The 461,373-nt window shown below is 36.8% G+C and carries 464 protein-coding genes, 2 tRNA genes, 17 pseudogenes, 2 riboswitches and 1 other annotated feature (2 of these 486 running past the window's edge); of the genes and pseudogenes, 332 read left to right on the plus strand and 151 right to left on the minus strand.

The window, feature by feature from the left end:
• The 5 genes from HF964_RS00290 to HF964_RS00310 all read left to right on the plus strand — a co-directional run.
• A tRNA-Ser gene (locus HF964_RS00290) sits at positions 1 to 20 on the plus strand; it begins 69 nt to the left of the window's first position.
• Between the two features lie 223 nt (positions 21 to 243).
• Positions 244 to 426 carry a hypothetical protein gene (locus tag HF964_RS00295; protein ID WP_168721059.1) on the plus strand — a complete coding sequence of 61 codons (183 nt, stop codon included), beginning with the start codon at positions 244 to 246 and terminating at the stop codon, positions 424 to 426.
• Positions 427 to 543: 117 nt separating this feature from the next.
• Positions 544 to 1,371 (plus strand): PfkB family carbohydrate kinase, encoded by an 828-nt coding sequence (locus HF964_RS00300; RefSeq protein WP_168721060.1) that lies wholly within the window; start codon positions 544 to 546, stop codon positions 1,369 to 1,371.
• Between the two features lie 28 nt (positions 1,372 to 1,399).
• Positions 1,400 to 1,966 carry a TIGR01440 family protein gene (locus HF964_RS00305; protein ID WP_168721061.1) on the plus strand — a complete coding sequence of 189 codons (567 nt, stop codon included), beginning with the start codon at positions 1,400 to 1,402 and terminating at the stop codon, positions 1,964 to 1,966.
• Positions 1,967 to 1,969: 3 nt separating this feature from the next.
• The gene (locus HF964_RS00310; RefSeq protein WP_168721062.1) at positions 1,970 to 2,461 is read left to right on the plus strand and encodes an ECF transporter S component; all 492 of its coding nucleotides are present in this window, start codon (positions 1,970 to 1,972) and stop codon (positions 2,459 to 2,461) included.
• Between the two features lie 59 nt (positions 2,462 to 2,520).
• Here HF964_RS00310 and HF964_RS00315 read toward each other — a convergent pair whose 3' ends face one another.
• The gene (locus tag HF964_RS00315; protein WP_168721063.1) at positions 2,521 to 3,039 is read right to left on the minus strand and encodes a hypothetical protein; all 519 of its coding nucleotides are present in this window, start codon (positions 3,037 to 3,039) and stop codon (positions 2,521 to 2,523) included.
• 228 nt (positions 3,040 to 3,267) lie between these two features.
• Positions 3,268 to 3,518 (plus strand) — a binding site (T-box leader).
• 89 nt (positions 3,519 to 3,607) lie between these two features.
• Between HF964_RS00315 and metE the strand changes: the two genes are divergently transcribed.
• Positions 3,608 to 5,875 carry a 5-methyltetrahydropteroyltriglutamate--homocysteine S-methyltransferase gene (gene metE / locus HF964_RS00320; protein WP_168721064.1) on the plus strand — a complete coding sequence of 756 codons (2,268 nt, stop codon included), beginning with the start codon at positions 3,608 to 3,610 and terminating at the stop codon, positions 5,873 to 5,875.
• The gene (gene metF, locus HF964_RS00325; protein ID WP_168721065.1) at positions 5,862 to 6,749 is read left to right on the plus strand and encodes a methylenetetrahydrofolate reductase [NAD(P)H]; all 888 of its coding nucleotides are present in this window, start codon (positions 5,862 to 5,864) and stop codon (positions 6,747 to 6,749) included. Before metE ends, metF begins: the two co-directional genes overlap by 14 nt.
• A 135-nt stretch (positions 6,750 to 6,884) precedes the next feature.
• Here metF and HF964_RS00330 read toward each other — a convergent pair whose 3' ends face one another.
• A complete protein-coding gene (locus HF964_RS00330) occupies positions 6,885 to 8,255 on the minus strand; it encodes an MFS transporter (protein ID WP_168721066.1) in 1,371 nt (456 codons plus the stop codon).
• A 291-nt stretch (positions 8,256 to 8,546) separates the two neighbouring features.
• On the opposite strand from HF964_RS00330, the gene HF964_RS00335 reads away from it, so the two are divergent.
• The 5 genes from HF964_RS00335 to glpK all read left to right on the plus strand — a co-directional run bounded on the left by HF964_RS00335 (position 8,547) and on the right by glpK (position 12,660).
• The gene (locus tag HF964_RS00335; protein WP_168721067.1) at positions 8,547 to 8,972 is read left to right on the plus strand and encodes a CidA/LrgA family protein; all 426 of its coding nucleotides are present in this window, start codon (positions 8,547 to 8,549) and stop codon (positions 8,970 to 8,972) included.
• A 4-nt stretch (positions 8,973 to 8,976) separates the two neighbouring features.
• Positions 8,977 to 9,720, plus strand: a complete 744-nt coding sequence (locus tag HF964_RS00340; RefSeq protein WP_168721068.1) for an LrgB family protein — start codon at positions 8,977 to 8,979, stop codon at positions 9,718 to 9,720.
• 227 nt (positions 9,721 to 9,947) lie between these two features.
• Positions 9,948 to 10,850, plus strand: coding sequence for a YitT family protein (locus HF964_RS00345; protein ID WP_168721069.1), 903 nt, complete (start codon positions 9,948 to 9,950; stop codon positions 10,848 to 10,850).
• A 53-nt stretch (positions 10,851 to 10,903) separates the two neighbouring features.
• Entirely contained in the window at positions 10,904 to 11,092 is a 189-nt protein-coding gene (locus tag HF964_RS00350; RefSeq protein WP_168721070.1) for a 2-hydroxymuconate tautomerase, read from the plus strand.
• A 68-nt stretch (positions 11,093 to 11,160) separates the two neighbouring features.
• Positions 11,161 to 12,660: a glycerol kinase GlpK gene (glpK, locus tag HF964_RS00355; RefSeq protein ID WP_168721071.1), complete on the plus strand. Its 1,500-nt coding sequence runs from the start codon at positions 11,161 to 11,163 to the stop codon at positions 12,658 to 12,660.
• A 160-nt stretch (positions 12,661 to 12,820) separates the two neighbouring features.
• Here glpK and HF964_RS00360 read toward each other — a convergent pair whose 3' ends face one another.
• From HF964_RS00360 to HF964_RS00370, 3 genes are all read right to left on the minus strand, one after another.
• Positions 12,821 to 13,456: an HAD family hydrolase gene (locus HF964_RS00360; protein WP_168721072.1), complete on the minus strand. Its 636-nt coding sequence runs from the start codon at positions 13,454 to 13,456 to the stop codon at positions 12,821 to 12,823.
• Between the two features lie 199 nt (positions 13,457 to 13,655).
• Complete coding sequence (gene rnjA, locus HF964_RS00365; RefSeq protein WP_168721073.1) at positions 13,656 to 15,335, minus strand: ribonuclease J1; 1,680 nt, start codon at positions 15,333 to 15,335, stop codon at positions 13,656 to 13,658.
• Positions 15,336 to 15,339: 4 nt separating this feature from the next.
• On the minus strand, positions 15,340 to 15,552 hold the full coding sequence (locus HF964_RS00370) for a DNA-directed RNA polymerase subunit epsilon (protein ID WP_168721074.1): 213 nt from the start codon (positions 15,550 to 15,552) through the stop codon (positions 15,340 to 15,342).
• Between the two features lie 133 nt (positions 15,553 to 15,685).
• On the opposite strand from HF964_RS00370, the gene HF964_RS00375 reads away from it, so the two are divergent.
• The 29 genes from HF964_RS00375 to HF964_RS00515 all read left to right on the plus strand — a co-directional run bounded on the left by HF964_RS00375 (position 15,686) and on the right by HF964_RS00515 (position 42,936).
• Positions 15,686 to 16,165 (plus strand): hypothetical protein, encoded by a 480-nt coding sequence (locus HF964_RS00375; protein WP_168721075.1) that lies wholly within the window; start codon positions 15,686 to 15,688, stop codon positions 16,163 to 16,165.
• 57 nt (positions 16,166 to 16,222) lie between these two features.
• The gene (locus HF964_RS00380) at positions 16,223 to 17,074 is read left to right on the plus strand and encodes a DegV family protein (protein ID WP_168721076.1); all 852 of its coding nucleotides are present in this window, start codon (positions 16,223 to 16,225) and stop codon (positions 17,072 to 17,074) included.
• Positions 17,075 to 17,226: 152 nt separating this feature from the next.
• Positions 17,227 to 18,123 carry a GDSL-type esterase/lipase family protein gene (locus tag HF964_RS00385; RefSeq protein ID WP_168721077.1) on the plus strand — a complete coding sequence of 299 codons (897 nt, stop codon included), beginning with the start codon at positions 17,227 to 17,229 and terminating at the stop codon, positions 18,121 to 18,123.
• 17 nt (positions 18,124 to 18,140) lie between these two features.
• Positions 18,141 to 18,734, plus strand: coding sequence for a YpmS family protein (locus HF964_RS00390; protein ID WP_168721078.1), 594 nt, complete (start codon positions 18,141 to 18,143; stop codon positions 18,732 to 18,734).
• Positions 18,734 to 18,955, plus strand: coding sequence for a YozE family protein (locus HF964_RS00395; protein ID WP_168721079.1), 222 nt, complete (start codon positions 18,734 to 18,736; stop codon positions 18,953 to 18,955). Before HF964_RS00390 ends, HF964_RS00395 begins: the two co-directional genes overlap by 1 nt.
• A gap of 2 nt (positions 18,956 to 18,957) precedes the next feature.
• A complete protein-coding gene (ylqF, locus tag HF964_RS00400) occupies positions 18,958 to 19,863 on the plus strand; it encodes a ribosome biogenesis GTPase YlqF (protein WP_168721080.1) in 906 nt (301 codons plus the stop codon).
• The gene (locus HF964_RS00405; RefSeq protein ID WP_168721560.1) at positions 19,844 to 20,611 is read left to right on the plus strand and encodes a ribonuclease HII; all 768 of its coding nucleotides are present in this window, start codon (positions 19,844 to 19,846) and stop codon (positions 20,609 to 20,611) included. Before ylqF ends, HF964_RS00405 begins: the two co-directional genes overlap by 20 nt.
• A 264-nt stretch (positions 20,612 to 20,875) precedes the next feature.
• The gene (locus HF964_RS00410) at positions 20,876 to 21,025 is read left to right on the plus strand and encodes a teichoic acid D-Ala incorporation-associated protein DltX (protein WP_168721081.1); all 150 of its coding nucleotides are present in this window, start codon (positions 20,876 to 20,878) and stop codon (positions 21,023 to 21,025) included.
• 30 nt (positions 21,026 to 21,055) lie between these two features.
• Positions 21,056 to 22,594, plus strand: a complete 1,539-nt coding sequence (dltA, locus tag HF964_RS00415; protein ID WP_168721082.1) for a D-alanine--poly(phosphoribitol) ligase subunit DltA — start codon at positions 21,056 to 21,058, stop codon at positions 22,592 to 22,594.
• Complete coding sequence (gene dltB, locus HF964_RS00420) at positions 22,591 to 23,856, plus strand: D-alanyl-lipoteichoic acid biosynthesis protein DltB (RefSeq protein WP_246220215.1); 1,266 nt, start codon at positions 22,591 to 22,593, stop codon at positions 23,854 to 23,856. The genes dltA and dltB overlap by 4 nt, the downstream gene beginning before the upstream one ends.
• Positions 23,857 to 23,880: 24 nt before the next feature.
• Positions 23,881 to 24,120, plus strand: a complete 240-nt coding sequence (gene dltC / locus HF964_RS00425) for a D-alanine--poly(phosphoribitol) ligase subunit DltC (protein WP_168721083.1) — start codon at positions 23,881 to 23,883, stop codon at positions 24,118 to 24,120.
• The gene (gene dltD / locus HF964_RS00430; RefSeq protein WP_168721084.1) at positions 24,113 to 25,387 is read left to right on the plus strand and encodes a D-alanyl-lipoteichoic acid biosynthesis protein DltD; all 1,275 of its coding nucleotides are present in this window, start codon (positions 24,113 to 24,115) and stop codon (positions 25,385 to 25,387) included. Before dltC ends, dltD begins: the two co-directional genes overlap by 8 nt.
• A 243-nt stretch (positions 25,388 to 25,630) precedes the next feature.
• Positions 25,631 to 26,713, plus strand: a complete 1,083-nt coding sequence (locus HF964_RS00435; RefSeq protein ID WP_420850119.1) for an ABC transporter ATP-binding protein — start codon at positions 25,631 to 25,633, stop codon at positions 26,711 to 26,713.
• Complete coding sequence (locus HF964_RS00440; RefSeq protein WP_168721086.1) at positions 26,713 to 27,522, plus strand: ABC transporter permease; 810 nt, start codon at positions 26,713 to 26,715, stop codon at positions 27,520 to 27,522. Before HF964_RS00435 ends, HF964_RS00440 begins: the two co-directional genes overlap by 1 nt.
• Positions 27,522 to 28,316 carry an ABC transporter permease gene (locus HF964_RS00445; protein WP_168721087.1) on the plus strand — a complete coding sequence of 265 codons (795 nt, stop codon included), beginning with the start codon at positions 27,522 to 27,524 and terminating at the stop codon, positions 28,314 to 28,316. Before HF964_RS00440 ends, HF964_RS00445 begins: the two co-directional genes overlap by 1 nt.
• 16 nt (positions 28,317 to 28,332) lie before the next feature.
• Entirely contained in the window at positions 28,333 to 29,439 is a 1,107-nt protein-coding gene (locus HF964_RS00450; protein ID WP_168721088.1) for an ABC transporter substrate-binding protein, read from the plus strand.
• The gene (locus tag HF964_RS00455; protein ID WP_168721089.1) at positions 29,436 to 31,022 is read left to right on the plus strand and encodes an amidohydrolase; all 1,587 of its coding nucleotides are present in this window, start codon (positions 29,436 to 29,438) and stop codon (positions 31,020 to 31,022) included. Before HF964_RS00450 ends, HF964_RS00455 begins: the two co-directional genes overlap by 4 nt.
• Positions 31,023 to 31,215: 193 nt before the next feature.
• Positions 31,216 to 31,596, plus strand: a complete 381-nt coding sequence (locus HF964_RS00460) for a hypothetical protein (RefSeq protein ID WP_168721090.1) — start codon at positions 31,216 to 31,218, stop codon at positions 31,594 to 31,596.
• A 319-nt stretch (positions 31,597 to 31,915) separates the two neighbouring features.
• Positions 31,916 to 32,884, plus strand: a complete 969-nt coding sequence (locus tag HF964_RS00465; RefSeq protein ID WP_210726969.1) for a PhoH family protein — start codon at positions 31,916 to 31,918, stop codon at positions 32,882 to 32,884.
• Positions 32,884 to 33,366 carry an rRNA maturation RNase YbeY gene (ybeY, locus tag HF964_RS00470; protein ID WP_168721091.1) on the plus strand — a complete coding sequence of 161 codons (483 nt, stop codon included), beginning with the start codon at positions 32,884 to 32,886 and terminating at the stop codon, positions 33,364 to 33,366. The genes HF964_RS00465 and ybeY overlap by 1 nt, the downstream gene beginning before the upstream one ends.
• Positions 33,344 to 33,769: a diacylglycerol kinase family protein gene (locus HF964_RS00475; RefSeq protein WP_168721092.1), complete on the plus strand. Its 426-nt coding sequence runs from the start codon at positions 33,344 to 33,346 to the stop codon at positions 33,767 to 33,769. Before ybeY ends, HF964_RS00475 begins: the two co-directional genes overlap by 23 nt.
• 33 nt (positions 33,770 to 33,802) lie before the next feature.
• Positions 33,803 to 34,711 carry a GTPase Era gene (era, locus tag HF964_RS00480; RefSeq protein WP_168721093.1) on the plus strand — a complete coding sequence of 303 codons (909 nt, stop codon included), beginning with the start codon at positions 33,803 to 33,805 and terminating at the stop codon, positions 34,709 to 34,711.
• 210 nt (positions 34,712 to 34,921) lie between these two features.
• Positions 34,922 to 35,080: a hypothetical protein gene (locus HF964_RS00485; RefSeq protein ID WP_168721094.1), complete on the plus strand. Its 159-nt coding sequence runs from the start codon at positions 34,922 to 34,924 to the stop codon at positions 35,078 to 35,080.
• Between the two features lie 438 nt (positions 35,081 to 35,518).
• Positions 35,519 to 35,803: a DUF2089 family protein gene (locus tag HF964_RS00490; RefSeq protein ID WP_168721095.1), complete on the plus strand. Its 285-nt coding sequence runs from the start codon at positions 35,519 to 35,521 to the stop codon at positions 35,801 to 35,803.
• Between the two features lie 166 nt (positions 35,804 to 35,969).
• Positions 35,970 to 38,765, plus strand: a complete 2,796-nt coding sequence (locus HF964_RS00495) for a YfhO family protein (RefSeq protein ID WP_168721096.1) — start codon at positions 35,970 to 35,972, stop codon at positions 38,763 to 38,765.
• Between the two features lie 124 nt (positions 38,766 to 38,889).
• Entirely contained in the window at positions 38,890 to 39,369 is a 480-nt protein-coding gene (locus HF964_RS00500) for a DUF2798 domain-containing protein (protein ID WP_168721097.1), read from the plus strand.
• A 314-nt stretch (positions 39,370 to 39,683) separates the two neighbouring features.
• Positions 39,684 to 40,226, plus strand: coding sequence for a PadR family transcriptional regulator (locus HF964_RS00505; RefSeq protein WP_168721098.1), 543 nt, complete (start codon positions 39,684 to 39,686; stop codon positions 40,224 to 40,226).
• A 2-nt stretch (positions 40,227 to 40,228) separates the two neighbouring features.
• Positions 40,229 to 41,773: an MFS transporter gene (locus tag HF964_RS00510; protein ID WP_168721099.1), complete on the plus strand. Its 1,545-nt coding sequence runs from the start codon at positions 40,229 to 40,231 to the stop codon at positions 41,771 to 41,773.
• 254 nt (positions 41,774 to 42,027) lie between these two features.
• Positions 42,028 to 42,936, plus strand: a complete 909-nt coding sequence (locus tag HF964_RS00515) for a diacylglycerol/lipid kinase family protein (RefSeq protein ID WP_168721100.1) — start codon at positions 42,028 to 42,030, stop codon at positions 42,934 to 42,936.
• Here HF964_RS00515 and HF964_RS00520 read toward each other — a convergent pair.
• Entirely contained in the window at positions 42,913 to 44,292 is a 1,380-nt protein-coding gene (locus HF964_RS00520) for a PTS sugar transporter subunit IIC (RefSeq protein ID WP_168721101.1), read from the minus strand. The genes HF964_RS00515 and HF964_RS00520 overlap by 24 nt on opposite strands.
• Positions 44,293 to 44,362: 70 nt before the next feature.
• Entirely contained in the window at positions 44,363 to 45,361 is a 999-nt protein-coding gene (locus HF964_RS00525; protein ID WP_168721102.1) for a D-2-hydroxyacid dehydrogenase, read from the minus strand.
• 389 nt (positions 45,362 to 45,750) lie between these two features.
• Here HF964_RS00525 and HF964_RS00530 point away from each other — a divergent pair, with 389 nt between their 5' ends.
• Complete coding sequence (locus HF964_RS00530) at positions 45,751 to 46,944, plus strand: SAM-dependent methyltransferase (protein WP_168721103.1); 1,194 nt, start codon at positions 45,751 to 45,753, stop codon at positions 46,942 to 46,944.
• A 196-nt stretch (positions 46,945 to 47,140) separates the two neighbouring features.
• Complete coding sequence (locus HF964_RS00535) at positions 47,141 to 48,325, plus strand: iron-containing alcohol dehydrogenase (protein ID WP_168721104.1); 1,185 nt, start codon at positions 47,141 to 47,143, stop codon at positions 48,323 to 48,325.
• Positions 48,326 to 48,745: 420 nt separating this feature from the next.
• On the opposite strand, the gene HF964_RS00540 is transcribed toward HF964_RS00535, so the two are convergent.
• Entirely contained in the window at positions 48,746 to 48,937 is a 192-nt protein-coding gene (locus HF964_RS00540) for a PspC domain-containing protein (protein WP_168721105.1), read from the minus strand.
• Between the two features lie 259 nt (positions 48,938 to 49,196).
• On the opposite strand from HF964_RS00540, the gene prmA reads away from it, so the two are divergent.
• The 3 genes from prmA to HF964_RS00555 are packed head-to-tail and all read left to right on the plus strand — an operon-like array spanning position 49,197 to position 51,361.
• Positions 49,197 to 50,174, plus strand: a complete 978-nt coding sequence (gene prmA, locus HF964_RS00545; protein WP_168721106.1) for a 50S ribosomal protein L11 methyltransferase — start codon at positions 49,197 to 49,199, stop codon at positions 50,172 to 50,174.
• Between the two features lie 9 nt (positions 50,175 to 50,183).
• Positions 50,184 to 50,930, plus strand: a complete 747-nt coding sequence (locus HF964_RS00550) for a 16S rRNA (uracil(1498)-N(3))-methyltransferase (protein WP_168721107.1) — start codon at positions 50,184 to 50,186, stop codon at positions 50,928 to 50,930.
• A gap of 32 nt (positions 50,931 to 50,962) precedes the next feature.
• Positions 50,963 to 51,361 (plus strand): CrcB family protein, encoded by a 399-nt coding sequence (locus HF964_RS00555; RefSeq protein WP_168721108.1) that lies wholly within the window; start codon positions 50,963 to 50,965, stop codon positions 51,359 to 51,361.
• A 474-nt stretch (positions 51,362 to 51,835) separates the two neighbouring features.
• On the opposite strand, the gene HF964_RS00560 is transcribed toward HF964_RS00555, so the two are convergent.
• Positions 51,836 to 52,123, minus strand: coding sequence for a bacteriocin immunity family protein (locus tag HF964_RS00560; protein ID WP_168721109.1), 288 nt, complete (start codon positions 52,121 to 52,123; stop codon positions 51,836 to 51,838).
• 23 nt (positions 52,124 to 52,146) lie between these two features.
• Positions 52,147 to 52,758, minus strand: coding sequence for a GNAT family N-acetyltransferase (locus HF964_RS00565; RefSeq protein WP_168721110.1), 612 nt, complete (start codon positions 52,756 to 52,758; stop codon positions 52,147 to 52,149).
• A gap of 278 nt (positions 52,759 to 53,036) precedes the next feature.
• Between HF964_RS00565 and priA the strand changes: the two genes are divergently transcribed.
• From priA to HF964_RS00720, 31 genes and pseudogenes are all read left to right on the plus strand, one after another.
• Positions 53,037 to 55,460, plus strand: coding sequence for a primosomal protein N' (gene priA / locus HF964_RS00570; RefSeq protein ID WP_168721111.1), 2,424 nt, complete (start codon positions 53,037 to 53,039; stop codon positions 55,458 to 55,460).
• A 16-nt stretch (positions 55,461 to 55,476) separates the two neighbouring features.
• A complete protein-coding gene (gene fmt, locus HF964_RS00575; RefSeq protein WP_168721112.1) occupies positions 55,477 to 56,427 on the plus strand; it encodes a methionyl-tRNA formyltransferase in 951 nt (316 codons plus the stop codon).
• Positions 56,420 to 57,778 (plus strand): 16S rRNA (cytosine(967)-C(5))-methyltransferase RsmB, encoded by a 1,359-nt coding sequence (gene rsmB / locus HF964_RS00580; RefSeq protein ID WP_168721113.1) that lies wholly within the window; start codon positions 56,420 to 56,422, stop codon positions 57,776 to 57,778. The genes fmt and rsmB overlap by 8 nt, the downstream gene beginning before the upstream one ends.
• A 19-nt stretch (positions 57,779 to 57,797) precedes the next feature.
• Positions 57,798 to 58,850: a helix-turn-helix domain-containing protein gene (locus HF964_RS00585; RefSeq protein WP_168721114.1), complete on the plus strand. Its 1,053-nt coding sequence runs from the start codon at positions 57,798 to 57,800 to the stop codon at positions 58,848 to 58,850.
• The gene (locus tag HF964_RS00590) at positions 58,837 to 60,282 is read left to right on the plus strand and encodes a RecQ family ATP-dependent DNA helicase (RefSeq protein WP_168721115.1); all 1,446 of its coding nucleotides are present in this window, start codon (positions 58,837 to 58,839) and stop codon (positions 60,280 to 60,282) included. The genes HF964_RS00585 and HF964_RS00590 overlap by 14 nt, the downstream gene beginning before the upstream one ends.
• 56 nt (positions 60,283 to 60,338) lie before the next feature.
• Positions 60,339 to 61,013: a LysM peptidoglycan-binding domain-containing protein gene (locus HF964_RS00595; protein ID WP_168721116.1), complete on the plus strand. Its 675-nt coding sequence runs from the start codon at positions 60,339 to 60,341 to the stop codon at positions 61,011 to 61,013.
• A 26-nt stretch (positions 61,014 to 61,039) separates the two neighbouring features.
• Positions 61,040 to 61,735 carry a (d)CMP kinase gene (gene cmk, locus HF964_RS00600; RefSeq protein ID WP_168721117.1) on the plus strand — a complete coding sequence of 232 codons (696 nt, stop codon included), beginning with the start codon at positions 61,040 to 61,042 and terminating at the stop codon, positions 61,733 to 61,735.
• 97 nt (positions 61,736 to 61,832) lie between these two features.
• Positions 61,833 to 63,035, plus strand: coding sequence for a 30S ribosomal protein S1 (gene rpsA / locus HF964_RS00605; protein WP_168721118.1), 1,203 nt, complete (start codon positions 61,833 to 61,835; stop codon positions 63,033 to 63,035).
• Between the two features lie 85 nt (positions 63,036 to 63,120).
• Positions 63,121 to 64,431, plus strand: coding sequence for a ribosome biogenesis GTPase Der (gene der / locus HF964_RS00610; protein ID WP_168721119.1), 1,311 nt, complete (start codon positions 63,121 to 63,123; stop codon positions 64,429 to 64,431).
• 93 nt (positions 64,432 to 64,524) lie between these two features.
• Positions 64,525 to 65,796, plus strand: coding sequence for a tetratricopeptide repeat protein (locus HF964_RS00615; protein ID WP_168721120.1), 1,272 nt, complete (start codon positions 64,525 to 64,527; stop codon positions 65,794 to 65,796).
• Between the two features lie 268 nt (positions 65,797 to 66,064).
• On the plus strand, positions 66,065 to 67,582 hold the full coding sequence (locus HF964_RS00620; protein ID WP_168721121.1) for a Ppx/GppA phosphatase family protein: 1,518 nt from the start codon (positions 66,065 to 66,067) through the stop codon (positions 67,580 to 67,582).
• The gene (locus HF964_RS00625; RefSeq protein ID WP_168721122.1) at positions 67,582 to 69,732 is read left to right on the plus strand and encodes an RNA degradosome polyphosphate kinase; all 2,151 of its coding nucleotides are present in this window, start codon (positions 67,582 to 67,584) and stop codon (positions 69,730 to 69,732) included. Before HF964_RS00620 ends, HF964_RS00625 begins: the two co-directional genes overlap by 1 nt.
• 40 nt (positions 69,733 to 69,772) lie before the next feature.
• Entirely contained in the window at positions 69,773 to 70,747 is a 975-nt protein-coding gene (locus tag HF964_RS00630; protein WP_168721123.1) for a Ppx/GppA family phosphatase, read from the plus strand.
• Positions 70,748 to 71,189: 442 nt separating this feature from the next.
• On the plus strand, positions 71,190 to 72,692 hold the full coding sequence (locus tag HF964_RS00635) for an ABC transporter substrate-binding protein/permease (protein WP_168721563.1): 1,503 nt from the start codon (positions 71,190 to 71,192) through the stop codon (positions 72,690 to 72,692).
• 168 nt (positions 72,693 to 72,860) lie between these two features.
• Positions 72,861 to 73,118, plus strand: coding sequence for a hypothetical protein (locus tag HF964_RS00640; RefSeq protein WP_168721124.1), 258 nt, complete (start codon positions 72,861 to 72,863; stop codon positions 73,116 to 73,118).
• Between the two features lie 254 nt (positions 73,119 to 73,372).
• On the plus strand, positions 73,373 to 73,843 hold the full coding sequence (locus HF964_RS00645; RefSeq protein WP_168721125.1) for a LytTR family DNA-binding domain-containing protein: 471 nt from the start codon (positions 73,373 to 73,375) through the stop codon (positions 73,841 to 73,843).
• Positions 73,840 to 74,565, plus strand: a complete 726-nt coding sequence (locus HF964_RS00650) for a LiaF transmembrane domain-containing protein (protein ID WP_168721126.1) — start codon at positions 73,840 to 73,842, stop codon at positions 74,563 to 74,565. The genes HF964_RS00645 and HF964_RS00650 overlap by 4 nt, the downstream gene beginning before the upstream one ends.
• Positions 74,566 to 74,807: 242 nt before the next feature.
• A complete protein-coding gene (locus tag HF964_RS00655) occupies positions 74,808 to 75,713 on the plus strand; it encodes an ABC transporter ATP-binding protein (RefSeq protein WP_210726970.1) in 906 nt (301 codons plus the stop codon).
• 2 nt (positions 75,714 to 75,715) lie between these two features.
• On the plus strand, positions 75,716 to 76,483 hold the full coding sequence (locus HF964_RS00660) for an ABC transporter permease (RefSeq protein ID WP_168721127.1): 768 nt from the start codon (positions 75,716 to 75,718) through the stop codon (positions 76,481 to 76,483).
• Between the two features lie 81 nt (positions 76,484 to 76,564).
• Positions 76,565 to 77,272: a class A sortase gene (locus tag HF964_RS00665; RefSeq protein ID WP_168721128.1), complete on the plus strand. Its 708-nt coding sequence runs from the start codon at positions 76,565 to 76,567 to the stop codon at positions 77,270 to 77,272.
• Between the two features lie 292 nt (positions 77,273 to 77,564).
• A complete protein-coding gene (locus HF964_RS00670) occupies positions 77,565 to 77,945 on the plus strand; it encodes a thioesterase family protein (protein ID WP_168721129.1) in 381 nt (126 codons plus the stop codon).
• Positions 77,946 to 78,155: 210 nt separating this feature from the next.
• Positions 78,156 to 79,781 (plus strand): YfhO family protein, encoded by a 1,626-nt coding sequence (locus HF964_RS00675; RefSeq protein WP_168721130.1) that lies wholly within the window; start codon positions 78,156 to 78,158, stop codon positions 79,779 to 79,781.
• Positions 79,782 to 80,124: 343 nt separating this feature from the next.
• Positions 80,125 to 81,315, plus strand: coding sequence for an MDR family MFS transporter (locus tag HF964_RS00680; protein ID WP_168721131.1), 1,191 nt, complete (start codon positions 80,125 to 80,127; stop codon positions 81,313 to 81,315).
• Positions 81,316 to 81,600: 285 nt separating this feature from the next.
• A complete protein-coding gene (locus tag HF964_RS00685; protein WP_168721132.1) occupies positions 81,601 to 82,335 on the plus strand; it encodes an amino acid ABC transporter ATP-binding protein in 735 nt (244 codons plus the stop codon).
• Positions 82,336 to 82,706: 371 nt separating this feature from the next.
• On the plus strand, positions 82,707 to 83,894 hold the full coding sequence (locus HF964_RS00690) for a galactokinase (protein WP_246220217.1): 1,188 nt from the start codon (positions 82,707 to 82,709) through the stop codon (positions 83,892 to 83,894).
• A gap of 41 nt (positions 83,895 to 83,935) precedes the next feature.
• A pseudogene (locus HF964_RS00695) lies at positions 83,936 to 85,374 on the plus strand (glycoside-pentoside-hexuronide (GPH):cation symporter).
• The gene (locus HF964_RS00700) at positions 85,371 to 86,378 is read left to right on the plus strand and encodes an aldose epimerase family protein (protein ID WP_168721134.1); all 1,008 of its coding nucleotides are present in this window, start codon (positions 85,371 to 85,373) and stop codon (positions 86,376 to 86,378) included. The pseudogene HF964_RS00695 and the gene HF964_RS00700 overlap by 4 nt, the downstream one beginning before the upstream one ends.
• 86 nt (positions 86,379 to 86,464) lie before the next feature.
• Entirely contained in the window at positions 86,465 to 87,508 is a 1,044-nt protein-coding gene (locus HF964_RS00705) for a LacI family DNA-binding transcriptional regulator (RefSeq protein WP_168721135.1), read from the plus strand.
• 17 nt (positions 87,509 to 87,525) lie between these two features.
• A complete protein-coding gene (locus HF964_RS00710; RefSeq protein WP_168721136.1) occupies positions 87,526 to 88,569 on the plus strand; it encodes a LacI family DNA-binding transcriptional regulator in 1,044 nt (347 codons plus the stop codon).
• A gap of 134 nt (positions 88,570 to 88,703) precedes the next feature.
• Positions 88,704 to 89,690, plus strand: coding sequence for a D-alanyl-D-alanine carboxypeptidase family protein (locus HF964_RS00715; RefSeq protein ID WP_168721137.1), 987 nt, complete (start codon positions 88,704 to 88,706; stop codon positions 89,688 to 89,690).
• A gap of 315 nt (positions 89,691 to 90,005) precedes the next feature.
• Positions 90,006 to 90,971: a D-alanyl-D-alanine carboxypeptidase family protein gene (locus HF964_RS00720; RefSeq protein ID WP_168721138.1), complete on the plus strand. Its 966-nt coding sequence runs from the start codon at positions 90,006 to 90,008 to the stop codon at positions 90,969 to 90,971.
• Positions 90,972 to 91,069: 98 nt separating this feature from the next.
• Here HF964_RS00720 and HF964_RS00725 read toward each other — a convergent pair whose 3' ends face one another.
• The 5 genes from HF964_RS00725 to HF964_RS00745 form a co-directional block, all read right to left on the minus strand.
• On the minus strand, positions 91,070 to 92,578 hold the full coding sequence (locus HF964_RS00725) for a peptide MFS transporter (RefSeq protein WP_168721139.1): 1,509 nt from the start codon (positions 92,576 to 92,578) through the stop codon (positions 91,070 to 91,072).
• Positions 92,579 to 92,969: 391 nt separating this feature from the next.
• Entirely contained in the window at positions 92,970 to 93,638 is a 669-nt protein-coding gene (locus tag HF964_RS00730) for a hypothetical protein (protein ID WP_168721140.1), read from the minus strand.
• Positions 93,639 to 93,764: 126 nt separating this feature from the next.
• The gene (locus HF964_RS00735) at positions 93,765 to 94,565 is read right to left on the minus strand and encodes a hypothetical protein (protein ID WP_168721141.1); all 801 of its coding nucleotides are present in this window, start codon (positions 94,563 to 94,565) and stop codon (positions 93,765 to 93,767) included.
• Between the two features lie 179 nt (positions 94,566 to 94,744).
• The gene (locus HF964_RS00740) at positions 94,745 to 95,533 is read right to left on the minus strand and encodes a metal ABC transporter permease (protein WP_168721142.1); all 789 of its coding nucleotides are present in this window, start codon (positions 95,531 to 95,533) and stop codon (positions 94,745 to 94,747) included.
• A 139-nt stretch (positions 95,534 to 95,672) separates the two neighbouring features.
• Positions 95,673 to 96,593, minus strand: a complete 921-nt coding sequence (locus HF964_RS00745) for a metal ABC transporter solute-binding protein, Zn/Mn family (RefSeq protein ID WP_168721143.1) — start codon at positions 96,591 to 96,593, stop codon at positions 95,673 to 95,675.
• 139 nt (positions 96,594 to 96,732) lie between these two features.
• On the opposite strand from HF964_RS00745, the gene HF964_RS00750 reads away from it, so the two are divergent.
• Positions 96,733 to 97,173 carry a Fur family transcriptional regulator gene (locus HF964_RS00750; protein WP_168721144.1) on the plus strand — a complete coding sequence of 147 codons (441 nt, stop codon included), beginning with the start codon at positions 96,733 to 96,735 and terminating at the stop codon, positions 97,171 to 97,173.
• Between the two features lie 191 nt (positions 97,174 to 97,364).
• On the opposite strand, the gene HF964_RS00755 is transcribed toward HF964_RS00750, so the two are convergent.
• Positions 97,365 to 98,291, minus strand: a complete 927-nt coding sequence (locus HF964_RS00755) for a C40 family peptidase (protein WP_168721145.1) — start codon at positions 98,289 to 98,291, stop codon at positions 97,365 to 97,367.
• 577 nt (positions 98,292 to 98,868) lie between these two features.
• Between HF964_RS00755 and HF964_RS00760 the strand changes: the two genes are divergently transcribed.
• Both HF964_RS00760 and HF964_RS00765 read left to right on the plus strand, forming a co-directional pair.
• Positions 98,869 to 99,477 (plus strand): phosphatase PAP2 family protein, encoded by a 609-nt coding sequence (locus HF964_RS00760; RefSeq protein ID WP_168721146.1) that lies wholly within the window; start codon positions 98,869 to 98,871, stop codon positions 99,475 to 99,477.
• A gap of 14 nt (positions 99,478 to 99,491) precedes the next feature.
• A complete protein-coding gene (locus tag HF964_RS00765; RefSeq protein ID WP_168721147.1) occupies positions 99,492 to 100,076 on the plus strand; it encodes a cadmium resistance transporter in 585 nt (194 codons plus the stop codon).
• A gap of 128 nt (positions 100,077 to 100,204) precedes the next feature.
• Here HF964_RS00765 and HF964_RS00770 read toward each other — a convergent pair whose 3' ends face one another.
• Positions 100,205 to 101,164 (minus strand): cation:proton antiporter, encoded by a 960-nt coding sequence (locus HF964_RS00770; RefSeq protein WP_168721148.1) that lies wholly within the window; start codon positions 101,162 to 101,164, stop codon positions 100,205 to 100,207.
• A gap of 215 nt (positions 101,165 to 101,379) precedes the next feature.
• Between HF964_RS00770 and HF964_RS00775 the strand changes: the two genes are divergently transcribed.
• The 4 genes from HF964_RS00775 (at position 101,380) to HF964_RS00790 (ending at position 105,636) form a co-directional block, all read left to right on the plus strand.
• Entirely contained in the window at positions 101,380 to 102,642 is a 1,263-nt protein-coding gene (locus HF964_RS00775; RefSeq protein WP_168721149.1) for an MFS transporter, read from the plus strand.
• 146 nt (positions 102,643 to 102,788) lie between these two features.
• A complete protein-coding gene (locus HF964_RS00780) occupies positions 102,789 to 103,883 on the plus strand; it encodes an acyltransferase (RefSeq protein ID WP_168721150.1) in 1,095 nt (364 codons plus the stop codon).
• Positions 103,884 to 104,283: 400 nt separating this feature from the next.
• Positions 104,284 to 104,931, plus strand: coding sequence for an NAD(P)-dependent oxidoreductase (locus HF964_RS00785; protein ID WP_168721151.1), 648 nt, complete (start codon positions 104,284 to 104,286; stop codon positions 104,929 to 104,931).
• A 120-nt stretch (positions 104,932 to 105,051) separates the two neighbouring features.
• On the plus strand, positions 105,052 to 105,636 hold the full coding sequence (locus HF964_RS00790; protein WP_168721152.1) for an isochorismatase family protein: 585 nt from the start codon (positions 105,052 to 105,054) through the stop codon (positions 105,634 to 105,636).
• A 384-nt stretch (positions 105,637 to 106,020) separates the two neighbouring features.
• Here the strand turns inward: HF964_RS00790 and HF964_RS10055 are convergent, their stop codons facing one another.
• Entirely contained in the window at positions 106,021 to 106,236 is a 216-nt protein-coding gene (locus tag HF964_RS10055) for a cupin domain-containing protein (protein ID WP_420850111.1), read from the minus strand.
• A 2-nt stretch (positions 106,237 to 106,238) separates the two neighbouring features.
• On the minus strand, positions 106,239 to 106,517 hold the full coding sequence (locus tag HF964_RS10060; protein WP_420850112.1) for a cupin domain-containing protein: 279 nt from the start codon (positions 106,515 to 106,517) through the stop codon (positions 106,239 to 106,241).
• A 143-nt stretch (positions 106,518 to 106,660) separates the two neighbouring features.
• Here HF964_RS10060 and HF964_RS00800 point away from each other — a divergent pair, with 143 nt between their 5' ends.
• The 3 genes from HF964_RS00800 to HF964_RS00810 are packed head-to-tail and all read left to right on the plus strand — an operon-like array spanning position 106,661 to position 108,585.
• The gene (locus tag HF964_RS00800; RefSeq protein ID WP_168721153.1) at positions 106,661 to 106,990 is read left to right on the plus strand and encodes a PadR family transcriptional regulator; all 330 of its coding nucleotides are present in this window, start codon (positions 106,661 to 106,663) and stop codon (positions 106,988 to 106,990) included.
• Between the two features lie 4 nt (positions 106,991 to 106,994).
• Entirely contained in the window at positions 106,995 to 107,699 is a 705-nt protein-coding gene (locus tag HF964_RS00805; RefSeq protein WP_168721154.1) for a DUF1129 domain-containing protein, read from the plus strand.
• Positions 107,700 to 107,742: 43 nt separating this feature from the next.
• Positions 107,743 to 108,585, plus strand: a complete 843-nt coding sequence (locus tag HF964_RS00810; RefSeq protein ID WP_168721155.1) for a DUF1129 domain-containing protein — start codon at positions 107,743 to 107,745, stop codon at positions 108,583 to 108,585.
• A 19-nt stretch (positions 108,586 to 108,604) separates the two neighbouring features.
• On the opposite strand, the gene HF964_RS00815 is transcribed toward HF964_RS00810, so the two are convergent.
• Positions 108,605 to 108,910, minus strand: coding sequence for a hypothetical protein (locus HF964_RS00815; protein WP_168721156.1), 306 nt, complete (start codon positions 108,908 to 108,910; stop codon positions 108,605 to 108,607).
• Positions 108,911 to 109,082: 172 nt separating this feature from the next.
• Here HF964_RS00815 and HF964_RS00820 point away from each other — a divergent pair, with 172 nt between their 5' ends.
• From HF964_RS00820 to HF964_RS00850, 7 genes are all read left to right on the plus strand, one after another.
• On the plus strand, positions 109,083 to 109,457 hold the full coding sequence (locus tag HF964_RS00820) for a TetR/AcrR family transcriptional regulator (protein ID WP_168721157.1): 375 nt from the start codon (positions 109,083 to 109,085) through the stop codon (positions 109,455 to 109,457).
• 3 nt (positions 109,458 to 109,460) lie between these two features.
• The gene (locus HF964_RS00825; protein ID WP_168721158.1) at positions 109,461 to 109,811 is read left to right on the plus strand and encodes a PH domain-containing protein; all 351 of its coding nucleotides are present in this window, start codon (positions 109,461 to 109,463) and stop codon (positions 109,809 to 109,811) included.
• 84 nt (positions 109,812 to 109,895) lie between these two features.
• A complete protein-coding gene (locus HF964_RS00830; RefSeq protein WP_168721159.1) occupies positions 109,896 to 110,384 on the plus strand; it encodes a YcjF family protein in 489 nt (162 codons plus the stop codon).
• A gap of 231 nt (positions 110,385 to 110,615) precedes the next feature.
• Complete coding sequence (locus tag HF964_RS00835; RefSeq protein WP_168721160.1) at positions 110,616 to 111,128, plus strand: hypothetical protein; 513 nt, start codon at positions 110,616 to 110,618, stop codon at positions 111,126 to 111,128.
• A 57-nt stretch (positions 111,129 to 111,185) separates the two neighbouring features.
• Positions 111,186 to 111,929 (plus strand): RNA-guided endonuclease TnpB family protein, encoded by a 744-nt coding sequence (locus HF964_RS09910; RefSeq protein WP_210726971.1) that lies wholly within the window; start codon positions 111,186 to 111,188, stop codon positions 111,927 to 111,929.
• 397 nt (positions 111,930 to 112,326) lie between these two features.
• Positions 112,327 to 112,710 (plus strand): MORN repeat-containing protein, encoded by a 384-nt coding sequence (locus HF964_RS00845; protein WP_168721161.1) that lies wholly within the window; start codon positions 112,327 to 112,329, stop codon positions 112,708 to 112,710.
• Entirely contained in the window at positions 112,700 to 114,541 is a 1,842-nt protein-coding gene (locus tag HF964_RS00850; RefSeq protein WP_168721162.1) for an acyltransferase family protein, read from the plus strand. The genes HF964_RS00845 and HF964_RS00850 overlap by 11 nt, the downstream gene beginning before the upstream one ends.
• 123 nt (positions 114,542 to 114,664) lie before the next feature.
• Here HF964_RS00850 and HF964_RS00855 read toward each other — a convergent pair whose 3' ends face one another.
• The 3 genes from HF964_RS00855 to HF964_RS00865 form a co-directional block, all read right to left on the minus strand.
• Entirely contained in the window at positions 114,665 to 114,805 is a 141-nt protein-coding gene (locus HF964_RS00855; RefSeq protein ID WP_168721163.1) for a hypothetical protein, read from the minus strand.
• Positions 114,806 to 114,835: 30 nt separating this feature from the next.
• Entirely contained in the window at positions 114,836 to 115,084 is a 249-nt protein-coding gene (locus HF964_RS00860) for a GlsB/YeaQ/YmgE family stress response membrane protein (RefSeq protein ID WP_168721164.1), read from the minus strand.
• A gap of 111 nt (positions 115,085 to 115,195) precedes the next feature.
• Complete coding sequence (locus HF964_RS00865) at positions 115,196 to 116,905, minus strand: glycerophosphodiester phosphodiesterase (RefSeq protein ID WP_168721165.1); 1,710 nt, start codon at positions 116,903 to 116,905, stop codon at positions 115,196 to 115,198.
• 303 nt (positions 116,906 to 117,208) lie between these two features.
• Between HF964_RS00865 and HF964_RS00870 the strand changes: the two genes are divergently transcribed.
• The 9 genes and pseudogenes from HF964_RS00870 to HF964_RS00910 all read left to right on the plus strand — a co-directional run bounded on the left by HF964_RS00870 (position 117,209) and on the right by HF964_RS00910 (position 126,712).
• Positions 117,209 to 117,637: a GNAT family N-acetyltransferase gene (locus HF964_RS00870; RefSeq protein ID WP_168721166.1), complete on the plus strand. Its 429-nt coding sequence runs from the start codon at positions 117,209 to 117,211 to the stop codon at positions 117,635 to 117,637.
• Between the two features lie 284 nt (positions 117,638 to 117,921).
• A pseudogene (locus tag HF964_RS00875) lies at positions 117,922 to 119,556 on the plus strand (NAD-dependent malic enzyme); the annotation flags it as partial.
• A gap of 443 nt (positions 119,557 to 119,999) precedes the next feature.
• Positions 120,000 to 121,046, plus strand: a complete 1,047-nt coding sequence (locus HF964_RS00880; protein WP_168721168.1) for a hypothetical protein — start codon at positions 120,000 to 120,002, stop codon at positions 121,044 to 121,046.
• Positions 121,047 to 121,303: 257 nt separating this feature from the next.
• A complete protein-coding gene (locus tag HF964_RS00885) occupies positions 121,304 to 122,008 on the plus strand; it encodes a type I 3-dehydroquinate dehydratase (RefSeq protein WP_168721169.1) in 705 nt (234 codons plus the stop codon).
• Between the two features lie 18 nt (positions 122,009 to 122,026).
• A complete protein-coding gene (gene aroF, locus HF964_RS00890) occupies positions 122,027 to 123,019 on the plus strand; it encodes a 3-deoxy-7-phosphoheptulonate synthase (protein ID WP_168721170.1) in 993 nt (330 codons plus the stop codon).
• Positions 123,020 to 124,036: a 3-dehydroquinate synthase gene (gene aroB, locus HF964_RS00895; protein ID WP_168721171.1), complete on the plus strand. Its 1,017-nt coding sequence runs from the start codon at positions 123,020 to 123,022 to the stop codon at positions 124,034 to 124,036.
• A 13-nt stretch (positions 124,037 to 124,049) separates the two neighbouring features.
• Positions 124,050 to 124,424: a hypothetical protein gene (locus tag HF964_RS00900; protein WP_168721172.1), complete on the plus strand. Its 375-nt coding sequence runs from the start codon at positions 124,050 to 124,052 to the stop codon at positions 124,422 to 124,424.
• Positions 124,425 to 124,569: 145 nt separating this feature from the next.
• Positions 124,570 to 125,943 (plus strand): AAA family ATPase, encoded by a 1,374-nt coding sequence (locus tag HF964_RS00905; RefSeq protein WP_168721173.1) that lies wholly within the window; start codon positions 124,570 to 124,572, stop codon positions 125,941 to 125,943.
• Position 125,944: 1 nt separating this feature from the next.
• A complete protein-coding gene (locus HF964_RS00910) occupies positions 125,945 to 126,712 on the plus strand; it encodes a hypothetical protein (protein ID WP_168721174.1) in 768 nt (255 codons plus the stop codon).
• Positions 126,713 to 126,801: 89 nt separating this feature from the next.
• Here the strand turns inward: HF964_RS00910 and HF964_RS00915 are convergent, their stop codons facing one another.
• The 4 genes from HF964_RS00915 to rpiB all read right to left on the minus strand — a co-directional run bounded on the left by HF964_RS00915 (position 126,802) and on the right by rpiB (position 128,779).
• Positions 126,802 to 127,074, minus strand: a complete 273-nt coding sequence (locus tag HF964_RS00915; protein ID WP_168721175.1) for a hypothetical protein — start codon at positions 127,072 to 127,074, stop codon at positions 126,802 to 126,804.
• Between the two features lie 65 nt (positions 127,075 to 127,139).
• Positions 127,140 to 127,439, minus strand: coding sequence for a GPO family capsid scaffolding protein (locus tag HF964_RS00920; RefSeq protein WP_168721176.1), 300 nt, complete (start codon positions 127,437 to 127,439; stop codon positions 127,140 to 127,142).
• 188 nt (positions 127,440 to 127,627) lie between these two features.
• Positions 127,628 to 127,912: a hypothetical protein gene (locus HF964_RS00925; protein ID WP_168721177.1), complete on the minus strand. Its 285-nt coding sequence runs from the start codon at positions 127,910 to 127,912 to the stop codon at positions 127,628 to 127,630.
• A 354-nt stretch (positions 127,913 to 128,266) separates the two neighbouring features.
• The gene (gene rpiB / locus HF964_RS00930; protein ID WP_168721178.1) at positions 128,267 to 128,779 is read right to left on the minus strand and encodes a ribose 5-phosphate isomerase B; all 513 of its coding nucleotides are present in this window, start codon (positions 128,777 to 128,779) and stop codon (positions 128,267 to 128,269) included.
• Between the two features lie 192 nt (positions 128,780 to 128,971).
• Here rpiB and HF964_RS00935 point away from each other — a divergent pair, with 192 nt between their 5' ends.
• The 6 genes from HF964_RS00935 (at position 128,972) to HF964_RS00960 (ending at position 135,268) form a co-directional block, all read left to right on the plus strand.
• On the plus strand, positions 128,972 to 129,529 hold the full coding sequence (locus HF964_RS00935) for a hypothetical protein (protein ID WP_168721179.1): 558 nt from the start codon (positions 128,972 to 128,974) through the stop codon (positions 129,527 to 129,529).
• 846 nt (positions 129,530 to 130,375) lie between these two features.
• Entirely contained in the window at positions 130,376 to 131,926 is a 1,551-nt protein-coding gene (locus tag HF964_RS00940; RefSeq protein WP_168721180.1) for a glycosyltransferase, read from the plus strand.
• On the plus strand, positions 131,923 to 133,410 hold the full coding sequence (locus HF964_RS00945) for a glycosyltransferase (RefSeq protein WP_168721181.1): 1,488 nt from the start codon (positions 131,923 to 131,925) through the stop codon (positions 133,408 to 133,410). Before HF964_RS00940 ends, HF964_RS00945 begins: the two co-directional genes overlap by 4 nt.
• Positions 133,411 to 133,462: 52 nt before the next feature.
• Positions 133,463 to 134,089: a hypothetical protein gene (locus tag HF964_RS00950; protein ID WP_168721182.1), complete on the plus strand. Its 627-nt coding sequence runs from the start codon at positions 133,463 to 133,465 to the stop codon at positions 134,087 to 134,089.
• Positions 134,090 to 134,164: 75 nt separating this feature from the next.
• The gene (locus HF964_RS00955) at positions 134,165 to 134,797 is read left to right on the plus strand and encodes a YdcF family protein (RefSeq protein ID WP_168721183.1); all 633 of its coding nucleotides are present in this window, start codon (positions 134,165 to 134,167) and stop codon (positions 134,795 to 134,797) included.
• Positions 134,798 to 134,821: 24 nt separating this feature from the next.
• Positions 134,822 to 135,268: a hypothetical protein gene (locus HF964_RS00960; protein ID WP_168721184.1), complete on the plus strand. Its 447-nt coding sequence runs from the start codon at positions 134,822 to 134,824 to the stop codon at positions 135,266 to 135,268.
• Positions 135,269 to 135,380: 112 nt separating this feature from the next.
• Here the strand turns inward: HF964_RS00960 and HF964_RS00965 are convergent, their stop codons facing one another.
• The gene (locus HF964_RS00965) at positions 135,381 to 135,545 is read right to left on the minus strand and encodes a hypothetical protein (protein WP_168721185.1); all 165 of its coding nucleotides are present in this window, start codon (positions 135,543 to 135,545) and stop codon (positions 135,381 to 135,383) included.
• Positions 135,546 to 136,129: 584 nt separating this feature from the next.
• On the opposite strand from HF964_RS00965, the gene HF964_RS09925 reads away from it, so the two are divergent.
• The 11 genes and pseudogenes from HF964_RS09925 to HF964_RS01015 all read left to right on the plus strand — a co-directional run bounded on the left by HF964_RS09925 (position 136,130) and on the right by HF964_RS01015 (position 147,339).
• On the plus strand, positions 136,130 to 136,285 hold the full coding sequence (locus HF964_RS09925; RefSeq protein WP_168721186.1) for an LPXTG cell wall anchor domain-containing protein: 156 nt from the start codon (positions 136,130 to 136,132) through the stop codon (positions 136,283 to 136,285).
• 153 nt (positions 136,286 to 136,438) lie between these two features.
• Positions 136,439 to 136,609 carry a hypothetical protein gene (locus HF964_RS00975; RefSeq protein WP_168721187.1) on the plus strand — a complete coding sequence of 57 codons (171 nt, stop codon included), beginning with the start codon at positions 136,439 to 136,441 and terminating at the stop codon, positions 136,607 to 136,609.
• 116 nt (positions 136,610 to 136,725) lie between these two features.
• Positions 136,726 to 137,253, plus strand: coding sequence for an ATP-binding protein (locus tag HF964_RS00980; RefSeq protein WP_168721188.1), 528 nt, complete (start codon positions 136,726 to 136,728; stop codon positions 137,251 to 137,253).
• 205 nt (positions 137,254 to 137,458) lie between these two features.
• Complete coding sequence (locus tag HF964_RS00985; RefSeq protein ID WP_168721189.1) at positions 137,459 to 140,071, plus strand: P-loop NTPase fold protein; 2,613 nt, start codon at positions 137,459 to 137,461, stop codon at positions 140,069 to 140,071.
• A gap of 120 nt (positions 140,072 to 140,191) precedes the next feature.
• Positions 140,192 to 140,863 carry a conserved phage C-terminal domain-containing protein gene (locus HF964_RS00990; RefSeq protein ID WP_168721190.1) on the plus strand — a complete coding sequence of 224 codons (672 nt, stop codon included), beginning with the start codon at positions 140,192 to 140,194 and terminating at the stop codon, positions 140,861 to 140,863.
• 95 nt (positions 140,864 to 140,958) lie between these two features.
• The gene (locus HF964_RS00995; protein WP_420850114.1) at positions 140,959 to 141,609 is read left to right on the plus strand and encodes a helicase-related protein; all 651 of its coding nucleotides are present in this window, start codon (positions 140,959 to 140,961) and stop codon (positions 141,607 to 141,609) included.
• Between the two features lie 251 nt (positions 141,610 to 141,860).
• Positions 141,861 to 142,457, plus strand: a complete 597-nt coding sequence (locus tag HF964_RS01000; protein ID WP_168721191.1) for a BrxA family protein — start codon at positions 141,861 to 141,863, stop codon at positions 142,455 to 142,457.
• A gap of 1 nt (position 142,458) precedes the next feature.
• The gene (locus HF964_RS01005; RefSeq protein ID WP_168721192.1) at positions 142,459 to 143,037 is read left to right on the plus strand and encodes a DUF1788 domain-containing protein; all 579 of its coding nucleotides are present in this window, start codon (positions 142,459 to 142,461) and stop codon (positions 143,035 to 143,037) included.
• Between the two features lie 19 nt (positions 143,038 to 143,056).
• Positions 143,057 to 145,234: pseudogene (gene brxC / locus HF964_RS09930) on the plus strand (BREX system P-loop protein BrxC); the annotation flags it as partial.
• Between the two features lie 6 nt (positions 145,235 to 145,240).
• A complete protein-coding gene (locus HF964_RS09935) occupies positions 145,241 to 146,665 on the plus strand; it encodes a hypothetical protein (RefSeq protein WP_455350901.1) in 1,425 nt (474 codons plus the stop codon).
• Positions 146,666 to 146,715: 50 nt separating this feature from the next.
• Positions 146,716 to 147,339, plus strand: coding sequence for a hypothetical protein (locus tag HF964_RS01015; RefSeq protein ID WP_168721193.1), 624 nt, complete (start codon positions 146,716 to 146,718; stop codon positions 147,337 to 147,339).
• On the opposite strand, the gene HF964_RS10065 is transcribed toward HF964_RS01015, so the two are convergent.
• Positions 147,267 to 147,770: a restriction endonuclease subunit S gene (locus HF964_RS10065; RefSeq protein ID WP_420850120.1), complete on the minus strand. Its 504-nt coding sequence runs from the start codon at positions 147,768 to 147,770 to the stop codon at positions 147,267 to 147,269. The two genes, HF964_RS01015 and HF964_RS10065, sit on opposite strands and share 73 nt — an antisense overlap.
• A gap of 94 nt (positions 147,771 to 147,864) precedes the next feature.
• Here HF964_RS10065 and HF964_RS01025 point away from each other — a divergent pair.
• From HF964_RS01025 to HF964_RS01055, 7 genes and pseudogenes are all read left to right on the plus strand, one after another.
• Positions 147,865 to 150,958: pseudogene (locus tag HF964_RS01025) on the plus strand (type I restriction endonuclease subunit R).
• 131 nt (positions 150,959 to 151,089) lie between these two features.
• A complete protein-coding gene (locus tag HF964_RS01030; RefSeq protein WP_168721195.1) occupies positions 151,090 to 151,920 on the plus strand; it encodes a GIY-YIG nuclease family protein in 831 nt (276 codons plus the stop codon).
• Positions 151,921 to 152,155: 235 nt separating this feature from the next.
• Entirely contained in the window at positions 152,156 to 153,100 is a 945-nt protein-coding gene (locus HF964_RS01035; RefSeq protein ID WP_168721196.1) for an SIR2 family protein, read from the plus strand.
• A complete protein-coding gene (locus HF964_RS01040) occupies positions 153,081 to 154,919 on the plus strand; it encodes an ATP-binding protein (protein WP_338091058.1) in 1,839 nt (612 codons plus the stop codon). Before HF964_RS01035 ends, HF964_RS01040 begins: the two co-directional genes overlap by 20 nt.
• Positions 154,920 to 154,999: 80 nt before the next feature.
• Positions 155,000 to 155,761: a restriction endonuclease gene (locus HF964_RS01045; RefSeq protein WP_168721197.1), complete on the plus strand. Its 762-nt coding sequence runs from the start codon at positions 155,000 to 155,002 to the stop codon at positions 155,759 to 155,761.
• Positions 155,762 to 155,772: 11 nt separating this feature from the next.
• On the plus strand, positions 155,773 to 156,933 hold the full coding sequence (locus HF964_RS01050; RefSeq protein WP_168721198.1) for a hypothetical protein: 1,161 nt from the start codon (positions 155,773 to 155,775) through the stop codon (positions 156,931 to 156,933).
• 260 nt (positions 156,934 to 157,193) lie between these two features.
• Positions 157,194 to 159,944, plus strand: a complete 2,751-nt coding sequence (locus tag HF964_RS01055) for an SIR2 family protein (protein ID WP_168721199.1) — start codon at positions 157,194 to 157,196, stop codon at positions 159,942 to 159,944.
• A 69-nt stretch (positions 159,945 to 160,013) separates the two neighbouring features.
• On the opposite strand, the pseudogene HF964_RS01060 reads toward HF964_RS01055, so the two are convergent.
• A pseudogene (locus tag HF964_RS01060) lies at positions 160,014 to 160,262 on the minus strand (type I glyceraldehyde-3-phosphate dehydrogenase); the annotation flags it as partial.
• A gap of 133 nt (positions 160,263 to 160,395) precedes the next feature.
• Here HF964_RS01060 and HF964_RS09940 point away from each other — a divergent pair.
• A pseudogene (locus HF964_RS09940) lies at positions 160,396 to 160,512 on the plus strand (DUF3644 domain-containing protein); the annotation flags it as partial.
• 267 nt (positions 160,513 to 160,779) lie between these two features.
• On the opposite strand, the pseudogene HF964_RS10070 reads toward HF964_RS09940, so the two are convergent.
• The 3 genes and pseudogenes from HF964_RS10070 to HF964_RS09945 form a co-directional block, all read right to left on the minus strand.
• A pseudogene (locus tag HF964_RS10070) lies at positions 160,780 to 160,978 on the minus strand (type I glyceraldehyde-3-phosphate dehydrogenase); the annotation flags it as partial.
• A gap of 184 nt (positions 160,979 to 161,162) precedes the next feature.
• Entirely contained in the window at positions 161,163 to 161,366 is a 204-nt protein-coding gene (locus HF964_RS01070; RefSeq protein ID WP_168721200.1) for a DUF3923 family protein, read from the minus strand.
• A 145-nt stretch (positions 161,367 to 161,511) separates the two neighbouring features.
• The gene (locus HF964_RS09945; RefSeq protein ID WP_420850115.1) at positions 161,512 to 161,706 is read right to left on the minus strand and encodes a transposase; all 195 of its coding nucleotides are present in this window, start codon (positions 161,704 to 161,706) and stop codon (positions 161,512 to 161,514) included.
• Between the two features lie 440 nt (positions 161,707 to 162,146).
• Between HF964_RS09945 and HF964_RS01080 the strand changes: the two genes are divergently transcribed.
• Positions 162,147 to 162,932 (plus strand): abortive infection family protein, encoded by a 786-nt coding sequence (locus HF964_RS01080; protein ID WP_168721201.1) that lies wholly within the window; start codon positions 162,147 to 162,149, stop codon positions 162,930 to 162,932.
• Positions 162,933 to 162,994: 62 nt separating this feature from the next.
• Here HF964_RS01080 and HF964_RS01085 read toward each other — a convergent pair.
• Positions 162,995 to 163,162, minus strand: a pseudogene (locus HF964_RS01085) (hypothetical protein); the annotation flags it as partial.
• Positions 163,163 to 163,447: 285 nt separating this feature from the next.
• Here HF964_RS01085 and HF964_RS01090 point away from each other — a divergent pair.
• Complete coding sequence (locus HF964_RS01090; protein ID WP_168721203.1) at positions 163,448 to 163,729, plus strand: hypothetical protein; 282 nt, start codon at positions 163,448 to 163,450, stop codon at positions 163,727 to 163,729.
• Positions 163,730 to 164,056: 327 nt separating this feature from the next.
• On the opposite strand, the gene HF964_RS01095 is transcribed toward HF964_RS01090, so the two are convergent.
• The 5 genes and pseudogenes from HF964_RS01095 to HF964_RS01115 form a co-directional block, all read right to left on the minus strand.
• Positions 164,057 to 164,203: a hypothetical protein gene (locus tag HF964_RS01095; protein ID WP_168721204.1), complete on the minus strand. Its 147-nt coding sequence runs from the start codon at positions 164,201 to 164,203 to the stop codon at positions 164,057 to 164,059.
• Positions 164,204 to 164,227: 24 nt separating this feature from the next.
• Positions 164,228 to 164,437 carry a hypothetical protein gene (locus HF964_RS01100; RefSeq protein WP_168721205.1) on the minus strand — a complete coding sequence of 70 codons (210 nt, stop codon included), beginning with the start codon at positions 164,435 to 164,437 and terminating at the stop codon, positions 164,228 to 164,230.
• A gap of 690 nt (positions 164,438 to 165,127) precedes the next feature.
• Positions 165,128 to 166,806 (minus strand): annotated as a pseudogene (gene dld, locus HF964_RS01105) (D-lactate dehydrogenase).
• Positions 166,807 to 167,026: 220 nt separating this feature from the next.
• Entirely contained in the window at positions 167,027 to 167,542 is a 516-nt protein-coding gene (locus HF964_RS01110; RefSeq protein WP_168721206.1) for a DUF3278 domain-containing protein, read from the minus strand.
• On the minus strand, positions 167,529 to 167,735 hold the full coding sequence (locus HF964_RS01115) for a helix-turn-helix transcriptional regulator (protein WP_168721207.1): 207 nt from the start codon (positions 167,733 to 167,735) through the stop codon (positions 167,529 to 167,531). Before HF964_RS01115 ends, HF964_RS01110 begins: the two co-directional genes overlap by 14 nt.
• A 180-nt stretch (positions 167,736 to 167,915) precedes the next feature.
• On the opposite strand from HF964_RS01115, the gene HF964_RS01120 reads away from it, so the two are divergent.
• Both HF964_RS01120 and HF964_RS01125 read left to right on the plus strand, forming a co-directional pair.
• On the plus strand, positions 167,916 to 168,200 hold the full coding sequence (locus HF964_RS01120) for a hypothetical protein (RefSeq protein ID WP_168721208.1): 285 nt from the start codon (positions 167,916 to 167,918) through the stop codon (positions 168,198 to 168,200).
• Between the two features lie 85 nt (positions 168,201 to 168,285).
• Entirely contained in the window at positions 168,286 to 168,441 is a 156-nt protein-coding gene (locus HF964_RS01125) for a hypothetical protein (RefSeq protein ID WP_168721209.1), read from the plus strand.
• A 265-nt stretch (positions 168,442 to 168,706) separates the two neighbouring features.
• Here the strand turns inward: HF964_RS01125 and HF964_RS01130 are convergent, their stop codons facing one another.
• Positions 168,707 to 169,897 carry an MFS transporter gene (locus tag HF964_RS01130; RefSeq protein WP_168721210.1) on the minus strand — a complete coding sequence of 397 codons (1,191 nt, stop codon included), beginning with the start codon at positions 169,895 to 169,897 and terminating at the stop codon, positions 168,707 to 168,709.
• 348 nt (positions 169,898 to 170,245) lie between these two features.
• Here HF964_RS01130 and HF964_RS01135 point away from each other — a divergent pair, with 348 nt between their 5' ends.
• The 5 genes from HF964_RS01135 (at position 170,246) to HF964_RS01160 (ending at position 174,681) form a co-directional block, all read left to right on the plus strand.
• Positions 170,246 to 170,653 carry a hypothetical protein gene (locus tag HF964_RS01135; protein WP_168721211.1) on the plus strand — a complete coding sequence of 136 codons (408 nt, stop codon included), beginning with the start codon at positions 170,246 to 170,248 and terminating at the stop codon, positions 170,651 to 170,653.
• 91 nt (positions 170,654 to 170,744) lie between these two features.
• The gene (locus HF964_RS09915; protein WP_210726972.1) at positions 170,745 to 172,091 is read left to right on the plus strand and encodes an RNA-guided endonuclease TnpB family protein; all 1,347 of its coding nucleotides are present in this window, start codon (positions 170,745 to 170,747) and stop codon (positions 172,089 to 172,091) included.
• Between the two features lie 194 nt (positions 172,092 to 172,285).
• Complete coding sequence (locus HF964_RS01150) at positions 172,286 to 173,104, plus strand: MFS transporter (protein WP_338091072.1); 819 nt, start codon at positions 172,286 to 172,288, stop codon at positions 173,102 to 173,104.
• A gap of 250 nt (positions 173,105 to 173,354) precedes the next feature.
• Positions 173,355 to 174,341, plus strand: a complete 987-nt coding sequence (locus tag HF964_RS01155; protein ID WP_168721214.1) for a type II TA system antitoxin MqsA family protein — start codon at positions 173,355 to 173,357, stop codon at positions 174,339 to 174,341.
• Positions 174,342 to 174,384: 43 nt separating this feature from the next.
• Complete coding sequence (locus HF964_RS01160) at positions 174,385 to 174,681, plus strand: type II toxin-antitoxin system Phd/YefM family antitoxin (RefSeq protein WP_246220220.1); 297 nt, start codon at positions 174,385 to 174,387, stop codon at positions 174,679 to 174,681.
• Positions 174,682 to 174,837: 156 nt separating this feature from the next.
• Here HF964_RS01160 and HF964_RS01165 read toward each other — a convergent pair whose 3' ends face one another.
• From HF964_RS01165 to HF964_RS01175, 3 genes are all read right to left on the minus strand, one after another.
• On the minus strand, positions 174,838 to 175,116 hold the full coding sequence (locus HF964_RS01165) for a type II toxin-antitoxin system YafQ family toxin (protein ID WP_168721215.1): 279 nt from the start codon (positions 175,114 to 175,116) through the stop codon (positions 174,838 to 174,840).
• Between the two features lie 320 nt (positions 175,117 to 175,436).
• Entirely contained in the window at positions 175,437 to 175,871 is a 435-nt protein-coding gene (locus HF964_RS01170; protein ID WP_168721216.1) for a GNAT family N-acetyltransferase, read from the minus strand.
• Between the two features lie 680 nt (positions 175,872 to 176,551).
• Positions 176,552 to 176,833, minus strand: a complete 282-nt coding sequence (locus tag HF964_RS01175) for a helix-turn-helix domain-containing protein (protein WP_168721217.1) — start codon at positions 176,831 to 176,833, stop codon at positions 176,552 to 176,554.
• Between the two features lie 454 nt (positions 176,834 to 177,287).
• On the opposite strand from HF964_RS01175, the gene HF964_RS01180 reads away from it, so the two are divergent.
• Complete coding sequence (locus HF964_RS01180) at positions 177,288 to 177,470, plus strand: hypothetical protein (protein WP_168721218.1); 183 nt, start codon at positions 177,288 to 177,290, stop codon at positions 177,468 to 177,470.
• Positions 177,471 to 177,673: 203 nt separating this feature from the next.
• Here HF964_RS01180 and HF964_RS01185 read toward each other — a convergent pair whose 3' ends face one another.
• A complete protein-coding gene (locus HF964_RS01185) occupies positions 177,674 to 178,633 on the minus strand; it encodes a multidrug resistance efflux transporter family protein (protein ID WP_168721219.1) in 960 nt (319 codons plus the stop codon).
• Positions 178,634 to 178,642: 9 nt separating this feature from the next.
• Positions 178,643 to 179,191: a helix-turn-helix domain-containing protein gene (locus tag HF964_RS01190; RefSeq protein ID WP_168721220.1), complete on the minus strand. Its 549-nt coding sequence runs from the start codon at positions 179,189 to 179,191 to the stop codon at positions 178,643 to 178,645.
• A 215-nt stretch (positions 179,192 to 179,406) separates the two neighbouring features.
• Between HF964_RS01190 and HF964_RS01195 the strand changes: the two genes are divergently transcribed.
• Complete coding sequence (locus tag HF964_RS01195; RefSeq protein ID WP_168721221.1) at positions 179,407 to 180,666, plus strand: hypothetical protein; 1,260 nt, start codon at positions 179,407 to 179,409, stop codon at positions 180,664 to 180,666.
• A 727-nt stretch (positions 180,667 to 181,393) separates the two neighbouring features.
• Positions 181,394 to 183,214 carry a pyruvate oxidase gene (gene spxB / locus HF964_RS01200; protein ID WP_168721222.1) on the plus strand — a complete coding sequence of 607 codons (1,821 nt, stop codon included), beginning with the start codon at positions 181,394 to 181,396 and terminating at the stop codon, positions 183,212 to 183,214.
• A gap of 183 nt (positions 183,215 to 183,397) precedes the next feature.
• Here the strand turns inward: spxB and HF964_RS01205 are convergent, their stop codons facing one another.
• Both HF964_RS01205 and HF964_RS01210 read right to left on the minus strand, forming a co-directional pair.
• On the minus strand, positions 183,398 to 183,940 hold the full coding sequence (locus tag HF964_RS01205; protein WP_168721223.1) for an LptM family lipoprotein: 543 nt from the start codon (positions 183,938 to 183,940) through the stop codon (positions 183,398 to 183,400).
• A 175-nt stretch (positions 183,941 to 184,115) separates the two neighbouring features.
• The gene (locus tag HF964_RS01210) at positions 184,116 to 184,868 is read right to left on the minus strand and encodes a MurR/RpiR family transcriptional regulator (RefSeq protein WP_168721224.1); all 753 of its coding nucleotides are present in this window, start codon (positions 184,866 to 184,868) and stop codon (positions 184,116 to 184,118) included.
• A gap of 154 nt (positions 184,869 to 185,022) precedes the next feature.
• Between HF964_RS01210 and HF964_RS01215 the strand changes: the two genes are divergently transcribed.
• A complete protein-coding gene (locus tag HF964_RS01215) occupies positions 185,023 to 186,288 on the plus strand; it encodes a PTS transporter subunit EIIC (RefSeq protein ID WP_168721225.1) in 1,266 nt (421 codons plus the stop codon).
• 16 nt (positions 186,289 to 186,304) lie between these two features.
• Positions 186,305 to 187,627 carry a 6-phospho-beta-glucosidase gene (locus tag HF964_RS01220; RefSeq protein ID WP_210726973.1) on the plus strand — a complete coding sequence of 441 codons (1,323 nt, stop codon included), beginning with the start codon at positions 186,305 to 186,307 and terminating at the stop codon, positions 187,625 to 187,627.
• A gap of 510 nt (positions 187,628 to 188,137) precedes the next feature.
• Here the strand turns inward: HF964_RS01220 and HF964_RS10075 are convergent.
• Positions 188,138 to 188,311, minus strand: coding sequence for a KxYKxGKxW signal peptide domain-containing protein (locus tag HF964_RS10075; RefSeq protein WP_420850116.1), 174 nt, complete (start codon positions 188,309 to 188,311; stop codon positions 188,138 to 188,140).
• Between the two features lie 158 nt (positions 188,312 to 188,469).
• Between HF964_RS10075 and HF964_RS01230 the strand changes: the two genes are divergently transcribed.
• The 16 genes from HF964_RS01230 to dagF all read left to right on the plus strand — a co-directional run bounded on the left by HF964_RS01230 (position 188,470) and on the right by dagF (position 203,524).
• Entirely contained in the window at positions 188,470 to 189,498 is a 1,029-nt protein-coding gene (locus HF964_RS01230; protein WP_168721227.1) for a DUF4767 domain-containing protein, read from the plus strand.
• A gap of 402 nt (positions 189,499 to 189,900) precedes the next feature.
• A complete protein-coding gene (locus HF964_RS01235) occupies positions 189,901 to 190,476 on the plus strand; it encodes a hypothetical protein (RefSeq protein WP_168721228.1) in 576 nt (191 codons plus the stop codon).
• A gap of 167 nt (positions 190,477 to 190,643) precedes the next feature.
• Positions 190,644 to 191,618 carry a hypothetical protein gene (locus HF964_RS01240; protein ID WP_168721229.1) on the plus strand — a complete coding sequence of 325 codons (975 nt, stop codon included), beginning with the start codon at positions 190,644 to 190,646 and terminating at the stop codon, positions 191,616 to 191,618.
• A 5-nt stretch (positions 191,619 to 191,623) separates the two neighbouring features.
• Complete coding sequence (locus HF964_RS01245; protein WP_168721230.1) at positions 191,624 to 194,620, plus strand: ATP-binding protein; 2,997 nt, start codon at positions 191,624 to 191,626, stop codon at positions 194,618 to 194,620.
• 10 nt (positions 194,621 to 194,630) lie between these two features.
• Positions 194,631 to 195,473, plus strand: a complete 843-nt coding sequence (locus HF964_RS01250) for an HNH endonuclease (RefSeq protein WP_168721231.1) — start codon at positions 194,631 to 194,633, stop codon at positions 195,471 to 195,473.
• Positions 195,474 to 195,475: 2 nt separating this feature from the next.
• Positions 195,476 to 195,856: a hypothetical protein gene (locus tag HF964_RS01255; RefSeq protein ID WP_168721232.1), complete on the plus strand. Its 381-nt coding sequence runs from the start codon at positions 195,476 to 195,478 to the stop codon at positions 195,854 to 195,856.
• 253 nt (positions 195,857 to 196,109) lie between these two features.
• Entirely contained in the window at positions 196,110 to 196,622 is a 513-nt protein-coding gene (locus HF964_RS01260; RefSeq protein ID WP_168721233.1) for an HTH domain-containing protein, read from the plus strand.
• A gap of 27 nt (positions 196,623 to 196,649) precedes the next feature.
• Positions 196,650 to 197,654 (plus strand): PRD domain-containing protein, encoded by a 1,005-nt coding sequence (locus tag HF964_RS01265; protein WP_168721234.1) that lies wholly within the window; start codon positions 196,650 to 196,652, stop codon positions 197,652 to 197,654.
• 323 nt (positions 197,655 to 197,977) lie between these two features.
• Positions 197,978 to 198,310 (plus strand): PRD domain-containing protein, encoded by a 333-nt coding sequence (locus tag HF964_RS01270; protein ID WP_168721235.1) that lies wholly within the window; start codon positions 197,978 to 197,980, stop codon positions 198,308 to 198,310.
• 18 nt (positions 198,311 to 198,328) lie between these two features.
• The gene (locus tag HF964_RS01275) at positions 198,329 to 198,685 is read left to right on the plus strand and encodes a glycine-rich SFCGS family protein (protein WP_168721236.1); all 357 of its coding nucleotides are present in this window, start codon (positions 198,329 to 198,331) and stop codon (positions 198,683 to 198,685) included.
• Between the two features lie 11 nt (positions 198,686 to 198,696).
• A complete protein-coding gene (locus HF964_RS01280; RefSeq protein ID WP_168721237.1) occupies positions 198,697 to 199,056 on the plus strand; it encodes a DUF4312 family protein in 360 nt (119 codons plus the stop codon).
• A gap of 30 nt (positions 199,057 to 199,086) precedes the next feature.
• A complete protein-coding gene (locus tag HF964_RS01285; RefSeq protein ID WP_168721238.1) occupies positions 199,087 to 199,866 on the plus strand; it encodes a DUF4311 domain-containing protein in 780 nt (259 codons plus the stop codon).
• Between the two features lie 12 nt (positions 199,867 to 199,878).
• Positions 199,879 to 200,538, plus strand: coding sequence for a DUF4310 family protein (locus tag HF964_RS01290; protein WP_168721239.1), 660 nt, complete (start codon positions 199,879 to 199,881; stop codon positions 200,536 to 200,538).
• Between the two features lie 45 nt (positions 200,539 to 200,583).
• Complete coding sequence (locus tag HF964_RS01295; RefSeq protein WP_168721240.1) at positions 200,584 to 201,690, plus strand: amidohydrolase/deacetylase family metallohydrolase; 1,107 nt, start codon at positions 200,584 to 200,586, stop codon at positions 201,688 to 201,690.
• On the plus strand, positions 201,677 to 202,768 hold the full coding sequence (locus tag HF964_RS01300; RefSeq protein ID WP_168721241.1) for a DgaE family pyridoxal phosphate-dependent ammonia lyase: 1,092 nt from the start codon (positions 201,677 to 201,679) through the stop codon (positions 202,766 to 202,768). The genes HF964_RS01295 and HF964_RS01300 overlap by 14 nt, the downstream gene beginning before the upstream one ends.
• A gap of 15 nt (positions 202,769 to 202,783) precedes the next feature.
• Positions 202,784 to 203,524, plus strand: coding sequence for a 2-dehydro-3-deoxy-phosphogluconate aldolase (gene dagF, locus HF964_RS01305; RefSeq protein ID WP_168721242.1), 741 nt, complete (start codon positions 202,784 to 202,786; stop codon positions 203,522 to 203,524).
• A 442-nt stretch (positions 203,525 to 203,966) separates the two neighbouring features.
• Here dagF and HF964_RS01310 read toward each other — a convergent pair whose 3' ends face one another.
• On the minus strand, positions 203,967 to 204,197 hold the full coding sequence (locus tag HF964_RS01310) for a hypothetical protein (protein WP_168721243.1): 231 nt from the start codon (positions 204,195 to 204,197) through the stop codon (positions 203,967 to 203,969).
• Positions 204,198 to 204,403: 206 nt separating this feature from the next.
• On the opposite strand from HF964_RS01310, the gene HF964_RS10035 reads away from it, so the two are divergent.
• Positions 204,404 to 205,378, plus strand: coding sequence for a DHH family phosphoesterase (locus tag HF964_RS10035; RefSeq protein ID WP_168721244.1), 975 nt, complete (start codon positions 204,404 to 204,406; stop codon positions 205,376 to 205,378).
• Positions 205,379 to 205,496: 118 nt separating this feature from the next.
• Here HF964_RS10035 and HF964_RS01320 read toward each other — a convergent pair whose 3' ends face one another.
• Entirely contained in the window at positions 205,497 to 206,444 is a 948-nt protein-coding gene (locus HF964_RS01320) for a sugar-binding transcriptional regulator (RefSeq protein WP_168721245.1), read from the minus strand.
• Between the two features lie 227 nt (positions 206,445 to 206,671).
• Between HF964_RS01320 and HF964_RS01325 the strand changes: the two genes are divergently transcribed.
• From HF964_RS01325 to HF964_RS01355, 7 genes are all read left to right on the plus strand, one after another.
• Positions 206,672 to 207,820 carry an NAD(P)-dependent malic enzyme gene (locus tag HF964_RS01325; protein ID WP_168721246.1) on the plus strand — a complete coding sequence of 383 codons (1,149 nt, stop codon included), beginning with the start codon at positions 206,672 to 206,674 and terminating at the stop codon, positions 207,818 to 207,820.
• 21 nt (positions 207,821 to 207,841) lie between these two features.
• Positions 207,842 to 208,894, plus strand: coding sequence for a [citrate (pro-3S)-lyase] ligase (citC, locus tag HF964_RS01330; protein ID WP_168721247.1), 1,053 nt, complete (start codon positions 207,842 to 207,844; stop codon positions 208,892 to 208,894).
• A complete protein-coding gene (gene citD, locus HF964_RS01335; RefSeq protein WP_168721248.1) occupies positions 208,884 to 209,177 on the plus strand; it encodes a citrate lyase acyl carrier protein in 294 nt (97 codons plus the stop codon). Before citC ends, citD begins: the two co-directional genes overlap by 11 nt.
• Before the next feature lie 2 nt (positions 209,178 to 209,179).
• Positions 209,180 to 210,094 carry a citrate (pro-3S)-lyase subunit beta gene (gene citE, locus HF964_RS01340; protein ID WP_168721249.1) on the plus strand — a complete coding sequence of 305 codons (915 nt, stop codon included), beginning with the start codon at positions 209,180 to 209,182 and terminating at the stop codon, positions 210,092 to 210,094.
• Entirely contained in the window at positions 210,084 to 211,622 is a 1,539-nt protein-coding gene (gene citF, locus HF964_RS01345; protein ID WP_168721250.1) for a citrate lyase subunit alpha, read from the plus strand. Before citE ends, citF begins: the two co-directional genes overlap by 11 nt.
• A 30-nt stretch (positions 211,623 to 211,652) precedes the next feature.
• Positions 211,653 to 213,035 carry a triphosphoribosyl-dephospho-CoA synthase CitG gene (citG, locus tag HF964_RS01350; protein ID WP_168721251.1) on the plus strand — a complete coding sequence of 461 codons (1,383 nt, stop codon included), beginning with the start codon at positions 211,653 to 211,655 and terminating at the stop codon, positions 213,033 to 213,035.
• Positions 213,036 to 213,171: 136 nt separating this feature from the next.
• Positions 213,172 to 214,491 (plus strand): 2-hydroxycarboxylate transporter family protein, encoded by a 1,320-nt coding sequence (locus HF964_RS01355; RefSeq protein ID WP_246220221.1) that lies wholly within the window; start codon positions 213,172 to 213,174, stop codon positions 214,489 to 214,491.
• Positions 214,492 to 214,727: 236 nt separating this feature from the next.
• Here the strand turns inward: HF964_RS01355 and HF964_RS01360 are convergent.
• Positions 214,728 to 216,064, minus strand: a pseudogene (locus tag HF964_RS01360) (MFS transporter).
• Positions 216,065 to 216,314: 250 nt separating this feature from the next.
• Between HF964_RS01360 and HF964_RS01365 the strand changes: the two are divergent.
• Positions 216,315 to 217,817: a xylulokinase gene (locus tag HF964_RS01365; RefSeq protein ID WP_168721252.1), complete on the plus strand. Its 1,503-nt coding sequence runs from the start codon at positions 216,315 to 216,317 to the stop codon at positions 217,815 to 217,817.
• 130 nt (positions 217,818 to 217,947) lie between these two features.
• Here the strand turns inward: HF964_RS01365 and HF964_RS01370 are convergent, their stop codons facing one another.
• Both HF964_RS01370 and HF964_RS01375 read right to left on the minus strand, forming a co-directional pair.
• Entirely contained in the window at positions 217,948 to 218,892 is a 945-nt protein-coding gene (locus HF964_RS01370) for a 3-hydroxyacyl-CoA dehydrogenase family protein (RefSeq protein ID WP_168721253.1), read from the minus strand.
• Between the two features lie 87 nt (positions 218,893 to 218,979).
• Positions 218,980 to 220,347 carry a PTS transporter subunit IIC gene (locus HF964_RS01375; protein ID WP_168721254.1) on the minus strand — a complete coding sequence of 456 codons (1,368 nt, stop codon included), beginning with the start codon at positions 220,345 to 220,347 and terminating at the stop codon, positions 218,980 to 218,982.
• A 251-nt stretch (positions 220,348 to 220,598) separates the two neighbouring features.
• Here HF964_RS01375 and HF964_RS01380 point away from each other — a divergent pair, with 251 nt between their 5' ends.
• Entirely contained in the window at positions 220,599 to 220,745 is a 147-nt protein-coding gene (locus HF964_RS01380; protein ID WP_168721255.1) for a hypothetical protein, read from the plus strand.
• 75 nt (positions 220,746 to 220,820) lie between these two features.
• On the opposite strand, the gene HF964_RS01385 is transcribed toward HF964_RS01380, so the two are convergent.
• The 4 genes from HF964_RS01385 to HF964_RS01400 form a co-directional block, all read right to left on the minus strand.
• Positions 220,821 to 221,864 (minus strand): tyrosine-type recombinase/integrase, encoded by a 1,044-nt coding sequence (locus HF964_RS01385; protein ID WP_168721256.1) that lies wholly within the window; start codon positions 221,862 to 221,864, stop codon positions 220,821 to 220,823.
• Positions 221,865 to 222,051: 187 nt separating this feature from the next.
• Positions 222,052 to 223,005 (minus strand): SHOCT domain-containing protein, encoded by a 954-nt coding sequence (locus HF964_RS01390; protein ID WP_168721257.1) that lies wholly within the window; start codon positions 223,003 to 223,005, stop codon positions 222,052 to 222,054.
• Positions 223,006 to 223,294: 289 nt separating this feature from the next.
• A complete protein-coding gene (locus HF964_RS01395; RefSeq protein ID WP_168721258.1) occupies positions 223,295 to 223,696 on the minus strand; it encodes an ImmA/IrrE family metallo-endopeptidase in 402 nt (133 codons plus the stop codon).
• Between the two features lies 1 nt (position 223,697).
• A complete protein-coding gene (locus HF964_RS01400) occupies positions 223,698 to 224,027 on the minus strand; it encodes a helix-turn-helix domain-containing protein (protein ID WP_168721259.1) in 330 nt (109 codons plus the stop codon).
• Between the two features lie 258 nt (positions 224,028 to 224,285).
• Here HF964_RS01400 and HF964_RS01405 point away from each other — a divergent pair, with 258 nt between their 5' ends.
• Genes HF964_RS01405 through HF964_RS01420 form a run of 4 tightly spaced genes read left to right on the plus strand, consistent with a single transcriptional unit; the run spans position 224,286 to position 225,871 of the window.
• Positions 224,286 to 224,489, plus strand: coding sequence for a helix-turn-helix domain-containing protein (locus HF964_RS01405; RefSeq protein WP_168721260.1), 204 nt, complete (start codon positions 224,286 to 224,288; stop codon positions 224,487 to 224,489).
• Positions 224,490 to 224,500: 11 nt separating this feature from the next.
• Positions 224,501 to 225,229, plus strand: a complete 729-nt coding sequence (locus HF964_RS01410) for a phage antirepressor KilAC domain-containing protein (RefSeq protein WP_168721261.1) — start codon at positions 224,501 to 224,503, stop codon at positions 225,227 to 225,229.
• Positions 225,230 to 225,249: 20 nt separating this feature from the next.
• Positions 225,250 to 225,663 (plus strand): hypothetical protein, encoded by a 414-nt coding sequence (locus tag HF964_RS01415; RefSeq protein WP_168721003.1) that lies wholly within the window; start codon positions 225,250 to 225,252, stop codon positions 225,661 to 225,663.
• Between the two features lie 31 nt (positions 225,664 to 225,694).
• Positions 225,695 to 225,871 (plus strand): hypothetical protein, encoded by a 177-nt coding sequence (locus tag HF964_RS01420; RefSeq protein ID WP_168721262.1) that lies wholly within the window; start codon positions 225,695 to 225,697, stop codon positions 225,869 to 225,871.
• Here HF964_RS01420 and HF964_RS01425 read toward each other — a convergent pair whose 3' ends face one another.
• Together HF964_RS01425 and HF964_RS01430 are read right to left on the minus strand one after the other, a co-directional pair.
• The gene (locus HF964_RS01425; RefSeq protein WP_168721263.1) at positions 225,872 to 226,075 is read right to left on the minus strand and encodes a hypothetical protein; all 204 of its coding nucleotides are present in this window, start codon (positions 226,073 to 226,075) and stop codon (positions 225,872 to 225,874) included.
• Positions 226,076 to 226,200: 125 nt separating this feature from the next.
• Positions 226,201 to 226,698: a hypothetical protein gene (locus HF964_RS01430; protein ID WP_168721264.1), complete on the minus strand. Its 498-nt coding sequence runs from the start codon at positions 226,696 to 226,698 to the stop codon at positions 226,201 to 226,203.
• Positions 226,699 to 226,797: 99 nt separating this feature from the next.
• Here HF964_RS01430 and HF964_RS01435 point away from each other — a divergent pair, with 99 nt between their 5' ends.
• From HF964_RS01435 to HF964_RS01670, 50 genes and pseudogenes are all read left to right on the plus strand, one after another.
• Positions 226,798 to 227,016, plus strand: coding sequence for a hypothetical protein (locus HF964_RS01435; protein WP_168721265.1), 219 nt, complete (start codon positions 226,798 to 226,800; stop codon positions 227,014 to 227,016).
• A complete protein-coding gene (locus HF964_RS01440) occupies positions 227,016 to 227,177 on the plus strand; it encodes a hypothetical protein (RefSeq protein WP_168721266.1) in 162 nt (53 codons plus the stop codon). Before HF964_RS01435 ends, HF964_RS01440 begins: the two co-directional genes overlap by 1 nt.
• Positions 227,162 to 227,299: a hypothetical protein gene (locus HF964_RS01445; protein WP_168721267.1), complete on the plus strand. Its 138-nt coding sequence runs from the start codon at positions 227,162 to 227,164 to the stop codon at positions 227,297 to 227,299. Before HF964_RS01440 ends, HF964_RS01445 begins: the two co-directional genes overlap by 16 nt.
• Before the next feature lie 39 nt (positions 227,300 to 227,338).
• The gene (locus tag HF964_RS01450; protein WP_168721268.1) at positions 227,339 to 227,554 is read left to right on the plus strand and encodes a hypothetical protein; all 216 of its coding nucleotides are present in this window, start codon (positions 227,339 to 227,341) and stop codon (positions 227,552 to 227,554) included.
• Positions 227,547 to 228,446, plus strand: coding sequence for a DUF1351 domain-containing protein (locus tag HF964_RS01455; RefSeq protein ID WP_168721269.1), 900 nt, complete (start codon positions 227,547 to 227,549; stop codon positions 228,444 to 228,446). Before HF964_RS01450 ends, HF964_RS01455 begins: the two co-directional genes overlap by 8 nt.
• 2 nt (positions 228,447 to 228,448) lie before the next feature.
• Positions 228,449 to 229,297: an ERF family protein gene (locus HF964_RS01460; protein ID WP_168721270.1), complete on the plus strand. Its 849-nt coding sequence runs from the start codon at positions 228,449 to 228,451 to the stop codon at positions 229,295 to 229,297.
• Between the two features lie 2 nt (positions 229,298 to 229,299).
• Positions 229,300 to 230,043: pseudogene (locus HF964_RS09955) on the plus strand (phage replisome organizer N-terminal domain-containing protein); the annotation flags it as partial.
• 66 nt (positions 230,044 to 230,109) lie between these two features.
• Positions 230,110 to 230,592 (plus strand): annotated as a pseudogene (locus HF964_RS09960) (ATP-binding protein); the annotation flags it as partial.
• 1 nt (position 230,593) lies between these two features.
• On the plus strand, positions 230,594 to 230,929 hold the full coding sequence (locus HF964_RS01470) for a helix-turn-helix domain-containing protein (protein WP_168721272.1): 336 nt from the start codon (positions 230,594 to 230,596) through the stop codon (positions 230,927 to 230,929).
• Positions 230,930 to 230,939: 10 nt separating this feature from the next.
• Positions 230,940 to 231,338 carry a helix-turn-helix domain-containing protein gene (locus HF964_RS01475; protein ID WP_168721273.1) on the plus strand — a complete coding sequence of 133 codons (399 nt, stop codon included), beginning with the start codon at positions 230,940 to 230,942 and terminating at the stop codon, positions 231,336 to 231,338.
• Positions 231,335 to 231,544 carry a hypothetical protein gene (locus HF964_RS01480; RefSeq protein ID WP_168721274.1) on the plus strand — a complete coding sequence of 70 codons (210 nt, stop codon included), beginning with the start codon at positions 231,335 to 231,337 and terminating at the stop codon, positions 231,542 to 231,544. The genes HF964_RS01475 and HF964_RS01480 overlap by 4 nt, the downstream gene beginning before the upstream one ends.
• 12 nt (positions 231,545 to 231,556) lie before the next feature.
• A complete protein-coding gene (locus HF964_RS01485) occupies positions 231,557 to 231,715 on the plus strand; it encodes a hypothetical protein (RefSeq protein WP_168721275.1) in 159 nt (52 codons plus the stop codon).
• 127 nt (positions 231,716 to 231,842) lie between these two features.
• Positions 231,843 to 231,992, plus strand: coding sequence for a hypothetical protein (locus HF964_RS01490; RefSeq protein WP_168721276.1), 150 nt, complete (start codon positions 231,843 to 231,845; stop codon positions 231,990 to 231,992).
• Between the two features lie 8 nt (positions 231,993 to 232,000).
• Positions 232,001 to 232,678: a putative HNHc nuclease gene (locus tag HF964_RS01495; protein WP_168721277.1), complete on the plus strand. Its 678-nt coding sequence runs from the start codon at positions 232,001 to 232,003 to the stop codon at positions 232,676 to 232,678.
• On the plus strand, positions 232,668 to 232,865 hold the full coding sequence (locus tag HF964_RS01500) for a hypothetical protein (RefSeq protein WP_168721278.1): 198 nt from the start codon (positions 232,668 to 232,670) through the stop codon (positions 232,863 to 232,865). Before HF964_RS01495 ends, HF964_RS01500 begins: the two co-directional genes overlap by 11 nt.
• The gene (ssb, locus tag HF964_RS01505; RefSeq protein ID WP_168721279.1) at positions 232,858 to 233,316 is read left to right on the plus strand and encodes a single-stranded DNA-binding protein; all 459 of its coding nucleotides are present in this window, start codon (positions 232,858 to 232,860) and stop codon (positions 233,314 to 233,316) included. The genes HF964_RS01500 and ssb overlap by 8 nt, the downstream gene beginning before the upstream one ends.
• Positions 233,317 to 233,319: 3 nt before the next feature.
• Positions 233,320 to 233,487 carry a hypothetical protein gene (locus tag HF964_RS01510; RefSeq protein WP_168721280.1) on the plus strand — a complete coding sequence of 56 codons (168 nt, stop codon included), beginning with the start codon at positions 233,320 to 233,322 and terminating at the stop codon, positions 233,485 to 233,487.
• Positions 233,488 to 233,668: 181 nt separating this feature from the next.
• Positions 233,669 to 233,947 carry a hypothetical protein gene (locus HF964_RS01515; protein ID WP_168721281.1) on the plus strand — a complete coding sequence of 93 codons (279 nt, stop codon included), beginning with the start codon at positions 233,669 to 233,671 and terminating at the stop codon, positions 233,945 to 233,947.
• Positions 233,948 to 233,964: 17 nt separating this feature from the next.
• The gene (locus HF964_RS01520) at positions 233,965 to 234,321 is read left to right on the plus strand and encodes a hypothetical protein (protein WP_168721282.1); all 357 of its coding nucleotides are present in this window, start codon (positions 233,965 to 233,967) and stop codon (positions 234,319 to 234,321) included.
• Positions 234,321 to 234,662, plus strand: a complete 342-nt coding sequence (locus HF964_RS01525) for a hypothetical protein (protein WP_168721283.1) — start codon at positions 234,321 to 234,323, stop codon at positions 234,660 to 234,662. Before HF964_RS01520 ends, HF964_RS01525 begins: the two co-directional genes overlap by 1 nt.
• Entirely contained in the window at positions 234,655 to 234,828 is a 174-nt protein-coding gene (locus HF964_RS01530; RefSeq protein ID WP_168721284.1) for a hypothetical protein, read from the plus strand. Before HF964_RS01525 ends, HF964_RS01530 begins: the two co-directional genes overlap by 8 nt.
• The gene (locus HF964_RS01535; protein WP_168721285.1) at positions 234,828 to 235,091 is read left to right on the plus strand and encodes a hypothetical protein; all 264 of its coding nucleotides are present in this window, start codon (positions 234,828 to 234,830) and stop codon (positions 235,089 to 235,091) included. The genes HF964_RS01530 and HF964_RS01535 overlap by 1 nt, the downstream gene beginning before the upstream one ends.
• A 75-nt stretch (positions 235,092 to 235,166) precedes the next feature.
• Positions 235,167 to 235,589 (plus strand): ArpU family phage packaging/lysis transcriptional regulator, encoded by a 423-nt coding sequence (locus HF964_RS01540; protein ID WP_168721286.1) that lies wholly within the window; start codon positions 235,167 to 235,169, stop codon positions 235,587 to 235,589.
• 167 nt (positions 235,590 to 235,756) lie between these two features.
• Positions 235,757 to 235,830 (plus strand) — tRNA-Pro (locus HF964_RS01545).
• A 91-nt stretch (positions 235,831 to 235,921) separates the two neighbouring features.
• Complete coding sequence (locus HF964_RS01550) at positions 235,922 to 236,176, plus strand: hypothetical protein (RefSeq protein WP_168721287.1); 255 nt, start codon at positions 235,922 to 235,924, stop codon at positions 236,174 to 236,176.
• A 32-nt stretch (positions 236,177 to 236,208) separates the two neighbouring features.
• Positions 236,209 to 236,787 carry a terminase small subunit gene (locus HF964_RS01555; protein ID WP_168721288.1) on the plus strand — a complete coding sequence of 193 codons (579 nt, stop codon included), beginning with the start codon at positions 236,209 to 236,211 and terminating at the stop codon, positions 236,785 to 236,787.
• Positions 236,787 to 238,070 carry a PBSX family phage terminase large subunit gene (locus tag HF964_RS01560; RefSeq protein WP_168721289.1) on the plus strand — a complete coding sequence of 428 codons (1,284 nt, stop codon included), beginning with the start codon at positions 236,787 to 236,789 and terminating at the stop codon, positions 238,068 to 238,070. The genes HF964_RS01555 and HF964_RS01560 overlap by 1 nt, the downstream gene beginning before the upstream one ends.
• A gap of 169 nt (positions 238,071 to 238,239) precedes the next feature.
• Positions 238,240 to 239,495 (plus strand): annotated as a pseudogene (locus tag HF964_RS01565) (phage portal protein).
• Positions 239,467 to 240,381: a minor capsid protein gene (locus tag HF964_RS01570; protein WP_168721290.1), complete on the plus strand. Its 915-nt coding sequence runs from the start codon at positions 239,467 to 239,469 to the stop codon at positions 240,379 to 240,381. The pseudogene HF964_RS01565 and the gene HF964_RS01570 overlap by 29 nt, the downstream one beginning before the upstream one ends.
• A gap of 17 nt (positions 240,382 to 240,398) precedes the next feature.
• A complete protein-coding gene (locus tag HF964_RS01575) occupies positions 240,399 to 240,647 on the plus strand; it encodes a DUF6275 family protein (protein ID WP_168721291.1) in 249 nt (82 codons plus the stop codon).
• Positions 240,648 to 240,816: 169 nt separating this feature from the next.
• Positions 240,817 to 241,323, plus strand: coding sequence for a DUF4355 domain-containing protein (locus HF964_RS01580; RefSeq protein ID WP_168721292.1), 507 nt, complete (start codon positions 240,817 to 240,819; stop codon positions 241,321 to 241,323).
• A 13-nt stretch (positions 241,324 to 241,336) separates the two neighbouring features.
• Positions 241,337 to 242,218: a hypothetical protein gene (locus HF964_RS01585; protein ID WP_168721293.1), complete on the plus strand. Its 882-nt coding sequence runs from the start codon at positions 241,337 to 241,339 to the stop codon at positions 242,216 to 242,218.
• Positions 242,219 to 242,278: 60 nt separating this feature from the next.
• Positions 242,279 to 242,620 carry a phage head-tail connector protein gene (locus HF964_RS01590; RefSeq protein WP_168721294.1) on the plus strand — a complete coding sequence of 114 codons (342 nt, stop codon included), beginning with the start codon at positions 242,279 to 242,281 and terminating at the stop codon, positions 242,618 to 242,620.
• On the plus strand, positions 242,620 to 242,907 hold the full coding sequence (locus tag HF964_RS01595) for a hypothetical protein (RefSeq protein ID WP_168721295.1): 288 nt from the start codon (positions 242,620 to 242,622) through the stop codon (positions 242,905 to 242,907). Before HF964_RS01590 ends, HF964_RS01595 begins: the two co-directional genes overlap by 1 nt.
• Before the next feature lies 1 nt (position 242,908).
• Positions 242,909 to 243,265: an HK97-gp10 family putative phage morphogenesis protein gene (locus HF964_RS01600; protein ID WP_168721296.1), complete on the plus strand. Its 357-nt coding sequence runs from the start codon at positions 242,909 to 242,911 to the stop codon at positions 243,263 to 243,265.
• A complete protein-coding gene (locus HF964_RS01605) occupies positions 243,262 to 243,630 on the plus strand; it encodes a hypothetical protein (protein ID WP_168721297.1) in 369 nt (122 codons plus the stop codon). Before HF964_RS01600 ends, HF964_RS01605 begins: the two co-directional genes overlap by 4 nt.
• Before the next feature lie 12 nt (positions 243,631 to 243,642).
• Entirely contained in the window at positions 243,643 to 244,239 is a 597-nt protein-coding gene (locus HF964_RS01610; RefSeq protein ID WP_168721298.1) for a phage major tail protein, TP901-1 family, read from the plus strand.
• A 44-nt stretch (positions 244,240 to 244,283) separates the two neighbouring features.
• The gene (locus HF964_RS01615) at positions 244,284 to 244,733 is read left to right on the plus strand and encodes a tail assembly chaperone (protein WP_168721299.1); all 450 of its coding nucleotides are present in this window, start codon (positions 244,284 to 244,286) and stop codon (positions 244,731 to 244,733) included.
• Positions 244,734 to 244,807: 74 nt separating this feature from the next.
• Positions 244,808 to 245,062, plus strand: a complete 255-nt coding sequence (locus tag HF964_RS01620) for a hypothetical protein (RefSeq protein ID WP_168721300.1) — start codon at positions 244,808 to 244,810, stop codon at positions 245,060 to 245,062.
• Positions 245,049 to 245,333, plus strand: coding sequence for a hypothetical protein (locus HF964_RS01625; RefSeq protein WP_168721301.1), 285 nt, complete (start codon positions 245,049 to 245,051; stop codon positions 245,331 to 245,333). The genes HF964_RS01620 and HF964_RS01625 overlap by 14 nt, the downstream gene beginning before the upstream one ends.
• The gene (locus tag HF964_RS01630; RefSeq protein WP_168721302.1) at positions 245,317 to 247,746 is read left to right on the plus strand and encodes a phage tail protein; all 2,430 of its coding nucleotides are present in this window, start codon (positions 245,317 to 245,319) and stop codon (positions 247,744 to 247,746) included. The genes HF964_RS01625 and HF964_RS01630 overlap by 17 nt, the downstream gene beginning before the upstream one ends.
• A complete protein-coding gene (locus tag HF964_RS01635; RefSeq protein WP_168721303.1) occupies positions 247,746 to 248,573 on the plus strand; it encodes a phage tail domain-containing protein in 828 nt (275 codons plus the stop codon). Before HF964_RS01630 ends, HF964_RS01635 begins: the two co-directional genes overlap by 1 nt.
• Positions 248,570 to 251,050 carry a phage tail protein gene (locus tag HF964_RS01640; protein ID WP_168721304.1) on the plus strand — a complete coding sequence of 827 codons (2,481 nt, stop codon included), beginning with the start codon at positions 248,570 to 248,572 and terminating at the stop codon, positions 251,048 to 251,050. Before HF964_RS01635 ends, HF964_RS01640 begins: the two co-directional genes overlap by 4 nt.
• Positions 251,031 to 251,165: a hypothetical protein gene (locus HF964_RS10015; protein ID WP_276508933.1), complete on the plus strand. Its 135-nt coding sequence runs from the start codon at positions 251,031 to 251,033 to the stop codon at positions 251,163 to 251,165. Before HF964_RS01640 ends, HF964_RS10015 begins: the two co-directional genes overlap by 20 nt.
• Complete coding sequence (locus HF964_RS01645; protein ID WP_168721305.1) at positions 251,165 to 251,401, plus strand: hypothetical protein; 237 nt, start codon at positions 251,165 to 251,167, stop codon at positions 251,399 to 251,401. Before HF964_RS10015 ends, HF964_RS01645 begins: the two co-directional genes overlap by 1 nt.
• A gap of 73 nt (positions 251,402 to 251,474) precedes the next feature.
• Positions 251,475 to 251,786, plus strand: coding sequence for a hypothetical protein (locus tag HF964_RS01650; protein ID WP_168721306.1), 312 nt, complete (start codon positions 251,475 to 251,477; stop codon positions 251,784 to 251,786).
• Position 251,787: 1 nt separating this feature from the next.
• Positions 251,788 to 252,297 carry a phage holin, LLH family gene (locus HF964_RS01655; protein ID WP_168721307.1) on the plus strand — a complete coding sequence of 170 codons (510 nt, stop codon included), beginning with the start codon at positions 251,788 to 251,790 and terminating at the stop codon, positions 252,295 to 252,297.
• Position 252,298: 1 nt separating this feature from the next.
• Positions 252,299 to 253,264 carry a GH25 family lysozyme gene (locus HF964_RS01660; RefSeq protein WP_246220222.1) on the plus strand — a complete coding sequence of 322 codons (966 nt, stop codon included), beginning with the start codon at positions 252,299 to 252,301 and terminating at the stop codon, positions 253,262 to 253,264.
• Between the two features lie 974 nt (positions 253,265 to 254,238).
• Positions 254,239 to 254,709 (plus strand): DUF1440 domain-containing protein, encoded by a 471-nt coding sequence (locus HF964_RS01665; protein WP_168721309.1) that lies wholly within the window; start codon positions 254,239 to 254,241, stop codon positions 254,707 to 254,709.
• An 88-nt stretch (positions 254,710 to 254,797) separates the two neighbouring features.
• Positions 254,798 to 255,766, plus strand: a complete 969-nt coding sequence (locus tag HF964_RS01670) for a Gfo/Idh/MocA family protein (RefSeq protein ID WP_168721310.1) — start codon at positions 254,798 to 254,800, stop codon at positions 255,764 to 255,766.
• Positions 255,767 to 255,779: 13 nt separating this feature from the next.
• Here the strand turns inward: HF964_RS01670 and HF964_RS01675 are convergent, their stop codons facing one another.
• Positions 255,780 to 255,923 carry a hypothetical protein gene (locus HF964_RS01675; protein ID WP_168721004.1) on the minus strand — a complete coding sequence of 48 codons (144 nt, stop codon included), beginning with the start codon at positions 255,921 to 255,923 and terminating at the stop codon, positions 255,780 to 255,782.
• Positions 255,924 to 255,936: 13 nt separating this feature from the next.
• On the minus strand, positions 255,937 to 256,179 hold the full coding sequence (locus HF964_RS01680) for a GlsB/YeaQ/YmgE family stress response membrane protein (protein WP_168721311.1): 243 nt from the start codon (positions 256,177 to 256,179) through the stop codon (positions 255,937 to 255,939).
• Positions 256,180 to 256,590: 411 nt separating this feature from the next.
• Between HF964_RS01680 and HF964_RS01685 the strand changes: the two are divergent.
• From HF964_RS01685 to HF964_RS01695, 3 genes and pseudogenes are all read left to right on the plus strand, one after another.
• Positions 256,591 to 257,142, plus strand: a pseudogene (locus HF964_RS01685) (ribulose-phosphate 3-epimerase); the annotation flags it as partial.
• The gene (locus tag HF964_RS01690; RefSeq protein ID WP_168721312.1) at positions 257,135 to 258,055 is read left to right on the plus strand and encodes a ribokinase; all 921 of its coding nucleotides are present in this window, start codon (positions 257,135 to 257,137) and stop codon (positions 258,053 to 258,055) included. The pseudogene HF964_RS01685 and the gene HF964_RS01690, both read left to right, overlap by 8 nt.
• Positions 258,056 to 258,214: 159 nt before the next feature.
• Positions 258,215 to 258,712: a YbhB/YbcL family Raf kinase inhibitor-like protein gene (locus HF964_RS01695; protein WP_168721313.1), complete on the plus strand. Its 498-nt coding sequence runs from the start codon at positions 258,215 to 258,217 to the stop codon at positions 258,710 to 258,712.
• Positions 258,713 to 258,840: 128 nt separating this feature from the next.
• Here the strand turns inward: HF964_RS01695 and HF964_RS01700 are convergent, their stop codons facing one another.
• Entirely contained in the window at positions 258,841 to 259,194 is a 354-nt protein-coding gene (locus HF964_RS01700; protein ID WP_168721314.1) for a hypothetical protein, read from the minus strand.
• Positions 259,195 to 260,247: 1,053 nt separating this feature from the next.
• Between HF964_RS01700 and trpB the strand changes: the two genes are divergently transcribed.
• From trpB to aroC, 12 genes are all read left to right on the plus strand, one after another.
• Complete coding sequence (gene trpB / locus HF964_RS01705) at positions 260,248 to 261,441, plus strand: tryptophan synthase subunit beta (RefSeq protein ID WP_168721315.1); 1,194 nt, start codon at positions 260,248 to 260,250, stop codon at positions 261,439 to 261,441.
• On the plus strand, positions 261,434 to 262,459 hold the full coding sequence (trpD, locus tag HF964_RS01710; protein ID WP_168721316.1) for an anthranilate phosphoribosyltransferase: 1,026 nt from the start codon (positions 261,434 to 261,436) through the stop codon (positions 262,457 to 262,459). The genes trpB and trpD overlap by 8 nt, the downstream gene beginning before the upstream one ends.
• The gene (trpC, locus tag HF964_RS01715) at positions 262,456 to 263,253 is read left to right on the plus strand and encodes an indole-3-glycerol phosphate synthase TrpC (protein WP_168721317.1); all 798 of its coding nucleotides are present in this window, start codon (positions 262,456 to 262,458) and stop codon (positions 263,251 to 263,253) included. Before trpD ends, trpC begins: the two co-directional genes overlap by 4 nt.
• Before the next feature lie 5 nt (positions 263,254 to 263,258).
• A complete protein-coding gene (locus HF964_RS01720; protein WP_168721318.1) occupies positions 263,259 to 263,843 on the plus strand; it encodes a phosphoribosylanthranilate isomerase in 585 nt (194 codons plus the stop codon).
• Entirely contained in the window at positions 263,831 to 264,607 is a 777-nt protein-coding gene (trpA, locus tag HF964_RS01725; protein WP_168721319.1) for a tryptophan synthase subunit alpha, read from the plus strand. Before HF964_RS01720 ends, trpA begins: the two co-directional genes overlap by 13 nt.
• Entirely contained in the window at positions 264,594 to 265,958 is a 1,365-nt protein-coding gene (trpE, locus tag HF964_RS01730) for an anthranilate synthase component I (RefSeq protein ID WP_168721320.1), read from the plus strand. The genes trpA and trpE overlap by 14 nt, the downstream gene beginning before the upstream one ends.
• Positions 265,955 to 266,542: an anthranilate synthase component II gene (locus tag HF964_RS01735; protein WP_168721321.1), complete on the plus strand. Its 588-nt coding sequence runs from the start codon at positions 265,955 to 265,957 to the stop codon at positions 266,540 to 266,542. The genes trpE and HF964_RS01735 overlap by 4 nt, the downstream gene beginning before the upstream one ends.
• Positions 266,543 to 266,884: 342 nt before the next feature.
• Positions 266,885 to 268,195, plus strand: coding sequence for a 3-phosphoshikimate 1-carboxyvinyltransferase (aroA, locus tag HF964_RS01740; protein WP_168721322.1), 1,311 nt, complete (start codon positions 266,885 to 266,887; stop codon positions 268,193 to 268,195).
• Positions 268,188 to 269,015: a prephenate dehydrogenase gene (locus HF964_RS01745; RefSeq protein ID WP_168721323.1), complete on the plus strand. Its 828-nt coding sequence runs from the start codon at positions 268,188 to 268,190 to the stop codon at positions 269,013 to 269,015. Before aroA ends, HF964_RS01745 begins: the two co-directional genes overlap by 8 nt.
• Positions 269,012 to 269,800, plus strand: a complete 789-nt coding sequence (locus tag HF964_RS01750; protein WP_168721324.1) for a shikimate kinase — start codon at positions 269,012 to 269,014, stop codon at positions 269,798 to 269,800. Before HF964_RS01745 ends, HF964_RS01750 begins: the two co-directional genes overlap by 4 nt.
• A 12-nt stretch (positions 269,801 to 269,812) precedes the next feature.
• Positions 269,813 to 271,036 (plus strand): MFS transporter, encoded by a 1,224-nt coding sequence (locus HF964_RS01755; protein ID WP_168721325.1) that lies wholly within the window; start codon positions 269,813 to 269,815, stop codon positions 271,034 to 271,036.
• Between the two features lie 28 nt (positions 271,037 to 271,064).
• Positions 271,065 to 272,243, plus strand: a complete 1,179-nt coding sequence (gene aroC, locus HF964_RS01760; protein WP_168721326.1) for a chorismate synthase — start codon at positions 271,065 to 271,067, stop codon at positions 272,241 to 272,243.
• A 377-nt stretch (positions 272,244 to 272,620) separates the two neighbouring features.
• Here aroC and HF964_RS01765 read toward each other — a convergent pair whose 3' ends face one another.
• Together HF964_RS01765 and HF964_RS01770 are read right to left on the minus strand one after the other, a co-directional pair.
• On the minus strand, positions 272,621 to 273,523 hold the full coding sequence (locus HF964_RS01765; RefSeq protein ID WP_168721327.1) for a hypothetical protein: 903 nt from the start codon (positions 273,521 to 273,523) through the stop codon (positions 272,621 to 272,623).
• 435 nt (positions 273,524 to 273,958) lie between these two features.
• The gene (locus HF964_RS01770; RefSeq protein WP_168721328.1) at positions 273,959 to 274,831 is read right to left on the minus strand and encodes a hypothetical protein; all 873 of its coding nucleotides are present in this window, start codon (positions 274,829 to 274,831) and stop codon (positions 273,959 to 273,961) included.
• A gap of 340 nt (positions 274,832 to 275,171) precedes the next feature.
• On the opposite strand from HF964_RS01770, the gene HF964_RS01775 reads away from it, so the two are divergent.
• The gene (locus HF964_RS01775) at positions 275,172 to 276,125 is read left to right on the plus strand and encodes a hypothetical protein (protein WP_168721329.1); all 954 of its coding nucleotides are present in this window, start codon (positions 275,172 to 275,174) and stop codon (positions 276,123 to 276,125) included.
• Positions 276,126 to 276,181: 56 nt separating this feature from the next.
• Here HF964_RS01775 and HF964_RS01780 read toward each other — a convergent pair whose 3' ends face one another.
• The 3 genes from HF964_RS01780 to HF964_RS01790 are packed head-to-tail and all read right to left on the minus strand — an operon-like array spanning position 276,182 to position 278,975.
• Positions 276,182 to 278,110: a copper-translocating P-type ATPase gene (locus tag HF964_RS01780; RefSeq protein ID WP_168721330.1), complete on the minus strand. Its 1,929-nt coding sequence runs from the start codon at positions 278,108 to 278,110 to the stop codon at positions 276,182 to 276,184.
• A 23-nt stretch (positions 278,111 to 278,133) separates the two neighbouring features.
• On the minus strand, positions 278,134 to 278,505 hold the full coding sequence (locus tag HF964_RS01785; protein ID WP_168721331.1) for a cupredoxin domain-containing protein: 372 nt from the start codon (positions 278,503 to 278,505) through the stop codon (positions 278,134 to 278,136).
• 32 nt (positions 278,506 to 278,537) lie between these two features.
• On the minus strand, positions 278,538 to 278,975 hold the full coding sequence (locus HF964_RS01790) for a CopY/TcrY family copper transport repressor (protein ID WP_210726974.1): 438 nt from the start codon (positions 278,973 to 278,975) through the stop codon (positions 278,538 to 278,540).
• A 463-nt stretch (positions 278,976 to 279,438) separates the two neighbouring features.
• Between HF964_RS01790 and HF964_RS01795 the strand changes: the two genes are divergently transcribed.
• The 13 genes from HF964_RS01795 (at position 279,439) to HF964_RS10040 (ending at position 290,509) form a co-directional block, all read left to right on the plus strand.
• The gene (locus HF964_RS01795; protein WP_168721332.1) at positions 279,439 to 280,056 is read left to right on the plus strand and encodes a restriction endonuclease subunit S; all 618 of its coding nucleotides are present in this window, start codon (positions 279,439 to 279,441) and stop codon (positions 280,054 to 280,056) included.
• On the plus strand, positions 280,056 to 281,378 hold the full coding sequence (locus tag HF964_RS01800) for an N-6 DNA methylase (protein ID WP_168721333.1): 1,323 nt from the start codon (positions 280,056 to 280,058) through the stop codon (positions 281,376 to 281,378). Before HF964_RS01795 ends, HF964_RS01800 begins: the two co-directional genes overlap by 1 nt.
• A 357-nt stretch (positions 281,379 to 281,735) precedes the next feature.
• The gene (locus HF964_RS10080; protein WP_476742309.1) at positions 281,736 to 281,822 is read left to right on the plus strand and encodes a hypothetical protein; all 87 of its coding nucleotides are present in this window, start codon (positions 281,736 to 281,738) and stop codon (positions 281,820 to 281,822) included.
• 118 nt (positions 281,823 to 281,940) lie between these two features.
• Entirely contained in the window at positions 281,941 to 282,183 is a 243-nt protein-coding gene (locus HF964_RS01805; RefSeq protein ID WP_168721334.1) for a hypothetical protein, read from the plus strand.
• 188 nt (positions 282,184 to 282,371) lie between these two features.
• A complete protein-coding gene (locus tag HF964_RS01810) occupies positions 282,372 to 283,130 on the plus strand; it encodes a DNA-methyltransferase (protein ID WP_420850117.1) in 759 nt (252 codons plus the stop codon).
• 233 nt (positions 283,131 to 283,363) lie between these two features.
• Positions 283,364 to 284,233, plus strand: a complete 870-nt coding sequence (locus HF964_RS01815; protein WP_168721572.1) for a DNA adenine methylase — start codon at positions 283,364 to 283,366, stop codon at positions 284,231 to 284,233.
• 91 nt (positions 284,234 to 284,324) lie between these two features.
• Positions 284,325 to 284,927 carry a PD-(D/E)XK nuclease superfamily protein gene (locus tag HF964_RS01820; RefSeq protein WP_246220223.1) on the plus strand — a complete coding sequence of 201 codons (603 nt, stop codon included), beginning with the start codon at positions 284,325 to 284,327 and terminating at the stop codon, positions 284,925 to 284,927.
• Between the two features lie 161 nt (positions 284,928 to 285,088).
• Positions 285,089 to 285,673: a hypothetical protein gene (locus HF964_RS01825; protein ID WP_168721335.1), complete on the plus strand. Its 585-nt coding sequence runs from the start codon at positions 285,089 to 285,091 to the stop codon at positions 285,671 to 285,673.
• Between the two features lie 132 nt (positions 285,674 to 285,805).
• Positions 285,806 to 285,988, plus strand: a complete 183-nt coding sequence (locus tag HF964_RS01830; protein ID WP_168721336.1) for a hypothetical protein — start codon at positions 285,806 to 285,808, stop codon at positions 285,986 to 285,988.
• Positions 285,989 to 286,214: 226 nt separating this feature from the next.
• Positions 286,215 to 287,501, plus strand: coding sequence for a UDP-N-acetylglucosamine 1-carboxyvinyltransferase (locus tag HF964_RS01835; protein WP_168721337.1), 1,287 nt, complete (start codon positions 286,215 to 286,217; stop codon positions 287,499 to 287,501).
• Between the two features lie 132 nt (positions 287,502 to 287,633).
• The gene (locus tag HF964_RS01840) at positions 287,634 to 288,149 is read left to right on the plus strand and encodes a hypothetical protein (RefSeq protein ID WP_168721338.1); all 516 of its coding nucleotides are present in this window, start codon (positions 287,634 to 287,636) and stop codon (positions 288,147 to 288,149) included.
• Positions 288,150 to 288,472: 323 nt separating this feature from the next.
• Positions 288,473 to 289,273, plus strand: coding sequence for a YdcF family protein (locus HF964_RS01845; protein ID WP_168721339.1), 801 nt, complete (start codon positions 288,473 to 288,475; stop codon positions 289,271 to 289,273).
• Between the two features lie 171 nt (positions 289,274 to 289,444).
• Positions 289,445 to 290,509, plus strand: a complete 1,065-nt coding sequence (locus tag HF964_RS10040) for an ElyC/SanA/YdcF family protein (RefSeq protein ID WP_168721340.1) — start codon at positions 289,445 to 289,447, stop codon at positions 290,507 to 290,509.
• A gap of 73 nt (positions 290,510 to 290,582) precedes the next feature.
• Here the strand turns inward: HF964_RS10040 and HF964_RS01855 are convergent, their stop codons facing one another.
• Both HF964_RS01855 and HF964_RS01860 read right to left on the minus strand, forming a co-directional pair.
• Entirely contained in the window at positions 290,583 to 292,268 is a 1,686-nt protein-coding gene (locus HF964_RS01855) for an alpha-glucosidase (RefSeq protein WP_168721341.1), read from the minus strand.
• Between the two features lie 118 nt (positions 292,269 to 292,386).
• Positions 292,387 to 293,238 carry a hypothetical protein gene (locus HF964_RS01860; RefSeq protein ID WP_168721342.1) on the minus strand — a complete coding sequence of 284 codons (852 nt, stop codon included), beginning with the start codon at positions 293,236 to 293,238 and terminating at the stop codon, positions 292,387 to 292,389.
• Positions 293,239 to 293,686: 448 nt separating this feature from the next.
• Here HF964_RS01860 and HF964_RS01865 point away from each other — a divergent pair, with 448 nt between their 5' ends.
• The 8 genes from HF964_RS01865 to HF964_RS01900 all read left to right on the plus strand — a co-directional run bounded on the left by HF964_RS01865 (position 293,687) and on the right by HF964_RS01900 (position 301,545).
• A complete protein-coding gene (locus HF964_RS01865) occupies positions 293,687 to 295,051 on the plus strand; it encodes an Nramp family divalent metal transporter (protein ID WP_168721343.1) in 1,365 nt (454 codons plus the stop codon).
• A 15-nt stretch (positions 295,052 to 295,066) separates the two neighbouring features.
• Positions 295,067 to 295,516 (plus strand): universal stress protein, encoded by a 450-nt coding sequence (locus HF964_RS01870; RefSeq protein WP_168721344.1) that lies wholly within the window; start codon positions 295,067 to 295,069, stop codon positions 295,514 to 295,516.
• A 136-nt stretch (positions 295,517 to 295,652) separates the two neighbouring features.
• Positions 295,653 to 295,808, plus strand: coding sequence for a hypothetical protein (locus HF964_RS01875; protein ID WP_168721345.1), 156 nt, complete (start codon positions 295,653 to 295,655; stop codon positions 295,806 to 295,808).
• A gap of 198 nt (positions 295,809 to 296,006) precedes the next feature.
• Positions 296,007 to 297,176 (plus strand): hypothetical protein, encoded by a 1,170-nt coding sequence (locus HF964_RS01880; protein ID WP_168721346.1) that lies wholly within the window; start codon positions 296,007 to 296,009, stop codon positions 297,174 to 297,176.
• A gap of 32 nt (positions 297,177 to 297,208) precedes the next feature.
• Positions 297,209 to 298,363, plus strand: coding sequence for an MFS transporter (locus HF964_RS01885; RefSeq protein WP_338091073.1), 1,155 nt, complete (start codon positions 297,209 to 297,211; stop codon positions 298,361 to 298,363).
• On the plus strand, positions 298,360 to 299,559 hold the full coding sequence (locus HF964_RS01890; RefSeq protein ID WP_168721347.1) for an ATP-grasp domain-containing protein: 1,200 nt from the start codon (positions 298,360 to 298,362) through the stop codon (positions 299,557 to 299,559). Before HF964_RS01885 ends, HF964_RS01890 begins: the two co-directional genes overlap by 4 nt.
• 8 nt (positions 299,560 to 299,567) lie before the next feature.
• On the plus strand, positions 299,568 to 300,788 hold the full coding sequence (locus HF964_RS01895; protein WP_168721348.1) for an ATP-grasp domain-containing protein: 1,221 nt from the start codon (positions 299,568 to 299,570) through the stop codon (positions 300,786 to 300,788).
• 355 nt (positions 300,789 to 301,143) lie between these two features.
• Entirely contained in the window at positions 301,144 to 301,545 is a 402-nt protein-coding gene (locus tag HF964_RS01900; protein WP_246220224.1) for an NUDIX domain-containing protein, read from the plus strand.
• 229 nt (positions 301,546 to 301,774) lie between these two features.
• Here HF964_RS01900 and deoC read toward each other — a convergent pair whose 3' ends face one another.
• Positions 301,775 to 302,443 carry a deoxyribose-phosphate aldolase gene (deoC, locus tag HF964_RS01905; protein WP_168721349.1) on the minus strand — a complete coding sequence of 223 codons (669 nt, stop codon included), beginning with the start codon at positions 302,441 to 302,443 and terminating at the stop codon, positions 301,775 to 301,777.
• Between the two features lie 218 nt (positions 302,444 to 302,661).
• Here deoC and HF964_RS01910 point away from each other — a divergent pair.
• A pseudogene (locus HF964_RS01910) lies at positions 302,662 to 303,438 on the plus strand (S66 family peptidase).
• 162 nt (positions 303,439 to 303,600) lie between these two features.
• Here HF964_RS01910 and HF964_RS01915 read toward each other — a convergent pair.
• Positions 303,601 to 304,863, minus strand: coding sequence for a hypothetical protein (locus HF964_RS01915; protein WP_168721350.1), 1,263 nt, complete (start codon positions 304,861 to 304,863; stop codon positions 303,601 to 303,603).
• A 182-nt stretch (positions 304,864 to 305,045) separates the two neighbouring features.
• On the opposite strand from HF964_RS01915, the gene HF964_RS01920 reads away from it, so the two are divergent.
• The 4 genes from HF964_RS01920 (at position 305,046) to HF964_RS01935 (ending at position 307,963) form a co-directional block, all read left to right on the plus strand.
• Positions 305,046 to 306,671 carry an ATP-binding cassette domain-containing protein gene (locus HF964_RS01920; protein ID WP_168721351.1) on the plus strand — a complete coding sequence of 542 codons (1,626 nt, stop codon included), beginning with the start codon at positions 305,046 to 305,048 and terminating at the stop codon, positions 306,669 to 306,671.
• Positions 306,672 to 306,692: 21 nt separating this feature from the next.
• On the plus strand, positions 306,693 to 306,965 hold the full coding sequence (locus tag HF964_RS01925) for a hypothetical protein (RefSeq protein ID WP_168721352.1): 273 nt from the start codon (positions 306,693 to 306,695) through the stop codon (positions 306,963 to 306,965).
• A gap of 95 nt (positions 306,966 to 307,060) precedes the next feature.
• Positions 307,061 to 307,270, plus strand: coding sequence for a hypothetical protein (locus HF964_RS01930; RefSeq protein ID WP_168721353.1), 210 nt, complete (start codon positions 307,061 to 307,063; stop codon positions 307,268 to 307,270).
• Positions 307,271 to 307,291: 21 nt separating this feature from the next.
• Positions 307,292 to 307,963 carry a hypothetical protein gene (locus HF964_RS01935; protein WP_168721354.1) on the plus strand — a complete coding sequence of 224 codons (672 nt, stop codon included), beginning with the start codon at positions 307,292 to 307,294 and terminating at the stop codon, positions 307,961 to 307,963.
• 208 nt (positions 307,964 to 308,171) lie between these two features.
• Here HF964_RS01935 and HF964_RS01940 read toward each other — a convergent pair whose 3' ends face one another.
• The gene (locus tag HF964_RS01940; protein WP_168721355.1) at positions 308,172 to 308,780 is read right to left on the minus strand and encodes an NUDIX hydrolase N-terminal domain-containing protein; all 609 of its coding nucleotides are present in this window, start codon (positions 308,778 to 308,780) and stop codon (positions 308,172 to 308,174) included.
• Between the two features lie 167 nt (positions 308,781 to 308,947).
• On the opposite strand from HF964_RS01940, the gene HF964_RS01945 reads away from it, so the two are divergent.
• The 5 genes and pseudogenes from HF964_RS01945 to HF964_RS01965 all read left to right on the plus strand — a co-directional run bounded on the left by HF964_RS01945 (position 308,948) and on the right by HF964_RS01965 (position 314,460).
• Positions 308,948 to 310,144, plus strand: coding sequence for a galactokinase (locus HF964_RS01945; protein ID WP_168721356.1), 1,197 nt, complete (start codon positions 308,948 to 308,950; stop codon positions 310,142 to 310,144).
• Complete coding sequence (galT, locus tag HF964_RS01950) at positions 310,141 to 311,628, plus strand: UDP-glucose--hexose-1-phosphate uridylyltransferase (RefSeq protein WP_168721357.1); 1,488 nt, start codon at positions 310,141 to 310,143, stop codon at positions 311,626 to 311,628. The genes HF964_RS01945 and galT overlap by 4 nt, the downstream gene beginning before the upstream one ends.
• Before the next feature lie 64 nt (positions 311,629 to 311,692).
• Positions 311,693 to 313,097: pseudogene (locus HF964_RS01955) on the plus strand (glycoside-pentoside-hexuronide (GPH):cation symporter).
• Positions 313,098 to 314,138, plus strand: a complete 1,041-nt coding sequence (locus HF964_RS01960; protein ID WP_168721358.1) for an aldose epimerase family protein — start codon at positions 313,098 to 313,100, stop codon at positions 314,136 to 314,138.
• Positions 314,139 to 314,271: 133 nt separating this feature from the next.
• Positions 314,272 to 314,460, plus strand: a complete 189-nt coding sequence (locus HF964_RS01965) for a hypothetical protein (protein ID WP_168721359.1) — start codon at positions 314,272 to 314,274, stop codon at positions 314,458 to 314,460.
• A 56-nt stretch (positions 314,461 to 314,516) separates the two neighbouring features.
• On the opposite strand, the gene HF964_RS01970 is transcribed toward HF964_RS01965, so the two are convergent.
• The 3 genes from HF964_RS01970 to HF964_RS01980 all read right to left on the minus strand — a co-directional run bounded on the left by HF964_RS01970 (position 314,517) and on the right by HF964_RS01980 (position 317,331).
• Complete coding sequence (locus HF964_RS01970) at positions 314,517 to 315,527, minus strand: D-2-hydroxyacid dehydrogenase (protein WP_168721360.1); 1,011 nt, start codon at positions 315,525 to 315,527, stop codon at positions 314,517 to 314,519.
• Positions 315,528 to 315,540: 13 nt separating this feature from the next.
• Complete coding sequence (locus HF964_RS01975; protein ID WP_168721361.1) at positions 315,541 to 316,701, minus strand: aminotransferase class I/II-fold pyridoxal phosphate-dependent enzyme; 1,161 nt, start codon at positions 316,699 to 316,701, stop codon at positions 315,541 to 315,543.
• 306 nt (positions 316,702 to 317,007) lie between these two features.
• Positions 317,008 to 317,331, minus strand: coding sequence for a hypothetical protein (locus tag HF964_RS01980; RefSeq protein WP_168721362.1), 324 nt, complete (start codon positions 317,329 to 317,331; stop codon positions 317,008 to 317,010).
• Between the two features lie 376 nt (positions 317,332 to 317,707).
• On the opposite strand from HF964_RS01980, the gene HF964_RS01985 reads away from it, so the two are divergent.
• The 3 genes from HF964_RS01985 (at position 317,708) to HF964_RS01995 (ending at position 321,688) form a co-directional block, all read left to right on the plus strand.
• Complete coding sequence (locus tag HF964_RS01985) at positions 317,708 to 319,273, plus strand: ATP-binding cassette domain-containing protein (RefSeq protein WP_168721363.1); 1,566 nt, start codon at positions 317,708 to 317,710, stop codon at positions 319,271 to 319,273.
• A gap of 283 nt (positions 319,274 to 319,556) precedes the next feature.
• Positions 319,557 to 320,465, plus strand: a complete 909-nt coding sequence (locus HF964_RS01990) for an ABC transporter ATP-binding protein (protein ID WP_168721364.1) — start codon at positions 319,557 to 319,559, stop codon at positions 320,463 to 320,465.
• Positions 320,462 to 321,688, plus strand: coding sequence for an ABC transporter permease (locus tag HF964_RS01995; protein ID WP_168721365.1), 1,227 nt, complete (start codon positions 320,462 to 320,464; stop codon positions 321,686 to 321,688). Before HF964_RS01990 ends, HF964_RS01995 begins: the two co-directional genes overlap by 4 nt.
• 386 nt (positions 321,689 to 322,074) lie before the next feature.
• On the opposite strand, the gene HF964_RS02000 is transcribed toward HF964_RS01995, so the two are convergent.
• A complete protein-coding gene (locus HF964_RS02000) occupies positions 322,075 to 322,269 on the minus strand; it encodes a hypothetical protein (RefSeq protein WP_168721366.1) in 195 nt (64 codons plus the stop codon).
• Between the two features lie 342 nt (positions 322,270 to 322,611).
• Here HF964_RS02000 and HF964_RS02005 point away from each other — a divergent pair, with 342 nt between their 5' ends.
• Positions 322,612 to 324,210 carry a bifunctional aspartate transaminase/aspartate 4-decarboxylase gene (locus HF964_RS02005; protein WP_210726975.1) on the plus strand — a complete coding sequence of 533 codons (1,599 nt, stop codon included), beginning with the start codon at positions 322,612 to 322,614 and terminating at the stop codon, positions 324,208 to 324,210.
• A 171-nt stretch (positions 324,211 to 324,381) separates the two neighbouring features.
• Here HF964_RS02005 and HF964_RS02010 read toward each other — a convergent pair whose 3' ends face one another.
• The 3 genes from HF964_RS02010 to HF964_RS02020 form a co-directional block, all read right to left on the minus strand.
• Complete coding sequence (locus tag HF964_RS02010; protein ID WP_168721367.1) at positions 324,382 to 324,648, minus strand: hypothetical protein; 267 nt, start codon at positions 324,646 to 324,648, stop codon at positions 324,382 to 324,384.
• Between the two features lie 70 nt (positions 324,649 to 324,718).
• Positions 324,719 to 325,168: an NUDIX hydrolase gene (locus HF964_RS02015; RefSeq protein ID WP_168721368.1), complete on the minus strand. Its 450-nt coding sequence runs from the start codon at positions 325,166 to 325,168 to the stop codon at positions 324,719 to 324,721.
• Between the two features lie 24 nt (positions 325,169 to 325,192).
• Complete coding sequence (locus HF964_RS02020; RefSeq protein WP_168721369.1) at positions 325,193 to 325,573, minus strand: HIT family protein; 381 nt, start codon at positions 325,571 to 325,573, stop codon at positions 325,193 to 325,195.
• A 393-nt stretch (positions 325,574 to 325,966) separates the two neighbouring features.
• Between HF964_RS02020 and HF964_RS02025 the strand changes: the two genes are divergently transcribed.
• Positions 325,967 to 326,617, plus strand: a complete 651-nt coding sequence (locus tag HF964_RS02025) for an ABC transporter ATP-binding protein (RefSeq protein ID WP_168721370.1) — start codon at positions 325,967 to 325,969, stop codon at positions 326,615 to 326,617.
• Complete coding sequence (locus tag HF964_RS02030; RefSeq protein ID WP_168721371.1) at positions 326,617 to 327,375, plus strand: ABC transporter permease; 759 nt, start codon at positions 326,617 to 326,619, stop codon at positions 327,373 to 327,375. The genes HF964_RS02025 and HF964_RS02030 overlap by 1 nt, the downstream gene beginning before the upstream one ends.
• 176 nt (positions 327,376 to 327,551) lie before the next feature.
• Here the strand turns inward: HF964_RS02030 and HF964_RS02035 are convergent, their stop codons facing one another.
• Entirely contained in the window at positions 327,552 to 327,998 is a 447-nt protein-coding gene (locus HF964_RS02035) for a carboxymuconolactone decarboxylase family protein (protein WP_168721372.1), read from the minus strand.
• 241 nt (positions 327,999 to 328,239) lie between these two features.
• Here HF964_RS02035 and HF964_RS02040 point away from each other — a divergent pair, with 241 nt between their 5' ends.
• Together HF964_RS02040 and HF964_RS02045 are read left to right on the plus strand one after the other, a co-directional pair.
• Positions 328,240 to 329,046, plus strand: coding sequence for a hypothetical protein (locus HF964_RS02040; protein WP_168721373.1), 807 nt, complete (start codon positions 328,240 to 328,242; stop codon positions 329,044 to 329,046).
• Between the two features lie 69 nt (positions 329,047 to 329,115).
• On the plus strand, positions 329,116 to 329,676 hold the full coding sequence (locus HF964_RS02045; protein WP_168721374.1) for a GNAT family N-acetyltransferase: 561 nt from the start codon (positions 329,116 to 329,118) through the stop codon (positions 329,674 to 329,676).
• Positions 329,677 to 329,901: 225 nt separating this feature from the next.
• Here HF964_RS02045 and HF964_RS02050 read toward each other — a convergent pair whose 3' ends face one another.
• Positions 329,902 to 331,611: an NFACT RNA binding domain-containing protein gene (locus tag HF964_RS02050; protein ID WP_168721375.1), complete on the minus strand. Its 1,710-nt coding sequence runs from the start codon at positions 331,609 to 331,611 to the stop codon at positions 329,902 to 329,904.
• Positions 331,612 to 331,881: 270 nt separating this feature from the next.
• Here HF964_RS02050 and HF964_RS02055 point away from each other — a divergent pair, with 270 nt between their 5' ends.
• From HF964_RS02055 to fliD, 6 genes are all read left to right on the plus strand, one after another.
• The gene (locus HF964_RS02055) at positions 331,882 to 332,301 is read left to right on the plus strand and encodes a MarR family winged helix-turn-helix transcriptional regulator (RefSeq protein WP_168721376.1); all 420 of its coding nucleotides are present in this window, start codon (positions 331,882 to 331,884) and stop codon (positions 332,299 to 332,301) included.
• 130 nt (positions 332,302 to 332,431) lie between these two features.
• Positions 332,432 to 333,298 (plus strand): DegV family protein, encoded by an 867-nt coding sequence (locus tag HF964_RS02060; protein WP_168721377.1) that lies wholly within the window; start codon positions 332,432 to 332,434, stop codon positions 333,296 to 333,298.
• A gap of 189 nt (positions 333,299 to 333,487) precedes the next feature.
• Positions 333,488 to 334,648, plus strand: coding sequence for a hydroxymethylglutaryl-CoA synthase (locus HF964_RS02065; RefSeq protein WP_168721378.1), 1,161 nt, complete (start codon positions 333,488 to 333,490; stop codon positions 334,646 to 334,648).
• Positions 334,649 to 334,858: 210 nt separating this feature from the next.
• Positions 334,859 to 336,616 (plus strand): ABC transporter ATP-binding protein, encoded by a 1,758-nt coding sequence (locus HF964_RS02070; protein ID WP_168721379.1) that lies wholly within the window; start codon positions 334,859 to 334,861, stop codon positions 336,614 to 336,616.
• Positions 336,616 to 338,397, plus strand: coding sequence for an ABC transporter ATP-binding protein (locus HF964_RS02075; protein ID WP_168721380.1), 1,782 nt, complete (start codon positions 336,616 to 336,618; stop codon positions 338,395 to 338,397). Before HF964_RS02070 ends, HF964_RS02075 begins: the two co-directional genes overlap by 1 nt.
• 136 nt (positions 338,398 to 338,533) lie before the next feature.
• Positions 338,534 to 340,069 (plus strand): flagellar filament capping protein FliD, encoded by a 1,536-nt coding sequence (gene fliD, locus HF964_RS02080; protein WP_168721381.1) that lies wholly within the window; start codon positions 338,534 to 338,536, stop codon positions 340,067 to 340,069.
• A gap of 182 nt (positions 340,070 to 340,251) precedes the next feature.
• On the opposite strand, the gene HF964_RS02085 is transcribed toward fliD, so the two are convergent.
• Positions 340,252 to 340,449: a hypothetical protein gene (locus tag HF964_RS02085; protein ID WP_168721382.1), complete on the minus strand. Its 198-nt coding sequence runs from the start codon at positions 340,447 to 340,449 to the stop codon at positions 340,252 to 340,254.
• A gap of 114 nt (positions 340,450 to 340,563) precedes the next feature.
• Between HF964_RS02085 and HF964_RS02090 the strand changes: the two genes are divergently transcribed.
• The 7 genes from HF964_RS02090 (at position 340,564) to HF964_RS02120 (ending at position 345,735) form a co-directional block, all read left to right on the plus strand.
• Positions 340,564 to 341,244: a hypothetical protein gene (locus tag HF964_RS02090; RefSeq protein WP_168721383.1), complete on the plus strand. Its 681-nt coding sequence runs from the start codon at positions 340,564 to 340,566 to the stop codon at positions 341,242 to 341,244.
• A gap of 114 nt (positions 341,245 to 341,358) precedes the next feature.
• The gene (mnmA, locus tag HF964_RS02095) at positions 341,359 to 342,486 is read left to right on the plus strand and encodes a tRNA 2-thiouridine(34) synthase MnmA (protein ID WP_168721384.1); all 1,128 of its coding nucleotides are present in this window, start codon (positions 341,359 to 341,361) and stop codon (positions 342,484 to 342,486) included.
• 158 nt (positions 342,487 to 342,644) lie between these two features.
• Entirely contained in the window at positions 342,645 to 342,863 is a 219-nt protein-coding gene (locus tag HF964_RS02100) for a cold-shock protein (protein WP_168721385.1), read from the plus strand.
• Positions 342,864 to 342,880: 17 nt separating this feature from the next.
• Positions 342,881 to 343,447 (plus strand): NUDIX hydrolase, encoded by a 567-nt coding sequence (locus HF964_RS02105; protein WP_168721386.1) that lies wholly within the window; start codon positions 342,881 to 342,883, stop codon positions 343,445 to 343,447.
• Positions 343,440 to 343,793 carry a hypothetical protein gene (locus HF964_RS02110; RefSeq protein WP_168721387.1) on the plus strand — a complete coding sequence of 118 codons (354 nt, stop codon included), beginning with the start codon at positions 343,440 to 343,442 and terminating at the stop codon, positions 343,791 to 343,793. Before HF964_RS02105 ends, HF964_RS02110 begins: the two co-directional genes overlap by 8 nt.
• A gap of 39 nt (positions 343,794 to 343,832) precedes the next feature.
• On the plus strand, positions 343,833 to 344,531 hold the full coding sequence (locus HF964_RS02115) for a 5'-methylthioadenosine/adenosylhomocysteine nucleosidase (RefSeq protein WP_168721388.1): 699 nt from the start codon (positions 343,833 to 343,835) through the stop codon (positions 344,529 to 344,531).
• A 34-nt stretch (positions 344,532 to 344,565) separates the two neighbouring features.
• Positions 344,566 to 345,735: a cysteine desulfurase family protein gene (locus tag HF964_RS02120; RefSeq protein ID WP_168721389.1), complete on the plus strand. Its 1,170-nt coding sequence runs from the start codon at positions 344,566 to 344,568 to the stop codon at positions 345,733 to 345,735.
• Between the two features lie 200 nt (positions 345,736 to 345,935).
• Here HF964_RS02120 and HF964_RS02125 read toward each other — a convergent pair whose 3' ends face one another.
• Entirely contained in the window at positions 345,936 to 346,685 is a 750-nt protein-coding gene (locus HF964_RS02125; protein ID WP_168721390.1) for a PucR family transcriptional regulator, read from the minus strand.
• A 161-nt stretch (positions 346,686 to 346,846) separates the two neighbouring features.
• On the opposite strand from HF964_RS02125, the gene arcA reads away from it, so the two are divergent.
• The 6 genes and pseudogenes from arcA to HF964_RS02155 all read left to right on the plus strand — a co-directional run bounded on the left by arcA (position 346,847) and on the right by HF964_RS02155 (position 353,139).
• On the plus strand, positions 346,847 to 348,085 hold the full coding sequence (gene arcA / locus HF964_RS02130; protein WP_168721391.1) for an arginine deiminase: 1,239 nt from the start codon (positions 346,847 to 346,849) through the stop codon (positions 348,083 to 348,085).
• A gap of 31 nt (positions 348,086 to 348,116) precedes the next feature.
• Complete coding sequence (gene argF, locus HF964_RS02135) at positions 348,117 to 349,166, plus strand: ornithine carbamoyltransferase (protein ID WP_168721392.1); 1,050 nt, start codon at positions 348,117 to 348,119, stop codon at positions 349,164 to 349,166.
• A gap of 14 nt (positions 349,167 to 349,180) precedes the next feature.
• Positions 349,181 to 350,616, plus strand: a pseudogene (locus HF964_RS02140) (basic amino acid/polyamine antiporter).
• An 18-nt stretch (positions 350,617 to 350,634) separates the two neighbouring features.
• Positions 350,635 to 351,579 carry a carbamate kinase gene (gene arcC, locus HF964_RS02145; protein ID WP_168721393.1) on the plus strand — a complete coding sequence of 315 codons (945 nt, stop codon included), beginning with the start codon at positions 350,635 to 350,637 and terminating at the stop codon, positions 351,577 to 351,579.
• A gap of 156 nt (positions 351,580 to 351,735) precedes the next feature.
• The gene (locus HF964_RS02150) at positions 351,736 to 352,557 is read left to right on the plus strand and encodes a hypothetical protein (RefSeq protein WP_168721394.1); all 822 of its coding nucleotides are present in this window, start codon (positions 351,736 to 351,738) and stop codon (positions 352,555 to 352,557) included.
• A 36-nt stretch (positions 352,558 to 352,593) separates the two neighbouring features.
• Complete coding sequence (locus HF964_RS02155; protein WP_168721395.1) at positions 352,594 to 353,139, plus strand: GNAT family N-acetyltransferase; 546 nt, start codon at positions 352,594 to 352,596, stop codon at positions 353,137 to 353,139.
• Positions 353,140 to 353,270: 131 nt separating this feature from the next.
• On the opposite strand, the gene trhA is transcribed toward HF964_RS02155, so the two are convergent.
• Complete coding sequence (gene trhA / locus HF964_RS02160; RefSeq protein ID WP_168721396.1) at positions 353,271 to 353,915, minus strand: PAQR family membrane homeostasis protein TrhA; 645 nt, start codon at positions 353,913 to 353,915, stop codon at positions 353,271 to 353,273.
• 190 nt (positions 353,916 to 354,105) lie between these two features.
• Between trhA and HF964_RS02165 the strand changes: the two genes are divergently transcribed.
• The 13 genes from HF964_RS02165 (at position 354,106) to HF964_RS02225 (ending at position 367,531) form a co-directional block, all read left to right on the plus strand.
• The gene (locus HF964_RS02165) at positions 354,106 to 355,014 is read left to right on the plus strand and encodes a CvfB family protein (protein WP_168721397.1); all 909 of its coding nucleotides are present in this window, start codon (positions 354,106 to 354,108) and stop codon (positions 355,012 to 355,014) included.
• A 9-nt stretch (positions 355,015 to 355,023) separates the two neighbouring features.
• Positions 355,024 to 355,917 (plus strand): site-specific tyrosine recombinase XerD, encoded by an 894-nt coding sequence (gene xerD, locus HF964_RS02170; protein WP_168721398.1) that lies wholly within the window; start codon positions 355,024 to 355,026, stop codon positions 355,915 to 355,917.
• Positions 355,918 to 355,933: 16 nt separating this feature from the next.
• Positions 355,934 to 356,305, plus strand: coding sequence for an N-acetyltransferase (locus HF964_RS02175; RefSeq protein WP_168721399.1), 372 nt, complete (start codon positions 355,934 to 355,936; stop codon positions 356,303 to 356,305).
• Positions 356,283 to 357,017 carry a segregation and condensation protein A gene (locus tag HF964_RS02180; RefSeq protein WP_168721400.1) on the plus strand — a complete coding sequence of 245 codons (735 nt, stop codon included), beginning with the start codon at positions 356,283 to 356,285 and terminating at the stop codon, positions 357,015 to 357,017. The genes HF964_RS02175 and HF964_RS02180 overlap by 23 nt, the downstream gene beginning before the upstream one ends.
• Positions 357,018 to 357,044: 27 nt before the next feature.
• Positions 357,045 to 357,710 (plus strand): SMC-Scp complex subunit ScpB, encoded by a 666-nt coding sequence (gene scpB, locus HF964_RS02185; RefSeq protein ID WP_168721401.1) that lies wholly within the window; start codon positions 357,045 to 357,047, stop codon positions 357,708 to 357,710.
• Entirely contained in the window at positions 357,710 to 358,465 is a 756-nt protein-coding gene (locus HF964_RS02190) for a pseudouridine synthase (protein WP_168721402.1), read from the plus strand. Before scpB ends, HF964_RS02190 begins: the two co-directional genes overlap by 1 nt.
• 70 nt (positions 358,466 to 358,535) lie before the next feature.
• Positions 358,536 to 358,664: riboswitch (FMN riboswitch) on the plus strand.
• 121 nt (positions 358,665 to 358,785) lie between these two features.
• Positions 358,786 to 359,376: an ECF transporter S component gene (locus HF964_RS02195; protein ID WP_168721403.1), complete on the plus strand. Its 591-nt coding sequence runs from the start codon at positions 358,786 to 358,788 to the stop codon at positions 359,374 to 359,376.
• Positions 359,377 to 359,396: 20 nt separating this feature from the next.
• Positions 359,397 to 360,107, plus strand: coding sequence for a YczE/YyaS/YitT family protein (locus HF964_RS02200; protein WP_168721404.1), 711 nt, complete (start codon positions 359,397 to 359,399; stop codon positions 360,105 to 360,107).
• Positions 360,108 to 360,404: 297 nt separating this feature from the next.
• Complete coding sequence (locus tag HF964_RS02205; RefSeq protein WP_250786663.1) at positions 360,405 to 361,160, plus strand: ABC transporter ATP-binding protein; 756 nt, start codon at positions 360,405 to 360,407, stop codon at positions 361,158 to 361,160.
• Between the two features lie 9 nt (positions 361,161 to 361,169).
• Positions 361,170 to 363,002, plus strand: a complete 1,833-nt coding sequence (locus tag HF964_RS02210; RefSeq protein ID WP_168721406.1) for an ABC transporter permease — start codon at positions 361,170 to 361,172, stop codon at positions 363,000 to 363,002.
• A 250-nt stretch (positions 363,003 to 363,252) separates the two neighbouring features.
• Positions 363,253 to 363,750: an isochorismatase family protein gene (locus HF964_RS02215; RefSeq protein ID WP_168721407.1), complete on the plus strand. Its 498-nt coding sequence runs from the start codon at positions 363,253 to 363,255 to the stop codon at positions 363,748 to 363,750.
• Positions 363,751 to 364,940: 1,190 nt separating this feature from the next.
• Positions 364,941 to 366,146, plus strand: coding sequence for an amidohydrolase family protein (locus HF964_RS02220; RefSeq protein ID WP_168721408.1), 1,206 nt, complete (start codon positions 364,941 to 364,943; stop codon positions 366,144 to 366,146).
• Between the two features lie 128 nt (positions 366,147 to 366,274).
• Positions 366,275 to 367,531 carry a chloride channel protein gene (locus tag HF964_RS02225; protein WP_168721409.1) on the plus strand — a complete coding sequence of 419 codons (1,257 nt, stop codon included), beginning with the start codon at positions 366,275 to 366,277 and terminating at the stop codon, positions 367,529 to 367,531.
• Positions 367,532 to 367,678: 147 nt separating this feature from the next.
• Here HF964_RS02225 and HF964_RS02230 read toward each other — a convergent pair whose 3' ends face one another.
• The 27 genes from HF964_RS02230 to HF964_RS02360 form a co-directional block, all read right to left on the minus strand.
• Positions 367,679 to 368,767: an NAD(P)-binding domain-containing protein gene (locus tag HF964_RS02230; RefSeq protein WP_168721410.1), complete on the minus strand. Its 1,089-nt coding sequence runs from the start codon at positions 368,765 to 368,767 to the stop codon at positions 367,679 to 367,681.
• A complete protein-coding gene (locus HF964_RS02235) occupies positions 368,751 to 369,812 on the minus strand; it encodes an ammonium transporter (RefSeq protein ID WP_168721411.1) in 1,062 nt (353 codons plus the stop codon). The genes HF964_RS02230 and HF964_RS02235 overlap by 17 nt, the downstream gene beginning before the upstream one ends.
• A 23-nt stretch (positions 369,813 to 369,835) precedes the next feature.
• Positions 369,836 to 369,955 carry a putative metal homeostasis protein gene (locus HF964_RS02240; protein ID WP_168721412.1) on the minus strand — a complete coding sequence of 40 codons (120 nt, stop codon included), beginning with the start codon at positions 369,953 to 369,955 and terminating at the stop codon, positions 369,836 to 369,838.
• Positions 369,956 to 370,130: 175 nt separating this feature from the next.
• Positions 370,131 to 371,474: a PTS sugar transporter subunit IIC gene (locus tag HF964_RS02245; RefSeq protein WP_168721413.1), complete on the minus strand. Its 1,344-nt coding sequence runs from the start codon at positions 371,472 to 371,474 to the stop codon at positions 370,131 to 370,133.
• Positions 371,475 to 371,569: 95 nt separating this feature from the next.
• Positions 371,570 to 371,887, minus strand: a complete 318-nt coding sequence (locus tag HF964_RS02250) for a PTS lactose/cellobiose transporter subunit IIA (RefSeq protein WP_168721414.1) — start codon at positions 371,885 to 371,887, stop codon at positions 371,570 to 371,572.
• A 37-nt stretch (positions 371,888 to 371,924) separates the two neighbouring features.
• Positions 371,925 to 372,248: a PTS sugar transporter subunit IIB gene (locus HF964_RS02255; RefSeq protein ID WP_168721415.1), complete on the minus strand. Its 324-nt coding sequence runs from the start codon at positions 372,246 to 372,248 to the stop codon at positions 371,925 to 371,927.
• Between the two features lie 31 nt (positions 372,249 to 372,279).
• On the minus strand, positions 372,280 to 373,740 hold the full coding sequence (locus HF964_RS02260; RefSeq protein WP_168721416.1) for a 6-phospho-beta-glucosidase: 1,461 nt from the start codon (positions 373,738 to 373,740) through the stop codon (positions 372,280 to 372,282).
• Positions 373,741 to 374,257: 517 nt separating this feature from the next.
• Complete coding sequence (locus HF964_RS02265; protein WP_168721417.1) at positions 374,258 to 376,324, minus strand: KUP/HAK/KT family potassium transporter; 2,067 nt, start codon at positions 376,322 to 376,324, stop codon at positions 374,258 to 374,260.
• Between the two features lie 342 nt (positions 376,325 to 376,666).
• Complete coding sequence (locus HF964_RS02270; RefSeq protein WP_168721418.1) at positions 376,667 to 376,963, minus strand: thiamine-binding protein; 297 nt, start codon at positions 376,961 to 376,963, stop codon at positions 376,667 to 376,669.
• Between the two features lie 21 nt (positions 376,964 to 376,984).
• Complete coding sequence (gene thiE / locus HF964_RS02275; RefSeq protein ID WP_168721419.1) at positions 376,985 to 377,650, minus strand: thiamine phosphate synthase; 666 nt, start codon at positions 377,648 to 377,650, stop codon at positions 376,985 to 376,987.
• Positions 377,650 to 378,462, minus strand: a complete 813-nt coding sequence (gene thiD / locus HF964_RS02280) for a bifunctional hydroxymethylpyrimidine kinase/phosphomethylpyrimidine kinase (RefSeq protein WP_168721420.1) — start codon at positions 378,460 to 378,462, stop codon at positions 377,650 to 377,652. Before thiD ends, thiE begins: the two co-directional genes overlap by 1 nt.
• A complete protein-coding gene (gene thiM, locus HF964_RS02285; RefSeq protein ID WP_168721421.1) occupies positions 378,452 to 379,255 on the minus strand; it encodes a hydroxyethylthiazole kinase in 804 nt (267 codons plus the stop codon). Before thiM ends, thiD begins: the two co-directional genes overlap by 11 nt.
• 44 nt (positions 379,256 to 379,299) lie before the next feature.
• On the minus strand, positions 379,300 to 379,974 hold the full coding sequence (locus HF964_RS02290; protein WP_168721422.1) for a thiaminase II/PqqC family protein: 675 nt from the start codon (positions 379,972 to 379,974) through the stop codon (positions 379,300 to 379,302).
• A gap of 114 nt (positions 379,975 to 380,088) precedes the next feature.
• A riboswitch (TPP riboswitch) is annotated at positions 380,089 to 380,190 on the minus strand.
• Between the two features lie 75 nt (positions 380,191 to 380,265).
• A complete protein-coding gene (mqo, locus tag HF964_RS02295; protein ID WP_338091064.1) occupies positions 380,266 to 381,810 on the minus strand; it encodes a malate dehydrogenase (quinone) in 1,545 nt (514 codons plus the stop codon).
• A gap of 232 nt (positions 381,811 to 382,042) precedes the next feature.
• Positions 382,043 to 383,377, minus strand: coding sequence for a gluconate:H+ symporter (locus HF964_RS02300; RefSeq protein ID WP_168721424.1), 1,335 nt, complete (start codon positions 383,375 to 383,377; stop codon positions 382,043 to 382,045).
• A gap of 22 nt (positions 383,378 to 383,399) precedes the next feature.
• Positions 383,400 to 384,170 carry an SDR family NAD(P)-dependent oxidoreductase gene (locus HF964_RS02305; RefSeq protein WP_168721425.1) on the minus strand — a complete coding sequence of 257 codons (771 nt, stop codon included), beginning with the start codon at positions 384,168 to 384,170 and terminating at the stop codon, positions 383,400 to 383,402.
• Positions 384,171 to 384,373: 203 nt separating this feature from the next.
• Positions 384,374 to 385,294 (minus strand): manganese-dependent inorganic pyrophosphatase, encoded by a 921-nt coding sequence (locus tag HF964_RS02310; protein WP_168721426.1) that lies wholly within the window; start codon positions 385,292 to 385,294, stop codon positions 384,374 to 384,376.
• Between the two features lie 112 nt (positions 385,295 to 385,406).
• Positions 385,407 to 385,733, minus strand: a complete 327-nt coding sequence (locus HF964_RS02315; protein ID WP_168721427.1) for a hypothetical protein — start codon at positions 385,731 to 385,733, stop codon at positions 385,407 to 385,409.
• A 69-nt stretch (positions 385,734 to 385,802) separates the two neighbouring features.
• Entirely contained in the window at positions 385,803 to 386,774 is a 972-nt protein-coding gene (locus HF964_RS02320; RefSeq protein WP_168721428.1) for a LysR family transcriptional regulator, read from the minus strand.
• 160 nt (positions 386,775 to 386,934) lie between these two features.
• Positions 386,935 to 389,382: a DNA topoisomerase IV subunit A gene (gene parC, locus HF964_RS02325; protein ID WP_168721429.1), complete on the minus strand. Its 2,448-nt coding sequence runs from the start codon at positions 389,380 to 389,382 to the stop codon at positions 386,935 to 386,937.
• A 35-nt stretch (positions 389,383 to 389,417) separates the two neighbouring features.
• On the minus strand, positions 389,418 to 391,457 hold the full coding sequence (gene parE, locus HF964_RS02330; RefSeq protein ID WP_168721430.1) for a DNA topoisomerase IV subunit B: 2,040 nt from the start codon (positions 391,455 to 391,457) through the stop codon (positions 389,418 to 389,420).
• Between the two features lie 231 nt (positions 391,458 to 391,688).
• A complete protein-coding gene (rpoD, locus tag HF964_RS02335) occupies positions 391,689 to 392,807 on the minus strand; it encodes an RNA polymerase sigma factor RpoD (RefSeq protein ID WP_168721431.1) in 1,119 nt (372 codons plus the stop codon).
• Positions 392,808 to 392,827: 20 nt separating this feature from the next.
• Positions 392,828 to 394,684 carry a DNA primase gene (dnaG, locus tag HF964_RS02340; protein ID WP_168721432.1) on the minus strand — a complete coding sequence of 619 codons (1,857 nt, stop codon included), beginning with the start codon at positions 394,682 to 394,684 and terminating at the stop codon, positions 392,828 to 392,830.
• Positions 394,685 to 394,991: 307 nt separating this feature from the next.
• The gene (recO, locus tag HF964_RS02345; RefSeq protein WP_168721433.1) at positions 394,992 to 395,798 is read right to left on the minus strand and encodes a DNA repair protein RecO; all 807 of its coding nucleotides are present in this window, start codon (positions 395,796 to 395,798) and stop codon (positions 394,992 to 394,994) included.
• A 27-nt stretch (positions 395,799 to 395,825) separates the two neighbouring features.
• Positions 395,826 to 396,275, minus strand: coding sequence for an acetyl-CoA carboxylase biotin carboxyl carrier protein (locus HF964_RS02350; protein WP_168721434.1), 450 nt, complete (start codon positions 396,273 to 396,275; stop codon positions 395,826 to 395,828).
• A 3-nt stretch (positions 396,276 to 396,278) separates the two neighbouring features.
• Complete coding sequence (locus tag HF964_RS02355) at positions 396,279 to 396,746, minus strand: PTS glucose transporter subunit IIA (RefSeq protein WP_168721435.1); 468 nt, start codon at positions 396,744 to 396,746, stop codon at positions 396,279 to 396,281.
• Between the two features lies 1 nt (position 396,747).
• Positions 396,748 to 398,712: a cation:proton antiporter gene (locus HF964_RS02360; protein WP_168721436.1), complete on the minus strand. Its 1,965-nt coding sequence runs from the start codon at positions 398,710 to 398,712 to the stop codon at positions 396,748 to 396,750.
• 329 nt (positions 398,713 to 399,041) lie between these two features.
• Between HF964_RS02360 and HF964_RS02365 the strand changes: the two genes are divergently transcribed.
• Positions 399,042 to 399,677 (plus strand): hypothetical protein, encoded by a 636-nt coding sequence (locus tag HF964_RS02365; protein ID WP_168721437.1) that lies wholly within the window; start codon positions 399,042 to 399,044, stop codon positions 399,675 to 399,677.
• 104 nt (positions 399,678 to 399,781) lie between these two features.
• On the opposite strand, the gene topA is transcribed toward HF964_RS02365, so the two are convergent.
• From topA to HF964_RS02380, 3 genes are all read right to left on the minus strand, one after another.
• Positions 399,782 to 401,953 (minus strand): type I DNA topoisomerase, encoded by a 2,172-nt coding sequence (gene topA / locus HF964_RS02370; RefSeq protein WP_168721438.1) that lies wholly within the window; start codon positions 401,951 to 401,953, stop codon positions 399,782 to 399,784.
• Positions 401,954 to 402,076: 123 nt separating this feature from the next.
• On the minus strand, positions 402,077 to 402,946 hold the full coding sequence (dprA, locus tag HF964_RS02375) for a DNA-processing protein DprA (protein WP_168721439.1): 870 nt from the start codon (positions 402,944 to 402,946) through the stop codon (positions 402,077 to 402,079).
• A gap of 93 nt (positions 402,947 to 403,039) precedes the next feature.
• Positions 403,040 to 404,035, minus strand: coding sequence for a YeiH family protein (locus HF964_RS02380; protein ID WP_168721440.1), 996 nt, complete (start codon positions 404,033 to 404,035; stop codon positions 403,040 to 403,042).
• A 117-nt stretch (positions 404,036 to 404,152) separates the two neighbouring features.
• On the opposite strand from HF964_RS02380, the gene HF964_RS02385 reads away from it, so the two are divergent.
• Positions 404,153 to 404,971 (plus strand): LysR family transcriptional regulator, encoded by an 819-nt coding sequence (locus tag HF964_RS02385; protein ID WP_168721441.1) that lies wholly within the window; start codon positions 404,153 to 404,155, stop codon positions 404,969 to 404,971.
• Positions 404,972 to 405,016: 45 nt separating this feature from the next.
• Here HF964_RS02385 and HF964_RS02390 read toward each other — a convergent pair whose 3' ends face one another.
• Entirely contained in the window at positions 405,017 to 405,349 is a 333-nt protein-coding gene (locus HF964_RS02390) for an SMR family transporter (protein ID WP_168721442.1), read from the minus strand.
• Between the two features lie 112 nt (positions 405,350 to 405,461).
• Positions 405,462 to 406,079, minus strand: a complete 618-nt coding sequence (gene lepB / locus HF964_RS02395) for a signal peptidase I (RefSeq protein WP_168721443.1) — start codon at positions 406,077 to 406,079, stop codon at positions 405,462 to 405,464.
• A 379-nt stretch (positions 406,080 to 406,458) separates the two neighbouring features.
• On the opposite strand from lepB, the gene HF964_RS02400 reads away from it, so the two are divergent.
• The gene (locus HF964_RS02400; protein WP_168721444.1) at positions 406,459 to 406,722 is read left to right on the plus strand and encodes a hypothetical protein; all 264 of its coding nucleotides are present in this window, start codon (positions 406,459 to 406,461) and stop codon (positions 406,720 to 406,722) included.
• On the opposite strand, the gene HF964_RS02405 is transcribed toward HF964_RS02400, so the two are convergent.
• A complete protein-coding gene (locus HF964_RS02405; RefSeq protein WP_168721445.1) occupies positions 406,682 to 407,539 on the minus strand; it encodes a zinc-binding dehydrogenase in 858 nt (285 codons plus the stop codon). The genes HF964_RS02400 and HF964_RS02405 overlap by 41 nt on opposite strands.
• 181 nt (positions 407,540 to 407,720) lie before the next feature.
• Here HF964_RS02405 and HF964_RS02410 point away from each other — a divergent pair, with 181 nt between their 5' ends.
• The gene (locus HF964_RS02410; RefSeq protein WP_168721446.1) at positions 407,721 to 409,094 is read left to right on the plus strand and encodes an aldehyde dehydrogenase family protein; all 1,374 of its coding nucleotides are present in this window, start codon (positions 407,721 to 407,723) and stop codon (positions 409,092 to 409,094) included.
• A gap of 185 nt (positions 409,095 to 409,279) precedes the next feature.
• On the opposite strand, the gene HF964_RS02415 is transcribed toward HF964_RS02410, so the two are convergent.
• The 3 genes from HF964_RS02415 to HF964_RS02425 form a co-directional block, all read right to left on the minus strand.
• Positions 409,280 to 410,341, minus strand: a complete 1,062-nt coding sequence (locus tag HF964_RS02415) for a hypothetical protein (RefSeq protein WP_168721447.1) — start codon at positions 410,339 to 410,341, stop codon at positions 409,280 to 409,282.
• A 500-nt stretch (positions 410,342 to 410,841) separates the two neighbouring features.
• Positions 410,842 to 412,323, minus strand: a complete 1,482-nt coding sequence (locus HF964_RS02420) for an SEC10/PgrA surface exclusion domain-containing protein (RefSeq protein ID WP_168721448.1) — start codon at positions 412,321 to 412,323, stop codon at positions 410,842 to 410,844.
• A gap of 123 nt (positions 412,324 to 412,446) precedes the next feature.
• Positions 412,447 to 413,658: a hypothetical protein gene (locus HF964_RS02425; RefSeq protein WP_168721449.1), complete on the minus strand. Its 1,212-nt coding sequence runs from the start codon at positions 413,656 to 413,658 to the stop codon at positions 412,447 to 412,449.
• A gap of 96 nt (positions 413,659 to 413,754) precedes the next feature.
• On the opposite strand from HF964_RS02425, the gene HF964_RS02430 reads away from it, so the two are divergent.
• Positions 413,755 to 414,468 carry a sulfite exporter TauE/SafE family protein gene (locus tag HF964_RS02430; RefSeq protein WP_168721450.1) on the plus strand — a complete coding sequence of 238 codons (714 nt, stop codon included), beginning with the start codon at positions 413,755 to 413,757 and terminating at the stop codon, positions 414,466 to 414,468.
• A gap of 228 nt (positions 414,469 to 414,696) precedes the next feature.
• Here HF964_RS02430 and HF964_RS02435 read toward each other — a convergent pair whose 3' ends face one another.
• The 3 genes from HF964_RS02435 to HF964_RS02445 all read right to left on the minus strand — a co-directional run bounded on the left by HF964_RS02435 (position 414,697) and on the right by HF964_RS02445 (position 416,399).
• Positions 414,697 to 414,969 (minus strand): SemiSWEET family transporter, encoded by a 273-nt coding sequence (locus HF964_RS02435; protein ID WP_210726985.1) that lies wholly within the window; start codon positions 414,967 to 414,969, stop codon positions 414,697 to 414,699.
• A 257-nt stretch (positions 414,970 to 415,226) separates the two neighbouring features.
• Positions 415,227 to 416,180: an alpha/beta hydrolase gene (locus tag HF964_RS02440; protein ID WP_168721452.1), complete on the minus strand. Its 954-nt coding sequence runs from the start codon at positions 416,178 to 416,180 to the stop codon at positions 415,227 to 415,229.
• Positions 416,181 to 416,228: 48 nt separating this feature from the next.
• Positions 416,229 to 416,399, minus strand: a complete 171-nt coding sequence (locus HF964_RS02445) for a hypothetical protein (protein ID WP_168721453.1) — start codon at positions 416,397 to 416,399, stop codon at positions 416,229 to 416,231.
• A gap of 208 nt (positions 416,400 to 416,607) precedes the next feature.
• Here HF964_RS02445 and HF964_RS02450 point away from each other — a divergent pair, with 208 nt between their 5' ends.
• The gene (locus HF964_RS02450; protein ID WP_168721454.1) at positions 416,608 to 417,627 is read left to right on the plus strand and encodes a linear amide C-N hydrolase; all 1,020 of its coding nucleotides are present in this window, start codon (positions 416,608 to 416,610) and stop codon (positions 417,625 to 417,627) included.
• Positions 417,628 to 417,659: 32 nt separating this feature from the next.
• Here HF964_RS02450 and HF964_RS02455 read toward each other — a convergent pair whose 3' ends face one another.
• From HF964_RS02455 to HF964_RS02470, 4 genes are read right to left on the minus strand one after another with little or no spacing between them, the layout of a single operon-like run.
• Positions 417,660 to 418,820: a mannitol-1-phosphate 5-dehydrogenase gene (locus HF964_RS02455; protein WP_168721455.1), complete on the minus strand. Its 1,161-nt coding sequence runs from the start codon at positions 418,818 to 418,820 to the stop codon at positions 417,660 to 417,662.
• A 12-nt stretch (positions 418,821 to 418,832) separates the two neighbouring features.
• A complete protein-coding gene (locus tag HF964_RS02460) occupies positions 418,833 to 419,276 on the minus strand; it encodes a PTS mannitol transporter subunit IIA (RefSeq protein ID WP_168721456.1) in 444 nt (147 codons plus the stop codon).
• A 27-nt stretch (positions 419,277 to 419,303) separates the two neighbouring features.
• Entirely contained in the window at positions 419,304 to 421,277 is a 1,974-nt protein-coding gene (locus HF964_RS02465; RefSeq protein ID WP_246220234.1) for a BglG family transcription antiterminator, read from the minus strand.
• Positions 421,278 to 421,306: 29 nt separating this feature from the next.
• The gene (locus HF964_RS02470) at positions 421,307 to 423,118 is read right to left on the minus strand and encodes a PTS mannitol transporter subunit IIBC (protein ID WP_168721458.1); all 1,812 of its coding nucleotides are present in this window, start codon (positions 423,116 to 423,118) and stop codon (positions 421,307 to 421,309) included.
• A gap of 828 nt (positions 423,119 to 423,946) precedes the next feature.
• On the opposite strand from HF964_RS02470, the gene HF964_RS02475 reads away from it, so the two are divergent.
• Positions 423,947 to 425,008: a helix-turn-helix transcriptional regulator gene (locus HF964_RS02475; protein WP_168721459.1), complete on the plus strand. Its 1,062-nt coding sequence runs from the start codon at positions 423,947 to 423,949 to the stop codon at positions 425,006 to 425,008.
• Between the two features lie 126 nt (positions 425,009 to 425,134).
• On the opposite strand, the gene HF964_RS02480 is transcribed toward HF964_RS02475, so the two are convergent.
• On the minus strand, positions 425,135 to 426,187 hold the full coding sequence (locus tag HF964_RS02480) for an alpha/beta hydrolase (RefSeq protein WP_168721460.1): 1,053 nt from the start codon (positions 426,185 to 426,187) through the stop codon (positions 425,135 to 425,137).
• A gap of 387 nt (positions 426,188 to 426,574) precedes the next feature.
• Between HF964_RS02480 and arsC the strand changes: the two genes are divergently transcribed.
• Positions 426,575 to 426,997: an arsenate reductase (thioredoxin) gene (gene arsC, locus HF964_RS02485; protein WP_168721461.1), complete on the plus strand. Its 423-nt coding sequence runs from the start codon at positions 426,575 to 426,577 to the stop codon at positions 426,995 to 426,997.
• A 307-nt stretch (positions 426,998 to 427,304) separates the two neighbouring features.
• Here arsC and HF964_RS02490 read toward each other — a convergent pair whose 3' ends face one another.
• The 13 genes from HF964_RS02490 to HF964_RS02550 form a co-directional block, all read right to left on the minus strand.
• A complete protein-coding gene (locus HF964_RS02490; protein ID WP_168721462.1) occupies positions 427,305 to 427,463 on the minus strand; it encodes a hypothetical protein in 159 nt (52 codons plus the stop codon).
• 296 nt (positions 427,464 to 427,759) lie between these two features.
• Positions 427,760 to 428,422, minus strand: coding sequence for a type II-A CRISPR-associated protein Csn2 (gene csn2 / locus HF964_RS02495; RefSeq protein ID WP_168721463.1), 663 nt, complete (start codon positions 428,420 to 428,422; stop codon positions 427,760 to 427,762).
• Positions 428,419 to 428,712: a CRISPR-associated endonuclease Cas2 gene (gene cas2, locus HF964_RS02500; RefSeq protein WP_168721464.1), complete on the minus strand. Its 294-nt coding sequence runs from the start codon at positions 428,710 to 428,712 to the stop codon at positions 428,419 to 428,421. Before cas2 ends, csn2 begins: the two co-directional genes overlap by 4 nt.
• An 11-nt stretch (positions 428,713 to 428,723) precedes the next feature.
• Positions 428,724 to 429,617 (minus strand): type II CRISPR-associated endonuclease Cas1, encoded by an 894-nt coding sequence (gene cas1, locus HF964_RS02505; protein WP_168721465.1) that lies wholly within the window; start codon positions 429,615 to 429,617, stop codon positions 428,724 to 428,726.
• A 204-nt stretch (positions 429,618 to 429,821) separates the two neighbouring features.
• Entirely contained in the window at positions 429,822 to 430,007 is a 186-nt protein-coding gene (locus HF964_RS02510) for a hypothetical protein (RefSeq protein WP_168721466.1), read from the minus strand.
• 27 nt (positions 430,008 to 430,034) lie between these two features.
• Entirely contained in the window at positions 430,035 to 433,847 is a 3,813-nt protein-coding gene (gene cas9, locus HF964_RS02515) for a type II CRISPR RNA-guided endonuclease Cas9 (RefSeq protein ID WP_168721467.1), read from the minus strand.
• Positions 433,848 to 434,071: 224 nt separating this feature from the next.
• The gene (locus HF964_RS02520) at positions 434,072 to 434,716 is read right to left on the minus strand and encodes an HAD family hydrolase (RefSeq protein ID WP_168721468.1); all 645 of its coding nucleotides are present in this window, start codon (positions 434,714 to 434,716) and stop codon (positions 434,072 to 434,074) included.
• Between the two features lie 123 nt (positions 434,717 to 434,839).
• The gene (locus HF964_RS02525; protein ID WP_168721469.1) at positions 434,840 to 435,871 is read right to left on the minus strand and encodes a hypothetical protein; all 1,032 of its coding nucleotides are present in this window, start codon (positions 435,869 to 435,871) and stop codon (positions 434,840 to 434,842) included.
• 191 nt (positions 435,872 to 436,062) lie between these two features.
• Positions 436,063 to 437,094 carry a LacI family DNA-binding transcriptional regulator gene (locus HF964_RS02530; protein WP_168721470.1) on the minus strand — a complete coding sequence of 344 codons (1,032 nt, stop codon included), beginning with the start codon at positions 437,092 to 437,094 and terminating at the stop codon, positions 436,063 to 436,065.
• A gap of 190 nt (positions 437,095 to 437,284) precedes the next feature.
• Positions 437,285 to 437,674, minus strand: coding sequence for a PTS sugar transporter subunit IIA domain-containing protein (locus HF964_RS02535; RefSeq protein ID WP_168721471.1), 390 nt, complete (start codon positions 437,672 to 437,674; stop codon positions 437,285 to 437,287).
• An 11-nt stretch (positions 437,675 to 437,685) separates the two neighbouring features.
• Positions 437,686 to 438,585 (minus strand): PfkB family carbohydrate kinase, encoded by a 900-nt coding sequence (locus HF964_RS02540; protein ID WP_168721472.1) that lies wholly within the window; start codon positions 438,583 to 438,585, stop codon positions 437,686 to 437,688.
• Positions 438,586 to 438,597: 12 nt separating this feature from the next.
• Positions 438,598 to 439,962 (minus strand): cytosine permease, encoded by a 1,365-nt coding sequence (locus HF964_RS02545; RefSeq protein ID WP_168721473.1) that lies wholly within the window; start codon positions 439,960 to 439,962, stop codon positions 438,598 to 438,600.
• A gap of 53 nt (positions 439,963 to 440,015) precedes the next feature.
• Complete coding sequence (locus tag HF964_RS02550) at positions 440,016 to 441,035, minus strand: ADP-ribosylglycohydrolase family protein (protein ID WP_168721474.1); 1,020 nt, start codon at positions 441,033 to 441,035, stop codon at positions 440,016 to 440,018.
• A 248-nt stretch (positions 441,036 to 441,283) separates the two neighbouring features.
• On the opposite strand from HF964_RS02550, the gene HF964_RS02555 reads away from it, so the two are divergent.
• Positions 441,284 to 442,201, plus strand: a complete 918-nt coding sequence (locus HF964_RS02555) for a LacI family DNA-binding transcriptional regulator (RefSeq protein ID WP_168721475.1) — start codon at positions 441,284 to 441,286, stop codon at positions 442,199 to 442,201.
• Between the two features lie 73 nt (positions 442,202 to 442,274).
• Here HF964_RS02555 and HF964_RS02560 read toward each other — a convergent pair whose 3' ends face one another.
• On the minus strand, positions 442,275 to 443,186 hold the full coding sequence (locus tag HF964_RS02560; RefSeq protein ID WP_168721476.1) for a phosphatase PAP2 family protein: 912 nt from the start codon (positions 443,184 to 443,186) through the stop codon (positions 442,275 to 442,277).
• A 353-nt stretch (positions 443,187 to 443,539) separates the two neighbouring features.
• On the opposite strand from HF964_RS02560, the gene HF964_RS02565 reads away from it, so the two are divergent.
• The 7 genes from HF964_RS02565 (at position 443,540) to HF964_RS02595 (ending at position 447,244) form a co-directional block, all read left to right on the plus strand.
• The gene (locus tag HF964_RS02565; protein ID WP_168721477.1) at positions 443,540 to 444,100 is read left to right on the plus strand and encodes a tetratricopeptide repeat protein; all 561 of its coding nucleotides are present in this window, start codon (positions 443,540 to 443,542) and stop codon (positions 444,098 to 444,100) included.
• A gap of 96 nt (positions 444,101 to 444,196) precedes the next feature.
• On the plus strand, positions 444,197 to 444,430 hold the full coding sequence (locus HF964_RS02570) for a hypothetical protein (protein ID WP_168721478.1): 234 nt from the start codon (positions 444,197 to 444,199) through the stop codon (positions 444,428 to 444,430).
• A gap of 356 nt (positions 444,431 to 444,786) precedes the next feature.
• Complete coding sequence (gene amaP, locus HF964_RS02575) at positions 444,787 to 445,347, plus strand: alkaline shock response membrane anchor protein AmaP (RefSeq protein ID WP_168721479.1); 561 nt, start codon at positions 444,787 to 444,789, stop codon at positions 445,345 to 445,347.
• A gap of 15 nt (positions 445,348 to 445,362) precedes the next feature.
• Positions 445,363 to 445,569: a DUF2273 domain-containing protein gene (locus HF964_RS02580; RefSeq protein ID WP_210726976.1), complete on the plus strand. Its 207-nt coding sequence runs from the start codon at positions 445,363 to 445,365 to the stop codon at positions 445,567 to 445,569.
• Between the two features lie 11 nt (positions 445,570 to 445,580).
• On the plus strand, positions 445,581 to 446,117 hold the full coding sequence (locus tag HF964_RS02585; protein WP_168721480.1) for an Asp23/Gls24 family envelope stress response protein: 537 nt from the start codon (positions 445,581 to 445,583) through the stop codon (positions 446,115 to 446,117).
• Between the two features lie 247 nt (positions 446,118 to 446,364).
• Positions 446,365 to 446,646 carry a hypothetical protein gene (locus HF964_RS02590; protein ID WP_168721481.1) on the plus strand — a complete coding sequence of 94 codons (282 nt, stop codon included), beginning with the start codon at positions 446,365 to 446,367 and terminating at the stop codon, positions 446,644 to 446,646.
• A gap of 145 nt (positions 446,647 to 446,791) precedes the next feature.
• Positions 446,792 to 447,244 carry a hypothetical protein gene (locus HF964_RS02595; RefSeq protein ID WP_168721482.1) on the plus strand — a complete coding sequence of 151 codons (453 nt, stop codon included), beginning with the start codon at positions 446,792 to 446,794 and terminating at the stop codon, positions 447,242 to 447,244.
• Between the two features lie 887 nt (positions 447,245 to 448,131).
• Here the strand turns inward: HF964_RS02595 and HF964_RS02600 are convergent.
• Positions 448,132 to 448,671, minus strand: a complete 540-nt coding sequence (locus tag HF964_RS02600; protein WP_168721483.1) for a GNAT family N-acetyltransferase — start codon at positions 448,669 to 448,671, stop codon at positions 448,132 to 448,134.
• 186 nt (positions 448,672 to 448,857) lie between these two features.
• Here HF964_RS02600 and HF964_RS02605 point away from each other — a divergent pair, with 186 nt between their 5' ends.
• Positions 448,858 to 449,493 carry a hypothetical protein gene (locus HF964_RS02605; protein ID WP_168721484.1) on the plus strand — a complete coding sequence of 212 codons (636 nt, stop codon included), beginning with the start codon at positions 448,858 to 448,860 and terminating at the stop codon, positions 449,491 to 449,493.
• A 68-nt stretch (positions 449,494 to 449,561) separates the two neighbouring features.
• Here HF964_RS02605 and HF964_RS02610 read toward each other — a convergent pair whose 3' ends face one another.
• The 3 genes from HF964_RS02610 to HF964_RS02620 all read right to left on the minus strand — a co-directional run bounded on the left by HF964_RS02610 (position 449,562) and on the right by HF964_RS02620 (position 451,738).
• Complete coding sequence (locus HF964_RS02610; RefSeq protein WP_168721485.1) at positions 449,562 to 450,020, minus strand: phosphate-starvation-inducible PsiE family protein; 459 nt, start codon at positions 450,018 to 450,020, stop codon at positions 449,562 to 449,564.
• A gap of 99 nt (positions 450,021 to 450,119) precedes the next feature.
• Positions 450,120 to 450,716 carry a hypothetical protein gene (locus tag HF964_RS02615; RefSeq protein ID WP_168721486.1) on the minus strand — a complete coding sequence of 199 codons (597 nt, stop codon included), beginning with the start codon at positions 450,714 to 450,716 and terminating at the stop codon, positions 450,120 to 450,122.
• Positions 450,717 to 450,736: 20 nt separating this feature from the next.
• The gene (locus HF964_RS02620) at positions 450,737 to 451,738 is read right to left on the minus strand and encodes an alpha/beta hydrolase (RefSeq protein ID WP_168721487.1); all 1,002 of its coding nucleotides are present in this window, start codon (positions 451,736 to 451,738) and stop codon (positions 450,737 to 450,739) included.
• Positions 451,739 to 451,941: 203 nt separating this feature from the next.
• On the opposite strand from HF964_RS02620, the gene HF964_RS02625 reads away from it, so the two are divergent.
• Complete coding sequence (locus HF964_RS02625) at positions 451,942 to 452,430, plus strand: GNAT family N-acetyltransferase (RefSeq protein ID WP_168721488.1); 489 nt, start codon at positions 451,942 to 451,944, stop codon at positions 452,428 to 452,430.
• A gap of 237 nt (positions 452,431 to 452,667) precedes the next feature.
• Here the strand turns inward: HF964_RS02625 and HF964_RS02630 are convergent, their stop codons facing one another.
• The gene (locus tag HF964_RS02630; protein WP_168721489.1) at positions 452,668 to 453,177 is read right to left on the minus strand and encodes a pyrophosphohydrolase domain-containing protein; all 510 of its coding nucleotides are present in this window, start codon (positions 453,175 to 453,177) and stop codon (positions 452,668 to 452,670) included.
• A 453-nt stretch (positions 453,178 to 453,630) separates the two neighbouring features.
• Here HF964_RS02630 and HF964_RS02635 point away from each other — a divergent pair, with 453 nt between their 5' ends.
• Positions 453,631 to 454,803 (plus strand): helix-turn-helix domain-containing protein, encoded by a 1,173-nt coding sequence (locus HF964_RS02635; protein ID WP_168721490.1) that lies wholly within the window; start codon positions 453,631 to 453,633, stop codon positions 454,801 to 454,803.
• A gap of 140 nt (positions 454,804 to 454,943) precedes the next feature.
• On the opposite strand, the gene HF964_RS02640 is transcribed toward HF964_RS02635, so the two are convergent.
• The 4 genes from HF964_RS02640 to yaaA all read right to left on the minus strand — a co-directional run bounded on the left by HF964_RS02640 (position 454,944) and on the right by yaaA (position 458,158).
• Entirely contained in the window at positions 454,944 to 455,324 is a 381-nt protein-coding gene (locus HF964_RS02640; RefSeq protein WP_168721491.1) for a GNAT family N-acetyltransferase, read from the minus strand.
• A gap of 502 nt (positions 455,325 to 455,826) precedes the next feature.
• On the minus strand, positions 455,827 to 456,345 hold the full coding sequence (locus HF964_RS02645) for a GNAT family N-acetyltransferase (RefSeq protein ID WP_168721492.1): 519 nt from the start codon (positions 456,343 to 456,345) through the stop codon (positions 455,827 to 455,829).
• A 279-nt stretch (positions 456,346 to 456,624) separates the two neighbouring features.
• The gene (udk, locus tag HF964_RS02650; RefSeq protein ID WP_168721493.1) at positions 456,625 to 457,260 is read right to left on the minus strand and encodes a uridine kinase; all 636 of its coding nucleotides are present in this window, start codon (positions 457,258 to 457,260) and stop codon (positions 456,625 to 456,627) included.
• A 142-nt stretch (positions 457,261 to 457,402) separates the two neighbouring features.
• On the minus strand, positions 457,403 to 458,158 hold the full coding sequence (gene yaaA / locus HF964_RS02655; protein WP_168721494.1) for a peroxide stress protein YaaA: 756 nt from the start codon (positions 458,156 to 458,158) through the stop codon (positions 457,403 to 457,405).
• Between the two features lie 121 nt (positions 458,159 to 458,279).
• Here yaaA and HF964_RS02660 point away from each other — a divergent pair, with 121 nt between their 5' ends.
• The 4 genes from HF964_RS02660 to HF964_RS02675 all read left to right on the plus strand — a co-directional run.
• Positions 458,280 to 458,846, plus strand: a complete 567-nt coding sequence (locus HF964_RS02660) for a cadmium resistance transporter (RefSeq protein WP_168721495.1) — start codon at positions 458,280 to 458,282, stop codon at positions 458,844 to 458,846.
• Positions 458,847 to 458,871: 25 nt separating this feature from the next.
• Positions 458,872 to 459,213: an ArsR/SmtB family transcription factor gene (locus HF964_RS02665; protein ID WP_168721496.1), complete on the plus strand. Its 342-nt coding sequence runs from the start codon at positions 458,872 to 458,874 to the stop codon at positions 459,211 to 459,213.
• A 150-nt stretch (positions 459,214 to 459,363) separates the two neighbouring features.
• Positions 459,364 to 460,560 carry a serine hydrolase domain-containing protein gene (locus tag HF964_RS02670; protein ID WP_168721497.1) on the plus strand — a complete coding sequence of 399 codons (1,197 nt, stop codon included), beginning with the start codon at positions 459,364 to 459,366 and terminating at the stop codon, positions 460,558 to 460,560.
• A 444-nt stretch (positions 460,561 to 461,004) separates the two neighbouring features.
• On the plus strand, positions 461,005 to 461,373 hold the beginning of the coding sequence (locus HF964_RS02675) for an MFS transporter (protein WP_168721498.1). The gene runs 855 nt beyond the window's last position; 369 of the gene's 1,224 nt are visible here — the first part of the coding sequence; its start codon is at positions 461,005 to 461,007; the stop codon falls past the right edge of the window.

The following is a 461,373-nucleotide window of genomic DNA, read 5'->3' on the forward strand; positions in this document are numbered from 1 at the left end:
TTCAAATCCTGTTATCTCCTTAAATGAAGGTATTACGTAAGTACCAAGAATATCAAAACGACCGTAACCCGTGTGCTTTAGGGATTACGGTCGTTTTTAGTCTAAACATGATAAATATCCAATTGATAAACTGGTTTAAGGCAGTATGGATACTGTAAAATATACTTTTAAAGTTAATAGCAATTTTGCAAGGTTTTATACTATGGTATACTTAGATTAATAATATTAATGAGGTAAATAACTGTGGATAATAGTATTGAAGCCCAACTTGAGTTATTGATGAATAAAGCGCGTGTTTCGGCTAAGGTTAGTGATTTAACGATGATTTTAAATAGTATCGAAGATCCTGATTTTGCGGAGACAAAAGTTAAAATTGAAGCCGCTTTAAAAGAATTCATCAATAAGCAAGCCCACTATGGTGAATAATGATGGCCAAGTCGACGATTAATGTCGGCTTTTTTGTGCTAAAGAAGTATTTACACAACCATATGAGTAGCGTATGATAAACAATACATTAGAGAATAATTAGAAAGGGTGCAATCAATGCAAGTGACATTAATTGCTGAGGATTTATCAGCAGTTGGTCAAATATCGATGGTCGCGGCCTTAAATATTTTAAGTGCTTTTGGCATTACAACGATTGCTATGCCGACTACGATTTTATCAACACAAACTGAAGCTTTCGGGCTACCAGCAACCTTGCCGACTTTATCATGGCGGACCACTGCCAGTGCCCATTGGCAAACGATACCCGATATGGAAATTAATAGTGCCTTAGTCGGTTATGTCGGTGACGTGGTGTCGGTACACCAATTAATAACTGAATTAGCGGAGGTTAACCCCGCCTTAGTTGTAATTGATCCGGTAATGGGTGATCAAGGTCAACTATATCCAGGGTTGGGTAATCGTTATGTGGCCGCGATTAAGCAGTTGGCGCAGAGTGCGACGATTTTGACGCCCAATTGGACAGAATTACAGTTATTAACTGATCAGCCATTGGGACAAAAACCAACGCCGAGTAAAGTGGCTGCATTATTAAATGAATTACCGCAACACGGCATTTTAGCACGCGTGGTTGTAACCGGAATTAACTTTGATGAGACGGTTGCAATTGCTTATCAAGATGCTACGGGGCAAGTTTGCTACATTGAGCAGCCAAAATTTACGGGCCATTTTTATGGGGCTGGGGATACGTTTAGTGCTTTGTTGTGTGGTTATTTACAACGGGACTTACCATTTAAAGTGGCCCTACAAGCAGCCGCTGAAGGGGTATATCTCGCAATTACCGCAACGGCGGCCTTACCCGTGGCCGATCGTAAATTTGGTTTACAATTAGCACCAGTCCTAGCTAAAATTGCCCAACAACAATAATAAATAATATATATGTGAGGTGCCAAGAATGCTTACAATTGAACAAATTCAAGCGGATTTGAAAAATGTGTTAGATGATTATTTTGCCCAAGTGGCGCAACCAGGGAAATTATTTGTTGTTGGTTGTAGTACGAGCGAAATTCGTGGTGATTGGAAAGGTACGAATTCCAGTTTAGATGTTGGTCAAGTGGTTTATAAAACCATTCAAGAATATTTGGAACCACGTGGGATTGCCATTGCAATTCAAGGTTGTGAACATTTAAATCGTGCGTTATTAGTGGAAAGAGTGGTTGCAGAAGCTAATAATTTTGAAATCGTGGATGTTGTACCCGCAATGCACGCTGGTGGTGGAACCCAAGTTGCGGCCTATCAACGGATGGACGATCCCGTTGAAGTTGAACATATCGTCGCGCAAGGTGGTATTGATATTGGGGGCACCGAGATTGGAATGCATGTGAAGTTTGTGCAGATTCCAGTACCTTTGCAGCATCGTGATGTCGGAGCCGCACGGGTTGTTGCCTTGACAAGTCGGCCCAAAAAGATTGGTGGGATGCGGGCTCAATATCAATTTACCGCCGCTAATTTGGAGGAATAACGGATGACTTCAAAAAATCACCTCCGCCAATTAATTTTTGGTGCGTTAATGATGGCCTTAACCGTTGTTTTAGGACGTGTCTTTAATATTCCTATTCCTTGGACGCATGGGAATATTAACTTATGTGATGCGTGTATCTTAATTTGTGCCCTTGTCTTAGGCCCAGTTCCTGGAGCGATTGTGGGTGGTTTGGGTGGATTATTACTAGATTTAATTTCTGGTTACAGCCAATACATGTTCTTTTCACTAATTGCGCACGGCTTGGAAGGTTTTATTGCTGGTTGGTTATTTAAGAGATATCACCGGCAATCATTGGCCTTAGGGGCGGCTATTATTGTGATGGTCGCATGTTATTTTGCGGCTGATGCGATTTTATACACGCCAATTGTTGGCGCGTTAGGTATTCCAACTAATTTAATCCAAGGGATTGTGGGGGCAATTGTGGCCTTAGTAGTGGTTCCACAAGTTAAAAAATATCGTCAAAAATTATCATAATTAACCTTTGAACCGGGATCTGGCTAATTACAGTTAGTAGTTAGTTGGGTGCTGGTTTTTTATTGTTTTAATAGCGTTTGATGGCGTAATTGATAACCTTGGCATGTTCCTTGGAGTAGTAGGTGGATATTACAAATAAAATAGCGTTTAATTTGCCGATGAAAAGCTAATTGGGGTAATTCGGCAAACTCGGATAGGAGTTGATAAAATGGGTGGTGGGTAATGATACTATCGATAAATTCGGTGGGATTAGTGATAATTACCGCAAAAATGCGTGGGCGGTGATTGCTATCACGCACGATAATTTCGAGTTCCCCGTTATAAAAATATGCCCGCGACATCATATATGTGATTAAAAATAAGCGTTGCTCGGTAAAACTTTCGGTACTTGGCCCATAAATATCGTAGTACATGGCCAATTGCTCGATATCAGTTAAGGTGAGCTGTTCAAAAGGTGTTTGAATGTTACGAATTTGATGAATTAGGCTAACGCTGATATGAACTCTTTTAGCAATGGTTTGGGCTAAAAGATCACCCTGTAAGATAATTTTCGCTTTTTGGATATTTGATAATGCCATTAGATACGCTCCTTAAAAAATTTTAGATGGTAATAATGTACGCATTAATTAAAGAAATGATCTGAAATTAGATCTAATTAAAGCAATAATTGATGGCTATTTATAAATTAAGTTAAGCAACATTAAAAATAATCAATTATCGCACAATGATATATCGATTTAAATTAGAAAAATTAATTTATGATTTAACATTGACACTTTAAATTAATCGTTTTATAATCTGGTCATTCAATGATGTTGATGAGATGAGTAAATATTAAAGTGATTGCATAGAGAGCTAACGTAGTGGTGAAAGTTAGTATCATAATGGTATTGAAGATGGTCTCTGAATCGTAATAAGGTGAACTTAGTAGTAAACTTTATTCGGCAAAACGCCCGTTATCGCGTGTAGGTATCTCTTAATAGATGTACCTTGTGAGCAAAGGATAGTGATATTCTTTGGAAAATGGGTGGTAACACGGAATTTTTTCGTCCCGTAGTCTAGTAATAGGCTACGGGATTTTTTTTGACTAAAAAGCAACGTGAATTGAAAATAAAAATAATGAATGGCATTTTGGAGGATATAAGTATGACAACAATAATAGTAGGATTTCCACGAATTGGTGAACACCGTGAATTAAAACGTATTACTGAAAAGTATTGGAAAAATAGTGCAACACAGCCTGAATTACTTGAAGCAGCAACTGTTATTAAAGAAAAACACTGGGATATCCAAGCTCAAGCAGGAATTGATTTTGTCAGTGTTGGTGATTTTTCATTTTTTGATAACGTTTTGGACACAGCATACTTACTTAACATTATTCCTAATCGATACCGTGCATTAGGGCTAAGTGATTTGGATCAATACTTTGCTTTAGCTCGTGGTTACCAAGAAGGTGAAAAATCAGTTAAGGCCCTCCCAATGAAGAAGTGGTTTAACACTAACTATCACTACATCGTGCCTGAAATTAACGATACCACTGAAATTAAAGTGACTGGCAACCGGTTATTTGATGATGTAGCACTTGCAACTAGTAAACACGCTAATGTTAAAGCTTCAATTGTCGGACCGTTTACGTTACTCAAATTAGCGCGTTACATTGGTACTAAGCAAGCCGCTGATTTTGCTGCTGATACGATTGCTGCTTACCAAGAAATCTTTGCTAATTTAAACGAAACGCGCATTGCATGGTTACAAATTGATGAACCTGCTTTAGTGTTTGATTTAACGGATGAAGATAAAGCCTTTTTCCAAGATATCTACACCCAATTATTAGCGCAAGAACACGGTTTCAAAGTTAATATCCAAACTTACTTTGGCGATGTTCGTGATATCTACAGTACTTTAGTAGCACTGCCAGTTGAAGGGCTTGGGTTGGACTTACTTGAAGGTAAATACAACCGTGAATTAATTAAAGAACTAGGTTTCCCAAATGACAAAATTTTGTTTGCGGGGGTTGTTAACGGTAAGAATATTTGGCGGAATGAATATCGGAAAACAATTACGTTAATCAAGAGTCTTTCCGTTGAAAATTATATTCTTTCAACTTCATGTTCATTACTCCACGCCCCTTTTACCACAGCTAATGAACCTAACTTGCATCCAGATTTATTACAACACTTAGCCTTTGCCGTCCAAAAGTTAACGGAACTAAAAGAACTTGATACTATTTTAGCTGGTAACGGTGATAAGGATTTAGCGGCAAACGAAGAATTGTTTGCCAGTGTTAATCACCCATTTGATGCCAATGTGCATGCCCGGATTGATCAATTGACTGAAGCGGACTACCACCGGCAACCATCTCGTGAAGAACGGGCGAAGATTCAAAAAGCTGAATTTAACTTACCAGAATTACCAACGACGACGATTGGTTCATTCCCACAAACGGCGGATGTGCGTAGTAACCGTGCCAAGTTCCGGAAAGGTGAAATTACGCGGGCAGAATATGATGCCTTCAACCGCGAAAAGATTGCTGATATCGTTAAATTCCAAGAAGAAATTGGGTTAGATGTTTTAGTCCATGGTGAATTTGAACGTAACGACATGGTGGAGTACTTTGGGGAACACTTAGCTGGGTTTGAATTTACCAAAAATGCTTGGGTGCAATCATATGGTTCACGGGCCGTTAAGCCCCCAATTATCTGGGGGGATGTTAGTCGTAAAGAAGCCATCACGGTTGAAACGTCAGCTTACGCGCAAAGTTTAACTGATAAATGGATGAAGGGAATGCTCACAGGACCAGTGACCATCTTTAACTGGTCATTTCCACGTGAAGATATCACGCCTGAAGAATCGGTAACGCAAATTGCGTTAGCCATCCAAGATGAAGTCCTTGATCTTGAAGCACATGGGATTAAGATTATTCAAATTGATGAAGCCGCCTTACGTGAAAAATTACCACTTCGTAAGAGTGATTGGTTCAAGGAATACCTTGACTGGGCTGTGCCAGCCTTTCGCTTAGTACACAGTAAGGTTGAACCAACCACGCAAATTCATACCCACATGTGCTATAGCGAATTTAACGACATCGTTAAAGCCATTGATGATATGGATGCCGATGTGATTTCATTTGAAGCTTCTCGGTCTGATTTATCATTGATTGAAGATTTAAGAGCTAATAATTTTGAAACCGAAGTTGGTCCTGGAGTTTACGATATTCACTCACCACGGATTCCAAGTAAGGATGAACTTGTTGATATTATCAACGAGATTTTGGCTAAGTTGCCAGCTCAAAAGGTCTGGATTAATCCTGATTGTGGCTTAAAAACACGTGGTGATAAGGAAGTTATAGCAAGTCTAGTAAACTTAGTAGCAGCAACTTCTGAAGTGCGGGGGAAGTTAAATGGGATTGACTGAATTATTCGATAAAAAACTAGTTTTCTCATTAGAAGTATTTCCACCACATACGGCAGTCGGCATCGAGCATTTACAAAAAACATTGGTTGATTTAGAGCAAATTAAACCAGATTTTATCTCCGTAACATTAGGAGCTAGTGGGATAACTAAGAGTGAAGATACAATTAAAGTGGCTGATTTCATTCAAAATGATTTAAAAATTCCTGCGGTTGCCCATGTTCCAGGATTATATCAATCAAAAGATGAGGTTCGTAGATTATTAGATGCTTTAGTGGCCCATGATGTTAAAAATGTCTTAGTTCTGCGTGGGGATGCTATTAAAGACCAAATTCCTATTGGTGAATTTAAACATGCCGATGATCTGGCGGCTTTTATTAAAGAATATGGAACTTTTGACATTGCCGGGGCATGTTACCCACAAGTTCATTTAGAATCAACTTCAACTGTTAGTGATATTCGGTATTTGAAAAGAAAAGTAGCCGCAGGGGTTAGTCATTTAATTACGCAAGTTTTCTTTGATAATAAGCATTTTTATAATTTTAAAGAGCGTCTTGAATTGGCAGATATTGACGTCCCGGTTGAAGCTGGTATTATGCCATGTACCAATAAAAAACAAATGGAACGTATTGCGCAAATAACTGGAATTAAATTACCTAAAAAATTTGTATCTATCTTATCACGTTATGAAAATAAGCCATTGGCTATGCGTGACGCTGGCATTGCGTTTGCGGTTGATCAAATTGTTGATTTAATTTCATCAGGCGTTGACGGGATTCATTTATATACTATGAATAATGCTGACAATGCTAAATTAATTTGGCAAGCAACCCATACATTATTTGAAGATGCAACCGAAATGAAGACGATGTCGTAAAAATAATGTTATACCCAAAGACAGATAAGTTCATAAACTACAAAAAAGGCCGAATTTTTTACAAATTCAGCCTTTTTAAATTTTATTCATTATGTGGGCGCCTTTTGTTAGACTCCTTATTCATTTTCGCAAATATTAGTTTGTTAAAACATGATATCTTTTAAAGTAGTTTATGCAACTCAATAAGGCGATAAATAATAAAATGAATAGGAAAACAAGACCGATAATAGCACCTAAATTTGTTCCAATAATCTGATTAGATTGACTAGCTTGTGCAATCGTCATAATTGTAGCAACTACTGTAGTTGCAACCGCACCTATAAACTGTTGGAGGGTGTTAAAGATTGTTGATCCATCACCATATTCCTTAGAAGAGAGGGTGTTCATACCAGCTGTCATTAGATTACTGTACGCTAATCCTGTCCCAATTGAGTATATTGCGTGACCAATTATTAAAAATAAAATTGTATGTTGCCAGAAACTAACAATTAAAATTAGCAATCCCAAACAAGCGATACTTAAGCCACCAATAATTGGTTTTTGTGGTCCAACCTGATCAAGTAAACGACCAGCAATGGGAGCTAATAAGGCACTAATTAGAGCACCAGGAATCATTGCCGCACCGGCAATAAATGCGTTGTAACCAAGGCTGACTTGAATAAATGTTGGAATTACAAATGAACCACCAAGAAACAATGCTTGAATGGCCAAAAAGCTCAATAAAAAGGTTCTATAAGGACGGTTTGTAATGACATGCAAACGTAGCAATGGATAAGGACTTGTTTTGGCACGATAAATGCTAAAACCACCGGCAACAAGTCCCAAAAAGCATAAGCCAATGTTTGCTAGTTTAGTGGGTTCATTTAAAAAAATTAACATACCGGTAAAGAAAATTGCTAAACTAACTAAATGGATTGTATCAAGTGAACTAGTACTGTTAGGTTTTATATATGGAATCGCGTAAATACCTATTACTAAAGAAATTATTAAGATAGGAATTAAAAATAAAAAGATGTAGTGCCACGAATAATTTGTTGTCAACAATCCCCCATAAGTTGGACCAATCGCTGGAGCAATTGATGTTGTTAATGTTCCAATACCCATCATTAAGCCACGTTTAGCTAAAGGTGCAAAGGTTAAAATGATGTGAAACATTAATGGTAAGCCAATTCCAGTACCAAACCCTTGAAAGAAGCGGCCAATAAGAAGCATTACAAAATTAGATGCTAATAAATCTAGACTTAAACCTAATATAAATAACAAATTAGCAATGATAAAAAGGGGCTTAAGAGCAAATCTTTTTAGTAAAAAATTAGTTAACGGTACCATAATTGCAATTACTAGTAGATACATAGTAGTTACCCATTGGACAGTGCTTGGATTAATGTTGAATTGATCAATTAAAATTGGAAAAGTAACATTCATTGCAGTCTCAATTAGTACACCACTAAAAGATAAAAGGCCAGTTGCAATTACAGCTGGCAAAAGATGAAGCTTGTGAGTCATAATTCCTCCTAAACACAAAAAAACAGAGATAACTCCCATTGAATAGGAATCGCCTCTGTTCTTCGACACATAAAGTGTTATCTGTACGATATTTTTATATCTATGTACATAATTATATACAAAAAAATGCTATTAATGCAACTACTATTATTATTAATTTCTTAATAATAAAAAGTTACAAAAAAGGTTAAGCGCTTACATATTATATCTATCGCTATTTATAAATCTTTGGTATACTTTAAGTTGTTAATGTTTTACATAAATTTTTATAAATAACGGAGGAGTTATAGGATGAAAGATATCAACATTCCTAAAATTTTAAAGGCATTCTTTATTTATGCCATTGTTTTATTCATTTCTTATACAGTTTCATATGTTTTGAAATTATCATTTCCAAAATTTCCAGTTCCAACACCATTAGTCGGTTTAGTACTTTTGTATGCAGCTTTAGAATTTAAAATTGTTAAAGTTGATGATATTGATGACTTTTCATCAGTATTAATTGGATTAATCGGGTTCTTATTCGTGCCATCAGGAGTATCAATCATGGTTTCATTAGATATTTTGAAGGCTGAAGGGGCACAATTAATTACAATTATTGTCTTGTCAACAATCATTATGCTTTTAAGTGTGGCTTGGACAACAAAATTAGTCTTTAAATATTTAACTAAAGAACATGGAGATTTACATTTAGAAAATGTAAATGGGGAGGACTAAGTACATGGCATTATTTTTACAAACTCCATTTTGGGGAATCTTTCTATCAATTGTAACATTCGTATTTGGACAATTTTTATTTAAGAAATCTAAAGGTTTTTTCTTATTTCAGCCATTATTTGTTGTGATGGTTCTAGGTGTGATAATCTTATTGATTGTTAGCCGTTTAGCCCATATTACACCTGCTCAGTCTTATGCAAATTATAAGCTGGGGGGCGATATTATCTTTTGGTTCTTAAACCCTGCCACTGTAGCTTTTGCGGTACCACTATATAAGCGACGTGATATTTTACACAAATATTGGATGCAAATTTTCCTTTCATTGATTATTGGGATGGTTATTTCATTGCTCCTAATTTTTGGAATTAGTAAAGTACTTGGCCTTAGTCAAACGTCTCTTGGTGCGATGTTGCCACAAGCAGCTACAACTGCAATTGCCATCCAAATTTCTGCTAACATAGTTGGTGGTCAAGCAGGAGTTACAGCTGCTGCAATTACAGCGATGACAGCAATTTTGAACGCCGTCTTGATCATGGCCTTAGGTGATAAATTGGTTAAATGGTTCAAACTTGAAAATAATCCAATTGGGATTGGACTTGGCTTTGGGACAGCTGGGCACACAATTGGATCTGCCAAGGCGATGGAATACGGTTCAGTACAAGGTGCTATGGCCGCCATTTCCGTGGTTGTTGTTGGATTAGTTGTTGATATTGTTGTACCAATTTTTGCCAAATTTATTGGTTTTTAAATTAGATAATAATAAATGCCTCTCTGAAGAATTTTTCTTTTGAGAGGCATTTTAGTATTTCGAAGATACCAAACTTTTTAGCTACTTGTTGATGCCAAATCACATACCATTTATAAAGTGAAAAAATAAATACTGAATTAACATTCAAATTGAATTTTTTTAATAGGAATAATTTGCTAGATATGCAATAATTATTAAATTAAGAATAAAGGATTTGTGGTGGCATTATGAACAAACGTCGATTTTATGAATACGGCATGAAAGCTTTAGTCTTGGTGTTTACCGGGATTATTGAAGCAGTAGCCCTCAATCAATTTTTGACACCTAATAATATTTTTGCAGGTGGTTTTACCGGGGTTTCGCAATTACTTTCATGGGTATTACATACTTCATTTGGAGTTACAGTTTCTGCTGGGGTCTTCGTATTACTTTTTAATATTCCAATTGCAATTATCGGTTGGCTAAAAATTGGACCGCAATTTACAGTACTAAGTTTTATTAATTCATTTTTAACGTCATTTTTAATTGTGATATTGCCTGTAGCACGGTTAACAACTAATCCACTTCTGGCATCATTATTTGGTGGGCTCTTAGTTGGTGCAGGGACAGGATTAACGTTTCGTTATGGTTTCTCAACTGCTGGGATGGATATTGTAGCAATGGTTGTTCAAAAGACCACCGGAAAGTCAATTGGTACAATTAGTATGACGATTAACTCAGTGATTGTGGCAATTGCAGGACTTAATATTGGCTGGAAAAATGCAATGTATACCATCATAGGTATTTACGCTTCTTCACGCATCATAGATACATTGCATACTCGTCATCAACGCTTAACGGCCTTCATTGTTACAACGCATGCTGATGAAGTAGTTGCAGCTTTACATGCAGAGTTAGTTCGTGGTATTACTATTTTGAATTCACAAGGAGCATATACCCGACAAGAATCAAAAACATTGATGATTGTCATCTCACGTTATGAATTATACGAGATGGAACATATTATCAAACGTGCTGATAACGATGCATTTATTAACTTGGTTAGCACCGTTGACTTATCTGGTAATTTCTGGGATGAAGATGCACAAAAGCTGATTCGCCAACAATCAACGGTTGGAAGTCTTAAATAAAACGAGTATAATCACAGTATAAATAAAATATATTTTAATGCGAGGTAGCGCAAATGCCAATTGTGCATATTGAATTAATTGAAGGTCGTTCACAAGAAGCTATTAAGAAAATGGTTCAAGATGTGACGAATGCAGTTGCTCAAAATACTGGGGCGCCTGCTGCACACGTACATGTTGTTGTTAATGAAATGGCTAAAGAGCGTTACGCAGTTGGCGGCGTCTTAAAGAGCGATGAAAACTAAAAAAAGACGTGGTCATTAGCCACGTCTTTTTTATCTTTTAATTGAATACAAAGTAGAGGATATAGTAAATGACAGATGAACAATTTATTATGGCAATTGATCAAGGGACCACAAGTACCCGTGCGATTATTTTTAATAAGCGAGGAGAAATTGTCAAAATTGCCCAACACGAATTACCTCAAATATTTCCACATTCTGGATGGGTTGAACATGATGCTAATATAATCTGGGCAACTGTTCAGCAAGTTATCGCCGATGTGCTAATTCAAGCAAATATCAAGCCTTTTAAGATTGCGAGTATAGGTATTACTAATCAACGTGAAACAACGGTGATATGGGATCGTGTAACTGGAGAACCGGTCTATAATGCTATTGTTTGGCAATCAAAGCAAACAGCTGAGATTGCGGACAACTTAAAAGCAGCTGGATACACAAAAGTTATTCATCAAAAAACAGGGTTAGTTATTGATTCATATTTTAGTGCTACCAAAATAATGTGGATTTTAGATAATATTCCAGGTGTTCGACAACGAGCTGAACGTGGCGAGTTAATGTTTGGGACGATTGATACTTGGATTTTATATAAATTAACCAATGGGCACAAACATGCTACGGATTACTCAAATGCTAGTCGTACTATGTTATTTAACATTAACACTCTTGAGTGGGATGATGAGCTCCTGGAATTATTTAATATTCCACGAAGTTTATTGCCGGAAGTTAAGCCATCATCAGGACAGTTTGGATACACACAAGATTATGGTTTTTATGGAATTAAAGTCCCTATTACTGGTATTGCAGGTGACCAGCATGCTGCATTATTTGGGCAAGCAGCCTTTGAACCTGGTATGGTTAAAAATACCTATGGGACTGGGGCATTCATTATGCTAAATACTGGTAAAAGTCCAAAATATTCAGATAATGGGTTATTAACCACAATTGCTTATGGTTTGGATGGCGAAGTAACATATGCCCTTGAAGGAAGTGTTTTTGCGGCCGGTGCAGCAATTCAATGGTTACGTGATGGCATGCAGCTAGTTGAACGTGCAAGTGATACTGATGAATTGGCAACAAAAGCAAATTCAGATGATAATGTATATGTTATTCCAGCATTTACGGGTCTAGGAGCTCCATATTGGGATCAAGATATGCGAGGGGCAGTCTTTGGCTTAACTCGAGCAACAACAAAGGAACAATTTGTGCGGGCAACAGTTGAGTCATTGGCCTATCAAACTCGTGATGTGATAACGACGATGGTTGCAGATACTGATTTACCAATTACTGCATTGGCTGTTGATGGTGGTGCATCTAATAATGATTATTTGATGCAATTTCAAGCAGATATCTTGGCATGCGATATTAAACGTCCAATTATCACTGAAACAACAGCTCTAGGTGTAGCTTTCTTAGCAGGCTTAGCAGTTGGCTTCTGGCAAGATCAAGCAGAACTCAAGCAAATGTGGCAACTAAGAGATACTTTTACAAGTCAAATGCCTCCGACTGTACGTGCACGTAAATACGCAGGCTGGCAAATGGCCGTTAAGGCAGCACAAGCATTTAAAAATTAGTTATTAAAATACGTTATAAAAATTTGATAAAATACGACACCGCCGCCTTGTAGAATTTTTCTGCAAGGCGGCGGTGTTGTATTTATCGGTATTACTCGTTTGTTAGCACAGTGCTTTATTTAATATAGGCGGCATAGTTAAATTAATGATACTTTTGAACTTAGTCAGTAGTATCTGTCAATAAGTTGAGGATATCACTAGGTTTAGTAAGTGTATATTCTTGCAAATCATTAAAAGGTTCTAAGCTAGGAATACTCCAACTTGCTAATGCAAAATCAATTCCGGCTGCATGGGCAGCTTTCATATCATGAATTGAGTCGCCAATGTAAACTGATTGCTCGGCATTAGCATCAAGCTTTTCAAGTGCTGCTAAAATCGGATCAGGGAACGGTTTCATACGACGCGTTTCACCTGCAAAAACAAATGCATCAAAATAATCAACAATATCAAAGCCATCAATATGATCAGTAAACTCAGCCTTAGTATTTGATGTAACAATCGCTAGGTTAGTATTATTACGTTTTAAGTTGGCTAAGGTTGTTGTGATACCATTAAATAAAGCAACATCTGACCAAAAATCATGGTAATGACTTTGCCACTCGGCTTGGATAGTCCCAACATCATCAATGTTAAAATATTCAAGAGCTTCTTTTGATGGTAGTCCAAATATTTTATAAACCTCGGCATATGTTTTTTCAATGCCATGATTGGCAAGTGTTAATTGGAGTGATTTCATGTACATTTTTTCGGTATCAAGGAGGGTGCCATCGACATCGAAAATAATAAATTTCTTCATAGTTACTTACCTCAATTGATTAAAGTTAATGTTATTTAATTATAACGATTTTTAATGATGATTGTAAATGAAATCTAACTTTAAATAAAAAGTATCCAGTTAACGAATGAAATCAAAAAAGACTGAATTTTTTATAAAAATTCAGTCTTTTTCGTATTTGATAAAATTATCTGCCTTTTGAAACACAGTTTTTATATGATTAAATCATGATAAACATAGGTAAAATCATAGGTTTTCGTTCAGTCTTTTCATAAAGGAATGATTGTAAGTCCTCAATCACTGCATTACGAATTGTGTTTTCATTAGCGTTGGGATTTTCCATTGCCCGGCGAATAGTAGCAAAAACACGGCGGCGACCTTCGTTAATCATGTCACCAGACTCACGCATATAAACGAAACCACGTGAAAGTAAATCTGGGCCAGCCGTAATTTCTTTGTTTGCAAGATTAATAGTAGCAACAACTACTACTAAACCATCTTGTGACAACATTTGGCGATCACGTAACACAACATTACCAATATCGCCAATTCCGTTACCATCAACATAGACATCTTCTGCATTAAAATGACCGGCAACGCGTGCTGAATCACTAGTTAATGCAAGCACATCACCATTATCAAGGACAAAACTATTTTCAAGTGGTACACCGATTTCCTCAGCTAAACCAGCATGCACCTTTAGCATCCGGTATTCACCATGAATTGGCATGAAATATTTAGGTTTCATTAACGCCAACATTAATTTTTGTTCTTCTTGACCACCGTGACCAGAAGTGTGAATATTATTAATCTTACCATGAATGACTGTCGCACCAGCTTCTTCCAATTCATTAATAACACGGTTAACAGATTGGGTATTACCTGGAATAGGTGATGAACTGAAAATAACCGTATCATTTGGTTGAATTGAAACTTGTCGGTGAGTACCATTAGCAATTCGTGCCAAGGCAGCCATGGGTTCACCCTGTGAGCCGGTACATAAAATCATCACTTCTTCGGCTGGAAGGTGGTTGATTTCATAAGCATCAACTAAGGAAGAATCAGGAATATCGAGGTAACCTAGTTCACGACCATTATTGATAGCCGTTTCCATTGAACGACCAAAGACTGCAATCTTACGACCTTCAGCAATTGCAACTTCAGCAGCGACTTTAACCCGCGAAAGGTTTGAAGCAAAAGTTGCAAAAATAATCCGGCCATTGACATTCTTGAATATCTTTTTGATTGATTTGGCTACAAATTGTTCCGATTTAGTAAACTCAGGTCGTTCAGCATTAGTTGAATCAGACATTAAGGCTAATACGCCTTCAGAACCAATTCGAGCCATTTTTTGCAAGTTAGGTGGCTGCTTTGTCGTAGGCGTTAGATCGAATTTGAAATCCCCCGTTTCGACAATAACACCACTTGGTGTAGTAATAGCAACCCCAAATGTATCTGGAATTGAGTGAGTTGTGCGGAAAAATTCAACCTTCATATTTTCAAATTGTAAGATTGAGTCTTCATTGATTTCATGTAACTCAGTTGAATTCAATAATCCGTGTTCCTCAAGTTTACCTTTAATTAAAGCTAAAGCTAGGGGACCAGCATACACCGGAACATTGACGGCGTTTAAAAAATAATGAATTGCTCCGATATGATCTTCGTGTCCATGAGTGATTACGAGAGCTTTGATTTTTTCGACGTTTTCTTTTAAGTATGAATAGTCAGGAATCACATAATCAATTCCAAGTAATTCATCTTCTGGGAACTTTATACCAGCATCGATGACAATGATTTCATCACCAAACTGAATACCATAAGTATTCTTCCCAATTTCGCCGAGGCCACCGACAGCATAAATCGCAGTCTCATCTGGACGAATATCCAATTGTTTGCCCATTAAGTTAGATCTCCGTTAAGGAGAAGTTAACGCTTTCTTGTTCATATTCGAGTGCCGCCGTCGACAATTCTTCAATGAATTCGATGTTGTGGGTAGTTTTAGTTTCAACGTTATGACGAACCTCAGCTAAGCTAGCGCCTTCTACGTACATTACCCGTGTGTTTTCCCGCTTAGGGTTTTGTGCTTTTGTTTCTTGGTAGTAAATCTTGAATACCATTAAATTTCGTACTCCTTAATTAAAAAAATTTTCACGACATAGACTTGTTTATATTGTACCAAAAATCATGTATATTGTCATTGTACAATAATTTTCAATTAATTTTAAGTATTCAGATGATAAGGAGGAGTGTATGTTTTTTATTCTAATAATTGCGGTACTGATTTTGGTGCTAATTATTATTTCAGTTATTCGACGACATGCGGCTAAAACAACCACTAATCAACTGATAATGGCTAGTCAGTTGCCAACTAATCAGGCAATGCGCTATGCTCAGGATAATTTGCCAGAAGTTTTCAGACAAAAGCAACCAATTAGTTCAACACTGGTCGCTAATGTATGGGGGCATGGCGTGATGACTTTTGAATTTATCTTTGACGATCTACGAATAACTAACCAAGTAATCACAATGATTGAATTAGAGAATATATTAAATGATTATGCGTGTAAAAACGATTTAAATGGCTATCGAGGTTTAAAAAAGCCCTTTAAAGTTACTGATTTTTGGCAAGCATTAGATGATCATAAGTGGCATATTGACATTACCTACATTATTAATCAAGTGACGCTAGAATATACCCACGATATTGAAAAACTTAACACACGTGCATGACTTTGATATAATTATAGGAAATAGTGAAAAGCTAAACAGGATATGGGAGAAAATAACATGACCCAAGTTAAAATTGTAACTGATTCTTCAGCACGATTATCAACAGATGAAATTAAAGATTTTGATATTACCGTTGTACCACTAACAGTAATGATTGACGGTACCGTCTATAGTGATGGTGTTACAATCACTGGGACTGAATTTATGGATAAAATGAGTAAAGCCCAAGCACTACCTAAAACCAGTCAACCGGCATTAGGTGCGTTTGTTGATACTTATGACCAGTTAACCGAAGCTGGTGAAGATGTTCAAATTTTAAGTATTCATATGACGGATGCTCTTTCAGGAACTGTCCACTCAGCCGAACAAGCTGGACAAATTTCTAAAGGTGACGTTGTAGCGATTGATTCACAAATGACTGACCGTGCTTTAGGTTTTCAAGTTGTAACTGCCGCCAAGATGGCTAAAGAAGGTGCTTCACGTGAAGAAATTATTGCTGCAATCAATAATGTTCGTGATCATACGAAATTATACTTAACGGTACCAACTTTAGATAACTTGGTTGCTGGTGGTCGGCTTAATAAAGCAGTTGGTTTTATCGGTGGTTTCTTAAATATTAAAGTCGTTATTGAATTAATCGATGGTAAAATAACGATTGCTGCTAAGGGCCGCGGAATGAAAGTCATTAACAAGGCCTATCAAGATTGCTATGCTGAAATGGCAACGCATGGCTCAATCAAACGTGTTGGCTTATCACATGCGGGCAATTTAGAAGATGCTTTAGCAGTTAAAGAAGAAATTAGCAAGCGTTTCCCAGCAGCTGAAATCTTCGTTGATCAAACGTCACCAATTATTGCCACACATACTGGAGTTGGGGCACTTGCTGTAATTTACGAATTTGGTGAATAATTCACTGACTAACGTGTCAGCACATTGATGTAGTAGTTTATTTGTAATTACAGAATTACAATGTTAATACTCAAAAGTTCGCATGGTTCAGTTATTGAATCATGCGAACTTTTCATTAGGTTATCTATCGCGTAATAAGGGAGTGATTGGCAATGAAAAATAAAAAATGGTTTGCCATAATTTTTGGCATAATTATCTTATTGGGTGGTGGTTATTGGGTTAGTCAACAGATGCATAAACCCATACATAACACAGTAGTTAAGCCAAAGACTGTTAAAAATTTAAAAATCGTAGCACTCGGAGACTCATTAACTCAAGGCGTTGGTGATACAACTGAGCAAATGGGTTATCCAACCCGAATTGCTAAAGTTATTCAGCAACAGACCAAAATTCCAACAACAGCGATTAATTTAGGTAAGGAAGGTGATCGTTCTGATCAAATTTTAGCGCGTCTCAAAGATAGTACAATGCAACAACAGGCCGTAAAACAGGCCAATGTAATTGTTTTGACTGTAGGTGGGAATGATTTATTAAAGATTTTGCAAGGAACAATTGTTGACCATTCAGCGACACAAGTTAATAAATTGGTGGCAGCATCAGTGGCTAATTATCAAAAAAATTTAATGCAACTTTTAACAACTGTCCGTAGTTATAACGAGCATGCATCGATTTTTTTGTTTGGCAATTACAACCCATTATATGTATATTTTCCCAATTTTACGGCAATCAATACAAGTGTTGAGACCTATAATCAAGTAAATGCTACAATAGTTAATAAATATCATGGCCATTATGTATCAATTTTTAATCAATTAACGTATGGTCAATATCAAAATAAGCATGCTCGTCAGGCTTTAGTAGCGCAAGCAAATCAAACTGGAGCCAATTTTTTAGCAGCACTTTCAAATACTCGTGATCAAGCCAATGAAAAAAATGCTTTTCTTTCACCAGCGGATCATTTTCATCCTAATGCCAAGGGATATGATGCGATGACAAAAATATTGGCAAAACAAATGCTTTTACATGATAAATGGCAATATCAAGAATAAATAAGGAGGATGTACATATGCGCAATACACAAACAAAGAAGCGAAAAAATGGTTGGTTTATTGGTTTTTGGATCTTAGTTTTACTTATTATGCTAGGATTAGGCGTTGGTATAACCTTAGCCAACACTCCAGCTATCAATTCAGCAGATACTGGTAAAACAATTAGATCGGATGATAGTTCATTTAACATTGTATTGAATAAGAATCAGATTAATAAACTAGCAACACATTATCTAACAAATAAGCAAGTGGGGCAGGGACAAAAAATTGCCTTTGTCATTAATGATTACGTAAATATTTATGGTAAAGTAAACGTCTTAGGTCAAAGTTTGGACGCAGGGATTGCGATGGTTCCGCAAGTAACAAATGACGGTAATATTATTTTAAAAGCACATGCAATCAATGTGGGACAACTACAATTACCCACACGCTTAGTATTGGGGATTTTTGCTCGGACTTATAATGTTCCAGATTGGGTTGCAATAAAGCCTAACAAGAACGAAATTGTCCTACAATTAAATCAATTAAAAACAGCTAATGGTTTTAAATTTAAAGCACAAGCAATTGATATTCCTAATAATAAATTCGTATTTGAAGGACAGGTAAAGTAATGCATCAATCATTTTATCAATTTCTGATGACACAACGAAATCATTTAGCATATGATGAAATCAGTAATTTTGCACAGAATGCATTTTTAGATCAAGCATTCCCAAAGCAAGCAATTGATTATCATGAAATTTCAGAATATTTAGAATTAAACGCTGGTTATTTACCAAGTATGGATATTTTTGATACTACTTGGCAGCGTTATCAAGAAAGTGAAGGATAAATATGGCACAAATTATTCAATGGTACCCAGGACACATGGCAAAAGCATTTCGACAAATGCGTGAGAACCTACATTTAGTTGATATTGTTTTTGAACTTGTCGATGCACGTATCCCGAATGCATCACGTAATCCGCAATTAGATGAACTAATTGGGGATAAACCCCGTCTACTTGTAATGACTAAGACTGATTTAGCAGATCCAGGTGAGACTAAAAAGTGGTTAGCTTATTACCGTCAACAAGGAATTGCTGCGGTAGGACTTGATTCACGTGACCATATGACCCCACAAATTATTACTAAGGCAGCTAAGCGAGTTTTGGCGGCTAAATTAACACGAGATGCTGAAAAAGGAATTAAAGATCAGCCACTACGAGCAATTGTTGCTGGAATTCCAAATGTTGGTAAATCAACTTTGTTAAATCACTTAGTTACAAGAAATGTAGCCATTACAGGTGATCGACCAGGTGTTACAAAAAAACAACAATGGCTTAAAACACCAACTAACTTACAATTGTTAGATACACCAGGAGTACTTTGGCCCAAATTTGAGGATCCTGAAGTTGGCAAGCGCTTAGCCATTACAGGTGCTATTAAAGACACTTTAATTGCCAAAGATGATGTAGCTTTGAGTTTAATTGGCTTCTTTCGTGAAGATAATCAGCCAGCTTTAATTGAACGCTACCATCTAGACGAAGATATTTTTGATAAATTAACAGATGTTGATATCTTATTATTAATCACTAAAAAGCTTGGTTTTAAAGATGACTATGATCGTGCTTCAGAACGCCTCTTACTTGATTTACGGCGCGGTCGTATTTGCCAATATACTCTCGAAAAAGCACCATTAGTAAACGAAGATGACAGTAAAGAGGAAGTAGTTGAAAGTGATGCCCAAACAAACGATTAAAGAAATTAAGGCACAACTAGCAACAATTACGTCACCTGATAGTCCACTACTAGCTATTTTGGCGGATGATCAGCGACAAGGTGTACAAACAGCATTGACACAGTGGCAACGTAAATATGCCAAGTTAATGACTGCAAAGATAGCTTTTCAAGAACATCTCAGCTTTGAACGTACACTTAGAAAACAAGGGTATCAGATGATTGCTGGGGTTGATGAGGTTGGTCGTGGACCATTAGCCGGGCCAGTTGTTGCTGCTGCTGTAATTTTGCCGGCCAATTTTGAATTGCTGGGAGTAAATGATTCAAAGCAATTATCTGATAAAAAACGTCGTGAATTAGCACCACAAATAATCAATCAAGCTAGTGCCGTTGGTTTTGGAATTGTCGATGCCCAACAAATTGATCAAATTAATATTTATGAAGCTAGCCGAGTTGCAATGAAGCAAGCAATTGAACAATTACAACCAACTCCGGATTATCTTTTAGTTGATGCGATGGTTGTGGATGTTAACATACAACAAGATAAGTTAATTAAAGGGGATGCTAAATCAGCATCGATTGGTGCGGCTAGTATTATTGCAAAAGTTAAACGTGATGAGATTATGGCCGATTATGATATTAAATATCCAGGTTATGATTTTGCTAGTAATGCAGGGTATGGAACTGTAGCACATTTAGCTGGTTTGGCAGCACATGGTGTAAGTCCGATTCATCGAAAAACATTTGCGCCAGTTAAAAAATATCTTTAAAATCATGTGTGTTTTTAATTAATTTATTTGGCGGATCGTGTCCTATGTGGTATAGTACACCTATATATTCATTTATATGTTAAAATAACGCTATGGTTTTAAAATTTGACTTAGAAAATTTTAAAGCTGCGTTAAATTAATGGCAAGGACTTGTCACATGTTAGTGGATAACGTATGATAAATAAGTTGAAATATTTCAAAAATGTTACCATTTGATTGCAAATGATAACATTTCGGCTTTAAATTGAATTAAGGAGGTCAGCAATGTTTAATTCTATTGAGCAGCTACTCTCAAACAAAGCAATCCGCTTTATAGCGCAAACCATCTTTTATTTTATTGTTTTTATGTTCCTACTTTATATGTATGGATATGCTGAACATGGTCAAGGTGGCTTCATTTACAACGAATTCTAACTTTTAAAAAATAAATAAAAGGAATATCCAATGGTCGAAAATATTATTAAGACAATCGATATGTACGCTAATACACAACCAAATCAAGTTGTATATGATTTCTTAGGAGATACGCACACATATGCCGATTTAAAAGCTCAATCAGATAGTTTGGCAGCATACATTGAAACACTTGCATTACCTGAAAAAAGTCCCGTATTAGTTTACGGTGGCCAACAATTTGAAATGTTAGTTAGTTTCTTAGCACTTTCAAAATCTGGGCATGCTTATATGCCCGTAGATGTTGAATCAGCAGCAGATCGTATTAATGCAATTTTGGAAATAGGTAAGCCAGCAGCAATTTTAGCCATTGATGCTTTACCATCTCAAATTGAAGTTACCGACTTGCCTGTTGTTAACTTTGAAGAGCTAACAGTGCAAATGCAAGCTAATAATACTTACGAATTAACACACCCAGTTATGGCAGATGATACTTATTATATTATCTTTACTTCTGGTACAACTGGTAAGCCTAAGGGTGTTCAAATTTCACACACTAACTTACTTTCATTCACTAATTGGATGATTACTGATAATGAATTTATGGTTCCTGACCAACCACAAATGTTGGCGCAACCACCATATTCATTTGATTTATCAGTAATGTATTGGGCACCAACTTTGGCTAAGGGTGGAACATTATTTGCGTTACCAAAGGATATCATTAGTGATTTCCAAAAGTTGTTTGCCTATTTACCAAAATTACCAATTCAAGTGTGGACTTCAACACCATCATTTGCTGAAATGGCAATGCTGTCAGAGGACTTCTGTGCTGAAAAAATGCCAACCTTAACGCATTTCTACTTCTGTGGTGAAGAATTAACTGTAAAAACAGCACAAAAGTTGCACGCCCGTTTTCCAAAAGCTCGGATTATTAATTCATATGGTCCTACGGAAGCGACAGTTGCTTTATCAGCAATCGCTATCACTGAAGCAATGTTAACAAGTGGAGAACGCTTGCCAATTGGGTTACCAAAACCAGGTTCAACAACAGTCGTACTTGATGAAGATGGAAATGTTTTACCAGCCGGTGAACAAGGTGAAATTATTATTGCCGGTCCAAACGTTTCCAAAGGATACCTTAATAACCCAGAAAAAACAGCTGCGGTCTTTTTTGAATATGAAGGCCAACCAGCTTATCATACCGGTGACTTAGGTAGCTTTGATGCTGATGGTGTGCTTCAATATGGCGGTCGAATGGACTTCCAAATCAAATTTAATGGTTTCCGAATTGAATTGGAGGAAGTTTCACATGTCCTAAACTTATCACCATATGTTAAAGCAGCCGTAGCAGTACCACGGTACAATAAAGAACATAAAGTTCAACAGTTGTTAGCATATGTAGTGGTTAAAGAAGATGTTGATGCTAGTGACAACTTAGCTTTGACTAAGGCCATCAAAGAAAGTCTTAAAGACTTAATGATGCCTTACATGATGCCTTCACGTTTCATTTATCGTGAAGACTTACCAATTACGCCAAATGGGAAAATCAATATTAAGAGTTTGATTGCCGAGGTAAATAATCGATGATGCAAGGTTTAATACAATGGCTGCAGTCGATTCCTAATTGGCAACCATATGGTGAACCAAAATACTTTGCATGGTTACTCGCATTTTTAATTCCAATTGTGGTTGCAATGTTTTTTGGCCGCCGCTTAAAAATTTATCAATCCTTGGTGTCGCTAGGCTTTATTGTTGTGATGTACACTGGAGCTAGTTATCATCAACTATTTGCCTTAGTGGCGTATGTTGTATGGCAAACAATTATTGTCTTTGCTTATCATGCTTACCGTAAGGAACATGACACATTTCCGGTCTTCGCGGGAGCTGTTTTCTTAGCAATTTTGCCGTTGATTTTTGTTAAAGTAACCCCTGCAATTAATGATGGCAACAACTCGTTATTAGGTTTCTTAGGAATTTCATATTTAACATTTCGATCAGTAGCTATGATTATGGAAATGCGTGATGGAGTCTTAAAAGAAATTAAGCTCAGTACTTTTCTACGGTTTATGTTATTTATGCCAACAATTTCATCAGGCCCAATTGATCGCTATCGGCGATTTGAAGAGGATTATGATAATGTTCCTGATCGGGAAGAATATCTTAATTTGATTGAAAAAGCAGTTTGGTATTTAATGTTAGGATTCTTTTATAAGTATGTCTTAGCATACTTCTTTGGGACGATACTATTAGTGCCATTAAAAGCACAAGCATTAGCAATTGGTGGTTTTCTTAACTGGCCAACGATTGGAGTAATGTATGCTTACGGGTTTGATTTGTTCTTTGATTTTGCGGGTTATTCAATGTTTGCTGTCGCAATCTCATACTTAATGGGGATTAAAATTCCAATGAACTTTAATCAACCATTTAAATCACCAAATATCAAAGATTTCTGGAATCGGTGGCACATTAGTTTGAGTTTTTGGTTCCGAGACTTTGTTTTCATGCGAATTGTCTTTGTATTAGTTAAGAATAAAATTTTTAAAAATCGTAATGTAACATCTAGTGTGGCATATATCCTTAACATGTTAATCATGGGATTCTGGCACGGAGAGTATTGGTATTATATCGCCTATGGTCTATTGCATGGGTTAGCAATGGTTGTTAACGATGCTTGGATTCGTAAAAAGAAGAAAGTTAATAAAGAACGCCGTTTAGCTGGTAAAGGACCACTACCAAGTAACAAATGGACTAAGGCTTTAGGGATTGTTGTAACCTTCCAATTTGTTATGATTACGTTCTTATTATTCTCTGGTTTCTTAGATCAGTTATGGTTTCACAACATTAAATAGTTAAAAACGAAAGAGGTTTAAATAATGGATATTCAAGCAGAATTAATTGAAATGATTGACGATTTGTTCATGGAAGATATTTCAGATATCATGGATGAAGATTTGTATAATGCAGGGATTTTAGATTCAATGGGGACAGTTGAATTAATTGTTGCTATGGAAGAAAAGTTTGGCATTAAGGTACCTGTTTCTGAATTAGGTCGTGATGATTGGAATACTGGTAACAAAATTGTTGCCGGAATCAAGGGGTTAAAGAATGCTTAAGCGATTAGCTTTGATTTTTGGGCCAGTCATTGCAGCGCTTGCATTAGTGCTTGTGGTGTTATTTATTGGCCCACTTGATAAGCACAAGCATAATTTACCTCTTGAAGAACAAGCGGCTGTTTCATTATCACCAACTGTCTTTCGCCAGTCTTATTTAAAGAATATGGCTTTATCTGATGAAGATCATCGATTTGTACCGTTCTTTGGGTCAAGTGAATGGAATCGGATGGATGCGTTTCACCCAGCTGTGTTAGCACGTGCTTATCACCGTAATTACCAACCTTTTTTATTGGGACAAAAAGGGGCTGAAGCACTAACCCAATATTTTGGGATGCAACAAATTATGAAAAATATGCATCATAAGCAAGCGGTTTTCTTTGTTTCACCTCAGTGGTTTACTAAAGCTGATCAACAAAGTGCAGCTTTCCAATTTTATTTTAGTAAAGATCAGGCTTTAGCTTTTTTACAAAATCAAACTGGAACGTACGCTGATCGATATGCTGCTAAGCGTTTGTTAGCAACATATCCTAACGTACCATATGCTGATTTAATTCAAAAGGTTGCTGATGGTAATAAATTATCAGCTACAGATTTAAATTATATTCGATTTAATACTACCGTTCATAGGAACGAGGATGCCTTTTTCTCACGGATTAATGTTGGTGATAATTTGAAGAAACGCGTTATCCCAAAGGTTAAGGAATTACCACAGCCATATAATGCGGAAAGGTTAGATGCTAAAGCAGTGCAACTCGGTCAAGCACAAACGCGTAATAACCGATTTGGAATTTTAGATAATTTCTTTACTAACCGTATTGGTAGTAGTTTCCCTTCATTAAGAAATGCTCAAGCCCACTTTAATTATACTCAATCGGCGGAATATAGTGATTTTCAACTTGATCTAACGCAGTTAGCAAAAACACATACAAATGTCATTTTTGTTATTCCACCAGTTAATTCTAAATGGGCCAAGTATACGGGATTAAATGAGAATATGTATCAAGCATCGGTTCGCAAGATTAAGTATCAATTAACTTCACAAGGCTTCAAGAATATTGTTGATTTATCACGTCGTGGAAATGAACCATACTTTATGGAAGATACTATTCATTTAGGTTGGCGTGGATGGTTAGCTTTTGATCAAGGTGTAGCACCATTCCTTGAACACAAGCAACCAGCTCCAATGTATCATTTAAATAATCATTTTATATCACATGATTGGAACAATTTTGATCCTATTAACAATGATGTAAATACATTTAAATAATTTTTAATAAAAGATGGACATTATATTTAAATAATGCCCATCTTTTTTTGTATACATAAAACCAAATGATTAGCTAAGCAAAGTTAATTATTGTTAAGTTTAAGAATGAAAATAGCTTAGGTTAATCAATTATTTGTACATTGTTAAGTAAATTTATATAGTAAAAACGAAAATTATTGTGTAATATAAAAGCCGTGACAAAATTTAAGAAAGAACAGGTATGTTATATTGGATAAAAAGGTTTTGCCCGTGATTGAGTTTAAAAATGTTGGATTGTCATTTGATAATAATCAGATTTTAAAGAATATTAGCTTTGAAATTGCAACAGGTCAATTTTATACCTTGTTGGGTCCTTCGGGATCCGGTAAATCAACTATTTTGAACTTAATTTCCGGTCAATTATCTGCTGATGCAGGTGAAATATTGTTTGATGGAAAAGTTATTAATAATATTCCAGCTGAAAATCGGAGAGTGAATACAGTTTTCCAAAACTATGCTCTTTTTCCAAATATGACCGTTTTTGATAATGTTGCCTTTGGGCCTAAATTAAAGAAGATGCCCAAGGACAAAATCAAAGCGAAGGTGCGTGAAATGCTAGCTCTAGTTAAGCTAGAGGCATTTGAAAATCGTGCAATTCAGGAATTGTCAGGAGGTCAAAAACAGCGCGTTGCAATCGCCCGCGCTCTTGCTAATGAGCCTGAAGTTCTGTTACTTGACGAACCTTTATCTGCCCTTGATTACAAGCTCCGTAAACAAATGCAATCAGAACTACGTGCGATTCAAAAGCGTTTAGGGATTACATTTATTTTCGTGACACACGATCAAGAAGAAGCTTTAGCGATGTCAGATTGGATTTTCATTATGAATGATGGCAAAATCCAACAAAATGGTACACCAGTTGATATATACGATGAACCAATTAATCATTTTGTAGCTGATTTTATTGGTGAAAGTAATATTATCAATGGTGTTATGAAACAAGATTATTTAGTTAATTTCGTTGGTAAAGATTTTGAAAATTTAGATGCAGGGATGCAGTTAAATGAACCTGTTGAAGTAGTTTTACGTCCAGAAGACTTAGATTTAGTACCAGTTGACCAAGGTAAATTGATTGTTACTATTGCAGACCAGTCATTTCGTGGGGATTTTTATGAAATTACAGCGATTGATGATGATGGCAATGAATGGAAAGTTCAAGCGACTAATCCAAGTTCAGTTGGAGCTCGCGTAGGATTGGATTTTGGCCCAGAAGATATTCATGTGATGCGTTTTAATGAATCAGAAGATGATTTTGATGCCCGAATTGAAAGTTACGAGGGTGAATAATGAAGAATAATATTCGAGCAAAGGCGTTTTTCGCCATTCCATATATTAGTTGGCTTGCTGTTTTTGTAATTGTTCCGATTGGTTTGTTAATCTATCAAAGTTTAACTAATGCGCAGGGCCATTTTACGTTAGCTAATTTTCATGAATTTATTACCTCATCAGTGTATTTACCAATGGCTTTTAATTCTGTCTTTTATGCACTAATTATTACTACGATTACATTTATTATTAGTTTTCCGGCTGCGTACGTATTAAGTCGTTTGAAGCACCGCCAGTTGTGGTTGATGTTAATTATTTTACCAACGTGGATTAATGTTTTATTAAAAACATATGCTTTTTTAGGCCTTCTGAGCAAAAGCGGCTTAATTAATCAATTATTGCTAACACTTGGCTTTGGAACGCATAATTTATTGTTTAACCATGTAAGCTTTATTTTTGTTGCTGTATATTTAGAATTACCATTTATGTTATTACCAATCTATAACTCAATTAATGAAATTGATACCGATATCCTAAAAGCCAGTCGGGATTTAGGTGCTAAGCCAATTAATACATTGAGACAGTTAGTATTGCCATTATCAATCAATGGAATTAAATCAGGAATTCAAGCGGTGTTTATTCCTAGCTTGAGTTTATTTATGTTAACGACCTTGATTGGTGGTAATAAGGTAATGACACTTGGATCAGCTATTGAGTTACATTTTATTGTTACGCAAAATTGGCACATGGGATCGACAATTGCGATTATCTTAATTTTGGCAATGGCGGTGACCATGTACTTTACACGGGAACGAGGTAAACAAAAATAATGCAAAAGAAAATATTAGGCAATAGCTATGTCTTACTGATAATGGTTTTACTGTATATACCAATTATTTTTTTAGTGGCCTATTCATTTAATAGTGGCACGATTATGAGTGGTTGGAGTGGCTTTTCATTCATTCACTATCAACAACTTTTTGCAGATACCCGTTTATTAAAGATTTTGCTAGATACATTTATTTTAGCAATTTCTTCAGCAACCATTGCAGCATTTATTGGTACAATAGGAGCATTATTTTTAGATAGTTTCCATAATAAAAAAAACCTTAATGTTTTTTCATCATTGAATAATGTATTATTAGTCTCGCCTGATGTGACAATTGGAGTTAGTTTCTTAATTTTATTTACAATTTTAGGTTTCTCATTAGGCTTTGTGAGTGTCTTAATTTCCCATATTGCCTTTTCGATTCCTATCGTTTTATTGATGGTGTTACCGAGATTACGGGAAATGGATAATACTTTGATAATAGCTGCCCGAGATTTGGGTGCTAATCGGGGGACCATTTTATCACAAATTGTGATTCCTGAAATTTGGCCAAGTATTATGGCCGGCTTTTTATTAGCATTAACATACTCATTAGATGATTTTGCGGTGACGTTTTTTGTTACTGGGAATGGTTTTAGCACATTATCAGTTGAAATCTACTCACGAGCTCGCCAAGGAGTTAGCCTTGAAATTAATGCCTTATCCGCATTAATGTTTGCTGTTTCGTTGTTATTAGTTCTTGCGTATTATTTATATACGACATATAGCGATAAAAAGGCTCGGTTAACGAAATAGGGGAAGGGTAAATAATATGAAAAAAATTATTCCATTTCTATCAATGATGATAGTGATAATGGCTGTTTTAGTATTGGGTCAAAATTGGTTAGCACAAATTAATAAACCACCAATTAAAGCCGCCAATACCAACCAAGTCTTGAACATTTATAATTGGGGTGATTACATTGATCCCGCATTGTTGGCAAAGTTTACAAAAGAAACTGGATATCAAGTTAATTATGATACGTTTGATTCTAATCAAGCATTAGAAACTAAAGTTAAGCAAGGCGGAACACATTATGATGTTATTTTTCCAAGTGAATATCTTGTTAGCAAGATGACCCAAGAAGGTCTCTTAGCTAAATTAGATTATTCAAAGATTCACGGCGTTGACAATTTAGCAAAACATCTATTAAATCAAAAGTACGATCCACATAATGAACATTCACTACCTTATTTCTGGGGAACGACTGGAATTATGTACAATGATCAAGTCTTTCATGCTAGTCAGTTGAATGCTTGGGGGAAGCTATGGAATCCGGAATTTAAAGATCAATTACTTCTAATAGATGGTCCCCGAGAAATGCTACAACCAGCTATACAAGCGTTAGGGTATTCATTAAATACTGAAAACCAAGCGCAAATTAAACAGATTTTCAATAAATTTGTTGCTTTGGGGCCCAATATTCGTGGTATTGTGACGGACGAAAAGAAACAATTGTTGATTAATGGTGATGCTAATGTAGCGGTTACTTACAATGGGGATGCACAAGTCGTAATTGATGCCAATCCACATGTGAAGTTTTTGATTCCCAAAGAAGGGGGCCCAATTTGGACTGATAATATGGCAATCCCTAAAAATTCAAATAATAAAAAGGCTGCCTATGCCTTCATTAATTTTATGCTGAATCCTAAAAATGCGGCACAAAATGCAGAATATGTTGCATATAGTTCACCTAACCAAGCAGCATTGAAATACTTACCAAAGAGTATTACACAAAACTCTGTGTTATACCCAGCAGCAAGTCAGTTAAAACATGCACAGCACTATAATAATCAACCACTGCGCTACTTCAATGAATATAACGAAGTATATCTAGAAGCGAAAACTAAAGTATCTCTAAGTGGAGGCCTTAAATGACAATTAAATATTTAAAATCAAAGTATATCTTTGATGTTGACACAAAAACAACGTTTGCCGGCGTGATAGTAATTGAAAATCAAAAAATTACAGCGATTCTGGATGAAATGCCAATTGGTGTGGCAACAAGTAGCATCGTTGATTATACCAATCAAATGCTTATTCCAGGATTTATTGACCCACATCAACATTTAAATAAAGCGGTATTATTTAATGCAGGCATTATGAATTTTGTTAACGGTGCATCGGTTGCTGAAGTAACTAGTAAGTTAGCTCAGCTGCAGGCATATCATGGCTGGAAAATTGCTTCTGGTTTTTATCCAAGTGAATTTGGAAATATTCCGACCCCAACTAAAGCGGATATCGCTCTCGTTGAACCAACCAATCCAGCAGTGTTATTATCCGGTGATGGTCATACCGCATGGCTAAACTCAGCAGCCTTAGCTCATATTCATGTTGATGATGCTGATGCCCAACAATTTGGTGGTACTGCTTATAAGAGTGGAAATGATTTTACAGGTTTCTTTGAGGAAGGCATTGCGGTGCATGTCGTTGCACAAGTCTTTGCAGCGATGAATATTGAACGGCCACAACTTTATTTAAATTATGTAAAATATATGAATTCAATGGGAATAACTGGTTTAGCGGATATGGCAAGCACCGGGGCTTCTGATGATGATTTTATTTATGAAGATGTCCATGCTATGATTGCTAATGATGTTACGGCTCGGATTAGTATTTTTCCAGCGATGCAAATGAAACATACTCGTATCAATAAAATTAAGCAGATGTTTGCTGATAATGATCGAATCATTCTAGGTGGTGGTAAACAATTTTATGATGGGGTTACAAGTACCCAAACAGCTTATTTAAAAGCACCTTATCCGGAATCTGAGGAACATTGTGGGGCACCTTTATTACCAAATGAAATGTTACATGACTTAATTTTTAAAGCTAATCAAATAGGCTTGCCAATTCGTGTTCATGCCATTGGTGATCAAGCAGTTCAAAATACGCTAATTTACTTTGCAGCTGCTAATGCTAAATATCCTTTGCCAGCTGGAAAAGTTAATACGATTGAACATTTAGAAGTCTTTGATCCAACTGATATTAACTTAATTCGTGATACGAAGGCGATTGTTTCAGTACAACCAAGTCACGCTTTGATTGATTATGACACATTGGATGCTGAAGTTGGGTTTGAACGTAGTCAGAACATGTTTCCAACCAAAGATTTCTTAGATGCAGGTGCTACACTTGCTTTTGGAACTGATGCACCAGTTGTCCTTGATACCACTCCTTTACAGTCAATATTTAATGCGACAACGCGGCGAACATTAGCTAATCAAGCAGATGATAGTTTCCGGCCAACACAAGCAATTGATGTTGCTAACGCATTAGTTGCACATACTTTAAATGCGGCTAAGGCTATTCAACGTAATGATGTTGGTGCCATTAAAGTTGGCAATTACGCTGATTTAGCCGTCTTAGATACTAATATCTTAGCTATTCCAGCAACCGAACTCTTAGATGTTAAAGTGGTAGCAACTTTCTTTAATGGTGAATTAGTATTTAAAAATTAGTTTTATCTAGTAAGGTGTGACATAATTCTTTTTAGTAGTAATTTGGTGCTATCTCAATTTTTTGCTATAATGGATTGTTCAGATAAAAATTAAGCTTTTACTTTAAATAAAAGGTATACTAAAATTATTAAAGGTATTAGTAGAGATTTTAATAAAAATGTATTTAACTATTTAAGTACGCTGGAGGAATTATATGCAATCTAAGGGCGTAATTCGCGGGATTTATTATTGTATTATTTTGACTTTATTAGCATGTGATATTTTATGCTTTTTATGGTTAGGATTGAATGTCTTAACGGCAACAGGTGGAGTACCATTATTGATGGCAAGCTTTGATGAACAAGCATTTGTCTATGTTGGAATTGCTTTAATTGCATGTTTAATTTTGCAATTTTTGTTTGCTTGCTTAGATGTTGATGTCTTTGTTGGTATCTTATTAACCATCATTTCAGTTGCTTTAATTGCTTTTGGTGCGTATACATGGCCAATTGATCAATCGGCCTTCACAATTTGTGGGGTACCAACGGTTTTATTCTTTTTATTAACAACAAATGTTTTAAAAAAGGGCCGTTGATAAAATAGATGGTTTTAAAAGGGATTGTGACATAACTCTTTTCGAGCACTAAATTGCTACCAAAACGTGCTCCAGAAGTCCGATATATTCGAAATACGACAAAATCCTCTATGAAGAAAACTCTTCATAGAGGATTTTTAGTGTATTTCTCGATATCGCCCGAGTTCTGTCACAGCTACTTTTCTACGCTTTCTTTGTTAGCTATTAGCGTAATATATCACTTACAATTTAAAGCCCTGAAGTATTAAAAAGTAAGAATGCTGTAGTTGATTATGATATAATGTTAGAAAATGTGCTTACATAAGGAGAGCTAGCTATTTTGAAAGAGAAGATATTCAAAATTGAAAATGCCGAGCAACAAGTTGGCTTACTAGGGGCCCAAGATAGTTTTTTAACACTATTAGAAGATGGTATTGGTGCTAAATTACATGCCTTTGGTGATGAAATTAAGGTAAATGGTCAAGATGATCAAGTTGATACGGCGTATGATATTTTGCGCCAATTAGCACACTTAATTAAGTCCGGTGTGAAGATTAATGCAACTGATGTCGTCAGCGCAATGAAGATGGCTGAACGTGGGACTTTGGAATATTTCCAAGACTTATATTCAGAAACATTGATTCGTGATGCTAAAGGGCGACCAGTTCGGGTGAAGAATTTTGGTCAACGCCAATATGTTCAAGCTATTCGTAATAATGATATTACATTTGGAATTGGACCAGCCGGAACGGGGAAAACCTATTTGGCAGTTGTAATGGCAGTTAGTGCATTAAAACGTGGCGATGTTGAACGTATTATTATCACTCGTCCGGCCGTAGAAGCAGGGGAATCACTTGGATTCTTACCAGGTGATTTAAAAGAAAAGGTTGATCCTTATTTACGGCCAATTTATGATGCACTACATGCCATTTTAGGTAAAGAGCATACTGAACGTTTAATGGATCGTGGTACGATTGAAATAGCACCATTAGCCTATATGCGTGGTCGAACGTTAGATAACGCCTTCATTATTTTAGATGAAGCGCAAAATACAACAACAATGCAAATGAAGATGTTTCTTACACGACTTGGTTTTGGTGCTAAGATGCTCGTCAATGGTGATATTTCACAAATTGACTTACCTAAAGGTGCTAAATCAGGTTTAAAGCAAGCCCAAGCAGTTTTACAAAATGTCCGCCGAATTGAATTTGTAGAGTTTGCCGCGGCTGATGTTGTCCGCCACCCTGTGGTTGGACTCATTATCAATGCTTATGATCAGTATGAAACAGAAAGTACAGGAAATAACTAATGGATTTAGCATTAATTGACAATACACAAGAACACGTTAGCGATGTACATCAAAAACTTGTCCATGATATTTTGATGTTTGCAGGCGATTACTTAAAATTACCAGCTGATACTGAAATGTCAGTAACTTTTATGAATAATGCTGAAATTCAAAAGTATAATCTTGAATATCGGGGAGTTGATAAACCAACTGATGTTATTAGTTTTGCTATTGAAGAAGAGGATGAAGATGAATTTGCGCTGATTATGGATGACGAAATGACAGCCGATTTAGGGCATAACATCGGTGATATTTTAATTTCGATGGATAAAGTTGCTGAACAAGCGACCTATTTAGGACATAGCTTTGAACGTGAACTGGGTTTTTTAGCGGTCCATGGTTTTTTACACCTTAATGGTTATGATCATATGGAAGCTGACGAGGAGCAAGAAATGTTTACCTTGCAAAAGGAGATTTTAGATGCATTTGGACTCACACGATAAGCAAACACCTACAGAGCAACTACAAATCAATAAAAACCAAAGTTTCCATCAATCAATTGGGCATGCCATTAGTGGGGTGTGGTTGGTTGTTAAAAAGGAACGCAATATGCGGTTTCATATTTTGGTAGCAGTAATTGTAATTGTAGTTGGTTTGTGGCTAGGAATTGGGCGCTCAGATTGGTTATGGATTGCAGTTGCAATTTTTTCAGTAATTACCGCCGAATTTTTAAACACGATTGTGGAGTCTATTGTTGATTTAGTAGTCGGAAAAAGTTATCATAGATTAGCTAAGACTGCTAAAGACGTTGCCGCGGCCAGTACATTAGTTGCTGCGTTGTTTGCGGTGGTTATTGGCTTAATAATTTTTGAACCATATATACGGTTTATATTGTCAAAACACTAGATGTCCGTCAGAGTACGGGGATGAGAGGGATAAATGAGCGGAAAAGAATTTAAATCAGGATTTGTAGCTATCGTGGGTCGACCTAATGTTGGTAAATCAACGTTACTTAATCACATAGTCGGTGAAAAAGTAGCTATTATGTCAAACAAAGCACAAACAACACGGAATAAGATCCAAGGAATTTACACTACAGATGACGAACAAATTGTCTTCATTGACACACCAGGAATTCACAAACCACATAATAGCTTAGGTGATTTCATGGTTAAATCAGCATTATCTGCTTTACATGAAGCTGATGCGATTTGGTTTGTTGTAAATGCAGATGAAGAACGTGGGCGTGGAGATGATTTCATAATTGAACGCTTAAAAGAAGTTTCGGGAACACCAATTTACTTAGTTATTAATAAAATTGACCTAGTGCATCCTAATGATTTACTCCCAATTATGGAAAGTTATCGTGAAGCCTTAGATTGGAATGAAATTTTCCCAATTTCTGCTCGTTCAGGTGCCAATGTGCCTGAATTGTTGACCACAGTAGCTAAAGAATTGAGTGCAGGTCCACAATATTTCCCAGCTGATCAAATTACTGATCACCCTGAACGGTTCGTGATTGGTGAATTAATTCGAGAAAAGATCTTACAGTTAACAAGCCAAGAAGTTCCCCATTCAGTCGCAGTTGTGATTGAAAAGATTGAACGTGAAACTGAACAAAAAGTTCAAATTCAGGCAACAATTGTTGTTGAGCGTCCAGGGCAAAAGAGTATTATTATCGGTAAACAAGGTGCAGTTATTAAGCAAGTTGGTATCCGAGCACGTAAAGATATTGAACGCTTGCTTGGTGATCGAGTTAACTTACAATTGTGGGTTAAGGTTGAAGACCGATGGCTAGATAAACCACAAGCATTACAGTCTTATGGTTATTCAGAAGAGGACTATTAATATTTAAAAGTTTCCACTTGACGATTGTTCAAGTGGATTTTTTTGTGACCTAAGAACAAAAAAGTTTAATAAAGTTAAATAACGTTGAATTTTACAAGAAAATTATATTTAAATTTGGAAAAAATTATTGATAAGTGTTGATATATAAATACTTTATCAAGTATAATAACTAAGTTTTTTAAATAAATAATATTGATAAGAAGAGAGCCTATGATTAAAATTTTTAGTGGTAACGATATCGAGAAAGTGATTAAGGAAATTGATGAATGGATGATTGCAAATAACGCTTCATTCTATGGTTCTAAAGCAATTCATAAGCGTGATTTACCAGATGGAAGTTTTGAATTTACAGTTAATGTTAAATTATAAAGTGTGCACCCAGTAATTTGAAAAATTAATCTAGTATAAAATAATGATAAAGTGTTCAAATAACGTTCTTCAGCGAATTTATATATATTAATTAATGAATTGTAAGACGAAATTAAAGTTTTTTTTCATAAATTGAGTTATCATTAGTATAGTACCCATGGGGGTTATTTGTGCATAGCTATACAATGATCAGGGTATATATTTTTATGATCTGCGAATTATTATTTTAAACAATATAAAACTCAATAAATACGTGCTTTGTATTATTGGTGTAAAATATTTGAAATATTACTGTTTAATTGATTTGATATAAATAATACGTAGACAAAGATAAAAAGATTCCGATATTAATTTATCAATGTTAAAGAGAGTACGTTGACTTTTAATCATTTTAAATAATATCGCGATCTAAACAAAAGAATTCATGGGGGAATTATAATGGATTGGTTTTTAAATTTAGATGCTGAAACACAATTATTTATCAAAAATTTCATGGTGTCATCTGGTTCACTAAAGCGGTTAGCTGAGATTTATGGGGTCAGTTATCCAACTGTTCGTTTACGATTAAATCAAGTAATCTACCGGATTCAAATGTTAGATGAGCAAAACACACCTTCATTTGAAGCTAAGGTGATGCATATGGTTGAGGATAATCGTTTAACCTTAGAAACAGCTAAGCAAATTATTGAAGATTACAAAGATGAGTTTGCTGATGTGAAATAACATCTTAAAAATAATGAATTTTAGGCAAAGAGTGTAACTACGCTCTTTGTTTTTTTGTTATGTTAAAGGATGAAAATACTATTTCGAGGATTTAAAGTTAAATGCTATACTTGAAAGCATATTATAAGAAGATAATATTGAGAGTAAAAAGGGGAAATAATAATGTATGTTGAGATTTAATAACGATAATCGCTATCAATGGCGAACATTTTGGTCTAGCCTATTAAGTATTTTAGTTTTTGCAGGTGGTACATTTGGGATTGTACTTTTGCAAGGCAAAACATTAATTTCAAATAGTGATGCGGTTAATCAGCATATTCAAGTTTTTGGTCAATTTCATGATTATTTAACGACTTTTATTCAGCATCCCAAGTTATTTGGTACGTGGGATTGGACATTGAGTAATGGTACGGATTGGTTTAATGCATTTAGTTATTACATATTGGGTGATCCATTAGCTTATTTCATGATTTTTTTTGATCAGCATCATACAATCTTAGGCTATCAACTAATTATTCTATTACGCTATATTTTAGCTGGTTTAGCTGTTGGATATTGTGCGACAAAATTTGGAATAACTCGACAATGGCTTGGCTTGGTCATTGTTAGTTATTTAGCTAGTATGTTTGGAATTTATGGGGTTACAAACCAATCATTATTTTTAAATGCATTTATTTATTTACCGTTATTAATTGTTGCTGTTGAACGTTTTTTTGCAAGTCGTCAATATCTAATGTTAGTGTTGCTAGTTGGCTTGTCTGTTGCGAGTAATTTTTATTGGGGATTAATACTAGCCGAAATGCTGGCTATTTATGCGGTTATCACGTATTTATATAATTATCGACAAAATAAATGGTGGCGTGATTGGTTGCCATTAGTTGTATATGTTGTCTTAGGGATTGCTTTAGCAAGTATTGTGTTAATTCCAACGGTTATTTATTTAACAGCCTCTCCGCGAAGTGGCTCTGGCATTGTCCAATTGGTTAGTTTATATCCAGTTGAATATTATTTAAAATTGTTAATGTTACCCTTTGGTGTTCAAGGGGTAATTGCACCTAGTTCGTTTTGGCTACAAGGATCTGCTGCTGCTATTAACACACTAGGCTTTTTTTGGATTATTGTTAACCGACGTGAAGCTAAGATGGCCTTTACTTGTCTATTGTTAATTGTTGGCTTATTAAGTTTACCGGCCGCAGCAGTTCTATTAACCGTTGGGAATACTCCAACTAATCGATGGATGTTTTGTTATTATTTAATGACGGCTTTTGCGGGGGTCAATCTATTAATGCGGCGTAATCAAATCACTTTAGAATCTAAGCGTCTATTAAGTGGAATGATTATTATAGCTTGGCTGGTTTATTTTGCGTTAACTAAAGTTGTGCAAGTAAATAATTGGCAAATATTAACGTATAGTTTAACGCTAGTACTATTAATACTCTATTTATGGTTATCTCCAAGTGTTAAATGGGTTTCGTCACTTATATTGCGATGGGCAATTATAGTTGGCATTACGGTGACCGTTTTGGGACAATTTAATGCCCGCCTTGGTCAGCGAGACGGTTTTAATTTATTAACTAAAGAACAAGTCAATGAATTAATTTATACGCCAACAACGTTTAATGACCAGTATAGTCGATTATTAAGTGCTCGCACAGAATATGCTAACGGTATTCAAACCCCAAATAAGCAAGCTTTTATTAATAGTTTCTTGACTCCAGCCCATGCAACTGGGTTGTATTTATCTACAGTATCGCCGGCTATGATTGATGTTAGTAATCAGTTAGCGATTGCAAGTGGCCGTACGGTAAATCCATTGCGAAACTTAGATAATCGTTTCTTACTGACAGAATATTTTGGAGCAACTCAATTGGTTGGTTCAGCAATGACAAAATTAGCAGGGTTACCTAATTTAAATAAACAAGCTACTAATAAGCAGCATGTTAATTTATACCAAAACCCATTAGCATTTCCAATTATGTGGACAGCTGTAGGAACATATAGTGATCAATATTATACGAACGCTAACCCTGTTGAAAAGGAAAGTCTTCTAGGTTCTGGAATGCTAGCAATACCAGAAAATAGTAAGCAACACCCTAATATTTCCCAATTAACCCAAGCTAAATATTTACGAGCACATATAGCACGTCGTTTGGATAAAAAGCAAGCCCTTAAACAAGCACCTGATAATACAGTTAGTGTTAAGGCTGATCGAATTACGTATACTAATAATAATCCGGGACAAAGTATGGTATTACAAATTAAGCCTAACTTACCACTTGGTGAAGTAGTATTATATTTGTCTAATATTAAATTTCAAGCATTTTCAGCTCGACAATTAAAGCAACAAGGCACTAAATTAACTGCTAGCATGACCCAACGTTTAATGCTTAATCGCCTTGACGGTTTTAATTTGAAGGTTCGTGGTGGGAATCGGGAAGTTAGCTTTAGTCAGGAATCAATAGCATCGGGTGCATTTTATCAATTACGTAAAGCGGGTGTTTTAAATTTTGGTATTACTAATCAGGTACCGCATAGTTTAACTTTTAATTTCGATCAGCCAGGTAAATACTCGTTTGATGTGCAAGTTTATTCACATGCCGTAAACAAACAGGTAATCGCAGGCTTAAAAACAGTCCAAAAACATGCTATCCAAGGAATTAAGTTAAATTATCATGGATTAAGTGGATATTATTCAGCTAGCCAAGCAACATGGTTAGGTTCAAATATTCCCTATTCAACCGGTTGGAAGGCAAAGATTAATGGTCAAAGTGTACCGGTTAAACGTATCAATGGTGGGTTTGTTGGTGTCAAAGTACCAGCAGGTGAACAAAGGAAAATAGTATTACAGTATCACACGCCAGGGTTGGGTATAGGAATCATTATTTCAAGCTGTGCTTGGTTGATTGTTTTAAGTATGCTGTTATTTCAACGGATAAGGACTAAAAAACAAAAGATAGATTAATTTACCAACTATTTACACTACCTAACTTGAAAGTTTGCTAAGATTAAATAAAAATATAATTGCAGTTTGAGCTAATATTGTGATATAGTTTATTTTATTGAAAAAAATTATAAAGGGAGTACGTATGTTACGAAAGATTATTCACCATCCGGAAGCTAGCGGTTTAGCAGTAATGGCTACGATGGTATTTTGCATGTCAAATTACAATTTAGTATGGCGCTATGGATTTGGAAATCATCATTTTCGACGTGAAATGGTGATCTACCCAGTTGCATTAATTTTGGTATTTTTAACCAAAAAGTTTATCTCAGCACCAATTGTTGCACATTTACATAAACGTTCACAATGGTTGGGTACACGACCACGTCACATTAGTTTTCCATTTTTAATCATCTCATTTAATACATTAATTGTAATTGCGGTGACAACATTGATGTTTAAAAACTATATGCCATCTCATTACTTATTTGATTATTTGCGAAACTGGATTCGAGCCTTTGTGGTTGCAATTCCAATTTTCTTTTTCGTCGTACGTCCATTAGTAACTCGTTTTATCAAATGGCTACAATCTAAAGTTGCAGCTCCAATGATTGAAGAAATCTAGGCTAACGATGATACAAAAAGTAAAATTTTAGAGTAATGTTATTTGGGACTGTGTGATAACTATTTGTTAGCAGTAATCTGTAGCTCAAATGTGTTTCAAAAGTCCAATATATTGTAAACATATACAAAATCCCAGGGAAAAATTCATTTTTCCTTGGGATTTTTGCTATTCTTTATAATTAAAGTGCTCAATATTTTAACAGCTTTTTGATATGGTTATTTTAGTAAGTATAGCACTGTAGCTTTACTTGACATTAAATTAGTTAAGGTTATAATTTGATATGTCGTTTAGATATATTGATACAAGGAGGGGGTATGTACGAGTTAATTATTTTAGGTATTCTGACTAGTGGTGACAAATCAGGTTACGCTTTACGCAATATTTTAGAAAATATTTTTACAACACGTCGCAAAATTTCAAGTGGTGTCTTGTATCCACGACTAGAAGAATTTACCCAATATGGTTGGATTAGTATGTATGAAGATCCAACTGATCCACGCTCAGCACGGTTTGCTCATTTAACGACTAGTGGCCAAGCGCATTTTTTGCAATTGATGGAACAACCAGTGGCCTATGATTCTAAGCGTGAAGAATTATTACATTTTAAATGTCGTTTCTTAGGTTCTGTTAATGTGTCAGTTCGGCAACAGATTTTAAAAGAATATCAAACATACTTAATGGCTGATATTGAGGCGTACGAAGCATTAGCGTTACATATGGGTGAACATATCAATCGTAATGATAAACAGCGTGAGAAGTATCATTATGTCTTAGCTAGTTCTGAATTGGACAAGACATTAGCCCAAACTAAATTAACTTGGGTTAAGCAACAATTATCAGTGCTTGAAGGAGAATAGCAATGGAAGAAAAACCATATCAAAAGTGGTTAGCCCTAGCGGCATTATCAATTGGAGTGTTCATGGGATTACTTGATGTAACAGTTGTTAATGTTGCATTGCCAACCATGCAAAAATCATTTAATGAACCATTTAATAATTTACAATGGGTTTTAAGCTCATATACAATTGTGTTTGCTGTTATGATTTTGATTATCTCAAAATTGGGTGATATGTTTGGACGTAAGAAGATTTTTTTGGGTAGTATTATTTTATTTATTATCGCTTCAGCAGCGAATGGGTTAGCACCGACTTTATTAGCACTTGATATTAGTCGAGCGGTTCAAGCTGTAGGTGGTGCGGGGATGATGTCTTTATCAATGGCGCTTGTTGCTTCTAACTTTGATGGTGCCAAACGTGGGATTGCCTTAGGAATTGTGGGTTCTGTGATTGGATTATCATCAGCTTCGGGGCCTTTAGTTGGTGGATTATTAGTTGAAAAATTTGGTTGGCAATCAATTTTTTATATTAACGTGCCAGTAGGAATCATAGCTGTAGTTATGACTTTTTTGTTTGTGAAAGAAACACCAAGCTATGGTAAGGACCAACGAATTGATATTTTAGGTATGTTATTATCAGCTGCTACTTTATTTTGTGCTATTTTTGGTTTGATTCAAAAAGAAGATAACGTGCATATGGCATGGACTAATCCAAAGATTGGTATGTGGCTATTAGCAGCGATTATTTTATTAGCTATCTTTATTTATGTTGAAATGAAAATAGCACATCCTATGATGAATTTACGAATGTTTAAACAACGTAACTTCATTGGAGCAGTGATTGTCGCGTTTGCGTTAGGAGCGGGGGTATATTCAATGAATACATTCATCACCATCTTAATGCAAAACTATATTGGTTGGTCAGCTTTTGATACTGGTATTCGCCAATTAGCAATTTCAGTTTGGTCATTAATATTAGGGCCAATTACAGGCCTATTAGGTCAAAAATATTCGCGAAAAGGGTTAGTTGCTGGTGGTTTAGTTTTAGTAGGTTTGGGATTTGTACTATTGATAAATGGTTTGTCATTAACGACAGGTTATCCACAAATTTTACCAATGATGATTTTAATGGGGATTGGGAATGCCATTGTTAATCCACTGTTAAACACAGTCGGCCTCGATGGAGTACCCTTACCTGAAATGGGGATGGCATCAGGACTATTAAATGTATTTCGGCAATTTGGAGTATCATTTGGGATTGTGATTCTTGGTTTGGTTCAAGCTAATACGTATGAGAATCAACTAGCTATTAAGTTAACCAATGTACCAATGCCCAAAACAATACTTAATCATTTGCATGCTGCATTGATTGATGCCGGACCATTTGGTGGGCATGCTATTGCCTTTAATCATCAATTAGGTCAAATACCTGGTGTGAAGCAATTGCAAGTGGCTGTAGTTGAGGCTTATAACCGGGGCTTAGCAACAACTTTGATGACCGGTACAATTATTGTTTTGTTAGGAGCATTAGGTGCTTTGATGTTATTAAAACGCAATGAACGTAACTAAAATTGAAATTTATAAATAAAATTAATGTCGATGAGCTAAACTAGCTTGTTGGCTATTTTTTTGCAGATATAAGGTTATTATAGTCAAGTGTAGGGTTAGCTTATTGAAACAATATCAAACATTACCATTGGGTTAAAAGCGACCGCATTACTTGCAAAAGGCCACTACGCTCGGTATCTTTAAGGAGATAGAAGTGCAAATAATAAATAAAAATCGTCACTAAATAAGTATTGAAATTATGTAAGGAGGATAATATGAAGGAAACAACGACTGCGCCGAATTTTGGTATTTTTTATAATGATACCGCTGGCAGTCAGATTGCGGCTAATCAAGCTCAAACAGTTAAATCACGGCTGATGGCAGTAGGATATACATGCCAGTTACTATCTGCAACAAGTGCTAAGTCTGCACGGACATTGTTGAAGCAACATTTAGAAGGATTCGATGGTTTAGTAGTGGTAGGAGGTGATGGAACACTTAACACGGCAATGACAGCAATGTTTGAGAGTGGTTGTTTTGTGCCGGTAGGGCTTATTCCAAGTGGCCGGGAAAATTTATTTGCTAAGCGGTGGCAAATTTCTAAAGATGTTGAAAAAGCGTGTCAAATAATTATTAGTGGTCGACTAAAAAAAATTAATGTAAGTGTCGTCAATCATCAATATGTATGTCACACAACTTTAACAATTGGAACCGATCCGTCAGCAACTTATCATGAGCTTGAACAAGAAACACCATTTCGTGGCTGGAAGCAACTACTATGGTGGTTAAAGTACTTAAAGAAATCACCAAAACTTAATTTGAATTATCAATTTGGCAGTGAAGATGGGCAGGCGATTGTGACACGTATTTTTAAAGTTAATCCATATGTCATTACTAAGGGACAAAAATATCGGCATAGCTGGCAACGTAATTTTACGATTCGCTACCTTAATAGCCAACCACTAATGCAAATGTGGGCCGTATCACGAATGATGTTGACTCACTCATTGTCTAATGGTATCAGCCATAAACAAGCACAAACGACTTTATCAATATCAACACAAAGTGATCCTGAGATTGTTCGAGTAATGCTTGATGGTAATTTGGGACCACAACTCCCACTAAAAATGGAAATTATTCGTGATATGTATGAAGTTTTCTTACCAAGTGGAAACTTTATCTGAGATATGTAAACAAAAAATAGTGTGCCAACAGATAACGAGTAGAACTAAAAAAAGAGACTGAATTTTTACAAATTCAGTCTCTTTTTCGTATTTTATGCAATTATTTACCGTTTTAATTACTATGTATAGGTCTTGTTGGAAATCTTTGGCTGTATATAATTTAAATACTTTAGTAAAGAGGAAATTAGCAACAAAGGCAGCAATGGCAGGAATCACAAACCAAGCAAGTAAACCAATAAGTGGATTAACGGTATGACTCATGAATATCTTATCAGCTGGATCCATTACGATAGATTGGATAGGGGAAACCATCCCAATCCAACCGAAACCGGCCGTCGTTGGGGTACCTTCAATGCCAAAAATTGCTACCGGCAAACTGGCAATCGCAGCACTTAACATAAATGCTAACATGGTAACTGGCTTTTTAAAGATTGATGGCATCATACCTTTCATGGCCCCCAAGAAAATCGCTACGGTTACCCCAGGTTTGTTAACCTTTAATGAATTGATGATAAGTACAATCGTGGTGGCAACGACTCCCATAGCAGCAGCTCCAGAACCAAGGCCAGCAAGGCCAATTGCAAGGGAAACTCCCACCGTTGAAACTGGAGTAATGATAATGACTGAGTAAGCCATCGCAATTAGCATTGCCATGGGTACTGGCGCCAATTTGGTAAATGTCTCAACGGCATTTCCAATCGCAGCGGTTACTTGGGCCACATAAGGGGCAATTTCAAGACCTACGAGGCCAACTAAACTACCAACTAAAATAGGGCTTAAAATGATGGCTACTGAACCAAAACCTTTGAGATATTTAGCAACTAACCAAGTCACAAAGACAGCAAGTCCAGCCACAATCATAGCGTTAATTACGTCCCCAGCACCATTAGCAACATATACCACTGATTTTGGTATCCAAGGAGTGTTGGTAATGGGATTAACAGCATGCGCACCAACCGCTGTCCATTTAATTGAACCAGAAGCAGCTGCAGTAGCAATGGCTACAACACCGGCATCAAGTGATTTCATTTTAAATTGCATTGCTACTGCCATCCCAATTAAAAATGGGATTAAAATAGTAAATAGATTTAAAATGGCACTTAAGTCTTGCCCAAATCCAGTTGTCATCAAGCCGGAATATTTTAAAATATATTTCATAACGGCGCTTGGAAGGACCCCAATTAAAATGCCTTGTGCAGATCCGGAAAGAACCTTAAAGAAAAAATCCTTGATGTGTAATTCTGTTGTGCCATCAAAAACTTGTGGCGCAATCTCTTCAGCTTTACGCGCATATTCTTCGTTACGAACCTCTTGTGATTCTTTACTGAACCATTTTTTGCCTTGTGCTTTAATCATATTCTCTTTTTCCTCTTAATGAAATTAATGCAGTTAATGATAACTCGCTGAACTAATACAATATTCGGGATTAGTATTCAACAGCAGTTTCAGGTGTTTGACCACCTGCAAATGCTACAGCTGCATCAAATGATTGGTGAACCATTTCTTCAACAGCTTTTGTAGTGTAAAATGCAGTGTGTGGCGTAACTAAGACATTTGGCCGAGCAATTAAATCGGCAATCTTGGCATCAGGAAATTCCTTGCCTGACCAGTCTTCGTTAAAGAGGCCAACTTCATTTTCATAAACATCCATTGCGAAATCACTGATTTTACCATTATCTAAACCAGCAATTATGGCATCGATATCAACTAAGTTACCACGTGAACAGTTAACAATTACGACACCATCTTTCATCTTGGCAATTGATTCATCATTAATCATATGGTGGTTAGCCGGTACACCAGGTACATATAAAGAAATAACATCTGCTTGAGCATAAAGTTCATCAAGTGAGTTAACATATAAACCTTCCGCTGCTAATTTATCATTTTGGTATGGATCAAAGGCAATTACCTTGGCACCGAAACCTTTAAGAATATTAATAGCAACTTGACCAATGTGACCAGTTCCAATCACCCCAACAGTTTGCATACGTACTTCGCGACCAATTGTTGGAGCCCAACGTAAGTCATGCTTGGCAATCTTAGCATCAAGTGGCTTAGTACGACGAAGCAAACGACTCATTTGAATGATTGAGTGTTCTGCAATGGCATTTGGTGAATAAACAGGAACATTTGAAATTTTAAAACCAAATTCACGAGCGGCGTCAAAATCAATATTGTCAGTTCCAACATTTCGAAGTGAAATGCTCTTAACACCTACGTTAGCTAAAGCTGCAAGAGTATCACGAGTATAATCTAATTGTTGATAAACAACTGCACCATCAGCACCTTGGGCTAGGGCCGCAGTTTCAGGAGTGAGTAATTCGCTGGTGAAATCAATTTCAATTTCAGGATGTGCAGTTGCCCATTCTTGTAAAGCTGGTTTTTCATCTTCGCGGATGCCGTAAGCAAAAATTTTAGTCATGATATATATTATCTCCTTAGATGTTTGTTTGTTATTACACAAGTTATTATACATGATATTTGTATGTTTTCCACTACTTTATCTTAATTTTGTGAATCTTTTATCAATCAAAGTACTCATAATATTAATTATGTGATTATTTTAACAATAATTTAAAGCTAAAAGTGTTGGCAAAAAAGGACTTTACAAACTTGTCTTCAATAATCATTAGAAGTTATAAAGAAGATTAAGGATTGTTAAAAAATTTGCAAAATTAGGTTTCATAGGAGTATATTGGTTTGTATAAACGTTCACTACGCTATTAATCATCAATTAGTTATAGTTACTCAAAAAATAACAATGGGTGGTTAATAGCGTATTAAGTTTTTGAATTGAAGGAGAAGAGATAGATGCTCGAAAAACAAGTTTTAAAGAAACTCTTAGCAAATGCTTTTGATGTACCAGTTATGGTGACATACTGGGATGAAACATCAGAGAATTATGGTGAAGGGTTGCCAACTATTCATATTAAATTGAATAAGAAACTTAATATGAAGGATCTAACTAAAACTCCGACATTAGTATTGGCTGAAGCATATATGAATAAAGATATCGAGATTGATGGGAGTATTCAAGAATTAATCACTTCTGCCTATCGTAAACATGATAGCTTCTTAACCAATCAAGATGGCTTTAAGGGGATGTTAGCTAAATTTGTTCACTCACACGGTGAAAAAGAATCTAAAGAAGACATCCATTCTCACTATGATATTGGAAATGATTTCTATGAAAAGTGGCTCGATAGTACTATGACTTACTCATGTGCATATTGGACTCGTGAAGATATGACACTTGAAGAAGCTCAAATTGCAAAAGTTCACCATATTCTTGATAAGCTTAATTCAAAACCAGGTCAATCATTGCTAGATATTGGCTGTGGTTGGGGGACTTTAATTATTACTGCTGCTCAAGAGTATGGTTTGAAATCAACTGGGGTAACTTTATCAGAAGAACAATATGCCTTTGTTGTAAATCGGATTAAAGAACTTCATTTAGAAGATTTAGTTACAATTAAATTAGTTGATTATCGTGAACTTGGTGATCTTGAATTTGATTTTGTTACCTCAGTGGGGATGTTTGAACACGTCGGTAAAGAAAATCTAGGACTTTATTTCAAGAAGGTCTACCAATATTTGAAACCTCGTGGTCGTGCTTTAATTCACGGTATTACTGGCCAACACGAAGGTGCCGGAGTTGATCCGTTTATTGCTAAATATATCTTCCCAGGTGGGTACATTCCAAATGTAGCAGAAAACATGAAACATATCATGGACGCCCATTTACAATTGGACGATTTAGAACCATTGCGTCGCCACTATCAACGGACACTTGAAGAATGGTACAAGAATTACATGCCAGTCTTTGATGAGACTGTTGCTGCATATGGTGAACCATTTGCACGTATGTGGGACTTATACTTACAAGGTTGTGCCGCTTCATTTGAAAGTGGTAACATTGATGTAATCCAATTCTTGATGACTAAAGGTCCTTCAGGTACTAATCTACCAATGAGCCGTTCATACATCTACAAAAATGAAAAGTAATACATCTATTATTATTTTAGCAAACTAGCCGATGAGTGCAATCATTGACTAGTTTTTTTATTAAAAAAGTTGATGAAAGTTAATTAATTAATAAAAAAACTAGTTAGCTTAGTCACCACTTGCTAAATGAATTAGAAAAAATATATAATTAAAGTACTAACTAACTTTTTAAAAGGGAAAAGAAAGAGGAATATACATGCAAAATTTTAATTTCAAAAATGCAACTGAAATCGTATTTGGTAAAGATCAAATTGCTAGCAAATTACAGGCTGCAGTTAGCCAGTTTGGTGAGAATGTATTACTTGTTTATGGTGGTGGCTCAATTAAGCGCAGTGGCTTGTATGATCAAATAAAGGAATTATTGGCTGATTTAAATGTTGTTGAATTAGCGGGAATTGATCCTAATCCACGAGTTGAATCAGTTACTGCAGGACAAAAACTTACTAAAGAACATGATATTGATGTGATTTTAGCTGTTGGTGGTGGTTCAGTTATTGATGCTGCTAAAGTAATTGCATCTGCCAAGTACTATGATGGTGATGCTTGGGACTTAGTAATCAAGCCTAGCATCCGTCATGAAATTCAACAATTACCAGTTGTTGATATCTTGACATTAGCGGCAACAGGGACTGAAATGAATGCAGGTTCAGTTATTTCAAATCTTTCTACAAAGCAAAAAATTGGTACGTATGGGCCTAATACACCAGCCGTTTCATTCTTAGATCCAACATTAACTTATAGTGTGTCAACTTGGCAAACCGCTGCTGGTTCATTTGATATTTTCAGTCACTTAGTTGAACAATACTTTGACCGTGAACCAAACAATGATGTTACAGCAAGCATGATTGAAGGAATTATGCGCACGGTAATTAAATGGGCGCCAGTAGCAATTGAACAACCAATGAATTATGATGCCCGGGCTAATTTAATGTGGGCTTCAACGATGGCCTTAAATGGTTTAGTTGATCTTGGTAATGTTAATGGTTGGTCCGTTCACCCAATGGAACACGAATTATCAGCTTACTATGACATTACTCATGGAGCAGGATTAGCTATTTTGACACCACGTTGGATGGAATTTTGTTTGAATGCTGATACTGAAGCTAAATTTGCAGCTTTTGGCCGCAATGTTTGGCATTTAGCAGGTGAAGATAGCCAAGTAGCACATGATGCTATTCAAGCAACATATAACTGGATTAAAGAACTTGGCTTACCAACCACTCTTAGTGGCGTCGATATTAACGAAGAAACAAACTTTGAGGCAATGGCTGAACATGCTGTTAGTTTGAAAAATTTAACTCAAACAGCCTATGTACCATTAAATTCTGCTGATGTGGTAGACTTATACCGTAAGTCAATGACAACAGTAGGTTTTGAATAGACCTCAATAGGAGGGACTTAATCAATGGGGATTTTAACTGATAATATTATGATTGTGCCATTTATCATTGGTGCAGTTATTACGGGTGTAATTATTGGAATGATTGGCTGGCTTAGCAATCGGAAAAAGCGCTAGAGTGCAGAGTGCGAGAAGCCCCTGGGAGACAGTGAGCACTAACGAAAAACGATAAAATACGGGTTTGGTATTTTAATCGTTTTAAAGTTAGGCACAACTGTCTGGGGCTTCGAGCACGTTTAGACTCAGCTGCCTAGGACGCGGGCTATGTATCTTAGCTAATTGGTGGTAGGTGTAGGCCTTTGATTGCATAAACACGTTTAGACGCTACCGCCTTGATAACAGCCAAATATAAATAAAAACCGAAGGGCACTTGGCCCTTCGGTTTTTGTATTTGTTGCCTTGTTAATCGAATTGTTTAGGCATAAGCCATGCACATAATACGTAAATAATTAAGGCTCCTACATTAGCAAAGACCCCAAAAATTACAAAGATAACCCGTAGTAAAGTCGGATCAACGTTTAAATATTCACCAAAGCCGCCAAGAACTCCTAACCATACGCGATCTCGATTACTTCTAAAAAGACGTTTATGCATATACCTGACCTCCTTTAATATTTACTGCTCCTTAAGTATATCGAAAAAATAGCTTAATTTAAATTAAAAGGTGGCTGATTGAATTGACCTTAGTTAAGGTGTCAAGTATAGTAAACAAAGCTATTATTGCCATTTATATTGATAAATTTGCCATAAACCCTATTAATGCTTTAAAATTAAGGTATTAAATGTAATAAGCACCAAATTTATGTGGGTAGTAATGACATAATATTATTAAAAAGACAATGGAGAACTAACGATGAATTGGACAGAAGTCAGCGTGAAAACTGCTAGTGAAGCGGTTGAAGCGGTATCAAGTATTTTGATGGAACTTGGTGCTGCTGGTATTCAAATTGAAGATGCCAACGAGAACTTAAATTACCAACGAGCTGATGAAACCGTCTATATTGATTGGGAAGAATTAAACTTACCTCAAGTTGGGGCGATTGTAAGTGGCTATTTTGATGAAGATGATTTTGATCCAGCGGTATTACCACAAATTAAAGCTAAGGTAGTTCAACTTGGTGAATTTGGTTTAGAGTATCTACCTGGTGAAGTAGTTGTTAAAGATATCGATAATCAAAAATGGGCAACAGCATGGAAAAAATACTATCATCCAGTGCGAGTAACGCGCAATTTAACGATTGTCCCATCTTGGTTGGATTATCAACCAGCACAAAGTGATGAAAAATTGATTGTACTTGATCCAGGGATGGCTTTTGGTACAGGAACACATCCAACGACGCGTTTAATGTTAGAAGCTTTGACGATTGTTATACGTGGAGGCGAACGTTTACTTGATGTTGGAACAGGTTCAGGAGTATTAAGTATTGCAGCTAAGCATTTAGGTGTTGGTACAATCACTGCAACTGATATTGATGATGTTGCAGTAGCTAAAGCACAAGAGAATTTAGCACTTAATCCAGTTGCTAAAGATATTGATGTGCATGTATCAGATTTACTTAAAGATGTCGCTGCAGACAATGTTGATATTATTGTTGCCAATATTTTAGCTGAAGTGATTCATCCTTTAATTCCACAAGCATGGGATAAGTTGCGATTAGGGGGTTATTTCTTAACTAGTGGGATTATTAAAGATAAATTTACTGAAATTCGGGATGCTCAAATTGCAGCTGGTTTTAAAATTGAACAAAGTTTACAAATTGGTGATTGGTATGGGATTATTGCGTACAAACCTAATCCTGATGATGTTAACGAATTTACAGCACAAGGGTAAGGTGACCAAATGCAACGGTATTTTTTAAAAGCAAACGTTGAGGCAAATTTTACCTTAGATGAAGAAACATATCATCACTTTGTAACGGTATTGCGTGCAAAGGAAGGTACGAAAGCTGAGTTTGTGCAACCCAATCAAAGTGTAGTGATTGCGAGTTTAGCAACGGTTGCCGATGGCATAGCAACAATGAATGTTGTTGATACCTTAACGAGTAATGTCGAATTACCGATTGATACGACAATTGTCTGTGGCTTGCCAAAGGGTGATAAAGCTGAATTAATCGTTCAAAAAGCGACCGAATTAGGCGTTAACCAAGTGATTTTTGTACAAACTGCTTGGAGTGTTGCCAAATGGAATGATAAAGCGGCTAAAAAGATTGCCCGCTTACAAAAGATTGCCGCTGGGGCCGCTGAACAATCACATCGCACGCGCGTACCAGCAATTAAGTACTTGGCAAGTTTAACGGAAGTGGCAGTGATGCCTTTTGATCACAAAATGATTGCCTATGAAGAAGCTGCTAAGACTGGTGAACAAGCCCAACTGGCCCAAACATTAGCAGCCATTGAACCCCAACAATCAATTTGTGCGGTCTTTGGACCAGAAGGTGGTATTGCACCGCAAGAAATTGAAACATTAACAGCGAATGGTTTTACAGTGGCAGCACTTGGTCCGCGAATTTTACGGGCGGAGACGGCACCATTGTATTGGTTGAGTGCCATTAGCTTTGCACTTGAATTAGCCCAACCACAACATTAAGAATAAAAAATTAGATTTAGGTAGGGAAAAGAATGTTTGCATCGAAACGATGGAGTTATGTAGTAATTGTAATAGTGGGCTTAGTATTAGGAGCGGTGCTTCCGAACGTATTTAATGTCGCTGGGATTAGCGCAAACAGTAAGATAATTTGGTTATTGATTACAATCAACTTCATTGGGGCGTTTGGAATCGGTTGGTATATCAAGCGAACATACACCCCTTGGTGGACATTGTTAATCTTTCCAGGTGTTTTTGCATTAGATACGTTCCTTTTGAAGACCAATGAACACCAATATGCTTACTTCTTGGCGTTGACTTACTTGGCGTTATCAGTAGTCGCCCACTTTAATTCTTGGGCGGTTAACGTTGAAGATGAAGGTGAAGAACATTATAAAAATATTGTTGATAGTGGCTTTGAAGCGGGCAATTAACAGAGTGCGCCAAGGCGCGTTAAGTCCCGTGGCATACTAGGACAAACCAATGACTTGGTCTTTGAGTCAGTAGGGTTGTCCGTATATGCATAGGTACTTGCGGCTTGAAGCACGTTTAGGTAGAGTGCAACCGTAACTGGTAAATACCAAGCACTAATGAAAAATTAAAACTAGTTGTCAAGACGAGACCTTGCCAACTAGTTTTTTGTATTATACTGATCTAAGGGGCGATGACCATTACTTTGCCAGGATGTATGTTAAAATAACAACTAAATAGGGCTGTTGAGGGGTTAGATAAAAATTTGGGCGAGTTATGTAATGGCCATCGAGTTGATTTAGTACGAGCATTCGCAGTGTCTTTGGGACCATTGCGTTTTTTGGAATTGTTTCATTAATTGAGCATTTTAATTTAAAATGGAAAGCTAAGAAGTAAGTATTGTAAATAGAAAAAAGTCGCCTCAAGGGGCGACTTTTTTAGTAACCATACCGAATGTTGCTTAATTCAGCAATTTGTTTAATTAAACTTGTTTGTTCAGCGGTTAGTTGCGTAGTATCTTCTTTAGCCGCATTAGCAATTGCCAAATTGAGTTGGCTCAAGATAAAGGGCACCGCAGTAGTTGGTTTGGTTAATTGGGCTTGATAATCAGTTAACACATGGGCTAATTGACTATCGACCGCTAAAGTTGGTAATAAGGCATTAATTAAATCCAAGGCGGTGATATCACGCTCAGAACCACCAGCAAACCAGTTAACATTACTCATTAAATCTTCCTCCATAGTGTGGGCTACTTAACATCAAAATAAAACGACCAAGTGGTGAAATTACTGTTGTTATCAGTGGGCAAGATGATGGCATCGTTAATAAAAGCGTTTTTAGTATAGAAATCACGATTACGCGTGGCATTAGTGATTAAGCGTAGTTTACGTCCATGATTTTTGATAACCAGATCTTTAGCTGCCTGTAAAATACGTGAACCATAGCCACTACCTTGATTACCTGGTACCACGACTAATGTATCGAGGTACCAATAGTCTTTGGGAAAGGGTTTTAAAATCGCTTCGGCTTTTAAAACTTGGCTCAATAATTGCCGCGAAGTTTTAAAAGATGTCAGCAACGGAATTTTCCAAGCACCGGCTTTTAAAAAGGCTAAACCATCAAGTTCTTGACCAGCCGGAATGAGACTAAAATAACCTATTAACTTATCAGCATCATAGCATAAATAACCATAACCTTTTTGGATGCTTGCAACGGCATTTAATTTTAATATTTCATACAATGCCTTAGTATGTTTAGCTTCAGAAACTGAGATATTGAATAATTCATAATCTTTAAAGCCATCAAAATTAAGCTCAGCAATAGCTAAAATATCATGCAACGTTGCTTTCTTGATTTTCATTAAGCATCTCCTTAATAATTACGTATTATTAAATCATTAATTAGTTATAACAACTATTAAAGTATACCGCTATTGATTAAGAAAATCTAACTATTTGCTACTCATCCAAATTAGCCCTTAATTATAATTAATATCGATTTGAAGTCTGCTATTTTAGTTAAAATCACGGTATAATGAATATTAATTACTATCAATTTGCAAGGACAACTAGTATGATTATTACTAGCACTTTATTTGCAGAAATAACAAAATTGTCAGATAAAAAGGGAGGTGAGGAAATGGAACGGGTGGCCAGTGTGATTGTTGATGTACCTGCAATGCAAACTAACCAACCATATAGTTATTTAATTCCAGTTCCACTAGCCCATACTGTGACACTAGGAATGCGAGTAGTTGTGCCATTTGGTCGTGGCAACCGTTTAATTCAAGGCTTTGTAGTCGGCTTTAGTGAAATTGACAGGCAAGATGAGACTTATACACATTTAAAAATGATTCAGACGGTTTTGGATTTAAAACCAGTATTAAATCAAGAATTAATTAGTCTGTCAGGTTGGTTAGCCCATCAAGCCTATGCATTTCAAATTACAGTACTCCAAGCAATGCTACCAAGTATGTTTCGTGCAAAATATAAAAAATTTTTACGCTCAATTGATGAAATAAATGATCCAGAAATTAAGCAAATGTTTGCTGGTCGAGATTTCATTGAATATGATGAAACCAAATTTACTCCTGAACAAGTCAGTAAATTAACGAAACTGCAACGTGAAGGTAGTTTGGAATTTTATTATGAGGTCAATAACCAAGCTAAAGCCAAGACTAAACTTGGCATTAAACCGTTACTTGATTTTGAACAACTTGAAGAAGCTCGTAGTGGATTAACTAAAGCTGCGCATAAGCAAAGTGTGTTATTGTCATTTTTACAAACTCTAAAATCAGGGCAAGTCGTGGCTAAAGATCGTGTCTTGGCCGAGTATGAGCTTAGTGAGGCAGTGATTACGACGGGGGCAAAAAAAGGGTGGCTCGCTAAAGTGCCGATGGAAGTTTATCGTGACCCAATGGCGCACCATGCAATTGAGCCTAGTCAACCATTAACGCTTCAGCCGCATCAACAAGCAGCCTTAAACGCAATCAATGCAGCTGCTGGTGAAGCACAAACCTTTCTTTTAGAAGGAGTAACTGGTTCGGGTAAAACGGAAGTATATCTACAAGCAATGCAGCATACATTAGCGCAAGGTCGCAGTGCTTTGATGTTAGTGCCTGAAATCGCCCTCACTCCACAAATGATGATTCGAGTTCGGTCACGCTTTGGTCGTCAAGTAGCAGTTTTACACTCTGGGTTATCAATTGGTGAGCGTTATGATGAATGGCGGCGAATTGAGCGGGGTGAAGCCAAAGTAGTTGTTGGGGCCCGCTCAGCCGTATTTGCACCATTGGATAATATTGGTTTAATTATTATGGATGAAGAGCATGAAACAACCTATAAGCAAGATGAAAATCCGCGCTACCATGCCCGTGATGTGGCCATGTGGCGCAGTCAATACTACCAAGCACCTTTAGTCTTGGGCTCGGCAACGCCATCGCTTGAAACCCGTGCCCGTGCCCAAAAAGGCGTCTATCAATTATTAATGATGCCTGAGCGGATTAATAATCAAATTATGCCGACGGTGCAAGTTGTTGATATGCGTGAAGAAATTAAAAAGGGGCCGGAATCAACGTTTTCTGAACCTTTATTAGATGCTTTGAAAGATCGCTTGGTTAAAGGTGAACAAAGTGTCTTGATGCTCAATCGACGTGGTTTTTCGAGTTTTATGATGTGTCGGGATTGTGGACATGTCTTACAATGCCCTAATTGTGATATTGGTTTAACATTACATATGGATACGCATTCGATGAAATGTCACTATTGTGGTCATGAAGAAGGGATTCCTAAAGTATGTCCAAATTGCCAATCAACAGCGATTCGCTATTATGGTACAGGAACGCAAAAAGTTGAACAAGAATTACATGCATTGTTACCTGAAGCACGGATTTTAAGAATGGATTTAGATACCACTCGTAAAAAAGGTGCCCATGAGAAGATGTTGACGGCCTTTGGAGCGCATGAAGCCGATATTTTACTTGGTACCCAAATGATTGCCAAAGGGCTTGATTTTCCATTAGTCACATTAGTTGGGGTCTTGAATGCCGATACTGGACTTGGACTACCGGATTTTCATGCTGCTGAGCGCACGTTCCAATTATTGACCCAAGTTGCTGGACGGGCGGGCCGAGCTGATTTACCCGGTGAAGTCTATGTTCAAACGTATAACCCTGATCATTATGCAATTCAATTGGCTAAAGCACACGATTATGAGCACTTTTATCAACAAGAAATGCAATTACGACATTTAGCTAAGTATCCACCATATTATTTCACGATTAAATTACAAGGCAGTGATTTAGATGAACGAATTGCAGCGCAAAATATGAGTCAAATTGGCCGATGGTTAAAGAAACGTTTACCAGCTGATACCATTTTCTTGGGGCCAACGCCGCGATCAATTGCGCGAATTAAACAGCGTTATTATTACCAAATTGTAATCAAATATCGACACCAAAATCAATTGGATCAAGTATTAAATGAACTGTTAGAACGGGCCCAAAATGCCGGGCACAATGCTTTTCAATTATCAATTGACCGTGAGCCCGTTAGTTTTATGTAAAAGGAGAAATAAATATATGACATCTGTAGTATTTATGGGAACCCCAGCGTTCTCAGCACCTATCTTAGAAGCCGTGATTGCTAATGGTTATGACGTTAAAGCCGTGGTAACGCAACCTGATCGGCCAGTTGGTCGCAAACGCGTGTTGACACCAACGCCAGTTAAAGAAGTTGCTTTAGCACACGAAATTGAAGTATTACAACCCGAAAAAATTAGTGGTTCTGATGAAATGCAACGCGTGATTGATATCAACCCAGATTTAATTATCACGGCTGCCTTTGGGCAATTTTTACCAACTAAATTATTAAATGCTGCTAAAATTGGGGCAATTAATGTTCATGCTTCGTTATTACCAAAGTATCGTGGTGGGGCCCCAGTTCACTACGCAATTATGAACGGCGATGAAAAAACCGGAGTTTCAATCATGTATATGGTAAAGAAAATGGATGCCGGGGATGTGATTGCCGTGGCTGAAGAACCAATTACAAGCACGGATAATGTTGGTACAATGTTTGATAAATTAAGTGTCCTTGGCCGTGATTTATTAATCAAAACCTTACCAGATTTAATTGCGGGTAACGTAACGCCGGTCACCCAAGACGAAGCGTTAGTAACTTTCTCACCAAACATCAGTCCCGAACAAGAACAACTGGACTTTAATCAACCGGCCCAAGTAATTGATAACCATGTCCGTGGTTTATACCCATTCCCAACGGCATATACGGTCATTAACGGCGTCCGGACTAAAATTCAAGGCGTGCAAGTAGTTAATGAGATGACTACGCAATCCGCGGGAGTTGTTGTTAAAAAGACTAAACATGCTTTATGGATTGCGGCTGGTGCAGGCACGATTATTAGCTTAGTTAACTTACAACCAGCGGGTAAACCTAAAATGAGTATCACCGATTATTTAAACGGCAACTTAGCAAACTTTACAGAAGGACAACAGGTAATTTTTAATGGCTAAACCAACCAAACCACAATTGAAAACGGCACGTGCCCTAGCAGTATACACACTGGAAAGTATCAAAAATGGAGCATACTCAAACTTACAATTAAATGCAACTATCAAAAAGTTTGAAATGGATCCAAAAGACAAGAACCTTTACACGACAATTGTTTACGGGGTCATTCAACACCGTTTAACCCTTGAATTTTGGTTAAAACCATTTGTTAAGCAACCGCAAAAAATGCAACCATGGTTACGTGAATTACTGTATACCGCTATTTTTCAAATGCAATTCTTGGATAAAATTCCTAAGCACTCAATTTTTGATGAAACGATTGAAATTGCTAAGCAACGTGGCCATGATGGACAACGGCGCTTTATTACTGGGGTTTTACATCAAATTGATCGCGAAGGCTTACCATCATTTGATAGCATTACCGATCCAGTTGAACGTTTATCAGTAACGGCGAGCTTACCAGTGTGGTTGCTAGAAAAGTTAAATGATCAAGTTGGTTTAACCAAAACGGAAGCGATTGCCGCGTCAATTAACGAAGCCCCAGCCCAATCAGTACGGGTTAACCGGGCAGTAACCAATGTTGATGAAATGTTAACCGCATTAGCAGCAGAAGGTTTTGAAGTTGAAAAGTCACAAGTTGCTGAAGATGGTTTACTTGTGCATGGTGGCTTTGTGGCGGGTAGTCAACCATTCTTAGATGGTTATATTACCCTTCAAGATGAATCTGCGATGTTAGTGGCCGAAGTGATGCAACTTGATCAACCAAGTTACAAAGTCCTTGATGCATGTGCAGCCCCTGGTGGGAAAACGACGCAAATTGCTAGTTATTTAGAAGCTGATGATGGTGGGCAAGTGAATGCCTTAGATATTCACGATCACAAAGTTAAGTTAATTAATGCCAACGCACAACGCTTACACGTTGATGACCGAATTGTGGCCAAAGCAATTGATGCACGCGAATTAAGTGCTGAATTTACGGCAGCTAGTTTTGACCGAGTGTTAGTCGATGCCCCATGTTCAGGATTTGGATTATTACGTCGCAAACCAGAAATTCGTTACGAAAAGCAATTAGCTGATAGTCAAAACTTACAAAAGATTCAATTAGCTATCTTAGATAGTGTCGCCAACTTAGTTAAGATTGATGGCTTGTTGACGTATTCAACTTGTACTATTTTAGATATTGAAAACCAACAAGTTGTTCAACAATTCTTAGCAAATCATCCAGACTTTGCATTAGCACCAGTCGTAACAAGTAATAATTTTCCAACTAATGACGACCAAACATTGACAATTTACCCAGATGATTACCAATCAGATGGTTTCTTCATTGCCAATTTAAAGCGTATTAAATAATATCAAAAGGAGCGAGCCGATGATAACGGGATATATGTTAACAAAATTAAATCTGACCGAATCACGGCGTGCAAAAGTTTTTGGTAATATTTGGCAAGGTGGAGCACAGACAGTTTCAACTAGTTTTTGGGGCTTAGTATATGATGTCTTGCCTGAAACGGGATTGTTTGAAAATACTAATATTGAAAAAGTGCTTAAAGAATTACAGCGACATGGCTTGATAAAACATGATGCTCACGGTTTAATTCAATTAACATCTAAGGGTGCTACAACACAAGCACAATATCAAGAGACACATTATATACCTAAGCATTTAGCAATTAATCAAAATTTCGATTTAAAGTTATTTCGTGATCTTTTTTTATTAGCTAATCAAACTATTTCAGAATTGGCTTATCATAATGCCCGATTTTATCCGTATCAAATTGATTTACAGGCTCAGTGGCAACTAAAACATTGGTTGAAAATGCATCCTCGTGAAGTATTGATTACGCAGTGGTCACAAGAATTACAAACTTGGCTTGCAACCTTATCTAATGAAGATGCTCAATTATTTGCACAGATGTTATTTGGACATGATGTTAGCAATGCCTTATTTAGTGAGTTACCAATACCCGATACATGGACTGAATTTGATTGGCAATTATGGCAGCTAGATCAAATAGCGGCTTTGATGACAGTTAGTTTAACCACCGATACACTAATTAAAAGTCTAATACTATTGACGCGGCGGTCATTACTTTCTAATAGTGCTAATATAAGTGTAGCAATGTGGCAAGAAAATCATTCGTTAAAACAAATTGCTCAACAACGCCAAATTAAGCCTAATACAGTTCGCGAACATATTTTACAAGCTGCTATCTTACAGCGTTGGTCAGTAGCTGCAATTGAAGAGTTAATTCCTGATAACGAGCAAAGTGTATTGGCAGACATATATAGGGATGCAGATTTAATAAATTGGGATTTTAAAATTTATGCGGCGGGCAAAGATCCACGATATTTTACCTATTTTAGGCTATACCAACTGCTACAGTTAGCAAAAAAGCGGGAGGACATGGATGTCAACGTTTGATAATCGATTACATGCTTATTTAAAAAGATATTATAACTTTAATACATTTCGTCCAGGCCAAGCTGAGGTGCTAACAGCTCTACTAGAGCGACGTGAAGATGTATTAGCAGTCTTGCCAACGGGGACGGGTAAGAGTTTAATTTATGAACTTGCGGGGCGCTACTTAGGTGGTTTAACAGTAATTGTTTCACCACTATTATCATTAATGCAAGATCAAGTAGCTCGTCTAAATGCCCATGGTATCCGTCGGACAGTTGCATTAAATTCAATGCAACATCCGCGAACAAAATTTTTTATTTTACAAAATTTAGCAAAGTTTGATTATGTATTCATTGCACCAGAAACACTAACGCAAAATAGTGTCTTGGAAGCTTTAGCTCAGCAAAAAATTAATTTATTAGTTGTTGATGAGGCCCATAGTATTGCGCAATGGGGGCCTGATTTTCGCCCGGATTATTTAGAAATTGGGCGGGCATATCAACTGTTTGCTCAACCACGGTTATTGTTATTAACAGCCACGGCCAGTGCCCAAGTTCGAACTGAGATTCAAAGGCAATTTAAATTACCTAAACCCATGACGCAAGTCGTATATTCAGTTAATCGCCCGAATATTCATTTACGGACTGAAAAAATTGCTAACGAGCAAGAAAAGCATGCTCGTCTTTTGGAATTAGTTCGTGAGTTACCAGGGGCGGGAATCATCTATTTATCAAGTAAAAAGCAGGCTAATCAGTTACGAACTGATTTACAGCAAAAGACAGCTCGAAAAGTTGCTACATACCATGGTGATATTGAAAATGAACAACGTTTTGCTATTCAACAGCAATTTATGCATAATCAACTGGATGTAATTGTGGCAACATCTGCATTTGGAATGGGCATTGATAAAGCAGATGTTCGTTGGGTAATTCATTATCATCTGGCTGGTGATTTAGAAAGCTATTTACAAGAAATCGGGCGGGCAGGTCGTGATCAACAGCCTGCAATTGCAATCTTGTTGTACACGGAAACTGACGATTATTTAGTTAATAATCTATTAATTAGTGGAATACCAGATGATTTAACAATTAAACATTTTTATTTGCAAACCCCACATTATCCATTTGATAGGCAGCAATTACGCTTATTGCAGTATTATGCTAGCCAAGGCCTAGATGAAAAGGCGGTTACTGAGTTATTTCGACGCCGACTGCTAGTCAAAAGATTGGCATTACAACAAATGGTGCAGTATATTGAAATCACAACTGATAAACGCAACTATTTATTACGAGTATTTGGTGAAGAACAATTAGTGGGGGTGGCAGCTCAAAATTGGTCAACACAAGCAGAAACATTAGATATTGCTAGTTTAGCGCTACCAACGACTAAAGTAATGCCTAACATAGGTAATATTGATTGGCAAAAACGAATAAAAAAGTTATTCAATCAGTAAGTTGATTTTAAGCATTTATGGTACAATATTCACTGATAATTTTTAGGAGGAGTTACATGACTCAAAATAACGACGAACAAAAGAAAAAACCATGGGAGGCCTCATTTACTGAAGAAACTAGTCCAGATGAATCAGCTGCCCCCTCACGTACGCAATTTCGTAAGCGCAGTTCCCGGACTGCGTGGATTGTAAGTTTATTAATTTTAGCTGTGGTAGTCTTAGCGGCTTACCCGGTAGTTCGCTATGTTGAATCTATTAATTCACCAGGCTCATCAGCTGATGAACCTGCACAAACTCAAATTTCAACATCAGTCCCAAGTAAGAGTAGTGCTAAAAAATCAAATGATGCCGCTAAAGACAGTCAAAGTAAAGCAGATGCAAGTAGTGAAGCTGCTGCAAGTAGTCAAGCCGCCGCAAGTAGTGCTGCTGTCGCAAGTAGTCAAGCTGCTGTAGGTGCAGCCGCTGCTAGTCGTCAAGCGGCACAACAAGCTGCCGCACAACAATCATCAATGAAAGCCGCCCAAGAACAAGCCGCACAACAAAGCAGTTCATCAAGTAGTACTGATAGTAGTTCAAGTTCATCTCAAGATGGGGGCCAATATGATACCGTTAAAGTTAATGGATACCGGCTCGCATTAGCACATGGCTTGTCATTAGGTGAATTACAAGCCTTAAATCCAGGTGTTGACTTGAACAATGTCCACGTTGGGGAATCACTGCGCGTTAAATAAATATAGATTGGAACATTGAATAATTTATGACAACAAAAACACAAGTCGCAATTGATGGCCCGGCCTCAGCTGGTAAATCAACCATCGCTAAAATTATTGCAGCTCAAATGGGATACATATATGTAGATACTGGTGCTATGTATCGGGCAATCACACTAGCTGCCATGCAAGCTAACTTGATTCAAGTTGGCCAAACAGCAGTTGATGAGACAAGCATCAGTAATTTATTAGCTAACGTTCAAATTAGCTTTGCACCAAGTGAACAAGGCCAGTTGGTATTTTTAAATCAAGTTGATGTGACAGAAGATATTCGTCAGGCTAATGTAAATAGTTTAGTTTCAGTAATTGCTGCTATTCCAGCGGTCCGTACAGAATTGGTTGAACGGCAACGCCAATTGGCAGCAACTAGTAGTGTCATCATGGATGGACGTGATATTGGTACAACAGTGCTACCAAATGCGCAAGTTAAAATTTTCTTAGTTGCTAGTGTAGCCGAACGCGGTCAACGGCGATTTGCTGAAAACCAAGCGAAGGGGATTGATACTGATTTAACATTGGATGAAATTAAGGAATCAATTGCGCGTCGGGATTATCTTGATTCACGCCGTGAAGTATCACCATTAAAGCAAGCTGATGATGCCGTATTGGTTGATACAACTGGCTTAAGCATTGATCAGGTTGTGGCAAAAATCACTGACTTGATTAAGCAAAAAATTGGTTAAATAATTTTTTTGTAATAATTGAGATAAAAATATAGTCAAAAACAACTAAGTAGGGTACAATATCCTATAGAGTCGTTTTATTGGAGGATTGTTTTTCATGAATGAAGAAAACAACGAATTATTAGCAGCCCTTGATGCAGCAGCAGAAATTAATGTTGGTGACATTGTTAAGGGTGAAGTTTTAGCATTTGACGATCAACGTCAAGCTATTGTGGGAATTCAAGGTACTGGTGTTGAAGGTGTGATTCCAGGTCGTGAATACTCAAACAACCCAGATGCAGATATGACTGCAGAATTAAAAATCGGTGACGTTTTAGACCTTGTTGTTACTCGTAAAATCGGTAGCGATAAGGAAGGTGGTTCATACCTCCTTTCTAAGAAGCGCCTTGAAGTACGTAAGGCTTGGGAAAATCTTGAAAAAGATCACAAGCCTGGTGATATCCTTGAAGTACCTGTTATCCAAGTTGTCCGTGGTGGCTTGGTAGTTGATGCTGGTGTTCGTGGTTTCATTCCTGCTTCAATGATCGAAAACCGTTTCGTTTCAGATTTAAACCAATACAAAGGTCAAACTGTCCGTGCTGAAATCGTAGAAATCGATCCAGCTGACAACCGTTTGATTCTTTCACGTCGTGCCGTACTTTCAGCTGAACACTCAGCTGCTATTGAAAAAGTATTTGGCGAAATCAGCGTGAACGATGTTGTTGAAGGTAAAGTTGCTCGTATGACTGACTTTGGTGCTTTCATCGACCTTGGCGGTGTAGATGGACTTGTCCACGTATCAGAAATTTCATACGACCGTGTTTCAAAACCATCTGATGTACTTTCAGTTGGTGAAACTGTTAAGGTTAAAGTACTTGCAATGGACGCTGAAAAGCAACGTATTTCATTGTCAATCAAGCAAACTCAACCTGGCCCATGGGAAAAGATTGCGCAAGACGCTCCTGAAGGTTCAATCCTTGAAGGAACTGTTAAGCGTTTGACTGACTTTGGTGCTTTCGTTGAAGTTGCTGCCGGTGTTGAAGGTTTGGTTCACATTTCACAAATCTCACACAACCACATTGATGCACCTTCTGACGTATTGAAGTCAGGTGAATCAGTTAAGGTTAAGGTATTGTCAGTTGACCCAGCTGCTCAACGTTTGAGCCTTTCAATCAAGGCTTTAGAAGAACGCCCAGCTGCTCAAAAAGCTGAAAAGTCAGAAGATAACTCTTCTGCATCATCATCAGATATCAAGAACTACACTTCTGATGATGAAGAAGGCTTCACTATTGGCGATATTCTTGGTGACTTGAACAAGTAATTGTCATTAAAAGAGAGGATCGGTGGTGAACCGATCTTCTCTTTTATTTTATATAAGAAAAAGATATTCGAAAAGGAGAATCACTATGGGATATCCATTAGTTGCAATTGTTGGTCGACCAAACGTTGGGAAGTCAACAATTTTTAACCGGGTTGTCGGTGATCGTATTTCAATTGTTGAAGATACACCTGGGGTTACTCGTGACCGGATTTACGCACGTGGTGAATGGTTAGGACATGAATTCCGCTTGATTGATACTGGAGGAATTGATATTGATGATCAACCATTTATGCGTCAAATCACAGAACAAGCTGAAGTAGCTATTGATGAAGCAGATGTAATTGTCTTCATGGTTAGTGCTCAAGAAGGATTAACTGATGCAGATGAACACGTAGCTAAAATTTTATACCGGGCTGATAAGCCAGTTATTGTGGCAGTTAACAAGGTTGATAACTTTGAAATGCGCTCAGAAATATATGATTTCTATGCATTAGGCTTTGGTGAAGTTTACCCAATTTCTGGTTCACATGGAATTGGGTTAGGAGACTTATTGGATGAAGTTGTTAAAAACTTCCCAGAAGCTGAAGAAGAAGTTGAAGATGATGCAATTCGCTTCTCATTTATTGGGCGACCTAATGTTGGTAAATCTTCATTGGTTAATGCTTTGCTTGGTGAAGACCGCGTTATTGTGTCACCAATTGAAGGAACTACGCGAGATGCCGTCGATACAAAATTTACCACTGATGCTGGTGATGAATTTGTGATGGTTGATACGGCTGGGATTCGTAAGCGTGGTAAAGTTTATGAAAGTACCGAAAAATATTCAGTTATGCGGGCCATGCGTGCGATCGATGACTCAAATGTTATCTTGATGGTTATTAATGCTGAAGAAGGTATCCGTGAACAAGATAAACACGTGGCTGGTTACGCCCATGAAGCTGGCCGGGCTATTATTCTAGTCGTTAACAAGTGGGATGCGATTGAAAAAGATAACAAGACGATGCAAGAATTTGAAGACCACATTCGTAACGAATTTAAGTATTTAGATTATGCACCGATTGTTTTTGTTTCAGCTAAAACTAAACAACGATTGGAAAAGTTACCAGCTTTAATCAAGCAAGTTAACGAAAATCATAAGAAACGAATTACTAGTTCAGTCTTGAATGAAGTTATCTTGGATGCGGTAGCAACCACACCAACGCCAACGGTGCATGGAAAGCGTCTGCGGATTTATTACGGAACTCAAGTGGCTATTCAACCACCAACATTTGTGGTCTTTGTTAACGACCCTGAATTAATGCACTTCTCATACCAACGCTTCCTTGAAAACCAAATTCGTAAAGCATTTGATTTCACGGGAACGCCAATTCACTTAATCATTCGGGAACGTAAGTAAGACCAATTAGATTAAGGCCCGAACCCGCACAAATGCAAAAGCAGCTGTGTGGGTTTTATTATCTAAAAGTTTTACAGTCTAAAGGAGAATATCATGCAAGAATCATATTCAGAACAAATGTTAGATGCACTTAGCGGAGGCCAATTAGAGGTAGCTAAGAAATTATTTGCATCTGCTTTACGCCATGACGACGACGATATGTTATTTAGTTTGGCAGAAGAATTATATGGATTAGGCTTTTTGAAGCAAGCAAAACGGGTTTATTTAAAACTTCTTGATGCTTATCCAGATGCTGATGAATTACGAACCGGCTTGGCAGATGTCTTGATTGATGAAGGTGAGATTGACGAAGCAATCAATTATTTAAGTCAAATTACACCAAATTCAGCAGCTTATCTAGAAAGTTTATTGGTTATGGCTGATTTATATCAAACGGAAGAACTATTTGAAGCGAGTGAACAAAAGTTGATTGAAGCTCATGCATTAGCTCCAAATGAACCGGTTATATTATTTGCTATGGCGGAATTTTACTTTAATATGCGCCAATTTAAAGCTGCCATCAAGTATTATAAAGAGCTCCTAATCCAAGGGGTTAAAACTTTCTCACGAGTTGATTTAGTCTCTCGGATTGGAGTTGCGTACGCGCAAGCCGGTAATTTTGATAATGCAATTGGTTATTTAGAACAAATTCACGAAGCCGATATGACTCCGGCTACTCAGTTCCAACTTGGATTTACATATTTCCAATTAAAAGAATATGAAAAAGCGATTCCAGCGTTAGAAAAAGTGGTTGAAATGGATAATCAGTTTGCTAGTGTTTACCCATATCTAGGGCAAGCCTTGGTTGAAACTAATCAATTGGAAGATGCATTACGAATCTTCCAACAAGGTTTAGCAGTTGATGAATTTAATGAAACCCTATTCAAAATTGCCGCTGAAACTGCGATTAAACTCGGTGACTTTGCATTGGCAACTAAGTACTATGAAGAAGGACTAGCCATTGAACCAGATGATGTAACCTTAGTACTGGGCTTGTCAAATCTATACTTACAAGCTGAAAATGATACTGATAATATTGAATTATTAAGTGCATATGTGCAAAATGATGAAGTTGATCCGCAAGTTTATTGGAATGTTGCCAAGTCATTGACACGCGTCGATCAGTGGGAACTTGCTCGTAAATACTGGCATGCTGCGGCAGATAGCTTTATGGATAATTATGATTATTTATATGAAGCCTTTAGCTTTGCCAAAGAAGATGCTGATTGGCAATGGGCATTGGCATTGGGGAATCAATATATTAAATTACAACCGGAAGATTACGATATGTTAGATCAAGTTAATGCTTTAACGGATGAACTTTAACAATAAAGTGCAGCCTCTTAATTATAAAAATAGGGCTAAATTCTAAATTAACGTAGTAATTATGTAAATTTAAAATTGTATTATATAAATTATGCGTCGGTTCAAGTTGTTGAACGGACGCTTTTTTTGGCTATCAATCAGGGTTATGTAAAGAATATGTATTGGTAATATTTATATTGTGTTAAATTTAGATAAAGATTAATTTACTATTTGAAATTATGAATTTGCCGTATAATATTAGTATAGATAACGATAAAAGGGGTGCTTTATGGCGAAAAATTTAGTTGGTGAAATCCTAATAAATACAACCACTGTTGAATTAATTATTTATAATAATAGCTCAAATACGGTGATAGAGAGTGTCCACAAAAATATGCAAGGTGGATCTGAAATTTATAGTTCTGGTTCAATTCCTTTCTCGGTCGCCCGCCGTTTACTTGTAATTATGCAAGGTTATCGACAATTAATGGCTGATTATGATGTTGAAAACGTCCAAGTATGGGCCAGTGAATTATTTATGCAAGCATCAAACTCAGAATTTATTGCAGATCAAATAAAACAAGTCACGGGTTATCTTGTTAAAAGTTTAAATAGTAGTCAAGAAGAATTCTATCGAAATCAAGCGATTAGAACGTACTTTCCTGAGTTTGCTCAAATGGCAGCCGAAAACTTATATATTATTGGGATTAATTCCGGTCGACTAGATATCGGCTATTATTCAGATAGTGAATTTAAATTTTCACGTAGTGTCTTATTAGGACCAATTCGAATTGCTGAATCACTTGAAGAGATTGAAAGTCAAATTGTTGATTATCCACAGTTTTTAACTGACTTTATTGGTAGTAAAATTGCAGACTTTGCCCAAGTATTACCGCATCTTGAATCTTGTAAGAATCTATTGGTAGTTGGTTCAGATATTCTTAATAAGGTTTTTATCCCCGTTAATGCCAAAAGTACAACGATTACAGTCGCTGAATTTAAAGCACTCAAACTAAAAATTCAGCATTTATCACGCCAAGCATTGATTGAACAGTTTAATATTCAACCGGAAGTTGTTCGATATATCATGCCCGAAATTTTTATTTTGGAACGCGCGTTTAGCATTATTAATGCACAAACAATTACACTTTCACGTTTGACGGCTATTGATGGTCTAATTTTTGCCCAACCGGGTTTAAAATTACCAGGTGAAGGTGAGATAGTCGCTTCAGCTGAAAATATCGCTGATCAATATCGAGTTGAATATCACCATCGTAAACAAGTTGAAACATTTGCATTACATATTTTTGATCAATTAAAACCAATCCATCATTTGGGGCATCGCGAACGCTTGTTATTGCATGTGGTCTGTATTGTGCATGATATTGGGAACTTTGTGAATAGTTATGCCCACTATATTCATTCAGCTAAATTGATTCAAAGTTTAGATTTTCATGGCCTATCCGATAAAGAACAAGCTATTGTAGCAATGGTTTCCCAATTCCATAGTTCTAAGACACCTGTAGCAGGTGAATATCAAGCTGAGGCGGAACGTTTTAACAAAAAAGAACGGTTATTAATTGCTAAGCTAACGGCTATTTTACGAATTGCTGATGCTTTGGATGATTCACGTTTACAAAAAATTCAGACGATTTCCGTATCTTTACGTGAAAATGAAGTAGTTATTACTGCTACAACCAATGCTAATATCTTATTAGAAACTTGGACTTTTGAACAAAAGGCAGCCTTTTTTATGGATGTCTTTGGAATTCAACCAACATTAAAGAAGAGAGTGAGTCGTAAATAATGAGTGAAAACAATATTTTTGATAAACCAGAATACTTTGTAAATCGTGAATTAAGTTGGTTACAATTTAACGAACGGGTTATTGAAGAGGCACGTGATCGACAAAATCCATTGCTTGATCGGATTCGCTTTCTTGCTATCAGCCAAAATAATCTGGATGAATGGTTCATGGTTCGAGTAGCTTCTTTGGCACAAATGGCCCATGCAGAGGTTAAGAAAAAAGATGCTGCTGGTTACACACCAAAAGAACAATTGGAACTAATTAGTGCCGCAGCAAGCGAACATGTTAAGCTACAATATCAAACTTATACGCGAGTGCTTGTACCAGCATTAAAGGAACATGGAATTAAAATTGTTAAACCAAGCGACTTGGATGCGGCAACTTTAGATTATTTTGAAAATTATTTTAACCGCGAAATTTTTCCAGTGTTAACGCCGATGGCTGATGACCAAACACGGCCATTCCCATTTCTAGCTAACGATAGTTTAAACATTGCTGTTCGTTTATCAAAAGAAAATCAAGCTGGCAAAACTAAGTTATTTGCAACATTGCAAGTTCCAGATAATGTCTTTAAGCGGGTGATAGCAGTTCCTAACCAAGATAAACATTTCGTATTATTAGAGGATATTATTAAACAATTTGTTGAATGTCTTTTTCTTGGTTATACGGTTAAAGAAACGGCAACATATCGCGTTTTACGAGACATGGAACTAGATGTGGCTGAAAATGAGGATGAAACACCTAATTTATTAAAAGAAGTTCAAGCACGTTTAGCAGAACGTGAACGTGGGGATGTGATTCGCTTAGAATGTGAGAGCACAATGAGTCAACATATAAAAAAGCGCCTCCAAGCAGCGCTTCAAGTAGCTAATGTGCGCACTTATGACGTCAATGGCCCAATAGATTTAACTTTCTTATCTGATGTTGCGAAACAAGTTACTGATGTGCCAGCATTAAGCTACCCTAATTTTACAGCTTACGAACCAACTGAATTAATGACAGGAAATATTTTTGATGTCATTCGTAAAAATGATCAATTATTACATCATCCATATGACACTTTTAAGCCTGTCGTACGCTTAATACAACAAGCTGCAATTGATGCAGACGTTTTAGCAATTAAAATGACACTCTATCGTGTATCTGGAGATTCTCCAATTATTAAAGCTTTGGGTCAAGCTGCTAAAAATGGTAAGCAAGTTACCGTATTAGTTGAAGTTAAGGCCCGTTTTGATGAGGAAAATAATGTGCATTGGGCCAAGGAACTCGAACGAATGGGGGTTCATGTAATTTATGGTTTAAAGGGGCTTAAGACCCACTCCAAAATTGCGATGGTTATTCGCCGTGAAGGGGATGAAATTAGACGATACCTTCATTTAGGAACAGGTAACTATAATGATGTTACAGCTCATTTTTATACTGATTTAGGTCTTTTAACTGCTGATACTAATATTGGTATTGATGCTGCCAATGTATTTAATATTTTATCTGGATATTCAGAGCAGCAATATTTTCATGAATTACACATGTCACCAGATGGAATTCGTGAGTTTATTGAAGCTAAAATTGATCAAGAAATTAAGAACGCCCAAGCAGGTAAACCAGCTAAGATTCAAATTAAAGTCAATTCAGTTTCAGATGCTGGCCTTGTTCGAAAATTATATGCAGCAAGTAATGCTGGCGTTAAGGTTGAATTAATTGTTCGCGGAATTGCTATCTTACGGGTCGGCATTCCAGCCGTTAGTGAAAATATTGAACTACATTCAATTGTTGGCCGCTTCTTGGAGCATAGTCGAATTTATATTTTTGCAAACAATGGCCAATCAGAAGTTTACCTTTCAAGTGCGGATTTGATGACACGCAACTTAAACCGGCGAGTTGAATTACTATTCCCAGTACATGCTGATAACTTAAAGCAACGAGTCTTATCAATTTATAATACTATGTGGATGGATAATATTAAAACACGTGTGTTACAATCAGATGGTAGTTACCAAAAGATTGATCGCCGTGGAGTACAAGATTCACTTGATGCTCAAGGGGCCTTTATGGCAGAAGCCACACAAAAGATTAAGGCGCAAAAGCATGCCGAAAAAGAAGCTGAACTTACAGAACGGTTTACACCATTAAATAATCCTTTTGAAGAATAATACTTTTCAAGGATTGATTGGAAGGGGAATAAAGGGATTTATGAAGAAATTTGCGATTATTGACTTAGGGTCAAACTCAGCGCGGATGACAATTAGTGAAATTCATCCAGATGGTTCATACACGGTGCTTGAACGAATGCAAGAAATGGTGCGCTTGTCGAATAATATGGGGCCTAAAAAGGTTTTACAAAAACCAGAAATTGAGCGGACACTTAAAGCACTTGATGGATTTAACCAAGCAATTCACAAATATGATGATATTACGGTTCGAGCAGTTGCAACTGCGGCAGTACGACAAGCAACCAATCAGGCTAAGTTTCTAGAATTAGTGCAAACTAAGGTTGGTTTAACACTTGAAGTTTTAACCGGTGAACAAGAAGCACACTATGACTATTTAGGGGTAATTAATACATTAAATGTTAGCAATACGCTGATTTTGGATACGGGTGGCGCATCATCAGAATTGATTTTTGTCGTTGATAAAGAATCACGCCATGAAGTTAGTATTCCAGTTGGGGCAGTTAATATTTCTGAGAAATTCTTAGAAAAAGATAAGATTAGTGCGGCAGCATTATTTCAAGCATTTACTGCAGTTGATGAACGTTTAAATAGCATTTCCTGGCTTCGGCAAGCCCATGAATTTCCACTAGTAGTCTTAGGCGGGTCTAATCGTACCTTAGGTAAAATATCACGACGTGCTAAGCATATTCAAGATACACCGTTGCATGGCTATCGGATATCAAGTGACGAAGCTTTTGGTATTTATACGGATATTTTGAGTAAAGATTTGGAAGAACGCCGTAAAATTGCGGGTTTAGCTAAAGAACGTGGTGATATTATCGTGGGCGGCTTGATGCCATTAATGGCTTTATTACGGTATGTTGATGCGAATAAAATTACTTTTTCACAAGCTGGAATTCGTGAAGGCATTTTGTTTGAAAAGATTAATGAGTTCACCGGTGAGGCAGTAATTGATCCAGAACCAGCGGCCTTAACCGTTGATATTGATGATTAGTTCAGATAATAGGAGTAGGAGTAAAATGAAGCAAGCACGTATTTTAAATATAGTCGTAACATTATGTTTAATGTTTTGGGTCTTTGATTTAGTAGAAGTCATTCGGTTTTAAATACTGATCAAGTGATTTAAAAGTAAAGTTATCAAAGATAGATAACGGTAAAGTGCATAAGCAATGATGTTGTCTTATGATAAAAGGCAGATAGTAGCATAAAATACAAAAATCCCAGCTGAATTTTCTAAATTCAGTTGGGATTTTTTAGTTTCACTTTTAAACCTTAATTAAAAGATTTCCATTTGCATATTTTTAATGATAATGCTTAAAAATTAGCATATTCATAGTTATTGAGTATATTTATGCCGTTTAAAGTGAAAAATGTTGCATATTATTATTGAAAAACGTATATTAATTTGTATTAAGAAATTGAAGTGAGGGAATATGATGAAAAAACCAGTGTATAAATTATTTTTAGCATGTTTAGCATTTATTTTTATTTTTAGCAATATTGGAACTACTATGGCAGCAACAGATACTCCAAAGTCTGATGCAACCTTAAAACAAATTAAGCAAAGTGGGTTACTAGTCGTTGGGCTATCAGCTGACTATGCGCCATATGAATTTCATCAAACAATTAAGGGTCAAGATGAAATTGTTGGTTTTGATATTTCAATGGCTCGAGCAGTTGCTAAGCAATTAGGGGTTAAATTGCAAATTAAAGAAATGGCGTATGATGCTTTATTGGGAGCTTTAAAAACTGGTAAAATTGATATGATTATTTCAGGGATGAGTCCAACTCCTGAACGGGCCAAAGAAGTCAATTTTTCTAAACCATACTTACATGTTAAGCAACAAGTGTTAGTTCGGGCAGCTGATAAAAACAAATATAAAGATGTTACAGATTTCTCTAATGTTAGTGTGGCTGCACAAAAGAGTACGACGCAAGCTGATTTAGCAACGCAAGCTTTACCTGGTGCTAAGCCAGTGCTGTTAACTAAATTTACAGATGCAATCTTACAATTGCAATCAGGTAAAGTGGGGGCAATTGTAGTTGAAAGTCCGGTTGGTGAAGCATATGTACAACACGATAAGCAATTGGCTTTAGTACCAATGAATTTTCCCAATGATATTGGTACGACAGTTATTGCAATGCCTAAAGGTGCGAATGCTTTAACGGCACAAGTTAATACGGTAATTGATCGCGTTAGTCATGATGGTTCGTTTAAAAAATGGCAACATTTAGCTAATGAGCAATTATTTGTTTCAAAAAGTTTCTTTGCTCAATACGGTAGTTACTTTATCTCAGGGACTGGTTTGACAGTTGTATTGGCAATTATTGGGGTTTTCTTTGGAGCTATTTTAGGAGTTATCTTGGCATTATTAAAACGTGCTAAACTCGATACATCTAATTCATGGCTAGTTCGTTTTGGGAAGCTAATTGGTAAAATTATTTCCAATGTTTACATTGAGTTTGTACGTGGAACACCGTTGATGGTGCAAGTTTATATTATCTTTTTTGGCGCCACATGGTTATTTCATTTAAATATTAGTGCTTTTGCATCGGGGGCAATTGCTGTTAGTTTGAATTCAGCGGCTTATGTAGCTGAAATTATTCGTTCTGGAATTAATTCAGTAGCTAATGGTCAAAATGAAGCTGCACGTTCCTTAGGTTTGTCAGCTGGACAAACGATGCGCTATGTTATTCTTCCACAAGCGGTTAAGAATATTTTACCTGCACTAGGAAATGAGTTTGTGACAGTTATTAAAGAATCTTCGGTTGTATCTGTTATCGGAGTTGGAGAATTAATGTTTAAAACAGCAACTGTTCAAGGGGCCTCATTTAACCCGTTCTTACCGCTTGTTATTACCGCATTAATTTACTTCATTTTGACGTTTGGTTTGACACGAATCTTAAACTTATTTGAAAAACGTTTCAACTTAGGTTAATTGTGAAACAAGGCTGGTAAAATTTATTTTTACTGGCCTTTTGGTGTGTCATTATTGATAATAGCAACCTTTTTTAGTTGCAGTTGCGTTGGTAGAATCTTTATAATAAACTAAGAAATAAGGATAGTGTTAAAAAGTTAACGCTAATAAGATAGGAAGATAGTGACTATGATTAATAAAAATCAACTAAAAGTTAGTTTTCTATTAGCGATGGTGTGTCTTGTTATTAAAGTATTTATCAATAATTTTGATCATACATCAATGACAAGTAAATTTATTCAGACAATTAATGTTCTCGGTGCTAGTGGGTATTGGTTCTTGCCAATTATTGTTGGTGTTTGGCTGATAGTGATGTTTACATTTGGCTTTTACATATTTTTTCGAATATTAAATGCAATTGTTCATGCATTGTATCGGCGGCGGTAAGGCTTAACTTACATCTAAAAGGCAAGGCAGAAGTGTTACTAAAGGCGGGCGATATTGAGGAATAATACGATACCCCTGAAGAATTTTTCTTCAGGGGTATCGTATTATTTGGAATATAGCTGCTAAAAATAGTTGTGTCCCAGCTTCTTTTGTATTCAAAAAATAACCGCTTGGGCCAATTTTCTGACCGCTTAAGCTAGAGCCATTTACTGATTCATATGGATGTGGAATACTGTATATACGGAGAGGGAAATATGAAAATAACAATTGAAATTGATCCATCAATCCCAGATCTAGAAGTTGTGTTGCGGACACCCCAATTTAATGAACAAGTTAGCGAACTTCAAAATATCTTACAGGCTTTTGATGCAAATCAAGTGCCTGAATTAATAGCCCCAATTACATACATTAAAGATGATACGGAATATTACTTTAATAATGCAGAGGTCTTATTTTTTGAAACAGATGATCGGGATGTATATGCACATACCATTAACGATGCTTACATTGTAAAACAGCGTCTTTATGAGTTAGAACAACGGCTAATGCCTGGATTTATGCGGATTTCAAAATCAGCACTATTAAATGTTCATGCGGTCTATGGTTTAACACGCACAGTTACTGGTGCAACGGTCGGATTTCAAAATAGTCCTAAAGTTGCTTTCGTTTCCCGCCGTTATTTCAAAGATTTAAAAGAACGTTTAGAAGAGGAGCGTAATTTATGAATAAAAATACAATTGTTCCCGGTTTAGGTTTTCTAGCAGCTGGTGTATTCTTAGTTGTGTATGAACTTGGATGGTTAAACTTCCATGTTGGTATGTGGACTTTAATTTTTACAGTGATTTTAGTTTTCTTTATGGTAAAAAACTTACTTAAAGGTGGCATTGTTGTGCCAGTGGCTAGTTTAGCAATTTTAACAATGCTATATGCTAATCCATTAGGCATTGAAAAATTAGTTCCATGGACAATTATTGCAGTGGCTATTTTAATGATAATTGGTTTAGAGTTAATCTTTAAGACTAAAAGTCGTAGGTATTATATTTTTAATCAAGGGACTGAGCATAATAAATTTAAGAAAAAATATGTGTATGGTCCTGATGATGTACAAGATAGTGTTGCGAGTGATTTAAACTTAAATGCTAATATGACATCAACATTTCGCTATGTTAAGTCACAGGATTTTCAAAATGGTCAAGTTACTGCTAAAATGGCAAGTGTGAAAATCTACTTTGACAAGGCCCATATTAATACCACAGCAACATTAAACTTGGATGTCAATCTGTCAGATGTTTCAATTTATGTTCCACGCGATTGGCATGTTGTAAACCAAGTTAACCCATTATTAAGTGATGTAGAAGAAAAGACCCCGGCTGATGAGATTACTACGGCCGAATTGATTATTACTGGGAATGTTAATCTTTCAGCGGTTAATATTTATCATATATAAGTGAAAGCCTAGTAGCTAATATATTTGAAATACGCTAGATGCCAACCTGAAGAATTTTTCAGTAGGACATCTGGCGTATTTTTTGAAAGTAAACTAACATTAAATATTAATTAATAGTGTGGACATAGGTAATATCAATGGTTTATTTCTAAAATTACTATTATTTTTAATTAATAATGTAATTGCTTGTTATTTAAGAATTTGTTAAGATAATTGAATAACAATGAGCAAAGGAGCACATTATGGAAAATATTTTACAAGTTAGCCAATTAAGTAAACGATTTGGTAAGAAACAAGCCTTATCTAATGTTGAATTTACGGTTGGAAAAGGTCGCATTGTTGGGTTAATTGGGCCAAATGGGGCCGGAAAAACAACAATCATGAAAGCCATTTTAGGTTTGTTCTCATATGAAGATGGTCAAATTAAGATTGATAATCAACCGGTATCTGAAACGAGTCATCAAGCCTTAGCTAAAGTCGGCGCATTAATTGAATATCCTGCTATCTATCCATATTTGAGTGGATTAGATCATTTAAAGTTAAATGCAACGGGTGATGATGTTACTAATCGGATTGATCGATTAGTAAAGCAAATGAAAATGGATAGCTATATTACACGGAAAGCTAAAAATTATTCTCTTGGGATGAAGCAAAAGCTAGGGATTGCCTTAGCTTTGATCAATCAACCAGAATTAGTTATTTTGGATGAACCAATGAATGGCTTAGATCCACAAGCCACTAAGGATTTACGAGATGTAATTATTGAGCAAGCAGCTGCAGGAACCGCCTTTTTAATCTCAAGTCATATCTTAAGCGAATTAGAAAAACTTGTTAGTGAAGTCGTAATTATCGATCATGGAGAAGTAATTAAGCAAGCAACAATTGCTAATTTGAATCAAGATCAAGCGGATTATATTATCTTGAAAACAAGTGATGATGAGCAAGCACAAATAATTTTACAACAAGCTGGGATTGCCGTTATGAAAGCTCCCGGGGTAGTCTTTAATCAAACAGCAACGGTAACTTTAGCAGTTGTTTTAAAAACATTAATTCAAGCTAATATTGACGTATTTGATGTTTTACACCAAGGTGAAGACTTAGAAGCCTCATTATTGTCAATTTTACACAATGAAACTAAGGAGGGTTAGACATGACGACCTTATTACGACAAGAAATGTTTAAGTTACGACACCAAAATATTACATGGATTACAGTTGGGTTTAATTTAATTGTGATGACATTATTTGCGGTACTTACAAAGCTAAAACCTACATGGTTTGATGCAAATAATGAGGTTGCTATGGGATTTAGCGGCACCTTATTTTTAGTATTTTTCTTGATTGGTGTGGCTTCAACTATTGTAGCGGCAGAATTTCAATATGGCACAATTAAAGCGTTATTATATCGAAAATATTATCGTGGACAAGTCTTTGCAAGTAAGGTAGTAACCTTATTAGTGTATTCAATTATTAACTATATAATTATTTTTGGATACACTATGGTTTTAAAATTAATCCTTTTTGGAAATGTTGATTTAACTGCTAAAATCGGTAAGACAACCATTATTGGGCAGTTAGGATTGAATTTGTTAGGATCATTTGTAGGTCTTTGGTTAATCTTGGCGTTAGTATTATTAATTGCTAATTTATTTAAAACAAGTTCAGCCGCGATTACGATTGGTATTTTAAGTTACTTTGCAGCGTCAATATTACAAGTTGTGCAATCATTTGCTATCCAAAAATGGAACTGGCTAAAATGGAATCCGTTGAATATGCTTAATGCAGGGGCGCAGATTAAGGATTCTACATTGCATAGTTTTACAAAATTATCATTAACAGCAATTACAACCGGTAGTATTGTATATACATTAATTTTCTTATTAATTGGTTATTATATCTTTAAAAAGCGCAATGTTTAACCAAAGTTAAAGTGTTTGGTTTAAATTAATATTCCCGAATAGTTTATAATAGTTATATTTAACAAATAGGGGGGATTGTTTATGAAAAAAATACCACGAGTACTAGCATATGTTGGGTTAACAATTGTTTTGATTATTTCATTAGGATTAATTTTTAATCAGCAGATTGCTAAGTTTGCACTTGAAACTTACCATCCACATGTTACTAGTAAGTCAATTCAGGCTGCTAAGCAAAAGCCAGCTAGCTTTGATTGGCAAAAAGTTGACAGTGTTTCATCAACGCAAATTATTCAAGCACGGTTTAAAACAAATGATGCTAATTTCATAGGATATGTGGCGGTGCCCTCAATGGGGATTGCTTTGCCAATTTCTGCAGGAACGGGTGGTGATAACTTAGCTTTGGGGGCAGCAACGGTTTTACCACAACAAGAAATGGGAACAGGGAATTATGTATTAGCCAGTCATATGGTCTATATTGGTAAGAATTTATTATTTTCACCTTTGTATTACCATAAAGCTCAAGGAGCTAAAGGACAAAAAATTTATTTAACTGATTTGAAGCATGTTTATGAATATACAACAACTGAGTATAAAGTTGTGCCATCGACGGCAGTCCAAATTACTAATCCTGTTCCTGGGAAAAAAGTAATTACATTATTTACATGCAACTATACACATAATGATGGCCGAGTAGTATTACGCGGTGAATTAACTAAAACGATGACATGGCATGAAACGTCAAATAAAGTTAAAGACTATTTCAAAAATCAAAATAACTCGGGGAATTGATAAAAAGGTAGTTATTTAATGTTATCTTAATGAAGGGTATGCTATAATTGGCATTCATAATAAATTTACTACTCAAATTAAGGCTAATGCTACAAATAAATCACAAATGTAATATAAGAAATGCGGTTGAAATTGTTATTTCAGCCGCATTTTCTTATTGCAAGAGCACATTTATTAGCGGTTAGAAGTTTTGTTTCAAACTTGAAAAGACGTATAATTTAGTTTTTAAACGTAATATTCTGGTAATTAAGGAATAGCTGAATTATACTTATTCACAAAAAGGAGGTACAAAATGATTGCAATTGGGACACAAAACAAATTATCACTAACCGTCACGTTAGCTGATACTGCAGTAACATTTAAAAGTGGTAGTTTACCAGTTCTAGCAACACCTCGATTAATTGCTCTATGCGAAGAGGCTGCTTGCCAATTGATTGAGTCAACCTTGGAAAATCAGCAAACAACGGTGGGAACATTAATTAATGTTCAACACTTAGCAGCCTCACCAATTGGGCAAACTGTAACCGTTACGTGCACACTAATTGCACATAAAGATAGAAAATTTCAATTCGCCATCGAAGCCATCGATGCTCAGCAAGTAGTTGCGCAAGGGTACCATGAACGAGTGTTAGTTGATGCCGATAAATTTATGAAAAAAATTAGTGATAAGTAAATTTTATTTACGTAATCTTTATAATAATTTAGTAGTTAAATTTGATTTAAAAATGGATAATAAAGATACGTTCATATTTTAAAATTAGGAAAGTAGGGTCAGCATATTTTAAGCCGATTTAAAACACGTTATATATATTATTTAATTGCCGCACTCGTCATAAATGCGGTCAGTATTATTATTTTACCAAGGATTTTAAATAGTTTTGATGTGCCGTTTCATATCAATCGAGTGGTTGGTGCATGGGGCGGCTGGAAAAGTGGTCAAATTCTACCATACTTAAATCCATGGGCACTTCATGGGCTTGGCTTAGGATCAAATTATTTTTATGGAACCTGGCAAGCTTTCATTTTAGCGCCAATATATGGTTTGACACATTCAGTCGCATTTACGTTTACACTTTTTAATATTGTTGCGACATTTGTAGCAGGGATATTAATGGATAAATTGTTACGACAATTTTTTCAATCTGATGCGGTAATCATTGCAAGTAGTTTTTATATGTTGTCGCCCTTTATGGTGCATAATTTATTTGTTACACAAGATCAAGGGGCTATTATGGGAATTGCCTTATTACCGATGATTTTTATTGGTGTGTTTCGAATATTGCAGCAACAAGCTAATGGAATTGGTTACTTAGCTATTGGTAGTGCATTATTATTATCAAGTCATTTATTAAGTACGTTTTTGGCATTTATTGCAGTCATAATTGTTCTGTTGACAAATTGGCGTCGCTTTAATGGCCGAATTATCCTTAACTTCATTTATGCCGGCTTATTAGCTTTAGTGCTTAGTGCCTTTTTCTGGGTGCCTTTAATTGAATTAAAGTCGCTAAACCTTTACAACGCCTTCTTTAAAGATATTTATGTTATGGACCGTACAGCGGCTTTCTTGACAAGATCAAATAGTTGGCAACCATATAGTATTTTAATTAAGGTCGTCAATGCCTTAGTTGTACTTGGAACTTTGTTTTTGATTATTAAGTGGCGGTCTGTCAAAGCTCGAACTACGCAATTACAATTTAGTTTGTTTAAATTAAGTCTAGGAATTGCTTTTGGATTTACATTTTTAAGTTATGCACCACTAAATTGGCGTTACTTACCAAGTGTTTTTTATAATCTACAATTTTTATGGCGCTTTATGTATATCGGCTATTTCTTTATCGCAATATTACTTGCCGTACTAATTGAAGCATTTGTCCGTCAAGGTAATACTAATGGATACACACGTAGATTAGCCTGGCCAGTTCTCATTGGGTTAAGCCTCACGATAGTTTTAGCCTTAGGACAAACTTGGCAATATGCGCATTCAGTGCGACATGCAGTTAAGTTAGATCGCCATGTGGCAGTACTTGCCAATGGGTATAAACAGTTTAATCCGCATAGTAAAAATGATGCCTGGTATTTTGAATATGCTAGTACGGGGGTTTATTTACACCAAGCCCTCATTAGTGATCCGGCACCTATTTTGGCCAATCATCACATCGATACAAAAGCAATTAAGACCCAGCCATTAAAGGCAGGGAAATTTATTAGTGCCCATGTTAAAGTGACCGCACCCGATAATTATTTAATTTTTAAGAAGATTTACTATCCAGGTTACTATGTACATTTAGCTAGTGGCAAGCATAAAAATATTCAAGCGACCCATAATACTGATGGCTTAGTAGCTGTACGATTACCTGCACATTATCAAGGTCAAATCGATTTAGGATTTCAAACACCATTACGCTATATTTGGTTGTGGGCTATGTCACTTAGTGGATTAATTGCCTGTGGAATTATGATGTATCGGCAGCGAAAGTTAGTGCCCCCTTTTCATAAGGCGTTATTTTGATAAATATTAAAAATGCGAGCCGTATAAAAGGCGCCTAGATAACGCATCAAAAAAGACTGAATTTGTAAAAATTTGGTCTTTTTTTTCGTATTTTATTATCTAAGTCTTTTTGCGATCTGCCTTTTAATATGTGTTGGTAATGTTGGCGATTTTCAAGATACTAGTATGACAGGATAGTGGCAACCTTCATTAAAATTGTGTAAGCAAGGTCTGATAATCAGATGAAAATTAAAGAAAGTTTAAAGAATAGCTTTGATATAACACTATATATTCGCTATAATCTAAACAATATGGTTTTCTTCTACCAAATGAAGATAATAAAAGAATAAGAGAGGAGCTTAGAATGGAACAATCACAAAAAGGGATTTCTGCATATGCTTTGTTTGTTGGCTCATTCCTTAGTAATACAGGAATTAGCTTTATTTGGCCGTTAACAACGATTTATATGCACGATTATTTAGGCAAAAGCCTAACAGTGGCAGGATTAGTTTTATTTATAAATTCACTATTTACAATGCTTGGAACAAATATCGGAGGTTATTTATACGATAATTGGAGCCATTTTAAAACAGTCTTAATAGGAACGTTATTAGTAACTTTTTCTAGTGCAATGTTGATTTTTAATCATCAATGGCCTAATTATGCGTTTTGGCTAATTTTATTAGGTTTTGGGAATGGTTTGATTGTGACTGCGGTTAATTCGTTTGCAACGATGGTTGAAGGTAAAACCCCTAGTTATGTCTATAATGTCTTATATTTTATGAGTAATTTGGGGCTTGTTGTTGGAACTTTAATGGTTGGTTTTTTACTCCATCTAGGGATTAGTATCGTGTTTGGAGCGGCAGCAGTTTTATATATTATTCTATTAGGAATTGTTATTATTGCCTATCGTGGGCATGAACAAGAAAGTAATATTGCTCGTAATTATCATGGTGGTGGTGAGTATATTGAACGCTCAAGCATGATTCGTATCATGACACTGTTATTCTTATTAGCAATCATTTGGGTCTTTTATGAACAATGGCAAAGTAATATATCAGCGTACATGGTGTCACATGGCTATACGGTTAAGGATTATAGTTATATGTGGACGGTTAATGCGTTGTTAATTGTCTTAATTCAACCAATTATGACATACTTTGATGATTTCTTATTGCGCCATATTAACTTCCGTTTGTATGTTGGCTTTTTCTTAATTGGGGCTTCATTTTTAATTTTGCCATTTGCACAACACACGTATGTCTTATTTATGGCATCAATGGCATTATTGACGGTTGGTGAAATTGCATGTTTACCTGCGGTAGCTACTTTTGTCAATATGTTGGCCCCTGATTCACAGAAGGGTAAGTTTCAGGGATTGGTTGCTGGAGCAGGAGCTTTAGGTCGAGCTATCGGCCCATTCTTAGGAGCTTTAATTATTGATTTTGCGTCATATACTGACTTATTTATTGTTTCGACGGTAGTTATTTGGTTAGTAACGCTAATCTTTTTAGTTATTAATCAACGCATGCAAGTTAAAACAAGCGAAAAATAAAATATTTAATAATCTAATATGGTTTAATTTTGGCACTACGCTAAAATTAAGCCATTTCTTTTACTCAAAATTACTAATTTACTTGAGCCGATTGAATAAAATCGCTAGTACTTATATACTATAAGTAAGTAAAATTGGCAATGAGCTATTATGCATGAATATACTTCATTTTAAGCATATTCATATTTAAATTGTATAAAATTGACATAAATTAGAATTATGTTTGTTCTTATGCAAAATAATTGATAGACTAACAGATATTAAAATACGAAGAGGTGAACAGCGATGAGTGCAGTACTAGAAATTAAAAATGTAGAGAAGCATTTTGGTGATACCGCCGTAATAAAAAATATTACTGAAACAGTTAACAAAGGTGAAGTAATCGCCGTTTTAGGACCTTCTGGAGCAGGAAAGTCAACTTTCTTGCGGGCTTTAAATATGCTTGAAGCTCCTTCAGCAGGTGAGATTATTTTTGAAGGTCAAGATTTAACAAAGCTAAATGATAAACAGCTTGATAAATTACGTATGAACATGGGAATGGTATTTCAATCATTTAATCTCTTTCCTAATATGTCAGTCTTAGAAAATATTAAATTAGCACCAATGAAGATTAAAAAAGTAAGTAATGATGAAGCAACTAAGGTAGCAAGGGAATTGTTAGCAAAGGTTGGCTTAGCTGATAAAGCAGATGTTTTTCCAAGTAGTCTTTCTGGTGGTCAACAACAACGAGTGGCAATTGCACGGGCTTTAGCAATGAAACCAGAAGTAATGCTATTTGATGAACCAACCTCAGCCTTAGATCCTGAAATGGTGGGTGAGGTTTTGAAGGTTATGCAAGATTTAGCAGATGAAGGGATGACAATGGTAGTTGTCACGCATGAAATGGGCTTTGCCCGCGAAGTCGCTACAAAAGTTTGGTTTATGGCTGACGGATTTATTCAAGAAAATGCGGCCCCTGAAGATTTCTTTGCAGCACCTAAGACAGAACGTGCTAAAGACTTTTTAGCTAAGATTCTCTAAAATAATAATCTAGAAGACCATTAAGATGCCTCCTTGAAGAATTTTTCTTCAGGGAGGCATTTGTTGTATTGTGCATATATCTGATTGAAAAATTAATGGGGGTCCTTTAAATTTTAATATTGGTCTGAAGTTACGATATTTTTTTATCTAAGTGATTTCAAATTTGTCTTAAAATTAGTTGACCATTTTGATGATAAAGATAATAAAGTTGTTGTTTGGTATTAGCAAATATAAGTAATATTAAGGTTTTGCTAGTAATAATAAAAGCTATACCAATTACTAAATTAGATTGACGTTATCGTCTTTTCCGCCTAAACTGAAGGCGTAATCAAGAAATTAATTGGCGCTGATTTGTTAAAATGGGGGGCATTATGAAAAAACAAGATTTAAGTCAAATTATTACAGCATTCCAAACACAATTTAATACAAGACCAAGTGATATGTTTTTTTCACCTGGGCGGGTTAATTTGATTGGTGAACATACAGATTATAATGGTGGTCATGTTTTTCCAATTACCTTAACTTTAGGCACATATGGGGTTGCTCGACGGCGTAAAGATCAGTTAGTACGTTTGTATTCACTTAATTTTCCAGAATTAGGCGTGATTAGTTTTGAAATTAGCGATACTACTAAATTACCAGAGCATAATTGGGCTAATTTTGTTAAGGGAGTAATCAAATCGTTAACGGAGTTAGGTTATGTGATTGATTATGGCTTTGATTTGGCTATTGATGGCGATATTCCTATTGCAGCTGGGCTTTCTTCATCAGCCTCGCTTGAACTACTAATTGGGGTTGTCATTCAACGATTATTTGACTTTAAAATTCCACGATTACAATTAGTAATGGCAGGCCACCAAGCAGAAAATGATTTTATTGGGGTTAATACTGGCTTGATGGATCAATTTTCCGTTGGCTTTGGTGCACCTAATACAGCCATCTTTCTAGATACAAATACTTTAGGTTACCGATTAGTTCCGGTAATATTACATGATTATGAAATCATTATTATGAATACAAATAAACCACGAAGTTTGGTAACGTCAAAATATAATGAACGAGTTAGGGAAACCCAGCAGGCCTTACAAGCTTTACAAACAGAATTACCGATTGAGAGTTTGGGTGATATTGATATGACAACTTTTACAAGCCATCAAAAGCTTATAAAAGATCCGCTTCTTTTAAAGCGTGCTCGACATGCAGTCAGTGAGAATCAACGCACAATTAAAGCGGTGAAGCAATTAGCTCAAGGTGATTTAATTGAATTTGGTATGTTACTAAATCAATCGCATGCGTCATTACGTGATGATTATGATGTGACAGGCATTGAATTAGATACATTAGTTACCGCGGCACAAGAATTTCCAGGTGTTTTAGGGGCCCGGATGACTGGAGCGGGCTTTGGTGGGTGTGCGATTGCCTTAGTACCTAAAAAAAGCCGGGCTCGTTTTGAGCAACAAGTAGGAGCACGGTTCCATCAAGTTGTGGGCTATGATGCTAGTTTTTATGACGTGGAAATCGGTCCGGGAGCTCAATGGATTGGACCGGTAAAAGACTAGTTAATAGTGGTTATTGGGTCATACAAGAATCGGGGGAGACTATGAATAATAAACAATTACTACAGCGAGTCGGCTATGCATTGGGGGCCTTTGGACATGATACGTATTATGTTGCTTTAAATACGTATTTTATGATTTTTGTTACTAGTGTCATGTTTGCGGGGAGTGGTAAAAACATGACTGCTTTAATTGGTTTAATTACGACTTTAGTTGTCACCATTCGTTTAATTGAAATTGCGTTTGATCCCTTAATTGGGAGTGTTATTGATAATACCGACACTAAGTACGGTAAGTTTAAACCATGGTTAGTAGTAGGGGGAATTGTTTCTGGGTTGACCTTAATTATGATTTTTACAAATTTATTTGGGTTAGCTTTAACTAATCAGACGTTATTTATTATTTTGTTTACATTAATCTTTATTATCCTAGATTCATTTTACTCATTTAAAGATATTACGTTTTGGTCAATGATTCCAGCATTAAGTACAGATACTAAAGAGCGTGAAAAACTAGGTACCTTTGCTCGTTTTGGGTCATCTTTAGGAGCTAATGGAACGACGATGCTAGTTGTCCCAATTACAACAACGATTACTTGGTGGTTAACTGGTAAGAACGAACAAGGAGCAGTTGGATGGTTTTGGTTTGCTGTGATTGTAGCAATCATCTCGGCAGGGACAGCGGTTATTACAGCTATCACCACGCATGAAAACACCTCAATTATTCGCCAACAAACCCAAAAGGCCAAGCTTGGCGATATTTTTCGCGCACTAACACGTAATGATCAACTTTTGTGGTTAGGATTATCATACATTGCCTATGCAATTGCTAACGTTGCCACAACGGGAGTATTGTTATTATTTTACAAATTTGTTTTAGGTCGGGCTGATTTATTTGTAATTGTCGGAATTATTGCAACGGTGACAGGCTTAATTGCCGTCCCTTTATTCCCTGTGCTTACCAAATATATGTCGCGCCGTATTATTTATTTAGCCGGCTTATTATTAAATTTAATCGCATATGGCTTATTCATTTTGCCCATAGTAATCTTTTGGTTGTACAAATCGCAACGGTTTGCTTTTATTTCCCACAACAATTGATTTTCTTATCAGCATTAATGACAATTACTGATTCAGTCGAATACGGATAATTAAAAAACGGGGTTCGTAATGAGGCTGTTACGTTATCAATTCGCCCACTATTAGATAAAATAGCCGGGGCATTATCTAATGGAATTGTCGGCTTCATTGCGGTAGCAGCTGGTATGAGCGGGACAGCAACTTACCAAGATATTACAGCAACTAACATTGGCACATTCATCATCTTTGCATTTGCACTACCAGCGGGGTTAATGGTATTTGCTGGGATTATCTTTGCTTGGAAAGTAACTTTATTTGAAAAGCAGCATGCCCAAATTGTTAACCAACTTGAGCAAAATTTACGTAGTGAACAAGGGTTGCCAACTAACGAGGAAAAAGCATGAAATTAACTGTAACTTATGTTAATCAACTTCATGGCCATCAAGTGATGTGCTTTCAATTGGAAAATCAGCGGCATACCCGCTTAGCAATTTTAAATTATGGTGGTATTATCCAAGAATTTTCAGTCATTGATGGTAATGAACGAATTAATTTACTTACACCAGTAGAGGATTTAACAGTATCACGTAATAATGGTCGTAATATTAATTGCCTCTTGGGGCGGGTGGCTGGTATTATTCAAGCAAGCCGATTTGTATATGAAGGGGATGTTTGGAATTTACCAACTAATTATTATACGCATACTATCAATGGTGGCCCACATGGGTTTAGCACACAATTTTTTAATGTTACAACAGATGGTGAAGCCGGCACAATTACCTTACATTATCAAGCTAGTGAGCAATTTGATGGGTTTCCAGGTACACTAGATGTAGCAATAGTTTATCAATTGACGGAAGATGATGCTGTTCATATAACATTTACCGGTCATCAAAAGGAACGCCCAGGCATATTTAATCCAACGATTAAGACGTATTTTGATCTTGGTAAGTCAGTTGCTGATATTACAAATTCAAAATTGGCTATCAATGCCCAACAACGCTTACTTGTGGATGCAGATAATGTTCCAACTGGTGAAGTCACTGCGGTTAGTAAGGATGGTTTTAATTGTTTAAACGTACAATCATTAAGTATTCCTAGTGCTGGAGTAGCAGCTAATTATATTATGCCACCTGATTTAAAACAAGTGGCGGTAACATTAACTAATTCGGTAACTAAGCGGATGGTACAGGTTTTTTCAAATCACAACGGTTTGTATCTTGAAGGTGCCAAGTTGGCTAGAGGGCAATTACTAGCTTCAAAACAGCATCTTAAGCCACAAGCCGTGGTAATTATGCCACAGAATTTACCTAATAGCGTTAATATTCCAGAATTTGGGTCGATTTCAATTGCAGTCGGTGAGACAAAACGCTATGATATTATTTATAGATACATTAAAATTAATTGAAAAAACAATACTTTTAAAGTGAGATCGATTGGCTAAGTCGATTTCACTTTTTGTAAGTTTAGCTACTATATGATTGGAGTGATAAAATGGTTAGTATGCGCGATGTTGCACAGCATGCCGGAGTTTCAGTTGGCATAGTATCACGAGTTTTTAATCAAGATCCAACGTTAAAGATAACCATCGCAACACGGCAACGAGTATTGACAACAGCCCAAACATTAGGCTTCCGGCATAAGCCACGGAAGCTACAACGTGGAAGTAAAACAAGTAGGGAAAAACAAATATATGTGGCGGTGATTACTAGTTATGAGCAGCGCCATGAAGTTTCTGATCCATACTTTTTAGCTTTGCGTAATGGATTGGCTGAGGGAGCTCAAAATCAGCAAATCCATTTGGATTATCTTTTTACACTACATTCAGATAAAAAGCCATGGGATGAATTAACACGCTACGATGCAGTTATCTTGATTGGTACTTTTTCAGAACAATTGCTAGCTACAATAAGTACATATAATAAGCATTTAGTCATAATCGATGATCATCGTGAATTACCTAATTATGATGTGGTACATAATGATTTTTACTATCAAACAATATGCTTGTTAGAACATTTATATCACCAAGGGCATCGTAAGATTGCTTTTCTAGGGGTTCAAATACCATTGTATGATTGTAATGGCAACGTTACGGAATGGATTAAAGATGTCCGACAGGTAGCCTACGATCAGTGGATGGAACAAAAAAAGATGCCCCAAGCAGGGTATTGTGAAATCTTAACAACGTGGGAGATCCAAGCTGTAATTAAAAGTACACACCGACTAATGAATTTACCAACGCCACCAACAGCAATCATTACTAGTTCAGATCCGATTGCAATTATTTTGTATAACGTGTTAAATGAAAACGGTTGGCAGATTCCTGAACAAGTCAGTGTTGTTAGTTTTGATGATATTGAATATAGTCGCTTTTTAATACCTAGTTTAACAACAATTCAACCCAATACAGCAACTATGAGTAAGGTGGCATTACGTTTGATTATGGAACAACTTAATGATCAACGCCAACCAGGTATTAGTGTTGAGGTAGCTTCTCAGCTTATTGAACGACATAGTGTAATTGATTTAAATTAGCGTGGAGGAGAAATAAGATGACGACAATTCGTGATGTTGCCCGCGAAGCTGAGGTTTCACCAGCGACAGTTTCACGGGTTTTAAATGATGATACAACTTTTAAGGTTGCTGAGACAACACGCCAAAAGATTTTAACGGCGGCGACAAAATTAAATTATAGCCAAGCAATAAAAAAGCAACGTTCACGTAAAAATCGCCGAGTTAATGGTACTACAATTGGGGTGATTACAACATATAATGATTTACGTGAAATTGATGATCCTTATTTTCTGGCAATTCGCAATGGGCTAAAAAAAGGGGCGTATTTAAAGCAGCGTAAGCTAGAATTTTTGTTTTCCTTACATGATACTAATCCTAATTGGAAATTGGTTAAACAATGTGGGGCAATTATTGTGATTGGGTGCATCGACCAAGCACTATGTGATTATATTATGCAGCATAATGCTAATTTAATTGTGATTGACGAACAACGACCAGGGCAACCTTATGATACTGTACATAATGATTTTGCTAATCAAACTAAGCATTTATTAGATTACTTATTTGAACAAGGTTACCGTGATATTGGCTTTATTGGCGCAGCAATGCCACTTTTTGATCGTGAAGGGCAGCCTAGTCAATTTGTCGATGATGTGCGGTACACAGCATATATGGCGTGGATGGCTAAACAGCATTTGCCAATCCCTTTGGCGCCAATTATTTTACCAGATTGGGATACACAAGCTGCAATTGAAGCACTGAATACATTAATTGCAAGTAAAGTACACCTACCAAGTGCAATGATAGCTGCTTCAGATCCGATTGCATTAGGCCTTTATCATGCGTGCCAAGCTAATAACATATCAATTCCTAATCAAATGGCAGTTGTTAGCTTTGATGATATTGAAGTAACCCGCTTTCTAGTACCACCGCTAACTACCGTGCACCCAGATGCTACCATGCTAGGGCAGAGTGCGATTAATTTAGCAGATGAACATATTCGTGGTTTAGCGGAAGGTACTTTACGGATTAAAGTACCTTCAAAATTAATAATACGTGATAGCGGCAAGCAAGTTAAATAAGAAATAGCTAGTGTTTCCACTTGAAGATTGCAATTAAATTACTAAGCTAATGTTACATATGTGTAATATCTTTATGTTAAAATATCATGATTGTGAAAGTATATTTAACAAAATAAATATTAGGGAACTTAATAATGCATCGAAAACATTGGATTACAGCAGGATTCGTATTTATCGGAGCTGCAATCATATCAGTAAATATTAACACTTCAAATGACACTAGTTTGGCTAGTCCAGTTGAAAAAACTGTAAAGTATACTCCAACAGTTAAATCAGCATATCCCCAACCAGAATATCAACCAATAGCGAATATCCCCAATTTAACGGCTGAAAGTGCATCAATTTATGATTTAAATGCGCATAGTTTTGTTTTTAAGAAAAATGCGTATGTCCAAAAGTTTAATGCTTCGACGTCAAAATTAATGGCAATGTATGTTATTTACAAGCGTATGCAAATTGATCCAAGTTTACAGTGGTCTGATCAAGTTAAAATTACCAATCCAGGAGTTGCTAAAATGAGTATTGCTCCTGGTTTAGGTGAAATTCCATTAGTGTTAAATAAAAGTTATTCTGCACAATCTTTAGCAGAAAATGCAATGGTTGTTTCCTCAAATGAGAGTATTACCGCCTTAGGTATTTGGGCATTTGGGTCTAATGATGCGATGGTAACGGCTATGAATACTGAAGCTCAAGAAATGCATTTACAGCAAACACACTTTTATACAACTTCTGGGCTCGACGTAGATGATGTCGCATCTTTTGGCCTCCAATTAAAAGGTGCACCTAATGATGGCCGTAATACATCATCAGCTTATGATTTAACGATGTTAAGTCAAGCATTGATTACTGAATTTCCACAAATTCTCCAATTAACGCAGGTACCGCAAGTGATTGTCGATAATATTATCCATCAATCAACTAATCGGTATTTAAAGGGCTTTGAATTTTTTGATCCAAAGCATGGTATTGATGGTTTGAAAACTGGCACAACGCCTGCAGCTGGCCAAGTTTTTGTTGGCACAAGCATTTTACCTGGTAAACATCGCATCATTACGGTTGTGATGCATTCAACGGATCGCTTTACTGATAATAATAAACTACTAGCAGCAATTAACCGTTAAAATATCACAACAACCAATGGTGCTATGAAAAAAGGCGTATAGACACGCTCTACAACTAGAAAAGCTCGACTGAATGTGAAAATTCGGTCGTTTTTTTGTATTTTATGCTAGAATCTGCTTTTGGGAGAGACAACCTATAAGTAACTTACTACTAAGTTTTAGTTATGCCCCAAGCTTGTTTTACTATCTTGTACTTCTAAATAAGTACCTTGAAATGGTTTAATTAGGTGGAATTGATTTTGTGTAACAATATTGAAACATTATTATGGTAACATTAGATTTCGTAAGGTAAATTTAAAAAGAAGCGAAGGCATAATGATGAAAATCAAATCTTTGACACAGTCAATATTAGTGGTAGCTAGTATTGCAATTATTCCTGTTAATTTGGTTGGCGATGCAATTACTGGCCAAGTTGATAATCAAGTTCATGCTATGGCAATTCCAAAACCTGAGTATGGGCGTGTGCATAATGTTCCGAATTTAACGGCCCCTAGTAGTGCGATGTATGATTATACATCACGGACTTTTCTATATTCTCATGCACCATTTAGTTGGCAATATAGTGCTTCAACAAGTAAATTGATGGCCATGTATGCAATTTATCGGCAAATGCGAGCTAAACCATGGTTAAAATGGTCAAGTCCAGTTAAGATTGATTATTGGGGTATTAGTAGTATGAGCACCACACCAGGTTTAGGTGAGACACGGCTTATCTTAGGGCATACATATAGTGCCCAACAACTAGCTCAAAATGCGATGGTCTTATCTTCAAATGAAAGTATCACAGCCTTGGGTCGCTGGGCTTTTGGAACTAACCAAGCAATGATTCAAGCAATGAATTGGAATGCTCGGCGCTTAGGGTTATCACAAACCTATTACTATACAACTTCGGGACTCGATGTTGCTGACGTTGCACGGTTTCATTTACAGTTAGCAGGGGCACCATATTATGGTCGTAATACGACATCAGCTTATGACTTGGTAATGCTATCACAAGCATTATTGACAGAATTTCCACAAATATTAAATCTAACATCAATGAGTTATGAATGGTTTAATGGTGGCTGGCGTAGGGCAACCAATAAGTACTTAAGATTTGGTAGTTATTATAATCCTAAGCATGGAATTGATGGCCTAAAGACTGGGACCACGCCTGCAGCCGGGCAAGTATTTGTTGGCACAAGTAATTTACCTGGACATCATCGAATTGTCACGGTTGTGATGCATTCACGTGATCGGTATGCTGATACTAATCGGTTATTAGCTTCAATAGGACGATAGTGAACTAATCACCCATGCAGCAACAAGTACCAACATTTTTCTTAATGAATGCAATAAAAAAACTCGTAAGCTACGGCTTACGAGTTTTTTATTATTAATTATTTAACACCTTGCATCTTACGAACAGCCCATGGGCTCAAGATAACGAGGATCGCGGCAAGAACAATTGCTAAGGCTCCAAGGAAACCAAAGTAAGTTGATTTTGGCCAAATGTTGTATAAGCGTACTAATTGTGCATTAACGGCTTGTGCAGTTGCGTCAGTTAATAACCATAATGAAAGCATTTGTGCTTCAAAGGCTTTTGGTGCAAGCTTAACAGATACTGATGAACCAGTAGGTGATAAGCAAAGTTCACCGATAACACAAATTGCAAAACTAATGATAATCCAAAATGGGTTGATCAAAGTCTTACCAGTCATGCCCATTGTTGGAATAACCATAAGTAAGAATGAAACTCCAGCAAGGAAAAGACCGATTGCAAATTTGATTGGTGTTGAAGGACCTTTTTTACCTAACTTAGTCCAGATACCTGAAATAATTGGTGCAAAGATAACAATCAACAATGGGTTAACTGATTGGAAGAAAGCTGCAGGAATTGTGTAATTAATACCAATAATGCCACTTAAATCACGTTGAGTATTTGTATCAACAAAGGCCCCCAAGATTGATGAACCTTGTTCTTGAATTGACCAAAACATTACGGCTGCTAAGAACATTGGTACATATGCAAGCAAACGTGATTTCTCAACTTTATCTGTCTTAGCACTCTTGTACATTGTTGCAAAGTAAGCAATTGGTAATACCACTCCAAGAACCGTCACAAAGATTGAGAAGTTATTGAAAGTTAAAGTACCAGTGACATATGTGATAACAAGTACGGCGATTAAAGCAACGATACCGATACCCAAATGTACCTTGAATTTCTTGAATTCTTCTGGTGAAAATGGGTTAGGGATATCTTTACCAACTAAACCAAGACTGTTCTTGTTAAAGGCTACATAAACCATTAAGGCGATGAACATCCCAATGGCTGCTGCTCCAAATCCAGCATGGTAACTAAATGATGATTGTAGCGTTCCAACGATAAATGGTGCAACGAAAGCTCCCATGTTAACGGCCATGTAGAAGATAACAAAACCACTATCCATTCGAGGATCTTTTTTGTCGTATAAACCACCAACAACAGCTGAAATATTTGGTTTCAACATCCCAGTACCGACAATAATTAAGAACATTGAAAGTAAGAAGGTAACACGACCACCCACCGGACTTGATAAGGCAATGTGACCAAACATGATAAGTACGGCCCCAATAAGCATAGCAGTTCGTGAACCAACTAAACGGTCAGCAACCCAACCACCAACAATACAAGTCATAAAGATCAAAGCACCGTAAAGTGACATGATTGATTGTGCGACAGTTTGGTCAAAACCAAGACCACCATGACTTACACTGTCATATAAGAAGTAAAGAAGGATGGCACGCATCCCATAGTAACTAAAACGTTCCCAAAATTCCATAAAGAACTGAACCCCAAGTCCGCGGGGATGTCCGAAGAATCCCGTCTGAGGAACGCTCTTTAGCATTTCTTCGCGTGAATATTGCATAGGTAAATCTCCTTTGTTGCAAAAATCTATATTGATGCAAATGTGTTTCGTTTTAATAGAGCAGATAAATATTAAAATGAATATCACTATTTTATAATAATTTGCAGTATTAAGTCAATTTTAATATAAACATTTTTATTTTAATAATTACCTCATCAATCCGCTTAAACAAAAAGGTCACTAAATTTATTTGTAGGATTTAAGTGCTACAAACGTTGATATATTAGTATTTAGCATGGTGCATCTTTTCTCATAAATAGAGTTTTTTTAGTTAAAAAACTATTTTTATTTTAATTAAACTTTTTGAGTGTTACTAGGTATGATCTACTATTTTAGCCGCAAAATAAAAAGTAACCCGTTTTAAATGAGAAAAAGGGTTACTGACGATTAATTAATTTTTAGGTAATTGAACATATGCACTCGTTGTATTAGCTACGAGCGGGGCTGAGCCTGAGCCATCACTATCGTCATCTGATGAATTATTCTTGCGAATTTGGTTAGCTAAAAGGCCGCCACCAGCAACGATTAAAGCTGTTAATAATAGATATTGAATAGTATTAATCACAATTGTCCATAATGCTTGCTTGCGGGTATTGGTTAAACGAGTTTGCTGAGCCTTAGCAGTTGCCAAATTAGTTGCATATACAGAAGTAGTTCGTTTACCAGCCTGAAGAACAGAAACCTCGTATAAAGTAATTTTTTGACCAACACGCAGCCATGGATTACTTTCTGTTACAGCAAGTTTGGAACCTTTACCAGTTTTAATCTGATTGTGGGTTGGTGCATTTTCAATATGAATCCGTAAATTTTTACCAGTTGGTAGGGCAACGTGATAAAAAACTGGTGCCTTATCATTTTTCATTAATTGGCCATCACGATACATATCAAGAATTTTGACTTCAGTTGTTTGATAAATATTAACTTGTTCCTTGTTAGTATCATTAAATGAAATAACGCTATTTAAGATGATGAAAAAAGCAAATAACGCCCAAACACCAATAAATTCCTTATAGTATTTTTTAACGGTTGCCCAAAAATCATCATTAAGATATTTATTCAATGTAAAGTGGGGTAGGGTAGAGTATTTGATACGAATATCCTCCAATCAAGATTAGTTATTAATCAATTATACCAAGCATTTAGTCTAGAAACATAAAAACCACTTAAATTAATAAGTGGTTTTAGGTTAACAATTAAATTGAATATAAGTGCGATCATCAAATGAAGCAAAGCGGTTAGAGAAACCTTTGGTAGCCTTAAAATTAGTTACTAGGAGTGGATCTTCATGGCGGAGTTTAGTTAAGGCCGCCTCAGATTCAGTTAGTGTAGCTTTCAAGATAGGATAGCCATCTGATGCTAGGGTAATCGTTTTCGCATTGTCAGTTGGGATAATCTTAATTTGTTCTGGCAATGCACCAATACCATCTAAGACGAGGTAACCAAACTCACTATCAGTGTTAGCAAGATTAGCTTGTAATTCAAGAAAAGGTAAAATTGCTTTACGGCTATGGTCTGCTTCAAGCGGTGAAACTTTGTTGAAATGATTAGCTTCGTGGACAAAACTACGTAAATTTGCCAGTAGGGTATCAATCTTTTTGGTGTTATGATAATAAACGCCATCAATTAGGCAGTGACAATCACCAAAGAACCAAACTTCTTGTCTAACAACACTATAAATGATGCAATTAGCTTGTAAACGATCATTTGGATGTTGGCGGAAATATGTAATATCTTGATAACGCGTTTTTAAACATTCATTTAAAAAGGCATACATCTCATATGCATCGAAGTTTTTATTTGCATGTCGTAAAGCAAAGGTGATTGTTTGTTGTGCCTCAACACCAGGTGATGGCGACCAAATACCTTGTGTTGATTTGTTAGTTACACCATCGATCACAGCAACATAATTATCGTTGTGAAAAATGGCATCTTCATTTAAAGCTTGATTGTTACGCTTAGATGCGGTAAATTCCTCGATTATGTTCATTTAGCCCCCCCATGGATGTGATGTTATTAAAGATAAAATCTATAATCCAAGTATATGATACAACGAATACAATTAAATAGCACTCGTTTTTAGAATAAAGTTAAATTAAAATAAATTAAACTTTATTGATAACAAAAAGCCGTTGGAATTTCCAACGGCTTTTATTTATTAATTATAAATCATTTGTTACGTGTAATAACACGTGAAAGTAAGTAAACCCCAGCTTCAAAAATAGCAATGAAGAAACTTACCGGCCAACTAGTATAATAACCAAGGGCCAAACCTAACCAAACACCTAAAATGGCTTGGATGACAGCGAATAAAATCATTTTATTCACTGATTTACAATAGATTTGGGCAGTAGCGGCTGGTAAGGTAAGCAAAACAAAGATTAAAAGTGAACCAACGATTTGCGCAGCCACACTAACACTAACTGCCATAATTACTAAGAATAATAACGAAATTAAATTAGTGTTAGTATATTGAATTGAAGCACCAACGGCATCGAATGAATCAAACTTTAACCGTCGATAAATAAGAAACATAATTAGTAAAACAATAATTGAAATAGAACAAATTTGAATTACATTTTCAATACTAATTCCTACAATACTTCCAAATAAGATACTAGTTGCAAATGAGGCATTTTTATTTGAAAGAGATAAAAATAAGACTCCAGCCCCCATAAAAGCCGCTGATACGGCACTGGTAGCAACTTCGCTACGTTCACGTTGTACACCAAGGCCATGAGCAGCAAAAGCACTTAAAACAGTTGCTAATAGCATACCGTTTAAGGGTGAGAAATTCATTAAAAGGCCAAAAGTAGCCCCAGAAAAGCCGATTTCAGATAGTGCATGCCCTAAAAAGGCTAAGCGACGGGCAATTACAAAAACCCCTAATACACCACATAAAATGGCAACCGTTGTACCGGCTAAGTAGGCATTTTTCATAAATTCAAGTGCAAACAAAATAATTCCTCCTATATATGGCAATGGCGATTATGCTAATAAAAATTCGGACGATGAAAATCACCATCCGAATTAATGTGGCCATCACCACAAAAATATCTATCTTTATAAATTTACATAGAAATGATAAATAGTCAAACTATTTTGCTGATTTGGCTTGAATCTTTTCAACTTGTTTAAATTGACTAGTCATCCATTGAATGTAGTCTTTACCAGCCGGCATAGTTTCAGTAACATTAACCACTGGGACATTGTGTGCATGAGCTAATTTAACTAATTGAACAACTGTTTTATCAGATGCTTGGGTATTTTGAACGAAGAAATCAATTTTGTGATCGGTAATATCTTTTTCCATTGCTGCAACATCTTTTGGAGCTGGGTCAGTTCCATTTTCAACGGAATCAGCAAAGCTTTGGTTATTAACCTTATAGTTCATCTCATCTAAAGCATAGGTAAAGACTGGTTCACTAACATCAACACCTTTGCCATTGCTACCAGCTTTAAGTTTGGCAACTAATTGGTTAAGTGGTTGTAATGAGGCAACATACTTTTGGGCATTGGCTTTAAAATAATCGGCTTTCTTTGGATCCATCTTAGCAAATTTATTAGCTAAGTAATTTGCTAAGGCTGGCATAGTTTGAAGACGGTACCAAAGGTGGGGATTATCACCGTTTTTCTTATTAACAATATCTTCACCAACATGAATATTAGTGGCTTTAGAATTGTTTTTAGCTAACTTATCCATCCAAGTATCATAGCCAATTCCATTTGATAATAAGACGTTAGCACCAGCTACTTGTTGTGCAACTTTAGTAGTTGGTTCATAATCATGGGGGTCAACATCAGGGTTGTTAATAATTGATGTTACGCTACCTTGGTTACCAAGGACAGCTTTAGCAACTTCACCATAGAAGTCAACGGTAGCAACAACTTTAATATCGTGATTGTTGTCAGAAGTTGCGCTCTTATTTGAGCTACATGCAGCTAATGTGAAGGCAGCAGTTACCGCAAGAGCCCCAACTGCTAATAAGTGCCATGATGATTTTTTTGAACGAAACATAAATATCTCCTCTTAGTACGTAATATACAATTTTAAAATTACCAAAACTATGATATAGTAAATGGTAATTAGTACTATTTAACTTTACCACAGAATATCAGTTTGTAAATAGTAAAAATTACCGTTTAGGAGATTTTTAATGAATTTAAATAATGAAATCGATGTAGATCAGGCTGTCCAAATTATGAAAAAGGGTGGTTTAAAGGCAACTAAGCAGCGATTGGCTTTACTTGAACTTTTGTTTGTGAATAAAGATTTTTATCAAACGTTAGCTGATTTGACTAAACAAATGCGAGTTCAATTTGCTAAAATGAGTAATGAAACTGTTTATCGGAATATAAAAGAGTTAGAACAACTCCAGATTGTTGAAACGCGTTTGTTTGACAATGGTATCCGTGCTAAGTTTCAATGTGATTTTAATAATACTAAACATGCACATTTTATTTGTGAAACGTGTGGACGGATTATTGAAATTCAACAGCCCGATATTTCGCCAATTTTAGCACAACTACCAGGTTATATAATTGAACAAGAGCATTTTGAATTGATTGGTAAATGTGCAGTATGCCAAGCTAAGTAAAGGATTAAGCCATAAAAGGGCGACGATATTGAGAAATACTAGTCGTAGCTAAAATCAAAAAAACCAGGAAAATGAATTTTCCTGGTTTTTTGATTTATTTCGAATATAGCGGGCTTTGAAACACGAGTTAGCTATAAATCCCTGCTAAAGCATATGCATCTAATAGCCACTTTATTATTAAAATTTAAAAATTAACGTACACGACCAGCAAAGTTAGCTTGACGGGCCATACCACCAATTTGAGTACCAACACCTGGTTCAAGGGCGCTAATGTAGCGACCGTTACCAAGAGAGATGGCTACGTGGTAAACTTTACCATTAGATAAAGTCCAGAATAATAGGTCACCGGCTTGGGCTTGTGAAGTTGCAATTCGAGTGGTTGCAGCAGCTTGCATGCCTGATTGGTGAGGCAAGTTAATACCAAAGTGTGACATTACATAAGTAACTAAACCTGAGCAATCAAAAGCAGAAGGTGTTGAGCCACCCCAAACATAAGGAGTACCTACAAAGTTAAGTGCATATTGTGCAGCCGCTGCCGCACGTTGGCTAGCAGATTGGTTGTTGTTTTGTGGTGCAGGTGCTGAAACAGGTTGTGGTGCAGGAGTACTTGCTGGGGCGTTATTTTGGTCAGAAGATGCACCGGCATAACCAGGTACGTTGTTGGCACCTGCACGGACGATAAGTTTTTGACCTACATAGATAAAGTTAGGGTTTGAAAGGTGGTTTAATTGCATTAATGAAGAAACCGTAGTGTGGTTACGAACGGCAATCAATGAAAGGTAATCACCAGGTTGAACAGTTACAGTAGCTGCGGTGTTGTTGTTTGGTTGTGAAGAATGTACAGGTGCAGCTGTTGGAACGTTGTTATGTACAGGTGCAGCTGGTGTGTTGTTTGCAGTTGTGTTCAAACGTTGACCAACAAAGATCAAGTTAGGATTTGAAATGTTGTTTAACTTAATCAAGTCAGCAACAGTTGTGTGGCTACGGTAAGCAATTGCTGAAAGTGAGTCACCTGATTTAACAGTAACAGTGTCTGCGTTAGCAGCAATAGCAGTTACACCTAAAGTTGCGGCAGTAGCAATGGTAGTTAAAACGGTTTTTTTAATGGAATTATGCATATTTTTATCTCCCCAGATAGACATGTTAATTTTTTAGTTTAATGTGTGCAACGGTTAAACCGCTGACTTATTTAATGTCTTTTTAATAATTAATATAGGTATATTCTAACGCGTTATTGTTACTGTTAAGTGCTATTAAAGTTACAGGTATATTACATAGTTCGATAATTAATCAATAATAGACAATTTAATTGGTAAAAATTCGTCAATTAATATTTTGTTAATTAATAATATTAGATTTATCATTAAGTTTATTAAGAAAAAATTAAGACAAAAAAATAAAAAAAGCATGCAATTAAAAATCGCATGCTTGACAGACGTATGATGAACTAGTGTAAATTGGGGTAAAACTAGTCAGGAAGTAGTAGCTTGGGATGACTACTAGCTTCCATACTCCCATAATAGCACTTATTAAAAATATACCTAATAATCTGCTTATAACTGTTCAGTTATTATAATTGTTTAATAAAGTGAGCTAAAATGTTAAAAATTAGGTATTTTAAAATTCATTTAATGGTCACCAATGTAAATATTTGGTAAAGTGCTTCTATTGAACTTTCTTAGATACGAGGATTTTATGAAAAAAATAGGGTTAAAAATTGGAATCAGTGCAGTTATTTTTAGTATCCTAATAGTACTAGTAATCAGCAAGCATACGCAGAGCATTGATAATTTTGGTTTTGCTACAATTCATGGACATTTACTTGGCCCCGATACACCGTGGATGTTAGAGGTAACTTATGCCGCTTCTCCAGCACTGTGGTTAGGCTTGATAAATATAATAATACTATATCTATTTTTTGTTGCTAAGCGGCAAGGGCGGGCACTTTACCTAGCATTGTGGCTTGATGGGGCAATAATTATTGCAACTGTGGTCAAAACCATTGTGGGGCGGCCGCGGCCAATTCATCAATTAGTATTAGATCATGGCTATTCATTTCCAAGTATTCATACGTTAACTGCCACGATCTGTGTGTTAATGTTTCTAGCATTATTTAAAACCCACAATGTTAAATATTATTTGTTTGCACTCGTTGGGGTATTATGGATTGTAATGGTCGCTGCGTCACGCGTATATTTACGTAATCATTATTTAACCGATGTAATTGGTGGCGCAACATTAGCATATTTATGGACTAATATTTTGTGGTATATTAACTACCGTTGGTTACGAATTATTAAATAAGTGAGGATGCATGAATGCTTCAGTTAGTAGTCGTAACAATTGGAATTTTCATTAGCACCAACTTAGATGATTTAGTAATTTTACTTCTATTAAATGAAGAAATTATCAAACATCGTTTACGTGTGCAAGAATTAGTCTATGGCCAACTGATTGGAATGGCAATTCTTGTGTTGACAAGTTGGTTGCTTAGTATGGGATTAAGCTATGTTGCCCCAAGTTTAATGCAATGGCTGGGGATTGTGCCGATTTTAATGGGCTTAAAAATGTTAATAACTAATCTACATGCAGCAAAAACGACTGATCCAGCTGTTAATATTCAAACTAAGCCATGGCGCAATGTTTTAGCAATTACAGCATTAACGTTAGCTGGTGGTGCCGATAATTTGGCGATTTATATTCCAGTTCTTCAACAGCAAACTTTAGCTCAGGCAATGTTAATGATCGGGGTGTTTATGCCATTGACGGTCGGGTGGATTTATCTATCAGTCCTAATTGCGCAAATTCCGCCAATCAAGTGGGTTTTAACTAAATATACTGACAAATTAGTTCCAATAGTATTTATGCTTTTGGGTGTTTTACTTTTATTAAAGCTTAAGTAAGCCGCAACGGTGTCGTAACTATTAGAAGGCCGATACTAGTATAAAATACGAAAAATCCCGACTGAATTTAAAAAAAGTTCAGTCGGGATTTTTATATTTAGGAACCAGTTAGTACGCGTTTTTTGGAGTTAGTGTAAGCGTTTAAATAAAGGTTCCATGATAAATGGAGCGATTACAGTTGTTAGCGTGACAACTGCGGTATAAAAACCAAATTGGTTAGATGTGATTAAGTGACTAGCTAAGCCAGCACTTAAAATGACTAGGGCCATTTCACCACGAGCAATCATACCACTACCAATTGCCGCGGCTTCAATCGTTGGCAACCCACTCCATTTACTAGCAACTAAAGCACCCAGCATTTTAGTAATAATGGCAATGATTGTCCAAATTACTAACGGACCGAGGTTAGATTTTAAGGTTAATAAATTAATTTGTAAGCCAATGCCAGCAAAGAAAATAGGAATTACAGTCCAAGTAGCTATGCTAACTAGACCATGATTAAAGGCTTCAAATGGAGCAAAACGCCGACTAATAAAGCCAAGAATAAAACAAACTAATGGTAATAAGTTAGCGGGATTAACATTACCACCACTTGTTAATAAAGTTAAACCGCTCAAACCAATAATGGCAATGATATCATCAATAATTGCAGCCCCAAGAATAATACTACCTAAACGCGATCCTAGTTGATGGTGGCTTCCTAAAACCGCTAAGGTAATTGAAATTGAAGTTGCTGCAAAGACTAAACCACTAAAACTAGCTATTAAAAGTGATTGTTGTAAGCTAAGTTCAATTATTAAAAAGACGGTAAATGGCACAAGGGCACCAAGCCAAGCCACTCGATTTGCAATTTTGAAATTAGCCTTAAGCAGTTGTGCATCAACAGCAATACCAGCCTCATACATCAAAACCCAGACCCCTAATTCACCAGCCCAATGAAGCCAGTCAGTTGGCAAATCAAGATTTAATAGACTTGGGCCAAATAATAGGCCAGCTAAGATTTGGCCTATGACGGCGGGTAAATGAATTTTTTCAACTAACCAGCCAACTAGTAAGGCGACTAAAACTAAACAAATAACTACCAGCATAAATTCCTCCACATAAAAAAAGGTCCCCAAGTACCAACTAGCTCCCCGACTAGTTAATTCTTGAAGACCACTTCAACCGAAAATATAATATCCTAATTATAACAAATAAATTAGGAATTAGAAAGTTAAACATAAAATTTAATAAATAAATGATTATGATTATATAAACATGTTATAGTAGTAAATAATTAATAATCATTGAGGAGGTTTAGTATATGCAAGGGGATCCAGAGAACTCCAAGGGATGGCATCGAACGTTTATAACCTGTTGGCTCGGGTGTTTTATTACGGGGATGGGTTTTTCAATGACGATGCCATTTTTACCATTATTTATTGGCACATTGGGGAGATTTAGTCGCTTTGAATTAAACTTATATGCAGGAATTGCATTTTCAATTACTTTTTTAGCACAAGCACTTATCTCGCCATTGTGGGGGAATTTAGCTGATTTAAAAGGACGAAAGCTAATGTGTTTGCGTGCATCAGGTGTCATGGCATTTACTATTTTTGCAACTGGTCTGGCGACTAATGTTTGGATAGTGATTATTTTGCGAACTATTCAAGGCTTGTTTTCAGGATATATTAACAATGCCACGGCTCTAATGGCTGGTGAGACTAGTCGTCATCACTCTGGTTCTGTGATGGCCAAAATGATGACGGCTAATGTTACTGGTAACTTATTAGGGCCATTATTTGGTGGTGTTTTAGCTGATTTATTTGGTTACCGTGTACCATTTTTTGTAACGGGGATTTTAATGGCGATGGCCTTTGTGTTGACGATTGTGAACGTCAAAGAACACTTCACACCAATTGAAAAACAAGCGATGAAGCCATTTAAGGAATTAATGCGGGAAATCAAGCAACCTAAATTAATTTTTACGATGTTTGCTACCACCATGATTGTTCAATCGGCTTTGATGTCAATTAGTCCAATTATTGCCTTGTTTGTTAATCAATTAATGCACGGTCATGGCAATGTTTCGTTAGTTAGTGGTGTCGTAGCGGCCATGCCAGGGTTTGGTACCTTACTGGTAGCTGGTTATATTGGCCGTAAAATGGATCGAATTGGGCCCGAAAAAATTCTGGTGGGAGGCTTGATTTTAGCAATTCTATCATTTGTACCGATGATTTTTGTTAGTTCACCGTGGAGCTTAGCCAGTTGGCGCTTTGTCTTGGGGATGGCCAATGCCGGTTTATTGCCCGCGGTGCAAACAATCTTGACCCTTGATGTGCCACGCGAATCATTTGGGCGTATTTTTAGTTACAACCAGGGCTTCCAATCAATTGGTGGGGTTATTGGACCATTGCTAGGGGCCGGAATTTCTGGTGTACTTGGCTATTCATTTGTCTTTGTGGCGACGGCTTTGTTATTGATTGTTAATTTAGGCATTATTTTTAGCCAACGACGAGCTTTGATTAGTAGTAATCAAGCGAATCAAAAGGCCAGTCAAACCGTTGGTAAGATGGCTTTAAAGTAGTAAATTAGCATACCAAAATTAAATATGATATTAAATGAAAGAACATGCTTACGAGCGTGTTCTTTTTTGATATAACTAATTGACTTATAACTAATGACCAGTAAAATAAATTAAGTAATTATTAATTAAAGAAAGAAAATGGAAATATGCCTAATTTACACAAGCTCCAACCGCCGCATTTTGCCGGCATTGATTACATCAAAGTAATCGCTTGTTTTTCAGTTTTACTCGTTCATTTTCGCTTGAACATCCAGTATACAATTCCAGCCAATACTTTTGGCCGCTTCGTAGCTTTATTTATGGCGACGGATTATGAATTATTTATTACTAGTGTGCCATTATTTTTCATGTGTACTGGATATCTAATGTTGAATAAAAAGTTCAGCTATGATTACTATATTAAACTTGGAAAAGTTTTGTTACTGTATTTAATGTGTAGCTTGTTAACATATGCTATTTTAGTGGCTATCAAGCACCAGACCTTAGCAGTACATCAAATTTGGGATGGCATTCGGACATATCAATTAATTGGTTATGCCTGGTATGTTAAAATTTACGCGACATTATACTTATTGATCCCTTTTGTTAATTTGGTAATTGCGCGATTTAATGAAGCTAATAAATATTGGTTGTTGGCGTTGATTGGCGTCTTAATGCTTGTGGTTGGATTACCAACACCACTATCAACGGGCTTTGGGATTAATTTACCGATTAATTATCATGTAATTTATCAACTATATCCATATGTTTACTATTTAATTGGCGCCTATTTACGTAAGTTCACGCTTAAAATTAATTGGCAGTGGTTGTTGAGTATTGAAATCTTGACAACATTAGCCGGTATTGGTATTAATATGCTACGCCGTAATCCCTTTGTCGGTGGGGCGGAAGGTAATTACCCATCATTACTAGTCATGGTGCAATCAATTGCATTGTTTATGCTTATCAACGTTTTGGCACAACGGCCGACTAAATGGGTTAGTTGGTTGAGTAAATACACCTTACCCGTGTACTTGATGTCATTTATCGTTGATATGTACGTCTACCCATTTTTCATTCATCTTTTGGGCAGTGGGAAAGCCACAATTCCGTATGTCTTAGTGATTGGGATCGTAGTATTTGGCCTTAGTTTGGCGTTAACTCTCATCGCGGAAGCCGTTACTAATTTTATCTGGCCATATCTATATCGTGTCTTAGGGATGCCACAAGCCTTGTGGCGCAAATCAGCTAATGTAAAGTAATCAACAATATATCGGCCTGTTGGAGTGCGTTTTTTGCAGTGATTTAGTACCGCAAAAAGAGTTAAGTGTTATTTTTTAAATTCTGCTTAATTTTCCTAATAATTACAGTATACGCTTAGAATTCTGCTAGAGTAGAAGTAAGCGTCATTGCGATTGTAAGAGAGCGCATTGAATTAGAAGGTTTAAAAACTAACTTGACGCATAAGAGAGAAGTTTAGTAGCCTAGTTCACTAGGTACAAAAGGCTTGGATTAGATCCAAGCCTTTTTCTATGCCTAAAGAAAAGTGAAATGTATTAAATTTCATACATATGTTGACAATTAGTAAGTAAAAAGTTATATTAGATTTGTAACAACGGGGAGCGACGAAGAAACAAGCATAAACATATAGGGGGGATACTTATGAAGATTTTAATTATTGGTGCAACTGGTATGGCCGGAAGTGCCTTAACTAAATTAGCACACGAACACGGACATATGGTGGTTGCTAACGGCCGGGATGAAGCAAAGTTAGCACAATTAGCACACGAAAATCCTGGGATTGAATTGTTAGCCCAAGATGCATTTACGTTAACTAAAGACCAGTTAATGGCATATGATGTCGTGATTAATGCTTTTGCGACCGCACCAACAACCGCATATTTACACATTGATTTAGCGGCACACTTAGTGCATGAACTTCGGGGGGAGAATATGCCACGAGTAGCCTTTATCTTGGGGGCCGGTAGTTTAAAACACGGTGATCATTTGGTAGTTGATGAAATTTTAGCTGACGAAAGTACTCTACCATGGCGGGCGGTACCACAAGCCCAATTGGTCGAATTAGACTTATTACGATCAGTTGATAATGTTAATTGGGTTGGATTCTCGCCTGCACAATTATTTACCGCAGGACCAGCGAGTGACAAGCCACTCCATGGGACTGACGATGTGCTTTTTAATACCAATGGTGAATCAGTCACAACTTCCGGTACAATGGCAATAGCAATTTTAGCTGAACTGGAACAACCAACGACAACGCGGGGGCGGTTGACGGTTGCGAATGGTTAAAATTGGCTGCTCAAAAAAGTAATGTTATTTATTATAAATTTCTTACATTTGAGCTAGATAATATCGCAGAATTTTGTTTCATGGTTATAATTAAGTCAGAATTTTAAAGGAGACTTACTTATGACACAAGCATTAAACTTAGATTTAGCCAAAACAGCGTTGGTTGTTGTTGACGTTCAAAAAGGAATCGTGGGTTACGATAATATTGCACCAATCGATGGTCAAACATTGGTTGCCCGAAACAACGAATTAGCCGACGCTTTTGCAGCGGCTGGGGCAACCGTGGTGTTAGTTCGGGTACGTAATACTGGTCGTGAAGGCTTCAACCCATTGACGGATGCACCGCATGCAGCTGCTAAGCCAACTGATGAAAGCTTTACTGAATTGGCCCTTGATGTTAAGGATAACCAAGATGCTGATGTGGTGATTGTTGACAAGCACAACTGGGGCGCCTTTTACGGCACGGATTTAGATACCCAATTGCGTCGTCGTGGAATTGACACGGTGGTCTTAACTGGGATCGCCTCATCAATTGGGGTTGATACAACGGCTCGTGAAGCTGCGCAAGCTGGTTACAACGTGGTTTTTGTACCTGAAGCCATGACTGACTTAAGCTTACGCGCCCACGAATTCGTGACTGAAGTGATCTTCCCTCGTTTGGGTAAGAGCCGGACGGTGGCGGAAGTGTTGGCAGCGGTAAAATAGAGTGCGAAAAGCCCCTGGGAAAAACCGAGTACTAACGTGGCCTTGCAAATGATGCGTTCTTGGCATCAGCGCAAGGTAAGTTAGACGGAGGTTTTTGGGGCTTTGAGCACGTCTTAGCTCAGCTGCCTTGGCGGAATTGTCTGGTCATTCGAGCACGTCTTGGCTCTACTGCCTAGAACGTCTTGCGGCTTTGAGCACGTCTTGGCTCAGCTGCCTTGGCGGAATTGTCTGGTCATTTGAGCACGTCTTGGCTCTACTGCCTAGAACGTCTTGCGGCTTTGAGCACGTCTTGGCTCTACTGCCTTGGCACTCCACCAACACAATTATTGCTAAATTAAAAACCGTCGAGCATCATGCTCGACGGTTTTTTAGTATGCAAATAAGTTAGTCGACATTTTCAACTGCGAGTTCATTAATGAGTTCGCGATGTTGTGGGAAGCTTGCATGTAATTCAGCTTGGCTAAATAGTTTGAAATCAGCAAACGTGAAGCCAGGAGCGACCATGCAACTGACTAGCGCATAATCATCACCAGCGGCAACCGATGAACCAAAAATATGCCCATGTTTAACAGTGTATTGTAAGACGTCGCCAGCGGTCAAGTCTAAGCCAACCGTGGTTTTTTGGTAGTCTCCATCCGGTAAGGTAAAATTTCATGGACTTGCAGTGATGAACCATAGTGGAAGTACCAGACTTCATCAGCCGTTAACGCATGTAAATGTGAAGGGCTATCCGCAGTGAGTAAAAAGTAAATATTTGTGTATAATGGGCGCTCTTGCTCAGCTAACCAAACGTCTGCCGCCGGTAATTCTTTGTAGTAACCACCTTCAGGATGGGGAATTAAGCCGAGTTTTTCAATCCAGTATTCTTTTGGAATCATCATATAAGCTCCTTTAAGTTAATAATTAAATTATTTCAATAATCCTAGTCGCTGTCAAACGTTGCTTAATATTTTCTTAATGGTATGTATTGCATACTATTAGTTTGTATAGTAGTATGTATTACATACCGTAGCAGGAGGATGACATGGCAGAAAATGTTTCAAGTCAATTGTTAAAAGGGGTGCTCCAAGGAATTATGCTCGTCATTTTAGCTAAAGAACCCAACTATGGTTATGGGATTACCAAAGCGATGAATGACTATGGTTTACTAGCAATTCCCAAAGGTACGATTTATCCATTATTAACCAGTATGACCAATAAAGGGTTGTTATCAACCGAAATGCACACGGCTGCAAGTGGTCGTGATCGCAAATATTATTATATTACCGCAGCTGGGTTAGCCGAAAAAAAGAAATTTATTAGTGAATGGCATGAATTAGTTGGGATTGTCGATGGCGTTGTGAAGGGAGAGTAGTACTATGAGAACCAGTGAATTAATTGAAAAAAATAATGAATTACGGCAGTTATTAAATCCTGAAAACAAGCAATTTTATAGTGATTTTTTAGTTTATATGCGTTTTAAGACCGTGATTAAAGATTCGTTCACAGTAGAAATTCTGTTACTCGAAATTCTTAATGATATTCTCGATGCCCAAGATGAAGGAACAAATGCGGTTCAATATTTTGGTAAAAATCCTAAGCAAGTCGCCGATGAACTGTTGGTAACGCTATCGAATTCTTGGCAAGCGATGCTATATTTTGGTGGGATTATTTTTGGTTGTTATGGACTATATACCATTTTATTAATGTTAGCGATGCCAACCGGGATGATCGATTTAGGACAGATACTATTGTTCATTATTTCTGGATTTATCATCGTGTGGTTTATATTAAAATATTTAGGTAATTTGGTATATCAAGTAAAACGGACCATCAAATCAAATATTTTAAGAATATTATTGATGATATTGTCATTTACTATGATTGTTGCTTTAGGTGGCGGAATCGGTCTATTGAAAACGCCATTACGATTTTTAATAAGTTCACAGGTTAGCATGGGAATCGTTATGATAATCATGGCCGCTTTAACAATTTGGTATTTCAAAATTGGTAAACCAAAGATGTTACCAATTTATGTAACTGGTATGGGATTGGGTATCTTGGGAATTTTACTACGTTTATAAATATGCTAGTAATACTTATTTTTAACTAAGGGAGAACAAACCGATGAGAACCAGTGAATTAATTGAAAAAAATAATGAATTACGGAAGTTATTAAATCCTGAAAATGAACAGTTTTACAGTGATTTTTTAGTTTATATGCGATTAAAATCATTTAAACAAAACGAGTTTAAAAGTGAAACGCTGTTACTCGAAATTCTTAATGATATCCTCGATGCCCAAGATGAAGGAATCAGTGCAGCGCAATATTTTGGTAAAAATCCGATGCAAGTGGCTGATGAGTTATTAAAGGTTGAACCAATGTCATGGCGTGAAATTATTAAATTAATTGGCCTAGTGGTGGAAAATTTGCTTGCATTTGCTTTCTTACCAGCGTTGGTTAATCCACGAGCAACTCTCGATGTTGGTCAATTTTTATTGATAGCGGTCTACATAATTGGCCTAATTGTCATAGGTATTAAGTACTTAGCGACAATGTTTTATCAAGCTAAACAAAAAATTACGAATAAATTTTTGCAATTGTTATTACAATTAATTGCCTTCGTGGTGGTCGGACTACCGGTTTGGGGATTATTTTACTTAAAGACGCCATGGCGGTTTATATTTAATGGCTGGTTAAGTATTGTCGTCATCGTCCTGGTTTTACTAGCGTTGACGATTTGGTATGTTGTTTTCACTAATAAGGAGACTAAATTAATTTATTTACCAATTTATCTATTTGAGCTTGTAAATGGTGGCTTAGGTATTCTAATGCGCTTTGATGAGATTGAAAGATTAGTATTTGATACCAAAAATGGTCGCTTACTCTTTGGTGGTGGTTTATTTATATTATTGGTGTTATTTTGGGTAATTATTCACCTCCAAAATCGAAAAAATAAAAATAAGTGATTAAAAACCGATCTGCGCATTAGCGTAGACCGGTTTTTTGTTGGTATTGGTTGTGGATTTGTAGTGCCCGAAGTTTGCGGTTCTTACGTTTATGATAGAAGCTACGGCCATAGCCCCACGCATAGATGATGAAAAGCAGGCACAGTGGAATCATTACATAGTCATACCATGTGAGTGTGGGGCTATTAAGCCAAATCAAAAATAAACCCAGGACACCAATGCCGGGCAAAATCGCCCCAAGCCAGAAATAGCGATTATTAGCGAGCACAAATTCTTCGAGTAAGATTAAGATAATCGCAATGATGATAAACGTAAATTGAGTCATTGTAGTGCCTCCTTTACCGATAGCTAATATGTAATGATAAAAATAAATAATAATTGAATTACTTTTTAATCATTATAATAAACATTATTGTTAAAAAAAGACACTCTCAAAGCTTGAAATTTATTAATGAATTATTATTGACTATTCAGTCAAAAATAATCATAATAAGGGCATGGGAAGAAATAAAAAATTTGATCCAACAGTCGTGTTACATGATATTGGCTGGTTGTTTATTAAGAATGGTTATAATGGGACATCGCTTGATGATATTGTTAAGGTAACAGGGATTCTACGTGGTAGTCTATACAGTACTTTCGGTAGTAAATTAGGGATGTTTATCGCGGCATTTGAGCTAAGTTTACATGAGGAGGATCCGCAATTGAAGTGGGGGTTGTTACTGATTGCTATGCTTGAAGTAGCTCCACAAAGCACTAAAGTGGCCCAAATGATTCAAACGTGGTATGCCACTAATCAAACACCTGATATTGAAGCCCAAATTGGCCATGCATTGTTGAGACACAGCGGTATTATTACTAAAGGAGAATAAATCATGGAAAATGTTGTTAAAATTGAAAATCAAACCTTAATTGTTATGCCACAAGGGGTTAACAAACTAGCTGCTTTAAAAGATAAACTTGAATTTCCGCTAGCACAAGTAGCCGGGGCCTCAATTGATGCTGGTATTTTACACGAAAGTAAAGGATTAAGGGCACCGGGAACCGCTTTACCAGGTTATTGGGCCGGTACATTTCACAAAGATGGTGAAAAAACGTTCTTTAATGTTAAAAGTAGTAGCCAACCAGTGGTAATTCAATTAAAGAATGCTGAATTTACACGGCTAGTTTTGGGTGTGGAGCAGCCAGAAGAATTGGTACGCACGATCAATGAGTACATCAATTAAACCTTAATCCGCGAAGCCTCCCAGTTGGTGTCGCACTATGATATTTGGTAGAATAATAAGTAAGTAATTAAGGGGGATGAATACATGTTAGATGAAATTAAAAACCGGCTTTTACCAAGTAATAATAAGGCAGGAATTTCAAATCAACGGGCATTAGCCACTATTAAAGGGGCATCTGTGGCTGCAGCAGGGGTGGCAGTGTCACCAATTCCGTTTACGGATGCAGCTATTTTAATTCCTGGTCAAACGGCAATGATTATTGAATTATACCGATTGTATGGTCGTTCAATTACGGAAGGGGCTATCAAAGGGATTTTAAGTTCATTAGCAACAACTACAGTCGCTCGTGGAGTTGTCGGAAATTTGGTTAAATTTATCCCTGGAATTGGGACGATTACTGGTGGTGCGATTAACGCCACGGTGGCATATACCTTTACTAATTCAATGGGGATGGCTGTTGCACAAGCCCTTGAAGCAGGAGAGCTTGATACGCCCGGTGATTTAAAAGACGTTATTCTGGCCGCCTTTAACTTCCGTCGTTCAAGTAAACATAGCAAAAAAGCACAAAAATAAAGCTAGTCAACTTAACATAACTTGTTTATAACCAGTCACTAATTAAAATTTTGGTGGCTGGTTCTTATTTTATTGCTTTAAGGGCGAAAGACACAGGTTTTCAAAGCCATGATGAAAGCCCATATCTTCAAATTATTTTTCCTTATAGTTCTGATTAAATATGTTATAATCTGCCTATTCAAAGTAAAGGAATTGACGAAATCATGCTTAACTTAACATCAACAACGGAATATGTCTACGTCCGTCACTATCGTAACTACCCCAGCGTTGATGTTAAAACATCAACGGGGGTTACATGTCCAAAATGAATTGCATAACTATGCCGTTAAATATTTGGAAAAAACGTATGGCCGCAAACATGTTTCACGGCCATTTCCCCAATCATTGGCGGCTAAAAAGTTTTTAGTTGCAGAAATTGCCGGCAAATTTGCTAAAGATTGCTATGATTTAGATCGTTGGCAAGCTAATAAAATCGGCTTGCACTCGCAAGGAGCCCGGTTGTTTTTGCTGACATTACTAACTAATTTCGGTCAATATCGCAAAACCTTGTTTAAAGCTTTTAAAATGAGTAGTCAGGAAAAAATGGCCTACAAAAATAATGAACATGGTAACAACGCAAAGCATAGGTCGTGGTATCGTAAAGGTTCACTCAACTTCTTACGTAAAAACAACTCCTACAAAACGATTTCATTGCCTGATAACAAGCAAATTCAAGTAGTTTCAAATCACGGTATTAAGATATAAGATTTTGGGGTACTACAAGTTGTTGAAAATATTAAAAACCTTGCTAATAAAACGATTGTGATTTCTAAATTAAAGCTAAAAGGCAATGGACACTACGAATTACAATTAGTAATCCGTGAACAAGTTGCACGTAAGCAACCTGACAATAAAATCGGCGTTGATTGGAATATGAAAGATAATAAAATTTTTCATACTTCAGCGGATCAAACACATTACCTTGCTACTGCGATTGCAGACCAAGCAGATTATTTAGAAACCCAAATTAATACTTTAAAATCCAGACGCGACAAACTGATTTGGCTACAATTTAATAGTCAACGGTTAAGTAAGCTAAATCAGCAGATTAAATATTTAAATATTAAACGGACCAATATCTTGAATGAAGCTTATAAAAAATTAGCACGGGCACTGTTCCAAGCTACCGATTTAGTTGTTGTTGAACAATTAGATAGTAAAGAAATGCGTGCCGTAAAACGAACCAATACGGGGTTAAACCGGAAACTCGCCAAAATCAAACCGTATCGGCTCATGGCATTAATTGAAATGACCGCTAATAAAACTGGTAAAACGTTGATTCGCGTTGATAGTTATAAAACATCACAAGTTGAATATGGCACCGAATTTGCAGAAAAGCACCCCGTGGCCGTACGTGATTGGATCTCAAAATACACTGGTAACATGATTTCACGAGATTTAAACGCTTCAAAGAACATTTTGGCATGGGGCTTAGACCCAGAAAAACACATCAAATTAAAAGACTACCCAGCGATTAAGCCAAGTAGTCTGATTGCAATAAATTAGTTTTAAAATAGGCGAAACAGAACCTTGTCGTCTTGAAAGGCTTTGAGGGCGGATATGTGCGTATCACTTTGAGTGTGCAAAACAAGTGCGATATATCCAACGATTTCCTATGCGGAAACCACTCGTCAGAGTGCATTGCCTAAACGTTTTCAATTAAAAATTGAAGCTCGTTCATTCATGGACGAGTAGTTCACTAAGAACTGCATGTTTCAAATCTGACACATACCAAGTAATTAAAGGTGCACTTAGGTATAATACTTTTTTGGTTTTAATTATTATATTCGGTAATACTAGTTATTTAGTTTAAAAATGATATTCGATTATGCTATTATTATTTGGAATATTATAAATTTTGTACTATTATATTTGATTACAACAGTACATGGGAGGTATATAGATGCGACAAACGATAGTCAGACGAGGCTTGGAGTTAGTTGCAGTAGTTGGTATTGTAGCGCTTGGATTTATTAGTCTAGCCCCGCAAAAACCTACGCAGCAAACGGTAACGCTCGATCACGGTCAATTAAAATATACAGGTGCAATCGCCAACAATAAGTTCAATGGCCAAGGAACATTACAAGTTCAAAACCAGGGAAGTTATACAGGTAATTTTGCAGATGGTCGTTTTAAAGGCTTAGGTGAATTTACAGCTAAACAAGGTTGGAGATTACAAGGTGATTTTAATAATGGGCAACTTGTTAACAACGTCAAATTACAAGTTGGCGATAAGACATATGCTCAAAAAATATTAGAGGACGGTACATTAACAAATGCGCATTAAATGGTTTAGTCTTGTCCGCATTACTGGACTTATTCTAGTATTGACATATCACTTTTTTCAAACCAAGTTTACAGGTGGGTTCATCGGAGTTGATGTGTTCTTTACCTTCTCGGGGTTCTTAATCACTGCCTTAATGGTGGATGAATTTGCCCGTTCAACTGACTTTAAATTGATTTCATTTTACCGGCGTCGTTTCTACCGGATTGTACCACCGCTATTTATTTCCGTTTTACTAGTCTTACCATTAACATATTTAGTTGATCATGACTTTGTCACAGGTATTGGTAAGCAAATTGCAGCAGCGTTAAGTTTTACAACAAACTACTTTGAAATTGGCACAAGTGGTAGTTATGAAAATAAATTTATTCCCCATTTGTTCGTACACACGTGGTCATTAGCTGTTGAAATGCATTTCTATATTATTTGGGGGCTAATCGCATTTATTATTGCTAAACTTAGCCGTCGTTACAGTAAAAGTAGTGATATTTCAGTATTGGTACTCTTTCGAAGTATGTTATTTGTAGTTGCATTAGTATTTACGATTGGTAGTTTTTTGGCAATGTACTTTGGTGCAATTGGCTTAAAGGATTTTTCACCAGTCTACTTTTCAAGTGTGACGCATAGTTTCCCATTCTTTATTGGTTGTATTTTAGGTATTTTAACGGGAATCAAAAACCATATTCATGCCTACAAATGGCTTACCAACCACTGTAACGCTTTTCTAGCAACTTTGATTGTGGTTTTAAGTTTCGCTGGGTTAGTAAGTTTAGGCTATACAATGAATTTTGATAGTTTGAACACATACCAAGGTGGAATGTATGTAGCATCAATCTTAGCGGGAATTATGATTTTAGGAGCTCGGTTACTCCATGATCATACGCCAAACCTTAATGAACCACGTTGGGCTACGTTCTTAGCTGATGTTAGTTACAGTGTGTATTTATATCACTGGCCACTATATGTAATTTTCTCACATATGATGCCTAACACAATTGCGGCTATCGTAACAACAATTGTATCAATTATTTTATCAGCACTTTCATACTACATTTTGGAACCAGTTATTGCTGGTAAGCCGGCTGAAGCCTTTGGTCGTGTCTGGACTTGGCGTCAATTAGGATTACCTATTATTGTCGTTGCAGTACTCTTAACGGTAAATGCCAATGCAGTTATCAAGGCTGCGCCACAAGTATCTTCATTAGAACAATCATTACTAGTTGGTGGTATCTATCAAGATGTTGATAAGATTACTAACACGCATGATGCAGTTCTAGCAGCCGCAAAACCAAAAACTAACAACGGTAAAGCTGATAAGAGTATTCCAGCAGGGGTATCAATTATTGGTGATAGTGTGACGCTTGGAACACGTAATTATCTTGGTGCCCACGTTGCTAATAGTAGTATTGATGCTGAAGGTGACCGGACAATGAACTTGGCTTATCAAGTAATGATGAACCAACAACGAAGTCATATTCTTCGGGAATATGTAGTTATTTGTATCGGAACCAATGCCTTAAATGATTACGCTGAGCAAACTATGAAATTAGTTAATGATTTGGCGCCTGGTCACAAGTTGATCTTTATGACGCCATACAACCAACATGCTACTGCTAGTTGGAATTCAACTAAGTCAGCGGTCTTAGAACGGCAGTTGGCTAAAAAATACGACTTTATCACAATTGCTGATTGGGATAAAGCAGCTGCACAACATCCAGAAATCTTCCAAGGTACAGATGGGGTCCACTTTGCTGGCCGTCACGCTGGGGATGTTTTATATGCAGATGTTATGAACCAAGCTTTAAAAGCGGCCCAAAACACACCAGCTAAATAAAGCCAGTGTGCTTGCAGCTAGCTACTTTAATATAACAAGTATTAAAAAAGGACTGAATTTGGTATTTCACCAAGTTCAGTCCTTTTGTGTTTCTTTAGCGTTCACCGTTTAACGATGAGCACGCTATCCATGAATTGTTTCTTCTAACTTGTCGCCAGCCTTATCAATTTTCTTAGCGGCAAAAACAGTACCACCAACTAAAAGGCCACCAACAAGGAGTGTTGCTGCAATCATAAATTTAAAAATTGATTTTAACACGTCCATCTTATTTACCCCACATTAAGAATATATAAGTTAGTCGGCATTGCGACCAACAAAGAATGAAACCACAGCAACGACAACTACCGCACCAATAATTGATGGGATTAAAGCCATCCCTGCTAAGTGTGGGCCCCAGTTACCAAGCACTGCTTGACCAACTGCTGATCCAACCAAACCAGCTACAATATTTGCAATCCAACCCATTGATTGGCCTTTGCTAGTAATTGCGCCGGCAATGGCTCCGATAATAGCTCCAATAATTAATACCCATAACCAATGCATAATAGTACCCCCTTATAAATATTGAATTTGATGTCTTAAATAAATAAGTTCTCATCTAACACATCTTTATTAAATTATAAGCTTCGGTTTAAAAAACTTCAAATAATGTGCTTACAAGGTATGTTGGATAGTGAAGAAATACCGTAATAAAGCGACGCCATAGTGGGGATGGCTTTGTTGCTCTTTTAAAATGCTTTGTAAGCGACTAGGGTAGTCGGTAATAATCGCATCGACGTTCATAACTGATAACCAATACATTGATGGCCGATCATTGGCCGTCCAAGCATACACTTGCTTCTTTTGCGCATGAATATCACGAACTAATTGCGGTGTTAATGTACTGTATTCAACGGTGTAAAAAGCATTTTTCCCTTTTGGTAAGGTATCAGTATTATAAGGTAAGATAAAACCGATTTTGATTTTATTATCATTTTCCTTAACATTTTGAACTAAGTTTTTATTAAGTGAATGTAAGATTGCATGGTTTTTAGTCAATTCAGGACCAAATTCCTTTAGAAAGGCGGTTAGCGTTTTCTTATTTGCGACCATGGAAGTTTTTAACTCAATTAATAATGGTTGATGGTGCTTGGTAGCATAGTCTAGATACTCGTGCAATGAAGGAACTTTAGCTTTTTCACCATCAATATGCATAGTTAAATTGGTGATTTGCTTAAGTGTTAGTTCAGCAGGGGTATTATTAACCCCAGTTAAGACTTTGAGGTTAGTATCGTGTAAAATAATAAACTTATTATCTTTAGTTAACTGCACATCGGTTTCAATATAATCTGGATGTGCACTTTTAATTGTATTTTTAAGGCTTTCCAAGCTATTGGGCAAGCCATTATCACCATCGACACCACGGTGTGAAATGACAATTGGTTGGCGAGTAACCGTTGGAAACCAGCTATTTTCAGTTGTCACTGCGACAGCTCCACAGCCTAAAAGCACTAAACTAGCAAGTAAGCGATTGCCCAGACCTAAATGCTGACGCAAGTTAAATGATAGCCGATTAGGATTTAAAATATGACGATTAATTTGCCAGATAAACCAAGTTGTTAAGGCATAAATAGCAGCTGTAAAGATAACCATTAAAACGTTGGCACTATGACGTGCAAGTGGGATGGCAGTAATTTCTACTAGCTTTTGTACACCGTATAAAAGAGCAGCCAAAATAGCTAAAACGACTAAGTTAGCAATAACTGAACCGATAAAACGTAAAACTTGATGCCAAGTGACGTTATGCCAACTATTTTTGCAAGCTTGGCGGAAGCTTTGCCCAGCCATAATATTAGGAATAACTTGACCTAATTTGATTAAAACTAAGATATAAACGAGGAGGCCCCCGGTAACAGCTAGTCCAAGTGCTGATTTTTCTAGTAAAACTTGCGAAATAAAATCAGGTAACTTAATCAAATTGGCCAATGGCAAGCGATAACCAAGCATTGTCATAGGAACAAATGCAATGGCATCTAATAATAGTAAGCCTAAAATTGTGGGGCTAAACAGATGTAAGCGTAAAGTAATGGCACTGGTATTGCTAAGCCACTTAATGATGATTTGGATTAAGAGGCTAAAGAACCAAAAAGTAATTAGATAGATAACTAAGGCCCCGCCAAATTGGTCCAGGTGACTTAAAATAAAGCCAACTAAAGCTTGAATTGTGGTACTAGGGATATTAGCTGTATTGGGAAATTGATGGTTAGCAAATGTAAAAATTTGTGTCCAAAGCCAATTAAAGGCTAATAAAACCAAGGGGGTAATAATAAAAAATGCTGGCCCCGTTTGATTCTCCCGTGGTGTAATGGTGTTGATACGACGCATAATAATTCCACCTTTCAGGTTATAATTTCTACCTTAATATTAGTGAAAAAAATGCTAATTGTAAAAAAATATGCCCGCTTTCAGGATGATTTTTGAACTTCTTTACATATTTATTACCATAATTAGGATAGAAATTTAACTAGATCAGCTATAATGTAACCACCTTAACAAATACGAATGTGAGGATACCATCATGTTAGTGCAAAACGTCCACGAGGTTATTAAAATCCAACCTGTTAGTACTGCGGATGCCAGTCAAGTTTATGCTTTAATCAAAAAAATTATCACCATCTAGCCCCATGGTTGCCATGGGTTAATAACCTACATACTGTTGACCAAGAAGCAACGTACCTTGAATATGCTGTGCATAAAATTATGCAAGGGCGTTTATATTTAGCTAACATTGTGATTGATGATCAAATTGTTGGCCAAGTTGAAATTCACAATATCAGTGCTAATAACCATCGTGGTGAAGTTGGTTATTGGCTAGATTCGGAATTTCAAGGCCGTGGAATCATGACCTATGCGGTACGCCAGGTAATTAATTATGCATTTGAAGAATTACATCTCCATCGCTTGGAATTAATTACGGATGTTGCTAATGAAGCTAGTCAGCAAGTGGCACGTCGCTTAGGTTGGAAGAAAGAGGCTTATTTAAGTGATTATCTAATTAGTGGGGATGGCTATCAAGACGCTGTCTTATTTTGTAAAATCAATCACCAGCAAGTTTAACTTTTGTAGCTCAGAAAATTTTTCTGAGCTTTTTTTCGTTATATAAGAAATAAAGTGAAAATTTTTTTACGAAAGCTTAGCCTAAAAATTATTGCTAGTTATTGCTCAAAATATTATTTATAAATGTCTAGGATTAAAAGGTTGATTTAATAGGCTTTTTGGCCTAAAAAATTTTTAGCAATGTTGTTTCGTCTATCGACCTATAAAAATAATTTATAAGATAGCAAATTTTTGACTATAATAACATTCGTCGGTTAAAGTAAGAGTATAGAAAATCAAAAAAGGAGCACAATGATATGCTTACAGGAAAAGATTTACTCAACAACCCATTTTTGAACAAAGGAACCGCCTTTTCAGCCCAAGAACGTGCGGACTACAAACTCAACGGTTTGTTGCCAACAGCTATCCAAACGCTCGACGAACAAGTTGCAGCAACATATGCTCAATTAGAAACTTATACTACCCGTTACGAACAAAACAAGTTCTTAATGTCTGTTTACAATACTAACCGCGTGCTTTACTACGCTATCGTTGGTTCACACATTAAAGAATTGTTGCCAGTAATTTACACCCCAACAATTGCTGATGCCGTACGTGGTTTCTCAGATGACTTCGTTCGTCCAAATGACGCCGTTTTCCTTGATGTTAACCACCCTGAAACGATGGCTGATGTCTTGAAAGAAGCTAGCAAGGATATGCCACAAGTTGATATGTTAGTTATCACTGATGGTGAAGGTGTGCTTGGAATTGGTGACTGGGGTATCCAAGGGGTGATGATTTCAGTTGGTAAGTTAGCCGTTTATACAGTGGCTGCTGGTATCAACCCACAACACGTATTACCAATCGTGATTGATAATGGGACTAACCGTCAAGAATTACTCGACAATCCTAACTATGTTGGTAACCGTCAAAACCGTAAAACTGGTCAAGAATACTGGGATTACATTGATCAATTCGTTGAAACTGCTAAAGGCATGTTCCCAGATGTATTATTCCACTGGGAAGACTTTGGTCGGGCCAATGCCAGCGTAATCTTGGAAAAATACAAGAACGAAATTACAACTTTCAATGATGATATCCAAGGAACTGGTGTGATGATGGCAGCATCAATGAACACCGTTGCTAAGGCATCTAACAAACCCGTAACTGAACAAACTTATGTTGTCTTTGGTGGTGGAACGGCTGGTATCGGGGTTTCTGATCAAATCCGTAATGAAATGGTCCGTCAAGGAATGACTGAAGAGGATGCAATGAAGCGTTTCTACATTGTAGACCGTTACGGTTTAGTTATCGAAGGTCAAGAAAACTTGACTGAAGGCCAAACTCGTTATGCGCGTCCCGCTGACGAATTCTCAACTTCAATGGCAACTTTGACAGATGTTGTTAAAGCTGTGAAGCCAACTGTCTTGATTGGTACTTCAGGTCAAGCTAATACTTTCACACAAGAAATTGTTGAAATCATGAGTGCTAACACTGAACGTCCAGCTATCATGCCAATTTCAAACCCAACTGAATTACAAGAAGGTAAAGCTGATGACATTATTAAGTGGTCTAAGGGTAATGCCTTGGTAGTTACTGGTTCACCTTCAGATCCGGTTGAATTTGAAGGTACAACTTACTACATCGGTCAAGCTAACAACTCATTACTTTACCCTGGTTTGGGTGCTGGGATCGTGGTTTCTAAGGCAAGCACTGTGACTGATGCAATGCTTTCTGCTGCTGCTCACGGTATTGCTGATATCCAAGACTTGTCAGAAAAGGGTGCTTCATTGTTGCCACCTGTTGAAACTGCTCCACAAGCTTCTAAGTATGTCGCAATGGCCGTTGTTAAGGCTGCGATTGAAGACAAGGTTAACCGTGCTGAAATTACTGATGTTGAAGCTGCGGTTGATGCAAGCATTTGGAAAGCTGAATATTAAGAAGAAGAGTGCGAAGCCAACTGGGAAGTAGTGAGCACTACTGACGCATAGCAAAAGATACGGTCTTAGTATCTTAGCTATGCGACGGTAGGCGGAACTACTTGGTTGGCTGAGCACGTCTAGGCTCTGCTGCCACAACGGAATTTGAACCTTCCTAAAAATTTGCAGATACATGAGAAAAAGGAGCACGGCAAAACTAATTTTTAATAGTACTTTGCAGCCAAAACGTGCCCCATAGATTCGATATATTTTGAATATATTAAAAATCCCAGGAAAAATTCATTTCCTGGGATTTTTGCTAGTATCTTCTTCGTATCACTTGGTTATTAATGCCGCTTTAGTCAATAAATATAAGGCAATTGTGACTAAAAAAATGTATTATTTACTTAAGGCTATATTGATTAATAGTCTACTATTTAGACAGACAAATTGAGGTCAAGTCCATGGACACATACACGCTTGAAAGCATGTTAAATTATCGTTATTTTGCTACTTCAGCTGTTCAAAATGCCAACCAAGTAATGGCGATGAATCTATTAGTACTTAGTATCGATTGGTCAACTAACTGGCGCAAAGAACATACCATTACACCAGGCCCAACGATTATGGCAATCAGTGAATTACCACGAGGCTATGCGCAAAGTGAGGCTGTGGCTCAGATATTAAACCCGTTGATTGAGAAAACGCCATATGGGTACTTATTTCAAAATATGATGACTACTTATCTAGAATTTGAGTTTGATAACGTAAGAACACAGCAGTTATTAGCTGATAGCTTGCAAACCGTTGCCAAACTTGATTCTTTTGTACCAGCTATTGAGCAATTAGCAGCGTGGTTAACAACGTACACTAATTATTTAGTTGCACATGGTGAAACCAATGCCTTGTTAATTCCCACAGTAGTTAAAAATCGATTGCAAGCATTGTTTGCACCGCTTACTGCAGATATTAAAAATATGTATTTACATGGGATTGATAATATTGATGTACCATTTTTATTTGGTAATCCAACAACTAAATTTTATTTAGCGCATCAAGCAGATCCAGTGTTAGAATTATTTGCCAGTTTAAGTCAATTTTTACATCAAATGCCGTTAAGCCAAATGCTGCCGATTACCGATGTTGATTTTGAGGTTCAAGGCGCCCAATTGCCAGTTTTCGATGCTTTATTAGTCCGCTTAATTCACGTACCAATCTTAGAAACTGATCAAGATGAAGCTGATAAAGCAACTTTGATGAATATCGCTAAGCATTATTTTGACGTTGAAGCAATTATGCTGACAATGATTGCTGCTAATGCACTAGATGCAAAACAAATTGTAGTTATGGCTCAAGTTAATCCACAGCGTGATTATTTATGGCAACGTTTTTGGCAAAAGTTAAAAGCTCTGCCTGACTTAAACTTGGCTTTTGAAGCTTTTCCGCTAGGCGTTATCGCTGATACAGAGGTTGAATATCGCTTGGTAACGATTACTTCAACACAGCGGTAATATAAAAAGCCAGTTATCAACGGATAACTGGCTTTTAAGGGGTGTGTGGTAGCTTATCTTAGTGTAGTCCGGGGGGATTAGTGACTAAATAAGCTCCATCGTCATTGTAGCAAATTTTGTAGTATAACCAAAATGATTAGCATTACAATTTAATATAATTACTAAAAAATTGTAATAATTCACCAAGTAGCGATAAAATACTAATACAGGTTAATAGTATAGATTGATAAATGTTGATGATGGAGAAGGAGAAAGCGATGTTATTACCGACAAACCGAATGGCCATCGCCGTAAGTATTAGCGGGAAGAGCCAAACGGATATTGTAAATCAAATAGCTGAGTGTCAAAAATACCCAATTGATTTAATTGAATGGCGGCTTGATGTTTGCTTAGCAGCTGGTTATCGACCAACAGCGATGGACATGCAGTCAATTATTACTACTAGCTCGGTACCAATGATTTTAACGTATCGAACGACGGCTGAAGGTGGTGAGTATCCATTTGAGCCCCATTTATATACGCAATTATATTTAAATGGTTGGCAAGCTGGGGCAACTTTTTTAGATGTCGAATATCAAATTTGGCCTAAAGTAAGTGCAGAACTTGCTGGCCAAAAATCAGCAATTATCATGTCTTATCATAATTTTGAAATAACCCCCAATAATTTATTAACAAAAATTCAAGCCATGGCCCAAGCTAGGCCGGCGATGATTAAAATAGCAGTTATGAGTCATGGCGCCAAAGATACCGATTATTTACTTAGGACAATCGCAAGTTATCAATCTATTCCGATGATTGGGATTGCGATGGGTGCCGCTGGCGCACGTAGTCGGACCGCTGGCTTTGCTTATGGCTCGCGCATTACCTATACGACCTTACCAAGCACGGCTCCAATGGCTCCGGGACAAATTGATTTACCAACTCTAATTACGGTGCTCCATAAAGGACACCCACGTTTTTAATGAAAGCGAGAATTACCTATGATTATTACTAACCAAGATAGTGCGACGGCCACCGCCTTAAAAGACCAATTAGTAGCTCAAAACCCAGATTTATTAATATTCCAGCACGCCCAGAATTTAGCTTTACCAACGGTTAAAACGGTGGCAAACTTACCAATTGAATTACCAGCAGGTGCGCAAGTAATCCTTAACCACCATGCCGCTGTGCAATCAACGCGGGCTTTTCACCCGGAAAACACGGTGATTACGACCCCCCACAGTGAGATTGGCGATGGTAGCTTAGTGATTATGGCCGGTCCGGATTCAATTGAAAGTGCCGAGCACGTGGCACAAATGGCGACTGAAGTTCACGCGGTTGGCGCAACCGTGTTACGCGGGGGTTCATTTAAGCCGCGAACAAGTCCTTACAGCTTCCAAGGGGTCGGTGAAGCGGGATTAATCGCCCACCGGCAAGCAGCCGATGCGGCCGGCTTGGACATGGTCACGGAAGTCCTTGATCCGCGGGATGTCGATGTTGTTGACCAATACACGGATATTTTCCAAATTGGTACACGGAACATGCAAAACTTTGCGTTGTTAAAAGCCGTCGGAGCCAAACGTAAACCGGTCGTTTTAAAGCGGGGGATGTCAGCCACGCTTGATGAATTTTTACAAGCGGCCGAATACATCGCCGCTGGTGGCAACACGCAGATTATTTTAATGGAACGCGGGATTCGTTCATTTGATAATAAATACACGCGCAACACCCTCGATGTCGGCGCAATTGCGGTCTTGAAGCAAATGACGCACTACCCAGTCTTACTCGATGCCAGTCATGCGGCCGGTGAACGCGCCTTAGTAACGCCATTAACCTTAGCGGGAGTGGCCGCCGGCGCGGATGGTTTCATGCTAGAAATTCACGATAATCCGGATGCTGCCTTTGTTGATGCGCAACAAGCAATCACGCCTGCCCACATGGGGGAAATCGTGACCAAGGCGCGCCAAATTCATGCAATTGTGCGAGGTGAATAAATGGAAGCTGTCATGTACACAACTGATTACCGGCAAACGTTAGCCACGGTGCTAGCTGAATTGCCTGCCCAACGCGTCTTAGTGTTAACCGATGCGCAAGTTGGCGCGTTATACCTTGAACAAACGGTCGCCGCCCTGGCCGCAACAGGCAAAGCAGTGCATACGATGACTGTGCCCGTGGGTGAAACGAGTAAATCGTTAACGACCTATGAAGCAATTAGTCAAAAATTGGCTAACGAACATTTTGATCGCCACGATGCCTTGATTAGTCTCGGCGGTGGGGTGATTGGTGATTTAGGGGGCTATGTTGCCAGCACATACAAGCGCGGAATTGCGTTTATTCAAGTGCCAACCTCATTTACAGCTCAAGTCGATTCGAGTGTCGGTGGTAAAACGGCGCTAAACCTGGGGACGCAAAAAAACGTCATCGGCACCTTCTATCAAGCGGTGACGACGATTATTGACAGTCAATTTTTGGATACGTTAAGTACGCGTAATTTGCTGGAAGGTTATGTCGAAACCATTAAGATGAGTCTGTTAGCGGGGGGTGATTTTGCCGCCTTGACGGCTACCATTAGCACACCTGGTGAAATTTTGACCCATCGCGATGCCTTGATTAAAGCATCAATTGACTACAAAACCCACATTGTGGCGGGGGATTTCAAGGACTTTGGCCAACGTAAATTCTTGAACTTTGGGCATACGATTGGCCATGCGATTGAATTAGCGGATCCAGATTTAATGCATGGGGAAGCAGTTGGGATTGGGATGTTCCAATTAGCCCAACTCTTGATGCCAATTGAGATTCAAGCCGCCATTCGCGAACGCTTAGCGGCCTTGGGGTTACCGTTATCATCACAATACTTGGGCACGGTCGCCTTTTATGATAATTTGTTAAATGATAAAAAAGTCGCGGGTAGCACGATTGATTTGGTGGTCTTACCAGTCATTGGTCAACCAGTACTGCAAACGATGCCGTTGACTGAATTCAAAACGTTGCTCCAAGGCGCTAATTAACAGGAGATATACCATGGGAAAGAAAGTCCACCGTTTACAAAAAGAAGTTGAAAGTTTGCGGCAAGATGTTATGACGCTGCAAGTCATTGTCCGCCATCAAATTGGCGATCACCCCCAGACGTTAACGGAATGGGCGTTACTCGCTAATATTTCGTTGCGCGAACAGGGCCGATTAATGATGCATCTCTTCAAAGCCCTGGAAAAAGGGAAGCCTGTAACCGTTGACCACGTGACGCGGCGCTTGTTCAAATATAATCATCAATTAGATCAAGCAGAATTAGCGGAACTACGCCCGGACACAGAGGCATACTTGCAATTAGTTTACCAACAAGATCCCGAATATTATCGCGAACTAATGGGTAACATTACGGATTTTAAAATTAAATAGTTGGTGATGGAACAGTAAATCATTAAACTATCTTAAAACAGCTATCTTTGATAATAAGATAGCTGTTTTTGTATTTTTTATACAAAATAAGTGACTTAAATTCATAAGATGCTATAATTAAGGGGGATTTAAAGGAGGTGTCGCGATGGCTAAGTTATTGAATGTAGTAATTGAAAACTTGAAAAATGTTAAGCATGGTGAAATATCACTAGTTAATAAGGGTGAGTACTTAAATGTTATTGGCATTTATGGCCAAAATGGCTCCGGGAAAACAACCTTAATTAATGCTGTCCAATTATTTAAATTAATTATCAGTAATCAAAAATTAAACGGGGTTGAATATCTTAGCCCGAATGAAGTTGCGACAATTTCACTAGAATTTGATGATACCAAAGGGCAACAATACTTGAGTTATGCGTTTAGCTTATTATTGGTAAACGGGCAAGTTAATTTAGTGGGCGAAGAGTTGCGAGTAAAAGCGTATGGTAATAACAAGCGTTATCGTTCGCTTTTAACGTGGCACAAAACGGATGATTTAACGTTGAAAATTTTGGGTAAAGATGCAAATGAAGATGTCATGGATTATGCGGTTGCTAGTAGTATGAACGCTGCGGCGATTGTTAGTTCAGAATACATGCGTAATTTATTAGCCCGCCGTCAAGGACAAGTAAAGTATGATGAACTCAATAGTACTATTGACAATTTACGACGAATTGCGTTTGATATTAACATTTATACAGATGCTCACGCCGGGGTAACGTCACTTGGCTTGCCGTTATCATTTATTTACCATACTGAAGAAATGGATAGTGCTGGGGTTATCTTAGTCCCCAATAACGATGCTCCAATTTCGAAGGATGTTTACATGCGAATCGAAAAAAGTATCCAACAAGTAAATCAAGTCTTGCCCAATATTGTCCCAGGATTGACCTTGGATACAATTGTCAATCAGCAGTTAGCTGCCGATGGTGAACATATGGATTATATTATCCAATTAATTTCTGTTCGGGAAAGCATTGATACTAAAACAAATACTAAAGAAATTAAAAAAATTCCTTTTAGATATGAATCGGTAGGGATCATAAAAATTGTGTCGATTCTACCATTTTTAATTGAAGCGTATACGAATACTGAATCGGTGGTTTTAATTGATGAACTTGACTCTGGTATTTATGAGTATCTATTGGGTGAACTCGTTGCTATTTTTGAACAAGGTGCATTTGGGCAATTAATTTTCACGTCACACAATTTGCGGGTGTTAGAAATGTTACCGCAAGAGAAGATTGTCTTTTCAACGACGGATGAATTTAACCGCTATACCCATTTTGAAAAAATTCGTGATACTAACAACTTACGGAAGAAGTATTTACGTGATATTGAATTTGAAGAAGGGCAGTATTACGCACCAACGCAACGTGCCAAGATAATTCAAGGTTTTCGTAATACTAACGTTAAAGCAAGTAACTTGGTCGATGATGCAACTAAGGATGAGCTCTTAAAGCAATTGGGGTTGATTTAGGATGGTTAAAAAAATTGTTTTAATTTTAGTAGAAGGCAATGATGAGGAATTAATATTAACCCCCATAATTGATGCACTCAATGAAACGGTTAGTAGTAAGCTAAATGTTAAATTTAAAATTCAAAGCGATACAGTGTTAACGAGCAATGCAAGAAATCAAGATCCAATGACAATTGTTACCAATACGGTTAAAAAGTATATGGAATTTAATGCGCTTAAAGCAAAAGATATTTTAGGTGTATTTAAATGTATTGATTTAGATGGTATTTTCATGAAAGAAACTGATTTTGAAATTGACGATACTGTTAAGGGTTTTGAGTATGATGTGAGCAATCAAAAGATTAAAGCTAGTAAAAGTGAAGCGCAACATATGCTCAATTTATGGCATGTTAAATTAATTAAAGTCCAAAAACTATGTCGAGATAATGCAACTTTAAAAATTAATGGAACAAACATTCCGTTTTGGCTACACTTTAATAATATTATGTTGGAGCGGATTATCAATTATGCCCATAAAGATGAACTTTGGCGACAAGATACTGAATGGAAGCAAAATATTACCCAAGCGTTCATAGAATTATATTCACGAGCTGAAGCCAAGGGAATAACACCATTTAAATTTGCACTTAATTATTTTGATCAGTATACGTATGAAACAACTTCAACCTATAACGCCTTACGATATGTTGAAGCTCATCCATGGGCACCAGTGAGTACGTGGTCATTCATGCTAAATGAACTTGAACAAATAATTAAACCAGCATCTTAATAATGATTAAGCAGTAAGCGAACAATTCACTAAAAAATCCCCTGGAGAAAAATTCTTCAGGGGATTTTGATGTGGTTCAATATATTGTGTTATTTAGCCTGCATTGCGGTGGAGGCACGATATTTCTTGATGTCAAAATACCAGATTAGGGCAAGGACAACAATCAGCAAGGGGATGTCCACTAATAATTGGACGTAAACGAAAATGCCAAGCGCTGCCAAACTGAAAAGAGCTAAAACTAAGTAACGTAGCTTACCAAGCTTTTCATACATGAAAGCTTGGTATTTGGGGTTGCGGCGATAAAAAGCGTTGATTAAGATGATGGCTAAAAGTCCATATATATATAAATCATTGCCAAACATAAAACGACCATCTTTCTTTAATTTTAATGTAATTATAACTTATGAAAAAATAATGTAAACATTAATTACTGATCTTGTTGGTTAACGTGTGCTTGGAGGCGGGTATAGGCGGTCGTAACTGTATTGAGTTGCGTTTCTAAAGCCGCAAGCTCTTGGGCGTGCTTGAGTTTGGCTTGATCTTTGGCGTAGCTCCCCCAAATCCAACCTAGCAAGATCAGGGATATGATGTTAACGAGTGTGGTGATCAGCTTGGTCATGTTATCAGCGTGGGCAAAAAAGCCACTAGCAATAACGAGTGGGGGGATGGCTAGGATGATTGAGCCCAAAATATGGGTGCGTAAAATGAAGCTGTTGTTGGTGTTCATATATTCTCCTGTTAAACGATGTTATTAAATTAATTAAAGCATGTTTTGGGGGTGAGAACTATTAATAGTTGCTTAATTATTTTGCGGAAATTTGTAATAAAAAAGAGCGTGTGACAGAAGGCAGGCGATATCGAAAAATACACTAAATAACCGCTTTGAAGAATTTTCTTCAAGGCGGTTTTGGGTGGTTATTTAACTTCTTTTAAGTATTTACGTAATATTTTGACGTTAAAGTAGTAGGCAACTCCATAAGCTAAAGTAAACATTGGTGTGACAACCCGAAATGGACTAAAGAAAAAGACGGCGATAATGGCGACATATAAGACCGCCCAAATGACGTATAGTTTCGCACCGAATGTTCGGAGAATGGCGTCTTGATATCGCTTACTTAGCGCAATCCCAAGGAGAATGGACAATAATATTATGGCAATGATATGATAATTACCTTGTGTGTAAATTTGTTCTGCTGACAAGTGGGGACCTCCTAGACAATTTGTTAATTGAATTATAATTTATTTAAAGCTAAATGTATACAAATGATAGTGTAAAAAACCCAACGAGTCCGCTCGTTGGGTTTAGGTTGTTATTATGTTGGGGGTGGGCAGTGGAGTCTAAACGCGTTCGTTCAGGCAGTCAATTTCGGCTAACTTACAAGCCAGACATGCTAAGGACGCATTTACTGGCTTGTAGCGTTAGTCATCATTGCCTCCCACCTGAACTCTCGCTCTAGTCTAAACGTGCTCAAAGCCGCAAGCACCTAAGCATATACACAATAACTTAACGACTCAAAGTTCGAGCCATTAGTTATTGCTAGTATGCTACGGTGCTTAGGCGCGGCTTTTCGCACTCTTCGCACTCTTTCCACTCTTCACCAAGGCCTCAAATTCCGCATCATTCCGTGCATCCTCGGCCTTAATTTCATCAACGCGGCGTTGGTGGCGGCCACCTTCAAATTCGGCATCCAAGAAGGTCTTAACTAAGACTTCCGCGAGGCCAGGGCCGACAACCCGTGAGCCTAGTGCTAAGATATTAGCATCATTATGACGGCGGGCGTATTCAGCAGAAAAGGCATCACTAACCGGTGCGGCCCGGACACCTTCAACTTTATTGGCCGCTAATGAAATGCCAATTCCGGTTCCGCAAATGGCAATCCCTAAATCCGCTTCATGGTCGCGAATTGCTTCACCAACGCGTTTACCATAAATCGGATAGTCCGTGCTATCAGTATTAAGTGTGCCATAGTCTTTAATTTCATAACCTAAACTTGCCACGTATGGTTTCAATATTTCCTTTAATTCAAAACCAGCGTGATCTGAGCCAAAAGCAATAATCTTTGTCATATTAAGTTCCTCGTATTCTATTAAAAGCTTACTAGATAGTCGTTCTTCTTCCAATATACCGTTATCTGAAAACGCTGTCAATTCATCTGAGTTTAAAGATTTTTAATAGCTATTAATGTAACAGACTGTTAGAATTAAGTGAGTATTTGAAGTTAAAATACATACTTATAATTAAAGGATTGGACTGATAATATGGATAACTACATTGATAATCTAACTTTATTTGGCAACATTGATGACAACGAGAATTTAGATGATGCTCAAAAGTTTGATTTTGTTAATCAAACAATGATGGCCTATGAAAGTGTTAATCTTTTGACACAAGCACAAGCATATATTGAGGAATATGTTGAAGAATTAGGAGTTGATAAGGCATCTGATCTCGAAGCTGATTTGGAAGATGCAATGTTGGTAATTCAACCAATTACCTTCCAAGTAACAGCCTTAGCTAAGCGCGCTGGTGACTTGGCGGCGGCTTTGATTAGCGATGAAGGCACTGATGACATGGCAGCCGAATCACAAGTTATCATGGATATCTTGCATGATTTTCAAGCTCAATTGCAAGTTGAATTAGGTAAATTAAATGCCCTTGTCGATGCATTAGGCAATCTTGATGAAGAGGCTAATCAATTAACAGATAGCTTAGAACTATTGGCGACTTATTTAGTCAACGTCTTCTTGCTTGCAGGTATTCAACTACTTGAACCAATGGAAGATGAAGATGATCATGCCGGACACAATCACGAATAATTATTATAGTAGTAATTAGTTAAAAATTTGTATGTAACGACCCCGATTAAGCGGTGGTCGTTTTTTTGTTGTAAAATTTGTGAATTAATCACAAGAGTGTTGATAAAATACAAGTTTAAGTAATAAAATCAAATAATAAGTTATTGAACATGTTGTGCCATAAATGTCATTAATAAACAAAAATCTATTAATAGTAAACAAGTTATCTGTTTACTTCGATAATAGTATAAATAGTTTTAAATCTACAATATATAATAATTATTTTACTAAAAAAATCCAATAAAAACATGCAATTGTTTGATGTATGAATAAGTTAAAATTTATTGATATAGAGGTAATTTAAGCTTTATTTTCTTCAATAATTTTAGCCATAAAAGTAATTAAAAGTTCAACTAGGCTAATATATATTGGTTGACGTATTTGTTTAGTAAACATAAACTGAATTAAGGCTTGCTTAATAAGGCATTTACTAAACAAGACCTGAAATTTAGTTGATACTGAAAATGGCTTAAAAATTAACTTAAAATTAATTATAAAGATTAGCAATCAGTAATATAAAATCGATTTTTGAATATAATTAAAGTTATTTTGATAACTTAGGGGCAAGAAAATTTAAGTTAGTTACGATAAATTTAGGTTGTAAAATTTATTTAAAAAAATACAATCATTTTTGTAGGTAATCACTTGAAATACGTTTTTTTAGCATACGGTTAAATTAGATTAGAAAATAAAACAGCAAAATTGATGTGTAAGCTGGGGGATCTAACTAGAGAGTAGGGGTTTAAAAACTTAGATAAAAAAATCACAAAGTATAGAAAAATTCTAAAATTCAAGGGGGAATAAAAGATGATATTCTTTATTAATGATAGTCTACTCAACAAAAAAACAGGCATTGATCAAGCTGTGATTAAACGGATGCAATTGTTTGAACGGCAAAATATTGCCTACACTTATGTAACCCGTGATTGGTCACAAAATTTACATCAACAATTGAATGCATTGGGGGTTAGTGATCGCCACTTACTAAATATGTTTGATTATTATCAGCAAATGATAGATGTTCAACCAAATAAAACATTTTTAGCTGACTTGGATTTTGGTTTGAAAAATTTACGCTTCATAGATGAACAAAATGAAGATCGCTTCATCGTCCAACGTAATGATGAGCGATTAGTCGCACGTGTAAATTATCAAAAAGACGATCAGCATGTGACTTCCGTGGAGCGGTTTGATAGTTTAGGTAATTTATATGCGATTGATTTTTATAACCAGCGGGGTTTTAAATCGATGACTCAATGGTACACAATTGATCACCAACTACGCTCAGAAGTTTGGTATACCCCAGAGGGATTAGATGTTTTACACGCGACTTATCGCCAAACAAGTCAAACTACAGTTGAGGCCCTAGGCTGGTTATTGACAACTCCTAATGGGCAAGTCTATCAGTTTGCTACGATTACGGCACTATTTGAACATTTTATTAATGCAATTAACGAATTATATCCAGAATTTAATACTTTGATTTTAGATAGTGTTACTAGTGCCGATGAAGCCTTTACCCGGTTACGCAAACCAGCTTATACTGTCTTGGGAATTCATAGTGTGCATGTAACTGATACCCGACAACCAGCCACCGCATTACTCAATGAAAATTACGAATATGCGTTACTCAATGTGGCACATTTCTCAAATGTTTTAACCACAACAACCAAACAAACAGCTGATATTCTCGCCCGTTTCCCTGATGTTCAAGCAGCCACAACGATTCCAGCTGGCTATGTGACACCAGAACGGCAGCAAAAGCCACAAGTTAAGATGAATAAACGTGAATTTGGTAAGATTGTCGCCATTACTAACATTAGTCCTAAAAGTAATCTAAGTGATTTATTACAAGTAATTAAAAAAGTGCATAATCAAATTCAAAGTGTCACTTTAGACATTTATGGTTATGCAGATTACGTTAATAATTATGCGGAGGAAATCAAAATTCGTCAGAAAATTATTGATTTAGAACTTGAAGATGTAGTTCAGTTAAAAGGATATGTTGAAAACTTACAACCAGCGTTAGAAAATGCACAAATCCTAGGTATTACCGCACATTGTGAAGGCTTTGACCTAGGCTTACTAGAAGGCTTGACCAATGGGGTTGTTCCAGTTGCTTATGCGGTTGATTATGGTCCCAATGATTTGATAACCGATGACCAAAATGGCTGCCTAATTGCCCATGGTGATGTTAACGCGATGGCAGAAAAGATTGTTTATCTGCTTAAGCACCAACGAATTTTACAACAATTTAGTAATAACGCCTATGCAACGCCAAGTGAATATGATGAAGCAAATGTTTGGCATGAATGGGCAACACTCATGGCTAATGCAAAGGAGGCCCATCAATTATGATTTATTCTGTCGGTGAAAATATTTATGCATTTAATTCTGGGATTGAATTTGCACAAGTCCAACGTACGAAGGCTTTTAATGCTGCTAAGTTACCTGCCAAAATCATTACCCGCCAATATAATCGCTACTTGGCCCGTAATGCTGCTTGGATGGGGTTAACAAGTAGTGAGTACATTAATATGTATGATTATTTCCAGAAAGTGACTGATTTTGAGCCAATCAAGCAAAGTGTTCGTACTTTAGCATCGATTCCACGAGCTGACTACCATGTCAGGTATTTCGATAATAAGCAAGTCCAAATCTCTGAAAATGGGAAGTGCTTGGCCATCATTCATACGTTAGTTGGGCAAGATGAACTAGTGGGTGACATTGAATATTTGAATAATTTAGGTGATGTCATGATGACGGCATATTATGACTGGCGTGGCTTTCGCTCAATGGTGGAAACATACCATCCGGATGGTAATATTGCCAGCCAGACATTCTATGATCCAGCAGGAGCCCAAGTCTTAGCCGTAACCTTTATGCCACATAATGGTGAAAGTCAAGCGACAAGTTGGCAATTACTCAACTACCACGGTCAAAACTATACCTTTGATAGTGAAAACCAGTTGTTCACGTTCTTTTTAAATGAACTTAATGATGTAGTAGCTAGTACTTTTATTGTCGATCGGCCTCAATTAGCACCGGGGGTATTAGGTATTGATACACCTAAACGTACGATTGCTTATATCCATGATAGTCATTTACAAAAATATACAACTAGCAATGAGTATTTTGTTAAAGGAAGCTACCAACCAGTCTTACAACCCCGCGGCCGGGAGTTTAATATCGTTGCCGTTGCAACTGATCAACAAGCCAAACAGATTAAAGAACGCTTTCCAGCTTGTGTAGTTCGACAATTGCCGACTATCTATACGACCATTGTTGAGGATAATGCAATAACTGATCTGAAAAAAGTCTTGTATGTTGGCCGGTTAGCACCAGATAAAAATATTTCAGGTTTATTAAAAATTTTGGCAGTCTTAAAAGAACGCTACATGACAATTCAATTAGTAATGAAGGGATATTTTGCATCAACTGAATATGAAAAACAAATTTTAGCTGAAATCAAAGCACTTAAACTTGTTGAAAATGTAACCTTATTACCATATGATGTTCAAAATCATGATTTATACCATGATGTTGGTTTATTTATTTCAGCTTCCTTATCAGAAGGGTTTGGAATTAATATGCTTGAAAGTATGGCCCACGGGGTCCCAGTAGCATGTTATGGATTATTGTATGCCAAAGATAATTTAGTAATTGATGGTTATAACGGTATTTATAGTGATGTACTAACGCCACATGAATTAGCCAACAAGATTATCCGGGTCTTTGATAATCCCTTAACCGTCATGAATTTGAAGGTACAAGCCAAAATGACAGCTAAAAGATATCAAGCTGAGCAATTAGTAGCGGCTTGGCAACAAGTTTTGAATTAAAAATCTAGTTTGCTAAGTTGTCTGCCTAGCGGTTTATAGGAGGAAACATAAAATGAAACGTGATAATATACTTGCCGCTACACGTTGGACAGACAAGCGGCAGCAACAATTATTACAAGAATGCGTAGATGTAACGTACTTTAATCGTCTAAGCATTAAAGAGCAACTGAGATACCAACCGGCTATTTTACAAGGCCAAAATAATTTTGATGGTGATGATGTCTATCGTAAACGCCGCCCAGCAACACAGCGACGCTTTTATGAGCCATGTGAAGCGACACCAGTGCGGCACTGGGAAAAGCAAGATCAGCTAGCCGTTAAGGTGAGTGATGCAAATTGTGCTAGTATCACGCGTAGTCACTTAGAAATGCAACCACAAGCATTATGCAAAAAAACCATCCATCAGGTAACACCACCCCAGAAATTAGCACCAGCTGACTATGCACCAATGCTAGCGTCTAGTGATGAGTTGCAGGAAACTTGGCATCAATACGCCCGCAGTTATGGCAAGTTGAAAGTACAAATTAAGCCACATTACCAACTTGATAAGGATTATTATGATCCCAATGCTCGGATCATAAGATGTCGCCAACTTGCTCAGGTATTGACCGATAATATTAAAGAGCAAGGGCGGGGGATGTTTAATATTACTGATTATGCCCCAGCAATTGAAAGTTAATGATTTCACTAAACCAATAGCGTTTAGCGTGAAAACATATTAAAATAAGTGTTAACACAATTACAGGAGTTACTAATGAAAAGCTTAATCCCACGTGAACCTAAAATGCCTAAGCTCACAAGTCAACAGTTAGAAATGATTACTGAAATTGTTTTTGGCCCTGAGCTACCAGTACAGACAAGCGATTTGATTTTTGTGTTTAGTGCCCCACAAACAGGCATTTGGCAAACTACGCTTAGTGCCTGGCAGCAGCAATTAGCCCCTAAAATTTTCGTAACTGGTGGTCAAAGTAAAACGGCTGGTGCAGCTTATCAAAAATTAGTTGGTAATCAGACAGAAAATGCACTCATAACAAAAAGATTAGTTGACCATGGCGTCCCAGTTGCGGCGATTATCGGTGAAGATCGTTCAAGTAATTCATTAGAAAATGTGGTCTTTGCAACCCAGGTTTTTGATTTTACAACTATTAAACGATTGCTATTTGTCACAAAAGAGCATGTTGTTGGGCGACATTGGCGTACGTTAAAGCAACATTTACCCGCCAACGTTGAATTAATACCGTATAGCTATGCTGCTGAGTATGACGGGGTTACAGTAAGGCGTGATAATTGGCAAGCCAGTCGGTTGGTCGATCGCGTGTCTGGGGTGAATTTTTACGGATTCAAGCATATAGTGAAAAAGGCGATATTGCGCCAATCTAAACCATAAAAATAAAATAGAAAGAGTTGAATTATGAATAAAAAGCAACCAAAGCGTTCCTATTTAGCGGTAAGTTTCATTACACTGCTTGTCTTGGGAATCTTTATTGTTCTACCTATTTGGGGGATTTTCACATTTGAAAAGGTGATGCTATTTAACTATCTACATTTAACAATGGTTGATGAAATGCGGATGATTCAAGGATTTGTTGGCTCAATTTTAGTTGGCTGGTTAGCAGTTTACCTCCAGGAATGGTGGGTTAGTAGACATGATACCGAATTTGGCCATGGAGCGAAGGCAACGATTTGGCGGATTTTATTGACATATCCATTCTTTGTAGCGTATGTCTACTTAATCTGGTATCGCCTTAATTGGAGTCAAAATCTCGGCTTAATTTTAGCTAGTGCGGCTATTGTGACGATTGGTTGGTATGCTTCACGGTTTCCAGAATTTGTGATTAGACACCGCCCACACCATTAAAGTTCTGAAGAGATTTAAAATTACCGCATTGTCTAGATATGCAGCCTTACAGCTTGTATTTTGGACAATGCGTTTTTTTGATAACATATTTAATATGTTGATAGTGAAGACCTTAATCAGAATGTATTGGTATTTTGGTTGAAGGATTAGGCTCATTTTTAATAAATTTATCAAGTGGATCAACCATAAATTTCATGCTAGGGTTTAAGCTAATATTCCAACTAAGTACAACTTCACTATGGAAATCTAAATATGTAACATAGGTTGCTTCTCGCATATTTTGAGAGTCTCAGCAAACTTCGATGATACTTTGTGTTAAGCCACTTTCTTAATATGACCTTTATAACAGTTGTATTTCCGAGCTTGTTGACTTGGTATTTATGCATTATCTCTAAAGTTGAAAAAATTTTGGTACTCAAGAATTGTGTATAATTTTCTTTTTTGAGTAAAATTCATAAGCTTGGGTTTTACTCTGATTTAAGTTTGCAGTGTAAATCGACCTATTTTTATTTTTAACAAAAATTATATGATAATTAGTTATTTTTGTGAAATATAACGGAAAACGCTTGCCTAAATTAAAAATGTCTGTTAATATGGGCTTATAGCTAGTAATTTATTAAACTTACTACGAAACAGGGGGATTTGCTACAGTATTTGTTGAATTAAGTTTTGACGGGTGTAATAGTAAATAGTTGTTTAGTTGGAATCCAAAATGGGGGGCTTCCTAATATTTGAGTTAAGCAGCAATGTTTAACTTATAAAAAAGTCGAAAGATCAGTAATGATTTTCGACTTTTTTGTTGTTCGTAGTTACTATGCACGTTAAAAATAAGATAGTGATGCACATTCAGCTACCCCAGAAGTGGAAACACCAACGACTAAAACAGCCACTGGGCAACAAGTAGTGTTACCTAAGACTGATCAAACTAATAGTCGAATTGGCATCTTGGCCGGGATTATCGGTGTGTTGTTGACTGGTCTTGGCTTTATCGGTATCAACAAGAAAAAACACGATTAAGTAGTAGTGTAATACCATTCACAATGGTGGACTAAATTGTAAAATTTAATAGCCACTGATGACCAGCACGGTGTTGTTGGTCATCTTTTTGTAGTGAAAATATCCAATCAAATGGTATAATTATTCAATTAATATTGAGTATAGGAGTGCATAATGGATAAGATAGTTGTGACCCTAGCAATATTAGCCTTAATCGGGCTAGTAACATATAATTATGTTTTCTGTAAAACAGTTGGGCCAACACCAGAGATGCAAGCAATGATGTTTGTTGTCATAGCGATTGCCTTGGGAGCAATAGTTAGCACGACACGTAGTAACAAATGAAATAGAATTGACGGCTGCGGGTGGTAGCCGTTTTTTTTCTCAAAAATTATGCCCACTTATGCCCACCTTATTTGACTGTATAGTTAGTAAACTAGCAATCGATATGAGGTAGTGAAATGATCAAAATAAAACGTTTGCAAAAATTTAAACAACCAATGAATGTGTTACTGCTAGGTAAGGGCGGAGTTGGCAAAACATCGTTAGCACTAGCGATGATGTATAAGTTAGCAGAACAGTATTCAGTAATGTTTGTCAGTACAACAGAACTAGTTGGAATGTTAGGTAATCAGTACACGTATGCTGACGCACGTGAACGAATTGAAAAGATTGAAGCAGCGATGAAAACAGTTGATGTATTGATTCTAGACGACTTTGGGACCGAAGGCGGGATGAAGATTATCAGTGGTAGTAGTGAAAATATCCAACCTGTCCGTAAAGACATGCAGGAGCTATTATTTAGGGTAGCCGATGAACGAATTGATGCGGAACGTAACTGTACAAAACGTACAACCATAATTACAACCAATAACACTCAAAAACAACTAGAAATGATGTACAACCCGAAGTTAATTAGTCGGTTGCTGCCTAAGGCAGAGGAGCAGCGGATTAAATTTAATGGGATGGGGGATGTGCGGAGGGTGTGAAGGGAAATGTATTGGAAATATTAAAAAGCCTATCTCAGCGTGGGATAGTTTTTTATGGATTTATAGTGATTATGTTGTAAATTTACAAACTTACTTTTTTGTTTGGTTACCTTCTTTTGTAGTGAAATTGATATAAGGGGATGATTTTAGTATCATTAAGCCTGAATTAGGATAGTTAATAATATGGGAATAATGGGAGAGGTACGTGTTTGATACTAAAATTAAAACCATAAAGGAAATGTCACGTAAATTTTATCGACTTTATCGACGAGAAACGCGTGTAAATAAATTATTTGTAATGTCATTTTTTAAGATGACAAGAACATATATTACCGAGTTTAAGGAGCGTTATAACTGGATAAATATATCAATATTTGCCTGTATATTTGGATTAGTTCTGATTGTAATGTCATTACATGTGCCAACTCATATTAAAGACATAGGAGATATATTTACTAGTAATCGCTCATTATGGGGCATTATAAGTATCATTGTTGGACTGTTGATAATTAAATTTGAAGTTAAGAAGTTACTGGATTTTAAAATTGTCAATGAGATTGATAGAATTCTGTTATTTAGTTTCTGGTTGATAATAACTTTATCAATTAGGCCAAGTAATTCACATTTTGTTAAATCTGTTTGTATATTAATGCTAACTAGTTGGATGGTATTAACATTATTAAGAATTTATACGACACAATCAGAATTAAAATCAACTAAAAAATATAATCCAAATAATAATTACCAGCATATAGTTCTTGATGGTCCAACTGATATTGATGAATTAAACCGTAAAGTAATATCAGATGATTTAAGTAACACCATCAAAGAAATTGATTTTGCAGATCGTGTAGTTATTGGTATCACTGGCCCGTGGGGAAGTGGTAAGTCGAGTGTCTGGGAAATTGCAAAACATGAATTAGATATGAAAAACATAATTATCATTGATTTTGATCCATGGCAGATGGATGCAAAAGAGGCCATCTTGAGTAATTTATTAACGGCCATTACGACCAATAAAGAAATCAATTTTAATCTAGGCAACTCACAAAAAATTGTGAATGCTTTTATGAGGTATATGCTTGGGAAAGTTAAAACACCATTTAATGCACTTTTTAACGTTACTGATAACAAGAAAGTATTTGATAATTTTTTCGATGATTTAAGTAAGCACTTAATTCAGATGGACAAACATCTGATCATCACGATTGATAACCTCGACCGTATTTCTGGTGATAATGCCTTTATGTTAGTAAGTACTATTAACTCAATTGGGAAACTCAAAAACATCATTGTTGTGCTACTGTATGATGAACTTGAAGTGGAGCGAAAATTTGCAAATTTAGCAGTTGGTCAGAATTATATGGATAAGTTGGTTAATAAGAAAGTACTGGTGCCATTAGCAGATAAAGATTCACAAATTGAATTGTTTACCAATAAATTGATCAAAAAGTTTAAGAGTAAGGATGTTAAGTACGATACTGAGGAAATCGCCCAATTTATTGCTAAAGTAGTTGAAATTGGCGGAACAGTACGACAATTTAATAATTTTGTTAGCAACTTACCAATGAACTATTTACCTAAAAAAGATAAAGATAAATATTCTAAATTTTACTTACTAGATCTATTGGTTATTGAATACATCAAGACAACGAATGCAAGTGCATATAGCGAATTAGAAAAGAATCGCTATATGTTTGTTGACGTTGATTTTGAATTTAGTCTTAAATACTTAGAAGGCGAACAAAATTTAAGGGATAAGGAAAAAATAAAATATTATGACGATTTTGTGAAATTATTTCCTAAAGAATTTAGTTTATTAACTCGAATTTTCCCATCAGTTGATTATTACTTAAACAGATATTCTAAATCTAATGTGGAATCATTGAATACCGGTTTCATAGAAGGAGCGAAATCCTCAAAAAGAGATGAAGTAGCGTTGTCAACTAAAAATCGGCGGATTTTCAGTACTAAATATATTGATTGGTATTTTAATTATTCAGCAACTGAAGATGTAGATTATGTCGAATATATAAAAAATATAGTGAGTTTGGATGATTTGGTTAATATTAGAAGTGATATTGAAAAAATTGCTAATAGTGATAATAAAACTAAACTTAATGTACTGTCCCTTATACATGAAGATTACTTTAGTGACATATTTGTATCAAAAGAAAAGTCCATTAATATAGCTAATGAATTGATAGATCAATATGATAATTTTATGCATCAATATGATTATATGTACTTTGGGGTATCTGACAATATTGCTCAAATTATAGCCAAAATTTTACGTAAGTACGACATAAGTACACTTGAACTTATTATTAATGACAGATTTAATAATTATGGAAGTTTTCCGCTTTTATTCAGTATAAAATATTATTTTGATAGTATTTTAATAATGCCTCAGCAAAATAGTATGAAGGCTTGCTTGAATAATAAGGTTGAAACTTATATTACTAGCAATATAACAGGTTCAGATTATTTAAAAGCAAAAATGAATCTGCATGGCAAAGAATTTAAACGCGGAAAATTTATGGGCGTTCTACAGTTTATATATCATGAAAGTCACGAAGATTGGTTAAAAATGTATTACTCACAATATTTAGCAAAGGATACTGTATATAATATGTTATCAGACATATTTTTACCGGATAAAAAACAAACATATAAATTACAAACAGGCATTTATGAGTCCATTGATCAAGAGAAAGTTTATAATTTATTACAGATTGTCAATCCTAATGATGCGATTGAATTGGATCTTAAAAAGTTATTTGAGGAATACTATTTAAATAATAAAAAATCAAACTAATCCAAACCTGCCTGAGCAATCGGGCAGGTTTTTTATTTTCCTTCCCAAACTCATGCCCACATTGGCCCACCTTATTTGACTGTATAGTTGAAAACTATTTATTAAAGGGAGGTGAATACTATGGTCAAAATTAATCGGATTAAACAACACAATTACACAGTTATCGATAACCAGCTCGCGTGTGATCAACAATTGAGCTGGCATGCTCGCGGGATATTCCTGTATCTATATGCGCATGGGGATGAATGGGAGTTCCTCGAACAAGAGGTGATTGCGGAAAATATTGCCCGGCACGATACGTTCATGCAAGGAATTGCGGAACTGGAAGCGGCGGGTTATTTGCGCTACTCAAAATTACAAGCAGATAGTGGTGAAATCCTCGGAAGTTTGTGGGAATTAGCGATGACCCCGGTGTTTAAAAATGATCCTCAAATCCAACTTGATTTGGCTGAAAACGTTGCTATAAGTGGATTCTCACCACGGACCGGTTTTCCGGCCACGGATAATCCACCCTTGGAAAAACCAGTATTGGAAAACCCGCCACTAAGAAGTACTAATAAAACAAATACTAAATATAATAAACAACAAACTAAACAATCATCAAACCCAGGAGAAGGTGATGGTCCCAAAGAGACGGTCGAAGATGCTTGCACAGAAATCATCAGATACTTGAATGTCAAAACAGGGCGTCGATACAATCCAAAAACAATTACCACCCGTCGCTTAATCAATGCACGGATTCAAGAGGGTTATCAGGTAGAGGACTTTCTGAAAGTTGAACCAAGTGTTTAACAGGAAGAAATGGCTAAAAAAATTCATGAAGTTGAGTCAAATGTATTTAGAATTTGGTGTTGAAAATATGGTTACACCCAAATTTTCAACAAGGAGTGCAATTAATAAAGCAACTCGTCTCAGAAGGTAAAAAAGTAATGGTCTGGGGGATGTTTGTTGGTACGATGCGTAAGATTCAAAAAGAATTGCAGCGTGAAGGTATTTCAGCAAACCGCATATACGGACAAACCCTTAAGCAGGAGCGAGTTGGATTAATCGATGAATTTAGGGATGGTAATGTGCAAGTTATGATATCTAATCCAGCAACGTTGGGAGAATCAATTTCATTGCATAAAACAGTTCATGATGCAGTTTACTTTGAATATAATTTCAACCTAACATTCATGTTGCAGTCACGAGATCGTATTCATCGACTTGGATTAGCTGATGATCAATATACACGATATTACTACTTGATGACGGAAGGTACTAAAAGTAAAGAAGGATTCATTGATGCTCGAGTTTATGAGCGTTTAAAAGAAAAAGAAGTGATCATGATGTACGCCTATTACACACGTTATCAGCAACGTGGCGAGCAGATTGATAAAGTTATCTTGATATACCCATATTCGGATATGTATACAGAAAGTGAGTTCAATAGCTTGGTAGCGACAGAACTAGGTAGTGAAGTCGCGGCTAAGATTCAAGTCCGCTTTGTTGACTTGCTACGCGATGACGTTGAGGAGCAGATGGGGATGTTGGTTTAGAATAGGAATGAAAAAACGTCTACTTTAATTAAAGTAGACGTTTTTTATGGTGGAAATTGAAGTATTTGTTTAATTACATTATTATTAAAGAATGTGTTTCTGATATTATAACATATTGCAATTGATCTGGGTGATGGGCAAATATTGAGTAAAATTTAGTCTGGAAATACTTTACTTAATCCTCTCAAATGACGTATTTATACTGTATAATTAAATTTATTAACGTGAAATTACGAAATGAGGGTTAACTAATGGCTAAAAAGTATACGTCAGGAGAAATTTCACATTCATTCTGGCAAAAAGAATTTTCAATTGCCGTTAAATTACACTTACAAGGTAAAACACCTGAAGAAATGCGCCGGTTGAGTATTGAAGAAAATGTATATAATCAACCGACCGAACGCCGTAAGGTATCAGTTGCTCAAGTCATGAACAAACGAATTATGCATAGCAATGATAAATTACTGACAATTTTTAATGATTTAAGTAATGATAATCAAAGGCTTGTAAATTTATGTGCAATAATGGCGACCAATCAGCTATTACATGATTTTGTAATTGAAGACTTTCGAAATGAAATAATTCTCGGTGATGCCACGATTGAAAATAGAGAGTGGCTTAAATTTTTTAGGCGAAAAGATATTGAAAGTAACGATATTGCTAATTGGTCAGATGAAACTAAGAATAGAATGAGTAGGCTAATTAAAACTTATGTTCGTGAAGCCGGATTGACAAAATATGAAGATCAAGTAGACAAAATTCAATTTCATCTACTGGATTTTAAATTAGTTGATACTCTAAATGAAATTGGCCATAGCAATTACATTGCGGCATTTACAGGAGTATAAAATGAGCGAAATAAACGAAAAATTTACTAACTTACGAACACGTTTAAATAACGATAGCTTTAAAGATAAGCATGGTTTGTCTGGTGAAGTCCCATATTTTATTTTGGAGTACAAACCAAGCGAGGAATTATACGTTCGTGAAGAAGTGCAACGAATTGCTAATGCAGGTCCATTTGGCACATCCAACGTTAATATCAAAGTATTCGATCTATTCGACATTATGATGTCAGTTGTCAATGAATACGGCTATGCAGATGTTTTTGTTGACTTTGAACGTGAAAATGGCATGGATTATGTTATTGAGCAGATGAACAATTTAATGGAAACTAACAACGAACGTAATAAATTTGTTGAATATATCGAGCAACGAGTTGATGCTCAAGCTGATATTGTTTTTATTATTGGTGTGGGAAAGGTATTTCCATTAATTCGTTCACATAAGATTCTTAATACGATGACGCAAGTGATTGACTACATGCCAGTTGTTATGTTCTATCCTGGTGAGTACGACAATATTCGCTTAAGTATGTTCGGTGAATTAAAAGACGATAATTATTATCGTGCAACACAAATTAATTAAAATAGCAAGGAGTATGACAATGCAACTGTCAGATATTTTTGTAAAGCCAATAACTCGTGATATCCAAGGAGTTATTAAGGTTGGTCAAGGTGGCCAAGACACAATTCGTCAAGATTTAGATGAGTATGTTGTAACTAAAGAATTACAACGTTACTTCAATGATTTTTTTACAGCATACCTAAAAAGTATTAATGGACCAACAGATAAAATGGGTGTTTGGATTTCTGGCTTTTTTGGATCCGGTAAATCACACTTTCTTAAAATTTTGTCATATTTATTAAATTCAAAAGTTGAAATTGATGGTAAGACAGCTATTGAATTTTTTAAAGAACAAAATAAAATTGCCGATCAAACAACGATTGCTGCCATGGATCGAGCAGCATCTATAGAAACGGATGTCTTATTATTCAATATTGATTCTGAATCAAAATCAGGTAATAAATCCGATGAGAACGCGATTTTAAATGTCTTTATGCAACAATTTAATAAGATGCAAGGCTTTACAGATAGTAACTTTATGGTTGCTGATATGGAACGCTTGTTGGTTGAAGAAGGCAAATACCAAGATTTTAAAGCTGCGTATAAAGAAATTAATCGTAATCATGATGATTGGGAAAATGGTCGTAATCGTTATGCGTTTGAAAAGAAAGTTATTGAAGAAGCGTTAGTCAAAATTGATTTTGGTTATGATATGCCTAATTTTGATGTGCAAAAACCTATCAGTATTAAGGATTTTGCTGAAATGGTGGCTAAGTACATTGATAAACAGGGTGATAATCATCATGTGGTCTTCCTAGTCGATGAAGTAGGTCAATTTATCGGAGATGATGTGCATCGTATGTTAAATCTTCAAACTGTTGTCGAAGAACTTGGTGTAGCAACTAAAGGTAAAGCTTGGGTTATTGTTACTTCCCAACAAAGTATTGATACAGTTACTAAAAATTTGAGTGGTACTGATTTTTCAAAGATTCAAGGACGTTTTGATACTAAAATTGCGATGAGTTCAAGTAATGTTGACGAAGTTATTAAGCGTCGGTTACTTGATAAAACAAATGATGCAAAAGCGTTTTTAGAAAGTGATTTTGCAAATAATGCTAATTCAATCCATAATAAACTTAATTTTAATGGTGAACGTAAGTGGGCAAAATATAGTTCAGCGGATGATTATGCAGAAATTTATCCGTTTGTGCCATATCAATTTGAACTTTTACAAACTGTGTTAACGGCAGTGCGTGAGCATGGTTCTGATGGTAAACACCTTTCTGAAGGTGAACGTTCAATGTTGGCTATTTTTAAAGAAGCGGCAGTAAGGATGAAAGACGCCTCAATTAGTAGTTTAGTACCATTTAGCATGTTCTTTGATGGATTAGAAAACTTTTTAGATCATGAGCATCGTATTGTTATTACTAATGCGCAAAAGAATGAGCGTGTAAACCCTGATGGTGGTTTAGATTCTTTCCCAATTCGTGTATTTGAAACATTGTTCATGATAAAGTACGTAGATCAATTTGAAAAATCATTGGATAATATTACCACGTTAATGGTTTCAAATACGGACGAAGACGTTATTGAATTAAAGAAAAAAGTGGAAGCTGCCTTAATTGATTTGATTTCGCAAGGATTTGTTGAAAAAACAACCCAGGGATATGAATTTTTGACCAATCAAGAACAAGATATTAAGAAACAAATTGATAAGCAAAACGTTACTGAAAGCGAAGTAGCTACTGAATTAGGTAGTTTGTTTTTCGATGACAGTACAGCAATTAAAGAGACTTTTAATTATCCTAAGTTGCGTGGTAACTATGTCTTTAAGTTTAATGAATTAATTGATGATGTACCGATTAAGTCAAACCGGAATGATTTGACAATCAAAGTTATTACTCCGCAAAGTGAAGATAATCGTAATGAAGTTACATTAAGTGTTAAATCAGCACAAAATACGTTAATGATTGATATGCCTGTTGAAACCAATTATCTTGATGAAGTTCGACAAGCATTATGAATTGAAAAGTTTGTTATGAGCAATCATGCTGTTCAAGATGCCAAGACGACTTTATTGATTAAAACTCAGCAAGCAGAACGAAGTACTTTACAAGAGGCAGCTAAAAAGCATATCTTAGATAACCTAAAAGAAGCTGATATTTATGTATATGGTCGAAAAATTGATGCTTCGGGGAATTTTGTATCTCGTTTAGACGAAGCAATGCAAATAACGGTTGAAAATACTTATCGGAATCTAGATTATATTACAGCGGCTAAAAAGGAATCCGATGTTGTTGACTTATTCAAGGAACGTGGTGGTCTGGAGCTTGACGTACTAGACGGTGATAACCAACAAGCCCTTACTAGTGTTCTAGAACGTATTAGTAGTGAAAATACCCGTAATACGAAAGTCTCATTAAAAACAATTATCGACAAGTTTGCGATGGCACCATATGGTTATCATGACATCGACGTGGCTTGGCTAGTTGCTAAATTATTTGTCACTGGCAAAATTGAAATTAACTTAGATGGTGAAAAAATTTCACTCGCAGATACACGACGAACTAACCAAGAATTTGCTAACTTCTTTACTAAACGACAACAGCACGAGCATCTTTCATTGAAGATTAAACAAGCGATTCCTGCAAAACAAGTTAAGACATTAAAAGAAATTGCACGGGATGTCTTTAATAAAAGATCGTTTAATACAGAATCAGAAGATGGCTTAGTCGTTGAATTACGCCAGACTATTGATAATGACTTGGAAACACTGAAAAATTATGATGGACGTAAAAACCAGTATCCAGGACATGTGTACTTAGAAAAAGGGATTAGTTACTTTAATCGATTATTACAGATTACCGACACGGCTGAATTTTATGCCGAAGTTGCTAAATTAGAAGATGACTTACTCGACTGGCATGAAGATATGGAAGATAATGACGTCTTTGATTTTTATCGTAACAGTAAGTCACAGGAATTCTGGGATAAAGGTTTGATGAAGGTTGAAATCTATGATAAGTCTAAAGAATTTATCACAGATGCTGAATTGGTTACCGTTGCAGATCGGTTAGCCAATGCCTTAAATGCCGGCAATGCTAAAAAATTGCAAGGAATTAAGGATGATACAGAGTTATTTACGGAGTTATTTACAAAAGTATTTGATCAAGAAGAACAAAAAGTATCAGATCAACTGAATGAACATCTGAATAATGGTTTAGGCTTAATCAAGGATACTGATATTGATGAAGCGATTAAAGATAAATTAAGTCATGACTTTACTAGTGCAATGCAAAATATTATTAATGGAGCTAAAAGTGCTGTCAATATTCAAGAATTAAGTTCAAAAACAATTTTAGGTGACCGACATTATGAAAGTTTACTGCGGCAAATTGAGAAAGAATTAGCTAAAATAATCGTTCCAAATTCAGTCGAAGTAACACCTACATCAAATACTGAAAAAGCATCTACTGAAATTACTGCGCCGATTAAAAGTCCTAAAATGCGCCGTATTTCACAATACGGTCCTAGCAAATGGCATATTACGAATGAAAATGATTTAGACACAGAGTTAGCAAAATTAAAAGCTAATATACTGGAACAGTTAAATGATGGTGAGACATCTTATATTGATGTTTCACTATAGTAAAAAAGACAAGGCCGTAGTTGTCTTGTCTTTTTTTGAAAGGAAATAAGATGGATAAAAAAGTAATAAATAATTTTGCGGTTAATGTGCGCCGGGAATTAATTGATTCAATTAAACTAAAACTTGAACTACTTGGTATTAATGAGACTGGTATTAGTGATAAATTACCACAGTCAACTACAGAAATGGAATTTTATGGTATCGCAAATTATCAAATTACCGGTATGGATATTGCACGGCGTAAATCGCTAGTTGCTAAATTAAATGCGCGAGCTAACGATGAAAATTGGCAAGAAACTCTGAATGACTTTATCGAAGAAGTTGCATATACATGGTTTAATCGAATTATTGCTATTCGCTTCATGGAAGTTAATGACTACTTACCATCTAAAACTCGGGTGTTGTCTTCTGAAACTGGCCGTAATGAACCAGATATCTTGTTTAGTGCTTTGGAACTTGAGGAATATTTAGGGAGTTACTCAGAGGAAGAAATAGCTTTGTTAAAGGTTGCGTTAGATACTGAATTACCTGAAACTTTAGATAAAGCATATCGTTTGTTATTTTTAAAACAAGTGAATGCATTAAATGATAATTTAGTGTTTTATATCAGTTTGTTGATAAGGGTATCACGTAATTTTTCTAAAGAACCTACTTGCTTTATGATATTAAATTGAAAATCTGTGATTCGAGCTGCAATACTATTATATTGTTTAAGCTCGTTACTATTAGGTAACGAGACTAATACATTTTTTAAATCGTTTTGTGTTATTAATGGCTGTGTGGATCCTCTATTAAGACTAGACCAATCTATTTTGTATCGTAAAATTTGGTTAACCACTTCTTCATAATCAGCCTTTATTACAAAACTATTATCTGATACCCATACTGGTATTCTAAATCGTTGAACTATACCATGCGTTCCAACTCGGCCAATTGTAAGAATTGATTCATTGAGTAATTCTTCATTAGTCCACCCCATTACTTTACTAGCACCAATAATAGGAATAGGATACTCCTTGCTTTGAAAGTCTTCCTTTATAGGTGGTCTCTTTCCTGAGGATATACTTATCAAGGTTTCAAATTTACTATCTTCAACTTTTGAAATGTTCTCCCATAGATATTTTTTTAATAGTTCTAAATTATCATTTACACCGTTTCACCCGTACCAAACAACAAAATAATATAAAGGAGTCGCAAATATGCCATCGCAATTCACGCTTGAAAGTGATGTTGAGGATTCTGCCTTAGATTGGCTGCAGTCACTTGGGTATACGTACCTTGATGATGCAACCGCTAATGCTGAGCGCGGATTTGATCAACACGAAGTTCTATTGAAGCAACGGGTATTAACTGCCTTACGTTTGCTTAACCCAGGTTACGACAGTGATGTTTACCAAGAAGCGTATCGGCAACTTATTAGACTAGCTGATAATCCCGATTTAATGTCGAATAATCATAATTTTCACAAAAAGCTTGTGGAAGGGATTAAGATTCCCCGTTCAGTCAATGGGGAATCAAAGACGTTTACGTTGTATCCAATCGATTTTAATAATCCCGATCGTAACGATTATGTCGTGACTAATCAATTTACAGTTCTGCAGGGTGAGCATAACCGCCGCCCAGATATTACGATTTTTATTAATGGGCTACCAGTAGTTACTTTTGAGTTAAAGAACTTAGCGAATGAAGAGACTGGAATTGCTAATGCGTTTAATCAATTTCAGACATACAAACGAGAGATTTCAGACTACATGCAGTACAACGAAATTTTGATTATCTCGGATGGGATTGATGCGCGTGCTGGTTCACTTACTGCCGGTGAAGATCGGTTTATGGGCTGGCGGTTACCGGATGAAGTTTCCGGTAAAGCAAAGCCATTACTAGCTCTTGAAAGTTTAATTCGGGGGATGTTACCACATGATGTCCTACTTAATTTAATACGTAATTTCATTATTTTTGAGATGGATGGCGATAAGACCATCAAAATCCTAGCTGCATATCACCAGTACTACATGGTTAATAAGGCGGTTAATCGTGCGCAAAAAGCCGTTAATACGCCTGATGATAATCGCATTGGGGTCGTTTGGCATACACAAGGATCAGGGAAATCCCTTTCAATGGTCTTTTTTGCGGGAATTGCTAGTCGTAATTTGAATAATCCAACGATTGTGGTGATTAATGACCGTAATGATTTGGATGATCAACTATCAGGTACGTTTGCGGCGGCCAGTGAATTTTTAGGTCAAGTACCGAAACAAGCCAATTCACGCGATGAGATGCGTAAGTTACTGGCTACTGAAGCTGGTGGGATTGTCTTTACAACTATTCAAAAATTCTCACCCGAGTTTGAAAATGATGAAACGGAAATGCCAGTATTAACTGACCGTTCAAATGTCATTGTTGTAGCTGATGAAGCGCACCGAACGCAATATGGTTTGAGTGCGCGGTATTCCGATAATGGCGGCGTCAAGTACGGTTATGCCAAGTATTTACGTGATGCGCTTCCAAATGCGTCATTTATTGGATTTACGGGGACCCCAATTAGTAAAACTGATAAGAATACGGCAGCTGTCTTTGGTGACTACATCGATATTTATGATATGGCACAAGCAGTAGCTGACCATGCGACGGTTAAGATATTTTATGAAAGTCACACGATTCCGTTATCAGCGGATGATGGTGCCTTGGATGCTTTGATGCAAGAAGCTGAAAATTATGATGTCTTTGTCGATGAAGATACACCAGAAATGACTAAATCACGACAAGAATACACGCGAATTGAAGCCTTAGCTGGTGCCAAGCCACGGGTTGAACGCTTGGCAACTGAATTTATTAAGCATTTTGAAACACGTCAAGGTCAAGAATTTGGGAAAGCCATGATTGTTGCGATGTCACGGCGAAATGCGGTAGCGATTTATAACGCCATTGTTGCTCAACGACCTACTTGGGGGGCAACGGAAGTCGATAAAGGACGGATTAAAGTCGTGATGACTGGTTCAGCTGCTGATCCAGAAGAAATGCAACCACATATTGGGAATAAGCAATATCGTAAGCAACTTGAACGCCGGATGAAGGATTTAAACGATGAGCTTCAAATTGTGATTGTCGTTGACTGGATTTGATGTGCCTTCGATGAACACAATGTATATCGATAAGCCAATGAAAGAGCATAACCTGATGCAAGCTATTGCCCGTGTTAATCGGGTCTTTCGGGATAAAGGTGGTGGATTAGTCGTTGATTTTATTGGGATTGCTGATAACTTAAAGCAAGCCTTGCAGCAATATACACCAAATGATCAAAAGCAAGTTGATATCAATGAAGGTACCGCGATTAAGTTGATGATGGAAAAGTACGAGATTATCAAGAACGATTTCATGTACGGTATTGACTATCGTGGGTATAATTCAACGGATCGCGAAACGCGGATGAATGCCTTTCGCAATACATGGAATGAACTTGAAGGACTTGATAAAGACGAGAAACGAACCTTCATTGATGTTGTAACACAATTAACGCGTGCCTTTGCGTTAGTTGCTACAAGTCATGAAGCACAAGTTATCAATGATGAGATCGCGTTCTTTAAAGCCATTAAGAGTGCTATGATTAAAATGACGGTGACCGGTGGTGCAAGCCAAAAGGAAATTGACTTGCGGATGCGCCAAATCTTAGATAAATCAGTCGTTACAGGTGAAGTAGTTGATCTATATGCTGATTTAGGAATTGAAAAACCTGATATTTCAATTCTTTCAGACGCCTTCTTAAAAGAAGTTGAAAACATGCCGCAAAAGAACTTAGCTTTGAGCTTATTGGAGCAATTGCTCAATGGGCAGGTTAAGTCATTGGCACGTTCTAACCTTACCAAGGCTAATTCATTTAAAGAATTGCTTGAAAAATCCATTGAAAGCTACAATAAACGTGGAGTAACAACGGAAATTGTGATTCGGGAACTGATTGAGTTAGCTAATCAAATTACGGCAGCTCGCAATGCCGGTCAAGAACTTGGACTATCACCGGAAGAAGTGGCATTCTATGATGCGCTATCAAACCATGATAAAGCGGTTCAAGAATTAGGTGAAGAAAAGCTCCATGAATTAGCACGCCGCCTTGTAGATGAAGTGCGAAAAAATCTCGGGACGGATTGGTCGGCTCGTGAATCAACGCGCGCGCAAATGCGGGTCGCGGTTAAACGCCTATTACGCCAATTTGGTTATCCGCCTGACTTTGCGGCGGAAGCGATTGATACAGTGGTTACTCAAGCTGAAACAATGGCCTTTCGCGAGAGTGGGCAGTGAGGGTGAATCTATAATGTTAAAAGCCTAGGTCGATTGTGACTTAGGCTTTTTAATTATGGCTAATTTAGAAAAATATAGAAACTTATCTTAAATTAGGTACAATGATAGTAATAACATTTCAAGGAGCACATATGACCAAGCACATTTTCATCAGTAAGGAAGGCAATGATAATTCGATTTCGGTGTTCAATATTGAACCAGTGGTAATTGTTATTGCTGATCGCAAGGATTTGAGTACTATCAGTAAGCTTGAGGAAGCACATATTCCAGGGATTTATATTCTACTTGGCGAGGATAAGCGCTATGTTGGTCAAGCATCTGGTGAGATTATTAATCGTCTTTTGCAACATGACAAGAATAAAGACTGGTGGCACAAAGTTATTTTCTTTGGGCGCGAAGATGGTCATCTAGATAAATCGCAAACCGATTACTTAGAGAACAAGCTAATTACGAAGTTCAATGACATGGGCTTACCACTAGATAATGGAACTGCAGGTAATTTGAGCTATATTGACAAGCTTAGTAAGAGTAAGGCCAATGAGATGCTGTCAATTGTTGAAGATACCTTATTAAACGTTGTTAATTTGGATTTGTTTGAGGTTGAAGATGATGTGCAAGCTGTCGATCCTCTAATAGAAGAAAATCTTGGAGTATACATCCGCTTCAATGGTCAATCCTTTACACAGAATAGTGCTAGAAAAGCGTATGGTCAGTTAATGGAATATATATTTACCAAACCAATATATCGGGAAAAGCTATCACAATTTATCACTGATGGTAAGCCAACCACGGTTGAATTTGTAGGTCAGTTTGAGAAAATTTCCGATCGCGGAGTTAAATTAACCCGCGAACTCAAAAACGGCGAGCATCTGTATGTCAATTTTTCGCGTAGTGCGATTGAAAATAAATTTAACTTAGTAGCGGATCAATTGGGGATGCCGATTGAAGTTAGTTTTAGCTAGAATAGTGATACGAAAGTCTGCCTGCGGGTGGGCTTTTTTGTTTTAGTTTGTCTTTAATAAAACTAAACCTTTTTAATTTTTTATCAATGGTGTATCTTATTAACTGATAAAATAAAAAGAATGGAATATCGAGATGGAATTTACGGAACTAGCTAAAGAAATAAAGAGTATGGCAATTAAGAAGCGGCTGAATTTTCTGATTGGATCAGGGTGCTCAACACCCGCAATTAAATTGATGGATGGGGATAATATAAAGCTTGAAGCAGATATCAAGGATGTGAGTAGCCGCTTGATAGATGATTCATATACGTCTAATCCAGCAAGTACGACTGACCTAGAAAGCAACGCTGACCCAGTAAAAACCATCGACGATGATATAAAAGACGTACTCGCTAACTATACAACGTTCCTTAAAACCATCATTGATTTAACAAACGTTTCCAATTCGCGGCAGGTTCCCAAGCGGATTAACATCTTTACTACCAACTATGACCTATTCATTGAGAAGGCGATGGATGAAATTTTGACTGAAAACATGCATATCGTCTTTAATGATGGTGCTAACGGGTACTTCAAACGGTATTTGGAGAGTTATAACTACAACAAAACCACCGCATATCGAGGCCAGTTCCAAAATAATATTAGCGAAGTACCGTCAATTTCACTCGTTAAGCCGCATGGATCAATAAATTGGCAAAAAATCGATGATAAAAAAGTCCAGATTATGAAATCCGTAGTAGAAAAACCATTTATTGTTAAACCAGACGGTCACGAACCACGGAATACCTTTGAAAATCAACACTATTACGCCATGTTGCGATTGTTTCAACAAGAACTCGAACATGAATCATCTATTTTGATTGTTATTGGCTTTTCGTTTGGTGATGAACATATTAAAAAAATGGTCACCAACGCGTTGGCTAATCCATCTTTAAAAGTCTACATTTTGGCTTATGACGAAGATGGCGCAAAGGACCTTAGGAGTAAGGTAACGACATCCAAGCAACTACTCGTGATTGAGATGAAGGATTTATTTAAATCTACAGGTGCTGAGCTTGAAGTGACTGATGGTGACACTAAAGCTACTGACAATGAGATCAAGGGTAACTTGGCGGCCCTAACTAGCATATTGAGTATTAATAACGTGGAGAGTGATAGTAATGACAAGTCAGAGCGCTAAAAAGCTAGGGGTGATTATCGCGGTAGATGGGGATATCGCCCAAGTCGGAATGTATGAAATGTCCAATGATTCCGAATACTTGTGGTACGGGGATGTGCTTTCAGGTGTTAAAGTTGGTGCGTTTGTAACTATCAATCAAGATGATGTGAAAATAATCGCTTCAGTTGTCAGTGAAAAGATAATCGACCAGCAAAATACTATCAAGAGTAAGGAATTTGATAACCGTTATAACCCGAATTCGATAAACCGGATTGTCCAATTAAAGGCCAAAGGGGTTATTAGTGATGGCAAGTTTGAGGTTACGAGTAAGTTTGTGCCAATGATTGGGAATGAAGTCTCGGTAACGACCAAGGCTGAATTGGGCGTTATTTATGGGATTAGTAAAGCCATCGCAAGAATTGAAATTGGCAACTCGCTCCTTGAAGGGCAAAAAATTGAACTGCCGATCAACCAGTTCTTTGCGTCGCATATTGGGATATTTGGTAATACCGGTAGTGGTAAATCTAATACGCTGCACCGGCTATTTATTCAGCTGTTTAGAACGGAGCACAAGCAAGGGATTATTGCCAGTGGTAGTCAATTTTACGTGATTGATTTTAATGGTGAATACACATCGGCGGGCCAATTTGCAATTGAAGCAAAGCATAAGAAGGTATATAAGCTCAATACGCGAAACGGTGGAAAGGGTGATAAGTTGCCAATTTTGCAGTCTTATTTATTCGATGCCGATATCTTAGCAATTTTATTCGATGCTCGGCCAGCTACACAGGTACCGTTTCTTAGAAAGGCAATTACATATTGGAATCAGTTAAATAGCAGAGAAGATATGGTAATAGTTGAGGCAATCGTAGATTCTTTTATTGGAATGTTAATAAAAATACTAACGACTGGGAAAGCTGCGCAACAAGATGCCAAGAAGAACTGGATTGAATTGGCTAAAAAGTACAGTGGTTCAAGAAGTGAGCCAGGAATAAATAAGATTGAAAATCTAAATATGTATAATACTGGAAATTATAGAAATGAAGATATGTATGGAGTAACTTACAATGAAACATTTATAAATTTTGGTACTAAAATATCCGTGAAAATGTATGAATTTCTGGAACTAGAAGCTATAAAAAATGATATTACATCCTGTTTATCTGGGAAAAAACCAATTGGACTTCTGAAAGCACATTTGGAGTTTCAACGGTTATATGTATCGTCATGGGGCTCAACAAATATCGAACATATTAATCCGTTATTTAAGCGGATAGAAGCCTCATTTGATGCATTGGAGAAGGTTGTCAAGGTCGTCGACAATATAGATTCTAATTATAAAACGCTAAACGTTATTTCGCTGGTGAATACAAATCAAGAAGTAAAACGAGTCATTCCGATGCTACTCTCTAAAATGATCTATGATGAACAAAAACGGGTAGTGAATGGTGGTAAACCCCAAAAGACGAAGCACTTAATTATTGATGAAGCGCACAACATTTTAAATGGTTCACATCATAACGTCGGGGATGACTGGCAAGATTATCGCTTATCGGTGTTTGAAGAGATTATCAAAGAAGGCCGGAAATTCGGATTTTATTTGACCTTGTCATCGCAAAGGCCAGCTGACATTTCACCCACAATTTTGTCACAAGTCCACAATTACGTGATCCACCGGCTTGTGAATGATAAAGATTTGCAAATTGCCAACCTTAGACAGGGCTTCGTTTCGGATGATTCCAATGCTTGGAAAAGGGGAAGCAATCATTACGGGAAATGCGCTATCCGTGCCAACGTTAGTGAAAATTCCAAAAGAGACCGAGCATCGACCAGACAGTGATGATGTTGAATTGACTGAAGTGTGGACGAACGTTTTCTTTTGATTGCAATGCACATTTATTAATGTAAGGAGAGATATAGATGGTTAATAGTGGTAAAGAATACGAACTATTTTGTATGAGTCTTATTGAAAAACTAAGTAAGCAAGGAAATTCATTTGAAAACATACAACATAATCAAAAATTAATCGGGGAAGCTAACACACCTAATCAAGTAGATATTACATTTGATTATGTGGTTGACGGTGTTAAAATTCCAATGATTGTGGAGTGTAAAGATTATAGTCGAAACGTTAGTAAAGATCGTATCGCAACATTATCAAGCATTGCAAATGAAGATTTAGGAATGTCAGGAATCTTTATGGCTAAATCAGGATTTCAAAAAGGTGCAATTGAATATGCCAAATCACACGGAATTGATGTGTATAAAGTCAATCATGTGGATGATGCTAACTGGGATAATCGTATGAAGAATATAGATATTAATATGACGATAACAACTGGGTATTCATTAGAAATAGGAATGAAATTTGTAAAATCCGGGTATGAAAAAATGCAAATTTCTCAAGATTTAAAAGTTTATGATCAGAATAATAATTTAAAATATGTTCTTTTTGACAAAGTAAAAGAGATATTTAAGAATAATTCAAATCAACAGTCGTTTGTAGTTCCAGTAGAGCATGATTTTACTTTTATTGATAATAGTTATATTGAAATTGAATCAATAAATGTGAATGTTATACCTGAAATAGCGGAACAGACTATAAAAATTCATGCGGAAGATTTCATTGAAGGAATAGTAGAAAATGCAATAACAGGTGAGTGGATTACAGTTAGAAAGTGAGAAGGTATTTAATGGTTAAACTAAATTTTGAATTGTTACTCAAGGCAAAGAATGACGAGCAGGGAGCAAAAAGACTATTTTATGAATCAGTCCAGAACTTTGAATTGTTTGAAATTGACAGGAAAAATCAGGTTTTGAGTTATAAAAATAAGACTGGAGTGAATCTAGATTTCAATTTTAAAATTGCAAAAGCGGAGAATATCTTGTTTGTTAAATTAGCTGCAGAAACGTCTATTCATTGGCAACATATGAAAATATACGATGAGTTTATTTCAAAAATAAAATATGTTTTATCTCCCGATTTTGAAATTACTTTTTTATCCAAAAATTTATCAAAATATTATGCAGATAAATGCAATCCAATTCTATATGATTACGAGGAAAATCTAAGACAGTTATTTTATTTAATAGCGCATTTTAATGAAATACAGGATATGACAAAAAGAATATCTCAAAAGACTAATGAATCTTTGAATACCACTGTTGAAAATTTAAATTTGCATGAATTAGAGAAACTTTTTTTTGAAAAGTTTTGGATTTATAAAGGAGATAAAACATATGAAAGTATAGATATCGAAAATGGTAAAAATATAATAGACAAAATAAGTAATTTGAATGAAATACCTAAGTTTTTGAGTACATGGGAACTATTTTTAAATCCAGTTTTAAAAACGGATACTTTCGAAAGTATTGATATAACAAAAATACGTGAGTTAAGGAATAAGGTAGCACATCATAAAGAAATATCACATGAAAATTGGCGCTATTGCAAAGATGATGTAGTGAAAGTTGTTAAAGTATTGGAAAATATTAAAACGAAAATAATACGCAATAAATTCTTTGAATATGAACATCATGATATATCTGAAATGATTAATAAATTATCGAATGTATTTAATATGATAAATAAACAGTTTAAAAATATGGACATCTCGAGTAGTGTAAGTAAAATGCTGGAGGGTACTAAAATCAGTATCCCAAGCGTTCAAGTGCATCAACCAATTCCAATGATTAAAAATATAATACCTAATTTTGATTCTATGAATTTGATGATGAAAAGCTCAATTATTATGAATCAATTTGCTAATAGCTTAAGAACTTATGATAATAGGGCTAAAATAATTGAATCGTGGAATCATATGAATAATTTAGCAGATAGAGAGCAAGAATGATTAAAAACGCATCTTAAGTAACTTTTTACAGTATTCTTTATTTGGGTACTCATAAGATATACCCTTATTGTTTAATTAATGTTAGTAAGTTAGTAAGTTAGTAAGTGTATTTCGAAGAAAGTCTGCCTGCGGGTGGGCTTTTTTGTTTTAGTCTATCTTTAATAAAACTAAAGCTTTTTAATTTTTTATCAATGGTGTATCTTGTTAATTGATAAAATAAAAAACGAGATAAATATATTAGAAAATACGAGGTATGATGCGTGATTACAAAATTAGAAGCAGCAGCAATTGAACACTTGATTTCAGCTATGAATAATGACAAGTTGATTATCTTTGTTGGGGCAGGTGTATCGATTGGCTCAGGGTTGCCTAGTTGGAATGATTTAATTGATCCATTGCGAAAAGAACTTGATGTATCCGAAACTAATAATTTAAAAGTAGCTCAAATGTATTATGATACTTGGGGTAAGCATAAATACATGGAGAAAATAAATGGAATTTTATCAGAAGGAAAGGTGCCACAGCCCAATAAACTGCATGAGTTAATATTTAAGCCGCAGCATATAATTACGACTAATTATGATACCTTGCTGGAAGACATGATAAACCGTGGATTAAAAATGTACAGTGTCTTGAAGAAGGATGATGATATTCCATATGCTGATTCGACAAACTATTTAATAAAAATGCATGGTGATTTGGCTGAGAATAACATTGTTTTAAAAGAAGATGATTATCTGGAATATGAAAATAATTTTCCGATGATGTCAACATTAATTAAGTCCTTGATTATGAATAATACCTTGTTGTTTGTAGGTTATTCTTTAAATGATTCGACCTTTAATTCAATCTATCATCTGATTCAAAATACATTTGGCGAAAACGACAACCAAGCGTATTTTTACACCCCTGAAAAACTGGAAGATGCATATAAAATTTATTATTCAAAGAAGGGGCTTTTTGTTATTTCAACTGAAGAGGCGGACCTTGATAAAGGTAAGGCAACTGAAGAATTTTTAGAAAAAATTACCACGAAAAATAGGAATGAACCTAAAAACGCTCAAGATCTTTGGAATAATATTAAACACTTAAATTCGTTTGCGTATCTACAAGTTGATAATGTTGTAGAAGCATTGAATTTAAAGCAACGAGCATATTTAAGTAATGGTAATTACAAATGGGTGGCAACGAACGCGAATACGGATACAGATCAAACGGAAAGTGCAAAACTTAATTTTGATATTGATATTGATGAAAAAAATAATACTGCGTTGATAAATTTTTTGGATTCTAAGACTATGTTTATCGAGTTTTTGAATTTAAAGTTTTCACATACGATAAAATACAACAGAAATAATTTTTTAAACGAAGCTTTTGAACTTTATGAATCAATGCAGTACACAGCTGCTAAAGATAAATTTGAAGAGTTAGCAAATATTGCTTTTGAACGTGGTGATTATATTAATGCGCTTATTGCGAGAAAGAATGTTGATACAATTCATCTTAGTATATTTGATCAAATCAATAAAAAACCAGAAAAATCAGATGCTCTTAGCAATTCACTAATTAATAGAGAATTGAATGGAATAATCAATAGCATTATGCCATCTGCAAAGGGAGACAGTAATTCTGGTGTCCAATTTTTTAATACAGAAATTTATAAAAATAAGTTTGCATATAATACGTTAGCTGAACTGGATTATACTTGTGTTAGCATTGAAAATGAAATGGAGTTAATTAAACAGGGAGGATTTTCGATAAGTAATAATTTATTCAATGCAAAATTTAAGTTCTATGATTTTGTGAACTTTATCCAATGCAACTGTATTTGTATTTACCAATACACGATTTTTCAAGATGTCGTAACAAAGTATTTTCATATTTTAGCGATGGCATACAAAATTAATCATGATCCAAGTGATAATCGAATATTTAAAGATGCAGCAACAGAAATGGCACAATTTGAATTAGTTGATTTAGAAAATATTGTGCCGTTTATTAAACCCAAGAACATCGACTTATATTTAGGAAAGTATGGAATAAAGAGTATTCAAGTATCTGATGAAGGTATTGATTATATCCTCGATCAAGCAATATATTGGTCAGCTAAAATAACTCAAAGGTTGCAACCTGAAAGAAACATCTTAGAAAGATATGTTCAATTTTTAGCGCATATTAAGAAGATAGAAAAGCAACATACAAATAGGTTAGTAAAGTTATTTGAAGACTATACTTTGTTTAATACTAATCGTGATGAATTAAAGCCGCTTCTAAAAACAATTAGTAAGAATTTTGACGTTTTGACAGATTTACAGAAGCATATGCTTAAAGCAGTCATTGAAAGGCAACTAGCAAAAATAGTTACGGGAAAATATGAATTTCATGATAGTAACTTCTACTTGTATGTAGAAATAATGAACCAGTATCAAGATAAAACTTTTGATTTTAGTGTTTTGAAAGACATTATCAACATTGATAATGTAACGGAATATGAATCGTTTTTGATTTACTTTTTCAAATTCTTTGATACAGATTTAAAGCAAGTAATAATCGACATAATGAATCAATATGCTAAGTTAGCTGAAAAAGACATGGATGCTGAATTTATAGGCAGTATGATTCTTGCAAAAATTTATCGCTTCGAAGATCAAAAAGAGTATGTACTCAATCAGTTGAGTGCAAAAGGTAACATGAAAGAAGACGGAATACATTATCCTGATAAACAAAAAAATGCTCTGGCATATATATTAGATTTAAAAAGGGATAATTACTTTTCAAGCGATGAAGTTACCGAAAAATTACAAGAAGAGAACGTGACTGGTAAATTGCCGGAACTTGATTGGGAAATATACCAAAAATGGAATTCAGAATTAATAAGTAATTTTGCAAGTATTTATCCAATGAGTGAATTATTTCATTATTTTGGCACAAATGAAAAGAGCGAAGAAAGATTGAATAAATGGATTATTGATCAAGCAAGGATAGACAAGTTTAAGTTTAAGTTTAAGTAATGTGCGCATCCAACCCACAAAAGGCAGCCTCCCCACGGAAGCTGCCTTTTCACTTACCACCAAATCACATCACAACTGCGCAAAATACGCTAATGTTCGGACCCTCTGGCTGACGAACGAGTTTTCGTTGTCATACTAGGCGACGACATTGACGAGCGTTTGGTTGTTTGGGAGGGTGGTAGTTTTAGTTTGGGTGGCATCAAACAACGAACCATACGGCATGCCGATGACATCACTTGAGACGATCATGTCAGTGTTGTAGCCCAATGCCACCGATTGAGCTGCCTGCATGGCGGCATTGATTTGGTCAGTGGAAACAACGCCCATCGAGGTTACCTGCTAAGGCCGGGATGACGACCTTTTGGGCACCGGTAGTGATGCGTGCTATATTTTCGTTATCATGGATTTGGCCCTAGAAATAAAGTAGGCCGGATATTTAGTATATAAACATAAGATTGGTTCCAGAGTTGAGTATACTTACTCTCAACAACTTATTGATTTTATATTTTCAGAAATTAAAAAAAGACCGAATTTATTTGTTAATGAGGTTTTAAATGCAAAAAAATAAGACAACCCCAGGAGCAAAGGAATTCTCAGTAGAAATATCTACCTACCCCAATTCAGGGACCCGGCTTTATCCGTCTCAAGTTATCTGTAAAGTAATTATCAAGCAAATTTGATTATTTGTCAATTGATATTGATAAAGGCATGGCAAAGATAATATGTAACCTTATTCATTAAGAATAGCTCTATATGCAAGTCTTAGTGTCCCTAATAGTATCACAAAAGGCAGCCTCCCCACGGAAGCTGCCTTTTCACTTCCCCCAAAATCACATCACAACTGCGCAAAATACTCCAATGTTCGGACCATCTGGCTGACGAACGAATTTTCGTTGTCATACCAGGCGACGACATTGACGAGCGTTTGGTTGTTTGGGAGGGTGGTAGTTTTAGTTTGGGTGACATCACAATAACGAACCATACGACATGCCGATGACATCACTTGAGACGATTATGGCGGTGTTGTAGCCCAATGCCACCGATTGAGCTGCCCACGGGTGCCGGGATGACGACATTTTGGGCACCGGTAGTGATGCGTGCTATACTTTCGTTATCATAGATTTGGCCCTAGAAATAAAGCGGTCCGGATACTTAGTATAGGAGCAATACATAACGGAATTAATAACCCCACCAACTAAAAAACTCATTCCATGTTATTTAATCCCTTTTTAACAATAAATAACAAATTCCTTGAATAATAAGTAAGACTACCAAAACTACTCCCAATACTCCAATAGAAATTAACTTGTTTTCTAAAGTATTTACTGCCCCTGTACCGTCTATTTTTCTAAACCATAAAAAGATTGATCCTAAAATAAAACAGATAATTTCTAAACCGCTAATTATTTTCCAAACTTTCATAATATTCCTCTTTCTGTTATTTCGTCCTTTAGCCGACATAATCGCAGTTAAAAGTAATTGTGTTGCAAAGTTCTCTCTAATTCACCTAAATTATAAGGTAAATTAGATAAAAAAGATAGCTATAATTTATAGAACGAAACTGTCTTCATGGCATTAAATTCAGTCTGCGTAACGGGTTGTCCATTGGTGTCAGTGCAGACAACTTGCGTTTTTTTACCCAGCCAGTTACTGTTTGAACGGCAAGATGGTATTCATTAGCTAACGAATTGGCTGAGCGGCCCTCGTTGTACAAGGCGACGATTGAGGCTTTAAATTCAGTTGTGTATTTTTTAGTTGGCATAATTAAAAACTCCTATACTTTCGTTATCATGGATTTGGCCCTAGAAATAAAGTAGGCCGGATATTTAGTATAGGAGTAGATACCAGGATTATAAAAAGGATGGGGATACTGTTAAAAGGCATGCAGTTGTACATGGAAAAGTTAATCCTGAAAATTGGAATGTGAACTCATTTTATGAAGTACTATGCGCTATCATAAGTATTAGTATTGTGTTTGATTTGTAGGTGATAGTCCTTAATACCCACATAAAAGGCAGCCTCCCAATGGAAGCTGCCTTTTCGTTACCATCTGGCTGACGATATTGACGAGGGTTTGGTTGTTTTGGGTGGAGGTAGTTTTAGTTTGCCTTGCATTTAATAAAACTAAAGCTTTTTAATATATTCTTTATGGTGTATCTTATTAATTAATAAACTAAAAACAATGGAACTAGGATCAGAATTATGGATATCTCACCTAAATATAGAATAGATTTAATTTCTAAGTTAGAAATCGCATTAATGAACAAATATGATTTAGAGTATTGTGAATACTATATAAGAGCGTATCAAGAAGAAATTGATTCGTTTGGAAATGTTGATTTTGATATTGCATACTCAAAAGAAAAGGGACACGGATTTGATATAGATATAAGAGAGACATTAAAAAATATTGGCCTGGCTTCACCTGAAAAATTAGTTAAAATAGCGATTGATATGGGCATTGAAACACCAGATTTTATTCCATCAATTCCGATGTTCAAGAATAAGTTAAAAGCTGACTATAAAAATGCTGCAACTAGTTTTGAAAAGGCATTTAAACATGTTCAAAAAGATCCAGGTGAAGCGATTGGACATGCTAATTCGGTGTTAGAAAGTATCATGAAGGAAATTTTGAAGAAGACACCTGACTATGAAAAAGATGCATCAAGAGGAACGAGAAAACCCTTGCTGAAGGACACACTAAACACCTTTAGTATGAATGGCACAGAAAATACTATTCCCCAATCAATCAGAGACATTGCTAATGCGCTTGAGAATATCACTAGAGGAATTGAAACTACACGGAGTGATCTTACATTAATTCATGGACAGGATTCAGATAAGCCACTTATTAAAGATCCAACCTATGCATATTTTATTGTGAATGCATGTGCTACAGTAGGTCTTTTTTTGATTAACATGTATGAAGATAAGCAGTCGAAAAATACTAATCAAGCTGAAATAACTGATGATGATTTACCATTTTAAATAAGCTGAAAGGTATAGGAACTATTGAACTATATGAGTGAATACTATACGGCCCCATCACACTACAGACTACAGGTCTCCAATATACGCCAATGCTCATACCAGGCGACGACATTGACGAGGGTTTGGCTGTTTGGGAGGGTGGTAGTTTTAGTTTGGGTGGCGTCAAACAACGAACCATACGGCATGCCGATGACATCACTTGAGACGATCATGTCGGTATTGTAGCCCATTGCCAGTGGTAACAACTCCCTCGAGTTTACCAGCTAAGGCCGGGATGACGACCTTTTGGGCACCGGTAATGATGCGTGCTATACTTTCGTTATCATGGATTTGGTTCTAGAAATAAAGCGGTCCGGATATTTAGTATAGGGGGCAAGTAATGGTACAATATCAAGATATAGTGTCGTAAAAGCAATTGATATTGGTGGTACATCGCCACGTGACTCCATTGCGAAAAGACGAAATAAAGTAGCTAGTCGGTATGACGGCTATGCTTTCGCCTAGGAGAAATTATGAGTAAAAAAAACAATGAGAAAAGGTTACGAATAAATAGTATATATACAACAGTTATTTGCTTAGGACCACCAATTTGGACGTTGATCGGACTATTTACTACAATTTCTGAAAAAGAAAGGATAGTTAGTACTATTGCTACGATTCCGTGTTTACTTTTTCTAGGTTTTATTTTGGGGATTGATCATAGAGATAAAGATGTTTTTGAACTGGCACAGGAAGTTGATGAGCTCGAAAGCCAACTGAGAGAACTAGAAAATAAAGCAAAAAAAGATAATTAAAATAATACCCCGATACTAAATGAAACAGTCATGATATTTAGTATCGGGGTATTTCTATTTAGTTGTCGTAAACCTTTGATAAAATCGGTACGAGGTCATTTAGGACTTGGGCGACCGGCGCTAGCCAATTGGTCGTGCATGCCGCAGCTGAGATGACGCCCTTTTTGGCACCGGCAGTGATGGGTGCAATACTTTCGTTATCGTGGATTTGATTCTAGAAATAAAGTAGTCCGGATATTTAGCATAGGAGCAGATGGCTTTGGGTACCAAAAAAGCGGTTACTAAATACTACTTAATAACTGCTTGATATGGTTAATTATTTAAATTTTATTTCTGGTTCACTACACCATTTTCATCGGGCTTTTCGTCCATTTGTTCTAGGTATTCCGCATATTCAATTTTTGCCCAATCAGGTGCGTCATCAGCGATACCATCTTTTGTCCAATATTCAATTCCTTTAGGCACAATCATCATTTTATCAACTCCTGAACATGGTTATTAGTAGAGATATGTTTCTTCTTCTGGTGTATCACGTCTAAATGGTTCTTCATCAGACTTATCAACTATATCCATCCATTTTTGAACATCAAACTCAGTTATTAAACCAAATTGAATATTACTTGGTAAATCAATACCAAATTTTTCTAAATATTTGTTGTTTAATTCGTGAAAAAGTTCAGCAGCTTTATCAGTCTCAAAGCAAATCATTCAAGGCATCCTCCAAAATATTATCTATTTGCTTAAAGCTTTTCTGCAAATAACTCGCTACCCATGTCATCTTTACGTTGTTTCTAATATGTTGCTTTATGTCCAAGCTTAAACCATAAGCACTAGTTATATCAGATATTGCCCTAAAGGCCTTTAAACCACTATTAGGTTCCTTGCTTTCAATAGCATTATACATGATATTGAGCTTATTTTGCGCCCATACTAAATATCCGGACTGCTTTATTTCAAGAGCAAAAGCCGATGTATAACACATTGCCTAAAAAGTAAATTTAAAAATAGCGCAACTTCAGCAATGGAGAGCTAGAGTAACGACTGGAAATCAAAGACTGATGAGGGGGATATCATGGAAACAATAGGCCATTTCACGCCCCACAAAGCCAAATAAGGGCAAAAAAATAATCGCCTTAGCTTTGCAGAGCTAGCGATTATCTAAACGATTTAGTTGATGCTTACGAATCGATTAATTATCAAGGACTCGATGTTACAGCATCGGGTTCTTGGTAATTAACTGACCCACGTATTGTAACATGCCATAACTCTTTTCTGGTAGTAATTTGTTGCTAGGAGTCTGATATAGTCGCAAAACAACAATAACCGCCTTGAAGAAAATTCTTCAAGACGGTTATTTAGTGTAGTCCTCATTAGCTCCTGATTGCTCTCACGCTCTCACTAATACACACCCCAGTGCTTAGACATGGTTTGTTTACCAACGCCGGGGTTGAAGCTATTAGTTGGGTCATTTTTCTTGTAGTGTTCGACCAAGGCTGGTGCAGCCACATATAAGTGTCCAACGTTGTGTTCGGCTGGGTAAACGGCGTGGCGTTCATCCAAAATTTTAAGCATTTTTGCTTTCAGGGCATGTGCATCGACACCGGGTTTGAGAATATAATCCTGGTGCATAACGTGATCAAGCAAGTGCCCGTAGTAAATTTTGTGTTCGATTTGGTCTTCAATTTCTTTAGGCAACTGTTCGAACCACTTGTATTCATTACTTGCCAACGCAATATCAAGGGGTAAGATATCAATACTATCTTGTTTTAATTCTTGATAGCGAATTGCCACCCCCGCAGTTACATACCGGTGGGTAGCGGCTTTACTAGCTTCATTGGCATCGGCTTCAAAGTAATCCCCACTCGCACTAGCAAAATATTCTTTGAGATAGGCACGGGCTTCGTCAATTCCATCCCCGGCCATTTCCAATTGGAGGTAGTGGTCGTACTTTTCGTAATAATCATCGATGCGTTTAGGCATTTGATTAGGGAAGACATTACTTACCGTTTGGAGCAAGCGATCGGGGAAGTAAGGCTTGAACACGGGGATATGCTTCAAGAAGCGTTCACCCCAAGCTTTAAGCGCAAACATTTCAGGCAAGTGACCGGTCCCAATTTTTTCAATGACAATCAATGAATCTTTCCCATATTTCTTGGCCAATTTATAAGCATCTTTATGCATATATTCACCAGAAACGGGCAATTCTTTGAAGGTCGTCATAATGTGGCGGCGAATATCTTCCAACTCATCGGGATTATTCGTACCAATGTAAAACATTTGCGTTCTGTCATCCATCGGGAAGGTATCTAAGCGCACCGCCAAGGCCGCCACGTGACCAGCTGATCCAGATACTTCGTACAATTCTTTGGGATTGGCATTGTAGCGAATTGGTTGATCAGATTCAACATCGCGCACCACCGCTTCATGGTCGTACATTGAACCATGCCGTTCAGAAGCAGGAACATTATCCAAATCAAAATTCCGGTTTTCCAAATTAGTAATGATTTCTTCTGGCGTTTCACCCAAATCAATCCCTAAGTGGTTAACTAAGTGCATTTCATCATGTTCATCAATCCAGACATACAATGATAATTCGGTATAAGCGGGTCCGCGGCGAATCAAGGCCCCACCAGAATTGTTGTTAATTCCCCCAATGACAGAGGCTCCCAAGTTAGATGAGCCAATGACGGAGTGGGGTTCGCGTTTAAGGGGCCGCAATTATTTTCTAACTGAAATAGGGTTGTCCCAGGGAAGGCGAGGGCTTGTTCCCCGTGATTGATTAATGCTAAATCTTTAATTTTCATCCCGTTGACCACCACGGCTTGCCGATCATAACCGGGGGCAGGGACAGAGCCCTCAGTCAAGCTCGTATTGGCGGCTTGCATAATAATGATGATATTGTGGTCATGCAAAACATTCAGTACACGCCACATTTCCATTAACGTCGTTGGAAAGACGACGGCCACCGCATCACCTTTACCTGAGCGATAGCCTTTGCGAAAACGTAAAGATTTTGCGGCATCGGTAATGACATTCTTGCTACCCACAACACTGACTAGTTGTTCTACTAAGTCCATAATAACTTCTCTCCTCTATCACGTTTGTAAAAAGCGTTTTAATGATTACGCCTTAATAATACGCTTTTTTTTATGTTTTGATTAGTAAAATATGAAAAAATACTTATAGTATAAAAAGTTTAAGATAAACTTATTTTGTTGTTGATTATTATATCATTAGTAATCGGTGTGATATGTGTCGGTTAAATCAAAATTTGAAGAGTTATGGACCTACTGGCGACTACTTTAACTTACGTAAATACCAGTAATATGTGCACCCGCCAAATACCACGCCGACAAACAAAGCCGTGATAATGTAAGAGACATTACCAATGCTTGCGTAAAATGGTCGCGCCCCCGTGATCACATCAAGGATAATGTTGAGGGCATAGATACCAATCCCCAACCCAATCCCAGCACCCCAAGCACGCTTTAGATAGCGCTGCTTAACGCTAGGCAGGTCATCAGATTGGACACCAAGCTGGTCTAATTGCTTCAAGCGTACAAACCATGCACCTACGCATAGCGAGATGAACCATAAGAGGGTGTTGCTAGTAATTATGAATATGAACGCCCATTTAAGGCTGATCAGATAAATAAGGTACGCGATGAACGTTGATAGGACTAAATAACTGAGCAAGGTAATGAAGGCGATATTGCCGAATCGATTCACCTGACTTTCCTTATATTCATCTAAAACATCCTCAATCCCGTGAAACCGTTTGATTAAAAAATTGGCGCGTTTATTGTTTTTCATGGTTAATTTCCTCCCAAAAAAGGGTATTTAAATCCGTATCTAAAGCCCTGGCGATGTTAATACATAATGCTAACGATGGATTATAGTTGTCATTTTCAATTAAATTGATCGTTTGGCGCGCGACCCCAACTAATTGCGCTAAATCCATTTGCGTAAAATTTAAATCTTTGCGATACTCACGAACCCGATTCATATAACACCTCGATCATTATTTGTCATATATATGTGACAAATATAAAGCAAATTATGGGGATAGTCAATGGTGATTTGGCGCTGCATAGAGGAGGTGGTTCGTTGTTACCATACCAGGTGACGACATTGATGAGGCTGATTGTTTTAGTTTGGTGGCCCACACAGTATGAGAAGTGGTATCATGGCAAGGATAATTACGATAAGCAATCACGCAACTGGAAGGAGTAATATCGTGGATAAGAATAAAAAAGATCAGTTATTAATGGTGCTTACCACCTTTGGACATTTAAATATTTTAGAAGAGCAAGATGATGTGTATATTATCGAAATTAATGAACTAGACTTCACAATGATCATGAACGTTTTGGGGAGTATCGGCGCCTTTTTTAATTGTTCACGCGTTACTGATGAAAATAATGTCTTTATCGAATGGCAAGTCATAATTTATGATTATGCCAGAATTTAATTAGCTCGAATATGCGTCTGGAATTAATGTGCAAAGCAAGCCCAATGTTAGTATAGTAAGTCAATTAGAGATGGAGGTAATGACCATGAATGACGAGCGAAGATTAGCTGTATTCGGGTTTAAGCAGATGACGGCAAGCGAACTGTTAACAACGCAATTACACGAACTCATCGATCAAATACAAATCCATGATTTAACTGAGGATGAACAAGCTTTAGCAGCGTGGTTTGATGAAGCCTAGAAAATCAATATATACGTGTAAGACTAAATAAACCCCTGAAGAATTTTCTTCAGGGGTTTATTTTTGGTATCAGTGACGGATTAGAGCGAGAAGGAGATTAACATAATTTGACAATTCCAGTCCTATAACTACGGCTCGTTGGTTAAATAAAATAAGTGTGCTTCACCCAGTGCACTAAAAAGACTTCATATAATCGATGTCCTGTTAACTGACTTTGGTATAGAAGTCCTTATTGTTAGCTGTATCAATTTAATCTAGGAATCAATTACTCCTTAACCATTCTGAATACTTTATTCCCAGCAAATGCGATTACTGCATATGCCAAAGCAACAAACAGTGCTACTCTTTTAAAATTAAAAGTTGTTATTAGGGCTGGTAAAATAAGTAAGGACAAGGGCTGTACCATGCCTAATATAGAACTATAAGTTGCCATGAATGTTGCATATCTGGACTCATCAATAGTTCGCATAAATAGGCTTTTAGAAGTGATGTTATAAAATGGAATTGCGATTCCAAGTATAAAGAAAGCTAGCAAGGTTATAAGCTCGTATTTCGAAATAGACCAAATTAAAAATACAAGTGGGACTATGGTTATGGCAGTAATAAAGAACCATTTATCGGCCCATTTTTTAGATAGCTTACTGTATAAAGTACTTGCTGATAAAATTCCCAAAGTATATGAAATTTGAAAAAGTCCAATCAATCGAGCATTACTTAATAAATGTGCTAAAGATGACGAGTACACTTGAAAAGGGGCAAGTATAAAATTATAAGAAAATGAAGTTATGAATATCAGCGTGACGATTGGCTTTTGGAAATCTGACAAAAAACTCTTGAATTTGTTACCAGTATGATTATCAATTTCTTCATGAATAGTTTGGGGCACGTTGGTAATTTGTAGTAAGAGAATATTCGCACCGATAAAACTTATTCCATCAAGGGCAAAGCCAATCCAAATAGTATGCTTAGACATCAACAAACCGGATATTAGAGAGGCTATTATTGCCCCCATTGTTGAAAAGCTCGTAACTTTAGAAAGGACGTCCCCATAGTTTTCTGGGCGAATAGTATTTCTAATTAACTTAAGTACAGTAGGATCATACGCTTCTGATAAAAGGGCGTTTATAAATGCGATAATCAAAATTAGTATTGTTAACCAAGATTCATTTTGAAAATAGAAAATAAATATCGATAAGAATAACAATAATACTGATGACAAAAGATTTATTACAATTCCGGCTTTCTTTAAATTTTTAACCTTATCAATAAATGATCCGATGAACGGACCGAACAAAATAGCGGGTGCTATAAGTAAAATTGACAAATATCCTACTAGAATTACGCTGTTGGTAACGCTAGATAAGTAATATACAAATAGAAGTTTAGAAAGCATGCTCCCAAAAGTATTGATTCCCTCTGAAAGGGATATTCTCATTGAAAAATGGTGTTCATTCATTAGTATTACCATCCAATAAATAATATTTCCGGAGTTCTTTCCGGCTAATTCCTCTAACAATCTACGCTCTAATGTTTAGTTATTATTAAATAATCACTAATTTATATTCGAATATAATATTCGCTAAAAAGTTAAAAGTCAATGACAAAAATGGGTGTTTTGTCATTTTTAAGTAGGTCAGTGCAGAGCTGCTTTTTATGAATTAGCAATTTTTTTGTCGTTTTCACTAGGTAATTACGTTATGGACACCTTTTGATTTTTTTGATGAAAATTATAAATAAATGATAAAATTGTTTTTTTATTAGAAGTTAAGTATATAATTTATAAAAAAGGAATGGGAGATAGCGTATGAAAATAAAAATAATGATTCCGGCCTTAATTATGTTTGCGACTTTGGCTGCCAACGGAATCTTTAACTATGGGACGAGTTTGGAGTTGCTTAATAAAACCCATAGTTCCGTTAGTTTTGGTCTGGGGTTGATAACTGGCCCAATCATTGGCTTGGTCCTTGCTAAGCCAATTACCGTGTTGCTTCATAAATTTGATAATCATTTATTGTCTACGATTGGATTAGTCGGGGCAACGCTTTCGATGTTGCTATATAGTTTCTTCATCAGTGATAATAAAGCAATGATCTATACCGCGGTGCTGTTTTTGAGCATTAATGGCATATTCATGCGTATATTTAATTACGCTTATATGAATAATCAAATTTACTGCTTTTGGGGCGAAAGGCACGTTTTTTCAAAGCTGTGATGAAAGCTCCATTTTTTAAGTTACTTTTCCTTATCGTCCAGATTAAATATGTTATAATCTGCCTATTCAAAGTAAAGGAATTGCCAAAATTATGATTAATTTAACATCAACAACGGAATATGTCTACGTCCGCCACTATCGGCTTGTCGCCACACCAGCGTTGATGTTAAAACATCAGCACGGGTTACACGTCCAAAATAAATTGCATAACTATGCCGTTAAATATTTAGAAAAATCGTATGGCCGCAAACATGTTTCACGGCCATTTCCCCAATCATTGGCGGCTAAAAAGTTTTTAGTTGCTGAAATTGCCGGCAAATTTGCTAAAGATTGCTATGATTTAAATCGTTGGCAGGCTAATAAAATCGGCTTGCACTCGCAAGGAGCCCGGTTATTTTTGCTGACATTAATAACTAATTTCGGTCAATATCGCAAAACCTTGTTCAAAGCTTTTAAAATGAGTAGTCAGGAAAAAATGGCCTACAAAAATAATGAACATGGTAACAATGCAAAGCATAAGTCGTGGTACCGAAAAGGTTCACTCAACTTCTTACGCAATAGTAACTCTTACAAAACCATTTCATTACCTGATAATAAGCAAATTCAAGTCATCGCCAACCACCAAATCAAGATTCAAGCTTTCGGCGTTGTTCAAGTTGTCGAAAACATCAAAAATCTGGCTAATAAACAGATTGTGGTTTCTAAAATCAAACTAAAAGGTAACGACCAATACGAATTACAACTAGTAATCCGCGAACAAGTTGCACGTAAGAAACCTGACAATAAAATCGGCGTTGATTGGAATATGAAAGATAATAAAATTTTTCATACTTCAGCAGATCAAACGTATTATCTTGCCACTACGGTTGCAGACCAGGCAGATTATTTAGAAGCCCAGATTAATACTTTAAAATCCAAGCGCGACAAACTGACTTGGCTGCGATTTAATAGTCAACGGTTGATCAAAATCAATCAACACATCAAATATTTAAACGTCAAACGGACCAATCTTTTGGATGAAGCCTATAAAAAATTAGCACGGGCGCTGTTCCAAGCTACCGATTTAGTTGTTGTTGAACAACTCGATAGTAAAGAAATGCGGGCGGTAAAGCGAACCAATACGGGTTTAAATCGAAAACTCGCCAAAATCAAACCATATCGGCTCATGGCATTAATTGAAATGACCGCTAATAAAACCGGTAAAACGTTGATCCGCGTCGATAGTTACAAAACGTCACAAGTTGAATATGGCACCGAATTTGCAGAAAAGCACCCCGTGATTGTACGTGAATGGATTTCAAAACACACTGGAAACATGGTTTCTCGTGACTTGAATGCCGCTAAAAACATTTTGGCATGGGGCTTGGACCCAGAAAAACACATCAAATTAAAAGACTACCCAGCAATTAGGCCAAGTAGTCTGATTGCAATAAATTAATTTAAAGATAGGCGAGACAGAACCTGGTCGTCTTGAAAGGCTTTGAGGGCGGATATGTGCGTATCACTTTGAGCGTGCAAAATAAGTGCGATATATCCAACGAGTTCCAATGTGGAAACCACTCGCGAGAGTGCATTGCCTAAACGTTTTCAATTAAAAATTGAAGCTCGTTTATTCATGGACGAGTAGTTCACATTGTCGGCGAAGATCATATTCAGCAACTAAACGCATTAGAGCAAGGGAGTATCTCAGTGCTGCAAATCGTTAACCCGATCATAACAGCCTTGTTGTGGGCATGGATAAGTTTGCCAAACACGCTCTGGGTGGCAGTGGGAATTTCGCTGATTGGGATTGTTCTATTACCGCGGGTTAAGTATCAAGGTGTGCGTAGTGCGGATGACAATGCAGCGCTACCAAGCTTCAAAATGGTGGTTGCTTCAGTATTAAAGCAACCAACTGTAAGAAAAGTATTTCTGTTAGAGACGCTTTTAGGAATATTTTTGGTATCAGAAATTGTGGCCATCCCATATATTCTAGTAACGGGCGGGTTTGTTACGGAAAAATATTTGGGGCTCGTCCAAGGGATTGCTGGTATCGGGGCAGTGGTCGGCGCATCGGTCGCATTCTTTAAAAAGACGCCTAATGCATTAAAAATATTAAGAGTCACAACCATATCAATTGGTGCACTGTATCTAATATTAGCCTTCATGTTTGGGATTACGTCCAAAACAGTGGCCTTAGTTGCGGTGGTGGTTGTGAGCATGGTAATCTCATTGATCAGTACGTTTGCGAGTCCAATTAGCTATACCGCGATGCAAACGTCTTTGAGTGAAGAAACTAGAGCCGATGTTATCACCTGGTATTATACGATTCAAGAAATGGTGTACCCAATTGGTGCGGCCTTAGTGTCTATTCTGATGGTCGGGATTTCACCAACTAAGTTATATTTGCTATATGGATTCATGATTATACTTATTGGGCTAGTAGTGATGCGCGGTAAGCAAAATGCCTAATAGTAGGCCGGTGTTGAAGGATGTCCTAGACGACTAATATATATGCACAATATTAAATATCGGGGATGCCACAATCCCGTTCAAACATTGTCAGGTAGCGAGGTTATTCCGCGTTACCTGGCTTTTTTGTTGCGTTGCGAATAGCTTAATTTTAATGTTTGCCCTTTATTCGGGGCGATGATATAATTACGCTACTAAAAGGGCGTGGTTGGATTATTTCAGTTCATGAAGATTATTAGGAGGTAATATTATGAATGAATTTTATGTTGAGAGTTTAGATGAGTTTGTCCCAATTTCGGCAACCAATGTCGTTTACCAAGATATTACCGCCAAAGTCAAAGGGACTGAAATTTCAATTGAAAAAGTTCCCGTTCGCATTCATGCAGCAACTAGTGAAGAGGTGTTTGATCGTGACTTGGCTCAAGTCCGCGATGAACGGTTATTTGCTGCCTATGCACACCGTAACAATTTGTTGACAACGCCTGAAATCAAAGCGATTCGGCACCACCTCGGGCTGTCACAACGCGGCTTTGCTAATTTCTTAGGTCTGGCCAAATCAACCATTGAACAATATGAAGCCGGTTCGTTACCAACGCGGGCCAATAGTAATTTAATTGAACGGGTTGCGGATTATGATGTTACGACATTGAAGAAAATGTTTGTTGATTCAGATGTAAAGAAGTATTCAAATAACGATATGGCTGTTTTACAAAAACTAACGGCTGAAAAATTTGAACGGGCACGGTTTCCCAAGGCCCTAGATGTTGCTGCTTGGTTCATGGCCCAAGACTATATGCAACGCCAGGTTGATGTTACCGTATCAACGTTAACCCAAATGAAATTGCAAAAGTTACTATATTTTGCCCAAGGTATATTTGTGAAGCAATATCAAAGGCTATTGTTTAGTGAGGACACCTTAGCTTATACGCATGGGCCCGTCTATGATTCAGTTGCTCAGCAATTCCATGGCCAACGGGAATTAGATATTTTACAAACGCTGGATCAAGCAGCTCTTACGCAAATCCTTGCACAGCAACAAAATATTAGTGAAGATATCGAAGTGGGAGGTGTCTTAAGCTATGTTTGGGCACATTACGGGCATTTTGAAGCAGCCAGCTTACGTGCATTAACGCATAGCGATGAAAGTGCGTGGACGCGGACGTACCAAGCTGGGGAATATAAGCTGCAGATTCCAAATGAAGAAATTGTCATGGAGTTTGCAGAGGTGAAGCGGTGAGGGGGAATTATGCTAACTAAAAAATAGGTTACGAGGTGATACTTTGGTTTTAGATAATAAAGTAAAGAAAGCGGTGATAACTATGGATATCGTAACGCCAACTGAAGCTCGAGCAAATTTATTAGCCCTTATTCAAGCAACTAATCGTGATTCAGCACCGATCTTGATTGCTGGTGCTGACAATAGCAAGAGTGCAGTGTTAATGGGTAAGCAAGATTACGCTGCTCTACAAGAAACGATGGCGCTATTCATGAACGGTCAAATGCAAGCAACATTAAGCCGTGAAAATGATGAATCAGTAGATTTAGCCAGGATGATTGCAGCGATTGAGCATGCATAATTGGCAAGCTAATATCAAAAAAGCAACTACACGGTAAATGAAATTACTTGATTAATTGCAATACAAATACAATGCTAAATAAACCCCTGAATAATTTTCTTCAAGGGTTTATCTTTGGTATCAGCTGTAGATTAGCATGTTTTTGTATTTTTGTGATTAAAATAAGTCTGAATGTGTACCAGTATCAATAAATTTCACGTATTCACCATCATACTTGTAAATCAACAACCAATCGGGTTTAATGTGTAAATCACGTTCTGGTCTACGATTTTTCAGAGGGTGATCATTGTAATGGTCATCGAGTGGAGCATCAGATAAAAGTTTACGATAGACAATCTCAAAATCAATTGCCTTATAACGCACACCTTTAATCATTTTTTTATAGTTCTTTTTAAAACGACTTTCAAACGATGGTTTATACTTAAAATCAGTCATTCAAGAAAGCCAATCCTGCGTCAGCACTGGTAAAATTAACGTAAGCATCGCTATTAATGGCTGCTTGCAAACGGACATAAGGATGGCTCGTCTAACACCACTACATCTATGATCAGACATTAGTCGAATGGACTAATTATCATGATATGAAGTTAATTGGTTATCAGTATACGTATATGGGCTATCGGCTAAACAAGATTAAACGACTGTGGCTTAGGGGAAGTAAATCGGTGAACTAAAAAGACATTAGTAGCTAAATTACTAGTTACTAATGTCTTTTTAGTTGCACATGGTTTCCATTGGCGAGTAGTTCACAACCGCTACTCACGTATCGCTAAATGTAAAATTGGATACGGTTTATCAAAATCATCGCGTTGACTGCGTCCAACAATTTCAAAACCGTGGTTTAAATAAAACGCGTGCGCTCGGTCGTTTTGCTCATTGACGTCAACTTTCGTGATGTGCTGATTGGTAATTAACCACGTTAAGATTTGATGGCCATAACCAGCACCAATTTTGGTAGGGTCCAGAAATAACATCGCTAATTCATCCCCGCTAGTTCCACTAAAGCCAATTGGTTGATTATCAACTGACCATAGCCGTAAATCGACCTGGGCTAGAAAATTTGGGAGGAGCGCTTGGTAAAAGGCAAAATCATCAGGATGCAAAAAGGTATGCGTAGCTGCGACAGATTGCTCCCAGATGGCTAAAATTAATGGGTATTCAGTGGGGATTACACGGTGCTGTTGTAGCATTGTAGGACCACCTTTCATTTGGTATTTGTAATCAGCTTAAGCTAAACAGCGTGAAAATGCAATCGGGTGGAAGCAACTAACTCAAAATTTGAATATGGATGTTTTTAGGCGTTCACGAACAGCTGTAATGATCGACGTTTTGATTCGTAAAATTATGGTGGTATGTTAAAATTATTATAGATACAACAATAAGATGAGTAGCAAATAGCAAAAGGACCAGATATGCAATTACTTAAATACACGCTGAGTTAGTGGCAAGACCGCCTGACAGGGATTACCGGGCTATTTTTCGTAGTCCTCTTAGTGAAAATCGGCTTAGATTTCATTACTAACAACCTCCATACGTTCACATGGTATAGCTTGCTATTTTTGGAATGCAATGTGCCAGTTGCGGGGTGGTATTTAGTCGATATTATCAAATTCCACAAACGTGCGGGTCATCAGGATTGAATGGTAGGTTATGGGTAATTTACTTCGGTAGTTACTTGTTTACCAAGGCGTTCATATGAAAACTCAACGGACTTTGACAACGTTATTTCAAAATTCAAACAGCAATCAAAACACGACTAGTCTACCTGTATTTTAGGTGGGCTTTTTTGAACAATAACAAAAATACGCCAAGCTAACGTTAGAAGAGTAAATCTTCAGGGCAGCTGGGCGTATTTGAAGTGGTGATACCATTAAATTGGTGTGAATTGGATCGTAATTTTTTGATGGGTGGCACGGGCAATTTCAGCTAGGGTTGTCGTATTGGCATTCGTGGTGCCACTTTCAATTCTAGCAATCGTTGATTGAGGTTTACCAATTAAGGCCGCAAAATCACGTTGACTCATCTTGAGTTCTTCACGTAAATTACGGACCTGAATCCCAATTTCAAGGTTTAGATCAGCTTGTTCAAGCATTTGTGCGAATTCAGGATTATCTTGGGAACGTTTGGCGATATAGTCATCAATTTTAGTCATTGTGTGGCCTCCTGCGAAATAGTTGTCATCGTGATAGCATTTTAGCTATCATAATACAAACGAATGAAGGAGGTGCTTTCAGTGATTCAGCCCCATGAAATCCTAATTATAAAATTTGACATTAGTTTTTATTTATATTTAAATTGTTTTATAACAAAATTAAGAAGATTTCGCGCAAGGACCTTGTTGAGCCGCGTAAATCAGAGGGACTTACATGAAAAAATTAATGATCCTAAGCGGGGATGTCATTATTCGGATGGCATTTGCCGTTTTAGCTACGTATATGCTAAACCATTACCATGAGGACACGACCATTGTCATAACCGGGTACAGTATGCTTATTTTTAATATTATCACGACTTTCTTTGATACGAACTATCATAAGCAGTCGGTAAAATAGCAAAAGGGATATAATAGAACGATAAATCTAGAAAAATATAAGAGAATAAGCATTGTGGTTAAACGTCAATACCATTATCCATTAGCACAAACTTTATTGGATTATGACAATATCCTAAGTGAAATTATTACAATCATAAAAAAATACCAATCGAAAATAGCGCCATTTCCGGTTGGTATTTTTAGTTTACTAATATTAGTTGGCGTGATTAGCTTTCACCGGAATGAAGATTACTAATAAGGTGAGCACTGATAGGATTGTGCTGACGTAATCTACGTTAAAGTGATTTGCCACGGCTGCTAAAATCACGAGGATAGTGGCTAAGATTTTTTGAAAAAGACTCATCGGGAGGACCTCCTTTCAAGAAGTTTGATAATTTTTTATTATCGTAACTTAATTTTTATATATTAACATTAACATGGCCGCCTCCGACTGTCAATTCACAACTTACTGGTACGATGCAGCACCCCAGTGAAGTTGATGCCCATAATCCCAAGCAACATGATCAGTAAGCCCACCATTTGCAAGTGACTTGGTAGCGCGTGGCCTAAAAATAGTAAGCCTAGGAGGACGGTGAAAATAACTTCAAATGATTGGGTTGCTTCGACCGTGGCCAACGTTTCCATGTTTTGGCCCGCCAATGCGGTTGCATGAAAGAACAAAACCGTCGCAATGACCCCAGAAGACAAGGCGACCCCAAAGGTACTCAGTAACGTCGCACTATCCGGGCGGCCCACCCGAAGATAACTAATGATGCTTAGCACGATAAAAGTTGGATAGGTAGCTAGTAACATCCCAAAGACGCGTTCAAGGCCGTTGAAATGCCCATACCGGACACCAATTTGACGGTTACCTAGCGGATAGCAAATGGCAGCCATTAAGATCGCCAAAATCGCCCAGCCAAAGCCCCGATTAACAGCATGGAGGGCCTGCGTTTGCATGGTTGTCATAACAATGCCGACTAAAATGACTAGCATCCATTTAATCTTATTGCGTGGAATCGTTAAACGTTGGGGGATACCAGTACTGTCAGCGACTTTCATCAGTGGTGTTGTTAGCACCCCGAAAATAATCGTCAGTTGCCAAAGACTTGAGACCAGCCAACCGGGGAGAAATTGCGCCGACCACGTTAAAGGAACATAAAACAGGACAAAGCAGACATTACTCCAGCCAAGCCAGTACCACGGGGCGGCTTTAATGGCCCGCCATACTTTAGCAAAATCGGCATGTAGTTGGGGGATGGTCCCAAGGAGGGCAATCATCGGTAACATCCATAAATAGCGTAGACTAGCGACCCATAACCAATAACCCGCGGCTTGCAAATTGACCTGATTGAGTAAAAACGTTAATGAAAAGAACAGTGCGGCTAAAATACCAAGGAAGATGGCTTTAAGATTCATCAGGGCCTCCTATCGCTCGTAAATCATCAAACTGATGAAAGTGGTTGGCGTAGCAGCCATATTATGGTAGGCATGCGCAAAAGTTCCATTGAATTTGGCCATGCTACCGGCGTAAATAACATGCGGTTGCTCATTGATCATGACGGTTAGGGTGCCAGTTTCGACAATGAGCATTTCAGTTGTGCCGGGCACGTGAGCCGCTGATTGGCGCTGTGCTTGGGGGGCGAGCGTCAAATGAAAGACTTCAAAATTCGAACTAACGAGCGTGCTGAAAACTGATTGGACAGCCACAGCCGGATCATTACTCGTGATTTCGTGAAAATCAGTTGGATTAGCGAGTTCAAAATCAACTTTATCGGTAGCAAAGAAGTAGTTAATTGGCACGGCAAGCCCGCTTGAAATTTTCCAGAGAGTATCAATTGATGGTGAGGTCGTGTGGCGTTCAATATTGTTTAAAGTAGCGGAACTAACGCCAGTCAAAGTACTGGCTTCTTGAAGTGTTAAGTCACGTTGCCGGCGAATGTCAGCTAAGCGATTACCGACGATTTCTGTTATCATAAGGCACCTCACGTTTAATATTATAGATTTTATTTAGTATAATAGATAAAAATAACTATCTTGTCAATTACTGATTAGTGAAGCAAGGTGGCGATTAGTAAGCCATAAATAGCTAGGACCGACATAATGGCTAGGACAAGAACGTATTAATTGTGTTCAATTTTATTTTTCATTATAGTGAAGATAATAAAAATAATTGTAAAGGGGGGAGTTACATGGACAGAGAAATTAAAGTTAGTGCAAGACGCCAACAGTTAGTAAAGCAGGCCAAAGAAATTTATCAGCGCCATCTTGGTAAGACGACGGCTGCAGACTTTTTTTATCTACAAGGTTTGGCAGCTAATGCTGAGCAAAAGCATCAAGTGCCACACTTTCATATGCGTAAATTATATGATGCAAGTCATCTGGTCGTAGATTTTGATACGCAATTTGTCACATCACTAATTCCTAATAATTTATCTGGAAGTTTGATGACAGCGCATGTGCTTGTTTTGAATTTAAATATGGGGGCGGGCCGCAGTGAAATTGAGTGTTGCGATATTAACAAGCGCTGTCAGCATAAATATTCACCAACAGCGACCCAATATACCAAACTAAATGATCACAAGGCATATAGTTTGAGTCAGACAATTTTCCACGAAGCATTTAGAAACAATCATAAGATGCGCCATACGTTACTTAAAATTATGGATAGTGCCTATTCAGTCAAAAAAGCCCGCAAACTCTATCAGATTATCTGTGCAGATTTGCAAATAATTTATACAAATAAGTTGAATTTAAAATCAGCTGATAATGATTATAGTAAATTACGTAAGTCACTAAAAAAATACGATTTAAAATCATCACCCAAACACGTACAAACATTAAGCAATTTTTATCGCCAAGCAGTGTTACCGTTATTGCAATTGAAGTTCCCATTTGAATTGAAATTAAGTTTTGCACCAATCAGCATTGCTTCAGAACCATATTATGTGCCGATTGATCGCCAATTAGGGGATGCCAAAACCTTCCAATTAGATCCAAGCCAATACAATTGGAATAACCATGCTGGTAAAGATAAGCATGGAAATGTAATAGAAGGGGATGATGCATGGACGAATTATGTTTTTAGTAACCAAACATTGCGCTTTCAGCCAGGACAGGTAAGTTTACTTGAAAAATTACAAATAAAACATGTTTCAGAAATCATGTTATTGCAACAGTATCCATATGCATCAAGTTCGTTTAATCGTACGCATAACGATAATGTCTTTAAACCATGGCAAGTATTCGTACAAGAACTACTAATAGCTATTGATGCTTACAATCAAGCTTGCCCGGATGATCAAATTCAGATTATTCGTAATCGTAAAGGAACGGATTATCTAGCATTAAACGCATTAACCCACACCTCAATCTGGGTGCGTAAGGTCGCCAAAACTGGGTTAAATGGCCGCTTAATTGCCCAAAATTTTGCGAAGTACCACGCTAACTAATAAATAGATAATAGTGTAACGACAGTGGAGGGTGTGACAGAGTACTAAATTACTATCAAAATGCACTCTAGAAGTCCGATATATTCGATATATGCCAAAATCCCCTATGAAGAAAATGTTTCATGGGGGATTTTTAGTGTATTTCTCGATATCGCCTGACTTATGGCACAGCTCTTTTTTATTTTCAAGCAAAAACTGTCAAATCTAGTTAGTTAACTTATAAAAAGCTTAAGGTACTTTAGAAAATTACCAGAAGTGGATTCAAGCAGCCAATATAGCAAAATTTTATTTTGGGTAATAAAGTGACAACTAGAAGTTTAAACTTGAATAAATTAAGAACAAAACTAGTTACAAATTAGTTTAAGTTTTGACATAAAAAAGCTGATTTAACAGGGTTTTTATTAAGATAAAAAAATAATTTGTGGGATTTTACAAATATACTAAGTTGTACTTTTGGTAAATATAACATCAATTACAATTAGCTTAACTAACCATTAATACATAATGTATTGTCAAATGTATTCTGGTAATTTATAATTAAATTATATTCTTTAAAAATATAGAATTAAGTGTAACCACCCATGAAAGATTAAATACAACGGTGTTAATTTATAGCTTATAAAGGTTATAACCAAGGCTTTTTTAAAAGTCTTAAGTATTGCTATTTTTTTTAAAGTATAATATACTTGAAAACGGTTACATTTTTGAAAAATATGAGATGGATAATATGTCAGAACAGAAGATTTCAGCTGGATTAGCAGCGTTGAAGGTTATGGAAGGATGGGGTGTCCACACCATCTACGGTATTCCTTCAGGTACTTTAAGTGGCTTGATGAACGCGATGGGTAACCCAGAAAACAACATCGAATTCTTACAAGTTAAGCACGAAGAAATCGGTGCCATGGCTGCTGTAATGCAATGGAAATTTGGTGGTAAATTAGGTGTTACTGTTGGATCAGGTGGTCCTGGTGCAACTCACTTAATCAATGGTTTATACGATGCTGCAATGGATAACATTCCAGTATTGGCAATCTTAGGATCAAAGCCAGTTCGTGAATTAAACATGGACTCATTCCAAGAATTAAACCAAAACCCAATGTACGACAACATCGCAGTTTACAACCGTCGTGTTGCAACTGCCGAACAATTACCACACTTAGTTGATGATGCCATCCGTACAGCTATTGCTAAGCGCGGGGTTGCCGTTCTTGAAGTGCCAGCTGACTTTGGTTTTGCTGAACTTGATGCAACATCACTTTACTCAACACCTTTATACTCTTCAGGTGAAAAGTTCAAGAACTACAAATCAGCACCAGTTGACGAAGCTGACATTGATGAAGCTGTTGCTTTGTTGAACCAAGCTAAGCGTCCAATTATCTACACTGGTATTGGTACTATGGGTCACGGTCCAGCCGTTCAAGAATTAGCTCGTAAGATCAAAGCACCTATCATTACAACTGGTAAGAACTTTGAAACTTTCGAATGGGACTTTGAAGCTTTCACTGGTTCAACTTTCCGTGTTGGTTGGAAGCCAGCTAACGAAGCTGTTCTTGAAGCTGATACTGTCTTGTTCGTTGGTACTAACTTCCCATTCTCTGAAGTTGAAGGTACTTTCCGTAACGTTGACAAATTTATCCAAATTGATAACAACCCAGCTATGCTCGGTAAGCGTCACCAAACTGACGTTGCAATCCTTGGGGATGCTGGTCAAGCAATTGACGAAATCCTTGCTAAAGTGTCACCAGTTGAAGAATCAGCTTGGTGGACTGCTAACGTTAAGAACGTACAAAACTGGCGCGATTACATGAACAAACTTGAAAACAAGACTGAAGGTCCTCTTCAAGCTTACCAAGTTTACAACGCCATCAACAAGTACGCTGCAGAAGATGCAATCTTCTCTACTGACGTTGGTAATGTTACACAAATGTCAATCCGTCACTTGCACATGACACCTAAGAACTTATGGCGTACATCTCCATTGTTTGCAACAATGGGTATCGCTTTACCAGGTGGTATTGCTGCCAAGAAGACTTACGCTGATCGTCAAGTTTGGAACTTGATGGGTGACGGTGCCTTCTCAATGACTTACCCAGATGTTGTGACAAACGTCCGTTATGACTTACCAGTTATTAACGTGGTCTTCACTAACACTGAGTACGGTTTCATTAAGAACAAGTACGAAGACACTAACACTTACAACTTCGGGGTTGACTTTACTGATGTTGACTACGCTAAGATTGGTGAAGCTCAAGGAGCCGTTGGTTTAACTGTTAGCCGTATCGAAGACATCGACAGCGTGATGAAGCAAGCCGTTGAATACTACAACCAAGGTCGTGTTGTTGTGGTTGATGCTAAGATCACTAAGGATCGTCCAATCCCAGTTGAAACTTTGAAGCTTGACACTAACTTATACAGTGAAGACATTGTTAAAGAATACAAGGAAAAGTACGAAGCACAAGAATTAGTACCATTCCGCGAATTCCTTGAAGCAGAAGGTCTCACTTCTAACTACATCAAAGAAACAAGCGACAACAAGTACAGCTTCTAATTTATTAGTGCTTACGCGTTAAGCTTAAAAAGCCGTCTAAAGTGATTTAGACGGCTTTTTTTGTGGTATGAAATTGTTTCTAAACTGCTTAAATACACTTTGCTAGGTCGATAAACAATAAACCCCTCGAAGAAATTTCTTCAAGGGGTTTATTTAGTGTATTTTGCTACATGTCCTTTTTGCTTACCATTGTTGGGTAACTTTACCACTTTGTGAGACAAGGTAGGCAGCAGATGGAGCTTTAGAAGATCCTTGATAAACGGCAATGTTGTAGACTGTTTGGCCGTTAACAGTTGAGGTTCCATTAGCAACAAGTTGCATGTCTTTAGCCTTAGCACCTAATTGCACACGTAATACATTAATTGCTTGGGCTGAATTGGTTACTTGACCAGTTGACTGATTGTTGTTAGTATTGGCAGCTGCTTGTGAGCTACTGTTAGCGGCTGATTGAGAGCTAACAGCCGCGGCACTTTGCTGATGGTCATTGGCACTATCAGATGTAGCACTTTGTGAACTTGAAGTATTGGCAGCTGAACTCGCAGCTGAACTTGTGGCGTCATTATCATCAGAACTAGTTGCAGCACTTGATGATGAGCTTGAACTACTATTAGTGCTCATTTCAGTTGCCTGATCTTCATGATGCGTATGTTTAGCTGATGAGTGACCGCAACCAGCTAAGACAAAAAGTAGGCTAGTTGCTACGATGATACTTAATGTTTTTTTCATTTATTTATCCTATTGCGTTTATTTTAAGCTAACTCACGATTTTAAATATGCTTAATTCACCAAGTAGGTGTATATTTTATGAGCTATAAATTATTATAAGCACTTAATTTTTTAATTACAATAAAAATGGTTCAATTTAAAGTAAATTAAAAAGCTAGTAGATCAACATAATGGCTTAATTAACTGCTTTGATTTGGTGAGCGGTGCGGGCTAAAGCTTCTAAAAGATACGTGACAGCTAACTGAGATGTGATATTAGTATCTTGATACATTTCAATATTATGATAATACGCAAGATTGATTGAAGATAGTTTAGCAATAGTTGCATTACCACTATTAGTTAATGAGATAACTTGAGCATGATGCGTTTTAAGGTGATTAATATAATTAATAATACTTTCATTTTCGCCTGAGACCGAAAGTGCCACTAAGCAAATTTTTTGATGATGATTATCCACCAAATTATATAGAGGCATGTTTAGTGGATCCTCGATATTTAGTGATAGTGATACTAAAGATGAAAAGAGATAGGAACCATAGCGGCTAAAAATACCTGAAGTACCGACACCAACGAATAATACTAAATCGGAAGTTAGCAAAATATTGGCTGCAGCGGTAATTTTTTCTTGAAAATCAGGATAGTGCGTATGTTTTAAAAATTCTAAAAAGGGAAATTCATCAACGGGAGCAATTGGTAAATGGTGTGCATTTAATGATTTTGAGTAGGCTTGAATTCGTAAACGAAAATCAGCATAGCCAGTACATTCAAATTTACGGCAGAAACGCAAAATAGTTGATGAACTAACATGGGTAGCATCCGCCAATTCGCGAATCCGCATTAAGCCGACTTGATTGAGATTATTAATAATATAGTTGTAAATATCAATTTCGGTATTCTTTAGACTGATATTATAAGGTAAAAATAACATAAGAGATCCCCCGGGTATAAGTTAAATGGAACATTGTGTTTCATTGTTGATACATTCACCATAGTGAATAAGGATGTTCTATAATCTATTGTAAGCGTTTACGAATTTAAATTAAACCGTTATTCTCAAAGCATACGTAAAGGAGGATAACATCGTGGACAAATTCATGAATTGGTTACAGCAGCGATTGATCCCGCCACTAAGTATTATCGGGAACCAACGTCACCTCGTCGCCATCCGGAATGGATTAGCATTAGCGTTACCAGCCATTATTGTCGGTAGTTTATTTTTAATTGTGGGGAATATTCCGATTCCAGCATGGATAAAGTTTATTACTCCATATCAGCCGATGCTAGCTGCTGCCGTTAGTGTTTCATTTGGGATTATCTCACTACTTGGAACGATTGGCATTGGTTATGAACTTTCCAAAAGTTACCAGCTTGATGCAATTTCCGGAGCGGCGTTAGCATTAATTGCGTTTTTGACGATTGAATTATCTAACAAATTAGTAATTGATCCCGCCACTTTTGGATCGGGGAGTTTGTTTACAGCAATTATTGCCGCGATTAGTACGACTGAAATTTTCCGGCTATGTTTGAAGCACAAGTTAATTATTCGCTTACCAGCCGGCGTACCACCAGCCGTTAGTAATTCATTTGTATCATTAATTCCTACCGCAATCGTTTTACTCTTATTTTGGATCATTCGGGTGCCATTACACTTTAACTTAGCATTGTTCATTGATCATATTTTCGCCCCATTATTATTCGCATTAAACACACTACCAGGCATTATGGTCTATACACTGCTAGTTAGCTTATTATGGTGTGCGGGCATTCATGGCGATATTACTTTGCAAGGGGTTACTGATCCAATTTTTCTAACCTTCATTACCGCTAATGCTGCTGCATTTGCCCATGGACAGGCCGCTCCGTATATTACAGCTGCTGGCTTTTCAAGTTTATTCGTTAATGTTGGGGGAACAGGGGCAACGTTAACGTTAGTTTTATTAATGCTTCGTTCAAAAACTAAGACCTATAAGGAATTGGGACGATTATCAATTGGTGGTTCATTATTTGAAATTAACGAACCGGTTATCTTTGGTTTTCCCATTATCATGAATCCTTTGATGATGATTCCATTTGTCATTATCCCGCAAGTATTAGCCGTGGGCACGTACTTACTGATGGCAGGTAACATCATTGGTCGGCCAACCACGGTGGTGCCATGGACGATTCCACCAATCATTGGGCCGCTAATGGCAACTGGTTGGGATTGGCGTGCGGCCGTTTGGTCAGCCATTGAAATTGTAGTTGCGGTTGCTATTTATTGGCCATTTTTCAAAGTGGCTGAAAAACAAATGTTAGCCAAAGAAACGGACATTGAAACTGAATTAGCTGCAATTGATAATCGAATTTAATAAAGGAGACAGAAATATGATGCGTAAAAGTTTAAAAGTAGTCACGATTGGTGGGGGTTCAAGTTATACACCTGAATTAATTGAAGGTTTTATCAAACGCTACGAAGAATTTCCATTAACCGATTTGTGGTTAGTTGATATTGAAGCTGGTAAGGAAAAGCTCGAAATTGTCGGTGCGATGGCCCAACGGATGGTCAAAGCAGCAGGGATTGATTGTACAGTGCATTTAACTCTTGATCGCCGTGAAGCTTTAAAGAATGCCGATTTTGTGACCACCCAATTACGGGCCGGGCAATTATCGGCCCGCGTTTTGGATGAACGCATTCCGTTGAGTCACGGGATGATTGGTCAAGAAACCAATGGTGCCGGGGGGATTTTCAATGCCTTACGGACGGTGCCAGTAATCTTAGATATCGTTGAAGATATGAAAGAATTATGTCCAGATGCTTGGCTAATTAACTTTGCTAATCCAGCTGGGATGGTGACCGAGGCTGTCTTGCGATACGGTAACTGGCCCAAAGTAGTTGGGTTATGCAATATCCCAGTTAATGCGGTTGTCAATGAAGCTGAATTACTCGGTGAAGCCCCTGAAAAGCTATTTTTCCAATTTGCTGGCATCAATCACATGCACTGGCATACGGTCATGGATAGCAAGGGGGTTGACCGGACAGATGAGTTAATTAAGCTGATGTATGGAACGGGGACCAATACCGAAATTGTTGCTAATATCAAGGATAATAATTTGATCTTTGAACAGGTTGAAAATCTTCACATGGTGCCGTGCCCATACCATAACTACTACTACCATACGGATAAGATGTTGGCCGAAGAACTTGCTGATTTTGAAGTTAATGGTACCCGTGCGGAAAAGGTTAAACAAATTGAAGCAGAGTTATTTGCTCTATACAAAGACCCCCAATTAGACTACAAACCTAAGCAACTGGCAGAACGTGGTGGCGCCCGCTATAGTGAAGCAGCGTGTGAAACGATTACGTCAATTTACAATGACAAGCGCACAACCATGACCGTCAGCACCCGCAATAATGGTACGGTCAAAGACTTGCCGGATGATTGTGCCGTCGAAGTCACATGTACGTTAACTGGTAATGGACCAGTACCATACAACTTTGGTAGTTTCAAACCGCAAGAACGTGGCTTACTTCAACTAATGAAGGCCATGGAGCAATTAACGATTGAAGCGGCCGTGACAGGTGATCGCGGCACGTTATTACAAGCCTTAACAATCAATCCGTTAGTTACCAGTGGTGATGTGGCTAAGCAAGTAATGGAAGAAATGCTTGAAGCACACAAAGAATTCCTTCCAGCATTTTTTAAATAAGCACTTGATTTGAAAGTTAATGTAATATACAAGAGTCTACCTGCGGGTGGGCTTTTTTTGTTGGTAATATAAAAAAGTAATGTCAGGATCAGTTGAAAAAAGTTAAGTAAATGAATTAATTAATAGGCTGATAGTTGCACTTACGAGTATATTTGCGATTTTGCGTAATACGATATCCTTTAAATTAAGATAGTTATAGAACAACGTGAACTTATTTTATAGCCGTGAAATAACCAAACGCAACTAGCAGTCAACAATTTCGATAGTTATTTGTATCTATCAACAAGCCTTATAGTTGATGTTTTGCCATGATATTTCATCGGGTACGAAGTGGATTTGTACAATATTAATTAGTTAATGATACTTTCGACTAAAATCAAGTGAAAGTGTCAAAATTATAGTTTGAAACATTCATATTCACTCAAAGGACATTCATACGATAATTGTTGGAGGGGAGCGTTTTATTCAATATTGAAGCGTGAAGAGGTGTATTTGCAAGTATACAAAACATTAACTGAAGTCCAACCAATGGCGCCTAGTAACCAAATAAAAATAGTCCAATTTATTGACTTCTGAGCATCCAAAAGTGGTGATACTGACGTAGAGCCACTGTTTACCACTTTTGTACATTTTAAAATGAGTTTTTGTGTTATTAGTAGTCATATTCATAAATATTTCCTCCATATATGCATAACTAACACTACAAGTACAGAGTACCCAATATAAAGGATAAGAAAAAATATATAGCTTGAAAAGTTAGGTAAAGACCTATCAATTAATATTTTTTTAATATCAATGCTAAAATGTTATGATTTAATAAATATATAAAAGAAAGTATGGTAATGAATAAGCGATTAATATTAGGGGTTGTAACCGTAACGAGTGCGGTGGTTTTAAGTGCGTATGGTAGTCAAGGTAGTTCTTCTAGTCATTCAATTAGTAGTGATGCAACAAGTAAGGCCAATACGCCAGCAAGCCCGAAAGAAAAAAGCGATGTAAGCAGTACTACTAGTTCACAAACATCAACGCATAAAGCAACTAGCCAACAGGTAAAAGGTAAGTTAGCGAGTGTCCAAGTACCAAAGTTAATCTGGGATAACCAAAAGCAAGTTGCCCTCAATGCTTTTATCAACAGTTGGGGAAGCCGTTTTAGCCCGGCCCAAGAGTACGATAATTTTTATCCATATACGACAGCGACAAATGACTATATGGGCTACAATTTTCCGGATGACTTCAGCAAAAATAATATCGCCGTCAATGACCAGCATGTTAATATCAATGTCAGTCAAACTGGGGCGAACAAGTATGACTACAATGTGGTGGCCATTTACTCAGATTATCCCAACTCACATTCAACAATCGATGCCCATTTATACTTCATGGCGATTCATAATGGGCAGCCAGTAGTTTTAATTACGCAACAAAACCAAGGTACGCCCGACAATATGTTGCATTTCAAGCCGACTGCTAATCAAGAGTTAGCTGGTAAATTTGCCCAGTTAGTTAAATCAACTAGCCAACCAATTCATAATGCACCCGTTGTTTCATATGAAGGCGCCAAATTTGATTACCGCCAAATTGGGGTGATGGCTTACAAATATGCCAATCCTGATGCAACTCCATTAGTTGATTATTTAGGGACTAATCCATTGGCTGCTTTAACTAGCGACGATGGAATGTTCCAAATCGGAACCCGAGATACTTCTAAAACGATAATGTATCATTATGATCAAAACGGGGTCCACTTAACTTGGAACGAATCCGGTAAAAAAGTCGATGTCAGTTTGGCTGATTTAGTCAAAGCAACTTATCAAACACCGACCCAGCAAAATGATGTTAATATGGCCGCCCAGATGGTGCCATTGAGTTAATCAACTCAATAATAAATGTACTTAAAAACTACAAGTCCGATATCTGCTAAACTAAATAACCCCCTCGAAGAAATATTCCTCGAAGGGGTTATTTAGTTTATTTCTCGATGTTTAGCAAGATATCACTAATAATGACATTTGCGTGAATCACACTGGTTTTGTTCTTCGCACAAATTTTCACTTTTTTAGTAGATAAAAGCAAAAAAGTGAAAAAACGAAAATATATTACGTTTTATTAATTTATAATAAATGAATAATTTAGTTAAACAATGTTTAATTCAAGTTAATGATATTAGATATTGTAGCGACTTTTACTGAGTTTTAATTATATTAAAATTAAACTTTTTTAAATTATATAAAATTTAGTATAATATAATTATAAATTTTATTAGGAGAATTTACATGGTGAAAGCAGACTTTAGTTATAATCCATATTTGATGCAAACGGATGTGAACATCAATGGATTAGAACCAAAAATCAATAGTCCATTTGAAAAATATCGTAACGAAAAGTTGCAATCGTGGATTAATAAAGTACCTAAAGCATTGTACGACGAAATGAATGGCTATGATTTTGAACTGAACTTTACAGGAACTAAAGCCGATTTTAACGACTTGAAGAGTGTATTTATTAAAGCTGGAATTACTTTAAGTCCGGTGCAAAAGCTCAACGGTGAGATTATACCAGCGACGATGCAGTTGGTTTTTAAAAAAGAATTGGAGAATGTAACCGTAAAATTAAAGCAGATTCGCGAATTAATGACATGGTTAAATGAACATCCCAATCGTAAATTTGATTATAAAAAGTTCATGACTGATTTTTCATGGGTGTTTAACGAAGAAATCGCATATATTACCATTCAAGATACTCAAACTCGGATTGTGAATTTTCCTGAGTTAAACGTCTCAGTTGAAAATATTAATACTATTCAAGAGTTACCAGATGATATTAATAATACCCCAATCGTATTTTTGTGAAAAAGGCTACTTCGAAAGCTTTTTTCAATTTACTAAATTTAGTTAAAAAGCAACCGTATGTCATAAATGAGCAACTTTTTTTTATCATTGAAGATAACTCAAATTTTCCTAAAATAGAACGCACTATTATTGATCAGGGCGTACCAACACCCCAAATTATTACTAAAATGGACGCCCCACTTGTTTGGGAATATTTATGTACGTATCCTTTAACAGCTTATGTTCATAACGTTGTCAAACTACTCAATATAACAACTCATAAAATCCAGACCCAAAATATTAATGATAGTCGACAGGCTGAAATTGAAAATGTTGAAATTTATACTCTAGTAGCTGAAATCGATGAAACGTATAGTTTGCTTGATAAGCGTGATAAACAATTTGTTAATCGGGAGGAATTAAAAATACCAGCAATTTTTAACAGTGCTTTAGAAAAGCTTGTAAACAATATAAACGCGTGGAATAAACGTAAAACTAAATATAGTAGTGATGACGAGGCAAAAAAAAATGCGCGAAAATTCATGGAAGATTTAGATAACTGGTTTGTTAAGTTTGAAAATGAAATAATGCAGGCCTTTCTAGATGCCATTGAAGAAATTACGCTAAGCAATAATGAAATCTATGGTTTAGAAGATTTAGACGCAGAAACTGATGATCCTTATGATACATTTGGTAAGAATATGGTTGACGAAGGGGTCAAATATTATGATGCAGTGGTAAGTGAATTTGAAGAAACAGAAAATGATTTACCTGATTTAATAAATGATTTTTTATTTATAAGGCAAGAAACACTAGTTGAGGCAAGTGATGGGTTATTTGGTTTGTTTGGTCGTAATAAAAATGAACCTAAAGAACTAGTACCTGAAATAACATATTTATTATCAGAGTGGCGGGAGATTGCAGAGCAAACTGTTCAGGTAAAAGCTGACGAATTACTTGATACTTACAAAAACAAATTGTTTGAATATTACAATAATTCAAGTTACAAGTATCACGCATATTTACAAATGGAACTTACAAAGTTAAGTGCTCAAAGAAAAGAAACCCTCTTCAAGCTTTCGGATGATGCACGGTTATTACAAACCGATATTGATTGGACTAGTGAATTTATACGGCAAGTTGAAGTAATTGGGAAAGGATAAAGTATATGAGTGAAGAGGTTATTGTACAAGAGCCAAGTGTCATCACATATGAAGAATTAACAAATCAGCAAAAAATCGATGTAAAATTGGATATCATTGATGAAACTTTACGGCGCAAGGAGTTAGCGCGATTAACAGAAATGCAAGTTGTTCCATTTGAACAACTGAACTTGCCACCACTTGAAGAAGATATCATCAATAACGTGCGTCTGTTTAAAATTAACGAAATGGTCTACCAAAAAGGTGAAGCAGTTACTGATAAGTACACAACGGTATTTAATACCTTGCAAACTTACCAAGCTTCAGTGTTTGTGATCATTGATTCAGATGGATATCAAACAGATTTCTATCTGGGAGTACGTTCCAATGGGGATAAACGCTCAACTGTAACATTAGGGGATACCCTTAAGAACACTTTGATCGGTCATTTTCCAGGGGCGAAGGTTCAAAATGAAGACCGTAAGCGAATTATGGCCTTAACGAATAAAATTACGCATCAAAAAAACAGCACGTCAGTAAGCGTGGTTGCTAAAAGTAAAAGTAATTATGAGCAAGAAAATGAGCAATTTATCCAAGGATTAGATAAATTAGCTTTATCAATGCAAGGACGTCAATTTACGGGCGTAATCGTTGCCCAAAATACGCAACCAGATGAAATTCAAATGCTTCGTAAAAACTACCAAGACTTATATACTAATTTATCACCGTATCAAAAGATCCAGTTAAACGAAACCCAAACATCCGGTGAGTCACGCAGTAAATCATTTAGTGAAATGTCAGGTAAGCAACGTGCAGCTTTAATTGCCTCGTCAACGATTAGCATGGGTGCAAGCATAGTTGGTGGCGTAATTGGTGGAGTAGCAACTGCTGGAGCCGGGGGTATTGGTGCTGGACCTGGGGCAATGGTTGGTGGTCAAATCGGGACTGCTTTGTCATCAACAATCCAAAGTTTGGCCCCAATTGAAACACTTTCTTCTAGTTCAAGTATTTCAACTACCACAACGACGGAAAATAAAAGTATTACCGAAATGCTAGCCTACATTGATCGTCGATTAGAATCGGTTAATGAGTATGATAGTTACGGCATGTGGCAAGTCGCGGGTTATTTTATGTCTGATGACATGAGCTCAGCTGAAATTGCAGCCAGCAACTACCGCTCGCTGATGAATGGCGAAGACTCCGGTAGAGAAGTTTCCGCCATCAATTCTTGGCGTAGCTCTACGGATGACTATCAAGACTTGAACAAATATATTAGTCGCTTTGTCCATCCCCAATTGATTTATGGGGGGGATGTTTACACGACACCCGCAACAACAGTTAGTGGTAAAGATTTGGGAATCCATTTGGGGCTACCAAGGCAAACGGTTCCAGGGTTACCAGTGATCGAACACGCTGAATTTGGTAAAGAAGTGACAACATATCAATTATTTCAACAAAATATTAGTCATGATCCTAAGGATAATATCAATTTGGGTAAGATATTTGATTTAGGAAAAATTACCAATAGAAAAGTTGCACTGGCCAATAAAAGTTTAAATATGCATACCTTTATCACTGGTTCAACTGGTTCGGGAAAGAGTAATACCGTTTATCAATTACTCAATGAATTACATCAAGACGATATTCCATTTTTAGTTATCGAACCAGCCAAAGGGGAGTATAAAGATGTCTTTGGATCATGGACTGATGTTAACGTTTTTGCAACTAATCCTAAGATTGCATCATTGATTAATCTCAATCCCTTTAAGTTTCCACCATCAATTCATGTGTTGGAGCATGTCGATGGCTTAGTTGAAATTTTTAGTGTTTGTTGGCCAATGTATGATGCCATGCCAGCGTTTTTTAAGAATGCAATTTTAAAAGCCTATGAAGAAGTTGGGTGGGATTTAGGTTCATCAACTTTTGAAGGTGCCGGCGTACAATATCCCGACTTTGATATTTTAGCTGAACAATTAGAAATCTTAATTAATGAGACTAATTATTCGGCTGAAGTAAAAGGTAATTATATTGGTGCCTTAGTGACGCGAGTACGGTCATTAACGGTTGGATTAAATAAGTTCATATTTACAAACGAACAAACCCCTTATGAAGAATTATTTGATCAAAACTGTATTTTGGATATCAGTCGCGTTAAATCAACCGAAACAAAGGCGTTGATTATGGGGATGATGGTTTACATTCTTAATGAATATCGAGTTGATCAAAAGAGTACTAATAATGCTGGCCTAAAGCATGTGACCGTGCTTGAAGAAGCCCATAATTTACTAAAAAACACAACTGGTGAAGATAGTAGTTTAGTTGGTAAATCAGTTGAAATGCTAACAAATACGATTGCTGAAATTCGCACATATGGTGAGGGATTTATGATTGTTGATCAATCACCATCATCGGTTGATATATCCGCAATCAAAAATACGAATACAAAGATTGTTTTGCGGACACCAGAAGCTAATGACCGTGATGCAGTAGGACTTTCAATGGGGCTAACCCCTGATCAAGTAAATGAAATTGCTAAGTTGCCTAGTGGGGTGGCCGTGGTTTATCAAAATGACTGGATTTCCCCAGTATTAACAATGGTTGAGAAAGCTAACATCAAGGAAATACCATATGTTAATTCTAATATTTTAAACATAAAATCCATGCGTGTTGCCCGGACGGAAATTATTACAATGCTTATGGATCCATGGTTCACGGCCGCACCAATCAATCAGGGTGAACTAATTAGCGCGTTACACAGTCTGGAAGTTAAGCATGAAAATCGTAATATGCTTATCCGAATGATTGTTAGTTATCATGAGGCTGGTGGTCATATGATTTGGAATGAAAGATCACTAGGTCTTCTTAAGCGGATGCTCCTTGATATTCTAGATGTATCATTGGAAAGATTGAATTTGTTAATTAGTAAGGGTGATGTAGTACCAATTCAAAATTTAATTAGTAAAAAGACTCGGGAATTAACAATTAAGCAAATAAACCAAATTATCACCGTGCTGATTAAATAAGGAGGAAACAATGTTTGATGTTGACTTTAGCTTAGATACAATTAAGGAAAAATTCGATTTTAAAAATGATGAATCCGACTTAAAAAATGAGAAATTTGATGAAGGTAGAAGTAAATTAAATAAAGAAATTGGCAGCGATGTCGAACTTGAAAATGGAATCTATGGACAGCAAGGCTTATTCGATGATAATGAGGCGCCATTTAATGAAAAATATGAACAGCCGCGACTAGGTGACTGGATATCCTTAATGGATGATGCAGAATCACTGAATGATGCCCAAGCAATTATTGACAAGGTTAAAATCTCAGAAGTTAAGCAAGTTACCACCTTTGGATTATCGTCCCATGAAATCCTTGAGGAAATGTCACCGGAAGAACGCGAAAGTGAAGACCAAGATAGGCAAAGCAAGTTAGATAAATATGTCCCATCTAATAATGGTACATGGACTGGTGAAAAGGGGAATTCTACTTGGCAACCAGATGGTGATTACATACCACAAAAAAATAATCCTGATAACCTATCTTGGGGTGAGCTATTAGATAATGCAGGAGTGGATGGGTTTAAATTTGAGAACGGAGAGGTTGATTTTTCAGAGGTTAGTGAAGCAACCGTTGAAATTGAAAATTTTTCAAATAAGCGCGATGAAAATTTTGCGCAAGCCGATAAAAAATTAGCTGAAGAACTCGATATTACGCCAGAAGAAGCACGGCAGTATCGCAAAGATAATAACTTAACTTGGCATGAACGATCAGATATGAAGACAATGGATTTAGTGCCCAGTGTAATTAATAGTAATGTATCGCATGCTGGTGGCTTTGCCCGAGCAAATGATTTGGCGAAAATGGAGAAATAATAATGATACAAGATACAGTATTTGGAAATATTAAATTTGGTGTAGTGAGTTTTTTGACAACGATAAACGTTAATATCTTTGGCGAAAACCAAGCTATAATTGTTGACATTCGGGCATATGAAGAAAAAGATGGCATTACTACTGCACAACAAATAGCTTTTAGTAATTTTACGCAACAAAAAGATATTTTATTATCACAATTACAAAGTGGCTTAATGACGATTGATAGCCAAGCCCAGACTAGATTCACAGCTAAGAATATGTTAATTGATCGCAATGGTGAATTAGCGTTGTTATTTGATGATGCTCAGAACGAAGAAGATGGCCTCGCCGTCCAATTATTACCAAATTTTCTTATTACTGAGCAAGATAGTTATTTGTGATAAGAGTAGTTTTGATTAGTAAGTGTGAGTATTATCAAAAATTATACTAGATACTTGCTTTAGATAAGCAACAAATACCCTCTAATTAGTGTGAAAAACCACCAGTTAGGGGTATTTGTGTATCCACCGGATTTTAAAGATGCAACAACAAAAATATTAACTTTAGATAATTGCACTTATGTAAGTGCAAAGATTTAGTGTTGTTGTAAGCGCTTTCTTGAAGTATATTTGATAGTGGAAAGGGGGTAAACTAATGCAACTATACGTGGTGTTCAGATTACAATCAAAGAGATTGATTGAAAATGAAACATCATTAACTACTAAAGATTTAGCGAAAGAATTTAATGTCAGTATTCGTACAGTTAAGTATGATTTGGATAATTTACGTGACTGGTTAGCGTCTAAAGAACTTTCTTTACAATCACAGCGAAATAAAGGTGTGTGGTTTGAATTAACAGATGTCCAAAAAATTGTTTTAAAAAATGAATTAAATGAACTTGGACATAACGAAGTCTTTGCTAATCAAGATGCAAGAGTAAATCAAATTATTGTACATCTACTCTTGAACCAAGGTTATTGCACTATTAAAGAGTTGGCAGAATATTTAACAGTCTCAAATAATACAATCTTGGGCGATTTAGACAAAGTTGATGCACAAATGCGGATGTATGATGTCAGTTTAGTACGTAGAGCTGGCCATGGTATTCGTTTAATGGGTCCTGAAAAGGAATGCCGATCGTTAATGGAATACATTTTACAACTATAAATATCTGAATATGATATTTATAACATAATGAATATTTTAACTAAAGGTGAGGATAATACGGATTCAGTAGTTAAAATTGTCTTATGCAAGGAAGAAAAATTTAATGAATTATATCAAAATGTTCTCAAATCAATGGCAAATACTTTGAATGTAAGTATCCTCAAGCTTTTTGATTATGCGGAATTATTAGCACTTTCTTTACGTACGACGATTTCAATTTTAAGATTACAAAATAATTTTCCGATTGGTTCGCTGCAATTGATGTCAATAGCTAATGATGAGCAAAGGGCGCACATTGAGTCGTTGTCAACAATGAAAAGTTTTTTTGATCAGTATGACATTCCTTTATTAAAAGATGAATATGAGTACATTATGGATCATGCGCCACAAAAATTAGAACAAAGTGACACCTTAGCACTAGCAGTTGACTTGGTAAATGAAGTATCAGATAAAATGAATTTACCGTTTAATCACGATAAGGAATTGATTAGTAATCTATTTGCCCATCTATCATTACGGTTAAGTAAGAAACGAATTTACACCAATGAATATAATCCATTTATTGATGACATTTTATTGAAAAATCGTAAGTTATTTAATGCCATCAAAGAAGCACTAGAAGCTAAAAAAGCAAATTATTCGTATTTACTAAATGATTCATTTGTTGCCTACATTGTACTGCATTTTTTGGTTTCAATGGAAAAACAACAAAAAGAGGTTGTTCAGGTAATTTATGTTTGTTCAACCGGTTTAGGTGTTACTAAATTTATTGAGCAAAGGATTGCCCAAGAAGTTACTAATATCGAAATTGTGGATTTCGTTTCTGTTTTAAACGCAGATGCCGTTATTAAGGCGAAAAAACCTGACTTAGTAATTAGTATTTTCCCAATTGATGGTGCTACATGCCCAGTAATTAAAGTGCACGCAATTCCAACAGTTGAAGATATTGAAAGCATCAAGACAACAGTGCATCAATTATTAGATACTGGCTCCGCACACATAGTAAAAAAGTTGAAATTAGTAATTTATTAGCACTCCCAACTAACAGTAATTTTACCCAAGAAGTAATCATCAAGGGATATGAAATATATGAAGGGTTACGAATTATTTTTGGCTCAAATATCAAAACAGACTTAGATGAAGCGTTTTTATTGCATGTGTTATTACTAATTCACCGAATATATTTTAAAAAGCAATATGATTCATTAGGTAACATGGACCGGGAGATTTTACTAGCAAATAAGGAAATAACTTTAGAAATTGAAAAATTATTTGCTGAACAAAATTTATCAATAAATTACGGTGAGTTAACTGCTTTATTGCAGTACGTGAATTTGAATAAAGGGGATATGTAGATGGTTATCCAAGAAGAAGCTCAACGCATTATTGATAATAGTTTATCAAGAGAAGAATTATTAATTGCTATTAAATTTGTTGAACAGTGTATGGCTGAGAAAAATATTCACGCGACTGATTTACAGTGGACGATTTTAATTAATCATCTGGACGAAATGATTAAACGTCAAAAGGAACATACTACTATTCCGCACGTTGATCAAGTCATGTTTAGCGAGATATCAGCAGAAGCATTAGATATTGCCGATAAAGTTGTCAACCATATCGGTGGTCTTTCAGAAGACGAGAAGTATGTTTTATCGATTCATTTTGAAAATGCAAAATTAAACTAAAATTTGGAGGATAGTAACATGATTACAGTTGTGATTGCGGATCGATTAGGTAAAGGTCAAAACGTAGCTAAAGGGGTTGAAGCAGCCGGGGGACGTGCGGTTGTTGTTCCAGGTATGGGTGCTGATATGCGTTTGGGGGATGTTATGCAAAAGGAAAACGCTGATATGGGTATCTCATTTTGTGGTAGTGGTGGAGCAGGTGCATTAACTGCTTCAACTAAATATGGTTATCCAGAACGTCACGGAATGCGCTCTATTGAAGAAGGAGTTACCGCAATTAACGATGGTAAGACGGTTCTTGGATTTGGATTTATGGATGTTGAAGAGCTAGGTAAGCGTTTAACGGAAGCCTTTGCTAAAAAAACTGGTAAGTAAGGGGGCAAGTTATGGGAATTGAAGAAAAAGTGACGCAAACTTTAATTATCGAAGGGACTGGTGATACTAAGAATGCAGCATTTGCCGATGCTTTGAGTAAAATTCAAGGTAAAATTATCAAAAATTCACCAGACGTAACCTTAAAGATTGAACCTAAATCAGTTATGGTATTAGCAGCTGATCAACATTCATATGAAGAACGTTTTCTATTCATCTTTTTCCCAAGGACACGTTCCAAATTCCAAATTAAGTTACAGGTTGAGGTCGAAGTTTTAACAATTGAAATGGCAACAGTTAAGTTCAATGAAATGGTGATGGGAAATAATGATTTGAATAGGATGCCATTAATTAGCAAAAAATTGAGTAAATAACTATGAATAATAGATAAAGGCGGAGACAAAATGGTTGTTTTTATTATTCTTTTGAAATCTTTAGTTGTTGGTGGGTTAGTTGGCTTTGCAGCTGGAGCTGGTGCAGCCCGTATGTTCCACTCGCCGACGACGCAAGGATTAGGGGCTTTTAGAACAATGGGTGAAATGAATGCCTGTGAGGGCGATGCGGCATCACACTTTTCATTTGGATTAGGATTTTTCTTTAACGCATGGGCATCGGCAGTGGCAGCTGGAGCATTTACCCAAGATGTAACCCACCGGGTAATTCCAAATTGGGCCGCAGCAACCTTGCTATTGAAAAATAAAAAATTAGCAGCTTCAGTGCATAATCCTAAACGAATGGCAATCATGGGAATGATTATAGGGATGATTGTAGTCGCGTTTTTAAATACCACGGCTGCCGCAATCCCTAAGTCATTACAAGTAACAGCAGTGGCAGTGCTAGTTCCGGCAGCAAACACATTGATTACCATTATTATGCCAATTCTTTTCTGGCTTGCAGCGATTGATGCTGGTAAACGGACTGGTTTTTGGGGCACGTTATTTGGTGGAATTGCCCAACTTATCATGGGTAACGCGGTTCCGGGAGTTGTTCTTGGGATTCTAATTGGTAAAGGTGTTGATGATCAAGGATGGACACGTATTACTAAAATTATTATGGCTTCAGCAATCCTATTGTTTATCTTGAGTGGCTTCTTCCGCGGCTTTGATATTCAATTGATTCACAGCTTTAAGCTCAGTGTATCTGATTGGTTAAATTACCTACACCGTTTAGTGACAGTTAAGTAAGGAGGAAATCTCATGAATGATATCGAATTAAGTGAAGCACAAAAAGCCAAAAGTTTTTGGTATGCTGATTGGGCCTTCCCGATTATTGTCGGCATTATGTCAGCTGGGGTTTTTACTGGTACGTACATGTATATCAAATATGGTGTGGGTGCTTTTAATGAAGTGGCCATCGTTGCACTTTTAAAAGCTGGCTTAAATGGGGGCTCATTTGGTGCCGCAGCAGCGTTTGGTGCGAGTTTCTTATTTGCCCGCATTTTAGAAGGTTCGCTCGTCGGAATCCTTGATTTGGGTGGATCAATTTTGACTGGTTTAGGGATTGGTGTGCCGGCAATATTATTAAGTGTTGGATTAACCGCACCATTAAAGAATTTTCCGTTAGCACTGCTAACTGGAGCAATCTTAGGGTTAATTGTTGGTGGCATTATTGTCCTCATTCGGAAATACACGATTAACCAATCTAATTCCACCTTTGGGGCGGATGTTATGATGGGAGCTGGTAATGCGTCAGGGCGTTTTTTGGGACCATTGCTAATTCTCAGTGCAGCAACTGCATCAATTCCAATTGGGATTGGGGCAACATTAGGTGCCTTGCTTTTCTATAAATGGGAAAAACCAATTACTGGGGGTGCGATTTTAGGTGCGATGATTTTAGGGGCTTTCTTCCCAGTTTAATGGCAACCATTGCAATGTAAGATTTTCAAAAAGAGGTAAATTAATATGACGGAAACGGTTTTAAAGGGTGGTCGCTTAATTACCGGTGAACCATTTGAAGTAGCCTATGAAAATGGAAAATTGACAGCTGTTGGAACTGAAATTAATCCAGTTAATAAGACGGTGATTGATATTACAGGTCAATATTTGTCACCAGGCTGGATTGATGATCATGTACACTGCTTCAGTGAAATGCACTTGTATTATGATTATCCCGACGAAATTGGGGTACAAAAAGGGGTCACCACAGTCATTGATGCTGGTACAACGGGAGCGGAAAATATCGGTCGCTTCCATCAATTGGCTTTACAAGCAAAAACCAACGTCTTAGCATTAGTAAATATTTCAAAATGGGGAATTGTCGAACAAGATGAATTAGCTGATTTAAGTAAAATCAAGCAAGCTTTAGTTACTAAAGTATTACATGAATATCCCGACTTTATTGTTGGTATTAAAGCTCGGATGAGCAAGACAGTGATTGGTAGTAATGGGATTACACCATTAAAATTAGCCAAAGAAATTCAAAAGACTAATCAAAATTTACCATTAATGGTGCATATTGGTTCAGAACCACCTAAGTTAACAGAAATTTTGGATGTTATGGAGCCAGGGGATGTCATGACGCACTGCTTTAATGGTAAACCCAATGGAATATTGGATCGCGAAACTGATGAAATTAAGGCTTTTGCCAAAGTCGCTTATGAACATGGCATTATTTTTGATACTGGTCATGGGACAGATAGTTTTAATTTTCACGTGGCCGAAGTGGCTTTTGCTAAGGGAATTAAAGCTAATTCAATTAGTACCGACATTTATATTCGTAATCGTAAAAATGGGCCAGTCTATGATTTAGCAACTACCATGGAAAAGCTTCACGTCGTTGGTTACACGTGGCCAGAAATTATTGAAAAAGTAACCACAGCACCAGCTAACAACTTTCATTTAACAACTAAAGGAAAATTAGTAGTCGGCGCGGATGCTGATATTACCGTATTTGACTTTGAAGATGGTGCTAAAACTTTAACGGATTCAAATGGCTTTACGCGGACAACGAATGTTCAAATTAAGCCCCACTATGCAATTATTGGAGGAGCATGCTATGACGTATTATGATAAATTCAATTTAAAGGAAGTCATCAATGCCTCCGGGCGCATGACGATATTGGGGGTTTCAAAAGTTTCAGATCATGTGTTAGAGGCACAAAAATTTGGTGGGCAACACTTCTTTGAAATGAGTGAATTATCAATTCAAACGGGGGCTTACTTAGCTAAATTGTTAAAAGTTGAAGATGCGCAAATTGTTTCTTCCGCATCAGCTGGGATTGCGCAATCAGTGGCAGCAATTATTGGTAAAGGTAATGTCTACCATGCTTACCATCCGTATGATGCCCGCTTTACGCAACGTGAAATTATTATTCCAAAAGGCCACAATGTTGATTATGGTACTCCGGTTGAAGTAATGATTGGTCAAGGTGGAGGAAAAATTGTTGAAGCAGGTTATGCCAATATGTGTTCGCCTGAGCATATTGAGATGATGATTACACCAAATACAGCCGCCATTTTATATATCAAGAGCCACCATACCGTGCAAAAGAGCATGTTAACGGTCTCTCAAGCAGCTGAAGTTGCCAAACGTAATCAGCTACCATTAATTGTGGACGCCGCGGCAGAAGAAGACTTGTATAAATATATTGAAGCCGGTGCTAATGTGGTTATTTATTCAGGCGCCAAGGCCATTGAAGGTCCGAGTGCTGGTTTAGTATTGGGCAGTAAGAAATTTATTGGTTGGGTCCGCCTTCAAGGTAAGGGACTTGGCCGAGCAATGAAGATTGGTAAAGATAATATATTAGGATTCACCCAAGCGGTTGAAGATTATCTAACCAATGGTAGCGAAAGTGGCGCATCGATGATTGAACGGTTGAAACCATTTGTTGCTAGCATCAATGAATTTGAAAATTTAACGGCCTCAATTGTTCAAGACGGCGCCGGTCGCGATATTTATCGCGCAAGTGTCAAGGTTACTGGTTCAAAATCAGCCAAGGATGTGATTGCTGAATTAAAAACTAAAAATCCAGCTGTTTATACCCGTGAATACCAAGCTAATAATGGCATTATTGAGTTTGATGTGCGCTCGGTAAATGAACAAGAAGCTGAAAAAATTGTCGCTCGTTTACACGAAATTTTAAACTAAAAGGAGAATATTATTATGTCACTTACACCAAATTATTTAGAAGATCGAATTTGTTTAAACGTTTTAGCTAATTCAGTTGAAAATGCTAAAGCTTGTTACGACGCAGCAGAAGGTCATGTTTTACTTGGTGTGCTTTCAAAGAATTATGCTAATGATGAAGCAGCAATCGAAGACATGGAAAAGTACCAAGCAGCAATCGATAACGCCTTATCAATCGGGCTTGGGGCAGGAGATCCCAATCAAAGCCAAATGGTGACACGCTTATCTGCAAAGCTACAACCACAACACGTTAACCAAGTCTTCACTGGGGCAGCGGCGACGCGGGCACTCCTTGGACAATCGGATACAATTGTCAATGCACTAGTTTCACCAACGGGTAAGGTCGGTTTGGTTAATATTGCGACTGGTCCGCTTAGCTCACAAGGTGAAGCTGCTGAAATTCCCGTCGACACAGCTGTTAAAATTTTAAAAGATATGGGTGCTAGTTCAGTTAAATACTTCCCAATGCACGGTCTTGAACACAAAGAGGAGTTCAAAGCAGTGGCCGAAGCGTGTGCTAAAAATGATTTTTACCTCGAACCAACTGGCGGAATCACATTAGATAACTTTGAAGAAATTGTGCAAATTGCCGTGGACGCTGGTGTTAAAAAGATTATTCCGCACGTTTACAGTTCGATTATTGACAAAGCAACCGGTGATACTAAACCTGAAGATGTTAAAACACTACTAGAAATCATGAAACGAGTAATTGCCTAGTATATTCGGGTAAAGCATAATAAAAAAACTGGAAGAAAATTTTCTTTCAGTTTTTTATTACTCTAATTCCAAAACTAGCCAACAACCTTTCCATTTAGTAGACTACGTAATTGGTGGCAAATAGATACGAAAAAAGTCTGGAAATTATCCTTCCAGACTTTTTGTATTTTTAAAATTCATTCATCTGCTTTCATTGCTCGGCGGTGTACGATTAAATAGCCTAAATACACAATTCCACAAAGTCCCATAATGAGTTCCCAATACCAATTATGACTATAGGGAATTTCCCAAAAGAGACTAATTAAATTTAGACACAGTAACAACGCGATAATAATTTGAATCCGCATGCCAGTAACCATCCTTACGTTAATTAATTATCAATATATTATAATACTATAAAAATAATTCATATGCACTTTTCACGTGCTTTTTTAGTGTTTTATTACCATTTCCGGTACTTAATAATAAAGTTGATCCACGCTACAATTGTAATGAGCGCAAACAATAGTAAAAATGATGAACCAGTCGTAACGCTTGATTCATGGGCCGTGTTGGTGATTTTAAACCACGCGTCAAACGATCGACCACCAATTAAATAAGTACCGAGGGTTAAAATAGTGAAAATAATGGCAATTATTAGTGCACGGCGGCTATGTTTAGGCATATTAAACATGCAAATTCTCTCCTTAAATATTTAATCTAGGTCTATCATAAGTGAAAAAACAGTAAAATACTAGAATTATAATGCGTGGTATTATATTAGTAGTAATTCTTGCTTATCGGATGTGCATGGCCCTTGTTTAATAATTTAATCTGTAACTGCTACGTGTTTCCTAAAAATGATATGATTAATAAAACACGATTGCTGGAGGAAACCACGTGACTGAATTACGATATTTTTCACATACTGATCTTGATGGGGTGATGTCTGCCTATGCTTTGATGGCGGGCACCAAGGATAAGTACCCCAATGCCATGGTTAATTATTCATTTGAATCAACCGGTTCATTTGGAAGCATTGATCGCTCAATTAAAGAATGGCTGGCTACCAATCCCACAGCCGCTTACATTGGCATTACTGATTTGACACCATCTCAAGATGTTCTTGCGGCATTGGCCGAATATGCCAAGGCACACAATTGTGTCGTTGAAGTAATCGACCACCATGCCTCAACGGCGCACTTTGCCAATGAATTTCCATTCATTACCAACTACAACGAACATGTCGATGGTAAGCAAACATGTGCCACTTCAATGGTTGCTGAGCGCTATCCAGTTGCAGATCAATCAGCATTAATCATTGAAGCGGTCCGTGAAATTGATACTTTGGATTGGCACAATCAACCCGATTCACCATTAACCGCCGAATTAGCCCAAAAGCTCGCGGTTGCCTTAAATTTACTTGGTAAAGACGGTTTTATGGAACACATTCCGGTATTCAATGCGGCTGCTAATCAAGCAACGACCCCAGATTGTGCCACAATTTTTGGATCAATGCTAAACACAATTATTGAAAAACAATTACTTGATATTGATAAATATGTAGGCCGTAAAAAAGCCGCGGCAGCCATGATGGATTTACATATTGGTGAACAAACTTACCATGTCGCCTATGTGCAAGCATCTAAAAACATGTCTGAAGTTGGCAATATGCTTGCCGAATTACCGGATGCTGATTTTGGGATTGTCGTTAACGGTAACCGCTTATCATTGCGTAGTAGCGATAAAGCCTCGGTTGATTTGGCAACTGTGGCGGCGGCCTTTCAAGGTGGAGGACATCAACACGCGGCGGGCGGACGCTTGTTAATTGACTACGCTCAAATTATCCAAGCATCAGTTGTAACCAAAGATTAAGGATTAGTACATTGTTAATTAAAAAGACACTAAAAAATTGGTGAAGTTTTGTCACCAGTTTTTTAGTGTCTTTTTTAGTATTAATCGTACTTTTAATAGCGGTATGTTATTAATTGGCTTAAATATTGGCTAAATCAGCTAATATGCGATAGGCCAGCGATTCACCAAAGACAATATTAGTAATTAATTTACCCCGTAAAGCACCAATTGTTGCTAGTGACTTGAATTTACCTCGAACAAAGCAAAAACGAGTCGGAACTTGCATGATGGTGGTGATATCTAAGCCAAAGGTCTTATCATGTGCAAGATTTAAAAATTGACCATTAATATCATAAGGCCGGCCATAAATCATCCCAACAACTTGTGGTATCTGTGCGGCTGGAATAATTGCAGCTAGGTTTTCATTCCAATTAGTAATTGATTGAACTGATTTTAACGTTCCTAGGCCAGTAATAAGCATGCTCATAGCTTGTCCCATTGCAAGCGTTCCTGCAGTAGCAGGTTCTTGAGCTAATGCTAGTCGCGTGGTGTCATTTAAGATGTATAATGGGGCGGGTAAAGTTTGAAATTCACATGTAAACTTAGTAGCCGCTTTTTCAACCATTCGAGTTGAACCGACAGTTGAATGATATTTCATATTTTCACCGATAAATTGAATGAAGTGGGTTTCCTCTAAAGGTATGCTGTTAAAATTATCAATCAAGTTATAAATTGATTCCCCCCAAGCTAAACCAATCACGCTTGGTTGTTGGCTATGAATAAGTTGTTCAGCAACCTTAGCACTACTTTCAGCTAAACGATGCATACTTTCAATTTCATTAGCAGCATCCTTAATAATGGTGAAATGCACTCCTGGAAATTTATCGCTAAAAACTTGTTCTAATTGTTGATTGCGGTGGGAGCTTGATTTAATTTCAATTCGAACAAGCCCTGATTTTAAACCATCATTAAGATATTTATTGATTAGGTAGCGACTAAGATTATATTTTTTTGAAATTGCAGAGAACGAAGCTTTATTTAGATAGTAATCTTCAGCAACGGCTACAATTAATTCTTCTTGATTCATTTAGTATATCCTCGTCATCTTTAATACTTTAATTGTACAATATTTTCACATTTTGTCAGTTACAAAGTTTTTTTATTTTAAAATTTTAAAAATAAAGGTCTTAATACAGATATTTTTAAAAAATTAAAACAAAAGACTTTACATTTTGCCCAATGAGGACTAAAATCAATATTGTTAAGAAAGTAACAAACGAAAGTAATTTTGTTAAATGAATCGAGGTTTAGAAAATGGTTGATATCAATCGGGTGATCGATTTGCATACGAAAGAAACCGGTGTTTTAGCAATAAAACCTAGTTTTGATGTCACAAATCGAACAGAGTTAGGTGAAGCGTATACACCAGGGGTAGCAGAATTATCTAAGATGATTAATGCCGACCCAACGCAAAAAGCTAAGCTAACAATGAGTGGTAAGTTAGTTGCTATTATTTCAGATGGTTCAGCCGTGTTAGGATTAGGCAATGTTGGTCCAGGTGCAAGTTTACCAATTATTGAAGGTAAAGCTCTTCTTTACAAGAATTTTGCCGGTGTTGACGCCATCCCCCTAGCATTTGAACAAGGCAGTATTGATGAATTTGTCGCAACTGTCAAGAATATGGCTCCTTCATTTGCCGGTATTCACTTAGAAGATATTGCGGCACCCCGGGTCTTTGAAATTGAAAAAAGATTGGCCGCTGAATTAGATATTCCAGTCTATCATGATGATCAAACCGGAACGGCGATTGTTGTTTTGGCGGGCTTAATCAACGCTGCTAAGGTTACTAATAAAGCATTAACAGAGATGAAAATTATAATCAATGGTGTTGGGGCAGCTGGAGTTGCGACTGCAAAAATCTTAATTGCTGCCGGGATTAAGCATTTAACTTTAGTTGATATCGATGGGGTAATTCATAGTACAGATCACCAATACAATCCGTATCAATTAGATCTATTAACGGCAATTACTCCGGTAAAAGGACAAACGCTCGATGATGTTATTGATGATCAAGATGTCTTTATTGGATTATCAGATGCCAATGTGTTAAGTACTAGTCAAGTAGCCCGAATGGCAGATAAAGCAATTATTATGGCCTTAGCTAACCCAGTACCAGAAATTCTACCAGCTGATGCTTTAGCAGCTGGAGCAGCAGTAGTGGCTACAGGTTCATCTCAATGGGCAAACCAAGTTAATAACATTTTGGCTTTCCCAGGATTATTTAAAGGCTTACTTACTAGTGGCTTAAAATCTGTTGACATGGAATTACAAATTAAAGTTGCCCAAGCATTGGCAAGTTTAATTGCAACGCCTGATGCTGAAAACATTGTACCAGGAGTATTCCAAGCTGGCGTTGTCGATGCAGTAACCAACGCGGTAATCGAGTATAGCCAAACTAAGTAAAGAAAGGTCTGGTGAGCATCTATGGATACAATCCGTGAACTGTATCTAACTGATAAAGTAAGTCAAAAGAACTGGCAAACGTTTTTAATGGCCCGCGGTATTAGTAATTTTAATCAGCAAGAAGTTGCAAGCATTGATCAAACAATTGGTTTATATAATGAAGAGAATCAACTTGTAGGGACAGGTTCAATTGCTAAAAATGTAATTAAATTTGTAGCAGTATGCGATATTGGTGCAGTAGCTAAAGGCGCACGCTTTAACCAGTTAATTTCAGAATTAACTTCACGGTTAGGAGCTCAAGGGATTTTCCACCAGTTTGTTTTCACCAAACCAGCTTATGTTACTAGTTTTAAACACGTTGGCTTTCAGGCTTTAGGAGTAACCGAATTGGGGGCAATTCTTGAAAAGGGATTGCCAAATATTAAGGATTATCTAAACCAAATTCCAAAATTCCCAAACGCAAAAAAGGTGGCGGGAATTGTAATGAATGCCAACCCGTTTACTAAGGGACATCGTTATCTAGTCGAACAAGCTGCTAAAGATAATGAAGTTGTATATCTTTTTGTTGTTAATGCTGATGTTTCGTTATTTTCAACTACGGAGCGATTAGAATTGGTGCGTCAAGGGACGAGTGATTTGACTAATGTTATTGTGGTAAATGGGCAAGATTATTTAGTAAGTTTTATTAGTTTTCCAGCTTATTTTATCAAAGATAATGATGCCATTATTCGCTACCAAACGGAATTAGATGCTAGCATTTTTAAACAACAAATTGCCCCCGCTTTAGGAATTACGGCACGCTATTTAGGTAGTGAACCTTTATCACATACCACGAATATTTATAATGAGAGTCTGCAGCGAATTTTAAGCCCAGATATCACGGTTAAAATTCTAAAACGTGCGACGTGGGATACACAAATTATCTCCGCTAGTTATGTCCGTCAATTAATTAAGGTCGGTGATGTGTCTACCTTAGCGGCAATGGTACCAGCAACAACATTAACGTTTATTCAAAATAATCTAGCAACACTACAATTACGAATTTCGAAGGGACAAAATATCAATGGAAATTAAGAAAATGGCAATGGCCGGCACCTTGGAATCATCTGATATCCAAATTATGCTTAGTGCCGGGACAAATGGATACGAATTTGAATTAGAATCTGACGTCGCCAAGCAATTTGGTGATCAAATTAAAGCAACAATTACAAGTGTCTTACAAGCATATGCAATTGATAACGCGAAAATTAGTGTTGTTGATAAAGGCGCTTTGGATTTAGTAATTAAAGCGCGGGCGGTTACAGCAGTGCAACGAGCCCTAGAAATTGTTGATACACCTAATTGGGAGGTCCTCTAAGCATGGCAAATACAACTGAACGTCTCCGCCGCACTATGATGTTTGTACCAGGTAATAATCCTGCAATGATTAAAGATGCTGGTATTTTTGGTGCAGATTCTATTATGTTTGATTTGGAAGATGCTGTTTCAATGGCAGAAAAAGATGCTGCCCGTTATCTAGTATATGAAGCTATTACTACGATTGATTATGGTGATGCAGAATTAGTCGTACGGATCAATGGTTTGGATACGCCGTATTATCAAAATGATATTAAAGCAATGGTCAAAGCAGGAATTGATGTTATTCGCTTACCAAAGGTCGAAACAGCCGCGATGATTCATGAATTGGAAAGCTTGGTTGCAACGGCGGAAGCTGAATTTGGGTGCGAAATTGGTAGCACTAATTTAATGGCCGCAATTGAGTCAGCCAAAGGGGTCGTTAATGCCAATGAAATTGCAGCTGCTTCTGATCGTATGATTGGAATTGCTTTATCAGCTGAAGATTATACGACGGATATGAAGACCCATCGTTACCCTGATGGACAAGAATTATTATATGCTCGTAACGTTATATTGCATGCTGCACGGGCTGCCGGGATTGCCGCCTTTGATACCGTCTTTACCAACATGGATGATGAAGAAGGTTTCTATCGTGAAACCGAATTAATCCACCAACTTGGCTTTGATGGTAAGTCATTAGTTAACCCTCGTCAAATTGCGATGGTTAATAAAGTATATCAACCAACCGAAAAAGAAATTCGTAATGCACAACAAGTGATTATGGCCATTGAACAAGCACGTTTGAAAGGCTCAGGTGTTATTTCAATGAACGGACAAATGGTTGACCGACCAGTTGTTTTACGTGCCGAACGTGTAATGCGCTTAGCACAAGCTACTAACTTAGTAAATTCAGAGGGTGAATACATTGGAAAATAAAGTAAAACGCAATATACCAGATGAAATTTTAACGCAATATGATTACAAACCATTTACGACAACTGAAATCGAAGGCATGCCAGTCCAACGCGAATTACCAGCTTTTAAAGCAACTACTGGTGCTAATAAATTAGTTGATTCATTAACTGATTTAGTTAAAAGCACTGTTAAAGATGGAATGACAATTTCATTTCACCACCATTTTCGTGAAGGTGACTATGTCTTTAATAAAGTAATGCGCATTATTATTGATAATGGGCTTAAAGATTTAACATTAGCGCCATCATCATTAACTAATGTGATGAATGATATTGTTGTAGAAGCGATTGAAAAAGGGGTCGTTACAAACATTACTTCATCAGGGATGCGTGGTTCATTAGGGGATGCAGTCTCACATGGTGCTTTAGCTAATCCGGTTATCTTCCGTTCACATGGTAATCGTGCACGAGCAATTGAAACTGGTGCAATTAAGATTGATGTTGCATTCTTAGGAGTCCCTAATGCAGATGCAATGGGAAATGCTAATGGGATGGATGGTGATTCTGCATTTGGTTCACTTGGTTATGCTTTAATGGATGCCCAATATGCACAAACCGTAGTTTTAATTACTGATACTTTAAAACCATACCCCAACACTCCAGCATCAATTAAGCAAACGCAAGTTGATTATGTTGTTGAAGTTGACGCAGTTGGTGACCCTGAAAAAATTGGTTCAGGAGCAACTCGGTTTACCAAAGATCCCAAAGAATTAAAGATTGCAGAAATGGTTAATAATGTTATCACGCATTCACCATACTTTAAAGATGGTTTCTCATTCCAAACAGGAACTGGTGGAGCAGCTCTAGCGGTAACACGTTTCTTACGCCAATCAATGCTTGATAACCAAATTAAAGCATCATTTGCGTTAGGTGGAATTACTAAGCCAACAGTTGATTTACTTGAAGAAGGCTTGGTTGAACGCTTGATGGATGTACAAGATTTTGATAAGGGTGCTGCAGCATCAATGCACAAAAATCGTAACCAACAAGAAATTGACGCCTCATGGTATGCCGATGCTGCCAATAAGGGTGCAATGGTTGATAAATTAGACGTAGTTATCTTATCAGCCTTAGAAATTGATACCAAGTTTAATGTTAATGTTATGTCAGGCTCAGATGGAGTCATTCGTGGAGCTATTGGTGGACACCAAGATGCCGCAACAGCCAAGTTAACGATTATTTCAGCACCGCTTGTTCGTGGCCGGATTGCAACGGTAGTGCCCGATGTTACTACTGTTGTAACGCCAGGTGAATCAATTGATGTTTTAATCACTGAAGTTGGGATTGCCATTAACCCATTACGTCAAGATTTAATGGCAGCTTTAAGTGATATTCCAGGTGTGCCAGTATTTACAATTGAAGAATTGCAACAAATGGCGGAAAAGAAGGTTGGAACACCAAAACCACTTGAATTTACAGATCGAGTGGTCGCTTTAATTGAATACCGTGATGGGACAATCATGGATGTTATTCGCGAAGTAAAAGATTGAAATTAATGCTCGATTGAAAGGGAATGTGTGATGTTTACAAAAGGACAAGCTGTTAGCTTAACGGATATTCTAACAAATAAGGAAGTTCGTAGCTTTCGCCAGGCACAATTACAAGCTCAATATCCAGATAAGATAATTTGTGCGGTGAAATTAAATATTCCTGGTGAAATCAAAACTAACACAGCGATTAAAAATGTCTTTGTAGATGGTTGGAATAATATCTTGCAAACCCTCGATGCTTTGGATTACCACATTGAGCAGGTAGCGCAATATCTAGCACTACCAACTGGTCCAGAAGGCTTTATCGTTGTAGATGGTCAGTTAGCAGCTGTAAAAAAGGTAATGATTACGCTTGAAACAACACTGCCACTTGGAAGAATATTTGATATTGATGTAATGACCCAAGTAAACACCACTCAACTTTCACGGCAAGCATTAGGCTTACCACCACGCCAATGTTTGGTTTGTAATCAAGATGCCAAAATTTGTGCTAAGGCGCAAACTCATAGTTATCAAGAAGTATTAGCAGCTATTGATCGCTTATATCAAGCACACTTTAAAGCACCACGATGGAATCAAGTGAATGCCGTTAATTTTGCCCAAAAAGGATTATTATATGAAGTTAGTTTAAATCCAAAACCTGGGTTAGTTGATCCAGCTAGTACTGGAGCACACCAAGATATGGATGTCTTTACTTTCATTGATAGTACGTTAGCCTTGCAAACTTATTTTAACGAAGCATATATAGCTGGTTTTAATTTTGTAGGTGATGATTTAACCGCACTTTTTAATCAATTACGCCAATCTGGAATTAAAGCAGAACATGCTATGTTTGCGGCTACTAAAGGTGTAAACACGCACAAAGGGGCAATCTTTTCTTTGGGGATTTTATTAGGGGCAACCGGTTATTGCTATCAACATAATCTGACAACGTTTGCACATTTACAAGCAACAATTAAACTAATGTTAGTAACGTTATTAGCAACTGACTTTGAAGATTTAGCAACTAAGCAAACACTAACAGCCGGCGAGCAACAATTCTTAAAATATCAGGTAACTGGTATTCGCGGGGAGGCTGCTACTGGATATCCAACTATTTTTGCCTTAGCATTACCTAAGCTAAGAGCAACAACTGGAACCTTGACCCAACGACTTTTAGATACTTTAATGTATATTGCTGGTCATACACGTGACTCGAATTTAATTAAACGAGCCGGAGATATTAACATTTTAGCTGAAATGCAAACTTGGTCAGAACAATATTTTGCATTAGGTGGTAGTAAAGCAGATGCAGGTATTAGCTTCCTACATCATTTAGATACAGAATTTAAGCAACGTAACTTAAGTTTAGGTGGTTCAGCAGATTTATTGATTTTGACCATCTATACCGGATTATTAGAAGCAACAATTTAACTACACAATAGATATTTTAGATAAGAGATTAAGAAGAACAAGCCTTAATAAGCCAACGCAATCATGGACAGTTGTTGGTGGCTTATTAAAACAATTCATGTGAAAATATTCACTACCAATTTATGAGGTTATAGAAATGGATCAACAAATGAATGGCACAGTCGCTTCAGAAAAATCAAGCTTAATGAGTAAGCTTGACAAATTTAAAATCAGTGGTATTGGTCTGCCATTATACGTAATTATGGCAGTAATTTTACTATTAATGATCAACTTACATGCTCTACCTAATAATATGTTAGGTGCAATCCTGGTATTAGTTTTACTTGGTCATTTATTCTATTATATTGGGGCTAACTTACCGATATTTAAGACGTATCTTGGTGGTGGATCGGTTTTTACAATCTTTGCTGCTGCCGCATTAGTAACCTATGGCATTATTCCACACAGTGTTGTACAAATTAGTAAGACCTTTGTGAACAATATGGATTTTCTTGATTTTTATATTGTTTCATTGATTGTTGGATCAATATTGGGCATGAATCGTAAGTTGCTTTTACGTGCCGCAGTACGTTTTCTACCCGTGGCTTTAATCTCAATGGCCGTGACACTTATCGCTGTAGGTGGGGTTGGTATGCTACTTGGTCAAGGTTTTGCTCACTCAATTTATTACGTATCAATTCCAATTATGGCTGGTGGAGTTGGTGCCGGAATTGTGCCATTATCAGGTATTTATGGGCATGCTTTTGGTCAACCCGCATCGCACATTTTATCACAACTATTTCCAGCAACAACATTTGGTAACTTATTAGCAATCGTTGGCGCGGGGATGCTTTCAAAGGTCTTCCAAGGTTCAAAGATTGATGGTAATGGGGTGTTAATGCCAGTTAGTGATGACATGCTACAAAAAAAGAAAGCCCCACTTGATGTAACACGCATTGGTGTTGGTTTAGTAATTGCGATGGCTTTCTTTATGGTTGGAACGTTACTTAATCTATTGGTGCCAGCTATTAACAGCTATGCATTTATTATTTTGTCAGTAATTGCCGTTAAAGGACTAGGACTACTTCCTGAGTACTATGAACAATCAGTCGTAATGTTTAGTGATTTAGTTGTTAATAATATGACCCATGCCTTGTTATGTGGGGTTGGTATGTCATTACTTGATTTAAAAGTATTAGCAGCATCACTTTCATGGCAATTCGTTGTACTATGTTTAACTAGTGTAATTGTAATTTCACTAGTTTCAGGATTTATTGGTAAATTATTTGGTATGTATCCACTTGAAGCCACAATTACCGCTGGTTTATGTAATAACTCAATGGGTGGAACAGGGAACGTTTCAGTCCTTGCCGCATCTAATCGGATGAACTTAATTGCTTTTGCCCAAATGGGTAATCGACTTGGTGGGGCCATTATGCTTGTGGTTGCCGGGTTATTAGTTTCATTTATGCATTAAGTACGTTAGGCTAAATAATAAAACGACTAGGAGAATTTTTCTTCGAGTCGTTTTTTGCTAGCTAGGATTGGATATATAACTTTAAAGCATAACTAAATTAAAAAGGGGAATCAAAATAATTAAGTAGCAAGAAAACAGTAGAGCCTCTATTGAAGCAAAATTCTTCAATAGAGGCTCTTAGTGAATATTCTTATATTGGCTGACTTTTGGGTTATTTATTTCTAAGGTATTAAAGGTTAATTTCCTTGAATAATACGCCGATTTTTAAACAAGATGTAAAATAATAAAATTAAGGCAAGTCCAGCCGCTCCATATAAGACGGTGTTACTAGCAATCCACCCGTATTTAGCGACTAAAATACCAATTAAGGCTGTGGCTAATGTTTCACCAAACATGTATTGGAAAAAGCCCATAAAACCAGTTGATGATCCCACCGCAAATTTTGGGACGGCTTCATTAACCATTAAACCAACTAAGGTAAGTGGGGCATAAATTAAGGTTCCCATGATAAACAACACGGCAATGATTAAAGCATGACTAGTACTAAAGAAATAAGTTGTTAAACAAGCAATTAAGGCAATCACACAGGCGATACATACAATGTCGCGACGATCTTTTAGAAAATCAGAAATGGCCCCAATTAAGATAACCCCCGGAACGGCCGCTAATTCAAAGGCCCCAACTAACCATTTGGCAGTCGAAGCGTCAAATCCTTTAAAGTGAACTAAGTAGCTTGGAATCCAACTCATAATACCATAACGGACTAGGTATAATGACATTGAAGTTAAGGTAATGGCCCAAACTAATTTATTCTTTAAAATATATTCGACAAACACTTCTTTAATGCTTAAATCAGTTAATTCTTCGGTAGCTATTTGACCATCTTCCATATGAACAGCGTCACCAGTATATTCAGCAACGCTAGGCAAACCAACACTGGCAGGGCGATCAGCTCCGGTAAGCAGGACAAAGATACCGATCAACACAGCAACGACTGAAGCCGTGTAAAAGACAGCGGCAATTGAACCAGAAAACAAGAAAATTGCTAATTGAACAACCGCGACACAGACAAAGGCCCCGGCATTATGCGCTGATGACCAAATAGAGTAAATGGTTCCGCGCCATTTTTCCCCCACCATAATTGCACACTTCGTTGACAAGCCGCGGCTCCCATCCCTTGAGCAATTGACATAATTAGCATCAAAACCATCATAATATAAAAGTTTCGAGTTGAACCAAGTAAGGCATTTAAAAGGGCAGAAATGAATAACCCAGTGGCTAAGTAACGGTTAGAATTACTGCGGTCACTTAAAGCCCCCATGAATAGTTTTGAGATTCCATAACCAATCCCAAAACACGACATGATTAAACCAATTTGTGCCGTCGTGAACCCGTAGGCCTTCATAATATCATTTTGCTCAGTTGTGAAAATTAAACGAATGACATAGTAACCGATATATCCAATACAAATCGATAAAAGCACCCCCCATTGACGAACTTTATATGTCGTAGCAATTTTAGCCTGCGGCACTTTTTGTGTAGCATCTGGTGCTGGCTGTAAAAATGAAAACATCTTACTTTCCCCCATAAGATTTTTATTTTAAAAACAATTAAATTGTAAGCGATTTCATAATGATTGTAAAGAAAAAGTAAAAAATGCTATTTTAATAATTATTTAGATATAATTTATTAAAGAAAGTAAGTTTTGATGGACAAAATCATTAAATAGCTTCTGTAGATTTTTTAATGATTTTCAGTAGAATGGACATATGTAAGCGCTAAATTAGTACTTGACTTATGATTTTAAATACGGAGGTTGCACTATGACACAATATATTCTTGGAATTGACATTGGAACATCGAGCACCAAGGGAATACTTATCACCACTAATGGTACGGTGATAAAACAAGCTAAGCAAAGTTATAGCCTTGAAACGCCCCATCCCAGTTGGGCTCAAGCTGATGCTAATGATTGGTTAAAAGCAGTACTAAGTGTAATTAGTGAGCTGACAACCGGTATTAAGCGCGATACCATTATTGCAATGGGGATTGATGGTTTGTATGGCGGGGCAGGTATTCCAGTAGATGCAGCTGGTAATGTACTTGGTCCAACTTTAATTTGGATGGATCGCCGGGCAACAAAAGAAACGACTTTGGCCCAAACTTTAGTTAGTGATAAGGAACTAATGGCGATCACTGCTAATTTAGTTGATCCATATTATGGCTTCACAAAATTAATGTGGTTACGTGATAATCAGCCTGATTTGTATCAAAAAGCAGTCCAATTTTTGCCGCCTGAATCATACATTATTCGTCAATTAACCGGTGAAACAAGTATTAATTATGCCGCTGCGGGTAATTTAGCTGGAGTATATGATATTAATACTCATCAATGGTCACCAGTGCTAGCAGCTAAACTTGGCTTAGAACTTAGTAAATTGCCACAAACATTCATTGATAGCACGACACCAGCAGGTTATTTATCTGCGCAGTGGGTCGAGCAGCTTAATTTACCTAATAATTTACCGATTTTTAATACGGGAGTTGATGTTGGGCCAGAAACAGTCGGTACGGGAGTGCTTGCACCTGGCAAAGTAACCATTGCTATTGGTACTTCAATGAATGCTGCAGTAGTTACCACGACCCCAAAACGTGATAATGGCTTGATTATTTGGCCGTATGTTTACCAGCCACAACAATATTATTATAATTTTGTGGGTGCAAATACTGCGGGTGCCATTATTGCTTGGTTCACCGCAGAATTTGCAAACGATTTAACTAATGGCCCTCAAGAACTAGATAAAGTTAGTGCAACTGTACCAGCGGGAAGTAATGGTTTAACTGTATTACCATATTTCATGGGTGAACGTAGTCCGCTCTGGGATTCAGATGTTCGGGGCACAATTCTTGGCCTATCATTGAAAACAACTCGAGCGGAATTATATAATGCTTTTCAAGAAGCAATTGCATTTTCAGTTCGTCAAAGTATCGAACAATTTGGGGCCCAAGTTGGGGATACAATTACATTAGTAGGGGGTGTTAGTAGCTCAGCTAAGATGGTCCAAATGATTGCTGATGTGACTGGCAAGACAGTGTTAACGACTAAAAGTGGTGGTGAAGCAAATCTAGGTAGTGCAATTTTAGCCGGCATTGGGATGGGAGTGATTGCACCTGAAACGGTGGATGCATGGGTCAAAATCGATGCCGAAATTAAACCAGATAAGATGCAACATATGGCGTATAACCAGTACTTCACTCGTTATCAAAAGGCCTATACTCACGTCAAAGCGTTCTATTGTACACAGCATGATGAATATAAAATATAAGAACGATGCTAGAAGTTGGATAATATTTGAAATATTCACTAAAAATTGCGTGCAAAAAAGGCATTTAAATACGGTATAAAACTAGAAAATCCCGATTGAATTCAATCGGGATTTTCTAATTTTATTCACATCATAATTCTTGAGGATTGTTTATATTTTTTAATTGATGAAGTAAAACTCGGTTGCGTGATAATTCTAACTCGTTAGTGGCTTGATTAGAGTAATCAAAGAAGCCAGCCCCTGTTTTAACCCCGAGATTACCAACTTTGACCTTATCAGCTAAGCTAGGAAATGGTCGGACACCGGATTCGATAACCGGTTGTAATTGTTCCATAACAGCTCGCCAGACATCTAATCCACCATAGTCCATAATACTAAGCATCCCACTTGAAGCTAATCGAAAACCTAAACCAGCGGAAATGGCTTTTTCTAAATCTGCTTTAGAAACAACGTCGTCTTCAAGTAATGCCAAGCTTTCACGAACGAGTGCGGCTTGAATCCGGTTAGCAACTAGGCCGGGGAGGTCTTTTTTAACTTCAATAGTGACTTTATCAGCATCATCTAAGAATTGACGGACTTCATCAAGGACTGCTTGTGTAGTGTGTGTTGTTTTTAATAATTCAACCAATGGCACGATATGAGCGGGATTGAAGAAGTGAATTAACAATAAGCGTTCTTTGTGTTTTTCAACAGCTTCAACAATTTTTGCTAAACTCAAGCTAGAGGTATTTGAAGCTAGAATTGTTTCAGGTTTACAGATAGTATCTAATTTTTTGAAAATATTTTGTTTTAATGCTAAGTCTTCAGGAACAACTTCAATTACTAAATCACAATCAGCTAAATCTTCAATTGTAGTTGTAAGTTGTAGACGTCCTAAGATTGTGGCATCATCCTCATGGAAAGTGAAGCCGGCTTGTCGAAATTCTTGTAAATAGGCTACTAACTTATCTTTTACCGTATCAAGGGTAACTTGACGATGACCATTTAAAATAACGGTAACTTGGTGTGTTAATAATTGGAAAGCAATCCCAATTCCCATTGTACCAGCACCAATTATCCCTGCTGTTTTAATCATGCAAAATATTCTCCCTATAATCAATTATTTAATGCTCTCATTATACTATACAGATTTTAATTTACGGCGAAAGTTAAGCTAACTTAATTAGCGTTGTCGCATCGTCCGTAAATACCAGCCAAACAATAGCCCATAGGCAACTAATGCTCCCACGACAAGCAAGCCTTGGACAATCGTTGGAGTAGCCACAGTTTTACCAATCAAAATAGCAAGTAACTTTTCCAGTGGATCGGAATCAATCGAGCTAAAGAGTTGGTTGGCTCGTAAACCTTTGGGAAAGGTGCCCATAGCTTTGGATGTCTGACTAATGAAGGGGGCAATCGCGGTGGCCGCCCACAAGAATAATGGAATTAAAATAATCCCATTTAAGGTCATCCGAATAACTTTTCCCTTAGCAACCAACAGTAACGCCGGGGCCAAGACGGTCAACAAAATCCCTCCAAGCGGTAAGACTTTATTACCGGGTAACACTAAGGCAATCACCAACAAAATCGGTGCTAAGATGTTAGCAACGGCCCAGAGTTCAGCACGGGCACCTAAAATTGGCCAGTCAATGGCGACAAATAATTTGTGTTGATGCAGCCGTTTGGTCATGATGCGTTTAATCCCTTCCGACAGTGGTTCAATAGCGGGGCCAAACCAGCCACCGATATACGCAAATAACTCTAGTGCTACGGCCGCGGTAAAAGCAAGCGCCAGAATTTTACTAACATCTTGGCGCCCTAAGATACCGACAAACAACCCTAAATAAGCGCCAATTGCAAACTTACTGCCCCAAAAGCCAATCCGATCGTTTAAAGTTTGCGCATCAAAATCATATTTATCAATCGCCGGGAAAAGCTTGCCAATGATCGTATCAATCAAAAGGGCTAACGGCATAATTAGCAGCGATGGGTGGGCCGTGGTCGTAATGTTATCGGCATCGTAGCCGAGGAGTTGGTTAACGGTTGGCTTAATCACGTCGGCATTTAACAACATCAACATCACAATCCCAACGACAAACAATGATGTGATAAAAATATTATGGGCATAGTAATTAACTAACAAGCCTAAAATTGAAATATTCCAAACATTAAACATATCGACATTCAAAGTATTGGTGAGCTTTAAACCAAGCATTACCAAGTTGGTTAAAATTTCTAGCACCGCAAAATACAGTGTGTAAATTGAACCCCAGGTGATAACGGCTAACGGGGCCCATCCCAGATCGGTAATGGTTAATCCTACCCCGGTTGCTTTGACAAAGGCATCCAAGGCCGGACCAAAAGTACTTGTTAACAAGGAGATAATCGCTGACATCCCGGTCAACGCAATCGCCATGCGTAGACCACCTTCAAGGGATTTGGAAATGGAAACCTTAAAACACAGTGAGAGGAGCGTGATGATAATAAACATCATCGCGGCACCCCCGAGACCAATAAAGAAATTAAAGCCAAATTGTATATTTTCAAGCATGAAAAAGATACTCCTTTAGTTTTGATTGTTTAGGGTGGCGGGTTTTCGACTGCTAATGACGCCCCAAGTATACCTAAATAAAAACGCCTTAGCAAGTATATATTAAGCGCTTACATTATTGATTGACTTTATCGATATTAGCTCTATAATATGAGGTGTTTAGAGTGATGGTAGATAATTAAATTTATTCAATTGTAATGATAATTGTAAAGAATTAAGTGTATAACATGTAATCAATAGGGGGGATGATTATGAGTGAACTATCAGCATCATTAATGTGTGGTAACTTAGCTAATTTGGCACGCGACATTACTGAATTGGAACGTGCGGGTATTGATGGCTATCATATCGATATTATGGACGGCAAGTTTGTACCCAATTTATTTCTATTAATATAAGTGACTTTGAACGTTGGTATAAAAGGATTTATAAGCAACGTGTATATGTGTTTGGGGACATTTGGGGGCATGAAATTATTTGCTTAATAATTCAATAGTCTTTTCACTTTCGTTGAGTTCTCGTTCCTTTAGTAAATGGGCATAAATTTCTAATGTTATTTTTGGGTTTTTATGTCCAATACGTTTTGATACATACTCGAGAGCAACGTCGTTATATAGTAAAAATGAAACGTGAGAGTGTCTTAATGCATGAAAAGAAACGTTGGGTATTTCTAGTTCTTTCAGTACTTTTCTAAGTTGAAAACTGATATAACTGTTTCTGCAATATCTAAATATTTGCTGATCGCTATATGAATGATCAAGTAACACGTTTTGTAATCTATGAGAGATTGTTATAGTTCTAACCGATTCAGGTGTTTTGGGTAAAGTTACTTCCATATTATACGGTGAAAATGATTTAGTGATAGACAGAGTATCATCTTTAATATCAGTTGGTGAGAGTGCAATAACCTCTCCTTGACGTGCACCAGTTTCTAGCGCAGTAAGGATCATTAAGTTTCGTTCATCATCATCAAGATGCTCATAGAGATATTTTTGCAATCGTTTAAAGTCAGTTGCAGACATGAACTTTAATTTCTTATCTGAAACTTTAGCACGATTTTTCAAGCGGCTCCATACATTGTTACGAATATATCCGTCTAAAATAGCATCGTTTAGAGCAGATTTCAAACGTGTAAGGAGAGTTGAAACTCCTGAATAAGACACATCTTTAGCGAATTCATCGAGTCGCTCCTGAAGTAGGGTAGAACTCATATTATTTAAACGCACATCACCAAAGTACTTTTTCAAACGATATACCTGTGTGTGATAAGTATTGGCGGTAGAATTTCGGATGTCTGGTTTGCGGTACTGCTCATACCATTTTTGGAAGTAATCCGCCAATAGCATATCTGATTCGACAAGGACAACACCATTATTGCGATCAGACTCCATTTCAGTGGCCCATGCCTCAGCTTCACGTTTTAAGTTAAAGGTCTTACTTACTTTTTTACGTGCACCAGCTTCCATCACTGAAACGACTGCACGCCATTTTTTGCCACGTTTTTCAAAACTTGCCATAATAAAAAGCCTCCTAATATAGTAGTGATACTTAAATAAGGGGCTTACATATGCTATAATTTTAAACATAAGGCCCTCTAGTATGGGTGTTATTGTCATTAGCTACTGCTGTCCGACCAAAGATGAGCAGTGGCTTTTTTTGATTTCAGGACATTTTGGTCAATATATACTCCCTATAGGGGATGTATTAAATACCTAGAATTTGCTTTTTCTTAGCATCAAAGTCTTCTTGTGTGATTATACCCTTATCTAACAATTCTTTTAATTTACTTAACTCATCATAACTAGCTCTTTCTGATTGAACACTAGTATTTGATGATTTTTCTGTATTTTTAAAATTAATAGACTGAATAAAATTTACGATTTTTTCAAGATTAGAGTTAGCTGTACTTGCCACTAATCCATTAGCTTTTGTCTTACTGTTGATAAGGACGATATCGTGAATGCTTTGTGTTCCAGTAGTGTTGATGCGGACTCTTAAATCTGAAACCACATTCTTTTTCTTTTTTAACAAGAAACCACCAATTAAACCTACTGGACCAAATAAAATTGCTCCTGCAGTAGCACCACCAAGTCCGAACTTTTCTGATTTCTCGCCATCTTTAATAACCTCAAAACTACGTATAGTATCTGCCTTGATTATTTCCGTTTTACCAGCAGTTAATATACTCTTGTTGATAAGTATTTCATCAGTCGTTTGATTAAACATTAAGTAATTATCAATTTTTACAGTAGCCGTTTTATGAAAATTGTTTATATAACCTTTAGGGTCTGCATCTAGTGATGAAGCTCTTAGTTCTTGAGTTGTCATATTGTTTTTTTGTAACTTATCAGACTTGCTTAATTCAGTATATAAATCGAGTATCTCGTTACTATTACTAGAAAAATGAAAGACATAAGGGTTTTCATTTGTTAATTTGGTATGAGAGTTTGCCATAGTGAACTTAATGTAGCCATTTTTTAAACTAGCTTTGTTGTATGACACGTTAACTACATCGGAAATAGAAAAGGTTAAATCAAGATTTTCTTTTCCAAATAACATTTTTGTCCTTAAACCTGGTTTTTTGTGTAGTTTAATAATGTCTCCGTTAAATGAAATTGAATTTTCCCAAGGCATTTTCACGCTAATATTATAGTTCATTTCGCTCTCCTAATCCTGTTATTGCAGATATTTAGTACATAGTATTATTCTACTATCAATTCATTGTATGTACTGATAACATGGTTCTCCAACCAAGACGGGACATTATAGCAGTCCATAAAGGATAAGGGGATAGTCGGCATCTTGATTGACATAAGTATAAGTAGGTGTTCTCATTCTCATCAATAATCTTCTTTGACATTATAATTTCTCCGCAGCTTTTAGCGTGGTTCAGTTTTTGCACGTTAATTTAATTCGTAGAATACGCATATTACGTTTTTAATATGGATTACTTAACGTAGTAGTTTTCAATTTCTTCGCATACAATTGGATCAAGCCAAGTAGGAGCATTAAAAACCTCTATAAAGTCGGTGCTTCGTGCCATATATGCTTCTCGATAATCACAGTAAAAAGGTATTAAGATTTGTATCGCCATACGATTAGCAGCAACCTCTAACTTTGAGCGATTATTAGCAGAAAAGCATAAAGGAGCTAGGGCTATATCATCATTTAGAATGTGGCCCATTTCGTGTGCAAATTGAAAAATGTAATCATGGTTGTTAGCATTGACCATGATTTTTTTTATTTGCGGTAATGCTATGGAAGGGATATTAGGAGCCAAGTCTCTACGGAGTTCAACAGCTATCCCATGCTCCATAGCAAAGTTTATTAAATCACTGGCTATATCCATATTAATCCTTCTTCCAGCTATCAATGATAGATTTTAAGATTTCCATTTGTTCATCGGATATTTCTTGACCCTGGTACAAAAAGACGCCTTCTTTAGCTAGATCAGCAGTATTAGATGTTGGTTTTGCTGAATGCATCTCATCAGTATTGCCTAAAAGATAGTCAGTATCTACATTAAGTACAGCAGAAACGGCCTTCAATGAAACTTCGCTAGGTTCTTTAGTTTTCCAATTGTAGATAGCATTTTTACTTAGTCCTGCTTTTTCGGCTACAGTTTGTAAGCTATAACCACGTAATTTTGAAATTTCTTTAGTGCGTTCAAATAGCGTCATATCAACTTTCCTTTGATAATCGACGAAAATTTTTTACAACCATTGTAAAAAAGTTGATTAATTTAACAATGGTTGTTAATATTAGTTCATCAAGTAATACAGCAAAAAAGAAAAACTAAATTTCAGATATACTAATTGTTTTGGCGAACACGTATATATCTATAATAGATTTCTTTTGCTTATTTGGTATGCATTCATTTTACAACAGTTGTAAAAACATTGCAATAACTTGATGAATAAATTACAAGGAGGGTAAAAATGACTGAATTAGAACAAGCTGCAAAGAATGTTCAAAATACATTCAAAATTGCATTAATTAGCCGAGGTTTGAAGCAGGTTGAAGTTGCTGAAATGTTAAACACGACGCCAGCACAAGTGTCACGAGCTATTGCAGGTAATACAACACCTAAAGATATTGAGATACAAAAGAAGTTAGCAAAACTACTAGATGTACAAATTTAAGGGGAAAAGAAATGAACGAAATTATCAAGATTAACCAAAATGAACAAGGTGATGTTCAAGTTAGCGCACGTCAATTATATAAAGCTCTTGAGATTAAAAAGAGTTACCGATTTAGTGAATGGTTTAAAACAAACGCTAAGCAATTAATTGAAAATGAGGATTTTACAGGCGTGGATACAACCACACCCGTTATGGGTGGCAACGGGAACGTTCAATACCTTCAAGATTATGCATTAACACTCGATGCAGCAAAACAAATTGCCATGATGTCTGGTACTGAAAAAGGAAAAGAAGTACGGATGTATTTCATTCAAGTTGAGAAGGCTTGGAATAGTCCTGATCAAATTATGGCTCGGGCATTGCAAATTAGTAAATTGAAGTTAGAGAACAAAGACAAGTTAATTGCTGAGTTGAAACCTAAGGCAGTATTTGCTGATGCGGTTGCAGCATCACACACCTCTATCTTAGTTGGTGAGTTAGCCAAGCTGCTTAAACAGAATGGTATTCAAATGGGCCAAAACAAATTATTTGGTTGGCTTCGAGATAATGGTTACTTGATTAAGCGAAAAGGCACTGACTACAACATGCCAACGCAGCGTGCGATGGAGCAACAGTTGTTTGAGATTAAAGAAACGTCTATTGCACATTCAGATGGACACACTTCAATCAACAAGACACCAAAGGTTACAGGTAAAGGCCAACAGTACTTTATTAATAAGTTCTTAGAGGTTGTAATTTAAAAGGAGTAGGGGCAATCAGTATGCAAGAAAAAACGGTTATCTACTTTTATAAGAATTTAGTAGGTCAAAATAAGTATTTAGCAACAGCGACTGCAACCAATGCTCAAGGAACAGACGCATTGTTAAGTTCAATTGAAGAACACTTGTACAAAAAAATCCCTAAATTAAATTTAGGGAAATACGTATTGATTGATGGTGTTGTATTCAAATTAAGCAGTTTGTGTGGGAATGAAATAACAGAGGACAACCTAAAAAACTCGCAAAAAAAAATGTCACTAAAACCGAGTCAAAAAGTCTTGGTAACAAATGATGGAGTTTATATAGACGGACAGAAATTAGACTTTGTAACTGATGTTAAGCCTGAACACCTAAGAGAAAATATCGTAAAGGTCAATATAGAGTTTTTAGCAGCTTCGTACGAAGAACGCAGCTAAACAAGCAATTAACGATAAAAGGAGAAAAGAAATGTGGGATTTAGATTTTGAAGGTTTGGTAGCTGAAATAAACGATTTAACAAGTGAAGAATTAGCCTTAGCCAAAGAAATATCTAAAGTGCTAGATAAGAATGAGCTAAGTGCATACGAAAAAAATAAAGCACTTTGCGTTGCAGACAAAGTGCTTTATCACAAAGCTTTGGGGTAATCAAAGTCCCATTTGCTTTAACAATTCTAGCTGATCTTTAGTTGAAATAGTTTTGTGATTTTTCTTATTGAAATCATTTGCTTTATTCATTGCATCAACATAAATATCAAGTAACTTCGAAACATCTCGTTCATCAGAATTCGCAACAACTGAAGAAGCAAATTCTGAAGGCTTAACAAAAGGATTTTTGTTATTTGTCATCATAGTAACCTCCTCTATTTATCAGCACGTCACTGCTGATAAATAGAGGATATCACAAAACAATAAATTAAATATTAATTAACTATAAAAGGAGAAATGAAATGTTGAGATATATTTTGATTGCAGTATTAGTTTTGAACATTATTCATATCATTCAAATTGAGATGATTAACCGGAAATAGCTTAGTTTTTTTGAAACCTTTAATACGATGGTCGGCGGTTAACTCTATAGTATCCGGATCGTGTTTCAGGTACACACTAATCTGAAAGCTAGAGCCAGGTAATAGAATAGTTGGTTTCTTAAAATAAATGCATTCATCAAGAATACTACTTGAATTGATTTGATGAAATATTGCTGATTGATACACATCGGTCTGTCTATCAATATTCAAAGGCTTTAATTCTTTGCCTTTTAAATACATTTTTAGATCAGTAACCTTTAAAACTCTTGTTGATGTGTTGATAACAGAGTATCCAAAAAGGATTTCACCGTTTGATAATTCAGACTCAAACGAGGAAACCTCAAGTGAGTATCTATCTAACCAGTTCGTTCTAAATATCGAGTATATAGAAGCTGCTAGAGCAATGAGAGCAATGAGTGTATCTAATGTGAATTGTATTTTCATAAATGCCACCTATCCTAAGATTATTTTATATGAAGTATACCAAAATATAACTTTTTAAATCTAATAAAAATATAAATTAAATAAAAAGGAGTGCTAATTATGACTGAACAACGATTAGCTGATAACCAATTTCCACGTTTAATGAATAAGCGTGTCTTGTGTGACTATCTCGGCGTTAGTGCGCCAATTGTTGACAACTTGATTAAGTTTGACGGATTAAACGCAGCAGCATTCACACCATCACGAAATGGCGGAAAAACGAACACGTTATTTATTAAAGAAAGGGTTCTCGAATGGGAATTAAAGGTGGGGTTGTAATGGGATTTATCGAACAAGTATTTGATGAAGTTGCCGAAAAGGTATTCGACGATGTGACAGGCCGAGAATTAGAAACGGCAATTGTAGTGTTTGCGGCATTCATGGCAAGTATTCAGATTATTGCTGCTTTATGCGGGGTGAACTTATGGTCGGCATTATAGTGTTCTTAGTCATTGTAGCTATGTCAATGACGGCAATGAATGTACATGACTGGTACACACGTAAAGAGATTGAAAAGTATTGGCGTGAGTATGATTTGCGCAACGAAAAAAACCACTACTGATAATCAGCAGTGGAATCACTTAAACAAGGAGATTTTAACATGGAAACAGTAATCATGGCAAACATTGATGAAGATGGTACCCGAGTAGCTCAAATGCAAGGCTCAATGGTTGAACTAGCGTCGCTGATCAATGCAGTAATTAACGGTATTGCAGATACCGAATTCGACTTTGAACTCATTTTAGGAATGGTTAAGGCTGAAGGATTCGATTCAGAGGTTATTACAAAAGAAAAAGAGGTAGTTGAGCATGACTAATGAAGTTATGAACATTGCTGATGTTCAAGTGAAATTCGTTGAATCTGAAATTACTATTGAAAACAAAGTACAACTTGACTCGATGGTTAACACTGTTGTTGCTAAATACAAGGACTTGATTGTTACGGAAGCTACCTTAGCTGATGACAAGCGTTTGAAAGCGGATATTAACCGTTTGAAAAATGCTATGGAAGCCGCCCGCAAACGGATTAAAAAGGCATATAACGAACCTTTAAAGGTTTTCGAAGCGCAGATAAAAGAATACACAACTGTAATTGATGGTGTCGTTAAGAACATCGATGATGGAGTTAAATACTTCGAAGAATTGCAACACCAAGAGCGGCTGGAGAATGTTAAAACATTAATCGCTGAAATGGCCCCAAACTATGGCGTTGCGATTGAAGAAGTGGAAATCCAAGACGGTTGGCTAATCAAGACTATCAGTAACAAAAAACTGGTTGCAGGTATTGCTGGAACGATGAATGACATCAATGCTCAAAAGAAAGCGTTAGCTGACAAAATTGAGACGATAACTAAATATTGTGCAAAATGTGACATTGATCCAGAGCCATTTATTGGGACCGCAGCACGATTTGAAATCATGGACATCATGCAACAAATTGATAATGCGGTAGCAGCAAAGCAAGCTAAGATTGAACGTGAAAAAGCTAAAGCAGAAGCAACGCTTGTTGCAAAAAAAGCAACGTTGCAACACGTTGGCGAAAAGTTGGTGGACGCTGAAACGGGAACACTCAATCATATCGAACAGCAAATCACGTTCACTGTTCAGGGGACACCTGAGCAAATTAATGGGCTTGCCTGGTACCTAACTAAAAACCAATTAAAAACATTGAGTGCATCTGACCGCACTGAAATCATCGTGGAGGATTAGATATGGTTGTAAAAAAAGAAGTCGCTAAAGAAGCGAGTAAAGAAGTAATTGATGCTGAAGTAGTCGAAGCTAAACTTCCGGAATATCAGACGTTATTTGAAGCATTAAGCGCCGTTCAAGCAAACATTGAACAACCTAAGAAAACAGGTCACAACCCACACTTGGATAATTATTATGTAACTTTGGACGGAATTGTTAAGGCAATTGCTGAATCAATGCGTAAGACAGGGGCCAAGATTTGGTGGATGCAAGAACCAACGGAAGATAACGTGATGTACACCCACATTTATGGATATGGGGACCACATTGCAATTCGAGGGTCTAAGTTACAAATTGGTGGTAATAAAGCGGTCAACAATGCCCAAGCATTAGGATCAGCATTAACATACGCTCGTCGTTATAGCATTTCGATGGCATTTGGAATTGTTAGTGATGAAGACGATGACGGAAACGGTGCAGGTCACAAAAAAGATGATGGCCAATTTAATCATGGCAATTACAACCAACGCAATAATAACAATTATGGCAAGAAACAATATGAACAGCAGCAACAAAACCAACACAAGACACCGCAAGAACGTGGTGTTCAGCAACAGCCAAATAATACATTTGTACATGACATAAACAAGGCACAGCAACAAGCAATGCAGCCTAAACGTGATCCACGAGGGGATGAATATCGTAAGCTGCGTCAAGAATTGGCTGACAAGTATGGTATCTCAATAAAAGAAGTTGATGACGCAATTAAGCAAGAAGCAAACAAGTTGTCAGAGTATGGTACAGACCAAATTGCAGCATACATTAATACAGCTAAATCAATGCTTAACAATCAAACGATAGTTGAGGGTTAGGTATGTCTGATAACAAAAAATACTATTACCTAAAGCTCAAGGATAACTTCTTTGATTCTGATGAAATGGTTATCTTGGAGTCGATGCAAGATGGATACAAGTATTCAAATATCTTGTTAAAGCTTTACTTACGAAGTTTGAAAAATGAAGGTAAGTTGATGTTTAACAGTCGCATACCTTTTAATTCTCAGATGTTATCAACTATTACTAGACATTCAGTGGGCGATGTTGAAAAAGCAATTGGTATATTCAAACAACTTGGATTAATTGAAGTGTTGGACAACGGCGCAATCTACATGCTGGACATTCAAAGCTTCGTTGGTCAATCAAGTACAGAAGCAGACAGGATAAGAAACTATCGCAATAAGATTGCTAATGACAAAAAGCCACAAATAAGTGCTAATAAGGATGGTGTACAAATGTACGACAAAAGTACACCAGAGTTAGAGATAGAGTTAGAGAAAGATATATTGTCGGGCAAGCCCAACAATTCATCGGCCAAGGCCGACAATGTCCCATACGCTGATGTGATTGATTATCTGAACCAAAAGACCGCAAAGAAGTTTAAAGCATCATCACAAGCAACTAAGAGATTAATCAAAGCCAGATTTAACGAAGGATACAACTTAGCCGACTTCAAGACTGTAATTGATAACAAATGTGTTGGTTGGTTGAATGATGCCAACATGAATCAGTATTTACAACCAGCAACTTTATTCGGTACTAAGTTTGATAGTTATTTGAATGACACACCAAAGACTAATCGAGCGTATAGATTAGCCAAGAAAATGACTATTGAACCAACTAATGTGTTCCTTATAGGTGGTAAAGGTAGTGGCAAGACATCAATTGCTTTGGCCATGTTAGCCATGCTGCGGGAAACAAAGTCAGTGATGTTTGTTAACACGGCAGAATTACTACGATTAATCACTGGACGATACGATTATCCAGATTTTAAGAAACGGCTAATCGACATTGAACGGGCCATGAATGAGGTGGATGTGTTGGTGTTAGATGACTTTGGCACTGAAGGTGGCATTAGAAGCGATTTAAGCAATCCTAAGGACGCTTTTAAGCAAGTGCATAAAGATATGCAAGAAATGCTGTATCGGGTGTTAAACGCACGATTTGATATGAACAAGAACAAGGTAGCTCGTTCGACGATTGTTACAACGAACAATTTGCAAGAACAGCTAGAGATGATGTATGACACGAAGATTATTAGCCGTTTGATTCCAAAGAACAAAGAGCAGCGTTTGGCGTTTAATGGAATGCAGGATGTAAGAGGTATATAGGATGAATAGATTAAAGGAATTGAGACGTGAAAGAGGTCTTACTTTAAAAAAATTAAGCGAGCAGATTGGTATTCCTGTTCCAACATTAAGCAACTATGAAAATAGTAATAGGGAGACAAAGGCGGATACTTGGCTTCGATTTGCAGAATTCTTTGAAGTAGATGTTCCTTATTTGCAGGGATTGCCTTTGACTCGTTGGCTATATTGTCCTCATTGCGGAAAACGGCAACATTTTGAGAATGATTTGGAAAACTTACAGGGCATTGTTAGATGTGAAAACTGTAAAGAGTCATTTAGGTATTCGATCAGTTTCATGTACGAGTCAGAAAAAATGTAGAGGGTTAGTTATGTTTAGGATACAACAATGCAGGCAAGATATGGGGATGTCACAACAGGAATTAGCAGACTTGTTAGGAGTTACAAGGCAATCAATTTCTTTGTACGAAAAAGAGGAACGTGAACCTAAACTCGAAGTTTGGATAAAACTTGCTAAATATTTAAATGTCGATGTGGCGTATTTACAAGGCGTATCAGATGTCAAAAAATCACCAACCTTAGATGAATTAGAGATGTTGCAGGGCGAGAGAGATTTGTATTGTCCATACTGTGGAACTGAGCAAATGAATCCTTGGGAACTTCCGACTGATGAAGGCGAAACTGAATGTGATTATTGCGGTCGGGAATTCCATTATGAATGCGAAGTTGAAGTAGTTTACTCATCAATGAAATTGGAGGAAGTGTTATGAAGGAATATTGGGCAGTAATCGAAACGAAAGGCGCTCAAGAAATTCTATGCGGTGCGTACGAATCTGATGAGGATGCGTTGGTTCGCCGGAATGATGTTATGCGTTCGTTTGGATATAACAACGTGAGTATTCGATTGGTTTCGGAAGATGAAGTATCAAGCTTTGAAAATGTGGAAGCTCGATTTTTGAAGCCACAGTTAATTTAGAGAGGAACTGCTATGTTTCAGCTAGGCCGAACAAAAGACGATGAAGTCAAGTGGGATGCGGATTTAGTATTTGACGATTTCGCTGCAGCAAGTATTGCGGTTAGAAATTTATTCCAGATTAGTGGAAATATTTACGTGATCAAGCAAGTAGGAGGATTTGGGAATGTATGAAGAAATTGAGAAGAAACAGGTAGAGGTTCAATGCCCTATCTGCGGGGATGTTTATCGTCGAAGTGTAAAGGTGTACCAAAAAACGGTAACGTGTCACACTTGCAAAACTAATTTGTGGATTAACAAGGTGCATGATTCAAGTGAATTGCTAATTAATCTAAAACCAGTTTTATCAGTTGCCCGGCAAATAGCTGGTGGTAAACGAGAATTCGAAGAGATGTTTCAACTTAGTAAACCGTATGTAAGTGAAGCTAGAAAGTACGGGTTTATCCGGTAGGTGACTGAATGATTAATTCATTTGGTGCCATCGAAGAAATCAGCGGGCAAACAATCAAGGTACGGATTAATGATGAAGTTGATTTGAGTAAGCTGCGCAAATTTGCAAATGGTAAGCAGCCAGTTGTACGAGTTGAGTTAGACGATGGCCGTGGTGCCAGCATGGAGCAGATTAAGAAGACTCATGCACTAGCTAATGAATTTGGTGAATACACTGGTTACTTTAAAGATGCGATAGAAGTGATGAAGTGTCTATATGCAGTTGAGACGGGAGAGAGTCCAGAATTTAGCTTTGAGACCGTCTCAATGAGCGCAGGAGCTCGTTTCATAGACTGGCAGATTAATTACATGCTAGATAACGAAATCCCGTTTAAGACGAAGATATGGGACGAAATCAAAGGTGATTACCGGTGGCAGAAGATGGCGCTGAAGAAACGGTTATGTGTTATCTGCGGAGCCGAACATGCAGACGTGGCCCACTTTGTTGCATTGGGTTCAGGAATGAACCGGGTCAAGGTTGATCCAAGTAAATACATGTACATGAGTCTATGTCGAAAGCACCACGGAGAGCAGCACAACATAGGTATCGTGACGTTTTGCCAAAAGTACATCATCAAGCCAATTAAGTTGGAACCTGATGAAATTAAAGAATTTAGAATTCAAGGGAGGGTAAGTAATGAATCTTAAACGACTACTAGCTTTGAGCTATGCAGCATTCAAAGCAGAAATTAGCGAGTTTGACTATCACAAATTAGTACGATTTAACGGAGAGGTGTTATTCAACATCTCGGTGGGTATCATCCCCGCAGAAGACTATACGAAGGATAAGCACGATTTGGTGTTTGATTTGATGGAGGCGAAAATTAATGATTAATCGAGTAGTTTTAGTTGGACGTTTGACAAAGGAAGTCGAACTCCGATACACACAAAGCGGTAAAGCGGCAGGTAGCTTTACGATTGCAGTCAATCGCCAATTCACTAATCAGCAAGGCGAACGTGAAGCTGACTTTATCAATGCAGTTATCTGGGGTAAGTTAGCCGAGAATTTAGCGAACTTTAGTCATAAGGGTTCACTGGTTGGAGTCGAAGGACGGGTACAAACTCGTAATTACGAGAATCAACAAGGGAAGCGAGTGTACGTGACTGAGGTAGTGGTCGATAACTTTAGTTTACTTGAACCAAAGAGTGCAAATGATGGGCGTCAAAGCCAGCCGGCTAATTATGGTGGCCAGAATAATTTTAATTCAGCGAATAATCGGCAGATGAATGATCCATTTGCTGGTGGCAGAGACATTGACATCACGGACGAACAATTGCCGTTCTAAGCGATGAAAGAATACGCATTGTACAAAGGCGAAGAACTAATTTGTATGGGTACGGCTGAACATATCGCAGAAGTTACGGGTGTTAAAGTTAGCAGCATTGAATGGATGCGGACCCCGACTTACAAGAAGCGTGCAGGCGACAATGCAAAAGTGTTAGTTGAACTTAATTAAACCGAAAGGCGGATGGGTGGAAGGCCCATTAGGAGGAACGATTATGGATGAACAAACCAATTTGGTATTAGGTTTATCAAGCAGGATGTCAGAAAAATTAGCAAGTTACGAAAATCGAGAAGGATTAGTGACTTTTTAAGATACTTTACAAGGTTTAAAAAAGTTATCAAAAGATGGCCAAGTGAGCTTTGAAGAAGTGACCAATGCTTTAGCGCAGCTACAAAATGAGTACGCGCCTATTCTTGAAGTTAGCGAAGAGCAAATAGAAGAGATTGATAATTTCATGTTGCCTTGGCGAGATCGAAAATCTGGATATTTAGACATTAATTATAAATTAGGAGTGCAGAGTTGGGTAATTCTCCAAGCACAATGGCATCCTGAAACAGTTCGTATCGTTGAAAAAAGCGAACAGGAGTTGCAAAAATTCTACTACGGTAAGAGACGCGAAAAAATTTTGTAGGATTGGAGGAGAAAGCGATGAATAAAAGTCAACTCATATTAGCGTATATCGAAACTGAATTACCAAACATTCATGAAAAATCGCTTGAAGCAATCAAGTATCAATTGCCACTAGTGATTGATTACAACAAAAAACTCGAAGGGAAACAGTTACGTAATTCAAACCGTAAGTTTAAGAACTTGTTAAGTATGTATGTGAAGCAAATCGTGGGCGGCTACGAACGAGCGACAATTCGTCATGGCAAGTATGAGTTAATCAATGAATTCCCCAAAATGTTAGGTCGGTTGTTGAAGTACCAGCAAGCGCCATACGAAATTAATTTGGGTAAGACGAAATTGAGCTATGTCGAACGAGTTTTAACGGAGGAAATGTAATGATTACTGCCAAAGAGGCTTTAAAGAAAACAAGCAAAAAAAGAATGCTACTTGTTAAAGAGACCGCTCAAGAAATTTTTGATCAGATTGAAGAACAAGTAAATGCAGAAGATGGCTTACAAACTAACTGTTTTATTTATAAAGTTGACGAAAAAGACTTTGAGTATCCACTGTTTTTGGAAACATTTGAATATATTAAAGATGAATTAACGAGAAACGGATTTAAAGTTTGGACTGAAAATACGATAGATAAGTCGATATTTGGGTCAAACTTTTCAACCAATGTTACTAGGTTATTTGTTGATTGGAGTGGGGAAGTGAAAGGTGATTGTGATGAATGATGATTTAAAGAGTATGTTGACTTTATTAGTCCAAGAAATGAAAGAAGCTATTGCAACGGGGGATGATTTATTGATCCAACATCGAATTGAATATTTGGAATTGTTCGTTAGTTCTATTCCTGATAAAGCAATGTTGTTAACAGAATTAGGGGAGGTAGTACGATAATGGCGAGAGATGAATACACGTTTGAGCAATTGGCAGCTCGTGAAATTAAAGGACCTGGCATTACCTTGGCATCCCCATGTAATGCGGAGTTACTGAAAGATTTGCAAGCTCATTGGAAGAGCAAACCAGCTGAAAAGCGTGAAAGTAAGCCTTCAACAATTCAAGATTCTAAGTCTGTTGTTACCGTGAACAGATATGGGGTTCGGAAACGTTATCCGAATGCATCGGCAGTTGCTATGGTCTTATGGATATCCTGGAGCTGATGTCATCCAGAAGCTGATTAACAAAGGTGAAGAACTACGTGGTGGATTAAAGGTACGGTATGCGGAGGATGGTGAATGGAACTAAAAAAAATCAACGAACGGGCAACAGAAGAACGAGTAAGACGTTTTTTCAAGAATGATTTTAAACGTTGGATGTTGCTTAGTGGTACCAGCTTGGCAGACCTGCAATCACCTTCAATCAATGACATGCCATCATCACCCAGTTATGGCAATTCAAACGAAGACAAGATAACTATCAACATAGATGCTAAAGTTGTGGTGGCTGAAGTAGTGAGGGTAGTTAATTCACTTGAAACTAGGCAACGCAAAACAATCACTTTACATCACTTGCAAGGTCGAGACTTAACTGAAGTGAGCGAAGCTATCCAACGCACCAATCGGCAATGCCACCGCATATTGAATAAGGCATATCTGGCGTTTGCTTATGGTTACCAAATAGAGTCGCTGCTAGTGTATAGTGACGTTGCCGCCGTCTAAAATGTCAGAAAAGTGTCAGATAAATGTCATACTTTAGATGATATAATATAAGATGAACATAACCTTAATTGGAAAGTTCCTCCGAATTAGTTTAAGAACATTATTAGGCATCCAGTGATGGGTGTCTTTTTTGTTGTATTGAAAGAATAAGCTGAGGCGGATGTTACCAGGATATAGCTCAATTTGGTAGAGTGCTTTGTTTGGAACGAAGAAGTTGTAGGTTCAAGTCCTGCTATCCTGATTGCCTTGATGGCATAACATAAAACAATGCTAACTGGTCATCCCCCTGATCAGTTAGTGTACATATAACAGATTGGAGGTGGTGTGATGACATGACTCGTGAAGAGATTAAAGAGTTATCAGAGTTTGATTTCATTAAGGGGATGAGCATAGAGGACATTGCCTCTAAGTATGGGTTAACAAAAACAACTGTTAGTTCATGGCGAACTCGTGGTAAATGGGTAGATAAACGTGATAAATCTCAAAGTCTTGACGAGACAACACGAGACAACGAGACAACACGACAAGACATTGAAACAAGACACCGCCAAAAGAAGACAAACCACCAGATGACAATAACGGATTAACCGCTAAGCAACAGGCTTTTGCAAGGGAATACATGAAGTCTTACAATGCAACTCAAGCATACATGAATGCGTATGATGTGACGTATGATTCAGCTAGAGTATTAGGGTCAAAAATGTTAACAAATATTAACATTCGAGCAGAAATTGAACGGCTCAAAAAAGAGAAAACTCGCAAGCTTGATTTGTCGTATGAATCCTTGCTACTTGACCTGGCTCGTGAAGCTAATGCGGATATTGGTGAGTACGTAAACTTTGCTAGCCACGATGAAACGGTGGTTGATGGTAAGGGTAAGCCGGTACTTGATGTAAATGGTGCTGAAATTATAGCGCATAAGTCTCAAGTGTGGCTCAAGGATAAAGCTGATGTCGATACGTCACTGATCAAGAAAGTGTCAGTTGGTAAAGATGGAGTACAACTTGAACTTCATGACCGCAGTAAAGCCCGAGATGAGTTGCTGAAACGCTTGGCCCCTGATGAGAAATTGAAGGCTTTGCAGATTGAGAGAGCAAAGACAGAGCTTGAATTGGCCAAGAAGAAACTTGAACTGTTGAATGGTGGCACTGAAGATAACGTTACGATTAACATCCAACCGTTTGGGGGTGATGAGTAATGCCAACAATTAATTGGAATTTACCCGAGATGGTCAGCAAAGCCTACGCTCCGTTGTTTACTAGTGATAAGCGTTATATCGTTTACAAGGGAAGTCGTGGGAGTGGTAAGAGTGAAGCAGCTGCACGTAAAGCTATCTTGGACATAGTTACTAAGCCGTATGTTAATTGGCTAATACTTAGACGGTATGCAAATACCAACCGACAATCTACATTTACACTATTACAAAAGGTCGCTACTCAATTAGGAGTTAGTGGCCTTTTTCAATTCAACAGTTCATTACCTGAGATTACTTATAAGCCGACTGGACAAAAGATATTGTTCCGTGGGGCAGATAAGCCGTTATCTATCACATCTATATCAGTTGAAACAGGTAACTTATGCAGGCTTTGGGTCGAAGAATCCTATCAATTGGAATCAGAAGAAGCATTTGATGTTGTCGATGAGTCTATGCGTGGGGTTATTGATGATCCTAATGGATTTTATCAAACGATATTAACGTTCAACCCATGGAATGAACGGCATTGGCTTAAGCGCAGATTCTTTGATGAAGACACACGAGAGCCTAACTCATTGGCATTTACTACGACATATAGAGATAATCCATTTCTGGATGATGCGTATGTTAGTCGTTTGTTAGAGATGAAGATACGTAATCCAAGGCGTGCTCGGGTTGCTGTTGATGGTGAATGGGGAGTTGCTGAAGGGTTAGTATTTGAGAACTTTGTTGTTGAACAGTTTGATTTAGCTAAGGTGCTTAAAGGCTCAATGATAGTACATGGTTTGGACTTTGGTTTCACGCATGACCCAACAGCGTTTGTTGAAGCTGCTGTGAACACTAAGACACGAGACATATATATCTTTAATGAACTGTATCAAACGGGGATGGTAACGCCACATATTCAAAAGTGGTTGGTATCTAACGGGTATCAAAACACTGAGATATATGCTGATGCTGCTGAACCACGATTAATAGCAGAGCTTAAAGCTAATGGTATTAGACGGATTAGAAAGTCTCGTAAGGTTAAAGGAAGCATCATGTATGGGATTGAATACATTCAAGGGTTCAAGGTTCACATCTTACCTAAATGCAACCATGCGATAGATGAATTTAATTCCTATGCTTTCAGCCAAGATAAGAATGGAGATTGGCTAAATAAACCAATTGATAAAGATAACCACTTAATTGATGCGTTGCGGTATGCTATTGAACCACTTATCATGCCGCAAATTAACACTGCTGACCGTATGCAAGCATTCAAAGATTTAGGATTAGGACGGTAATATGAATTTTTTAAATAAAACAAGGTTCAGTCCAAACGCTAATGCAGTCTTTCAGATGGCAGCAAAGGACTTTGAATCGTATGAAGATTTATCAGTACAAAGCTTCATAGACAAGTTAGTCAATTATATTTCAGTATTTCAAACAGACCAGTTACCATGACTTAAAGAGTTGAAACGATATTATCTAGCTGATAATAACATTAAGTATCGTGAGACAGGTCGAGATATTAATCGGGCTGATAATCGAATAGCAAGCGACTGGGCCAAGTACATTACAGTGTTTATGCAAGGTTACATTTTAGGTAATCCAATTGCATATACAGGGGATGATGGTTTAGTTGAAAAGATTGAACAATTCAATCAAGAGAACAGTACAGATTATCATGATGGATTGATTGAAACAGACCTAAGTATTTATGGGCGTGCTTACGAGTTACTTTATTCGGATGAGCAATCGCAAGAACGGATTGTTAAGTTAGATCCAGAAGGTACATTTATAGTTTACGATGACACGATTGCCCGTAATTCATTATTTGGAGTTCGTTTTTATCAGATTAAGTACAGTCCAACTAGCGTTAGTAGCTTTGTTGAAGTTTATACAGCGGATGAGATTTACTATTTCAGTTCAGAAGTTAATGATTTCACTGGAATTAAGTTTGATAGAGTTGAGACATCACCATTTCAAGGTGTGCCAATAAATGAGTATAAGAACAACGAAGAACGTTTGGGTGACTATGAGAGCGTGCTAGATGGAATTGATGCTTATGACTTATCTCAATCAGAATTAGCCAATTTTCAACAGGACATGAACGACGCTTACCTGGTTATCACAGGCAATCCAATGACTGGGACCAGCGAACCAGAATATCAAACTGATGAAAATGGTGAACTTGTACTTGATGAATACAGTAATCCAATAGCCGTTGATAATTCAGAGACGGACGTTGTTCAGAAAATGCTTAAAGCACGATTGCTAATTTTGGATAACAACAATGATCCAGAAGGGCCTAACCCAAGTGCAGAGTATTTAACTAAGACCTATGATTCAACAGGTGCTGAGTCCTACAAGAAATGTTTAGTTGATGACATCTTACGGTTTACGTTCACGCCAGATACAAATGACCAGAACTTTGCTGGAACACAATCTGGTGAAGCTATGAAGTACAACTCAAGTTCACGCCTAACGTGCCACAGAACGATGAAGAACGTGTTACACAACTTAAAGCATTGTATGGCATCATTAGTGACGAAACTTTGTTCGAGTTGTTAGAAACATTTACTGGTGTGGATGCTGATGAAGAAATGAAGCGGCTCGATGAACAAAAGCAAAAAGGCATGGATGACTTTACTGCTCAAACGAACTACAAACAGTTAAAGCCTGATGATGGTGGCCAAGATGGACAACTACTGGACCAAGCGGATTAATGACATCATGGATTTGCTAGACACGAGAGATGAGAGCTTGAATACTGCAATACTCAAGGAGTACAAAGCAGCATCAGACGATATCTCAAAGCGAATAGCAGATTTCTATGATAAGTATGCCGAAGATGGGACATTGAACTATGAGGATGCACGTAAACAGATACGTTCAACTGATTTGAGTGATTATGTTAAGCGTGCCAATGATTATCGAGAGGCTAGTGATAAGAACCCTGAAATGTTACGGCGTTTGAATGCACAGTACACAACAGCTAGATTAAATCGATTAGAGTTATTGAAACTTGAAATTGATTTTAGGCTTATCCAGGCCAGTGACAAACAAGATAAGTCATTTACAGATTATCTATCTAAAGAGAGTTCATACATTTATGATCAGTTAGTGAACGGTAAGACAATTGATACGTTGAATGACAAAGAAATTGAAACTATCATCCAAAATGAGTGGAGTGGAGCTAATTATTCACAACGTTTATGGCGTGATAATGATTTACTTGCTAACAAATTGAAAGATGAATTGGTACGTGCTGCAATCAACGGGAGCAATCCTAAAGTAACGGCTAGGAAGTTACGTGATTCATTTGGTGGCACAAAGCCAAACACAGAACGTTTGGTGCGGACAGAATCAACGTATGTAGCTAATGCAACGATTGCCAAGCGATACAATGATATGGGTGTTAAAAGTTATACATTTAGTGCTCACATTGATAGTCGGACATCTAGCATTTGTCGTCATTTGAATGGCGAAACATTTCCACTCAAAGACTTTAAGCCAGGTGTTAATGCACCAGCAATGCATCCAAATTGTCGGAGTCGGATAGTTCCAAGCGATGATGATTTGAGCAAGTTTGATAAGTATTTAGATGATTAAAGAGGAGAGTAAATAGTATGCATGAAAAGTTCATCGAACAAGCATTAAAACAAGTCGAGAAGACATTAATTAATAAAATTGACCAGGTAGATGATTTGCGACTCTTTGTAGTTTGGTCATGTAAAACGTTGCAAAATAGTAAGTGTTTAATTGGTAACAATCTTACCCATGATTACTTTGAAGCTACTTTAAACGGCAACGACAAAGAATTTTATTTAGACCATTACACTAAAGTTAGCAACACACATTATAAATTAGAAGATTAATAACTTTACAGGCAGCCTTGAAGCTGTCTTTTTTTGTACCTAAAATTTGACCTGCCAAACGTCATTAAACTGGGCAAAGCGTGTATGGATTGCTAAATAGTCGTGTGTGGGGAAACGTGCATGGGACGTTATGTTTAGTAGTATGTATGGACTTAAAAGGAGATTAAGAATGGCTGACGATTTAACACAAACAACAGAAGAAGAACCAAAAGTTGATGAACCAGGTACGCTCTCACTAACTCAAAGCGAATTGGATTCAATGCTTGATAAACGTGTATCTAAAGCTCTTGAAACTGCTAAAGGTAAATGGGAAGAAGAAACTCAAGCTAAGATTTCTAAGGCCGAAGAATTGGCCAAGATGAGTGCTGCTCAACGTAAAGAAGCTGAAGAACAACAACGATCAGCTGAACTGGAAAAGCGTGAAAAGGAACTTAACTTACGTGAATACCGATATGAAGCTAAGCACCAACTTGAAGAACAAGGATTGTCTGAAAAGTTCGTTGATATGGTTTTATCTGAAGATGCAGAAACAACTAAGAACAATATTAATAGCCTTAAAGCTGAATTTGATAAGTCGATTGAAGCGGCAGTCAATGAACGTTTAAAAGGTTCAACACCAAGCGCAGGCGGCAAGACTGATACCAAGTCAGATATCAGTTCCGCTTTAGGATTATAAAGGAGAATGAAACATGGCAATTAACTATGTAACTAAAGATGAAGGCTTATTTGATCAAAAGATTAACCAAGGTCTTTTAACATCAGTATTAGGAGTTCCAGATGTAACTTTGGTGAATGGTGGTAAGTCATTTACACTTACAACTATTTCAACATCAGGGTTCCAACCACATACACGGAACAAAGGGTTTAATACTGGTACGGCCTCTAATGACAAAAAGGTTTACACTATGGGCCAAGACCGGGACGTTGAGTTTTATATTGATACTCAAGACGTGGACGAAACTAACCAAGATTTAGCAGTTGGTAACATTTCAAAAGTGTTTATTGAAGAAAATGTGCAACCTGAAATTGATGCATACCGATTTAAAGAAATGGTAAAAGGAGCTGGTACAACAGTTACTGAAACATTGACTGTTGATAATGTTTACACTCAATTGAAGTCAGCATTGTTACCAGTTCGTAAGTACGGTGCTCAAAATATCGTAGGGTTCGTTTCTAGCGAAGTAATGGACGCATTGGAACGTTCAAAGGAATTTACTCGTTCAATCACTAACCAAAATGTAGGAACTACGGCGCTTGAGTCACGAATCACATCACTTGATGGTGTGCAATTGATTGAAGTATGGGATGCAGACCGGTTTAAGACGGCGTACGATTTCTCAAATGGGTTCAAACCAACAGCTGCAGCAAATGATATTAACTTTGTGTTCGTCGCCAAGCAAGCAGTCATTCCTATTGTGAAAGAAAACGCGATTTATTTATTTGCACCTGGTCAAGTTGGACAAGGGGATGGGTACCTTTACCAAAACCGTCTCTACCACGACTTTTTCATTAAGGATAAACAAAAGAGTGGTATCTCAGTATCAATCAAGGCTGCAGAAAAACAAGCCTAGGCTAATTAAGACAATGGCTAAACCATTCAAATGGGGTGAGAAGCCCATCGAGGAGGGAGTATGACAATTGATGATCTAACTAAGGTTAAAGTGTTGCTTTCAATTAAGGATAGCAACCAAGATGATTTGCTTAACTTGTTGCTTGAAGATAATGAAGCACGGCTACTTAGTTATATTAACCAAGATGGCAACACGTCTGTTAAATTTCCAACTGACTTAGCATGGTTGTTACGTGAGATAACGGTGCGTCGCTTTAACCGTATTGGTGATGAAGGTAAAAAGTCATCGAGCGAGAGTGATGTTTCAGCGACTTGGTCCGATGATGATGTTCAAGACTTTGCTGTTTATTTAAATAAATATCGTCAGCGTAAAGGTGGACGTGGGACTGCGAGGTTCATTTAATGAGATATAACGATCGAATTAAGATAGTAACCACTCAATCAGTTGATGGTGAACTTGGACCCGTCACTAAAAAGATAATCTCAGATTGGTTAGAATGTCGCATTACTGGTGTGTCTCAAACTATGAACATTGGTGTATTTGGTAAATACAACTCTAATGCACTTGCTGTTCACCTTAAAGGTGGGTTAGGAACTATCTCAGGGGTTATTTATAACGGTGTGGAACGTAAACCTGAAGTAGTAATTAAAGCACGTAAGAACACGATAGTGGTAATTCAGGGGGTGTAGCATGGCCAAAGTAAGCATTAAGTTTGAGGGTGCAGACCAGTTGATTCGGAAGTTCAATAACCAACCAGCAGCAATTAAGCGTGAAGCAAGTGGGATTATACTTAACTCTGCTTTGCGAGTTGAAAAGCGTGCATCAGATAATGCCCCTGTTGATACTGGCTACTTAAGGCAGCATATTACAGCCAATAAAACCGGTGAGATGAGTGCTGAAGTGGTTGCATCGGCAAATTATGCAATCTATCAAGAGTATGGTACACGTAAGATGGCAGCACATCCATTTATGCGTCCGGCAATGGACCAAGAAGGCCCGTTATTCATGCGAAAGTTGCAAAATTTACTGAATGGAGGACTTAGATGATGCATTCACCAACTGGTAATTTATTAATTGATTTGTATAAGGCGTTAAAAAGTGGCAATGTGCCAGTTTACACAGTGCTACCTGGTGCCGAGGTACCAGAACCTTTATTAGTGATTGGCTCTCACTCAGAAGATGATAGTCCGTCTGGTAAGGCTGGGTATGAGGTATCGACAACCGAGGTACAAATTGATATGTATTATCCGATTGATGACAGGATGGCACTTGAAGACCAGATTTATCAAACAAAAAATATAATTAAAAATTCAACTGACAAGATAACGAGAGTTACAGCTAGAACGATTGTAGATAGTTCAATCGGGAGAGATGTTTTTCACGTTATTTTTTTAGTTACAGCATACATTTAAGGAGAAATAAAAATGACATACGTAGATAACGGTGTAACAGCAACTAAAGGTAATCCATTACTTGGTAAGAAAGTTTGGTATTTTATCCAATCTACACAAGCACCGGTAGGATCTAAAGCTTTATTACCAGCATTACAAACAGATGGTTCAACAAGCATTGAAGGGGATTCGATTGATGAACAAACTAAGTTTGGTCGTATTGTTATGCCTTCAACTAATGAAGACTCTATCAAGCTTAAAACATACGTTGTTCCCGGTGATTTAGCAATTGATGTTATTAAAGATGCAAAACATAACGGTAATCAAGTAAAAGTATGGCGTGTGATTGTTGACAAACGATTTGCAACTCAAGAAAAGGATGATTCTGACCCCGCAAAGACACACCAAGTATTCCCAGCAATGTTTGGATATGGGGTTGTAGATAGTTTGGATTTAGATGATGGTGACGATTTAGTATCTGCTGATTACACGCTTAACATCTTGGATAAATTGAAAGAAGGTACATTCCCACTGACAGACGACCAATTAGCAGTCTTAGAAGAAATGTATGAATTTGAACGTCCAGGTCAGTCTAGCGGTAACTTTGGTACAGATGACGCAGCTAAGTAAATACAAGGGCTTATAGGCCCTTTACATAAAAGGAGAATAAAAACATGCAATTAACAATTAAAGGAACTATTTACGAATTAAAATTTAACTTCAAGGCATTATTTAAAGCTAACAAAGATTTCAGTACTATCGATGAAAATGGCAACAACATGGGTGACGGTGCAACTAATTTATTTACACGTCTTGCTTTAGGTGACTCATTGGCCATTATTGATGTAATCAAAGTAGCTACTAGTGTAAGCAAAGTTACTGATGAAGATATGTTTAATGCAGTTGATCAATTAACTGAAGAAGGAGAAAAGCTTGATGATGTTCTTCAAGAGCTAATGGATGAATTGAAGCATAGTGGTTTTTTCGTCAAGTCAATCCAAACTCAAAAGAAGGGGTTGGAAGAAGCGTTAGAAATGCTCAAGAAGAAGGCCGAAACAGAGGAAACAACACAACAAATTATGGCAGTTCAACGGATTGTGACATTAATCAACGACAATCTTTAATTGAGTCATGCGCTCGATTCGGAATTTTTGATTTTGAATGGGCTATGTCACTTTATAAATGGGAGCTTGATGCGGTGATTAAAGGTGTTCAACTGGGGCATATTGATGAACGTGAACGATTAGCAGTGCTTGCTGCCAGTGTTGGTTATTTCAGTAATGCAGAACGTCCTAAGTTTAAGAATATCTTTGATAGAAGCAAGGAAGAGCAAGCTCTCGAACAGGCTTACAATCCTGAAAAAGTAAAAGATACCAACAAACAACGACTTGAGTTATACAACAAAGTTCGTTCCGCATTTGGTGGAGAAAGGAGTGAAGATGACGAGTTATAATGGTGGTTCGGTAACGGCTCACATTGGAGCAGACATATCTGATTATCAATCAGCAATGCGGGCTGTATCAAGCTCTACTAGCAAAACAATGGGTGGCGCTGCAGCAGCGACTAGTTCAACGACTGGTAAGTTTAGCTTGATGAATAGTACAGTGGGGCAGATTGCAGCTGGTATTGGTGCAGTTACTCTGGTCTCAAAAGGAATTGGTGTACTTAAAGACAGTGTTGGGACTGCGGTGGCAAGGTTTGATACATATGAATGCATATCCTAAAGTCATGAAACAAATGGGATATTCAACTCAAGATACAAACAAGTCAGTTGGAATCTTAAAAAAGGGTGTTGATGGACTTCCAACGTCACTTCAAGACTTAACGCAGAGTGCTCAAAGTTTTGCAATTCTTGAAAAGAGTGCAACTAAAGGGGCCCAGACTGCTACTGCATTGAATGATGCTTTTTTAGCATCGGGTGCAAGTGCAGGGGATGCAAGTCGTGGGGTAGAACAATATAGCCAGATGTTGGCTAGTGGAACAGTTGACCTACAAAGTTGGAAAACATTACAAGAAACGATGCCGTATGCTTTGACTACAGTAGCTAAATCCTTTGGGTTAACTGGTAAATCAGCCGAACGTGACTTATATGCCAAGTTAAAGTCAGGTAAGATTACAGTCGATGAACTTAATAAGCGCTTCATTGCGTTGGACGGTGGTGTTAATGGTTTTGCTAATACAGCTCGTACGGCAACGGGTGGTATTGGTACATCATTTACAAATATGAAAAATGCGGTATCTAAAGGGTTAGCTGATACACTAAGTTCAATTGATACGGGCCTTAAAAAGGCTGGTACTGGTGGGATTGCGGCGATACTAAATAATGTTAAAGTAGCGATTACCAATACATTTACAGCAGTGAATTCAACTATTGTTGCTATTATGCCTTCAATTATTGCAGCGATTAATACCATAGCTCCAGTGATTAAAGGCATATTTAGTACTGTTACCACGGTGATTAGTGGCATCGTAAACTTTGTAAAAGCAAATAGTGGTTGGCTAGAACCTTTAGCAGTTGGTATAGCTACGTTTGCCGGTGCGATTGTAACGATCAATGCGCTAGGTAGAGCATTTACAGTGCTTAAAGTTGCTTCAGCAGTTGGTGGCGATATTAAATTACTCGGATTTGCTTTGAACAACATGGCCAGTTCAAGTAAGTTAGCTCAAGCTGGGCTAATGTTGTACAACGGTGTTACTAAGGTAGCTATGGGAGTACAAGCCGCATTCAATGCGGTTATGGCAATTAATCCGTTTGTGTTAATCATTGCTGCGGTTGTTGCTTTAGTTGCGGGTATAACATGGTGGATTACTCAAACAAAGTCTGGTCAGGCAGCATGGCAAGCATTTATAACATGGCTTAGTGGTGTATGGTCAGGCATGGTTGGATTCTTTCAAGGTATATGGGCAGGCATATCAGCTGGAGTGAGTGCAACTGTTACATTCTTTCAGACAACTTGGCAAGGATTTATTACTTTTTTCCAAGGTATATGGGCAGGCGTTGCTCCTTACTTTTCGGCTGCATGGCAGGCTCTTGTAGTTATCGTCCAAGGTATTGTTACAACACTTTCAGGTGTTTGGCAAGGCTACGTGACAGCGGCAACTGCTATTTGGAATGGGATGGTAAGTGTTGCGACAGGTATTTGGAATTTGCTGAAAGCTGTTGTACTTGGACCAATCTTAGTATTGATTGATTTGCTAACTGGTAATTGGTCAAAAATGAAAAGTGATGCAACATTGATCTGGAATAGTATCAAGGGTGCTTTAGGTCAAATTGTTGGCGGAATCGTAACGGCAGTAACTGGATATTTCAGAGGAATGGGCCAAGCTGTTGGTTCGATTTGGAATGGGATTAAAGCGGCCGCATCAGCTGTTTGGGGTGGCATTAAATCTGTTATCTCTACTTTAGTGACTGGGGTAGTTAACATTGCCAAAACTGTTTGGAATGGTGGTAAGGCTGCTATTTCAGCAATTTGGAATGGTATCCGTGCAGCTGCATCAGCTGTCTGGGGTGGAATTAAGTCTACTATCTCAAGCCTTGCAAATGGTGCAATTAATGGGGTTCGCTCAGCTTGGAATGGTGCAGTTAGTTTTGCTTCAGGTATTTGGAACGGAGTTAAATCAGCAGTTCAAGGTGCCATGCACTTTGATTTATTAGGTGCAGGTCGAGCTATCATGAATTCGTTTTTAAGTGGTTTGAAGTCTGCGTGGGGAGCTGTTAAAAGTTTCGTTGGTGGGATTGGTAATTGGATTCGAGACCACAAGGGACCAATCAGTTACGACCGTCGGTTATTGATTCCAGCTGGTAAAGCCATTATGGAAGGTTTTGGCGGTTCATTGAATAACAATTTTGAATATGTTAAACGTTCAGTTTCATCATACGCTGGTCAGATTGCGGATCAATTTGGACATCAAGAATACGAAGCTAATGCTAAATTAACAGCAAGTAGTGTAGGAGTAGCCGGTCAGATTAATGGTGGGTTAAATGCACTTAGTGATGAAGTTGCAGAACAAAGTGCTCAAGCACCAACATTCTACGTACACAATGAACTTGTTGGTGACAAAATTACAACGACAGTTAATAGTCAAAATTCACGCCGGCAAAATATCAATAATTTAATCATGGGAGGAGGTATCTAATGGACCTACTAATCACTAATAATTTAGAAAGCATTAAGTTGAGTAGCAGGAACATTGTTACAACTGACTTTGACGAATCGTCACCAAGTATCACGCCAAACACTTTGTCATTTAAAGGACGGAATGGGAAGGTTAATTTTGGTGGCGATTATGGAGACAAAAAGCTTAAATTTTCAGGTTATTTAGTTGCTAATAATCAATCTGATTATGAATCAAAGCGCAATTGGCTATATCAAATGTTAGGCGGCTCAGAGCCCTACTACATCACACCAATGTATTCTGATAATGGCCAATATAGCTTTGAACGTCCGGGGCAAACGTCCGGGAATGTAATAGGGCAAACTGATGAAGTTGCTAGTTTTAAACGTTTTTATGTAACTATTGATGATGTTATTGAACCTAGCTTTGTAGGTAATATCAATGGTCGGCAAATTTACAAACTAGAAATTACGTTCGTTACTGCTGAATTACCATTTGGTGAATCGGTACCTAAAACGTTAACTATTACTAATTCAATACCATACGCAGGTACTACCAAGGCATCTCAATTAGAGGTGCCTTTTTATTTGCAACTAACTGCTAATCAAGTTTCAAGTGGATTTAATTTAACTATTGGATCACGTACATGGACATATAGTGGAACCGTTGCAACTGGGGATGTATTTAAATTAGGCGGCATATACAACACAAAGAATTTAATCTCAATCAATGATTATACGAACGCTGAATATTTCGTGTTAGAACCTAGTCGAACTGGACAGGTGCCTATCAAATGTTCAATTAATGCAACAATCACAATAAACGACTACAAGGAGTTGTATCTATGATTAAGTTTAAAGACATTAAAAATAGTACTCACTTGGCAGTCACTGAAATCAAACGAAAGCATTCCGTAAATGGTGAAAAATCATTATCAGGAACTATTTATAGTGGCGATGACGTACTCAATAATATTGATACAGGTTGGGGTTTAGAATTTGATAGTGAGCCTTATGTGATTACTTATTATGAGCATCATGACTCTGATAACACGATTTCATTTGATGCTATTCATAAATTTTTCTGGGACTTTTCCAAGAAAATGTTCTATCGCAACTTCAATGGTAGCAATACGATTGATACTTATTTAGGCAACATTTTTGATGATACCGGATACAAATATGCTTTGAATTTCAGACCGAATGCTGTTAGCAAAGAAAACTTTGGTATGACCAACAAGATGTCAATGTTTAATGACATCATCAATGCTATCGATGCAGAATTTGAGGTTAATGGAACACTTGTTTCAATTTATCAAAAAATTGGAACCGATTTATCTACGATAGTTCGGCATGGATTTAACTTATCGGACATGTCAATTGAAAACGATATATCAGGATTTGCCACCTATGCAGAAGGCTTTGGGGTACATGCGAACCCTGATGATCAGAGTAGCCCGCAGTTACACGCTGTATATGAAAGTCCACTATCTAAGATATATGGGAGAATTGAAGCAGAGCCCATCGATGATGAACGATACACTATTCAGGCTAATTTACTGGCTGCACTGAAATCTAAGGTTGATGATGAATTCACCGCTGATGGTTTGAAAGTTAGTTATACAGTAACCGCGGGTAATGTCAGTTCGGTCCAACGATATCAAGAAGCCAATGCTTCAATCTCATCACGGATTAACAATGCGATTAATACAGCAGATCAAGCCAATCAAGCTGCCATAATTGCTCAAATTAGTGCCAATGGAAAGAATACAGTTTATCGTGCTAACTCGGTTGATGATTTACCAATTAATGCTAATGAAGGTGATTTAGGTTGGGTCCAAAGCGGTGATGGATTGGTGTTATACATTTATACCAAACGACCAAATGGTAGTTATTTCTGGGATAAGCGTATTGATCCAGAGATGGGCCAACAAATTGAGGATGGTGTTGATGATGCTGTAAGTAAAGCACAAGATTATACTGATAAAATAGCAACCGATACCAATAATCGTTTAGCTGGTAAAGCAGATGTATCTCAAGTTGATATTTTGAAAAGCCAGATTAATTTAGCGGTTAAAAAGGGTGACGTAATTAATCAGATTAATCTTGATACATCTGGTGCTCAAATAAAGGCTAGTTCAATTGTTTTAGATGGACCAACTACTGTTACTGATGCATTCTATGCAAAGGGTGGTAATTTTAAAAACTTAAATGCTTCAAATATAACTGTTGGAACTTTAAATGGTAATAATGTTAACTTGATTAATTTGAACGCTAGTAGCATCACTACAGGTAAATTATCTGGTATAACTATGGAATTTCGTGCTAGCCAAGGTTCAAAAGGGTTCGTTCTTCGTGACGATGTAATTCGAATGTACGATGATGCAACATTCAGCATTCAAAGTGGTATAGGGATTAAGATGTATGCCGGTAGCATTTCTTCGCCAAACAACGGAATTTTAATCGACGTTGACAAGCAAATAATCTCAGCTAGTTCCTACACATCTACAGCAATGTTAAAAAATGGCGGTTTGTATCTTATGCAGCCTAACATTTTTGATGAAAATAATAATCCTTATTTTAGTTTGACAAATGATGGATCTGGACTAAATTTTAGCGGTGCACTATTAAAAGGGCGAGAATATATAGCTCTAACAACAAGCGACAATTCCGATAGTAGCCTCGACAACACAAGGTTAGGACAAGAAACGTTTGCAGGAATAGCTGCCGGCAGAAACGGTAACGATTGGAAGCCTACTAAGGTAGGTGGGGCATCTAGAGGTGTCTTTATATCTGGTGGTCATAAATATGGTTCAATTATGCAAGCTAGTCCCAGTATCACGGTAGGATACAATCCTGATCCTAATAGTAATTCTTTTTCGGGAACGCGAATCAGTTTAGAAGGTGAATATGTCCATATTCAATCAGCTTATGATAATACAACAAGTGCTTCATCTAACGTCGTTGTTTACGGCAATGGAGCGCTATTGCGAAGTACGTCAGCAACAAAGTATAAAACATCTATTCATCGTACAAATGGGTCTCATTTAGGAGATAAGCTTCTTAATGTACCGATGGCAACGTGGTATGACAAAGCAACCATTCGCCGGTTCAAAGAGGAAAAAGACGAACAAAAACCACGCGTTGAGTTCGGAATGATTGCGGAAGATTTAGCAGATGCTGGATTGGATTGGCTAGTAGTACGTGATCCAAATGGTGAAATTGAAGGTATTAAATATGACCGTTTAGCGGTTGCTTTGATACCTGTTATTAAAAATTTAAAACAAGAAATAGAGGAATTGAAAAATGAACGAAGCAGTAATTAATGGATTAGCGATTCGATTGGCACAGTCTCAAGTAAATGAGGAACTTGCTAAGGCAAAAATAACAGAACTAGAACAAAGGATTGAAGAGTTAAAAGGTAAAAAGGAGACTAAGTAATGGAAGTTACAATAAATAGTATCACTCCCAAGTTTAATGATACGGGTATCTTAGAGTTGGATAGTATGATTTGTTATGTTACAGGTGGTGTATATCCAGATAATACGTCAGGATATGTTTCACTGGGTGCAACGGAAAATATCACTTTGACAAGTACAAAATCAGAAGTAGAGGCAGCTGCAATTACTAAATTTAAATCAAATGTAGCTGTTTTATTTTCTGAAAAAACAGAATAAGTAGTTTTAATGTCAGTATACTTAAATGCCGAATGGGTGCGATGCCCGAATAAACATATAGAAAGGCTAATGTATGGCTATATTTGAGAGAACTATAACGGATATTGGATTAATTTTTGGAGTCGTCGCGGGGTTATATGCCTTGTGGCGATTTTTATTTAAAGCGAGTTTTAACGACATGTTCAATGCGGTAATTGACCAAGTGACTGAGCGTATTATGGCCAAAGTTGACAAACTTACGGATCGGTTAGAAAGATTAACTAGCCGAATTGATGTGCTAGGAAGCGTAACTACTAGAGTTGATGAACTTGAAAATGATACTACTAAACTTAAAACAAGAATCGCTGTACACGAAGAACGACTTAACAAATTGGAGGACAAATAACATGGAACAATCAATCACACAATTAATTGAGGCAATCGGTACAATCATTATCACGGCACTAGGTGGGTTTGTAACTGCCAAATTAAAAGAGTATGCAACAACTTCAAGCCAACAAAAAACAATTGCCACATTAGCGACTTTAGCCAATGCAGCAGTTGTTTCAGTTGAAAAGTCAGGCATTATCAATAACTTAACTTCTAGGCAAAAACATCAAGCTGCTATTAATGAGGTTCAAACTCAACTTGCTAAAGCAGGTTTGAAACCAGCAGATGAAACATTAATCGCTAATGAAATTGAACGTGCATACAGCCAACAAGTTGACCAACTTCATGCAGTGTATGCCAAGCAAGCCGAAGTAGCAGTTGCTGAAAACCAAGCGCATATTGCTAATTCAGCCGTTCAAGAATTGGCTACTTTAAAAGAACAATCAGCTAATATCCTAGCTAAAATTGATGAAAAGCAACAAGCGATTGATGCAATTAATACGCTTGCTCCAGTTAAGGAGGACTAAAATGGCACAAATTAAAGCATATGGGACTGACCAAGCACGTTGGCAAGGTCCCAATGGTAAACGTGGCTACGGCCGTGATAGCTTCGCTATTCTACAAATTGGGGGTTATAGTCCAGCTACTGGTATCTATAATCAAGCTACCTATCCAACTCAACTAACAGCAATGGCTGACTTACGACTTCACACATATATTTGGTTTGAAGTGGGTGGTGATGCTAACAAAGCCAAACTGGTGTTGGATTATTTCTTGCCACGAATTAAAACGCCTAAAGGCTCAATCGTAGCCATTGATTACGAACAAGGTGCTAGTGGAAATGTAACTGATAATACGAATGCTATCCTGTATGCAATGGATCGCATTGCGCAAGCTGGTTACACGCCAATGCTGTACACTGGTAAACCATATATCTATGCCCACGTTGATGTTGCTCGTTTCTTGAGCAAATACCCTAGTCATTTGTGGTTGGCAGCCTATCCAGACTACAAAGTTCGGAGTGAACCATTGTTTGACTTCTTCCCTAGTATGACAGGGGTGGGAATGTGGCAATTCACTAGCACATACGTCTTAGGTGGCCTTGACGGTAACGTTGATTTAACGGGTATCACGATGAATGGTTATATGAATAAGCCTGATGTCATTACCGTTGACGGTTATGCGGGACAAGCAACTATTAAAGCTATGCAACGTGTATTAGGTACGATACAAGATGGTGTAATTAGTGGGCAATCTAAGTATTCAGCTCAATTTGCACCTAACTTTATGAACATTCAGGTAGCAAATGGTGGATCACAAATGATTTACAATTTACAACAAGTATTAGGTGTTCAAGCTGACGGTTACTTTGGGCCAGCCACAATTGCAGCACTTCAAGCACGGTTACATGTTTATCCCGATGGTTACGCTGGTGCATCAACCGTTAAGCAAATTCAAGCTAACTTGAATCGTGGGCATATTATCATTGAGTAAAATTATTTGTCAAAATATCTAAAGTGAACTACAATAACTGTATTCTCTCGAATAATTAAGAATAATAATATAGCCAGAAAAGACCTAGCCTTAGTTGGTTATGTCTTTTTTGTTTGGTTACTTATTAAATTAAAAACTTGCAATGCAAAAATCACTTTAATTTTATCCGAGGGTATATTTTTAATTAAAATTATGGTAAGGTTACTTGATATTTATTTTATATAGTTTTATTATTAAGTCATCCTATTTTTGAAATGTAACTACTTAAACTTAGTAAAAGACCTAGCCTTAATTGGTTAGGTCTTTTTTATTTGTTTACTTATTAAATTAAAATCTTGCAATATTATTCTAATTTAATTATTATATGAAACAATCCTTTTGTTCATGGACAAATTAAATATCAGAGAAGTCCCAACCATTTAATGGTTGGTATTTTTTGTTATCAAACTAAACATTTGCAATGTTACTATAATAGTTTTATTATTAAAAGTGTCCAAATGTACCTTTTTTCCCTTTTTTAATGCTTGATACTAATTTTAAACCACATAACAGAAAAATCCTTAGCTTTAATTGGTTGGGGATTTTTTTGTTGTGAGTAAGTCAGATCCTTAGTGGCAAATTTGAATACTAGATAACTTGACCAAGTATTTAAAATAATTTATACTTACTTGGTCTCTGAAAATACTTTGACGATAACAGATATCAGAAAAATCCTTGACTTTAATTGTTTAAGGATTTTTTTGTCTATTTAAAACTAGAACACTTGTAATTATATAATAATTGAGTTATAACTAATTTATTCTTTTAGCTCTCTCAGATATTTTAATTTTATAAATTAAAATAATAAAAAACCTAGCAAATTCCTGGCTATTTTTTTATTTGGACACAAATATTTTTAAATATAAGTACAATCATATTACAGACTTATATTATAATATTATTGTACTAAATAAATAACAAAGGAGTAGCATGTAATGCTTATTATTTTAGCCGGATTATTAGCTGGTGTAGTATCAGGTTTTTTTAAATTAGGATGGGAGATTCTTTTGCCACCTAGGAATGAAGCTAGAAACGAGACAAATCCACCTCAACGTATGTTACAACAGGTGGGACTTTCAAAAGAATTTACACACAAATATTATGAGTATTCTGGTGAAAAAGTACAATATGTATCATTAATTATGCATTTTGGATTTTCTATAACTTTTAGTTTATTGTACGTTTGGCTTATTACTTTATTTCCTGTTATTGGTATTTGGCAGGGGACAATTTATGGAATATCCATTTGGGTATTATTTCATTTGATTATTATGCCAATTACGCACACTGTACCTAGTATCAGTAAACAACCATTTGAGGAACATTTTTCTGAATTTTTAGGACATGTATTTTGGGGTTATATTATAAATATATGTTATGTATATTTTTATCTAATGGTTAAATAATTTTTAATTTTAAAGCAAAATATTTGAATTTCTAAGTTTTTCAATAATATAATATTTATGTATTAATTAAATATATGGAGGATTTATTATGGCTTTAAACTGGACAATCATTGGAACAGGCGCTATAGCTAATGAAATGGCAACTGTATTTAATAAAAATCATGCCAATATTTACGGTGTTTTTAGTAGAAATAAAGAAAAAGTAGAAGACTTTGCAAATAAATATCTCATAGATAAAAGATTCAATGATTTAGAAGATGTTTTTTTAGATAAAAATGTAGATGCTGTATATATTGCAACGCCACATAATACACACTTTGATATCGCTAAACAGGCTTTAATTAATGGAAAACATGTTTTTATGGAAAAAGCAATAACATTAAATAAAACTGATTTGGATATCCTAGAAACATTAGCATCTGAAAAAAATTTAATTTTAATGGAAGCAATGACTATAGTTCATATGCCTTTAATGAAAGAATTGAAGAAGATGATTTCTCAAGGTAAGTTGGGAGATATAAAGAACATCTCTGTAACGCATGGTAGTTTTAAACCATATGATGAAAAAAATAGGTTCTTCAATCCTGATTTAGGTGGTGGAGTATTACTTGATATGGGGGTATATGGTGTTACTGGTGCAATGTACTTTATGAATAAGTATCCTGATGATATACATTCATTTGTAGACTTTGCACCAACAACTGTTGATGAACAATCTGTAACTATTTTACATAATTCAAATGGTGAAATGGCTACTGTCTCTGTTTCATTACAAGCTAAGCAACCTAAAGCCTTAACCATTTCAGGAACTAAAGGTTATTTTAGAATTCATGACTATCCTCGTGCAGATTCAGGTGTATGGTATCATACAGAAACTGGTAAAACAGAAGAATTGAAGTTAGGTAAAACAGAAGATGCTTTATTTTATGAAATTTTAGATTTTGAGGAAGTTGTAAAGCAACCAAGTAAATTAAATATTTATAAACAGATCACAGATGATGTTTTTAAAATATTTGAAGAGATGAAAAAAGATTGGTCTAAGCAAATCTCAAAATAAATAATTATAACTGTTAGTCATGTATTGTTTCTTGCAATTTATCTCCAGCATCATCAATTTTTTTGGCTGTGAAAATTGTACCACCTATAAAAATTCCAGAGATAACTAAAGTTAAAGTAGCAACTAATTTAAAGATAGCTTTTAATATATTAAACATAAAAATCCTTACCTTAATTGTTGAAACGACTAACAAAAAATGAAACAACAACAATAACTGCACCGATAATTGATGGAATCAAAGCCATATCTGCTAAATGAGGCCCCCAGTTACCAAAAATAGGTTGTCCAACGTATGAACCAACAAGACCTGCTACAATATTAGCAATCCAGCCCATTGATGTGCCTTTGCTAGTAATAGCAAAGGCAATAGCTCCAATAACTGCACCAATAATTAAAACCCATAAAATATGCATAAAAAATCTCCCTTAGAATATTTGCTGCTGCATTTTATTTTGTGTTCTTTATATTTTATGATCTGTAAATCAGTGATAATCAAGATATGTTTATTATAGAGTTTATGTATATAAATTTGACTAGATATATAAAATAAGTTATAATGAGGTAAAGTACTAAGCGGAGTTAGATATGAGAAAAAGACCTAACTTAATTTGTTAGGTCTTTTTTATTACCATAAATTAAATATTAAAAAAGCCCCTGGTCTTTTTTGGCCGGGGGGCTTTTTTGTTGTGTATTACTTTTTGTTTTTGGGGAAAATTTGGGGACATGGGGACTAAAACGAATACTTTTATATTAGTTTTTATTTTTCAAAATGCCTATATATAGACATTTATACATGATTAATTCTCGTTTGAAAATTTGTACCCAACTTTACGCTTGGTCCGGACTTTATTAAGCGCACGCGCGAAATTACAACTAAACCAATTGAAGTCCATTTAATGGTTGAACAACCTGAACAGTTTATTAATCTGTTTCGCCAAACCGGTGCCGATCGTTTAACCATCCATGCCGAAGCAACAACGAATCTGCAGGGAACACTAGCTCAAATTCAAGCTGCGGGCATGCAAGCAGGAGTGGCATTAAATCCAGCCACCCCACTGGATGTGTTAGATTATGTCTATGATGTCTTGGATTATGTGGTAATTATGACGGTTAATCCTGGTTTTGCTGGTCAAGCATTTATTCCAACGATGTATAGTAAAATTGCCCAGTTAAACACAATCTTACATGACCGTGGATTAACGCTACCAATTGAAGTTGATGGTAGTATTGGCAAACAGACAATTGCGCAATGCAAAATCGCAGGTGCACAATATTTTGTGGGTGGCACAAGCTCGGTATATCATCCAGGTAAAACCTTAACTGAAAATGTGACGATGACACAGCAATTAATTAAGGGAGGCTGTTTGGATGGCTAAATTTGATGTTGTTGTGATGGGGAGTATTAATTTGGATGTTAAAGTCCTACTGGAAAAATATCCCCAATATAAGCATACTGCTACGGCACAATCAATTGATTTAATTCCGGGTGGTAAAGGGGCTAACCAAGCGATTGCCTGTGCCAAATTAGGGGCTCATACGGCTTTTATTGGTGCCGTTGGGCTTGACTCAGCCGGGAAACAAATGCTCAAAAATCTAGAAGACCACCAGATTGATACCCAATATATCCAGCAAAGTTGGACCACTGGGACCGGAACGTTTGTGGTGATGGTTGATACTGCCGGTGAAAACACGATGGTCGGGATGCTAGGAGCTAATCAAGATCTTGATGTTACAAGAGTTGAAGCTGCTTTGGCTAATATTAATGCGCCCATTTTCTTATTGCAAATGGAAACTAGTCAGCCATCGGTGCTTACAGCATTAAAGCAAGCCAAACAAGCGGGGATGTTTGTGATTTTAGATCCTGCACCAGCCGATAATTACTTTGAAGAAGCTCTCCAATATGCCGATTGTGTCACGCCCAATGAACAAGAAACCGAACGGATTACTGGTATTAAGGTCACGACAATCGTCCAAGCTAAGGAAGCTGCCCAAATCATTGCGGCCAAGGGGGTACCCAATGTGATTGTGAAACTTGGCCGAGCTGGTAGTGTCGTCTACCGCAATGGGGTTAGCACGGTGATTGCGCCATACCAAGTTCACGCCGTTGATACAGTCGGTGCTGGCGATACTTTTGCCGGTGCTTTAGCGGTTGAATATGGTCGGACGGGGGATTTTTTAGCTAGTGTTGAATTCGCCAATAAAGCCGCCGCTCTTAAAGTTAGTCGTGCTGGGGGTCAAGCAGCAATGCCGACGCGTAAAGAAGTCTTAACCGCCAAGTTAAGTCAATAACCTGTAGAAGTCATCACCGCGGTGGTGGCTTTTTGGCGTAAACAGTGAGTATTTGTTGTACTACATAGGATTAGCTTAAGCTTTTCTGAGTATTTTGAAAATTCCTGACAAACGGGTTAGAAATTGGTATTCTAGAATAAATAATAGGAGGATTCTGCAATGAAGATTAAAGCTTATGAGGGCTATTTAGCTGATAAATATGGTAAATATGCAGCCCCAGAATTTACTAATGATGGTGTACCAGTTGTATCATTGCCAATTGAATTAACTGATATTCCTGCTACGACTGTTTCATTGGCACTTATCATGATTGATTATGATGCCATTCCAGTGTGTGGCTTTCCATGGATTCACTGGTCAGCGGCCAATATTGAACCTACCACGGTGATTGCTGAGGACTTTAGTCGAACGGCCACAGGAATTGTTCAAGGGAAAAATAGTTTAATCTCACCATTGGGCGGAGCCACTGATCCAGCGGTGACGGAACACTATGCGGGCCCAACCCCACCTGACAAGGATCATGATTATACTTTGATTGTCTATGCCCTTGATACTAAGTTAGACTTACCACAAGGATTCTACGTTAATGAACTCCGCAAAGCCGTTGTTGGACACACTTTGGCACTTACAACAACTGAGATTCGCTCACGAAGCTAGATAGCACTAACTAAAAAAGAATCGAATAATACAAAAAATAGCCTCCTTGAAAAATTCTTCGAAGAGGCTATTTCACTTGTCGCAAGCGTTTTTGGAGTATTGAGTGACAAATTACTACTAAAGGCTAGTTAGTTTCTATTTTGGTGGGTGTATTTGGTACCTTTGAGCATTGAAGCTACACCTGTGGCATCGGTAACAATAAAGGATTTATGATTTTTAGTAATTTCACCTGTTATTTTAAAATCTTTAAGCTTAATATTAATTTTATTATCTTCAATTGAATAGGTTCCGGTTTGTTTTTTAGTTGAACCATCTGATGTTTCAGTTACGGTATTACCATCAAATTTGAGGATATCGGTAACCCTTGAACCTAAAAAATCAAATTTCCCTTGGTACGTTCCGCTTAATTGTTTTGAACCACAAGCTGCAAGGAAAAATAAGCTTGCAAAAGTCATGATAAGTACTAATATTTTCTTTTTCATTACGACCACCTTTGAGATATAAAATAGATTATAATATAAAATATATACTTTTATTATTTTATTTAAAAACAAAACGCCTTGGACGATTAACTACTTACTTAGCACTGTAATGTGTAGCGTTAGTATTTTGGTAAACTAAATCTGAAAAGCCAGTTTTTAACGATTATTTCGTGGTACACTTAACTACATTATTCATTGAAGAAATAGTTGTAAAATTTATTCAAAATCAATAAAAAATGAGTGAGTTAAATTGTGGACGAAAAAATAAAAAGTTATTAAAGCAAGGCCAATGCGTTGGAAGCGGAACTTAATGAATTAAAAAGTAAAAATAGTAAATAATTATGACAAACTGATTGAAGCCAGATAATTTCATAAAATACGCCCAAAAGACTGAATTGTAAAAATTCGGTCTTTTTTCTAGTTTTATTCGGTATCTGAGAGTCTTTTTCAAACGCCAATTTGTTTAAAAAATATTCGAAATGTAATAGTACACACAGTACAATATCATCAAGATCAAACCCCAGTCAGCAGGGGGTGAAATTGGGTGGATGCCACACCAAAAAAATAAATTTTTCAGCATTTTACCCCCAAGTAATTGCCGTAACCAAAAGCGGTCATAGCAAAGGTTACGGCGGAAAAATAAGTACTTGCAAATGACTTGATTATCGCGTCATTCAAATTTTTTTATTAAAAAGCGTTGACAAGTTATTAAACCATGATTAGAATATGGTTAATTTAAATCGTCCAAATTAAACCGATGAGATGGAGATCAAACCAATTGTGCACGCACAGGGAGTCCGGGGTACTGAGAGCCGGGCCGAACGCAGATTGGCAAATGGACCATTGAGGGTCTGCTGAAAGCTTTGCGAGTAAGTCAGAACGTACGACACGCGTCAGTGGTCAGGCTTGTGTTTGCAAGCTGTGGAGAGTAGTTATCGAAGGGTAACTGAAAACAGGTGGCACCGCGGGAAACCGTCCTGATTTTTGCGTATGCAAATTTCTGGGCGTTTTTTTTGCGTACAAAACACTTTACGAACTCACGAGGATGAACTTATGACAACTAACGATCACCGCTACTTTGGCCAATATGGCGGCCAATTTATTCCTGAATTATTAATGCCGGCTGTTACCGAAGTCGCCGATGCTTTTCACCATTACCAACACGATGCGGCCTTTCAAGCGGAACTCAAGGATTTGTTTATTAACTACGCCAACCGCCCATCATTGCTATATCATGCTAAAAATATGTCCGCTGACCTTGGTGGTGCCCAAATTTATTTAAAGCGCGAAGACTTAAATCACACCGGTGCTCACAAAATTAATAACGTCCTGGGCCAAGCTTTAATTGCTAAAAAAATGGGTAAGACGCGCTTGATTGCTGAAACTGGGGCCGGTCAACACGGGGTTGCCACCGCGACAGCTGCCGCTTTGTTTGATATGGAGTGTGAGATTTTCATGGGTAAAGAAGACACTGACCGCCAAGCCTTAAATGTCTATCGGATGGAAATGCTCGGCGCCAAGGTCAATGCCGTTACCACCGGGACGCAAGTTTTAAAAGATGCTGTTAATGCAACGTTCCAAGATTGGACTAAACGCATTGACGATACCTTTTACGTGCTTGGTTCAGCCGTTGGGCCATACCCATTCCCGGAAATGGTTAAATATTTCCAATCAGTTATTAGTGCCGAAGCCCGTGAGCAATTCTTGTACCAAACGGGCCGCTTACCTGATGCCGTTTTAGCCTGTGTCGGGGGTGGTTCCAACGCGATTGGTTCGTTTGCCAACTTTATCGATGATTCTGAAGTTAAATTAATTGGGGTTGAAGCGGCCGGTAAAGGGGTCGACACTAACCAAACAGCCGCCACAATGACACGCGGGAGTGTTGGTATTTTCCATGGTATGAAATCGCAATTCTTACAATCCAGCGATGGCCAAATTGATCCGGTTTATAGTATTTCAGCCGGCCTTGATTATCCTGGTGTAGGGCCGGAACATGCGTACTTACGCGATCTTGACCGCGCCCAATATGTGCCAATTACCGATGATGAAGCGGTCGCGGCCTTTGATTACATTGCCCAACAAGAAGGGATTATTGCTGCCATTGAGAGTTCGCATGCGATTGCCTATGCGATGAAACTAGCCCCCACGATGCGCCCCGACCAACAAATCATGGTGACCTTAAGTGGTCGTGGTGATAAAGATGTCGCTGCCATTGCCCGTTATAAAGGAGTTGACCTACATGAGTAACATTCAAGATGCTTTAAAAAACCTGTCGTTACGTCAAAATTTAGCCACCGAACAAGCTACTGCGGTCATGAACGAAATTATGTCTGGTCAAGCAAGCGATATTGAAATTGCCGCTTACCTAATGGGCTTAGCGGTTAAAAACGAATCAATTCCTGAAATCGTCGGTTCAGCTCAAGCGATGATTGCCCACAGTGTCAAGATTCCCGCTGAACTAACGGCGATGGATATTGTCGGTACTGGTGGTGATATGGCCAATACGTTTAACATTTCGACAACGGCGAGTTTCATTGTGGCGGCTGCCGGCTTACCCGTCGTTAAACACGGGAACCGCGCGGCGAGTTCTAAATCCGGAACGGCTGATGCGTTGGAAAGTTTGGGGATTAATATCAATTTAGATCCCACGCAAGCAACGCAAGTTTTACAAGCACCCGGTCAAACGTTCTTATTTGCCCGCACGTACCATCCCGCGATGAAATACGTTGCCAATGTCCGCCACAGTCTCGGTTTACGAACGGTCTTTAACGTTTTAGGCCCGTTAACGAATCCGATGCGGCCACAAACGATGTTGATGGGCGTCTATTCCCAACACTTACTCGTACCATTAGCCCATGTCCTTGCCCAACTAGGGGTGCAACAAGCGATTTTAGTGACCGGTCAAGACGGCCTTGATGAAGTGACCTTAACAACCAAAACGGACTTAGCGATTTTACGGGATGGCATTGTGACGACGACCGTCTTTGATCCGGCGGAATATGGCTTTAATTACTGCCAACTTGCTGATTTACGGGGTGGTGAACCCCAAGAAAATGCCGCCATTACAAAGGCGATTTTAGCGGGTGAACTCCCCGGACCTAAGACCGATATCGTAATCTTAAATGCGGCTATGGCCTTATATGCCGCCGCTCAAGTCCCCGATATTCAAACTGGTATTGAGCGGGCCCAAAGCTTACTGGCTAGTGGAGCGGCATTAGCCCAATTAGTGAAGCTCCAAGCCGCGACCACGGAGGTAACCGCATGATTTTAGATGAATTAGTGGCTGCCACGCGCAAAAATTTACAGGAACGCCAAGCCCAAGTGCCATTAGCGGTGTTGCAAGCCCAACTCGCCACGTTACCACCACGGCCACACTTTACGTTGAACGCACAAGCCAGTGACCAACCCATTAAGGTAATTGCGGAAATTAAGCAAGCCTCACCATCCAAAGGCCAAATTGTTGACCCGGCCACATTTGATTACCAACAAATTGCCCGTGATTATACGGCGGCTCACGTTGACATGATTAGTGTCTTGACGGAAGAAGACTACTTCAAAGGTTCTTTAGCTATTTTATCAGCGGTCGCCCAAACGACACAGCTGCCCATTTTACGTAAGGATTTTACGATTGATCCGTACATGCTTTATGAAGCCAAAGTGGCGGGGGCGAGTGCCATTTTATTAATTGTCGCCATTTTAACCGATGCCCAACTCAAAGACTTCCTCGCGTTAGCGCACGAACTTGATTTAGCTGCGCTGGTTGAAGCCCATGATGCAGACGAAATTCAACGGGCGATTACTGCGGGAGCAACGATGATCGGCGTTAACAACCGCAATCTCAAAGATTTCAGCGTTGATTTTAACAACACCCAACGTTTACGAGCTAGCATTCCTACTGATATTGCCGTAATTTCAGAATCGGGTATTCAAACGCGCACTGATGTGGCCCAACTGGAAGCCGCCGGAATTAATGCGATTTTAGTGGGGGAAACATTCATGCGGGCTACGGATAAACCCGCCATGATTGCCAAACTGCGAGGCCAGTATCCAAGGGGGTAGTAAGAATGACGCAAATTAAACTGTGTGGCAATTTTCGCTTGCAAGACGTGGCGTATTTAAATCAAGTCCAACCAGATTTTGATGGCATTATTTTAGCCCCCGGCCATCGCCGCAGTGTCAGCCGCGAATTAGCCCAAATGATGCGGGCCCAGTTAGCGAGCAATATTCCACTCGTCGGGGTATTTGTGAATCAAAGTCTGGCCGAAATTTTAAGCTACCAAGGGATTATTCAATACGCCCAACTCCATGGCCAAGAAGATGAAGCGCTCGTAGCGGCCATCCAAGCCCACGGGTTACCAGTCATCCAAGTAATGACCCCCAAGCAGCAAGTTAGCACGCAAGCCGCGTATCGCTTAGTTGATGCCGGCGCCGGCAGTGGGCAAACTTTTGATTGGCAGCAACTAACGCCTAGTACCACGCCCACCATTTTAGCCGGCGGTTTGAATGCCACAAATCTCGAGCAAGCCATCCACCAAGGCCAACCAGCTGTTGTTGATATTTCATCCGGTAGCGAAATTAACGGGGTTAAAGACCTCGTCCAAATGCAAATTTTAGTCGAAAAAGTGAGGAAACAAGTATGCCATCATTAACTGCCACATTACAAGCCAAAGAAAAATTTATCGCCTTTACAGTTGTCGGTGATCCCGATTTAGACCACACCGTGGAATACGTCGTTGCCATGGCCCAAGCCGGCGCCGACGTCGTAGAACTCGGGATTGCCTTTAGTGACCCAAGTGCGGATGGTCCAACCATTTTAAGTGCGGACCAACGCGCCTTAGATAATGGCATCACGACTGAACAAGTCTTTGCGACAGTCGCCCGTATTCGCCAACAAACCGATGTACCGCTCGTCTTTTTGACCTATACCAATATTGTCTTCAAATACGGCTATGCTGAGTTTCTCGCCCAAATGCAAGCCCACGACGTCCAAGGGCTGATTTTGCCGGACATGCCAATTGAAGAACAAACCGCGTTTTTACCATTAGCGCAACAATATGGCCGTGATTTAATTCAATTAGTGACAAGTAAGTCATACGACCGCTTACCTGCTATTTTGCAAAATGCATCCGGTTTCGTATACGTTGTGTCATCGCTGGGAATTACCGGCACGCGCCAAACGTTGTCCAATGAAGCTAACGAAATTATCGCCCAAATTCGCCAGTACAGTGATATTCCGGTGGGGGTCGGCTTTGGGATTAGTCAAGTCGAACACGCGCGCCAATTTCCAACCGCCAATGCGATTATTGTCGGCTCAGCGATTGTCAAAATCATCGCCGAACATCCATATGATGCCACGCCATACTTAACGCAGTTTATTACCGCGATGAAGGAGGCCCAACATGCGCAAAGTTAAAGTTATTGATGCCGATACGATCACGGTCGTCAGTGCCTATCTTCGGTTACGCGGAGAGCAGACGTTTTTACTTGAATCCAAAGGCAATCAAACGGCGAGTGCCAATTACTCGATGATTGCCCTTGACCCAGTCCACGAATTCCAATCAACTGGTACGGCGGTCTATATCGATGGGCAGCAACAAGCAACCACGGATCCTTTGCAGGCCTTACAAGCTTTAGTCGTCCATCAAACGACACCAATTCCCGGTTTGCCATTTCAAGGCGGGGCGATCGGCTATGTCGGCTTTGATACGATTGCCGTCTATGAAGATTTAGGTCCGCAACCAGTTAATGACTTGGGGATGCCGGATACGCATTTGTTCATTTATGAAACGTTTATTGTGTTTGACCACCAAGCACAAACGATTACGATTGTCGCTGATGATGTATACTCTGGCCGAACCGATTTAAGCACCGTGATTGCCACAATCGAAGCCAAACTCCACCAAGCCAACCCAGCGGAAACCCAACCGGTGCAACTCCATGAATTAATTCCCCAGTCCAATCTAACCATGAGCGAATTTACCGCGATTGTTGACCAAACTAAAGCGCTAATTACGGCCGGGGATATGTTTCAAATGGTGCCATCACAACGCTTTGAAGTTGAGTTTGTTGATCAACCGTTTGATTTTTATCGCCAACTACGGCGGTCAAATCCGTCACCGTATATGTATTTTCTGGAATACGGGGATTATCAAATTATTGGAGCCTCACCAGAAAGTCTCGTGACCGTCCGTGGGGATGTCGTTACCACTAATCCGATTGCTGGGACCCGTAAACGTAGTGCTGATCCCGTCCATGACCAAGCAATGGCGCATGAATTGCAAACCGATGAAAAGGAACTCGCCGAACACCGGATGTTAGTTGATTTGGGCCGGAATGATTTGGGGAAAATCAGTGAATATGGCTCAGTGCACGTCACACGGTTACTCGAATTGGAAAAATACCGGTTCGTAATGCACCTTGTGTCCGAAGTCCAAGGGCAGCTTAAAGCCGGCACCCCAGCGATTGCCGCCTTAAAAGCCACATTACCAGCCGGGACTGTTTCAGGAGCACCCAAAGTCCGCGCCTTACAACGCATCTATGAAATGGAACCAGTTAAGCGCGGCGTCTATGCTGGTGCGGTCGGCTATTTATCTCAAGATAACCAAATGGATTTTGCGATTGCGATTCGCACAATGATTGTTAAAGATGGTAAAGGCTATGGCCAAGCCGGAGCCGGGATAGTGTATGATTCAATGCCGGCTAATGAATATCAAGAAACTCGCAATAAAGCGCGGGGGCTATTAAATGTGGGAGGCTTAGGATGATTTTACTCGTTGATAATTACGATTCATTTACGTACAATTTGGCGCAAATTATTGGCCAACAAACGCCAGTCACGGTATTACGCAATGATGATCCTCAGCTTGTTGCCACTGCGCAAGCGGCCGCTGGAATTGTGTTTTCACCCGGTCCTGGCACCCCCGACCAAGCCGGCCAAATGGAAGCATTAATTCAACAATTTGCGACTACCAAGCCGATGTTGGGGATTTGCCTTGGGCACCAAGCGATGGCGGAAGTCTTTGGTGGACAGGTTATCCAAGCCCCAACCATTCGCCACGGCAAAGTCTCAACGATGCAAGCCCAAGCCAGTGCACTGTTTCCCAATGGGGGTGCGATTGAAGTTATGCGCTATCATTCGTTGATTGTTGATCCTAAGCATCTGCCAGCTGATTTTACGGTCACCGGGATTGCCAGTGATGATGGTGAAATTATGGCGATGGCCCACCAAACATTGCCAATCTATGGGTTGCAGTTCCATCCTGAATCAATTGGCACACCAACTGGAAGTCAAATGATTAGTAATTTCATCGCACTGACGGCCCCCAAAAAGGTACTTACTAAAAATTAATAGTTGACACCAGAGATTAACTTAGATATTATGAGAGCACGATTAAATTATTAAAAAGAGGAATGTATTATGCAAATTAATAAAACTCAATTTAATAACTCATATTACTTCTATTTCTAATCTCATGATTGCATGTGCAGGGCACGTCAATCATGACGTGCCCGAAATAGAAGCAACTTCTATTGCAACGAATCGGGCGTAACTTTTAAGCGCTCGGTCTGGAATAGGGATAATCGGCTAATATTGATTTTTCTTAAACGAACCGACGCTAAAACTAGCGGCCGGTTCGTTTTTTTTATACCAAAAATCACTATTTTTTCCGATGAAGACAGGAGGATGACGATGAATACATTCAAAACACCAAGCTTAGCCGGCACAATCAAACCGGCCAATGATAAAAGCATGACCCACCGCGCGTTAATTTTAGCCGCCCTTGCGACGGGGGAAACAATTATTGTCAATCCATTACGTGCGGCGGATACGACCCAAACGATGCATGCCTTGCAAATGTTAGGCGTGCCAATTACTATCGATGCCCAACACCATTGCATTAAAGTCCAAGGAATTGGCCGTGCCGGGATTAAAGCCTACGTCGAAGCTTTAGCAACGCCGCTGCATTTTGACTTTGGTAATTCGGGCACGACAACGCGCTTAATGATTGGCTTACTCGCCGGCTTGAACGTGCCAGCTACCATTGCCGGAGATGCCAGTTTACAACGGCGCCCAATGGATCGCATTGTTGATCGCTTAACGCAGGCGGGCGCCCAAATTACGATGACAAGGGGGCATTTGCCACTGACAATCCACCGTGGGATTACCAATGGCTTAATTGATGAACGGCTTCAAGTTGGTTCAGCCCAAGTCAAAACCGCATTATTGCTCGCCGGCTTAGGTGCCAATGTGCCGGTCACGATTGTCGATGATTTCCAGACCCGTGATCATACCGAAATTATGTTGGCTACGTTTGGCGCACCAATTACAGTCACCGATACTACAATCAAGTTACCCGCCCATACTCAGCTGACCGGGCAAGTAATCGCTATTCCAGGTGACATTTCATCAGCGGCCTTTTGGTTGGTGGCTGGGGCAGTGATCGCTGAAAGTACCGTGACCCTCGCCGATGTCGGTATCAATCCAACTCGGACTGGGATTTTAGCAGTGCTTGAGCGCATGCACGCCGATATTAAGTTAAGGGGGCGCCACCAAGTTAATGGTGAACCGGTGGCGGATATCACCGTTCAGCCGACTGCCAACTTGCAAGCAACTAGCATCACTAAAGCCGAAATTCCACAGCTCGTTGACGAATTGCCAATCATTGCCTTACTCGCCACCCAAGCCCAGGGGACCACTGAGATTAGTGGGGCCCAGGAATTACGCTTCAAAGAAAGTGACCGCTTAGCTACCGTTGGCCAGGTGTTAACGCAATTTGGCGCTAATATTCAAGTCAACGATGATGGCTTTACGATAACTGGACCAACACGACTACATGTCCCAGAAGTACCCGTTGATGACTTTGGTGATCACCGCATTACGATGCTCATTATTATTGCCCAATTAATGACTGGTGCGCGCTTAGAGACCCGTGCAACCACCAACGTCAATGTCTCATACCCAAACTTTATCCGTGATTTGGAGGAATTATTACATGTCTAAAACAAAGATTGCCATTGTCGGTCTTGGCGTGATGGGGGCGGCTGTCGCCCGTCAACTTAAAGTCGGTCGCGAGATTGAAATTACCGGGATTGATACCGACCAAGCAACATTAACCCAAGCCCACACCGATGGCATTATCGATCACACCAGTTTGACCTTGACGACGGTCATTGATACCCCGTTTGATTTAATTATTTTAGCAACGCCACCGCACATTATTTTGGAACAAATCCACGCCTTAGCTGCTTTTAAAGTCACCACATTGATTATGGATCTTGGTTCATTGAAAACCGAGATTATGGCAGCCGGGCAGGCCTTACCACACTTTGTCGGTGGCCATCCAATGGTCGGCACTGATCACGCTGGTTATGCATGGCATCGGGCGGTTTCCTACAGTGAAAAGCCCTTTTTCTTGAGTGGCAATCCCGCTGATATCGCGACAGTTACACGGCTATTAGCCCCATTGGAAGCTAATTTTAAAACCGTAACACCTAGTGACCATGATGCGCGCGTGACATATACGAGTGATCTACCGCATATCTTAGCCGATGCATTAGTCTTAACAGCAATGGAATTAGGGGATTTGGCCGATGTGAAGCCCTTTATCGGTGGTGGTTTTCGTGATACCACCCGGATTGCCCAAGCAAATCCGCGGATGTGGGCCGACATTTATCAAGCGAATGCGCCAGCCATCCAAGATGCCATTACCGTCTTAAAAGCCAAATTAACTCAACTTGAAACTTTAACCCACGAACCAGATGCCACTGAATTAATTACGTTACTTGAAACTATCAAAACCTTTAGGGAGGACTTATCATGAAAATTATCCTTGTCGGATTTATGGGCGTTGGTAAAACGACGATTGGCCAACAGCTCGCCACCCAAATGGATGAACCATTTATTGACTTAGATGCCCGGATTGCCGAACATATTGGCCAAACGACTGCTGAATTTTTTAACCACGCCGGGGAAGCTCGTTTTCGGGCCGTCGAATTTACTTTGTTAGCCGAAGTGCTCGACCAAGATGCCTTTATTCTTAGTACGGGCGGTGGGGTGCTTGAACAAGCCGAATCACAAGCCTTAATTCAAAATAGTGATGCACATGTTATTTGGCTTGATAGTACATTCGCTAATAATGTCAGTCGGTTACTCGGGACGGATGCGGCGGACCGGCCATTATTGTTGAATAATAATATCGTGGCGCTTGAGGCATTATGGCACCACCGCCAAACGGCTTTTGCGGCCGTCGCGAACGAACATATTGTGACGGATTTTAAAACACCCGCCCAAATTAGTGCCGAAATTACTACTAAAATCCAGCAAGATTCCGTTTTAGCCTTTGAACGCAGCCAAATTGATGCTTTAGACAACGAAATCCTCCAAGCCTTAACCGCCCGGATGGCCGTGGTCAATCGGATTGGCGAAATCAAAGCCCAACACAAGCTGCCAATTGTGCAAAACGGCCGCATGACCACCGCCAAAGCTGATATTATGACCCGCTTTGGCCCGACGTTACCCGCTAAGCTCATCACCGAATACTTACAGTTAGTGACGCGCACGGCCATTGAACATCAGCAAAACATGCCCCAGTTTGGCATGCGTTAAGGAGGGGATTACATGGCCAAACTTATCGATCATACCAAAGCTAATCCGTCCCGGCTGTTAATTCAAATTGCCATCTACCTCGGCTACTTTGTCCAAGGATTTACGCTCATCATCTTGGCCCAAACTGTTAGTCAACTAACCGGCTTATGGCACGCATCCTTAGCTAGTGCCACGACAGTCGTTTCCGCCATTGGGTTTGGGAAGTTAGTCGCATACCCAATTTTGGGTGAACTTGCCGACCGGGTAAACCGCAAGAAATTACTCATCGTCGCGTTACTGGCGTACTTAACATTCTTTAGCTTATTGCCACTTACCCATACCGTCTGGCTCGCCTTTTGCTTAACTGGGTTAGCAGGGGTCGCCAATGCAACACTAGATTCAATTGCCTACCCAACGTTACTAGCGATTAATCATGGGAAATCAAACGGGAATGTCTTTATCAAAGCAATGATTTCACTCGGGGAAGCGATTTTACCCGTCCTCTTAGTAGTGTTATTACATCGCCAACTATGGTTTGGCTGGGCCTTTTGGACAGCCGCGGGTGTGTTAATTATCACGTTACTAATTGCATTAACAATCGATAGTCGGGTGCTAGCAACTTTAACGATTGCGCCTAAAAAACCAGCCCAAACCATGACCACGAAACATTGGCACTGGGATCTCTTGAATATCTTGTTCATGGTGTACGGCTTTACGGCGATGTGGTTAATGATTCACTTTACCCAGTGGGTGACGCGTTACTTTAAGACGCTTGAAGGATTCTCCGTTGCCCATTCGCAATTACTCTTGAGTGTCTACAGTATTGGTTCGCTGACGGGCGTGGGGATTATCTTTGTGATCACCCAACGTGTATGGCTACAGGAAGCGACGTTATTGTTAATTACCGCAGTTAGCGCTTTAGTCGGTTTAAGCCTCGTCTTGGTTAGTCACACGATGGCTTTAGCCGGAACGGGCAGCTTCATCTTTGGCGCCGCTGCGGCTGGTGGAGCACTGCAATTAGGCTTAAGTCAATTCATTGCCCACAATCCGGAATTTGCTGGCCGGGTGACCGGGTGGTACTTCTTTTGTGGCGGGATTGCGATTCTGGTGATGCCGGCTTTGACCGGAGCCTTTGCCGCCACGCACTTAGCACTTGTGATGCGCAACTTAGTTGTTGTCGCCCTGATTAATGTCGCGATTGTCGTGATTAACTTCCGCCATCAACGGCAACATGGTCACGAAGGTTTAGCAAATTAAAATTTAAAATTGAAATGAGGAAAAGTATATGCAATACATGACTGCCGGTGAAAGCCACGGCCCCGAAGAAGTTGCGATTATTGAAGGAATTCCGGCTGGTTTAGCCATTAGTAGTGCCGATATTAATCAGGAATTAGCCCGTCGCCAACATGGCTACGGCCGTGGTGAACGCCAAAAAATTGAAACCGATACGGTCAGCATTTTAACGGGTGTTCGCCATCAAGTTACTTTGGGTTCGCCAATTACCTTAAATGTCCATAACGATGATCATAATAATTGGGCTGCGATTATGGCCCCGGATGAACCAGCCACGCCCGAAAATTCGGTCCGTAAAGTAATGCGCCCCCGGCCTGGCCATGCCGATTTAGTTGGGGGGATTAAATACCGTCATCAAGCTGATTTACGTAATGTCTTGGAACGCTCATCGGCCCGTGAAACCGTGATGCGGGTAGCGGTTGGAGCGGTGGCCAAGAAGTTACTCGCCGAAATTGGCGTCGATGTCCATGGCTTTGTGCAACAACTTGGCCCCGTTAAAAATGCGGCAGATGCCTTAACTAGCTTCCAAGATTTAGCGGCTGTACGGGCCATGAGTGAAAGCTTACCAACTAGGGCATTAAGTGCAGAAGTTGATCAACAAATGCAAGCCGTGATTGATGAAACTAAACGTCAGCGCGATACGGTTGGCGGGATGGTGCAAGTCATTGCGACGGGGATGCCCGCGGGCCTTGGTTCATACGTTAGTGCCGATACAAAGTTAGATGCGAAGATTGCGCGGGCCATTGTGGGCATTAATGCGTTTAAAGCCGTTGATTTTGGCGCCGCGTTTGATCATGTCCAACTCTTTGGTAGTGAAGTGATGGATGAAATTTTATGGAGTGAAGCACAAGGCTTTTACCGAGCGACTGACAATATGGGGGGCTTTGAAGGCGGGATGACGACCGGGGAAATGATTATTGTCCGCGGTGTCGTTAAGCCAATTCCAACGCTCTACCAACCAATGCGTTCCGTAGATATCGATAACCACACGGAGCATAAAGCCAGCATTGAACGTTCTGATACAACGGCGGTTACAGCTGCGGCAGTCATTGCTGAACACATGGTCGCAATTGAATTGGCCAAAGCGGTGTTAGACAAATTTGATAGCGATAATATTGAGCGCTTGAAAGAACAAGTTACAATATACCGGCAAGAAGTTCAAGCGTTTTAAACACCGCTGCCATACAAATTCATAATCTGCACTATTTAGTAAGCAGAATGGCTTGTTGGAGGAATTGGGAGTGATAAAAAATAAATAACAACAAAAACTACTAGCTTAAATTGATTATAAGCTAGTAGTTTTTGTTTATAAATTATACAAATTGAACTAGTACACACCATACAATATCTCGAAAGTCAAAACCAAGCCAACATGGGGTGAATTGGGGTTCAATAATGTCATGAAATCACAGTCTGGCATCGACACACTATGAATGCCGTCCTTGTGCGTGATGGGATTGCAAAAAAGCGGCTAGCTCGAATCTCGAGTTAGCCGCTTAAATTAAGCCAATTTATTTAGTTTTTAGATCCATCAGTAATAACTACTTATTAACGAATACTTGCAGCCATCTTAACAGCTGTTTCTGGATCATGAGCAGTAAGGGTAAAGACAATATTACCATCTTGCCACTTAATTACTTGATCACGCATCCGTGGAGTAATGGTACTGTTAAATGAGATTTGACCAACGCTCTTAGGAGCTGGTAAGAAGTATTGATCTAACCAGTCAAGCACTTGGTGAGCAAGGGGATCTGGCTTTTGATTAGCTAATGAATTAGCTTTAACACCAAGTGACCAATTACCTTCATTCCAGTAGAGGTTACTGTGACCAGCACCTTGATCATAAAAGGCGGTGATTCCAGATTTTAAACCGGTAACTGGCATGCCACTAAAGGCATCCTCTGCAACAATATAGCTGATTTGCTTTTTAGCTTCGTCTGCAGAATTAAAGGTTTGCTTTTGTAAGACAGCGTATGGGTTTTGCTTAGTAACAGCAGGACTATTAAATGCAAGTGGTTTGTCACCAACTGTGTAATTAATAGTGTAGTTATTGTGATTACCGGTATAAGCAATATTAAGATTTTCACTGCCTTGACCTAACCCAGTTACTTGTGGTAGAGCCACTTTACCTAATTTAGCTTGTAAATCAGTATTTAAAACCTTAATGCGATCACGTTGAGGGGTTGGTTGGGCTTTGATAAGGCGATCAAGAGCCCGCTTAGCAGATGGATTATTTTGGAGAGTATTATTGTCATTACCAACAGTAGCAATTGGACTACCAGCATTAGAATTATCAACATCATTATTATTAGTGTTTGAAGCTGAGCTACTTGAAGAAGTTGTACTACTTGAATCAGCAGCATTATTTGAACCTGGTTGGCTACAAGCTGCTAAGGTTCCGGCGATAAGGGCAACAGGGACTACTAAGCTTAGTTTCTTAAAATTTAACATAATTACATCCTTTCAATATTGGAAAGCTTTGAGTGAAAATAGGCACTAATATATTTAATAAAAAGGTATCGATGACAGGACTCGAATACGATTTTAAAACTTTTAGCGAAAAGGTTTACGCATCGGCCTTATTAACAGGTTGTTACCAAAAAATTACATTTGTGTAACAAACATAGTAATCATTATACGGAGATATTCAAAATTTGCACTGTATGTGTCAAATTTGAAACTAATATCTTAAAAAAATTTAAATATTGTGATTAGTTGGGGTTAAAACTATACAATACCTTTTTTTTATGGTAGCTCAAAGAGCTATTGTATAACTAATAGTTAATCAAGAAATTGGTCTGTATTTTGTGATACTCTCCCAAATCAATAAAAAAGGTAACTCAATAATACTTTATCCAGCATCATGAATTACCTAAGCATATTATATTAGTGCATACTTGCTACCATTTTAATGGCAGTTTCTGGATCATTGGCGGTAAGGGTGAAGACCATTGTACCATCTTGCCACCGAATTACTTGGTCACGTATTTCAGGAGAAATGGTGCTATTAAAAGCAATTTGACCAACTTCTTTAGGTGCAGGTAAATAATAATGATCTAACCAATCAACAACTTGGTGGGCTAAGATGTCTGGTTTTTTATCATCATTAATATCAGTCTTAACACCTAGCGACCAATTACCTTCATTCCAATATAGATGAGTATTTCCAGCTCCTTGATCATAAAACGCAGTAATGCCTGCTTTTAGACCGGTAACTGGCATACCACCAAAAGCATCTTCTGCAACAACGTAACTAACTTGTTGCTTAGCTTCATTTGCTGAACTAAAGGTTTGTTTTTGTAAAACCGCATATGGATTTTGACCGTTAACTGCTGTTTTATTAAATTCAAGGGGTTTATCGCCAACGGTGTAATTAATTGTGTAATTATTATGATCACCATTAAAAGTAATATTAAGGTTTTGATTTCCTTGCGTTAAGCCACTAACTTGAGGCAAAGCCACGTTACCAAGTTTTTCTTTTAAAGAAGTGTTTAAATCTTTAATTCGATTTCTTTGAGTAGTTGGTTGAGCTTTAATCAAGCCAGCAGTAGATTCCTCTGCCGCGGGGTTATCTTGCGTCGTTGTTGTATCGATGCTAGATGAATTTCTACTGGGATGCGGATCTGAATCAATTGTATTTGTAGGGTCAGATGAACTACTTGAATTAGTTGTCTTAGAACTTGCTTGACTACAGCCAGCTAAAGTTCCTACTAGTAATGCCACCGGAATTACTAAACTAAACTTCTTGAAAGTTAACATATCTTAATTTCCTTTGCTAGGTGCTAATAAATGTATGATTATGCTTTATTCATACTATCTTATATTCTTAATTAAAAATTATGAATATAAATAATTATACGGATTATTAGTGCAGATAGCAACAGTATCTATAAGGTAACTAAAAATCGTTTAAATAGTAATAGTACACACAGTACAATATCTCAAAAGTCAAAACCAAGCCAACATGGGGTGAAATCGCAGGTCAATACAAAAGCCGTATTTAACTAGCTAAACTTAAATGGAGCTAGACAGATATTAATAACGTTTCATATTAATAATAGTATAATGAAGGTAACTTATAATGAAGGGTGGGTACCTAATGGCATACGATGATTATGATGAACCTTATGATCGTGATGAATATCTGGATAGTTTTGATCATGAAGATACTAATTATGATGATATTGATTACGATCCAGAAATTGATGAAACCTTAGACCATGATTTATTTGGCTACCCCAACGACTTACCAGACGAGGAAGAGGTGAGTAATCCAGCATTATTTAATGCTGATGGAGGGTTAAAGGACGATCCCATCATCACTCAACAAACGGCTTATGAAAGTCAAATTTTCGGTGATTATCCAGTTGGTGGCTATGATTATCCTAATCCAAGTGACTTGTTACCCGGGGATGAATTATATCATCCAGGGATGTATCCAGAGCAAATCGAAGCTAATCCATTGGCATTTCAAACGGGTATCCCACCAATTGGATTACCTAGTACAATGGACTATGGTACACCGTACGATGATTTTCTTGACGACAACGGAATTGTGGATGTCTTAGCTCCCAATTATCTGGGACCAATTTATTGGAATGATAACTTGAGCCTGTTAGAATGGCAAAATCTGTACACGCGTAACTATATCTGTGGGATTGATCCTTATACATATCGACCATATAATGTTTTGGCACCGTACTACTGGTGTTTTGATTATTCACCAGCGGAATGGGATGCCTTATACGCAGCTAATATTGCTAGTGGCGGTAATTATGTCAAACCTATTAAGCACGTCAAAGAACCACAACCTACCCAAGCTACAGCCACTAATGAACTAATCAGTGCGGTGGCTCCCAAGGTAAATGGTGCTAAATCAGTGGAAGAATTAACATATTTTGGTAAGCCGTTAACTCCAACACAACTTAAAGTCCGCAAATTCTTGGATGTCCATCCGGTAATGACTCGACTTGGGAAAACCATAATCTATCTCATTATCTTGATTCGTGGGATTTATGCAGTTTATCAAATCATTCAGTGGGTACAAAATTAAAAAGATAGCAAAATACCCTTATCGCCGCTATGTTACGATAAGGGTATTTCCTTCTATTATGCTGTTGTAGTGTGAAGTGTAATTTTACTTTTACCTAGTAATACTGAACTAGTCACAACCGATAATGAACTAAAAGCCATTGCTAAACCAGCAATTTCGGGGCTTAAAGTCAAACCTAAGCCGTAGAATAGACCAGCTGCCACCGGAATTCCAAGCACATTGTAGATGAAGGCCCAAAATAAGTTAAGCTTGATGCGATTAAAGGTCTTCTTACTTAGGGCTAAAGCCGTATCAACATCGCGTAAGTCATTTTTGATAAGGACAATCCCACCAGCATCAATCGCAATATCCGTGCCCGAACCCATCGCAATGCCGACATTCGCCGTAGTGAGGGCAGGAGCATCATTAATTCCGTCCCCAACAAAGGCCACAGCACCACTATGTTGCAAGTGCTTGATGTGATCCGCTTTGTCAGCTGGTAAGACATCGGCAATAACTTCATCAATCCCAACTTGATTGGCAATTGATTCAGCAACACGTTGGTTATCACCGGTTAACATAACAGTTTTTAAGCCCCGAACATGTAGGGCGGCAATCGCTGCTTTAGACGTCGCTTTCGGTGCATCCTGAATCGCAATTAAACCAATGACTTGATTGTTCAAGCCTACAAAGACGACGGTTTTGGCTTCATTTTGGAGCGTTTGCATTTGAGTTTTTAATTCAGCACTGATTTGCACATCAGCGAGTAACTTGTCATTCCCAACAAAAGCTTTTTGGCCATTGACTTGCGCTTGCACACCTTTACCTTCAATCGCTTGGAAGTCTTGGACTGGTGTCGCAGCAATAGCTTGGGCTTTTGCATACATGAGAATGGCGGTTGCCAAGGGATGTTCAGATGATTCTTCCAAGCCAGCGGCGACAGCAATGATTTGCTTAGCATCACCAATCACATCCGTAACTTCCGGTTTTCCAACGGTAATTGTCCCAGTTTTATCAAAGACCACTGTTTTAACATCGTTGACGGCTTCTAGAACTTCTCCGTTTTTAATCAAGATACCCATCTTAGCTCCTCGACCAGTCCCAACCATCAAGGCAGTTGGTGTTGCTAATCCAAGCGCACAAGGGCAGGCAATTACCATGACAGAAACCGCAAAGATTAACGCATCAGCAACGTTAGCTCCAAGGGCAACATACCAAACTAAGAAGGTTGCAATCGCAATAATTAAGACGATTGGGACAAAAATATCTGAAACTTTATCGGTTAAATTTTGAATTGGTGCGTGACTATTTTGGGCTTTTTTAACCAGTTCAACAATTTGGGCCAACATCGTGTCATTACCAACTTTTTCAGCTTTAAAGATGAAGGTTCCAGTACTATTGATTGTTGAACCAATTACGTTATCACCGGTAGCTTTTGAAACCGGCATACTCTCACCAGTAACCATTGATTCATCAATCGTTGAAGTTCCTTTGACAATCGTGCCATCAACAGCTACTTTTTGGCCAGGTTTAACACGGATTAGATCACCTGCCACAATTTCAGCTAGCGGAATTTTAACAAATTGACCATCCCGTTGCACTTCAGCTTCTTTCGCTTGTAAGTTAATTAGCTTTTCAATCGCACTGGAAGCATTATCACGCATTTTTGCTTCTAATACTTGCCCAAGTAAAACGAAGGTGATTACGAAAGCGGCACTTTCAAAGAAGACCGCTTTGCCAGTCAACATCGCGTAAATACTGTAAATGTAGGCCGTTGCGGTTCCAATGGCGACGAGCGTATCCATATTCGAATGGTGCTTTTGGAATGCCGACCATGCACTAATGATAAATGGACGTGCAGCTATAAGCATTACTGCAGTGGTTAAGGCAAACATTGTCCAATGACCACCAGGAAGCATAAAGTGGGTGAAGGGCATTAAAATCATATCGACTAACATTGGTAGTGAAAGAATTAATGCTGCCCAAAAACGAGTTGTTATTTTCATTTTTACCTCCAATTGAGTATAAATTACTTAATAATGACTTTACCGTGGAACATGTCCATGCCACAGGCCCAAGTGTATTCACCAGGCTTGCTGGTGTCGATGTCAACGGCAACTTGCTTATCTTGAGGTAAGGCTTGGTTGATGCCAAAGTCTGAAAAGACAACATGATCAAGACAGCTTGAGGCATCCTTACGTGTAAAGTACAATGTCGCTGGCACTCCATGTTCAAGCACAACTTCCTCTGGTGAGTAACCACCTTTAACTTCAATATCGATATCTTGGTGGTTATTAGTTATTTTGGCTGTCCCGGTTGCAACAGCATGTTTACCAAAGAACCACCAGATGATGAAGCCAATTAGGGCCAGCCCAATAAGTAGAATAAGTATTTTAAGCATAATAAGCTCCTTTTAAAATAGAATATAAGTAATTAACAACATTTATTACAAGAACCATCAGGTAGACAGTCACAGTGCACTTTAAGCGGGGCAGTCTGAAGTTTAAGTGATAAAACAGCTTGCATAGCAGCTATATCAGCTTGGCTTAAAGTTGTTTCCTCAAGTAACTTTAGCAAGAGGGGGCCTTTTTCCATGGCACAAATTTGTCTGAACAATTCACTCGTGATTTGTTGGACAGCGGGGGCTTCGTCAATTAATGGAGTATAGATAAAGCGCCGACCATCTTTAGTTGTTTGCAAGTATTGTTTACTAACTAAGCGGTGCAGTAATGTTTTAACAGTTGATTCAGACCAATCTTTTTTAAGCTGGATTAAATTAATAATCTCAGAACTGCTAGCTTGGCCTTTTGTCCAGATAATTCGCATTAATTCCCATTCAGCACTTGTCATCTCAGTACCATTTACATCCATTATTGGTTTCTCCTTTCGTAATAGAATTCTTTCTATAATCTATTCTTACACCATCGTTTACATTTGTAAACATAAATGCACAAAAAGATGTAAGTAATCATTCTTTGTGGAAATATAATTGCTTTAAACGATTTAAACTAGTATATTAATAGTTGTAATAAAGTTAAAGTTCACTTTAAATGTTATTTTTACTCCATTTATCGCGAAAGTTAAAGTTATTTCAAAAAATAAACTTCTTTCTTATTTAACATGTGGTTGTGCTGACTGGCAGCTTGTGGCGGTTCGAATCCGTCAACAATCATTGGGTGAGGTGACTTACTCGAGTTAACTTCACCTTAACTTGATAGAATATGGTTATTAAAATCATATTTAGATTATGTCTATTAGTTAGAATTAGTTGGCTCATAACCAACCATAATCGTAAGCACACATTAATTGTATAAAAAAATTATGGGAGCCGCAGATGAAGTTAAATGATTTAGTTAATTTACGTACTGGTGAGATTATCACACGAATTGAAAAACGTGGTGTAATCAACGACCAGATACAACCAAGCACTTCTAACCAGTTACACTTATATGAAAAGGCAACCTTTACTAAGGAAGCTGGGTTTTATGTTGTTGATGCCAGCCCGCGCTATTTAGTGCCAACTAAAATAAGTAAGACCCTTAAGCCAGTTGAGCTAGGTAGTATGATTGTTTCAATTATGAGTACTGAAAGTGCTATTACAACTGGATTTGATGCCAATCAAATCCCATACTTGCTAACAGCAAATTACGCAGAAATTACGGTTCAGCCCGATGGACCACTTGATGTAGGCTACCTTAATTACTGGTTTAATGAAACCGATGCTGCCCGTCGGCAATTGGAATTGGCCAATGAAGTTAAGGGTGCGACCATTAAACGTTTGAATGTAACTAAGATTTTAGATTTTGATATTACGTTACCTGATATGGCTGAACAAAAGCGGATTGGTCAAATCTATCAAAATGCATTAACAATACGTGCCTTAGAACAAGAGCAAACTCAATTGGGATTCCAATTAACAGTTGCCAAATTAGCAAAACGAGGGCAGGACTAATGGACAGTAAAACACAACAGCAGTTTAATGATTTTTATCGGAATGCACGTAGTCAAATTAAGGATAATAGTCTAGTTGAGCAGTTAATCGTAGTATTATTTTTATCAGCCATGGCTAAACGTGAAACATCGTTAAGTCAAGAGCTTGCTACATACATACAAGTTAATAATTTTGATTTGATGCAAGTTTTGACAATTACGAGAATCGCCCCAACAACCGATCCAGCCAATGCTGCTAGCTGGGACTTTGTTCATGAAACGTTGACTGGTAAAGAGGATCATGTATTAGTTTATCAGCAATTTATCGGTTTGTTGTATGATACAAAGAACCAAACAACTGACACGGAAGTCTTTGCGGTGTTGCTTGAGATTGAAGCAAGTGATAGCAAGACGGGCGAATATGTGACACCAATTGGGGTTAACCAATTGCTAAAACAACTCTTGGCCGTCCAAGCAGGTATGACCATTTTGGATCCAACTAGTGGTTCGGCCGGTACGTTATTAACGTTGGGGGCCGACTATTCAGACACGCAATACTATGCACAAGAAATTAATTTGCGCGTAGCAAGTTTGGCGCGCATCAATGCATTCTTGCATGGCATTGATAATGAGCATTTCCATTTAATTACCGGTGATACGTTAGCGACTGATCAAATTGATAATTTAAAAGTTGATCTTGCGGTCGGGGTACCACCATTTTCACTTAGTTGGAATACGCAAAATGTGGAAAACGATCCGCGCTTTGCCGCCGGGATGGCACCAAAATCTAAAGCCGATATGGCGTTTATTCAACACATGTTATACCACTTAAATGAATGTGGCCGCATGGCAGTTATTTTGCCGATGGGGGTGCTTTTCCGGGGGAATAGTGAATTACGCATTCGGGAACAATTAGTTGAAGCCAACTTAATTGATGCCATTATCGGCTTACCAGCCAGCTTATTTATTAATACTGGTATTCCAGTAGCGATAATTGTATTAGACAAACATAAAGCCACTGAGGATATTTTGTTCATTGACGCAGCCCAATTAGGTGATCGAGAAAAACGGGGCCAACAAGTATTAACCAAGACGGCCATCGATAAAATAACGGATGCCTATCAAGCGCGCGAAAATGTGGCGGCATTTGCCCAAGTGGTCTCAAATGATACCATCGTTGAAAATGAATTTAACCTCAATATTCCACGCTATGTTGATACGTATGTCAACAAGCCCCAAGTGGATATTGTAGCTACCAAAGAAAAACTTGATTGCTTGGCAGTGAAGTTGGCCGCATTGAAAGCGGAAAATGAGATGTTGTATGGTGATGGTTACAGTAAGTAACTTAAGTTGAACTATATTAATTTAGTGGATGAGCAAATGGCTATACCACATAAATCAACAATACAGCGGATGCAGGGATAATGGTTGACAATAAGTATATAAATAATAAAGAGTTTGTTAAATATATATGAAATAGATTTTGAAAATGTTGATTTAATTATCTTAAAGATAAGACCGGACAAGGTATTAAATGTGCGATAGCATTAATTTTAAAATCTAAATATATTAACGATATAACTCGGGCAACATATGCTGTGATGAAAGCGACTGAATATCGCATGTTACAACAGCTGTGCTTACTAATCTTGACGTAATCAACATGGACTAAATGGTAGTAACCAGCCGATCCACGGTGTAATATTTGATGTAGCCTGGCTATGGGAAGAGTATCTCAATACGTTGCTAGCACCAGAATTTATTCACCCGCAGAATAAGTTAAAATAGGGCGGAATTTCACTTTTTAGTAATCGCCAAAGGACGGTTTATCCAGATTTTTATAGTCAAGACAAATCGCTAATTACGGATGCAAAATACAAACGGATGGAATTGACTGAAAAGGGGATTGGTCGATCAGATTATTAGCTATGCTTATGTTATGAAGGCCAATAGTGCCGGTATTATTTATCCTAGTATACGAAATGAAGATGCGAAGCTGAAACCAATTGGAATACTTGACGGATATTGGGCTAATATTTTTAAGTATGGATTCACGATTCCACAGAATGTAGAAAGTTATGATGAGTTTGTGGATCAGATGAAATTAGTGGAAAATGAATTAAACATGTCTAATGTGTTGCATTTATAATGCAGTAAAAATGTTTCTAAGTTTAATTGTAAAGTTGGCCTAGCTATCAATTAAATCCATTTAAGGCGACTGACTCAAGATTTGAATCGGTCGCTTTTTTAGTAAATATACCCCCGTAAATCAAAGATTAATGACTATAATCAACATTATTACGTATATTCTTTTAAACAAATAAAGAGGATGTACTCATGCAAATGAAACCAGTTTATAAAACTTCTGATATTTCGATTTTTCAAGCTGATTGTCTCCAATTACTTAAAGGTATGCCTAGTAACTCGATTGATGTGATTGCTACTGATCCACCGTACTTTTTATCAAATGGTGGTATTTCTTGTCAAAATGGCAAAATGGTTTCAGTGGATAAAGGGGACTGGGACAAGGAAACAACGTACACAATGGAAGAGTTCTATCGGATATTTTTAACTGAGGCAAAACGGATTTTGAAGGCCAATGGGACAATGTGGATTTTTGGAACAATGCATAATATATACACAGTTGGGTATTTACTGAAGTTATTGGATTTTAAAATCTTAAATAATATAACGTGGCAGAAGCCTAATCCAGCTCCCAATCTATCAAAGCGAATGTTTACCCATTCAACCGAAACCATTTTATGGGCTAAGCAACAAAAAGGCCGCCAGTATTTTAACTATGAAGCGATGCTAACGTTAAACAATCAAAAGCAAATGAAGGATCTTTGGATGATTGCAACTCCGCATAAATGGGAAAAGAAATTTGGTAAGCATCCCACACAAAAGCCAATTGAAATTATGGAACGGATCATATTAGCTAGTACCAATGTTAACGATGTTATTTTAGATCCATTTATGGGTAGCGGGACAACACTTATAGCTGCCCAAAGGCTTGGTAGGCGAGCCGTGGGAATCGAATTGGAAAGTGAATTTATTCAAATGGCTATTAATAGATTAGAAGATCTTAGAAAATGATCGAATGTATGTTCTTATCTCGTATTTTGTGATATGATTTAATCATAAAATACAAAAGATGGAGAATTAATGCCATGAACAAGTTAAGTGAATTAGCGCGCTTGAATGGTTTTACGATGAAGCAGTTAGCTGTTAAAGCAAATATTCCGTATACCACTTTAATGTCAACCGCTAAGCTACCGTTTGAAAATTGGAAGCAAGATTATCAAGATCAATTATGTGCAGCCTTAGATATGGTGGTTAAAGAACTTGAAGAAGAAATGACAGGAGTAGTTGTTTCACCGTTTATTAAGTGGGTTGGCGGTAAACGTCAATTATTACCACAACTAATTGAGTTATTGCCTAACAAAAGTGAAATTAATACATACTTTGAGCCTTTTATTGGTGGTGGTGCTTTATTTTTACGTTTGCAACCAACTAAAGCAGTAATTAATGATTTTAATAGTGAACTGTCAAATACTTGGGAAGTAGTTCGTGACAACCCAGAAGAATTGCAAAGTATCTTGAGCGAACATCAACAGTTTGATTCAAAGGAATACTATCTCAATTTACGTTCAGCAGATCGTGATGAACGTATAACAAAGATGACGAAGGTTGAACGGGCAGCACGTTTTATTTATATGAATAAAGCTGGTTACAATGGTCTATGGCGGGTGAATAGTAAGGGGCAAAATAACGTTCCTTATGGGGCACATAAAACGTTAAATCTAGTAAATGAAACAATTATTAACGATGCAAGTTACTTGCAAGCTGCTGACTTAACGATCTTAACAGGCGACTACAAAGATGCGGTTGCCACGGCTGATACCGGTGATTTTGTGTATTTTGATCCACCATATATTCCAGTAACTACAACAGCTGCGTTTACTAGTTATACGGCTGATGGGTTTGGTTTAGTGCAACAAGAACAACTACGTGATACGGTATTAGCTCTAACAGCACGTGGAGTTAAAGTTATGCTATCTAATTCCGATGTTCCATTGATTGATGAGTTATACAGCGATCCGATTTTTAAAATTCATCGAGTAATGGCAACACGCATGGTTAATTCTAACGGTAAGGGTCGTGGTAAAGTCGGTGAAGTGATCATAACTAATTATTAGATTACTTACAGTTTCTACGAATTAGAGTTGATCAAACTAAAATAATATTCCATACTATTACTATTAATGTAAAAGTATGGAGGTTTTTTGAATGAAACTAGGTGGTACAGGTGGTGCTAACACTAACCGCGGTGGTTTAGAATTTGAAAAAAACACAGATCTTAGTGCACGGATTGTTAGGGATTTATCGGATAGTTATCGATTAAATTTAATTACAGTAGAACCAAGTGCACTTAATTCAAAAGATCCTGTGTATGAAGTAATTCGTTTGGCTGACTATAAAAAAATCGGCTATATCACAAAGCAATTTCAGTTTTATAATGTGATGAAAAATGAGTACGGTGTTGAAAATCAAAACCATAAAAAGTGGAAGCCAGATGAAGTGTTTTTTAACCTCGAAACAAACACTGTTTTCATTGTAGAGAAGAAGTGGCAACAAGGAGCTGGTTCGGTTGATGAAAAGATCTTTGGTTTTGTTAATAAACGGCGACTTTACCAACTTAATTTCAATGTTTTAAACAAGGAACCCAAACCAACTGTTGAATTTTTAGCTTTATTTAATGCCGACTGGTGGTTACATGGTAATAATGGTAAAAACATGGCAAGTTATCAAGATTACTTTGATAACTTACGGATTGATGGTATTAAAATATTCTTCGACGAGTATGACTATTGGTGGTTTGGTTTAAAGTAATCACTTATTCAAAGATTTTACTCCCTTAAACCCAAAACACCGCACGAGATACCCATTCTCATGCGGTGTTTTTACGTTCTTCAAGCCCCATCAATGCATCTTGCACTATCCTGCCGTACAATAAGAGTTAGTCAAACGATTAATTTTTCGAGGAGGGGCGTATGCGAAAATTCGTCTATACGATTTTGATGCTGTTAGTACTCGCAATGGGGGTGGGAGCCGGAACGTTAATCGGCTATCACTACAATGATGCTGCGGATGCTGTTACAGCGAAGCACTTTAATAAAGCGCAAGCAGACCTTAATAGTTTAAAAAGCGAGAACCAAAAAGCCAGTTCATCAATCAGCAGCCTAAAAGATGCCTTAAGTTTTGCTAGTAGTGTTTCAACAGCTAATTCCACGCAACCACCACTATCAAATACGGAATTAGCAATGGCGGCCTATCTTGATATGAATGGGACTACACCAGTAGCTAATTTGGAACGCTTTGGAGCAGGGGCAGAACTCACATTTGACAATCTAAGCGATGGTCAAATATCAATTAGTGCAGGTTCTACTGCTAGCACTGTGCTAGTTGATATTAATAGTGAGACCGTTAATATCAATCCAGACCCACAAACAGCAACACCTGGTGATATTAAGTCAATGACATTCAGTATTAATGATCTGAACCAACGGTATGCACCATACCAAGCACAATTAGATGCAATTATTGCGACTGCTAGTGACGACAATCAAGGAAATTAAAAAATGAAGCTGTGATATAAATATCTTTAGTAGTGCTTAGTAACCGAGTTGGTTTGATAGGAGTAATATTAACTTGTTTAAGTTTTGGTATTTTTAAACAAAAACAAGATTAACTGAAATGGGGATAGAAAAATGTTTGAACATATTGCGGGGATTGTTTCGATTATTATTGCTTTGTGTGAGTTTTATTTTGCAAGTCAATATTTTAAAATAGTCAAAACCCAAGGTGCTTCATCATTTAGTTTATTGGCAATCTGGAGTAGTGTTGCTTTTGGTATTATCCTACTTATTTTAGGACTTCCATTAGCTCTATAACTTTTAGGTATCTGTCATTTGAAAAATACCTCCTTGAAGAAAAATTTTTCAGGGAGGTATTTTAGTATGTTTATCAATATAGCATGACTTTTGTAACATTTTTTTAGTTGCACGTTAGTCTGCAGCAGATAACTATACTTTTATAACTAATTTACCTATAATATAAGTTATATAGTCTGTTTAGGATATAATCAGATACGAAAAATTTAATGGATAGAGGTTACGTATGCAAGAAGATCAATTTATCGCTATCAATAAATCACAGGCAGTACAAGGGAGCATAGCTATTCAAGGTTCCAAAAACAGTGCCTTAGCATTAGTGGCTGCCGCTTGTCTAAATGATCAACTGGTAACACTTAATAACGTTCCTGACTTACGTGATTTTCGCTTAATTACCCAAATGTTAACTAAAATCGGTATTATCACATATCGTGAAGATGATGCATTTTTTATTGATGCTAAGATGGTCACAGATTATCATCTTGATAAAGATATTACAGCAGATTTTCGTGCATCTTATTATTTCATTGCACCAATTCTACAAAGATTTAAAAAGGTATCCTTGTCCTATCCTGGTGGTGATGATTTTGGTTCACGACCAATTGATCAACACCTAAAAGGTATGCGAAAACTAGGTGCTCGCATTGAAGAACAAGGTGACCACTACACGGTATATGCTGATAAGTTAATTGGTACTGAATTTCATTTTGAAGTAATTACTTCAGGTGCAACGATTAATCTAATGTTACTAGCGACATTAGCACATGGGAACACAACGCTAACTAATTGTGCCAGTGATCCAGAAGTTGTGGATGTTGCCAAGTTTTTGAGTTTAATGGGGCACCGAATAATCGGAGCTGGTACAAATAAAATAACAATCATCCCCAGCCAAGGGCACCCAAAACACCCCATAACATACACTGCCATTCCAGATCGCTTAATTGCAGGTTCATTTTTAATGTTACCAGGTATTCTTGGTGGTGAAGTCACAGTTACAAATGCCATCCCCGAACACTTAAATAGTTTAATTTTTGCTTTAAAAGATATGGGATTAGAAATTACGCAATCAACAGCTGGCTTAACCTCAAGGAAGGTTAAGCCTTTAAATGGAATGCGGTGTGTCACCGGCATGTATCCATTATTTGCAACTGATTTACAACAACCATTGACAGCTTTAATGTTATTTGCTGAAACAGATAGTTCAGTACAAGATAATGTATATCACAATCGTTTTAGTCACGTAGAGGAACTAGCTAAAATGGGAATCAAACTTCGACGTGAGGAAAACATTGCTTACATTGATGGTAAACAATATTTAAATTTACAAGGCGAACACGACGTCAATTGTCGTGATGTCCGTGCGGGAACGTGCTTGCTATTTACAGCTTTAGGAACTGATGGGGAAACTCGCTTACACGATGTTAAGCACCTTTTTCGTGGGTATGAGAATCTAGTTGCTAACCTAAATAAGCTAGGAGTTAATATTGAATTGCGTTCAGAAGTAGGGGTATGAATTAGTATACATTGAAACGACGGAAAGTCCTTTTCGTCGTTTTTGCTATATTCGTCAGAAGTTACATCTTTTGCCTTTTGATGATAGACATAGTAAGCTCGAATTGACAAAGCTATTAGCATGGAGGACGTTATGAAACTAAATAAACGCGGTTACATAATTGGTGGACTAGTATTAGTCACAGTTATACTTGGTGGTAGCCTTTTTGGTAAAGAATTCTGTAATACGAATTTCAGTCGATTTAACAAATCAAGTTTAGAAGTCAAAAAGGGGAGTTTAACCGCATCAAAAATTCACCAAAATGATGCCTTAGCTGTCACTGCAAGTTTGGCATATGCTATTCATCAAATAAATAGCCCTGAATTTAAAAAATTAACTTTTGATAATAATCTCAAATTTATTAAAAGTCAGCCTAGTACTAATTTTAAGGTCTACCATTTTGGTACTAACCAACCAATGCAGCCATATTTTGCAATAACTGGTGCTAAACAAGATACAATTAAATATTTTACGTCTGCAGGCTCAACAATCACAACTGTTAAACTCTCGCATGTAATTACATACCTAAATACTAATTATTCAGATGAGCAGTTAACACATTTTACTGAAAAAATTTCAGTTGAAAACGATGTTGCTATGGATCGTTAGCTTACGCGTAATTTTCATATTTCACATGAATCGGAGGATATACTTTGAGTGCATATCAAAATGTAGTTACATTTCAAATGGTGCTTTTTGCGTGCGTTATTACAATAATTTTAGCTATTAGTTTATACCTTTTGTTTAATTATCGACCACTTTCATTACTAAATGGTCTATTGGTGATTCCATTGGTGTTTAGCTCAGTGATTAGCCTAATATTAATAGGGATGCTATTTCATTTAACAATATTTGTGAATATTATCTTAATAATAATGGTTATCGTCATAGCTCTTTTTAGTTTATTTACTTCCTTGCTAGGAATACTGTTATTGTGGAATGCATTACTTGTCTGGCATCGCGAGCAACATTCGTTAGCCAATTCTTTGACTTTAGGGTTGGGGATATATATTATTATCAGTCCGTTTATACTGAATGGTTTGAAAACACTTTTACCCAAAGGCGTATACATCTTTTTAATCGATATCGAAAAATTTACAGTACTTTATTTAATTGGTTGGTTGATTTGTTTTGGTTTATCTTTTTTGGTCTATCGATTGATTAAGCCAAAATATGATAAAGATTACGTGATTGCTTTAGGTGCCGGCTTACTAAATGGTAATCAGATCTCACCATTACTAAAGAAACGAGTCCAACGTGGCTTGGATTTTGCTAATGCGCAATATACTGCGACTGGTCACTATCCTTATATGATTATGTCTGGTGGGCAAGGTAATGATGAAACAATTCCAGAAGCCCAAGCTATGGCGGCTTACGCTCAATCAGTTGGTTATCCTACAGAATATATTTTAACTGAGCAAGCTTCTAAGACCACTTTTCAGAATATGCAATTCTCAAAAAAATTATTATTGCAAAAAGGTTTAAATCCCAATAAAGGGATTTTTGTAACAAGTGACTACCACGTATTTAGAGCCGGAATATTTGCATTTGATAACGGTTTAAAAATCAATGGGTTAGGTGCACGTACTCGCTTGTATTTCATCTATAATGCCTTGATTCGTGAATATATTGCTATTTTAGCACGCTATAAAAAGCTTCACGTTGTAGTACTAGCGTTAATCATATTATTTGCACTCGCAGATAGTCTAATTTCAATATGGTTTATCAAGTAATTAAAAAGGTTATGGCAATACGAAAATCCCGACTGAAAAAATTCAGTCGGGATTTTCTAGTTTTATATCGTATCTAAACTCCTTTTGGAACACTCCCTTTTTAAAATTATTAGCTAGTGAATAGTAAAATTTGCTATTATTAATAATAATTAAAAGTTAGGGGAAGTAATTGTGAATGCAAGTCAACTTTATATACCATTTGAATGGGTTATTTTGGCATGGTTAATAACAATCGGTATTGGCTTAGGCATTGTTATTTTATACAAACACCAACCGATTTCTTTGTTCAATAGTATGTTTTTGATTCCGCTTATAGCCAGTGTACTAGTTAGTAGTAGCCTATTAGCTTTAAAATTTCAATTAATTTTGGTAGCTATTATCTTAAAAGATTTAGGATTAATAATAATCAGTTGCTTAATTTTTATTGGTATTATTTTGACTATACTATTAATTATCCAAACGATATTTATTTGGCGTCAACAAACAAAAGCTTTACGATACATACTATTATTATTGATAGGGTTAATAGCGGTGATGACAGTTGTCACGAGCGTCTTTAGTAATATACTTTCAGTTAAATTAAAAACCCTCTTTACTGACGTTGAGCTATCATTATTTTTATATTTTATTAGTTGGTTAGTTTGCTTTATGACCGCGTTCATCGTCTATCGCGTAGTCAAACCGAGTCTTGATAAAGACTATATACTGATATTAGGTGCAGGTCTATCTGATGGTATTTTTGTATCACCAATTTTACAACACCGTGTTCAAAAGGGATTAGATTTTGCACAAACCCAATTTAACCAGACTGGTAAATATCCATATGTGATCATGTCTGGTGGACAAGGTACTGATGAAACGTTACCTGAAGCGGTTGCTATGGCCAATTATGCTCGCAAAGTTGGTTTCCCACCTGAATATATTTTACTTGAAACAGCTTCGCGAAATACATTTGAAAATATGCAGTTCTCAAAACAAATTTTGCAGGCTCATGGATTAGACATCAAGAAAGGAATCTTTGTTACTAGTGGTTACCATGTCTTTCGTGCTAGTGTTTATGCACACGACAATGGCTTAAAAATTAATGGCATTGGTTCAAAAACACGCCACCATTTTTGGTACGATGCTTTAATCCGTGAATATCTAGCTATTTTAGCCCGCTATTATCGTTTACATTTGCTAGTGCTATTAATATTAGTATTACTTTCTTTAGTGAGTATGTTCGTTAAATTATAATACCTATCGTAAACTAAAAAGCAACAAGGATTAAATTCTTGCTGCTTTTTAGTTTACTATTAAATTCACATGCTTATATCTTTTTAAAGCGATAAATTTTGGCCTCAAATGGTCGCAATAATTCGTGTTGATCATCTAAATAATTACTAAGCAATAATTCAGCCGCATCAGGGATAGGATACAATCTAATTTGACCTTCTTTAGTAAAATTACAAATAACCAGTAATTCTTCATCTTTAGTAAGCCGCTTATATGCATAAACTTCAGCATCGTCAGAATCTAACAATAAATACTCACCGGTAGTGAAAATAGGTAATTCATGGCGTAACTGAATTAATTTTTGATAATGATAAAAAATTGAATCTGGATCAGCTAGTGCCGTTTCAACATTTATTTCAGCGTAATTATTATTTAATTTCAACCAAGGTTGTACAGTACTAAAGCCGGCATAATCATTGGCACTCCATTGCATTGGCGTACGAGCATTATCACGCCCCTTAGCATGCACATACTTTAAAAATGTTTGTGCATCAATAAGTTGCTCTTTAATCACTAGATAATCATAAGCATTTTTAATCTCAATATCATTGTAATCCTCGAGGTGATAATTAGTAGCATTAGTCATGCCGATTTCTTCGCCCTGATAGATGTATGGTGTGCCTTGCATACAATGTAGGAGCGTGGCCAACATTTTAGCTGAAACGACTCGAAATTCAGGACTATCATCCCCAAAGCGACTAACAATCCGTGGTTGATCGTGATTATTCCAATAAAGTGAATTCCATGCTTTGCCAGCTAATTCAGTTTGCCATTTGGATAAGTTTGCTTTTAGCTTAATTAAATCAACTGGTTGATCATTCCATTTGCCTAAAGCTGGGTTAGGATTATTATCAAGTTCCATGTGTTCAAATTGAAAAATCATATTTAATTCAGAGGCATCTAAAGCAGAGTAACGTTTTGCATTTTCAATATCAACGCCTGCAGTTTCACCAACTGTCATTAAATCACTATTATTTAAAACCTGTTGCCGCATTTCAGTTAAGTACTGGTGCACTCGTGGGCCATTAGCAACAATACTATTAGCATCCCCGTAAGTACCACCAACAGGAATTGGTCCATCGGGCAAATTGTCAGGCTTAGATATTAACGAAATAACATCCATTCGGAATCCATCAATGCCTTTATCAACCCACCAATTCATCATTTTATAAATTGCATCACGCAGCGTTTTATTTTCCCAATTCAAATCAGGCTGACCAGTAGCAAAAAGATGTAAATAATATTGATTAGTTGCTGTATCTAATTTCCAAGCTGGACCTGAGAAAAATGAGCCCCAATTATTAGGTTCATGACCATCAACTGCGTCACGCCAAATATAAAAGTCACGTTTGGGGTTATCTTTACTTGATCGACTTTCAATGAACCAAGGATGTTGATCTGATGAATGATTGACTACTAAATCCATGATTATTTTAATACCACGATCATGTGCTTCGGTTAGTAAATTATCAAAAGCTTGCATATCACCAAATTCATGATTGATTGCTTCATAATCAGCAATATCATAACCATTGTCTAGATTTGGCGATACATATACTGGATTGAGCCAAATCACGTCGGCTCCAAGTTTTTGAATATAATCTAGATGTTGTCTTATCCCTTGTAAATCCCCAATACCATCGCCATTACTATCTTGAAATGAACGCGGATATATTTGATAAACAACTGCCTTTTGCCACCATTTAATATTTTCTTTCATAATAACGCTCCTTTTGGTTGCTAATTAATTATGAGTAATTGAATGTTTCGGCCCCATTGTAAGCATTTGTAGTCACGGTGTCAAATACCACTAAATGCTAAGAAAATAAGGTGGTAAATTAATTATTATCTTTATACCAATTAGTACGTATTTTATTAATATTTATTTGCATAATTGCATCACTAACTCGCTTAGTTATTGGTGCTGTTAAATAAAGTTTCTCAGTTTCATAAAGCACAGCAGCTCGATAGGAAGTCAATAATGAATCCATTCGTAGGTTATCTAAGGTATGATAATCAGCGTGTTGGGTTTGATAAAATGCATGTTGTAAATCGCTTAAATTATCATACATAGATGGTGTAAGCATTTCAAAAGGACTAATAGTAGCTGATAAGTTTTTGATAAATTGTGAAAGATAAGTATTGACTAGGTATTCATGTAAAACAAGTGTCTCTCCGATACGATAGCGTGTTAGTTGATAATTAGTATTTGCTTTGATTACTCCAACATAGTGGTAATTAACTAATTTAATTAATATATGTAGATAAGTACTATTTTGATGTAAGTCTTCCAATTGTGTAATTGTAAGTGGATTCAACCAAATTATTGTCGTAGTGTCTTTCATTGTAATGGGCATCAAAACGACTTTAGGCGTAGTAAATGGTAAGCGATTAGTTTGATACGGCCAATGACATTCAGATAATAAATGTTTGTTTACTTGTGCATAGGTATAATAGCTATGCTGAATGAGTAGATTAGCCATACTTATTTTAATGTGAAAAGGGGTTGGATACCTTTGATCAATAATGAATGTAAAATTCGATCCAAGATGTGAAGGTGCAATTAATAAAGTTGTGTTTGCAAGTTCATTAAATTCAGTTTCAGCAACTACGACGTGTTGGTATTGGGTCATTCCTAATTCAATCAAAAATTTTTGATTTGGTGAAGAAAAACTTAGAAAAATATCCATAGTACATGCTCCTGCATCAGTATATAAGTAATAAGCATCAAATCTTGCGACTAAATATATCAATTTTCTAAAACTTATTTTAAGTATATTAAGCTTTAGATAAGAATACAAATAGTTTTTGTATTATGAAAAAATATTATTCAAATGCTTTTATTGAAGTTAAACCATTAATTTAAATAAAGTAGCACTTAAATAAAATTTTATAATCGTAAAGTAATTTTTTTGTAAATAAATTAATAAAAACGTGGTATTTCACAAGTTGTAAGGTTATAATCAAATTGTCAAGTGATTGACTTGACGCAAATAAAACCCTGAAGGAGATCTTAGTTTGTCGAACTCAGAGTAGGTTTTGTTATGCAACGAATGTTCACGAAACGCATTAGATTGTAAAGCGGCACGCTTTGATCGACACGTACTAGGAATCTCCTGTCACATGAAGGAGGAGTTCATGACACAAGATACTCATTTAGCGTTTGCTTCAACTGCTGGTAGTGCCAGTCTAGAAGAAGTAAACAGCACGGTTGCAGTGCCCAAAAACGCCGGCTTTTGGCGCACATTATTTGCTTTTAGTGGTCCGGGAGCCTTAGTAGCGGTCGGATACATGGATCCCGGTAACTGGATTACCTCAATTGTTGGTGGTGCCCAGTATCGGTATCTATTATTATCAGTAGTTGTGATTTCAGGAATTATCGCCATGATTATGCAATACATGGCTGCCAAGCTTGGAATTGTTACTCAGATGGATTTAGCTCAAGCGATGCGTAAACACACGAATAAACAAGTGGGTTTTCTGCTTTGGGTTATGACTGAGCTAGCGATTATGGCGACAGATATTGCTGAAGTTATTGGGGGAGCAATTGCTTTAAATCTATTATTCAACATCCCATTAGTTGGCGGGGTTATGCTAACTGTTTTAGATGTATTTTTATTATTGCTACTCACCAAGCTTGGGTTCCGTAAAATTGAAGCCATTGTGGTAACTTTAATTGCGACAATATTTTTCATTTTTGTTTACTTAGTAGCACTTTCACAACCTAGTATTGCAGGTATTGCGGGCGGACTTGTTCCACAAGCACAAATTTTCCATCATGATCAATTATTATTAGCATTAGGAATTATTGGTGCGACCGTTATGCCACACAATTTATATCTACATTCTTCAATTTCTCAAACGCGGGCAGTTAATCACCATGATCCAGCCGAAGTTAAAGAAGCTGTTCGTTTTAGCACTTGGGATTCAAATATCCAATTAATGGGTGCAACGATTGTTAATGCTTTATTATTAATTTTAGGAGCTGCACTATTTTACGGCCACGGTAATCAATTGCAAGCGTTTGGGGATTTGTACCATGCACTAAGTAATAATGAAATTGCAAAAGGAATTGCATCACCCATCTTATCAACACTATTTGCTGTAGCTTTACTAGCTTCAGGTCAAAATGCAACTATTACTGGAACACTGACAGGACAAATTGTGATGGAAGGATTCATTCATTTAAAGATTCCAATGTGGGCACGGCGCCTTATTACACGATTAATTGCAGTTGTTCCGGTAGTTATTGCCGCAGTTGTATGGGGTGGTACTGAAGGTGCACTTGATAATTTATTAGTTTATTCACAAGTATTCTTATCAATTGCACTACCATTTACAATGATTCCTTTAACATGGTTTACAGGTTCTAAAAAAATCATGGGTCAATATGCTAATCCTTTATGGATTTCAATATTGGCGTGGACTTCAGCCATTGGATTGACCATTTTGAATTTCCAATTAGTCATAAATATCGTGCAACAGTTTATGGCTGCAATTTAGGGGGGAGGTACAATAATGACTGCAGAACAATTTACGTTACCGAAGCACAAAAATATTTTAGTCGGCGTCGATGACTCAGCCGATGCTCAATACGCTTTTTTAGCAGCAGTTAGTCACGCACTAGAAGATGGTGCAATGCTACACATTGTTACGGTCTTTGAAACTGATGAATTAAATGTCTTTCAAGCACTCGATAAAGATGAATTAACTAATCGCCGCCATGCCATTGAGAGGCGCTTAGAAGAATATAAACAACAAGCCATTGATGCCGGTGTCAAAACGGTGCATGTTGTATTAGCAGAAGGTGAACCAGGTGAAACAATTGTCAAAGATGTCATTCCTGATGTTAAACCAGATATTGTGATTGTTGGCTCTGCAACGAAAAAGGGCTTGGGTAAGTATTGGGGGAGCCAAGCTGCTTATATTGCTAAATATGCACCTGTAACCGTGATGGTTGTACGGTAAACATTGAGCAGCCACGTTACAAAACACGGGTAGGTACCAGATAGCATTAGAATAATCCCGACTGAATTTAAAAATTCGGCCGGGATATTCTAGTTTAAGCTAACATCGACTTTTTTACATTTAATAAGGGAAAAATATGTCAAAAAAACGAAAAATTCTTTTAAGTATTTTTGTTGGGTGGTTCATCATTGGGTTTATTATCCAACATTTTTTACAGTCAGAAAGTCGCTGGTTGTACGCTATTTTGATGGCACCGTTTGGTATTTTAGCGGCAAAATGGTTTGAAGACTGATTATCTTATGTTTGAAAACTAGTATTACTAAAATTGATGTTAAGACCAAGAAGCTAGTTTCTTGGTCTTTTTTGCACTATGGAAAGTGAAAAAAAGAATATCAGCATGTTAAACTTTATCTTTAAAATTAAAATACAATTAGCTTTTTTGTTTTAAAATGATACAATAATTAGAAATGAATTTGAAAGGGAGAGTTAAATGCTATCTATCGAGCAACAACTAAATACTTACTTTTCTAAGCAAGCACAACTTTTGCCAGCATCGCCATTAGTACGATTTGACCAACATTTATTCACATTTTCACCCATTCAAGATGTCGAATATTTGTATACTAAACAATCTAATCCCGGTCAATATTTTAAACGTCAAGTGTGCTTTCGTCATGTTTATCCAAGTGATACAGTTAATCCATTAGCAACACCATTGCAAGTCCTCTATAGTTATCACGATACACAGCGACAGACTCCATATCAAAAATTGCACACCTTACTGATAAACTTATTAGTTAATGAACTTGGATTCTCAATGGACGATATTTATTTGATTGTGCCAGATATTCCTAATATTATTGGTGGTTTTAAGCCGCTTTGGCCCGCCCATGTGATGCCAATTCCGGCTACCAGACTGCATTGTAAGCTACCTTTTGCCGGGGATCATTATTATGTCAAAGTGGTCGTTAAATACCATGCTGGCTTGGTGACTGTCGCTAACTTTGTCTTAGTGGCCTATGATAGTAAAGCTAATAATTGCCTGTTAGATAGTGTCTTTTATCCCGAACGGCTAACAATGCTCCAACAATATGCCTTGAGCTTATACGAGGTTGCCGCAACTCAAAAACTGTTTACGGCTTTAGAAGCGGTTTTGCCAACTAAGCAACTCGTACACCTAACAATCAGTGAGTTAACCGCCGCTTTGACGCTCCTTGAACAACTGCCAACTGTAACGGGAGCTAAAAAACACGCCTATACCGTCCGTCGTCTAATCCGGAATGTCTTAACCGAATTAACGGCAGCTGAAATTGAGCCACAACTTATCTGGGATGTTTTTACACACGTATCCAAGCTAAATGACCAACAAACAGCCAGTTTACAACAAGAGTTAGTCAGTTTTACTAAAAGCATTGCCCAGGGGGAACGCCAACTAAAGAAATACGTCCGGCAACAGCAAGATTTACAAGTTGATTCCACACTACTAGACCATATCTATGCATCGTATGGGTTACCGCCTGTATTAGCAGTTAAATGGGTACAAGCGCATAAATATACCATCGCAGCAACCATTCTAGCAAGCATAACACCAAGTCGAAATTTCGCTTTTAATTTCGACGTCACTACTAATCAGTATCATGATCCATTAATCTATCGTTAGGCATTCAGGAGGAAGAGCTTATTTCTAAACACATTCAGTACGCTAAGTTTGTCTCCTATGGTGGGACATTAGTATTTAATACAATTATTGATTTATGGATTGTACATACGTTTAGTTCGTCTAATATTTTGGGTCAAACAATGGCTATCGCAAGTTCGGCAACTTTTATTTGTAGTGTCTTTGGTGGCTATATTGCAGATTCAAAATATTTATTGGCCGTGATTAAGGGCATCAACCTTATTTCGGGGATTTTATGTCTCGCTTTTGTTGGGCTGTACCACTACCAAACGCACCTTGATCTATGGCAAGTCAATACCGCGGTCTTCTTATTGAATGTCAATGCTTACTTAAGTTCACCAATTTTTAAAAAAATGGTGAACTTCTTTGTTAAGCGTGAGGCGATGATGACCTTCAATCAAACGATGGCTCTAGGAACGCAAGTTTTAAGTGTCACGGTGCCACCAATTAGTACGTTCTTGTATGGCTGGCATTGGTTAAGTTTACCAACGGCGTTCCTATTAAATGGTCTTTCATTTTTTGGGGCTTTTTTCTTCTTAAAACCATTTACTTTGACTGAGCAACCTAGCCAAAAGTTTGTTGGTTACCGCCAAACATTTAAAAATATTTTTAGTAATCCATCCTTATTACAATTCTTATTTATGGGCGTGATGTTAAATTTCTTTTTGGCCGGGCTTAATATCTTCTTTCCGATTATGGTGATTCATCAATTACATGAAGGGCATTTGTATGGTGCGGTTTTAGCGAGTCAAGCAGTTGGTGGAATTGTTGGTTCATACTCAATTTCCAAAATTCCCATTACCAAGAGTTTAACGTTTGAACGTATCGGTTTAGTGGTAATTTCATTAGTGTTATTACTCCTAACCATCCTCCAAACAATTGCGTTTATCTTTGTGGTCGCGGTTATAATTAGTATTGTCTTATCTCGCTACAATATTGCGTCTCAAACGATTGTTCAACGTGAAGTTGATAGTGCTTTAATCGGGAAGACTTTTTCAGCAATTTTTATCTTTGCTAATATTGCCTCACCAGTTGGAAATTTATCTTTTGGTTATATTAATGGTGTTTCCATGAATTTAACGTTAATTGTCGTTGCCGTCGGTTTTGTTATTTTCAATTTAATGTGGATTATGATTGATCGACGCTATCAAAAAAGGAGTCACGGATGAACATTATAATTTTATCACCACTCAGCAGTTCTTACATTGGGGCGTTAACATGGGCGCCCGTTGATGACAATACGTACACGTATATTGTTCCAACACGCTTAGTGCATAACTATCAAACTACACAAGCTAATATTAAAATTATCAGTGTCCCTGAATGGAACTATCCAAACTTATTGCATGCCGTCACTACCATTAATGAGACAACACCAATTAATCATTTAATTCATTATGATGAACATGACGTTGAAGTGGCGGCCCAGCTGCGGGAAGTCTTTAATGTACCAGGCCAACGGTTAGCGGAAGCGACGTTGTATCGGAATAAGTTTTTGATGAAACAATACGTTGCCCAACGTGGAATTGCTGTACCAAAGTATCAAGAAGTATTATCAATTGATGATGTGGCTAGATGGCAGGCAAGCTTTAATGGTACAAGTATTTTAAAACCAATTGATGGCGCCGGGGCCAAAGGGATTACGGTCTTAACACCGACAACTGACTTGGCTGAAATCATACTTGAAGCAGGTGCGCGATATATTATTGAAGAATACATCGATTGGCCCTTATATCACGTCGATGGCTTTATGCAAGGAAATCAATTAGCGTATTTAAATACTTCTAAATATCTTGGCCAAGGTGGCATTAACTATTTAAGTCAGCAAAATTCTGGTTCAGTTGAAATTGAGCGCACGACATCCTTGGCGGCCAAAATTGAAACCTATGTTAAGCAACTGTTAACTGTTTTACCGCATGATACGGTCATGCTATTTCACTTAGAAGTCTTTGTTGAGCCTGTTACTGAAACCATTTACTTTTGTGAAATCGGTAACCGCTTAGGTGGTGGCCGCATTAATGAAGAACTCCATGATCGTTACGGCATTTGGCCGATTAAAAGCTACTTACATGCGGTTATTAGTGGTGAAGCCGGGGTGGTTGTACCCCAAAATGATGTGCTTCATGGTTTTATCTTTATCGCACCTGAACATGGGACATTAACTGAATTACCAACAACAATTCCCGTGGTCGGAATTTACGATTACCACGTTTTTGGGAAAGTAGGTAAAGTCTATGATGGTAGTAACTCAATTAATCAAGCCGTTATCGCCGTTAGTGTCCGGGATACAACATCCGCCACCGTCTATGCAAAGCTCCGGGAAATTGAACAGTATTTAGCGTCGACAATTAAATACATCAAATAGGAGACATCATGAATTATTTTGTTTATAAATACTCGCCGCAAAGCATTCACGCGCAAGCGCTAATTAATACTGTGATTGTGGCACCTCGTAATCGGCAAACTGATTATGAACAATATTTTGGCAATCAACTGCCAGCCATGCTTTTCTTAGATGAGCTTAACTTTCAAACTGTCTTAGCAGCCTTACGCCAACGTACGGATGTCACCAGTGTCAATACGTTAAGTGAACCCGATGGTATGTGGGTGGGGTTAATTGAAGATATCATTCTTAAACGGCCCTCAAAGTATCTTGAAAATACGCTTAGCAAAGATAAATATTATATGCGTGCTGTCCTTGAAGGGGTTATCCCGCAACCAGAATTCTTGGCACTAGTCGACGTCACAACTGCTTTAGATTTTGTCCAAACACATGCAAAAGTCATTCTTAAACCGCGCCGTGATGATTCAGCCAGTGGGATTCAAGTACTCGATGTGAACACGCAATCATTAGCAGCTATTCAAGCGCAACTAACGACGATTTTAGCTCGCAATCAAGATGGCTACATGTTAGAAACTTTTAATCCGTATCCGCATATGTGTACGGTCGATGGTTATGCCGTTGATGGTCAAATTACACGCTTTATTGTGCATGAATATGTCACGCCCATTCTAGCCAGTTTACAAGCTAAGCAAGCTTTAATAACCCGGACGGCACATTTCTACAGTCGTCATGATTCAAGCATGTTGTCTAAAATTTTTGCATTAACGCAAACGATTATCAGCACGCTAAATTTGTGTGATCAAGTAATGCCATTTCATCTGGAGCTATTTTACGATGATAATGGGAATTTAGCTTTTTGTGAACTTGGTAAACGCTTTGGTGGGGGCGGGATTTTAGAATTAATTGTTGCCGAAACAGGAGTTGACATTGCCCAAGAATATTGGTTACGCCAAAATGGGGATGTTATTTCAGCTGATGGACCAGTCTGCTTACAACCAACACAAATTGTTGCTTGGTACAAAAAATTTGCACCGACCGGTTATTTAACGACCGTACCTACTAGTGATTTAACAACATTGCCGTGGGTTAGTGCTTTTTATCCCATAGCGCAAGTTAATACGCAAACCCAAGCTAGTCAAAGCATTACTGATTTACTGTTTAAGTTACGCTTTACAGCGGCCGATGAAACCACTTTCAGCCGGCATTTAAACCAAATTGAGGCATATGCCCAGCAATATCATTGGTCATAATCAAAAAGCCGTTGAGCTTGTAGGAGTTCAACGGCTTTTTGAGTGATATCACCACAATTTAAAAAATTAACAAAAGGGAAAATCAATGGAGTTAATAGCCTGTAGTGGATGTGGCCGGAAAGTATTTTACGCCAAGCATCCAGCCTCTATGGGAAGCAAGTTGACCTGGTGATTTGTCGTTAATTCCCAGCGACTTAGCATAGCATACATGTTGACGCAACGACGGTCCTTAGCTATCATGAAGGTAGTAAAACTACTGTAACCCAAAGGAGAATTACCATGCCATACCAAGATTCATATATTGCTAAAGTACGCGAAAAAGTCGGTCATGACTTCCTATTAGTGATGCCTACGATTGATTTACAATCGTGATTTTGATGCATGGGCCTTTCCGGGTGGCTACAACGAACCAGAACTTTCATGGCAAGAAAATGCTGCCCGTGAAGCATTAGAAGAGGGCGGCGTGCAAATTAATCCCGCTAAACTCCAATTAATTGGGAACGTCGCTGGTAAAAATTATGTTGCTAAATACGCAAACGGCGATACAACGCAATTATTTACTAATGCCTATCTATGTGAAGAATGGGAAGCTGAAAGTGATACAATTGACACGACAGAAATTGATGCCAAAAAATGGGTGTCAGCCCGCGAATTAGCCACGACTAAGTTAACCTTTGCCGCCAAAGCAGTCTGGGAAGTGTACCAACAATATCGAGCAACCGGACAAGCATACTCATTGAACTTCGAAACAAAATAAAATAAAGGTCCGTGGATATTACATTCACGGACCTTTTAAATTCGTCAGATTATTTCACTTTTATATCGTATCTAACCGCTTCTTGGTACCATTCCTTTTTAATTGCTTATTCAAATTGAACCAGCAACCGTTTCACCACGCTTGGGTAAATGATGAGTAAAGGTTGTTAGTTCATACATATTTTCATACATATTTGACCCAATAATTGTTATTTTAGGCATTAGCCACCTCACTTACTAGGTTCGTCATTGACAATCCCTAAAACCGATAGACTACTGCTTGTTCCTAATCGATCAGCACCAGCACCAATTAATGCTTCCGCCATTTCACGATTACGAATTCCACCAGCAGCTTTAATTTTGATGCGATTATCGACAGCATTTTTCATGATTTTAACGTCAGCTAAGGTCGCACCACTGGTAGTAAAACCCGTCGAAGTCTTAACATAATCAGCACCGGTATCAGCAACTAAACGACTCGCCACCCCAATTTCATTGTCGGTTAGTAAGCCGATTTCAATGATAACTTTAATCACTTTACCAGCACCATGAACAATATCAACGAGTGCTTGGACCTCTTGGCGAACTTTATTGTAATGTTCGGCCTTAAATTCACCAATGTTAAAAACCATATCAATTTCGTCGGCACCATTGTAGATAGCATCTTGAGCTTCTGCAACTTTAGTGGTCGTTGTATTGGCACCTAGTGGAAAGCCTACGACCGTGCCAATTTTTACTGGTGAACCTTTCAAATGTTTGTAAGCATAAGGTACCCAGTACGGATTGATCACAATGGCATAAAATTGATAGGTCAGTGCTTCCGTAATGAGTTGATCAATGTCGGTTTGGGTAGCATCTGGTTTTAATAGTGTATGATCAAGCAAATGATTTAATTGCATAATACATTTCCTCCTTTATCCGCGTTCCACCGCCATTATAGACAGGTGATTATGTGGGTGTAAATCTGATTTGGCAAACGCAAACTACTTGTAAACTGGATGTGAAATACCTGTCAATTAGTTTGTATGATTATTAAAATTAGCTAATAAAATTCAGATAAGCATAGTTAGTGTACAATATTAGAATCCACTAATAAAATTTTAAAGGAAGTTAGTGTATGCAACATATAAAAGTTTTTCCAAAGCGTTTAAACATTGGAGATGAAATTCGCGTTATTTCACCCAGTTCATCAATGGAACGAGTAGGTGGCTTTGAAAATAACATACCTGCTAATGATCAATTTGGCTCGAGCTCAATTAAAGAACGTATTGATGATTTACATGATGTATTTGCTGATTCAAACGTTAAAGCAATTCTAACAACGATTGGCGGTTTAAATTCTAATGAGTTGTTACCTTACATTGACTGGGATTTGATTAAGAATAATCCTAAGTTTTTTTATCGGCTATTCTGATACCACAAGTTTACATAATGCTATTCGAGCTCAAACAGGTTTGGTTACTTATTACGGACCTTGTTATTCTGCGTTCAAAATGAAGGAATTGCAAGAATATCAAACATTTAATTGGGAACAGAGCATGTCTATAACCAAGGTTATGCACAAGGGACTATTACTGGTGGTAACATCCAAACTTATAGCGTCCAAGCTGGGACACCATATTTCCCTAATGTTAAAACACCAGTTATTTTTATTGAACAAGCTGAAGGAAGTAAAGCCCTTGAATTTTCAAGAGACCTAGCACAAATTCTACAAATACACACTGACATTAAGGGGCTTGTGATTGGTCGTTTTCCAACTGAGAATATTTTAAAAACAATTCCGGTTATATACCATGTTGATTTTGGTCACACACAACCAATCTTCACATTTCCATTGGGCGGTGAAGTAGAAATTGATACTAGTAAGATGCAAATATCAATTATTAAAGGCTAAATTTAGTGTGATTTTAATTATTTACTTGATGAATACTGGCGTGATTTGAATTTTAGGTAAAAATCAAGCAATAGCCGAAAACACACTAAATAACCGCCTTGAAAATTTCTTCAAGGCGGTTATTGTCGTATTACAAACGAAAGAGTAGCTATAATACTCTTTTTAAGCAATGCAGACTTGTGCTAGTAATTCTTTTAATAAATCACGCATACCAGGTTGATTCAATTGTAGCTCAATATCATTTGAAATTGAGCTGACATAGTTAACAAATTCATCGTTTGAAATTACCATACTATTGATAAATTCTAAAATATTGGTTGAAAGAGTGATTTCAACTTTTTGATCGAGTGTTAAATTTGCTTGATAAGCATCTGGGAATAATTCAGCTCGCAAAACATCATGCATAATTTGGCCATCAAGATCCCATGAAGCACTTTCAATTTGTAGTTGGTAACAGTAATTAGCTAACTTGAATAACTCATGCATCCGCGATGTAAATTCCGCTTCACTCATTGTGAGTAAGCCATCATGGTGGTCACGGAATAACATAATTAACGTCGCAAAATAGTTATCAAATGCCACAGTTGCATTAAATTGCAAATCATTATCTATAAGCACATAGGTAGTCCCACGTTCAAAGAAATACTTAGGTTGGGGATCGACATTAATCGCTTGTGTATACGTAATAATCGCTTGATCATACTGACCAGCTGTTCGTAATTCAGCGGCTTGATTACTCAATTCAGCTGCGTAATCAATTGGTTCGGCTTTTTCTAAAATATCCGTAATTCCGGCCATATCTGATACGTGAGGCGTTAAGTCATCGGTGGTCACGTTTTCTGGTTCATACTTAGCCATCGCATCAGCAAAGGCCACTAATAAATCCCGAGCGTCGGGAGTATCAAATAAAACCACTTGGTCTTCCGTTAATGTATTAGCAAATGTGTTATATAACTTGGCATTTGCCATCAATTTCTTAATGAAGGCAAATAAGTTAGCGTAGTTCGAAAATAACTCGGTTGGTGCCTTGGCAGGTAATTCACCATCTTCATCGGCAAAAGTTGCCAATGTTAAATCACGCATTTCATCAAGAAAAGGGCGGTTGGCTTTATCAACAAATAGCATAATGTAACATTCATTTAGTTGACGGACATTTTGATAAAGTTTTTCCAGTAACGGTACTTTTTCAGCACTATCAGTTGGTAAATCAAGGTATGCTCGATATTCGGTTAAACAATATGTCAACATATCACGAAAGGCATATTGCGCATTTTGTTTAAAGTATTCTGGTTCAGGGGCATTAATGTATGTAAGTGCCCGATCTAAGTAGTAATTGGGATTGTTGTCGCTGTTAATTGCGTAATTAAAAAAATTAAGGTCTTCATTCAGGGGTGTATTTTCAGATTCATTAAGCTTACTGTCCATGTTAAAACTCCTTTGAAATGTTGATTTTGTATTAATTGTAACATATGTTATTTATAAGTGTATAATGGCAACCATGCAAAAATCACTCGTCAGATACAAAAAGTGCTTGTTTTTTTACAGATATAATTATAATATTTTAATAAAATTAGAATATTATGAGAGATAGATGGTGGTATATGAAAATGCAGGTAATAGGTAACCGGCACCCAATGATACAAGCTGAACTCCGATCATTTCGTAAAGATTTTGTGCTCCAAATAATTGTCGTCGTTATCATGACCCTCATTGCGCTATATACACCGTATTTAGAAGGGCACATCATCAATGCCATTGTTTATCAGCACAATGTACCTATATTTATTCAGACTATCGGGATTCTCTTACTGGTGTCTGCGATTAATTTGTTAATCTCGTACTTCACAGCTAAGATGCAATATCATAAATTACCCCAAATTATTGTGGCGGTGATTAATCAATTGATTGCACGTTTTTATCATGTCGATCCCCGGGCCATGCTACCATATGATGGGGCCTATTTAAATTCGCGGGTGAATGAAGACGTTTCCGTAACGGCCCGGTTTATTTACATTACCGTTCCTAGTTTTATCGCGAATTTAGTGACTATTTTCGGTGTCGGTATTTTCTTAGCAGTGTTCAACATTAAGATCCTTGGCTTATTTGCGCTTTTTATCGCGTTATATATGTTGGTTTACTTTTTTACGCGCTATCATATCTATGTCACATCACTTGATGTTAAGGAAACGAGTGCAAATTACTTCGCTGATCGTAATAGCATGTTTACGCGGTATTTAGCCATTAAAGCCAAAGAACTCCTCGGTGCTGAACAGCGTAAAAATCAACAACTGGCGACGACAATGTTTACGGCGATGCACGGGAATTTCAAATGGCACTATATCTTATCAACTTCTAAGATTAGCTTATCGATGCTCTTTCAGATTGCCTTTTTCATTATCGGGGGCATTGCCGTGATTAATGGTAATTGGCAAATTGGGACGTTTACCGTAATCTTGCAGTACTTTGTGATTCTGATTAATGTCGTTGATAATTTATTCTATGTCGGTAGTGAATACCAAGACTATCAAGCATCACAAACGCGGTTACAAGAGCTATTATCACTCCCACCTGAAGTAACTGGCGAAACTACGCTCGCAAAGGTTACCACGATAACGATTACTGATTTAAACATCAACCTTGAACCCGACCAAGCATTGTATGTCCACGATTTGAACTTTGAACTAACCACTGGGCATATCTACACTTTAATAGGAAAAAATGGGGTTGGTAAAACTACTTTGCTTTATACTTTACTAGGACTAAACCCTGATTACCAAGGCCAGATAACGTTTAATAACCACGAACTAACCACCCTCAATACCCGGCTATTACGCCAAAATAATGTCGCGGTAATGCTGCAAAATGAAGTCACGACAGGACTTACTGTGCAGGCATATTTAGATCAGTTTGCTGTTACCGCAACTGAAAAAGCAAATCCATTAATCAAAGCAGTCTTTTTCAGTGAACATTTCATGCTAACTAAAGTACTTACCACACCATTGAACCAATTATCTGGTGGCGAACACCAATTAGTCACACTTTATGCCACCTTATTTAAAGCCGATGCAACCGTGCTTATTTTGGATGAGCCATTTTCTAACATTTCCTTTAAGCTTGTTCCAGTGATACTGAATCTCTTGAATAGTCCGGATTTTAACGATAAAATTATTCTGCTTGTATCGCATGAGCAAGAGATTATCAATATGACTTTACCAATTGAAATTGGTGGCTAGAAGTATCACAGGAGATAGCTAATGGGAAACTTTATTTTTATAATCTTTACAATTGGTTGCTTACTTTTCCAAATTTTAACTGGGTATTTAGGTAACAAATATTTGGGGATGATTTTACCAGTTATCTTGCTAGTCTTTATCGGTTATCTGATTTATATTGGTGCTTGGACTTGGCGGCTTGGTGATATCTTAATGCCATTTATTGCGCTTAGTGCTTTAACCTTGATTTACCAAGGTGGCCGTGCGTTAAATCCCAAAAATTCATACAGTAATGCCAAGGAGACACACCATTAATTAGACCTTTGTAGCAGAACTTACAGCAACTCGCTGGTAAGTTCTGCTTTTTTGCTATAATAGAGTACAAAATATATATTAACCGAGGTACCGATATGCAATTCTTTCATAATCTCAAAATTCGCGTTAAACTACTGCTCGTAATGGCGTTAAATTTATTACCGGTTATTTTAATTGGGGTCGTAACGGCTTTTAAATGGGGTCAACCAACGGTAACATATGTCTTAGTCGGCATCAGCATTATCTGCTTATTAGTCAGCTTCCATTTCATTAATCAAGCTGCCACGCGTACAACTCAAAGATAATAAAGTGAATAGGGGGACGATATGCTTAATAATTATGAAGTTACAACCGATTCACTACAATTAACGCTACCGCATGAATACGGGACGTTAATTATTAGTGATCAACCACTTGCCAATAACGATGTCACGCTGTATTTTGCGCAACATCAATTAGTTGCGATTGAGCAGGCAACGCTCAATCACCAAGCATTTGATCGCGTTATTACATTCGTTCCAGCTTGGGATATGGAACCAGCATATCTTCTGGCGGCTCTAACTAATCAAGCGCTTACTGATGGTTGGACGCCAACAGAAGGGGGGATTGCACCAACTAAAGTCCCCACTAATTACGCCACTCCGTTGAAAGATTATTTGGCCGTGGTAATGCCATTATTAGACTGGTTAGGGTATGACTTTACGACACCTACCGCTGCAATCGTAGCACCAATGCCACCGGTCAAAAAAGCTGGTAAACCTCAGCATCGTTGGAATAAAGAACTGAGCACGGTACCGTTTTATGTCGATTATGCCGGCGTTACGGCTACCGTTTATTGGCCAAAACGCCATGAAATGCGGATTGTCGCCGGGGCTACTTTAGTCCCTGATGCGCCGTTAAACCAAGATGGCACGCTAGGCTTTGCAGCGCGTTTGCTAATACTTTACGTGCTGAACAAGCTGATGCCATCACAGATAATCACACGACGCGCGATGTGATTTTAAAAAGTCCCAATGAAGTTGGTCACTTCTTATATTTTGCCGGTACTAATAGTTGGTTAGTTTTACAAGATGCGTTTGGCCATACTCTTGATGACTGGAGCGTCGTTAAGTAGGAACTAAACACACCCTAATAGTCCAATAACTGTTAAAACACTAAAATAGCCCTTGAACCTTTGTGCTTCAAGGGCTATTTTAGTGTTGTTTATTATTCAAAGTACGGGGTTTGTTGATTTGTCAGTTGGCAGATTTGTTCAGCCGTTGTGCGATTTTTAGATAATGGTGGTAGGGCATCCAATGCAAAAAACTTAGCATTATTAGTTTCAGAATTAGCGCTAAACTGACCACTAACGATCGTCGCACGAAAAATTAATTTATAATATTGAAAAAGTTGGGGAATATCATCGCGCAATGCTGTGTCATAGACCGCTGCTAACTCATCAATTTGGACTTCTAGACCGGTTTCTTCACGGACTTCCTTACGGGCATTTTCGGCCGGGGTATAGCCTACTTCAGCGTAACCACCTGGCAGGGACCATTGTTGTGTACGCTTATCTTGTACTAACAAGATTTGTTGATTTTCTTCAATCAAGACCCGTACATCGACTTTCGGTGTTGGGTAACCGTCACTATGGGCGAGCACGCTAGTTAGTTTATCAATCGAATCAGTTGTTATAGTTGCCAATAACGTCGTAGCAATAGCTTTGATTTCTTTATAACGTTCTTTATCGAATTCGTCATTACCATAAAATAAGCCAGCATCAGCTAGGGTTAATAAGCGTTGATATTGTTTGAACAGATTAGTAGGTATGGTCATCGGGATTCTCCTTAATAAGTGGGTATTCAAAGTTTACATTTTCTTTAGGTTTTAAATTATAATTGCATAACCATAAAACAAAATATATCATATACTTGTACCAACAATGATAGCGCTTACAAAAATGTAAACGCGTTTAATAATTTTACTTTAGCGGGGATTAAGTAATGGATAAACAAGTTTTTACAAAGCTTAATACGATCTTTAAAGAACAATTTACGACTGCACCAACCGATGCCTTTTTCTCACCGGGACGGATTAATCTAATCGGTGAACATACAGATTACAATGGAGGCCATGTCTTTCCAGCGGCCATCACCATCGGAACTTATGGGGTTGGGGCAGCGCGGACTGACAAATTAGTCCGCTTATACTCAACTAATTTTCCAGATACTGAGATTGTTGAATTTGATATTGATGATACCACAAAATTACCACATGGTAACTGGGCGAACTTTGTGAAGGGGGATTTAATTGCCTTACGCGGCTATGGTAATCATTTCAACCATGGTTTTGATTTGGTGATTGAAGGCAATATTCCAAGTGCTGCTGGTTTATCGTCATCATCGTCACTGGAATTAATGATTGGCGTCGTCGTTCAACGTTTATTTCAACTTAAAGTACCACGTTTACAATTAGTCGCAGCAGGCAAGCAAGCCGAAAATGAATATATCGGTGTCAATACTGGGATTATGGACCAGTTTGCGATTGGCTTTGGGGAAGCTAATAAAGCCATTTATCTTGATACGAATACAATGATTTACGAAATGGTCCCCGTTGAACTCGGCGATTATGTCGTCGTGATTATGAATACTAATAAACCCCGTAACTTAGTTGACTCAAAGTACAACGAACGGGTTAAAGAAACCCAAGAAGCCGTCTACTGTCTTCAAAAGGAACTTAATATTAATACTCTTGGTGAATTATCGAGTGCTGAATTTGAAGCCGCCGCCCATTTAATCACGAATCCAACCGTCTTAAAGCGCGCCCGCCATGCCGTAACTGAAAATGAACGAACACAAGCCGCTGTTAAATATTTAACCGCCGGTAATTTAGTTGAGTTTGGCAAATTACTCAATGCTTCTCATCAATCACTAAAAGACGATTACGGGGTTAGTGGGGTGGAATTGGATACGTTAGCTGAAACGGCCCAACAGCAACCGGGTGTGCTTGGTGCCCGCATGACGGGGGCTGGCTTTGGGGGGTGTGCAATTGCATTAGTCAAACGTGATCAAATTAAATTATTTGAGGCTAATGTTAGCCAAGTATATACCACAAAAATTGGCTATGCCCCTTCATTTTATGTCGCCGATATTGGCCCTGGAGCTCATTGGGTAGGCCTAGTTAGTGAGGTTCTTATATGAATAATGCATCAAGTTTAATAAAGGGCTTTGCCGAACAATTAATTAACGCTTCTAGTTTAAAAACCACAGATTCAGTTTACTTAATAAACCGTATTTTGGCATATACAAAACAAACTGATTTTGATATTGCAGCACCAATTGCTGATGGGGAGCTACTTGAGTTAATGGATCAAGTAGTTGAACTTGGAATTGCTAACTACGCTTCCAATGGTGAAGATATTAATGCTGACATTCTTGGTGCCAATTTAATGAACTTGATATTGCCATTGCCAAGTATTGTTAATCAGCAATTTTGGGCCCAATACAAAGTTAGCCCCCAAGCTGCTACTGATGCTTTTTATCAACAATCACAGCTCGTAAACTATATCAAAACACGTGAAATAGCTCGTAATATTGAATTTCCATATACTAGTAAATACGGCAACTTGCAGATAACAATTAATTTATCAAAACCTGAAAAAGATCCTAAAGCAATTGCCGCGGCTCAAAAAGTTAAAAGTAATAGTTATCCAATTTGTCAATTGTGTTTGGAAAATGAAGGGTACGCTGGGCGACTCAATTATCCTGCTCGAGCTAATCACCGGGTTATTCGGTTAACACTTGGCGGGGAGCCCTGGTATTTCCAATATTCACCATATGCTTATTACAATGAACATGCGATTGTTTTTGCCAAAGAACACCGACCAATGGTTGTTAATGGTGTTAATATTCGTCGATTATTTGAATTCGTTAGGTTATTTCCAAATTACTTTATTGGTTCAAATGCCGACTTACCAATTGTTGGTGGCTCGATTTTAACGCATGACCATTTTCAAGCTGGACGCTATAACATGCCTATGGCACAAGCTGAAATTGAAACTAACATTACTATTCCTGGTATTGAGTTATCATCAGCTGGAATTGTTAAATGGCCAATGTCAGTTATTCGCTTACGGGATAGTAATTATGAAAAACTGATTCAAGCTAGTGAACTAATTATGCAAAGGTGGCAAAATTTTACCTACCAAGCTCAAGGGATTGTTGCATATACTGAGGATGGAACCAGACATCACACGGTTACACCAATTGTCCGTATGCATGACACAGTATATGAGATTGATTTAGTCTTACGCGATAATAATACTTCAGTGCAATATCCAGATGGCATTTTCCATCCACATCAAGATGTTCAGCACATTAAAAAGGAAAATATTGGTTTGATTGAAGTCATGGGTTTGGCAATCTTACCGCCACGCTTAGTACCTGAAATGGAAGAAGTTAAATCATTCTTGCTAGGTATAACTAACTACGTCAATCCCATTCATCAACAATGGGCGGATAAGTTGAAAATGGATCATAAGGCTATTACTGTGACAAATGTCGATGCAATAATTAATACTGCAATTGGAGCGACATTTACTCGCGTCTTAGAAGATGCGGGGGTATTTAAGCATACCCCGGCTGGAAGGGCAGCATTTAAAGTATTTATTACAAGCTTGGCATAAGACTTATAAGACAGAATTAATTAGAAATTGCGAGATAATAGATTAATATCAGTGAGGCTAACAAATGAATAACAACACACACAAGTGGAAACAACGGGTTGGTTATGCCCTAGGAGCATTTGGCCACGATACGTATTATGTAACTCTAAGTACCTACTTTATTATTTTTGTTACAAGTGTAATGTTTCAAGGAGCAGGAAAAGATACTGCACGCTTAATTGGAATCATAACTTCATTAGTAGTTATTATCCGCTTAGTTGAAATTATTTTTGATCCAATTATTGGTAATGTTATCGACAATACTCGTTCTAAGTACGGTAAATTTAAGTCTTGGTTAGTCGTTGGTGGAATAATATCGAGTGTACTTTTAGTTATTATTTTTACCAACTTTTTCGGGCTTGCCAAAACAGGTGATGATTTATTCATTATCTTATTCGGGATTGTTTTTATTTTATTAGATTGCTTTTACTCATTTAAAGATATTGCTTTTTGGTCAATGATTCCAGCACTTTCAACAGATTCCAATGAACGTGAAAAACTTGGAACCTTTGCTCGATTTGGCTCATCAATTGGAGCCAATGGGACGACATTAGTTGTCGTTCCATTGACAACCTTTATTACGTATCTTTTTACCGGTCGTCATGAACAAGGGGCCGTTGGTTGGTTTTATTTCAGCTGGAACAGCAATTATTACAGCTTTAACAACAAAAGAAAATCAGTCAATTGTGCGCCAACAAAATAAAAAGGTCAGCTTCAAAGAAGTCTTTATTGTCATTACTAAAAATGATCAGTTAATGTGGTTAGCACTAGCATACATTGCTTATGCAATTGCTAACGTGGCAACAACTGGGGTTTTATTATTATTTTACAAATTTGTTCTTGGTCGAGTAGGTGAATTTTGGTTTGTTGGCTTAATTGCTACGATTACTGGTCTAATTGCTGTACCAATGTTTCCATTTCTTGCTAAAACTTTTTCGCGACGTTATGTTTATCTAAGTGGTTTAATTATGAACATTCTGGCATATGCAATCTTTATGTTTGCCGGCCAAAATCTCTTAATGGTTCAGATTGCAACGGTATTATTTTACTTTCCACAGCAATGGATTTTTCTCTCTGCTTTAATGACAATTACTGATTCAGTTGAATATGGCCAACTCAAAAATGGGATTCGCAATGAAGCGGTAACATTATCACTACGGCCCTTGATGGATAAAATTGCCGGCGCATTATCTAATGGGATAGTTGGCTTCATTGCTGTAGCCGCCGGTATGAGTGGCAATGCTTCAGTTAATACTATTACACAACATGATATCCATACTTTTAATTTATTTGCTTTTGCATTACCTGGTTTATTAATGACTTTTTCTGGAATCGTTTTTTTTTGGAAAGTACATTTATTTGAAAAAGAACATGCACAAGTTGTAACCGAATTAGAATCAAAATTAACTATTCAACAACAGGAGGTTTAAATGACAGTCATAAAAGAAATATTTGGGCAATATAACGATGAATTAATTTATCGTTATACTATTGAAAACCAACATCAAACTCGTTTGAAAATTCTCACATTTGCGGGAATTATCCAAGAGTTTTCAGTGGTTGATGCGGGGCAACGAATTAATCTTGTCTTGAGTTTTGAGGACTTAGCTGGATTTACAGAAAGTGGCTATAATTTTAATCGAATTATTGGCCGCCATGATGGCCGGATTGATGGAGGAAGGTGGCAAAGTTTAGATGGACAAATTCAGGTGCCCACTAATGAGAATGGTAATAATCTCCATGGTGGGTTACATGGTCTCGGCAATCAAATTTTTTCTAGTCGGATTGATAATTTAAATGAAGCCGTGATTTTAAGTTATACTGCCACTGAAGCCAATGACGGCTTTCCTGGCAATTTAAATGTTGATATCACTTATCAATTAACTAATGATGATCAAGTTGTCATTACAATGAGTGGTACACAAAAAGAACGTGCCGGTATTTTTAATCCTACGGTGCATACGTACTTTAATCTAAGTAATCCAACAGTTACTGATATAAGTGAAATGAGTTTGTTATTAGCAAGTGACCGTCATTTAGGTCTTCGTGAGGACAAGGTTCCAACTGGAGAAATTATACCAGTTGCTAATGATATTTATGATTTTACCCAACCAACTAATTTAGGTGAGCGCCTAACAAGTTTTAAATTAATGACAAAAGAAGCTGGATTAGACGATATATTTGTAGTTCGCGGAGATATTAATATACCTGCTGCAACTTTAGTCGATGATACTACTCAAAGACAAATTGACATCTATTCCGATCGTAATGCAATAGTTTTGTATACCGCAAACGATTTAAACGATGAACATATGCTTTTAAATCGTGGGGCTGCTCATCCATATGAAGGGATTGCAATTGAAGCTCAAAACCTTCCTGATGCTATGAATCATCCTGACTTTGGTAACGTCGTCCTCCAACCTAACGAGACTAAAACACATCATATTATTTATCAATATAGCCATCGCTAGATTAATATAATATTGTAAATAACATTACAAAAAGCCTATCAAATTTTTATTTTTAATAGGCTTTTTGTATGCGACAAATTAAATTAAAAGAGGTATAATCTAATATATAATTACTAATGAAAGGAGTGCTTTAATGCTCACATTCTTAATTCTTGTGATAATTCTTGGGTATCTATTTAATAAAGCCATTCCCTACTTAATTTTAGCAATGTTCTTATATTTTTGCTGGGTACTTATCAAGGCACTTTTTGTACCTGCTTTGATTATTGGCATCGCCTATCTTGGATGGCAGGTGTATCAACAAGTACAAACTCGATCATAATATAAAATACGAAAAAGGGCCTGAATTTTCATGATCAATTTTGGCCTTTTAATTTACTAATCATGGACAACATGCGGACTGTTCTTGCTATGTGCAACCAAAACGATATCATCCAAAGCAATATCAACCATATTTTGGACAGCTGCATCAGTATAAAAACCTATATGCAGAGTAACCGAAACATTGGGCATTGCAAGTAATTGATCATACGTTGTAAAATCAAGAGCGTGTTCGTTACTTAAATCATGTTCTACAAAGTTTTCTTCACCTTCAACAGCATCTAAACCCGCCCCAGCAATAATCCCAGCGTTAAGAGCTGCAATTAAAGCTGGCGTTTCAATAATAGGACCACGAGCACAATTAATCAATAGAGCTTCTTTTTTCATTTTAGCAAATGTAGCGCCATTAAATAAGTGGTGTGTAGTATCGTTTAGATTGGTATGAATGGTCACAATATCACTTTGAGCAAGAAGAGTTTCAAAATCTACGTATTCAACTGTATCAGCTAAATCAGTTCGATGAATTAAGTCATTAGCGATAACATGGGCTCCTAAAGCTTTAAAAATTCGTGCTACTGTACCACCAATTTTACCTGCTCCAAAAATACCGATGGTCAAATTATGAATTTCACGTGCTTGCAATTCATCCCAACTATAATTATGTTGGCGCATACGTGCTTCGGCGGCTTCAAGATGCCTTAAAAGTACCATTGTATGCATTAATGTAGCTTCAGCAACTGAACGAGGGGAGTAGGCGGGGACATTAGTTACTACAATTTGATTAGCATCAGCTGCCTTAAAATTAATGGTATTATAGCCGGTAATTCGTAAGGCAATATGGTGAATCCCTAAATCAGCTAAACGTGAATAAACATCTGGATCATCGATAGCAGCGTGTTGTACTATTGAGATACTATCATAACCGGCTGCCATATCAATATTATCTACAAGGTTAAGGGGGGTTGTATCAACTTGAATAGCATTACGCTTCGCCCAAGATTTAATCGCAAGTTGCTCATCGGGGCGGACACTATCATCGGGGCGGACACTATACATTAGAATTTTCATTTATAATTCTCCTTTATACATGGGCTTGCATGAATCGTTCTAACCGATCCATGGCATTAATAAGATTTGTCATACTTGCAGCATAGCTTAAACGCATATAACCTTCTCCAGCTGGAAAAGCTCCACCAGGAACAAGCCCTAGATGGGCTTCAATCGCAAGGCGATGACCGAAAGCAAAACTATCTGTACCAAACTGCGTGGGGATTTGCATAAAAATGTAGAAGGCTCCAGTTGGTTTAATTACTGCAATTCCCATTTGTGTGAGTCGCTTAATTAAATAATCACGCCGTTTAACATATTCTGCCTGCATAATCAGGCCATCATCTGCTCCACTTGTAAGAGCTTCAATGGCCGCATCTTGTGCATTTGTAGTTGCTGAAGTAACTGTAAATTGACTAATCATCGCAATCTTTTGTATCAAATCAGCTGGGCCAGCAGCAAAGCCAATCCGCCATCCAGTCATTGCATGCGATTTTGAGAGCCCAGTTACTAAAATTGTTTGTTCAGGAAGAATTTCACCTAAGGACACATGGTTTTGATCATAACTTAATTCGCTATATATTTCGTCACTTAAGACAACGATTGGTTTATTACGAAGTGGTTCAACTAAGGCGGTTAGTTCTTCACGTGTGTAAGTTACACCCGTAGGATTAGTAGGGTAATTAAGAATAAGCATTTTAGCTTGAGGATGTGCTAATAATGTAGCTTGCAATCGTGATGGTGTTAATTTAAAACCATCGTTAGTTGTATCCACAAAAACTGGTTTAGCCCCATTAAGTAAAGTAATGGGAATATATAATGGAAAAATAGGGATTGGAATAATAACTTCATCATTTGGATTGGTTAGTGCGGTTATCGTTGAATAGATCGCTCCCGTAGCGCCAACTGTAACAATAATTTGATTCGTTGGATTATACGTTGCATGATACTTATTATGTAAAAAATCAGCGGCAGCAACCCGAAGCACAAGTTTTCCAGAAGAATCTGTATAGTGGCTTTCATTATTAGTAATACTAGCTTTCCCAGCTGCTTTGACATGCTCAGGGGTATTAAAATCTGGCTCACCTAGTGTGAGTTTAATAATATCTGGAATTTCTGATATAGCCGCATCAAAGGCTAATATGGATGAGGGCTGTAGTTGATCCAAGCGGGCATTAGTCTTAAAAAATTTCATATTCGTATCGCCTCCATGTGTTTAAATAAAAAATCCTCACAGCTACAAGCTGAGAGGATTCAATGACAGTAATGTTTTAATCAATGGCATCCTACTCAATAATTTCTACTTGAGGCTAAATGGCATCGAAAAAATATTTCTAATTCCATTCAGATTTAATCTGCGTGGTACCAGAAAAGTAAAGGGGCGTTATTCAATTGCTGTGTATTTTCATCTAACATAATCATTAGCTCCTTTAAATAACTTAGCTAAAATATACGCTTGTTAAATTAACAAATCAACATAATTTTATCATTTTATTCTAATTTAAATATTAAGTTCCGTTTTTAGGAGCTGAAATAGTTCACTTATTTCTAGTCCATTCATAATACCAACTACTAAAATACTAGGGTGTTCTTCACTATCACCAAGCTCCATGATAGTTATACCATGTGCTTCTAGATATTTATTTATACGTGGTCGATCTAAAATTATCGACATCTCATCGTAATCAAATTCAACTTGATATTTATCTTCAGCATTTGCCATCCCGGCAACGCCAACAAATTCTGCCCCACCATCTTCATCAATGACATAAATTTCAACGTTAATTTTATCAAGTAAATCAGCTACTTCATATATCTGCGCCATATATAAACTCCTTATATTTTTATTGTATGCTGATTATATCACAAATGTATTTATTGCATTGTCCATACTAATTCGTTAAAATGGTAGTATCAAATGAAATCAGGAGGCGTAAGCTGTCAATGTTAGTTTAATCAATCTTCTTTCACATTCATCGACTATTTCTTAGGTGGAGTGTGTCCTTTTTAGATTGATTAATTGCTAATGGTGCCATTTTTGCTTACCCTCATATCGGTATACTAATAATTTTTAATATATCAAAATATATAGCAAACACTTAGGCAAAGGGATCAATAAAGTTTTTGGTCCCTTTTTGTATATACCAAAAAACAATCTTTATAACACATTAAACCTGCCTTTATATCCAAAGGAGGCTTATATGCCAATTATTCAAATCAAAGATTTCATCGTTGCAACGCCCCAGACAACTTTGTTTACAATTGACAGTGCTATTGTCCAACCAATGAGTAAAATTGCCTTGGTTGCGCCAAATGGTAGTGGTAAAACGACACTAATTAAACAGATTTTGGCTGATAATAAGCAAGTTAAAATAACCGGTGACATTGGTTATTTGGCACAACTTGAATCAGTAAAAGCATTAAGTGCTGGTCAATATATCAAAAAACGATTAACTGAGTTATTATATGGTTCCGCAGCTTGCTTAATTTTAGATGAACCAACGGCCAATCTGGATGCTTCAACACGTAAATGGCTGATTATGCAGTTACAACGTACTAATAAAGCCTTACTACTAATTAGTCACGATCGAGAACTCTTAAATGCTATTGCTACTGAAATATGGTATATCAATGACATGCAACTCCAAACTTATTCTGGTTGTTATTCAGATTATCTAAAAATGCGGGCAAGTCAAGCAGCTAAAGAAATAGCCGCTTTTGAGCAACAGCAAACTGATCGACAACGTCTAAAAAATGTCATCCATGAACGCAAACAACGTGCCCAAAGTATTGGACACCATAAGCGTAATGTATCTAGTTCTGAAGCTAAAGCAAATGGCTTAATGTCTGATTATGAAGCTAAAGGCCGTAAAATGGCTAAAAGTGCCAAAAGTATCACCAAGCGCCTAGAAAAGGAGCCTTTACTAAAGCAGCCACGTAAGGAAAAGCATATTAACATCCAACTAAAGCGTACTACTACTTTAAACTTACGACCTATTAAATTACTTGATAGTACAAATCAAATAATTTATCGAGAAAAACAGTCCATATTTGAAATCAAGCATTTTGCAGTGAAATTTGGTGAACATATTGGTTTAGTTGGTGATAATGGTAGTGGTAAATCTACTTTCCTTAAGCAACTATTTACAACTGTTGTAAGTGGCAAGCCTTTAACTATTTATCAATATCCAAAAATTAAGATTGGTTTTTTTAATCAATTACTAGATGACTTTCCAAAAGGTTCATCAATTTTACATGCTATTGAGCAAACATCATCGCAAGACAAACAAGTTATTTATGACCTATTAGGTGCGCTTGGTTTTCGTAATACTACTATGCAAAAGCCTTACTCAGTTTTAAGTGGTGGTGAAAAAGTTCGTGCTAATCTAGCCAACGTCCTCTTAGGAGACTATAATATACTATTTCTAGATGAACCAAATAATTACCTTGATTTGGATGCACTACAAGCGTTAACAACTTTTTTACAAGCATATCGGGGAGCTGTTATTTTGGTTAGCCATGACAATGAATTTATTAATAGTATTTGTCATCGTCAATATAAAATTGGTAATAACAAAATGCATGAAATTAATCTTAATGAAGATGTTAGTAATCCTAAAAAACGATTTAAAAAGCAGCAGCTTACAAACCAAATTCAAGAATTAGAATTTAAAAAAGATAAATTAATGTTAACTACCAACAGTTCTATTGCCGAGATTCGATACTTGAACCAACAAATTAGTCAACTCAAAAAGGAATTAAGCTAAATTACAAACCGCAAATATGCCCAATTTATTATTTACTGTTATAATAAGTATATGAGATAGGAAGGGGTTAAGTTTGGTAAGGTAACCATCTTGATTTCCTCAAATTACAGTCCCCCCGGACTATTGATTGTTTGACAAAACCACTTGATTTGCTTCAATGAATCAAGTGGCTTTTTTATTCACAAAATTTGAGTTGAGACCTGTTTTAATTATTTCTTAAAAGAACTGGACAACAATCATTTATGTTACAATAATTATAATTTTTAAAAAAGAGGGGGGCACAATGGCAATTGAAATTAAGCATTTAACTAAAGAATTTGGACCGAAAGTAGCTGTTAATGATTTATCACTAACGCTTAATGATGGTCAAGTATTGGGCTTGATTGGACAAAATGGAGCTGGTAAGACAACGACATTTCGTATGTTACTAGATTTTATTAAACCAGATCATGGAACAATCTTATTTGATGGTCAACCCATTACCCAAGCAATACGAAAAAAGATTGGCTTTTTACCAGAAGAGCGCGGCTTATATCAAAAATGGACTATTGAACAGCAAATGTTGTATTTTGGTGAACTACATGGCATGAAAGCCAACACTATAAAAAGCGAACTAAAGCGATGGTTAAAGCGATTAGAAGTAGTCGGTAAGCCTAATGATAAAGTTCAAACGTTATCTAAAGGAAACGCTCAAAAAGTACAATTGATTGCAACTTTAATTTTTCAACCACAATTACTTATTTTAGATGAACCTTTCACTGGTTTAGATCCGGTTAATACTTCGTTAATGATGCGTGAAATTAAACAGTTTAGTGATGAAGGAGCACGAATCATCTTTAGTGCACATAATATGGCAAGTGTTGAGTCATTATCTGATCATTTATTGATGTTAAAAAATGGTAATACTGTCTTGTCGGGGGCCACTAATGTAATTCGTGAAAGTTTTGGTCGGACACGTATTTATTTAGAATCGCCAATCAGTGATGCTGAACTATTAGGAATTGAAGGAGTTATTTCAATAACCCCATCTAATTTAGGACGAATGCTTAAAATAAGTGATGAAGCCGTTGGTCGAGTTGTATTTGAACGGGTAACAAGCTCAACTAACTATGTACCCGCTTTTATGCAAACACCGCCATCATTAGATGAAATTTTTCGGACAGAAGTTGCTGCTACGGAGGTTAAATTATGACAAATGCATGGTTGATAGTTGCTAAACAGACATATCGTACCCGACTTAAATCACTAACTTACTGGATGCTTGTTTTATCACCACTCTTATTAGCAGTTTTTTCAATCGGTATTGTTCTACTTTTTGATAGTGCATCATCTTCAAATGACAAAGCAACATTAGCAATTGTACAGCAAACCCAGCTGACTAAAGATCTCAAAGCTACTAAAGCATTAAATGCCCACGTTAAAAATATTGCGACAGAAAATGCTGCTAAACGGCAATTAAAAGATGCTGATATTGATGGTTATTTAATTCAAACCGGAGACAGTTTTAAATTAGTCACATCAGCTACTGGTAACACTAGTATTAATAAAGATACCTTACAGACATTGTTAACACAGTTTAAAGTGGCAGCAATGGCATATAAATTAAATATATCAGCAGCACAATTACAAAGCTTGCAAGCACCAGTTGACCTAAAAATCCAACAGATAAATAGTAAAGATGGGACTGCCAATACTGATACTAATAGAGGAGCAAATTCTGCTTTAAGTATCGGAATAGGAGTTTTATTCTTTATTATTTTACTATTTTATGTCCAAATTATTGCCCAAGAAATTGCTAATGAAAAATCATCACGAATTATGGAAATTTTATTAGCTGCAACAAGTGCTGCTAGTCAATTCTATGGTAAAATTATTGGTGTTTTTAGTTTAGCAATCACGCAAATTCTGCTTTACATCATCATTGGTGCTGGGGCGATTGCTATTTTTAAAGACAATCGCATTTTTCAAAGTGTACGAACAATTTTTAGCAATGTAAGCTTGTCGTTTACTTTAGTAACGGTCATTATGTTGTTATTAGCTATCCTAATGTATTTAACCTTAGCAGCAATTATTGCTTCACTGATAAACGATCAAAGTCAGGTTCAACAAGCTGTTCAGCCAGTGACATACATTGCCATGATTGGTTATGTATTATCATTTATTGTTGCTCAATCACCGCATAATTTACTTATTAATTTAGCATCTTACGTACCATTCATTTCACAAACCTTAGTTCCTAGCCGACTAGCTCTTGATTTTATTGGTAATTCACAGGCATGGTGTGCTATTGGATTACAAATTATTAGTGTAGCTTTACTACTGAAATTTGGTCTTAAAATCTACGAACGAAATGTTTTAGAATATTCAGATGAAAGCATTTATAAGCAATTAGCCAGGTTAATAAGAGGTAAGTAATATTCATATATTTCACAGATAGGACTGTTAGTTAATAATAATTACTACCATAACGTATGTACGAAAGCAGATACTAAGATTTTTTGATAGTGTTCGACTTTTGTTATATTCCCTTAGTAGTTCACAATAAATATTTTCTATCATTCTAACTAGTTTATTAAGGTCCTTAAAATTAGGTAAATCAACTTGAGAAGCAAAATTTATTCAGCTAAAGTATTAATTCAAGCACTGATATTGTGCAAATATTTAGAAGGATTGCCAATAGGCAGTAAGTTTAAATGGAATTAATTATTATCATTTTAGCTATTATCGCAATAGCAGTTTGGTTTAAAAATCGAAATGGCGATTCAATGTGGGGGGGCTTCTCACTATTAGGATGTGATTCTCTAGGTTGTTTGGTGCCAATTATTGGGATCATTATTATCTTGATAATGTTGCATAGTTTGTTTAGTTTTCATCATTACTATGGCGGCTATGGTTATCATAGTTTTTTTCACCATTCTTTTTTCACCCATTCCTCCACATCCCATTTTTTCATCACTCATATTATGAGCCAACGTATCACTTTGGTTATCATCCAATGTTTCAACCACACGTTGTTCATGAATATCATGTGGTTCATGAGTATCATGTATATCATCATTACTAGTGATTTAAAAAGACTTATTAAAAATACGACAATAGCCCTTGAAGGAATTCCTTCAAGGGCTATTGTCGTATTTTTAGCATGTTAATATATTGCTAGTATAAGCTATAAGTAAAATTTTTAAGAATTTATTATTTATAACTAATCAAATAAATTTTGCGTTAGAATTGCATTTATGCAATGGCGTTCTGATATAGCACATTTATATAAAGTAAATACCATTATTGATGTGTTTCATAATACCATGTTAAATAAGTAAATTCGGAGTGTGCGGCGTATGAGCCCTGAAATCGATCAAAAAAAACTTGAACAATCAACGGAACAGCTTGGTGCTTTTGAAATTAGCGAAGCAATGTTAGAGTTGGCCCAACATAATGAAAAAAATAATAGCGTTTTAGATGCTGGTAGAGGTAATCCTAATTGGATTAATACTAAGGCCCGATTAGCATTTGCACGTTTAATAGAGTTTGGCGTTGCTGAATCCCGACGAACTATTTTGCAAGGAGACTTGGCAGGGTACACCATACTTGATAATATATCAACGCGCTTTGCTAAATTTCTAGATAACGGTGATGCAGTTGATAACTTTTTACTTGAATCACTTGAATTTGTAGCTAATAAATTTAATATCAACCGTGATGAATTTGTCAAAGAAATAACAGACGGCGTAATTGGCAATAATTATCCTGTCCCAAGTCGCGTATTGAAACACTCCGAAAAAATTTTAAATGCTTATCTACAGTCAACGCTTTATAATGGCGTTGATTTGGCAGATAAAACACATATTTTTCCAACAGAAGGTGGTTCAGCAGCGATTGTCTATATTTTTAATTCGCTACGGGTAAATCATTTATTAAATCCTGGTGATAAAATTGCTGTTAGTACACCAATTTTTACACCGTATTTGCAAATTCCAGTTTTAAACGAATATGAAATGGTAGAAGTTGATTTAACTTCGAGTGCTAAATACAATTGGAAAATTCAACCAGATGAATTAGCCAAAGTAAGTGATCCAGATATTAAAGCTTTATTTTTAGTTAATCCTTCAAATCCCGGTTCAATGGCCTTGAATGAACATTCTTTAAAGCAAATTGAACAATTAATTGCTAATAATCCGGATTTAATCATTATTACTGATGACGTATATGGTACGTTTGTTGATAACTTCCAATCGGTCTATTCAGTTGTACCTAAGAATACGTTACTAGTATATTCTTATTCAAAATTATTTGGTGCAACTGGCTGGCGCGTGGGAATGATTGCCGCGCACGAAGATAATGTCTTTGACCGCTTAATTAGTCAATTACCACAACATCAACGTGCAGAGCTCGATGCTCGTTATGCACTGAATGTTTTGGCCCCAGCTGAGATGAATTTTATTGATCGCATTGTTGCTGATAGTCGAGCGGTTGGCCTTTATCATACAGCCGGTTTATCAACGCCACAACAATTAATGGAAGTCTTATTTTCATTGAACTATTTGCTTGAAGCTGATAATGGGGATTATTACGTTGAAGCTTCAAAAGCTATTGTTGCGAAACGCTATGCAGCTTTGTTTACTAATCTGGGAATATCTACCAATATTAGTCCATATAATTCTAAATATTATGCTTTAATTGATATTTATCAATTAGCTGAGCAACGCTATGACAAAGGTTTTCGTGCGTTTTTAGTTGAAAATTTTGAACAAATTGATTTCCTCTATAAATTATCTAAAAAGAGTGGAGTAGTAGTAATGGATGGGGCAGGCTTTGGTGCTGCAGAAGGGATTATTCGAGTGTCGGAGGCTAATTTACCAGATGACGCGTATAGCCAAGTCGCTACAGCAATATTAGATTTACTTGCAGATTACAACTACCAATACAAACATAACTAAACCATAGCTATTAATATACGTAGCTAGTTTATTAAACAATATGACAAATACCTCTCTAAAGAAAAGTTCTTCAGAGAGGTATTTGTCATATTTGAATATATCGAATTTCTATTTTGGAACGTATTTAGAAGTAACTTATCGCCGTAATAGCAAATTTTTAACCATTTGTTATTACATATCAGGATGCTCTAATTGGCGTAATGCGTTTATAAGTGGCTGTAAACTATCAGGATAAGAGTTGTGATTTTGCAAAATGTATAGCACAATTACTTTTCTCAATTTTTCAATCTGATGTGCAGTTTGTCCATTTTCATTAGCTAAAATTGCTTGTTGTAATTGTTCAATGTTTTGATAGATATTAGTAATTGCTTTGATGTCATTATCCTGAATGGCGTGCTTTAATATTGGTAATAAATGGGTATATTGATATGTTTTCATATTACAAACCTCCTTAACATTAGCTTATCGTCAAGGTATCACAATTGTTCATTAACTGAAATAAGCTTTATTACCATCCAAGTTCACTATAGGGAATGCCTTTAGCATATTGTTCAAGGGCCAATTTACGATCACCAATTAACGTCGCTGGTAATTGGCTGATTGGCCACCAACTTAAGCCGGCATTTTTATGTGGTTCCATCACTTGCGGAATTCCATCATAACTTAGTACTTTGAAATAGCCATTAAAATAAACTTTATCCGTATCGCGATCATGTTTATGAATCATGGTGGCAAATTCTAATTGTCCTGGTAAAACTGTAATTCCTAACTCTTCATTTAGTTCACGGCATAAAGCTTGTGGTAATGTTTCACCAGCTTCAACGTGACCGGTGGCTGCTAAATCATAGGCACCATCTTGATAGCCGGTATTTTGGCGTTTTTGTAATAAAATTTGCGTTCCATCGGGAGAAAACATTAAGGCAAAAACGGCACTGGGTGTTTGATAACGAACTTTCATATTAATTTATTACTCCAATCTTTTTTAGTTAAATTCACCACCACCGGGGAACATCTTACGAATACCGCCAGCTGGATGTGCATCATCACCTAAGTAACGGGGAATAACATGGATATGAGCATGCATGACTGTTTGCCCGGCTGCATCGTTAACGTTAATGCCGATATTGTAGCCATCGGGGTGAAAATCATGCTCCAATAAATCCTTTGCTTCATGAATCAATGAGTTAATTGCAACTATTTCAGGATTAGTCAATTCAAAATAATTTTGTCGATGAACTTTTGGAATTATTAGCAAATGCCCTGTACTAACCGGATATGCATCCCAAAATGCACCAGCCAGATCGTTTTCAAGAATAAAAGTAATTTGTTGACGTTGACAAAATATACATGTTGTATTATCCATAAAGCCCACCATCCTAGATATCTATTAATTATCGTGCATAATACTTTTTATTCTAGCTAAAAAGCTAAAAATTACAATCTTTTTTGTATCAAAAAAGCATCAGTTATTGTAATTCATCACTGATGCTTAGAATTAGTCAAATAAAATATACCAAAAATCCCCTAATTATTGTCTGGTAGCTACCATTAAGTTCCCCCGAACTATGCTAGTAGTCATTTAACTAATTAATCAAGGATAACACAAATCTTGGAAATAAATAGGTATTTCTCAATATTTATTTTAAATAATCGTAAGTATAATTTAAAATTTAAATCTTATAATTAATTTGTGCATTACAATGGTAAAACTAATATAATAATTAATAAAGTTATTGTTAATAAAGGAGTTAAAATTATGCAGTTTGAATTAAATGATGTTGGTATTACTCGTGAAAATAAAGTAATTATTTCAAATATAAATTTAGCGATTACTAAAGGGGACTATTTAACTATAATTGGCCCATCAGGGAGTGGAAAGAGTACTATACTTAAGGTTATGGCCAGTTTAACTGATCCTACTAGTGGTTTAATAAAGTATAACGGTCAAAATATTTTAACGTTAAATCCTATTAACTATCGCCGAGAAGTATCATATTGTGTACAGCAACCAACTTTATTTGGTGACACTGTTCGTGATAATTTAGCCTTTCCATTCCAAATACGGAAGATAAAATTCGATGTAACGAAAGCAGAAACCCTGTTGCAAGAAGCCCATATGGATGCTAGTTATCTTGATCACCCCATTGAAAATTTATCTGGTGGTGAGCGCCAACGGATTGCATTGTTACGTAATATTATTTTCAAACCACAAGTATTACTACTTGATGAGGTTACTACAGGGTTAGATTATGAAAATAAGGCTATTATTCATAATTTAATTCAACAAATGAATGTTGACCATCAAACAACCATTATCCAAATAACACATGATGAGACAGAAATTACGCAAGCTAAACAAATAATTGAAGTCAATGATGGCCATTTAGTAACAGGAGGACACGCATAATGGGAATTGCTGTTAATAATCAGTCTTTATTTTATGTCGCATTACTGGTCTTAATTGCTCTTTTTATTGCTTGGCGTGAAAAATTAGGCCTTGATCGTGATATGATTATTGCCATCATTCGAGCAGTAATTCAGTTAGTAATTGTCGGCTATGTTTTACGATACATAATCCAGCTTGATCAATTGTGGGTAACTTTAATTATCGCGACGTTAATTATTTTTAATGCTAGTTATAATGCAATGAAACGCAGCGCCCTTAAATCATTTAAAATTTCACTTGCTGCCATAGGAATCGGAACTATTATCACTTTAAGCGGTCTTATATTAGCTGGAGCAATCAAACTAGTACCATTTCAAATCATTCCAATTACTGGAATGATTGCCTCAAATGCAATGATTGCTGTTGGTTTATGCTTTAAGACAATGGATCAAGCTTTCAAAGATCAACGCCAACAAGTAATTGAAAAACTAACTTTGGGAGCTGATTTAAAAGATGCAACATTACCAATTATTCGGATGAGTATTAAAACAGCTATGCAACCAACCATTGATGGAGCTAAAACGGTCGGCATTGTTAGCTTACCAGGAATGATGTCGGGTCTAATATTTGCAGGTATCGATCCGGTTCGGGCAATTAAATACCAAATTATGGTCACATTTATGTTAATTTCAACTGCTAGTATTGCTTCCTTCATTGCTGCTTATTTAGGATATCGTAAGTATTTTAATACTCGTAAACAATTAAAAAGTATGAATTAAAAATATTAAAAAGGGAGTGTGCCATCCCTTAATTTTAGTAAGTATTTGCTGTTAAAACTTATCATAGAAATCCGATATATTCCAATTACAAAAAAAGCTAGGGAAAATTTATTTTTCCTGGCTTTTTTGCTAGTATTTCTCGATATTATCTGACTCTGTTATGCTTTCTTAAGATCTTATTCAGTAATACTACTATTCCCAGTCGCTAACATCATCCGATTCCAAAAATTAATATTATTAATTACTAAGATTAATTCTAAGTATTCTTTTTCGCTAAAAATAGTGCGGACACGATGATAGTAACCATCTGTCACAACATAGTTTTGAATGTTGGTAATTTTATAAGCTAAATCTAAGGCCATTTGTTCACGCTCAGTATAGAGATGGGCTTCTTTCCAAACTGGTAGAAATGTTAATTTACGTTCATCGGTATTTACTTTACGGGCCTTTTTAAGATGTGCATTGGTACAAAAGGCACAACCATTAATTTGTGAAACAAAGATATTTACCAATTCAATTAAGTCTGATTCCAAAGTTGTTGCCGCCAAGTTAGTTTGATCCATTTTAACAAGGTAGCCAATTTGTTCACCGATTGTTGTATTATATTTAAGTTTTTCTTCCATGTACTTAAACCATCCTTTCAAGGTTACCCAAAGTATAAACGATGCTTAATTCGCTATCAATAAGTAAGCATATTTTAAAGAATATTGTAAGACAAATTAAGCTTCTATTCATATATCTACAAACTATATTAACTTTACTAAAAATTGTAAATGCCCTAATTCAAAACCATGCAAAAGCCTCCATAAACATGCTAAAATGATACTCAAAATATTGTAGTTACAGTAAAGGAGGGGACATATTATGACTGCTCAGTCGATTGAAGCCATTAGTGCAGAAAATCAACATTTGCAGCAACAATTAGATCTTGAAAACGATCATTACTATCAGTGCTATGCACAATATTTAGATGATAACGGAGCTTTTTGCCGTCCACATGCTTTAGAAGAACATAAACGTATAGTTTTACGCCAAATTGTTCAACTTCAAAAGACACATCAAGATTGTCAAACTTATTTTAAGAAGACAGCAGTAGATTTGGCCAAGTTACATTTAAATACAATCCCTCATTCCGGTATTAGCTATGTGAAAGCTAGTTTGTTATTTGCACTTGCGTTTGCATTTCCACAAATTCTGGGCCCTAGTCACACTTTTGATTTAAATGGTACCGTCTTATTTACATTTGGCTCAATGGCTGGCGCGTGTTTAATTTGTAAAACATTGGCACACACCAAAGATTTTATCCAAAGCTTTATTAGTTGGTTAATTGTTAGCTTAATTGCTAGTTTAAATTTAAGCTTAGCACTATGGATTCAACCTGTTGAAGGCTATCATTTGAGTGGGGCTATTGGAATGATTATTATGTCATTAATTGGTCTGCTTGCTGTCGCACTTAATCCACTCTCAGGACATGAAAATTCATTTGATCGTATTGTATTAGTCTTAGCAGTTAATAATTCAATTTTAGGAATGATTGCCATTATTTTAAATACCATCACTATTAAAGAGGGAGCTAGTCCATTAGCTACTTGGTGGATTGCAGCGCTCTTTATATTAATTGTAGCTTGCTATACGATTTTCATATGGCGGTTGATTAAATACTTTCGCTAATAAAAAGCTTGTCTTACTAATTGGATGATTCTATACTGAAACAAACATATACAGTAGAGGATTTTTTTAATGACACGAGCATGGTTCAGTATTCCCATTACCGATGACTTAAAACTAGTACAACCGGAAATATATATGGGTCAAGAGGTATTTAACTTAGTTACAGAAAATCGAGAACATCTTAATCAATTTTTACCATGGGTAGAACAAATGATTGCTAAAGAACTTGAAGAAAATTTCATTCGGAGCATGCAAATGGCTCATATTCAAGGTACCAGTCAACTATTCTTTATCGCTTCTGGCGATGACATTATTGGTGCAATTGACCTACATAATATAAATCAAAGTGTTCGTAAAGCAGATATTGGTTACTGGCTAAGTAATAAAATAAGTGGTCAAGGCATCATGACTACAGTTGTAAAATTCTTTTGTAACTACGCATTCACTGTATTAACTTTTAATAAATTGACTCTCCAAATTGATGTAGCTAATACTGCCAGTAATCGAGTTGCTGAAAAATGCCATTTTCAATTTATTGGTATGCACCCAGCTGATTTTAATTTACACGGTGAATTACGTGATATGAATTATTATGCTTTATTGAATCCTAACAACAAACATAGTTCTTAAGGCTAGCTAATAAGGTCTAAAATATCACTATATAATGGAAGAAAAAATTAATAATAGATTACTATAGACGCAAAAAGAGTATGCCAAAAGTCTGGTAATATCGAGAAATACACTAAATAACCTCCTTGAAGAATTTTTCAAGGAGGTTATTGTCATAATTCGAATATATTGGCTCTTAATTGATACTACATTTTCTTTTTCTCTATTATTTAAATAGCGAATTCATTATTGTGCTTTGTTATTACGTAATTGGTCAATTAATTGGGCATCCGGCGTAACATACATAGTTGATTGACCTTCAAAAATTACATAACCGGGTTTGGAACCATTGGGTTTACGTAACAATTTAGCCGGAAGATAATCAACCGGAACGTTAGCTGATTCGCGGGCTTTTGAGAAGTAAGCAGCGAGGGTGGCACCTTCTAATAACGTTTGCTCACTGGGATTACTATCATGAATAATAACATGCGAACCTGCCATTTTTTGGACGTGCAACCAAATATCGTTGCGTGCTGCTGTTTTAAGGCTTAATTTATCATTTTGCAAATTATTTTTCCCAACTTCAATTAACGTGCCATCCGTTGCATAGAATTTTTCTGGTTGTGAGATTTGCAAGCGGGCTTTTTTGTTCTTAGCTTTATTGCGAATATAACCTTCCGTCGTCAACTCCATTCGGATTTCATTAATATCTTTGGGACTGGCAATTTCAATTTGTGCCATAATATTTTCTAGGTACTCAAGTTCATGTTGAGTCAGAGCAATTTGCTCGTCAACATAAGCCACGGCCTTTTTTAACTTATTATACTTGGTAAAATATTTTTGTGCATTTTGAGAAGGACCAATTTGATTACTCAATGGAATTTTCATTGGTTTTTCATTGTCATAATAATTTGGTAACGTAATTTCCGTCATTCCACGTTCAACTTGGTAAAGGTAGGTCGTTAATAACTCACCTTTAACCTTAAATTCGTCGGCATGGGCTGATTCGTCAAGAGTTTTTTCAAGCTTCTTTAACTTAGTTTTGTTCTTCTTAATTTCATTACGGACGACGCGAATCACATTACCAGCTTGTTGTTGTACCCGGTCACGTTCAGCACGATCGGCAAAGTAGATATCTAACATTTCGCCCAAGGTCGCAAATTCACGCACTGTTCCAGGTAAAGTTAACCACTTAAATGGTGCAAAGACGACTTTGTTGTTCGTCGCTAAATCAATTAATTGTGGTGCCGGGGTACTAAAGTTTGCCAACCAGTTTTGAGCATGGGCCATAGCATCGCCGGGTTCATGTACTACGGTTGCTAATTCTAGCGCCGAATCAAAGGCAAAACCTTGAAAATGGCCTTGAATCGCTTTAGCTAAATCTTTTTGATCAGGAATATCCAAGATAAAGTTCGCCAAGCCTTGCAATGAATCATATGGGTTAATAACATCTTGCTTAGGTGGGGCAATATATTGCGCCCCAGGGTATAGTGAACGGACCCGGTTTTGATCGGCCGAAACGTGTTTGATTAATTCAATAATCTTATTAGTCTTTTGGTTAACCAAGAACAAGTTTGAGTGACGGCCCATCATTTCAAGAATTAACACAACTTCCTCTAAATCTCCGAGTTCATCATGGGTTAAAACTGATAATTTAATAATCCGGTCATTTTCAACTTGTTCAATCTTTTCGATTTTGGCACCTTCGAGGTGTTTGCGTAACATCATCGCAAAAGATGGTGGGGTGGTTGGGTTAGCGTACGGAATGTTAGTGATTTGAGCCCGCGCAAAAGTAGGATGTGCAGATAATAGTAGCGGATAATTCTTACCATTATTCCGAATCACTAAAATAACTTCTTGGGGGTAGGGTTGATGAATCTTAGCGATTCGTCCACCAACTAAAAGCCCTTGGAGTTCAGTAACCATTGCATGCGTAAATAAACCGTCAAAACTCATTGAGCATGTTCCTCCATTTGTAAAATAATTCAATAGTTACTATTATACCGCATTTTACATAGATTGTAGATAAAGTTAAAACTCAGTTGTAGTAGTAAGCTTAGTATTAATTCGAGTTTATTAAGTAATTTTCAATGTACAATTAATAGCCATCTTAAATTAATATTTATATTAATAATCGCCAAATATATAGTTGGTATATACAATAAGCGTTTAATATGATAAACTAAAAGAAATTCAATTTTAGTTAACTAAAGGACATATAGTATTATGAAATCAAGTTTGGATGCTTTACGCGATAGTGAGAAAATTCAACGTAGTGCGTTAATGAAAATTACAAAGCAATATAATTTAACCATTGCCGAGTGGCAATTACTGACAACTATGATGGCTGGCTTTGATACTCAAGATAAGTTATCAGCAGAAACCGGACTTGATACATCAACACTTTCAAGACAATTAAAAAGTATTTTTGCAAAAGAATTTGTCGATAAAGTTGCCACCGGTCGCGATCGTCGGCAACTTGTATATTCTGTTTTACCAAAAGGGACAGAAGCTGTTTTGGCAATTAATACAGAATATCAAAAACTTGAAGGTGTTATTTTTGACAAATGGTCTAATGAAGAAATTAATATGCTTCGAATTTTATTAAATCGCTTAGAAAAATCAATGGGACGTGTTGCAGAATAATTAAGTTTTTATATAGCAATTTGACAAGCTGTTTAACAAAACAGTATGATAGAATATATTTTGATATTGAAAAATTTTGATATTGAAAATAAAATTTATCTGTATTTTTTAGAGAAACGAGGGTTATTGAATGAAAATCGCCGTGGTTACTGACAGTACTTGTTACTTAAACGACGAAGAAGTTGCGAATAATAATATTACTGTTATTCCAATTCCGGTGATTGTAGATGGACAGGTATATGAAGAAGGCGTAACAGTTTCAAACGCCCAATATTATGATATGTTGGCTCATTCACAATCATTCCCATCAACTTCACAACCAGCTATTGGTCAATTGATTAATGTTTATGAAGGCCTACGTGATCAAGGGTTTGATGCAATTATTTCAATTCACTTATCATCTACAATTTCAGGGATGTATAATACAGTTGCAAACGTTGCTAATCAAATTGATGGGGTTAAGATTTATCCATACGATAGCCAAATTACGATGCGGTTAATGGGTGAGTTAGTTATAGATGCTGCTCGTATGGCTAATGCTGGTGAAACACCAGAAGATATTTTGGCCGAACTAGACAAAGTTCGTAAAACAATCAAAGAATTCTTTGTTGTTGATGATTTACAAAATTTAGTGCGTGGCGGTCGATTATCGAATGCAAGTGCTTTTATTGGTTCAGTTTTAAAAATTAAACCATTACTAACTTTTGATGACAATACTCATGAAATTGTCGCATTTGAAAAAGTACGTTCAATGAAGAAAGCACGTAAGCGTGTTGAAGAATTGTTCGCCGAAGTTATGGCAACTGTTCCGTATACAATTAAGTTAACTGTTTATCATGCCAATGCACCTAAAGTGGCAGAGGAATGGTATACTGAATTAAAACAAACTTATCCAACGTTATCAATTGAAATTGCTGAAATTGGTCCAGTTATTGGAACTCATCTCGGTCAAGGTGCTTTAGCACTTGGCTGGATGCAAGATACATCAGTAAACTAATATAAAACATAATTATTTTTTGATAACGGCTTGTGATATTTATTTATTATTTGATTGCTATTTTTTTGAATCTTCATTTATATGGTAAAATATTTATCAGATGGAGATTTCATATTTACATTAATGGAAATTTCCCGATAACGGAAGTTTCCGTTTTTTATTCTCATGAAATCCAAGTAGGAGGACCAAATGAAAATTGGTATTGATCAAATCGCTTTTGCAACAAGCGATAAATATCTTGATTTGACAGAATTAGCCCATGCCCGGGATACAGATCCAAACAAATTCTTAATCGGGATTGGTCAAAGTGAACAAGCAGTAATTACTAAAACACAAAACATTGTCACATTAGGGGCAAGTGCCGCTGCTCAGATTATTAACGATAGCAATCGCGATATGATTGATATGATTTTAGTAGCTACTGAATCAGGTATTGATAATTCTAAGTCAGCTGCTGTCTATATTCAAAAATTACTTAAACTAAATCGCTATGCTCGAACACTTGAACTTAAACAAGCATGCTATGCTGGTACGGCTGGATTAATGTTTGCTCGTGATTTCGTTGCAAGCCATCCAGAAAAACAAGTTTTAGTGATTGCCGCTGATGTAGCACGTTATGGTATTAATACTCCTGGGGAAGTTACCCAAGGTGGGGGTGCGGTGGCAATGTTAGTTAAAGCAAATCCACAAGTTATTAGTTTTAACGATGATAATGTTTACATGTCAGATGATGTGATGGACTTTTGGCGGCCAATTTATCGGAGTGAAGCTTTAGTTGATGGTCATTTTTCAGCAAATATCTACCAAGATTTTTTTAAAGAATTATGGGATCGTTACCGGTCCACTACTGGCCATGCCATTAATGATTTTAAAGCTTTTGCATTTCACTTACCATTTACCAAAATGGGCTTAAAAGGCTTACGCGAAATCTTACCTGAAGCAACTGAAGACCAACAAGCAGCGTTACTTGCTGAATTTGAAGCTAGTCGCGTTTATAATCGACGGGTAGGGAATTTATATACCGGTTCCTTGTACTTGAGCTTGATTTCGTTATTGGCAAATGGTTCAGTTCAAGCTGGGGATCGAATTGGTTTGTTTAGTTATGGCTCAGGGGCCGAGGGAGAATTTTACTCAGCCACCGTTGAAGCTAACTTTAAGCATGGCTTACAAACTGACTTTAATGCTTTGTTTGCTAAGCGAACACAGGTTAGTGTTGCTGAATATGAAGAAATTTTTGCCGATAAAGCACCAAATGATGGTCAAAATGTGATGTTTGATTTAACCAATGATCCTAATCGGTTTGTTTTAGCGGGAATTCAAGACGAAAAACACGTCTATAAGCAACAATAATTTTTTACTAAAAACGTTACGGTAAGCTTGCCGTAACGTTTTTAAATTGGTGCGTATTATTAATTTTTTAAATTAAAAATTAGAAAAAGTTTGTAAATTCACTTGTATATTGATAGCATTAGAGAATGATATATTAAAAGTATTGTATTTTGATTAAAACAAAAATTAGAATGGGATACTTATGATTTATATGGAGAGAGAGGTTTTTTTATGGATATATTCCGCAAGCTAACTTGGTTCTTCAAAGAACAAAAAGCGATGTACATTCGTGGGCTCCTTGCATTGATGATGACGGCATTTTTAAATATGATTCCGCCATTTTTAATCGGTTATACCGTCAATCAAATTGTCGCCCATAGTTTAACACCGATGAAGTTAGCTTTAATTTTACTGGGGGTCGGCGCCGAAGCTGTGACCCTCTATGCATTCCGATATATTTGGGCCGTGCACATTTGGGGTGGGGCAACGTACCTCGAACGGAAGTTACGGCAACGCTTGTACATGCATTTTATGCACATGGACACCAAATTTTACCAAACATATCGGACTGGGGACTTAATGACGCGGGCAACTAATGACTTAATTCAAATTCGCCAAGTTGCGGGGATGGGAATTTTGACCTTAGTTGACTCATTAACGACTGGGACAGTTACGATTATTACGATGGCGTTTGTTGTTGATTGGCGCTTAACGTTAGTCGCCATCTTACCATTCCCATTATTAGCCGTGATGTCAATTAAATTAGGTCATCGGATGCATAATGCCTTTGGTGATCAACAACGCGCCTTTTCTAAGTTAAGTGATAAGGTTCAAGAATCACTTTCAGGGATGAAAGCCATCAAGACATTAGGTCAAGAAGCGCAAGATATTGAAGATTTCAACGCGCATAACAAGGCTTTGATGCAGGCTTATAAAAAAGTTGAGTTTGTTGGGGCATTGTATGACCCACTAACGACCATGATTATTGTGTTGGCGTATGTTGCAACCATTATCTATGGTGGTTGGTTAGTCTTACATCAACAAATCAATATCGGCCAATTAGTCTCATTTATTGCTTACTTATCAATGTTAATTTGGCCAATGTTTGCGATTGGTCAATTATTTAACATTATCGAACGCGGGAATGCCTCATATGACCGGGTTATGAACATTTTAGATAATGAAACCCACATTAAAGAAGCTGAAAATCCCGTTATGCTACCTGCACAAGGTGATCTTCATTTTGCTATCAAGCAATTTCAATATCCTGATGATGCTGAAATTGCGCTTCAAGATATTGATGTGACAATTAAAGCCGGCCACACGCTTGGAATTGTTGGCCAAGTTGGGGCGGGGAAAACTTCATTATTGAAGTTACTCCTCCGTCAATATGATAACTACGAGGGTGTCATTACTTTAAATGGTGAAGATATTCGCCAATTCCCCCAAGACACATACTTGCGTTCGATTGGTTATGTGCCGCAAGAAGGGTTCTTATTTAGTACTTCGATTAAAGAAAATATTCGCTTTGCTCGGCCAGATGCTAGTGATGAACAAGTCCATGCTGCCGCACAAAAAGCAGCCTTCCATGACGACATTATGAACATGCCCGATGGTTATGAAACAGAAGTTGGTGAACATGGGATTAGTTTATCTGGTGGTCAACGCCAACGGCTTGCTATTGCCCGAGCATTGTTAATTAATCCAGAAATTTTAATTCTGGATGATTCATTATCCGCGGTTGATGCCCGGACCGAAGCCGCTATTTTAGCTGTTTTAAAACGTGATCGCGCTAATAAAACGACCATTATTTCTGCTCACCGGATGAGTTCAGTAATGAATGCGGAAAACATTATTGTGTTTGATCATGGTCAAATCAAAGAACGTGGTACTCATGCTGATTTATTGGCTAAAAATGGTTGGTATGCAATGATTTACCAACAGCAACAACATGGGATGGACGCTACCATCCAAGGAGGTGAAGCTTAATGGCCAAAGAACAATCAATTTGGGCGGAAAAATTAACGTTTAAAGACCAAGTTAAAGTCATTAGAGGCTTATTGCCATTTGCTAAGCCTTATAAATGGTACTTCTTTAGTGCCATTGTTGCTATTGGGGTTGTATCAGCCATCAATGTCTTATTACCACGGATTTTACAAGAATTCATGAATAAGTATTTAGGTCATCTCGATACTAAGTTCCAAGTTTTAATAATTTTTGCCGCCGTTTACTTTGGGGTTTCACTGCTCAAAGCAGTATTCCAATTTCTGCAAGAATACTTATATGGTCTTGGTGGGGCCTATGCGGAGGTTAATACCCGTGAACAACTTTACCGCCATATTCATACCCTGGGGATGCGGTATTTTGACCAAAATCCGGCTGGTTCGATTTTGTCACGAGTAACCAATGATACCCAAGCCTTGTTTGAAGTTTGGCGGCTATTCATGCTCGTCTTAATGGGGACGTTTGGTTTGGTGGCTTCATACTACGCGATGTTTGTCACTAATGCCAAAATTGCCTTAGCCTTACTAATTTTCTTACCGTTCTTATTCGGGGCCGTGTTCTACTACCAACGAGTAAGTTCCAAAGTTTATGGTGGCATGCGGGAGAAACTATCCCAATTAAATGCCAAAATTGCCGAATCAATAAACGGAATTAATGTGATTCAACAATTCCGCCAAGAAATGCGGATGGGAAAAGATTTTGCGGTGACCAACGATGAATATCAAATGGCCCGGATTCGGATGATCAAAACTGAATCGTTGTTACTTAATCCTTTGATGAACTTATTTAATGGGTTAGGAATTGTGATTATCTTAGGGATGTTTGGTTGGCATTCAATGGATGCGGCTGTCGCGGCCGGTACGGTCTACGCCTTTATTTCATATTTGAATAACTTCTTTGCACCAATGAGTGAAATCATGCAAGAATTAGCGTTATTCCAAGATGGTTCTGTCGCAGGGGTCCGGGTCTTGCGCATTCTTGAAAATCAAGAACTTGCCCCCGCACAAGTCGCACATCCCCACGGTGAAATCACCCAAGGTAAAATTGAATTCAAAAATGTAACGTTCTCCTATGATGGGGTTCATCCAATTTTGAAGAATTTATCATTTACGGCCTTACCTGGCCAAACGATTGCCTTAGTTGGTCACACTGGTTCTGGTAAGAGTTCAACGATCAATGCTTTGATGCGTTTTTATGATTTCCAAGAAGGCCAAATTTTAATTGATGATCAAGATATTCGCGAATATCCGATTGCCGAAATTCGCAAAAAACTTGGCCTGGTATTACAAGAATCATTCATGTTCTACGGGGATGTTAGTTCAAATATTCGAATGTTTAACCAAGACATTACTGATGAACAAGTTAAAGCGGCTGCTGAATTTGTCCAAGCAAGTCGTTTTATAGAAGAATTACCAAAAAAATATGCTGAACCCGTGATTGAACATGGAGCAACATTTTCAGCTGGTGAAAAGCAATTACTTAATTTCGCCCGAACAATTGTTACCAATCCTAAGATTTTAGTGCTCGATGAGGCAACGGCTAATATTGACACTGAAACTGAAGTTACCATTCAAAAAGCACTCGCTAAGATGCGTAATAACCGGACTACGATTGCCATTGCCCACCGTTTGTCAACGATTGAAGATGCTAATTTAATTTTAGTGCTTGATCAAGGTGAAGTCATTGAACGTGGTACTCACGCAGAATTACTTGCTTTAAATGGTAAGTATAAAGAAATGTATGATCTTCAAGGAAAAGAAGTTTAGTTAGAAAGCCGACAGAATTTTACTGTCGGTTTTTTATTTTGCCCTTAAATATTATTCAATCTAACCGATAATTATTATTAAGGAAATATAAAGACAATAACACTTATTTAAACAACTTAAGAAAAGAGGGATAAATATGGTCAGTAGTAGTGGTTTGGGTGGCGCCTACATGGGACAATATTCAGGAATTAATAATCAGACAATTGATCAATTAGTTCAAGCTGAATCAACACCAATGTTACTAATGCAGCAACAAGTTCAAAAAATTCAAAATAAAGAGACTGCCTGGGGGGACATTCGCTCACGTTTAAACAACTTACTTAATAAAGTTACTAATTTACAAAAACCTGAAATATTTAATACCAAAGTTGCTAGCAGTTCAAATGATCAAGTAGCAACTATTAGTGGTGATGTTACTGCTGCTGAGGGTAGTCATGATTTAATTGTTAAGCAACTAGCAACTAATACTAAAGTGACTGGGACGCGAATTTCTGATGTCAAAAATAGTAAGGAAGCTCTTAAGTTAACCGGATCATTAGATTTATCACTAATCTATAAAGGGAATGGCGATATCAAAGATAGTATGGATAATTCTTTGTCGATTCCTAATGCTCCTAGTAATGATAGTGTTGTTGATAAATCCAAGTTAACAATTGATATTACAGAAAATGACAGTATCAGTAATATCGTTGATAAAATTAATGCTCAAAGTAAGACTACTAATATTCAAGCTTCAGTCGTTGACAATCATTTGGTCATTAAGAGCATGCTAGCAGGTAATTATACTATCAATACAACTAGCGAAACTGATAATTTGATTAATAAATTAGGCTTGGATCAAGTAAAGAGTTCAAATGGTCATGCTGCACTTTTTTCAATTGATGGCCTTGAAACTGCACGGAATAGTAATTCAATTACGGATGTTTTAGATGGTGCTACTGTAACATTGACGGGGCTTAGTCAAAAAGCAACCAGTGATGATAGTGCTGAGTTGCAAACAACGACAATTGGTTTAAAAAATGATGATAATAAATTCGAAGGTGCTGTTAATGACTTTGTTAGTCAATACAATAGTTTAATGGGTTTAATTAAATCTGATTTAAATGTTGGTGATCCCAGTAAAGCCGATAATCAAACCGGTTCGTTAGCTGGTGATAGTGATTTAATTCAATTACAAGCTCAATTACAACGGATTATCACACCTTCAGCAAATAATAAAGGGAATGATACACTCTCAGCTAACAGTGTTGGAATTTCTTTAATTGATAAAGAAGGTACATTAGGCTTTGATACTACAACCTTTCAAAAAGCATTAAAAAATAACCCGCAAGCGGTTAAAGATTTCTTCTATTCTGCAGATATTGCGCCTATATCAGGTTCAGCCTCTAATGAAAAAGGCTATACTACAGTTTTAAGTAAATTTGCAAATTCGTATCTTTCAACATCGACAGGTAAAACTGGAATCATTGCTAGCAAGACAACTAGTTTTGATGCGACAATTAAAGATTTAAATCAACAAATTGATAACTTTCAAGATCGTTTGACTGCCAAACGCCAACAATATGTAAGTCAATTTAGTGCCTTAGATTCATTTATGATGCAAGCTCAAGCACAACTAAATTACTTCACCCAACAAATTGGTGCCAATACAAATAATAATAACAATCGTTAATAATCTTGATTCGATGGGATAAAGCAGTGATCTGCAAACTCTAACCGAGGTTAAACACATCAAGAAATACACTAAATAGATCCCTGAAGATTTTTTCAAGGGATCTATTTAGTGTATTTTGATTATATAGACTGCTTGAGCATAGCCTGATTACAAGCTAATCATGCCTAAACATTTTCAAATTATCCTAACTGACCATTAAACAATGCTTTAACAATAATAATGATTAACCCAAAGATAATTAAAATTAGCGCTAATCTTGAAATAGTCACATTCTTTGAACGATAAATCCCACCCCAGAGCCGTTCACGTGGAGTTAATAACATCGTAATTACACCAATTATCGTAATAAGTATTCCTAAAAATATCACATAATCCATTTATCAGGCCTCCTTTAAAATAGCGATTACTAGGTTATAAGTATTATATCAAATTATTTAATAACCTTGAAAGTGTCATTGCGAACATATGTTCATATTGGTATAATATGTCCTATGAAAAAAGAACAGAGCAAAAAAACCGTATTAAGTAAAGAAGAGCGGCAACGCATTTGGCAGTTGTTAACCCCAGCACAGCAAGCCGTCTTAAATGAACATGTGCGTTATCGCCAAACTTCATTATTCACTAATAGTAATTTACTAGGTGAAAGTACTGACTGGGAATTTGTTGCGTATCAACTAAATGAGAACTATGACAACGTTCAAGGTAAGCAATTATTTTGTGATTGTGGCCGGCGCTTAAAACATCAATACATGTTGCAAAATCAGACTAGTGGTAAAATGTTGAAACTTGGGATTAGTCATTTTGCTGATCACGCCCAAATTCCTGAACCCATCATGCGCCAATTGCAAACCCAAATTCACCAACTCAACTTTGGTTTAGATGAAACGCTACGCCGGTATCGTCGAGGGGTGAAGTTAAATCCTGCTGTTAAAGCATGGTTATTAGCCCAAGATACGCACAATTATGCCCCATTTACCCAAGAATATGTTGCAGTGGACTTACCTTTAACGGTTGAAGATACGTACGCCATTCGTAATGCGTTTGCCCGATTTGAGCGTCAACAATTAAAAGCCCAGCAACCAGTCGTTAAACGCACCCGACGGACCAAAAAGGTGAAACAAGCTGAAAATCAAGCCAAAGTTGACTTATACTTAAAAGCCTTTGATTGGTAGGGATGGTTGGTACTTGTATTTAATAAGCGATTTCATGTATAATATAGGTTACTGAAATTTTACAACCTTCAAATTGTAATGATTCTCAGAATCTAAAGAAATGATGGTATTGTTATGACACAAGATAACAGTCAAACACGTGTAGTTGTCGGTATGTCTGGTGGGGTTGACTCATCAGTTGTGGCGCAAGTACTCAAAGACCAAGGCTATGATGTCGTGGGCGTATTTATGAAAAACTGGGATGACACTGATGAATTCGGTGTTTGTACCGCTACGGAAGATTACAAAGATGTCGCTAAAGTAGCCGATGAGATTGGAATTCCGTACTACTCAGTTAACTTTGAAAAGGAATACTGGGACCGTGTGTTCCAATACTTCCTTGACGAATACAAGAAGGGCCGGACACCTAATCCGGACGTAATGTGTAATAAAGAAATCAAGTTCAAAGCTTTCTTGGATTACGCGATGGAACTTGGAGCTGATTATGTCGCAACTGGGCACTATGTCCAAGTTGAAAAGGATGAAAATGGTATTACACATATGCTTCGTGGTGGTGATGCAAATAAGGATCAAACTTATTTCCTTTCACAACTATCACAAGAACAAATTAGTAAAGTTATGTTCCCAATCGGTCATATGCAAAAAAGCGAAGTTCGTAAGATTGCCGAAGAAAACAACTTAGCAACTGCTAAGAAGAAGGATTCAACTGGGATTTGCTTCATTGGTGAACGTAACTTCAAAGAATTCCTTAGTAACTACTTACCAGCCAAAGAAGGTCGTATGATGACTTTTGATGGGCGTGACATGGGACCACATGCTGGTTTGATGTACTACACAATTGGTCAACGTAAAGGCCTTGGAATTGGTGGTCAAAAGGGTAATGAAGATCCATTCTTCGTAGTTGGTAAAGACCTTGAAACTAATACTTTATTCGTTGGTCAAGGGGATGACAACAAATACTTGTTTGCAACTCACTTGGAAGCGTCTGAAGTAAGCTTTACAACGCCAATTGATCGAGGCTTGGAATTCCACTGTACAGCAAAATTCCGTTACCGCCAAAAAGATACTGGTGTAACCGTTAAACTTAATGCTGACAAGACTTTGGCAACTGTCATCTTTGATGAGCCAGTTAAAGCAATTACGCCAGGTCAAGCGGTGGTCTTTTATGATGGGGCTGAATGTTTTGGTTCAGCTATCATTGATCGGGCTTATAACGACGAAAAAGAACTCCAATATGTTTAACATTAATTGTAAAATTCCAGCAGATTTTGATAGTTTGCTGGTCTTTTGCTATTTAAAAAAGCTAAAATTGAAAAAACATTAATCCTAGCGATAATCACAAACTAGGGCATAAATATGCTAAGATAAAGCAATAAATAGTTTAGAAAGTTGGAATAATTATGGAACATGGATACGTTAAGATTTGGGACGAAGAAAAGGGCTTTGGGTATATCGAAATTACCGGTCAAGATGACATTTTTGTTCATTTCTCAGGCATTGTTGGTGATGGTTTTAAAGCTTTAACAGTTGGTGATTACGTTGAATTTGTTGTGGTTGAAGGAGTTCGTGGCCCCCAAGCTGCCCAAGTACACGTAATTGATGCACCAATTGCAGACTAATTAATGGAGGCATTATTATGGATTTTGCAGAAAAAGTTATTGGACGTGAACTAAAATATCACGGTGCCATTATTGACGTTGAGGTCCAAACGGTTGAATTACCCAATGGCCAAACAGCAACCCGTGATATTGTCCACCATTGTCCAGCGATTGCAATTTTAGCAATTACTGATGACAACAAAGCCGTGATTATGCGTCAATGGCGAACTGCCTTAGCTAAGGAAACTCTTGAAATTCCAGCAGGAAAAGTAGATGATCGTGATACTGATCCATTACAAACTGCGATTCGTGAATTAAATGAAGAAACTCGGATGCAAGCTGCCCATATTGAAAAAATTAGTAGTTTTTATCTTTCAGCGGGCTACGCAGATGAATTAATGCATCTGTATTTGGCAACTGGTTTAACACCAGTTACTGATGAATTACCCCAAGATGATGATGAAAATCTCGCCCTCAGCACGTACACTCTTGATGAATTAGCCGCTTTAAATGCCCAAGGTTTACTCGATGATTCAAAAACGCAAGTGGCTTACTGGTATTGGGCAGCCAACCAAGCCTATGTAAAGGGGTTAATCAATGGATAAAGACCCAATTACGCGTAAAGAGTATCGTGAATATCAACAAAGTCATCAAAAAGCAACGCCAACCACTGAAGATTCAACTATGCGGCGCATGCATGATGGGCGCTATGTTGATGAAAACGGTGAGATTCATACGCGCGACGATAGCTTTGCACAAGAGCCCCAAGGTGAAAGTGAGCGCCAAACCGCGCAACGTTTTGCCAAAAATAAACGTTATGACATGGACGAATTTGGGCGATTGACTTCTTTAGGGAAGCAACAACGACTTAAGTTCCGTTTAAATGTCACGATTGTGATTTTAGTGTTATTAATTATTGCTACATTTTTAGTTTTACGCTTTGTCGATTAACTAGTTTACTTACATGATATTGAGAGGAATTTGAAAAGAATGAAATACGGAATTATTAACGCCATGCCAGAAGAAATGGCTAACTTAGAAGCAGCGATGGAAAACCTTGAAATCAAGAGTATTAAGCACATTGATTTTCACGTTGGTACCATTGCTGGTCAAGACGTGGTGGTTGTTGAATCAGGAATTGGTAAAGTCCAAGCTGGTTTAACCACAGCTTTATTGATTACTAACTTTGATGTTGATGTTATTATCAACTCTGGTTCCGCTGGGGCCATTGGCGAAGGATTGAAGATTGGGGATGTCGTAGTTGCATCCGAAACCGCCTATCACGATGTTGATGCCACGGTCTTTGGTTATAGTTACGGGCAAGTACCCCAACAACCAGCTCGCTTTGTCGCTGATAAAAACCTTGTTACTCAAATTATGGATGCTGCTAAAAGTACCGGTTTACATACTGTGACGGGCTTAATCGTAACTTCAGATTCATTTGTGGCTAGTGCGCAACAAGTTGACCGTATCAAAGCTAACTTCCCTGATGCAATGTCTGCTGAAATGGAAAGTGCTGCGATTGCTCAAGCCGCCCATCAATTTGGGATTCCTTATGCTGTAATTCGCGCCATGTCTGACAATGCTGATGGGGATGCTGGTGTTACTTTTGACGAATTTATCGTACAAGCTGGTAAACAATCAGCTGACATGTTAATTGCACTTTTCAAAAACCAAGCTGCTAAGTAATTATCGCTAGTTGTTTCTTGAAAAGGACGGAAAAATGAAAGAAGTTGCTTTAAATACCGGGGTTGTATATTTAGATAATGCAGCCACTACTCCAATGGCACCCGAAGTAATTGATACCATGTTAACAACCATGCAATCAACGTTTGGGAATGCCTCATCAACACATGCCTTTGGTCGTAAAGCCCACATGGTGCTTGAAAATGCCCGCCAAGTTATTGCACGTTCGATTAACGCCAAAGATGAAGAAATTGTCTTTACCTCTGGTGGAACGGAATCTGATAACACGGCCATTATTGGAACCGCTGAAGCACGTCAGCACCTAGGTAAACATATTATTACTAGTGCGGTTGAACATGAAGCAGTTTTAAAACCATTAGCATGGTTAGCCGAACACGGTTTTGAAATTACTTACTTACCAGTTAATGAAGCTGGTGAAGTCAGTGTGGCTGACCTAAAAGCGGCTTTACGTGATGATACAATCTTAGTAACCATTATGATGGGGAATAACGAAGTCGGTTCCCATATGCCCATTCGTGAAATTGGAGCAGTCTTAGCAGATCACCAAGCATGGTTTCACACTGATGCAGTCCAAGCATATGGCTTACTAGATATTGATGTTAAGCGTGATCATATTGATATGCTATCAACCTCTGCGCACAAGATTAATGGCCCTAAGCAATTAGGGTTCTTGTACCGCCGCGATGGCTTGGTCTTTCCAAGTTATTTAAAAGGTGGCGATCAAGAAGAAAAACGTCGCGCTGGGACCGAAAATATTCCAGCAATTGCTGGCTTTGCAACCGCGGTTGAATTAATTACACCAGCAGAAAAAGCTAAGCGGCAAGTCAAATACGCCGCCTTTAAAGATCAAGTGTTAAGTGGTTTAGCGGCCGCTGACATTGATGTTGCTGTTAATGGGGCTATTAAAGAAGATTCGCTCCAACATGTGTTAAACATTTGGATCAAAGGGGTTTCAACGTATGTCATGCAAACTAATCTTGATATGGCTGGCATTGCCATTTCAGGTGGTTCGGCATGTACGGCTGGTTCCCTTGAACCATCGCATGTCCTAACGGCGATGTATGGTGAAACTTCACCACGGATTGAAGAATCACTCCGGATTAGCTTTGGCACGTACACGACTAGCGCTGACATTGATGCGTTGGTTGCCAATATTGCCAAAACGGTTAAACGTGTCCTTAAATAGACCGGTTAACGAACAATAACTAACTTAAAAAGCCTCACTAACAATCTGTGCATTGTTAGCGGGGCTTTTTTGCGACTTAAATTTGGTTAAAATAGGCTGGAAAAAGGGCCTGGATTTCAGTAGTCAAATAATTTTCAAGATATTCAAACTGAATTTTTTGGGGTATCTTTTGCTATTAACTATTCCAAAGATAATTGAATTCAAAATTCCGTCACTTGTGTATCTCGCGGTAGCATGTGCTTTGAAATACTGGCGAGTTTAGCTAGTAAAAAAGTTAATTTTTGTGTTCGCCAGCTAATATACGCAGCTAATAAATCGATATTTTCAATCACATCTTGCGGATTATGTTGAGTAATAGTTGCTAAGCGCTTTAAGCGATATTCAACCGTTTTACGATGTACATGCAGAATGGTCGCAGTTTTAGCGATGCTATGGTTTGTAATGGTAAATACCCAAAACGTATTTAAGAGATTTAACTCATCTTGTCCGCTGCCTAAGTTATTAATAATTGTCACTAAATGCTCCTTAGCAATCCCGCTATTACGTAATGCTTCAAATTGTTGAGTCATTTGATAAGTTGCTTGATGGTTAATAGAATTTGGGGTCGTAAAACATAGTGCTTGGAGTGCTTCTTTAATTGTCCCAGATATGTCAAAGTGGGCTTTGCCAATTCCAATTTGATTAGGCGTACTAAAATACTTTGTTACTAGGGTTGGAGACTCAAATTGGTGCAAAATAAAAACAATGTGTTCTGCATCTAATCGAAAGCTTAACTGGATGTGCATTGGTCGGGTTATTTGTTGTGAATGTTTAATAACAATCGCGTAATAAGCTTGGCGTAAATCAACACCTAATGTATAAGCTTGCTGTTCAAAAGCTGGAGAAATAGGTTTATCCATATCAGCGATTGTTAGCCATTCATGTAAAAAGCGCTCAGTTTTATTTACCATGAATACCTCCATTCCATTATCCAGAAATATATTTTTGTTAACCATTTGGATAACTATATTTTCATTTTATACCCTATATTAAGTAACAACAATCGCTTAATATAAAGGTTAGGAGGGCTTCTATTAAAAGTTTATGCATATTTAAAAAGGAGGAAAACTTAATGAAGAAACCAGTAATTAATGTTAACTCAGAAATAGGAACTTTAAAATCAGTCCTATTAAAACGTCCAGGTGAAGAAATTGAAAATATTACTCCTGATACAATGACACGGCTTTTGTTTGATGATATTCCGTATTTAAAAATTGCCCAAGAAGAGCATGACTTTTTTGCAAAAGTTCTTAATGATAATGGTGTCGAGGTTGTCTATCTTGAAGATTTAGTTGAAGATGTTTTTAATCTTGCCTCAGACATAAAACTTGAATTTATCGAGCGATTTTTGTCTGAATCTGGTTATGACTTGGGAACAACACATGATGCATTACTTGCATATTTGGATGATTTTACCAATGATCAATTAGTAGCTAAGTTGTACGGTGGTATTCGACGAAATGAATTAGATTTCATTAATGATTCATTGCATGATTTAGCTGGTCGCGATGCACAAAATCCTTACTTATTAAATCCATTACCCAATGCTTACTTTACTCGAGATCCGCAAGCAGCAATCGGTAATGGTATTACTATTAACCGTATGACTTATTCAGCCCGCCAACCAGAATCATTATTTACAGAATATGTGATGCGTTATCATCCTCGGTATACTGGCAAAGTAAATATTTGGCGGAATCGTAATAATATGACCCGACTTGAAGGTGGTGATCAATTAGTATTAAATAACCATGTCTTAGCAATTGGAGTTTCACAACGGACTTCATCCAAATCAATTGAGGCCTTGGCACGAGAATTATTTGCAAATACAGCAGCAAATTTTGATACTATTGTTGCTATTGAAATACCGCATAACCATGCAATGATGCATTTAGACACGGTATTTACAATGATTAATCATGATCAGTTTTCTATTTTTCCAGGTATCATGGATGAAAAAGGACAAATGAATATTTTTATTATGACTCCTGGACCTGATAATACAATTAAACTAAGCCATCGAACAGATTTGATGGCGACACTAAAAGAGGTTTTAAAGCTCCCAGAATTAGATTTAATCCAAACTGGTGGTGGGGATAAAATTATTAGCCAACGTGAACAATGGAATGATGGTTCAAACACCTTAGCAATAGCACCGGGTGAAGTTATTACTTATGATCGTAACTATGTTAGTAATGAGTTACTTCGCCAACATGGTATTATCGTGCATGAAGTTCGCTCTAGTGAATTATCACGTGGTCGTGGAGGACCAAGATGTATGTCACAACCACTTTGGCGTGAAGATTTATAAACTAATTACCATCTAAAGGGGAGGCATTTGTATGACTAGTATTAATACTAATACCATCAATTCAGTTTTCCAAGGGCGATCATTTTTAGCTGAAAAAGACTTTACACCGGCTGAGCTTCAGTACTTAATCGACTTTGGTTTACATTTAAAACATTTAGCACATCACAATATTTTCCCTCATTATCTTACGGGATTAAATATTGCATTATTATTTGAAAAAGCATCAACGCGTACACGAGCGGCTTTTACAACAGCTGCAATTGAATTAGGTGCGCATCCGGAATATTTAGGGACAAATGACATTCAACTAGGCAGTAAAGAATCGATTGAAGATACTGCAATAGTATTGGGGCGTATGTTTGATGGGATTGAATTTCGCGGTTTTAAACAAAGTGATGTTAATGAATTAGCAAAATATAGTGGTGTTCCAGTTTGGAATGGCTTAACTGATGACTGGCATCCAACCCAGATGATTGCTGATTTTATGACAATTAAAGAAAATTTTGGTCATTTACATGGTTTAAAATTAGCTTATGTTGGGGATGGTCGTAATAACGTTGCTAAATCATTATTGATTACTGGCTCTATGTTAGGTGTTGAAGTACACATAATTACACCAAAAGAATTACAGCCTCCAGCAGATGTTATCCAACTTGCTTATCAGTTAGCGCAGCCTACTAAAGTTCAACCAGTAATATCTGATAACCTCACTGTTGGCGTCAAAAATGCCAATATTATCTATACTGATGTTTGGGTTTCAATGGGGGAAACGGATTGGCAAGAACGCGTTGCTTTACTCAAACCATACCAAGTTAATATGGAGTTACTTGAGTTAACACAAAATACAAGTGAAAAATTAATTTTCCTACATTGTTTACCAGCTTTCCATGATACCAATACCGAATATGGTGCAACGGTTAATGCCGATTATGGTATTACAGCAATGGAAGTAACCGATGAAGTATTTCGTAGTAAATACGCCCGACAATGGCAGCAAGCTGAAAATCGCAAACATGCGATCAAGGCTATTATGGCGGCGACCTTAGGGAATTTATTTATCCCGAAAGTACCAGACTTGTAGGGGATGGTGATAATATGGAGACACAAAATAAAGCTCAAGGAATTGCACTACCAGCTTTAATTGCCTTAGTTATCAGTAGTGCGATTGGGGCGGGAATATTTGATTTACCAACGACTTTTGCTAAAGTTGCAACTCCCGGGCCTGTAATGTTAGCTTGGCTGATTACAGGAGTTGGTATTTTAATGTTAGCCCTTAGTCTTAAGCATCTAGTTTTAATAAACCAGAATTAACTGGTGTTTCTGATTATGCTCGTGCTGGTTTTGGTGATTTTGCTGGTTTCTTATCTGGTTGGGGATATTGGTTGTCAGCTTGGCTAGGAAATGTTGCCTTTGCTAGTATTATGATGTCAGCTTTTGGCTACTTTGTTCCAGAATTTAAATCTGGAAACAGTATTAGTGCCATCATCTTTGCTTCGCTAATCTCATGGGGTCTAACCTTATTAGTTACACGTGGCGTTGAAGCCGCCGCCATCATTAATACAGTTGTGACTATCTGCAAATTAATTCCGTTATTTGCTTTTATCATTGTAGCTCTTTTGAGCTTTAAAGCCGGAATTTTTACCGAACATTTTTGGGTTAACTTTGGTACTAATATGCATAATCAAGCAATCTTTATGCCGGCAACACCGACCGGGATTATGGCACAAATTAAAGGTTGTATTTTATCAATGATGTGGGTCTTTGTTGGAATTGAGGGTGCAACCATGATGGCTGGACGAGCACAGAAGAAAAGTGATGCTGGACGGGCAACTATTATTGGCCTATTGTCACTTTTAACACTATATGTGATTATTTCACTATTACCATATGGTTATCTCACTCAAAATCAGCTACTTGAATTACACCATCCTGCTTTGGTTTATTTGTTTAAAGATTTAGTTGGTGATTTAGGTGGGGCTTTTATTAGCATTGGCTTGATTATTTCAATTATGGGATCTTGGCTATCTTGGACAATGTTACCTGTTGAGGCAACGTCATTAATGGCTAAGCAAAAGCTATTACCACAGTGGTTTGGCCAACTTAATAAAGCTAAAGCTCCAGCTAATTCATTATGGTTAACGCAGATTCTTGTGCAAATATTTTTGATTTCTTTAATCTTTACTAACGAGGCTTATAATTTTGCATACTCACTTTGTACAGCTGCGATTGTTGTTTGCTATGTTTTGGTTGGAGCTTATGAATTAAAGCTAGGCTTACAAAAACGCCAGTTACGGATTATCATCCCCGGGTTTATCGCCTGTTTATTTGAAATAACCGCAATTACTTTAGCTGGCTTACAGTTACTTTGGTTATGTACTATTGCATACTTATTAGGGTTTATCTTATATATCAGTGCTAAAAAAGAAAACCAGCAAATCATTAAGCGTTATGAATGGTTAGCAATGGGGGTTATTTCAGTAATTGCTATCTTAGCAATTGTTGGTTTATTTACTGGTTTAATCACAATTTAATTGACAAGGAGATTTGCTATGACAAAACGAATTGTTGTTGCTTTAGGCGGTAATGCTATTTTAACTAAAGATGCTTCAGCAACTGCTCAGCAACTAGCATTAATAAAAACAGCTAATCAATTAGCAGCACTTTTAACTGCTAATAGTGATTGGCAAGTTATAATTACGCATGGTAATGGCCCGCAAGTTGGTAATTTATTGTTACAACAACAACGTGGTAGTAATAAAGACATTCCCGCCATGCCTTTATATACTGTTGGAGCTATGACGCAAGGTGCGATTGGTTTTTGGTTAGCTAATGCATTAAATCAGGCCTTTATGGAACATGGATTAGACCATCAAGTAGTCTCGTTAATAACACGTACTATCGTTGATGGCCAAGATAAAGCCTTTCAACGACCCACAAAGCCAATTGGGCCATTTTATTCACCCAAGATGGCTGAACACCTACAAGGGTTACATCCTGATTGGACTATTTTAGCTGATGCTGGACGGGGGTATCGGCGCATGGTACCTTCACCACAGCCATTAGATATTATCGAAGCCCCCATTATCCAACATCTTGTTAGTCAAGGAATAACCTTAATTGCAGCTGGGGGCGGTGGTATTCCAGTCGTTCGCGTTGGTAATTCATACGCTGGTATTGACGCTGTTATCGATAAGGATTATTCGGCTGCTAAATTAGCCGAATTAGTTGATGCGGATATATTGCTTATGTTAACCACTGTGCAAAATGTATATTTAAATTACGATACTCCACAACAAACCAAACTCACGCATTTAACAGTCGCTCAAGCCCAACAATTCCTTGATGAAGGACATTTTGCCCCTGGATCAATGCAACCTAAGATTCAAGCAGCAATGAATTTCGTGCGACGAACTGATAAAACAGCAGTAATCACATCGCTAGATAACGTTACTGGCTATTTGCAATCGGGGCTTGGGACGATTATCACTAATTAAGTTTTAAAAAGTGCTATTCTATAAGATAAATTAGGATTGCTAAATGTAAAAAATAAGGCCTTTGAGGACAATTCTTCAAGGGGCTTATTTTTTACATTTGAATCACGTAACTAAGACCGTTATAATAATCAATATTAATATAAGGCGGATAAAACAATGATTAAAACTAAAGGGTATGTGACGTTTACTTATAACGCACATACGTTATCAGCTAATCACTTAAGACAACTAGTTGATCAATATCAAACAAAATTAATCGATAATGAAAGTATCATAATTGATGAGCTTGCTGAAAATGATGATCAATTGCAGTTAATCTTAAAAATTGATGGTTTCACTGATAACCAACGTTTTCAAGCACTACGGAAAACATTTGATTTAGGTATTGACTGTGATGATGATACTGATAGTTATCTATGTGAAGCTTATGGTATTATTTTCCCAACAAAGCAAATCACAGCCAACCGTGCTTTAGCATGGGTGAAACATTACACTGGAAGTTTTGCAAAAGATGAATTTCAAAAATTTACAATTACACAACAACATTTAACACCCACAGCACTTAAATTGGAATTTGCAGTTGAATTGCCTAGTTATGTAATTGACATGGATTTGTACTACTTAAGTGATCAAGAACGTTACCAATATTTTAGACTAGATGAGTGTGCACCTACAAATAGTATCAAAGAAGTTCCAATAGATGAATATTCTGGTAGCCATCGGCTTGAATTATCAACCCATGATATCACTCTTGTTTTCAAACAAGAACAATCATTAGTATCCGTCACTAATTTATTACAAACTTTTGAAGAAACACATTTAATGCCTAATGAAAGTATTGTGTATAGTTTGCCATCGACTGGGGATACGGTAATTACTGAAGTTCCAATTATTATTAAAGCTCTTGGTATTAATCATCAAGTAATTCATTGTCTGTTAAATGAAATACCTGATGTGTTAACGGTTGAAGTTAACTAATGTTTAGGCAAATGCTATTTATTTATGGAGGACACGATGATGTTACGTGGTAATAAAGTGTATTTAGCTAATTTATTTGATGGGGATGCTGAGTACTTAACGGATTGGCAATGGGATGATCAATTTTTGTTGGGCTTATCTGAAGATGTTGTCCATCCATATGGCGTTAAAGAATGGAGTGAATTTTTCGGGGATGCTAATAGTAATAGTGATATTATGTTTACTATTCGACGGACTAACGATGATATGCTAGTTGGCTTTGCCGGCATTAGTGATATTATGTTACGTAATCAACGCGGTGAGCTATGTATTGGGATTCCTCAAGCTGGGGATCGTTCATTAGGGTATGGCCGTGAAGCCTTTAGTTTATTACTCGAGTATGCATTTGATCACTTAAACCTCCATAAGGTTACTTTAACCGTTCATGCCTATAATACGGCCGCACTTAAGTTGTATGAAAAATGCGGGTTTGTTCGTGAAGGAACCAACCGGGAAGCCGTTTATCATCAAGGTAAGTGGTATGATAGCTACTCATATGGGCTATTAGCGCGGGAATGGCGTCAAAATCCAGATAATTACTAAATAAAAGGCAAAAACACGCTATTCGAACACTTGTTCTCGTAGCGTGTTTTTGTTTAAAAATGTTATCGTGTCCAAAAAAGCCGCCTAGCATTTGCTAAGCGACTTTTATTATGGTCTATGATACTAGTGGCCTAAACACTAAAGAGGATTGAAAAGTACATCAAAGCGGCCCCCGCAAGGACAAAGATGTGCCACCAAACGTGACCAAAGGGGATGTTTTTAATTGAATACACTCCCGCACCTAATGTATAAGTGACACCACCAGCAAATAGTAGCCAGAAACTTAGGTGACTCAATGAGTGCCATAAGGTTGGCATCGCTAGTAAAATCATCCAGCCCATCACGATATAGATAATGACTGATAACCATAGCCACCGGCCAACAAAGAAGATTTCATACAGAATTCCTGCAATTGTCATCGCTAAAATGACCGACCAAATCGTCCAACCTTGCCAACCACCAATTGCTAACCAGCAATAGGGTGTGTATGAACCAAAAATCACTAAGAAGATACCAGCGTGATCAAAGATTTGAAAGACACGTTTAGCTTTAGTAAAGATTAAAGAATGAAATAGTGTTGACATTAATAAGAATAAACACACACTTGCTCCATAAATGGCAAAGGCTGTCATTGCTAAACCGCCTCGGTGTTGGATAGCTTCCAATACTAATAAGACAACATAGCCTGCCACTGCAAGAAGAAATCCAACTCCATGAGTAACAGCATTTAAAACTTCATATAAAATTAGATAGCGTTTAGTTTCGCGATATTGCATATCGTGCACCTCGAGATTTAATTGATAAGGTTAGTATATCCAATTGACCTAGTCTTGTAAACCATGTAGCTCAAAAAAGTTATTTTTATTACAAATCCTAAAATCTTCTATGAGTTTCCTGTAGGTTATGTAAACCTTTCATGATATACTATACAATAGCTAATTATGGAACGAAATGAGGAAACGCATAATGAATGATTTAGTAGGACGCGTTATTCAAGCAAAAGTCATTGATTCAAATGACAAGTATTACTTTGTCCAATTACAAGGGGTAACTTTTCAATTATTAAAAAGTGAAATGGAAGCCGAAGGTAAAGAACTGCACATTGGTGGTTTAATTACAGGGTTTGCTTATGAAAATGGGCATCACCAAATGCAAATTACCCGCAAAATTCCTAAAGTGCAAATTGGACACTACGCATGGGGTGAAGTTGTCGCTCAACGTCGTGATTTGGGAGTTTTTGTTGATATTGGCTTGCCAGATAAAGATATCGTGGTATCACTTGATAACTTACCAACAATTGCTGCTTTATGGCCCCAAAAGGGTGATAAACTTATGGTCAGTTTAAGAGTTGATGATAAAGGACGTTTATGGGCTCAGTTAGCAGATGAACAAATCTTCAAAGCAGTTACACTTAAGGCTAAGCAAGGTTTACAAAATATGAATGTTACCGGAACGGTCTTTCGTTTGAAGATGGTTGGTACCTTTATTTTGACTGATGAATATTATATGGGGTTTGTTTTCCCAGGTGAACGCTATAAAGAACCACGTTTGGGTGAAGTTGTTAATGCTCGAGTTATTGGTGTACGTCCAGATGGGTTACTTAATTTAAGTCTTAAGCCTCGGGCGTATGAAGCAATTGGTGAAGACGCCCAAATGCTCTTAGCAATGCTTGAACACAGTAAAGATAATACCTTACCATTTTCAGATAAGAGTGATCCTAAAGAAATCAAAGACTATTTTGGAATTTCAAAAGGGCAATTCAAGCGTGCAGTTGGTAACTTACTCAAACAACGACGTATTCAACAAGTTGACGGTACTTTAGTTTTAGTCCCTGGTACTACGGAACAAGAACATACCCAAGCTCCACTAAAGTAGGCCTTTATCATGGAAGTTAAGGAACTAATTGATGAATATCTACAGTATGTAAAAGTTGAACGAGGATTATCAGTTAATACAATTACAAGTTATCATCAAGATTTAGTTAAATTCCAGAATTATTTAAGTCAACAGAAGGTAACTGATTTAACTGTGATTGATAATTTTTTCATCAATCAATTTTTACAATTTTTAGCTACTCAAGGTAATGCTGAAAATACAATTATTCACTGTGTTACATCGCTTCGTAAATTCTTTCAATTTTTAAAGCGGATGCAATACATTCCCGAAGATCCGATGCAACAAGTGGGGATGCCTAAGAAGAAACAACACTTACCTGATATTTTATCCGTCCAAGATGTTGAACAGATTCTAATGACTCCAGATACTAGTACGCGCTTAGGTATCCGTAATCGGGCAATGCTTGAAGTCATGTATGCAACTGGCTTACGGGTTTCAGAAATCGTCAATCTTAAGGTTGCTGATTTACATTTTGAGCTTGGTTTATTACAAACCATTGGGAAAGGTAATAAGGAACGAATTGTCCCAATCGGGGATGTCGCAATGCAATGGGTTTTGACATATTATCAAGATGTCCGTTCATTACAGCTTAAAGGTAGTGATAATCCAATTTTATTTTTAAATGATCATGGCCATCAATTGACCCGCCAAGGAATTTGGAAAATTATTAAGCAAATTGTCTTGCAAGCCGGAATTACTAAGGATGTATCTCCACATACATTGCGCCATTCCTTTGCGACCCACATATTAGAAAATGGGGCTGATTTACGGATTGTCCAAGAACTTCTTGGACACGCTGATATTTCTACTACTCAGATTTATACCCACATTACTAATGAACGGGCTAAACAAGTCTTCAAAAAAGCTCATCCACGAGCTTAATTGAAAGGGAGCAATTATGTTAGTTAGATATCGTCCTGATTATAAAAAAATCGCTTTAGGTTTATTATCATATATTCCGGGATTACGTAATATGCAACACCTTGAAGCCGAATTTTCTTGGTATGAAGCAACTACTAATCGCGAATTATTATTATGGCGCGATGCAGATGGGCATTTTACAGCAATTGTTGGTGTTGAGCATGTTTATGGGGTCTTATTATTACGCCATATTTCAATCACACCAGCTTTAAGAGATAGTGAACTAATTTTTACTGTCTTAGATGCATTACAACAATATCACGCTGATAAGATGATTATGGGAACCATTGCCGGTCAAAAGATTATTAATGCTTGGAGAAAGCACAATGAACAACGAACTACAAATTAAGTTGACTGATTTTGAGGGTCCGCTTGATTTACTATTACATTTAATTAAAAGTTCTGAGATGGATATTTATGATATTCCAATTGTTGCCATTACAGAACAATATATGGATTTTTTACATCAAGATAAATTAGCACTTGATATTGCAGGTGAATATTTAGTCATGGCTGCCAGTCTAATGCAGATTAAATCCCGTTATTTATTACCAAACCGACCAACAATTGATTTGGAAACCGGTGATGAAATCTATGAAGATCCACGACAAGGGCTTGTTGAGCAATTACTTGAATATCGTCGCTATCAAGAAGCTGCATTGAGCTTACGGACACGTGAAGAAGCACGGCAACAACAATTTACCCGCGCACCTGCTTTAATGCCAACTGATTTAGACGTTAATATTGTTGCCCCTGGAGTGGACTTAGATGCTTTACAAACTGCCTTTAATAATATGATTGCCCGGCAACAAATCGCTAAGCCTGTAAGTACAACGATTCAAAAAGAAACTTATACAATTAGTGAAAAGTGGCAAGTTATTAAGCATAAATTATCTGTTAACCCATATGGTGTTCTATTTACAGAGCTTTTCACATTAGATAGTAATCCAGATGAATATGTAACCACTTTTTTAGCAATTCTTGAAATGGCAAAGCATCAGGAATTGTTGATTGAACAACCTAAAATGAACGATGAATTGCTCATTAAACCACGTTCATAATAGATTATTACCAGAAAGGATTGTATTGTGACAAATTTAGCCAAAATCGAAAGCTTGATTTTTGTTGCTGGTGATGAAGGAATTGAGCTTGCAGACCTAATTTCTTTAACTAACTTTGACCAAACAACCGTTAAAGAAATTCTTGCTGAACTTGCTTTAAAATATCAAGCCGATGATGATTGTAGTTTTGAACTACTTCAAAGTGATGAAACATTTCGCTTAGCAACTAAAGCTAGTGTTTCTAAGCTTGTTAAGCATTTCTTTGAAGCTCCTTTATCAACACATTTAACGCAAGCTTCACTAGAAGTGTTGGCAATTATTGCTTATCGTCAACCGGTTACTCGGATTGAGATTGATGAAGTTCGTGGGGTTCAATCAAGCTCGATTATACAGAAATTGCAGTTACGTAATTTAATCACAGATATGGGTCGTAAAAATGAACCTGGCCGGCCAATAATGTATGGAACCTCTAGCTACTTCTTAGATTATTTTGGTTTAACAAGTATTGAGGAATTACCACCATTAGCAAATGCCACCACACTTGATGAGGAGCAATCATTATCTGGTGATTTATTCCTAACTGCCTTTGATAACCGTTTACAACCTGATGATAGTACAATGGCTACTGAGGATGTAGACCCCATTCCATTTGCCGTCGAAATGGAATTATCAACAAATATGGAGAAAAAATAATGGCTGATCGTTTACAAAAGGTTATGGCTCAAGCCGGTGTCGCATCACGACGCAAATCAGAAGAGCTCATTGCAACTGGACACGTTACCGTTAATGGTCAAGTAATGACTGAACTTGGATACAAAGTCCAACCAAAAGATAAAATTGAAGTTGATGGCATGCCCGTTCAACAAGCCGAAAAATTAGTTTACTATTTACTTTATAAACCCCGTGGTTTTGTTTCAACTGCTAAAGATGAAAAAGGCCGCCGTACCGTGGTTGATTTATTGACGGATGTTAATGAACGCGTCTATCCAGTTGGACGCTTGGATTTTGATACTACCGGTGCCTTAATCATGACTAACGATGGTGACTTAATGAACTACTTAACTCACCCTAAATACGAAGTTGATAAAGTTTATACGGCTAAAGTTGAAGGTATTCCAACCAATGATGAATTGATGCAATTACGTCACGGAATTAAGTTGGAAGGTAAAATGACTAAGCCAGCACGGACCAAAATTCTAAATACGAAAACTAATGAAAATAAGAAGACTACTTCTTTAGTTCAAATAACTATTCATGAAGGTCGTAATCACCAAGTTAAAAAGATGTTTAAACATATCGGTCACGAAGTTGTTGGTTTACGGCGTGAAAGTTATGGTTTCCTTGACCTACATGGTTTACAACCGGGTGATTATCGGGAATTACGATTTGAAGAAGTTGAAGCACTTAAAAACGGTAAAGCAAACTTAAAAGTTCAAGGACGTCTGTAATCCGTAATTTACAGTTGACTTATTTTTTGTAAGTCAATATAATATATTTATTGCTAATTTAATATTTAACAGAAATCTTCAGGGCAGGGTGTAATTCCCGACCGGCGGTATAGTCCGCGACTTCAATTAAGCTTTTTAATTGATTGAGCTGGTGTAATTCCAGCACCGACAGTTAAAGTCTGGTATGCAGAAGATTGGTTTTTTTGTGAACAATTCTAACCAATCCATTGATACAGCCTAGTGCAGATCAATGGATTTTTTGTTTTTTAAAAACCAAGCCACGAAGAACTGTTGTCAAACAGAAAAGGATGGTTCTCCATATGTATCAAGTAAGTAAAACACGTCGCTTAATTCTAATTGCTATCTTAGCAGCTATTTCAACTATCTTAATGGTCTTCCCGGTTATCCCATTATTTGGAGGCTTTATGAAATTAGATTTTTCAATCGTGATTGTCCTCATCGGGATGTATTTGCTAAATCTTAAGGGAGCGCTTACAATTTTATTGTTACGTTCAGTATTAAAAGTGCTATTATTTAATAGTGGTGTATCTGATTGGGTTGGGATGCCAATGAACATTGTTGCTATGGCGTTATTCATCAGTATTATTTGGCTTTTTACCAACAAAGAGCATGGTTTACGTATTAAAAACTATGCCATTGGAGCAATATTTGGTACCTTAGTAATGACCGGCGTTATGGCAATTTTAAATTGGGTGTATGCAATTCCACTCTATGAAAAATTTGCCAACTTTAGCCTCCAATCAGTTGGTTTAAACTTACACCAATGGATTGTTGCGATGGTCTTACCATTTAACTTAATTCAGGGGTTTGTTTTAGCAATTATTGCCGGTTTAGTGATTTTTCCAATGGCTAGTTATTTAATGCACCAACAGTTACGCTTCAAAAAATAACTTTCAAAGGATTACATAAAATGTATGTATTAGCAGATGGTACAGAACGTAAGTTATATCTTCGCGAAGTAATTATCTATTTAGTTATTTCGTTATTACTTAACTCAATGGGGAATGGACTAACAGTCGCTTGTAATATGGGTAGTGCAATGTGGACAGCCTCAGCGGCCAATTTAGCGCATGATTTTCATTTTAGTATTGCGACGATTTTAATTGTTTATGGTATTGTTAGTATTTTAGTCAATGTCATCTTATTACAACATTTTGATTGGCATCGGATTATTGGTAATCTAATTTTCATTTTCCCGTATGGTTATTTTGTCTCACTTTGGGCTAATTTTTTCCGATCATTAGGGGTTACTAGTCTACCAATTCCAACGCGCATTCTCCTCGATGTGATTGGTATCATCTGCTTAGGGATTGCTATTTCAATCTACCAACGAGTTAATGTGATTTTACATCCGAATGATGATATGACAAATATCATTCGCTTTAAGTACGTTAAGGGAAACCCGGTGGCCGCTCAATTATTAAACTTTGCCTTCCCATCAGTAGTTATCGTCGTCTTGTGGGTGGTTTTCAAAGAAGTTGTGGCGGTTAACATTGGGACCATCATTGCACTATTTTTTCAAGGGGCCGTTATTGGCTGGACTGACAAGCATCTTTTCAAACGGCTTAAACACCGTTTGAAGTTTATAAAAGATAAAAAAGAGACATTAGCAGTCGAATAATTATTTCACCGGCACGCTAAATAATCAATGAAATCAACATAAAATATCTAATTTCATAAAATAAAAAAAGAAGATTGAATTTTTTACAAATTCAGTCTTCTTTTTTTATTTTTATTTGTTTTTTGTATTTTCGAATATGACTAGTAGGAAATAACTATTAAAATCATTTTTTATAACGTCCGTTTCTTAGGTATTTTACTAAAATAGGTTGTTTTATCATTCTTTGTGTACTATTATTGTTAGTACATATAGAACACATTATACAAAATTCTATAAATAAATTAACTAGAGGGATTAATTATGAAAAATATTGTCAATGTCAAAAACTTAAATTTGACATATAATGCTAACAGTATTAAACCTTACCACGCCTTAAAGGATATCAATTTGCAAGTAACAGAAGGTGACTTTGTTGCTATTATGGGGCCATCGGGATCTGGTAAATCTTCATTTTTAAATGTATTAGCTAGTTTACAAGCACCAAGTAGCGGTAGTGTTTTAATTGATGAACAAAACATTTGGCAATTAAATGCTAATCAATTAGCTAAATTTCGTGGCCAAAAACTAGGATTTATTTTTCAAGAATATAATTTGATTGAAAGTTTAAGTGTTGCTGATAACATTGCCTTACCATTAAGTTTAGCTAAAGCAAAACATACTACAATTACAGATGCTGTTAATCAAGTAGCAACTTTATTACATTTAAAAGACCAACTAAAAAAATTCCCCAATGAATTATCTGGTGGTCAAAAACAACGCGTAGCAGCTGCACGTGCTTTAGTCCATCAACCAAAATTAATCTTTGGTGATGAACCAACTGGAGCACTCGATTCAGCCAATGCCCGCGAGATGATGAACTATTTGAATAAAATTAATATTGAACAACATATTTCAATTTTAATGGTAACGCATGATGCTTTTTCAGCTAGTTTTGCTAATAAAATCCATTTCCTAAGTGATGGACAAATTGTTCAAACCTTAGAACGTAGTAATCAAAGTCGTGAAACGTTTTATCGTGCCATACTAGACTTCCTTGGCACTTTTGAAGAATAGGGGGAAGTTATGCTTACTAAAATTGCTGCACAAACAATTAAAACTAAATGGAAAGATTTATTAATCTTATTTGCTGGGCTAATAATCTCAATTGCTATTTTTTATATGTTTAGCACTGTCGCTAATAATAAAGCATTCTTAACAGCTAACACTTCAATTAAAGCAATTGTTGTTATTTTTATTGTTGGAGAAATATTGCTTGGCTTAATTACATTTATCTATTTAAATTTTGCTAATCGCTTCTTAGTTCAGTTAAGGCAGCGTGAATATGGTTTATTAATGATGTTTGGTGCTAATAAAGCTAATATTAGCCGACTACTGTTTATGGAAACATTCTTTCTTGGCGTAATATCATTAATTATTGGAACTATAGTTGGAGCTGGATTAACTGGTTTTGCTGGCCAGTTTTTACAACAAATGCTTGGTTTAACTTTAGCCCATTGGCAAATGTTTAATATAACGGGGTTCTTAGTAACAGTTGTTTATTTTGTAATTGTATTTAGCCTTAATGGTATTATTAATCAAATTTATATCAGTCGAAGTAACATCAATACACTTTTACGAGCTGAACAAACTGCAGAAAAAATGCCTAAACCGGGTTTTTTTAATATTATTGTTGGAATTATTGGCATATTATTACTAATTTTAAGTTTTATTGTTATGCAACATATTCTCAAAATTAGTATTTTATTGGGATTAATATTAGCTTTAAGTTTAAATGTAAGTGGAACATTTCTTACAATTCGTAGTGGCTTGGCATTAGTTTTGAACCTTATTAAGCAAAGTAAGTTTTCAGCAGTTGGTTTACGCAATTTTACCTTAGGTCAACTTACTTTTCGATTAAAAGCTTTTGAACGTATTTTAACAGTTGTCACATTACTATTTGCCTTAGCATTAGGTGCCCTAACAGTGGGGCGAAGTTTCCAAATGAGTCTACCAATCATTGCACAACAGTCATCGCCATTCACTATCAGCATTATTCAACCAACTGTACAAGAAAAACAACTTATTAGTCAGTTAAAAGGTGTCGAATTTGTAAAAAGTTATCAATACAAACTGACAAATAAAGCTTTAATCTGGAGTGGTAAACAATTTAACCAGGAACCATTACCTTTTTATCATGTTAAAAACTCAACTAACTTTAGTACAGCTATTCCAAAAGTTCACTTTGCTGATGAACAAATGCTTCAAAGTAAACAGCAAACTAATTTTGAAGCTAATGCTATATTAAGTGATTTAGCGAACGGTATTAATACTAATAATCCCAATCAATCAATTATTGTAAATGAACAACAATTTAAAAAAAGTACAACGGTAGCTCAACAAATCATAATTGTCCGTGTTAAAAACATGGAATCTAATCATAATGCTAATATGCTTGCTAAGCTTCAAGCTGGCCAGTTAAAACGTTTTAGTGGCTTAAAAGAACGCGGTGTTAGTGGCACTTTTGGTTTCTTAACTCTGGCAAAAGGTTTCTCTGGCGGCCTTGAATTCATGGGCTTCTTCTTAGCCATTGCTTTTCTTGTAATGTTGGCTAGTACCTTGATGTTTAAAGTTTTAACAAATGCAAATGTTGATCGGCGCCGTTATAACATTTTAATGATGATTGGTGCCACACCAATAGAACGTCTTCGGGCTAATGCTACTGAAATTGGAATTGTCTTTGCGATTCCATTGATTATTGGAATTATCGATGTTGTTTATGGGTTAAAATTTTTCAAAAATATTATGGCAGATCCGTACCTAGGATTCCAAAGTTCTTTATTACTCATTGGTAGTTTATATATCGTTTACTATATTTTAACGGTTTTTATTTATCAACGAATTTTAAAAAAGCACTAAAGTAGGTTAAATCAAGTAGGGCACATCACTATAGTACAAAAAACAGGCTTAATACAATAACTAAGCCTGTTTTTGCAACTAATAACAGATTAATAATATTACTATAAAATTAAATAAATTAAGAATTTTCTAATAAAAGTAGTTTTCTGACTAACAATTAATGGTATATTATAGTGTATAAATTATTAGTTAAAGCCATTAATAATTTATTTGAAGTAAATAAGAAAGCGCATAGTATCGGGGGATTTTTATGTTAGCAGACGCATTAATAGTGATGGCCATGCAAAATGGACTTTGTCGTGGGGATAAGCCACTAGCAAATTTGGACCAATTAATTACGGGGATTAATGATCGCATTCGCGAATACTGGTCACATGACAAGCCAATCATTTTTATTCAAAATAATGATAGCAACTTAGTTCGTGAGACAGAACCATGGAATATTCTAAATGAAATTCATCATTCAGAAGAAAATTACTATCTTCAAAAAGCACATTGCAATGCTTTTTATGGTACGAAACTCCAAACAATTCTACAAGATCATCAAGTTGAGGCAATTGAGTTTTGTGGAACCCAAACGGAAGGTTGTCTTGATGTTACCATGACGATGGCACACGGGTTAGGGTATGAAGTACAGTTACATAAAGGATTGACAAGCACTCACGATAACCAATATATGAGTGCTGAACAAACCGTGGATTACTTTGAACATTTGTGGGAAGAACGATTAATTGCAGCAATAATTTAACTTAATGATATTTAAAACCACTAGAGTTCTAGTGGTTTTTATTTAGCTAATAACGATTGTGTGATAGTTGTTAGAGCAATTAAGTGTAGCGTTATAATTAGTGCATTTTGTGAATTTTTCACAAGCGAGTAGGAATTTTGCTAGTTGTGATCTGACTAATAACAACTTACGTCAGTACGAGACATATACACACTAACTTAAGTAACTAAAGCAATGAAAGCAAACTAAAGCAATGAAAGCAGTTGATTGATACCGTCAGCACTGGCTAGTGAGTTAGCAAGCTTGGTAAGCTAGTTTAAGGTTATTTTAGACGCAAACCGCGATAAAATACGCAAATAAGTCGTAAAAGCAGTGATTTTTTAGAAAATTAACACGCTGGTATGATCATGTTTAACTGGAATGTAAAAGATAAAATCAGCTATAAACGTTGATATAAAAACATTTACAGCTGATTAAATGCTTAAAAAAACGCCAGTTGCAGTCATTAAGATCGACCAGCAATCAACAGTTTGATTTTTCAAAAAATCAAATGGCAATAATTCGGGGGAGTTTTTGGCTAAATAAGTAGTATTTTAAGGATAAAAAGCACTAATTTACAAGCATAAGTTGCTTAGTTTTAACTTAGGATAATATATATTATGTAAACTAGAAAGTAAATAAAATAGTTACTTTTAAACCCACAATCCCCCGTTAACTTTTTTCATTTGCTGGTTTTGCAATCACCAGCCGTTGATCATTTCAATGACATTATTGTCACGCCATTCGCTGTGTAACTGTCTGCAATCAATTATTCATCAATTGAATTTGAAATTTTGCGTTTTAAAATCACCAAATTTCTAGCAATTTTAATTTTGAACTTGTTTAATTTAGCATTTGCTAAAATCAGCATGCTGAATCGATTAGCAATTAGTTAATTAGCCAAAGTTAACAAACCAGCGATCAGATGTCAATTTGAGCAATTTTGTTATATTTTACGAGTGAATTACGATTAAAACTCATAAAAACCGGTAAAATAACGATAACCAAGCCATAAATAACTAATAAGCACAGTTTAAAGGCCCAAAAAGCTTGCTAAATCAACAATTTAACGTAAGATTTAAAGGAGATTTGCATATTTACCAATTTTTCATTAAAATGAAAACGTTTACAAAAAAGATATTAAAAATTTTGATCTAAGCAAGGAGTTTAACATGCATTATTGGTTAACAAACGTTCGAATTGAAACTGGCTATATCCAGCAAAATAATTGGGTTAATGGTACAGCAACTCAATGCGTCGCTATTGAAATTATTGATGGTCATTTTACCCAAATCGTTGCGCAACAAACTTGGCAACCTGATGCAACAACTAGTGTAATTGATGGTCAAAATCAATTATTGTTACCTGGATTAGTTGAAAAACATTGTCACCTTGATAAAAGTAAATTAGGCACACCATGGCAACCGGTAACACCAGCCGCGACACTTATTGAGCGCTTTGAAACCGAAATTCCGCAACTCGATGCGTTAGCACTTTCGATTACAGACCGCGCCACAAATTTAATTAAGCTTGAATTGGCAGCTGGTGCGACGCAATTTCGCTCGCATATCGACATTGAACCGATGACTGAATTACGGTATTTTGATGCGATTCAAACGCTTGCCCAAAGCAATGGTCTCGCCGTTGAATTAGTAGCTTTTCCCCAGCACGGTTTATTGCGTTCCCATGCAAGAACCTTAGTTGAGACCGCCCTCCAACGTGGTGCTAAATTTATCGGAGGTGTTGATCCGTACTCGCTTGATGGTGATTACCAAGCTTCGTTAGCTGAAACATTTCGGTTAGCAACTAAGTATCATGTTGGAATTGATATTCATGTCCATGATCGGGGTGTCGCCGGTACACAAACCATTCGTGAAATTATCCGCTTAACTGACGAACACCACCTCCAAGATCAAGTCTTTATTAGTCATGCCTTTGGGCTTAATGACTTTACCCCAACTGAACGCGCGGAAGTTTTCCCCGCCTTGGCGGCCCTTAAAATTCATATTGTATCAAGTGTGCCGTTATCAAGTAATACCCTCCCACCGATTCAAGAATTACGTCAAGTGGGAGTTCCTGTTCACTTAGGCTGTGACAACGTCTATGATAGTTGGTCACCATATGGCGATGGTTCCTTGCAACAAAAGCTCGCCCGCTTAGGTGAAATTCTCGGCATTAAAGATCAAATCGAACTTACGCAATTACTTGGTTTAGTTACTGATGGAATCGTCCCCCTTAATTCAGCTGGTCAACAACAATGGCCCCAAGTTGGTGATCAAGCAACTTTCTTATTAACACCTGCCACTTGTACGCCTGAATTTGTAACACGCCAAACACCGGTAACCTACTCAGCATTTGCTGGTACTAGGTTAGTGTAATGTAAGATTACTAGCGGTTATATAAATTTTACTTAAACCTAGCTTGTGCTTTGTTTTACAAAATCTAGACGTGTATACTTATTTATGACTTTTTTATTATATTTAAGCTAAATTGAGGAGTTTTAGTTATGCTAAACCAAAATTCAGCAACACGCCGTATGCCTGAGTCACTTGTCTTAGCCATTTCTACCATTGTCTTAGGTGTTTTGGTTGGGTGTAGCTCAGTTGTACTAAGTTTATTGCTATCATTAGTTGAACACGTGTTTCTTAATTTCAAAGAAACGATGCTCAACCCCGCCCCAGTGGCAACGTTACCTTGGCATCGCTTTGGTTCCGTTGTTATCGGTGGTATTATCGCTGCGATTGTATGGTACCTTCTTCGTAGTAAAACACAAGGTCCCGTTAGTATCAATGCCGCCCTCAAAGGTAAAAATATGCCTGTTTTACCAATGGTCATTCATGTAATTACGCAAATTTTTTACGTTGGTGTCGGTGGTTCTGTTGGTCGTGAACTTGCTCCCCGTGAAGCTGGGGCCTTAATCGCTAACAAGTGGAACCAAATCTTAGCCAAAACTGGTTTAGATACCCTGTCAACTGAAAGTCAACAATTGTTGATTGCTAGTGCAGCCGGGGCTGGTTTCGCTGGAGTATATATTGCGCCCATTACTGGGATGTTGTTTGCCGTTGAAATCTTACTTAAGAAGGTATCAATGCGTACTGTAATTGTTAGTTTATCAATGTCAACGATTGCGATGCTTATTGGTTCCCTTGAAAAAGGTTTCCAACCTTACTATTTCATCACGGATACTAAGTTTTCAGTTGCTTTACTCCCATTTGTTTTGATTATTGGCCCCCTCGCTGGGATTCTTGGGGCCTTATTCCGCCAAGCATGTCAATGGGCTGAAAAAAATCAAACCCATACTAAGCACGTTCTTTGGCAATTACCAGTGGTTAGTGTGGTTACTGGGTTAATTGCTGCTTTCATCTTACCGCAAATCATGGGTAATGGTCGGGCCCTTGCACAATTATCAATTAGTAATACTGGGACTAAATTACTTTACTTACTCGCAATTGGGGCCGTTTTAAAAGCGGTTGTTACAGTATTTACTATTCGGGCCGGAGCTGCTGGTGGTACTTTAACACCTTCAATTGCCATCGGTGCTGTATTTGGTGCTTTAGCAAGTCCCCTCTTTGGGATTGAACCTCAACAAGGGGCCCTCTTAGGTGCTGTCTCATTGTTGGCGGCATCACAACAAGCACCATTAATGGCTTTGTTTATGATTATTGAAGTTACTCACTTAGGCTCAGATGCTTACTTGCCGATGGGGCTTGGGGTTTGCTTAGCTGCCGCCTTCTCACGGTTAATTATCAAACCTAAATCATAAGAGCATGACATAAGTCGGGCGATATTAAGAAATACACTAAATAACCACCTTGAAGAAATACTCTTCAAGGTGGTTATTTTCGTATTATGCCTATAGCGGCCTACTAGAACGTATTTGTGCTACGGTTTATGTTTACCACACGATTGTTTAAACTTGTAAGAACATCTTGTTACGCAGATACAAATCATGGGCGGCTGGTGGAACTACTTGCCCTTCACGTTTAAAAATCAATTCAATAATTGGGGCAAAACGTTGCCGAAATTTGTAAATAAAGCATAGAATAGTATCTTGAAAATGCACCGCAGGACCAATCATAAACATATTTGGGGCCAACGTTGAACCGTCATTTTCATCTAATACCACGTTTTGCTCTGTACTGGCAAACCATTGCTGAACTAATGGATTATGATTAATATTAAATCCCGTGGCCAAAATTGGGCAGTGTGTAATCAAGTGCGTTAACCCATTTTTAAAGTGTAGCGTATACTCACCACTGCTTGTCTGAATCTCAGTTAACCAATAACCGGTTTTAATAGTAATCAATGCTTCGTATTGCATAAAGCGTTCATAGGTATAAGTAGATAAGCGTTTACTTGGATCACTTTCGGTTAAATTAAAATTATTTTGCGTTGCATAGATAGTTGTTTTAATCCCGCGTTGCGCTAATTGAATCGCCGTATCAAAGGCCGCTTCATTACCACCAATAATCACTTGCTCAGCTTCCATATGTGGTTGCATCATATCAAAGTCGCGATAATGAATCCCGTGTTCGTTCCCTTTAATATTTCCAGTGGTTGGATGGTAAAAGTCACCAAGGGCAAAAATCACATACTTTGTAATTACCGTTTCGCCGGTACTTAATTGTACATGATACCAATCATCAGATAGCTTCGTTATGTCAACAACCGTAGTGTGTTCTTGGATCTTTAATTGGGCATCATGCGCCAACGTTTGTAAATATTGACAGTAGTCGTACCCATGTGGATGTTCACAATGGGTACATGTTGCCGGTGAACTATCCGGACTAACTGCGTTTAAATCAATCATTTCAAGCTGATTACTTGTAAATGACGGCGAAATAAAGTGGGTGTGGGTATGCCACCGTGCAAAACTACTCCCAATGGCGTCTTGTTCAATGACTAAGTAGTCCTGTTCACCATATTGTTGGAGGGCTTTAGCAAATCCAATCCCAGCTGCCCCGGCACCAATCACAACAATTTTAATTTTTCTTTCCATTATTATATATCTTCTCCAATATAATTTTGGGCCACCAAATGGTTATTCTAATAGCAATTTCGGTGCCCAACCATGTAATCAGACTAACTACTACTAAGGCTACCAATTCAATCCATGCCCATCCTGCCGGGCGTTGCCAACATGCGACTAGCATAAAAGCTAACGTTGCTAAAATTGCCCCACCCGCATTCATGGCAAACGAGTCAACCGCATCAAAAAATGACCGCTGCTGATGACTCCATTGGATTAGCAACACCATGCCAATACTACTACTAACGGCAATGAGCATACTAACCAATGGGGTTACGTAACCAACTGAAATCGTGCTAATTACTAAACCACCTAGCATTCCCGTTGTGATATCAGTTAACTGTAACTTACGCGTTTGCCACCACGTGAGACAGCTAACGCCCATAATACTTCCACCAATTGCTGTAAACGTATTCATGACCGTTTGCTTAATTAGTTCCACATTATTGTCGGCTGGGGCGGCATTAAAGCCAAACCAGCCTAATGTAATTAACCCAATTGCAATGATATGCCGTCCTTGATTGGTTGATGGTAGCTGTTGAAACCTACCTTGTTGCGTTAATAATCGCCGTCCTAATACGAGACTCGTAATCCCAGCGGTTACATGAACGACTAACCCACCTGAAAAATCTAACGCGCCTAAATTTAATAACCAACCATCATTGGCCCAGAGTAGCCATGCAATTGGACAATATACCAATCCTGTCCAAATGGGTATAAAAATTAATGCTTGCTTACTTGTATAGCGACTAAAAAACGTACCACTAAACATGGCTAAGGCGTACGCATAAAATTCAAATTGAATTAAGATAGTTAGCGTCGTACCACTCCTAATTGAATTGCCAGTTGCTAGTGGATATCCGTATAACCACCAAAATACAAAACCAATACTTAGTAATCCAATAAACTGTTTTCCTAACTGTCGGCGTTGGCTCAGCGGAAAATAATCCAAATAAAGTATCCCGACACTAAGAATCATCGGGATCATAACTAAAAATTCACTCAATTGGAGCATGTTTTGACCTACTATTAATTTAATTATTTTCCGGTTGCTTGGCGTTTGGCGGCCCGAATGATTTGTAAGGCCCGTTCCCGAGTTTTAATATTAGGACTCTTTAATTGCCGATATGCCGTTGCTAATGCTATTTTTTGCTTCATAATATTTCTCCTATCATTTTTAGTTAACCAGTTAATCAATTACAAAGATATCATACCGAAAGCGTTTATTCTTGTCAACTAAATAGTAATTATTACCATTTAGTTGACGGTACTAAAAAAGCGATTGCTCGAGCAATCGCTTTTTCACTAAGATATATAAGATTTATATGATGTACTATGCTTCAGGTGCAATACCTTCAGCAGCAGCATTATCGAGTTCCTGTTGGTATAAAGTACGGTCGTATTTACGAGCAAATGGCCAGTAAATAACAACTGTCATCGCCAACATAAGTAGTTGCCATAAAGCAGTTTTCCAACCACCTACAATAAGTCCTGAAATAACTGCGGGTGTTGTCCAAGGAACAAAACTACCATTCATTGGTGGAATAATTCCAAACCAAATAGCTAAGTAACTTAAAACTCCAATTGCAACTGGTGTAAGAATAAATGGTACTGCAAGTAGTGGGTTCAAGACAATTGGTACACCGAACAATGCAGGCTCATTGATGTTGAATAATGCAGGTCCGATTTCCAATTTCCCAAGGGTTTTCATTTGTGCTGATTTAGCACCAAGTAGCATAAATACTACAAGTCCGATGGTAACACCGGCACCGGTAACTGTGATAAATTGGTCCATAAATGATTGTGTAATAATGTGGGCACCGTTGTCTAGGCTTAACTTACCAGCTTTGTAAAGTACCAAGTTATCAGCGTTATTAGCAAGAAGAAGTGGACCCATAACTCCACCAATAATTGATGATCCGTGAACCCCAAAGAACCAAAGGAACACTGGTAAAAATGTGATAACAATCAAACCGACGGGACCATCAGTAACTTTTTGAAGTGGTGTTTGAATAACTGCGTAAATCCATTCGACAATTGTTGTGTTCAATCCAAGACTGAAAATACCGTAAATAACAGTTGCTCCGATAATAATTGCTGCTGCAGGAATCAAGGCAGTAAATGAAGCGGCCACATTAGCTGGAACTTGTTCTGGTAATTTAATAGTAATTCCTTTTTTAAGGAACCAACTGTAAGCCCATCCAACAAGAAGCCCAACAATAATGGCCATTAACATACCTTTACCACCAAGCCATGTTTTATCAATAACGTTTGAAACCATGAACTTAGTTGATGTTTTAGTTGGATCTGCAACATTAGTAACTGTTGTAATAACGTTGGGTTGAAGAATGAAGTCAACGATAACAGCTAGCAAACCAGCTGATACGGCTTCAAAACCTTCATTGTGTACCCAACTATAAGCAATCCCAAACACAGCAAGTAAAGCCATGACCGCAAATGAACCGTTATAAGCTTGGGCAAAGATTGGACTCAAACCAATTTTTGTTAAGTAATCTGCAATTGGTTGATATGGGAAATTTCCTAAAATTAAGAAAATCGCTCCAATGATAATAAAGGGAATTGGATAAAGCATCCCATTTTTAATCGCCGTCATTGGCCGTGTGTTAACAAACTTCATTACCGGTGGTAAGAGTTTTTCATTAATAAATGTGTTCATAAGTCCGTACACCCGTTTCTTTAAAATAAAATTAGCTATAGCTGTTAGTAATAATATTTGTTTATACGAGTTCTACGCCTTCTCTAGGCAAGTCCTTATTTTTCGTCGAGACGACGCAATAACTCAATGATTTCAACTGCTAAATCTTTGAAAGTGATTGCATTCATCAAGTGATCTTGTCCATGAACCATGTACAAGTCTACTTCCACATGATTACCTTGAGCTTCTTGAGTAAGCATGCCAGTCTGAGTATCATGTGCTGCTTTCAATTCTTGATTTGCAAGTTCAATCTTTTGGTCTGCTTCATCAAAGTTGCCGGCTTTAGCATCTTGAATTGCTTGGTAGGCATAGCCTTTAGCATTACCGCCATGCATAATTAAACCCATTACAACTTCCATGTGTTCTTCGTTCATTCTAATTCTCCCCTTGTTTAACTAGCAACCATAGTTCTTACTTCAACAATGCTTCCGCAGCGTCAAGCACTTTATCCCCACGCATCATACCATAATCAGTCATGTTAATAACATCCATTGGAATGCCAGCAGCATCAGTCTTTGCCTTCACCTCGGCCTTCATGTAACCCACTTGTGGTCCAAGTAACAAAACATCTGGCTTAGAATCAGTGCTACTCAATTGCGCATCGATATCTGCGGTTGATTTAGCAAAGATTTCATAATCTTTACCCTTAGTAATTGCGGCTTGTTTCATTCGTTCAACTAACAAAGAAGTTGACATTCCAGCTGCACATGCAAGCATAATAGTTTTTTCTGCCATGATAAATCCCTCACCTAAAAAATTTTTTGTATTATAAATCACTACCCTTTGAGGCAATAACTTGTTGATACCACTTAAAAGAATCTTTCTTGAAACGCTGACCTGAACCTTCACCAAAGTCATCCAAATCGACATAAACAAATCCATAACGTTTCTTCATTTCACCTGTTCCGGCTGAAACGATATCAATTGGGCCCCATGAAAGATAACCGATTACCTCTACACCATCTTCAACGATAGCTTCCTCCATCGCATAAATATGTTGCTTTAGGTAATCAATCCGATATGGATCATGAATCGATCCATCATCATTGAGCTTATCGTAAGCTCCTAATCCATTCTCAACAATCATAATTGGTGTGTGTGGGTACATTTCACTCAATTCATTTAATGAATAGCGTAAGCCATCTGGATCAAGCCCCCACCCCCAATCATTAGTCTTGATATATGGATTATCAGTAACTTGATAACTTGTATAAGCATTCTTGAGGTTATCTGGATTTTCGATTGCTTTAACAGTTGTTGAACTGTAATAAGAAACTGCTAAGTAATCAATTACCCCAGCTTTTAAATCTAAACGATCTTGCTCAGTAATATCTGGTCGAAAACCAAATTTTTGATACAAGCGTTCAATTTCAACTGGATATTCACCATTGATATGCACATCACTAAACCAGTCCCGTGATTGACGGGCTTTTTGGAAGGCTAGCATATCTTTAGGTGCCGGTGAAGCAGGATAGAATGGGGCTACATTGACCATACCACCGATTTTAAAATCAGGGTTAATTTTATGTCCAAGTGCAACAACTTTTGCAGAAGCTACTAGTTCGTAGTGTGCAGCTTGTACCATTTTGGCAATTTTTTCGTTCGAAGTTTCATTACCATTGAATACAAACCCTGAATTAGTCCAAACAAAGAATTGTGCGTGTGGTCCTAAATTTAAAGCAGCTTGATTTGAAATTTCATTGTGAGTCATCCAATAAGTTACTTTATTATGGTAACGTTTAAAAACAACCTCAGCATAATGAACAAATAAATCAATCAACTTACGATTAGTCCAACCACCATATTCTTTAACCAAGTGATATGGCATTTCAAAGTGATTTAAAGTAATAACGGGTTCGATTCCTAATTCGTGCATCTTATCAAACATCTCATCATAATACTTTAATCCGGCTTCGTTTGGTTCTGCGTCATCACCATTAGGAAAAATTCGTGTCCAAGCAATCGATGTTCGAAAAGCGTTGGAACCTAATTCAGCCATCAATTCAAGATCTTTAGCATACGTATGATAAAAATCAATTCCATGATGATTAGGATAATTATTACCTACTTGAACGCCATCTGTTATACGACGTTGGGTCTTGGCATCACCTGCTGTTAGAATATCAGCAATCGAGACCCCTTTACCATCAATATTCCAGGCACCTTCTGCTTGATGTGCTGCAATGGCACCACCCCATAAAAATTCATCGGATAATTTATAAGTCATGTATCTTATCTACCCTTCAAGTTTTTGTAAAATGTAACCGTTCTCTGTAAACGCTTTCATTTACAAATAGAATAATAGCATTCTTATCATCAGGTGTCTATGCTTTTTAATGTGTTTTATTCAAAAAATTTTTTAAAACTTTGAATAAATAGAAATAAAAGCCTTTAAATCAACGTTTATACTCAAAAACATTTATTTATGATTAAATAATATTTTATTGTATTTTACTACAAATCATATCCAATACTCAATAAATTAGGATTCAAAAGATATTGTTTCACTCTAATATCTAGTAATATTTCCTTTTTGCAATCATCTTTTATTACGCCGCTATCAAGTTCGTTAGTTAAACAAGCGATGTTGGGCAATAAACGATAAAAGGTGTCCCAATAAAACTAAAAAGAGAAGACTAAATTTATAAAAAATTCAGTCTTCTCTTTTTAATTTATGAAATTATTTAATTTTAAAACACGGTCTAATCGTCAATTACTACTAGCTATAGTTATGACACAATCCCTTATTCAATAGATTTAGGTTCATTTTTGGTTGAATCTAAATTTTTTTCGGCTGGAACTGTATTTTTAATATAGTCCTTATGCAGGTTTCGAGATACTTTACGATTAATAAATAATGGTTCTGGTTCTTCTAATACTTCACTAAATTCTAACCCGTACCAAATAGCAGGAGCTGCCATTTTTTCTTGTAAGAATAAGCGACCAGCAATTAATGTACGATCAAGAAATGATGAACTTTGTAATGAGCGTAAATCAGCTAATTTTTGCTTCATGACTACGTAGCTAAAGTTACCAATTTTACGCCCCTTTAACGTACTATACTTTTGAATCTGAATATCGATCGCTTCTTCAGCAATTAATTGATTTACAATTTCGCGTAGATAGACGCTAACAGTTTGACTAACCTTAAATCCAAGGTATAGATGCACACAGACAATATTGCGCGTTCCCATCATGTCAACTGTATATCGGCGCTCAAATGGGGTTGCTGTTTCATGAATTGATACAAACCAGTATACACAAGCACGTTTTGGCTGCTTATCAAGGATTGAATAAAGTACAGAACGCTTAACTGTATAATTTTGCTTAATATTAGCTATATAAACTAAATTAGTTGCATATTCTGGTATCGTAGTATCATTACTTAATTTAACTAATTGTTTTCGGAAATCACGTAATGAAACATATTCAGTTTCATCAACATATTTATCCCGAGCCTTGTTACCAAAGTACCAAAGCACCATTACACCTACAATCGCTAATGTAATTAATACGGTCACATAACCACCATCAACAAACTTAAATAGACTTGCAATTAGGAAAAGCATTTCAAGGGCACCAAAGAAAAATGCTACTGTCAATGCAACTATCCGATTACGTTTCATCGTAATAAATTCATAAAGAAGCAATGTTGTCATTAACATTGTTACCGTAATAGCTAAGCCATATGCTGATTCCATATGTGCTGATGTTTGGAATAAAAATACAATTCCTAAACTAGCTGCACACATTAACCAATTAACAAAGCGAATATAAACTTGACTTTTCAAGAAATTAGGATACCGCATTCGAATCCGTGGTAAAATCTTTAAACCAATCGCTTCTGTAACTAGAGTGAATGAACCAGTGATCAGCGCCTGTGATGCAATAATGGCAGCTAAAGTAGCAATTATAATTCCAAAGATACGCCAAGTTTCTGGCATCATTGCAAAGAATGGATTAATACCAGTTAAATTTTGAAAACTATCGGCTTTCATATGTGCTAAAGTCCATGCACCTTGGCCCATGTAATTCAAAATCAAAGTAATAAACACAAATGGCCAGGTGAAATAAATGTTACGCTTTCCAACGTGTCCCATATCTGAGTACAAAGCTTCTGAACCAGTTGTTGCTAAGAATACACTTCCTAGGATAAAAATTCCAACCTTATTTTCTGGGCTAAAAAGTAACTTTACACCATACTGAGGCAATAAAGCTTGCCAAATATCAGGATAGTGAGCCATGTTCATAACACCCATTAAACCTAGAAAAGCAAACCAAATTAGCATAATAGGCCCAAATAATTTTCCGATTGCATTTGTTCCATAGCGCTGTAACATAAACAATGCTAATAAAATAACTGCAACTGCCAGGACAACTACATTTTGGCTATTACTAAAAACAAAGCTGCCTATCTTCTGGCCCTTAAGTCCTTCAATGGCACTAGTTACGGTCATCGCAGGAGTTAATGTTCCATCTGCCAGCAAAGCAGCTCCACCGATAACTGCCGGAATAATTAGCCATTTTGCCCTATTCCTAACAATCGCATATAAGGCAAATATTCCACCCTCACCACGATTATCTGCCTGCAAGGCAATCAAAACATATTTGATTGTCGTAACTAGAGTAATTGTCCAAAATACTAATGAGATTGCTCCAAATACATAATCCTTTGTTAGATTACCAAAGACCCCCTGATGCCCCAAAATGGCGTTCATTGTATACAGTGGTGATGTACCAATATCACCATATACAATTCCAATTGCAACTAACGCTGTTCCCAGCGATACTAATTCTTTTTTTCTTTCCATGACCCTCTCTCGAACCATTTCTGTATTTATGCTCAATTCCATTTAAAAATATGAGCTACCAACAATTTTACGTTATGCATGTTAAAACAACAAGCTTATAAAAATTTTTTACATTATAAATCAATCTTTATAATCTATAAATCAGTACATATACTGTACTAATATGAAGTCTAACGATTATTAATTTAAAGTGCAATCAAGTTGTTTTAAATTTAAGGTTCGTATTTTTGTACTACACAACCATTCAGATAATTAGAATTTTCAATAAGTAGCCAGTATATTGTATATAACAAAAAGGCCACCTCTGTTTTGAGGCAGCTCTTTTATAATCGTTAATTTATTTTAATGTTCATGTTTTTTAGTTTTCTTATCAATTGTCAAAACTTCACCTTCTGGACGATACGTGATTTTAACATATGCTGATACCTCAGGAGCGCCGGCTTTAATTGCAATTAATTGACAATTTTTGATAATCTCCATTAAACCTTCATAATCACCTTCAATACTAGTTTCAAAGGCACCAACTTGATAATTATAACCTGTACTTTGAATATAGTTAATTACTTGATCAACAACTTCAATTAAACGTTCGTCTGTTTCTGCCTTTGGTAATACTTGAATTGCGATACTTGCTTCCATAATTTTTCTCCTAGGGGGGCTTTATTTTGTAAATATTTCATTAATTTTTGGAATCCATGTATTTAATTCCGTAACTTTGGCATGTGTAAAAGCTGAAATCATTGCAAGGCCACAAGCACCAGTCCTAGCAATATCTTTAGCATCAGTAAATGAAACACCACCAATAGCTACAATTGGTAATTTTGTTGCCGTAACTAAATCTGTTAAACCCTTTAATCCAATTACAGGATCGGCATCGGCCTTAGAACTAGTAGTCTTAATTGGCCCACTACCTAAATAACTTATATTTGTTAAATCACTATTACCAAGTTGTGTTAAATTACTAACTGATAAGCCAATAAACATATCGGGATTAGTGCTTAACTTAATTTGGTCTACAATTTTAGATACTGTTTGATCGCTTTGACCAATATGGATGCCATCGGCTTGAATAGCTAATGCCAAATTAAGATCATCGTCAATTACTAACGGCACATTATATTTTAAAGTTAATTTCTTTAATTGATGCGCTAATGCTAATTTATCAGCATAATTTTTAATTGCACCTGAACCTTTTTCCCGATATTGAACGATTGTAGTGCCAGCCTTTAAAGCAGTCTCTACTAATTCTAACAAATCTTGGCCTGCTAATAAATCTTTGGTACCAATTATTAAATAAGAACGTAACATTTTTGATGAAAATTGCATTAATTACACATCCTTCCCCAATGATTAAGTGGTCCGTGGCCATGCCCTACAATAATTTGATTAGTGATAGTTGTATATAAATACTCTTTGGCTTGCTTGATGGAGCTAACTAAATCATATCCAAGTGCCAAATTACTAGCAATTGCTGCGGCATAAGTATCACCAGTCCCATGAGTTCGAATAGTATCAACGCGTGAATTAACCAATGTAAATTCAGTTTGATTAGCTAGTAAGATATAATCAGTTAACTCATTACCAATAGCGTGACCGCCCTTAATGAGAACATTTTTAGCACCTAAAGATTGTAATATGTGTGCAGCAGTTACTAAATTATCAGGTGTGTTAATTTCAATGCCAGTCAATTGTTGTGCTTCTAATAAATTAGGTGTTACCAAAGTAGCTAATGGTAATAATTTTGTTTTAACTGCTGTAACTGCTTCGTTACTTAATAATTTAGCTCCACCTTTAGCTACCATTACTGGATCAATAATAATTGGACCAAAGTCATAATTAGCAAGTGCTTTTGCGACAATTTCAACATGTTGTTGATCACCTAGCATCCCAGTTTTAACGGCTCTAATTGCCAAGTCATCAGCAATACTAGCAAATTGTTGCTCAATTATTTGCGGTTCAAGTAATTGAACACCTTGAACACCATACGTATTTTGGGCCGTCACAGCGACAACCACTGTGGCCGGATACACGTGATGCGCAAAGGCGGTCGCTACATCAGCATTAATTCCGGCACCGCCACTAGAATCAATGCCCGCCACGGTTAACATTTGGGGAAATTGTTGTACATTACTTGACATCTAATTCCTCCCAATCACCAAATTCTTCAAGTTTAGCTGGTGTTAATTGGTATAGTTCATCCAATAAAGCCGCACTAAACGTACCTGGTTTACCTTCGTTTTGTTGACCAGCTAATTGACCAGCTACTCCCATAGCAAGCGTTGCTAATGCTAAACCTTCTAAGCGGTCTTGTCCCTTAAGTAAAAAGGTGCCCAAAACTGATGACAGCATATCACCTGAACCAACATTAGCGGCTAGTAATTCATGGCCATTTTTGATTTTAAAGACTTTATGCCCATCCGTCACAATATCTGTTGGTCCCGTCAATACAATCAACATATCGGTATTGCGCGCAGCTGCGACAGCCACGGCTTCAATATCAACTTCCCCAACGGCATCAATCCCACGTGATTCAGCAGCCACTCCTGCAAAGTGCGCAATTTCACTGGCATTTCCCCGAATTACATCGACTTGAATTTCTTTAAGTAAGCGGGCAACATATTGGCTCCGGAATGGTACGCTAACCGCTACTGGATCAATAATTACGGGTAACCCCAATGTATTAGCTGCTTTACCTAAAGCGACTAGTTCAACAAAATCAAGTTCTGCACTTTGAGCGGTGCCTAAATTTAACGTAACAGCAGTGGCCATGCTTACTAATGCTGGTGCTTCAGCAGGTTCAAGACTCATAATTGGTGAACCACCAATAACATTAACCGCATTGGCTACGATTTGCGGTGTTACATAATTCGCAAACGTTACAATCACCGGGGTTGTGGCACGAACTTGATCTAATAACTGATAATTTAACATGGTAGAACTCCTTTTAAAATTAAGTTTTTTGCACCTGATATAAATTACGCTTCATATAACCATTTTTGTTGCCGATAAGCGGCATCAAAGAAATGATATTCATATTCACAGCCGCGTAAAAAAATCTCAATCAAGTTAGCTTGATCGTATGCTGATAATTCGGTCATATGCGTATCAAGCATGGCAAATAAATCATCAACAATTGACATTTCAAAGTATTCCGGCATGTCATTGGCATATAAGTGCAACCATCTACCAAGTAGCGTATCAGTGCCCACTTTGGGACCTAAGTTGTGCCCAAATTCTCGATATATCCACATACATGGTAGCACAGCAGTAATTTGATAAAAGTAGTTATGGGCCCCGCTGGCTTTAATATGATTTAAATACGCCACTGTATTTGGATTCGGTTTAGCTAACCCAACTTCAGCTAAGGTAGTCCCGGCATGTTCAAGTAACCATTCATGCGCAATTATTTCTGCTTCAGTGGTAATACTTGGGGCGACTAAAGCCCGTTGTGCATCATCATTAGCCAATAAATAGGCATTCGCAAACGCTTTTGCATATTCACCTAAGTAGTATTCATCTTGTTGGACATACGTAATTAACGCATCGTTACTAATCTCGCCCGTGATTATTTCTTGTAAAAACGGATGTGAAATTACCGCTTGTAAGATTGGTTGGGCTTGTTCAACCAAGGTTTCAGAAAATTTAGACATAAGAATCTCCAGCAAATTTATTATCATAAGTAACAATTAAATGCTAGGTTGCACATGACGTAGGTGCCAAATAAAAAAGGGGCCAGTCCACGCATGGACTGACACCTACTAAAAGGTCGACATTCAGTACTTCCCTACGCGAGTTTCAACTCAACAGGTTCAAGGGTCCCAGTCTGACTGATCTCAGTGACGTACATCACACCCCTAGTAACACATCTATATAATTGCTCTAACACTTACAAATTTAAGATTAGCATTTTATTTGAATTTTTACAAGTATCATTCAATAATTCACGCATTATCTAACTGTAATGTTGCGGTTGTATATGCTTGAATTTCGGCAAATAATGCAGGGTTATCATTCAATTTTTGGCCATACGAGGGAATCATCGCTAAAATTTTAGGAGCCCATTCAGCCATACGATCTGTAAAACAAGTCTCAATGACATTTAACATCACTGAAACAGCAGTTGAAGCCCCTGGTGAAGCACCTAATAAGGCCGCTACCGATCCACTCCCACCAGTAACAACTTCAGTCCCAAATTGTAAGATCCCTTTGCCCGCATTCGTATCCTTAATCACTTGGACCCGTTGACCAGCCACAATAATTTCCCAATCATTACTTTGCACCTCTGGAATAAACTCGCGCAGTTCGGCAATGCGTTGAGCTTTTGTCAAAGTTAGTTCTTTTAATAAATACTGCACCAAGCTTATATTTTTAGCCCCCGATGCCAACATTGTTACTAAATTATCGGACTTAACTGAATTAATTAAGTCCCACGCTGAACCATTTTTTAAAAATTTAGGTGAAAAACCAGCAAACGGACCAAATAATAATGCTTTTTGCCCATCGATAAAGCGTGTATCTAAATGTGGTACTGACATTGGTGGTGCACCAACGGCAGCTTTCCCATAAACTTTACCATGATGTTGATTAGCGATGGCTGGCTTTTTACAGACTAAAAATAAACCACTGATGGGGAAACCACCAATGTGCTTGGCTTCAGGAATACCGGTTTTTTGAAGTAATGGTAAGGCCCCACCACCAGCACCGATAAATAGGAATTTGGTTGTTAAATGTTTGACTTGTCCAGCTTCATTAATGACTTTAACTTCCCACAACTGATTAGCGTGACGCTGAATATCTTTAACGGTAAGTCCATAATCAATTTGAACTCCTTGTTGTTGTAAATGACTACATAACAAGCGCGTGAGGGCCCCAAAGTTAACATCGGTTCCAGAGTCGATTTTAGTCGCTGCAATTTTAGCGTCGGCATTGCGGCCACGCATGATTAATGGCATCCATTCAGTTAAAGTTGCCCAATCATCGCTATACTGCATACCGTTAAATAAATGACTTTTAGTCAAAGCCGCCACTCGTTGCTGTAAAAACTCGGCGTTCTTAGTACCCTGAACCATACTCATATGGGGAATAGCTCGAATAAAATCAGTCGGATTTTTAATATTGCCTTGATCAACTAAATATGACCAAAATTGACGTGAAAGTTGAAACTGTTCATTAATATTTAAAGCTTTATCAATGTTAACCGAACCATCTTTATTTAGCGACGTATAATTCAATTCACAGAGTGCTGAATGGCCGGTCCCAGCATTATTCCACTCATTAGAACTTTCCTGGGCTGGCTCGGTCATTTTCTCTAAAACCCGAACATTTAAAGTTGGATCTAATTCTTTCAATAACGTTCCTAAAGTTGCACTCATAATACCTGCACCAATTAATAAGACATCAATTACTTGCGTATCATTACTCATAATTATCATCCTTAACCATATTTTTGTATCGCTAATCAATAATACAATTAACCTAAACAACACTTAAATTAAGTTAATTCTAGCATAAATGATAAAACAATTAAATAACAATGATAAATTTTATTGATTTTAACATAATTTAAATTTTATCATCAATTCCATCCATCTGGCCAGTATTTAGCATAAAAAGTTGTCTTCAGAAATCAATGTCTCAAACGTTAAAAACGAAAAAAGCGAATAAAATTTAACATTTCATTCGCTTTTAATTTTTAAGATATATACAATTAATCCACGTTTAAATAAATAATGACGCGACTAGAATCGATGCCAAACCAGATAATGAAATCACACATGTTAAGGTCGTCCATGAAAGGAACGTTTCTTTTAGCGTAAGTCCAAAGTATTCTTTAATCATCCAAAAACCAGCATCATTAACATGATCAGCAAAGATGCTACCGGCACCAATTGCTAACACAATTAATACCGGATTAACGGTTGAATTAGTAACAATATTAGTAACTAAGCTCGCACCGGTAATTGAAGCGACAGTTGATGAACCTAAACTAATCCGGAGTAAAGCCGTAATTAACCAAGCCACAATAATTGGTGACATGTTTGATTGACCAAATAAATCACCGATAAACTTAGCAACGCCGCCATCAACAAGAACTTGTTTGAAGGCACCACCACCACCAATGATTAAAAGCATCATGGCAATTTGCTTAACGGAACCCGACATTTTATCACCAATTTCAGCCATTGTTAAGCCGCGGTTAAGGCCCATCGTAAAGACCGCAAAGATTAATGAAATTAACATCGCCACGTCTGGTGAACTAATAAACGCGACTACATTTCCAATCAATGTACCTTTAGGTAAAATAAAATCCAAGATAGTCCCAATCCCAATTAAAATAACGGGTAATAAAGCAGTTAAGACACTAATCCCAAATTTAGGCGTTTCATCAATATTGAATTCTTTATAATCACCAAGAACTGAAATATTGATATCACGCTTATATACCTTGGGATATACTTTTTGTAAAAAGTGATTAAAAATTGGTCCCGAAATAACAATCGTTGGAATCGCAACTAAAATACCGATTAATAAAACATGGCCAAGTGGGACCTTCAAGACATCCGATACAGCAGTTGGCGCTGGATGTGGTGGTAAAAATCCATGTGCAACATTCAGAGTTGCGGCCATCGGAATCCCAAGATATAACAATGGCATATCAACTTCACGGGCAATCACAAAGATAATTGGTAATAGCACAACTAACCCAACCTCAAAGAATAACGCTAAACCGATAATAAATGATGCGATAATGACAGCAACTTGAATCCGTTTACGCCCAAAAACTTCAATTAACTTGTGGGCAATTCGAAAACCACCCCCCGTATCAGAAAGCAATTTACCAAGCATTGAACCAAAACCAAAGATAATAGCTAAATGACCTAATTGCCCCCCAATCCCTGTTTCAATACTGGTTGGTAATTTACTAACCGGAATCCCTAAAATCAATCCTACAACAAAAGCTGTAATAACCAATGAAACAAACGTATTTAACTTAAACTTGGTAATCAAAATAACTAATAAGATGACCCCAATCAAAACCGCAATAAGTGGCATAAGTCTTCTCCTTTAAAATCATTTACCGTAACAAGTACCCACCATCAACAGGAATCGTTACACCCACCACATAATTGGAAGCCGCACTCGCCAGAAATACAAGTGCTCCTTTAAGTTCTGTTGGATCAGCCCAATGAGCAGCTGGAATATGGGTTAAAATTTCTTGATTCCGGATTGGATCATTTTGTAATGGTTCTGTCATTTCGGTATTAATATAACCCGGTGCTAAGACATTAACTTGAATACCTTCGGGTGCTAAGGCGTCGGCATAGGCTTTAGTTAAACCAACAACGCCATGCTTACTAGCGGCATACGGATAAATATACTTACCCGCCCGAAACGATTGCATTGAGCCAATATTGATAATTTTCCCAGCATGTTGTGAGACCATTACCCGAGCCGCCTCATGTGTTAAGAAATATAATGCATTTAAATTAGTGTCGATGACTTTTAACCAATCGGCATCTTCAAAATCTAATAAGTTATTACGAATTTGAATTCCAGCGTTATTCACTAAAATATCCAACTTCCCAAATACATTGACACATTGATCAACTATTTTAGCCGCCGCCCCCACAGCAGTAATATCTTGTTGAATAAATTCAACTTGGCGTCCATATGCGGATACATACGCCTGCGTTTTATCCCACCCTTTGGTACTACGACTTACAATACATACATCTGCACCTGCTTCAACTAATGCTTGTGTGTAATAATAACCTAGTCCTGATGTTCCACCGGTAATCAGGGCTACTTGACCTGTTAAATCAAATAGCTTTTTCACATCTGTCATTAATTTTCCCCCACTTATGTTTTATTTTTGTAACCGCTTACAATATTAAGCTAAGCTTAATAAAAAGTCAATGTCAGTTGGTATTTTTCATATTTCAATAAAATAAAAATTATATAAATAATTATTAGTTTCAAGGTAATAGCCAACAAAAAAGCCACGAAAATAATTTACTTTCGTAGCTTTTTTATTTATTTAAACTGTAATTAGAATGAGGCTGTCAATGGTGGCACAACTTGCTTCTTACGTGAAACAACCCCTGGCAATGCCAAACGATTGTTAGTTAAAGTACCATTAAAGGCTGCTTCAACTGGTGCAGTTGGTTCACCAACTACTAATAATTCTGAATCAGAAGTTAAAATGTTAGTAACAACAAACAAGAATAAGTCGTAGCCATTCTTAGTAATTTCAGCGGCCATAGCTTCTTCCAAGGCTGCTTGACGTTCAAAAACCTCAGCAATATCAACCGTGTTAACTTGACCGATGCGAACAGTCTTACCACCCATTTCAAATGATTTAGCGTCACCTTCAAGGAGTTCAAGTTCAGTCTTAGTTGATAAGTTAGTACCAGCTTTTAACATTTCAAGACCATATGACTCAAAATCAACATCCGCAATTTCAGCTAAAGTCTTAACGGCAATCTTATCAAATTCAGTCGTTGTTGGTGATTTCAACAACAATGTGTCAGAAATGATAGCAGAAAGCATCAAACCAGCAATTTGAGCTGGGATTTCAACTTTGTTTTCGTTGTACATCTTCAAAAGAATTGATGAAGTAGCACCAAGGGCTTCAGCACGAATAAACAATGGAGCTGCTGTTTCCAAAGCAAACTTGTGGTGATCAACGATGTTAGTAATTTCAACTTCAGCTAAATCACTAACTGATTGTTGGCTTTCGTTGTGGTCAACTAATACAACCGCTTCGACTTCTGGTTTAGCCGCAGCAATCACACGAGGTGCTGAATAATCGAAGTGACGCAATGCAAATTGTGTTTCTTCGTTAGGTGTTCCTAAAGCTACGGCTTCAGTTTCTTCACCTAATTGGTTCAATAAGTGTGAGTAAGCAATTGCAGCTACAATCGCATCAGTATCTGGGTTTGAGTGTCCAAAAACGAGTTTCTTTGTCATAATTGACTCCTTCAATTATTAAATTATTAATCTGTTATTACCATTATAGCCAATTTTGGCCGGTACTCCAACAATAAAACAACTAAATTCTTACAAAATTAGTAGGATATCGCTAGACTTGATACATGTTAGAAGCTATAAAAATAACTTGATACTCATTACCTAGTTCAGCTTGAATTTTGCTAGCTAAAATTCGACCGCCTTGGTTGTGAGATACTTCCGTGAATTGCTCACCGGCAATTAATTGCTCAGTTTCCCAATCGACCCAGCTACCAAACGAATTCGTCCATATAGTTAATTCAGCTTGTAATGTTGGTGTTAATGGTAAGTCATAAGTATCTAAATTATAATCACACTTAGCACACCATAAGGGATCAGCTCCCATTTCAGCTTCAACGTTTATTATACTAATTTGTGGGCATGCACAAATTTGATCCATAAAACTCTCCTTTTACAAAAGAAAAGTCCGCACACCATAGTGGCATGTGGACTTCTCTACAAACTTTAATTAGTCATCGACGTGTTGAAGCATTTCCAAACGTTCTTCATAAGCATGACTAGCTAAATATTCATCAAACGCTGTCAAGAAGTTTGAAATCCGTGGAATTTCACTCTTATCAGTTCGATAGACGAACGATAAATCAAACTTAACACTTGGTTCAAACGGCATTGCAAAAGTTTTTGTCCCCATATTAGCTTGATGACTAGTGATAAATGACTTAGGCAAAGCAGTGTAAGAATCAGTTTGCTTAGCAAAACGTAAAATTTGATTTAGTGTTGAGAATCGTGCTACAGATTTAGGTAAATCAAGTAAGTGATTCTTGTAAATTTCACGAATTGTTTGATCAATGTAATAGCTTTCAGGGTAAGTTACCCAGTTTTCATCTAAAGTATCCTTTAAACGAATTTTTTCAAGCTTTGCCAATTCAGGACTATTATGCACGAATAGTAAATCTTCAGTCATAATACTCTTAGCTTGGTATGGCTTCCAATTTTTAATTGATTCATCTGGTAAGTACATAATCGCTAAATCAATGCGGTTATTTTCAAGGCGTTCCCAGATTTCTTTACGACTAAGTGTAAAGAAAGTTACTCGAACATCTGGATGATCCTTATAATAATTCATAATGAAATCTTCAACCACACGGTCTTCAATTGATGAAAGCATTCCAATAGTAATTTCACCTTGCGTAGCAGATGTTGATTGTTGAATTTCATCAGTAGCTCGATTAAGTAATTCATATATTTCTTGCGTAACATTAAGCATTGTTAAACCGGCATCAGTCATTCGTAGCTTTTTACCAATTGAGTAAAACAAAGGTGCCCCAACAGTCCGTTCCAATTTCTTGATTTGTTGTGTCAATGCTGGTTGTGTAATACCTAAAATTTGAGACGCTTGAGTATAATTCATCGTTTCTGACAATTGTAAAAAGTATGACAACGTCTTTGATGAAAAAATATTTTCTTGAGTGGTCTTCATAGTCCCTTACTCCTATTCATATAGTTATTATATTATATATAATACCCATACTATAAGTTAATAGCAAGTGTTTTAACTTGTAATTTATAAAAAGGACTATAAATAACTAATAAAAAAGAAATTAGTTATTTATTAAAAAATTTTAAACCTTTTTAATAACCTAATTATTAATCATCGCTAAAATTTTCGTTACCATCGTGCATGGTTGGCCTTCAACATCAACATCAATGACAAATGCACCATTTGAGTATCCTGAACTAAGTGGATAATTATTAGGAATAATGTCGTGTATTAAGTTACGACTTGTAATAACTTCAAGTGCTGCCAATGGATCAGTAATAATTACCGCAGCCATAATTTGATGGGGTTGTGCTTTAAGTTCTCGTAAAATCATATTTCCCCGACGTGCTCGGCTAGTTACGGCGATATCATTAACGCTCATGCGCTTGAATGCACCACGTTGAGTTACAATACCAATTTCATCATCAGGTTTTACAATCAATGCACTTACAATTGTTTCGTCATCACGTAAATCCATAGCACGGACCCCAGCAGTTCTAGCACCAGTCACAGACACTTCAGCTAAATCATATTGTACAGCATAACCAACGTTTGAAAGCAGACTTACTTGAATATTAGTCATACCCGTTGGAACAAAGTTAACTGAAACAATCTTAGCTGTTACGTCTTTAAGTTTCATTGCCATGGCGGCTCGCTTACGATATGTGCGACTAGGTTTTAAATCAGTAAATGCCGTTTGCTTGATCCAGCCATCTGAAGTTGTTAAAACAAAGTTCCCAGTTGTTTCCAAAGAATCAAAGATCATTACTGCTAACATCTCTTCATCAGAATCAAGGCCGTTAATTGTTTGTGATACGTGTTCCCCTGTATCTTTCCACTTAACATCAGTAATTTCATGAACTGGTCGATAAATAAGGTTACCTTTATTTGTAAAAATAAAGACATGTGCTAAAGTATTAACTTTTTCAAGGAAGATAGGTCGATCATCTTCACGCAAACCGTTTTCACTTACATCACTAGCGTTAAATGAGCGAATTGATGAACGTTTAACATAACCTGAACGTGATACTAAAAGCATTACATCTTCATCAGCAATCATAACTGTCTGATCAATCTTTAATTCTTCAACTTGATCTTCAATTTCAGCTTTACGGTCACTACCAAACTCCTTAGCAATTACTTTAAGTTCTTTACGGAGAACTTTATTCAATTCTTTTGGATCAGCCAATATTAGTTCATACTCTGCAATAGTTTTAGCTAGCTCACTAGCCTCAGCTTCTAGTTGAGTTACATCCGTATTGGTTAAACGATACAATTGCAAAGTTACAATCGCTTCTGCTTGTGCATCGGTAAAGCCAAATTGGGTCATAATATTTTCTTTGGCATTTTTACGATTTTCACTTTGGCGAATTGCTGCAACCACATCATCAAGAATTGAAATCATTTTGATTAACCCGGCAACAATATGTTGTCGTTTTTGTGCTTTTGTCAAATCAAAACGTGTCCGCTTAGTAATAATTTCTTTTTGGAAGTCCAAGTATGCTTGTAATGCTGTCAATAAGCCCACACGTTCGGGGCGTTGATGATTGATTGCAACCATATTGAAATTATATGTAATCTGCAAATCAGTCTTCTTAAATAGATATGCTAAAATACCATCAGCATTAGCATCTTTACTCAATTCAATCACAATTGATAACCCTTGACGATCGGATTCATCACGAACTTCAGAAATTCCAGCAACATCTTTATTAAGACGAATTTCATCTATTTTCTTAACTAATTGTGCTTTATTAACTTCATATGGAATTTCAGTGACTTCGATTTGTTGTTTACCACCACGAATTGTTGAAATCTTAGTCCGTGATCGCAAAACAATCCGACCTTTACCAGTTTCATAGGCTTTTTTAATCCCATCAATTCCTTGAATGATTCCTCCCGTCGGAAAATCAGGTCCCTTTACAAATTCCATCATATCATCAAGGCTAGCATTAGGATGCGCCAATAAATAAATTAGAGCCTCGATCACTTCTCGTAAATTATGTGGTGGAATATCAGTTGCATAACCTGCTGAAATTCCAGTTGCACCATTAACTAATAAGTTAGGAAAATGAGCAGGTAAAACGGTTGGTTCATATTCGGTATCATCAAAATTTAGTACCATTTCAACGGTTTCTTTATCTAAGTCCCGAAGTAACTCACCAGCAATTTTACTTAATCGGGCTTCAGTATACCGCATGGCTGCCGCAGGGTCAGCATCAATAGAACCATTATTACCATGCATTTCAATCAACGGTTCACGTAATTTCCAATCTTGTGACATCCGCACCATCGCTTCATAAATTGATGAATCTCCATGGGGGTGATAATTACCCATAACATTCCCAACCGATTTGGCTGATTTACGATATGCTTTATCAAAAGTATTACCATCTTTGTTCATGGCATACAAAATCCGGCGTTGGACAGGCTTTAAACCATCGCGGATATCAGGCAATGCCCGTTCTTGGATGATGTATTTAGAATAGCGGGCAAAACGATCGCCAATTACATCTTCTAAGGCTAATTCTTGAATATTGTCAGCCATTGAATTCTCCTTTTATCAGTAGTTCATTATTGTCTTTAATCTTGCCAACTAGTAATCATCGGCTCGTTATCTTCTAAATCAAGTTCAACTTCCGTTATTTTAGCTGTAGGCGCCGTTTCATTTAACGTTGGCGTAGTATCAAGAATTGAGTCTTCCTCATTCAAGTTAAAAGCCACATTTTCTTCAATCCATTTACGCCGTGGTTCAACCTTATCACCCATCAAAGTTGTTACTCGTTTTTCAGCTAACATAGCATCATCAATCTTGACACGAATCAACGTTCGCGTTTCAGGATCCATGGTTGTTTCCCATAACTGATCAGCATTCATTTCACCCAGCCCTTTAAATCGTTGAAGAGCATACCCACGACCAAAAGTGGCCTCTTTTTGGGCCAATTGTTCATTCGTCCAGGCATAATCAATCTTTTGTGATTTACCTGTGCCTTTCGATAACTTATAAAGAGGTGGTAAAGCAATGTAAATACGACCAGCTTCAATCATTGGGCGCATGTATTTGTAGAAGAAGGTTAAGAGTAATGTTTGAATGTGGGCTCCATCATCATCGGCATCAGTCATAATAATGATTTTACTATAGTTAGCATCATCAATATTAAAGTCTGCCCCAACAGAAGCTCCAATCGTGTAAATCATTGTTGAAATTTCTTCGTTTTTCAAAATATCTGCTAACTTAGCTTTTTCGGTATTCAAAACCTTCCCACGTAAAGGTAGGATTGCTTGGAATTTTCGATCACGCCCTTGTTTGGCTGATCCACCAGCAGAATCTCCTTCGACAAGGAATAATTCGTTTTTTGCCGCGTTCTTTGATTGGGCTGGTGTTAATTTTCCTGATAGTAAGCGTTCTTGTTTCCCGCGCTTTTTACCACTACGACTTTCATCCCGTGCTTTACGTGCTGCTTCTCTTGCTTCTCTTGCTTTTAGGGCTTTACGAATTAAGGCTTGCCCAAATTCACCATTCTCCATTAAGTAGAAGCTTAGTTGTTCGTTTACAACTGTATCAACAATTGAGCGTGCTTCAGGTGTACCAAGTTTATCTTTAGTTTGTCCTTCAAATTGAAGAATTTCTTCAGGTATCCGTAATGAAATAACTGTTGAAAGCCCTTCACGAACATCAGAGCCTTCGAGATTCTTATCTTTTTCTTTTAATAAGCCAATTTTACGTGCATAGTCATTAAAAGCTTTTGTCCAAGCAGAACGGAAACCAGCTTCATGAGTTCCACCATCTGGCGTGCGCACGTTATTAACAAAAGATAATGTAGTTTCAGTGTACCCATCATTGTATTGAGCAGCGACTTCAACTTCCACATTTTGACTAATACCATCAAAGTACATTACATCGCCAAGGGTTTCTTTATCTTCATTCAAGTATGAAACAAATTCTTTAATCCCATCTTGATAGAAAAATTCTTCATGCCGTTCTTGGTTGTTACGTTCATCAGTTAATGTAATCTTGATATTTTTTAATAAGAAAGCTGATTCACGTAAACGTTCGGCTAACGTATTAAAATTGTAAACCGTCGTTGAGAAAATCTTTGGATCAGGTTTAAACGTTAATGTGGTTCCTGTATGTTCCTTAGTCTTACCTAGGTTTTCAAGCGTTCCAACTGGTGTTCCACCATTAACAAATTCCTCTTGATACTTTTGACCATCTCGAACAATAGTGACAGTTAGTGCTTCACTAAGTGCATTAACAACTGAAGAACCTACCCCATGGAGTCCACCGGAGGTTTTATAACCGCCTTGTCCAAACTTACCACCGGCATGCAAGACCGTCAAAATAACTTCTGGCGTTGGTTTACCAGAAGCATGCATACCAACTGGCATACCACGACCATGATCGACAACGGTAATTGAGTTATCAGCATGAATCGTTACGGCGATTGTATCACCATAACCAGCTAAAGCTTCATCGACTGCATTATCAACAATTTCATATACTAGGTGGTGTAATCCACGTCCGTCTGTTGAACCAATATACATCCCAGGGCGCTTACGAACTGCTTCGAGGCCCTCAAGGACGGTAATGGAATCTTCTGAGTATTCAGGTTTTTGAGCCATTTAGATTCCCTCTTTCATTTAATTAATCTTTTTAATTTTATTTTATTTATTCGTATCAGACAAGCTAATAAGGTTAATTTAAATGTCTTTTACTAAACTAGCTTACACTTTTTTATGACACTCGTAAATAATATGACTGCAATAATAGTGAGTTTGTAATAAACAGTACAATCAAAAAACCGGCAGACTCAGGTGAATCTACCGGATTTTTAATTAATTATTGATATTCAATTAGTCCATAAAATCCTTCAATTGCTTAGAACGTGAAGGATGGCGCAATTTCCGCAAGGCCTTAGCTTCAATCTGACGAATTCGCTCACGCGTAACCCCAAAGACTTTCCCGACTTCTTCAAGCGTGCGTGTTCGACCATCTTCAAGACCAAAACGTAAGCGTAGTACGTTTTCTTCACGATCTGTCAAGGTATCTAGCACGTTTTCAAGTTGTTCTTTCAACATTTGGTAAGCTGCTGAATCAGCTGGTGAAGTTGCATCTTGATCTTCAATAAAGTCACCAAGGTGTGAATCATCCTCTTCCCCAATTGGTGTTTCTAATGAAACTGGTTCTTGAGCAATTTTTAGAATTTCACGCACTTTTTCAGTTGGCATATCCATTTCAGCCCCAATTTCTTCTGGCGTAGGTTCACGTCCTAAATCTTGCAGTAATTGCCGTTGAATTCGAATTAACTTATTAATTGTTTCAACCATGTGTACTGGAATCCGGATTGTGCGGGCTTGGTCAGCAATGGCACGGGTAATGGCTTGACGAATCCACCAAGTTGCATATGTTGAGAATTTGAACCCTTTCCGGTAATCAAACTTTTCAACAGCCTTCATAAGTCCCATATTACCTTCTTGAATTAAATCAAGAAATTGCATCCCCCGACCAACATAACGCTTCGCAATTGACACGACCAATCGTAAGTTAGCTTCAGCTAATTCTTGCTTAGCAATTTCATCACCTTGTTCAATCCTTAGGGCAAGAGCAACTTCTTCATCCCCTGTAAGCAATGATACTCGACCGATTTCTTTTAAGTACATACGAACAGGATCGTTAATTTTAATTGATCCAGGAGCAGTATCAGCTGCAGCTAACTCTTTTTTAGTAGGAGTCGCTTTAGTCTTTTTTAAAACGTGTTCTGAAGGGTTACCATGTTCATCAACAATTGAAATCCCTGCATCTTCAACCTTTTCAATCAAAACATCAAGTTGTTCTGCATTAAGTTGATGCTTTTTGGCAATTTCGTTTTCTAAAGTATCATAATTAATTTCTTTAGTCGTTTTGTATTCCTTAATTAAAGCTTTTACATCAGTGTCAAATGCTTTTTGGTCAAACTCTTTCTTTTCAGCCATATGGGCCCCCTTATCGGTTTCTATTGCTGTGCGTGCTGTTGCCGAAGCAATATAATGTATTCATTAGTTAGTGTCACGAGCAACTCATTATTCCCTAGTTGTTGTGCCTCACTAATTTGTTGCAATTTTTGTTTTATCTGATCGACTAATGGTGTGACATGCATAATCTGATCTATAAGCTGCTTAACAGCTGGTAACGATGGTTGTGAAATCATTACATCATTTTCAAGGTCTGTCAATACACGTGCTAAATTAGTATCATTAAGATAATCTAGGAATAATCCTAAGTCATATTGATGGTGAGTACTCCAATAGCCTTGAGCAAGTAAAAATAATGTTTCATATTCAAGCTTAGTAAAATGAAAATCACTAATAGCCGTTACTTCTTGCCAGACGTGCCAATCATGAAGCATCCATACTAATAAAGTCCGTTCCGCACGTTCTGTTCGACTACGAACCTTAAGTTGTGGTTCTGGTAAACTAGTTGCTGCTTTTTGACCATATAAATTGCTATTTCGTGTGTTTTTGTATCCTGTAGCAGCTGAACTGTTAGCCATTGGCATCTGTTGTATCAAATGCTTGAGTTGTTCATGTAAACTAGTTGCGCCCACATTAAATTCTTGTGCTAATTGATTAACCTGCAAATCACGTTCAAGTGGATTATCAACAGTTGCCAGCATTTTTAAAACTTCATCTAAGTATCCAAGCTTTTCTGCCTCATTAGCTAGATTACGTCCTTGCTTTAAGTACCGCATTGCAAATGTCACAGGCGTTTCTAACCCATGGGTAACAGCATTAGTAAATTCTTGCTTCCCATATTTACGCAAATACTCATCTGGATCAAGCCCATCTGGTAGATTGATAATTTGAATACTTAGTGCTGGAGCAACTTGATTGATCAAATCAATGGCCCTTTTTGTTGCCGCTTGTCCTGCAGCGTCACCATCATATGCAATTAAAATGCGATTAGCAATACGACTTATCTTTTTGACCTGTTCAACAGTTAAAGATGTCCCCATAGAAGCAACACCATTTTGGACACCAGCAGAAAAAGCAGCAATTACATCCATAAAGCCTTCAAATAAAATAATATCCTTACTACGCTTAATGGGATTCTTAGCTAAGTCAAAATTAAACAACTCCTGACTCTTGTTAAACAAGACACTTTCAGGTGAATTAATATACTTTGCTTGTTCATCATGAGTTAATGAGCGTCCTGAAAAAGCAATTACCTGGCCATTACTATTACGAATAGTAAATAAAACGCGGTTGACAAAACGATCTCTTAAAGAACCATCTTCATTTTCAATAAACAGTTCACTTTGTCGTAGTAGTTGATAATCAACGCCTCGTTCTTGGAAAAATGGTAAAAGCAATGGTTCCTTTGGGGCATATCCTAAATGAAATAAATCTAAGGTATCATCATCAAGACCCCGTTGATGTAAATAATCCAAAGCATCTTGTCCGGCACTAGTATTCATCAGCATATGATGATATAACTTAGCGGCTTCTGCATACAAATCATATAAAGCAGCATGTTCGTTAGCAGGCTTATTACTATTGGTGCTTTCAACATATTGTTGATCAATCTCAATATGTGCGATCTTAGCAACTTCAAGGACGGCTTCTGGGAAAGAAAGATTCTTCATTTCTGTTAAAAATTGAAAAACGTTCCCCCCACGACCACATGAAAAGCAATGAAAAATCTGTTTTTGTTCATTAACTGAAAATGATGGTGTCCGTTCATCATGCCATGGACATTTACCAAATAAATTGCGACCTTGTTTATGAAGTTGGACGTATTCACTAACGACATCTGTAATATTAACGGCTGTTCTAACTTGGTTAATAACATCTTCTGGTATCCGTGTAGCCAATCACCATCACCAACTTTCTTTTTAAAGCCATTAAAAGTCGTGCCCAAAAATAGGACACGACTTACTTAATTTTCAACTTCAATAATCATTATAGCAACATCCCCTTAATTTGTCTATTATTTTTGTCAAGGGGTTGACAATTCTAATTAAAGCTATTTAATAGGCATGTTGTATATAACAACCAAACTAACAACCTATTATTATGTAAACTAAATATGCTATTCAACATCAATATTTACTTAATAAAAAACACCAACTTAACCGTTTAGCTACATAATGTTATGTTTACATATAAGTTGGTGTTTTATTATTGTTGCTCATTGTTAGGTCCTACTTTAGGTTTGCGACTTGCAATTAAAGCTTGCTGCCATGTATCCATTTGTTCAATAAAGCTCCGTGCTCTAACGTGGATCCCCACTGTATTGTCATAGATTAAATCAATGACACGTTGTAACTCAACTTTAGTTTCTTGATGTACATTGATTGAATTAACTTGAGTTATGTCAATGTTGCTAAATAAACGCAAATAATACAAAGCTTTTGGCGTCATATTTAATCGATGCCGGTCAGTATTAAAATGTTTGCTACATAGTAATCCATGATATTTATCAGAAAAATCCATCTCATCGGTAAGTTCACCACACATAACACACCCTTGTAGTTGCAATGGCACTCCAAAATCTGGTAGTAACTTCAAGGCAATAATTTGACTAATCACCTGGGGATCAAAATGATCATTTAACTTCGCAAATGCCGCTAAAATCTGATCAAACCACCCCGTAATAATTACACGGTCTTCAAACGCTGCATCAATTAAACTCAAAATATACGTTGCATAGGCATTTACTTCGATATCTTCATTCAATAAGCGAAAGTGTGTTGCTTGCTTAGCGGTATTTAAAAACGAAAGACCAGTTGGATTCAACCGGCCTTCGTAAGTAGCATACGTATATGGTAAAGTCTCACTTGCTAACGCATAACTAGGACGTTTACCATTTTTCAGAAAAAACATCCGTTTGCCTGCTTCACGGGTTAACACTTTGGTTAAGACGTCAGCTTCACGATAATTTTTGCGATACATTACAATGCCAGTAAAAGTATCATTGCCACTCATGCTTAACCTCCTAAATAATTTAATTTTTTAATCAACTGCAACCGTATAGAGCACTTGACCGTATTCAACCGTCTGCTCGGGTTTAACATTAATACTAATAATTGTGCCGGCAACCGTACTTTTAATCTCCGTCATCATCTTCATCGCTTCAATCAAAGCAACCGTTTCACCGACCTGGATCCGTTGACCAACTTGTTTAAACATCGCTTGATTAACTGTTGGTTGTAAATAGACTGTCCCAACGATTGGGGCAATAATATCCTCTGTTTGCGTCGTGGTACTAGCCTGTTCACCATTGACAATGGCTTGTGAATCAGGGATTGGCACATCCCCTACCTTGTCGTTATTATTTACTACCGGGGCTGGGCTTTCAAGTTTGCTAAAATACAAATGACTTTCTGCGTCATCTAAGCGTAGTTCCATCAAAGTACTAGCATCAAATTGTCCTAGTAAATCGCTAATTGCTTTTAAATCCATTAGTTATTCTTCATGCGCTCCTTTTAAATTCAATTTACCTATTATACCACCTGTTTGATAATTTCCAGGTGTAAATTCAATGATTGTGGCCTGTTGGTCCAAATTCAAAAGGGCTACTTCCTGCACAACATCTAGGTGGGCTTTAGTTACTTGCTCCCAATCAATCTTTGCTAGGGGCGTATTGGCAGCTAAAACATCCCCATCTTTAAACATATATTTTACTGGCGTTTGCGCCATTCCCGCAAAATTTAAGCCGATATGGATTAACCAACGCCCAAATGCCGTTTGAATTTGAATATTATGGTCGTTTTGTTGATAGTACGTTCCGGCAATGGGACTGACTAATTGAGCATCCGTTGGCCAAATCACCACTCCTTGACCTAAAGCATTACTGCTAAATAGACTCTCGGTTGAATCTTGACTTAATTTAATCAAACCACTAACTGGTGCCACGATGCTTGTTGGTTTCATCCTAGACCTCCCCATCTAATAAACCGGCTTCAAATTGGACTAATTCAGAACTTGAAACTTGTTCTGACAGTTCCTTAGCTAAGCCTTGTGAAATTTTATTATTACTCAATTGATTTTGTAAATATTGATATTCAAATTGAAATGCTTGAACATAGGCATCGTTAAGTTGTGTTTGCATATCTTCAGTAATCGTCCGTTGAGCATATTGGCTCCAACGACGAATGAAAATATGATGAACCATCGCAATTTCTTCACGATTTTGTGCTGTACGCTCTTCGTCTAAGTACGTATTTGTTGCTTCCGTTAAAATTTCCTTAACCTGATCTAATAACTCATGGTGTTGAGCTTTTATTTTGGCAACGCGCTCCGCAAAATCTGGCATGCTTTGAATATGCTTAATTCTACGTTTTGTAAACCAAACCCGTTGTGCCATTGCCCATAAACCATGAAATAAATGGCCATGCTTATATTTAACTAATAGGCGTTTCGTGATTTTATTGGCCTCAGGTGGTAAAATGCCAGCGTGCACGGCCGCATCAATCGCATCAGCATTCGCTTCATTCATTCCCTCAATCAAGCGTAATAATTCCTTTTGATTACCAGTAAAGAAACCATTTTGCGAACGCAAGTTATCTCGGACCATTGTTTGAATCCGACTATCGTAATCTTCATCATTTAACCGATTTAACGCATAGTTAATCATGCTAGCCCGGGTGTGCTTTAATTCTGCTTGTGTAAAAGCAAGTGATTTGGCTGGTAACACTAGCGGAAAGACTACCGCTGGTACTAATAAACTAAGCACAATAACTGCTGCGGCAATGAAAATAATTTCAGTTCGAAATGGAAACGCACTTTGTCCGAGTTGTAATGGCAAAGAAAAGGCCATCGCTAAGGTCATTGTCCCGTGCACACCACCTAAACTAAAAAGCCACGATTCACGGCCGTGCCAATTATGACCAGCAAAATTAAGTCGCACAAACATAAAGCGAACAAACAGCATCATTGCATAAATCAAATCAGCAATAAATAAACACAATGGTATTAATGCCACCGATGTTTGTGTCATTGAAATAACCACATTTGGTAACAATAATCCTAAAATAACAAACACGAAGCCATTTAATGTATCACTTAAAATCGTCCACACTTCTTTATTGACGACTTGTAGACGCGTTGATGTCAAACGTAACCGCGCTTGTTGGTAAGCATGTAACATTCCTGTCGCCACCACCGCTAAAATTCCTGATACCCCGACATGTTCAGCTAATAAATACACCGCAAATGGGGTCAAAATACTCAACGGTACTAATAACGTCGCTTCACCAAGGTTATGGGTTAGTAAGCTTAATCGTAACCACAGAAGTAAGGAACCAACCACACAGCCGACCAATAAACCGCCAAAAAAGACATAACCAAAGTTCAACAAACCTGCCCCCAATGAAAAATGATTGGTTGCTAAAACTGTCAATGCAATGTCAAAAACCACAATACCTGAGGCATCATTAAATAACGACTCAAATTCTAAGCTTTGCATTACATCAGTTGGGACTTGCCGTGAGATGGTAACTGACTTTACGGCCACCGCATCCGTTGGGGTCACAATGGCACTTAAAGCAATTGCCAATGGTAATGTAAAGACCCCAAATCGCCAATTAAGCACAAAGCCAATCACGACAATCGTAATAATTGCTAAGATCACTGCCACCGCAAACGTTGATTTAGTTTGCTTGACGAGTTCGCTTAACTTTGTGTTTTGACTATCATTAAATAGCAGTGGTGCAATAATAATTAATAAAAATAGCTCAGGTTGCATTTGAAAATGGGCAAGTGGCGGAATCAGGCTCAAAAGCATCCCTGCTGCAATCTGAATAAATGCCAGCGGAATCCACGTAATGAGCTTTCCAATCACATTTGCAATTAACCCGGTAACCATGATCATAGTGATCATTAAAAATATTTCCATCATGTTCTCCTTATGTTGTTTAGGAATATTATAACAGAGTGCTATTTATTGCGTTAAAATACCGTCGAATACTAGCAAGGGAACGTTATGATCTAAGTGATATTGCGTATATCAGGTGGTATTTGCAATAAATGGCACGTTTTAACTGAGTGTGTGCAACTTCGATAAAAGCTGAGGGATAGCTCAACGAGAACGCATGTTCGTACATCGTAAAAAAGGTCATTTTTACAGCTAAATTGCACCTTTTTGTTTATGTATCCGCTTACAAAAATGTTAAAATTAATTAATAGTAATTTTACTATTAATTAATTGACCTAATAGGGGGTGTAGCAATGCTTCAATTTGAAAAAAGTACCAATTTTACTGTAGATTTAGCTGGTGAATTCTATCCCGAAAATGCCAAAAAACGCATGGGGACGAAACCTAATTATCTACGAGATTCAGCCGTCACTGTTTTGACGTTTGGGACAATTGTTAAAGGTATCGATGCCACAATACCACACGTTAGTATCCAGCCCAATGAACTAACAATCTACCATGTAAACGATCAAACACCTAAGACCATTGCGCTCAATCCTGAACACGTGACTTTACACGTTGGAATTTTACGAGCAACTGGTAATGCTTTGTCCCAAGGGGGTAGCTTGAACATGGGCGGTCTTGGTAGTCGTCTACAAAATACGTATACCACGTATCTGGAAATTCAAACTCCAGACCAAACCATTAGCTTACGGGTTAGTTCCCTCCGCTTATACCTTGCAATTGCCCAAGGAGCATTGGCTGATTGGGGTTGGCAAGTGATTGATGATCTCAAGTTATTCCCGGAAGCTCAAAATTATTCCTTGGAAAATTACCGCGATTTTGAACAATTTTTAAATGATCCTGAAAAAGGCTTCACCGCTTATACCCAAGCAGCCGATTATCCAGATGTCATTAATTACGATGGTTCACAAATTTTACCCAATTAGTAACACAATACGATGCCTAAACAAATATCCCGACTGAATTTTAAAATTCAGTCGGGATATTTTAGTTACATGCTATTGCTAAACGTGCTTATTATCGTGCCCATTTATTTTTGTACGTCTTCTTCATAATCACCATTTGGACAAATAACTTGCTTACCACCCTTAACCTTCTTTTCAACTAAGAAGTGACCATCATTTGGACAGTTACGATTCAATGGTTTATCCCATGATGTAAAATCACAATCAGGATAACGTGAACAACCATAGAAAATCCGATTCCGGCGTGATTTACGTTCAATAACTTGTCCCTCATGACAGACCGGACAAACCATGCCAATTTCCTTAACGACTGCTTTAGTATTTCGGCAATCCGGGAAGCGTGAGCAAGCATAGAATTTACCAAAACGACCAAGTTTAACAACCATTGGCGCCCCACAAATATCACAATCAAAACCAGCCATTTCATCTTTCATGGTGATTTTTTCCAGGTTTTCTTCGGCTTTATGCACTTCTTCTTCAAACGGACCAAAGAAATCACTAATGACTTTTACCCATTGCTCTTTACCAACTTCAACATTATCAAGTTGTTCTTCGATATTGGCCGTAAATTTAATATCGATAATGTCCGGGAAGAAGTCTTTGATCACATCTTCAACAATCATCCCCAATTCAGTTGGTTCAAAGCGCCGAGCTTCCAACTTAACGTAATTCCGTTTTTGAATTGTATCCAAAGTTGGCGCATACGTTGATGGGCGCCCCACTCCATTTTCTTCAAGTGCTTTGATTAATGCCGCTTCAGAGAATCGGGCTGGTGGCTGTGTAAAGTGTTGGGCCGGATCAATTTTACTTAATTGCACTGCATCCCCAATTTCAAGATCAGGTAAGACATTATCTTTTTCCTTGGCTGAGGCATATGCTTTAGTAAACCCAGCAAACTTAGTCTTAGAGCCATTTGCACGGAACGTTACGCCATTTTGGGCAATCGTAACAGTCATGGTATCCAAAATTTCAGGGGTCATTTGACTAGCCACAAAGCGTGACCAAATCAATGAATACAATTTGAATTGGTCATTAGTTAATTTATCTTTAACTGAATCCGGTGTCCGTAAAACAGAAGTTGGCCGAATCCCTTCGTGGGCATCTTGGGCTCCTTCTTGTAATTTTACTGAGCGGGGATGACTAGCGGCATATTCTTCACCATATGCGTCATGAATAAATTGGGCTGCTTCTGCTTTAGCCCCCGCTGAAATCCGCGTTGAGTCCGTCCGCATATACGTAATTAATCCAACCGTACCTTCTTTACCACCCAAGTTAATACCTTCATACAATTGTTGGGCCGCCATCATGGTTTTGCGTGTCCGGAAATTCAATTGTGTATTAGCCGTTTGTTGCATTGTTGAAGTTGTAAATGGTGGTTGTGGTTGGCGTTTACGTTCTTTTTTAACAACGTCAAGCACTTCAAAGTCGCCTTGTTGATCAAGTTGTTGCAAAATTGCTTGCACTGCAGCGTTATCTGGAACCGCAGTTTTCTTACCATCTAAGCCATAGAAAGTTGCTTTAAATTTAGTGCGGTTTTTCTTAAATTCACTATCAAGAGTCCAATATTCTTCTGGTTCAAACGCTTCGATTTCACGTTCACGCTTAATAATTAAATCTAACGCAATTGATTGTACACGGCCTGCTGAGAGGCCTTTTTTAACTTTTTTCCATAAGACTGGTGAAATTGAGTAACCAACAAGGCGGTCAAGAACCCGCCGTGCTTGTTGAGCATCAACTAGATCCATGTTAATTGCCCGCGGGGTTTTAAAGGCATCTTTAACGGCATCTTTAGTGATTTCGTTAAAGACAACCCGATTTTTATCTTCTGGATTTAAGCCAAGTAGATAACTTAAGTGCCAAGCAATTGCTTCCCCTTCACGGTCCGGGTCACTTGCGAGAAAGACTTGTTTAGCTGCTTTAGCTTCTTTACGGAGACCTTTAATAACATCCCCTTTACCGCGAATTGAGATATATTTAGGCTCGAAGTTATTGTCGGTATCAACACCCATCTGTGACTTTGGTAAGTCACGCACATGCCCCAAAGATGCTACTACTTTATAGGTACTTCCGAGATATTTTTCAATTGTTTTGGCTTTTGAAGGTGATTCCACAATTACCAAGTTCTTTTTGCGTTTAGTTGTTTTTTTAGTTGTTTTTTTTGATTTTTCTGCTTTAGTAGCTGTTTTTTCACTAGCTTTTTTGGCAGTTAACGTTGTTTTTTTAGTCGTAGTCGCCATGAATGCTCCTAGTATTTATTTTATATTTCGACTTTCAAAATAAATTGGTCATTTAGCACGATAACACACCAAAGCGAAAAATGTCAAAAATAATCCGTGCTTATTGCAAAATAATTCCTTAATTTAAACATTATTTAGGCGCATTTCCTTTAAAATATCTCCACCAACCATCACACACCCGGCTCCAGCTGCAATTAATTGGTTACACCCCACTGACATCGGGGCATTAATTGGACCAGGAACAGCTAAGACATTGCGATTTTCTTGTAATGCAAGATTAGCTGTAATTAAACTGCCTGAATTTTCAGCCGCTTCAATCACAACCGTTGTCTGACATAAACCAGCAATAATACGATTACGAGCGGGAAAATGATATTTTCGTGGTCCCGTCCCCACTGGATATTCACTTAAAACAATACCCGTTTGTGCAACTAAATTTTGTAATCTTTGGGAACTTTTAGGGTACGCAATATCTAAACCAGTCCCAATAACACCTATTGGGACTGCTCGTTGTTCGATGCACTGTACATGCGTATAATAATCTATCCCCATTGCCAAGCCACTAACGATTCCAATACCGGCAGCTTGCAATGGCCTAATTAAGCACGATAAAACTTGGCGGCCGTATGCAGTAGCCTTACGTGCACCAACTAACGATACTAATGGTAACTGTAGTGCACGTAAATCACCATCATAATAAATAATAACTGGTGGCTGAAAACTTTCCTTTAGTAATAATGGATAAGCAGCATCACTGATAGCTAAATATGGATATTGTTGTTGCATTTGTTGTTGCTGTTGAACACTTCCATAATATTGCTTTCCTTTTATTGCTTGATTATCAGATAAATTAAGTAACTGACAGATAAAACTCCAATTTAATGGTAGCGATATTTGGGGATGATTTTGAATCCATGTAGCTAAAAAAGTTAACTGTTTTTGATTTAATCCAGGTGTTAAACTTAACTGCAGTAAAAATTCACGTATTTCCATTTACTTGATCCCTATCATTTAATTTTTAATAAAGTACGTAAAAAAGGGCAGTCTCCATCATGAAAACTGCCCTTTTAATATAGAAATAAATTATTAAAATAATACTTTAATTAAAATTACTGCTAATAAAATTTGGAATACTCCTGTAGTAAAGCCATAGCTTAAGAATCGTACACCAGAGTCTTTAATTGTCTTAAATTTCAAATTCAAACCAATTCCAGCTAAGTTGACAATCCCAAAGAAACTAGCGATTTCTTTAGCACTTCCGGTTAGTATATGAGGAAGTGGCAAAAAACTATTAATTAGTAGGAAAACAACAAAGACTATAATAAACCAAGGTACATTAAATTTTTTGGCTTGATTCATTATCTTAGAGTTAGAGGCTTTTTTTTGTGCCATACGTGCAAATACTAAGACAACTACTGTTAACATAATGATTCGAAGCATTTTAAAAATTGTTGCATAAGTAACAACTGTCGGATTAATTAAAGCTGCGGTTCCTACAACCTGACCAACTGATTGAACAGTTCCACCAACTAATGCTCCTAATAAAACATTATTATGGCCGATTAAATGTGGTCCTAATAATGGCAAAACCAACAAAAGTAATACCCCAGTCAAACTAACAGTGGCAACAGTAGTTCGACGTTGGTCATCATCTGCACCAATAACTGGGGCTACCGCAGCAATTGCGCTTGAACCACATACCGCATTCCCTGCTCCCATTAGCATGGCTGATTCACTTGAAACTTTAAATAAGCGCTCACCCATGAATAAGACCACAGCAATGGTTAAAAACATTTGAATTAATATAAAAGCAATCCCATTAATACCTAAGTTTTCGATTGTCTTAAAAGTAACGGTTAATCCAAGTAAAGCAATTCCAATCTCGATGGGATACTTTTCAGCCCATTTCATTCCAGGAGCAAAACGCTTATTAGTAAAAACTGTATTTCCTAAAATTATTCCTAGTAGCATAGCAATTGATTCTGCACCCAATTGAGGCAAAAAAGTCGCCAAAAATTTTGAAATAACAGATAATATGAGCGTTACTATAATCCCTAAAATCATTGTGCGTTTAATTTTCATTTAATTAAACCTTCTTTCTAACTAACTTATATTTTATAGTGTAAAATGCAAAGTAAGATTTGTAAAATTTATTTATTTAATACAATCAATCAGTTTTTTTAATATGAAGGATTTAATATGTTTAGACTTTTAACAACTTTTATTACTGTATATGAAACTAGGAATTTTTCCAACGCAGCTCGTCAGCTGTTTATTTCCCAGCCAACAGTTAGCAATCACATTCAGCAATTAGAAACTCATTTTGATACACAATTGTTTATTCGTAATGGCCATAGTGAGGTCATTCCAACTGAAATTGCACGAAGAATTTATGATAAAGCACTTAAAATTATGAACGATTGGACTGCTGTAGAACAAGATGTTTTAAGCCATCATGATCCTAAAGTTCCATTTAAAATTGCAGTATCGCATACAACTGGGGCTATTTTTTTACCTAAATTAATTCCATTTATTCTTGAGCAAGATATAAATTTCGATATTCAAGTTCAAATGCATAATTCTGATCAAGTTCTTGAATTATTGAGTCAACATCAAATTGATATGGGTTTAATTGAAAAACCTATCGTTAATAATAATGTTGTTAGTCATATTATGATGCTCGATCAATTAGTTTTAGCTGGAGATTTGGGAAATAAATTGTGGCTTGTTCGAGAAGCTGGATCTGGGGTTTATCATTTCACACAACAATATTTTAAAGCACAACATTTGCGTCCAGAAAAGCAAATAATGATTGCAAATAACGACATCATCATGGCTCTTTTGAATGCTGGTATTGGTAAATCAATTGTTTCATTAAATGCTCTACCTAAAGACATCCCCTATCAGGAACTTGATGAAACATTTAATCGTAACTTTTATCTGCTTACTAGTCGTGATAGTAAGCATCCAATGATTATGAGCACTCTTAACAAAATTATTGCTAAATTCAGCCTTTAACTTCAAAAAAGCACTGATAGAGTTATCCCTATCAGTGCTTTTTTCTCATCCATGACTTGGTGCGTATAAGTTAAGTAAAACTACGCCACACACAATTAACATTAATGCTAAATAAACTTGCCATACGAAATGCGTATGATACACCACCAGATCTAATACTGTCAAAATGACAATCCCCACCGCTGACCATATTGCATACGCGATACCAGTTGGAATTACAGTTAACGATTGGCCTAACGAATAAAAACTAACACAGTAAAATACAATAATTCCTAATAATAACATCGGATTGAAGCCTGAAGTTGTTGCGTTGATCCGCAATAATGATGTTGCAATTAGTTCTGAAATAATTGCAATTCCCAACGAAATATAAACCATAAATGTACCTCAATTTAAGTTATTTATTAAACCATACCATTTTATTTAGTTAAAAAGCCATCAATTAATTAAAAAAATAAGACGAGAAGATTCCCTCCCGTCTTATCTTATCTTAGTTTGCTTGATAACTATTAATAATTTGGTGGTGTGCTTGCCAAGGAAAGGCTTTAACAACCCCTAAAATTTGATCTCTAGGTACTAATCCCCAATACCGACTATCATTTGATACTGAGCGATGATCACCCATTACAAAGTAATAACCCTTTGGGATAACATTATCGCTATTAGCTTTAAAAGTCCATTTATGTGCAGTTGCTAATGAAGTTAACGTGAAACCAGGAAATGATTGGCCTAACATATTTAGTGTACCAGCATTTTGTTGGTCTTTGCTAATATAACTTTGTGAAGCCTGCTTATTGTTGATAAATAATTTACCATCAGCAGAATATCGTATTGAATCACCAGGTAAACCAATCACACGTTTGACATAATCGATATTTTGATCGTTAGCTTGCGGATCAACTTTTTTTGCATCGAAAACAACAACCGAGTCATGTTTGATTTGCGCCTTATGTAACAATACCAATGATTGTCGGTTTTGCAAGTTAGGTTGCATTGAGGTACCATCAACCTTAACGACTGATAAAAAGTTATCTTTAACAAAGAATGCGATTGCAACCCCAATAACAATTGGAATTACCCATTCTAATACCTTCTTTAATCCTTTCATCAATAACTCCTTTATGATGATTTATTGCATGCTTTATTAATATATATTAAATTAACACAACAGTAACTATATCATACCATATCCCATTAATAATACACGCCATCCATTTCAAAAGACGGTATTTACTTATGTAAAATTAGATGTTTTATAAATTATTTATTAATTTTGGAAAATAAAAAAGACCCACACATGTAGGCCTTGGAATGAAAACTTTAATTAATTCTATGGAGTTATCAAAAGATATTATTTTGACTCCTACATATTACCACTTCGTGAAAGCGTTTACAATATATTTTTATAACACCTTATTGCTTTTAAAAGTAGTTTGACAAGGTTTATTTCTTTTTGTATGCTTTGATTAATACTGGGGGATTATGCAATGATTAATTTTGAAGATACAATCTTTTTTTGTTTGTTAGGATTGGGTCTTTTTATTGGCCCTATTTTAAAAGTTAATTCCACCACTGAAAAACTCTTACCATACCGTGGTGAGATTTTAGGCAGCATTGGCTGTCTGTATTGGTTTAGCGTTTTTGGTTTAACTGGTTTCAGCTCTCATCTTGGTTATCCGTCTGCAATTCTTGCAATGGCGGCATCGATAATTAGTGGCGAGCTATTTGGAGATTATCATAGCAAGCGATAAATTCTGCGATTAAATTAGCTTTGTATTCATCGCTACGTGGTGATAATAATGTACCGATTATACTAATCCTTTTATCAGCTATTTTTCGTAGATCCAATTGCTTTACACTACTACCACCTAGCGTACTAATTAAAATATGGCGCCCATCAATGGCTACACAAGTTAAATTTTGTTGAAAGTATGGTGCACCGATAAAATCTAAGATAACATCAGCACCATGTTCATTATAATCCAAAACAGCCGTTGCAAAATCAGTTGTTTGATAGTCAATTACTAAGTCGGCACCAGCGTCGTAACAAGCGGTATGCTTACGTTGACTTGCGGTTGCAATCACATTGGCATGTCTAAGTACTTTAGCAAGTTGAATTGCCGCTAACCCTACCCCACTAGCACCTGCATGAATTAACACGTTTTCCCTCTCTTGTAATTTAGCTAACCAAATTAATGCTTGATAGGCTGTTAGATAATTCTCTGGAATTGCAGCAGCTTCAATATCAGTTATTGTCGATGGTAGTAATAATGCTTGGTTAGCAGGAAGACATACTTGTTCTGCATAACCACCTGTACTAACAATCCCACAAACCCTTGACCCAGGTTTAAATTTTGAATTATCGCTATGATTTTCTAAAACAATTCCTGCAAATTCAATTCCTAAAATCAAATCATCGGTAGCTGTCGTTAGTCGATTTAAATCCAAGCGATTAACACCATTTGCTGTAACTTTAATTAGTAATTCACCCACTTTAGGCTGGGGTTGGGCCACTTGAATGATGCTATTTCCCACGTTATTTAAACTTTTTTTAGTGATTGCCTGCATATTTTTGTGTTCCTTCAGAATATAATTATTAGCATTAAAATAGCATAATTTTTACTGTAGTAAAACTATAATCACTTAACTTGGTTTTATCTTTACAAATACACTACAACCAATTCAATCACTTTATCTTACAGAAAGAAAGTGAAATAATGGAACCATACTAGGATGGGAGGATATTATTGTGAGTTATCAAGCAGTTAATCCATTCAACGAAACATTAATTAAAGAATTTTCCAATGCTTCCAATCAAGAGGTAGAAGATGCCTTAACTCAAGGTTATGAATTCTACCAAGCAAGTAAATCACAAGCCGCAAGTGAACGTGAACAATTATTAAGTCAACTCGCTGATGAATTCGAAAACAATAGCGAATACTACGCTAAATTTCTTTCGACCAATATGGGTAAACTAATTGGTCAGGCTCGTAACGAGGTCAAAAGCAATGTTGCAATTGCCCGTTACTATGCTCAACACGGTGCTGAATTTATTAAACCAAAAACTTTCCCAGATGTTGATAAAAGTAAAGCTTACGTCGAATACCAATCAACTGGAATCGTTCTTGCTGTTGAGCCATGGAACTTCCCATACACACAAGTTATGCGGGTAGTTGCTCCTAATTTTATTTTAGGTAACGCCGTCGTCTTAAAGCATGCTGGCATTGTCCCAGAATGTGCCAGTGCATTTGAAGAAGCTTGTCATAAAGCTGGTTGGCCAAAAGGAGCTTTTAAAAATCTTTTCCTTGACTATGATCAAGTTGATGCTGTTATTGCTGATTCACGAGTTCAAGGAGTTGCTTTGACCGGTTCTGATGGTGCTGGCCGTAAAGTTGCTGCTAGTGCAGGTAAATATCTAAAACAATCTAGCATGGAGCTAGGTGGGACTGATGTCTTTGTTGTTTTAGCAGATGCTGATATTAAACGTGCAGCCAAAGAAGCCGCTGAAGCTAGATTAACTAATGCCGGACAGGTATGTACAGCTGCCAAACGCTATCTTGTTGCTGCTGATATTTATGATCAGTTTTTAACGCAGCTTAAAGCTGAATTTGACACTTACAAATTAGGTGATCCGCTTGATGAAAATACCACACTTGCACCACTATCATCTAAAGCTGCCCAAAAGAAACTTTATGAACAAACTGAGAAGGTAATTGCCGGAGGTTCTCAAGTGCTTTACGGTGAACTAACTGATATTAGTCAACCGGGTGCTGGCTTCACCCCAATGATTTTAACGGGGATGACTACTGATAATCCTATGTATGATACTGAATTGTTTGGCCCAGTTGCTCAAATTTATAAAGTTTCTAATGATGACGAAATTGTTGCAATAGCCAATAACTCAGAACACGGTCTTGGTGGCGCTATTTATGCAACTGATATTGACCATGCACGTCGGCTTGCGAGTCAAATCGAAACTGGTCAACTATCTATTAATCGCCGAATGGCCTCACATAGTGAAGTACCCTTTGGTGGAATTAAAGACTCCGGCTACGGTCGTGAATTAAGTCATTATGGAATCGAAGTCTTTGCTAATATCAAGGCTATCACCTACAATGATTGATTTTTGTTATTTACAAATATGTTTTGACATAACTATTTCATAGTGCTAATTTAATTACAAAGTGCGTTCCAAAAGTTCGCTATATAAAAAATACGACAGATGCCACCTTGAAGAATTTCTTTTCAAGGTGGCATCTGTCGTATTTGTCACAGCTCTTTTTAATTACATTAAATTACTAGTAACTCTTAACTAACTAGAATTTTATCAATATTTTTCATATCAAAGTACAATATATACATATCTTCTGGCATCATTTCTTCTGGATTAGCCTTGAGTACAACTAATGCTTCCACAAATTTGCTATTCGCTACATCATCAAGGACAAGATTATCTTGTAAAATAATCTGTAAACTAGTTTTATTACCAAATACTGCCACACGACCATCCGGAGCCAGCAAACGTCGCAATTTTGCTAAATTAATATAATTGTCGCTGTTACGGCTAGGCCAAACTCGTTGACGGCCAGCTAACTGCATTTGATTATGCTGTGCAGTGTGTGTATATCCAAGATTAATTAATCCATAATCACAATTTTGTTGATCAGGAAAAATTGCAGTTGTTCGGTCATTGCGTTTTATATGCGTAATAGAAACGCTAGTACTAAATTGATATAAATTGCTAAAAAATTGAGTTACATCATCATTTGTATCATACATTACAAAGCTACTAGTTTTCCCACCTAAAATCAATTGTGGAGCACCGGAGCCACAATTTTCAACATATAGCTTTACATGTTCTTGTAAGCCATAGAAGCGAACAAGTTCATCAATTACTGGTAACGGAACATAGTTGGCATGTACATTGATAGCTTCGATAGCATCATTAACATATGTATCATACCAATCGTGCAACACCGTAATCAAGTCTTCAATTTCAGTTATATCATCAATTTGCTTAATACAATCAATAAAAATAGCTTGAATACCCGGATCATATTCATCGAGTTCATTAAAGAAATCACAAATTGATTCGAACAGTGGTTCATTTTGAAATTCATGTGCCAATTTCTTTGCTATTTTTGTAATTAAAGGGATACCACTATTTATATCTAGGTCAGCATACTCTGCAAAAAAAGTTGCAAATAGCATTGATGATTGCATTTTTGCGGCTGGTCCATTAATAAAATTACGTAAATATTGCTTGATAACTAATAATGATAAGTTCATTTTGATTATGTACTTACGCTGAACTTCACGGTCCTCTATATATGGTTCATCAAATTGCCGATTAATACGTTGATCAATCATCTATTATTAAATCCTCATTCGTTCGTTTTATTTGTAATTGGTTACCAATCCCAAATACGCTTATCTACAATCATACCATTATTCATTAAATCCAAAAAGAACGTAAAAATAGCAAATAGCAAATACGTAGTAACATCAACAAAAACAAGCTTACACCTTGAGAGTGCAAACCGATTTTACTAGCATTCCAACGGTCTAAATCATAACAATCTTTAGCAAATTTTTGTGTAATTTCTGCAACTAAAAACTGTTTAGCGATTAACGTTCTGAAAAAAGTACGTAACACATGTTTACGTACTTATGTTTTTTCAAATTATCTTCAACCGCATCTGTTAAAACGGTATTGTGGTGTTTCGTTCCCCAAATGATATGACAATTTAGACTATATATGGGGCAACGATCAAAAAAATAGGTCTTTCGTCACGATTTTTTAAACCCGTGATAAAAGACCTAAATACAATAAAATTATTTACCTTTTGTAACGGCTAAATTTAAATTAACTACTTGAATACCCCTTGTTTTTCGTCAGGCATTAGTGCGTGCATAGTTGCGATATGAAAGGCACCATATTTATCAGTGGCTAGACCAAGATATGAAGTTTGACGTGAAATCAAGCTACCATTGTTATCTAAATCTAATAAGTTCTTTTCATGTCCATAATTATTTACCCCACCATCATCATACATCATCCGAACAATATCAAAGGCTAGACCAAGCTTAGCAGTTGCCATATTTGAACCATAATGATTAATTAGATATGGTACAGCAACATCTAATGTATAAGACATGCATTCACCATCCAAATTGTATTTACCAAACTGTGCATTAGCATTATTGAGTGCATTAAAATCATGAGGAGCTGTAACCGGATGATTAAATCCATGCCAGTTATCCAAACCATAATTTTTAGCAACAGTAGCAGCTTCATTTTGGCTATCACCAGTTACACTTAGAAGTGTTTGCCCAATTTGTGCTCGCACCGTGTTTACCATTCCTGCTGCAAAATTAGCTAAATCGAGTGCTTGACTAGCAGTTAAATTAGTTGGATTAATTGGGGTATTAACATCATTTTGACTTGGTTTAAAATAAAATGATTCTGGAATATTAGTAATCCCATCACCATAATTACCCATCAAATCAAAGACTGGGCTTTGATCAAATGATGTATTATCAAAGATAACTTTACCACCATTTTTAATATTACTAAATTTAGAAATTGAAATTGAGGTCCCACTTGGCTGCGTATAAGTTAAACTTGGCAAACTAGGTGTTAAGTTCAAACCAGCATTATGTAATACCTTAATTGCATTATTAACATCCCACTGTGTTGCATTAGGATTAACCAATGTCCAAGATCCATAGTTAATCTCATTTTTAAGAACTTTAAATGAGTATGGTGTATAGTATTGAGCTTGATAACTCGTTGAATAACCTAGTTGCGTCCTAAGTGGCACCAATGAAACTAGATTTAAGCCAGCATTATGCATCTGCCAGATAATATTGTCTACATCAGCTTGGGTTGCTTGTGGATTGTTATATATTGCTCTTCCCTGTCCTAAAAGCCTTTGAAGGTTGGTAAAAGATAACTTGGTATAGTTACTAGCATTATATGAACTAGACCAACCAATCTGTTGTTGTAAACCACTTTTGTTAACCCCGACTTGGCGACGCATGTTATTAATTGCTCGTTGTAATGTATTAGTTGCTTGGTTAACTTGCCATTGATTAGCATTCCATTGATTGTTAACTTTACGAGCATTATTTAATGCTGCTTGCAACTGATTAAACGTTGATGCTGTCCAATATTGACTATGAAATTCTTGTGCTTTGTTAATTGCTTTAACTAAAGTCCATTTATTCGATGTTGCAGCATAAACTTTATTTGACGTTGCTTGATTGTCCGCTACAAAAACACTTCCTGTTCCAACAGCTAAAAAAGCTGCAGACAGCATTGTTGCTTGTAAAATTCTTTTCTTTATCATTATATCGTGTAGCCTCATAACTTTATATATTATAGGTCTATAGTATACTATTTTTCAGCCTAATCGGGGGTATTTATTTTATATTTTTATTGAATCATCAAAAATATAATTAGAATTCTAGCTTTAATCTTTTTTTGTATCACGTAATACTTTAACCGCACTTGCAACCCCTTCGTCAGTATTAAATTTATTAAAATTATCTGCAACCTCATCAATAATTGCCGTTAAATACCTATCAAGTATCTGTAACCCACTCTTAAAGACGTATACATTATCACCATGCAAAATTCGTGATCGAATGTTATATAACTCATTAATATTTTCTTCAATAGTATTTAAATCTTCTAGCTCAGCATGCGTTTGATGTTTTTCTAATAGCATCACAATCCCATGTACCAGTTGATTACCGATACCTTCACGGACCTCACGGGGTGGTTGTTCTAATAATGCCTCCATCCCCGCAATTAATAATGTAATTTTTTGTTGGTTATCCATATCTAAATATGCTGTTGCTTGCTTATCAAGTGCTGTTCGTAAATTTACTTCACTTTTAGTTAAAGGTGTACGATTAGCAATTTTTTTACTAATTAGTTTCAATGATTTTAATAAACTATCCGTTTGCGTTATTGTTTTGACAAAATCTTTATACGGAAGTAATTGTTTTTGTGGTTGATCCACGCGATGATAGCCATCATAATGCCCGATTGCTAAGGCATATAAATGCTGGATTTCTGTTATAGTGTTAACCTGAAATAAATAGCTACTTTTTCTAATATTGCCTGTCTTAACTGTTAGATAATTTACAATCACTTGTGCTGAACTTATAGCAATTGTTATCGCTTCTTTTAGATAAAAAGCGGATACTTGTATTTTAATCACGGGAACTTGTAGTGAATCATCAAAAAATTCTTTTTCTGTTTCCTTTATATCAAACTGTTTACATAGTTTCGCAAAATTTTGTCGCCATTCATCACTTGTCATAAATTCAAGCGCTCCGACTTTTAAATTTTTGGTTATCACTACTCCACTAATTGGCAAAAAAACGTCATAAACACTATACTTTCGGTTTGTAATGCGATCTTCAAGTATTGCTGCCATATCAGTAACTGATTCTACACCAGTATAATGATCTTCCCATAAGTTAAGTATAAATCTCCTTAAAGCATCTTCATTAAAAAAGTCATCCGTTTGATTTTCTTTTAGATTACGGATGCATACTAAAACATCTTGTAGTTGGTCAGGATTATAATTTCTAATCCCCCTAATACTTTGTTTATTTGAATCTTCGATCAATAGACAAAGTGCGTGAAATAATTCAGAGCCTTCCACTTGCATATAATGTCCCCCCTAAAGTAATTATTACTAGTTTGAGTTTAATATTTATCTGGTATAATCACAAAAGATAGATACTAATTATATTTAGGAGAAACAATGTTAACCCCACTTATTTATATTATTTTTTTAGTTGGTGCCTTTGTGCGTTCATTCTTTGGTTTTGGAGAAGCTTTAATTACCACGCCATTATTATTACTTGTAGCATATAATATTCATAATGGTATCGCTATCATTGGAATCATGGGCTTATTATTAGCTTTACCAGGTGCTATCCGTAATTACAAAGCAATTGACTTAAGATTATTAATGAAGCTTTTTACTGGTGCAGCAATCGGTGTTCCATTAGGATTATTATTTCTAAAATTCGGTAGTTTAACTTCTTTAAAAATATTTACTGGCCTTTTTTTGATTTGCTATGGACTGTTTAATTTATTTAATTTTCAAACTGCAAAGTTAAAATTGAAAATCCCACAAATTTTAGTTGGCTTGATTTCAGGGTTCCTTGGTGGTGCAATTAATACACATGGAGCCCCCGTTGCTATATTTGGTAATCTTTCCAAATGGACCTTTACTTACTTACGTGCGAACTTACAAACATATTTTGCAGTTGTTGGCTTTTTCATTGTTATTGGTCAAGGAATTAGCGGCTTTTGGAATGCTGAAGTTTTAAAGACATTACTATTGTTATTACCTGGCTTTATCGTTATCATTATTTTGGTAGAATGGTTATTAACCAAGGTACAGCCACAGTCTTTTGACAAATTTTTATATAGTTTCTTATTATTATCTGGTTGCTTATTATTCTTTTAGTTTTAGTAAATTAAAACAGGTTAAAATCACATTTGATTATTGCCTGTTTTTTTATTTGGCATACACAAAAACTTTATAATCAAGTTATATAGTAATAAATGAATAAAAAAACAGACTTTCACTTTGAAGTCTGTTTTTAATTTTTGTATATTGAAAATTGCATTTTTTATTATGCTTTTTGACGCTGATTACATTACAATTCGAATCAAATCTGTTTCACAATTTAGTCTAATGGATAAAAACTGTGATTACTGTGAACACTCCAAAAAATATGCCAGGAACATTTGAAATTATTACTGGCCAATCTTTTTTTGCCTTTAACCATCCATAACTTGTCCATAGGCTTGCATTTATTGCAGCCACTAATGGTTGAAGCGGTGATACTGGATTTCCAGTAAAGTTAGCAATAATTTGTGGGATATATGACACATACATTGCAATGCATGTTATTGTTGCTAATCGACTAATTAATTTTAAAAAACGCTGTCGATCAATATCCATAGTATTCTCAGTTTCTCGTGAGGATTGGGGTACATTGTTAGCATTATTCATGTTCTTAAAACTCCTTTATCAACAAATCAATTTACTTTGATTTAACGCGTCATTCGTTTTTCATCACTCTCATATGCCTAAATAATTTGATAATAAAAAATGTAATATAACTATTATTAAATTATAACATATATGTAAAAACTATACAAAAAGCACGAAATAGCCGCTACTATTAGCGACTTAATCCGTGCTTTTTAAATTGTATATTATTTATTTTGAAGTAACCACGATTGTCGATTAGCGTATATTGATGACAAATATGGTGCAACTCCGAAAGTTTCAAATGCATGCGGTAAGCCTTCATAAACATATAGCTGACAATTTACACCAGCTTGACTAAGATTGCTAGCGAATATTTGATCTTCTTTTGCAAAGATATCACAGTCACCAACTTCAATATAAGTTCGTGGAAAGATTGTGTAATCTTGAGTATGCATTGGTACGACTGAGCTTGGTAAAGTTTCATCCCCTATCCGATCCTTTAGCAGCCCTTTCCATCCCATGGCATTCATCTGTGGAGTCCATGTTATTAAGCCAGTTAATTCCGGTTGGTTTAGAATTGTAGCATCATCTAACATTGGATAGATTAGCATTAATTGAGCAATTGACCAATGATGCTCATAAGCAAATGGTATTAATCCCGCCGCTAGACAACCACCAGCACTAACACCAACTATTTGAATTTTATTAATGTCAATGCCAAGTTCAACCTGATGTTTAATAACCCATTGTAATCCAGCTAATGCATCAGTTACTAGATCATCAACATTATTATTATCTGGTGCCAGGCGATAGTCTAGTGATAGCAACGGTGTATTGGCTAAACTGGCATAATCCCGAGCTCCTTGATCATCTTGGTTCACCGTACCACTGATGAGGCCACCGCCATGAATATATAAGATTAGGGGTTGCTTATAGTGTGTGAGACCATCTGGCCAATACAAACGCGAGACTAATTGATAGCCATCTCGAGCATGATACATAACATCTTTTACATGAAACTGAAGTTGTAAAACACGGTAACGCTTAATTTTAGGTAGTAACTGCTGCAGTAAATGATCTCGTTGAGCAATTAGTGATGGCTCTTTAGCATCAAGTAACGGTAATAATTTTAAAATTTCAGGTTTCCCCGCTAATAAATCCGGATTTAAACTTGGCATTTTGGACCTCACTTTAACGAGCCTTTATGTCAAATATTGCATGCAATATTAGTGCATATCACGTGAATGACGTGGTCCGCCAGCCGAAGTATTTTCAAATGCTGCCCGATTGTAGTCAGCAAGTGATTTTTTATCTAAGCGCGTGAAGAAAAACCAGTTGGGAATAGCATTTGTGAAAGCAACAAAAATAGTTGATAGAAAGCGTAAAAATACATTCATATTCAGACCCTCATTTCCTAATTAAATACTGACTTTATGTTGTAAGAATAATAACCCTTTCGCCATATAAATACAATCTTTTTCCTTCTCTTTGGTAAATTTTTCTTATGCTAGCTTTAATGTTATTCATAAGCCTTTAAATTTGAATTTATTAGTTAAACTCTTATAATTATCTATATACTATGTGATATCTAAAGGAGGAAGATTTATGTGTACTGCAATTAAATTAACCGCGACTAATGGTGATATCTTTTTTGGTCGAACAATGGATTTAGCATTACCAATGTTTGGTGAGGATGAAGGCATGCTCCCACCTGGACGAATTATTAATATCCCTGCAAATGTTGAAGTGCCAAGTCAATTCCGTAACTGGCAAGCTAAATATGCGATGGTTGGGATGGCAGCTGATCAAACTGCCTTCATCTATGATGGGATTAATGAGCACGGTTTAGCTGGTGACACACAAGTATTAATGGAATGTACTTGGAAAGATGAAGCTGACTTTGCTGGAACTGATTTAACACCGGTTATTGGTGAAGAATTTGTTGGTTACATTTTGACTAACTACAAATCTGTCGCTGATATCAAAGCTAACATTGACAAACTAGCCCTAATTAAATACGCCTTGGATTATCAAGGCCATCCAATTAACTACCCTCTTCACTATGTCTTCACTGATCCAACGGGTGCCGGTATTGTGCTTGAAGCTGTTCACAATGGTGAATTTAAGGTCTATGACTTTGTAGATGTTATGACTAACAGTCCTGAATACGACTATCATTTAACTAATATCCGTAATTATATTGGTATTACTAATATTGATCACCCAAATGACCGGCAAATCAACAATAAAACACTACACCCTATTGAAGCTGGTACGGGTTACGGTCTCTTTGGTATTCCTGGTGACTATACTTCACCATCGAGATTTGTCCGCAGTTTCATCTATTCAAACTTAATGGATAAATTTGATACTCAAGACGGTATCGCCCAACTGTACGCGGCTTTTCGTCCCGTTATCATTCCACGCGGTCTTGAATACAAAACACCTACCACCCAATTATCTGATTTCACACGTTATTGGGTCGGTTATGATTTAACTAACAAAACTCTATACGTTCAATCCGGCCGAGCCCTTGCATTTACTAGTAAGACTCTTGACCCTAACCTTGATCACATTACTTACGAAGAAATTGATTTAACGAACCACGTTCATAGTTTAAATTAAAAAAATACCAGCTGCGGCTGGTATTTTTTTAATTAATTTTTGACTTTTAAGTTAGCTTTGACAGCTGCTTCTAATTTTGAAATTAAGGCTACGTCAGTCACACTAGTAACATCTTTAATGACATCAGTTAAGGGTGTTGATAATAGCTTAGCTTGCAATTCAACGGCTTGTTGATCATTTTTATCTTGGTACGTGAAGATTTTGCCAACCGTCGCAATTAAGGTATCACATGGTAAATTTCGTGCATTTAATTCGCGAATTGGGCGAATAAAACGTTCATCATACCCAAGTTTACGAATTGGTGTCCGACCAACACGTGTGATTTTATCAACAATATATGGGTTCGCAAAGCGTTCGCAAATCGTATCATGATAAGCAACTAAATCAGTTTCCGTAAAATCAAACTTAGCTAATAACAAAGCGCGAATTTCAGCCTGTACTTGACGCAAAGTTGCCATAATATCGGCATTTGTTAAAGCTTCAGTAATTGTTGTATAGCCAGCTGCTGCCCCATTATATGCTACAGTAGCATGACCAGTGTTAACTGAGAATAACTTCCGTTCGATAAATGGTTCTAAATCGTTAGCATAGTGAACACCTTTGATTTGAAGTTCTTTGTTCTTCATTTGACTTTCATCAACTACCCATTCACAGAATGGTTCCACAATTACATGTAATGGATCAATATTAGCTTGATTAGGGACAATTCGATCAACAGCTGCATTTGGGAAACCAATATACTGATTAACGTATGTTAAATCTGCTTCATCAAGATATTCTTTAACTTTACTCAAGAAGAATTGACTACCGCCAATCATGTTTTCACAAGCAATCACATCTAATGGAGTCGCATTATTTGCAATGCGTCGTGCATGAATTCCTTGGGCCAATAATTGTGCGATAAATGGTAAAATGTTAGGACCAATTGCCGTTGTAACTACATCAGCATTAACAATTGCCGTGATAACTTCTTCTGGCTTTTTCGCATTGTTAATACCACGAACATTGTTAACATGAATTGATTCGTGGGCATCAGATGCTAATTCAATATCATATTCCTTTTGGGTATTGAGTGCATCGATAATCGTTTCATTAACATCAACAAAGGCAATTTCAAAATCATTTTGGTGCAAAATTTCACCAATAAAGCCGCGGCCAATATTACCGGCCCCAAAGTGTACTGCTTGTTTCATTTTAACTCCTCCTTAAGCTTCAACAGCTTCTAATAAATTAACAATTTCATCAACTGAGGTGGCATCAGCCAGCTTAACTACATTATCAACGTCGGCACAAAAAATTGATATTTTTTGAATAAGCTCCAAGTGCTCATTACCAACACCAGCAATACCAAAAAGGATTGTTGCGACTTTGGTGGTATCATTTTCGCTTCCAAATTCAACACCACGCGGTACTTGAACAATGGTAATTCCTGTCTTTTTAACTTCACGTTTAGCTTCATCGGTTCCGTGGGGGATGGCAATAAAATTCCCCATATAAACAGATAATTCTTCATTTCGCTTGATCATCGCAGGTACGTATTCGGGTGAAACATAGCCCCCTTCAACTAATAAATTCCCACAATACCGAATTGCATCTTCTTTATTATCAAAATATTGATTCAATTTAACTAATTCTTTTTGAATATGCATGTGTGCATCTCCTTATTTTATCTTCTATTAAACATTACCTGCTAAGGCACCATAATTTTGTAGTGCCTCATTAATTATCTTATTTAACAATTCATAAATAATTTCATAATTACCAGAACGATAAATGGCAGTATACAAGGAATATTCTATGATTGAACTTGTAATACGCCCAAGAATACTATTAGTAATGTCATTCACATTTTGGGGTGCAATTAAAACTAATATTCGATTAACTGTCATTTCTTGCTTATCACTACCTAGAACAGCTATTGCTTGATTTAAATCAACAATTGCAAAATATGGTTTCACAATGTCAGCAGAAATCCCATGAACTAAGGCGATATTAGTCCCAGGAATACCAAAAGGTGTTTCAGTAAAACGCTTTACTAATACTTTAACCACTTCTGCTTGACGTTTGATCCACGGAATATCTGCTACGATTGCGGCAACTGTCCCTTCAAAGTCAGCAGGATTCATTAGTTCTTTAATATTAAAATCAGTAATTATTTGCTGTGACTGTTGTAAAAAGTCTTGAATATTTAAAAATTCACGTTTGTGTTGATTTTGCCGTGGATGCCGATCCATTCGAGCACGTATTTTACGAATTGCATGTGCAATATCGTTAAAGTTACTAGCTTGAAAATCAGGATCAACTTTAATAAAATCTTTTCCCATCTCTTTGGTAGTAAACACAATATCGTAATCATTAGCCATATCTTGACTAAAATTACTTAGTTGTAGAATTTGAATCGATTCAATAAATGGAAATTGAGTTTTGAGTGTTCGAGCAAAAAATTCTGCAGAAATTCGTCCACGATCAGTCACCAAAGCTGCTTGCATTGGTAGTACTACACTAGAACGCTCAAGCGTACTAGTGAAATGCAGAGTTACAAAAGCAATTTCATCTAGTGGGAATTGCTTGCCAAAAACTTTAGTTAGTGCCTTGTCTATGACTGCAAATAAACGAGCATGTTCAACTTGAATTGACTGAATAAAAGTTGATTTTTCGTCTTCAAATAGTTGAGGCACGATGAAAATACTCCGTAAATGTGCATTCAATAGGCTAAATAAAGTGTTATCGCGAACAAACTCAATATTGACTTCATCGGAAACTACAGTCACTAATTGGCGAACTTTATTGATAAAATCAGCATCGTACTTTTCAGCAAATAATAAGTTATCGTTTTGTTGAAAATATAATGAATCTGTAATTGTTGCCAAGTATAGTATTTCTGGTAATTTAAGCCAGTTACCAGGCAAATGACTAGCGATGCGAGTCACAAATTCTAAAGCATCCTTACTAGGGTGACGTTCATCATCCGCAGGTATTAAATTACCCGTTTTAATCCGTAATAACGTCGTGACAAAGAATAATCTAATTAATGCTTGTGTACGATCGGATAAATTACTCATATCTTCAGCATCAAAAGCACTGTTAATCGCTGCAAATTCATCATATGATAATCGGTTAACTATTTTATTATCAGCAAATATTTTAGGTGACATTTTTAATATTTCAAGTGTAGTTAGACTTTTCTTCAAAGCAGATACCATTAATGAACGTTTAGTAAATTCGCTACCAACAATATGCAATCCTTTATCTCTTGATAACTGTGCAGCGTTTCGTTGCATATTTTGTTCAATTATCTTTAGATCAGCGGTTGCTGTTGGCTGCGATATACCAAAATGTGTCATAATTTGTGTTAACGTTGTTTGATCCATTAATAGCAGAATTAATTCCGCAACATTACGACTACTTTGCGTCCATTCAATTATTTTTTCAGCATGCTTAAATGCTGAAAAATCACCTTGCAACTGATATTTATTATCTTCTTTTACTAGAAACGCCCCATATCTTGTTAATGAAGCTTGTAAATTTTGTAAATCACGATAGAGTGTGCGACGACTCATTTTAGTTACATCTAGTAAATTTTTGACCGTCTGAGGGCCATTTTGTAAAAGAACATCTATTATTTTTTCTTCACGTTCTGTTAACCACATTTCTGGCACAATCTGGCCCTCCCTTATCATTATTTTTCATGCATTCTTTTAATCATCTTGTCGTATTGGGTTGTAGTAATTAAACTTGATACTGCTACATTTTGTGCACGCGGAGCATATTTGCTAACTTGATCCGCAAAATCAAGTGTTGTTACGACCATGATATTTGGTGCATTGTAGCTTGCAAGTGCTTCAAATTGTACATCTGAGATTGGAATATTCACATTTGAACGGTCGAAAATAGCCTGTAGTACCGCTTTACCCATTGTTGCCGAACCAATATGATCTTCGTCACGAGCAAAAACTACTTCATCAATAACGTTTAAATCAACATCACAATCAATTTCTTGTTTTGTATTAGCAGTATTAGCACCCATGGTCTGAGATGATGTCATATTATTAGCTTGACTTAACATATTAACAATTTCATCATATTTTGGTGAGTTAAGAAAATTTGAAACTGCAACACGTACAGAACTTGGGGCTTTTGTCGCTGCTCGGTCAGCTAATTCTTCTTGCGTAACCACTAAAGTATCAGCACCATCAGTTAGGTTACTAATTGCCCGGTTAGTAACCTCAATTCCTAACCCAGCTTTTTTTACCTTATCTCGTAAAATTGAAGCTCCCATGGCTGATGAACCCATTCCTGCATCACAAGCAAAAATGATGTGTTTAATGTCAGCCATATCATCAGTAATTGTCGTTGCCTTTGTTGCATTTTGTCCCTTTGCGACGGCTTTAGCATCAGCCATATGGGCTTGTGCTTCAACTAATTGTGTATCATCAACTAATGATTTATCACGTTTTAATATTATTGCGGCTACTAGGAAACTTACCGCAGTGGCCACGATTACTCCGGCCCAAACACTCAAAATATTTTGTATCCCAGCTGGGGCAGCAACCCCCGTGATTGAAATAATTGATCCAGGTGATGCTGGTGCAACCAAACCACTTCCTAAGATATTATTCGTAAAGGTTCCTGATACCCCACCGGCAATAACTGCAAAGAACAAAGCCGGTTTCATCATTACATATGGGAAGTAAATTTCATGGATTCCACCAATAAATTGAATTAAGATGGCCCCTGGTGCAGTTGCTTTAGCACTACCTTTACCAAAAATCATAAAAGCAATTAAAATTCCAAGGCCAGGTCCGGGATTGGCTTCAAGTAAGAAGAGTAATGACTTTCCAGCTGTTTTAGCTTGTTCAAGTCCTAGTGGCGTTAAAATTCCTTGATTAATAGCGTTATTCAAAAATAAAATTTTGGCTGGTTCAATGAAGACATTGGCTAATGGAATTAAGTGTGTAGCAATTAAGAAATCTACTCCTTTAGCCATTAATTGTGTTAATAAAGCAACAAGTGGGCCGATTAACTTGTATGAAATTAAAGCTAAGAAAAATCCGACAAAACCAGCTGAAAAGTTATTTACTAACATTTCAAACCCAGCTTTAATATGGGGTTGTACATACTCATCAAACTTTTTCATTAACCATGCCCCAAGAGGCCCAATAATCATAGCTCCTAAAATCATCGGAATTCCTTGGGTATCTTGGGCAATTTGAATTGCTCCAAAGGCACCAATAGCACCTACGATACCTCCACGGTGTTCATAAATATTTTTACCACCAGTATAGGCAATCATTAATGGAATTAGGTAGGCCAACATTGGCCCAACTAGATGTGCAAATCCTTTATTAGGTAGAAATCCCGCCGGAATAAAGAATGCTGTTAATACCCCCCATGCGATTAGTGCTGGTATGTTGGGCATTACCATACTTGATAATGCAGTCCCAAGCCGTTGAATCTTAACCTTCAACGATGTTGTTTGTTTTACTTGCATAACAATTAATCCTTTCAAATAAATTTATAATAACTTACCTTATGAATTAATTGTAACCGCTTACATAATAACATGTAATATAAAGAATGGCACACAAGTTTGTGACAATTCTTTGTTTTTTCACTATCAAGAATAGCTTAATACCAGTTTATAATGATATTAATTTCACAATATCACTTGTGAAATTAGGCATATATCCAAGGAACCATTATTATTTAGCGTTTTAAAATTTCTTTAGTATTAATAACTTTTGTGCAAACTATGCATACTTAAATATGCAAAAAAAAAGAGACTCAATAGAATCTCTTTTAACAAGGAGTATGTTTCATAGTCATATTTAGTCAGCTATCCTAAATAAACCACAAAAACTTTACAATATAATGTCGTTAGTTATTAAATCGCACATAACAATTTTGCCATAAACTATAAAATCCTCAAACTGGGTGTACGAACTTTTAATCAAAGGATACTTGATAATTGATTGGCTAAATAGTCTATGGTCAGAGCTAAGTTAATATTTTGTAGTTCAGAGATAGTTACATTTTCTTCATATTTCATATAGTTAAAACAAAACTTGCACTAGATTTTTGTTCTTAGTGTGAGGAAATCTATGCTTGCTTATTTAATACCATAATACAAGTTTTGCTAATATATGTTTTGAAGAGACGAATTTGATGAAAGCTACTACAAATTAATTTAGATTAAACCTCTTTTGTAAGCGCTTAACCATACGACAAATGTATTATATAATTACATTGCATAATAGAATTGTATAAAATAACATCCTATTATAAAAAAAGAACATTAATTGTGGAGGAATAGATAAAAATGCAACATACTGTATTAAATAAAATAATTATCTTGAGTTCCGCTTTAAATTTTAAATATGAGTTTTCAAATACCCCACCTAAATATTTAAAACAGTATCTAGATCAATCAATTTTACTTGGTGTGCAACCTTTATTAACTGATACTAACTTTACAGGTTTAGCTTTAATTTTGAAAAACCAGTTATTGATTATTTGTCATAAAACCAATTTTTTAACTTTAAAAATTACACTATTACCAGATAAATCTGCTAAAGATGGAATTAATACACGCCAAATCTATTTCTATCGAGGATTGATTGAGGATTGTTATCAATTAGTAATGGATAATTTTAAAATTATCAACTGTGTACCACAACAAGCAACCAAGTTAGATACAATCCAACTGCCTTTTAATGCTAATTCGAGCCGTGCATTGTATAGCACGCTAATCACAAGCCTTAAAGAAAACGATAAAGCAACTTGCCTACAACTCATCTTATTAATGGTTAATTCAAATCGGCAAATAAACAATCAACAAGCTGCCGATTTACCAGTATTGGCTGACACAAATAAAAATTTATGCGTTTCAATATTAGCAATTTTAACGCAATTAGCGGTCCTAGCTGAATTTTCGGCCACTAAAGTTTATGCCCTTAGTGAGCAATATCTTGCGCATATATCAAACCTGGATTTATCGATTATGGATTATATTAGTAGTTTTCTAGATGAAATTTTGGCTGTTCCAGAAACTATTATGCGTAATGATATTTGTTTGTTTAAACATATTGTTCAAAAAAATATCTACAACAAAATCAGTGTTACCGAGGTTGCCCAACAAATGGATGTTTCACCGGTTCAATTACGTAGGCTAGTCAAAACTGATTTAGAAACTACCCCACTTGATTATATGAATGAACAAAAAATTGCTATGAGTCGCTATCTTTTAGTCACTCACCCTACACTCCAAATTTTAGAGTTAGCCGATATGCTAGGTTATTATGATTCTAGCCATTTTATTAAAGAATTTATGCGTTATACAGGATTAACACCTAAGCAATTTCGTCAATTATTATTTAATTGATGCTAATAGCACTGCTTAATTATCATGTCCACAAAAATCCCGGGAAATTTAATTTTCTCGGGATTTTTGCTAGCCTTTTAACCTTGTCGTACTCTATGTCACTCACTATATTGCTATACATAGGTATTAATCAATTTTTAACCAATTCACAATTTTTTGGGCTGCACGCTGTGCTTGTGGTAAAACACCAAAATGATCAATAAATGCGTGCTTTAGTTGATCAAAAATAATATATTCGTCACCCATATCACGTTGATCTAATTGTTGCCATAATGCTTGTGCATGGGTAATGAGTGCATCTACCTCAGCTGAAATAATCATGGTTGGTGGTAATAACTCATAATTTTCTAATGGATTAAATTGAACTTTATCAAAGAGGCCTTCTGTTTGAATTAACTTTTGCTGTAATTGCAAAAGTTGATTAAGACTGGTAATCATTCCATGCATTAAATCAGTATTAGTCGCTGCTAGTCTAAAATCGTTTACTTTTGCTACATACTTTTGTGTATTTAAGGTTAACTGCGGATATAATAGAATATTTTGCGTAATAATTGTTGGCAACATTAGTGACAGTTGTGCTGCCAAATACCCACCACTACTGTCACCACTAAGAACGACCTTATTATATTGAGTAGCACCTGTAATAGTTGAAATTTCATGTTGCAAGGTTGCTAATATCTTAGTCAAAGGTGTTTCAGGTAATAACGGATAATCAATATTAACTACCAGCCATGTTGCACCAAGCTCTTGTGCTAAATATTTCGTGAAATTGGCTGTTACTGATCGTTTACCTCCAATTAGTGCACCACCGTGAAAATAAAATAAAATATTTGTCGGTTCTATAACTGAGTTAACATGATATGACGTCATTGCCAAATTATCAATTATCCGTTGCACCTCATCTATCAACTGTATTGTCACATCTTGGTTATCAGCTCCCATAGTTAACCTTAGATAGCGAGCTAATTCAGTTAAATTTTGTGTGGCATATGCTACTTGCATGCCTTGCTGTTCGGCAATTGGTAATGGCTGGCGTGGTGACAACAAACTATACCAAGAATCGATAGTTCCATCATCGTCATTTGTGGTAATGTGCACACTTCCATTTGATTCTGCATGGGTATTTAGTGTGTGTAGCCTCTCAAAATACGCTGCTAAAGTAGGTGAAAATTCCGTCATCTGTGAGCCTCCTATAGAATCATGCTATATATTTAGTAGCTGCTAATATAAACATTAATCAACAAGTTAAAATACATCTTTATGATATTAAAAAACTAATTTAATTACCAGTATTGTAATTAATAAGATTAGGTACAATTCACACCCTGCTGACTTGGTTTTGATTTTTTAAAATTGTACTGTGTGTACTATTACATTTTGAACTTTTTTTTAAAAGCAAGTAGCTCATTTGTATACTCCTTTTTGAAGCTTGCTTAATAGTTAAGCTATACAAAAATAAGCTATACAAAAATAAGCTATACAAAAAAATAACTTATAGTTATTGACATCAGCTTTTGTTCAATTTAAAATTACCCTTACTTACTAATTAGCAATGGAGACTGCACTATGAATAAAAAAAGTTTGTACTTCTTATGCACTGGTAATTCATGTCGTAGCCAAATGGCTGAAGCATGGGCACACAAATATCTAAACGCAGAAGAATGGGATATTAAAAGTGCTGGTATTGAAGCACATGGCTTAAATCCGTTAACTATTAAAGCAATGGCAGAAGTCAATATTGATGTTTCAAATTATAGTTCTGATATTATTGATGACGAGTATCTAATGCATGCTGATTTAGTAGTAACATTATGTGGGGACGCAAATGATCGTTGTCCTATCACCCCCATAAATGTTGTCCGTTTGCATTGGGAATTTTCTGACCCAGCACAAGCAACTGGTACACCTGAACAACAATGGCATGCTTTCCAAGATGTTCGTGATGCCATCGGTAATAGAATTAAAGCTTTTTCTGAAACTGGTATTTAAAATAAAGGTTCTATACTAAAAGATGTTGATGATTTTACTCATCAACATCTTTTTTATAGATTTCAAAAAAGCTAGTCATTACCATGCTTTTAAGTAATTAATTGTCAGTAACTAATTTAGTTTAATTCATAATTGCACGCCTTAAAATCTGATTGTAACATTATCAACTCACCCCCTGCTGACTTGGTGTTGATTTTAAGAATATTGTACTGCTTGTACTATTACATTTTGAACTATTTTTAAACAAAAAATCGTCAGACCAACATAATTGCTGATCTAACGATTTTTCAGTTTAATTTTGTTTTGCTTATTTACGTTTACAAATCACGCCCCGCCAAAATTCTGTCAGTGACATATTGGATTGCTTGTAATTACGATACAAAGCCCCTAAGTTCTCGGCCCAACCACCGTTGACAATATAAGCACCGACCGCTAAGACAACCAGTGTCACGATAACTTTTAACATATTCCACCCTCCGATTATTAATAAGATAATATCAAATTTTTTGTCAAAAATTATGATGCCATACATCTAAAGCCAATCTAGTTGCATACTTTGCATCTAAATCGATCTCGAACTGATTAATCTGACATACATCTAAAGCGACCGATTGGGAATGTCGGAGACCACTATGGATCTCGAACTGATTAATCTGACATACATCTAAAGCCTTCACGTTTGAGATTAAATGTTTTGGTTAGATCTCGAACTGATTAATCTGACATACATCTAAAGCGGACCACATGTTCGTAACAAAACACTTAGAACATCACATAATCCTCATCAATGACATGAAATGCCGCTGTATCAAGGTATGCTGGTCGAACCCCTGTTTGTCTCAGTTCGAGAAAATTTAACTTTAATTCATTAATAGCCGTAATTAAGTCAAGTTGATCAGACTCACTTAAATACCGCCCGATATCGCAAACCACAAAGAGACGATTATCCCCCAGTTGACTTGCTGTTTCAATTACATATCTCATTATACCATTAGCTGAGCCTGTTGTCGGTGGTAAAATGACTAATTTACAGTATTTAAATAGTTCAACAATTGTCCATTCATCACTAATTTCAAATGGTAAATTACTCTCATCGATTTGCTCAATAACGATATCTTTTATTTGTTCGTTTAGACGAAATAACTCTTGCTGACTCGCATCACTACAGTAATGTTGCAGCACTTGACCAATTTTAGGAGCAAAAATTTTACCATAATCATGCGGATTAACTAAATCACCTAGCATTACGACGGTATTCTTAATTTTTTGCGGTTTATTAGCAATTGAGTAGTACCCTTCAACTGTTTCATCGCCTTGGAGTAATTGTTGTAATTGCCAATATAGGTCAATATTTTCGATTACTAATCGGTTAAAGCCATTGACTAGTGGGAGTGCCTCACACCCTGGTATCGTAATTAATCTCATATTACTATCACCCGATCAGGTTTATTGCGGATATCTTCTGATGGCGCTCCAATTAGAAAATGCATACTACTGAATTGAGCTTCAGTCACAACCAAGGTCTGAATCAAGCCCGTATTGGGTAGCTTTTTAATCAAGCGTTCTTCCACTTTGCGATTAACTGTAATCCGCGTGTAAATCGATTCTTGCATCATAATAAAGCCTTCGTTAATTAAGGCCTTGCGGAAAATCCGGTAGGCCCGTCGCATCTGTGCCGTCTCAACTGGTAAATCAAACATTACTATTAAACGCATCACCCGATACCTCATATTTCTAACTTCCATTCTGGTAAAGTTGGTAGCTCATCACCCTGATAATTTAAAAACTGTAAACTATCCCGCAAAATTTCACTAATTACCCCAGTTACTAGGGTTTCGTGACCTTTAAATCGGACATTAAAATTCAAGACATCAACTAATTCTAAACGTCGTTCCGGCGAAAAATCTAATTCTGCACGCTTAATAAATTGCCATGTCACCCGGTCGATAACTGGCCGCAATGGTTCCATGATATCTGATGCCAGATTCAAAGCATTTTCATAACTCTGATGATGAATCCCAAATTCAGTTAGATAGCCGGCGGCTTGAATTTCCCGTGCAGTAGCAGCTAAAATAATCTGATAGCCATAATTCAAATGTGCGTTAATCAGATTGCTGTCATCACGCCGTGAAAAACCTTTGCCGAACAAGCGAGTGAAATATAACCGCGCGACCACTGCTTCGCGGTTACTGGAATCACCGACTAGTACTTGTAAGATATGCGGCGTTAAGGCATCATCCTTGTCTAACCCTAATTCAGCTAAGACTTGCTGTTGCCCGAGCATTTTTAATGTTATTAATTGTTGCCACAACTGTTCCTTGCGTTCTTGTGACCAATTAACTTGCTGCTCAAGATTACGAACACGTTTATTATGACTGTAATAGCCGGCAATTTCGCCCACCGGCAGATAATTCTCGTCACAGAAAATTATTCGGACATCATTTTTGATTAATTTTTGGACCACAAATGAAGTTAATACCGCTTGCGTACTTTCAATTAACAAAATATTAATGTCACTTAGTGGAATCTGATACGTGTCGCTAACGGTCTTAACAAGGACTTGACCAGCGGCAAACGAAACTTTTGAATGTTTGGTGATAATTAATGTGCACCATCCCATTGCAATTTCTCCTAATTGATGTATTATATTACTTATAGGGATTGATCCCCCTAGCAAGATTAATTTTCGAACTGATTAATCTGACATACAGTATTAAAGTAACGCAAGGCTTCGGCCAAGCTTCCTAGAATGTTTACATTCGGTCTTAAGACCACTTACATAAAAAACAACCCCCGCAATTTAGTTTGCGGGGGTTGTTTTTGCTTAGATTAACTCTCGTAAACAAATTCGTGTTTCATAAAGACCAGTTGGTGATTGGTAGATAAATTCAGCATCATCTGAAATTGATATTCCACCATTTCCTCTATCTTGTACTTGTAGATTTGGCCATTCAATTTGTTTCTTAAAGGCCTTTTTGATTACAGCTCGAAAACCGTTATTATTGTGCATTACATAAAGTAAATTTGTTAAAAATTCCTATTGCACATTCACATCCAAATTTTCAAATTGGTCTCGTAATCCTTGAAGTCGTTGTAAATGTTCCGCGTATATTGGCATCCGCTTTTGCACATGTTCATTGGTCAGAGCATCAAACAAGGTTAATAGTTCGTCTAATTCTACTTCATCACTATTTAAAATATGCTTCACATTGTTGGCAAGGCTAATGGGTAACCACAAACTTTCTGCATTATGCCGATATTCCGAAGAAGTTAAGTAAACTAATTCACCATGATCGACCACTAACTGATCAAGCTTGACGACCGGCATTAAAATGCGGCTAAAGTCTTTAACTTGCTTAATTTCGCGAATATAGCGTTCAACCGTCAATTGACCCGATTCAATTAATTTATGAACACTCATCGGAATCTTAACCAAGACGTTTTTGGCATCTTTCTTGCCTTCAACCCGCACAAGCGTCATATAAGCCGAACTTGAAGCTGAAAAACCACCATAATAAGTAGTTGCTTTATTACCTTTAACCGGAATTAAACTACCGCGGGCTTTCACATCATTTTTGGGATTAGGGAATTGAGTCTCTTTGTACAACTGACCACTCCCAATCCGTGTTGGCCGAGTAAGCAAGATTTTCTTATATGCTAAGACTTGGCGTAAATAAGCCACGTCAGCCACATTATCAAAAACAATCTTACCATCCTCATTGATCCGTTTCTTAGCATCGTCTGAGAACATCGCATCAATCACAAAGCCATAGGGCTTAATTTGGCGGTGTGTATCGGCCGCTTGTTGACGGAGGCGAGCTAAGTATTGCTTCGCATACAAATTAAACTCGTTCCCGGCATTATCACTTATCTTACCAGCTTGCATAATTCCGCGCCGTTGCATGAATAACCCGACTGTCATCATCAATAATGAATCAAAGGCGTGGTGATAATCATTCACATCCCGGTTTTTCATGATTCCAAGGCGCTTACGCATGTCCCCTGTCATCTCTGCCCGCACCGCTTGAACCGTGGTTGTATCACTAGGGAAGAGTTGTTTGGCCAAAACTGCCACATTTTTAATAATTTGACGCGTTTCAACTAACTGCCGCGCAATAAAGTTGGGCGCTTGTTGCATCAAGTCTTGTTGGTTCGTTAGGCGTTTTAACTTCTTTTCAGAAATCAAATTATGCTTAAAGGCTTGGTACCAGATGCCTTGGCATTTTTCGATAATCGCAGCATCAATATTTCCATTACTCTTGCGATTATTGGCAGCTCGGCTTACTAGGACGCGGTTATCCAATGAATTATCCTTAGTAAAGGCTTGCGGAATAATATGATCAACATCATAGGTATGCAATTGATGCAACTTAAGTTCTTCACCAGTATAGAAATCCAGCCCCATTTGCGTGTAGTACAAGAAGACTCGATCATTTTGAATGGTTTCCTTAGTTTCTTCCTTGAATTCCGCAACAATATTTTTAAACGTCTTTTTTAATTCTGGTGCATCGTACAGCCGTTTTAACGCATTGTAGCGACTATTAGTTTGGCGCGAAGCTTGGGTGTCACGTGCAAATTCCAAGAAAATATTACTTGGGGCTGCACCACCCATCACTCGTTGAATATCCAATAAAATATTAAATGATTGCTTAATGGCCCGTTTAATATCACGGGGACCTGCTAACTCAGCAATCAAATCATCAATTGATGTCTGCCCAGTTTGGGTTATATTTTCTGCGGTCAACCAATCTTGAACACCGTAGCGCTCATCATTCATGATTTCCATCAAATTACTCTTGGTTGTGTACAACAAATCTAAAATCGATGCTTTATTTAAATCCCGGTTACTAGTCTTAATAAATGGTGTCTGTAATAGTTTAGCTGATAAGTTACCCCAGCCAGTAAAATGCTTCCGTGCTAACTTGTCAACTTGCGCATCCGTTAAGTTTGTTAGTTGTTGTAATTGACGTGTTAAGATTTCCGTATCTTCAAAGACCGTTTGTAACGTCACAATTTCATCCAAGGTTGACGCGTTTTGTTGATCAGCCACAAATTCGGCCCCCAAAATTTTCTTGAGGTAATGGTATGAAGTGAGGTTAGCGTTGAATTTATTTTCACTATTCGCCAAGCCTGATAATTCACCCTTAATCCCATATTTACTCATTAAAAAGGCTGCGACATCGGCTAATTTAACTTTACTATTTTCCGTAAAGACTTCATCAAAGATGGCTTGTTTGCAATTAACATCCAAGCGCTTGCCATCTAAGCGAATATTATTTAGCTCTTGCAAGACATTGTATTTTTCATACGTGGGTGTGTGCTTAGCTAACGCCGGTTCACCAAATAAATACGTATCCGTACTAATCATCGCGTTAATGAACTTCTTAGCGGATTCGTCAGTATCGATAACTTGCTTAAAGTTCCATGGCGTAATTACTGCGTCTGTCTTGCGAACCATCCAGTGATTAGCTTGATCACGGCCTTTAGCATTTTGACCAACGACCATCGGCCCAACGTAATATGGCACGCGGAATTTAAGTAAGCCCATTAATTTATTTTGAGTGTCGCCATTTTCATCAACATATGTGTCTTTTAAAAATGGGTAATATTGACTTTGATTTTTAATAATTCTATCTAACTCTTCGGCGTGTAACTGGACCGGAATCGTACCATTTGCTTTTGTCCGTTGCCGCGGTAAGAAGTTATCACTATTATCAGCAAGTTCAAAGTCAGCTAGCACATCGGCTGGAATAATGCCATCAAGCGTCGCCAACATCGCTTTAAGCCCTTTAGCATGCTCATCCGGATTATCACTCAGCAACTGTTTATAGGCAGCATTGACCACCGCTTTATTTTCACGTGTGCGGCCATGAGCTTTAATGTATGCCCAATTTTGCTTGTGCGTTTCATATCCGGCAACCATGGCTGCTGACAAAGATGGCTGCCCTTTTAAAAGCACTTGTAGGGTCAAACCATCAAAAGCATCCTTTAAACTGTATAAGAAACTACTTAAATCAGCATCCCCTAGCAAATCGCTCACAAGACTTAATTTGTCATCAATATCGGCGTCATTCATGTTAAATTTCCAGGGTTTAGCTTCATCTCCGACTACTTCACGTTCAAATAAATTTGCGGCATTAACATTTAACCCTACTAAAGCATTAAAAATTTCTTTAGCGACCCGTTTATCGATATTTACAAGTTCTCGGGCAGCTTCCACGCGACTAGTACGACTCAGTTTAGCATCAACTAACCGTGCTACTAACTGCTCAGGATTACTTATCGTATATTCCGTATCGAGCAATCGTAAAGCATCCCCAAAGGCTTGCACATCAAAGACCGCCGCCAAATTTAATTTTGCGGTTCCCATTAAGAAATTTCCACGATACTTCATTAGGTGGTGAATTGCTAAATAAACTTCACGTAAATCGTGTTGAGATGGATCTTTCATCAAGGCCGTTCGCAAATGATAAATTGTTGGATATTTTTGGTAGAATGCTTTATCAGCTGTATTATTGCCAAATAATGATCCTTGACGCCAATTATCGTGATTCGCGGCATCATCGGGATGAACCCATGAATATTGCAAGCGGTGTAAAAATTCCGCATCACCATTTTGGGCTAACGTGGGAGCAAAAATTTCGTTTAATAATCCTAATCGCCAGTGTCGCCGGGCTAAACGTCGGCGTGTCGTTCGATAGGTCCGACGTTGTGCTGCTGTATCAGCAGGTTCAAATAACCGAACACCAATCAGATTTTTTCCTTTTTTACGCATCAAGCGATTCTGATCATCAACCACCGACCAACCGACTGAACCAACTCCAATATCAAGACCAACATTGTATCCCATCGTAAAAACTCCTTTTATAGTTTAATAATAAATAATTATATATTTATTTAAGGAAATTATACTTTTATTTAAAATTAAAAGAAATACAAATTTATTGGCAATTATTAAAGCTTCTTTATTTAGCTGAGATAAATAGCTAAATTGATTGGATCACACAATACGAAAAAGACTGAATTTTTTACAAATTCAGTCTTTTTCGTATTTATTTGGTATCTACAGACCATTTAATTTATTTTCAGTAGCTGTTTAGGCTTATTAATCACAAACGTTGGATTCTCAGCAACTAATTCACGCTTTTTATGTGTTCCCCAAGTAACCGCACATGTTGCTACACCAGCTGTATTACCCATTTGAAGATCAAAAATCGCATCCCCAATCATGACAGATTTACTTGGATCTAAATTATATTTTTTTATCAAATATAGTAATCCGTCTGGCGCAGGTTTAAATTTTTTAACTTGATCAGATCCAAGGACAGCTTTAAAATAATGCTCAATTTCCAACTGCTCTAAATTACGCATTAGTGCTGCAGAATGCTTACTTGAAACAACAAATAATTGTTTACCTTCGTCATTTAGCTCCTGGAGAACTTTTTTAATATGTGGAAATAACTCTAAATTACTATTTTCCATCTGCTTGTAGTATGATCTAAAAATTGCTAACAACTCCTTGAATTCATAATCAGTAAATTCAACTTCTGGAGCCATTTTTTTAAATGAAACTTCAATGGGCACACCCATAAAATAAGCGATGGTGTTTTCATCAGGGACGACCAAATCATAGTCACGAAACGCTGCCTGCGTGGCTAAGACTGCCGTCTGGCCGGAGTCGGCTAAAGTCCCATCAAAATCAAAAAAATAATTATCCATCATTTAGTCTCCCTTTAGACTTTATTAATAATATACCAAACCCAACCTATCAAGACAAGCGACGTTTAAACCTCTGCTTGATAGTGGGTATCTTATATATTATCATACCATGAACAGCCAATTTTAATGTTCTTTTTGGTATGGTGATAAGGCCATATTAAGGAAGAAAATAGTTACATCTTCAGGCATCATTTTACTAGTATCTGCTTTTAAAATTACCATTGTTTCAATAAAGCCACTAGCTAGCGCTGCTTCTAAGGAACCGTTGTCCCATTTAATTTGTTTTAAAGCAGTCATATTGCCAATGATAGCTGCTTGACCATAACTATTTAAAATAGCTTGTAAATTTTGCATACTAAATGCCATATCTTTTCGTGTTGGAATGATTTCATCTTCCATAGTCGGATCAAATACTTTAAAAATGCCCAAATTCACAATTGCAAGATCACAACCATGTTGTCTTAAATCACCTTCTACATCTAGGCAACTTTGACTAATTCGCTTACTAGGAACCTGATTAATAAATTGATAAATTGCACCAAATAATCGAGTAACATAATCACTTTGAGCTGTTTCAACATACATACTCTTATAACCACCAATTAATAATGGAATTGCACCGTTACCAACATTTTCAGTATAAATATTAGCATGATCTTGAATTTCATAATAATTAATCAATTGATCAATTACAGGCAATGGTACGTAATTGGCTTGTAGTTGCTTATCATCATATGCCTCGATGATATATGTATCATACCAACACTGTAACGTAGCCATTAAGTCATCTTCAATTGTCAACATGTCAATACAATCGATACAGCTAACTAATAACTTATCCATCCCTACTTCATCGATTTCAAAGCTTGCTAAAAAATGTGCTATTTTTACAAATAAATCATTCTCAGAATGTTGCTTTATTAATGTAGCAACCATCATTTTAAGTTTAATCATCATTTGTGATGGTGCTAAATCGGTAAAAATATCATCAAACGTTACGGCAACCGTAATTGAGAAATTTTTTGGCCAAAATTGTCCCAAATATTGGTTAATCATTAGTAATGATAAATTCATTCCCATCACTAATTTACGTTGGCGACAGCTATCACTTATATATGACGTCATAAATTGTTTATATACTTGTTTATCAATCATTTTTACACCTTTCTTTTCTATATAGTAGGTGGCATCTCGCCACGACAAAAAATATCGTACCATCCTGAGTCTAATTGGTGATAGCATTGCACCTCAAAAAAATAAAATTGTAATATAAAATTTTGATAAATAATTTATCCATTAATTTTTGGAACAAAAAAACGAACTAAATTAAAGTTCGTTTTGAATTATTATAAGGACGTTCCTTCAATGATTTCAGCGCTCACATAGACCATTTCTTCGGCTAACGTTTCGTTTTTAATCTGTGCAACTAACATCTGTGCTGCTACACGTCCGATTTCGATTGGTTTTTGACGTACTAGTGTTAAGTCAGGATCTAAAATGTTTATCATTGCTGTATCGGCGTACCCGACGATTCCCATTTGTTGAGGATATTTGACATTTTTTCGAATTTTTAAACCAACCAACTGTAAGAAAAGTGGCTCTCTTAATGCTACTAATGCAGTTTTTGTTTGCCGATGGTTGGTCAATTTACCGATTTTGTCATGTACTGCCTCACCATCAAAATGTGTTTCATCAACTTCAATAACGTGTGTTATCAATCCTGCAGATTCAACTTTTTCGCAGATACCTTTAACTCGTAATTGGCGCGAAGTTGTCGCAGCAACTGGTTCCGTAACGATAATAACCTCTTCATAGCCTTTATCAATAATCAATTGACCTAATTCACGGCTAATCTCTTCATTATTAGATTCAATTACTGGCCAATAATGATGGTCAAAGTGGCGGTCCAAGACCATTGTTGGTAGACCCAATTCTTTAAGTTCGGTAAAGTCAGCTAATTTATTTTGAACTGGTTGTATTAACAATCCCGCTAATTGGCGATTACGCAAATCTTTAAGTAATTGTTGTTCACGGTTAGCATCACTATTACTATTAATTAATACAAGTTCATACCCAACATCAAATAAATATTCTTCAGCCCCCTTATATAGCTCAATTGAAAAAATATCATCGACATTAGCAACCATGATGCCAATTGTACTTGATGTCTTTTGCTTTAAATTCTGAGCGACTTTATTAGGGACATAGTTGTTTTCTTTAATAATTCGATCAATCCGGGCCGCTGTTTCAGCTGACATCCGATTTAAATGTCCGTGCAAATAGCGCGAAACAGTTGCAATTGAAACATCCGCTAATTGGGCGATATCTTGAATCGTAACTGGGGCATTCGGTATTTTATGGTACTCGTTATCAGGCATAGTATTACTCACAATCATTTGAACATATTTTAAAAATAGACCAGACTAGCATTATAATCATATTTTACAATTAGTGATCAATAATGCCAGTTAGCCTTATTATATGTTATTTTACGATTAAAAGTATACGTTTGCCTTATATTTTACTAAATTATTGGCCGTGAACCTAAATTAAGTACTATTTAATCTACTATTGCTCATCAATTCCTAATCCAGCTTCACTTGCACTTACTAGTGCTTTGGCCAGACTCATCGTATTAAGGTACTTACTAATATCATGTCGCCATGCGATTGCAAGTAAACCACTAATATTACCACCAGCAATTACTGCCACTTCAGTATCAGGTAAAGTTTTAGTTAAGACAGCTTGTTTAAATGGCGTTCCACCCACAATATCACAAAAGAATACTGTTCGTGGATCGTGTTTTAATAAAATGTGATAACGATGTGCCAAAGCTTTGGCATCCATCGGGGCAATGAAATCAACTACCTGAATACGTGATAAATCACCAGCAATTAATTTAGCACTACTCAACATCCCACTCGCAAAATTACCATATCCCGTTATAATTATTTGCATTTTATTTCTCCTTAAACATTATTAATTCGATCAATTAATAGACTACTAGCTGTTTGTTGAACAACAAGACTTGCTAATTGATTGGCCATAATAACGGCTTGACCAATTGATTCGCCGTTAACCAAGCTAGCAATTAACCCTCCTCGATGAGTATCACCAGCCCCATTGATATTAACGGCATGTACAGCTGGAGCAGCAGCTATTTGTCCTTTTTGACCATCGTAGTAATAAGTCCCCCGTTTTCCAAGTGTTACAATAACTGGTTGTCTAGTTAATTGAAATAACCTTGCAGCTTTACTTTGCATTGAGTCATTACTAGGTAGCAAACGTTGCATTTCCGCTTGATTAGTGGTTATTAAAATACCAGGCTGCAATAATCGCTTAATAATAGTTGGCTTAATGTGACTAATTTGGGAAGATGCATCAAAAATAATATATGACCCCACCCGTCTTTGTGCTAATACATCTAAGATTAAGCTAGCACTTTTATAATTAATGAGATCTATACCTGATATATAGAAGTAGTGGTAGCTACTAATGTCAATTGCTTCAAGCCAAGTGTCTTGCCATTGCTTATCAAGTCCCGTAAACCTAATTATACTTCGATTACCATTTGGCTCATTCAAAACTAAGTTCCATCCGTTATCCATCTGATTGGCTTGTATTAATTGTGGTATTTTTAGTTTAACAAACTCATTTCTAATCCTTTGACTATGCATACCATGTCCAAGTGGTACTAACAAATCAGCTGGAGCATTGGCATATCTAAGGGCACCATATACATTAAAAGCACTTCCACCGATTGAACGTCCTCGATATACCCCCGTTAATTTCTCACCATGTGTTGGAATATGGGGGACATCAATTAAATACTCTTCAAAAACTGATCCAATAACTAATGTCTTCTTCATCGTCAACCCCCATTATTGTTTTAATGGTATTATTTTAAAAACGAAAATCATTCCAAAACCAATTACACCAGCTAATAAAACCCCATTACCATCATTCATGAATAAACCATGTGCCCATGGGCCTTGCCAAAGGGCGTTATTAGTTGTGAGCATACCAACTAATACAGCCAAAAGCCAAGCTAAAATACCTTCCCAATGATAGTACTGTTGGCTAGTCATAGCAATTTCGTCAGAATCAAAACCTTGTCGATGGCGCAATAGATAATCAGCTGTAAAGGTTCCAAACCAGCCAAACAGAATAATTCCGATAGTACTTAGCCAAACATGTAGCTGTTCAAAAAAGTTAACTGGGGACGTCACCAAAACCGATGTACATAATGCTATTGCTAAAAATTGGCCAATTTGCACTTGCCCCGAGGATATCTTCAATTGTGTTATAAGTGGTGCTACTAACCGATTAGCATTTTTAAAACTCTGCATAGCGTGTAAAGCTAAAATGATTACTGCCACACCAAAGTAAATATTATTAAGCCAACCAGGTAAAATTTGATAAATTTCTACAAATGGTAACCTTTTATTCGCTAAACTTGGAATCCCATAACTTAGCAATAATCCAACTACAATCAATAAATATGACGGTAAACCACCACCAATTAAGGCTGCCACTAAAGTGCTATTTTGATAGTGACCTTTTTTAATTCGATTTCCCCAATTACCAGCTGCCATCGTACTTATCAAACTAGTCGCAACTGTAGCTAACATTACTGCTGGTACCCAGTTAGTAAACCAATTAGCGGTTGGTACATTGCTTATAGCTTGCCAATTAATATTACTAAATCCAAAGCCAGCCACGACTAAACTTAAAATGACAAATAATCCATGTAACCAAACCCGAATATCATGATTCCAACGCTTGCCACGCCAGATTAATAAGCCAATTAAAGTTAATGTAATAATACCGCTAGTCGCTAAAGCCCATGTATTCTTGGTTACTTGTCCTTGAGTAATAATTGTTAGAAGTAACCAACAACTAATAATAACTTGTAAAATTGTCCAACCAAAAGCATTAATCCATGCCAATATTTTTGCAACTCGATTACCATATCGTCCCAAAGTTGCTTGGCTCATTATTAACGTTGATAAACCTGTTTTTTGACCAAGCGTAACTATCCATGCTGGAATTATAAAGCCAAATGCACTAACGACGGCAGCTAATAGTGCTTGAGTAAATGATAATTGATAACTACCAATTAATACCCCTATCACAATGCCAATCATACCTAATTTAGCCATTAGAATGCGATAGGCTAAATCTTCTGGTACTTCTGTACGTTGCTTTGTATCCGCTGGGCTTATATTTAGACTTTTTTTATTCATAATCCTCGACTCCTTTCTTAACTTACTTTATTAACCATTAACCTTTTGCTAACTTACTTGATTTTATTATGCCGTAAAGGTTCAAACGTCAACATTTGTTGTGCGATACCTTTTAAATCCTGCGATGGATTTTGACGATCAATTAAACTGCACCAATCTTTTGAAATTGATTGCCAGCCATTTTTAGCACCACAAATGGCTGTTGCTAAGGCACCAATTGTGGTGGTATCACCCCCTAAGTTTGCACACATTTGTGCACATTTTTTTACGTCACGTGTGTAGTATGCAATGATTAAAGCCGTTGGAACACTCTCGCTAGTTAATTCGCTTGTTCCAACTAATTCATACATGGCACGGACAAAACCACTTGGATGATTAACAAATTGTTTAGCAATATGGAGTCCTAACCGAACACGTTGCTTAATTTGAGCTGAATATGTTGGAGCACCTAGACTAGCTCCTAAATCACTCGTCGTCAAAGCAAATTCTATAATATTATCCCAATCATAATCTGCAATAGCTGCACAAACTGCCCCAGCTATTAATGTTGCCCCAGCTATTGTAACGTCTGTTTCATGCGTAATTTTTGAAATCTGATAAACCATTTCAACTAGAGCCATCTTTTTATCAGGCGTATATAATGCCCCGATTGGTGGAATACGAACAACAGCACCATTGTCTATGGCCACTTGAGTTACACGAGTAATATCTTTATCCCCTGCAAACAATCTTAATGCTGTTTTACTTGTATCATCTAATGTGTTTTTCTCATAAGCTTTAATCCGCCGAGCCCAATCTAATAAATGTTGCGACACGATTACTTGATTGTATTCCCAATGTAGCCCATGTAGTGCTTGAATCACTACTAATGCTTGTTGTGTTACAAATGTATATTGACCACGGTGATAATCGTTAGCATGAACATTAGTTGTAGGCCCATCCATAAAATCAGTTATCGGAATTGGAAATTCTTTTGCTATTCGCTCACGAGACCACTTTTGAGTTGGCATTCCCATCGCATCCCCGATAGCCTCTCCATATAATGTGCCTAGCATTTTATCCAAATTACGCATTGAGCTCACCTCCATAAACTACTGTATAAATTTAACCTTAATCACCTTTCTTCCTACTTGTAGCCTAAGTCGTATCATTGCTTACGCCAAGGCTTAATTTTTGATGCATCTTGATCTGCTTTTTTTCTTTAAATTAAACCTAGTGTTTTTTACAGATTATTTTTACTAAACTTGACTTCACACATATGAATGTCTAACCTAAAGGTGCGCAATCGTTTCCGCATAGTATGTACTAGAAAGGAGTTTATATGCTTGATATTCAATATTCATTAGTCGATATTGCTAATTTTTGTGGGGTTTCGCCTAGTACAGTTTCACGGGCAATTAATAATCGTGGTAGAATTTCATCTGAAACCAAAAATAAAATCTTAACAGTTGTTAATGACCTTGACTTTAAGGTTAATCCAGTTGCTAGTGCTTTGCGGCAAAAAAAGATGCCCAATCTTGCCATCATATATTACCTTTCTGATTACCAAAAATTTCATAAACTAATTGCCAATCTATCTATTAATGGATATGAACATGGAAGGCTAATTTTTGATTGTCCTATTAATAATAAAATTGAGCTTATCAAAGTTTTGGAATTACTAATTGAGCAAAATATTACTACCCTCCTGATTCTTGATATTAATAATCAAACTTGGCTCACTGCATTACTTAATTATGCTAGAAAAAATCACATTATCTGGATTAATGGTCCGTACGTGAAAAATTCAAATATCTTCAATATTCAAATAAATTATGCGACCGCTATCAAAGAATTAACCCTATCAATTTTAAAACAAGGATATCGACCAATATTGCTAAACCCTTTTTTGGAAAAAAATTATTTTCAAGCCGAACTTCAAGGTTTTAAAATTGCACACGCCCAATTTCACCATTTACACCCACTAATATTAATTAACAGCTCAGATACCACTATATTAAAGCAACAAATAACTAGTCTAAGTTTAATCAGTCGGCAACCTCTAAGCGTGCTAACATCACAAGTAAAATTTATAAAAGCTTTAAGCGACTCTTCTGAGTATTCAGTAACCCCTATCGTCATGTATCTAGATTGTGTTACCATCACAAACTTAGTCTTCAAACTATTGCAAAACTGGCCTAAACATAAGTGTGCATCTTATATCGCTACCACAACCGTTGTACCTAAGAAATACGTTTAAAGTTAAAAAGCTTCTAGATCAGAGTAAACATTACGCTGATCTAGAAGCTTTTTAAATTATATTATTATTTAATTTAACCTAAATATTTATGCTCATCATTTGCAATCAAATGATTATATAGTTCTCGCATAATAAAGTAGATTAATCCTGTCAAGAAGAATGAAAAAACAACATCAGACATAAAGTGTGCTCCAATAACAACTCGGCTGAGTCCCATGAGTGCTCCGTATATAATACCGGCAATCCAAACATATTTGCGCTTAGCCGCACCAACAAACCATGATAGCACTATAAAAGTTGTCCCGGCCATAGTATGGCCTGATGGAAATGATTTATGTCCATTTGCTCCATTGGGATGAAACCACGGTGTAAAATCTGATTGTGCTTTATTTAATTCATATGGACGAACTCGTCCCCAGTATTCTTTTAAGGCACCATTAACTTGTAGTGCAAACCACACAGCAAGACTAGCAAAAATTGCGACCAGCAATAATTGTTTGATTTGCTGATTGGATTTTGAATGGAGCCACCATTGAATAATTACTGTAATCACAAGATATATTGCTAGCCAAAGAACAAACATAGTTATAGAAGATAATCCTTTAGTTGCTGCATCACTATTAGCTAATCCGATTGGTTTATGTTGTGCCAAGTTAGTTGCCCATGAAACACCATAACTGACAGCTTCTTTAAGGTATTGGCGTAATTGCCACAATGATAATGATAAGCCACCTATGAAAGTAGGCAGTGCAAATAATTTATTATCTAAGTTCCGTGAAGCATAATGCATTGCAATTTGACCAGAAATAATAAAAACTAATGCTAATGGAAATTCACCAAATGATTGGAAAGTAGCTCCAAAGAAGTTATTGTAATCAATTAAAGTATTGCTAATAGCCAAGTCACCAAAACTTGCAATAGCCATTAAAATAACAAATGTAACTATCGAAACAAGGAACACTTTAAGCTTGTTTGAATCTGACATAATATGTCTCCTTTCGTATTAATTACAATGTAACATTAAAATATTTAAGGAATATATAAAATTTGTAAAAAAATGTAAACATGTTGTAAATTAAGTTATATTGCTTGTTTTTACGCAATATTATTATCTCTAATTGACTACTAACTGCTAGGTAATTTAGTATCTACCTTGGTTTGTGAAACAATAACCAGTATGCTGTGTTTATATTAATTTACTTATTTAAAAGTTCATAGTTGATTGGTAATACAACAAATTTTATGTATTTAAAATTTTAGCAATGAAATTTATTATTTTATTTTTTAATTTGCTATAATTAAGCTATGCACTAATTAAAAAAATAGGTAGGATATTTTATGACATCGTCTCAGGATTCAAATGCTGATTACGAATACTATTTACAAACAGGATTAGCATTAATTAATGAACAAAACTTTGTGTCTGCCATTGTTGCTTTTGATAATGCAATTAAAGCTGATGGTACACAAGCTATTGTATATCAATATCGTGGTGCTACCGAATATGCACTTGGTAATGTAGATGCAGCTATCAGTAATTATAACCAAGCTATCGAACTTGATTTAAATGAAGCTGGTTCTTATTTTAACCGTGGTATTGCTTACGAAGCTAAAGGTGAATTTGCAAAAGCAATTGCCGATTACGACATAGTTTTATCTGGCAATCCAAACTATGCCAGTGCTTACTACACTCGTGGAAATGCATACCTTGCTTTACAAAATTATGAAGCCGCCATTAAAAACTATAATCAATCTTTAACATTACGGCCAGATGATCCTGAAGCTTTATTTAATCGTGCCAGTGCATATCATGCCTTAAATAACTTTGACGCAGCAAGTGCTGACTACTTAGCCGCTATTAATTTAAATCCTAATCTAGCTAATGAACTACTTCAATAATTTTTATTTTCATTTAATCAAATAACCGTAAACTTTGACTATAATAATTGCATGGTAAAGTACACTACTTAATTACTTACAGTGAGGTGAAGCATTTTGAAAAATTCAGTTTATAAATTAAATCCAATCGTCATTGCTCAAAAGCTTATTCAACGCCAACAACTTGTCCAACTTGATGAAGCGACAGTTAATGATCGATTAATTAAAGATGTCCATTCAACTTCAACTAACCTCCCAATGCCGCACTTAGATTTACAACAAGTATTGCGTGTGCTCCAGCTTCGCCGAAACCTTGCAACTCAAATAATTTATAAAAATAATGCTAAATAAAAAGTAAATGTGCTAAATGATTCTAGATAATGAATAAAACTAAGAAAAGACTGAATTTGTAAAAAATTCGGTCTTTTTTCGTATTTCATTAAATTATATGTTTTAACACACATGCTAGTAGCAAATAGTTATGTCACCCATTTTACATCGTACAATCATTATTTTATCAAGATAAAGTTTATCATAATAACATTTTACTTAAAGCGGCAATCGTTTTCATTTATCACAGCTAATCTTCAAATAACCTTTTTTTTAGTAATTTTGTTAGAATTACTGTAATGAGAGTTTGCTAAAAATAAGTATCAGCAAATTTTGCATTGCACCAATTAAATTCATCAACTAAAGGGGGTGGTAAAGTGAAAAAATGGCAAAAATTTATTTTGTCGATTCTTCTTATTCTTTATGCCATACCATTGGCAGAATTTGTCTGGCCGGTTGAATTTTATAGAGTTTTACAATCAATAAATGACTTCTTGGCTAAGATTCACGTTCCAAAAATTCCTTGGTTAACTGTTTCATTTAATACCGGAATTGTTTTATTAGGCCTTTTACTAATAATTTGGTTAGTTGTCTTATTTGCCCCAATAGCTCGACTAGAGCTAATTTTACGTAGCGATAAAGACGGACAACTTGAACTAAGCAATAAAAGTATTGCTAGTTATACTGAATTAGCAGTTATTAAAGCCGGCTTGTTTAACCCGCGAGTTAAAGTTAAGTCAACTAGAAACCACGTTAAGATAGCTGTAAGAGCAGCTACTGAAGGTAACCAGTTACTGAAACCGCAGCTTACGGCCATTACAGATCGTCTTAATCATCAAATTACTAATTTTATTGGTGATGATGCATTTAAAGTTCACACAAAGATTCTCATCGACCAACAACAAAAACATGAAAAGACGCGTCCACGAGTAGTTTAATAAGGAGGAATAACATTGCAAAATTTACTTAAACAACCTCCTGTAATCGGCCTACTCACTGGTTTACTCATTGCTGTATTATTTTTAGCTTTGGGATTCTGGCGGACGGTTTTATTACTATTATTGGCCGGTGCAGGTTGGTGGTGTGGCAGCTATATGCAAAAGCATCATCTGACACCTAATGATTTTATCGTTTTAATCAAATCTATGTTAACCAAATAAGGAGAATTAATATGACTACAATCAATAATACTAATGTAAAAGAGGCTCCAAAAACACCAATCGATGGTGAATTATCATTTGATGATAAAGTAATTCAAAAAATTGTTGGTATCTCACTTGAAAATACTAAGGGCTTACTCGCAATTGATGGCGGCTTAATTGCCAATATTAAAAACAAGCTTGTCAATTCAGATAACCCTACTGAAGGCGTAGATGTTGAAGTTGGTAAAGAAGAAGTTGCTGTCGATTTAAATATCGTTGCCGAATATGGTAGTGATATTCATAAATTATACAATCAAATCAAAGAAATTATTGCACGAGAAGTCAACAAAATGACTGGTTTAACTGTTGTTGAAGTTAATGTACGTGTAATCGATGTTCAAGGTAAGGCTGAATTCGAAGATAATAACGTTTCACTTCAAGACCGTGCAAGTGACTTGACTGATTCTGTCAAGGAAGCAACCTCAAATGGTGTCCAAAAAGTTCAAGAAACTATTCAAAGTGATGATGATAATAAGAAAAGTACCGAACCTGCTCGTGTTAAGTAATTAATTTTCAATATAACATAATCCGTACTTAATGGGCTGTGACATAACTAAATCTCGATATATTCAGAGTACTAAGATACCTCCTTGAAAAAATTTTCAAGGAGGTATCTTAGTCTATATTCCTAATATTACCTAATATTGTCACATTCGCTCTTTTATTATACTTGCGAATTAAGTAACCGCTTTCAAAAAATAGTTGTGTTTGTTATTATTAAACTAACTATATGTAGTCCTGGAGGCTTGATTAATGAGTACATTTATCTTATATTTTTTATTACTGCTTTTCATCTTAATGCCTAAACAAATTCGCCAAAAATTAATTGTTCGATTTGGCAAGTTAAGCTATCTAATTAGTGCAATTAGCTATGTAGTCTTAGACATTGCGATCTTAGTTGCCACTAATCTTTCATATGCTGTATTTGCATGTATTATTATGGTTATTGCTTATATTGTAGACTGTCTTCAAATTAAACATGTGTTATCAATGACCACCCCTAGCCCCATCAATCAATCTACTAATAAGAAATGAATATCAATCAAATAAATAGTTAATATTAATTTTTAGTTGTGTTTAATGGTTTTAAATTGACTTTTTATATTAAATTTAGCTATCATTCTTATAATTATTAAAATTACCGCTATAGTAATAACTAATAGTGAAAGGAAAATATCTTATGCTTAAATTAAAAAAAGCGCAAATTATCTTTGGTATAGTCATTGCGTTAATTGTAGCGTTTGTCATTGGAATTGATATTAATCATTATCACCAAAACAAACGTGCAAATGAAATGCAGATGGCGATTGATAAACAAATTAATTACCATGTAAGTGCGGACCGGGCTAATGTAAAAGTCCCTAATCCTAAACACATCAATATTATTCTTAAGGGTGGTACAGCTAATCAAGTTGCGGATGTGTTAAATGCCAATAAACAACTTAAAAACTTTGATTTTTGGAAATACCTAAAAATTAAAGTTAATCATACGGATGATTCAGTTCGTCAGCAATTTGGTAAAGATATTACTCTTAGCTTAATGGATCCAAATAACCCCACAAAACCAATCTATTCAGTACGTGATGGAAAGGTAATATATGATAAGAGTAGTACCGTCACTAATATTAATTAGCTTTAATTAACTCAAATAGTACAAATTTTTAGTTTGTGGTAAAAAATTTATTTTTTTATTTGCCAAACAATTGACTATTTAGTCAAAAAGGTTTATATTCAATACATTGCTAGAAATAGTAATTGGTTTTTAAAGAAGAAATGTGACGAATTGTAATAACTGCTATTTATTATTTAACCTTTTAACAGATTCCCCCCCATTTTATCTGTTGTTCTAATTAGACACCCCCCTGTTTAAATTAGAAGGTTTTATAAATAGCAAACTACAAGCTAGTACATATAACAACGATGACGTTGTTTCTTAGTTAAAATCCCCCCTTTAAGAACAGATATTAAAGTCTTCCCCCCTATTTAGACTTTGGTGTCTGTTTTTTATTTGATTTTAAAACATTTTATGTTAGTATATTAACTATTGTTGTAAAAATGTAAAGGTAAAAATTATATATGCTATGCAAATTTAAATCAATAATACTTTGGACAACAAGCTATGTATCATTTTTATTGTGTGTCCATTTTATTGCCCCTTATATAGATAATCCTTCATTGGAATGTTTAACAATTATTAGCATAATTACTATTATTAGCTTAGCTGTTAATTATTTAATTAAGTGGTTTGATAGTGATTACTCTTCGGATCATTTTATTCAATAAAAAGAAGTTGTGCCACAACTCTTTTCTAGTAGTAATGCGTTCTATAACTTGATTCAAAAGGCAAATTAATTCAGTCTTTTTTTCAAACGGTCTCAAGGATTAAATAGACTAATGGCTTGTACTTCACTAATCCTATAAAGCAATAGAAGCGTACATGAACTCCGTCGAGTTTCATGTACGCTTCTATTTTTCTAACTTCATTCGTTATCTGGGAGCTTTTTACTATCAATTTAGATGCTATTTTAGCCATTCTTGCGCTATTATACGGCCATAGTGCACATTATGGTGCATTCCAGTTTTAAGATTAATGACGTCATACTCAGTATAAATGTGGTTGAAACCTAACCGTTGCTCTAACTGTTGTGCTCGAATATTATTTGCAAAATGACTACACCATACATTCGCCATTTTAAGTTCGTTAATTGCTAAATCAATTACAGCAATTAATGCCTCCGTCATTATCCCCTGATGCCAAAACTCTTCAGCCAGCCAATAGCCTAAATCGATATCATTTTCTTTAACTAAAACTACATTCTCATTTGCCTTAGCAAGTCGAATAGCCCCAATTGGATTTTGTAAATCATTCTTTAATGTTATTGCAAACGTATGATCATTTTGAAAAATACTATTAATTATCATGCGGCTTTCTTCGACACTATTATGTGGTATCCAACCAGCAGAATTAGCAATGGTTGGATTAGATGCGTAATGAAATAAACTTGATGCATCAGTTGATTTCCAAGGCCTTAATATGAGCCGTTCTGTTTTCAATTCCATAATTTTCCTCATTCCACTAGCATAATTGAATGTTAGATATAATCTTAGTGTTAGATTATGAACAAAAAAATTAAAAAATGTCAATATTCTAATTGTATAGGGTTTGTAAATTTTATCAAGCTTCACAACCGCTCTTTTTCTAAAAAATGTTATACTCATATTAGATAAATTTTTTTGGAGGTTGTTGTGAAAATTATTGCAATTATTTTATTCACTATGGCGACTATTGCCTTAGTTGTTTTTATCATGAGTACTATTAATATAATTCGCTGGCGTAATATTAAAGAAATGCAACATGCATCTCGTTTATCACTCGCTATTAGCTTCTTAATCTTATTAGTAAGCAGTATTGGCGGCTATTGGTCGATTAAATCGACGTCTTCCAAAGCAGTTCCGATAGTTCCAGCAATCCAAAAAAAAGATAGTGCTTTGCCAGGAGCATCTCAAAGAACAAGTATCATAACTAATAAATCCACTAATAAGCCCAAAGGAACTATGGTTAATACATTTTCAAATGCTAAACAGTATCCGTATAGCCAATTAGTTACCTCAGACAAGCTTGCATCTAAAGCTTTTGCATTAAATCAGGCACAGATAGTTCAGGTTGGTAATAGTAATGGGCATCCATTCGCTTTAGTTTTTGATACTAGTGCGCCAAAAGATTTTTATATTATTGTTTTTAAAGATCAGGAAACTATTAAAGTTGGTAGTAAAATTAGTATAACTGGTGTTATTGGTAAGCGGACAAATTACCAGACTAATGATAAACAAACTAAAACTGTACCCACAATTTACGTTATTCAATCTGTAGTTACTAATTAAATATATATAAAAATGCAAGGAAAATTAATTTCCCTTGCATTTTTATATATATTCCGAATAGAGCGTCATTAAAAATCATTTTCTGGATGTTCTTCGATAAAAATTTTACCATCACGCTCATCATGGTGTTTTTGCGTTAAAATATAACGTTTCGATAAATTATAAGCAATAAATACCAATACTAATAGTGATATTGCTGCAGCTTGAATTAAAATATCAAGCGTATCATTATGAATAACCAACAAATTACGTAACATTGCTGTAATTCCGATATAAATGAAATTTTGCAATGAGATTCTGTCTTGAACAAAATATTCACGTGTCAAAATAGCAAACTCAAAGAACATAAAGGTTTCTAAAATAATTTCAGAAACCTTGTAAAAGTTAACTGATGCACCACCAGCCAATAACATACTTCCCAAATTCCAGATCTCTTTGCCAAAAAAACTAATCATAATCAGACCTAATGCAACCATTGCAATATCTAGAATTATTACATATGTTCTATCAATATACTTCCTATTCAAATGTGGTATCCTCCATACAGGTTAATTTCCTAATAGTTTAATATTAGCAGAAAAAAGCATCCGCTTCACGCTTTTTATTAACTAGTATGCTTCCTTCACTTACTTCTTAATCGTGAACCTTAAGCGTTTTCTACGGTTAATTATTTTAGACAAATATCGCTGATTTACATCTTTTTTATCCGGCACTTGTATTGTTGCTAATTCATTTTCGAGTAAATAATCCTCCGCAATTAAATTGCTTAGTTGTCGAAAACTAATTTGAATTAAATGGTCATTTTTTAATAAATATAATTTATTTTCTTGCCGAACAAAGCTACATATAATAGTTTGCTTGCCTAAGGTGTCTAAAATTACTTTATGCCGTCTTAGTTGTTCTATTATTGAACTTTTGCGTGGAAATTGACTTTTTAATTCAATATTTAAAACGGTATCTTTACTAAATCGGAGCACATCGAATTCTTCACGTATTTTAAAGGTAATCGCAAAATTTAAAATATAGCCACCTTGTTTGGCAATACTAAAATTTGGTAACCGTAATAGTTGACGTGCTAACCCAGCTAATGCTTTAGCCTCTACACGAGCTTTGGCTTTATTGTTAAGATACGAGACATTATTTACCTTTAAGAATATATCAAGTAAGGAATCTGATTGTGTAGCATGGACTAATGTGCTTAACTGTATCATTGGCTGAGTCATTTTTCTCTCCTTATAGCTACTCAATATTGCATGAGCCACGCACTAATTTGATAGGTAGCGAACTCAGCTTGTGGCAGAATTCCAAAATAATCCATGAATCCATGAAACATACCCTGGAAAGTATCGATTCTAAGTAGCTCTGCTGATTGCTCAATTGGTTCTAAACGTGCTGCTAAGGTCGCATTAAAAATGTCATACTCAGCTTTAATAATTAGCGTAGGAATATTTAAATTTATATCCCAAGTAAAAGTTTTATTAACTTGCTGATTAATTAAAGCAGTCTGAACATTAAGCATCCTTTTAAAATCAGTTAAAAATGAAATTTCACTAGCTGCGTTCACTTGATTAGCACCACCAAATTGACATTGTGGATAAATTAAAATTTGGCCACTGATTATGCTTGTATTTTGTCTCACCACGTGCATTGCCAAACCTGCTCCACTACTATCACCGGCTATATATAATTTAGCAGTTGGATACCACTGATGAATTATTTCACACATCGGCACTAGCGCATCAAGTAAAAGATTGATTTTAAGTTGTGTAATCAATGGATACTCAACGTTTACAATTGCCCAACCATCACCAAGCTGTGATAATAATTTATGTAACCAATCAGTAGCTCGCTTTGTCGATCCATTAATCAAGCCACCGCCATGAATAAAAATTAATACTCGTTTTATTGGTTGTGGTGATAATGTATATATTGAAGCTGACAAATCTTTGTTTATCATCCGTGTATTATGCAAAACTGAAACTGGAGAACGAACAATACTATACTTATCCGGCGTAAATTGCATTAAATGTGCCAATCCTAAGTAATCTTGCTCCTCCCATAATTGATTTAATCTTACTTCAACCCGCTTAGATATTTGTTGGTTTTGTTTAATTTCAACATGCCAAGCATCCATACTAGAAGCTAATTTGTCTAAACCGATTGTATATCCTAGATTTGTTTTATTTATTTTAAGACTGTGATAACGCTTTTGATATTCGCTATCTAATATGCTTGATGGCTTCATTATCTTTCCTAACTACGTGGTTCAATTGCTACCAACATTATTTATTTGCTTTAAATATTATCATATTTACCATCACCATGCCTATTATGCTTTTTAAAATCATCTATTTTCAATATTATTAAAATTTAACTGCTTAAAGTTTTTTAAATAATATATAATGTAGCTTACAATATATTTATTAGAAAACTGTGAGGAAACATTTTATGTCTAAGTTACATGTTCGTTTAGCTACTGTAGAAGATACTCCCCTAATTCTCCAATTTATTAAAGAACTCGCTGAATACGAAGAACTTCTTAGTGAAGTTACTGCAACTGAAGAGATCCTCAAAAAAACTCTATTTGAAGACCATAAGGCTGAAGTAATTATTGGTGAGGTTGATGCTCAACCGGTTGCATTTGCACTTTTCTTTAGTAATTTTTCAACATTTGTTGGTAAGCCTGGCTTGTATCTTGAAGATTTATACGTTAAACCTGAATTCCGTGGGGCCGGTTTTGGTAAACAATTATTAGCCTACCTTGCTAATTTAGCAGTTAGCCGGGACTATGGTCGCTTTGAATGGTGGTGCTTAGATTGGAATACTTCATCAATTGAATTTTACAAACGCATGGGTGCCAAACCAATGGATGGTTGGACTGTTTATCGTGTCGATGGTGATGCCCTCACCGAGTTAGCAGCCAAAAATATTCTTTAATTTACTTTATCAGTTAAAGAATATATGCAAGAAGTCGAGCGATATTGATATTAATGATATACACTAAATACCTCCCTGAAGAATTCTTCAGGGAGGTATTTAGTGTATATCAAGCTTTTAACACAAATTTAGTTGCAAATTATTGCTAAAAAATAGTTATATCCCTGCCCACTTTTCAACCTTAATTTCTAGTTAGAAGGTTATAAATCAAAACTTTAGGATACTCAAAGTTTTGATTTATATTTTTGCATGTGCATTTTGAGCTAAAATTGCTGCCGTAATCTGCTTTTCAGGTGCATGTTTTTCTTCCCAATCAGCTGGCTTCATAACCTTATTAGTTTTAACATCAAAGTGTGGTTGCCCATCATCGAACAATTTAGCCATGTTAGAATCATGAATAGCTTCAATAACCTTAGCTGGATTAAGCCCCATTAAAACTGCTGTGCCGTATGAAAGATAAATAACATCCCCAAGTGCATCTGCTTGTTTAACTAAAGTTGGATGTTCTTCACGTTGCTTAGTACGCATCTTTGTTTGGGCCCGCTCAAAAGCTGATTGTAATTGTCCCATTGCTGCACTAAACATCGCTTCATCTTGACACGTAGTCGCAATAAATTCAACTAACTCTTCTAAAACAAAACTTGAACGATAAATCGTTTCTTGCCAATCCAATGGCGTTGGAACGTCGGGCTGCCGATTATCAAATTTTTGGTGAAATAATGAAGCTAATTCATAAACGTCGGGCATTGCTATGTTCTCCTGTCTCAATTTAGGTAACCGATTTCATTAAAACATTTTTTCATGTACTATGCAATAATATAGCTATTCTATTATATTATATAAAAAAAGTCCGAAAACGTATTTCCGTACTTTTTCAATATTAGTAAATTAAAATTGTTCAATATCTCAACTTACATAATTTTAAGGAACATCATAATTATAAGCACTAAATATTAATTTAATATTAAACGTACTATCCTGTGGCCCATTCACTATTATCAAGAATTACAGCCTATTTTATACTTATAATTGCTCAAAAAGTTTTTATTACTACAAAAAAATGGTAGAATATTTTTAGAAAAATAATTTCTTTCTAATGAAAGCGTTTCCTTAAAATGTATTATTATTATATAATTGATTTCAACAAAATCAAAATTTATTTACTATTTTCCTAAAATACATCCTGCTATGAGGTATAAGATGAATAAGAATAGATTACAAACTCTAACTTTACTTGGTGAAAATTTAAATTTTAACTATTCAACAGCTGTTGATTTACAGACCTTCTTTACACCACTTAATCTAGAAAAACATTTACAACAAGTTATCCTTGACTATTTTAATGACACAACCCATACGGCAATTTGCTTATTAGATCGACAAACTTTACATTATATTGTTAAACTTGATGAGTATTTAATTTTAACACCTACAAAGCCACAGCGTAATTTACATAAAGCAACATCTGGTATTGTTGATCAATTCCAAGCTGTTTTTAAATATATCCTTGAGGCAGTATTCGATACAGAAATAAACTGTAATCGCGTTGTTACTAATCAAAAAATTGCTGCAACAACGCCACCATTACTGGTTAAGCAAATGCCGTTATTATTCAATGCGACATCTAGTAAATTACTATATAACATGTTTAATGATGGTTTAAAGTCACGAGACTATGCCAAATGTGCTAGTATCATCCGCGTTATAATCTTTGCTAATCGGAAAAGTAATGCAGTATATCCAACTGCTGAAAGTGGTAAAATATTATCGGAAAAATATATGAGCGTGGCTTTAATAGTAATCATTGGCCAGCTTGCGATTGCTGCTGGTTTAGATGCTAGTCAGATTTACTCCATTTGTGATCAATTTTTAACTGAAATCGAGGCAGCTCATGAGCATACTAATGCCTTTATTGATCGTTTTTTACTTGATGTGCTCGCAACTCCTGAGCAAGCACATCAAGTAGAAATTGGCCAATTTGAACAAATAGTTCAAACTAATATTTTTACTAAGCTTTCAACTGATGACATTGCTAAGCAAATGCACATTACTCCTAATCAACTACGTAGTATTGTTAAAAATGATTTAAAACTTACACCCGTTGAGTATATTAACCAACAAAAAATTTATACGAGTTACAGTCTTCTCCGTATGAATACGAAATTAAAGACGTATGAAATATCAGAAATGCTAGGATTCTATGATTCATCGCATTTTATAAAGGAATTTGAACGAGTTTCTGGTATTACTCCTCGTGAATATCGTAAATTAATCGTTACTGATCCCAATAAAGAAGCTCAATTAGTCCCAAAACCCGTTACTAAACGTGGTCGCAAACCAAAAGTAGCTGTAACTGTAAAAACAGAATTGTAATATATAAAACACCCATTTAAATTGTTGGCAGCAACTTAAATGGGTGTTTTATATATTAATTTATGAATGAAAGTTTTAACCTTTTGGGATTATTATTATCTTATTCCTTATAGATTAAATGAAATTAAAAAAGATTAAACTTAGTAGTTAAAGATATATATGTCTTCACCATCTTCCGTTTCAAGATATTTAAAACCTAACTTTTTTAATAAATTACTTGAAGCTTCATTAGCTATTTCAACGCCAGCCAAAATCGCAACAACAGTTTTATCAAGGTGTATTTCAGATATAACGGCTTGGATAATTTTATGCATATAGCCTTGTCTAGCAAATTTAGGATTCATAGTATATCCGAGCCACAATTTATTAGCATCTCGTTGCAAATAGATATCCCCAATTAATATTTCCTTATCATTACTTACAACAGCAAATTGATGACCTGCGAATAAATCTATTGGCTGTAGTAGCTCCTGTGCAAAGGTCATTGTATCTAAGCCTTTAAATCCTTGATATTCATCCAAACAAGATTATTATGATATTCTGTAAAGGTTGGAATCTCTTTTTCAGTAAACGCTCGTATCGTAAAACTATCTGTTTTTATATGCATGCATTTTACTCCTTGATCGATTAATAAATAATTAATATATTTATTATAGCGTTTACAGCTTAGATTGAGAAGATTATCCATCATTCAATTAGCCTAATCTATATAACACAAAATTTTAACATTCATATTTTTAGCAATTCAACAGTAATTTACAGCTAGAAGTGATTAAATAATGATGTATTCAAAATATACTAAGACGACTCCTGAAGAAAAATTCTTCAGGAGTCGTCTTAGTATATTTCTCAATAGTGCCTTACTTCTGACACAAACCTTATCATAGTTCTTGATATACCTAAATTCTATTACTTATATTTATGCCTTGAGTACACATTATCAATAGCTTAATAACTATTAAGCTACCTCGAGGAATAAGTATACTGTACTAACTCAAAATTAAATGAAACTAAAACTATGACTTAGTTAAATAATTTAGCCATGATAATTTCATCAACGAATGTATTACCTTGCCTAATTGCTTTCTTTTTTAACCCTTCTTCAAAAAAACCAAAATTTTCATACATTTTCTTAGCAACTATATTTTCTGGAATAACTGATAATTCTAAGCGTTTTAGTCCCTGCTTTTGGGCTAATTCAATTGCTTGGGTTAGCAATCTTTTACCAATTCCTTGTTGGCGATACATTATGTCCACTGCAACCACAATTTGAGCAGAATGTGCTATTTTTTTTAATGTAGCACCTTGAAGTAATAAATATCCGATCAATTTTACACCATCAAAGGCACCCAAAAATATACCACAAGTATTACTTTGTTCAATTACCATTCTTGTTGTCTCAATATCCCAATCTCTTTCACCAGGTTCATATAATAAATATGGTGCTTGTTCATCAATCTGTTGTAAACATTTCAATAAAGATGGCGCATCTTCAATCGTTAATGGGCGTATTTTAACTATTTCAATATTTGAAACTAGCATAATTTATTCTCGCTTTCACATTTTACCTAATGCATATTATCGGTGGTTTTTACAACATTTAAATAGCTTCTTTACATTTTTTAAACTAACGCTTTGCATAAGATTGCTATAATTACTTTTGTACCAAACATTACTGGTATATCCCATACTTCTAATTAATACCATCTATCTATAATACCTGATTGTTATTAGCATACGGCACTCTTTTTATCTTCTCTAATCGTAATACATAAAAAAGCTTACATGACTTCCCAATCATGCAAGCTTTTTTATGTATTATTATCCCTTAGCTTGTGCAATAATATCACGTGCTTTGAGTGTTAAAATATCGATTGCCACATGATTTTCTCCACCTTCAGGAACAATCAAATCAGCGTATCGTTTAGTTGGTTCAATAAATTGATGATACATTGGCTTAGTCGTTGCCAAATATTGACCAATAACAGAATCGACTGTACGACCACGTTCGACAACATCTCGTTGTAAGCGACGAATAAAGCGAATGTCATCATCAGTATCAACAAATACTTTAATATCCATTAAGTCACGTAGCCGTACGTCAGAAAAGACCATAATTCCTTCTAAAATAATAATATCCGCTGGTTCAACATGACGAGTTTCCGCTGATCTAGTTGATACTGTAAAATCGTAAACGGGTGCTTCAATTGCTTCACGATTTCGTAATTTTTCAATATCTTTAATATACAAATCAATGTCGAATGCGTCTGGATGATCGTAATTATTTGCCCGACGTTCAGTCATCGTTTTATGATCTTGTGCCTTGTAATAACTATCTTGTTGTAAAACTAAAATTGATTCACCCTTAAGGTCATCTAAAATTGCTTTTGTAACCGTTGTTTTACCTGATCCTGACCCACCAGTTACACCAATTACGATTGGTCGTTTATTTGTCATGTTGTACTCCTACCCTATCTTTGAGAAAATTCTATCGCTAAATATTTTACTACAAATTACGGATATATTTACATTTATTTGTATTTAAATTTAAAATTCTCATTAATTAATCATTTATCTTCCAGATAAGAAAAAGCTACAATCAAGATTTTTTATCTAAATCACTTTGAACAAATACAAATTCCTTTGAACTTGACTTGTCTATGTCATATTTAAACCCTAATTCATTGAAATTTTTAAGGACATTGACATCTTTTAGTTCATTGATAGCACAGTAATTAATCATTCTACCACGAGCTTGTTTAGCGATTGTAGCTTGTTGCATAAATTTACCATTACGCTTAATTAGAAAAACTATATCAATCAAATTGTCATCCAATCCAATATACTTTTTTATTGCTTTAGCATATTCTTTTGAGGCTAGGTTGATAACTATATTGTTTTTGGAAAATAATTTTGTATAAAGACTAGCTCCCCAATATTCGTAAATAGTGTTACTGGCTTGCGTTGCTAATTTAGCTTGCATTTCAAGACGGTATGGTTCAATTTCATCAAATGGTCGCAAAAGTCCGTACATTCCTGATAAAATCAACAAATTAGTTTGCAAATAATCTAATTGGGATGGTGTCATTGCTTTTATGTCCATATTTTGAAATTGTAATCCTTGATACATTAGGATTGCAGGCCCTGAAATTAATTTTGTGTTATGTAATCGTTCAAAATTTTGTTTAGCAATGTTTTGACTACATTTCCATAATTCCTGAAGTTCAGCTAATGAATATTGTGCTAATTTTTTACGAATTAGCTGTGCTTGTTTCTTAAATTGAGGTTGCGTAGTCTTTTTTAAAGTTACATTCTCAGACCGCATTTGTTTGGTAGGTGAAATTATTATTTGCATGTAGCAATGTTAACCTCCTTATTTTATTTCAGTTTTAATTATCCTTGTAAATTTAATCAAATTCAACTACTATATAATATATGTTATATGTAACATATATTATATCTATCGAGGTGAAAAAATGAATATCACATTATTAACGCTACTTTTTATCGCTGTAAATTTAGACTTTTTCGTTATCTTATTATTTTTACTAAAAAAATATAGTTTTCGATCGACTTTAATTGGCTATGGTATTGGAATGCTTTTGTTGTGGTTTATAGCTGCAATAATTAGTCAAACTTTGCATGATCTTTTACCAGCTTGGACACTCGGTATACTAGGTTTAATTCCCATCTACATGGCAATTAAAAGTAGCGAAGAAGAAGCGACTGAAACCAGTCATAAATCAGCAATTTTAGGTGTAATTATGGTCTACTTAGGGACATGTGGAGCTGATAATCTTGCCATTTACGTACCTGTATTAAGTAATTTATCAATTTTAGAAACGATTATTGGAGCTTTTTACATTACTATTTTAATGATCCTATCAACAATTTTAGCTCAAAAAATCGATAATTTACCGGTTATTGGTCTCGCAATTGAAAAATATGGAGAAATTGCCACCCGTCTCATTTATGTTATAATTGGGGTTAGTGTAATTTGGGAAAGTAATTTAATTTCACATCTTTTCCAGCTGATGCACTAATTTAATTTATTAAAGGAGATCCGCTATGACGACGATTAAAGCTCTAAGTGCACCTGAGCTTGCCGAAACAGCGGCCATTTATAAGGTTCTTAGTAATCCAACTCGAATCCGTATTCTATATGCTCTGGAAAATAATGAACTTGATGTCTCATCCATTGTAAAAGTACTTGAGCTAGATCAACCTAGTGTGTCGCATCAATTAGCTGTTTTGAAAAAACATCAGTTAGTTGCTTTTACCAAGGTTGGTAAGCATGTCCTCTACCGATTAGATGATCCACATATTTTGGAAGTCATCGAAGCTACTATCGCCCATGTTAAGCACGTTATTTTAGGATTGCCCCATGGTGTAGAAGATAAACAAGATTAATTTTGCTAGCTTAAACTATTAACATTATGTTGAACTTTAATGAAAAATTAATTTTGCTAGCTTAAACTATTAACATTATGTTGAACTTTAATGGTTATCTACATTTAGCCATTTCATTATTTTTAAATATTAGGAGTTTTAATTCTTATTATGGCCAACCGTCGCAATGAATATCATCGTACTAAGCAAAACCATTCTCGTCGTTTAATAATTAGCGCTTTATTAATCGCTATTTTAGGTGGTGGGATTCTTGGGAGTTATCTTTTCCATGCTTATCATGAAAAAGATATTAAACAAAATATTGTCTCTAAGAAGCAGCAATCTCAAACGAGTGATAGTCCAATTGAAGCTGCTCCAAATACTTCAAAAATCGCTCAAGATCCAAAAAATGATACTCCTGCTCAGCATAAGTTACGAGCAATTATTAACAAGCAAAAACTTAATGGGATAGTTATTTCAACAACTGTTAATTCAAATCAGCCCGTGGTTGTAACTGATGGTTTCTCAAATGTCTTAACCGGAACTGTAATTAATGAGCATACTTTATTTCCAATTTCATCATTTCAAAAAATGTTCACAGGAATTATTTTAGACCATCTAATCGCAGAAGGTAAACTTTCACTAAACACCCGTTTAAATAAATTTTATCCTGAAATTCGTTTTTCTGATCGGATTTCAATTCAAAATTTATTAAGTCACACATCAGGAATTAAAAGTGGCGATATTTTCCCAGTAGCTCCATTGACCAGTGAAAAAAGCCAACTAGAATTTAACCAGCATATTATGAAATCAACCGGAATTTTTAAATGGTCATATTCAAGTGCCAATTATGCTTTGTTAGCTGGCATCATTGTTAAGTTAACCGGCAAGAGTTATCAGGCTAACGTTGAACAATATATTATTCAACCGCTGGGTCTTAAAGAAACTTACTTTTACAATACGCTACCAAATAATCCTGACTTAGCGTATCCAGAAAATTTAAATACATTATTAGCACAAAAAGTTTATTTAGCTGATATACGCCGGATTGTTTCCGCTGATTATGGTTCTGGAGATATTTTTCAAAGTGCTAGCGATTTCTATAAAGTACTTGTTGCAACTGAAAATGGTACTTTAATTCCCAAAAATCGTTTGGCAAATTTTTTCCCAGGTGGATCACGAGCTTATACTAATGGAATGTATATCCAATATGGTTTAATTCATGCTGCAGCGGCTAATTTAAATTATTATGGCTCGTACTATGGAAATACCAAAACATTAAAGAATACGATTTTATTAACTACAAATGGTAGCTTGCAAACTATTCGAGTGGCCAGTGTTGATTTATATCATGCTATAAATCACTAATCAAAATAAAAAGCTCTGATAGAAAATAAATTTCTAATCAGAGCTTTTTATTTTGTCATCGTACTTTTACCAATTATTTATGCTTTAATAAAGCTTTCGCTTATTACTTGTTTTTAAACGTTCATAAGCGTATATTTTGTATTAATTCACCTGTAGCATCATCTGTATATTAATCGTTAATTTTAGTAATTGCCGCCTTTAATTATTTTTATCAGCTCGGTATTTTAATCATAAACAAATAGTTGCCATGCGTTTACGATAAGTAAAGCCCATGCGACATGGCTTTTTGATTATTTCTTACAAATTCTAAGCACCTAATTAAATAGCTAATTAATTATTGATTGTCGAGATACATAAACTGACACATTGAGATTTATTTTCTTATTATTTTAACATTAATTAGTTTACAATGATGTGTTCAATAATCATTTCGAGGTAGTAAATATGTCTAAACTAAATAATCTACCCATATGGCGCCGTAATTTAATCGTCTTATGGTTTGGAGTCTTCATGACCGGCTTAGGTATGAGCGAAATTATGCCTTTCCTTTCATTATTCATCGACCAACTTGGTCAATACAATAAGTCTCAATTAACGATTTATAGTAGTATTGTGTTTTCTGTTTCATTCCTAATGATGGCCCTTGTTTCACCTATTTGGGGACGAATGGCTGACCGTAAAGGGCGTAAATTAATGCTACTACGAGCTTCACTTGGAATGGGGATTGTTTTTTTCTTAATGGGTTTTGTAACTAACGTTTGGCAATTAATGTTGCTACGAGCATTACAAGGAGCTTTTGGTGGTTACGTATCA

This window comes from Periweissella fabalis, assembly GCF_012396505.1.
GTDB classification, from domain to species: Bacteria; Bacillota; Bacilli; order Lactobacillales; family Lactobacillaceae; genus Periweissella; species Periweissella fabalis.

What these genes read in the sequence shown, in the direction of transcription:
- HF964_RS02665 (WP_168721496.1), top strand. Translation starts at nt 458,872, where the DNA reads ATGACGACGATTAAAGCTCTAAGTGCACCTGAGCTTGCCGAAACAGCG.
- HF964_RS01390 (WP_168721257.1), bottom strand. Translation starts at nt 223,005, where the DNA reads ATGAACTATAATATTAGCGTGAAAATGCCTTGGGAAAATTCAATTTCA.
- rpoD (WP_168721431.1), bottom strand. Translation starts at nt 392,807, where the DNA reads ATGGCTGAAAAGAAAGAGTTTGACCAAAAAGCATTTGACACTGATGTA.
- HF964_RS01940 (WP_168721355.1), bottom strand. Translation starts at nt 308,780, where the DNA reads ATGACCATACCTACTAATCTGTTCAAACAATATCAACGCTTATTAACC.
- HF964_RS01245 (WP_168721230.1), top strand. Translation starts at nt 191,624, where the DNA reads ATGAGTGAAGAGGTTATTGTACAAGAGCCAAGTGTCATCACATATGAA.
- HF964_RS02400 (WP_168721444.1), top strand. Translation starts at nt 406,459, where the DNA reads ATGATTAATTTTGAAGATACAATCTTTTTTTGTTTGTTAGGATTGGGT.
- cas9 (WP_168721467.1), bottom strand. Translation starts at nt 433,847, where the DNA reads ATGGGATACAATGTTGGTCTTGATATTGGAGTTGGTTCAGTCGGTTGG.
- HF964_RS01800 (WP_168721333.1), top strand. Translation starts at nt 280,056, where the DNA reads ATGGACAGTAAAACACAACAGCAGTTTAATGATTTTTATCGGAATGCA.
- HF964_RS02120 (WP_168721389.1), top strand. Translation starts at nt 344,566, where the DNA reads ATGAAAGAAGTTGCTTTAAATACCGGGGTTGTATATTTAGATAATGCA.
- HF964_RS01410 (WP_168721261.1), top strand. Translation starts at nt 224,501, where the DNA reads ATGAACGAAATTATCAAGATTAACCAAAATGAACAAGGTGATGTTCAA.
- HF964_RS01485 (WP_168721275.1), top strand. Translation starts at nt 231,557, where the DNA reads ATGTTTCAGCTAGGCCGAACAAAAGACGATGAAGTCAAGTGGGATGCG.
- HF964_RS00360 (WP_168721072.1), bottom strand. Translation starts at nt 13,456, where the DNA reads ATGAAGAAATTTATTATTTTCGATGTCGATGGCACCCTCCTTGATACC.
- HF964_RS01295 (WP_168721240.1), top strand. Translation starts at nt 200,584, where the DNA reads ATGACGGAAACGGTTTTAAAGGGTGGTCGCTTAATTACCGGTGAACCA.
- csn2 (WP_168721463.1), bottom strand. Translation starts at nt 428,422, where the DNA reads ATGAGATTAATTACGATACCAGGGTGTGAGGCACTCCCACTAGTCAAT.
- HF964_RS02190 (WP_168721402.1), top strand. Translation starts at nt 357,710, where the DNA reads ATGGCTGATCGTTTACAAAAGGTTATGGCTCAAGCCGGTGTCGCATCA.
- HF964_RS00650 (WP_168721126.1), top strand. Translation starts at nt 73,840, where the DNA reads ATGAATAAAAATACAATTGTTCCCGGTTTAGGTTTTCTAGCAGCTGGT.
- citE (WP_168721249.1), top strand. Translation starts at nt 209,180, where the DNA reads ATGGCAAATACAACTGAACGTCTCCGCCGCACTATGATGTTTGTACCA.
- HF964_RS00300 (WP_168721060.1), top strand. Translation starts at nt 544, where the DNA reads ATGCAAGTGACATTAATTGCTGAGGATTTATCAGCAGTTGGTCAAATA.
- HF964_RS00825 (WP_168721158.1), top strand. Translation starts at nt 109,461, where the DNA reads ATGGAAAATGTTGTTAAAATTGAAAATCAAACCTTAATTGTTATGCCA.
- HF964_RS01585 (WP_168721293.1), top strand. Translation starts at nt 241,337, where the DNA reads ATGGCAATTAACTATGTAACTAAAGATGAAGGCTTATTTGATCAAAAG.
- HF964_RS01810 (WP_420850117.1), top strand. Translation starts at nt 282,372, where the DNA reads ATGCAAATGAAACCAGTTTATAAAACTTCTGATATTTCGATTTTTCAA.
- HF964_RS01115 (WP_168721207.1), bottom strand. Translation starts at nt 167,735, where the DNA reads ATGAATCGGGTTCGTGAGTATCGCAAAGATTTAAATTTTACGCAAATG.
- HF964_RS02235 (WP_168721411.1), bottom strand. Translation starts at nt 369,812, where the DNA reads ATGCTCCAATTGAGTGAATTTTTAGTTATGATCCCGATGATTCTTAGT.
- HF964_RS00950 (WP_168721182.1), top strand. Translation starts at nt 133,463, where the DNA reads ATGAAACGTGATAATATACTTGCCGCTACACGTTGGACAGACAAGCGG.
- aroC (WP_168721326.1), top strand. Translation starts at nt 271,065, where the DNA reads ATGCAATACATGACTGCCGGTGAAAGCCACGGCCCCGAAGAAGTTGCG.
- HF964_RS00725 (WP_168721139.1), bottom strand. Translation starts at nt 92,578, where the DNA reads ATGCAATATTCACGCGAAGAAATGCTAAAGAGCGTTCCTCAGACGGGA.
- HF964_RS01975 (WP_168721361.1), bottom strand. Translation starts at nt 316,701, where the DNA reads ATGAAATTTTTTAAGACTAATGCCCGCTTGGATCAACTACAGCCCTCA.
- HF964_RS01445 (WP_168721267.1), top strand. Translation starts at nt 227,162, where the DNA reads ATGGTCGGCATTATAGTGTTCTTAGTCATTGTAGCTATGTCAATGACG.
- HF964_RS01385 (WP_168721256.1), bottom strand. Translation starts at nt 221,864, where the DNA reads ATGGCAAGTTTTGAAAAACGTGGCAAAAAATGGCGTGCAGTCGTTTCA.
- recO (WP_168721433.1), bottom strand. Translation starts at nt 395,798, where the DNA reads ATGAGTGGCAATGATACTTTTACTGGCATTGTAATGTATCGCAAAAAT.
- HF964_RS02450 (WP_168721454.1), top strand. Translation starts at nt 416,608, where the DNA reads ATGTGTACTGCAATTAAATTAACCGCGACTAATGGTGATATCTTTTTT.
- priA (WP_168721111.1), top strand. Translation starts at nt 53,037, where the DNA reads ATGGAACGGGTGGCCAGTGTGATTGTTGATGTACCTGCAATGCAAACT.
- HF964_RS02155 (WP_168721395.1), top strand. Translation starts at nt 352,594, where the DNA reads ATGATGTTACGTGGTAATAAAGTGTATTTAGCTAATTTATTTGATGGG.
- HF964_RS02225 (WP_168721409.1), top strand. Translation starts at nt 366,275, where the DNA reads ATGCTAAACCAAAATTCAGCAACACGCCGTATGCCTGAGTCACTTGTC.
- HF964_RS01575 (WP_168721291.1), top strand. Translation starts at nt 240,399, where the DNA reads ATGCATGAAAAGTTCATCGAACAAGCATTAAAACAAGTCGAGAAGACA.
- HF964_RS01400 (WP_168721259.1), bottom strand. Translation starts at nt 224,027, where the DNA reads ATGACGCTATTTGAACGCACTAAAGAAATTTCAAAATTACGTGGTTAT.
- HF964_RS01175 (WP_168721217.1), bottom strand. Translation starts at nt 176,833, where the DNA reads ATGACTAAAATTGATGACTATATCGCCAAACGTTCCCAAGATAATCCT.
- HF964_RS00475 (WP_168721092.1), top strand. Translation starts at nt 33,344, where the DNA reads ATGCATTTGGACTCACACGATAAGCAAACACCTACAGAGCAACTACAA.
- citC (WP_168721247.1), top strand. Translation starts at nt 207,842, where the DNA reads ATGGATACAATCCGTGAACTGTATCTAACTGATAAAGTAAGTCAAAAG.
- HF964_RS00560 (WP_168721109.1), bottom strand. Translation starts at nt 52,123, where the DNA reads ATGAGTAATGTTAACTGGTTTGCTGGTGGTTCTGAGCGTGATATCACC.
- HF964_RS01650 (WP_168721306.1), top strand. Translation starts at nt 251,475, where the DNA reads ATGGCTATATTTGAGAGAACTATAACGGATATTGGATTAATTTTTGGA.
- HF964_RS02025 (WP_168721370.1), top strand. Translation starts at nt 325,967, where the DNA reads ATGCAGTTTGAATTAAATGATGTTGGTATTACTCGTGAAAATAAAGTA.
- HF964_RS02630 (WP_168721489.1), bottom strand. Translation starts at nt 453,177, where the DNA reads ATGCCCGACGTTTATGAATTAGCTTCATTATTTCACCAAAAATTTGAT.
- HF964_RS02230 (WP_168721410.1), bottom strand. Translation starts at nt 368,767, where the DNA reads ATGGAAAGAAAAATTAAAATTGTTGTGATTGGTGCCGGGGCAGCTGGG.
- HF964_RS01785 (WP_168721331.1), bottom strand. Translation starts at nt 278,505, where the DNA reads ATGCTTAAAATACTTATTCTACTTATTGGGCTGGCCCTAATTGGCTTC.
- HF964_RS01985 (WP_168721363.1), top strand. Translation starts at nt 317,708, where the DNA reads ATGCCAATTATTCAAATCAAAGATTTCATCGTTGCAACGCCCCAGACA.
- HF964_RS02355 (WP_168721435.1), bottom strand. Translation starts at nt 396,746, where the DNA reads ATGAAACCAACAAGCATCGTGGCACCAGTTAGTGGTTTGATTAAATTA.
- HF964_RS02530 (WP_168721470.1), bottom strand. Translation starts at nt 437,094, where the DNA reads ATGCCTGATAACGAGTACCATAAAATACCGAATGCCCCAGTTACGATT.
- HF964_RS01365 (WP_168721252.1), top strand. Translation starts at nt 216,315, where the DNA reads ATGACACAATATATTCTTGGAATTGACATTGGAACATCGAGCACCAAG.
- HF964_RS01170 (WP_168721216.1), bottom strand. Translation starts at nt 175,871, where the DNA reads ATGCTACAACAGCACCGTGTAATCCCCACTGAATACCCATTAATTTTA.
- HF964_RS01980 (WP_168721362.1), bottom strand. Translation starts at nt 317,331, where the DNA reads ATGGCGCAGATATATGAAGTAGCTGATTTACTTGATAAAATTAACGTT.
- HF964_RS01310 (WP_168721243.1), bottom strand. Translation starts at nt 204,197, where the DNA reads ATGTTTAATATGCCTAAACATAGCCGCCGTGCACTAATAATTGCCATT.
- thiD (WP_168721420.1), bottom strand. Translation starts at nt 378,462, where the DNA reads ATGTCAAGTAATGTACAACAATTTCCCCAAATGTTAACCGTGGCGGGC.
- HF964_RS00665 (WP_168721128.1), top strand. Translation starts at nt 76,565, where the DNA reads ATGAAAAAAATACCACGAGTACTAGCATATGTTGGGTTAACAATTGTT.
- citD (WP_168721248.1), top strand. Translation starts at nt 208,884, where the DNA reads ATGGAAATTAAGAAAATGGCAATGGCCGGCACCTTGGAATCATCTGAT.
- HF964_RS02180 (WP_168721400.1), top strand. Translation starts at nt 356,283, where the DNA reads ATGAACAACGAACTACAAATTAAGTTGACTGATTTTGAGGGTCCGCTT.
- HF964_RS01635 (WP_168721303.1), top strand. Translation starts at nt 247,746, where the DNA reads ATGGACCTACTAATCACTAATAATTTAGAAAGCATTAAGTTGAGTAGC.
- der (WP_168721119.1), top strand. Translation starts at nt 63,121, where the DNA reads ATGGGATATCCATTAGTTGCAATTGTTGGTCGACCAAACGTTGGGAAG.
- HF964_RS00910 (WP_168721174.1), top strand. Translation starts at nt 125,945, where the DNA reads ATGGTTAAAAAAATTGTTTTAATTTTAGTAGAAGGCAATGATGAGGAA.
- HF964_RS02420 (WP_168721448.1), bottom strand. Translation starts at nt 412,323, where the DNA reads ATGATAAAGAAAAGAATTTTACAAGCAACAATGCTGTCTGCAGCTTTT.
- HF964_RS01275 (WP_168721236.1), top strand. Translation starts at nt 198,329, where the DNA reads ATGATTACAGTTGTGATTGCGGATCGATTAGGTAAAGGTCAAAACGTA.
- HF964_RS00760 (WP_168721146.1), top strand. Translation starts at nt 98,869, where the DNA reads ATGAAAAAAATAGGGTTAAAAATTGGAATCAGTGCAGTTATTTTTAGT.
- HF964_RS00620 (WP_168721121.1), top strand. Translation starts at nt 66,065, where the DNA reads ATGGCGAAAAATTTAGTTGGTGAAATCCTAATAAATACAACCACTGTT.
- HF964_RS02010 (WP_168721367.1), bottom strand. Translation starts at nt 324,648, where the DNA reads ATGAAAACATATCAATATACCCATTTATTACCAATATTAAAGCACGCC.
- HF964_RS00945 (WP_168721181.1), top strand. Translation starts at nt 131,923, where the DNA reads ATGATTTATTCTGTCGGTGAAAATATTTATGCATTTAATTCTGGGATT.
- HF964_RS01890 (WP_168721347.1), top strand. Translation starts at nt 298,360, where the DNA reads ATGAACATTATAATTTTATCACCACTCAGCAGTTCTTACATTGGGGCG.
- HF964_RS00535 (WP_168721104.1), top strand. Translation starts at nt 47,141, where the DNA reads ATGCAAAATTTTAATTTCAAAAATGCAACTGAAATCGTATTTGGTAAA.
- HF964_RS01120 (WP_168721208.1), top strand. Translation starts at nt 167,916, where the DNA reads ATGGCAAGGATAATTACGATAAGCAATCACGCAACTGGAAGGAGTAAT.
- HF964_RS01605 (WP_168721297.1), top strand. Translation starts at nt 243,262, where the DNA reads ATGATGCATTCACCAACTGGTAATTTATTAATTGATTTGTATAAGGCG.
- HF964_RS02430 (WP_168721450.1), top strand. Translation starts at nt 413,755, where the DNA reads ATGTTAACCCCACTTATTTATATTATTTTTTTAGTTGGTGCCTTTGTG.
- HF964_RS00855 (WP_168721163.1), bottom strand. Translation starts at nt 114,805, where the DNA reads ATGGACGTGTTAAAATCAATTTTTAAATTTATGATTGCAGCAACACTC.
- HF964_RS00775 (WP_168721149.1), top strand. Translation starts at nt 101,380, where the DNA reads ATGCAAGGGGATCCAGAGAACTCCAAGGGATGGCATCGAACGTTTATA.
- HF964_RS02625 (WP_168721488.1), top strand. Translation starts at nt 451,942, where the DNA reads ATGTCTAAGTTACATGTTCGTTTAGCTACTGTAGAAGATACTCCCCTA.
- HF964_RS02600 (WP_168721483.1), bottom strand. Translation starts at nt 448,671, where the DNA reads ATGGAATTGAAAACAGAACGGCTCATATTAAGGCCTTGGAAATCAACT.
- trpE (WP_168721320.1), top strand. Translation starts at nt 264,594, where the DNA reads ATGCGCAAAGTTAAAGTTATTGATGCCGATACGATCACGGTCGTCAGT.
- HF964_RS01405 (WP_168721260.1), top strand. Translation starts at nt 224,286, where the DNA reads ATGACTGAATTAGAACAAGCTGCAAAGAATGTTCAAAATACATTCAAA.
- HF964_RS01995 (WP_168721365.1), top strand. Translation starts at nt 320,462, where the DNA reads ATGACAAATGCATGGTTGATAGTTGCTAAACAGACATATCGTACCCGA.
- HF964_RS01450 (WP_168721268.1), top strand. Translation starts at nt 227,339, where the DNA reads ATGGAAACAGTAATCATGGCAAACATTGATGAAGATGGTACCCGAGTA.
- yaaA (WP_168721494.1), bottom strand. Translation starts at nt 458,158, where the DNA reads ATGCAAATAATAATTTCACCTACCAAACAAATGCGGTCTGAGAATGTA.
- HF964_RS00830 (WP_168721159.1), top strand. Translation starts at nt 109,896, where the DNA reads ATGTTAGATGAAATTAAAAACCGGCTTTTACCAAGTAATAATAAGGCA.
- HF964_RS01600 (WP_168721296.1), top strand. Translation starts at nt 242,909, where the DNA reads ATGGCCAAAGTAAGCATTAAGTTTGAGGGTGCAGACCAGTTGATTCGG.
- HF964_RS01325 (WP_168721246.1), top strand. Translation starts at nt 206,672, where the DNA reads ATGGTTGATATCAATCGGGTGATCGATTTGCATACGAAAGAAACCGGT.
- HF964_RS02565 (WP_168721477.1), top strand. Translation starts at nt 443,540, where the DNA reads ATGACATCGTCTCAGGATTCAAATGCTGATTACGAATACTATTTACAA.
- HF964_RS02585 (WP_168721480.1), top strand. Translation starts at nt 445,581, where the DNA reads ATGACTACAATCAATAATACTAATGTAAAAGAGGCTCCAAAAACACCA.
- aroF (WP_168721170.1), top strand. Translation starts at nt 122,027, where the DNA reads ATGATTATTACTAACCAAGATAGTGCGACGGCCACCGCCTTAAAAGAC.
- HF964_RS09935 (WP_455350901.1), top strand. Translation starts at nt 145,241, where the DNA reads ATGCAAATAACGGTTGAAAATACTTATCGGAATCTAGATTATATTACA.
- HF964_RS01625 (WP_168721301.1), top strand. Translation starts at nt 245,049, where the DNA reads ATGACGAGTTATAATGGTGGTTCGGTAACGGCTCACATTGGAGCAGAC.
- HF964_RS00455 (WP_168721089.1), top strand. Translation starts at nt 29,436, where the DNA reads ATGACAATTAAATATTTAAAATCAAAGTATATCTTTGATGTTGACACA.
- HF964_RS02085 (WP_168721382.1), bottom strand. Translation starts at nt 340,449, where the DNA reads ATGGATTATGTGATATTTTTAGGAATACTTATTACGATAATTGGTGTA.
- HF964_RS01425 (WP_168721263.1), bottom strand. Translation starts at nt 226,075, where the DNA reads ATGATGACAAATAACAAAAATCCTTTTGTTAAGCCTTCAGAATTTGCT.
- HF964_RS02105 (WP_168721386.1), top strand. Translation starts at nt 342,881, where the DNA reads ATGGATTTTGCAGAAAAAGTTATTGGACGTGAACTAAAATATCACGGT.
- HF964_RS00485 (WP_168721094.1), top strand. Translation starts at nt 34,922, where the DNA reads ATGATTAAAATTTTTAGTGGTAACGATATCGAGAAAGTGATTAAGGAA.
- HF964_RS00585 (WP_168721114.1), top strand. Translation starts at nt 57,798, where the DNA reads ATGATAACGGGATATATGTTAACAAAATTAAATCTGACCGAATCACGG.
- HF964_RS00690 (WP_246220217.1), top strand. Translation starts at nt 82,707, where the DNA reads ATGAAAAAACAAGATTTAAGTCAAATTATTACAGCATTCCAAACACAA.
- HF964_RS00810 (WP_168721155.1), top strand. Translation starts at nt 107,743, where the DNA reads ATGAGAACCAGTGAATTAATTGAAAAAAATAATGAATTACGGAAGTTA.
- HF964_RS00700 (WP_168721134.1), top strand. Translation starts at nt 85,371, where the DNA reads ATGAAATTAACTGTAACTTATGTTAATCAACTTCATGGCCATCAAGTG.
- HF964_RS01080 (WP_168721201.1), top strand. Translation starts at nt 162,147, where the DNA reads ATGGATATCTCACCTAAATATAGAATAGATTTAATTTCTAAGTTAGAA.
- HF964_RS01280 (WP_168721237.1), top strand. Translation starts at nt 198,697, where the DNA reads ATGGGAATTGAAGAAAAAGTGACGCAAACTTTAATTATCGAAGGGACT.
- HF964_RS02445 (WP_168721453.1), bottom strand. Translation starts at nt 416,399, where the DNA reads ATGAATGTATTTTTACGCTTTCTATCAACTATTTTTGTTGCTTTCACA.
- HF964_RS00745 (WP_168721143.1), bottom strand. Translation starts at nt 96,593, where the DNA reads ATGTTTCGTTCAAAAAAATCATCATGGCACTTATTAGCAGTTGGGGCT.
- HF964_RS01525 (WP_168721283.1), top strand. Translation starts at nt 234,321, where the DNA reads ATGATTACTGCCAAAGAGGCTTTAAAGAAAACAAGCAAAAAAAGAATG.
- trpB (WP_168721315.1), top strand. Translation starts at nt 260,248, where the DNA reads ATGACAACTAACGATCACCGCTACTTTGGCCAATATGGCGGCCAATTT.
- HF964_RS02635 (WP_168721490.1), top strand. Translation starts at nt 453,631, where the DNA reads ATGAATAAGAATAGATTACAAACTCTAACTTTACTTGGTGAAAATTTA.
- HF964_RS00590 (WP_168721115.1), top strand. Translation starts at nt 58,837, where the DNA reads ATGTCAACGTTTGATAATCGATTACATGCTTATTTAAAAAGATATTAT.
- HF964_RS01865 (WP_168721343.1), top strand. Translation starts at nt 293,687, where the DNA reads ATGACACAAGATACTCATTTAGCGTTTGCTTCAACTGCTGGTAGTGCC.
- HF964_RS01570 (WP_168721290.1), top strand. Translation starts at nt 239,467, where the DNA reads ATGGACAACTACTGGACCAAGCGGATTAATGACATCATGGATTTGCTA.
- HF964_RS01480 (WP_168721274.1), top strand. Translation starts at nt 231,335, where the DNA reads ATGAAGGAATATTGGGCAGTAATCGAAACGAAAGGCGCTCAAGAAATT.
- HF964_RS00335 (WP_168721067.1), top strand. Translation starts at nt 8,547, where the DNA reads ATGAAAGATATCAACATTCCTAAAATTTTAAAGGCATTCTTTATTTAT.
- HF964_RS02350 (WP_168721434.1), bottom strand. Translation starts at nt 396,275, where the DNA reads ATGGATTTAAAAGCAATTAGCGATTTACTAGGACAATTTGATGCTAGT.
- HF964_RS02460 (WP_168721456.1), bottom strand. Translation starts at nt 419,276, where the DNA reads ATGCATATTCAAAAAGAATTAGTTAAATTGAATCAATATTTTGATAAT.
- fmt (WP_168721112.1), top strand. Translation starts at nt 55,477, where the DNA reads ATGACATCTGTAGTATTTATGGGAACCCCAGCGTTCTCAGCACCTATC.
- HF964_RS02270 (WP_168721418.1), bottom strand. Translation starts at nt 376,963, where the DNA reads ATGGAAGCAAGTATCGCAATTCAAGTATTACCAAAGGCAGAAACAGAC.
- HF964_RS02660 (WP_168721495.1), top strand. Translation starts at nt 458,280, where the DNA reads ATGAATATCACATTATTAACGCTACTTTTTATCGCTGTAAATTTAGAC.
- HF964_RS02560 (WP_168721476.1), bottom strand. Translation starts at nt 443,186, where the DNA reads ATGTCAGATTCAAACAAGCTTAAAGTGTTCCTTGTTTCGATAGTTACA.
- HF964_RS00330 (WP_168721066.1), bottom strand. Translation starts at nt 8,255, where the DNA reads ATGACTCACAAGCTTCATCTTTTGCCAGCTGTAATTGCAACTGGCCTT.
- HF964_RS00530 (WP_168721103.1), top strand. Translation starts at nt 45,751, where the DNA reads ATGCTCGAAAAACAAGTTTTAAAGAAACTCTTAGCAAATGCTTTTGAT.
- HF964_RS01430 (WP_168721264.1), bottom strand. Translation starts at nt 226,698, where the DNA reads ATGAAAATACAATTCACATTAGATACACTCATTGCTCTCATTGCTCTA.
- HF964_RS01255 (WP_168721232.1), top strand. Translation starts at nt 195,476, where the DNA reads ATGATACAAGATACAGTATTTGGAAATATTAAATTTGGTGTAGTGAGT.
- trpC (WP_168721317.1), top strand. Translation starts at nt 262,456, where the DNA reads ATGATTTTAGATGAATTAGTGGCTGCCACGCGCAAAAATTTACAGGAA.
- HF964_RS00460 (WP_168721090.1), top strand. Translation starts at nt 31,216, where the DNA reads ATGCAATCTAAGGGCGTAATTCGCGGGATTTATTATTGTATTATTTTG.
- HF964_RS02020 (WP_168721369.1), bottom strand. Translation starts at nt 325,573, where the DNA reads ATGGATAATACAACATGTATATTTTGTCAACGTCAACAAATTACTTTT.
- HF964_RS01165 (WP_168721215.1), bottom strand. Translation starts at nt 175,116, where the DNA reads ATGACTGATTTTAAGTATAAACCATCGTTTGAAAGTCGTTTTAAAAAG.
- HF964_RS02060 (WP_168721377.1), top strand. Translation starts at nt 332,432, where the DNA reads ATGAAAATCGCCGTGGTTACTGACAGTACTTGTTACTTAAACGACGAA.
- HF964_RS00315 (WP_168721063.1), bottom strand. Translation starts at nt 3,039, where the DNA reads ATGGCATTATCAAATATCCAAAAAGCGAAAATTATCTTACAGGGTGAT.
- HF964_RS01130 (WP_168721210.1), bottom strand. Translation starts at nt 169,897, where the DNA reads ATGAATGAACACCATTTTTCAATGAGAATATCCCTTTCAGAGGGAATC.
- HF964_RS01840 (WP_168721338.1), top strand. Translation starts at nt 287,634, where the DNA reads ATGAAACTAAATAAACGCGGTTACATAATTGGTGGACTAGTATTAGTC.
- HF964_RS02360 (WP_168721436.1), bottom strand. Translation starts at nt 398,712, where the DNA reads ATGATGGAAATATTTTTAATGATCACTATGATCATGGTTACCGGGTTA.
- rpiB (WP_168721178.1), bottom strand. Translation starts at nt 128,779, where the DNA reads ATGACAAAGATTATTGCTTTTGGCTCAGATCACGCTGGTTTTGAATTA.
- HF964_RS00980 (WP_168721188.1), top strand. Translation starts at nt 136,726, where the DNA reads ATGATCAAAATAAAACGTTTGCAAAAATTTAAACAACCAATGAATGTG.
- HF964_RS09915 (WP_210726972.1), top strand. Translation starts at nt 170,745, where the DNA reads ATGATTAATTTAACATCAACAACGGAATATGTCTACGTCCGCCACTAT.
- arcC (WP_168721393.1), top strand. Translation starts at nt 350,635, where the DNA reads ATGACAAAACGAATTGTTGTTGCTTTAGGCGGTAATGCTATTTTAACT.
- HF964_RS00790 (WP_168721152.1), top strand. Translation starts at nt 105,052, where the DNA reads ATGACACAAGCATTAAACTTAGATTTAGCCAAAACAGCGTTGGTTGTT.
- HF964_RS00505 (WP_168721098.1), top strand. Translation starts at nt 39,684, where the DNA reads ATGTACGAGTTAATTATTTTAGGTATTCTGACTAGTGGTGACAAATCA.
- HF964_RS01005 (WP_168721192.1), top strand. Translation starts at nt 142,459, where the DNA reads ATGAGCGAAATAAACGAAAAATTTACTAACTTACGAACACGTTTAAAT.
- argF (WP_168721392.1), top strand. Translation starts at nt 348,117, where the DNA reads ATGACTAGTATTAATACTAATACCATCAATTCAGTTTTCCAAGGGCGA.
- HF964_RS02455 (WP_168721455.1), bottom strand. Translation starts at nt 418,820, where the DNA reads ATGAAACAAGCAGTACACTTTGGGGCCGGTAATATTGGCCGCGGCTTT.
- HF964_RS01380 (WP_168721255.1), top strand. Translation starts at nt 220,599, where the DNA reads ATGAGTGAACTATCAGCATCATTAATGTGTGGTAACTTAGCTAATTTG.
- HF964_RS00900 (WP_168721172.1), top strand. Translation starts at nt 124,050, where the DNA reads ATGGGAAAGAAAGTCCACCGTTTACAAAAAGAAGTTGAAAGTTTGCGG.
- HF964_RS01755 (WP_168721325.1), top strand. Translation starts at nt 269,813, where the DNA reads ATGGCCAAACTTATCGATCATACCAAAGCTAATCCGTCCCGGCTGTTA.
- HF964_RS01210 (WP_168721224.1), bottom strand. Translation starts at nt 184,868, where the DNA reads ATGTTATTTTTACCTTATAATATCAGTCTAAAGAATACCGAAATTGAT.
- HF964_RS02055 (WP_168721376.1), top strand. Translation starts at nt 331,882, where the DNA reads ATGAAATCAAGTTTGGATGCTTTACGCGATAGTGAGAAAATTCAACGT.
- HF964_RS01260 (WP_168721233.1), top strand. Translation starts at nt 196,110, where the DNA reads ATGCAACTATACGTGGTGTTCAGATTACAATCAAAGAGATTGATTGAA.
- HF964_RS00960 (WP_168721184.1), top strand. Translation starts at nt 134,822, where the DNA reads ATGAATAAAAAGCAACCAAAGCGTTCCTATTTAGCGGTAAGTTTCATT.
- aroB (WP_168721171.1), top strand. Translation starts at nt 123,020, where the DNA reads ATGGAAGCTGTCATGTACACAACTGATTACCGGCAAACGTTAGCCACG.
- HF964_RS01920 (WP_168721351.1), top strand. Translation starts at nt 305,046, where the DNA reads ATGCAGGTAATAGGTAACCGGCACCCAATGATACAAGCTGAACTCCGA.
- HF964_RS00955 (WP_168721183.1), top strand. Translation starts at nt 134,165, where the DNA reads ATGAAAAGCTTAATCCCACGTGAACCTAAAATGCCTAAGCTCACAAGT.
- HF964_RS00645 (WP_168721125.1), top strand. Translation starts at nt 73,373, where the DNA reads ATGAAAATAACAATTGAAATTGATCCATCAATCCCAGATCTAGAAGTT.
- HF964_RS02250 (WP_168721414.1), bottom strand. Translation starts at nt 371,887, where the DNA reads ATGAACGAAGAACACATGGAAGTTGTAATGGGTTTAATTATGCATGGC.
- HF964_RS01000 (WP_168721191.1), top strand. Translation starts at nt 141,861, where the DNA reads ATGGCTAAAAAGTATACGTCAGGAGAAATTTCACATTCATTCTGGCAA.
- HF964_RS01185 (WP_168721219.1), bottom strand. Translation starts at nt 178,633, where the DNA reads ATGAATCTTAAAGCCATCTTCCTTGGTATTTTAGCCGCACTGTTCTTT.
- HF964_RS01610 (WP_168721298.1), top strand. Translation starts at nt 243,643, where the DNA reads ATGACATACGTAGATAACGGTGTAACAGCAACTAAAGGTAATCCATTA.
- HF964_RS01520 (WP_168721282.1), top strand. Translation starts at nt 233,965, where the DNA reads ATGAATAAAAGTCAACTCATATTAGCGTATATCGAAACTGAATTACCA.
- HF964_RS00770 (WP_168721148.1), bottom strand. Translation starts at nt 101,164, where the DNA reads ATGCTGGTAGTTATTTGTTTAGTTTTAGTCGCCTTACTAGTTGGCTGG.
- HF964_RS02245 (WP_168721413.1), bottom strand. Translation starts at nt 371,474, where the DNA reads ATGAACACATTTATTAATGAAAAACTCTTACCACCGGTAATGAAGTTT.
- HF964_RS02195 (WP_168721403.1), top strand. Translation starts at nt 358,786, where the DNA reads ATGTATCAAGTAAGTAAAACACGTCGCTTAATTCTAATTGCTATCTTA.
- HF964_RS02405 (WP_168721445.1), bottom strand. Translation starts at nt 407,539, where the DNA reads ATGCAGGCAATCACTAAAAAAAGTTTAAATAACGTGGGAAATAGCATC.
- HF964_RS00965 (WP_168721185.1), bottom strand. Translation starts at nt 135,545, where the DNA reads ATGCGAGAAGCAACCTATGTTACATATTTAGATTTCCATAGTGAAGTT.
- HF964_RS00395 (WP_168721079.1), top strand. Translation starts at nt 18,734, where the DNA reads ATGCATCAATCATTTTATCAATTTCTGATGACACAACGAAATCATTTA.
- HF964_RS01745 (WP_168721323.1), top strand. Translation starts at nt 268,188, where the DNA reads ATGTCTAAAACAAAGATTGCCATTGTCGGTCTTGGCGTGATGGGGGCG.
- HF964_RS02065 (WP_168721378.1), top strand. Translation starts at nt 333,488, where the DNA reads ATGAAAATTGGTATTGATCAAATCGCTTTTGCAACAAGCGATAAATAT.
- xerD (WP_168721398.1), top strand. Translation starts at nt 355,024, where the DNA reads ATGGAAGTTAAGGAACTAATTGATGAATATCTACAGTATGTAAAAGTT.
- HF964_RS00500 (WP_168721097.1), top strand. Translation starts at nt 38,890, where the DNA reads ATGTTACGAAAGATTATTCACCATCCGGAAGCTAGCGGTTTAGCAGTA.
- HF964_RS02590 (WP_168721481.1), top strand. Translation starts at nt 446,365, where the DNA reads ATGAGTACATTTATCTTATATTTTTTATTACTGCTTTTCATCTTAATG.
- HF964_RS02440 (WP_168721452.1), bottom strand. Translation starts at nt 416,180, where the DNA reads ATGCCAAGTTTAAATCCGGATTTATTAGCGGGGAAACCTGAAATTTTA.
- HF964_RS02465 (WP_246220234.1), bottom strand. Translation starts at nt 421,277, where the DNA reads ATGTGGTTAACAGAACGTGAAGAAAAAATAATAGATGTTCTTTTACAA.
- HF964_RS00920 (WP_168721176.1), bottom strand. Translation starts at nt 127,439, where the DNA reads ATGAACACCAACAACAGCTTCATTTTACGCACCCATATTTTGGGCTCA.
- HF964_RS01550 (WP_168721287.1), top strand. Translation starts at nt 235,922, where the DNA reads ATGACTCGTGAAGAGATTAAAGAGTTATCAGAGTTTGATTTCATTAAG.
- HF964_RS01775 (WP_168721329.1), top strand. Translation starts at nt 275,172, where the DNA reads ATGGCATACGATGATTATGATGAACCTTATGATCGTGATGAATATCTG.
- HF964_RS01320 (WP_168721245.1), bottom strand. Translation starts at nt 206,444, where the DNA reads ATGAATCAAGAAGAATTAATTGTAGCCGTTGCTGAAGATTACTATCTA.
- HF964_RS01935 (WP_168721354.1), top strand. Translation starts at nt 307,292, where the DNA reads ATGCTTAATAATTATGAAGTTACAACCGATTCACTACAATTAACGCTA.
- metF (WP_168721065.1), top strand. Translation starts at nt 5,862, where the DNA reads ATGGGATTGACTGAATTATTCGATAAAAAACTAGTTTTCTCATTAGAA.
- rsmB (WP_168721113.1), top strand. Translation starts at nt 56,420, where the DNA reads ATGGCTAAACCAACCAAACCACAATTGAAAACGGCACGTGCCCTAGCA.
- thiE (WP_168721419.1), bottom strand. Translation starts at nt 377,650, where the DNA reads ATGCAATTTTCATCAAAAATGTTACGTTCTTATTTAATAATTGGTACC.
- HF964_RS01960 (WP_168721358.1), top strand. Translation starts at nt 313,098, where the DNA reads ATGACAGTCATAAAAGAAATATTTGGGCAATATAACGATGAATTAATT.
- HF964_RS02550 (WP_168721474.1), bottom strand. Translation starts at nt 441,035, where the DNA reads ATGCGTAATTTGGATAAAATGCTAGGCACATTATATGGAGAGGCTATC.
- HF964_RS00720 (WP_168721138.1), top strand. Translation starts at nt 90,006, where the DNA reads ATGATGAAAATCAAATCTTTGACACAGTCAATATTAGTGGTAGCTAGT.
- HF964_RS00540 (WP_168721105.1), bottom strand. Translation starts at nt 48,937, where the DNA reads ATGCATAAACGTCTTTTTAGAAGTAATCGAGATCGCGTATGGTTAGGA.
- HF964_RS02310 (WP_168721426.1), bottom strand. Translation starts at nt 385,294, where the DNA reads ATGACAAAGAAACTCGTTTTTGGACACTCAAACCCAGATACTGATGCG.
- HF964_RS02615 (WP_168721486.1), bottom strand. Translation starts at nt 450,716, where the DNA reads ATGACTCAGCCAATGATACAGTTAAGCACATTAGTCCATGCTACACAA.
- HF964_RS01790 (WP_210726974.1), bottom strand. Translation starts at nt 278,975, where the DNA reads ATGGATGTAAATGGTACTGAGATGACAAGTGCTGAATGGGAATTAATG.
- HF964_RS01690 (WP_168721312.1), top strand. Translation starts at nt 257,135, where the DNA reads ATGGCTAAATTTGATGTTGTTGTGATGGGGAGTATTAATTTGGATGTT.
- HF964_RS00750 (WP_168721144.1), top strand. Translation starts at nt 96,733, where the DNA reads ATGAATTTAAATAATGAAATCGATGTAGATCAGGCTGTCCAAATTATG.
- HF964_RS01495 (WP_168721277.1), top strand. Translation starts at nt 232,001, where the DNA reads ATGATTAATTCATTTGGTGCCATCGAAGAAATCAGCGGGCAAACAATC.
- HF964_RS01665 (WP_168721309.1), top strand. Translation starts at nt 254,239, where the DNA reads ATGCTTATTATTTTAGCCGGATTATTAGCTGGTGTAGTATCAGGTTTT.
- HF964_RS02290 (WP_168721422.1), bottom strand. Translation starts at nt 379,974, where the DNA reads ATGTCTAAATTTTCTGAAACCTTGGTTGAACAAGCCCAACCAATCTTA.
- lepB (WP_168721443.1), bottom strand. Translation starts at nt 406,079, where the DNA reads ATGAAAGGATTAAAGAAGGTATTAGAATGGGTAATTCCAATTGTTATT.
- HF964_RS00660 (WP_168721127.1), top strand. Translation starts at nt 75,716, where the DNA reads ATGACGACCTTATTACGACAAGAAATGTTTAAGTTACGACACCAAAAT.
- HF964_RS02300 (WP_168721424.1), bottom strand. Translation starts at nt 383,377, where the DNA reads ATGCCACTTATTGCGGTTTTGATTGGGGTCATCTTATTAGTTATTTTG.
- HF964_RS01820 (WP_246220223.1), top strand. Translation starts at nt 284,325, where the DNA reads ATGAAACTAGGTGGTACAGGTGGTGCTAACACTAACCGCGGTGGTTTA.
- HF964_RS00520 (WP_168721101.1), bottom strand. Translation starts at nt 44,292, where the DNA reads ATGATTAAAGCACAAGGCAAAAAATGGTTCAGTAAAGAATCACAAGAG.
- cas2 (WP_168721464.1), bottom strand. Translation starts at nt 428,712, where the DNA reads ATGCGTTTAATAGTAATGTTTGATTTACCAGTTGAGACGGCACAGATG.
- HF964_RS01770 (WP_168721328.1), bottom strand. Translation starts at nt 274,831, where the DNA reads ATGTTAACTTTCAAGAAGTTTAGTTTAGTAATTCCGGTGGCATTACTA.
- HF964_RS00850 (WP_168721162.1), top strand. Translation starts at nt 112,700, where the DNA reads ATGCGCATTAAATGGTTTAGTCTTGTCCGCATTACTGGACTTATTCTA.
- HF964_RS01395 (WP_168721258.1), bottom strand. Translation starts at nt 223,696, where the DNA reads ATGGATATAGCCAGTGATTTAATAAACTTTGCTATGGAGCATGGGATA.
- HF964_RS02075 (WP_168721380.1), top strand. Translation starts at nt 336,616, where the DNA reads ATGGCCAAAGAACAATCAATTTGGGCGGAAAAATTAACGTTTAAAGAC.
- cmk (WP_168721117.1), top strand. Translation starts at nt 61,040, where the DNA reads ATGACAACAAAAACACAAGTCGCAATTGATGGCCCGGCCTCAGCTGGT.
- HF964_RS02175 (WP_168721399.1), top strand. Translation starts at nt 355,934, where the DNA reads ATGTTAGTTAGATATCGTCCTGATTATAAAAAAATCGCTTTAGGTTTA.
- HF964_RS01695 (WP_168721313.1), top strand. Translation starts at nt 258,215, where the DNA reads ATGAAGATTAAAGCTTATGAGGGCTATTTAGCTGATAAATATGGTAAA.
- parC (WP_168721429.1), bottom strand. Translation starts at nt 389,382, where the DNA reads ATGGCTGACAATATTCAAGAATTAGCCTTAGAAGATGTAATTGGCGAT.
- dltA (WP_168721082.1), top strand. Translation starts at nt 21,056, where the DNA reads ATGGTCGAAAATATTATTAAGACAATCGATATGTACGCTAATACACAA.
- HF964_RS02380 (WP_168721440.1), bottom strand. Translation starts at nt 404,035, where the DNA reads ATGAAAATTAAACGCACAATGATTTTAGGGATTATAGTAACGCTCATA.
- HF964_RS01875 (WP_168721345.1), top strand. Translation starts at nt 295,653, where the DNA reads ATGTCAAAAAAACGAAAAATTCTTTTAAGTATTTTTGTTGGGTGGTTC.
- HF964_RS00450 (WP_168721088.1), top strand. Translation starts at nt 28,333, where the DNA reads ATGAAAAAAATTATTCCATTTCTATCAATGATGATAGTGATAATGGCT.
- HF964_RS00785 (WP_168721151.1), top strand. Translation starts at nt 104,284, where the DNA reads ATGAAGATTTTAATTATTGGTGCAACTGGTATGGCCGGAAGTGCCTTA.
- HF964_RS01035 (WP_168721196.1), top strand. Translation starts at nt 152,156, where the DNA reads ATGGATGGGGATAATATAAAGCTTGAAGCAGATATCAAGGATGTGAGT.
- ylqF (WP_168721080.1), top strand. Translation starts at nt 18,958, where the DNA reads ATGGCACAAATTATTCAATGGTACCCAGGACACATGGCAAAAGCATTT.
- HF964_RS01965 (WP_168721359.1), top strand. Translation starts at nt 314,272, where the DNA reads ATGCTCACATTCTTAATTCTTGTGATAATTCTTGGGTATCTATTTAAT.
- HF964_RS00640 (WP_168721124.1), top strand. Translation starts at nt 72,861, where the DNA reads ATGATTAATAAAAATCAACTAAAAGTTAGTTTTCTATTAGCGATGGTG.
- HF964_RS01595 (WP_168721295.1), top strand. Translation starts at nt 242,620, where the DNA reads ATGAGATATAACGATCGAATTAAGATAGTAACCACTCAATCAGTTGAT.
- HF964_RS00940 (WP_168721180.1), top strand. Translation starts at nt 130,376, where the DNA reads ATGATATTCTTTATTAATGATAGTCTACTCAACAAAAAAACAGGCATT.
- HF964_RS01420 (WP_168721262.1), top strand. Translation starts at nt 225,695, where the DNA reads ATGTGGGATTTAGATTTTGAAGGTTTGGTAGCTGAAATAAACGATTTA.
- HF964_RS02005 (WP_210726975.1), top strand. Translation starts at nt 322,612, where the DNA reads ATGAGCCCTGAAATCGATCAAAAAAAACTTGAACAATCAACGGAACAG.
- HF964_RS01870 (WP_168721344.1), top strand. Translation starts at nt 295,067, where the DNA reads ATGACTGCAGAACAATTTACGTTACCGAAGCACAAAAATATTTTAGTC.
- aroA (WP_168721322.1), top strand. Translation starts at nt 266,885, where the DNA reads ATGAATACATTCAAAACACCAAGCTTAGCCGGCACAATCAAACCGGCC.
- HF964_RS01560 (WP_168721289.1), top strand. Translation starts at nt 236,787, where the DNA reads ATGCCAACAATTAATTGGAATTTACCCGAGATGGTCAGCAAAGCCTAC.
- HF964_RS00495 (WP_168721096.1), top strand. Translation starts at nt 35,970, where the DNA reads ATGTTGAGATTTAATAACGATAATCGCTATCAATGGCGAACATTTTGG.
- HF964_RS00635 (WP_168721563.1), top strand. Translation starts at nt 71,190, where the DNA reads ATGAAAAAACCAGTGTATAAATTATTTTTAGCATGTTTAGCATTTATT.
- HF964_RS01455 (WP_168721269.1), top strand. Translation starts at nt 227,547, where the DNA reads ATGACTAATGAAGTTATGAACATTGCTGATGTTCAAGTGAAATTCGTT.
- HF964_RS01015 (WP_168721193.1), top strand. Translation starts at nt 146,716, where the DNA reads ATGGATAAAAAAGTAATAAATAATTTTGCGGTTAATGTGCGCCGGGAA.
- HF964_RS00625 (WP_168721122.1), top strand. Translation starts at nt 67,582, where the DNA reads ATGAGTGAAAACAATATTTTTGATAAACCAGAATACTTTGTAAATCGT.
- HF964_RS02050 (WP_168721375.1), bottom strand. Translation starts at nt 331,611, where the DNA reads ATGAGTTTTGACGGTTTATTTACGCATGCAATGGTTACTGAACTCCAA.
- HF964_RS01235 (WP_168721228.1), top strand. Translation starts at nt 189,901, where the DNA reads ATGGTGAAAGCAGACTTTAGTTATAATCCATATTTGATGCAAACGGAT.
- HF964_RS01470 (WP_168721272.1), top strand. Translation starts at nt 230,594, where the DNA reads ATGAATAGATTAAAGGAATTGAGACGTGAAAGAGGTCTTACTTTAAAA.
- HF964_RS01460 (WP_168721270.1), top strand. Translation starts at nt 228,449, where the DNA reads ATGGTTGTAAAAAAAGAAGTCGCTAAAGAAGCGAGTAAAGAAGTAATT.
- HF964_RS02165 (WP_168721397.1), top strand. Translation starts at nt 354,106, where the DNA reads ATGAATGATTTAGTAGGACGCGTTATTCAAGCAAAAGTCATTGATTCA.
- HF964_RS02365 (WP_168721437.1), top strand. Translation starts at nt 399,042, where the DNA reads ATGCTTCAATTTGAAAAAAGTACCAATTTTACTGTAGATTTAGCTGGT.
- HF964_RS02470 (WP_168721458.1), bottom strand. Translation starts at nt 423,118, where the DNA reads ATGCAAGTAAAACAAACAACATCGTTGAAGGTTAAGATTCAACGGCTT.
- HF964_RS01285 (WP_168721238.1), top strand. Translation starts at nt 199,087, where the DNA reads ATGGTTGTTTTTATTATTCTTTTGAAATCTTTAGTTGTTGGTGGGTTA.
- HF964_RS02390 (WP_168721442.1), bottom strand. Translation starts at nt 405,349, where the DNA reads ATGGTTTATATTTCGTTGGGAATTGCAATTATTTCAGAACTAATTGCA.
- arcA (WP_168721391.1), top strand. Translation starts at nt 346,847, where the DNA reads ATGAAGAAACCAGTAATTAATGTTAACTCAGAAATAGGAACTTTAAAA.
- spxB (WP_168721222.1), top strand. Translation starts at nt 181,394, where the DNA reads ATGTCAGAACAGAAGATTTCAGCTGGATTAGCAGCGTTGAAGGTTATG.
- HF964_RS01100 (WP_168721205.1), bottom strand. Translation starts at nt 164,437, where the DNA reads ATGATTTGCTTTGAGACTGATAAAGCTGCTGAACTTTTTCACGAATTA.
- HF964_RS01630 (WP_168721302.1), top strand. Translation starts at nt 245,317, where the DNA reads ATGAATGCATATCCTAAAGTCATGAAACAAATGGGATATTCAACTCAA.
- HF964_RS02535 (WP_168721471.1), bottom strand. Translation starts at nt 437,674, where the DNA reads ATGCAAATAATTATAACGGGATATGGTAATTTTGCGAGTGGGATGTTG.
- HF964_RS02255 (WP_168721415.1), bottom strand. Translation starts at nt 372,248, where the DNA reads ATGGCAGAAAAAACTATTATGCTTGCATGTGCAGCTGGAATGTCAACT.
- HF964_RS02545 (WP_168721473.1), bottom strand. Translation starts at nt 439,962, where the DNA reads ATGAATAAAAAAAGTCTAAATATAAGCCCAGCGGATACAAAGCAACGT.
- HF964_RS02540 (WP_168721472.1), bottom strand. Translation starts at nt 438,585, where the DNA reads ATGAAGAAGACATTAGTTATTGGATCAGTTTTTGAAGAGTATTTAATT.
- HF964_RS01815 (WP_168721572.1), top strand. Translation starts at nt 283,364, where the DNA reads ATGGTGGTTAAAGAACTTGAAGAAGAAATGACAGGAGTAGTTGTTTCA.
- HF964_RS00385 (WP_168721077.1), top strand. Translation starts at nt 17,227, where the DNA reads ATGAAAAATAAAAAATGGTTTGCCATAATTTTTGGCATAATTATCTTA.
- HF964_RS01270 (WP_168721235.1), top strand. Translation starts at nt 197,978, where the DNA reads ATGGTTATCCAAGAAGAAGCTCAACGCATTATTGATAATAGTTTATCA.
- HF964_RS02240 (WP_168721412.1), bottom strand. Translation starts at nt 369,955, where the DNA reads ATGAAGCAAAAAATAGCATTAGCAACGGCATATCGGCAATTAAAGAGT.
- HF964_RS02150 (WP_168721394.1), top strand. Translation starts at nt 351,736, where the DNA reads ATGATTAAAACTAAAGGGTATGTGACGTTTACTTATAACGCACATACG.
- HF964_RS01355 (WP_246220221.1), top strand. Translation starts at nt 213,172, where the DNA reads ATGGATCAACAAATGAATGGCACAGTCGCTTCAGAAAAATCAAGCTTA.
- HF964_RS00705 (WP_168721135.1), top strand. Translation starts at nt 86,465, where the DNA reads ATGGTTAGTATGCGCGATGTTGCACAGCATGCCGGAGTTTCAGTTGGC.
- HF964_RS00975 (WP_168721187.1), top strand. Translation starts at nt 136,439, where the DNA reads ATGGATAAGATAGTTGTGACCCTAGCAATATTAGCCTTAATCGGGCTA.
- HF964_RS01915 (WP_168721350.1), bottom strand. Translation starts at nt 304,863, where the DNA reads ATGGACAGTAAGCTTAATGAATCTGAAAATACACCCCTGAATGAAGAC.
- HF964_RS01675 (WP_168721004.1), bottom strand. Translation starts at nt 255,923, where the DNA reads ATGTTTAATATATTAAAAGCTATCTTTAAATTAGTTGCTACTTTAACT.
- fliD (WP_168721381.1), top strand. Translation starts at nt 338,534, where the DNA reads ATGGTCAGTAGTAGTGGTTTGGGTGGCGCCTACATGGGACAATATTCA.
- arsC (WP_168721461.1), top strand. Translation starts at nt 426,575, where the DNA reads ATGAATAAAAAAAGTTTGTACTTCTTATGCACTGGTAATTCATGTCGT.
- HF964_RS01530 (WP_168721284.1), top strand. Translation starts at nt 234,655, where the DNA reads ATGAATGATGATTTAAAGAGTATGTTGACTTTATTAGTCCAAGAAATG.
- HF964_RS02090 (WP_168721383.1), top strand. Translation starts at nt 340,564, where the DNA reads ATGAAAAAAGAACAGAGCAAAAAAACCGTATTAAGTAAAGAAGAGCGG.
- HF964_RS10075 (WP_420850116.1), bottom strand. Translation starts at nt 188,311, where the DNA reads ATGGAGGAAATATTTATGAATATGACTACTAATAACACAAAAACTCAT.
- HF964_RS02435 (WP_210726985.1), bottom strand. Translation starts at nt 414,969, where the DNA reads ATGGATATTGATCGACAGCGTTTTTTAAAATTAATTAGTCGATTAGCA.
- HF964_RS01030 (WP_168721195.1), top strand. Translation starts at nt 151,090, where the DNA reads ATGACCAAGCACATTTTCATCAGTAAGGAAGGCAATGATAATTCGATT.
- HF964_RS01110 (WP_168721206.1), bottom strand. Translation starts at nt 167,542, where the DNA reads ATGAAAAACAATAAACGCGCCAATTTTTTAATCAAACGGTTTCACGGG.
- HF964_RS01045 (WP_168721197.1), top strand. Translation starts at nt 155,000, where the DNA reads ATGGTTAATAGTGGTAAAGAATACGAACTATTTTGTATGAGTCTTATT.
- HF964_RS01925 (WP_168721352.1), top strand. Translation starts at nt 306,693, where the DNA reads ATGGGAAACTTTATTTTTATAATCTTTACAATTGGTTGCTTACTTTTC.
- HF964_RS01580 (WP_168721292.1), top strand. Translation starts at nt 240,817, where the DNA reads ATGGCTGACGATTTAACACAAACAACAGAAGAAGAACCAAAAGTTGAT.
- HF964_RS00885 (WP_168721169.1), top strand. Translation starts at nt 121,304, where the DNA reads ATGTTATTACCGACAAACCGAATGGCCATCGCCGTAAGTATTAGCGGG.
- HF964_RS01835 (WP_168721337.1), top strand. Translation starts at nt 286,215, where the DNA reads ATGCAAGAAGATCAATTTATCGCTATCAATAAATCACAGGCAGTACAA.
- HF964_RS00715 (WP_168721137.1), top strand. Translation starts at nt 88,704, where the DNA reads ATGCATCGAAAACATTGGATTACAGCAGGATTCGTATTTATCGGAGCT.
- HF964_RS00845 (WP_168721161.1), top strand. Translation starts at nt 112,327, where the DNA reads ATGCGACAAACGATAGTCAGACGAGGCTTGGAGTTAGTTGCAGTAGTT.
- HF964_RS01290 (WP_168721239.1), top strand. Translation starts at nt 199,879, where the DNA reads ATGAATGATATCGAATTAAGTGAAGCACAAAAAGCCAAAAGTTTTTGG.
- HF964_RS00780 (WP_168721150.1), top strand. Translation starts at nt 102,789, where the DNA reads ATGCCTAATTTACACAAGCTCCAACCGCCGCATTTTGCCGGCATTGAT.
- HF964_RS01500 (WP_168721278.1), top strand. Translation starts at nt 232,668, where the DNA reads ATGAATCTTAAACGACTACTAGCTTTGAGCTATGCAGCATTCAAAGCA.
- HF964_RS10060 (WP_420850112.1), bottom strand. Translation starts at nt 106,517, where the DNA reads ATGATGATTCCAAAAGAATACTGGATTGAAAAACTCGGCTTAATTCCC.
- HF964_RS00815 (WP_168721156.1), bottom strand. Translation starts at nt 108,910, where the DNA reads ATGACTCAATTTACGTTTATCATCATTGCGATTATCTTAATCTTACTC.
- HF964_RS00380 (WP_168721076.1), top strand. Translation starts at nt 16,223, where the DNA reads ATGACCCAAGTTAAAATTGTAACTGATTCTTCAGCACGATTATCAACA.
- HF964_RS01535 (WP_168721285.1), top strand. Translation starts at nt 234,828, where the DNA reads ATGGCGAGAGATGAATACACGTTTGAGCAATTGGCAGCTCGTGAAATT.
- HF964_RS01645 (WP_168721305.1), top strand. Translation starts at nt 251,165, where the DNA reads ATGGAAGTTACAATAAATAGTATCACTCCCAAGTTTAATGATACGGGT.
- HF964_RS01205 (WP_168721223.1), bottom strand. Translation starts at nt 183,940, where the DNA reads ATGAAAAAAACATTAAGTATCATCGTAGCAACTAGCCTACTTTTTGTC.
- citG (WP_168721251.1), top strand. Translation starts at nt 211,653, where the DNA reads ATGTTTACAAAAGGACAAGCTGTTAGCTTAACGGATATTCTAACAAAT.
- HF964_RS00555 (WP_168721108.1), top strand. Translation starts at nt 50,963, where the DNA reads ATGTTTGCATCGAAACGATGGAGTTATGTAGTAATTGTAATAGTGGGC.
- HF964_RS02510 (WP_168721466.1), bottom strand. Translation starts at nt 430,007, where the DNA reads ATGCACAATAATAACGGTTTTCGAGCTGTAATCAAAAAGGCCTTTAAG.
- HF964_RS00440 (WP_168721086.1), top strand. Translation starts at nt 26,713, where the DNA reads ATGAAGAATAATATTCGAGCAAAGGCGTTTTTCGCCATTCCATATATT.
- HF964_RS01855 (WP_168721341.1), bottom strand. Translation starts at nt 292,268, where the DNA reads ATGAAAGAAAATATTAAATGGTGGCAAAAGGCAGTTGTTTATCAAATA.
- HF964_RS01660 (WP_246220222.1), top strand. Translation starts at nt 252,299, where the DNA reads ATGGCACAAATTAAAGCATATGGGACTGACCAAGCACGTTGGCAAGGT.
- HF964_RS10015 (WP_276508933.1), top strand. Translation starts at nt 251,031, where the DNA reads ATGAACGAAGCAGTAATTAATGGATTAGCGATTCGATTGGCACAGTCT.
- HF964_RS02525 (WP_168721469.1), bottom strand. Translation starts at nt 435,871, where the DNA reads ATGATTGATAAACAAGTATATAAACAATTTATGACGTCATATATAAGT.
- HF964_RS01370 (WP_168721253.1), bottom strand. Translation starts at nt 218,892, where the DNA reads ATGATTAAAACAGCAGGGATAATTGGTGCTGGTACAATGGGAATTGGG.
- trhA (WP_168721396.1), bottom strand. Translation starts at nt 353,915, where the DNA reads ATGCAATATCGCGAAACTAAACGCTATCTAATTTTATATGAAGTTTTA.
- trpA (WP_168721319.1), top strand. Translation starts at nt 263,831, where the DNA reads ATGCCATCATTAACTGCCACATTACAAGCCAAAGAAAAATTTATCGCC.
- HF964_RS02415 (WP_168721447.1), bottom strand. Translation starts at nt 410,341, where the DNA reads ATGATTGATCAACGTATTAATCGGCAATTTGATGAACCATATATAGAG.
- HF964_RS02520 (WP_168721468.1), bottom strand. Translation starts at nt 434,716, where the DNA reads ATGGATAATTATTTTTTTGATTTTGATGGGACTTTAGCCGACTCCGGC.
- HF964_RS01615 (WP_168721299.1), top strand. Translation starts at nt 244,284, where the DNA reads ATGCAATTAACAATTAAAGGAACTATTTACGAATTAAAATTTAACTTC.
- HF964_RS00565 (WP_168721110.1), bottom strand. Translation starts at nt 52,758, where the DNA reads ATGAAAATCAAGAAAGCAACGTTGCATGATATTTTAGCTATTGCTGAG.
- rnjA (WP_168721073.1), bottom strand. Translation starts at nt 15,335, where the DNA reads ATGGGCAAACAATTGGATATTCGTCCAGATGAGACTGCGATTTATGCT.
- HF964_RS00990 (WP_168721190.1), top strand. Translation starts at nt 140,192, where the DNA reads ATGGTCAAAATTAATCGGATTAAACAACACAATTACACAGTTATCGAT.
- HF964_RS01700 (WP_168721314.1), bottom strand. Translation starts at nt 259,194, where the DNA reads ATGAAAAAGAAAATATTAGTACTTATCATGACTTTTGCAAGCTTATTT.
- HF964_RS09945 (WP_420850115.1), bottom strand. Translation starts at nt 161,706, where the DNA reads ATGCCAACTAAAAAATACACAACTGAATTTAAAGCCTCAATCGTCGCC.
- HF964_RS01860 (WP_168721342.1), bottom strand. Translation starts at nt 293,238, where the DNA reads ATGGATATTTTTCTAAGTTTTTCTTCACCAAATCAAAAATTTTTGATT.
- dltC (WP_168721083.1), top strand. Translation starts at nt 23,881, where the DNA reads ATGGATATTCAAGCAGAATTAATTGAAATGATTGACGATTTGTTCATG.
- HF964_RS00880 (WP_168721168.1), top strand. Translation starts at nt 120,000, where the DNA reads ATGGACACATACACGCTTGAAAGCATGTTAAATTATCGTTATTTTGCT.
- HF964_RS01190 (WP_168721220.1), bottom strand. Translation starts at nt 179,191, where the DNA reads ATGATAACAGAAATCGTCGGTAATCGCTTAGCTGACATTCGCCGGCAA.
- HF964_RS00345 (WP_168721069.1), top strand. Translation starts at nt 9,948, where the DNA reads ATGAACAAACGTCGATTTTATGAATACGGCATGAAAGCTTTAGTCTTG.
- HF964_RS02260 (WP_168721416.1), bottom strand. Translation starts at nt 373,740, where the DNA reads ATGACTTATAAATTATCCGATGAATTTTTATGGGGTGGTGCCATTGCA.
- HF964_RS01155 (WP_168721214.1), top strand. Translation starts at nt 173,355, where the DNA reads ATGAATGAATTTTATGTTGAGAGTTTAGATGAGTTTGTCCCAATTTCG.
- HF964_RS02015 (WP_168721368.1), bottom strand. Translation starts at nt 325,168, where the DNA reads ATGAAAGTTCGTTATCAAACACCCAGTGCCGTTTTTGCCTTAATGTTT.
- HF964_RS01095 (WP_168721204.1), bottom strand. Translation starts at nt 164,203, where the DNA reads ATGATGATTGTGCCTAAAGGAATTGAATATTGGACAAAAGATGGTATC.
- HF964_RS00615 (WP_168721120.1), top strand. Translation starts at nt 64,525, where the DNA reads ATGCAAGAATCATATTCAGAACAAATGTTAGATGCACTTAGCGGAGGC.
- HF964_RS00370 (WP_168721074.1), bottom strand. Translation starts at nt 15,552, where the DNA reads ATGGTATTCAAGATTTACTACCAAGAAACAAAAGCACAAAACCCTAAG.
- HF964_RS01070 (WP_168721200.1), bottom strand. Translation starts at nt 161,366, where the DNA reads ATGAAAGTTTGGAAAATAATTAGCGGTTTAGAAATTATCTGTTTTATT.
- HF964_RS00490 (WP_168721095.1), top strand. Translation starts at nt 35,519, where the DNA reads ATGGATTGGTTTTTAAATTTAGATGCTGAAACACAATTATTTATCAAA.
- HF964_RS00445 (WP_168721087.1), top strand. Translation starts at nt 27,522, where the DNA reads ATGCAAAAGAAAATATTAGGCAATAGCTATGTCTTACTGATAATGGTT.
- HF964_RS02040 (WP_168721373.1), top strand. Translation starts at nt 328,240, where the DNA reads ATGACTGCTCAGTCGATTGAAGCCATTAGTGCAGAAAATCAACATTTG.
- HF964_RS01830 (WP_168721336.1), top strand. Translation starts at nt 285,806, where the DNA reads ATGTTTGAACATATTGCGGGGATTGTTTCGATTATTATTGCTTTGTGT.
- HF964_RS02320 (WP_168721428.1), bottom strand. Translation starts at nt 386,774, where the DNA reads ATGAAGACCACTCAAGAAAATATTTTTTCATCAAAGACGTTGTCATAC.
- HF964_RS00375 (WP_168721075.1), top strand. Translation starts at nt 15,686, where the DNA reads ATGTTTTTTATTCTAATAATTGCGGTACTGATTTTGGTGCTAATTATT.
- HF964_RS00340 (WP_168721068.1), top strand. Translation starts at nt 8,977, where the DNA reads ATGGCATTATTTTTACAAACTCCATTTTGGGGAATCTTTCTATCAATT.
- cas1 (WP_168721465.1), bottom strand. Translation starts at nt 429,617, where the DNA reads ATGGGATGGTGCACATTAATTATCACCAAACATTCAAAAGTTTCGTTT.
- HF964_RS01590 (WP_168721294.1), top strand. Translation starts at nt 242,279, where the DNA reads ATGACAATTGATGATCTAACTAAGGTTAAAGTGTTGCTTTCAATTAAG.
- HF964_RS01040 (WP_338091058.1), top strand. Translation starts at nt 153,081, where the DNA reads ATGACAAGTCAGAGCGCTAAAAAGCTAGGGGTGATTATCGCGGTAGAT.
- HF964_RS02215 (WP_168721407.1), top strand. Translation starts at nt 363,253, where the DNA reads ATGTTAGCAGACGCATTAATAGTGATGGCCATGCAAAATGGACTTTGT.
- HF964_RS01415 (WP_168721003.1), top strand. Translation starts at nt 225,250, where the DNA reads ATGCAAGAAAAAACGGTTATCTACTTTTATAAGAATTTAGTAGGTCAA.
- HF964_RS01895 (WP_168721348.1), top strand. Translation starts at nt 299,568, where the DNA reads ATGAATTATTTTGTTTATAAATACTCGCCGCAAAGCATTCACGCGCAA.
- HF964_RS00525 (WP_168721102.1), bottom strand. Translation starts at nt 45,361, where the DNA reads ATGACTAAAATTTTTGCTTACGGCATCCGCGAAGATGAAAAACCAGCT.
- HF964_RS00595 (WP_168721116.1), top strand. Translation starts at nt 60,339, where the DNA reads ATGACTCAAAATAACGACGAACAAAAGAAAAAACCATGGGAGGCCTCA.
- HF964_RS00510 (WP_168721099.1), top strand. Translation starts at nt 40,229, where the DNA reads ATGGAAGAAAAACCATATCAAAAGTGGTTAGCCCTAGCGGCATTATCA.
- HF964_RS00755 (WP_168721145.1), bottom strand. Translation starts at nt 98,291, where the DNA reads ATGCATAATTCCATTAAAAAAACCGTTTTAACTACCATTGCTACTGCC.
- deoC (WP_168721349.1), bottom strand. Translation starts at nt 302,443, where the DNA reads ATGCAATTAAATCATTTGCTTGATCATACACTATTAAAACCAGATGCT.
- HF964_RS02100 (WP_168721385.1), top strand. Translation starts at nt 342,645, where the DNA reads ATGGAACATGGATACGTTAAGATTTGGGACGAAGAAAAGGGCTTTGGG.
- dagF (WP_168721242.1), top strand. Translation starts at nt 202,784, where the DNA reads ATGTCACTTACACCAAATTATTTAGAAGATCGAATTTGTTTAAACGTT.
- HF964_RS02385 (WP_168721441.1), top strand. Translation starts at nt 404,153, where the DNA reads ATGTTTAGACTTTTAACAACTTTTATTACTGTATATGAAACTAGGAAT.
- era (WP_168721093.1), top strand. Translation starts at nt 33,803, where the DNA reads ATGAGCGGAAAAGAATTTAAATCAGGATTTGTAGCTATCGTGGGTCGA.
- HF964_RS01735 (WP_168721321.1), top strand. Translation starts at nt 265,955, where the DNA reads ATGATTTTACTCGTTGATAATTACGATTCATTTACGTACAATTTGGCG.
- HF964_RS00390 (WP_168721078.1), top strand. Translation starts at nt 18,141, where the DNA reads ATGCGCAATACACAAACAAAGAAGCGAAAAAATGGTTGGTTTATTGGT.
- HF964_RS01135 (WP_168721211.1), top strand. Translation starts at nt 170,246, where the DNA reads ATGAAAATAAAAATAATGATTCCGGCCTTAATTATGTTTGCGACTTTG.
- HF964_RS01440 (WP_168721266.1), top strand. Translation starts at nt 227,016, where the DNA reads ATGGGATTTATCGAACAAGTATTTGATGAAGTTGCCGAAAAGGTATTC.
- thiM (WP_168721421.1), bottom strand. Translation starts at nt 379,255, where the DNA reads ATGTTAAATTATCAGTTATTAGATCAAGTTCGTGCCACAACCCCGGTG.
- HF964_RS02265 (WP_168721417.1), bottom strand. Translation starts at nt 376,324, where the DNA reads ATGGAAAGAAAAAAAGAATTAGTATCGCTGGGAACAGCGTTAGTTGCA.
- prmA (WP_168721106.1), top strand. Translation starts at nt 49,197, where the DNA reads ATGAATTGGACAGAAGTCAGCGTGAAAACTGCTAGTGAAGCGGTTGAA.
- HF964_RS02475 (WP_168721459.1), top strand. Translation starts at nt 423,947, where the DNA reads ATGCAACATACTGTATTAAATAAAATAATTATCTTGAGTTCCGCTTTA.
- dprA (WP_168721439.1), bottom strand. Translation starts at nt 402,946, where the DNA reads ATGGAAATACGTGAATTTTTACTGCAGTTAAGTTTAACACCTGGATTA.
- HF964_RS01825 (WP_168721335.1), top strand. Translation starts at nt 285,089, where the DNA reads ATGCGAAAATTCGTCTATACGATTTTGATGCTGTTAGTACTCGCAATG.
- HF964_RS00305 (WP_168721061.1), top strand. Translation starts at nt 1,400, where the DNA reads ATGCTTACAATTGAACAAATTCAAGCGGATTTGAAAAATGTGTTAGAT.
- HF964_RS00655 (WP_210726970.1), top strand. Translation starts at nt 74,808, where the DNA reads ATGGAAAATATTTTACAAGTTAGCCAATTAAGTAAACGATTTGGTAAG.
- HF964_RS01195 (WP_168721221.1), top strand. Translation starts at nt 179,407, where the DNA reads ATGGACAGAGAAATTAAAGTTAGTGCAAGACGCCAACAGTTAGTAAAG.
- trpD (WP_168721316.1), top strand. Translation starts at nt 261,434, where the DNA reads ATGAGTAACATTCAAGATGCTTTAAAAAACCTGTCGTTACGTCAAAAT.
- HF964_RS00820 (WP_168721157.1), top strand. Translation starts at nt 109,083, where the DNA reads ATGGGAAGAAATAAAAAATTTGATCCAACAGTCGTGTTACATGATATT.
- parE (WP_168721430.1), bottom strand. Translation starts at nt 391,457, where the DNA reads ATGGCTCAAAAACCTGAATACTCAGAAGATTCCATTACCGTCCTTGAG.
- HF964_RS01970 (WP_168721360.1), bottom strand. Translation starts at nt 315,527, where the DNA reads ATGAAAATTCTAATGTATAGTGTCCGCCCCGATGATAGTGTCCGCCCC.
- HF964_RS01880 (WP_168721346.1), top strand. Translation starts at nt 296,007, where the DNA reads ATGCTATCTATCGAGCAACAACTAAATACTTACTTTTCTAAGCAAGCA.
- HF964_RS02030 (WP_168721371.1), top strand. Translation starts at nt 326,617, where the DNA reads ATGGGAATTGCTGTTAATAATCAGTCTTTATTTTATGTCGCATTACTG.
- HF964_RS00865 (WP_168721165.1), bottom strand. Translation starts at nt 116,905, where the DNA reads ATGCGTCGTATCAACACCATTACACCACGGGAGAATCAAACGGGGCCA.
- HF964_RS01795 (WP_168721332.1), top strand. Translation starts at nt 279,439, where the DNA reads ATGAAGTTAAATGATTTAGTTAATTTACGTACTGGTGAGATTATCACA.
- HF964_RS02620 (WP_168721487.1), bottom strand. Translation starts at nt 451,738, where the DNA reads ATGAAGCCATCAAGCATATTAGATAGCGAATATCAAAAGCGTTATCAC.
- HF964_RS01945 (WP_168721356.1), top strand. Translation starts at nt 308,948, where the DNA reads ATGGATAAACAAGTTTTTACAAAGCTTAATACGATCTTTAAAGAACAA.
- HF964_RS01475 (WP_168721273.1), top strand. Translation starts at nt 230,940, where the DNA reads ATGTTTAGGATACAACAATGCAGGCAAGATATGGGGATGTCACAACAG.
- dltB (WP_246220215.1), top strand. Translation starts at nt 22,591, where the DNA reads ATGATGCAAGGTTTAATACAATGGCTGCAGTCGATTCCTAATTGGCAA.
- rpsA (WP_168721118.1), top strand. Translation starts at nt 61,833, where the DNA reads ATGAATGAAGAAAACAACGAATTATTAGCAGCCCTTGATGCAGCAGCA.
- topA (WP_168721438.1), bottom strand. Translation starts at nt 401,953, where the DNA reads ATGGCGACTACGACTAAAAAAACAACGTTAACTGCCAAAAAAGCTAGT.
- HF964_RS00630 (WP_168721123.1), top strand. Translation starts at nt 69,773, where the DNA reads ATGAAGAAATTTGCGATTATTGACTTAGGGTCAAACTCAGCGCGGATG.
- HF964_RS01050 (WP_168721198.1), top strand. Translation starts at nt 155,773, where the DNA reads ATGGTTAAACTAAATTTTGAATTGTTACTCAAGGCAAAGAATGACGAG.
- HF964_RS01125 (WP_168721209.1), top strand. Translation starts at nt 168,286, where the DNA reads ATGAATGACGAGCGAAGATTAGCTGTATTCGGGTTTAAGCAGATGACG.
- HF964_RS01250 (WP_168721231.1), top strand. Translation starts at nt 194,631, where the DNA reads ATGTTTGATGTTGACTTTAGCTTAGATACAATTAAGGAAAAATTCGAT.
- HF964_RS02490 (WP_168721462.1), bottom strand. Translation starts at nt 427,463, where the DNA reads ATGTTAAAAGTTATCGTGACACTGGTTGTCTTAGCGGTCGGTGCTTAT.
- HF964_RS00835 (WP_168721160.1), top strand. Translation starts at nt 110,616, where the DNA reads ATGTCTACGTCCGTCACTATCGTAACTACCCCAGCGTTGATGTTAAAA.
- HF964_RS01780 (WP_168721330.1), bottom strand. Translation starts at nt 278,110, where the DNA reads ATGAAAATAACAACTCGTTTTTGGGCAGCATTAATTCTTTCACTACCA.
- HF964_RS02070 (WP_168721379.1), top strand. Translation starts at nt 334,859, where the DNA reads ATGGATATATTCCGCAAGCTAACTTGGTTCTTCAAAGAACAAAAAGCG.
- HF964_RS01510 (WP_168721280.1), top strand. Translation starts at nt 233,320, where the DNA reads ATGAAAGAATACGCATTGTACAAAGGCGAAGAACTAATTTGTATGGGT.
- HF964_RS00310 (WP_168721062.1), top strand. Translation starts at nt 1,970, where the DNA reads ATGACTTCAAAAAATCACCTCCGCCAATTAATTTTTGGTGCGTTAATG.
- HF964_RS01375 (WP_168721254.1), bottom strand. Translation starts at nt 220,347, where the DNA reads ATGCTTGAAAATATACAATTTGGCTTTAATTTCTTTATTGGTCTCGGG.
- HF964_RS02315 (WP_168721427.1), bottom strand. Translation starts at nt 385,733, where the DNA reads ATGGATCAAATTTGTGCATGCCCACAAATTAGTATAATAAACGTTGAA.
- HF964_RS02110 (WP_168721387.1), top strand. Translation starts at nt 343,440, where the DNA reads ATGGATAAAGACCCAATTACGCGTAAAGAGTATCGTGAATATCAACAA.
- HF964_RS00735 (WP_168721141.1), bottom strand. Translation starts at nt 94,565, where the DNA reads ATGAACATAATCGAGGAATTTACCGCATCTAAGCGTAACAATCAAGCT.
- dltD (WP_168721084.1), top strand. Translation starts at nt 24,113, where the DNA reads ATGCTTAAGCGATTAGCTTTGATTTTTGGGCCAGTCATTGCAGCGCTT.
- HF964_RS01435 (WP_168721265.1), top strand. Translation starts at nt 226,798, where the DNA reads ATGACTGAACAACGATTAGCTGATAACCAATTTCCACGTTTAATGAAT.
- HF964_RS00710 (WP_168721136.1), top strand. Translation starts at nt 87,526, where the DNA reads ATGACGACAATTCGTGATGTTGCCCGCGAAGCTGAGGTTTCACCAGCG.
- HF964_RS00410 (WP_168721081.1), top strand. Translation starts at nt 20,876, where the DNA reads ATGTTTAATTCTATTGAGCAGCTACTCTCAAACAAAGCAATCCGCTTT.
- HF964_RS02305 (WP_168721425.1), bottom strand. Translation starts at nt 384,170, where the DNA reads ATGACAGATGTGAAAAAGCTATTTGATTTAACAGGTCAAGTAGCCCTG.
- HF964_RS00860 (WP_168721164.1), bottom strand. Translation starts at nt 115,084, where the DNA reads ATGCATTGGTTATGGGTATTAATTATTGGAGCTATTATCGGAGCCATT.
- HF964_RS00550 (WP_168721107.1), top strand. Translation starts at nt 50,184, where the DNA reads ATGCAACGGTATTTTTTAAAAGCAAACGTTGAGGCAAATTTTACCTTA.
- HF964_RS00805 (WP_168721154.1), top strand. Translation starts at nt 106,995, where the DNA reads ATGAGAACCAGTGAATTAATTGAAAAAAATAATGAATTACGGCAGTTA.
- metE (WP_168721064.1), top strand. Translation starts at nt 3,608, where the DNA reads ATGACAACAATAATAGTAGGATTTCCACGAATTGGTGAACACCGTGAA.
- HF964_RS01540 (WP_168721286.1), top strand. Translation starts at nt 235,167, where the DNA reads ATGGAACTAAAAAAAATCAACGAACGGGCAACAGAAGAACGAGTAAGA.
- HF964_RS01265 (WP_168721234.1), top strand. Translation starts at nt 196,650, where the DNA reads ATGAATATTTTAACTAAAGGTGAGGATAATACGGATTCAGTAGTTAAA.
- HF964_RS02480 (WP_168721460.1), bottom strand. Translation starts at nt 426,187, where the DNA reads ATGACGGAATTTTCACCTACTTTAGCAGCGTATTTTGAGAGGCTACAC.
- HF964_RS01220 (WP_210726973.1), top strand. Translation starts at nt 186,305, where the DNA reads ATGATGCGTAAAAGTTTAAAAGTAGTCACGATTGGTGGGGGTTCAAGT.
- mnmA (WP_168721384.1), top strand. Translation starts at nt 341,359, where the DNA reads ATGACACAAGATAACAGTCAAACACGTGTAGTTGTCGGTATGTCTGGT.
- HF964_RS01230 (WP_168721227.1), top strand. Translation starts at nt 188,470, where the DNA reads ATGAATAAGCGATTAATATTAGGGGTTGTAACCGTAACGAGTGCGGTG.
- HF964_RS00915 (WP_168721175.1), bottom strand. Translation starts at nt 127,074, where the DNA reads ATGTTTGGCAATGATTTATATATATATGGACTTTTAGCCATCATCTTA.
- HF964_RS01300 (WP_168721241.1), top strand. Translation starts at nt 201,677, where the DNA reads ATGACGTATTATGATAAATTCAATTTAAAGGAAGTCATCAATGCCTCC.
- HF964_RS01240 (WP_168721229.1), top strand. Translation starts at nt 190,644, where the DNA reads ATGGACGCCCCACTTGTTTGGGAATATTTATGTACGTATCCTTTAACA.
- HF964_RS02035 (WP_168721372.1), bottom strand. Translation starts at nt 327,998, where the DNA reads ATGGAAGAAAAACTTAAATATAATACAACAATCGGTGAACAAATTGGC.
- HF964_RS01750 (WP_168721324.1), top strand. Translation starts at nt 269,012, where the DNA reads ATGAAAATTATCCTTGTCGGATTTATGGGCGTTGGTAAAACGACGATT.
- HF964_RS01655 (WP_168721307.1), top strand. Translation starts at nt 251,788, where the DNA reads ATGGAACAATCAATCACACAATTAATTGAGGCAATCGGTACAATCATT.
- udk (WP_168721493.1), bottom strand. Translation starts at nt 457,260, where the DNA reads ATGACAAATAAACGACCAATCGTAATTGGTGTAACTGGTGGGTCAGGA.
- ybeY (WP_168721091.1), top strand. Translation starts at nt 32,884, where the DNA reads ATGGATTTAGCATTAATTGACAATACACAAGAACACGTTAGCGATGTA.
- HF964_RS02595 (WP_168721482.1), top strand. Translation starts at nt 446,792, where the DNA reads ATGCTTAAATTAAAAAAAGCGCAAATTATCTTTGGTATAGTCATTGCG.
- ssb (WP_168721279.1), top strand. Translation starts at nt 232,858, where the DNA reads ATGATTAATCGAGTAGTTTTAGTTGGACGTTTGACAAAGGAAGTCGAA.
- glpK (WP_168721071.1), top strand. Translation starts at nt 11,161, where the DNA reads ATGACAGATGAACAATTTATTATGGCAATTGATCAAGGGACCACAAGT.
- HF964_RS00515 (WP_168721100.1), top strand. Translation starts at nt 42,028, where the DNA reads ATGAAGGAAACAACGACTGCGCCGAATTTTGGTATTTTTTATAATGAT.
- HF964_RS00765 (WP_168721147.1), top strand. Translation starts at nt 99,492, where the DNA reads ATGCTTCAGTTAGTAGTCGTAACAATTGGAATTTTCATTAGCACCAAC.
- HF964_RS02210 (WP_168721406.1), top strand. Translation starts at nt 361,170, where the DNA reads ATGCTTACTAAAATTGCTGCACAAACAATTAAAACTAAATGGAAAGAT.
- HF964_RS02115 (WP_168721388.1), top strand. Translation starts at nt 343,833, where the DNA reads ATGAAATACGGAATTATTAACGCCATGCCAGAAGAAATGGCTAACTTA.
- HF964_RS02220 (WP_168721408.1), top strand. Translation starts at nt 364,941, where the DNA reads ATGCATTATTGGTTAACAAACGTTCGAATTGAAACTGGCTATATCCAG.
- HF964_RS00405 (WP_168721560.1), top strand. Translation starts at nt 19,844, where the DNA reads ATGCCCAAACAAACGATTAAAGAAATTAAGGCACAACTAGCAACAATT.
- HF964_RS00800 (WP_168721153.1), top strand. Translation starts at nt 106,661, where the DNA reads ATGGCAGAAAATGTTTCAAGTCAATTGTTAAAAGGGGTGCTCCAAGGA.
- HF964_RS00685 (WP_168721132.1), top strand. Translation starts at nt 81,601, where the DNA reads ATGAGTGCAGTACTAGAAATTAAAAATGTAGAGAAGCATTTTGGTGAT.
- HF964_RS01765 (WP_168721327.1), bottom strand. Translation starts at nt 273,523, where the DNA reads ATGTTAAATTTTAAGAAACTAAGCTTAGTAGTCCCTGTTGCCCTTATC.
- HF964_RS01670 (WP_168721310.1), top strand. Translation starts at nt 254,798, where the DNA reads ATGGCTTTAAACTGGACAATCATTGGAACAGGCGCTATAGCTAATGAA.
- HF964_RS01640 (WP_168721304.1), top strand. Translation starts at nt 248,570, where the DNA reads ATGATTAAGTTTAAAGACATTAAAAATAGTACTCACTTGGCAGTCACT.
- HF964_RS01680 (WP_168721311.1), bottom strand. Translation starts at nt 256,179, where the DNA reads ATGCATATTTTATGGGTTTTAATTATTGGTGCAGTTATTGGAGCTATT.
- HF964_RS00935 (WP_168721179.1), top strand. Translation starts at nt 128,972, where the DNA reads ATGGATAACTACATTGATAATCTAACTTTATTTGGCAACATTGATGAC.
- HF964_RS02045 (WP_168721374.1), top strand. Translation starts at nt 329,116, where the DNA reads ATGACACGAGCATGGTTCAGTATTCCCATTACCGATGACTTAAAACTA.
- HF964_RS01555 (WP_168721288.1), top strand. Translation starts at nt 236,209, where the DNA reads ATGAAGTCTTACAATGCAACTCAAGCATACATGAATGCGTATGATGTG.
- HF964_RS00905 (WP_168721173.1), top strand. Translation starts at nt 124,570, where the DNA reads ATGGCTAAGTTATTGAATGTAGTAATTGAAAACTTGAAAAATGTTAAG.
- HF964_RS01090 (WP_168721203.1), top strand. Translation starts at nt 163,448, where the DNA reads ATGAGTAAAAAAAACAATGAGAAAAGGTTACGAATAAATAGTATATAT.
- HF964_RS01930 (WP_168721353.1), top strand. Translation starts at nt 307,061, where the DNA reads ATGCAATTCTTTCATAATCTCAAAATTCGCGTTAAACTACTGCTCGTA.
- HF964_RS02425 (WP_168721449.1), bottom strand. Translation starts at nt 413,658, where the DNA reads ATGCAAGTGGAAGGCTCTGAATTATTTCACGCACTTTGTCTATTGATC.
- HF964_RS02200 (WP_168721404.1), top strand. Translation starts at nt 359,397, where the DNA reads ATGTATGTATTAGCAGATGGTACAGAACGTAAGTTATATCTTCGCGAA.
- HF964_RS00350 (WP_168721070.1), top strand. Translation starts at nt 10,904, where the DNA reads ATGCCAATTGTGCATATTGAATTAATTGAAGGTCGTTCACAAGAAGCT.
- HF964_RS02125 (WP_168721390.1), bottom strand. Translation starts at nt 346,685, where the DNA reads ATGGTAAATAAAACTGAGCGCTTTTTACATGAATGGCTAACAATCGCT.
- HF964_RS01720 (WP_168721318.1), top strand. Translation starts at nt 263,259, where the DNA reads ATGACGCAAATTAAACTGTGTGGCAATTTTCGCTTGCAAGACGTGGCG.
- HF964_RS00670 (WP_168721129.1), top strand. Translation starts at nt 77,565, where the DNA reads ATGATTGCAATTGGGACACAAAACAAATTATCACTAACCGTCACGTTA.
- galT (WP_168721357.1), top strand. Translation starts at nt 310,141, where the DNA reads ATGAATAATGCATCAAGTTTAATAAAGGGCTTTGCCGAACAATTAATT.
- HF964_RS02555 (WP_168721475.1), top strand. Translation starts at nt 441,284, where the DNA reads ATGCTTGATATTCAATATTCATTAGTCGATATTGCTAATTTTTGTGGG.
- HF964_RS02645 (WP_168721492.1), bottom strand. Translation starts at nt 456,345, where the DNA reads ATGCTAGTTTCAAATATTGAAATAGTTAAAATACGCCCATTAACGATT.
- HF964_RS02670 (WP_168721497.1), top strand. Translation starts at nt 459,364, where the DNA reads ATGGCCAACCGTCGCAATGAATATCATCGTACTAAGCAAAACCATTCT.
- HF964_RS00680 (WP_168721131.1), top strand. Translation starts at nt 80,125, where the DNA reads ATGGAACAATCACAAAAAGGGATTTCTGCATATGCTTTGTTTGTTGGC.
- HF964_RS01990 (WP_168721364.1), top strand. Translation starts at nt 319,557, where the DNA reads ATGGCAATTGAAATTAAGCATTTAACTAAAGAATTTGGACCGAAAGTA.